This window comes from Actinomadura sp. NEAU-AAG7 (assembly GCF_018603865.1).
Classification (GTDB): Bacteria; Actinomycetota; Actinomycetes; order Streptosporangiales; family Streptosporangiaceae; genus Spirillospora; species Spirillospora litoris.
The window spans coordinates 1-455,148 of sequence record NZ_JAHFZY010000005.1 but is presented as its reverse complement, the minus strand read 5'-3'; the positions used below and the strand labels follow the sequence as shown (position 1 = coordinate 455,148).

Sequence of the window (455,148 nt, the reverse complement as noted above, 5' to 3'; positions counted from 1 at the left end):
ACGTCGTCTACGGCATCCCGATCTGCACGCTGATCTTCCGCAACTACTACGTCACGATCCCCGACCAGCTCATCGAGGCCGCCCGGGTGGACGGCGCCGGGATGCTCCGCACGTACTGGTCGATCGTCCTGCCCGTGTCCGCCCCCGCGTTCGCGGTGACGATCATCTGGCAGTTCACCTCGATGTGGAACGACTTCCTGTTCGCGGTGTTCCTCGGCGCCCCCGACAGCTGGCCGGTCACCGTCATGCTGAACAACACCGCGGGTTCGGGCGCCGTCGCCGTCCAGTACAACCAGCAGATGGCCGCGGCCCTTCTCGCCTCGCTCCCGACACTTCTCGTCTACCTCCTCCTGGGACGCTTCTTCATGCGCGGTCTCATGGCGGGCGCGCTGAAGGGCTGACGTCACATGAATCCCGGCACCCACGGTGATCGCGTCAACCCCGTGAGAATTTCGCGCGTCCCATATCTGATCAATGTCGATACACACTCGCCCGCTCCGTTGGCATATTCGCCGGGATGCGCCTACTCTCACGGCATCGTCCCGCGCCACCGGAGGCAGGTCGAGCACTGGAGGTGACCGCGTGCAGGCGATCAGTGTTCAGCAACCCTGGGCGTTCGCGATCGCGCGAGGCGGCAAGACCGTCTCGAACCAGGGCCTGCCGACCGCCTACCGCGGGCCGCTGCTGGTGCACGCCTCGATGCGCGTCGACCTGAAGGCGTGCGACTCGCCGCTCATCCAGGCGGCCGGCTGGGACCCGCGCGACCCGCTGGCCACGATCGGCGCCGTCATCGCGGTCGCCGACCTCGCGCACGTCTGCTCGGCGGGCGCGCCCGGCGGCCCCTGCGACTGCGGCCCCTGGTCCGAGCGCGGCGCGCACCACTACCACCTGGCGAACGTCCGCGCGCTGCCGCGCCCGATCGTCGCGCTCGGCCGCCCCGGGGTCTGGGAACCGAAACCCGGCCTCGTCACCGAGGTGAACGCGATGTTCGCCGCCGCGACCGCCGCGAAGGCGACGGCGGCGGCGAACCAGCCGTCCTGACGCTCACGCCTCGGCCGCCTCGCGCAACCGCGCGAACTCCCCGGCCATCCGCTCCAGCGTCCAGTGCGCGTTGAGCCCGCTCGGGTTGGGCAGCACCCACAGCCGCGCGGGCCCGAACGCCTCGTCCTGCGGCCCGATCGCGGTGCGGGGCCGGGCGAACGCCGTCCGGTAGGCGGTCACCCCGGCGACCGCGAGATACCTCGGCCGGTGCCGCTCGACGAGTTCGGTGAGCCGCCGCCCGCCCTCCCGCAGTTCCTCGCCGGTCAGCTCGTCCGCGCGGGCGGTCGTGCGGTGCGCGAGGTTCGTGATGCCGAGCCCGAAGCCGGGCAGCAGGTGCTGCTCGGACGGGCTCAGCAGCCGGTCGGTGAACCCCGACCGGTGCAGCGCGGGCCAGAACCGGTTCCCCGGCCGCGCGAAGTGGTGCCCGGTCGCCCCCGAGTAGAGCCCCGGGTTGATCCCGCAGAACAGCACCCGGAACACCTCACCCACCGGCGGCAGGACGTCCGGAATGACCCGATCCCGAGCAGCCTCAAGCTCGGCTTTGGTAGGACGCACCGCCCCACCCTACGAGCCCGCGCACACCCCCGAGCCTCCGAAACGACAAACCGACCCATTCGGCCCGCAGGTGTTCGCCGAGTTCTGAGCCGGGTCACAGGAGGCTTCGGGTTATCAGGGTCAAAGCGGACGCGGCGACGACGGCCAGCAGCGCTGCGCGCATGCGGGGGCCCGTGAGGTGGCGGCGGAGCGGGCCGGCGGCCAGGAAGCCCGCGAGGACGAACGGGGTGAGCGCCAGCCCGGCGGTGATCTGCGAGGTCGGGAGGCGTCCGGCGGCCGCGAGCATGACCAGCGACAGCAGCGCGCCGAGGGTGAAGAAGGCCGCGAGCGTCGCGCGGACGCGGGGTCCGCTCTCGCGCTGGTAGAGCAGCGCGATCGGGGGGCCGCTGATCGCGGTGGCGGTGCCGGTGGCGCCGCCGATCATCCCGGCGGTGGTGAGCGTGGCGGGGTTGCGCGGGACCTCGGCCGACCAGGTGGTGGCGCCGAGCGCGGCGAGGACGAGGCCGCCGATCACGACGCCGAGGACGCGGGCGGGGACGGCGGCGACCATCAGCACGCCGAGCGGTGTCCCGGCGAGGCGTCCGCCGCAGGCCCAGCCGAGTCCGCGCAGGTCGGCGTGCCGGATCTCGCGGGAGAGGGTCGCGAGCGGCATGATCGCGGCGACGACGAGGATCGAGCCGGGCATGGCGGCGGGGAACAGCATCGTCACGACGGGCGTCGCGACCAGCCCGACGCCGAGGCCGACGCTGCCCTGGACGATGGCGCCGAGCAGGGCGGCGAACCCGGCGACGAGGACGAAGTCGAGGTGCGGCACCGCCCGGACGCTACCGGCCGATTCGGACGGACTCACCTGGATTTTTGGCAAGATGTCCGCATGCTTGCCGCCTGTCTCGCCTTCGCGCTGGTCGCCGGGTTGATCACGATCACCCCCGGTCTGGACACGATGCTCGTCGTGCGCACCACCGTCGCCGGCGGGCGCCGGAGGGGCCTGCTCACGGCGGCGGGGGTCGCGTCCGGGTGCCTGGCGTGGGCGATGGCGAGCGCGGCGGGGCTGACCGCGCTGCTCGCCGCGTCCCGCATCGCGTTCGACGTGCTGCGCGTCGCGGGCGCCTGCTACCTGCTGTGGCTCGGCGCGCAGACGCTCTGGCGGACGCGCCGCAAGGCCGAGAGCACCGAGGACGCCCCCGGCGCGCCGCTCACCGGTCTCGCCGCGTGGCGCAGCGGGTTCGTCACGAACGCTCTGAACCCGAAGGTCGGCGTGTTCTACATGAGCCTGCTGCCGCAGTTCTATCCGCGCGGCGCGCCGGTGTTCGGGACGAGCGCGCTGTTCGCGGCGATCCACGTCGTCGAGACGCTGCTGTGGCTGGCGCTCGTGGTGGGCGCCGCCGGTGCCGCGCGGCGGGCGCTGTCGCGTCCGGCGGTGCGGCGGCGCCTCCAGCAGGTGACCGGGATCGCCTTCATCGGCTTCGGCCTGCGCCTGGCCGCCGAGCGCTAGCCGGCCTGCGCGGAGAGGGCGCGCGCCAGTTCGGCGGCCTGCGCGTCGTCCAGCGGGGCGTGCCCGGTGAGGATCCGGTACCACAGGACGCCGTACGCCTGGTCGACCATGAGGTCGAGGTCGGAGCCGGCCGAGACCTCGCCGCGCTCGCGGCCCCGTTCGAGGATCCCGCGCAGGACGCGGCGCCGCGTCTCGATGAGCGCGCGCATCTGCTCGCGGGCGTGCGGGTCGCGCTGCGCCTCGGCCATCGAGTGCCGCAGGACGGTGGCGGTGAGCCGCTCCCCCGCCGCGCGGAACGTCGCGGTGAGGAACGCCTCCAGGTCGCCGCGCAGGGTGCCGGTGTCGGGCACCGGGATCGCGGTCCCGGCGTGCTCGGCCATCGCCTCCAGCAGCACCGCCCCCTTGGACGGCCACCAGCGGTAGATCGTCTGCTTGCCCACCCCGGCGGCGGCGGCGATGGTGTCGATCGTCACGGGCGTGTCGCCGGGGCGTCCGAGCAGGTCGACGGCCACGTCGAGGATCGCGCGGCGCGCGGCCTCGTTGCGGCGCCGCCCGGTGTGCGGACGGCGGGCCTCCCCGGTCATGGCCGCCACCCTACAAGGTTTGACGAGACCGTGAGTCTCGATGAATACTTGTCGAGACGATTGGTCTCGATAAAGGGAGCGGACATGGCACAGCGGGTTCTGGTGTGCGGCGGAGGCTCGGGCATCGGCGCGGCCACGGCGGCCCTGTTCGCCGGACGCGGCGCCGACGTGGTGATCACCGGTCGGAACGAGGAGCGCCTCGCCAAGACCGCCGCGAACATCGACGGGAACGTGACAGGCCGCCGGATGGACGCCGCGTCCGGCGAGCAGGTCGCGGCGTTCTTCGCCGCCGGTGCGACCTACGACCACCTGGTGCTGGCGCTCAGCGGCGGTTCGGGCGCGGGCCCCTTCGCCACGCTGGACCTCGACGAGCTGCGCGACGGCTTCGAGGGCAAGTTCTGGCCGCACCTGCGGCTGTTGCAGGCGGCGCTGCCGCACCTCGCCGAGGACGGTTCGGTCACGCTGCTCACGGCCTCCTCGGCGCGCGCCGCGCTGCCCGGGACCTCCGGCCTCGCCGCGATCAACGGCGCGCTGGAGGCGGTGGTCCGGCCGCTGGCGGCCGAGCTGGCGCCCCGGCGGGTGAACGCGGTCTCCCCCGGCGTCATCGAGACGCCCTGGTGGGACGCGCTTCCTGAGGCGCGGCGCGCGGCGGTGTTCGCCGAGCACGCGGCGGCGCTGCCGGTCGGACGCGTGGGCCGGCCCGAGGAGGTCGCCGAGGCGGTGGTCCTGGCAGCGACCAACGGCTTCATCACCGGCCAGGTCATCGAGTGCAACGGCGGCCTGACGCTCCCGACCGGCCGCTGACGCGAACGGGCCGCCCCTTCAAGGGGCGGCCCGTCAGTGCTCACGCCTACTTGCGCAGCAGGTTCCGCAGCACGTACTGCATGATGCCGCCGTTGCGGTAGTAGTCCGCCTCACCCGGGGTGTCGATCCGGACGACGGCCGTGAACTCCCTGCCGTCGGCCTTCACCGTCACCTCGTCCGGCACGCCGCCCTCGTTCAGGGCGGTGACGCCGGTGATGTCGAAGGTCTCGGTGCCGGTCAGGCCGTGCGAGGCCGCCGACTCGCCGTCCTTGAACTGGAGCGGCAGCACGCCCATCCCGATCAGGTTCGAGCGGTGGATGCGCTCGTAGGACTCGGCGATGACGGCGCGGACGCCCAGCAGCGCGGTGCCCTTGGCGGCCCAGTCGCGCGACGAGCCCGACCCGTACTCCTTGCCCGCGATCACGACGAGCGGCGTGCCCTGCGCGGCGTAGTTCTGCGCGGCGTCGTAGATGTAGGACTGCGGCGCGCCCTCCCGCGTGAAGTCGCGGGTGAAGCCGCCCTCGACGTCGTCCAGCAGCTGGTTGCGCAGCCGGATGTTGGCGAACGTCCCGCGGATCATCACCTCGTGGTTGCCGCGCCGGGAGCCGTAGGAGTTGAAGTCCCTGACCTCGACGCCGTGCTCCTGGAGGTACTGCGCGGCGGGCGTGCCGACCTTGATCGACCCGGCCGGCGAGATGTGGTCGGTCGTGACCGAGTCGCCGAGCCGCGCGAGGACGCGGGCGCCGTGGATGTCGGTGACCGGCTCCGGCTCGGCGCCCATCCCGTCGAAGTAGGGGGCCTTGCGGACATAGGTGGACGAGGCGTCCCACTCGAACAGGTCGCCGGTCGGGATGTCCAGGCCGCGCCAGCGCTCGTCGCCCTTGAAGACGTCCGCGTAGTCCTTGACGAACATCTCCTGGCCGATCGACGACTCGACGATCGAGGCGACCTCCTCCGGCTCGGGCCAGATGTCGCGCAGGTGGACCGGGCCGTCGGTGCCGTCGGCGATCGGGTCGTTGAGGATGTCGATGTCCATCGTCCCGGCCAGCGCGTAGGCGATGACCAGCGGCGGCGAGGCGAGGTAGTTCATCTTCACGTCGGGGCTGATGCGGCCCTCGAAGTTGCGGTTGCCCGACAGGACGGCGGTGACCGCCAGGTCGTTGTCGTTGACGGCCTTGGAGATCTCCGGCTGGAGCGGGCCGGTGTTGCCGATGCAGGTGGTGCACCCGTACCCGACCAGGTTGAAGCCGATCTTGTCGAGGTAGGGGGTGAGCCCGGCGCGCTCGTAGTAGTCGGTGACGACCTGCGAGCCCGGCGCGAGCGAGGTCTTCACCCACGGCTTGCGGGTCAGGCCCTTCTCGACGGCGTTCTTGGCCAGCAGCGCCGCGCCGATCATCACGTACGGGTTGGAGGTGTTGGTGCAGGACGTGATCGCCGCGACCGCGACGTGCCCGTGGTCCAGCTCGAACCGCGTCCCGTCCTCCAGCGTGACCGGCACGCGCCGGTGCGGGCGGCTCGAACCGTCCGGGTCGACCTCGCGCGGCTTGTCGCCGTTGCCGCTGTGGCTGATCGCCGGGGAGTCGGACGCGGGGAAGCTCTCGTCGGACGCCTCGTCCGCCGGGCCGCGCACGCTGGTGACGTAGTTCTGCACGTCCCGGCGCCAGGTGTCCTTGGCGGCCGACAGCGAGATGCGGTCCTGCGGGCGCTTCGGGCCCGCCAGCGACGGGACGACGGTCCCGAGGTCCAGCTCCAGGTACTCGGAGAACTCGGGCTCGACCGAGGGGTCGAGCCACATGCCCTGCTCCTTGGCGTACGCCTCGACCAGCGCGATCTGCTCGTCCGAGCGGCCGGTGAGGCGCAGGTACTTCAGCGTCTCGTCGTCGATCGGGAAGATCGCGCAGGTGGAGCCGAACTCGGGGCTCATGTTGCCGATCGTCGCGCGGTTGGCCAGCGGCAGCGCCTGCACGCCCTCGCCGTAGAACTCGACGAACTTGCCGACCACGCCGTGCTTGCGCAGCATCTCGGTGATCGTCAGCACCAGGTCGGTCGCCGTCGTGCCCGCCGGGAGCTCGCCGGTCAGCTTGAAGCCGACGACGCGCGGGATGAGCATCGAGATCGGCTGGCCGAGCATCGCGGCCTCGGCCTCGATGCCGCCGACGCCCCAGCCGAGCACGCCGATGCCGTTCTCCATCGTCGTGTGCGAGTCGGTGCCGACGCAGGTGTCGGGATAGGCGACGCCGTCGCGGTCGAACACCACGCGCGCCAGGTGCTCGATGTTCACCTGGTGCACGATGCCCGTCCCCGGCGGGACGACCTTGAACTCGTCGAACGCCGTCTGCCCCCAGCGCAGGAACTGGTAGCGCTCGCGGTTGCGCTCGTACTCGACCTGGACGTTGCGCTCGAACGCGTCCGGGGAGCCGAAGTAGTCGACGATGACCGAGTGGTCGATGACCATCTCGGCGGGCGCCAGGGGGTTGATCCGCGTCGCGTCACCGCCGAGGTCCCGGACGGCCTCGCGCATCGTCGCGAGGTCGACCACGCACGGCACACCGGTGAAGTCCTGCATGATCACGCGGGCGGGCGTGAACTGGATCTCCTTGCTCGGCTGCGCCTTGGAGTCCCACCCGGCCAGCGCGCGGATGTGGTCGGCGGTGACGTTCGCGCCGTCCTCGGTGCGCAGCAGGTTCTCCAAGAGGACCTTGAGGCTGTACGGGAGGCGGGCCGAACCCTCGACCGCGTCCAGCCGGTAGATGTCGTACGACTTGCCGCCCACCTGCAGCTTGTTCAGGCTGCCGAAGCTGTTCGCGGACACGGACTCCTCCTCCGTCTTCGCCGCGCGCTCGGTCCGAAACATGGCTGCGCGGCGCTGCTCAACTCGATTCTCATGGCCGTCCCCGCGCGCTCACTCGGCGGCGAGACGGATGCTCATCTCTCCTGATCCTGCCCTAATCAGGCGCCGGGCCGAGAATCAGGTCCCCCTAACTTCGACAGGATTTCTCTTGATGTCAAGGTACCTCCAATTTATCTCGACATCAAACTACCTGTTCGGTCACCGCCGCGCCTCGGCCCGCCGGAGCGCCATCCGCTCCCGCAGGAACCACTCGACCATCCGCGCCATCTCCCCGCCGTCGCCGCCGCAGTGGCAGAGGAACCCACCGCGCCCGCGCGGCGCCTCGCACACGCCCCACCGCCCGCCCGGCACGGCCAGGACCGACAGCATCGTCGGCACCCCGTCGTCGTCGTACACCCGCAGCAGCGGCGTCCGGACGACGATCACCACCGGACGGTACGTCCGCGCGCACCTCCACCCGCGCGCCTCCAGCGCGTCCGCGAGCATGTCCAGATACCGGATCGCGGTCTCGCGCTGCCCGTCGGTACGCCACCTCAGCCAGGCCCGGCGCACCCGCGACGTCCAGTGCCTCCACCGTGCCCGCATCAGTAGAGCGCGGCCCATATGATCTTGCCTCCCTCGTTCAGCGGCCGGACGCCCCACGCCCGCACCGTCGCCGCCAGCAGCACCAACCCGCGCCCCGCCTCCGCTCCGCGGTCCTCGGACCGCACGACCGGGCGCCCCTCACCGCCGTCCCACACCTCGATCACCGGATGGCCCTTCCGCTCGTCCCGGTACACCCGGACGACGATGGGCCCCGCCCCGTGCAGCAGGCCGTTGGTCACCAGCTCGGACACCACCAGCCGCCCCACGTGGTCGTCCGCGATCCCCCACCCCGCGAACCGCGCCCCGACGAACCGCCGCGCGATCCCGGGCGCCCGTTCGGTCGGCTCAAGAACAAGCGTCGGAATCTCCGGAGCGAACGATGCGGCCATGACACGACCTCGGGTGAGAGGGAATGTGAGTGAATCAACACACAGAGTCACCGAGTAGGGCTACCTTGACGTGAGTACGCAGCGCACTCGGAACAACACGAGAAGCGAGGGCCCCCGCCCATGGCAACGAACCCATCCCCCGACCCCAAGGACGGCATGTGGGCGTTCATCGCCTACTACTTGCGTTTCTGCCGCACCCAGCGAGGGCTGTCCGGCGAGGCCGTAGGCCGCGTCATCAACGCGAGCAAGGCCACGGTCTCCCGCATCGAGAACGGCATCGAGCGCCTGGACGCCAAACGCGCCGCCACCCTGGACCGGGCGTGGGAGACGGGCGGGGTGTTCTCCCTGCTGGTCTGGTACGCCAGCATCGGACACGATCCGCAGTGGCTCGCCCAGTACAAGACGTTCGAGCAGCGCGCACGCATCATCCGGATCTTCGAGCCGCTCCTGATCACCGGTCTCCTCCAGACCGAGGACTACGCGCGGGCCCTGCTGACCGGCGGCGGCGTGTCCGATCCGGAGCCGGACGTCGCCGAGCGAATAGAACGGCAGAGTGTCCTCGACCGAGCGTTCGTCATGGTGCTACTGAGCGAGGCCACATTGCGCTGGCCGGTCGGAAGCCCGCGCATCATGCGAGAGCAACTCGCGCACATCCTCCAAGTGGCGGAGCGTCCGAACATCGTCGTCCACATCGTCCCGCAGACCTTCGACACCGGCGCGTATCCCGGCCTGGACGGTGGCGTCAAGCTCGTCACCGGCGACGATTTCGGAGAGGTGGCTTATACCGAGTCGCTCGGCGGCGGGCCGCTTATATCGTCTCCCACGGAGGTCGCGGAGTACGCGATCCTGTTCGCGCGGATCGGTGCGAAGGCCCTCCCCGAACACCGATCCAGAGCCCTGATCACGAAGGCTATGGAGGCGTTCAGTGGCGACGACGTGGCGTAAGAGCAGTCACAGCGGGACTCAGTCCGGAAGCGAGTGCGTAGAAGTCCGCCGCTTCCCCCGGACAGTCGCCTTCCGGGACAGCAAGGACCCTGAAGGGCCCAAACTGCTGGTCAGCCGGGATGCCTTCGCAGCACTGGTGGCCGAACTCAAGCAGAACGCATGACCCAGGATCCGGACGGACCGAAGCGGGAGGTCGAGCGCGACAGATTCGCCGCTCCGGTGGCTGAACTGAAGCGTTAAAGGTTGGGTGCGGTGTCCGGTTTCGGCAACCTCCGTCCAAGTTATGGACGGTGTCGGACCCCGCCGTGACTGTGTGGGGCATGAGATTCCAGAGAAGAAGCCCCTCCACGGTGCGTGTGCTGGGCCGTGTCTCACTGGCCGTGTCGGCGGCGTCGGTGGCCGTGCTGCCGACGTCCTTCGCCTCGGCCTCGACGTCCGCCGGGATCGGCGATTGTCCTCTGACCCGGTTGTGCGGCTGGTCGGAGCCGAATTTCCAGGGGCAGATGGTGACCTTCCGCGGGGGCGGCGGATGCCAGGAGTCACCGATCCCGCTCCGGTCGGTCGCCAACACCCACAGGAGCGCCATCGACGTCGTCCTGGCCGTGTACTCAGGCGAGGAATGTCGCAAGTACCTCGGCACGGTCGGACGCGAACAGGAACTACCGACCCTGCCCGCCGTGGGCGTCAGTGTGTTCTCGGCGTGGTGAGCCGTGACCCGTCAGCGAGGTGGGCGGTATGGCACGGCGAATCCTGATCGGCACCTGCTGCCTCGCGCTCACCGCGCTGACCTGCGGATGCTCGGATTCGGACGGGACGGCATCACCGACGCCACCGACGGCGTCCGCGCCGGGAAAAACGAAACCGGCCGCCACCGACCTGAACGTCTGGGCCATCAAGTTCTGCCTGGCCGTCCGCACACTCGGTAACGTCTACGTCATCGACCCGCCCCTCGACCCCGACGCGGCCGACAAGGCGAAACTGCGGAAGCTCTTCCGCTCGTCCCGCGACGCACTCGACACCGCCACGAAGACCGTCGCGCAGATCGGCCCGACCGGCGTGTCCGACGCCGACCGGCTCACGAACCAACTACGCCAGTCCCTGAACACCACGGGCCCGCGCCTGGCCGCGGAACTCGACGCGGGCAGCAAAACGGCGAACAACACCGTGGACAAGGCAAACAGGCTCCTCGGCACCATCCACCCGAACTCCAACGACCTCTTCGACGCCGCCCAGACGAAGTCCGAGATCGGCCCGGTGGTCAAGACCACCATGGGCTGCCCCACCCAGATCATCCCGCTCCCCACCGACTGACCCGCGGCGGTCACTTACTGAAGCGCGCGAACTCCCAGGGATCGTGCGCACTGAAAACAGTGACCTGATCCCCGTGTTCACGCTGAAGGGCGCGAAGCCGATCCCGGGTGTCCACGCGCGCCCCAACATCGGTCTGCGCCCCTTCCTGGATCAGGTCGAGGGCGGGGTGGGACGAAGGCGGAGTCTGCTCGATCTCGCCGTGGTACATATACGCGTCGCCCGCGTGCAGCAACCACTGCCCCTCCCCTTCACGCACGGCGACGCCGGAATGGCCCGCCGAATGCCCCGGCAGCGGCACGAGCAACAACTCGCATTCCATTCCCTGTGGACGCGCAGCCCCTTGGAAACCGAACCAGTCCGCGCCCTCGTCGGCGACGACGGGCATCAACTGCGGACCATGGGCCCGATGGGCCGCCATGAACCGTTCAAGACTCACCCGATGATGCGGCGCCGCCGAATCGGTCACGGCCCTGTACTCGGCCTCCCCCACATGAACCTTCGCGTGAGGGAAGTCCGGCAGCCCTCCGGTGTGGTCGCGGTGCAGATGGGTGAGCACGATGTGCCGCACGTCCTGCGGCTCGTACCCGAGGCGGATGACCTGCTGCAACGCGCTCACCGCCACGTCCCGCGCGGGCTCGGCGAAGGCCACCCAGTCCGCGCCCAGCCTCTCCTCCGGGCTGCGCAGGTCGGCGGTACCAAGCCCGGTGTCGACGAGAACCAGCCCGTCCGAATCCGTCTCGACGAGCAGGCAGTGGCACACGGCGGCCAGCTCCTCACCCCCGCCGACCGGGGGTATCTTACGAAGAGCAGCAAAGTTCAGATGGTGAATACGCATGAGGCCCCCGGAAAAGAAGCGGGTGGACTGTTCACCGAAAACCTTAGAAAGGGCTGCCGTGACTCACCAAACGGTTGGACACGAACGCGGCCCGCTCGCGGACTGCCCCGACACCGCCCTCGTCCCCCCGGACCGCGACCCCCACTGCCCCATAGACATCACCCTCGCCGCCGTGGCCGGCCGCTGGACGCCCCTGATCCTCCGCGAGTTCCTGCGCCGCGACGAAGCAACGTACTCAGAGCTGTCCGCCGCCCTCCCCGCCCTCTCGGACAAGGTCCTCTCCGACCGCCTGGCCCAGCTGACCAACGCGGGCGTGATCGAACGCCACCGCACCCCCGGCTGGCCCCCACGCGTCCGCTACACCCTCACCCCCCACGGCCGAGCCCTGGAACCGGTAATGCACGCCATGTGGAACTGGGGCACCAAGACCAACAACAACCCCGGCCACCCCGCATAAATGCCCTCCGCGTCACAGCCGCGTATCCAGCCGGGTGCCGAAGAACCCACACCAAATGACACGTCCATACATTTCGGCGAATTGCGCCCCCTCCCAGAGGCGATGAGGACGTAGGACCACCCCATGCGGTCCGCGACTTCGATCCGGTTACGAACCCTTGCAGGGGCGATGAGCACGGGACGTCCGGCCGGGGGATCGTGTCGTCCTCACGTTGTTGCGAACCCTCGCAGGGGCGATGAGGACGGCGCTGACGGTGCCCCTTCCTGGTGGCGCTCGCCGGTTGCGAACCCTCGCAGGGGCGATGAGGACCCGACCGGCAATGGGCAAGAGCATGGTCGCGGTGTTGCGAACCCTCGCAGGGGCGATGAGGACCCCACGGTAAAGCTGCAGGTGCCCGAAGGGAAGTGGAGGCCGCCTCAAACAGATTTTTCAGCGAGCCGCTGGTCGTGCTGTCGAGCCTGGCGTGTCGCTGAAGAATGTCGCCCACCCCCGCGCCGCCCCAAGGACTGAGTGAGCAGCCCGACCGGCACCGGCCCGTGCTACTCATGAAAGCACCGGGGGTGAGCGGTTGCCCAGTGCGGTCCGCCTAGAACAGCCAGTCGGCGTCGGGGGTAGTCGCGTGTTCCTGTTGGCGCGGTCGGTGGTCAGCTCATTGGACGTCGCGGAGACAGTGCTGTGCCGAATGCAGTACGGCACACAACCCGAACCCCGTCCCAAGATGTAGGAGGAAGCGCCACTCGCGTTCGGCAGACGAGAACGGAGCCCTGACGTGGACGGCAGGAGTGCAGCCCACCGCCTTCGCCGAGGCGGCATGGTGGCGTGGGAGAAATATCGCACCTGGGTTACCACCGCGAACGTCACTGAGGCCGAGTTGACCAAAGAGGTGGTCGATGACCTGGTGGAACAGGCGTCGTCCGCGCCACCCGACCCTGATCACCCGGTCGAGCTGACACCGACCGGGCACCAGATAGAAGCAGCCCGCACACGGAAGCAGTGGACGCGGGCCGTGGGCAGCGGCCTGGCCGCATTCGTCGTGGTGGGCGGCGTCGCGCAGCTCGCCGTGGACGCCCCGCTGCTCCTGGCGGCCGTGATGCTCGGCACCGCCGGGTGGCTCTGGCACCTGGGACGTGACCAACCCAAGTAAGGGCGACTAGGTCCGCTGGCGCGGGTGCCCTCCGAGGACGAAGCCACGCGTTTCGACCCCTTCAGGGCGATGAGGACCGCCCGCGTGCAGGCAGGACGAAGCCTATGCCGAACAGTTGCGAACCCTCGCAGGGGCGACGAGGACGCTCGGGAGGTGACATGGCCACCGTGATCAGACAGTCGACGGGAGACTTCTCCCCGATGTCGGCGCGCGGGTTGCCGCCCGACGCATTCGCCCCGGGGACCCCGACTACGAGCGGTATTTCACCGGCGCTCGACGCTCGCCCCGGCGAGAACGAGGCTCTGACCCGTGGTTCGGCGGCGAGCGCCGTACCGCCTGACCTATCGAAAAGCCAGGCCAGAGCACCCCGGCACGGGCAGCGTCCACACGAGCTCGAAGATCACATACCCCGACCGGAAGCCGGGGTCAGGTAGTGCGTCACGGCTTGCGGCCGTGGACGATGAGGGTTCCGACCTGGCCGGGTTCAGGGGCGGGCTGGATCTGGGCGTTGATATCGGTGAAGCCGTGGTCGGCCAGGATGTCCGCCCAGGTGTCGGGTTCGTAGGCCCACCGGTGTATCCAGACCTGTCGGCCGGTAATTCCGTCGCCATACATTCCCTGGACTCCGTAGGCGCCTGGAACGGCCGGGGCATGGGAGAAGACCAGTCTGCCGCCGACGGCCAGGCGGTCATGGATGCGGGGTAGGAGTTCGTTGGGATCGGTGAACCAGACCGCTCCCCAGATGGAATAGACCGCGTCCCACTGGCTGTCGGTGCGGGCGAGGTAATCCACGGCGTCGCCGTGCTCGAAGCACGCGCCGGGCAGGTGGCCCCAGTACGCGCGGGCCTGGGCGCACTGGACGGGCGAGAGGTCCAGGCCGGTCGCGGTGATCCCCTTGGTGGCCAGCGCGGCGACGGCGTCTCCACGGCCGAAGCCGAGCTCCAGACTCGTCGCAGGGTCGCCGAGGAGTTCGTCGCCGGGGCCGTGGCCGGGATACTGCGTCCAGCCGAAGGCGTTCTTCAGCGCCTCCTCGGGGGTGGAGCGGTCATCGTCTCTCTCGGCGTAGCGGTCCCAGTAGCCGGTGCGGTCGCTGATGCTGGTCGGCATGAACGTGCCCCCGGGGTCGGGTGTGGGAGGACCCGCGTCACGGTAGCGCCGTTCCGGCAGTGGCGGCGGTGGTTCGGTGACGAGCGCAGAAGCGGGGCCGGAGCTCGTGGGCTCCGGCCCCGCTCGCGTGGATCAGCTGTCCATCGGCTGGGCGGTCAGTGACAATTGCTTCCCGGGTAGCACGGGGTGCACTTGGCGAAGTCGGCCTCCCACAGCGGCCAGTCGATGGCGAACCCGTTGTCGTGGATGACGTGGGCGGTCCGCTCGACCGAGCCGTCGTTCTTGAACTCGATCGCGGGGACGTGGTCGAGGAACCCGCCGAAGTGCTGGTCGCAGAATTCGCGGTAGTGGCGGGTATCGAGAATGAACCCGTGGACGGCGATGTCGACCAGCGGGCCGCAGCCGATCTCCAACTGCTGGCCCCACTTGTCCATGGCGGTGATGAGGTAGGCGACGGCCTGGCCGAAGAGGCGATCGGCCATCACGGTGTCGAAGGGGTGATCGCGGACGAGCAAAGCGACCTGCCGATCCCACACATGCGGGGTGACGAACGAGCGCGGGTTTCGGCGCGGGCAGGTGGTCGGCGGTTGGCTGGTGGGCGGCTGGACGGCGGTGGACATACGTGCCTCCCTGATGGACCCTCTCGGTGGCACCTGACTGGTGCCGCTGATGTCGTGCCTTCACCGTGCGCCCCGACGCCGGGCACAGCCAGACGCGCGTGCAGGCCACGCACACCGTGTGCCGAATCTGCACACGAAGTGGCGCGGCAGCCGACTGCGTGCCTACGGTGAGAGGTCGGGGCCTACTGGAGGTGGCAACGGGCGGCCAGATCGCGCAGCGTGGGCGAGGTCCGGCCCGAGACCAAGAGCCCGCTCACCAACTCGCGCACCACGGGCCGGGTCCGGGTCTCCTGCGGCGCGGCTCGTTCGGCGGCCAGTAGCGCCCGCAGCGCCTCCTCCCGGCGTCCCCACATTCCGTACGCCCGCGCCAGATCGGTGAAGTAGCGGGCCTGGCGTTCGGGGGTCGGTAGCGCCTGAGGTTGCACCGCGCCGGCTGCCCGTACCGCGCTGGCCGGGTCTCCGGCGGTGTACTCGGCCGAGATCAGATGCAACCGGACAGCGGTGATCCCGAACCCGCCGCCGTTGCGACGCAGCAGCAGGCCGCCGCCGAGCCGAGCGGCGAGCGCCATCGCCTGGCCGGTCAGCTCCCGCATCCCGGCGCGGTCTCCGGCGTGGGCTGCGGTGTAGGCCGCCGACATCACCAACTGCCCTCGCGCCGCGATGTGGGCGGGCCGGTCGTCTCGCAGCTCGTCGGCGTCGGCCGCCGCCATGGCGATCTCCGTGGCCTGGTCGTGCCAGCCGTTGCGGCGGGTGAGCACCGCCAACTGCCGGGCCGCCTCGGCGGAGGCGAGCACATCACCGCTGATGTCGGCGTGCGTGCGAGCGCGGTCGACGGCCAGCCAACCTAGGGGTTCGTCCAGCTTGACCATCAGCCGCGTGACCAGGTTGTAGGTGTGGGCGAGGATCGCGGCGCCGCCCGGCTTTCCGGCGGCGGCGTGACCGCCGGCCAGCAGGCCGGGTAGACCTTCGGCGAGGCGACCGTACTGACAGGCGTCGTAGTCGCGGCATGCCGCGTTCAGCGCGACCGCCAGCCTCGGCGCCGCGACCGGAGCGGCGCGATCGCCGGTACCGAGCAGAGCGTCACGGACCCGCGCGACCAGGGCGGCGTCGCACGCGTCCGTCCGGGGCGGAGCGGCGGAACGGGCGGCGGGGCCGGTGACGGCAGCGCCCGCGGTGACGGCGAGGTTGGTCAGCAGCTCGCGGCGCCGCACATCACCCTCCCCGAATGGCTCGCCTGTCACCGTAGCGGTCACGCCGAACGTGCCCGGGGGTATCTCTAAGATCTCGGCGAGGCGCCGTAGCGTGGCCACATCCTCCAGCGGCCGGGCGCCCGTCTCCAGGCGGGAAACGGTGGAACGTGAGCAGTGGAGACGGGCGGCCAGGTCGGTCTGGGACCAGCCGAGGGCGAGGCGGGCGGACCGTACGAGTGGACCGGGCCGAGCGCTCATTGCAGCACCCCGCGACCAGAGGGAGGGCGTCTATCCCGCCAGGATAATTCCCCGCAGATGCCGTCGATGGCATGGCTTGGTCTCCTCGCAGGTCGAAGCCCCTCACCTGCTGCGTTCATGCGGTGGCTTCGGCCTAGGGACCGCAGGGGGTGGGTGCCGCTGGGGCGATCATGTTCCGGTGCCTCGGTCGGCGTCTTCGTTCAGGCGACCGGTTAACCCCGCAGTCCCCCATTCAAGCCCCGGACGCGGCGTCCTCGACTAGGTAGCGGCGTCTCGTCCACGTCGATCGCGACCAAACTCTCGCAGAGGCGGCGAGGACGCGATGACCGTGCCGCGGTTCCGGGTGCTCAGGGCGAAAAGTTGGAGGTACGCGAAGGGGAGAGGGGCCGGTGTTCTGCCGCTCTGGGCGAGCCCTGGGGCATTGCCACGCCGGCATGACCATCCGTGCTCGCGGGCGGCGCGGGCGAGGGATGGTCAGGCGCGGGGGGTGGTCACGCCTGCTGCGGCTCGCTGTCGAGGGTGGTGGCCAGGGTCGCCGGTGATGTGATGCGGCGTGGCCAGGACCAGGCGGAGCGCAGGATGAAGGCCAGGAGCAGCAACTCAAGTCCGATGGAGAGGCCGTAGAAGTAGGAGTAGGACCACGGCTCCCCTGCCGCGTTGAACACCGAGACGGGGATGTAGAGCGCTGCGACGACGACGTTGATGGTGCGGTTGACGCGGGCGGGCAGTGTCGCGGAGAGCAGGATCATGAGGATCGGGACGGCCATGAGCGAGAGCGCGACGGCGACGAAGGTCGGGCCGGTGTCGAACTCGTGGACGGTGCCGCCCAGGAGGTCGTCGAGGAAGCCGGGCTTGTACAGGGCGAGGTAGTCGACGTAGATGTAGAGGAACATGAAGCTGGTCCATGCCGCTGCGAGCTTGGCCTGCACGGGTAGGCGCAGGTCCTCCAGCGTGCTCTGGGACGACGGATTCTCTGGTGCGGTTTGGGATTGGGGCGTTCTCATCACGGACTCCCTGTGATCGGGTGGGTGCTTCCACCCTCACGGATGCCGGCGGCGGGCACATCGGCCGCGGAACCTGGTTTGACCTGGCCTTTGGCACAGCCGGGCTCTTGTACTTTCGGCGGATACATCGAGCCCGCGGGCTGCCTAGGCTCATCAGATGGCCACCAACGCACTCCGCTCGCTGTGGGCCGAACCTCGACCCGCGAATGCCCCGGCCCTGGGGCCGCGGGACTGGGCCTTGGTCGCGGTACTGATCTGCTGGTCCGCGGCGGAAGCGGTGCTTCGCCAGGACCTGGCGCCACGCCCGCTGCTGCTGCTGGCGGTGCTCGCGGTCCTCGGCCCACTGCTGTGGCGACGCACGCACCCGCTCGTCGCGGTCGTGGTCTCCTTCGGCACGTTGACGATCATCGACGTCGTCAGAGTCCTCACCGGGACGCAAGGCGCCCTGCTGAACAGCGGCATCGCGGTGCTGATCCTGGCCTACGCCTTGTTCCGGTGGGGCTCCGGCCGGGAAGCCGCGAGCGGCCTCGGCGTCATCCTGCTCTGGCCGGCCCTCATCACCGCCCTCGGCGCCGACCCCACCACCCTGGCGGAGGTGGTCGCGGGATACGCGTTCTTCCTGTTCGCCGCCGCGCTCGGCACCGCGATCCGCTATCGCACGAAGATCCGCATCCGCGACATCGACCACGCCAAGGCCCGCGAACGCGAACAGCTCGCCCGTGACCTCCACGACACCGTCGCCCACCGCGTCACGGGCATCGCCATCCAGGCCCAGGCAGGACGTGCCGTCGCGGCCTCCCACCCCGAGCGTGCCGTCGAGGCCCTGGCCGTCATCGAGGACGCGGCGAGCCGCACCCTCACCGAGCTGCGCGCCATCGTCGGCGTGCTCCGCGCCACGCAGGACACCGGGTTCGCGCCGCAGCCCGGTGTGGCCGAGGTCGAGCAGCTCGCCACCGATGGCCGGACGCGCCCCTGCGTCAAGGTGACGCTGTCCGGCGAGTTCGACGACCTCAGCCCGGCGGTCGGGACCGCGATCTACCGCCTGGCCCAGGAGTCCGTCACCAACGCCCGACGGCACGCCCGGCACGCGTCGAAGGTCACCGTCGCCGTCACAGGCGACGCCGACCAGGTGCGGCTGACCGTCGACGACGACGGCTCCGCCGCCGGCGGCCGCGCCCCGGCGGGCTACGGCCTGGTGGGCATGCGGGAGCGCGCCTCGCTGCTCGGCGGCACCTTCCACGCGGGCCCCGCCGCCGAGCGGGGCTGGCGGGTGGAGGCGGTCCTGCCCCGAACCGGGACGCCATGATGAGCGTCAGGGTCCTCGTCGCCGACGACCAGCCCATCGTGCGCACCGGGCTGACCATGCTGCTCGACGCCCAACCCGGCATCGAGGTGGTCGGCGCGGCCGCCGACGGGCGCGAGGCGGTCCGCCTGGCGCTCCGGCTGCGCCCCGACGTCGGCCTGTTCGACATCCGGATGCCGCTGATGGACGGCATCGAGGCCACCCGGCGCCTCGCCGGCCCCGACGTCACCGATCCACTGCCGATCGTGGTCATCACCACCTTCGACCTCGACGAGTACGTCTACGGGGCGCTCAAGGCCGGCGCCCGCGGGTTCCTGCTCAAGGACGCCGGACCCGCCCTGCTGACCCAGGCCATCCACGCCGCCGCCGACGGGGACGCCCTGATCGCGCCCAGCGTGACCGTCCGGCTGCTCGCGGCCTTCGCCCACGCACAGACCCCACCACGGAGGCAGCCGATAGAACCGCTCACCGCCCGCGAGGAGGAAGTCCTCGTGCCTGTAGCCCAAGGCCGCACCAACAATGAGATCGCCGGCGAGCTGCATATCACCCCGAGCACCGTCAAGGCCCACGTCGCCAGCCTCATGCGAAAGCTCGGCGCCCGGAACCGCGTCGAGGTCGCCATGTGGGCCCACGAGACCGGCCGAATCTGACGCCGCCCCGGCTGGGCGGCTGCGGCTCGCCGAGCGGAGGTACCGGCCGCGGTTCGACCGCAGCGGCAGGCCCGCGGCGGGGGCGCGGGCCAGCCGTTGCGCCGGGTCAGCGGACGGGCACCGGAATGATCGGCAGCGTGATCGACGACGGGTGCTCCGGGTCGTGCAGGACGGTCTGCGACGCGGGCTGCGTGGTCGTGTCGGCACCGAACTTCCCGCCCGTGTTCGGGTTCCGGTCGTACATCGGGAAGTTGCTGCTGGAGATCTCCAACCGGATGCGGTGGCCCGCCTTGAACACGTTGCTGGTCGGCCACAGCTTGATCGTGTACTTGTAGACCTCCCCGGGGGTGATCAGCTCCGGCTTCTCCAGCGAGACCCGGTACCGGGCGCGCTGGATGCCGTCCCGGACCAGCATCGAGGTGCCGTCCGGCTGGACGTCGGTGAGCTTCGCCGTCCAGTCGGTGTCCTTCGCCGAGGACCTGGCGTACAGCGTGACCGAGATCGGGCCGGTGACCTCGGTGTCCTTGGTGAGCCGCGGGGTGCTGTAGACCAGCACGTCCCGCCGCTGCTCGACGGACCGCTGGTCCTGCGGGCCGCCGGGTACCGAGCTCTGGAAACGGCCGCCGACGCTCGGCACCGGGTTCGCCGGGTCGTACTGGTACTGGTCGGCCTTCTCGCCCGTCGCGGGCGCGGTGCTGTCGAGCGTGCCGCCGCCGTTCGCGGTGTTCGCGTCGCCCTTGCTGTGCAGGTAGTACGTGGTGTTGGCGGTGCCGGGGATCGGCCAGGAGTCAGCCGTGCGCCACTTGTTGGCGCCCATCACGAAGACCTTCACCGGCGGATCCGCGTCCACGCCGTTGGCGATCCCCTTCAGCCAGTGGTCGAACCAGCGGAGGTGCAGATCGCCCACCGCGACGACCGCCTCCGGACCGAAGTCGACGGCGCCCACCGTGCGGCCCGAGCCGCCGTGCGTCCACGGCCCGACGAGGAGCTGCGACCCCTGCCGGGCGACCTCGGACCCGCCCTGGGCGCGCATCCCGGCGAAGTTCTCCACCGTCCCGTTGAGGAAGATGTCGGACCAGCCGCCGAAGTTCAGCGACGGCACGTTGACCCGCGGATACTTCGTGCGGATGCTCCAGCGCTTCCAGTAGTCGTCGTCGCTCGGGTGGTCGATCCAGTCGAAGTAGTACGGCGCGATGCGGTTGTCCCCCGGGTACAGCGGCGGGAAGTTGTTCAGCGGCTGGTGCCGGTACCACTTGGTGTGCAGGTCCCGCGACGCCTGGGTCATCTCCGCCCGCAGCTTCGCGGCGTCCGGGAGCTTGCTGATGACGCCCCCGTTGAGGAAGCTCAGCAGCCAGTCCTGGATGAACGCCTGGTACAGCGCGCCGCCCTCGTAGGTCCATCCGTCGTAGATGTCGGAGGACGTGAACGCCGGGGCGATCGTGACCAGGTGCGGAGGCGTGAGGGTGGCGGGCAGCCACTGCGTGAGCCCCGGATAGGAGAACCCGTACATGCCGACCTTGCCGTTGGAGTGCGGCAGGGCGGCGGACCACTCGATGGTGTCGTAGCCGTCCTCAGCCTCGGTCCGGTACGGGTAGAAGGCGCCGTCCGACTTGTACTCGCCGCGGACGTCCTGCACCACGACGAGGTAGCAGGCCTTGGCGTAACGGTCCGGGGCGCCGTAGACGAAGCTCAGGGCGCCCTCCTTGTTGTAGGGCAGCCGCATCAGGATGACGGGGAACTTGCCGTCCCCTTTCGGCGTGAACACGTTGCTGCGCAACACCGTCCCGTCCCGCATAGTGGCAGGGACGTCCTTCTGGACGCTGAATTCGCACACCTCCGCCTTCGGGGCCGCGTCGGCCGGCGCACCGGGCGCGGCGACGCCGGCCAGCAGCACCACGGCCGCCGCCACAAGGGACAGCCGCCAGCTGCGACTTCTTCTGTTCGCCCAGGTCGTCCGTCGTCTCGCGCGCATCGCCGTGACCCCTTCCTGGCCGGGGCGGCCGGGCCGCCCGTCGACTGTTCGACGTCGTCGGGCGGAGCATCGCATGATCACAACGGCTTGTCAGGAGGGCGGTCAGGGCCTGTCGGCCGAACGGTCGATCGGTGCGCCGAACGGTCCGATTGTGGCGAATTGACCGACCCGTCCCGGTCGCTCCAAGATCACCGATCTCCCCATGCGGGGACAAGCCGGACGACCCGAAAACACCATTCCCGGCCATACTTTCAAAGTTTTCTCCGCAAGATCGATTTGGACGCCAGGGCGCCGACCCGCAAGGTTCAGCCAAGGCCGCCGTGGTGCATTTCGCCGAAACGGCTGGAGCCATCCGGGCCCGACGTGATGGCCTACATGTAAAGATCTTTAGCCACAAACGGGTCTATAGGAGAGGTCGGGGACGTACTGGTTCCACTCGGCTTCGCTCAGGCCGCCGACCTGGGCGCATAGCCGGTCGGTGAGGCGGGCGGGATCAAGGGTGGTGGCCTGAATCGTGCGGTCGCCTCCGTAGGTGTAGAGCACGGTGCCGTCTCGGGAGAACGCGAAGGTGTCGACTCCACCGGCGTGGCCGGGGAGGGTGGGGCCGTAGGGCCGTCCGGTGGCCACCTCGTACAGGTGGACGCCGCCGCGCGCGTCGCTGGTGGCGACCAGGCGGCCGTCGGGGGAGAACGCGGCGGGCAGGTCTTCCACGTCGGGCACGGCGGCCAGGGGCGTTCCTCTTCGCTTGTCGCCTCGGAGGTCCCACAGGTACAAGTCGTCGGGGTTGATGATGACCAGGGCGACGGAACCGTCGGGAGACACGGCCAGCACGTCGACGACGCTGAAGAAGTCGAACCGCTTGTGGACTTGTCCTGAATCCATGTCGACGACGGCGCTCTTCAAGGTCACCGTACGACCGTCGGATCGGTAGAACAGCTCCCCCGATCCGGAGGACTCCAACGGGATGACGCGGGTGCGCCGGCCCGAGCGGGCGTCCCACTCCTGCAACCACGACTTGTAGGGGTGCCGCGGGTCGATGACCTCCGCGTTCAGGCCGCCGACGAGGGACCGGCCGTCCGGGGAGAACGCGACGCCTTTGCCGAGCGCGCCGTCGGGCCAGTCGAGCTCCGCGACCTTCTGGAGTGTGCGCGCGTCCCACACGCCGAAGCCGTCGTCCGGGTTCCGGTCGGGAATGGCCACCAGACCGCCGTCGGGGCTGAAGACCATCCCTCGCCAAACGCTTCTCAAGGAAGGCACGGAGATGGGGGACGTCCACCCCGCCGGATTACCGGTGATGGAGACGCTGTCCGCGCCCATGGAGGCGAGGAGGTCGCCGGACGGGCTGAGCACCCCGTGTCCGGCGTCGCGTCCGACGGAGATCCGGTCGGCGTAGCCCGAGATGTTCGTGGTGACGACGCGGTTGAGGGTCGTCGCGCAGCGCAGCAGGTCACCGGCGGCGGAGAAGCGGCAGTCGGTCGGCGTCTCGTCGTCGAGCCCGCGGGCCATCAGGGGCGCCTCGGCGGAGCCGTCCAGATTCCATAGAGTGAACCCGACGGCCAGGAGGCGGCCGTCGGGGCTGAACACCGGTTCGTCCACGCCGCGCGCACTCCGCTCGTGCCAGGGGACACGGGACCGCGAGGCGACGGGCTCGGTGCGCGCCAGGTTGTTCAGATCAAGCACGGTCACCCTGCTGCCGACGACCAAAGCGAGCCTGGCTCCGGCGGGCCCGAACCCGACCTGGCGTATCCGCTGGGACGCGCTCTCGGAAGCCAGCGCCGCGCCCAGCCACGGCGTGGGAATCCGTTTGCGGGCCGCGACGTCCCACAGTTGGAAGCCGCTCGGCAGGACCATCGCGACCAGGGCGTCGTCGGCGCTCACGGCCCAGGCGTAGGGGCGCTCCTTCCAGCTCATGGCGAGGCGACCGCTGCGCGCGTTCCATAAAGCCATTTCGGGAGCGGTTGTTCGGGGATCGCCGGAGCCTCCAGGCCCGTTGTCCATCATCAACAGGTTGCCGCTCACGCTGTACCGCAGGTTCCAGAAGGATTGACGCGGATCGCCCATCGGCCTGCCCTGCGGCTTTCCGGTGGCCGCGTCGTAGACCTGGACCACACCGCGCCGGCTCAGATCTCCTCCGGTGGATAAGAGCTGCGCCATGTGGCGTCCGTCCGGGCTGAACACGGCCGCGCTTTTCGGCTCGGCCCCCGGCGGCATCGGAACGCGCTGGTGCGTCTTCAGATCCCAGCGTGTCACCTGGACGCGATCGTCGAACGTGGCGGTGCGGCCGTCGGGGGTGAGTACCACCTGGGCATTGGAGGCGGGGTTGAACGTATCGCCCTCCCACTGGTACATGGCGTTGATGAGGGCTTTCCGGGTCTGGTCGTCGTCGCCGACGCGCGCGGCGGCCAGGGCGAGGCGGCGGCTGGTGCGCGGGTCGTCGCGCTGGAGGGACGCGGCGAGCGCGGCGAGCCGGTCGGCGATGGCCCGGTCGCGCTGGCGGGAGAGGACCGCGCGCTGGTTCACCGCGACGACGGCCCCGCCCACGGCCACGACCAGCAGGACGGCGAGGACGGCCGTCAGCGCGCCCCGGCTGCGGGCGCGGCGGCGGCCGAGGGCCGCCGAGGCGTCCAGGAACGCGCGCTCGACGGCGTTCAGCGTCAGGTGGCGGCGTCCGGTCGCGGCCCACTGGACGGCGCGGGCCAGCACGCTCCCCTGGAGCAGGTCACCGGCCCGGCGGCCGTGCCGGTCCCAGACCCGCGCTGCGTCCGCGAGCGAGCGGTGCACGGCCAGCCCGGCGCGCTCGTCATCGACCCACCCGCGCAGCCGCGGCCAGGCGCGGAGCAGCGCCGCGCCGCAGATCGCCACCCGGTCGCCCTCGCGGACCAGCAGCCCGGCGCGCGTGAACTCCTCGACCGCCCGCTCGGCACCGTCGCCGAACTCGTCGACCGCGGCCCGGCGGAGGGTGTCGGCGGCGCCCTCGCCCGGCAGCACCATGCGCAGCAGGATCGCGGGGACGGCCTCCCGCGCGAGCGGGTCGAGCCGCCGGTAGGCGGCCTCGGCGACGTCCGCGAGCGAGGGCGGCGCGGCACCCGCCACGGCCGCGGCGGCGACCCGGCTCCCCTCCGAGAGCATCGCCCCCTCGTCGAAGGAGCCGCCGAGGAGGTCCAGCAGCACCTCGCGCGCCGACGGGCGGTCCCGCGGCCGCTTCGCCAGCGCCGCCGCCACCACCGACCGGAGCGGCTCGTCCAGCACGTGCAGCTCCGGCTCCACGTGCTGGACGGTGTGGGAGAGCTGCATCAGGTTCTCGCCCGCGAACGGCGGCCGCCCGAGCGCGCCGAACAGCACCACCGCCCCCCACGCCCACACATCCGACGCGGCGCTCGCGGGCTCGCCCGCGAAGACCTCCGGGGACATGTAGCGGGGCGTGCCCTTGGCGCCGGTCGCGCTGCGGGTCATGTCCTCGGCCCGGGCGAGCCCGAAGTCGATGACGCGGGGCCCGTCGGGGCCGAGCAGGACGTTCCCGGGCTTGAGGTCGCGGTGGACGACCCCGCCCCGGTGGATCGCGACGAGCGCGGTCGCGACGCCGATCGCGAGCCGTCCCAGCTCGCCGGACCCGAACGGGCCGCCGGAGGCGACGGCGCGCTCCAGGTCGGGCCCGGGGACGTACTCGCTGACCACGTACGGGGGCTCGGCGTCCAGGTCGAACGCCAGCACGCGGGCGGTGCAGAACGGCGACACCCGGGTCACGGCGTCGATCTCGCGGGCGAGCACGTCCCGGGGCCCGCCGGCGCGCTCCCCCGCGAACACCCCGTGCAGCGCCTTGACCGCGACGCGCGCGCCGTCCGCGCCGTACGCCTCGTAGACCACCCCCTGCCCGCCCGCGCCGAGGCGGCGGGCCAGCCAGTAGTCGCCGAGCTCGCGGGGATCGCCGGGAACCAGTGGGGTCGTCACATTCCTAGGACGATTCGGCGTTCCTACGCGTTCACGCCCTGTGGCAGGGTTGGGCGGATGCCGCCGATTCTTCCTGGTCCGCTCCCGTCCGTCCTTGTCGAGAACGCCGTCGAGGTCTGGGGGGACGACGGCCGCCGCTGGCTGAAGCGGCTGCCCGGCCTGCTCGCCGAGATCGCCCGCGAGTGGCGGCTGGAGATCGAGGCCGCCCGGTACGGCCTCAGCTACCACTGGGTCGCGCCCGTCCGGAGGGAGGACGGGACGAAGGCGGTCCTGAAGCTCGGCCCGCCCGAACCCGGACACCTCGGCATCGAGGCGGCGGCCCTGGAGATCTACGGCGGCGAGGGCGCGGTGCGGCTGCTGGAGCACGACCCGGGCCGGGGCGCGCTGCTGTTGGAGCGTGCCGAGCCGGGGAGGGTGCTGAGCGAACTCGTCCCGGACAGGGACGAGGAGGCCACCGCCGTGTTCCTCGACGTGGCGCGGCGGCTCCGGCACGTGCCGCCTCTTGGATGCGCCCTCCCGGGCCTGGAGAAGGAGAGCGCGTCGTTCTCCGGCCACCTGCGCCGCTTCCCGGGCGACGGTCCGCTCCCCCGCCACCTCGTCGAGCGCGCCGGACGGCTGTTCGACGAGTTGTGCGCGAGCGCGCCCGAGCGGCTCGTCCTGCACGGGGACCTGCACCACGACAACATCCTGAGCGCGGAGCGCGAGCCGTGGCTGGCGATCGACCCGCACGGCGTGGTGGGCGACCCCGGGTACGAGGCGGGCGTCCTGTTCTACAACCCGGGCCCCGACGACCGGGACGGCAGGCTGGTCGACCTGGTGCCCGCGCGGATCGAGCAGGTGGCCGACGGGCTCGCGATGCCGGTGGAGCGGGTCGTCGCGTGGGGGTTCGTGATGGCCGTCCTGTCGGAGGTGTGGACGGCGCAGGGCGACGGGACGCCCGGCAGCCGCGCGCTGGACGTCGCGCTCAGCCTGGTCGGCCGGCTGCCGTGACCGGCCGCGCCCGATAGCGAGCTAATTGCCACAAAAGGCGACTTTCCTGTCGCGTCCTTTCGGTCGCGGAAACGCGCGCCGGTTCAATAACTCCATACCTTGATCAGAGTTTTTCTGGTGCCGCACCGGCGAATCTCCTAGTGGTGACCACTGAACCACCCTGGAGCGCGCGGGAGCACGAGCGGGGCCTGGACGCGCTCGCGCGGCGGGAGAACTTCCCGGTCGCGGCCCGGCTGCTGCCGGGGCGGCACCGCGCCCACCTGCGCGCGGTCTACGGTTTCGCGCGCCTCGTCGACGACATCGGCGACGAGGCGCCGGGCGCGCACCGGGTGGCGCTGCTCGATTCGGTGGACGCGGACCTGGACCTCCTCTACAAAGGGCGGGCGCCGGTTCTTCCGCAGTTAAGGCGGCTGGCGGAGACCGTCCACGCGAGGGGAATTCCGCAGGAGCCTTTCCGGCGGCTGGTCCAGGCGAACCGCCAGGACCAGGAGGTGACCCGCTACGCCTCCTTCGACGAACTGCTGGGGTACTGCGTCCTGTCGGCCAATCCGGTCGGGCGGATCGTGCTGCACGTGTTCGGCGCGGAGGGGCGGGGGCTGGAGGAGGCGTCCGACCGGGTCTGCACCGCGCTGCAGGTGATCGAGCACTGCCAGGACGTGGCCGAGGACTTCAGGGCCGGGCGGATCTACCTGCCCGGCGAGGACCTGCGGCGGTTCGGCTGCGCCGAGGACGACCTGTCCCGGGCGGTGACGCCGACGCGGCTGCGCGGGGTGCTGGCGCTGGAGTCGAACCGGGCGCGGGACCTGCTCGACCGGGGCGCCGCGCCGCTCATGGCGGGCCTGCGCGGGTGGGCCCGGATCGCGGTGGCGGGCTATGTCGCCGGAGGGCGCGCGGCGCTGGCCGCGCTCGTGCGCGGCCGCTACGACGTGCTGGCGCGGACGCCGCGTCCGCGCGGGCCGGTGCTCCTCGCCAACTGGGCCTCCGCTCTCGGAGGGGGCCGGCGATGACGCATCCGCTCCAGGACGGACGAGGCAGAACCCGCGCTCTCGGAGAGGGTGAGCGATGACGGTTTCGGAGACGTGCGAGCGGCCCGAGTGGGTCGTGGAGGCGTATCGGCACTGCGAGCGGGTGGTCCGGGAGGAGGCCCGCAACTTCGGCTACGGGATCCGGCTGATGCCCGCCCCGAAGCGCCGCGCGATGAGCGCGATCTACGCGTTCGCGCGGGGCGTGGACGACATCGGGGACGGCCCGGAGCCCGCGTGCGTCCGGATGGACCTGCTGGACCGGGCGCGCGGGCGGCTCGAAACGGTCCAGGAGGTGCTGTGGCGGCGGGCCGACTCGCGGGCGCTGGAGGGGCACCCGGTGCTGACGGCGCTGGCGGACGCGGCGGGCCGCTACCCGATCCCGCTGGACGCGTTCGCGGAGCTGATCGACGGCTGCGAGAGCGACGTGCGCGGCGCCGCCTACGAGACGTTCGACGACCTGCTGCGGTACTGCCAGCAGGTCGCGGGCACGGTGGGCCGCCTGTCGCTGGGCGTGTTCGGCTACGACGGGCGGCAGCGCGCGGAGGGGCTCGCGGACTCGCTCGGGGTCGCGTTCCAGCTCACGAACATCCTGCGGGACGTCAGGGAGGACCGGCTCGCGGGCCGGGTGTACCTGCCCGCCGAGGACCTCGACCGGTTCGGGTGCACGCTGGAGCTGGACGAGACGGGCGAGTTCGTCGACCCGGCGTCGCGGCTGCACGACCTCGTCGCGTTCCAGGCGGAGCGGGCGCGGGCCTGGTACGCCGAGGGGCTGCGGCTGCTGCCGCTGCTCGACCGGCGCTCGGCGGCGTGCACGGCGGCGATGGCGGGGATCTACCGGCGGCTGCTGGAGCGCATCGCGGAGAGCCCGGCGCTCGCGCTGACCTCGCGGGTGTCGCTGCCGACCTGGCAGAAGGCCGTCGTGGCGGCCCGCGCCCTGACGGGCGTCGAGCGGTGACGGGGGGCGGGCGGTGAGCGTCGTCGTCGTCGGCGGGGGCCTCGCGGGCATCAGCGCGGCGTTGGCGCTCCAGGAGGCGGGGGCCGACGTCACGCTGGTGGAGGCGCGCCCCTGGCTGGGCGGCGCCACCCACTCGTTCGGGCGCGGCGACCTGACCGTCGACAACGGCCAGCACGTCGCGCTGCGCTGCTGCACCGCCTACCAGGGGCTGCTCCAGCGCCTGGGCACCGACCACCTGCTGGACGTGCAGCGCAGGTTCGACGTGACGGTGCTGCGGCCCGGCGGGGCGCCCGCGCGGCTGCGGCGGGCGCCGCTGCCGAGCCCGCTGCACCTGCTGCCCGCCCTGGCCCGCTACGCGCCGCTGTCGGCGGCCGAGCGGCTGAGGGCGGTGTGGGCGGCGGCGACGATCCGGTCCCTCGACCCGGCCGACCCCGTCCTGGACGGGGTGGCGGCGGGCACCTGGCTGGCGGAGCGGGGCCAGCGCCCCTGGGCGCGCGAGGCGCTGTGGGGGCTGTTCGTCACGGCCGCGCTGAACGCCGAGGTGGACGACGCGGCGCTCGGCCTGTCGGCGATGGTGTGCCGGCGGGCGCTGTTCGGGCGCGCGGACGCGGCCGACATCGGCGTCCCGTCCGTCCCGCTGGCGGACCTGCACGGCGGGCCCGCGCTGGCGCGGATCGAGGAGGCGGGCGGCACCGTCCTGCTCAAGGCGAAGGTGGAGGCGGTCACCGCCGACCCGAAGGTGATCGTGGACGGGGCGCCGATCGCGGCCGACGCGGTGGTCATGGCCGTGCCGCACGAGGCGGCGGCGCGGCTGCTGCCCGCCGAGGCGCTGCCCGACCCGCTGCGCTGGCCGGAGCTGGGCGCGAGCCCGATCGTCAACGTGCACGTCGTCTACGACCGGCCGGTGCTGGGGCTGCCGTTCGTGGCGGCGGTCGGCTCGCCCGTCCAGTGGGCGTTCGACCGGACGGTGGTCGGCGGGCTGCGCGGCGACGGGCAGTACCTGGCCGTCTCGCTGTCGGCGGCCGACCGCTGGATCGACGTCCCGACGGCCCGGCTGCGCGAGCGGTTCACGCGCGAGCTGCGCCGGCTGCTGCCCGCCGCCCGGCACGCGTCCGTCACCGACTTCTTCGTCACGCGGGAGCGGCGGGCGACGTTCCGCCAGCGTCCCGGCAGCGGCGCGGCGCGTCCCGGCGCGGCGACGCGGGCGCCGGGCCTGTTCCTCGCCGGCGCGTGGACCGACACGGGCTGGCCCGACACGATGGAGGGAGCAGTGCGCAGCGGTCTGACCGCCGCACGCCTGGTCCGCCGCCACCTTGAGGGGGTGAGGGGCCGGTGACGACCGTTCCGGTCTCGATGACCGATGTCCGCGAGCTGGTCGACGGGGCGCTGCGCGCCGCGGTCGGGCGGCTCGACCCGCACACCTACCGGGTGGCGGCCTACCACCTCGGCTGGGCCGACGCGGAGGGGCGGCCGCGCAAGGAGCCCGCCGGGAAGGCGCTGCGCCCCGCGCTGGCCCTGCTGTCGGCCCGCGCGGCGGGCGCGCCGCCGGAGAGCGCGCTGCCGGGCGCGGTCGCGGTCGAGCTGACGCACGCGTTCTCGCTCCTGCACGACGACATCATGGACGGCGACCGGACGCGGCGGCACCGCCCGGCGGCGTGGGCCGTCTACGGCGAGCCCGCCGCGATCCTGGCCGGGGACGCGCTGCTCGCCCTCGCCGGGGAGGTGCTGCTGGAGGCGCCGGGCCAGGGGTCGGCGCGGGCGGCGCGCGCGCTGGCCGTCGCGACCCGGCACCTCATCGCGGGCCAGTCGCTCGACCTGAGCTTCGAGACCCGCCACAAGATCACGCTGGAGGAGTGCCAGTCGATGGCGGCCGGGAAGACCGCCGCGCTGCTGGCCTGCTCGTGCTCGATCGGCGCCGTGCTGGACGGGGCGCCCGAGGGCCTCGCGGCCGCGCTGGAGGGGTTCGGCGCCGACCTCGGCGTCGCGTTCCAGCTCACCGACGACCTGCTCGGCATCTGGGGCGATCCGGCGGCGACCGGCAAGCCCGCGCTGTCGGACCTGCGGTCCCGCAAGATGTCGCTGCCGGTCGTGGCGGCGCTGAACTCCGGCACGCCCGCGTCCCCGGCGCTGGCCGAGCTGTACGCCCGGCCGGAGCCGCCGGGCGAGGACGAGCTGGCCGAGGCGGCGCGGCTCGTCGACCTCGCGGGCGGCAGGGCGTGGGCGCGGGCCGAGGCCGCGCGCCGGGTGGAGAGCGCCGGGGAGCACCTCGCCGGAGCGGGCGTGCCCACCCCCGTCCGCACCGAGTTCCTGCGCGTCGCCGACTTCGTCACCCACCGGGACCACTGATGACCACGACAGCCGAACCCGCCGCCCCCTCCACCAGGGAGGCGGCGCGCAGGACGCTCGACGCGGCGCGGGAGCACCTGCTCGGCCTCCAGTCCCCCGAGGGCTGGTGGAAGGGCGAGCTCCAGACGAACGTGACCATGGACGCCGAGGACCTGCTGCTCCGCGAGTTCCTCGGCGTCCGCGACGAGGAGGAGACGCGGGAGGCGGCCCGCTGGATCCGCTCCCAGCAGCGCGAGGACGGGACGTGGGCGAACTTCTTCGGCGGCCCGCCCGACCTGTCCACGACGGTCGAGGCCTACGTCGCGCTGCGGCTCGCCGGGGACCCGACCGGCGCCGACCACATGCGCCGCGCCGCCGCGTACGTGCGCGAGGCGGGCGGCCTCCCGGCGACGCGCGTGTTCACGCGCTACTGGCTGGCGCTGTTCGGGCGCTGGCCGTGGGACGCGCTGCCCGTCGTCCCGCCGGAGATGATCTATCTGCCGTCGTGGTTCCCGCTGAACGTCTACGACTTCGGGTGCTGGGCGCGGCAGACGATCGTGCCGCTGACGGTGGCGGCGGCGCTGCGCCCCGTCCGGCCGCTGCCCTTCGACATCGCCGAGCTGCACGGCCAGCACGTGCGGAGGAGGCGCCAGGGGCCGCCCGGCTGGGCCGAGGCGTTCCACGCGCTCGACCGCGCGCTGCGCGTCTACCAGCGGCGCCCGGTGAAGGCGGTGCGGCGGGCCGCGCTGCGCCGCGCCGCCGAGTGGATCATCGCGCGGCAGGAGCCGGACGGGTCGTGGGGCGGCATCCAGCCGCCGTGGGTGTACTCGCTCATCGCGCTGAACCTGCTCGGCCACGACGTCGACCACCCGGTCATGCGGCGCGGGCTCCAGGGCCTGGAGCGCTTCACGATCCGGGACGGGCAGGGGCGGCGCCTGGAGGCGTGCCAGTCCCCGGTCTGGGACACCGCGCTCGCCATGACCGCGCTCGCCGACGCGGGCATGCCCGCCGGGCACCCGGCGCTGGAGAAGGCCGCCGCGTGGGTGGTCGGCGAGGAGGTGAAGGGCCCCGGCGACTGGCAGGTGCGCCGCCCCGGCCTGCCGCCCGGCGGCTGGTCGTTCGAGTTCGACAACGACTACTATCCCGACGTCGACGACACCGCCGAGGTCGTGCTGGCGCTCGGCCGCGTCGCGCATCCGGACGCGCCGCCCGCCGTCGAGCGGGGCCTGCGCTGGATGGCCGGGATGGTCTCGCGCGACGACGGGTTCGGCGCGTTCGACGCCGACAACACCCGCGAGCTGTGCCGCAGGCTCCCGTTCTGCGACTTCGGCGAGGTCATCGACCCGCCGTCCGCCGACGTCACCGCGCACGTCGTGGAGGCGCTGTGCGCGCAGGGAATGGGCGACTCGCAGCTGTGCAAGCGCGCCGTGGTGTGGCTGCTGAAGGCGCAGGAGCAGGACGGCTCCTGGTACGGGCGGTGGGGCGCCAACCACGTCTACGGGACCGGCGCCGTCGTGCCCGCGCTGATCGCGGCGGGCGTCCGGCCCGGCAAGCCGGCGATCCGGCGGGCGGTGGCCTGGCTGGAGCGGCACCAGCGCGACGACGGCGGCTGGGGCGAGGACCTGCGCTCCTACCGCGACCCGGCGTGGATCGGACGCGGCGCGTCCACCCCGTCCCAGACCGCGTGGGCGCTGCTGGCGCTGCTGGCCGCCGGCGAGCGCGGACCGGCGGTCGAGCGCGGCGTCGGCTGGCTCACAGAGCGGCAGCGCCCCGACGGGACCTGGGACGAGGACCACTTCACCGGAACCGGGTTCCCCGGCTACTTCTACATCAACTACCACCTGTACCGGCTGGTGTTCCCGGTGAGCGCCCTCGGCCGCTACCTGAGGGAGGACGCGTCGTAAATGGGCATGCCACTACGCCAGAGCCTGCGGGTCGGCGGCTACATCCTGCGCAACAGGCTCGCCCGCCGCGCGAAGTTCCCGCTGCTGGTCGAGCTGGAGCCGCTGTACGCGTGCAACCTCGCCTGCGCGGGGTGCGGGAAGATCCAGCATCCGGCGAGCCTGCTGAAGCAGCGGATGCCGGTCGAGCAGGCGGTCGCGGCGGTCCGCGAGAGCGGCGCGCCGATGGTGTCGATCGCGGGCGGCGAGCCGCTGATGCACCCGGGGATCGGCGAGATGGTCGCCGAGCTGGTCGCGATGAAGCGGTACGTGTTCCTGTGCACGAACGCCGCCCTGATCCCGAAGAAGATCGACCTGTTCGAGCCGTCCCGGTACTTCGCGTGGGCGGTGCACGTGGACGGGCTGCGCGAGCGGCACGACGCGTCCGTCTGCAAGGACGGCGTGTTCGACCAGGTCGTGGAGGCCATCGCGATGTGCCGCGAGCGCGGGTTCCGGGTCACGACGAACACGACCGTGTTCAACACCGACACCCCGCAGACCGTCATCGACGTCCTCGACTACCTCAACGACGACCTGGGCGTCGACCAGATGATGATCTCCCCCGCGTACGCCTACGAGAAGGCTCCCGACCAGGAGCACTTCCTCGGCGTGCAGGAGACGCGGGAGCTGTTCCGGAAGGTGTTCGCCGACGGCCGGCGCCGCCGCTGGCGGTTCAACCACTCGCCGCTGTTCCTGGACTTCCTGGAGGGCAGGGCCGACTTCCCGTGCACGGCGTGGGCGATCCCGTCCTACTCGCTGAAGGGCTGGCAGCGCCCCTGCTACCTGATGGACGACGGCTACGCCGACACCTACGAGGAGCTCGTGCGGACGACCAACTGGGGCGCCTACGGCCGGGGCCGCGACGACCGCTGCTCCAACTGCATGGCGCACTGCGGCTACGAGCCGACCGCCGTCTTCGCCACGATCGGGTCGCTGACCGAGTCGCTGCGCGCGATCCGCAGCGGCTGACCCGCCGGGGCTAGTCGGCCTCGCGGAGTTCGCGGACGACCTCCGCGACGGCGGCCGTCATCCGGTCGGCGTCGTCCACGAGGCCGGGGTCGGCGCAGACGCCGAAGCACAGGTCGCGGTCGACGCCGAGCGCCCCGGCCGCGAGCGGCGCGCCGGGCGCCAGCGGGATCACCGGGTAGACCTCCAGCAGCGGGGCGCCCGCCAGCCGCAGCAGCCGGTCGGGGCCCGGCAGGCTCGACACGATGCCCTGGAGGAACCGGGCACTGTAGGCGTAGCGGGCGAAGCGGGCGTGCAGCGGGGCGGGCATGACCCGCCCGGCCTGGCGCATCACGAACCAGGCGGCGAGCGGGCGCGTCCCCGACCGCAGCACGCGGGCGCGCCGGGCGGTCTCGGCGAGCCGGTCGGCCTCGGGCATCTTGCCGATCGGCAGGTCGATCATGACGGCGCTGGTGTGGTTGCCCTCCGCGCCGTCGCCCGGCGAGCGCATCATCAGCGGCACCGCGACCCGGCAGGAGTCGCCGGCGCCCGGGGTCTCGCGGAGCACCCGGTGCAGCCCGCCCGCCACCGCGCACAGCACGACGTCGGTGACCCGCGCGCCGTGCCGCCGCGCGACGTCCCTGGCCTGGTCGAGCGGGACGAGCAGGGTGCCGAACCGGCGCTCGGACGTCCCGGCGGCGGGCAGCCGCGCGGGGCGCGCCGCGTCCGCGGCGAGCTGGCCGAGCCCGGTCGCCGTCGCGAGCGCCTCCTGGACGGGCCTGCGGCGGCGCCCCGTCCCGCCGTAGTCGAGCGGGTAGGGCTCCATGAGCGCCATCGCGTGCGCGACGACCCCGACGCCGTCGGCGACGACGTGGTGCATGAGGAACACGACCGCGTCGCGTCCCGGCGCGACCCCGGTCACCAGGATCATCCGCCACAGCGGCCGGTCGCGGGGCAGCGGCTCGGACTGGATCGCGGCGACCACGGCGCGCAGCCCGGCCATGCCGTCCACGCGGCGCTCCTGGACGTGCCACGCCCAGTCGATCGCCGGGTCGTCGCGCCAGAGCGGCCGCCGCCACCGGCCGCCGTCGGCGAGCCGCTGCCGGAACCGCGGGTGGTCCTCCAGCCGCGCGGCGACCAGGGCGGCCAGGTCGTCGCGGGTCACCGGCGCCCGCGCGGTGTCCAGGACGATCAGCCCCCCGGCGTGCTGGGGCGCCTCCGGGGTCTCCACGGCCAGGAAGAACGCGTCGGGCCCGCGGACCCGCTCGCCCGCGCCGCGCGGGGTCGCGCGCTCGGCGGCGTACACCGCGAAGCCCACCAGCGGGACGGCCGCCAGCGCGTCCAGCAGGTAGTGGTTGGCGGTCGCCATGATCACATACAGGGTCAGCAGGATGTGGACCGCGTTCACCGACTGCACCCACCGCCGCGCCGACACCCGGGCCAGCTCGACGCCGACCCACAGCGTCCAGGCCATGTGCAGGGACGGGACGGCCGCGAACCGGTCGGCGTGCTCGACCATCGGCGAGCCCCACGACCCCCACGTGCGGCCCAGCCGGACCGTGTCGACGAACCCGAGCTCGGGCATCAGCCGCGGCGGCATCACCGGGTACAGCGCGAAGCAGGCGATCCCGACCAGGTTGATCAGCAGGAACGCGTTGCGCGCCGTCCGGTAGCGCTCCGGGTGCCGCAGGTACAGCCAGGCGAGCAGCGCGACCGCGCTCGCGATGTAGGTGATCGCGTACTCGTAGTTGGCCAGCACGCGCCAGACCGGCTGCCCGGCGAGCCAGCCGTTCAGCGTCCGCTCGACGTCCAGCCGCAGCGCCCGCTCCAGGTCGTAGAGCGCGCGGCCGTGCCCGCGAGCGGCCCGCTCCCTGGCGTCCTGCGGCAGCATCACGACCAGCGCGTACAGGCCGAAGACCGCCATGCCCAGCAGCAGCTCGCCCCGCAGGCGCCCGCGCGCGACCGCGCCGCCCCCGGTCACGACCGCGTCCGGCGCGGTCATCGCCTCGTCCGTCCCCATCGTCCCCCCACAGGGGTGGTTACCCAGGATTTCCGCCGGTCAGACGACCATGCCCGGATCCGGCGGACCCGCGCGACGCGCCGGGGGCCCGGTTTTCGCGGGAACCATCTTCCCGAACCGTACGTCTTCGATATATCGTTGTCCTATCGCGAGAGATCATAGAGAGATCTCAGAAGGTGGTGGTGACCATGGGAGCGACGCATCGGAGCGGGCCCGACTGGCGCTGGGCGTTCGCGGCGGCGGCGATCGGCGCGAAGGCCGCGCACGCGGCGTCCCGGCACGGGCACGGGCATGAGCACGGCTTCGGGCCGGGCCACGGGCACGGGCACGGCCATGAGCACGCGCACGGCGGGCCCTGGCAGTGGGGCCCGCCCGGCGGCTTCGGGCCCGGCGGGGGACGCCCGCCCTGGGCGCGCGGCGGTGGGCGCGGCCCGTGGGGACGGGGGCGCAAGGCGCCCAAGGGCAACGTCCGCGCGGCGATCCTCGCCCTGCTCGCCGAGGAGCCGCGCAACGGCTACCAGATCATCCAGGAGATCAACGAGCGCAGCGGCGAGGCGTGGAAGCCGAGCCCCGGCGCGGTCTACCCGGCGCTCCAGCAGCTCGCGGACGAGGGGCTGATCACCGCCGAGGAGGGCGGCGGCCGCCGCACCTACCGGCTCACGGCCGAGGGCGGCGCCTACGTGGCCGAGCACGCCGACGAGCTGGAGGAGCCGTGGGCGCAGATGGCACCCGACTTCGGCGAGGGCGCGCCGGAGCTGTTCCGGCAGGTCGCGCAGACGGGCGCGGCGGTGATGCAGATCGTCCACTCCGGGACGCCGGACCAGGTCAGGCGGGCCACCGAGATCCTCTCCGAGACCCGGCGCGCCCTGTACCGCGTCCTCGCCGGCGAGGAGCCGCGCGCGGGCGAGGAGCCGCGCGCGGGCGGGGCCGACGCGGGCCCCACCGCCGGAGGCCCCACCGCCCAAGGCCCGGGTGAGGAGCCGGCGTGACGACCCCCGAGGGGATCCGCTCCGGCGACGTCCGCGTCGGCGACGCCGAGCGCGACGCGGTCATGGTCGCCCTGCACGACCACTTCGCGGCCGGACGGCTCGACCGCGAGGAACTCGACGAGCGGCTCGGCACGACGCTGGCGGCCCGGACGCGGGGCGACCTGCGGGCGGTCGTCCTCGACCTGCCCGACCCGCAGGGCCTGGCGGTGCCGGAGGCGGCGCCCGCGCGTCACCACCACCGGGGCCGGCCGCACCACCTCGGCCACCACCACCTCGGCCACCACCATGGCCGCCACCGTCACGGGCCGCCGTTCCCGCTGCTGCTCGGGCTGTTCCTGGTGCTGGCGTTCACGATGGGGCCGGGCCCGGGGTTCCTGGTCGTCCTCCAGGTGGCGCTGGCGGTCTGGGCGGTGCGGGCCCTCCTGATGGCGTTCGGGCACCGGCACCTCCGCCACCACGCGCACCGTCAGGGCGCGGGCGGCGTCGGGAGGGGGACGTAGGCGGGCAGCGACGCCTCGACGCGGAACCCGTCCCCGGCCGGGCCCGCGCTGAAGGTGCCGCCGACGGTCTCGACGCGCTCGCGGAGCCCGGCGAGGCCCGTCCCGGAGCCGCTGGCCGCGAGCGCCGCGTCCGGGTCCCGTTCCGGGGCGGCGCAGAGCACGCTCAGCCGGACGCCGTCGGAGCGGTAGCCGACCTCCACCCGGACGGCGGCGCCCGGCGCGTGCTTGCGCGCGTTGGTCAGCGCCTCCTGGACGACCCGGTAGGCGGTGCGCCCGACGGCGGGCGAGGCGGGCGCGGGCTCCCCGCGCTCCACCAGCTCGACCCGGACGCCGACGGCGGCGGACTCGGCGACCAGCGCCGACAGGTCGGGTAGCGGCCCCGACGCGGGGGCGGGGGCCGCGCCCGCCGCCCCGGCGCCGCGCCGCAGCAGGCCGATGACGTCGCGCAGCTCCTCCAGCGCGTGGCAGCCGTCGTCGCGCAGCTCCTCGGCGGCGACGCGGGTCTCCTCGTCGGGCGCCCTGACCCGCAGCGCGCCCGCGCGCAGCACCATCAGCGTCACCCGGTGCGCGACGACGTCGTGCATCTCGGCGGCGAGCCGGGCGCGCTCCTCGGCCCGCGCCCGCTCGGCGAGCAGGTGCCGCTCCCGCTCGGCGCGCTCGGCCCGCTCGGTCAGCCCCTGCAGGACGCGGCGCCGCGCCGCCGCGTACATGCCGAGCAGCGCCGCCGCGACCAGCATCGCCATGCTCCGGAAGACCATCGTCTCGACCGAGGACGTCTCCTGCCCCGAGACGCGCCTGATCGACTCGTCGGGGATCACGTCCTGGGTGAGGCCGACCAGCGGGACGAGCGCGACGACCGGCAGCGCCCGCGCCCAGACGGGCCGGTCCCCGTCGCGGGGGAAGGCCATCGCGGCGTAGACGGCGAACGGCAGCGCGGGCGGCCACCACACGATCGGGTCGAACGCGCCGGGCGGGCCGTCGCGCAGCAGCGTGCCGGGCGCGAGGCGCTCGACGGCGTCCAGCAGCGCGGCGACCGCCGCGGTGAGCCACGCGACCGTCATCGGGAACCGGCGGCGGACCGCCAGCGCGAGCGCGGGGAGCGCCACCACCGCGGCCGTCGCGCCGTGGTGGCCGCGCAGGACCGAGTCGGGGCCCGCCGCCGTCTGGAGGCTCAGCGCCAGCGCGCACACCACGGCCACGGCGTCGGCGGCGAGGTCGCGTCCGGGGGGCGCGGGCGGCGGTGTGAGGCGCACGGGCCCACCGTACGCACCCCTCCCCCGCCGGGGACCCCTACGAAAGTCGGGTCCGGCCTGCCGTGCGTCGTGCGCCGCCCGGACGCGGACGCGACGATGCGCCCTGCCGCGGCCCCGCACCGCACCGGTCGAATCGTGGCCATGATGGTGAAGCTCGTATTCCGTGGGCTGGCCGCGCACCGCGCCCGCCTGCTGCTGTCGGTGGTGGCGGTCGTCGCGGGCGTCGCGTTCGTCTCCGGCACGCTGATCTTCTCGGCCACGCTGAGCCGCTCGTTCGACCGCGCCTTCGACGACCTCGGGCGCGGGACGGACACGGTCGTCAGGGCGCGGCAGTCGTTCCGGACGGGGCCGGGCGAGCGCGCGGCGCCGCGTCCGGTGCCCGCGTCGGCGCTCGCGGCCGTCCGGCGGGCGCCCGGTGTCGCGAAGGCGGAGGGCGTCATCACCGGGTTCGCGGCCGCCGTCGACCGGCAGGGGAGGATCGCCGGGGCGGAGCCGCAGACCGGGGTGGCGTGGAGCGGCGACCGCGACCTGTCGCTGACCCGCCTGACCGCCGGGGCGCCGCCGCGCGCGCCGGACGAGGTCGCCATGGACGCCACCACCGCCCGCGACGCCCGCTACCGGGTCGGCGACCGGGTGACGGTCGCGTTGCGGTCCGGCACGCGGACGTTCCGGCTGACCGGCCTGTTCCGGGTCGGCGACTCCGCGCTCGGCTCCTCGATCTCGATGACCGCGTTCGCGCCGGACGCCGCGCCGCGCCTGCTCGGGCAGCGTCCCGGCACCTACGAGCGCATCGTCGTGCACGCGGACGGCGGCGTCACCCAGGAGCGCCTGCGGGACGCGGTCGCCGCCGTCCTCCCGCCGGGCGTCGAGGCCGTCACCGGGGCGGAGGCGGCGGCCGAGCAGGCCGGCCCGCTCAAGGACATCATCAAGATCATGCGCACGTTCCTGCTGGTCTTCGCGCTGATCGCGGTGTTCGTCGGGTCGTTCATCATCTTCAACACCTTCGCGATGCTGGTCGGCGGGCGGGTCCGGGAGCTGGCGCTGCTGCGCGCCGTCGGGGCCTCGCGCGGGCAGGTGACGCGCTCGATCCTCGGCGAGGCGGCCGTGGTCGGCCTGGCGGGCTCGACGCTCGGCCTCGCGGCGGGGGCCGTGGTCGCGCTCGGGCTCGCCAGGCTGATGACGCTGGTCACCGGCGGGGAGGAGCTGCCGTTCGGGCCGCTCGCGCTGCCCGCGTCCGCCGTCCTCGCCGCCTACCTGGTGGGGACGCCGGTGGCGCTGGCCGCAGCGTTCGTCCCGGCGCGGCGCGCGGCGCGGATCCCGCCGGTCGCGGCGCTGCGGGAGGACGCGGCGCCGCCCCGCCCGCTGCGGCGCCGCGTCCTCGGCGGATGCGCGGTGCTGGCGGTCGGCGGGATCCTGGCCGCGGCCGGGCTCGCGGGGGACGGGACGTCCGGCCTCACGCTCGCCGGAACCGGCGCGGCGCTGCTGTTCGCGGGCGTCGTGGTGGTCTCGCCCGCGCTGAGCCGCCCGGTCGCCCGCGTCCTCGCCCGCCCGTTCGCGCGGTTCGGCGGCGGCGCCGGACGGATGGGCGCCCGCAACGCGGTCCGCGACCCCCGGCAGACGTCGGCGACGGCGTCGGCGCTGACGATCGGGCTGGCGCTCATCGCGACCGTGTCGATCATCGTCCAGTCGTTGGCGGCCTCGGTCGACCGGCAGCTGGAGGCCGCGCTGACCGCCGACTACCAGGTCACCGGGCGCAGCCAGGTCACGCCGGTCGAGGCGGGCGCGGCGGCGGCGGTGGGCCGCGTCCCGGGCGTCCGCGCGGCGATCCCGGTCCGGACGGCCCGGTTCCGGCTGGAGGGCGCCGTGCAGGCCGCGACCGCCGGTTCGCCGGGCGAGCTGCTGGCCCACTTCCGGCTGCCGCTCCAGGAGGGCTCGGCGGCCGTGCGCGGGGAGGACCTGCTGGTCGGCCGCAGCGTCGCCCGCGACCGCGGCTGGAGGATCGGCGGCACGCTCCCCGGCGAGTACCAGGACGGGACGAGGCGGACGTTCCGCATCGCCGGGATCTACGCCGACCGGCCGGCGCTCACCCCGTCCGCGCCCACGGTGATCATCGACTGGGCCGGGTACCGCGCCCACGACCCGGACGCGCCGATCGAGCGCATCGAGGTCACGGTCGCGGGTGCCCGGCGGGCGGCGCTGGAGTCGGCGCTCGCGCCGTGGCCGAACCTGGAGCTGAAGGACCGCGCGCAGGTCAAGGACGACGCGGCGGGCGAGATCGACCTGTTCCTCACGCTGGTCCTCGGGCTGCTGGTGCTGTCGGTGCTGGTCGCCGCGCTCGGCATCGTCAACACGCTCGCGCTCGCGGTCACCGAGCGGACGCGGGAGATCGGGCTGCTGCGCGCGGTCGGCACGCAGCGCCGCCAGCTCCGCCGCATGATCCGCTACGAGGCCGTCGTGGTGTCGCTGTTCGGCGCGGTGCTCGGCGTCGGGACCGGGAGCGTGCTCGGCGTCGTCCTGCAGAAGGCGATCGCGGGCGGCGAGGACGGCATGGAGGTGCTCGCCGTCCCCTACGGGCGCCTCGCGCTGTGCGTCGCGGCCGCCGCGGCCATCGGCGTGGTCGCCGCCGTGTGGCCCGCCGCCCGCGCCGCGCGCCTGGACATCCTCCAGGCGATCGCGACCGACTGAGGCTCAGCTCGCGACGGGAACGGCCCGGGTCGCGGCGGGGAGGAGATCGCATTGGGCGGGGACGGCCTCGTGCAGCGCGGCCAGGCCGCGGGCGATCAGCGGGTGGGTGCGGCTCCCCCGGCGGACGCACGTCAGCACCCGCCGCTTCGGGACGGAGTCGCCCGTCAGCGGCACCCGGACGACGGTCTGGCCGGACTGCCCGTCGGCCAGCCTCGGCACCAGCGACACGCCGAGGCCGTTGGCGACCAGCGCCCAGATCACCGACCAGGTCGTGGCGTTGTGGGCGATCCGGGGCGTGAACCCGGCGGCGGCGCAGTAGGTCATCACCTGCTGGTGGTGGGCGCAGCCGTCGGGCTCGACGCTGATCCACGCCTCGGACGCCGCGTCCTCCAGCACGGCCGTGCCGCGCCGCGCGAGCGGATGCCCGACCGGGACGATCAGGTCGAGGGCCTCCTCCAGCAGCGGCTCCCGGTCGAAGCGCGGGTCGCCGGGCGGCGGTGCCTCCGGGGTGGGCTCGATCACGGCGAGGTCGGTCTCCCCGGCGGCGAGCAGGCCCATCGCGACGTCGGTGTCGCACTCGCGGATCTCGATCGCCAGATCGGGGTCGGCGGCCGTCAGCCTCCCGGCGGCCGGGGCGATCAGCCCGCTGACCGCCGTCGTGAACCCGCACATGCGCAGCGGCCCGGCGGCCCCGGCGCGGTGCGACTCCAGGTCGGAGAGGGCCTCCTCCCAGCGGGCGTGCAGCGCGTCCGCGTGCCCGATCAGCAGGTGCGCCGCCGGGGTGAGCCGCACCCGGCGGCCCTGCGGCTCCAGCAGCACCACCCCCAGCTCCCGCGCCAGCTCGCGCAGGTGGTGGGAGACCGCCGACGGCGTGAGGTGCATCGCCTCCGCCGCCGCCGTGACCGTCCCGTACTGGTGGACGAGCCGGAGCAGGTGCAGCCGCCGCAGATCAATCATGTCACCATATTGCATGATCAGATCCGAAAACGTGAAATAGACGCGCACGTTCGGCGGCGGGAGACTGGTCGCATGAACCAGCGGAACAGCACCCTCTCCCGCCATCTGACCAGCGAAGGAACCGTCATCTGGAGCCGCTGCGCCTGCGGGCGGCTGCGGATGGACCTCGTCCCGCACGGCTCGGCCCCGCGACTCACCGCCGGACCCTGCGCCCACGGCCACCCGCCGAAGTAGGGGCCCGCCGGCAGAGGGGTCAGCCCTTCCCGAGGGCGGCGGCGTCGGCGGCGAGCGCGCGGATCCGGTCCCAGTCGCCCGCGCGGACGGCGTCGCCCGGCGTCAGCCACGACCCACCCACGCAGCCGACGTTCGGCAGCGCGAGGTAGTCGGCGGCGTTGCCGGGGGTGACGCCGCCGGTCGGGCAGAACCGGGCGTCCGGCAGCGGGCCGCCGAGCGCCTTCAGGTAGGCGCGGCCGCCCGCCGCCTCGGCGGGGAAGAACTTCATCGCCGTGATCCCGCCCTCCAGCAGCGCGACGGCCTCGGACGCGGTGGCGACGCCGGGCAGGAACGGCAGGCCCGTCGCGACCATCGCCGCCTGGAGCCGGGGCGTGCAGCCGGGGCTGACCAGGAACCGGGCGCCCGCCGCCGCCGACCGCTCGGCGTCCTCGGGCCGGACGACCGTCCCCGCGCCGACGATCGCGTCCGGGACCTCGGCGGCGATCCGCGTGATCGCCGGAAGCGCCGCCGGGGTCCGCAGCGTCACCTCGATCGCGGGCAGGCCGCCCTCCACGAGGGCGCGCGCCAGCGGGACGGCGGCGTCCTCGTCCTCCAGCACCACGACGGGGATGACGGGCGCGAGGCCGAGGAGGTCGGCGTTGGTCAGGTCGGTGGGGGTCGTGGTCATGCGGGCTCCAGGTACTCGGTCGCGGGCAGGCTCGCCGCCAGCCGCACGGTGGCGCCGACGAGCGCCGGGCCGGGGTGGACGATCAGCGCCGTCGGGATCGGCCGCAGGTAGTCCTCCATCGGCGGCTTCGCCTCGAAACGGCTCCGGAACGCGCTGCCGGTCAGCACGGCGGTGATGCGCGGCAGGATGCCCCCGCCAAGATAGACCCCCCCGCGCGCGCCCAGCGTGAGGGCCACGTTCCCGGCGAGCGACCCGAGCAGCGCGCAGAACATGCCGAGGGCCTCCGCGCAGCGCGGGTCGTCGCCGTTCCGCGAGATCTGCGCGGCGGTCAGCGGCTCGGCCGCCTCGCCGTCGAGTTCGGCGAGGTAGCGGTGGATGCGGGACAGGCCGTCCCCCGACAGCAGCAGCTCGGCGGTGGCGGCGCCGCGCTCGGCGCGCAGCAGCCGCATGACCTCGATCTCGCGGTCGGTCCCGGCCGGGATGTCGACCTGGCCGCCCTCGCTGGCGAGCTGCACCCAGCCGCCCGGCACCGGGATGAGCCCGGCGACGCCGAGCCCGGTCCCCGGGCCCATCACCGCCATCGGCGCCTCGGCGGCGGGCGGCGGCGCGACCGCCTCGCCCGGCCGCGTCGCCGGCCCGCCGATCGGGACCAGGTCGGCCGGGCCGAGGCGGGGCAGCGCCAGCGCGAGCGCCTCGAAGTCGTTGACGATCTCCAGATGCGGGATGCCGAGGTGCCGCCGGACGTCCTCGGGGGTGCCCGCGGGCCAGCCCGCGTTGGTCAGCCGGTAGGTCCCGCCGCCGGTGGGGCCCGCGACGACCGGTCCGGCCACCGCCAGGCACGCCGCCGACGGCCGCACGCCCGGCGCGAACCGCTCCAGGTAGGCGGCCGCCGCCTCCGCGAGCCCGGCGAACTCGCGCGTGGGCAGCGACTCGACGCCGGTCGGGGCGCCGTCCGGGCCGTCCACGAGGGCGAAGCGGGCGTTGGTGCCGCCCACGTCGGCGACCAGCCAGGGCCCGCCCTTCGGGGCGCTCACGCGAACACTCCCGCGCCCTGCTCGGCCGGGCCCACGGCCCGGCGGAACGACTCGAACAGCTCGCGGCCGGTGCCCCAGCGGTCGCCCGGCGGCGCCCCCTCGGGCGGGCGCGCCTCGAACTCCTCGTCGGGGACGAGGATCTCCAGCAGGCCCTTGTCGGCGTCGAGGCGCACGACGTCGCCGTCGCGGACGCGGGCCAGCGGGCCGCCCGCCGCCGCCTCCGGGGACACGTGGATCGCGGCCGGGACCGCCCCCGACGCGCCCGACATCCGCCCGTCGGTGACCAGCGCGACCCGGTGCCCCCGGTCCTGCAGGACGGCGAGCGGCGGGGTCAGCCGGTGCAGCTCGGGCATGCCGTTGGCGCGCGGGCCCTGGTAGCGGACGACGGCGACGACGTCCCGGTCCAGCTCCCCCGCGCCGAACGCCTCGTGCAGCGCCTCCTGCGTCTCGAACACGCGGGCGGGCGCCTCGATCGTGCGGTGCTCGGGACGCACCGCCGACACCTTCACCACCGCGCGGCCGAGGTTCCCGCGCACGGTGTGCAGGCCGCCGTGGGTGTCGAACGGCTCGTCCACCGGGCGCAGGACGCCGAGGTCGCCCGACTCCGGCGCCGCGTCCCGCCACACGGCCCTGCCGTCCGCCCCCAGCTCCGGGGTCCTGCGGTAGGCGGCGAGGGTGCCGCCGCCGACCGTCCGCGCGTCCTCGTGCACGAGGCCGGCGTCGATCAGCTCGCCGATGAGGAACGCGGTGCCGCCCGCCGCGTGGAAGTGGTTCACATCCGCCGTGCCGTTCGGGTACAGCCGGGTCAGCAGCGGCGTGACCTTGGACAGCTCGTCGAAGTCGTCCCAGGTCAGCTCGATCCCGGCGGCGGCGGCCATCGCGACCAGGTGCAGCGTGTGGTTGGTGGACCCGCCGGTGGCCAGCAGCGCGACGACGCCGTTCACCAGCGCCCGCTCGTCCATCAGCTGCCCGATCGGGGTGTACTCGTCGGCGAGGTCGGTCAGCTTCAGCACGCGGCGCGCCGCCGCCTCGGTCAGCGCGTCGCGCAGCCCGGTGCCCGGCGGGACGAAGCTCGCGCCCGGCAGGTGCAGGCCCATGACCTCCATGAGGAGCTGGTTGGAGTTCGCCGTCCCGTAGAAGGTGCAGGTGCCGGGCGAGTGGTAGGACGCGGACTCGGCCGCGAGCAGCTCGTCGCGGCCGATCTCCCCGGCCGCGTACCGCTTGCGGACCCGCGCCTTGTCGGCGTTCGGCAGCCCGGAGGCCATCGGCCCGGCGGGCACGAGGATCACCGGCAGGTGCCCGAACGACAGCGCCCCGATCACCAGCCCCGGGACGATCTTGTCGCACACCCCGAGCATCAGCGCGCCGTCGAACATGTCGTGCGAGAGCGCCACCGCCGTCGCCATCGCGACCACGTCCCGGCTGAACAGCGACAGCTCCATGCCGGCGCGGCCCTGCGTGATGCCGTCGCACATCGCGGGCACGCCCCCGGCGAACTGGGCGGTGCCGCCCGCCGCGCGGATCGCCGCCTTGATCAGGTCGGGGTAGTCCTTCAGCGGCTGGTGCGCCGACAGCATGTCGTTGTAGGCCGACACGATCGCGATGTTGGGTGTCACGTTCCCGCGCAGCCACAGCTTGTCCTGGACGCCGCAGGCCGCGAACCCATGCGCGAGGTTCGCGCAGCCCATGCCGCCGCGGGCCGGGCCCCGGGTGCGGGCCTTCTCGATCCGGGCGAGGTAGGCGGCGCGCCGTCCCGCGCTCCGTTCGGCCACACGTCGGGTCACTCGTTCCAGCACAGGGTGCACAGCCATGAGAACGCTCCAGAGCAGGGGGACCACTGATCCACAAGTTACCGAGACATACGTCACCCGGACAACCCGACTTATGAATTTTGGATTACAGAACCCCCTTGATTGTGCCAACTAGACGCACAGAACGGACACGTGCTTGACTGAGCGGATGCCGCGAGCCATCCGTCCGTCCACGGCCGGGGACATGCTCCGCCTCATCCGCGAGGACGGCGTCGCCACCCGCGCCGAGCTGGGCCGCATCACCGGCCTCTCGCGTCCGGCCGTCGCGTCCCGCGTCGCGGGCCTCATCGCCCGCGGCCTGGTGACCGAGCGCGCGGACGGCCCGTCCACCGGCGGGCGCCCCCCGGCCCGGCTGGAGTTCAACGCCGCCGGAGGCACCGTCCTGGTCGCCAACCTCGGCCAGTCGCGCGGCCAGATCGCCGTCTGCGACCTCGCCGGCGCGATCCTCGCCCGCGCCGAGGGCCCGCTGGCGGGCGCCTCCCCCGCCGAGACGCTGCCCCGCCTGCTCGACCGGTGGTCGGCCCTGCTGGAATCGGCGGGCATCGACCCCGGCACCGTCCGCGGCGCGGGCCTCGGCGTCCCCGACGCCGTCGAGCACACCGCCGGACGCTGGGACGGCGTCGCCGTCGGCCCCCCGGTCCGCGCCCGCTTCGGCGTCCCCGCCTACCTCGACAACGAGGTCAACGCCGCCGCCCTCGGCGAGCACCGCGCCCACCCCGGCGTCGACGACCTGCTGTTCGTCAAGGTCTCCACCGGCATCGGCGCCGGCGTGATCGCCGGCGGCGCGATCCAGCGCGGCGCGCTCGGCGCGGCGGGCGAGATCGGGCACGTCCCCATCCCCGACGGCGGCGGCCTCCCCTGCCGCTGCGGCAACCTCGACTGCGTCGAGGCCGTCGCGGGCGGCACCGCCCTCCTCGCCCGCTCCCCCGCCGCCGACCTGCCCGCCCTCGCCGCTCTCGCCCGCTCCGGCGACGCCCCCACCGTCGCCCTCCTGCGCGCCGCCGGACGCCGCATCGGCGAGGTCGTCGCCACCGCCGTCAACCTCCTCAACCCCGCCGTCGTCGTCCTCGGCGGCGACCTCGCCGCCGCCGACGCCCCGCTCATCGCGGGCCTGCGCGAGGTCGTCTACCAGCGCTCCACGTCCTGGGCCACCCGCAGCCTGCGCATCGAGGCCAGCCGCCTCGGCGAGTCCGCGGGCCTGACCGGCTGCGCCGCGATGGTCCTCACCCGCGCCCTGGCCCCCGAGACCATCGACGCCTGAGTCCGGCGATTTTCATCCTTGTTCGTTTACCCGCGCGAGGGCGGGCCGAAATAGCGCGGCCGAGCCCTTCGGCATTTCTTCCACTAACCTGGCCGCCAGGTACTCGGAAACGGCATGGGGGCTGCGCGTGGACTCATCCTTTCCGGTGGTTCCGTCTCATTCCCGTAGACCAGTGGCGCGACGCGAAAGCGGGCTGGTCGGATACGCGCCCGCGCCGGGCGCCCATCAGCCGGGCGAGATGGGTCTGAGCACGGGCCGCAACCTTCGCCACGAATGCTGGGAAATGGTCGGAGTCCGCATCCGGCAGCGGCTCGCGGAACTGTCCGGAGCCGCCATCGAATGGTACGCGGCCACCCACTCCTCCGACGAGCGGCGCCCTTACGCCGTGGCGTTCGGGAACGCGGGCCTGTCCGTCGCCGAACCCCGCGTCGGCACCGACCACCGCCCGGTCTACGCGATCTCCTCGTTCCAGTTCGCGCCCGGTTCCCTCCGGCACGTCAGGGTGGATCACAGGCCGTACCCGCACGCGCCGGGCCCGTCCGCCGGCGGCCCCGCGGACGCCCCCACCCTGGGCCTTGGACGGAGCACGCTCGGCCTTCTCGGCAACCTTCCGCCGCGCGCCCAGGAACTCCTCCAGACGCCCTTCGTCGACGGCCAGAAGATCCTGCGCGACGACTGGCATTACGAAGGCCACGCCCATCACCTCGACATGTTCATGTTCTTCCTGGCCGGGGCCAAGGACGTGACCGTCGCGACCGGGACCAAGACCATTCCGGTCGGCCACACCGACGCGACGGCACATTGGTCGCTGACCTGCTACCGGGCGTCGGTGGCACGCCGCATCGGCCGATAGGCGCGCCATGTTCGGCGACCTCTCCGGGCACGACGCCTACGAACTCCTCCACGTTTCCCCGGACGCCTCGTCCGAGGAGATCCAGAGGGCCTGGCGAAAACTCGCGCGGACCCACCACCCGGACAGGTTCACCGACAACACGGCCAGGACCAAGGCGGAACAGGAGTTACGCCTTATCAACCTGGCACGGGACGTCCTGCTGAACCGGCGGGCCTCCTACGACGCCTTCCGCGACGCCCCGGCCGTGGACGAGGAACTCTTCGACGACCCCTGGGAAGACGAGCCCCCACCGGACCCCTGGGATTTCGACACACCCTCCTCAGCCCCGCAGGACCCGTGGGCCGACGCCACCCCGGGCGCAGCCCCGCCACCCCCCACCTACATCCCGCCGCGCCCGCCCCTTCATGTTCCGCCCCCTTACATCCGGCCGCCGTGGCCCCAGTACAGACCGCCCCCACGCCATCAGGTGGGTTCCAGACTCGGACTCGGCTGCGTGCTCCTTTTCGGCGTCCTGCTCTTCCTCTGGGGCTTCGGAGTCGTTCTCGGCGGCCTGAGGGGGCTCGTCCACTCGGACGAGCCCGAGCCCGAGGCGCCCGTCCCCGGCGTGCTCGCGGGCAGTTGGACGGGCATAGTCCAGCACCTCGGTGACGACTCGACCTGGGACATCGAACTCACCCTCCGCAAGGGGAAGCACAACGGCAAGGTCCACTACGTGCACGGAGAATGCGCTGGAACCGCCGTACCGATCGTCGCCGATGCGCAGGAGGCGGTGACCCTGCGCACCGTCTTCCCCCATGAACAGTCCCTCTGCGACGTGGGCAACGTGCACATCACCCCGAGCACGGACGGACGTATCCAGGTGACCTACTACAAGGAGGACGGGGTCACGGAGGCCGCGACGGGGACTCTCCTCCGCCGGTGAGTTTTCCCGCTCCGGGGGGTCTCTACATAGGCAAGGACAGGTCGACGAGGGAGGCTTGATGTCGCTACCGCAGGTCGTGTCGCGCGAGGAGTGGCTGGCCGCGCGCAGGGAGCTGCTCGCGCAGGAGAAGGAGGCCACCCGGGCGCAGGACGCCGTCCACGCGCGGCGCCGCGAGCTGCCGATGGTGCGGCTCGACAAGGCGTACGAGCTGGAGGGCCCGACCGGGCCGTCCGGCCTGCCCGACCTGTTCGAGGGCCGCCGCCAGCTGATCGTCTACCACTTCATGTTCGACCCCGGCTGGGACGCGGGCTGCCAGAGCTGCTCCCTGGTGACCGACAACATCGGGCACCTCGCGCACCTGCACAACGCCAACACCTCCCTCGCCCTGGTCTCCCGCGCGCCGCTGGACAAGATCCAGGCGTTCAAGGAGCGCATGGGCTGGACGGTCCCCTGGTACTCCTCCAACAAGAGCGACTTCAACTACGACTTCCACGTCTCCAACGACGCGTCCGTCGCCCCGGTCGAATACAACTACAAGGACGCCGAGACCCTGGAGCGCGAGGGCCTCTCCGGCTTCGCCAGCGGCGAGGCGCACGGCCTGAGCGTCTTCCTCCGCGACGGCGAGACCGTCTACCACACCTACTCCACCTACGGGCGGGGCCCCGAAGCCCTCCTGGGCACCTACCACTTCCTGGACTTCACTCCCCTGGGCCGCCAGAAATACGTGAACGAATTCGCCCACCACGACCGCTACGAGGACTCCCCCACCCACTCCTGCCACTGACCCGCACCCGGCCCCGGCGCCCCCCCAGCGCCGGGGCCTCCGCCGAGGTGTCAGCAGAAGATCTTGGTTGCCAGGGTGTGGAGCTTGTCGATGGTGGGGGGTGCGGTGCCCAGGTTGATCGAGAGGGTCAGCCGGCGGCCGTCGTCGGAGCGGAGGGCGTAGGTCGTGTAGCCGATGAGCTGGCCGCTGTGGCCGGTCATGGTCGCGCCGCAGGGAAGTGTGTACCGCTGGAGCCCGAGGCCGTAGGCGAAGCCTTCGTCGGTGGGGTGGACGGTGCGCATCGCGGTGAGGGTCGCGGGAGAGAGCAGGCGGCCGGTGAGAAGGGCGTCGAAGTAGCGGGCGAGGTCCCGGGTGGTGGAGATCATCTCGCCTGCCGCCCAGTCGATCGAGGGGTTCATGTAGGTGGCGTCCACGGTGCGGCCGTCGGGCAGGCGGGCGTAGCCGTGGGCGTGGGGGCGCGGGAGGCCGGGGTCGTTGCCGGGGACGCTCGTCTGGGTCAGGTGGAGGGGGCGCAGGACGCGCCGCCGCACCTCCGACCCGTAGGTGCGACCGGTCAGTCGTTCTATCAGGCGGCCTACGACGATGTAGTTGGTGTTGCTGTACTTCCAGGTGGTGTTCGGGGGGGTCTGGGCGGGGATACGGAATGCCTGGGCCAGGAGTTGGTCGGGCCTGTAGCTGCGGAAGCGCTCCGCTCCGCGCCAGCGGTTGGCGGACCAGCCGGGGTCGCTCATGAAGTCGCGCAGCAGGCTGGTGTGCTGGAGGATCTGGCGCACCGTGATGTGCTCGCCGCCGGGGACGACGCCGGGCAGGTGCTCGGCTACCGGGTCGTCCAGCCGGAGTCGTCCTTCGTCGACGAGTTGGAGCAGGACGGTCGCGGCGAAGGTCTTGGTGACGCTGCCGATCCGGAAGTATCCGGACGGGTCGGCGGGGCGGCCCGTGCGGACGTCGGACACGCCCGCGGCGCCCGACCATTCGCCGTTCGCGGTCCGCACGCGCAGCAGGACGGCCGTGGCCGCCTTGGTCTTCACCAGGTCGTCCAGCATCCCCTGGTAGCCGGCCGGGGCTCGTTCCGCGTGCGCGGCGGGTGGGGTGAGCGCCGCGGACGCCGCCAGGGCCGCGGTCGCGAGCGCCGTCCGGCGGAAGAATTTGATCATGGGTGAACGCTAGGACGCCCTTCCGGCGCGGCCCATGGGGTCGGCCGCCCTTCTTCCCTGCGGAAAACCGCACCCGGCACCCTGCGGATCTCCGCTGTGGTCGACTGGGGGGTGGACGCGTGTTCAGAGGAGGTGCCGGTGGGGCAGGCGCAGGCGGTCGTGGCGGTGTTGCGGCGGGGCGGGCGGGTGCTCGTCATCCGGCGCGGGCCCGAGGCCCAGCGGTCGGGGTACTGGGCTCCGCTCAGCGGCAAAATGGAGCCAGGGGAAAGCCAGGCGGACGCGGTGGCGCGTGAGGTGCACGAGGAGGTGGGCCTCCGCGTCACGCCATTGTCGAAGGTGTGGGAGTCGGAGACCGACGACGGGCGGTTCCGGCTGCATTGGTGGGTCGCCGACGCCGAGACGGGGGATGTGGTCATGGATCCCGGCGAGGTGAGCGACGTCCGTTGGGTCACGCCGAATGAGTTCCTGCGAATGGAGCCCGTCTTCGAGGGCGACCGCGAATTCTTCGAGCGGCTCCTGCCCGACCTCCTCCGGGCCCCCTGAGAATCAGCGGTCCCGCTTCTTGTAAACGGCCTCCCAGAGGTAGCTCCACGGCAGGGCGCGCCCGTCGGCGACGCATTCCCAGTCGGCGCCGGGACGGTATCCCTCGATGAAGCCGGGCACCGCCGCCCGCACCGCCTCGCTGTCGTGGATGTCCAGCAGATTCCTGAGCGGCCCGTTCTCCAGCGCCACCCGGACGGCCTCCTCCCCCGCCACATAGCCGTCCATGGACTTGTCGATGTACTTGCCCACGGGGTTCTTCACATAGAACGCCGCGCAGGTCTCATCGATCAGCGCGAGGTATGCGCCCACGGTCTCCGGGCGCATCTCGGTCATGGAGTGGATGTTGAGGCACAGGTCGAAGCGCTCGGGCCACCGGCCGTCCAACTCGTCGACCTCGACGAACTCGATCTTCTCGAACCGCTCGTCGTCCAGGACCTTGCGCAGGTAGGCACGGCTCAGCCGGAGCGTGTTGCGCAGATCGACCACGCGGTAGGCGGCGACGTCGTGGTTGGACATGATCATGTGGCAGGTGCGCCCGTAGCCCGCGCCGATCTCCATGATCCGGGCGCCGGCGAGGTCGATCTCCCGCTCGATGAAGCCGACCTCGAACGTCGCCTGCAGATAGTCCATGCACAGCGGCTCGCCCTCGCAGCGGACCGTGGTCGGGTCGCCGAGCTCCCGGTTGGGCGTGCGCCTGATCCGCGCCCAGTCCTCCGGGGACAGGCCCATGCCCACCTGGTAGATCAGGGCCTTCAGGTAGCGGACGCCGTTCGTCGCCGGATCCCACAGGGACAGCTTGTAGTTCCTCTGGTCGGCCCTGAAATTCGTCAGGTCGACGGCCACGTCCTCGGTGAACCAATGGTCCTGAATCCGTTCCCACTGACGGCTGGCCTGGAATTTGTGGTCCATACTCGCCTCCGCCCCGGTATGCCTGCCGCCCATGGTCGCAGATTCCGCTAAAGCCCCACTAAAACCCGCGGGCACCCCTAGCGGCACGCCGGAAATAAGGGGCGCGGGTACGGGTGCCGCGAGCGGGGAAAAGCGTCCATCATCGGAGCAGTTGATCTCAAGGAGAGTGCCGGATGATGAAGGGGATCATTCTCGCGGGCGGGAACGGAACGCGATTACACCCCCTGTCGCTGGTCGGGTCGAAACAGCTCGCCCCGGTCTACGACAAACCGATGGTCTACTATCCGCTGTCCATGCTGATGCTGGCCGGGATCTCCGATGTCCTGATCATTTCCCGGCCCGCCGAGGTGCCGCTGTTCCGCCGGCTGTTCGGCGACGGCGAGCGGCTCGGGATGTCCATCGGGTACGCCGCCCAGGACGAGCCGCGCGGGATCGCCGACGCCTTCCGGATCGGCGCCGACCACATCGGCGGCGAGGACAACGCGCTCATCCTCGGCGACAACCTCTTCCACGGCGCGAACCTCCCGACGCTCCTGCGCGACAGCGCGCGGAGGCTGCGGGGCTGCGTGCTGTTCGGCCACCGGGTCGCCGATCCCGAGCAGTTCGGGGTCGCCGAGGTGGACGCGCGGGGGCGGCTCGTCGCGATCGAGGAGAAGCCGGCGGTCCCCCGCTCCAACCTGGCCGTCCCCGGCCTGTACTTCTTCGACGGCGGGGTCGTGGACGTCGCCAAGCGGCTCGTCCCCTCCGCGCGCGGCGAACTGGAGATCACCGACGTGCTCGGCGCCTACCTGGCCGAGGGCCGCGCGGACCTGGTCCGGCTGGGCCGCGGGATCACCTGGCTGGACACCGGGACCCACGAGTCGCTGCTGGAGGCGGCGCTGTTCGTCCGCGACGCGCAGCGGCGCCAGAACACCCGGATCGGGTGCGTCGAGGAGGTCGCGCTGTACATGGGCTTCATCGACGCCGAGCACTGCCACCGGATGGGGGAGGAGATGGCCAACTCGCCGTACGGCCGGTACCTGATGGACTGCGCCCGTTCCTACAGCGGGCCGCCCGCGCCGGCCCCCTGGGAGGGCACGCCGTGAACCTCCTCGTCACCGGCGCGGCCGGTTTCATCGGCTCCGCCTACGTGCGGATGCTGCTCGGCGACGGCCCGGCCGCGGGCCCGGAGATCACCCGGATCACCGTCCTGGACAAGCTCACCTACGCCGGGTCGCCGGACAACCTCGACCTCGCCGACGCGCGGCTGCGGTTCGTCCGCGGCGACATCTGCGACGCGGGCCTCGTGGACGCGCTGACCGCCGGCGCCGACCAGGTCGTGCACTTCGCCGCCGAGTCCCACGTGGACCGCTCGATCGAGGCGGCGGCCGACTTCGTGCGCACCAACGTGCTGGGCACCCAGACGCTGCTGGACGCGGCGGTGCGGCACGGGGTGGACCGCTTCGTGCACGTGTCCACCGACGAGGTGTACGGGTCGGTGGAGACCGGCGCGCGCGCCGAGACCGACCCGCTCGCCCCCAGCTCCCCCTATGCCGCGTCCAAGGCGTCCTCGGACCTGGTCGCCCTGGCCTACCACCGCACCCACGGCCTGGACGTCCGCGTCACCCGGTGCACCAACAACTACGGGCCCCGGCAGTTCCCCGAGAAGATCATCCCGCTGTTCGTCACGAACCTGCTCGACGGCCGCGAGGTCCCGCTGTACGGCGACGGGCGGAACCGGCGCGACTGGCTGCACGTCGAGGACCACTGCCTCGGCGTCGACCTCGCGCGCGCGCAGGGGCGGCCGGGCGAGGTCTACAACCTCGGCGGCGGGACGGAGCTGACGAACCGGCGGCTCACCGACCTGCTGCTGGCCGCCTGCGGCGCCCCGGCGGACCTCGTCCGGTACGTGGAGGACCGCAAGGGCCACGACCTGCGCTACGCCGTCCGGGACGACAAGGCCCGCGCCGAGCTGGGGTACCGCCCCCGGCACGGCCTGGAGCGCGGCCTGGCCGAGACCGTCGAGTGGTACCGGCGCAACCGCGACTGGTGGGAGCCGCTCAGGCGGCGCGGGGCGGCGGCGCGGGCCGGCCGCTAGCGGGCTCGCGCGGCCAGCGCGTTCAGGCACGTGAGCAGCGTGCGCGCGTGGACGTTGACGTAGTGGCCGTGCCGCGCCATCTCGGCGAGCTGGCCGTGCGAGACCCACCGGAAGCCGAACGGCGGCGCGAGCGGCGCCATCGACTCGTCGGCGTCGATCACCATGTACCGGCTCACCGCGTTCAGGAACCGGCCGCCCTCCTCCGACTGGAGCACCGAGTAGCGGACCAGGTCCGGCCGGACGCCGGACACGACGTCCAGGAAGGGCGGGTGCTTCTCGGGGGGCAGGTGCGCGTGGTTCTCCGGGATGGTCTGGACGGTCGGGCCGAACTCCACCGTGTCCAGGAACCCGGCCTCCGCGCGGGCCCGGACGAGGATGTGCGGCACGCCCTCGATCTCGCGGGTCAGGAAGGCCACCACCCCCTCGCCGCGCGGCTCGAACAGCGGCTGCGTCCACTGCGCCACCTCGCGGTTGCCCGCCTGCACCGCCACCGCGACGACGCTGAAGTAGCGTCCGCGCTCGTGGTCGATCGAGGCCGCGCCGCGCGTCCAGCCCGAGGCGCTCCGCAGCGGGATCCGCTCGGTCCGCACGAAGTGCGCCGACCGCATGGCGGCCAGCCACGACAGCAGCTCGGTGTCGGAGTGCAGGGCGCGGGGCGTCACGTCGGCGGGCAGGCTCGCGAGGACGGACCGCGAGTCCATGTTGACGAGGTTGTCGTAGCGCAGCAGCTCGGCGATCTGGCCGAGCGTCAGCCAGCGGAAGTCCTCGTGCGGCGGGACGTCGCCGGAGACCTCGACGACCATGTTGCGGTTGCGCTTGCGGTAGAACCAGGACCCGTGCTCGGACTGGAGGACGTCCGACAGCACCCGGTGGCCCTCCGCCTGGGTGAAGTACTCCAGGTACCGGACGGCCGCCCCCTGGTGCACCCCCGTGTAGTTGCTGCGGGTCGCCTGGACGCTCGGGGACAGCTGTAACAGGTTCGGGTTGCCGGGCTCCATCTTGGCCTGGACCAGGAAGTGCAGGACGCCGTCGAACTCCTTGGCCATGATGCCGAGGATGCCGATCTCCGGCTGGCCGATGATCGGCTGGTGCCAGGTCGCGGTGGGCGGGTCGCCCACCGCCACCCGCAGGCCGCCGACGGAGAAGAACCGGCCGCTGCGGTGCACCAGGTCGCCGGTGTCGTCGCGGAAGTACCAGCCGTCCAGGCCGCCGAAGGGGATGCGGTCCACCGCGAAGCGGGTGGCGGCGCGGCGCCGGGCGAACCAGGCGTGGAAGTCCTCCAGGCTCCCCGACACGCCGTGCCGGGCGGCGGCCGACCTGGCCAGCCGGGCGGGCAGACGCTGGTCGTCCCGCGGCCGGGTCAGCGCGATCTGAGCGGTCATCTCCGTTCCTTTCGGGCGGCCCGCGAGGCGCGGCGGCGGCGCCGCCGCGCGAGACTGAGGAATTGAGCCGCCCAGCGAAGCTCGCGGAACGAAAATCTCCTTCACCCGTTGGATTGTTCCCGATATTCCTAAAGCCTCGCTAATGGCCTCGGGCCGCCCGGGGGAACCCCACTCCGCCACCCCGACGAAACTAGGGGGAAGGTGCGCCGCGAATTAGGGGATACCGCACTGCGCCGACGTCGAATAAATTGGGATACCCGAGCCCCGGTAGCCCAATCAGGTAGCCAGGCAGCGGACTTAAAATCCGTCAAGTGTGGGTTCGACTCCCACCCGGGGTACGACGCTCTAACCAAGCCAGAGCCCTTCGAGGTCCGTGTGATGCAGAACCGATTTGAGGTCGAAGCGCTTGACCTTGAGCTTGCGGTAGATCCGGGTCAGGTGCTGCTCGACCGTGCTGATCGTGATGGAGAGCTTCTCGGAGATCTCCCGGTTGGTGTGCCCGGCGGCGGCCAGCGCGGCGACCTTGCGCTCCGCGCCGCTGAGCGCGGCCATGATCCGGGCGGGCGGGAGCCCCTGGGAGGCGGGCCGCGCCGCCGGCCGCTCGCTCCACGCGTCGGCGGCCTGGACGGGGGCCCGGCACTCGCGGGCCAGCGCGGTGGCGCGCCGGGCCAGCGACCGGGCCTCCACGGGGTCGCCGAGCGCCTCCACGGCACGGCTCAGGTCCATGACGGCGTAGGCCAGCCCGAGCCGGTCGCCGCAGACCTGGAACAGGTCCACCGCCTCCCGGAGCCGCGCGGCGCGCGTCTCCGGATCGCGCGTCGCGGCCTGCGAGCGCAGCGTCAGCGCCCGCGCCCGCCGGTGCCCGGGCCGCAGCAGCGCCGCCTGCTCGTCCGCCAGGGCCCTGGCCTTCCTGGGCTTGCCCAGCGACCGGTACGCCTCGGCCGCCCCGGAGCGCCACGGCTCCACCGCCGGGAGGTCGATCCCCCAGTCCCGCATCAGCTTCCCGCAGGCGAAGAAGTCGGAGAGCGCGGCGTGGGAGCGGCCGGTGGCCAGGTGGTAGCGGCCGCGCGCGGCCAGGTAGTGCACGCCCATCCGGGTCCGGAACATCGCCTCGGGCACGGGGACGTCGAGCGAGGCCCTCGCCCGCGCCGGATCGCCCATGGCGGTCGCGGCCAGCACCCGGACGGCCAGCGGCAGCCCCACCGCCACGCCCCAGCCCTCCGCGGAGATCAGGCGCAGCGCGGTCTCGGCGTGCCCGTCGGCCTCGGCCAGGCGCCCCTGCCTGAGCGAGATCAGGGCGCGCTGCGCCGACAGCAGCGCGTGCCAGGTGGGGCTGCGCCGCTCCGTCGCCTCGGCGAGCAGCGCGTCGCACCAGAAGGACGCCGTGTCCAGCCGGTCGTTGTAGACGAGGACGGCCAGCGCCGCCGTGAGCGGGGCGAGCGTCCGGGGGTTGAGCCTGGAGCGTTGCAGGATGCCCTCGGCGTCGGCCAGCGCCGACGGCTCGTTCCCGTGCGCCAGTTCCATCGCGAGGCGGCCTACGCTCTGCAGGTCCGGGTTCAGCGGCACGGGGACGCAGTCGGGTTCGAGGCACGTGGACGCGCCGCCGCCCTCCACCGCGCCGCCCCCTACCGCACCGCCCTCCACCGCGCCGCACTCCATCGGGCCGGTCTGGAACACCCCCGGATACAGGTAGGCCGCCCACAGCCGTGACGTGGCGAGCCCGCCCAGGCTCTCGGCGGTCTCGCCGCCCGCGGGCGGGCCGCCGGTCAGGTCGGCGGCCTCCTCCAGGCGCCCGTGCCAGAGCAGGTAGGGCGTCGTCGTGGTGAGGGCCGCGTTGAGGCGGGCGCCGCACGACTCCCCCGCGCCGGACGTGTCGAACTCGTGCAGCCGCCGCAGCACGGTGGCCGGGTCGACACGCCATTCGGCGTCCACGAGCATGGACACGATCCGCGGGCGCTGCCGCTCCTCGCAGATCTCGTAGGCGACGCGCAGGTAGTCGATGCCGGTGCCGACCTCGTCGTGGGCCAGGGCGTGCTCGGCGGCCTCGCGCAGGATCGGGACGGCCCAGGGCTCCTCCAGGCGCTCGGCCGCCACGATGTGGTCGGCCACGTCCCGGGCGGGCGCCCCCTCGTTGTGCAGCAGCTGGGCCATGCGCCGGTGCAGGGCGCGGCGCGCCGTGGGCGACCCGCCGAGCACGGCGTTCTGGAACATCCGGTGCCGGAACCGGCCGTCGACGAGGATCTCCGCCAGCGTCAGCGCCGCGACGGCCTGGTGGGCCGTCCCGACGTCCGTGCCGAGCAGGCGGCCCAGCACCGAGGGCGGCACGGGCCTGCCCAGCAGGGCGATCGCGCGGGCGAACTCGATGACCGGCGGGTCGTACTGGAGGAGCAGCCGCTGCACCGCCCGGCGGAACGACTCCCCGGCCTCGCCCCCCTCGGGGAACACCTGCGGGCCGCCGCCGCACAGGTCGTCGATGAGCGCCCGGACCAGCATCGGGTACCCGGCGCTCGCCTCGTGGAAGGCCGGGGCCAGGTCGTGCGCGGCCTGCTCGTCCAGGTGCGCGGCGAGCATCTGGACGACGCCCGCCTTGGACAGCGGCGCGAGCCGGATCTGCCGGAAGGACGGCTCGCGGAGGAACTCGCTCCGCAGCAGGGTGTTCGCCGCGTCCAGCCCGGTGCCCTCGGTGAACACGACGTGGAGGCGCTCGGACCGCAGGCGGCGCACCAGGTACAGCAGGCACCGCAGCGACGGCTCGTCGGCGTGCTGCATGTCGCCCACGGCGATCACGAGGGGCCGCTGGTCGAGCAGGTCGCGCAGCAGCTGCCAGAGCCCGCGCAGGACGGACGCGGGGACCTGGCCGGCGGGCGCCGTCCCCCTGCCGGAGAGGCTGCCGGCGGCCTGGTCCAGCCAGTTCGCCGCGCCCGCCGCACCGGCCGGGGGAAGGTCCGGACTGTGGAACAGCTGCTCCAGGACGCCGAACGGGACGTGGCGCTCGACCCGTGAGGCCACCCCGTACAGGGAGAGGGCCCCGGCCTCCCTGGCGCGGTCCACGTAGGCCCGCAGCAGGGTGGTCTTGCCGGTGGCTATGCCGCCGGTTATCACCAGGCCCCGGCTGCCCGTTCCGCGCGATCCCTTCACCATATTTTCGATGGCCGCGAGCCCGCATTCCCTTTCCACTAAAACCACACCGATCCCCCAAACAGTCGGCAGCGACCGCCCGTCGAATAATGACATCCTGACCGTCACACTGACAAGGAGCGGCCTGTCCGCAAATGCTTTCGGACTGTGATCAACTCGCCCGCGACCTGGTGAACCACCCGACCGGGCTCCGCGATATAGCCGGCCGGTGATTCTTTATTTACCCGGGACGGCGCGCGGCGGCGCCCACTTCCACGGGAAAACAAATTGACGGCGCGTCCGATTCCCTATGGCGCGGGACCGGCCGCCTCGGCCCGGCCCCGGCGCCGCTAGGACGCGGCGCGAAGATCGAGTCCGGCGTCGGCGGTGAAGATCGCCCGCTGCAGATCCTGGAGTGCCTGGCACGGTTCGAGCCCCAGCTCCTCCATGAGCATGCTGCGCGCGGACTGGTACACCGAGAGCGCCTCCGCCTGCCGGTCGGATCGGTAGAGGGCCAGCATGAGCTGCGCGTAGTACGCCTCGCGCAGGGGGTTCTCGCTGACCAGCAGGTGCAGCCGCCCGATCAGCTCGCGGTGCCGGCCGAGCCGCAGGTAGGTGTCGGCGAGCGCCTCCAGGCACTCCAGCCGCAGCTCGGTCATCCACGTCACGAAGCCCTCGATGATCGGGCCGCCGCGCAGGTCGCCCAGGACGGGCCCCCGCCACAGGTTCAGCGCGCCCTCCAGGCAGGCCACGGCCTCCTCGTCGCGCCGCTCCCGCATGAGGGCGCGGCCGCGCTCCACCGCCTCCAGGAACAGCCGGAAGTCGATCTCGTCGTCCTCGGTGTTCAGCTCGTACCCCGACATCCGGGTGAGCAGCGGGTTCGCCGTCCGGCCCGGCCGGTTGAGGAGCTTGCGCACCTGGGAGACGTACACGTGCAGCCCCGCCGTCGCGCGCCTGGGCGGCGCGTCGGCCCAGATCTCGGTGATGAGCTGGTCGGAGGCGACCACCCGGTCGCACCGGACGACCAGCGCGGCGAGCACCGTCTCGATCTTCCGGGCGCTGATGGTGAAGGAGTCCTCCCCGTCGATCACGCGCAAGGGGCCGAGGACCTCGTACATCATGATGTTCTCCCTCCTGGTGGACCGTCGCGGGAGCACAGCCGTCCCGGCGCCCCCGCCTACCGCTGCCCGCCGGACCCCGCCCTCGGGTGGACCGGCGCTCGTGCACCATGTGAACGCTCGTGAACCGGATGAAGTGGTCGTGGACCGCGTCGCGCGGACGCCGCGAATTCGGGAGCCGACCAAACTATGGGGACGAGCGAATATCTGAGATCGGACCGTTCCGGGCCTCCCCGGCAACGTCTTCGATAATGCGTTGGTCCGCACCGGTTTGGTACCCGTACTTTTACCCTTATCCGCGCCTCCCCGAAGTCAGGGGCATACCCCCTATCCGGCCCACCCCGCCCCGCACGCGCCGCCGATCTCCTGATGGCGGCCGCGGACCCCTGCGGCGCGCCGGCCGCAGCGCCACTCCGAACACCCAAGAACCGCTTTAGAGGGCGCGTCCACAATGGCACGGGGACACGCATGATCCCGCCTCGGGCGTCATCACCGATCTGAGGGAGTCATGGAAGACCACCAGTCTCGCGAGAGCGCGACAAACGGGAATGCCGGGACGAAACGAACGGTGCTCGCCGAGCCGCGCGGGTTCTGCGCCGGAGTGGTGCGGGCGATCGCGATGGTCGAGCGGGCGCTCGACATCCACGGGCCGCCGGTCTACGTGCGCAAGGAGATCGTCCACAACCGGCACGTCGTGGCGGGACTGCGCCGCCGGGGCGCGCGGTTCGTGGACTCGGAGGAGGACGTGCCGGAGGGCGCCGTCTGCGTCTTCTCCGCGCACGGCGTCTCCCCGCTCGTCCGCGCCAACGCCGCCGGCCGCGGCCTGCGGGTGATCGACGCGACCTGCCCGCTGGTGTCGAGGGTCCACCAGCACGCCCGGCGCGGGGCGCGGGACGGGCGGCTGGTGCTGCTCGTCGGGCACGCCGACCACGAGGAGACCCAGGGCACCCGCGGCGAGGCGCCGGACCGCACGATCGTGATCGAGACCGCGGCCGACGTCGACCGGCTGGACCTGCCCGCCGACACCCCGGTCACCTACCTGACGCAGACGACCCTGTCGGTGGACGAGACGGCCGGGGTGATCGAGCGGATCAGGGCCCGGTTCACCGACGTCGCCGCGCCGGGCGCCGACACCATCTGCTACGCGAGCCAGAACCGGCAGAACGGCGTCAAGTCGCTGGCGCGCCGGTGCGACCTCATCCTCGTGGTGGGGGCGCGCAACTCCAGCAACTCGCTGCGCATGGTGGACGTCGCCCGCGAGGCCGGGACCCGCGCGCACCTCGTGCCCGACGTCTCGGAGTTCGACGAGGCGTGGCTGCGCGGCGCGACCTCGGTCGGCGTCAGCTCCGGCGCGAGCGTGCCGGACGTCCTCGTCGAGCGGCTGGTGGACCGGCTCGCCGCGCTCGGCTACGGCGACATCACCACCGACGTCACCTCGGTGGAGGACGTGGACTTCGCGATGCCCTCGTCCCTGGCGGCCGGCCCCGGCCGGGCCGGCGGCGGGACCGGCACCGCCCAACGAGACCGCGCGTGAGCACACAGGAGTGAACCTTGGCTGACATCGGACCGGAACCCGGCCGGGGCGGCGGCACGCCGTTACTCGACCGCGTTCACCGCCCCGCCGACCTGCGGGGCCTGGACGGGAGCACGCTGGCGGCCCTGGCCGCGGAGATCCGGGAGTTCCTGATCGCCGAGGTCTCGCGCAGCGGCGGGCACCTCGGCCCCAACCTCGGCGCCGTCGAGCTCACGATCGCCCTGCACCGGGTGTTCGAGTCGCCGCGCGACCGGATCCTGTGGGACACCGGGCACCAGGCGTACGTGCACAAGCTGCTGACCGGCCGCAAGGACTTCTCCCGGCTGCGGGCCAAGGGCGGCCTGTCGGGCTACCCCTCGCGCGCCGAGTCCGAGCACGACCTCATCGAGAACTCGCACGCCTCCACCGCGCTCGGCTGGGCCGACGGGCTCGCCAAGGCCTACCGGCTGGCCGGGCGCACCGACCGCAGGGTCGTCGCCGTCGTCGGCGACGGCGCGCTGACCGGCGGCATGGTGTGGGAGGGGCTGAACAGCCTCGTCGACCAGGACCTGCGGGTCGTGGTGGTGGTCAACGACAACGGCCGCTCCTACGCCCCGACCCGGGGCGGGCTCGCCCGGCACCTGTCGGCGCGGCGCACCGCGGGCGGCTACGAGCGGATGCTCGCGCGGGCCAAGCGGCTGCGCGAGGTCCCGGTGGCGGGCGCGCCGCTGTACGGCGCGCTGCACGGGGTGAAGGCCGGGATCAAGGACGTGCTCGCCCCGCAGGGCCTGTTCCAGGACCTCGGGGTGAAGTACGTCGGCCCGGTCGACGGGCACGACATCGCCGCGACCGAGGAGGCGCTGCGGCAGGCCGCCCGCTTCGACGGGCCCGTGGTGGTGCACTGCGTCACCCGCAAGGGCAACGGCTTCGCGGCGGCCGAGCAGGACGAGCTGGACCAGATGCACGTCGTCCGGCCCCGCTCCGCGGACGGCGCCCCGCCCCCGGCGGACTGGACGTCGGTCTTCGCCGAGGAGATGGTCCGCATCGGGGCCGAGCGTCCCGAGGTGGTGGCCGTCACCGCCGCCATGCTGGAGCCGGTCGGCCTCCAGGCGTTCGCCGAGCGCTACCCGGACCGGGTGTTCGACGTCGGGATCGCCGAGCAGCACGCGGTCACCTCGGCGGCGGGCCTGTCCGCGGGCGGCGCGCACCCGGTCGTCGCGCTGTACGCCACGTTCCTCAACCGCGCGTTCGACCAGGTCCTCATGGACGTCGCCCTGCACGGGTGCGGTGTCACCTTCGCGCTCGACCGGGCGGGGGTGACCGGCTCGGACGGCCCGAGCCACAACGGCATGTGGGACCTGTCGATGCTGCAACTGGTGCCGGGGATGCGGATCGCGGCGCCGCGCGACGGCGCCCGGCTGCGCGCCCAGCTCCGCGAGGCGGTCGCCGTGGAGGGCGGCCCGACGGCCGTCCGGTACCCCAAGGGGCCCGTCGCGGCGGACATCGAGCCGGTCGGCAGGGCCGGGGCGGCCGAGATCCTGGCCCTGCCGGACGGCCCCGGCGACGTCCTCATCGTGGCGGTGGGCCCGATGGCGGCGGCCGCGCTGGGCGCGGCCGGCAAGCTCGCCGCCGAGGGCGTCGCCGCGACCGTCGTGGACCCGTGCTGGGTGAAGCCGCTCGACGCCGGGCTGCTGACGCTGGCGGAGGCGCACGAGCTGATCGTCACCGTGGAGGACAACGGCCGGGTGGCCGGGGTCGGCGCCGCGCTCGCGCAGGCGATGCGGGACGCCGGGATCCACCGCCCGCTGCGCCAGGCGGCCCTGCCCCAGGAGTTCCTGGCGCAGGCGGGCCGCGGCGAGGTGCTGGAGCAGGCGGGCCTGACCGCCCAGGGCATCGCCCGGGACGTGACGGACGCGCTGGCCCGGCTCCGCGCGACCGACCAGGAGGAGGAGATCCTATGAAGGGCACCGTCTTAGGCATGCCGCAGGTTCCGCCGGCGCGGCTGGCGGCGCGCCGCCGAACGCGGCAGGTGCGGGTCGGAGGCGTGCCGGTCGGCGGGGACGCCCCCGTGTCGGTGCAGTCGATGACCACGACCCCCACCGCCGACGTCAACGCGACGCTCCAGCAGATCGCGGAGCTGACGGCGGCGGGCTGCCAGATCGTCCGGGTCGCGGTGCCGTCGCAGGACGACGCCGACGCGCTGCCCGCGATCGCGCGGCGGTCGCGGATCCCGGTGATCGCCGACATCCACTTCCAGCCCAAGTACGTGTTCGCCGCGATCGACGCGGGCTGCGCCGCCGTCCGGGTGAACCCGGGCAACATCAAGAGGTTCGACGACAGGGTCGGTGAGATCGCCCGTGCGGCCGAGGACGCCGGGGTCCCGATCCGGATCGGTGTGAACGCGGGCTCGCTCGACAGGCGGCTGCTGGAGAAGCACGGCAAGGCCACGCCCGAGGCGCTGGTGGAGTCGGCGCTGTGGGAGTGCTCGCTGTTCGAGGAGCACGGCTTCCGCGACATCAAGATCTCCGTCAAGCACCACGACCCGGTCGTGATGGTCTCGGCGTACCGGCTGCTGTCGCGGCGGTGCGACTACCCGCTGCACCTGGGCGTCACCGAGGCCGGGCCGAGGTTCCAGGGCACGATCAAGTCGGCCACCGCGTTCGGCGCGCTGCTGGCCGAGGGGATCGGCGACACGATCCGGGTGTCGCTGTCGGCGCCGCCGGTCGAGGAGGTCAAGGTCGGCCTCCAGATCCTGGAGTCGCTGAACCTCCGCGAGCGCGGGCTGGAGATCGTGTCCTGCCCGTCCTGCGGGCGGGCGCAGGTGGACGTCTACAAGATGGCGGAGGAGGTCTCCGCCGCCCTGGAGGGCATGGACGTCCCGCTGCGGGTCGCCGTCATGGGCTGCGTGGTGAACGGCCCGGGCGAGGCCCGCGAGGCCGACCTCGGCGTGGCCTCCGGCAACGGCAAGGGGCAGATCTTCGTCCGGGGCCGGGTCGTCCGGACGGTCCCGGAGTCGCGGATCCCCGAAACGCTGATCGACGAGGCGCTCAAGCTGGCGGAGGAGATGGGACACGCCGTTCCCGAGGTGTGAGCCCGGCAGGACGCGACGGTCCGTGCCCCCCCACGCGACCGCCCACATCGACGCTTGGAAGGAGAGGACCGCCATGACCGTGTCAGGGCAGGAGATCTCGGTCGGCGCGCAGGCGCTGACCGCGCGCCAGACCGAGGTGGTCCGGCTCGCGGCGCTGGGCCTGACCGCGAAGGAGACCGCGCGCGAGCTGGGCATCTCCAAGAACACCGTGGACGAGCACCTGAGCGAGGCGCGGCGGCGCGTCGGAGCCGTCACCAAGTCCCACCTGGTCGGCTGGGCGGTCGCCGCCGGGCTCGTCTCGGGCTAGCCGGCCCGGCCGTCCCGACGCCGTGGCGACCCCCTTCCCGAAAGCGAGGAGACATGACCGCTGAACACGCCGACCGTTCCGGCTACACCACCCCGGCGGCGGTGCGCGAGCTGTGGCGGCAGGCGCCGGTGCGCGCGTTCACGACCGAGTCCGGGGAGCGGCGCTGGCTGGTCACCGGGATGGAGCAGGTGCGCGCCGTCATGGCCGACCCGCGGTTCAGCCGCGCCGAGGCGCGCCGGCTCGGCGCGGCGATCGGCCCGGCGGCCGTCTTCCGCAACACCGGGATCAACGACCTCGACCCGCCCGAGCACACCCGGTTGCGCCGCCTCGTGGCGGGGGCGTTCAGCGCGCGCCGGATCCGCGCCCTGCGGCCGCGCGTCCAGCAGATCACCGACGAGCTGATCGCGCCGCTGGTGGCCGCCGGGCCGCCCGCCGACCTGGCCGCCGGGCTGTGCTACCCGCTGCCGGTCACCGTGATCTGCGAGATCCTCGGCGTCCCGGACGCGGACCGGGAGCGGTTCCGGGGCTGGGCGGAGCGCGTGGTGTCCACGAGCGCCTACCCGCCCGAGGAGGCGCTCGCCGCCCTCAAGGGGATGGTCGGCTACATGGAAGGACTGGTCGAGGCCAAGCGCCGCGACCCCGACGAGAGCCTGCTCCAGGACCTGATCACCGCCCGCGACGAGCGGGACCGGCTGAGCGAGGACGAGCTGGTGACGCTCGGCTGCGGGCTGCTGCTGGCCGGCGGCGAGTCCACCGCGACCATGCTGGGCAAGGGGCTCGTCGCGCTGATGGACAACCCCGGCCAGCTCGCGCTGCTGCGCGCCGACCCGTCGCTCGTGCCGTCCGCCGTGGACGAGGTGCTGCGGTACGCGACGCTGGGCGTGCACCCCTACGGCGGCCACATCCGCGCGACCGTCGGCGACGTCGACCTCGACGGGACGACCATCCCCGCGCACTCGGTGGTCCACGCCTGCCTCCCGGCCGCCAACCTGGACCCGGAGGCGTTCCCCGATCCCGACCGGTTCGACGTCACCCGCGAGGGCGCCGCCGACCACGTCGCGTTCGGGTACGCGATGCACCGCTGCCTGGGAGCCCAGCTCGCCAAGCTGGAGCTGGAGGTGGCGATCGGCGCCGTGCTCGCCGCGTTCCCCGGGCTGCGGCTCACCGTGCCCGTGGAGGACGTCCCCTACAAGCACGGCTTCCTCATCACCGGGCTGCGGGCGCTGCCCGTCACCTGGTGAACGCCCCGACGCGACCGGCGAGAGGTGATGGTCATGAAGGTTCTGGTGCTCGGCGGAACGCGCTATGTGGGACGCGCGGTCGTCGACGCGGCGCTGGCGCGCGGCGACGAGGTCACCGTCCTCAACCGCGGCGTCAGCCGTCCCGCCCCCGCGGGCGCGCTCCCCCTGGTCGCCGACCGGACCGACCCGCGCGCGCTGCGGCGCGCGCTCGGCGACCGGGAGTGGGACGCGGTCGTGGACACCTGGATGGGGGCGCCCCGCGTCGTCCGGGACACGTGCGCGCTGCTCGCCGGCCGCGCCCGGCACTTCGGGTTCGTGTCGAGCTGGGTGGTGTACGAGCGGCCGCTGCCCCCCGGCGCCGACGAGAGCGCCGCGGTGATCGGCGGTGATCCGGGCGACGAGGAGCACGGCTTCTACCCCACCGCCAAGCGCGGCGCCGAACTCGCCGCGCTGGAGGCGTTCGGGGACCACGCGCTGATCGCCCGCGCCGGGCCGACGCTCGGCCCGCGCGAGGACGTCGGGACGATGACCTGGTGGATGCGCCGGATCGAGCGCGGCGGCGCGATCCTCGCGCCCGGCGACCCGTCCGACCCGCTGCGCTACGTCGACGTCCGCGACCTCGCGAGCTGGATGCTGGACGCGGCGGACCGCGACGTCGGCGGCACGTTCACCACGCTGTCCCCGCGCGGAAGGCACACCATGGGCGAGTACCTGGACACGATGCGGGAGGTGGTCGGGTCCGACGCCGAGCTGGTCTGGGTCCCCGACGAGATGGTCGTGGCCGCGGGCATCCGCCCCTACCTCGACATCCCGATGTGGCTCCCGGCGTCCATGCGGGGCGGCATGCACGAGATCGACGCCTCCGCCGCCCGCCGCGCCGGGCTCGACACGGGCCGCCCGCTGCGCGACACGCTCGCCGACGGCTGGGCCTGGCTGCGCGCCGAGGGCGAGCCGCCGTGGCAGGACACCCACCGGTGGCTGGACCCGCATGTCGAGCGGCGCGTCCTCGACCAGGTCAGCCGGGCGGGCGGCGCGCAACCCCGATGAATGGGGGAAGATCCCGCGGCCTCCCGCGAAGCAAAATGACGGCGGGCCCCCGTCCTCACGAAATCCGTGTCCTCGAACCCGTGCTCTTCGAAGGAGGCTCCCGGCCGGTGGAGATCAAGGAGTTGGCGATCGCGGGCGCGTTCCGCATCACCCCGGAGAAGCACCGCGACCGCCGGGGGAGTTTCTTCGAGACGTTCCGGACCGCGGAGGTCGCCCGACTGACCGGCGTGCCCTTCCGCATCAGCCAGGGCAACATCACGGTCAACCGGCGCGGGACGATCCGCGGCGTGCACGGCACGCGGGCCGGGTCCGGGGAGGCCAAGCTGGTGAGCTGCGTGGCGGGGGCGGCGCTCGACGTCGTCGTCGACCTGCGGGTGGGGTCGCCCACCTTCGGGGCGTTCGACAGCACGGCCCTGACCGAGGAGTCCGGCGAGCTGGTGCTCCTCGCCGAGGGCCTCGGGCACGCCTACCACGCGCTCGCCGAGGGCACCCGGATGAGCTACCTGTGCGCGGAGCAGTTCGTCCCGGGCACCCAGATCGACGTGAACCCGCTGGACCCCGAGCTCGCCCTGCCCTGGGCGCTCGACGAGGAACCGATCCTCTCGGACAAGGACCGGGCCGCGCCTGGCCTGCGGGAGGCCGCCGCGGCCGGTCTGCTGCCGCGCTACGCCGGCCCCTCCGTACGGACATGACCGGCAAGGAAGCGAGGAAGACATGGTGATCTCCGAGTGCCGCATCTGCGGGAACGGCGAGCTGGTGCCGGTCCTCGACCTGGGGGTCCAGGCGATCACGAGCGTGTTCCCGCGCACGCCCGGCGATCCGGTCCCCCGGGTCCCGCTCGAACTGGTGAAGTGCGGTGCGGGCGGCTGCGGGCTCGTCCAGCTCCGGCACACGACCGACGCCGGGGCGATGTACACGACCGGCTCCTACGGCTACCGGTCGAGCATCCGGCCGTTCATGGTCGACCATCTGCGCGGGATCGTGCGCGGCGTCCTCGACCGCGTCGACCTCGTCCCCGGCGACCTCGTCGTGGACATCGGCAGCAACGACTCGACGCTGCTGCGCGCCTACCCGCGCGAAGGGATCGGGGAAGGGATCGGGCTGGTCGGCATCGACCCGACCGGCGAGCAGTTCCGGCCGCTGTACCCGGACGGGATCGACCTGATCCCCACCTACTTCTCCAGGGAGGCGTTCGCCGCCGAGTTCGGCGACCGCAAGGCGAAGGTGGTCACCTCCATCGCGATGTTCTACGACCTCCCCCGGCCGATGGACGTGATGCGGGACATCCACGACATCCTCGACGACGACGGGGTCTGGGTGTCCGAGCAGAGCTACCTGCCCTCGATGCTCGCCGACAACGCCTACGACGTCGTGTGCCACGAGCACCTGGAGTACTACGCGCTGCGCCAGTTCGAGTGGATGGCCGAACGCGTCGGGCTCACCGTCGTCGACGCGGAGATCACGCCGGTCTACGGCGGCAGCCTCAACCTGACGATGGCGAAGCGGGGCGGGCGCCACCGCACCGCCTCCCCCGCCGTCGCGGAGCTGCGCAGGCGGGAGAGCGCGCTGGAGCTGGAGGGCCTGCGCCCCTACGAGACGCTCGCGGCGACGGCGGCCCGGCAGCGGGCGGCGCTGCGGAGCTTCCTCGACGACTCGCGCGCGGCGGGCAGGCTGACGGTCGGCTACGGCGCCTCCACCAAGGGGAACGTCATCCTCCAGTACTGCGGCCTCACGCCCGACGACCTGCCCTGCATCGGCGAGTTCAACGCCGACAAGTCCGGCCGCTTCACGCCGGGGACGCACATCCCGATCGTGTCCGAGGAGGACGCGCACGCGCTGCGCCCCGACCAGCTGCTCGTGCTGCCGTGGACGTTCCGGGACGACTTCCTCTCGCGCGAGCAGGGGTATCTCGCGGGCGGCGGCAGGCTGGTCTTCCCGCTGCCGGAGATGCAGATCGTGCCCGGCGAGACGGTCGCCGTCTAGACAAGGAGTGATCGTGGTCCCCTCGTCCACGGACCGGCCGCTGGTCGTGGTGCTCGGCGCGTCCGGGTTCCTCGGCGGCGCGGTCGCCGCGGAGCTGGCCGGGCTCCCGGTGCGGCTGCGGCTCGTCTCCCGGGAGCGGCGGCTCCCGCTCCCGGACGCCTCGGCCGAGGTCCGCCTCGCCGACCTCACCGACCCGGCGGCGGTGCGCGACGCCGTGGCGGGGGCGGACGCCGTCGTCCACCTGGCGGCGCACATCCCCGGCGAGCGCTCGTGGCGGACGCCGGGGGCCGGGTCGGAGAGCCTGGGCACGGCCCTGCTCGACACGCTCGTGCAGGCGGTCCGCGCGGCCGGGGCGCCGCCGCCGGTCGTGGTGTTCGCCAGCACCCTCCAGCTGTCCGCCCCTCCGGGGACGCCGCTCAACGACTACGTGCGGCACAAGGCGGCGGCCGAGGAACTGCTGGCCAAGGCGACCGGGGACGGCGCGGTGCGCGGGATCGTGCTCCGCCCCGCCACGGTCTACGGGTGCGTCCCGCTCACCGGCGCGACGGGACGCGGCGTCGTCACCGCGATGGCCCGCAAGGCGCTCGCGGGCGAGCCGATCACCATGTGGCACGACGGCACGGTCGAGCGGGACCTGGTGCACGTCACCGACGCGGCGCGCGCCTTCGCCGCCGCGCTGCGCGCCCCCGAGGGCCTGGTCGGCGGCCGGTGGCCGGTGGGCACCGGCACGCCCGCGCGGCTCGGCGAGGTGTTCCGCGAGCTGGCCGCCCTGGTCGCCGCGCGGACGGGGCGTCCGCCCGTCCCCGTGGTCACCGTGCCGCCGCCGGACTGGGCCGACGCCGCCGACCTCGGGGACCTGCCCGCCGACCCGTCGGCCCTGATCGCGGCCACGGGCTGGCGACCGCGCGTCCGCCGGGCGGACGGTCTGGCAGGCGTGGTGGACGCCCTCACCCGGTGACCGACGCCGCTGAGCCCCCGCCCCTGACAGGGGTGGGGGCTCACCGGCGCGGGGCCGCTAGGCGAGGGCGGTGACGCGCGCGGCGACGTCGGCCGGGGCGGGCTGGGCCAGGACCTCGGTGCGCAGCTCGGCCGCGGCCTTGCGCGTCCGGTCGCCGGTCAGGACCTCCCCGACGGCGTCGGAGAGCGCGTCCGGGGTGAGGTCCAGCAGGTCGAGGGAGACGCCCGCGCCCGTGGCGGCCAGCCGCTCGCAGCAGGTCCGCGTGTCGAGGGTGGCGGTGAGCGTGAGCTGCGGGACGCCGTGGTAGGCGGCCGTCATGATCGTCCCGCCGCCGCCGTGGTGGACCGCCGCGTCGCAGGACGGCATGATCGCGTTCAGCGGGACGTTCTCGACCACGGTGACCTCCGGCGGCAGGTCCCGGGTCCAGCGCCGGTCGGCGCCGGTGACCGCGACGACGACCTCGGCGCCGTGCGCCCGGAGCGCCCCGACGACCTCGGCGACCGGGAAGGCCGCCATGCCCTCGCGGATGGCCAGCAGGGAGCCCCAGGTGACCAGGACCCGCCGTCCCCGCGGCGGCGCGAGGAGCGGGCGCGGCAGCACACCGCTCCCGTTGTAGGGGACGAAGCGGATCGGGATCCGCGACGGCGTCTCGGCGATCCCCATCGCCCCGAGCCAGGGGTCGACGGTCGCGACGGCGTTCTCGACCCGGGGTTCGCAGCCGTGCCGCGCGTACAGCCCGCGCAGCGCCTCGGGCCAGGCGGAGAGCGGGATCCCGCAGCCCGGATAGCCGTACTCGTGGGCGCGCAGCATGTCCGGGCCCCAGAGGTGGTGGACGAGCGGCGCGCCCGCCGCCGCGGCCGCGGGCGCCGCCGCGAGCACGAGCGGGTCCGCGACGACCAGGCCGGGCCGCCAGTCGCGGGCGAGGGCGACCAGGTCCCGCGCGGCCTCCGCCGCGAACCGGATCTGGGCGTCGATCATCGCCGCGTGCAGCGGGCCGGCGGGGGCGGCCGGGGTCGCGGCCGGGACGCGCGGCCGGTGCCGCGCGAGCTCGGCGGTCATGTCGAACGACTCGGCGATCGTGACCATCGGGACCCCGGACCCGGGGACGACCGAGCCGCCCCACGGCTGCGCGGCCACGCAGACCTCGTGGCCGGCGGTCCGGCAGGCCCAGATCAGCGGGACCATCGGGAAGTAGTGCGACGGCGCGGAAGCCGGAACGAACAGGACGCGCATCCGAAACCCCATCTCGCCAGCGGACGTGAGCGTGCGTCCACTCTGCCGACCCGCCCGGCCCGCGACCATCCCGGCTGATGGGGGTACTGGCCCGCCCCCGTCTGTGTTAACGCCGCCTCCCCTGGGTGGGCCCTTGACATAATGGGCACCCGCCCACCATAGTGGGCCGGTGCCCATTATGACTCGTCCCCAGCTGAAGTCCCTCCTCATCGCGGCATGCACGGCCGCCGCGGCGTTATCCACCCTGGTCACCGCCCCGCCCGCCGCCGCGGGCCACGGCCCGATCTGCGAGACCTACGAGCTGCCCGTCCGCCTCGCCGACCCCGGACCGGCCACCGAGACCATGGCGGGAGAGCTCTGCTACCCCGCCTACCGCCGCCCCAGCACCGTGCAGTTCCTCGTGCACGGCGGGTACTACAACCGCGCCTACTGGAACTTCCCGGTCGGCAACGGCTACTACTCCTACGTCCGCGCCGCGACCTCGGCCGGATACGCCACGTTCAACGTCGACCTCATCGGCTCGGGCGACAGCTCGCATCCGCAGAGCGGCCAGGTCACCTCCGAGGCCGGCGCCGTCGCGCTGCACGACGCCATCTCCGCGCTGCGCGCGGGCACCCTCGACGGGCACGGCTTCGGCAAGGTCCTCTGGGTCGGGCACGCGCTCGGCTCGTACTACGCCTGGAGCGAGATCCCCCGGTACGGCGACGTGGACGCGGCGATCCTGACCAGCTCGCTGCACGGCTTCAACGCCCAGCACGGCCAGATCGGGGCGGCCAACGCCTACCCGGCGCCCGACGACCCGAAGTTCGCGAACGCCGGCCTCGACCGGGGGTACATCACCACCAAGCCCGGCACGCGGGGCTCCATGTTCTACTACCCGGCCACGACCGACCCGGCGGTGGTGGCCAAGGACGAGCAGCTCAAGGACGTCTACCCGTCCGCGGCGATCGTCCCGCCGCGGATCCCCTACGGGATCCGGGTGCCGGTGCTCCTGGTCGGCGGCGCGGAGGACTGGCTGACCTGCCAGGGCGTCACCGTCTACGACTGCGGCGACCCCGCGAGCGTGCTGGCCTACGAGTCGCAGTTCTACCTGCCCGAGGCGAAGCTCAAGGTCTCGATGATCCCCTCGACCGGCCACGTCATGGGCCTCGCGACGACGGCGCCGCTCGTCTACTCCACCCTTCTGAACTGGGCGTCGAGCACCGTGGCGCCGAAGTAACCGACCGACCGGACACACGACAGAAACGCGGGGGCCTTCCTCCAGTGGACACCAGAGTGGTGCTAGAGGCGCTTTCCCTCTCCGTCTCGGCGGGCGTCCCGACCCTGCTGTGGGGCAGCCCCGGCACCGGCAAGACGTCCGCGGTGAAGGCCCTCGCGGAGTCGCTGGGCTGGCCGGTCGAGGTGGTCATCGGATCCCTTCGCGAACCCAGCGACTTCGCCGGGCTCCCCGTCGTGTCCGGCGGGGCCGTCCGGCTCGCGCCGCCCGCGTGGGCGCAGCGGCTCGCCGCCGCCGGGCGCGGGCTGCTGTTCCTGGACGAGCTGACCACCGCCCCGCCCGCCGTGCAGGCCGCGATGCTGCGCGTGGTGCTGGAGCGCGTGGTCGGCGACGTCCCGCTGCCCGCCGGCGTGCGCGTGGTCGCCGCGGCCAACCCGCCCGGGGAGGCGGCCGACGGGTGGGAGCTGGCCCCGCCGCTCGCCAACCGCCTCGTGCACCTGGACTGGCCGGTGCACGCCGAGCGGGTCGCCCGCGGCCTGGCCGTCGGGTTCGGACGTCCCTCGCTGTCCGGCTTCGACCGTCCCGCCACCCCCCGGCAGGCCCTCGTGGCGCGGGCCGCGGTGTCGGCGTTCCTCCAGGTGCGCCCCGCCCTCGTCCTGCGGATGCCGAAGGGCGAGGCGGCGGGACGGGGCTGGCCGAGCCCCCGCTCGTGGGAGTTCACCGCGACGCTGCTGGCCGCGTGCGAGGCCGCGGCGGCGGGGCCCGACGTGCGCGCGGCCCTGGTCGCGGGCGCGGTCGGCGAGGGCGCGGCGCTGGAGTTCCTGTCCTGGACGGAGAACCTCGACCTGCCCGACCCGGCGGCCGTCCTCGCCGACCCGGACTCCTTCGAGCTGCCCCGCCGCAGCGACCGCGCGTTCGCGGCGCTCACCTCGGTCGCGGCGGTGGCCGTGGCGGCGGACGACAAGGACGTCTGGGAGGCGGGCTGGCGGGTGGTCGCCAAGGCCGCGCGGGCGGCGCCGGACGTGGCGACGCTGGTGGCGCGCACGCTGGCCGCCCGGCGCCCGGAGGGCGCGCGGATACCGGCGGCGCTGCTGGAGCTGACCCCGATCCTGCGCGACGCAGGACTGATCGACTAGCGCCGGAGCGAGCCTGATCCCATGTCCGGTCTGCCTCTCGACGCACTGCCGCCGGGTCCGCGGCGCAAGTGGGCCGCCGCGCGGGTGTGGGCCGCCCACCGGGCGCCCTACCTGGCCGACGCGCTGCTGACGCTGGACCCGGTCGTCGTCCCCGACACCGAGGTCACCGGCGGCGGCGCCGCGCTGCGCAGGTTCCCCGCCGACACCGGCTGGCACCTGCACATCAGCCCGGCCGAGCTCGACCGGCAGAGCGTGCCGCGCGTCGGGTTCTGGGTCCTGCACCAGCTCGCCCACCTGCTGCGCGAGCACGCCGCGCGGTACCCGGGCGCCGCCGCGCCGCTCCCGGACGCCGCCGCGCCGGGCGCGGACCGCACGCCGGACCAGCGGACGTGGAACGTCGCCGCCGACGCCGAGCTGTACGACGACCTCTCCATCGGCTGGACGGAACCGCCCGCGGACCCGCCCCCGCCGCACGCCCTCGGCCTGCCCGGCGACGGGCTCGCCCGGCGGTACTGGGAACTGCTCCGCGCCCGCGCCGAGCCGCTCGACCCGGCGGTGGCGGCGGGCGACTGCGGCAGCGGCTGCGACGGGCAGCCGCGGCCCTGGAACTGCGACCTGCCCCCGCTGCCGCGCACCAGCGCCAGGCTCACCGCGCTGGAGACCGCGCGGCGCGTCCGCGAGCACCTGCGCACCCGCGAGGACGTGCCCGGCGGCTGGCGGCGCTGGGCCGAGGAGGTCCTGGAGCCGACCGTGGACTGGCGGCGGCAACTGGCGGCGCGGATCCGCCGCTGCGTCGCCCGCACGGCCGGACGCGTCGACTTCACCTACCGCAGGCCGTCGCGGCGGGCCGCGAGCACGCCCGGCGTCGTGCTGCCCAGCCCGCACCAGCCGCTCCCGGCGGTCACCGTGCTCATCGACACCTCCGGCTCGATGAGCGACACCATGCTGGGCCGGTGCCTGGCCGAGGTGGACGGCGTGCTGCGGGCCGTCGGCATCGGCCGCGACCGGCTCACGGTCATCTCCGTGGACGCGCGGGCCTACCGGGCGCAGACCCCGCGCCGGCTCTCCGACCTGCGGCTCGGCGGCGGCGGGGGCACCGACATCCGCGCGGGCTTCGACGCGGCGCTCGCCCGCGGGCCGGTGCCCGATCTCATCATCGCGCTCACCGACGGCCACACCCCCTGGCCGGACGACCCGCCGCCGCGAACCCGGGTCGTGGCCGGGCTGCTGGACCCGGCGGGGCGGACCCCCGACTGGGCGACGACCGTACTGATCAGCGACGAGGGGCCGAGGGCAGAGTGATGGCAGAGTGAGGGCACAGTGATGGCAGAGCACGGCGGCTCCGACGGGTTCGACCCTGCGGTCTACACCGCCCTGGGCTTCTCGGCCGAGGAGGCGCGGGCGTGGTGGGGCTGGCGCATCGGCCCGCGCCGGGCCGCGACCTGGCGCGCCGCCCGGGTGACCTCCCCGCTGACCGCCGCCCAGTGGGAGACGGCCCGTGTCACCCCGGCGACCGTCGCCGGGTGGCGGGCGGCGGGGATCCCGGCGGCGGAGGCGATCGGCTGGCACGAGTTCGGGCTGGACCTGGAGTCCGCGATCGCCTACCGCGCGCAGGGCCACACCCCGGAGCAGGCGTACGAGGTGAGCTGCGGACGCGAGCCGAGGGCGGCCGGGGACCAGGAGGGCCGCTCCCCCGACGCGTTCCTCGACCTGATGTCGTTCAACGCCTCCGAGGCGCAGCAGGAGACCGACCGGTTCATCAAGCGGGCGAGCGGCGCGACCGGCGTCACCATGTACACCTACCTCCAGGCCGAGTGGGTGGACGACGAGGCGATCGCCTGGGTGCGCTGCGACATCGACGCCGCGACCGCCCGGACCTGGAAGGACCTGGGGCTGCGCCCGGCGGAGGCCCGCCGGTTCATCCAGCGGGGGCTGAGCCCGATGGCCGTGGCGCGCGAGTGGTGGCGGGCGGGCATCCCGTTCGAGGAGGCGGCGTCCTGGATCGGCGCGGGGCTGACCGCCCGGGAGGCGGTCGAGCAGCGCGAGCGCGGCGTCACCGTCGAGCAGGCCGAGACCCTGCGCGTCCTGCGCGAGGGGGACGACGCCTAACACACCCGCCGCGGCCGGGAAACCCCTGGTAAATCAGGATTTTCGGGGTGGTCGAGGTCCGGGAGAGTGGGTTCCTGTGATCACAGGAAGAGGTGCTCCGGCATGACCGACCAGATCCAGCTTCCGCTCGACCTGCCGCATCCGGCGCGCCCGCAGCGCAACCTCCGCGAGCTCCAGAAACGGGCCCCGGTGCACCGGGTCACCACCGCCGTGGGCGCCCCCGCGTGGCTGGTGACCGGCTATCACGAGATCAGGGGGCTGCTCGGCGACGCGCGGCTCGGCCGCAGCCACCCCGACCCCGACAACGCCCCGCGCAGCGGCGAGTCGGTGCTGCTCGACGGGCCGCGCGGCGACTACGAGACCGAGCAGGCGTGGGTGTCGACGATGCGCTCGCGCCTCCAGCCGTTCTTCTCGCCGCGGCACGTGCAGGCGATGCGCCCGCGCGTGGAGGCGCTGACCGGCGACCTGCTGGACCTGCTGGCGAAGCAGGGCCCCCCGGCGGATCTGGCCCGGTCCCTGGCGCTGGCGCTGCCGCGCGAGGTGATCGGCGACCTGCTGGGCGTCCCGGCGGAGGACAGGGCGGCCCTGGACGGGTGGACGACGGCGATCAGCGACGCGAGCGACCGGGAGCGGTCCGCGAGCGGCCTGGCGAGCCTCAACGCCTACGGCCGCGAGCTGGTGGCCCGCAAGCGGACGGACCCGGGCGAGGACGTGGTCTCCCGGCTCGGCGCGGACGGGTCGCTCACCGACGACGAGATCGCCCAGCTCGCGATGGGCGTGCTGTTCGCCGGGTACGAGACCACGGCGGCGGCGCTCTGCGTCGGCACGACGCTGCTGCTGGACTCCCGGGACCAGTGGCGGGCGCTCCGGGACGACCCGGGCCTCGCCCCGGCGGCGGCGGAGGAGAGCCTGCGGGTCGTCAGCCGCCTGCTCCCTCCCGACATCCGCTACGCGCGCGCGGACCTGGAGATCGCCGGGGCCGCCGTCGGGCGCGGCGAGCTGGTGATGCTCGACATGTACGCGGCGGCCCACGACGAGACCGTCTTCGACGATCCCGACCGGTTCGACGTCACCCGCGAGAACAACCCCCATCTCTCCTTCGGGTTCGGCCTGCGGTACTGCATCGGGGCGCCGCTGGCGCGGCTGGAGTTGCAGACCGCCCTGACCGAGCTGACCCGGCGCTTCCCCGAGATGGAGCTGACGGTGCCGGCCGGGGAGCTGACCGTGCGCCGGGCCTCGTTCGCCGCCATCCCCGAGTCCATCCCCGTCGCCTGGTAGGCCGGGGACCGAGAGGAGCTCCCATGAGCCTGACGTCGAGCGCGCTGCGGGAGGGCGTCGAGCGGATCGCCCCCGCCGTGCTGGAGACCACCGGCGCGCCCGGCGCCCTCGTCACCATCGGGTTCGCCGGCCGGGCCCCGCTCACCCTGCCGTTCGGCGTGGCCGACGTGGGGACCGGCGCCCCGGTGACCGCCGCGCACACCATGCGGGTCGGCAGCCTCGGGAAGGTCCTGGTCGCCGCCGCGATCGCGAACCTCGCCCGCGCGGGCGACCTCGACCTCGACGCCCCCATCGACCGGCACCTGCCGTTCCCGGTCGCCAACCCGCACGGCGGCACGGTGACGCTGACCGGGGCGCTGGCCATGCTCACGGGCGCCGCCACCGACGGATACGACTGGGTCGAGCACCACGAACCGGCGATGGGCTACATCGAGCGCGAGTTGAAGCGCGGCGTGGTCCGCGAGTACGGCACGGGCGCGCCGCGCTTCGCCGGCCCGGCCGGCACCGGCGAGTGGCGCTCCTCCTCGTTCATGTACCAGGTGGCCGCCCTGGCGGCCGAGGCCGTGACCGGTGTCCCGCTGGGCCGGTATGTGAAGGCCGAGATCCTGGATCCGCTCGGCATGCGCGACACCGCCTGGCCGGACAGCCCGAACTGGGACGAGGTGCGGGCCCGCTGCACCACGGGCCACATGGTGTTCGGGGACCGCGCCGTCCCCCTGCCCTGGCACGAGTGCGGGACCTACCACTCCGTCGGGGCGGTGACGACCCCCGCCGACTTCACGGCGCTGATGCTGGCGCTCACCGGTCCGGGCGGCCGGCTGCGCGGCGAGGTCTCCGAGACGGTGCTGGCGCCCCGGACCAGCGCCCGCGGCGGCCTCCGCGTCGGGTTCGGCGTCCACCTCGCCGGGGAGCCGGACGCGGCCGACCACTGCGTCCGCGCGGTGGGCCACTACGCGTTCGGCTGGTGGGCGGTCTCGCTCGCCTACCCGAACGCCCCCGAGCCGTTCTGCGTCACGGTGTGCACGAACCTCGCGGACCAGCGGGACGTCTTCAACCCGCCCGAGCAGTACGCCTTCGGCATCCTCGCCTTCGAGATCGCGGACTGGGTCCTCCGCGGGGCGGTCGACGCGCGCGCCCACGCCACCCGGGCCGAGTGGGGCTCCTACGTCATGGGCCTGGTCGCCGCCGACAGGTTCGCGGGCCTCATGGGCGCCGACCTGGACCGGGGCCGGATCGCCCGGATGGCCGAGGGGTCGCGGGCCGTCGGGGGGTCCGCCGCCGCGCCCTTCGACGAGGACCGGTTCGTCGAGGGCTACCTGGACATGCAGGCCGCGGCGCGCGCCGGGCGCATCGACGCGTTCCTCTCCGGGGAGTGCCCGGTCGGAGGGGTGTTCCGCAAGCTCGCGCGCAAGCAGTGGGGGGCCAAGAACTTCGAGGAGCCCGCGCCGGTCCGTTTCTGGTTGGACAGGCGTCCCTAACCCGCCGCCCCCTCCGCCCGTCCCCAGCTCGGAGGTATCATGACCGGGCGCCCGTGAAAGCGGGCGCCCGGCCACTCGTGGGCCGGGCCGAGCCGGGCGAGCGAGGGAGGGGCGCGGGTGCCTACCGGGACCGCCATCCGCGACGCACGCGAGCAGCTGTTCAGCGCGGCCGAGCGCGTGCTCCTGCGGGACGGGCCGAACGCCCTGACCAGCCGGGCCCTCACCGCGGAGGCGGGCGTCGCCAAGGGCGTCCTGCACCGGCACTTCGCCAACTTCGACGCCTTCCTCGCCGAGTTCGTGCTGGACCGCGTCCAGCGGATGGACGCCCAGACCGCCGCCCTGCGCGACGCCGCCGGAACCGGCACGATCGCGGGCAACCTCAGCCAGGCGCTGACGGCGCTCTACGGATCGGTCGCGGTCGCGGTCGTCGCGCTCGTCACCTTCCGCGACGAGCTGCGGGACCGGCTGCGCGACACCTGGCCCGCCGGGGTCCCGGTGCTCACCGAGGCGGCCACGATGTTCGGCGACTACCTCACCGCGGAGCGCGAGCTCGGGCGCCTCGCCCCCGAGGCCGACGTCGAGACCCTGGCGTTCACGCTGATCGGGGCCGGGCACCTGCTGTTCGCCGACCGGGGCAGCGCGCCGCCCGAGCCCGCCGCCGTCCACCGGCTGGTCACCACGACGCTCGGCGACTCCGTCCGGGACGCGTCCCGCTGATCCTCGGGGCCCGTCACACCGGCGCGGTGAGCGAGCGGGTCAGGACTTGGGCGAACTCCCGGGGCTCCTCCTGGAAGCCGGTGTGGCCTCCGGGGAAGTCGACCACGTCGGCGCCGAGCCCGGCGGCGAGCGCGACCGAGGCCCGGTGGGCGAGCTGCCCGCGCGACGTGCTCCCGCCCGCCACCACGACGCGGGTGGCGGAGGCCCGCAGGGCCGCGAGGTCGGGGCGGTAGGACGCGACGGGCCGCAGCAGGTGCCGGAAGAACCGGTCGAGGATCGCCCGCGTGTCGGTCGGCGGCGTGAACGCCTCGGGATGGGACGCCGCCCGGCGGGCCCGGGGCGGCTGGGAGAAGCGCTCGATGCCGGTGACGGCGGCGTACCTCTTCAGCGCCGCCGCCCGGCCCTCGCTCTCGTAGGCGTCGCACACCTCGCCGATCGCCGCGCGCAGCCGCTCCCCGTCGGGGAGGAGCGCGGGCAGCGGCGGCTCGTGGGCGACGAACGCGCGCACCAGGCCGGGGTGGCGGGCGACCAGCGCGAGCCCGGTGACGGCCCCGCCGCTGTTGCCGAACACGTGCGCCGACCCGTCGCCGAGGGAGGACAGCAGCCGCCGCAGGTCGTCGGCCAGCACCTCGACCGAGGTCTCCCGCGACGGGTCCTCGACGGTGCTGCGGAACGTACCGCGCGGGTCGTGGGTGACGACGGTGAAGGCGTCCGCGAGCAGCGGCGCGATCTGCGCGAAGCCCCCGGTGCCCATGGGCACGCCGGTGAGCACGAGCAGCGGGCCGGACCCGCGGACCTCGTGGTACAGCCGCGCGCCCGGCACCTCCAGGTACCGGGACCGCGGTTCGTCGTTCGCCATGGCAGGTCTCCTCTCAGACCCAGCGGACGTGGAGCGGCAGCCGCCGGGCGCCGGAGATCCCCCGGGCGTCGTGGAACTCGGCCCCCTCGCCGACCGACATCTCGCTCCACCGGGCGAGCATCCTCGCCACGGCGATCCGGACCTCCAGCCGGGCGAGCGGCGCGCCCAGGCAGAAGTGGATCCCGTGCCCGAAGCTCAGGTGCGCGTTGTGCTCGCGGCCGGGGACGAAGCGGTCCGGGTCGGCGAAGCGCCGCTCGTCCCGGTTGGCCGAGGCCAGCCACGCCAGGACGATCGTGCCCGCCGGGATGGCGTGCTCGCCGAACCGGACGTCGGCGGTGGTCCGGCGCATGCTCGGCGCGAGCGGCGTGCGGAGGCGCAGCACCTCCTCGATCGCGGCGGGCAGCCCGGAGGGGTCCGCGCGCAGCGCGGCGGCGGCCCCGGGGTGCTCGTCCAGGGTCTGGACGACGTTGCCCAGCAGCGCCGTGGTCGTGATGTGGCCCGCGAGCAGCAGCAGCCCGACGAACCCGACGATCTCCTCGTCCTCCAGGCGCTCGCCGTCCACCTCGGCGGCCACGAGCGCGCTGGTCAGGTCGTCCCGCGGCCGGGCCCGGCGGCTCCGGATGTGCTCCAGGCAGTAGGCGTTCATCTCGCGCATGACCACCGCCATGGCCTGGGTGCGCTCGGCGTTCGGGATGAAGCCCGTCTGGCTCTCCGGCGCCACCAGGGAGTCGGCCCAGCGGCCGAACGTCGGGCGGTCCCCGGCCGGGATGCCGAGGAGTTCGGCGATGACGGTCACCGGCAGCGGATAGGCGAGGTCCGCGACCAGCTCGATCCGCTCCGCGCCGCCCATCGCGTCCAGCAGCTCGTCGGTGATGGCGGCGACGCGCGGTTCGAGCCGGGCGACCACGCGCGGGGTGAACGCCTTGCTCACCAGCGTGCGCAGCTTGCGGTGCTGGGGCGGGTCCTTCCGCAGGATGTTGCCCTTGATGAAGCGGTCGACGTCCTCCTGGGCGGGCATGAGCGGGCTGAAGTCGGAGGAGAAGGTGCGCGCGTCGTCCAGGACCCGCTCGACGTCGGCGTGGCGGAAGACGTGCCAGACGCCCGCCTCCGCGTCGTGGCTGACGGGCTCGCTCTCCCGCATCCGCCGGAACCAGGAGAGCACCGCCGCGGCGTCGCCGGCCTGGTCGGCCAGCCCGGTCCCGCGCTCGGTGGTGGTCATCGCGCCCGCCCTCCCGCCGTCCACGCCGCGAACCGGCGCATCCCGTACAGCAGCGGTTCGCCGGGCAGGATCTCGGCGCCGACGACCTCGCCGAGCACCGCCGTGTGGTCGCCGACGGCTAACGTCCCGACCACCGCGCACTCGGCCACGGCGAGGGTGTCGCGCTCCAGCCACGGCAGCCCCTCCGCCCCCGTCGGACGCCAGCCGACGTGGGCGAACCGGTCGGCCACCGGGGAGGCGAAGACCTCGGCGGTCCGGCGGGCCCCGGCGTTCAGCAGGTTGACCGCGAAGCTCCGCCGCGCCGCGATCGCCTCCAGCGTGGTGCTCCCGGTCTTCAGGCACACCAGCAGGGTCGGCGGCGCGAGCGTGACGCTGCACAGCGCGGAGCAGGTGGCGCCGCGCGGCAGCATGTCCGCGCCGACGCCGGTCACGACCGCGACGCCGGTCGGGAACGAGCTCATCAGCGACCGGTAGTCCTCGACCGCGACATGGCGGCGCCCGGACGCGGCGAGCCCGGACGCGAGCGGCGGCCCGGTGGGCGGCATGGCGGGCGGCATGGCGGGCGGCATGGCGGGCGGTGCCGCGGGCGGTGCGGCGGGCGAGGCCGCGACCGCGATGGAGCGCAGCGAGCTGTAGGCGCCGGGCGGGTCGTCGGGGTCCCACGCGGTGTGGAACTCCGCCTCCACCCGGTCGAGCAGCGACACCAGCGTCAGCGAGTCGACGCCGAGGCTCAGCAGCGTCGCGTCGCCGTCCACCGGGAGGTCGGCGGGATGCTCGTCCCAGACCTCCCGCAGCAGCGCTCGAAGGCGGTCGAGGACGTGGTCGAGTTCGGCGCCTTTCGTGCTCATGGATCCTCCTGTCACGAGCGGGGGCCGGCGGGCTCGGCGGCGCGGCGCGCCGCTTGCGTGCGAAGGTGCCGCCGGGTCACCTTGCCCGCGGGGTTGCGCGGCAGCTCCCCGACGACCTCGAATCCGACCGGGCGCTTGTACCGGGCGAGCCGCTCGCGGACCAGGTCCTTGAGCGAGGCGACGAACTCCTCGGCGGCAGCGGCGCCGTCGGGGGCGACGACGTAGGCGAACGGCAGCTCGCCCCACTCCTCGCTCGGGACGCCGACGACGCACGCCTCGCGCACCCCGGGGTGGCCGAGCAGCACGCGCTCGACCTCCGCCGGGAAGACCTTCTGCCCGCCGCGGTTGATCACGTCCTTCACCCGCCCGGCGAGGTGGACGTAGCCGTGCTCGTCCACCGTGCCGAGGTCGCCCGTGCGCACCCAGCCGTCGCGCACGGCCTCCTCGGTGGCGGCGGGGTCGTTCCAGTACCCGCGCATCCGGCCCGGGCCGCGCACCCACAGCTCGCCGCCGTCGCGGCGCTCCACGACCGTGCCCATGATCGCCCGGCCGACCGAGGCGCCCGCGCCCGCGGGCTCTCCCGGCGCGTAGTCGTGCTCGGACGGGGCGAGGGTCGCCACCGGTCCCCCGCCCTCGGTGATGCCGTAGACCTGGCGGAACCCGCATCCGAGCGCCGCGTGCGCCTCCAGGAGCAGCGGGCGCGGCATCGGCGCCGCCGCGTAGATGACCTCCCGCAGGCTGGGCAGGTCCACCGGCGAGCGCTTCGCCGCCTGCAGGATGAAGCGCAGCATCTCCGGCACCAGGAACAGGTGCGTCGCCTCCGTCCGGCGGATCGTGGCGAGGCATTCGGGCGGGCTGAACATGCGCATGAGGACGACGGTCGCGCCGGTCGCCATGTAGGCGAGCGGCAGCACCATCGCCCCGTGCGACAGGGGGCCGCACTGGAGGAACACGACGCCGCGGCCGGGTTCGACGTCGGCCAGGTACCCCGTCGCCACCGACCGCAGCGACCGGTGGTCGACGCAGACGCCCTTCGGGCGGCCCGTCGTCGCCGAGGTGTGCAGGATGAACATCAGCTCGTCGTCGGGGACGTCGCGCGGGGGCGGCCGCTCCCCGCTCGCGGCGGCCTCCCGGTACCGGTCGCCCTCGAACGCGAGCACGGCGCGGCCGGGCGGGTGGGCGAGCCTTCCCAGCAGCTCCTCCTCGCCCGCGATGACCGAGGTCTCGCACCCGCCAGCGATCGCGGCCACCTCGTCCGGCACGGCGCCGTAGTGGACGGGGACCGCCGCCGCCCCGAGCTTGCCGAGCGCGAAGTAGGTCTCCAGCACCTCAAGGCGGTTGTGCGAGAGGACCGCGACCCGGTGGCCGCGTCCGACGCCCATCGCGTGGAACGCGGCGGCCAGGCCGTCGGTCCGGCGGTCCAGCTCCGCATAGGTGACGCGCCGGTCGCCGTCGACGACCGCGACGCGCTCACCGTGGCGCTGTCGGCCCCGCTCCGATAACTGCGCCATCCAGGCCATCGTGGTGGTCTCCCTCCTGGTCCGGGCCGTCAGGCGGACGCCCGCACCGCGCTCATCGCGATCGTGGTGTAGCGCATGGTGAAGGCGCCGCCCGCCGCGTCGACGGCCGCGCCGATGCCCGCCTGCACCTCCTCCACCTCGGCCACCGGGTACTGGCCGTGGTCGCCGTGGGTCGGCAGCTGGTCCACCCACTCGTCGCGGGTGTAGGTCTTCTCCCACGCGAACCGCCACTCCTCCGGCTCGCCGAACGCGCCGGCCTCCCGCATCCCGCCGGCGGCCTTGGCGCACAGCATCGCGTAGCCGTCCATGGCCGTCGCCGTCCACTGGCGGGCGACGAGCGAGTCGGGCAGCACCCGCCGGTAGACCTCGCCGAAGGCCCGCAGCAGGTCGGGCGGCGGCGTCTCGGCGTTCCAGAACACCGCCAGCCGCCCGCCGGGCCGCAGCACCCGCGCGGCCTTCGCCGCCCCGGCGGCCGGGTCGAGCCAGTGCCAGCTCTGGCCGGAGACGACCGCGTCGAAGGCCCGGCCGGACGGCTCCCAGTCCTCGAACGCCGCCACCTCGGCCTCCAGCCCGCGGCTCCGGGCGAACTCCGCCATCCGCGCGTCCGGCTCGACCCCGAGCACCGCGCACCCGGCCGCCTGGAAGAGGCGGCCGGAGATGCCGGTGCCGCAGCCGACGTCGACGATGTCGAGCCCGGCGCGGCCCGCGACGATCCGGTCCACCAGGGCCCCGGGGTAGCTGGGCCGGGTGCGGTCGTAGCGCGCGGGGTCCGACCCGAACGCCTCGGCCACCTGCCTGTGTCGATGGAGCTCTTTCTCGGAGAGCGGGACGCGTGCGGAAGGATTAGTGGGCATATGCCCACTCTAAATGGGCGCCTGCCCACTCGTCAATGGAGTTCACGTCCGGTGGTCCAGATGGGACCAGAACTCGCGTTCCGAAGGACTCAGCGCGGCGTAGGGAACGAGGCGCTCGGGATGGCCGTCCGGAGGCGGCTGGACCGGCGGCGCCTCCTCCGCCCGGCCCTCGCCGATGAAGTCGTCCCGCTCCTGGCGCAGATAGAGCACCATGTCGAAAGGAAAGCCCATCGTCATGCAGTTCAGCGCCATCGCGTAGTTGAACTCATGCAGCAGCCGGCGTCCCATCCTGCGTAAGTCCATCGCGACTCTCCGTTCGTCCTGCGATTCCACCGATCAGCCACGTTGCCCGACGGCGGCGGCCGCGAATACCCTGAAGAGTGAGGGCTTTCCAAATCGCGTTCCACGCGCTAGGGGTTTTGCGTGCGCACGGCGGGCCGTATTGTGAGGCGATGACCGATCCGTATGTGGAAGAGGCCGGGCGATTAGACGCGGCCGATTCGCTGGCCGCTTTCCGGGACAGGTTCGTCATCGCCGATCCCGCCATTGTCTATCTGGACGGCAACTCGCTGGGCCGGCTGCCGCGCGCCACCCGCGACCGGCTGCGCGCGGTCGCCGACGAGTGGGGTGAGGAGCTGATCGACGGCTGGCGGCGGTGGCTGCCGGTCGGCCGCGAGGCGGGCGACCTCGTCGCGCGGATCGTCGGCGCGGAGCCGGGCGAGGTCGTGCTGTCCGACTCGACCGGCGTCAACCTGTACAAGCTGGCCGTCGCGGCGCTGGACGCCCGGCCGGGACGCGACGTGATCGTCACCGACGACGACAACTTCCCCACCGACCGGTACATCCTGGACGGCGTCGCGGCGGCGCGCGGGCTCAAGGTGCGGCGGATCAGCCCCGGCCTCGACGACGGCGTGCGGCCGGAGGACGTGGAGGCCGCGCTGGACGCCCGGGTCGCCCTGGTGTGCCTGTCCCACGTGGCCTACCGCTCCGGCGCGGTGGCCGACCTGGCCGCCGTGACGGCGGCGGCGCACCGGCACGGCGCGCTGGTGCTGTGGGACCTGTGCCACTCCGCCGGGGCCGTCCCGGTCGGCCTGTCCGCCGCCGGCGCGGACCTCGCGGTCGGCTGCACCTACAAGTACCTGAACGGCGGTCCGGGCTCGCCCGCGTTCCTGTACGTGCGGCGGGACCTCCAGCCGCGGCTGGAGCAGCCGATCTGGGGCTGGTTCGGGCAGAGCGACCAGTTCGCGATGGGCCCGGACTACCGCCCGGTGCCCGCGATCGAGCGCTTCCTCGTCGGCACTCCCCCGGTGCTGACCGGGTACGCGGCGCTGGAGGGGGCGCGCCTGACCGCCGAGGCCGGGATCGAGGCCGTCGCCGCCAAGGCGCGGAGCCTGACCGGGTACGCGCTGCGGCTGGCCGACGCGTGGCTGGCGCCGCTCGGGTTCCGGGCGGCCTCGCCCCGCGACGGGCGGCGCCGCGGCGCCCACCTCACCCTGCGCCACCCGTCCGCCTGGCCGGTGTGCCAGGCGGCGAAGGCGGCCGGGGTGGTCCCGGACTATCGTGCACCCGAGCGGCTCAGACTCGGCTTCCCGCCGCTGTACACCCGCCACATCGACGTGCACGAGGGGCTGTCGCGGCTGCGCGAGGTCGCGGCGTCCGGCCGGTACCGGGACTTCCCGGACGATCCGAAGGGGCTGACGTGACGACCACGAGCGACGGCGGAGCGCCGGAGCCCTACCCCGCCCGGCTGGCCCGGCTGACGAGCGCGCCGGAGGGCGCGTACCGGACCGTCCCGTACGGGCCCTCGCCGGAGCAGTTCGGCGAGTACTGGCCCGGGGGCGACGGGGCGGCCGCGGTCCTGATCCACGGCGGCTACTGGCGCGCGCGCTACCGGCTCGACCTGATGCGCCTGATGGCCGCCGACCTCAACGCCCGCGGCTACGCCGTATGGAACATCGAGTACCGGCGGATGGACATGCCGGGCGGCGGCCGGCCCGGCACCTTCGACGACGTCTCCGCCGCGCTGGACGCGGTGGCCGGTCTCGGCGGCGGGGCGGTCGATCCCGCCCGCGTGGCCCTGGTCGGCCACTCGGCCGGGGGGCATCTGGCGCTGTGGGCGGCGCACCGGGCGGCCGGGCCAGGACGCCTCTCCCCCGCCGCGGTCGTCTCGCTCGCGGGCGTGTGCGACCTGGCGGCGGCCGCGCGGCTGGGTCTGAGCGACGACGCGGTGCGCACGCTGCTCGGCGGCGGCCCGGACGAGGTGCCCGAGGTCTACCGGTGGGCCGACCCGGCGGCGCTGGCCCCGATCGACGTGCCGCAGCTGGTGGTGCACGGCACCGCCGACGAGGACGTGCCGATCGGGCTGAGCGAGGCGTACGCCGAGGCGGCGGGCCGCGCGGCGACGCTGCTCACCCTGCCGGACGCCGACCACATGGACGTGATCACCCCGGGCACGGCGGCCTGGACGCGGATCGCCGAGGAGCTGGCCCGGCTCCTGCCGCCCCGCCGGTAGGCGCTCGCGCCCGGCCGGCTCCCCGGACGGGTCCGCCGCACCCGTCCGAGGAACCGGCGCCGCGTCAGCGGCCGTGGATGGCCCGCAGCAGCTCGTAGTTGCTGGGCAGCGTCTCGGCGTACTCCCGCTGGCGGCGCTTGACCTCCTCGAACAGCGGCTCGGCCGCGCGCACCGACTCGGGCTTGTAGGCCAGCGCCGGGAGCGGCCGGTCGGGCAGGTAGCCCATCCCGGCGAAGATGCAGTAGTAGCTTCCGTTGGTCCAGAAGTTGCGGAACTCCGCCTCGAAGTTGCCGTAGTAGTCGCTCTCGCCCGTGACCGGCTGGTTGATCGCGAGCCCGGCCTTGTAGAGCGCCATCTTCTCCTGGATGGAGTCGGACAGCTTCAGCTCCTTGTTGGCCTTCCAGAACTCGGTGTCGACGCGCGGCGAGCAGTAGAAGTGAGCCTGGAGGAAGTCGCGCGTGTCGTCGAACATCACCTGGATCTCGCGGTTGAAGCGGTCCACCAGGACGGGGTCGAAGTCGCCGTTCGGGATGAGCTTGGCCAGCCAGTACAGCGCGGCGTAGGTGAAGTAGATGCCGGTGGACTCCAGCGGCTCGACGAAGCAGGAGGCCAGCCCGACGCTGACGCAGTTCCGCACCCACGCGCGGCGGTTGCGGCCGACGCGGAACCGGACCTGGTTGAAGTCCTGCTTCTCGGGGTCCAGGCCCCACATCCGGCTGAACTCCTCGGTCGCCTGGTCCTGGGTGGTGAACTGGCTGGAGTACACATAGCCGGTCCCGAACCGGGTCAGCATCGGGATCTTCCAGGTCCAGCCGGAGCTCATCGCGATGGACGAGGTGTACGGCTCGACCCCGAGGCTCGCGTCGTCGTGCGGGATCGCCGTGGCCACCGCCCGGTCGCACAGCAGGTGGTCGCCCATGTCCACGAACGGCTCGCCCATGGCCTTGTTGATGAGCAGGCCGCGGAACCCCGAGCAGTCCACGAACAGGTCGCCCTCCAGGACCCTGCCGCTCGCGGTGCGCAGGCCGGTGATGTAGCCGCGCTCGTCCAGCAGCGCCTCCTCCATCGTGTCCTGGACGTGCTCGACGCCCTGCTTCTTGGTGGCGAAGCGGCAGAGGAAGTCGGCGACGCGCTGGGCGTCGAAGTGCCACGCGTACCGGGTGGCGCGGCGGCCGTCCAGCCACCGGGGGCCGCGCTTGGCGTCCATCATGGCCGGTTCCGCCATGCAGGCGTAGTCGAAGGGCTCGTCGGTCCGCCCGGCGTGGCGGCGCTGGAACCAGTAGTGCGACAGCGGGACCTGGTCCTCGTCGGGCAGCAGGCCGAACGGGTGGTGGAACTGGTCGGGGCGGCCGTCGAGGTCGCGCGGGGTGCTCTGGCCCTCGCCGGGGGTGCGCCAGTTGACGAACTTCACCGCGATCTTGAAGGCGGCGTCGCATTCGCGCATCCACTCGTCCTCGGGGATGCCGAGGTAGTCGAAGAACGCCCGCTGGAGGTTCGGGACGGTCGCCTCGCCGACGCCGATGCGCGGAATGGACGGCGCCTCCAGGACCGTGATGTCCACGGTTCCCTGTAATGCCTTGCCCAGATAGGACGCGGCCATCCAACCCGCCGTCCCGCCGCCGAGAATGACGATTTTCTTGATGCGGTTGTCCAGGGTGCTCACAGTTCTCTGCCCTTCTCCGTGTTCTCTCTTCGGCGGATCGGTGAAGCGCCGGGTCATACCCGCGCCCGCAGTTCCCACAGCTCGGGGTAGAAGCGCTTGGCGGTGGTGGCGTGCAGATAGTCCACCCCGGCGGAGCCGCCGGTGCCGCGCCGCCGCCCGATGAGGCGCTCCACCATGGGGACGTGCCGGGACCGCCAGAGCCCGAAGCCCTCGTCGTGCTCGATCATCGCCTCGGCCAGCGCGACCAGCCCGTCGCCGGGCACCTCCGCGCGGTACAGCTCCACCAGGTCGGGATCGCCCCGCCGCAGGCGCAGCCACCGGAACTCGTCCCCCAGGGACGGCTCGCTCAGCCGGCGTTCCAGCCGGGCCCGCTCGGGCCCCGACATGCGGGTCGTGGCCAGATAGCCGGGGTCCTTCAGCCCGGAGCGGAACTCGATCTCGCGGAACTGGACCGACTGGAGGCCGCTGGAGCTCGCCAGCGTCCCGCGCAGCACCGCGAAGCCCCCCGGGCTGATCGTCTCCAGCGTGGCGACCTGCGCGACGAGGATCTCCTCCACCGCGCGGACGCGCCGCAGGCAGTACACCGCGCGCGGGACGTCGTCGGCCGCCACCGCCGCGACGGCCGCGTCCAGCTCATAGAGGATGATCTTGAATTGCAGCTCGTACACCTGGTGCACGGTGAAGAAGAAGTGCGCGTCGTGCGCCTTCTCCGACTCCCGTTGCAGGGACAGCAGCGTGTCCAGCCGCAGGAAGTCCCCGTAGCGGGGTTCCGGGGACGCCGGCTCCGCCGGCGCCCGCGCCATCAGTAGGGCTCCTTCGCGTTCACGCGGAAGGGCGCGTAGCGCTCGCCCGGCCGGGGCTGGAAGTGGTCCCACCGGGGCGGGTCGCCGCTCGGGCTGTCGCCGAGGACGACGACGCGCAGGCCCGTCCGGCGCTCGGCGTAGTCGTCGACGGCGTAGTGCTGCGTGGCCCGGTTGTCCCAGATCGCCACGTCCCCGTCCCGCCACCGGTGGCGGCAGGTGAACTCCGGCGCGGTGGAGAACTCGTAGAGGAACTGGAGGAGCGCGTCGCTCTCGTTGCGGCTGAGCTGCGCGATGTGCGAGGTGTGGGCCCGGTTGACGAACAGCGACCGCCGGCCGGTCTCCGGATGCACGCGGACGACGGGGTGCTCCGCCCTGCTGTCCAGCCCCGGGATGTGGATGGCGTGGATCGCGGTGAGGCCGTCGAGCAGCCCGCGCAGCGGCGCCGACAGCGCCTCGTAGGCCAGGTACTGGTTCGACCACATCGTGTCGCCGCCCGTCCCGGGGCTGCGCACGATCTGCAGGACGGACCCGATCGGCGGGTTCGGGGAGTAGGTCATGTCGGTGTGCCAGATGGGGATCTTGCCGTCCTGCTCGGAGTCGATGATCTGGATCTCCGGGTGGCCCTCCAGGTGCGGCAGGTAGGGGTGGACCTCCAGCTCCCCGAACCGGCGGCCGAACGCGACGCGCGACTCGGGCGGCCAGTCGTGCTGGTCCCGGATGAAGACCACCAGATATCTCAGCAGCAGGCGGCGCAGCTCCGCGAACTCCGTATCGGTGATCTCCGCGAGCCGCACGCCGTGGATCTCGGCGCCCAGCGCGCCCGACAGCGGCCGGACGTCGAACGCCGTCGTGGCTGACTCCGCCATCTCGCAACACTTCCGTTCTGTCGTCGGTGCATCCGTGGTTCACTCCGGCGCGAGCGAGGGCGCTCCCCGGCGGTCGGGCAGGACGCCGAGCTGGAAGAGCCGGTCCAGCGTCCCGAGCCGGCGCATGCCGAGGCCCGACATGTTGTAGGTCGTCAGGTAGCGGAGCCGCGCGCTCCTCGCCGTGCTGTGCAGCAGCCTCCGGCCGAGCAGCCGGCCGCCGCGCGAGGTGGAGGTCATCATGCGCGCGGCGTTGTGGCTCATCGCGTGGACGTCGCCGATCCTGCGCATCCGCCCGTCCTCGTAGCCGCGCAGCGCGGCGTCCACCGCCGCGCCGTCCTCGACGTCGACGCCGGAGAGCCGGGCGGCGAGCGCGTGCGCGTCGCCGATGGCGGTGTTCATCCCCTGCGCGGCCAGCGGGTGGACGCTGTGCGCGGCCTCGCCGATCAGCGCGATGCCCGGCCGCACCAGCGACGGCACCACGTACCGCCAGACCTTCAGGAGCTGGCGGCGGTCCAGGCCGTCGAGCATCGCGGGCGCGAGCGGGCCGAGCGCGGGCACCTGGCCGACGAGACCGGCGACCCACTCCCGCAGCCGGTCGGCCCCCATCCCGCGCAGCTCGTCGGCCGCCACCTGGACGTAGAGGCGCGTCGCCCCCTCGGGCAGCGCGTAGACCATGACCAGTCCGCGCCCGGTCACGTAGGCGGACACCTCGTCGGGGACCGGCGGCGCGCACGGCAGCTCGAAGGTCAGCAGCCGGTGGTCGTAGGCGAGCGGCTCCGCCGTGATCCCCGACAGCCTGCGCAGCCGCGAGGACATGCCGTCCGCCGCCACGACGAGCCGCGCGCCGATCTCCCGCGCGGCGCCATCCTCGGTGGTCCGCACCCCGGTGACGCGCCCGGCGGGGTCCCGGACGACGTCGTCCACCAGGACGCCGCGCCGCCACCGCACCGTCCGACCGAGCGACTCCCCGAGGCAGTCCAGGATCGTCGTGTAGTAGTGGGAGAGCATCCACGGCCGCGCGCCGCCGAGCGCCCCGAAGTCCATGGCCAGCAGTTCGGCGCCGTCCGGTTCGCGGGCGACGAGCCGGTCGATGCGGGCCGCCCCCCTGGCCTCCAGGACGCGCAGCACGTCCCAGCCCTCCAGGATGTCCAGCGAGCCGGGCTGGAGCACCTCGCCCTTCGCGATCGGCGGCTGGCTGCGCTTCTTGTCGAGCAGGATCACCTCCAGCCCGAGCCCGCCGAGCGCGTTGGCCGCCGCCAGGCCCGCGACGCCCGATCCGCAGATCACGACGTCGGCGTCCGGGTGCCGCGCCGTCATGGCGCCCCCTGTTCTTCGAGCGGGCTGCCCGCCGCCGCGTCCCGGTAGCTCCCGAGCGCCTTGAGGGCGAGGCCGTTCACGATCAGACCGTCCACGTAGTAGGCGAGGTCGCGGATGTGCATGCAGACCGGGCTCGGTTCCCACAGGCCGTCGCCGCGCTGGGCGGCGACGATCCACTCGGCCGCGCGCCGGAGCCGGGGGTCGTCCGCCGGGACGCCGCAGGCGAGCAGGCCCCGCAGGGCCCACGCGGTCTCCTCGACGGTCCCCGCCGAGGCGTCGTCGCCGGGGACGCCGGTCTCGCCGGGGCCCCACGACCCGTCCGCGAGCTGGGCGTCCAGCAGGGCCTCGCGGGCGCGCGTCGCGGCCGGGTGGCCGGTGAGCCCGGCGCGGCCGAACGCGACGAGCGCCATGGACGTCCCCGGGGTGAGGCCGCGGTACCAGAGCGCCTCGTAGGCGCCGTCGGCGCGCTGGGCGGCGAGCAGCCATTCCAGCGCCTTCACGATCCTCGGGTCCTGTCGCGGGACGCCGCCGTCGAAGAGCACCTCCACGGACTGCGCGGTGACATAGGGGCAGGGGCCGTCGTTCGCGAGCGTCGTGTCGGGGACGAAGGTCCCCCACGAGCCCGCGCGGTCCTGCCGCGACTCCAGCCAGCGCAGCCCGCGCCGCAGGCTCTCCTCCCCGTCACCCTCCCCGCCCGCCGCCACGAGGGCGGACAGCACGTTGGCGCTGTCGAGGATGTTCGGCCAGCCCCGGGGCCCCTCCCAGCCCCAGCCGCCGGGCGGCGCGTCGAAGATCGGGAACGCCTCGTCCTGCTGGCATCCGCGCAGCCACGCCCGCGCGCGGGCCAGCCGGGGGTCGGCGGCGAACCCGGCGTCGGCCAGGCCGCGCGCGACGTAGGAGCCGCCGATCAGGTCGAGCCCCTGCATGATGTGCCAGGAGCCGTCCCGGTGCACGTTCGACCGGAGGTAGCCGACGGTCGCGGAGACCAGTTCCTCCGGGGCGCCGGCGCGGCTCAGGCCGATGCACACCACCGAGACCAGCCAGTTGTCCCCGCCGTAGCCGCCGCGGTCGTTCTCGCCGCGCTCCACCTCCGCGAGCGCGCGGTACGCGGCGGGCACGGCCAGCCGGTGCAGCAGGCGCGCGAGGCCCTTCGGCGGGTCGTGGCGGGCCTGGACGAACGCCATCGCCACGAACGGCGCCACCCGGAACGACAGCCGGGGCCGCCAGAACCGCCGGGGCAGCATGAGCAGTTCGAGCGGGATGCGCCGCGACCCCTGGATGTCCCCGAGGCCCGCGAGCGTGAGGAACGTCGCGGCCATGTGGGCCATGCCGGGGTCGGTGAGCGAGCGCACGCCGCCCCGCCGGTCCAGCAGGTCCCGCGCCCGCCGCACCGGTTCCCGCGCCCCCCGCGGATCCAGCAGGTGCAGGGCCGACGCCGCGACCACGGTCGGCACGAACTGCGTGGGGGCCCGCGCGACCCCGCCCCAGCCGCCGTCGGCGTTCTGGGCCTCCACCAGCCAGCGGGCGCCGCGCTCGACCAGGTCGCGCGAGCGCTCGGGGTCGGCGAGGTGCAGGGCGACGACCGCGCCCGCCGTGCCCAGCACGGCGGTGGGCCGCCGGTTCGGCCACGACCCGTCCGGGCGCTGCGCCGCGAACAGGGCCTCGGCGGCCCGCGCGACCGAACGCTCGACTCGACTGCTCAGGGATGCGCGCACGGGGGCGTCCTCGCCTTCCTCACTTCGTACCGGTCAGTTCGGACGCGCCGCGCGTGGGCTCGGGGCCCCCGGAGGGGAACTCGTGCGCGGAGCGCATCGCACGCTGGGTGCCGAGGGTGACGGCGAGCATCGGCAGCAGGAGCGCCACCGCCGCCGGCAGGCCGAGGCCCGGCACGAGCAGCGCGCCCGCGAGCACGAGCCGTTCGACCACCAGCACCCCGTGCGAGCGCAGCGCGACGCGCGGCGGCGGGACGCGCCCGTTGGCGAAGAGCATCCTGAACGCGTGGCAGGCGAGCGCCACCGCGACGAGGAGCACGGGGAGCGGCGCCCACCGGTCTCCCGGCAGGAGCGGCAGCCCCGCGAGCACCGCCGCGACGGCCGCGCCGTAGAGCGCGACGGCGGTCCACGCCCCCGCCCGGACGCCGTGCCGGACGGCGAAGGTGGCGTAGCCGCCCTCGCGGTCCCCGGCGACGTCACGCAGCGTCCCGACCAGGTTCGAGGCGGCGTCGTGCGCCGCGAACACCAGCACGAACGGGAGCAGCTCGACCGGCGGGGCGGAGGCGGCCGTCATCGCGCCGAACAGGAGCGCGGCGCCGGTGAGCGCGCCGCGCACCAGGTTGCCCCAGAGCCCCCGCGCCTTGAAGAAGCCGTTGTAGGCGACCGCGCCGCCGATGCCGCCCGCCAGGACGAGCACCGTCCGCCAGTTGACGCTCAGCGCGACCGCGCAGGCCCCCGCCGCGAGGACCGCCCCGCAGGCGAGCGCGGTCGCGGGCCGCATCCGCCCGGACGGGATCGGCCGCTGCGGCTTGTCGATCGCGTCGAGGTCGCGGTCGAGGTAGTCGCCCAGGTAGTGCGCCGCGACCCAGACCAGGGTCGGGACCAGCCACGCGACGACCGGCCCCGCCGTCTCCCGCCGGTCGCCGCCGGTGATCTCGCGGGTCAGCGTCGCGCCGGCCAGCCCCACCAGGCCGACGTACCAGAGGGTGTAGGGGCGCCACGTCCGCAGGTGGGCGGTGAGCGTCCTGCCGAGCCGGCGGCCGGGCATTCAGAACCGCCTCCGGGCCGCGTAGTCCGCGATCTCCGCCAGCGCGAGCACGCTCTCCCCCGCCGGGAGCGCCGCGAGGCGGTCCTTGGCCTGGCGGATCAGCCCGGCGGCGACCTCCCCGGCCGCCGCCCGCGCGCCCGTCGCCTCCAGCACCTCGCTCACGACGGCGTAGGACTTCTCCACCGGCTGGTCCTCGTGGAAGGCACGTTCCAGCCGCTCCCGGTCGGCGGCGGAGGCGCGCTGGTAGGCCAGCAGGATCGGCAGCGTGGGGCGGTGGTTGTGCAGGTCGCTCTCCTGCGGCTTGCCGATGAGCGCGAGCGGGCCGTCGAAGGCCAGCAGGTCGTCCCGGATCTGGAAGGCGACTCCGAGCCGGCTCCCGAACTCCCCCAGCGCGTCGATCCACTCCCGCGGGGCGCCGCCGAGGATCGCCCCCGCCCGGCAGGACGCCTCGAACAGCGCGCCCGTCTTCAGCCCGGCCATGGCCAGGTACCGCTCGACCCCGCAGTCCAGGTCGCCGACCAGCTCGGTCTCCATGAGCTGCCCTCGGCACACGCTCAGCCCGGCCTCGGCGGTGGTGTTCACGAGCGCGACGACGGCCTCCGCCGGGACGTCCTCGGGCGGCGCGTCCGTGAGGGCCGCGAAGGTCTCCAGCAGCAGCCCGTCCCCGGCGACGATGGCGGACGCGAGCCCGAAGGCCGCCTGGACGGAGGGACGCCCCCGGCGCATGTCGTCCTCGTCGATGATGTCGTCGTGCACCAGCGTCGAGACGTGCAGGTACTCCAGGGCGAGGGCCGGCCGGGCGAGGCCCTCGGGACGGCCGCCGACGCAGCGCGCCGACTCCAGCACCAGCAGCGGGCGGAGCATCTTGCCCGCCGGTACCAGGGCGTAGTGCGAGATGCGGTCCAGCAGGTTGCCGTCGCGGCCCTGCCAGAGCCGGAGCAGGTCGCGCTCCAGGAGGTCGCGGCCGTCCAGGAACCCGACCGGGTTCGGCCGGTCGGCCGCGCGTAAGTGTGCGCCTTCGTCGATCGCGCTCATGGCGTGGACCTTCCTTCTCGTTCGCTTCCGGCGGCGCCGGTCTCCCCGGCCGCGCCGGACGGCTCGCCGATGGTGTTGCACAGGGTGCCGACGCCCCCGATCGCCACCTCGACCCGGCCGCCGGCGGGCAGCGGGCCGGAGCCTCCCGGGGTGCCGGTGAGGATCACGTCCCCGGGCAGCAGCGTCATGTGCTCGCTGACCAGGGCGACGACGTCGTGGACCGGGGTGAGGAGGTCGCGGGTGCTGCCGCGCTGGCGCAGCTCGCCGTCCACGCGGCAGGTGATCTCGGCGTCCGCCGCGTCCAGGTCCGTCGCCAGCCAGGGCCCGAGCGGGGTGCAGCCGTCGAAGTGCTTGGCCCACACCGGGTGCCCGCCCGGCCCGGCGCCGTCACGGGCGTAGGCGGTGATGTCGTTCGCGCAGGTGAAGCCCGCCACGACCGCCTCCGCCCGCCCCGGGGAGACCCTCTTGCAGCGCGTTCCGATCACGACGGCGAGTTCCGCCTCGTGCTTGAGCACCCAGGAGCGCCCCGGATGGCTGACGGGGGCCCAGGGCCCGACCAGCGAGGAGGGCGGCTTCAGGACGACGGCCATGGAGGCGGAGTCCGCCGGACGCCCGGCCCCCGCCGCCCCCTCGGCCCGGTAGTTGAGCGCGACACAAACGATCTTGGTGGGTTCGGCGGGGGCCAGCACCCGCACCTCGCCGAGGGGCCGCGCGGGGCCGGGGCGCGGCACCCAGCGTCCGGCCTCCGGGTCGTACTCGACCGGGACGACGTGGTCGTGGTCGACGCGCCCGTATCCGCGCCGGCCGCCGTCGGCGTATCGGCAGACGAGCATGTGCGCTCCTTCCCTGCGGGTTCCCCGCGGCTTCCCCGCGGACCGGACGGGACGCGTCTCACCAGGTCACGGGCAGCTCCTCCAGGCGCAGCGTCACGTGGCCGCCGCGCCAGCGCAGGCTCTCCGGCGGCACCGCCAGGTCCAGGCGCGGGAAGCGGCGCAGGAGCGTCGCGAACGCGGCCCGCAGCTCGGCCCGCGCCAGGGCGGCGCCGAGGCAGTGGTGCGCGCCGTGGCCGAACGCCAGGTGCGGGTTCGGCTCCCGCGCGATCTCGAAGCGGGCGGCGCAGGAAAAGGCGTCCTCGTCGCGGTTGGCGGCGTTGATGGAGATCTGGACGAGGTCGCCCGCGCGCACGAGCCGCCCGCCCAGCCGCACGTCCTCGGTGGCCTTCTGGACCCGGTTCAGGTCGATGACCGGCTGGAAGCGGAGCAGCTCCTCGATCGTCGAGCCGAGCAGGCCGGGGTCGGCGCGCAGCCTCCCGAGCTGTTCGGGGTTGCGGAGGAGCCTGACCAGCCCGGCGCTGATCGCGGTCTGGGTCGTCTCCAGCCCGCCCGCGAGCAGGACGATCGCGAGCGAGATCAGCTCCTCGTGGCCGAGCCGCTCCTCCTCGTCGTGGGCCTGGACCAGCGTGCTCAGCAGGTCGGTGCCCGAGTCCGCGCCCGCGCGCCGCGCCCGGACCGCCCGGTCGATGTAGGCGCCCAGCTCGCGGCCCGCCGACTGGTCGAGCCCTTCCCCGCCCACGGCGGTGATGCGGTCGCACCAGTCGCCGAGCATCGCGTGGTCGGCGTGGGGGAAGCCGAGCAGCTCGCAGATGACGATGGACGGCAGCGGAGCGGCGAGGTGCCGCACCAGGTCGGCGGGCGGCCCCTGCTCCTCCATGGCGTCGAGCAGCCGGTCGGTCACCTCCTGGACGCGCGGGCGCATCGCCTCGACCCGCCGCACGGTGAACGCCCGCGACACCAGGCCGCGCAGCTCCAGGTGCGGGCGGCCGTCCATGTTCACCGTCCGCACCGGGCTCGCGCCGCCGCTCCCGCCGTCGCGCGGTTCCGAGAGATCGCGGGTGAAGGAGCCGCCCGCGAGCACCGTGCGGACGTCCTCGTGGCGGGTCACCAGCCAGGCGGTCCGGCCGTCGGGCAGGCGGACCCGGGGCAGGGGCCCCGGCCCGCGCGCCGCGTCGAACTCCGGGGGCAGCTCGCCCGCGTGATCGGCGGAACTCGGATAGTCGATGATGTGATCCGTAGGCATGATTCCGCAACAGTGCCGCAGATCCGTGCGCACGGACCACCCCGACAAAGAGGGGGTGGCATCCGGGGGAACGCGTGCTAGCCGGCCAGGGCGAATAAAGCGGCGGAAGCGTAACACGCGTCTTTTCGAACGGCCACCCCGGCTAATCGGGAATGGCCCGCCCGAGCGGCTCCTGGCAATGTTGCTTTCGCGACGAGCGCCAGAATCAACCCATCCTGGAGATCTTCTGATGCTACATGACCCACCGGCAGTAGTCGTCGCCCCGGCCGGCTTAGGCGACCGCGCCCTCCGGGCGGAGGCGCGCCGTACCGCATTCCTTTTCCAGGACGGGGTGATGCTGGCTTCCGCCGTCGGGGCACTGGACGCGGCCGGCTTGCTCGACGGCGCGCCCGGCGGCCGGGGCGGCCTCCCCGACACCGGATACCTGCGCGCCCTCTGGCGCTGCCTGGCCGCCGCCGGTTGGATCGATCCCACCCCCGCCTGGACCGAACGGGGCCGGAACGCGCTCGCGCACCGTGCGCGCTATGTCGCCGGCCACCGCTTCCTGGCCCGCTTCGACGACAACGCGCCCGACTCCTGGGCCCGGCCCTGGGACGCCCCGACCGGGGCGGCCTTCGCCGAGGCGCTCGACGCGCACGAGAAGTGGCGCGCCACCGCCGACCCGGGCGCGCCGGGCACCGCCCACCTCGACGCGACCCTCGCCGTCCCCGCGATCCTGACCCTGCGCGGGACGGGACGCCTCCACCGGCCCGAGGGGGACTTCGCCCGCCTCTTCCGGCTGCTCGGCTGGCTCGACCTCGACGGCGCGTGGACGCCGCGGGGCGGCGCGGCCCTCGGCTTCGCCGACCACTGCGGCCTCATCGGCTCCTACCTGCCGATGCTGAGCCGCCTGGAACCGCTGCTGCGCGGCGAGCTGCTCGTCGCCCCGGGGGAGGGCGAGTGGCACTGCCAGCGCCGGATCAACGTCGAGGCGAGCGCGGCGGCCCACCGGCGGTACTTCGCCGACGCCGACCCCGTCATCGAGGAGGTCTTCCGGCGCAGGTCGCGGCCCGTGTTCGTCGCCGACATGGGGTGCGGCGACGGGAGCTGGCTGGCCCACCTGCACGGCCTGCTCGGCGACGGCGTCCGCTACGTCGGCGTCGACGTCAGCCCGGTCGCGCTGGACCGCGCCCGCGCCGTGCTGCGGGCGGCCGGGGTGTCCGACCCGCTGCTGCTGCTCGGGGACGTCACCGACCCCGACGCGCTGGCGGGGATGCTCGCCCGGCACGGCCTCGCCATCGAGGACGGCCTGCACATCCGGTCGTTCATCGACCACGACCGCACCTATGTGGGCGGGGACCCCGGCGGCGGCGCGCCCGGCTGGTCCTCGGGCGCCTACGTCTCCCCGGCCGGCGCGCCGCTGAGCCCCGCGCAGGTCGAGTCGGACCTCGTCGCCCACCTCCGGCGCTGGGCGCCCCACGTCCGCGAGCACGGCCTGGTGGTGCTGGAGGCGCACGGCGTGGCGCCCCGGCTGGCCGCGCGCAACCCCGGGGCGCTGCACTCGGTGGCCCTGGACACCTACCACGCCCTGTCCCACCAGTACCTCGTGGAGCACTCCGCGTTCCTGCACTGCTGCCGCCTGGCGGGCCTGGAGCCCGTGGGGCACCTGGAGCGCCGCTACCCGAGCGACCGCCCCTTCGTCGCGGTGTCCCTCAACCACCTGGTGCCCGCCAGGCCGTTCCCCCGGCACGCGCCGGGCGAGCGCCGCGACACCTGGCGGCCGGCCCCGGGCACGGACCTGACCGACGGCCGGGGCCTGCACGACCTGCTGTTCACCGGCGGCGACCTGGCCCGCCCCCGAGGCTGGTGCGCGGGGGCGACCGGGATCGTCGTGCGGCACGTGCTGGAGGCCGTGGAGGCCCGCGTCGGACGGGTGGGGCCGGGCGAGGCCGTCCGGGTGCTGGACTACGGCGCGGGGACCGGCCTGGCGTCCATCGAGCTGGTCAAGGCGTGCGCCGAGCGGGACGTCGCGGGCCGGCTGGCCGAGCGCGGCGCCTCGTTCGAGCTGCATCTCGTCGACATCCCGGGAAGCTGGTTCGCCCAGGGGTACGCGCTGCTGCGCGACCTCTCCTGGACGCGGTTCCACGCGCTGCGCGGCGCCGACGGCCGGTTCCGCCCGCTGCTCGACGTCACCGGCGGCCTGCGGATGGACGCCGTGCTGGCGAACATGGTCTTCCACCTGCTCGACGGCAAGGCGATGCGGAAGGCCGCGCCCTCGATCGCCGGGGTGCTGCGGCCGGGCGGCGTGCTCGCGTTCAGCGCGCCCGACCTCGCCGCGCCGACCGGCAGCTCCCTGCTGTTCCACGACGCCAACCGCCTGATGCGCCGGTACTGGCTCGCGGCCCTCGACGGCGCGCGCACGGGCGGCCTCGCCCCCGTGCTGCGGGAGGCGGCGGCGAGCGCCCGCGAGGTGTCGCGCTCCAGCGCCCAGCGGCGCGCGGACCGCCGCATCCTGCCGACGCCCCGGCACATCGACGCGGTCGCCGCCGAGTTGGCCCCGTATTTCTCCGGGACCGCCGAACGGCGCACCTACGAGATTTTGGCCGAGGAATGCCTGATGACCGCGCTCGTCCCGGCCAACCAGCAGGAGTTCCTGGCGGAGATCCCCGACCGGGATCTGCGCGAGGGGGTGATCCGCCATCTCCTGCTCGACCGGGTGCTGCCCGAACTGATGGACGGCCCCGCCGGAACGGCGCGCGGGCTCAACCTGGAATGGAAGCTCGGCCGGTTCACGCGGACGGCCCGTAGCACACCCACCGGCGAGTGACCATCCCCGCTAATCGCGGATTGTTGCCGAAATCGGCGTCCGGCAGAGTGGCTCCCAAGGCGAACAGGCATTTGAGGGGCCTCGGTAAGGAGAATTCCATGGCCGCAGAATCCGAGGTGCGCGACTATCCGTTCATCGGCGAGGCGACCGGCGTCGAGGTGGACCCGCTCTACGCCGAACTGCGCCGCGAGGAGCCGGTGTCGCGCATCCGGCTGCCCTACGGCGGCGAGGGCTGGCTCGTCACCCGCTACGAGGACACCAAGCAGGTGTTCGCGGACCCGAGGTTCAGCCGCGCCGCGACCGTGGGCCGCGAGGACGTGCCGCGGACCACGCCGGAACCGGCGGGCGGCGGCTTCCTGCTGAGCATGGACCCGCCGGAGCACAGCAGGGTGCGCAGGCTGGTCGCCAAGGCGTTCACCCACCGCAGGGTCGAGCGGCTGCGGCCGCGCGTCCAGGAGATCGTGGACGCGCGGCTGACCGCGATCGAGCGCTCCGGCCCGCCCGCCGACCTGGTGAGCCGCCTCGCGCTGCCGCTGCCGATCACCGTGATCTGCGAGATGCTCGGCGTCCCACCTCAGGACCAGGACCGGTTCCGCGACTTCTCCGACGCGATCCTGTCCACCACCGCCTACACGCGCGACGAGATCCTCGCCGTGCGCGACGCCCTGCTGACCTACCTCGCCGACATGGTCCGGCGGCGCCGCGAACACCCCGCCGACGACCTGCTCGGCGCCTTGGTGGCGGCCCGCGACGACGAGGACCGGCTGAGCGAGGAGGAGCTGGTCAACCTCGGCGTGGGGCTGCTGATCGCGGGCCACGGGACGACGGCCAACCAGATCTCCAACTTCACCTACGTGCTGCTCACCCGTCCGGGCAGTTGGGAGCTGCTGCGCGACAAGCCCGACCTGGTGCCCGGCGCGATCGAGGAGCTGCTGCGCTACGTCGAGTTCGGCACGGGCGGCTCGTTCGCCCGGATCGCCACCGAGGACGTCGAGGTCGGCGGCGTCCTGGTGCGGGCAGGGGAGGCGGTGTTCGTCAACGCCCAGGCCGCCAACCGGGACGGAACGGTCTTCGAGGACCCCGACGAGGTGGACCTCACCCGGGGGCGCAACCCGCACCTGACGTTCGGGCACGGCCTGCACCACTGCCTCGGCGCGCAGCTGGCCCGGCTGATCCTCCAGGTCGCGATCGGCTCGCTGCTGCGGCGCTTCCCGGCGCTGCGGCTGGCGGTCCCGGCCGAGGACGTGCCGTGGAAGACCGGCCTGCTGGTGCGCGGGCCGAACGCCCTCCCGGTGAGCTGGTGAGGGGGCGGCCATGGACGACGAGCAGTGGCGGGTGCAGGTCGACCGGCGCACGTGCATCGGCTCGGGGCTGTGCACCGCGATCGCCGAGGGGCACTTCACGCTGGACGAGGGGCGCTCCCGGCCGACGGCCGAGGTCATCGCCCCCGAGGAGGCCGTCCTCGACGCCGCCGAGTTCTGCCCGGTCGAGGCGATCCTCGTCCGTGCGGCGGGCACCCGGACCGTCCTCGCCCCCCAGCCGTGACGCGCCAGGAAAGGAGTCCCGATGCCCGCTGACGAACGCGTCCTCACCCCCCGGGAGTCGATGATCGTGGCGTCCGGGGCCAGCCCGGCGTTCATCACGGTCACGGCCGAGGGCTATCTCGACGCCGGCGCGCTGGACCGCGCGATGGGGCTGCTCGCGCGGGCCCATCCGATCCTGCGGACGGAGATCGTCCGGACCGGCGGCGAGCGGTTCGTGCTCCGCGTCGCCGCCGGGCGGCCGCCGCTCGTGCTCCACGAGGACGGCACGACGTTCACCGACGTGGTCACCGCGCCCTGGCGGGTGGGCGAGCGGGCGGCGCGGCTCGTCGTCCTCCGTGAGGGGCGGCGCTGCACGATCGTCCTGGCGGTCCACCACGCGGTCGCGGACGGACGGCTGATCACCGCGCTTCTCCAGCGGCTCGTCGAGCACTACGACGCGCTGGTCTCCGGCGTCCCGGTGCCCGCCGCCGACCGGGACGAACTGGACCCGCCGCTCGAAGAGGTCCTGCGCCGTGAGGGCCCGCCGGACCCCGCTCCCCCGCCGCTGCCCGCGCCGCCGCCGGAGGTGGCCACGCTGGCGCCGCGCACCGTCCAGCCGAACGGACCGGCGAGCTTCGGCTTCACCAACCTGCGGTTCGACCCGGAGGCCACGGCCCGGTTCGTCGCCGCCGCCAAACAGCACGGGCTGTCGGTCAGCAGCCTGGCCGCGGGCGCCATGGCGACCTCGCTGCGGACCCTGCACGAGACCGGGGGGCCGCTGACGCTGGCGCTGTGCCTCCAGGTGGACCTGCGCGCCCGGATGTCGCCGCCGATCCCGCCGGAGGCGGCCATGAGCGCGGTCGGCAGCGTGATCATCAACCTGCCGGTGGCCCGGGAGGCGACCCCGGTCGAGGTGGGCCTCCGGGTGGACGGCGAGATGGAGGCCGCCGCCGACCGCGCGCTCCACCAGGCGCGGCTGCTCGCCGCCGGGACCCTCGACCTGTCCGGCACCCAGGAGATCTCGGTGAGCATCTCCAACCTCGGCCGGCTGTCCTTCCCCGCGACCGCGGGCGGCCTCCGGTTCGAGGCGATCCGCTCCGTCGCCACCATGCCCTTCATGCGCGTCCCCGCCCTGGTCTCCAACACCGTGAACGGCTCGCTGAACCTGGACCTCATCTACAACCGCGCGTTTCTGGCCGACGAGCCGGCGCGGCACCTGACCCGGGAGCTCCGGAACCGCATGGCGGCTCCCGCCGGGACGGGCGCGCGCTCCCCCGTCTGAGCCGTCCCCTTCCCTACCGCCGGGAGGCATCTATGCAAGTCACAACGGAACAGGCCGAACTTCTCATTCTCGCCGCCGGTGGACGCGAAGCCGAGCTGCTCGCCGCCATCGAGGACGTCGGGGCGAAGGCCGTCAGCTCCCTCGCCGTGGAAGAGCTGGTGTTCCGCTGCCGGCTGCCGTCGAACAAGACCCACGTCCACATCCAGCTCGACCTGCTCCACGGCGGCGAGCGGTTCACCCACACGGTCGGGGTGCGGGCCGGTGAGCCGGTCACGCTGCACGAGGGCGAGCTGGACACCGCCGTCTACCTGCTGGAGTTCGAGCTGGCGGAGCTGGTCCGCGGCCTGTACGGCCCGCTGCGGGAGCGGCGCGCGGGCACGCACCGCAGCAGGCTGCTGGTGGAGCGGCCCACGGCGAAGGCGCTGTACGACGGGCCGCTGCGCGGGGACTGGTACTCGGTCGGACGCGCGGTCGACACGGTGCTCAGCGGCTGCTCCGCCGGGCCGTCCGACCTCGGCGAGCTGTCGGTGCGGCACGGCACCGACAAGTGGGGCACCTGGCACTGGTACACCCCGCACTACGAGCGGCACCTGCGGGCCCTGCGCGGCGAGCCGGTGCGGCTCCTGGAGATCGGGATCGGCGGGTACGACGACCCGGACCTCGGCGGCTGGTCGCTGAAGATGTGGAAGTCCTACTTCCCGCGCGGCCTCATGACCGGGCTGGACGTCCACGCCAAGCACGGCCTGGACGAGCCCCGCCTGCGCACCGTGAAGGGCGACCAGAACGACCCGGACTTCCTGCGGGCCTTCGGCGAGGAGCACGGGCCGTTCGACGTCATCGTGGACGACGGGAGCCACGTCAACGAGCACATCCGCACCTCGTTCGAGGCGCTGTTCTCCTACGTCCGGCCGGGCGGCTTCTACATCATCGAGGACATCTGGACCGCCTACTGCGCGAAGTTCGGCGGCGACGAGGGCCCCGTCTCCCCGCCGACCACCTCGATCGGGATGCTCCAGGCGCTCCTCGACAAGCTGCACTACCAGGAGCGGGCCGGGGACGAGGGCGACGACATCGCCCGGAGCGTGGTGGGCGTGCACGTCTACCACAACATCGCGTTCATCGAGAAGGGCCACAACGCCGAGGGCGGCATCGCGCCCGCGGTCGGGCGGCTCTTCGAGTCCTCGCCGTCCACGCCGCGATGATGAAGATAGAGCCGATGTCCGTCCTGGACGCCTACCGCATCACCCCGACGCACCACGAGGACCGGCGCGGCAGCTTCTACGAGTCGTGGCGGTTCGAGGAGCTGGCCGCCCACCTCGGCCATCCGTTCGTGGTGCGGCAGGCCAACTTCTCGGCGTCCAGGCGCAACACGCTGCGGGGCATCCACGGGACCACCAGCCCGCCGGGGCAGGCGAAGCTGGTGACCTGCGTCCGGGGGGCCGCGCTCGACGTCGTGGTGGACCTGCGGGTGGGGTCGCCGACCTTCGGGCGGTTCGACATCACCCCGCAGGAGGCCGACTCCGGCGTCGCCGTCTGCCTGGCGGACGGCCTCGGCCACGGGTTCCTCGCCCTGACCGACGACACCTGCATGAACTACCTGTGCGACACCGAGTACATCCACGGGACGATGCTCGACATCCAGGCGCTGGACCCGGAGCTCGGCATCCCGTGGAACCTGGACGGCGAGCCGATCCGGTCGGACAAGGACACGGCGGCGCCGACGCTCGCCGAGGCGGCGGCGGCCGGACTGCTGCCCCGCTACCGGCCGGGCGGCACCCTACCCGGAGAGGGGGAGGCTCATGGCGGAGGGACGCGGCCCGGTCCGGTTCGGGGTGATCGGCTGCGCTGACATCGCGCTGCGGCGGACCCTGCCCGCGATGCGGGCGGACGCCGGCGTCGAGGTGCGCGCCATCGCGAGCCGCGACCTCGCGAAGGCCGAGCGGTCCGCCGCCGCCTTCGGCGTCGGCGCGGCGCTGGGCGGCTACGCGGAGCTGCTCGAACGCGACGACGTGGACGCCGTCTACATCCCGCTCCCGGCCGCGCTGCACGCCGAGTGGGTCGAGCGGGCGCTGCTGGCGGGCAAGCACGTCCTCGTCGAGAAGCCGTTCACCACCGAGGGACGGGACACCGCGCGGCTCATCGCCCTGGCGCGCGAGCGCGGGCGCCTGCTGCTGGAGAACATGATGTTCCTGCACCACCCGCAGCACGCCCGCGTGGACGGGCTGGTCGCGGACGGGGCGATCGGCGAGGTCCGGGCGCTCGCGGCCGCCTTCACCATCCCCCCGAAGCCGCGCGGCGACATCCGCTACCGGCCCGACGTCGGCGGCGGCGCGCTGGTGGACATCGGCGTCTACCCGGTCGCCGCCGCGCTCCGGTTCCTCGGGCCGCGCCTCCGCCTGGTCGGCGCGGTGCTCCGCGTCGACCGGGCGGGCGGGGCCGTGGTGGGCGGCAGCGCCCTGCTCTCCGACCCGCGGGGGGTGACCGCCCAGCTCACCTTCGGCATGGAGCACTCCTACCACTCCGGTTACGAGCTGCGGGGCAGCTCCGGCAGGCTCGTGCTGGAGCGCGTGTTCACGCCGCCGCCCGCCTACGGCCCGGTCGTCCGGATCGAGCGCCAGGACCACCGGGAGGAGATCGTCCTGCCACCGGCGGACCAGTTCGCGAACGTCGTCGGCCTCTTCGCCGCCGCCGTGCGGGAGGGCGGCGACCTGACGGCCTGGCACGAGGAGTCGCTGCGCCGGGCGGAGCTGCTCGACGACATCCGCGACAAGGCGGAGTACGCCCGGGTCCAGCAGGTCTGAACGCGGCACCGCCCGGGGGGAGGGGCGGTGCCGCGTGGTCAGGCGGCGCCGTCGCGCACGGCCGTCACCACGAGCGTGGTGAAGTGGTTGGTGAAGCCGCCGCCCGCCGCGTCGATGGCCGCGCCGACGCCCGCGAGCACCTGGTCCAGGACGTCCTTCGGGAGCCGGGTGTGCAGGCCGGTCGTCGGGAGCTGGTCCAGCCACTCGTCGCGGGTGTAGGTCTGCTCCCAGGTGAAGGTCCACCGCTCCGCGTCGCCGAACGCGCCCGCCTGCCGGATGCCGTCGGCGGCCTTGTCGCCCAGCACCGCGTACCCGCCGGTGTCGGACGGCGCGGCCAGGCGGGCGGCGGGCGAGTCGGGCATGACCCGGCGGTAGACCTCGGCGAACGCCTCACCGAGGTCGGAGGGCACCCGGGCGGCGTTCCAGAACACCGCCAGCCGTCCGCCGGGGCGCAGCGCCTCGGCGGCCCTGGCCGCACCGGCGACCGGATCGACCCAGTGCCACGTCTGCCCGGAGACGATCGCGTCGAAGGTCCGGCCCCGGGGGTCCCACTCCTCGAACGTCGCGGTCTCGACCTCGAACCCGGTGCCCCGCGCGAAGTCGGCCATGCGCTCGTCCGGCTCGACCCCGAGCACCGTGCACCCGGCCTCCCGGAACTGCCGGGCGGCGATGCCGGTGCCGATTCCCACATCGAGCAGGCTCCGCCCGGGAACGGCGTCTACGATCGCCGCCACCATCGCGTCGGGGTAGCGGGGCCGCGTCCGGTCGTACCGCTCGGCGTCCACACCGAACGACTCCGCCGCCCGCTTGGCCTCCGCGGGCGTGAAAACGGAGGCGGGCGTGTTCTCCGGCCGTTGAGTGGTCATGCGCCCACTCTAGGAGGGCATTCGCCCACTCGTCAATCGGCTAGCACCCGCGCCGGGGCCCGCCTACCCCCCAAAACTCCCGATTGCTCCCGGTCACGCCATCGGACAACGTCGATTCATGCGCATCCTTCTCCTGCCGTTCTCGGCGCCCTCGCACTACATGCCGATGGTGCCGCTGATCTGGGCCTTCCGCGCGGCGGGCCACACCGTCCGGGTGGCGGCGCAGCCGTCCATCGCGGCGGCCGTCGTCGGGTCCGGCCTGCCGGTCGTGCCGGTCGCCGCGTCCTACGACATGGCGGCCGAGGTCCGCCGGAACCGCCGGCTCCTGGACGAGGCGGGCAGCGACCCGATGGCGATGTTCCGCGCGATGACCGAGTCGCACACCGCGCTGGCCCGCGCGGTCGCGGCCGACGCCGTCCCGCTCGCCCGCGACTGGCGCCCCGACCTGGTCGTCGGCGATCCGCTGATGCTCGCCGCCCCGATCGTCGCCGCTCAGGCCGGGGCGCCGCTGGTGACGCAGCTGTGGGGAGCCGACATCATGCGGATGTTCGGCTACCCCGGCGCGGGCCAGCCGGTGGACGACTGGCCCGAGTCGCTGCGGGCCCTCCACGCGGAGTACGGGTGCGACCCGAAGCCGGAGAGCGCCGCCGCCACGCTCGACGCGTGCACGCCGCGTTTGCAGGTCGGCGAGATCCCCTCCCGGGTGCCGATGCGGTTCATCCCCTACAACGGCGCGAACGCCATCCCGCCGGACCTGGTGCGCCCGCCCCGGAAACGGCGGGTCCTGGTCACCTGGGGGTCGATGCTGGTCCGCCGGGAGGGCATCGGGAGCTTCCCGCTGACCGACGTGATGGACTCCCTCGCGGACTTCGACGTGGAGGTCGTCCTCACCGTGGCGGGCCGGGACCGCGAGTTCACCGAGAGCCTGCCGTCCACGGTCAGGGTCGTGGAGAGCGTCCCGCTGAACGAGATCCTGCCGACCTGCCACGCGATCGTGCACCACGGCGGCAGCGGCTCGATGATGACGGCGGCCCACCACGGCGTCCCGCAGGTGTCCCTCACCGCGACCCCCGACGTGATCGCCTACTGCGACCGGATGGCCGCCACCGGATCGGGCACCAACATCCCCGTCGCGACCGCGACCCCGGGCCTCGTCCGGTCGGCGATCACGGACGCCCTGACCAGCGACAAGATGCGCGAGGCCGCCGGAGAACTCCAGGCCGAGATGGCAGCCCAACCCACCCCGGCCGAGGTGGTCGATCGCCTACCCGAACTCCTTCAGGGCTCCTAGCCGAGGTCCAGCTCACCACGCCGGATACGCGCGACCAGCCCACCGAACTCCCCCGCCCCGAACGCAAGCCGAGGCCCCTCCGGGTCCTTCGAGTCCCTCACCCCGATCAGCCCGTCCAGCCGCGCCGCTTCCACGCACGCATCGTCGTTCATTCCGCCGCTGAAGGAACTCTTTCGCCATTCGTCCTTGTGATCCCTGATCTTGACAGGCTCGTCCAGCCGCGCCAGCTCCACGCATGCATCGTCGTTACCGCCACCAGTGTAGGAACTCTTACGCCACTTGATCACCGGTAGGTCTCCATCGTCCGCTCGATCAGTTTCCTTGAAGCGTCCCTTGAAAGGGCAAGCGCCCCGATCTGCTCGAACCGTATCCCGATGGTGGTGACCTCGTCACCCCCCTCGATCAAGCGACCGCCGATCTGTGCTCCGACGTAGGCCACCTCCCTAGATTTGATCTTGAGAATCTGGAGCGAGCCGTCATGCCCGGGGTGCCAGCCCACGGCCCGCCCGACGATACGGATCGAGTTGCGCGGGTCCTCCCCCATCTTGAGGAGGTGCGCAAGCTGCTCACGCATAACCGTGCGGTCGCCCACCCGGCACTCCAGCACCTCTTGATCCAGCAGAACCCACAGATAGGGCGGCTCCGGCCGCGCGAGCACCTCCTGCCGCTTCATACGCTCCTTGGTTTTCGCCTCCGCCTCCCGCATGCGTCCAGCAGTCCGCAGAAGGGCATGCGCATACGCCTCGGTCTGCGTCAGAAGCGGAATCGTCTTCCCGTGATAGATCTTGATGATCTCGGCGGCCCGCTCGTACTGGATGTACTGCTTGAACCAGTCGGGGTCGTGGCCGGTGCGGGCGTAGTACAGGAGGCGCTGGAAGTGGCCGCCGGTGTCCCATGCCTTGTCCAGTAGCGCCATATGTTCGTCACCGGGGCGGAAGCGTCCGGCCTCCCAGTTCGAAACGGTCGCGCGCGTGACGCGGACGATCAATGCCGTCTGGGCCAGCGAGAGGCCGCGCTGGGTGCGGTGAAACCACAGGTCGAAGGCCAGCCAGGCCCAGTGGGACGAGTTCGGGTCGATCGTTTCGCGGACGCTCATCTGTGACTCCCATGTATTGATTTATTGGCGATCCATCGCACATTAACTCTCCGGGGTCGAGTCTGTACGCCAGTTCCTCGAACAGGACGGCGGAGATGAATGATCAATCTGGGACTCTCCTATCCCGCAAATCGGGCGAAATTCGGATGACTCTACTCGGGGTGGGATCCTCAGTCTCACTTGTGCGTGAACTGGTTCGATATGCGCTCACGAACTGGGATTACCCCCGGGCGGCGATCGACGATTCGGTGCTCGTGGCGAGCGAGATCGTGACCAATGCGGTGCGGGCGGCGCGGGGCCGTCCGATCCGGGTCCGGATCGCCGTCCAGGATGGGGCGCCGCTTCTGGAGTGCTGGGATCCCGATCCCGAACTCCCCCGCCCGCGAGAGGCGGGACCGGACGCGATGGACGGGCGCGGTCTCGCGATTATCAGCGCCTATGCCAAGGACGCGGGTGTCCGCCCGTCCGCCACCGGCGTGGGAAAGGTCTTCTGGGCGCTCATGCCCCTGTAACCCGTCCCATCAACCCAACGACCCTAGGTAGCGATATGCCCCCAGCCATCATGTTCGCCTTGCAGGGCGTCCTCGTTTTCCATGTGGACGCGCGCCGCCGGAGCCTCGCCAAGGTGGTGAGCCGGCTCGATCTCCTGAAGGAGGGCGGGCGGCGGACGTTCCTCGGCCCGCGTCCGTCCGGGCGTCCGGAGACCCCCTCGCGCGCGTTCCAGCGGCTCGGCGGCGAGGAGCTGCGGCGCTGCCCCGGCGGCGCCGAACTGGTCATCGCCCTGTGCGGGCAGGGCTACCGGCTCGCGCTGGTGGCCGAGGAGCCCGCCCCGGAGGCGGCGGCCGCGCTCCGGTTCCTCGGCCTGGACGACGCGTTCGACCTGATCCTCACCGCCGACGATGTCCCGGAGGGGCGGCCCTCCCCGGTGGCCCACCGGGCCGCCGCGCGGCTGCTCGCCCACCATCCCCGGGCGTGCGTCGCCGTCGAGAACACGCCCGCCGGGGTGGCGGCGGCGAAGGCGGCGGGCATGCGCTGCGTCGCGGTGGCCTCCACGCATGGCGAGGCCGATCTCGGGCAGGCGGACATGGTCGTCGGTGATGTCTCCGATCTGTTGCCGTCGTCGTTCGTCCGCCTGATCGGTCGAGCGTGAGCCCGTAGGGCGATCGCACTTTGGGAGTTGGCCATTCCGGGTTCGCCCAGGGCACGCAGGTGGGGTGGGGTTAGCCCCACCCCCGGCCCGGGGGTTGGGCTCCCGGCGGCGGGTGGTTGGGCCCAATGTGCGGGAGTCCTCCGGGCGACAGGGTTGTTGTGGTTGGAGAACCCGGCACGGAGGACGGCATGGCTAACGGTGTGATTCGCGGGGGACGGACATGGCGGTCGGCGCGGCCTCTGATGACGGAGGTGGCGCTGCTGCTCGGTCTGTTCGCGTTCTACAAGTACGGGCGGACTCTCGTGGAGCACGGCCCGGGTGAGGCGCTCTCCAACGCGCACCGGCTGTGGGGGTTCGAGCGCTCGTGGCTGCCGAATGAGGTGTCGTTGCAGCATTGGGCGCTGGAATGGGACCACACCGCGTTCCTCTCGAACCTGTATTACGTGTCGGTGCATTTCCCCGGTACGGCGCTGCTGCTGGTGTGGGTGTACGCGCGGCACCGGGATTCCTACCGCCGGGTCCGCAACGAACTGGTCGTGCTGACGGGGGCGGGCCTGGTCGTGCATCTGCTGTTCCCGCTGGCGCCGCCGAGGCTGGCCGGTGTCGGCGCGGTGGACACGATGCTGACCGTGGGGCCGTCGGCGTATCCGGCGGCGGCCGACGGGATCGCCAACCAGTACGCGGCCATGCCGTCGCTGCACATCGGGTGGGCGCTGCTGGTCGCGATCACGGTGGTGCGGGTGTCCGCGAGCAGGTGGCGGTGGGTCGTGGCGCTGCACGCGCCGATCACGGTGTTCGTGGTCGTGGTGACCGCGAACCACTACTGGACGGACGGCCTGGTCGCGGCGCTGCTGCTGGCCGGGGCGACGCTCGTGGTCAAATGGCTGCATGATTCCGCTGCACACCAGTGGCGAGGAGCGCTCGGCGTCCGTGGCGCTGCTGCCGGTCGGGAGCCACGAGCAGCACGGGCCCTATCTGCCGCTGGCGACGGACACGGTGATCGCCTGCCTGGTCGCGGCGGAGATCGCGCGGTCCCATGCGGTGCGGACGCTGCCGCCGGTGACGATCTCGTGCTCGCAGGAGCACGCGGGCTGGCCGGGGACCGTGAGCGTCTCGGCGGCGACGCTGATCTCGATCGTGCGGGACGTGGCCGACTCGCTGCGTAGCGCCGGGGTGCCGAAGCTGGTGCTGGTGAACGGGCACGGCGGCAACTACGTGCTGGGGAACGTCGTCCAGGAGGCGGGCGGCGACATGGCGCTCTTCCCCGTCGCGGACGACTGGGAGGAGGCGCGCCGGGCGGCGGGGCTCGCGACCACCGGCGACAGCGACATGCACGCCGGGGAGCTGGAGACCTCGATCCTGCTGCACGCGCGCCCCGACCTCGTCCGCGAGGGGTACGAGAACGGCGACCACCTGGCCGACGACCGGCGGCACCTGCTCACGGCGGGGATGGCGCCCTACACCGCCTCGGGGGTGGTGGGGCGGCCGTCACTGGCCTCGGCCCGCAAGGGCCGGGACGTCCTCGCGCACCTGGTCGGGTCGTTCGGGCGGTGCCTGGCGGTCCTGGAGCAGTAGCGCGAGGGCGCCGGGCAGGCTCGCGACGAACGCGAGCACCCCGTAGACGACGGCGACGGTCAGGCCCCGCTCGGCGCCGAGCCCGGCCGCGCCGAACGCCAGCGACAGCACGGCCTCGCGCGGGCCCCACCCGCCGATGTTGATCGGCAGCGCCATGACCAGCAGCGCGAGCAGGACGAGCGGGACGAGGTCGGCCGGCGGGGCGGTCGCACCGGCGAGGCGGGCGGCGACGAGGAACAGCGTCACGTGCCCGGCGAGGGCCCCGGCGGACAGGGCGGTGACGAGCGGCCAGGCGTCCAGGACGGGGCGGACGTCGAACGACCGGCGGCGCGCGACCACCAGCACCCCCGCGAGCACGCCCAGCGCCGCGAGCCCGGGAACGACGGCGGGGCCGAGCGCCGGGAGCAGGGACGGGCGCGCGAGCAGCACCGCCGCGCCCGCCGTGAGCAGCACGGCCTGCCCGGCGGCCCGTTCGAGGACGACGGCCCGGACGCCGCCCGCCACGTCCCGCTCCCGGTGCCCGTGGCTGACCGCGCGGTGCACGTCGCCGAGGACGCCCGCCGGGAGCACGGCGTTGAGGAACTGCGAGCGGTAGTAGTCGGCGACGGCCCGGCGCAGCGGCAGGTGGAGGCCGAGGCGGCGGGCGACGGCGCGCCAGCGGGCGGCGCTGAGCACGGTGGTCGCGAGGCCGATGCCGAGCGCGAGGGCGATCGAGGGCGCGTCGACGGCGCGCAGCGCGGCCGTGAACGCGCTCGTGCTGTGCCACCACAGCAGCGCGGCGAGGATGCCGAGCCCGGCGAGCGGCCGGAGCCCCCGTGCCATGTACCGCCGGCTCATGCGGCGCCCCCTGGAACGGCCAGGATGTCGGCGTGCTCGATCTCGGCGTCGAAGCCGTCGGCGAGGCGGCGGGCGAGGTATCCGGCGGCGGCCGGGGCGAGGTCCGGGCGCTGCTCGACGGCGGCGCCGACCCAGCCGCGCAGCCACTCGGCGGCCAGCAGGGCGTGCGCGGGGCCGAGGATCCAGGGGCTCGGACGGGTCCGGACGACGGCGTGGCGCCGGCCGAACACCTCGATCGCGGCGGCGACCGCGCCGGGGCCGAGCAGCCCGCCGCGCCGCTGGTGGTCGTCGAACGCGGCGCCGAGGTCGGCGTCGAGCGGGTCGGGCGGCGTCAGCCGGACGCGGCCGACGACCGACAGCGTCAGCAGCGCGGGGATCCCGGCGGCGGTGACGGCGGCGGCGAGGCCGTCCAGTTCGGCGAAGGTGAGGATGTCCAGCAGCGCGGACGCCGTGACCAGCGACGCGCCCTCCAGATCGACCGTGCCCAGGTCGCCGACGTGCGTCTGGAAGGGGGCGGGCGCGTGCGCGTGGGCGAGCAGGCCCGGGTCGGAGTCGCACAGGATCCAGTGCTGCGGGACGGGCAGGCGCGGCGCCAGCCAGCGGGCCATGGAGCCGGTGCCGGAGCCCACGTCCCAGATCACGAGGGGGCCGGGTCGGAGCGCGGCGCGGAGCGGGGGCAGCAGGTCGGTGGCGCGGGCGGCGGCGTCGGCCGGTTCGCGCAGCGTGAGCCAGGAGGCCGTGAACCCGGTCACCGCGCGTCCTCCTGGAGCGAGTCCAGGACGGCGGCCATGGCCCGGGACGTCTCGTCCCAGCCGGGGAGGGCGCCGCGCCGGAGGCGGGCGGAGGCGCGCAGGCGCGACCGCAGCGCGGGTTCGACCAGCCAGCGCCGGAGGGCGGCGGCGAGCGCCCCGGGGTCGTCGGGCGGGACGAGGAGGCCGGGCACCCCGCCCTCGGGGTCGCGCCCCAGGGTGTCGGGGACGGCGCCCGCCGCCGTGGCGAGGACGGGCACGCCGCGCGCGAGCGCCTCCGCCACGACCATGCCGTAGGTCTCGGCGCGGGAGGGCAGCACGGCGAGGTCCGCGCCCGCGTAGGCGGCGTCGAGCGCCGCGCCGGTCCGCGGGCCCTCCAGGTGGACGCGGTCGGCGAGGCCGTGCCGCCCGATGTCGCGGCGCAGGCGGGCGACGTGGCCGGGGTCGTGGTCGAGGGGCCCGACCAGCGCGCAGGTCCAGGGCAGGTGCGCGACGGCGGCGAGGGCCTCGACCAGCAGGTCGTGGCCCTTGCGCGGGGTCAGCGAGGCCACGCACAGCAGGCGTGACGCGCCGTCGCCGCCGGGCGCGAGCGGCGCCGGGTCGGTCCCCGGCGGGACGGCGTGGACGCGCCCCGGCTCCAGGCCGTGGTGGTCGACCAGCCGCCGCCGCGCCCACGGGCTCGTGGCCACGACGGCGCGCGCGGCGCGCAGGACGGCGCGCTCGCGCGTGTCCAGGTCGGCGGCGACGTGCGGGGGCAGGCCCGTCTCGTCCGCCAGGGGCAGGTGCACGAGGACCGCCAGCCGCAGCCGGTCCGCGTGCGGGACGACGACCTCCGGGACGCCGCAGGCGACCAGGCCGTCCAGCAGGACGACCGCGCCGTCGGGCAGGGCGGCGAGGTCGCGGGCGAGGCCCTGGCGGGACGCGGCGTCCGGCCGGGGCCACGTCCCCGGCACGCGCAGCTCCCCGGCGGACTCCCCGAGCCCCGCGCGCAGGCGGCGGTCGTAGACGTTGCCGCCGCTCGGCGCGTCCACGTCCCCGGGGACGACGATCACAGCGCGCATTCGTAGCTCGCCCAGGCGACATGGGACTCGCGGAACGTCACGGTGATCCCCGCCAGGCCGCGCGCCCCCTCGCCGAGGGCGCCGTCGCGGACGCGGTCCGCGAGCCGGTCCGCGACGACCTTGGCGAGGTACTCCGTCGAGGTGTTGACCCCGGCGAACTCGGGCAGCTCGTCGAGGTTGCGGTAGTTCAGCGCGGCGAGCACGCCGTTCAGCTCGCGGGTGGCGAGGCCGATGTCCACGACGAGGTTGTCGGCGTCCAGCTCCGCGCGGCGGAACGCCGCGTCCACCACGTAGGTGGCGCCGTGCAGGCGCCGCGCGGGCCCGAACACCTCGCCCCGGAAACTGTGCGCGATCATGACGTGGTCGCGGACGGTGACGGCGAACACGGGGCCTCCTCGTGGTGGTGCACTAGTAGATGATGCGGTGGCAGAGGGCGGGCAGGCCGCCGCCCGCCAGCCGGGGCATGGTCTCCGGCAGGTCGTCGAACGGGCTCTCCCCGGTGATCAGCGCGTCGAACGCGGGGTCGGCGAGCAGGCGGAGCGCGAGCGCGATCCGGTCGGCGAAGGTCCGGCTCCCCCGGCGCGGGCCGATCGTGCCGACCTGGCTGCCCCGGACGGCGAGGCGGCGGGAGTGGAAGTGCTCGCCGAGCGGGACGGCGACGCGCCGGTCCCCGTACCAGCTCAGCTCGATCACCTCGCCGCCGGGCGCGAGCAGGTCGAGCGAGCGGGCGAGGCCCGCCTCCGTGGCGCTGGCGTGGAACACCAGGTCGCAGCCCGCCTCGGCATCCTCGGGCGCCGCGAAGCCCACGCCGAGGGCCGCGGCGACGGCGGCGCGGGACGGGTCGGTGTCCACGAGCCGCACCGACGCCCCGGGCAGCCCGGCGAGCACCCCCGCGACCGCGCAGCCGACCATCCCGCCGCCGACGACCGCGATCCGGTCGCCGACCAGGGGCGCCGCGTCCCACAGGGCGTTCACGGCGGTCTCGACCGTCCCGGCGAGCACGGCGCGTGCGGGCGGCACGTCGTCCGGGACGGGGGTGACCGCCGACGCGGGCACGACGTAGCGGGTCTGGTGCGGATAGAGGCAGAACACCGGGCGGCCGAGCAGCGCGGGCGGCCCGTGCTCGACCTCGCCCACGTTCAGGTAGCCGTACTTGACCGGGCCCGGGAACGCGCCCTCCTGGAACGGCGCCCGCATGACCTCGTGCTGGTTCGCGGGCACGCGGCCGTGGAACACCAGCGCCTCGGTGCCCCGGCTGACGCCGGAGAACAGCGTCCTGACCAGGACGTCGTCCGGCCCGGGGTCGTCCAGGGTCTCGGCGCGGATCCCGCCGTCACCGGGCGATCGGATCCAGTACGCGCGTGCGTCGCGGTTCATGCGTCCTCCTTCCGGAGCGCCGCCCGGGCCGCCGGACGAACAGCCACCGGACATCGCGGCCGAACGACCATGTGAGCAGGCCCAGCGCCACCGCCACCAGCACCTCGGCGTGCGGGACGATCCCGGCGGCGGCCACCACGAGCGCCACGCCCTGGAGCGCCGCGACGGCCTTGCGCGCGGGGCTCGGCGGGAGCGCCGCCCGCAGCCAGGGCAGCGCGAGCGCCGCGGCGCCGAACGCGTACCGCATCGCGCCGATCGCCAGTGCCCACGCCCCCGCCGACTCCGCGACCCGCACCGACAGGACGAGGATCAGGAACGCGTCGACCTCCATGTCGAACCGGGCGCCGAGCGCGGAGGCGGTGCCGGTGCGGCGGGCGACGCGGCCGTCCACCCCGTCCAGGACGAGCGCCAGGGCCGACAGCGCGACGAGCGCCGCGACCCCGCCGCCCTCCCCCGCCAGGTGCGCGGCGACCAGCGCCGCCACTCCCCCGGCCAGGACGGTGCGGACGAGCGTCACGCGGTCGGCGGGGCCGAGTGCGCGCCGCGCGCGGAACGCCGCCGCCAGCACGGCCCACGACCCGGCCGCGCAGCCGATCCCGGCCGCCCAGCCGACCGGGCCGGGCCGCAGGGTCGCCAGCAGCCCGACCTGCGCCGCGGCGGCCGCCGCGAGGTCGCGCCCGCGCGTCATCCGCGTCATCCGCGTCATCCGCGTCATCCGCGCGCCTCGTCGAGCCGTTCCTCGTCGAGTTGGGGGAGGTCGTGGCCGAGCCGGTCGCGCTTGGCGGTCAGGTAGCGCACGTTGTCGTCGCTGACCGGGACGAGCAGCGGCAACCGCGCCGCCACCGCGATCCCGTAGGACTCCAGCGCCGCGACCTTGGCCGGGTTGTTGGACAGCAGCCGCACCGACCCGACCCGGAGGTGGCGCAGCACCCGCGCGGCGGCGCCGTAGTCGCGCACGTCCACGGGCAGGCCGATCGCGGTGGCGGAGTCGACGGTGTCGAGCCCGTGGTCGTCCTGGAGGACGTGCGTGCGGACCTTCGCGACCAGCCCGATCCCGCGTCCCTCGTGCCCGCGCAGGTAGACCAGGACGCCCGCGCCCTCGCGCACGAGCGCGTCGAGGGCGGCGCCGAGCTGGTCGCCGCACTCGCAGCGGGTCGCGCCGAAGATGTCGCCGGTCATGCACTCGGAGTGCATCCGGACGAGCACGCCCTCCCGGCCGCCGACGTCGCCCCGGACGAGCGCCAGGTGCTCGTGCCCGTCGACCGGGTCGCGGAACGCGACGGCGCGGAACAGGCCGCGCCGCGTCGTCAGGTCGGCCTCCGCCACATCGCCCGGCCCGATCCCATGGTCTCCTCCGTCGGCGCCGCGATCGTGCATCGTTCCCCTCCCGGCTCGGCCTGCTCACACCCGGTACGCGGACGCCCCGCCGCCCGGCCGTACACGAGATCAGCCTATCCATGAACCATTCAGGCCATGAATCAATTGCTGTCGCTCCGTCACCTCTGACACGGGGCGGGGCACCGGGAAGGTTCATCCCCCGCGAACGCGTTTGCTAGCGTCCCGTCGAGTCCCCGCCGCTCCCGGACCCCACCGGAGGGCGGCGCGACCCGTCCCGTGGAGGAGGACACATGCGGCGCATCCCCTGGCCAGGCGGCACCCTCGCGGGTGTCGTGGCCTGCGCCGCCCTCGCGCTGTCCGCGTGCGGCGCCCACGACCGCGTGCGGGCGGGCGCCATCGCCGCCGGACTGGAGGGGCGCGGCCCGATCACGTTCGTGACCGCCATCGACCACTCCGGGTACCTGCGCAAGCAGCTCGACACCTGGAACGAGGACCACCCCGACGAGCGGGTCCACGTCGTCGAGCTGAACGGCGGGCCCGCCGAGCAGCGGCGGCGGCTGGTCGAGGACGCCAAGGCCAAGTCGGGCGTGTACGCCGTCCTCGACCTGGACGTGGTGTGGACGGCGGAGTTCGCGGCGAACGGCTGGCTGGCCCGGCTGCCCGAGGACAGGCTGGACCTGTCCGGGACGCTGCCCGCCGCCGTCGCCACGGGCCGGTACCAGGGCGGGCTGTACGCGGTGCCGTCCTCGTCCGACGCCGGGATGCTCTCCTACCGCAAGGACCTGCTGGACAAGGCCGGGATCGCCGCGCCGCCCCGCACCTACGCCGAGATGTGGGACGACTGCGACAGGGTGCGGAGACTCCCCGAGGGCCGGAACGTCGACTGCTACCTCACCGGCGTCGACCGCAGCGAGGACCTCACGGTCAGCCTCACCGAGGCGGTCGGCGGCGCGGGCGGCGCGCTCCTCGCCCCGGACGGCGAGCCCGCGCTGGACACCCCGGCCGCGCGGCGGGGCCTGGAGTTCCTCTCACGGGCTCGCGCGGACGGGCGGATGCCGAAGGACGCCGCCGCGCTCGACGCCGCCGACGCGCGCCGCCGCTTCGAGTCCGGGAGGCTGCTGTTCCTGCGGCAGTGGACCGCCGACCAGGACGTGCCCGCGAGCGAGGACGACGGCGCCACCCGGGTGGCGGGCGGCCACGCCGTCGCGCCGCTGCCCGGCCCGGACGGCCCCGGCGCCGCCGCCCTCGGCGGCCGCGACCTGGCGGTCTCCGCGTTCGCCGAGCACAAGCTGACCGCGCTCGACTTCGTCCGGTTCCTGACCGGGCAGGCGGCCCAGCGCGCCGGGCTGATGGCGACCTCGCGGCCCCCGGCGCTCACCGGGCTCTACGACGACCCGGAGCTCGTGCGGCGCTTCCCCTACCTCCCGGCGCTCCGGACGGCGATCACGACCGCGCGGCCCCGGCCGGCCGGGCCGGGGTATCCGACGGTGTCGGCCGCGATCCAGGACGCCGCGTACGGCGCCGTCACCGGGCGGGTCCCGGTCGGGCGGGCGCTGTCGGACCTACAAAACGATCTTCGCCATTGACCCGGCGGTGGGCCCGCACCGCACAATGATCATCATGACGGACGACGCACCGTCCGCCCCGGCCCCCGCCGAGGCGGACGCCCCCCGTGGCACAACGAAGGACGTCCAGGGAACGCGGCGGCTCGCGGCGCTGCTGCTGTCCCCCACACTGCTGGTGCTGGCCCTGGTCATCGGCTATCCCGTGCTCGCCGGGTTCCGCGAGTCGCTCTACGCGCGCGGGCAGGGCCTCGACGCCGACGGGTTCGTGGTGGAGGGCGAGCGGTTCGCGGGCCTCGACAACTACACCTCGATCTTCGGCGGCGACCGGTCGGACGCCTTCTGGAACGCCCTGTCCAACACCACCTTCTTCACCTTCACCACCGTCGTGCTGGAGACCGGGATCGGCGTGGGGATGGCGCTGATCATGCACCAGGCGTTCCGGGGGCGGGCGCTGGTGCGCGCGAGCATCCTCGTCCCGTGGGCGATCCCGACCGCGATCTCCGGGCTGCTGTGGCGGTGGATCTTCCAGGCGGACGGCGTGGCCAACGCCGTCCTGCGGCGGGAGATCCTGTGGACCGCCGGAGGGTTCCCCGCCAAGGCGGCCGTCATCATCGCCGAGGTGTGGAAGACCTCCCCGTTCATCGGGCTGCTCGTCCTCGCCGGGCTCCAGATGATCCCCCGCGAGGTGCACGAGGCCGCCCGGGTGGACGGCGCCGGGCCGCTCCAGCGGTTCTGGTGGGTCACGCTGCCGCTGGTCAGGCCCGCGCTGCTGGTCGCGGTGCTGTTCCGCATGCTGGACGTGCTCCGCATGTTCGACCTGCCCGCCGTGCTGGTCGGCGTGAACCAGCGGTCGGTGGAGACGCTCACGATGCTCGCCTGGTCCGAGGCGTCCGACCTGAGGTACGGGTCGGCGGCGGCGTACGCGACCGTGCTGTTCCTCTACATCGCGCTGATCGCCTACCTGTTCGTCAAGCTGCTCGGCGCCGACATCATCGGCGAGGCGCGGAAGGCGTCCGCCCGGCGCGCGAAGGCGGTGGCGTGATGGCGCGGCGCGTGCTGTCGGTCGTCGGCGTCGTGGCGGTGGTGGCGTACTGCCTCGCCCCGTTCTACTGGATGGTCGTGTCGGCGTTCCGGCGGCCCCAGGACCAGTTCGACGACTCGCCCGTCCCGTCCCGGTGGTCGACCGAGAACCTCACGGCCGTGTTCTCCGGCGGCAACGGGTTCGGCCGCGCGCTGCTGAACAGCCTGGTCGTCGCGGGCTGCACGACCGCGCTGACGCTGCTCATCGGCACCTCGACCGCCTACGCGCTGGCCCGGCTGGACTTCCGGTTCAAGAACGCGGTGCTCGGGCTCGTCGTCGCCGCGTCGATGTTCCCGGGAATCTCGCAGCTCGTCCCCTTGCTGAAACTCTTCACGGACCTCAACTGGATCAACAGCTACCAGGCGATGGTGCTGCCGAGCCTCGGGTTCGCGCTGCCGCTGTCGGTGTGGCTGCTCACGGCGTTCTTCCGGCAGTTGCCGTTCGAGCTGGAGCAGGCGGCGATGGTGGACGGCTGCACCCGCGGCCAGGCGTTCCGCAAGATCATCGTCCCGTTGGCGGCACCCGGGGTGTTCACCACGGCGATACTGACGTTCATCGCCACGTGGAACGAGTTCCTCATCGCGCTGTCGATGGTGAACAGGAAGGAGATGCAGACCGCGACCGTGGCGATCTCCAAGTTCACCGGCGTGTCCGGTTTCGACCAGCCGTTCGGGACGCAGATGGCGGCGGGCGTCGTCGTCACCGTCCCGCTGATCGCCGTGGTACTGGTGTTCCAGCGCCGCATCGTCGCCGGCCTCACCGCCGGCGGAGTCAAGTAGCCACGAGAACCCCGGAGGACGTACATGACGCAGGACACCCTCGCCGCCTCCTCGGGCTCCCCCGCCGGGGACGCCGCCCGCTGGTGGCGCGACGCCGTCATCTACCAGGTGTACGTGCGCAGCTTCGCCGACTCGGGCGGTGACGGCGTCGGCGACCTGCCCGGCGTCCGGTCCCGGCTGCCCTACCTGGCGCGGCTCGGCGTGGACGCGCTGTGGCTGACCCCGTTCTACGTCTCCCCGATGGCCGACTTCGGGTACGACGTCGCCGACTACCGCGACGTCGACCCCATGTTCGGCACCCTCGCCGACGCCCGCGAGCTGATCGAGGACGCGCACGCGCACGGCCTGCGGATCATCGTGGACGTCGTCCCGAACCACACCTCCGACCGGCACGCCTGGTTCCAGGCCGCGCTCGCCGCCCCGCCCGGCTCCCCCGAGCGCGCCCGCTACATCATCCGCGACGGCCGCGGCGACGCCCCGCCCAACGACTGGGAGTCGGTCTTCGGCGGCCCCGCCTGGACCCGCCTGCCCGACGGCCAGTGGTACCTGCACCTGTTCGCGCCCGAGCAGCCCGACCTGAACTGGGAGAACCCCGAGGTCCAGGACGAGTTCGACGACATCCTGCGCTTCTGGCTCGACCTCGGCGTGGACGGCTTCCGGGTGGACGTCGCGCACGGCATGGCCAAGGCCCCCGGCCTGCCCGACGTCGGCCGCGCGGGCCAGGCCGAGATGCTCGGGACCGCCGTCCTGCCCTACTTCGACCAGGACGCCGTCCACGAGATCCACCGCCGGTGGCGCCGCGTGCTCGACTCCTACCCCGGCGAGCGCATCGGCGTCGCCGAGGCGTGGGCGCCGACCCCCGAGCGCCTCGCCCACTACACCCGTCCGGACGAGCTGCACCAGGCGTTCAACTTCCACTACCTCACCGCGCCGTGGGAGGCCCCCGCGATGCGCGAGGTCATCGAGGAGTCCCTGCGCCTGGCCGCCGAGGTCGGCGCGCCCGCGACCTGGGTGCTGTCCAACCACGACGTGAAGCGGCACGTCACCCGCTACGGCGACGGCGAGCGCGGCCTGCGCCGCGCCCGCGCGGCGGCGCTGCTGACCCTCGCCCTGCCGGGCTCCGCCTACGTCTACCAGGGCGAGGAGCTGGGCCTGCCCGAGGTCCTGGACCTGCCCGAGGAGTTCCTCCAGGACCCCCAGCGCGCCCGCGCCGACGACGCGGGCCGCGACGGCTGCCGCGTCCCGCTGCCCTGGGAGGGCGAGGAGCCCCCGTTCGGCTTCGGCGCCACGTCCTGGCTGCCGATGCCCCCGTCCTGGCGCGCCCTGACCGTCGCCGCCCAGACCGACGACCCGGGCTCGATCCTCTCCCTGTACCGCGACGCGCTCCGCGTCCGCCGCGAGCACCCGGCCCTAGGCGACGGCCCCCTCCGCTGGCTCGTCGGGCCCCCCGGCACCCTGTTCTTCACCCGCGAGACCCCCGACGGCCAGACCCTCACCTGCGCGGTCAACATGGGCACCCGCACCGCCCGGATCCCCCTGAACGGCACCCCGCTCCTGTCCAGCGCCCCCATCCAGACCGACGCCACCTGCGCCGTCCTCCCCCCCGACACCACCCTCTGGTGGACCGCGACCCCCTCCGAGCCCTAGTCGCTCATCGTGACGAAACCATTACCCTCATCGTCAAGGGGGGCTAGATTACACTGGTGCCCAAGCCGATGAAGTTGGCCGATCTCGAACGTGCGATGTGGAGGCAGGGGTGCCGGAAGCGGACCCCCGACAAGGGACCGCACACCAAGTGGATCTGCCCCTGCGGCCGGCATCGGGCGATCATCCCCCGCCACAGGGAGATCTCCGCGCTGGTGGTGGGGAACACGGTCAAGGGTCTGGCCTGCCTTGAGGAGGGGTGGCTCGCGTGAGCGATGACGGTGGGCGCACGGTGTACACGGTCCACGCGCGGCGGTGGGAGCACGGCTGGGAGCTGGAGATCGAGTCGGTCGGCGCGACCCAGTCCCACAGCCTGAAGGACGCCGAGATGATGGCGCGGGACTACATCGGCCTCGCCCTCGACATCCCCGCCGACTCCTTCGACGTCGAACTCGTGCCCGAGGTCGGAGACGGCCTGGCCGAGCAGGCCCGGCGGGCCCGGGCGGAGACCCGGGCCGCCGAGAAGGCGCGTGACGAGGCAGCCCGGAACTTCCGGAGGGTCGCCCGCCGGCTTCATGACGAAGGGCTCACCGGCAAGGAGATCGGGATCATCCTGGGGGTATCGACCCAGCGCGTCTCCCAACTACTGAAAGACGACGCCCGTGACCGGACCCCCGCGCAGCGGCGGTCGTCAGCCTGACCGGGCGTCCTGGTAGGTCGGGTCGTCGACGGGGCCCGGGGCCTGGCTGATGGGGGCGGTGTGGCGTAGGGCTACGGCGGACAGGAGCGCCAGGGCCAGGACGCCCAGGGCGGCGGTCAGGGTCGCGGCGTTCAGGCCCTCGGTGGCGGCCTCCCGGGCCTGGTCGAGCAGGCCCGGGGGCAGCCGGTCCTGGACGGAGGACGCGCCCGCGAGGCTGTCGCGCGCCGGGTCCGCCACGTCCGGCGGGGTTCCGGCGGGGACGGCCCCGGCCACGCGGTCGCGGTAGACGGCGGCGGCCAGGCTGCCCAGGGTCGCGACGCCCAGGGCGACCCCGAGCTCCTGCACGGTCTCCGACAGCGCCGACGCCGAGCCCGCCCGGTCCGGCGGCGCGGCGCCGACCACCAGGTCGGTGCCCAGCGCCGCGATCGTCCCGAGGCCGAGGTAGACCAGCCCGAAGCCGGTCACGAGCGGGGTGAGGCCGTCATCGGCGTCCAGCCGGGCGAGCAGGAGGTAGCCGACGGCGGAGAGGGCGAGCGCGCCGGCCACCACGAGCCCCGGGGGCACCCGGCGCGCGATCAGCGGTGATCCGATCGCGGCCACCAGCATCATCAGGGCGGGCGGCGCCATCCACGCGCCCGCCGCCGTCGGCGAGAGCCCCTGGACGAACTGGAGCTGCTGGGTGACCAGCAGCAGGACGCCGCCGACGCCGACCAGCCCGGCGAGCAGGATCGCCAGGGCGGCGGTGAACGTGCGGTTGGTGAACAGGGTGAGGTCGAGGAGCGGGGTCTCCAGGCCGCGCTGGCGCCGGACGAACAGCACGGCGAACGCCGTCCCGGCGAGGGCGGCGGCGAGGACCGGGACGTCCGGGCCGTGCTCGGCGGCGCGTTTCACCGCGTAGATGAGCGGCAGCGTGGCGGCCAGCGACAGCGCGACGCTGGGCAGGTCCAGGCGGCCCCCGCGCGGGGCGCGGTACTCGGGGACCAGCCTCGGCGCGGCGGCCAGCGTGACGGCGGCGACCGGCACCGCGAGCAGGAACGCCGAGCCCCACCAGAAGTGCGCCAGCAGCGCGCCGCCGACCAGGGGCCCGGCGGCCATGCCGAGCGCGAAGCTCATCGCCCAGACGCCGATCGCCAGCGAGCGCCGGCGCGCGTCGGGGAACATCGTGCCGACCAGGGCGAGCGTGGAGGGCATCAGCGTGGCGCCGGCGATCCCCAGCGCGCCGCGCGCGGCGATGAGCATCGGGGCGCTGGTGGCGAAGGCGGCCACCACGGAGACGGCGGCGAAGGCGGTGACACCGGCCAGCAGCAGCCTGCGGCGGCCGATCCGGTCGCCCAGGGTGCCCATCGTGACCAGGAACCCGGCGATCAGGAAGCCGTAGGCATCCATGATCCACAGTGCCTCGGTGCCGCTCGGGCGCAGATCCTCGACCATGGACGGCAGCGCCAGGTAGAGCAGGGTGACGTCGAGGCCGAGCAGCGCGGTCGGCAGGGACAGGACGGCGAGCCCGGCCCACTCGCGGGGGCCGGCTCGGTGCGGGGTGCTCATCGGACTCCGTTCACGGGGACGTGGCGGTGCCACGCTGCCGCCCCGCGCTCACGGAAACCTCATGGTCCGCTGGCGGTAGCCTCGGTTCCATGCGCTACGGGGTGCTCGGACCGCTCGCCGTCTGGGACGCCGACGGACGGCCGGTCGGGGTGCCCGAGGCCAAGGTGCGCGCGCTGCTGGCGGACCTCCTGGTCCACCGGGGCGGGCCGGTCCCGGCGGACCGGCTCGTCGAGGACATCTGGGCGGGCGACCCGCCCTCCGGGGCGGCGGGCGCGCTCCAGACCAAGATCTCCCAGCTCCGGCGCGTGCTGGGGCGCGAGCGGGTGGTCCGCGAGCCGGCGGGGTACCGGCTGGTGCTGGAGGGCGACGAGGTCGACGCGTTCGGGTTCCAGGAGCTGGTCGAGCGCGCGGGCGCCGAGGAGGAGCCGGCGGTCCGGTGCGGTCTGCTCGCCGACGCGCTGGCGCTGTGGCGCGGCCCGGCCTACGCCGACGTCGCCGGGTCCCTGTTCGCGCTGGGCGAGGTCGCCCGGCTGGAGGAGCTGCGGCTGACGGCCCTGGAGGACCAGGCCGAGGCGCGGCTGGAGGTGGGCGGGCACGCGGCGCTGGCGGCGGAGCTGGGCGACGCGGTGGCGCGGCACCCGCTGCGCGAGCGGCTGCGGACGCTCCAGATGCGCGCCCTGTACCGGGCCGGACGGCAGACGGAGGCGCTGGAGACGTTCCAGGAGCTGCGGCGGCGGCTGGCGGACGAGCTGGGCGTGTCCCCCGGCCCCGAGGCCGCCGGGCTGCACACGGCGATCCTCCGCCAGGAGCCGCACCTGGCGCCGCCCGCCGGACGGGCGCCGTGCCGCTCCAACCTGCCCGCGCCGCTGACCGCGCTGGTCGGCCGGGAGGACGCGGTCGAGGAGCTGCGGGCACGCCTCGCCCCGGGCGCGGGCACCCGGCTGGTCACGCTGACCGGCCTCGGCGGGATCGGCAAGACCCGGCTGGCGGTCGCGGCGGCGGGCGGGATGACCGGGCGGTTCGCCGACGGGGTGTGGCTGGTCGAGCTGGCCGGTCTCGGAACCGGCTCCACCCCCGACGACCTCGCCGGACAGGCCCTCAAGACGCTGGACCACCTGGCGGCGTCGGAGCCCGTCGTCCCCCCGCGAGGGCCCGATGCGGTGGGGCGGCTCTGCCGGGCGCTCGCGGACCGGCGGCTGCTGATCGTGCTGGACAACTGCGAGCACGTCGTCGAGGCCGCCGCCGAGCTGGCCGGGGCGGTCCTGGCGGCGGCGCCCGGGGCGCACCTGCTCGCCACCGGCCAGGAGCCCCTCGGCATCCCCGGCGAGCTGGTGCGCCCGGTGCCGCCGCTGGCCCTGCCCGGCCCGACCGGCGCGGTCGCCCGGACCGGTGCCGTCGAGCTGTTCGCGGAGCGGGCGGCGGCCGCGGTGCCCGGGTTCGTCCTGGACGAGGGCAACGCGCGGGCCGTCGCCAGGATCTGCCGCAGGCTGGACGGCGTCCCGCTGGCGCTCGAACTCGTGGCCCCCCGGCTGCGGACGATGACCCCCGAACGGCTGGCCGCCTACCTCGACGACCGGTGCGCCCTGCTCGCGGCGCGGGCGCGCGGCGTACCCGAGCGGCAGCGGACGCTGCGCGACACGCTCGACTGCGCCTGGGAACTGCTGGCGCCGGACGAGCGGGCCGTGCTGGGGCGGCTGTCCGCGCACCCCGGCGGCTGGTCGCCGGCGTCCGCCGAGGCCATCGCCGCCGGCCCCGGCGCGCCCGCCGACCGGGTCCCCGACCTGCTGTCCCGCCTGGTGGACCGGTCGCTGCTGATCCACGAGGCGGGACGGTTCCGGATGCTCGAATCGGTGGCCGCCTACTGCGCCGAGCGGCTCGCCGAGCCGGAGGCTCAGGGCACGAGGTAGCGGGTGTCGCGCGCGTCGGTGACGGCCATGTGGCCCGGCGCGTGGCCGATCGCCAGCTTCGGACGGGACGCCATCACGGCCGCCTGGGGCGTCACGCCGCAGGCCCAGAAGACCGGGATCTCGTCCACGCGGACCTCGACGGGGTCGCCGAAGTCGGGGCGGTCCAGGTCGGTGATGCCGAGTTCGACGGGATCACCGACATGCACCGGCGCGCCGTGCACCGACGGGTAGCGCGAGGTCACCCGGACGGCGTCGGCGACCTGCGCGGCCGGGACCGGGCGCATCGACACCACCAGCGGGCCGCCGAACTCGCCCGCGCGGCGGCAGGTGCGGCTCGTCCGGTACATCGGGACGTTGACGCCCTGCTCGATGTGGCGGACGGGCACGCCCGCCTCGCGGAGCGCGTCCTCGAAGGTGAAGCTGCACCCGATGAGGAAGCAGACCAGGTCGTCGCGCCAGTAGGAGGTGACGTCGCCGACCCGGGCGACCGGCTCCCCGTGCTCGTAGACGACGTAGCCGGGCAGGTCGGTGCGCAGGTCCCCGGCGAACAGCGACGCCGACACCTCGCCGGGCTCCGTCACGTCCAGGACGGGGCAGGGCTTGGGATTGCGCTGCGCGAACAGCAGCAGGTCATAAGCCTGATCGCGGGGCACGGCGATGAGGTTGGCCTGGGTCCATCCGGCGCACCAGCCGGCCGTCGGGACGTCGAGCCCGGCGCGGAACAGCGCGCGGGCCTGGTCCGGCGACAGGGCGCCCGGGTCGATGGGGGCGGTCATGGTTCTCACCTACTTCCAGAGGTCGTCCAGGTCGGACAGGGAGTTCCAGCCGAGGTACAGCGACAGCAGCCAGGCCGCGGCGCCGAGGGCGAGCAGCCACAGCGGGTAGCGGTAGCCGCCGAGCAGGTCGCGGCGCCGGGCCGCCACCCACAGCAGGACCGCGAGGCCGAACGGCAGGATCAGCCCGTTCAGGGCGCCCGCGAGCACGAGCAGCTTCGCGGGGGTGGTGCCGATCATCAGGTAGATCGCGGTGGACACCACGATGAACCCGACGACCAGCCAGTTGCGGTTGCGCTCGATCCAGGACGAGAAGGAGACCAGGAACGACACCGAGGTGTAGGACGCGCCGATCACCGAGGTGATCGCGGCCGACCACATGATCAGTCCGAACAGGCGCAGCCCGGTCTCCCCGGCGGCGTGCTCGAACGCCGAGGGCGCGGGGTTGTCGGCGGCGAGCTTCACGCCGCCGGCGACGACGCCGAGGACGGCGAGGAACAGCAGGATCCGCATCAGCGCGGTGACGAGGATGCCGGTGACGGCGCTGCGGTTGATCTCGCGGATGTTCTCCTGCCCGGTGAGCCCGGACTCGATCATCCGGTGCGCGCCCGCGTAGGTGATGTAGCCGCCGACGGTCCCGCCGATCAACGTGGTGATCACGAGGAAGTCGACCTCGCCGGGCGCGACGGTCTCGCGCAGCGCGTCGCCGAGCGGCGGGTCGGACACGATCGCCACGTACAGGGTCATGAGGATCATCACGGCGCCGAGCACGACGACGATCCGGTCCATCGCGACCCCGGCGCGCTTGCTCAGGAAGATCGTGATCGCGATGAGCGCGGAGACGGCGCCGCCGACCTTGACGTTCAGGCCGAACAGCGCGTTCAGGCCGAGCGCGCAGCCGGCGACGTTGCCGATGTTGAACACCAGCCCGCCGAAGACGTCGAGCGCGGCGAGCGCGTACCCGCCGCCGGGGACGACGCTGTTGCCGAGGTCCTGGGCGCGGCGGCCCGAGACCCCGACGATCCGCCACACGTTGAGCTGGATCGCCACGTCCACCAGCACCGACACGAGGATCGCGAACGCGAACGCGGCCCCGAGCCTGGCGGTGAAGGTCGTGGTCTGGGTGATGAATCCGGGGCCGATGGCGCTGGTGGCCATCAGGAACATGGCCCCGACGAGCGCGGCCCGGCGCGAGGTGGCGGTGGGCGGCGGCGTCGTGTCGACGGTGTCGGTCATGACTGCCCCTTCTGGGGGTTCGGCTTTCCGACAGCGTATGGATTGTTCAACAATCCAGCAATCCCCTCGTTGAGGTATTTCGCGCAGCGGAGGGATACGCTTGCTTGGCAGATGTCCCCCGCGCGGGACGGGAGGCCCCCACGGGCGATCCGCCCGCGCCGCCGAGGAGGAAAGGCGCGTCGATGCCGGAGCGGGAGTCGTGGCTCGACAGCATGGCGGCGGCCCGGCACGGTCTGGATCGATCCAGCACGGCCGCACGGGTGGCCGACCTGCTCCGCGAGCAGATCACCGACGGGCGCCTCGTCCCCGGCGAGCGGCTCCCCGAGGAGGACGTCTGCCGCGCCGTGAAGGTGTCGCGCAACACCACCCGCGAGGCGTTCCGGCTGCTCGTCCAGGAGCGGCTGCTCGTCCACGAGTTCAACCGGGGCGTGTTCGTCCGCCGCGTCACCGCCGACGGCCTCGCCGACCTCTACCGGGTCCGGCGGATCATGGAGTGCGAGGGCGTGCGGTGCGCCCCCGAGGCGCCGCCCGAGGCGATCGAGCCGGCCGGCGCGGCCGTGGCCGACGGCGAGCGCGCCGCCGCCGCCGGGGACTGGCCCGCCGTCGGCACCGCCGACATCCGCTTCCACCGGGCGCTGTCCGCCCTGGTCGGCAGCCCCCGGGTGGACGAGCTGATGCGGCACCTGCTGGCCGAGATGCGCCTGGTGTTCCATGAGATGGGATCGCCGCGGGAGTTCCATGAGCCCTACCTTGCCCGCAACAGGCGGATCTACGACCTCCTCGCGGGCGGCGCCATCGGGGAGGCCGAGCGGGAGCTGCGCGCCTACCTCGACGACGCCGAGGCGCAGCTGACCAAGGCGTTCCGCGAGTCGGAGTGACCGGGCGGGCCGCAGGGGCGCCCGGTCAGGACGGCGCGTAGTTCATGACGTGGTCGTGGAGCAGGCGCGGGGCCTCGGGGTCGCGGCGGCGGAAGGCCTCGATCAGCTCGGCGTGCTCGGCCGACTTGGAGTAGATCTCCGTCTGGTGCAGGCGCAGGGACAGCGTCGTCCACAGCTCGATGCCGAGGCCCTCCCACACCGAGACCAGCAGCCGGTTCCCGGCCGTCTCGACGATCTCGCGGTGGAAGGCGATGCTCAGCCGCATCTGCTCGGGCAGGTCGGCGTTGCGGGCGGCCTCGCACAGGCGGCGGTTGTGCTCCTCCAGCGCGTCCAGGCAGCCGGACAGGCGCGGCAGGGCCAGCTCGACGGCCGTCCGCTCCAGCCCGGCGCGGACGGGGAAGATCTCGGCGAGGTCCTGCTCGGTGAACGCGCGGACGCGGGCGCCCCGGTTGGGCAGCGACTCGATCAGCCCCTGCGCCTCAAGCTGCCGCAGCGCCTCGCGGACGGGGCCCTGGCTGACCCCCAGCTCGGACGCGATGCGCCGCTCGACGATCCGCTCGCCCGGCTCCCAGCGTCCCGCGCTGATGCCGTCCACGATGAACTCGCGGATCTGGACGGCGAGCCCGGTGCGGAGCAGCGGGGCGGGGATCGGCGCGTTCACGCCCTAGATATTAGACGGCGCGATGGTAGGCGGGGTGGCCCGGGGTAGAATATGATCGATCATTGATCAATGATGATCGGTGAGCGTCGTGGTGATCCTACGGCGTTCCCCCCGGACAGAGGAAGGTCGCCGATGACTGAGACCACCCAGTCGGCGGGCACGGCCGCCCCGGCCCGTACCCGCAGAGCGCGCGGCACCCGGACGCCGCGTCCCGCGGCGGCCGTCCCCCCGGCCGATGCCAAGGAGCTGACCGGTTACTACCGGCAGATGCTGCTGATCCGCCGGTTCGAGGAACGCGCGGCCCGCGCCTACACCGAGGCCAAGATCGGCGGCTACTGCCACCTGAACCTGGGCGAGGAGGCGACCGTCGTCGGGCTGCTGGAGGCGCTGCGCCCGACCGACTACCTCTTCACCAACTACCGCGAGCACGGATACGCGCTGGCCAAGGGCATCAGCGCCGACCGCGTCATGGCGGAGCTGTACGGGCGCTCGACCGGCGTGTCCAAGGGCTGGGGCGGGTCGATGCACCTGTTCGACGCCGAGGCGCGGCTGCTCGGCGGCTACGGCATCGTCGGCGGCCAGGTGCCGCTGGCGGCCGGTGCCGCGCTCGCCGTCTCCTACAAGGGCGGCGACGAGGTCGTCATGTGCCACATGGGCGACGGGACGACCGCGATCGGCGCGTTCCACGAGTCGCTGAACATCGCCGGGCTCTGGGACCTGCCCGTCGTCTTCGTCGTGATCAACAACGGCCTCGGCATGGGCACCACCGTGGAGAACTCCTCCGCCGAGCCCGAGCTGTACAAGCGCGGCGCCGCGTACCGGATGGAGAGCGCCCGCGTGGACGGCACCGACGTGGTCGCCGTGCGGGACGCGGCGCGCCTCGCCGTCGAGCGCGCCCGCGTCGAGAGCAAGCCGTACCTGCTGGAGGCCGTCAGCCCCCGGCTCAAGGGCCACTCGGTCGTCGACCCGGCCCGCTACCGGTCGAAGGAGGAGAAGGAGTCCCTCAAGGCCGCCGACCCGCTCGCCCGGATGGCGCTGGAGCTGGAGGAGGCCGGGATCCTCTCCCACGAGGCCCGCGACGAGCTCGACGCGGAGGTCACCGCCGAGGTCGACGCCGCCGCCGCGTTCGCCGACGCGAGCCCCGCGCCCGACGTGTCGACGCTGTTCGACTACACCTACGCCACCCCCGTCCCGGGCGAGCTGCGCCGCCTCCCCGCCGACCCCGTCTTCCGCGCCTGAGGAGCCCGTCCCCATGACCACCGCCACGCAACGGGCAACCGTCACCTACCGCCAGGCCCTCCGGGACACGCTGCGCTCGGAGATGCTGCGGGACGAGAACGTCTTCCTGATCGGCGAGGAGATCGGGCTCTTCGAGGGCTCCTACAAGATCACCGAGGGGCTGCTGAAGGAGTTCGGGCCGCGCCGCGTCCGCGACACCCCGATCGCCGAGGAGGGCTTCGTCGGCGCCGCGATCGGCGCCGCGATGCTCGGCCTCCGCCCGGTCGTGGAGATCATGACGATCAACTTCTCACTGCTCGCGCTGGACCAGATCGTCAACCACGCCGCGAAGATCTACGGGATGTTCGGCGGGCAGGCCAGCGTGCCGATGGTGATCCGCACGCCGGGCGGCGGCGGGCAGCAGCTCGGCGCCACCCACTCGCAGAACGTCGAGCTGTTCTACTCCTTCATCCCCGGCCTGAAGGTCGTGGCGCCGAGCACGCCCGCCGAGGCGTCGGCGATGCTGAAGGCCGCGATCCGCGACGACGACCCGGTGCTCTTCCTGGAGAACCTCGCCCTCTACAACACCAGGGGCGAGCTCCCCGCCGAGATCGACGCCATCGAGCCCGCCGAGATCGGGCGCGCCGCCGTCACCCGTCCGGGCACCGACATCACGATCATCGGCTACTCCCGGATGGCGCGCGTGGCCGCCGAGGTCGCCGAGATCCTCGCCGCCGAGGGGATCTCCGCCGAGGTCGTGGACCTGCGCAGCCTGCGCCCCCTCGACCGGCAGACCGTCGTGGACTCGGTCCGCAGGACCGGCTGCGCCGTCGTCGCCGAGGACGACTGGCTGACCTACGGCATCGGCGCCGAGATCGCCGCGACCATCCAGGAGGGCGCCTTCGACTGGCTGGACGCCCCCGTCCGCCGCGTCGCGATGGCCGAGGTGCCCCTCCCCTACGCCAAGTCCCTGGAGACGGCGGCGCTGCCGTCCGCCGAATCCCTGCTCGCCGCCGCCCGCGACACGCTCCGGGCGACCGGCCGTCTCGCCCTGGAGAACGCCCGATGACCGAGATCCTCATGCCCCGGCTCTCCGACACGATGGAGGAGGGCGTGATCAGCTCCTGGCAGAAGCAGCCGGGGGACGAGGTCGCGGTGGGCGACGTCATCGTCGACATCGAGACCGACAAGGCGGTCATGGAGTACGAGGCCTACGAGGCCGGCGTGCTGGAGAAGATCCTGGTCGGCGAGGGCGAGTCCGCCGCGATCGGCGCGCCGATCGCCGTGGTCACCCCGAAGGGGGCGGCCCCGGACGCCCCCGCTCCGGAGGCACCGGCGGCGGCTCCCGCCGAGGAGCCCGCCCCGGCGGAGAAGCCCGCCGCGACCCCGGCCGCCCCGGCCCCCGCTCCCGCGCCCGCCGGACGCACCGGGGCGTCGCGTCCGCCGTCGTCCCCGCTGGCGCGGCGGCTGGCGCGCGACCACGGCATCGACCTGGCCGCCCTGACCGGCACCGGACCGGGCGGACGCGTCGTCCGCGCCGACATCGAGGCCGCGATCCGCGACGGCGCCCCGGCCGCCCCGGCCGCCGCGCCCGTCCAGGCGCGGGTGGACGACCCCGACGTCGAGGCCGTCCCGCTGAACCGGTTCCGGAAGGTGGCGGCCCGGCGGCTCACCGAGAGCAAGCGCGAGGCGCCGCACTTCTACCTGAACCGGGAGGTGGACGCCGGGGCGCTGCTGGCCTTCCGCGCGACGCTGAACGAGGCGCTCGCCCCCGCCAAGGTCAGCGTGAACGACCTGGTCGTGAAGGCGGTCGCGACCGCGCTGCGCGAGCACCCGGCGGTGAACGTCTCCTACACCGAGGAGAACCTGCTCTTCCACAAGCGGGTGCACGTCGGCGTCGCGGTCGCGGTGGAGGACGGGCTGCTCGTCCCCGTCGTCCGGGACGCCGACCGCAAGAGCGTCTCGGAGATCGGACGGGAGACCCGCGAGCTGGCGGGCAAGGCGCGCGACGGCAAGCTGTCGGCGCAGGAGATGAGCGGCGGCACGTTCAGCGTCAGCAACCTCGGCATGTTCGGCGTCGCCTCGTTCTCGGCGGTGATCAACCCGCCGGAGGCCGCGATCCTCGCCGTCGGCGCCGTCCGGGACGAGCCGGTCGTCCGCGACGGGCAGGTCGTGCCCGGCAAGCGCATGGCCGTGACGCTCTCGGTCGACCACCGCGCCTGCGACGGCGCGACCGGCGCCAGGTTCCTGGCGCGGCTGGCCGAGCTGCTGGAGAACCCCGTCCTCATCGTCGCCTGACCCGGACCGAAGGGCCAGGTGGTCGGCGCTCCCGCCGGCCACCTGGCCCTCGGTCGTCACTCAGCCGGCCCAGACGATGTCCTCGATGTAGAGCTCCTTGATGTCGGCCATCACCACGTACTCGACGCACGCGTCGAGGTCGTCCACCGAGACGCTCCACTCGATCCCCTTCGTGTCGCGCGGCTTCCCGGGCGGTGGCAGTCCCGCGTCGATCGCGGCGCCGCCCCGCCGGGCCAGATCACGGAGGAACAGGGTCATCACGCCCTCGACCCGGTCCGGGAGCGAGTGCAGGACCCCGCCCGCGATCTCCGAGCAGAAGACCGTCCAGTTCCTCTTCGCGATCACTCGCCGCCGCTTCGGGACCGCCGCCTGTCCCCGATCTCCTCCAGCGAGATCTTTCTGCCGTCTCTCATCTGCTCCCGAGCCCGGGCACGGCGTTCCTCCCGGTCGGGAAGCTGCGCGAACATGACCTCGGCGTACCAGCCGGAGAGCAGGTTGGACAGGTCGGGCCCCAGCTCCGCCCGCGTGACCTCGCCGAGGAACTCCGCGCGCCGCTCCTCGCTCAGCCGATCGCTGATGCCCTTGATCGTGCGCGGGACGGGCGGGACCTGCCCCGGCAGCATGGGCGGTTCCGCCGGCTGTGCGCTCACCTGACTCCTCGTCGTCGGGTTCGGTCCCCTGCTCACCCGTACGAGGGAGACCCTACTGGGCCCCTCCGTCAGTACGGACGGTCAACGATGTGGACGCCTCGTGATCGCCTCGCGCGGGGTCGGAGGGCGGAGGATGGTGGTGTGGCTGTATTCAGTATCGGCGCGGACCCGGTATTCGGGACGGACTGGATTCGGCGTGTCGCCGACCCCGGTGACGGCGTGGTCGACGTGCAGGGTGTTCCAGCCCGGGTCGCGGAGGCGGGCGAAGGGATAGAGCGCGCGGTCGAGGTCGTCGAGGGGGGCCGGGCGGTTCATGCCGACCGCGACGGCCGCGCTCGGCGGACCTCGCCCGCGCGCCGCGTGTCACCGGTGCGGCGCGCGTCGCCGGTGCGGCGGACCTCGCCGGCCTCCGTCCTCGGGTCGAGGCGGAACAGGTCCTCGTCGACGCGGTCGAGCGCGAGCCGCAGGGCGCCGAGCCCCACCGACTCGTCGCCGAGTTCGGACGCCTCGATCCGGACGGGGCTGAGGCACAGCGGCCTGACCTGCCGGCGCAGCTCGGCGATCAGCAGGTCGCCGGCCCGGATCAGCGGCCCGCCGACCACGATGACCTCGGGGTCCAGGGCGAGCGCCATCGCCGCGATGCCGCGCGACATCCGCCCGGCGAGCCGCTCCACGACGGCCTGCGCCTCGGCGCCGCCCCACCCGGCGACGGCGAGGACGCGCTCGGCGTCGTCCAGCGCGGGGCCGGCGGCGGCGATCCCCGCGAGGGCGGCGAGGGCGGCCTCGGGGCCCACGTCCGAGCCGGTGATGAGGCCCGCGGTCGTGTCGCGCAGGCCCAGCTCGGGCAGCATGCCGATCTCCCCGGCGGCGCCGTAGCGGCCCCGGTGCAGCCGTCCGCCGATGAGCGCGCCGATGCCGGTGTGCAGGCCCGCGTGGACGCAGATGACGTCGTCGGCCTCGCGGGCGGCGCCGCGCCACCGCTCGGCCAGCGCGGCGAGGTTGGCGTCGTTGTCGACCATGACCGGGCAGCTGAACGAGCGGGCGAGCTCGCGGGCGAGGTTGACGCCCTCCCAGCCCGGGACGACGGTGCAGAACGCGATCGTGCCGTCCGGCGAGACGACGCCCGGGGTCCCGGCGGCGACCGCGCGCAGGTCGTGCCGCGCGATGCCGGTGGAGGCCAGGCACGCCTTGACGGCGGCGCGCACGGCGGTGATCCGCTCGGCGGGCGTGCCGGCGACGTCCAGGTCGGCGCGGTGCCCGCCGACGACCTCCCCGGCCAGGTCGGCGACCATGAGCCGCACCCGGTGCGCGTCGATCTCGATGCCGAGCGCGTACCCGGCCTCGGCGCGGAACCGGTAGCGGCGGGCGGGGCGGCCGAGGCCGGTGCCCTGGCGGGGCGCGGCCTCGGCGACCAGGCCGCGCTCGGCGAGGGCGCCGATGACGCCCTCGGTGGTGGGCCGGGACAGCCCGACCAGGTTCGCGACCTCGGTCAGCGTCGACTCGCCGCCCTCGCGCAGCGCCCGCAGGATCGCGGCGGAGTTGAGGCGGCGGAGGACCGACGGGTCGCCCCCGTGCAGGGAGTGTTCGGACACGGCACCTCTTGACAGAGATCGGCGGACAGACGACATTATTGCCAAATCTACTTATGAAATGTGTTTTCTTAAGTCCGGACGAGCACCGGTTCCAGGGTATCCACCCAGGTCAGGAGGCACCCAAGTTGGAGATGACGGGACCGGCGATCGCCGTGGCCGGAGCCGGGCTGCGGGGCGCGGCCTACGCCCGGCGCATCGCCCGCGAGGGCCGGGGGCGCATCGTCGCGGTCGCCGAGGCCGACCCCGGCCGGCGCGCCCGGTTCGCCGCCGAGCACGGCGTCCCGCCGGAGCGGACGTTCCCCGGCTGGCGCGAGATGGCCGCCGCCGGCCGGATCGCCGACGGGGTGATCATCGCGACCCAGGACGCCGAGCACGCCGGGCCCGCGATCGCCTTCGCGGGCCTGGGCAGCCACATCCTGCTGGAGAAGCCGATGGCGACGTCCGAGGAGGACGCGCGCCGCGTCGTCGAGGCCGCCGAGCGGGCCGGGGTCATGCTCGCGGTGTGCCACGTCCTGCGGTACACCCCCTACACCCGGGCGCTGCGGGACCTGATCCGCGCCGGGCGGATCGGCACGCCGGTCAGCGTCCAGCACCTGGAGCCGGTCGGGTGGTGGCATCACGCCCACTCCTACGTCCGCGGGCACTGGCGCCGCGAGGACGAGTCCGGGCCGATGCTGATGACGAAGTCCTGCCACGATATCGACTGGCTCGTCCACGTGATGGGCGAGGTGCCCGCGCGGGTCGGCTCGTTCGGGCGGCTGTCGCACTTCCGCCCCGAGAACCGCCCGGAGGGCGCGGCGCCGCGCTGCCTGGACTGCCCGGTCGAGGCGTCCTGCCCGTACTCGGCGAAGCGGCTCTACCTGTCGTGCCTGGGCGATCCGAGGCTGGAGGTGTGGCCGCTCGACGCGGTCACCCACGACCACACCGAGGACGGCGTGCTCCGGGCGCTGCGCGAGGGCCCCTACGGCCGCTGCGTCTACGACTGCGACAACGACGTCGTGGACCACCAGGTCGTGAACATGGAGTTCCCGTCCGGCGCGACCGGGGTGTTCACGATGACCGCGTTCGCCGCCGCCGCGCCGCGCCAGACCCGGATCTTCGGGACGCTCGGCAGCGTCGAGGGCGACGGGACGCGGCTCGCGGTCCGCGACTTCCGCACCGGCGGGCTGGAGGTCATCGAGACCGGGACCGGCGCGGCGTCCCATGGGGGGACGACCCCCCACGCCCCCCGGAAGAGCCCTGATGACCCGCCGCCCGACGGGCGGCACGACGAGGCCGACGAGGTGCTGGCCGACGCGTTCGTCGAGGCGATCGCGACCGGCGACCCGTCCGCGCTCCACTCGGGCGGGCGGGAGAGCCTCGCCTCGCACCGCGTCGTCTGGGCCGCCGAGCACGCCCGCCGGAGCGGAACGGTCGTGGAGCTGACCTCGGGCGAGCCGACCGCACCATCCATCCACCCCCAGGCGAAAGGCACGGTCCGCCCATGACGACCAGATCCCTGCGGGCCGGCGCGGCGGCGCTCGTCCTGGCCCTCGGCGCGGTGGGCCTCGCCGCGTGCGGCTCCGGCGACGACGGCGGCAAGGCGGCGGCCCCGGCCGGGAACGACGCCCGGGGCCCGATCACGCTCGCCCTCGGCAAGGACCTCACGCGGACGGTGCCGAGGCTCGTCGCGCGGTGGAACGACGCGCACCCGAACGAGAGGGCCCGGCTGGTCGAGCTGCCCGAGGACGGCGACCAGGCGCGGCAGCAGCTCGTCCAGAACATGCGGATCAAGTCCGACGCCTACGACGTCGTGCGGCTGGACGCGGTGTGGACGGCGGAGTTCGCCGCCCGCCGCTGGATCCAGGAGCTGCCCAAGGACCTCGCCGACGCCCGCACGCTCGTCCCGGCGGCGCTGCGGACCGGCATGTACCGGGGACGGCTGTACGCCGAGCCGTGGCTGACCGGGACCGGCGTCCTGTACTACCGCGAGGACCTGCTGGCCAAGGCGGGCGTGAAGGCCCCGCCGAAGACCTGGGCCGAGATGCGCGAGGACTGCGCGAAGGTGAAGCGGCTGCCCGAGGGCAAGGGCGTGGACTGCTACGCGGGCCAGTACGCCAAGTACGAGGGCCTCACCGTCAACTACGCGGAGGCGGTGCAGTCGGCGGGCGGGCAGGTGTTCGACGCCTCGGGCAAGCCGCAGGTGAACACGCCGCAGGCCAAGGCCGGGCTCCGGTTCCTCGTGGACGGCTTCGGCAACGGCACGATCCCCGGCAAGGGCGTCACGTTCAAGGAGGAGGAGGGACGCCGCGCCTTCCAGGAGGGGTCGCTCCTCTTCCACCGCAACTGGGCCTACGTGTACGCGCTCGCGTCGGAGAAGGACGGCTCCAAGGTCGCCGGGCGGTTCGACGTCGCGCCGATCCCCGGCGAGCACGGCCCCGGCTCCGGGGTGCTCGGCGGCAACAACCTCGCGGTGTCGGCGTTCTCCAAGCACCAGGCGAGCGCCCGCGACTTCATCGCCTACATCGTGTCGCCGTCCGTCCAGGGCGAGTACGGGCGGGCGCAGTCGTTCCCGCTGTCGCTCGCCGCGCTCTACGACGACCCCGGGATGATCAAGAAGTACCCCTACCTGCCGACGCTGCGCGAGGGCATGGAGAGCGCCCGGCCGCGCCCCGTCGTCGTCCGCTACAACGAGGTCAGCGTCGCGGTCCAGGAGCAGGTCACGGCCGCGCTGACCGGCGGCAAGAGCGTCGACCGCGCCGCCGAGGACCTGCAGAAGGCGCTCACCGCCCTCGCCGACTGACCGTCCGCCCCCTTCCCCCCTCCCCCGCATTCTGGAGCACCGCCCATGAGATCCCCCCTGCCCGCGCGCCGCTCGTTCCTGGCGGCGACCGGTGCCGGAGCCGCGGCGTTCGCGCTCGGCACCGGGCACGCCGCCGCCAAGGAGACCGTCGGCGGGAAGGTCCCGGCCGACCCGTTCACGCTGGGCGTCGCGTCCGGCGACCCGCTGCCGGACGGCGTCGTCCTGTGGACGCGGCTCGCCCCGCGCCCGCTCGCCCCCGACGGCCACGGCGGCATGCCGCGCAGCCCCTACACCGTCGACTACGAGGTCGCCGAGGACGCGGGGTTCGCCCGCGTCGTCCAGCGCGGGCAGGCCGTCGCCTCGCCGGAGCTCGGCCACTCGGTGCACGCCGAGGTGAACGGGCTGAGCCCCGACCGGGAGTACTTCTACCGGTTCCGCGCCGGGACGGAGCTGAGCCCGGTGGGCCGCACCCGCACCGCGCCCGACCCGGCGTCCGGCCCCGCGGAGCTGCGCTTCGTCGCCGCGTCGTGCGCGGCCTGGTACCACGGCCACTTCACCGCGTTCGAGCACCTCGCCAAGGAGGACCCCGACCTCGTCGTCTTCCTCGGCGACTACATCTACGAGTACGGCATCACCGGCACGAACATGTGGCGGGAGGGCGTCCCGCTGCCCGGCCCCGAGCACGCCGTCGAGACCACGACGCTGGAGCAGTACCGGCTGCGGTACTCCCTGTTCAAGTCCGACGCGAACCTCCAGGCCGCGCACGCCGCCGCGCCGTGGGTGTTCACGACCGACGACCACGACGTGCAGAACAACTACGCCGACGACTGGTCGGAGACCGGCATCGCGCCGGCCGACTTCCTGCGCCGCCGCGCCGTCGCCTACCGCGCGCTCTACGAGAACCTGCCGCTGCGCGCCGCGTCCCTTCCGAACGGCCCCGCCATCGACCTCTACCAGCGGCGGCGGTGGGGACGGCTCGCGCAGCTCGACCTCCTGGACAACCGGCAGTACCGCGACAAGTACCCGGCCGGGCAGGTCGTCGACGACTCGCCGGAGCGGCACGACCCGCGCCGCTCGATCCTCGGCGACCGCCAGGAGCAGTGGCTCTACGACGGGCTGCGCGTCTCGGACACGACCTGGAACCTGCACGTCACCGGCGTCGTCATGGCGCAGATCGACCGGACCCCCGGCGCGGGCTCCACGTTCAGCAACGACATGTGGGACGGCTTCCCCGCCAACCGCGACCGGCTGTTCTCCGCGTGGAAGCGCCACGGCGTCGCCAACCCGGTCGTGCTGTCGGGCGACATCCACCGGCACGTCGCCGCCGATCTGAAGGCCACCTGGGAGAACCCCGCGTCGGCGACCGTCGGCACCGAACTGGTGTGCGGCTCCGCCGCCTCCGACGGGGACGGCGCCGACACCGACTCCAGCGCCAAGGTCTGGCTGGCCAACCCGCACGTCAAGCTCTACAACGCGCGGCGCGGCTACCTGCGCTGCCGCATGACCCCGACGGCCCTGACGTCGGAGTTCATGACCGTGCCCTACGTCAGCAGGCCCGGCGCCCCGCTGGCGACCGCGGCGCGTTTCGTCACCGAGGCCGGACGCCCCGGTCTGAACCGGGAGGTCTGAGCCATGTCCCACTCCATCTCGCGACCGCTCTCGCGGCGCGCCGCGCTCGGCACCGCCGCGGCGGCCGTCCCCGCGGCCGTCCTCGCCGCCTCCGGCAGGGCGGCGGCGGCCGACGAGCCGCGCCCGGTGGAGCGGATCCGCGCCGCCGCCGAGGTGGGCCGCGTCCGGCTGACCTGGGAGGGCGAGGCCTACCACCCGCTCGTCGACCACTACGCCCTCTACGCCTCGCGGTCCAGGGACTTCACCGTCGGCCCCGACACGCTGCTCACCAAGACCGTCTACGCCTCGTTCCTGCACGACCGGCAGGGCGGCCACCGGCAGGACTGGTACTACCGCATCGTGACGGTGGACGCCTCGGGCGCGCGGAGCGAACCGTCCGCGCTGGTCGAGGGGCACAGCGCCGAGTCGGTGGCGCTGTCGGCCAAGCCGATCGCGCGGGTCGGCAAGTACGACCACAAGAGCCTCGGGTTCGCGCTCGCCCCCGCCGGATACGCCCAGTACAAGGACCGGTTCCCGAACGGCGTCGACTACACCTACGGCACGAGCAAGCCCGAGACCGACTGGTCCTACATCCAGCCGGGCCCGGCCGACGGGTGGGCGGGCAACCGGGAGAGCAGCACCACGTTCCGGTTCAACCTGGACACCGTGCCCGCCGAGACGTGGCTGTCGATCTGGCTGATCGACACGCACGCGACGCTCCCGGGGTCGCTGCTGATCTCGGCCAACGGCACCGCGGTCCCGGAGGTGAAGCTGGAGAACGGCGCGACGCGCGGGTCGCTCGAAGGCGACGCGACCGTGCCGGGGACGCTGCTCAAGCCGTCCTACGTCGAGCTGGCGCTCCCCCGCGCCGCGATGCGCAAGGGCAGGAACGCGGTGGTGATCAGGAAGAGGACCGGTTCCTGGCACGTCTTCGACGCCCTCGGCGTCTTCGCCCGCTGAGGGCCCCGGTCGCGCCGGTCAGTCGTCATCGTCGTAGGTCTGGCCGGCGCCGATCGGGAACAGGGGGCGCTTGCCGTCGCCCAGGTTGATCGGCTCCTGCGCGGCGGAGCGGGGCCAGGTGACGGGCAGGCGCCCCGACGGCGCGGTCGTGCCGAACAGGACGTCGGCGACCCCCGCGCCCTCGGTGCCGGGGAGCCAGGACGCGACGAACCCGTCCCAGTGCCGCAGCTCGGACGTCACGTCCAGCGGCCGCCCCGAGACCAGCACCACCACGACCGGGACGTCGGCGCCGCGCAGCCGCGCGATGGTCCGCAGGTCGGCTCCGGTGAGCCGCAGGTCGTCGGTGCGGTCGCCCTTGTACTCGGCGTACGGGCGCTCGCCGACGACGGCGACCGCGACGTCGTAGGACGGGTCGGCGCCGCTGCCGTCCTCGGAGTAGGTGACGGTCCGCGACCTGCCCGCCGCCCGCCGGATGCCCTCCAGGATCGTCGTGCCGGGCGTGGTCGCCCCGGGCGCGCCCTGCCAGGTGATCGTCCAGCCGCCGGACTGGCGGCCGATGTCGTCCGCGCTCCGGCCCGCCACGAAGATCTTCTCGTCGTCCCGGTCGAGCGGCAGCACGTCGTCGTCGTTCTTCAGCACCACCTGCGAGGCGGCGACCGCGCGCCGGGCGAGGGCGCGGTGCGCGGCGCCGCCGACCGTGTCCAGGTAGCGGCGGTCGGCCAGCGGCCGCTCGAACAGCCCGAGCCGGAACTTCTGGGCGAGGATCCGCCGGTTCGCGTCGTCGATCCGCGCCATCGGCACCTCGCCGGCCCGTACCGCCGCGCGCAGGTCGTCGATGAACGCGCGCCACTTCTCCGGCACCATCACCATGTCGATCCCGGCGTTGACCGCGGCGGCGACCTCCGCGCGGGTGAAACCGGGCTCGCCGTCGATCTGGTCGATGCCGTTGTAGTCCGACACGACGAACCCGGAGAACCCCAGCTCGCGCTTCAGCACCTCGGTGATCAGGTAGCGGTTCCCGTGCAGCTTCACGCCGTTCCACGAGCTGTAGGACGCCATCACCGACCCCACGCCCCGCCGCACCGCCTCCCGGAACGGCGGCAGGTGGACGGCGCGCAGCTCCGCCTCCGACCCGCGCGTGTCGCCCTGGTCGTCGCCGCCGGCCGTGCCGCCGTCCCCCACATAGTGCTTCGCCGTCGCGAGGACCGACGTCGGACCGGCGCCGAGCCTGCTCCCCTGGAGCCCCTCGATGAGCGTCGTCATGCCGGACGGCAGCCCCGGGACCTCGCCGAACGACTCATACGTCCGTCCCCACCGGTCGTCGCGGGCGACGCACACGCACGGCGCGAAGTCCCAGTCCACCCCGGTGCCGGTCATCTCCTCGGCGGTCGCGGCGCCGATCCGCCGCACCAGCGCCGGGTCGCGGGTCGCGCCGAGCCCGATGTTGTGCGGGAAGATCGTCGCGCCGACGACGTTGTTGTGGCCGTGCACCGCGTCCACGCCGTACATCATCGGGACGCGCAGCGGCGTGCCGAGCGCCGCCCTCTGGAACCCGTCGTACATGTCCGCCCAGGTCCGCGCGTTGTTGGGGCTGGGCGCCGACCCCCCGCTCGACAGCACCGACCCGATCTTGAACCGGGCGACCTCCGCGGGCGCGATGGACCGCCGCTCGGGCTGCGTCATCTGGCCGATCTTGTCGTCCAGGCTCATCCGCGCGAGCAGGTCCTCGACCCGCTCCACCACGGGACGCGCCGGATCGAGGTAGGGCACGGGGGCGGCGCTCGCGTCGAGGGGCGCGCCGGCCAGGGTCAGCGCGAACGCGACCGGCATGCCGAACGCCGGGAACCGGCGGCGCACGGCCTTGGCGGCAGAGAAGTCCATGGCGCCAGGTGTTTCCGGAATCGGCCCATCGCAAGGTAATCCCGCGGGCAATATCTGGCGTGCGCAATATCCTGCGCCATCGCCGCACAGGGCACGATAAAAGGGCGTCCGCCCGGGATCGAACCGGAACCTTCAGGATCACAACCTGACGTGCAGGCCACCACACCACGGACGCCGTGTCTCCGGCAGGATTCGAACCTGCGCCCTCCGGGTCCGCGACCCGACGCGCTTTCCGCTGCGCCACGGAGACATGCTCGCGGAGGGTGCGAGATTCGAACTCGCGCAGGGTGACCCCTGACCACGGCTTAGCAAGCCGATGCCTTTCCGCTCGGCCAACCCTCCGGAGAAAACACGAAACCGCCCGGACGGACCTCGGGTCCGCGGGCGGTCGCCGTCAGAACGCGGGGATCACGTCCGGCGGCGGCTCCCGGAACCGGAGCGGCTTCGGCTGTGCCGTCGATGGCGACTCATAACCCCGCTCCTCTCACCCCGGCGTCCCTTTCGAGACCAACCCTGTTCGAGACCAACCCTGACAGCCCGGACCACCATCGGCAACACCTTTTCCAAACACTTATCCCAGGGCGCCGTGAAGCGCGCGAAGCGCCCGGTAGACGCGGTCCTTCACCACCTCCACCGGCACCCCCAGCGCCGCCGCCGCCTCGTTGACCGACCGGTCCCGGAAGACGGTCTCGGCGAGGATCTCGCGGTGCGCGGGCGGCAGCGCCCGCAACGCCCGGACGACCGCGGCGCGGGACGCGGGCGAAGCGGTCTCCTTGCCCATTCGCAGTGCCACACCTCGAACGTCGCACCCCCCGCCACCCAGGGCGCCCCGCTTATGCCCCCGTTAAGGAAGCGTTGAGGAACGGCCCCGACCACGCCCCCGGCAACCACCCACCTGCGCAAACGCAGAGCCGGGAAGCCGAGGGCCCGTCCAGCGCCGCCGAGACGGGCCGAGCAGGATCGTTCACCCTGACGACAGCGCTGTGGCGCGTATCACACCACCCAGGCGCCGACCGCCGTCGTCCGGGCCGACAAAGCGCCCGCTTCGGCGAAATTCTCGCCATGATCAGCACAGTTCACCGGTCGGTTATTCAATACCGCGCGACACGCACTCCCCACTTGACTCTCCGTCGCCTTCGATAACCGAAAAGGGTCTTTACTGGTGCGGGACCGTACCTCATGATCTTGGCAGTCGATCCTTGGCCGTTCGGCGGCCACCGCCTGCGACCCCGCAGAACAGGAGACCGGGAAGAATGCTCCCCATCGCCGTCCGCACTCGGGGCCGGGCCGTCCCGTGCGGCTCGCCGATCCGGTGATCATCGACCCCGCGTCCTTGACGGCCCGCCAGCGCCTCGGCCGGGCCTGCGTGGTGTGCCACAAGCGGTTCCCGCTGCCCCGCGTGCCGGTCGGCACCCTGCCCGACGGCACCATCGTGCGGGCCTGCGAAGACTGCGCCCGCATCACCCGATCTCCCCGCTGATGCCGCACCCGGCTCCCGGCGGGCGGCGGACAGCGGAAGCGATATCAGATTAACCGGCCGCTCCGCGGGCAAATGCCCGCCGCGGACACAACAGCGCACCCCTCCTTACCCCAGGGTGACGGATGGTGACCAATGCGCGAAACCGTTTACGCTGCCGTGGCGATCATCTGCTTTGTTCTGGTCCCTGCCCTCCGCGTACAACGCGCGAGGTCACTCGATACCCGCCTGGCCGACCATCGTAGGAATACTGTTCGGCGTAGGCGGGATAGCCGTCGACGTCTGGTACGGGAAGGGGAAGGAGAAACAGAGGCGAGGCTCGCCTGGCCAAAGCCGCCTCGGTCTTTGCGGCGGTATCCACATGGCCGGACCGAACCCCTCACCCTCGATGAAAGGATGAAACCATGGCCCGGTGGCGCCCGAAGCGCGAGATCCCCGACTCCGCGCTTATGCCCACGTACCGGTATGCCATCTTCATGGCCGGGTTCCTTCTGGCCGCCGTTGCTCTGACCATGATGTTGGCGGCGTCCGCCACCGGGACGACCCCCGGCGGAAACATCATCGTGTACATCGTCCTGGCCATCGGCGCGCTCTGCGGGTATTGGCTCGCATATCTCGGCTTGAAAATGACCATGTACGCGCGACGGCGACGGGGAGGCCACTCGAATCGGTGAACGCGGCCCCCCGGGGGGTCAGTGGTCGCCGGGCACGGCGCGGTAGAGGGTGCCTTCGCCGGTGAGCTTCGGGGTGGACGCGTTCGCGGGGACGAAGGCCGCCTCGCCCGGACGCAGAGTCAGCGCGCCGGTCTGGCCGGTGAGGCGGGCCTCGCCCTGCACGCACAGGAGCGCCTGCGGAATGCCGGTGGGGAGTTCGTGCGCCGTCCCGTCCAGGTCGTGGCGGACGAGGGCGAAGTCGCGGACCGGCGGGCTGTAGCGGAACTCGCCGCCCGGCCCGGCGTCCGGCGCCACCCGGTGCGGGGTCGTGGGGGCGAAGTCGACGACGCGCAGCAGTTCGGGGACGTCCACGTGCTTGCCGGTGAGGCCGCACCGCAGGATGTTGTCGGAGTTCGCCATGACCTCGACGCCGAGGCCGCCGAGATAGCAGTGCGGCACGCCCGCGTCCAGGAAGATCGCCTGGCCGGGCCGCAGCGTGAAATGGTTCAGCAGCAGCGCCGCGAGAATTCCCGGGTCGTCCGGGTGGGCACGCGCGATACCGGCGTGGACGGGGCCGAGAGAGCGTTCCACGCGGGACACCGGGACCCTGCCGTCCAGCATCTCCGCGAGAACGGTGGGCAGCGCCTTTTCCGCCGGTTCCTCGCGGAGCATCGCGGCCCACGGAAGCAGGTCGTCCACGCCGAGATTTTCGAGCAGGTCGGCGGTGGCCGACGGCTCGCGGAACCCGCACAGGCCGTGGAAATCGGTGATCGCGCAGATCATCTCCGGCTTGTGGTAAGGGTCCTTGTAGCTTCGGGCCCGGTCGTCGATCGGGATGCCGCGCGCCTCCTCCGCCGCGAACCCGGCCTCGGCCTGCGCGACCGTCGGGTGGACCTGGAGCGACAGCGGCCGCTCGACCGCGAGGATCTTCAGCAGGTAGGGCAGCGACGCGCCGAACCGCTCCGCCGCGGGCGCGCCGAGCATGCCCTCCGGGTCGGCCGCGATCAGCTCGGTGAGCGGCGTCCCGTCGGCGGACGAGGGCGCCGCCGGATGCGCGCCGACCCACAGTTCCGCCTGCGGGCGCCCGGTCGGCGCGGTGCCGAGCAGTTCCGGCAGCGCGGTGGCCGACCCCCAGTCGTAGGAGCGGATCGACGTCGTGAGGGCCATCGGCGCGGTGGTCGGCACGGTCGTCTGCACGGTAGGGCTCCTGCGGTCGGGGCTCACGGAGATGGGCACGGCACCGCCCGTCGTCACCACGGTGCGGGCCTCCCGGATCGATCAAGAAAATCAGCGTAGGGGCGGCGCCGCTCCCCGGGGACCGGCGCCGTCAGCCGAGGATAGGAGATCCCGGCCCCGCACGAGGCACGGCGCACGCCGGGCGGACGGCGATGAGTTTCCCAGGACGCGGCGGTCCACCTGTGCATGACCACGAACCTGCCGGTGGACCCGGCCGTCGAGGAGCGACCCGCCGTCCCCTACGTCGCGGTGCGGAGGAACGTCACACCCGCCACGTTCGCGGAGATCGCCGACCGGGTCCCGGTGATCCTCGGGTGGCTCGCGGCGCGGGGCGTCGCGGCGGCGGGGGCGCCCTTCCTCCGCTACGAGATCATCGACATGCCGGGCACCCTGGGCGTCGAGGCGGGGGTGCCCCTCGCGGCGCCCGTCGAGGGCGAGGGCGAGATCCACCCGGCCACGCTCCCCGCGGGCCGCTACGTCACCTACACCCACGTGGGGCATCCCGAACGGCTGGTGGAGATCACCGCCGCCGTCCTCGCGTGGGGGACCTCCCGGGGCCTCGCCTGGGACATGGAGCACACCGACCAGGGCGAGCGGTGGGCCTGCCGCCTGGAGGTGTTCAAGACCCACCCCGCGGAGGTGCCCGACCCAGACGACTGGGTCACCGACCTCGTGCTGAAGCTCGCGGACGCCTGACCCGCGCCCGGCGGATCGCCCGCGAAACGGCGGCGGTCCGCCGGTCGGGGCCCTACGATTGCGCGGATGGGCAAGCACACCAAGCCGGCGACGCGGCCCTGTCCCGGCTGCGACGGCACCGGCACCAGCACCGCCACGGGCGTGCGGTGCAACGTCTGCCGCGGGGCGGGGCGCATATGAGGTTCCCCCCCGACGGCTGCTCCTACGAGGTCCGCTACACGCTCGGCCGCCGCGGCACGGGGCTGGAGAGCTTCGCCGACGAGTACGCGCTCGGCCGCTGGTTCGCGGCGATGACGGCCGAGGGCATGTTCGATCCCGAGGACTTCGCCGTCCCGGACGAGGACGGCCGCAACGGCTACCAGATCTTCTGCGTCACCGGCACGGCCCGGGTCGGCATCAGCTACTTCCACCCGCGCCTCGTCCGGGGCCGGATCGAGGGCTCCCGGCAGCCCATCTGACCCGCGCGGCGGGCACATGTCCGACATACTGCCGTCATGGTGTGGACCGCCCCGACGATCGACCGTGTCCTGGCGCCGCTGAGCGAGCCGACCGCGGACGAGCGCGCGCTCACCGAGGCGTGGCTCGACCTGCAACGCGAGACGCTGCTCTGGAAGTGCGGCGGGCTGACCGAGGAGCAGCTCGGGCTGCGCTGCGTGGAGCCGTCGAACCTGTCCCTGCTCGGCCTCGTCCGGCACATGGCCGAGGTCGAACGCGACTGGTTCCGGACGAGGTTCGCCGGTGAGACCCCCGGCTACCTGTACTGCACCGACGACGACATGACCGCGGAGTTCGACCTCGACGGCGCCGACGCGGAACGCGACCTCGCGACCTACCGGCGGGAGGTCGAGCTGTGCCGCCGGGCGACGTCCGGCCACGCGCTGGACGAGGTCTACCTCGACCCCCGGCGCGGCACCGAGATGAGCCTCCGATGGGTCTACCAGGCGATGCTCGTCGAGTACGCCCGCCACAACGGCCACGCCGACATGCTCCGCGAGCGCATCGACGGCGCCACGGGCCACTGACCCCGGCATGGCGGTGAGCCCGGAGTCGCTCAGGGGCCTGCACGAGCGGGCGGCCCGCGCCCTCCCGGCGGAGCTGGTCGAGGACGCCGGAGGGTGGTGGCTGCGCCACGCCCGCGGCGGCGCGTGGTGGGTGCGGTCGGCGCTGCCCCACGGCGGCGCCGCGCCGGACGAGCTGGCGCGCGGGATCGCCGCGGCCGAGGCGTTCTACACCGGTCACGGCGTCCCGGCCCGGTTCCAGATCAGCCCCCCGGCGTGCGCGGACGCGCTCGACGCGATCCTGGCCGGGCGCGGCTACCGGCGGCACGACGCGATGTCGCTCCAGGGCGCGCCGACCGCGCGCGTCCTGGAGCTGGTGCGGCCGGGCCCGCTCCGCGTCCGGCTGGACGACCGTCCGGCGGACGCCTGGTTCGAGGTCTGGGCCGCGGCGAGCGGCCACGGCGACGACGCCCGCCACGAACGGGACATGCTCGCGCGCGTCGAGCGGCCGAGCGCGTACGCCGGCGCGATGCTCGGGGACGAGGTCGTCGCGGTGGGCCGCGCGGTCGCCGACACGGGCTGGGCGGGGTTGTTCGGCATGGCCACGCTCCCCCGGGCGCGCGGGAGGGGCGCCGCCCGCGCCGTGCTCGCGGCACTGGCCGGGTTCGCCCGCGCGCAAGGCGCCGACCGCATGTATTTGCAGGTGGAACGGCGCAACGACGCCGCGCTCGCCCTCTACGGCCGGGCGGGATTCAAGGAAATCCGCGGTTACCACTACCGCACCGCGGGCTGAATCCTCCGCCCGCGCGCGGTGAGGAGATCGTTCGGGGGGCGCGGGCGGCCGGACGGTGGTTGAATTCACGGTCATGTGGCCCTCGTCACAACGATCACGTCCATGGCGGCGCTGGTACCAGCCGGGGGTTCCCACCGAGATCACCGTCCCGGACGTCCCGCTCACGCGGTTGCTCGACGACGCCGCCGAGCGGTATCCGCGCAGGCCCGCGCTGATCTTCTACGGCCGGCGGATCGGGTACCGGGAGCTGCGGGACGCGGCGGACCGGTTCGCCGACGGGCTGCACCGGCTCGGCGTGCAGCCGGGCGACCGGGTCGCGCTGGTCCTGCCGAACTGCCCGCAGCAGGTCATCGCGTTCTTCGGCGTGCTGCGCCGGGCGGCGGTCGCGGTGCCGCAGGACCCCCGGCACACGCCGGAGGAGATGCGCCTGCGGCTCGCGGACTGCGGCGCCCGCGTCGCGGTCGTGGTGGATCGTTCCTATCCGACCGTGCGGTCCGTCCGGAACGGGCTGCCGCTGGAGCAGGTGGTCGTCACGTCCCTGGCCGACTACCTCCCGGCCGCGCGGCGGGCGGCGGCGCGGGCGCGGACCTGGCGCGAGCGTGCGGCGGCGGAGGTCCCGGACGGGCCCGGGGTGATCGCGTTCCGGGAGTTGCAGCGGCCCGCGTGGCGCGTCCGGCAGCTTCCGGTCGAGCCCGCGCGGGACCTGGCGGTGATCCAGTACACGGGCGGGGACGAGGGGCGTCCCAGGGGGGCGATGCTGACCCACCGCAACCTCGTCGCGAACGCGTGCCAGCAGCGGGCGTGGGACCCCGGCGGGCGGCCCGGACGGGACGTCACGCTCGGCGTGCTGCCGCTGTTCCACTCCTTCGGCCTGATGAGCTGCCTGGTCGCGCCGGTGCTGGCGGCGGGGGCGGTGGTGCTGGTGCCGCGCTTCGAGCCCGGCCAGGTGCTGGCGGCCCTGCGCAGGCACCGGCCGACGATCGTCCCGGGCGTGCCCGCGCTGTACGACCGGTTGATCGACAGCCCCGGCTTCCGCCCGTCGGACCTGCGGTCGGCGCGGGTCCTCATCTCGGGCGCGGCGGGGCTCGGGAGGGCCACCGCCGAGCGGCTGGAGCGGCTGGGCGCGCGCGGGCTGATCCAGTGCTACGGCCTTACCGAGGCGTCCCCCGCCGTCGCCGCGAACCCGCTCGGGGGCACTCGCCGCCGGTCGGGTCCGGGAGGAGACCTGCCGGTCGGGCTGCCGCTGCCGATGACGGACGCCGTCGTCGTCGACGCCGAGCGGCCGACGCGGATCCTGCCGCCGGGCGAGGCGGGCGAGCTGGTCGTGCGCGGCCCGCAGGTGTTCGCGGGGTACTGGAACGCGCCGCTGGCCACCGCGCGGGTGCTGTCGAAGGGCTGGCTCCGCACGGGTGACATCGCGGTGATGGACGAGGACGGTTTCCTCACCCTCCTGGACCGCCACCGGGACCTCATCAAGGTCAACGGGTTCAGCGTCGTCCCGGCCGAGGTGGAGGGCGTGCTCCGGCGGCATCCGGCGGTGCACGAGTGCGCGGTGGTCGGCGTCCCCGACGCGCGGCGCGGCGAGCGGGTCGTCGCGTACGTCGTGGAGCACCCCGCCTACCTCTTCTCGGCGGACGAGCTGCGCCGCCACTGCGAGCGCCACCTGTCGCGCTACAAGGTGCCCGGCGCGTTCGTCCCCCGGGCGGATCTGCCCAGGGACGAGCGGGGGAAGGTGGTCCGGCGGCGGCTCCGGGACGAGGCCGCCGGTCCCGTCGCGCGGCACGGATGACGGCCGGGGTGGTTGACTGTGCGCGTGCACACCGAGACCGCCCCGTCCGGGCTTTTCGCCCGGCTCGCCGAGATCGGACGCGGCCCGGCCGGCGCCGCGAACCCGTCCGCGGCGCCCGAGGTGCTGTACGACCGGCACGGCGTGCTCGTGGTGCGGGTCGGGGACGTGGCCGTGAAGGCGCACCAGCCCGACCGCGAGTACGGGGTTCCCTTTCTCGGGCGGATCCGCCTGGCCGAAGCCCTGCCGCACCTCCTGGTGGGCCCGCTGGGCCCGCCCGTGGACGTGGACGGGCGCACCGTCACCGTCTCCCCCTACGGCGAACCCGTGGACCCGCGGGAGGAACTCCCCTGGGAAGAGGGGGCCCGCCTGCTGGCGGCGCTGCACTCCACGCCCGTTCCCGCGGACGCGCCGTCCTGGGGGCGCCCCACCCGCGTGGCCCGCCTGGTGTCGCGGCTGGGCGACGGCCCGGCCGAGGACGTGGTGCGCCGCGCGTTCGCCACGCTGCCCGCCTGGATCCGCGGCGAGGCGCCGGAGCCGCCCGGACACGCCCACCTGATCCACGGCGACTGGCACCTCGGCCAGATGGTCCGCCTCCCCGGCGCCCCTGATGGAAATCGTCGGTGGCGGCTGATAGACATCGAGGATCTCGGGACGGGCGTCCCGGCGTGGGATCTGGCGCGGCCCGCCGCGCTGTTCTCGGCGGGCGTCCTGAGCCCCGAGGAGTGGGGGCGGTTCCTGGGGGCCTACACACGCGCCGGGGGCCCGGCGGTGCCCGCCGGCGGAGATCCGTGGGCGGCGCTGGAGGTCCCCGCGCGAACTCTGGCGATCCAGATCGCCGCCACCTGCGTCATATCCGCGGGGAGGGATGATCGGCCGCTCGACGGAGCGGAGCAGGCGGTGGTGGACGCCTGCGCGAGAATCGCCGCGGCGGGCACGCCCGCATGACGTGGCGGCGAACCTGCCCTACATTTAGCCTCTACCTGGGGATCCATACCGGAAGGACGACAAGGCGATGCACTGCCCTAAGTGTCGTGGCGTGATGCGGACCTACACCCGCAGCGGCGTCCACATCGAGCAATGTGACAGCTGCCGGGGCATCTTCCTCGACTACGGCGAGCTTGAGGCCCTGAGCCAGATGGAGTCCCAGTACCGGGCGGCCCCTCCGGCCGCCGCGCCCGGTTGGGGGACCCCGGCCCCGGCGGTGCACCACCATCACCACGGTGGGCACCACCACCGCCCCCACCACGGGAGCGTCTTCCACATGCTGTTCTCGACCTGACCGGTCGGAACGACCGCGTGGCGGCCCGCCCCGGGCGAGGCGGGCCGCACGACCGCGTCCGAATCCCGCTACAGCCGCGGGTCCACGGGCTCTGACTCCAGCGCCAGCACGGCGAACACGGCCTGGTGGACGCGCCACACCGGCTCCCCCGCGGCGAGCCGGTCCAGGGCCTCCAGGCCCAGCGCGTGCTCGCGCATCGCCAGTGACCGCTTGCGGCCGAGCGACCGGCCGCGCAGCCGGTCGAGGTGCTCCGGCTCGGTGTAGTCGGGGCCGTAGATGATCCGCAGATACTCCCGTCCCCGGCACTTGACGCCCGGCTGCACCTTCGTGCCCTCCGGGAGCGGGCCGAGCGGCTTGACCACCATGCCCTCGCCGCCGGACGCGGTCAGCCCCTCCCACCAGCCGGTCACGGCCTCCTCGGACGCCGCGTCCGCGAGGTCGGCGACCATCGAGCCGGTCCGCCGGATGAGGCCGCTGGGGTCGGCGTCCGCGAGCCGCCCGGCGACGTCGAGGTGCCAGTCGTGGTCGCGGGCGGCCGCCCACGCCGTGCCGTCGCCCGCGAGCACCTGGAACGGGGCGAGCCGCAGCCCCTCCAGCCCGTCGACCGGCCAGCAGTAGCGGGCGTAGGCGTCGCGGAACCGGGCGGCGTTGGCGGCGCGCCGGTCGACGTGCTCGCGCAGGCCGCCGAGGTCCAGGCCGCGCGCCTGCGCGCGGGCGAGCGCGCCGGAGGCCATCGGCAGGGCGGCGCGGGCGGCGGCGCCGGTCGCGGCGTACTGCGTCCGGATGAGGTCCATGGCCTTGGCCGACCAGGGCAGCAGCTCGCAGTCGAGGACGAGCCAGCCGGTGTCCAGCTCGTCCCAGAGCCCGGCGGCGCCGATCGCGGCGCGGACCCGGTCGAGCACCTCGCGCGTCCGGTCGGGGTCGCGGAAGAACGCGCGCCCGGTGCGGGTGAACAGGGCGCCGGTCGTCCCGTCGTCCACGCCGAAGCGGGCGGCGGCGACCGCCTCGTCGCGGCAGACGACCGCGACGGCCCGCGAGCCCATGTGCTTCTCCTCGCACACGACGCGGGCGACGCCCCGGTCCCGGTAGGCGGCGAGGGCCTCGGCGGGGTGCTCCAGGTACCCCGGCAGCGCCGAGGTCGCGGCCGGGGACATGGTCGGCGGCAGGTACACCAGCCAGCGGGGGTCCACGGCGAACCGGCTCATCACCTCCAGCGCGGCCAGCGCGTTCTCCTCCCGGACGGTGACGCGCCCCATGAGGCGGGTCTCGACGCCGCTGTTGTCCATGACGTCCTCGATGCGGAGGACGTCGCTCTCCCGGTGCCCTCCCGCGACGGACCCCGGGGACGCGGGCGCGTCCAGGGGCCGGACGGGCTCGTACCAGACCTCGCGGGCCGGGACGGAGACCAGTTCGCGCTCGGGGTAGCGGAGCGCGGTGAGCTTCCCGCCGAACACCACGCCCGTGTCCAGGCAGATGGTGTTGTTGACCCACTCCGGCTCGGGGACGGGCGTGTGCCCGTACACGACCGTCGCCTTGCCCCGGTAGTCGCGCGCCCACGGATACCGGACGGGCAGCCCGTACTCGTCGGTCTCGCCGGTGGTGTCGCCGTAGAGGGCGAAGGACCGCACCCGCCCGGAGGCGCGCCCGTGGTAGTCCTCCTTCAGCCCGGCGTGGGCGACGACGAGGCGCCCCTCGTCCAGGACGTAGTGGCTGATGAGGCCGTCCATGAAGCGCAGCGCGTCGGCGCGGAACTCCTCCGGCTCGGCGGCGAGCTGCTCCAGCGACTCCGCGAGCCCGTGCGCGACGCGGACCTTGCGCCCCCGCAGCGCCCGGACGAGCTTCGCCTCGTGGTTGCCCGACACGCACAGCGCGTTCCCGGACGCGACCATGCCCATCGCCAGGCGCAGCACGCCGGGCGAGTCGGGGCCCCGGTCGACGAGGTCGCCGACGAACAGGACCGTGCGCCCGCCCGGGTGGTTCGCGTCCACGGCGCGGCCGGAGGCGTCCCGGACGATCTCGTAGCCGAGGCCGGAGAGGAGGTCCTCCAGCTCGGCGCGGCAGCCGTGGACGTCGCCGACGACGTCGAACGGGCCGGTCAGGTCGCGCCGGTCGTTCCACGACCGGTCGTAGCGGATCGTCGCGGCGTCGATCTCCTCGGTGCCCGTCAGCACGCGGACGCGGCGGAACTCGCGGCCGAGGCTCCGCAGCCCGCGCCGCAGCTCGCGGCGCTGCCGGGGCACGACGTGCTCGGGCAGGTCGCGGTCGGGGCGGGCGGCGTTGCGCTCGACGGCGACGTGCTCGGGCACGTCCAGGACGATCGCGGCCGTGAGGACGTCGTGCGCCTTGGCGAGCTGGAGCAGCGACTGCCGCGCCCTGCTCTGCACGTTGGTCGCGTCCACGACGGTCAGCAGGCCGCGCCGCAGCCGCTTGCCGACGATGTAGTGCAGCAGGTCGAACGCGTCGGCGGTGGCTGACTGGTCGTTCTCGTCGCCCGACACCATCGCGCGGCAGGCGTCGGAGGACACGACCTGCGTGGGCGCGAAGTGCTTGCGCGCGAAGTGCGACTTGCCCGACCCGGACACGCCGACCAGCACGACGAGTCCCATCTCCGGAAGCCTGATCACGGTCCTGTCGTGATCACGTGTGTCGTCGGTCATCGGGTGAACACCCCCATCTGCGTCGGGGCGCCGACCTCCGGGTCGTCGTCCCCGACGGGCACGTGGCGGACGCGGTAGCCGTGCGCGGCGGCGACCCGGTCGGCCCACTCGCGGAACTCGGCGCGGGTCCATTCGAAGCGGTGGTCGGGGTGGCGCATCGCCCCCGGCGCGAGCCCCTCGTAGCGGACGTTGTGCTCGGCGTTCGGCGTCGTCACCACGACCACGCGCGGTGCGGCGTGCCCGAACACGACGCGCTCGACCGCGCCCAGGCGCGGCGGGTCGACGTGCTCGACGACCTCCATGAGCACGGCCGCCTCGTAGCCGCGGAACCGCTCGTCGGCGTAGGTGAGGGCGCCCTGGAAGACGTCCCGGACGCGGGACCCCTCGCGGCGCTCGTCGAAGCGGACCCGCCGCCGGGCGTGGCCGAGCGCGCGGTGGGAGACGTCCGCGCCGGAGATCTCGCTGAAGAACTCGTCGCGGAGGAGCCGCGCGAGCAGCTTGCCCGACCCGCACCCGAGGTCGATGACCCGGCGCGCGTTCTCCTCGCGCAGCGCCGCCAGCACGGACAGGGCGCGCCGCTCCGACAGCGGGACCGCGGTCTCGGCGGGGTTCTCCTGGGTGCTCTCCTCGGGGCTCTCGGCGGCGAGCTCCTCGTCGATCTCGACGGGGTCGAGGGCGTCCTCGGGCGAGCCGTCGGCGTCCGCGAGCCGGCCGAGGGCCGCGCGGACGAGGGCGCGCCGGTTCGCCAGGTAGCGGCGGGTGATCGCGGCGCGGTCCGGGTGCGCGGCGAGCCACCCCTCCCCCGCCCGGATCAGCTTGTCGACCTCGTCGGAGGCGACCCAGTAGTGCTTCGCGTCGTCCAGCACGGGCAGCAGCACGTAGAGCTGGTTGAGCGCGTCGGTGAGCCGGAGCTCGCCGGTGAGCGTGAGCGTGACGTAGCGGGAGTCGCCCCACTCGCCGTGCTCGGGGTCCAGCGGGACGGGCACGGCCGACACCTCCCAGCCCAGCGGGCCGAAGAACCGCTCCGCCTGCCCCGGCCCGCCTCTGCACGGCAGCGCCGGAAGCACGATCTCAAGCGGGATCGGGGTCCGCGCCAGCTCGGGACGGGCGGCGCACCGGCCGCGCATGGCGGTCCGGAAGACGTTCGCCATGGCCGAGGCCAGCAGCGAGGACGCCGCGTAGGGGCGGTCGTTCACGTACTGGCCGAGGGAGAAGTCCGGCGTGCCCTTGCCGCGCGTCCGGACGAGCTTGACCGGATCGACGTCGAGCAGCAGCGCCGCCGTGCAGCGCCGCTCGTCCGCGTCGGGGTAGAAGACGTGCGCGGTGCCGGAGGACTGCTCGAACCGGTGCACCCGGTCGGGGTGCTTGTGCAGGAGGAAGCCCAGGTCAGTCGCCTGGTCCAGGGTCGTGGTGATCGTCAGAAGCACGGCTCAAGTGTGGCGGAACGGGCGAAGCGCCCCCATTCATTTTCGCCGGCGGGCCCGCCGGCTCCCCGATCAGGGCACGGCCGGCCCGGTCAGGTAGCGGCCGCGGCGGTCGAAGGGCCAGCCGTTGATCACGCAGCCCTTCATCCCGAAGATCTGCTGCTGCATGACGGGCGCGGGACGGCCGCGGCCGGGGCAGGTCGCGTGCCCGAACCCGAGCCGGTGGCCGACCTCGTGGTTGATGGTCAGCGCGTGGTAGGCGTCGGGCTGCCCCTTGTAGTAGGTCGTGAGCAGGAGCCAGCGCTTCAGGTTGACCACGACCTGCTTGCCACCGCTGCAGTTGACCTTGCCCTCGGTGGTCATGCCGTAGGAGCCGCAGATCTTGTCGACCGTGTCCGGCGCGGCGAGCTGCACCACGAAGTCGTAGGGGCCGGAGTCGACGCGCTTGAACGACCACTTCCCGGCCGCCGTCCAGCCGCGCCTGTCGCCGAGGATCCTGTCGACGCTGCGGGCGAAGGCCGCGGGGTCCTGCCTGAGGCCGCCCTCCACCTCGACCATGTAGCGCATCAGCCTGCCGTGCCCGTACACGCGTCCGCCCGCGGGTGGGCGCATGAACTTCCCGGTCCCCTTGGCGGGGATGTAGGGCTGCTTCTTCGGGGTGGCGAGCGGCGCCTCGGACTCCATCCTGTTCTGGTCCGGGGCGCCCTTCGGCTTGGACGAGGTGGACGTGGAATCCGAGGAGACCTGCCACACGACCACCCCGCCGATCCCCAGTACGACCACCACGAGCAGGGACGCGACCCCGAGGATGACGCCGCGCGTCCGGCTGCGCCGGGCGCCCTCGAACTCCCGGTCCAGCTCGGCGCTGATCCCCCCGACCGTCCCGGGCCGGCGTCCGCCGGACGGAGGCGGGGGCGGAGGCGGAGGCGGCCCCGGTCGCGGCGGCGCGGGCGGGCGCCGCGCGGGCGGTGGCGGGGGCGGCGGTTGCGGTGGGGGCGTCGGCCGGGGGTCCCGGCGATGGGACGTGGCCCGGCGGCGGCCCGATTGTGATCTCGGAGGCGGCATGGCGGTGCACAGCATGCCAGATACCCGGGAGAAAATGATCTTTTCTCGACAATGCGCAGGTAAGAGGCAAATCCCCACAACTTGGACGTCACGGAGAGCGATCACGCAGGGTGCCGGCCCGACCGCGCACAGGTCGGCGTGGGCGGCGGCGGGCGGGGACGTCAGGGGGCCGCGTCGGCGTCCGGCACGTAGGAGGCGATGCCGCGGATCAGGATTTCGAGGCCGAACTCGAAGCGGTCGTCGCCCGACCCCCCGGTCAGGTCGTCCACCATGCCCACGATGTGCGGATAGCGGTCGACGGGCAGCGCCTTCATGAACGCGCGGATCTGCTCGAAGCGCTCCTGGAAGTGCTCCCAGGGGTCCTCGCCCGGCGGGGTCCGCCCGACGTAGATCGTGTCCTCGATCGCGTCGGCGTCCAGGTACATGCCGAACGTGTCGACGGCGAGGCCCGCGATGCTCGGCGGGACGCCGCCCGCCCGCATGAGGGCGAGCTGCACCTCGGCGACGGCCAGCAGGTTGGGGCCGGTGGGGATCAGCCCCAGCGAGACCTTGGCGATGTCGCGGTGCGAGGTGTAGACGCGGCGGACCTCGCGCGCCAGCTCCTTGAGCTGCTCCTGCCAGCGGGACGGGTCGACCTCGGGCAGCTCCACCTCGGCGAAGACCGCGTCCAGCATCAGCTCGCGCAGCTCCTCCTTCCCCGAGACGTGGGCGTAGAGCGAGGCGGCGCCGGTGCCGAGCTCCTGCGCGACGCGGCGCATGCTGACGGCCTCCAGCCCCTCGCCGTCCAGCACGCGGACGGCGGTGGCGACGATGACCTCCTGCGTGAGCGGCTGCCGCACCGGCCCGGCCCTGCGCTGCTTGCGCCAGGGGGGCGTCGGTATGTCGGTGCCCACGGCGGCCTCCAAACTCGCGATACATCTTGACAGCCGAAAATCGAGATATATCGTCTTGATGGTACGAACACGAACATCGTACTTGACACGAACGCTGTTCGTCTATAAAACAGTGTTCGCAGCTAACGAACACCGTTCCCCCCGGAGGCGACCATGACCGAGACACCGGCGCCCACGCCGAACGCGGAGGCGGGCTACCGCTGGCGCTGGGTGGCCCTTTTCGTGATCCTCGCCGCGGAGGTCATGGACATGCTGGACGCGTTGATCACCACGATCGCGTCCCCCACGATCCGCGCCGACCTCGGCGGCTCCGCGAGCACGATCCAGTGGCTCGCCGCCGGATACACCCTCGCCATGGCGGTGGGCCTCATCACCGGCGGCCGCCTCGGCGACCTTTACGGGCGCAAGCAGATGTTCCTCATCGGCGCCGCCGGGTTCACGGTGGGCTCGCTGCTGTGCGGCGTCGCCGGATCGCCCGGCATGCTGGTCGGCTCCCGCGTGCTGCAGGGCCTGTTCGGCGCGCTGATGCTGCCGCAGGGCATCGGGATGATCAAGCAGATGTTCACGCCGAAGGAGATGGGCGCGGCGTTCAGCACGTTCGGGCCCGTCATGGGCCTGTCGTCGGTCGGCGGCCCGGTACTGGCCGGCTGGCTGATCGACGCCGACCTCTTCGGCACCGGCTGGCGCATGATCTTCCTGATCAACCTGCCGCTCGGCCTCGCGGCCGTGCTCGCCGGGATGAGGTTCCTGCCGGCCGGTCGCTCGGACCACGCGACGCGGCTCGACCTCGTCGGCGCGCTGCTGGCCGCCGCCGGCGCCGGGCTCCTGATCTATCCGCTCGTCCAGGGCCGCGAGCTGGACTGGCCCGCCTGGACGTTCGCCATGCTGGCCGCCTCGCTCGCCGTCTGGGCCGTGTTCGCCTGGTACGAGACCCGCAAGCAGCGCGCGGGCGGCGACCCGCTGATCGTCCCGAGCCTGTTCCGCAAGCGCGGCTTCACCGGCGGCCTGGTCGTCGGCGTGGTGTTCTTCACCGGCATGGCGGGCATCGCGCTGGTGCTCGCCCTGTACTTCCAGCTCGGGCTCGGCTACTCGCCGCTCAAGGCCGGACTCGCGGAGATCCCCTGGTCGGCGGGCATCGTCGTCGGCTTCGCCGTCTCCCAGCCGGTGCAGCGCTTCGGCCGCAAGGTCATCCAGGGCGGCGCGCTCATCATGGCCGCGGGCGTCGCCGGCATGGTCGGGACGCTCCAGGCCGCGGGCATCGACGTCACCCCGTGGCAGCTCACCCCGGCGCTGCTCGTCGTCGGCCTCGGCATGGGGCTGCTGATGGCGCCGTTCTTCGACACCGTCCTCGCGGGCGTCGAGCCGGAGGAGACCGGCTCGGCGGGCGGCACGCTCACCGCGGTCCAGCAGCTCGGCAGCGCGCTCGGCGCGGCCGTCCTCGGAACGATCTTCTTCGGCCTGCTCGGCGGGCACGTGGCCGCCGCCGCGGACGACGGCGCGGGCGGGCTGCGCGGACGGCTCGCCGCCGCCTCCGTCCCGGCGCCGCTCCAGGACCGGGTGGTCACCGGGCTGCGCGACTGCGGCCGCGACCGCGCGACCGCCAAGGACGCCGTCGCGGTCCCCGCGTCCTGCGTCCGGCTGGAGGGCGAGGTCAGGGCGGCCGTCGCCGCCGCGCCGCAGTCGGCGGGCGCCGTCCAGAAGGCGGTCGCGGACGAGGCCGAGCGCTCGGCGAAGACCGGCTTCGGCGGCGCCATGAAGATCACGCTGTGGATCGAGGTCGGCCTGCTGGCCCTCACGGTCGTCGTGGCCTTCCTGCTCCCCCGGCGCGCCCGCCTGGAGGAGGACGGCGAGGGCGGCCCCGCCGACGCCCGCGCGGCCGGAGTCGAGGCACCGACCGGAGCCTGACCCCTGGCGGCCTCCGGGACTCCCGGCGGCTCCCGGCCCGGCGGTCTCCGGCCCCCGGCGGCACCGGAGACCCCCGGCCCGGCAACCCCGGAAGGGGAACGGCCCGTGGCGGAGGCGCGCGTTCCGGACCACGGAACGCGCGGCCCCCGCCGCGGGCCTTCTCGTGCGCCGCCGGGTCAGACCTTGGCGAGGACCTCCGCGGCGATCAGCTCGATGTGCTCCAGGTCGTCCAGGTCGAGGACCTGGAGGTAGACGCACTCCGCGCCCAGCTCGGCGAACCGGCCGATCTTGTCGACGATCTCGCCGGGCGTCCCGGCGAGCCCCTCCCGCCGCATGTCGTCCGCGTCCCGGCCGATGGCGTCGGCGCGGCGCCGGACTTCCGCCTCGTCGCGCCCGCAGCACACGACCTGCGCGACCGAGTAGACGAGCGGCCTGGCCCGCCCCTGCTCCCGGCACGCCTCGCGCACCCGCTCGTAGGCCGCGCCGGTGTCCTCCGGGACGTGGAACGGGACGTTGTACTCGTCGGCGTACAGGGCGGCGATCCGCGGCGTCCGCCGGGCGCCGGTCCCGCCGATGATCACCGGCGGCCCCTCCGGGCGGACGGGCTTGGGGAGCGCGGGCGAGTCGGCCACCGTGTAGTACTCGCCCGAGAACGAGAACCTTTCGCCGGGCGGCGTCCGCCACAGCCCCGTCACCAACTGGAGCTGCTCCTCCAGCCGCGCGAACCGCTCGCCGAGGCTCGGGAACGGGATCCCGTAGGCGGTGTGCTCCGCCTCGTACCAGCCGGTCCCGAGCCCGATGTCGACGCGGCCGCCGCTCATCCGGTCGACCTGCGCGACCGCGATCGCGAGCGGGCCGGGCAGCCGGAACGTCCCCGCCGTCACCAGCGTGCCGAGCCTGATCCGGCTGGTCTCGCGGGCCAGCGCGCCGAGCGTGACCCACGAGTCGGTCGGCCCCGGCTCCCCGGTGCCGCCGCCCATGACCAGGTAGTGGTCGGAGCGGAAGAACGCGTCGAAGCCGAGGTCCTCCGCCGCCCTCGCGACCGCCAGCTGGGTCTCGTAGCTCGCCCCCTGCTGGGGTTCTGTGAAAATCCGAAGTCGCATGGGCCCATCCTCGTACGAACCCGCGCCCGTGCGTCAACGCGGCCGTTCCGAACCCGGCCGTTCCGAACCCGGCCGTTCCATCAGCCCCGGTCGTCCGCGCGGCTCCGGCGGCGGCGCCGGCCGAGCCGGGTCAGCACGAACCCCGCCCCGACCATCGCGACCGCGATCTCCACGACCGTGCCGGCGCGGGTCCCGGTCAGCGACGTCCCGCCCGCGGCCTCCGCCGGGCGCGCCCGCCCCTCGGGCGCGTACGCCAGCGGCCGGACGGCCATGCCCTCCCGCGCGGCCGGGGGCACGGCCCGCGAGGTCGCCCCGGGGCCGTCGGTACCGCTGCCGTGGGCGCCGTGGGTGCCGTGGGTGCCGTGGGCGCCGGTGGGCCTGCTCGCGCCCGTCGATCCGTCCGCGGGGGTCGGTCGGCCCTTCCCGGTCGACCCGCCGGTGATCCTGGTGCGCGCGACCGCCCGGTTGTTCGCGGGGTTGACGTCGATCGTGGACGTCGTGGCCGTGGACGGCGACTCCAGCGTGGTCCCGGCCCTGGCGCTCGCGTCCGGCCTGACCCTGGTGCGCAGCGTCCGCGACTCGCCGGGGCGCAACGAGCCGACCGCGCAGGTGTACCCGGCGCCCCGCCCGGCGCACGCGTTGTCCGGCCCGATGAGCCTGGCGTGCCCCCGCGACCGGACGACCACGTTCTCGGCGGTGGACGGCCCGAGGTTGCGCACCCGCATCACGTAGCGGATCACCGCCCCGGCCCGCGCCTTCGCGGGCGCCTTCTTCGACATGACGAGGTCGGCCGTGCGGGCGACGCGCGACGCCGGGAACATCCGCCTCGCCCGCGCGGTGCCCCAGGTCACCGTGGCGCCGGGCATGATCGTCCGCCCGGCCCTGGCGTGCCGGGCCACCTTCGCCCGCAGCACCCCGGGCACGGTCCGCCCCGGCTTGACCACGCCCAGGCGGCAAGTGACCTTCCCGCCCCTGCCGGACGTGCAGTTCGACTGGCCGGACACGAACTTCAGCGTCTTCGGGAACGTCACCCGGAGCACCGCGCGATGCGCCCTGGCCCGCCCCTTGGCGGGGGCCTGGACGGTCACCGCGAAGGGCCAGTCGTAGGTCCGGCCGGGCACGACCGTCTTACCGGGGCCGACCATGCTGAGCCTGACGACCGCGTCGGCGTCCTGCACGGGCTTGGGTCCGGGCTTGGTCTTGGGCTTGGCCTTGGGTTTGATGTCGGTCTTGGGTTTGGGCTCGGCGGGAGGTCCGGGCTTCGCCGGCGCCGACCGCTGGTCGTCAGCGCGCCCGTCGTGCGCGGCGGGCACGGGCCCCTCAGCGCGGGTCCCGCCGTTCGCGTCCTGCATCGGAACGACTCCGAGCAGCGGAGTCGCCGCCAGCAGCACGAGACCCCGTGCCCCGGCGCGCTCCCTCACCTTCCCGAACATGTTCCCCCCGATGACCTGCGGTTTCGCTGACGATGTCCGTTGTAGCGACCGCCCGGCCCTGGCGCTAGCGCCACGTCGGCGTGTCGTCACGCATCGTGATGGTGGCGGCGGGAGGACGGGACAGCACACGGAACGCGCTGCGAACGTAGAGTGACCGCCCCTTGACTCGCTGATGACCCGGTTCCCGACCATGGAGTTCAGATGGCCGTCTTCGGCGTCGACTACGCGTGGGGACGCCCCGGCGCCGACGCGCTGCGCAACGCCGGCGTGAGGTTCGTGTGCCGCTACCTCTCGCATGACAAGACCGGAAAGAACCTGACCCGACCCGAAGCGGAGGAGCTGTCGGACGCGGGCCTGTGGCTCGTGGTCGTCTGGGAGTCCACCGCCTCGCGCGCGCTCGGCGGGCGCGAGGCCGGTGAGGCGGACGCCAGGGCCGCCGCCGAGCAGGCCGCCGCGCTCGACATGCCGGACGACCGTCCCGTCTACTTCGCGGTCGACTTCGACGCGACGTCCGACCAGCAGGACGAGATCAACGCCTACCTGGACGGCGCCGCGTCCGTCCTCGGCCGCGACCGGGTCGGCGTCTACGCGGGGCACGGCCCGGTCGGCCGCGCGTTCGACGCCGGGAAGATCACCTACGGATGGCAGACCTACGCCTGGTCGGGCGGCAGGTGGGACGCCCGCGCCCAGCTCCAGCAGTACTCCAACGACCACGAGATCAACGGCGTCGGCGTCGACTACGACCGCGCCATGGACCACGACTACGGCCAGTGGCGCGTCGGCGTCTCCCCCGCGGCGGTCTCCCCCACGGGGGTCTTCCCCAAGGAGGACGACATGCCCGACTAGGTCGTCCGGCCCCGCGGGCCCGGCCCGGTCACCAGGGCTCGTCGGAGTGGTCGGCGGCGTGGGCGGCGCGGGCGGCGTCGCGGATGACCCGGGTCTGGATCTCCAGATGCCGCAGGATCTGCCGCTGCTGCTCCCGGACGTCGCGGACCAGGTGCGCCGCCGACAGCGCCACGGCGGCGACCGCGATGACGAGGCCGGTGTTGATCAGGACGAGCAGTTCCGTCCGGCCGCCCAGCACGGCGACGGCGGCGGCGCCCGCACCGGCCGCGACGACGCTGGCGGCGAGGGCACCGGTGACACCACGGGCACGGGTGGAGCGCATCGCCGTCCCTCCTTCACGGGAAGCCGGGGACCGTTCTGACCTGCCCCGACATCCTTAGTGTTCCCACGGCCCCGCATCCGCAACAACCGGTCAGTAGTGGAAATACCCAGCGGCGACGTAAAACCTAGCGCCCGCCGGGCTCCCCGTACAGCGCGCGCAGGAACGCCAGGGCCATGCGCCGCTTGTCCCCCGCGTCGGCCCGCAGGTCGGCGAAGTAGGCGTTGAGCTCCGCGAGCTCGCGGAGCGCCTCGTCCGGGCCGTCGCCGTCCGGCACGCCGAGCGGCTCCAGTCCCTCCCCGATGCGCACCAGGTCACCGCCCCGCCACTGAAGGGTCTCCTCGATGGCGCTCCGGGTCCGCGCCTGCGGCCAGCGGTCGCCCGCCTCCAGGTTGTAGATCGTCTTGACCGTGACCCCGGCGCGCTCGGCGAGCTGCTCCTGGGTCAGGCCGAGCGATCCACGCCGGGCCACCACGTACTTGGCGACCCGCTCCCGGTCCAGCTCTCCAGCCATGTTGCCCAGCATGACGGAAACATTATGGAACATCCAGTAATCACAGGCAGAAACTTTCTCGCCCGAAGATTTCTATAACTTACCGGTTCTCTCTTGATAAATTACCGGTAAGTTCCTAGTCTGGGGAGTGGGTCCGCCGCCGGCGGACCGGATTGCCGGCGGCGGGACCCCGAGAGGAAGGGGCGGGATCGCCGTGACCGAGGATGGACCGTTCACCCTGGAGCTGGCGCTGTCGGAACTGCGCCGCGACCACGACGTCCAGATCGCCAACCTGGAAGGCCAGTTCGCACTGCTCCTGCAGCGCAACGAACTGCACGAACAGCAAGCCCGCGCACACATCCGCCACATCGGCGAACTCGACGACCGCCTCACGGCCGCCGAACGCGACCAGGTCACCCACGCCTACCTCGACAAGCGCTTCCGCCACATCATGACCGTGCTGTCCCTCCTGGCGACGACCGCGTCGGTGGTGGTGGCCCTCGTCACCACCCTCCTCAGCACCTGACCCGGAGGCCCGCCCGCGCGCGGCGGAACGCGGCCGGGGGCGATCGCGGATTCGCGGGGCTCGCGGGGGACGTTTTCGGGACGATGGGACGATTGCCCTCCTCCCCCGTCCCCCTGGAGCACCCGTGGCCCGTGGACTCACCTACGCCGACGCCGTCCGCCTGCTCGGCGGCGGCGAGAGCAGGATCGTCACCGCGCTCGACCGGTTGACCGGCGGCCTGCTGCTCGCCGCGACCGGCGGCGGGAGCACGTTCGCCCTCAGCCTCTTCGACGCCAAGGGCGAGCTGTTCCGCCACGGGCACGACCTCATCCGGGACCTGGTGGCGAAGAAGCGCGGCCTCGGCCGCACCGACCGGACCGAGTTGCTGGCCGCCGCCCAGCGGGTCCTCGTGGTCACGGCGTTCTTCGAGGTGGTCGCGGAGGTGGACCTTCCCTTCGACGTCCGGGAGCTGCGGATCGGCAAGGCGGAGCAGGTGGCGATGGCGGGCGGCGACCCGTCCGCCGCCCCCCTGCTCGTCCAGGGCCTGACGGCCACGGACGTACCGCTGATCACACCGGCGAGGCCGTACGAGCACCTGCTCGGTGACGTGATGCTCTTCGATCGAAAGCTGAGCCGCGAGCTGGTCCGGTTCATCTCGGGGCTGGCCGTCTGGGACCGGCTGAGCACCACCGACCAGGACCGACTCACCGACACGCTCCTGGAGCCGGTGCCCCGGGCCGCCACCCGGCGATTCGAGGAGTACCTCCAGCGACTCGCCGGCGAGTTCCCCGAACTCGGGTTCTGGGTGGACCGGATCGACCACCAGGCGACCCGCGCTGAGATCCTCGAAATCCGGACGGGCCTCGCCGGGCTTCAGCGATTCCTGGACGAGATGGCCGCCCGGCAGGTCCCCGATGACCGGCGTGCCGCGCTGTCCCGCCACTACCGTGCGCGGCTGGGCCGTCCGCTCTCCGAGTCGGGCGACGCGCCCGCGGGAATGGTCATCCCCACGCTGCAAGGCGCCTACGTCAATCCGCGCTACCGCAAAGAGTTCGCCGTTCACGCCGACAAGCTGACGAGTGAGAGCTGGTGGGAGGAGGTGGTCCCCGTCCGGGACGATCTCCAGGAGACGTTGATCGGGCATCTCACCGCACCGGATGCGACGCGGGCGCCACTTCTGCTGCTCGGCCAGCCGGGGTCGGGCAAATCCGTGCTCACCCAGGTACTCGCCGGGCGGCTCCCCGCGAACGACTTCATGGTCGTCCGGGTCGTCCTGCGCGAGACCCCGGCCGACGCCGACCTCCAGGGGCAGATCGAATACGCCGTCCGCGACGCCACCGGCGAGACGATGAGCTGGCCGGAACTCGCGCGGACGGCGGGCGGGGCGCTCCCCGTCGTGATCCTGGACGGCTTCGACGAACTGCTCCAGGCCACGGGCGTCAACCAGTCGGACTACCTTCAGCAGGTCGTCCGGTTCCAGGAGCGCGAGTCCGACCAGGGACGCCCCGTCGCGTTCATCGTCACGAGCCGGACCGCCGTCGCGGACCGTGCTCGTATCCCGCCCGGCGGTGTGGTCGCGATCCGCCTCGAACCATTCTCGGACGGACAGGTCGGCCAATGGCTCCACACGTGGAACACCTCCAATTCCGCGTATCTGGCGAGTCGAGGTCTCCGCCCACTTCCCGCCGCGACCGCCCTCGCCCACGACGCACTGGCGCGCCAGCCGCTCCTGCTCCTGATGCTCGCCCTCTACGACGCGGACACGAACGCGCTCCAGAACGGCGACGCCACCCTCGACCTCGCCGAACTCTACGAGCGACTCCTTTACCGCTTCGCCGGGCGTGAGGTCGGCAAGACCGAGCGGGGGCTGAGCGAGCAAGCGTTCACCGAGGCGGTGGACGAGGAACTGCTCCGGCTTTCCATCACCGCCTTCGCCATGTTCAACCGGGGACGCCAATGGACGACCGAGCAGGAGTTGACCGACGACCTCGCCGCCCTGTTCCCGGACCGCCCCGGGCGGCCCGACGCGGGCTTCAAGGCCCGCATCACCCCCGGCCAGGCCGTCATCGGGCGCTTCTTCTTCGTGCACCAGTCGCAGGCGCCGACCCAAGAGACCAGGCTGAGCACCTACGAGTTCCTGCATGCCACGTTCGGCGAGTTCCTTGTCGCCAGGCTTGTGGTACGCGAACTGACCGAACTCGCCCGCGCCACGCTCGCCCGTTCCCGCCATGTGGTGGTGGACGACGCGTTCCTCCGCGCGCTGATCTCCTACGCACCGCTCACCGTGCGCGAACCGATCGTCGACTTCCTGGCCCAACTCCTCTCCCGCGTCGCGGACGAGATACGGCGGGCCATGGGCGATTTCGTCCTCGGGTGTTTCCACACGGCGCTGGAACCGCATGACGGCCACAGCGCCTACAGGCCCGTCCGGCAGACGGTCACCGCCCACCACGCCGTCTATATGGCGAACACCCTCTTCCTCACGACGGTCATCAAGGGCTCGGTGACCGGGAGTGAACTGTTCCCGGGCGAAGGGGACCCGGTCGGCCCATGGTGGCGCTGCGCCCGCCTGATGCAGTCGCAACTCCACAGGTCCGGCTGGTCGAGCCTGATCGGAGCCATCCGCGTGAACCGCATCCGAGCCGCGCACGGCACGCGCGATGTCCGGCTCTCCAGCCCGGCCCCGACGCTGACCCTTGAGCACTTCTCCGCGTCATGGACGTTCGACCACCGTCCCGACATCACGAATTTCGCGTTCCCCGGCGTGGGCGAGATGCGGGCGTCAGCGCAGTTCGTATGCGACGAGACCGAGGACGTACTGCTCCACGCCCTGGCACCCATGAACCGCGAAGGCTACGCCGGATACGACTTCGACACGACCACGTTCGTCAAGGTCGGGGACGACCGGTACGTCTCGATCACCCACGCGCTGCTGAACCTCTGGAACCGCCGGCCGGATGCCCATGACGGAGACAGCGACTCCCTCGTGGAGGCCTACGAGACCTGCTTCAACTTCGTCGGTGAGTACTTCGTCCTCTACGCGCTGCTCCGCCAGCTCGCGGCGGAGGCGCCCCTACTGCCCAGGGGGTGGCGGGCGACGGTGGTCGAAAGGTTCGCCACAGATATCAAGGATGCGAAACATCTCCACCCCTGGGCCAGAAAGGCGTTCTACGACATCGACGTCGACTTCCTCAACGAGGACCAATCCTGACCGCCATCAGAAATCGTCGTTGGTGTACGGGGCCAGCGGTACGGCGAAGGCACGGTCCAGGCGCGCGGCCGCGTCCGGCGTATGCTCCGTGACGACGCCGATCCGCGCCAACGTGCTCACGCTCGTCCCACCCAGGTAGGCGGCGCCCAGATCAGCAGCGCTCAGCGTCAGGTCGAGAGCGTCCTCCGTGCGGTCGCAGGTTCCGGCGGCGAGGCGCCAGCGGCCCTGGTTGGCGGGGAGGCGCTCGTCCAGCAACTCGATCACCAGCGAGTCACCGGTGGCCCAGGAGCGGGCGCGCAGCGCGGCCGGGGCGTCGACGAGGCGCACCCACAGGGCGCCGTGCGAACCGGTCACCTCGACGCGGTCGAAGTCGGCGACCATGTGCGGGATCAGGTCGTCCACCGGGCGGGACGGCGCCTTGATCTTGGTGGTGAGGTCGATCGAGGCGAGGTAGCGCCACAGCGCGGCCTCGACCTGCGGCGTGTCGGCGACGAGGTCGTCGATACGGACGTGGCCCGTGCCCTCCCCGTGCGTCCGGTAGATCACGTAGCCGCCGGGCTCGCCGTCCAGGACGGCGACGCGGGGTTCGGTGAAGTCCTCGTCGTCATCGTCGACGGCGGGCAGCATGTTCTTGTCCCACCACTCGGCGTCGCGGACGAGGCCGCCGGGCCGCCGCGCGAGGGCGCGGGTATGGATGGGGCCGAGGATCTCCGGGGCGGAGTCGCGGTCGATCAGCCGCAGCGGCCGAGGGTCGGGCTCGGTGCGCAGCGCGAGCGGGCGGGAGGTGTCGATCTCCAGGCTGATCGCGCGGTCGGCGAGGCCGAATCCGTACCGTCCGTAGATGGCGCTCTGGGACGCCCACAGGGCGGCGACCGGGCGGTTCGCGGCGGCGGCGTCCGTGAGCATCCGCTCCATCATCGCCGTCAGCACACCGCGCCGCCGGTGGGTCGGCAGGACGCCGACGAAGGTGATCGCCGAGCAGTCCAGGAACGCGCCGGGGACGGCCAGCCGCATCGGCAGAACAGCGGCCTGGCCTGCGCTGACGTCATCGACGTAGGCCGCGAGGCGTTCGGCGCGGCGGGCGGCCCACAGCTCGCGTTCGCGGTCCTCCGCCGGGGTGCGGTGGTGGAACACGAGGTCCGCGAGGTCCATCATCTGGTCGACGTCGGCCAACGGGATGTCCCGGATCTCCAAGTCGCTCATGCTTCAACCGTATGGGGGGCGCGCAACCGGTTTTCCCAGGTGATGCGGTAGTACATCAGCCGGTCGTCCGCGCCGACGAACTCCATGCCCACGGCGGCCATGACGCGCTGGGACGCGACGTTGCCGAGGTCGGTGTCGCCCTCGACGGCGGTGACCCCGCTGTCGCGCGCGAACCGCAGCAGCCCCCGCAGCGCCTCGGTCGCGTAGCCCTTCCCCTGCGCGGACGGGATCAGCCCGTAGCCGATGGTGACGGCGCCGCGCTCGTCGGCGGCGCCGTGGAAGCCGAGGCCGCCGATGGCGAGGCCGTCCTCGCGCCGCCGGATCTCGTAGGCGCCGAACGGCTGCGGGTCGCCCGCGTGCACGCAGGTCGCCAGGTACCGCCGGGCCCCGGCGAGGTCGCTGTCGGTGGGGTATCCGGGCGCCCATCCGGCGCCGGACGGCCGTCCCTCGGTCAGCCCCTCGGCCTCGGCGATGGTCAGCGGGTGCAGCACGAGTCGTTCGGTCTCCAGGTCCATGGGATCACGCCTATCACAGCGCCCGCCCCCGCCCCGTCGGCGGGCTCGACCATGGTCGTGTCCCGTACGCGACCAAAGAAGGCCGTGATCGACGTTCGGACGACGCGGCCCCGGCGCGTCCGGCGGGACAGTGGCGGCACGAGACCGACCGAGGAGGAGCCTTGACGATGGTCAAACGGGGTGCCGCAGCGGTGTTCGCGGCGGGCGCGCTGGTCGCGGTGGCGCCGCCGCCCGCGTGGGCCGAACCGGGCCCGGACCAGTTGTACGTGGCCCCCTGGGGCGAGGACGCGGGTCCGGGCACCGCCGGGAAGCCCTTCGCGACCCTCCAGCGGGCGCAGCGGGCCGTGCGCGAACGGACCTCCCACATGAAGGCCGACCTGGTGGTCAACCTGCGCGCGGGCACCTACACCCTGGACGCGCCGCTGCGGATGACGGAGGAGGCGGGCGACTCCGGAAGCGGCGGGCACCGCGTGATCTACCAGGCCGCCGGCTACGGCACCGGACACCAGGAGCCCGTGGCCGTCAGCGGCGGACGGAAGATCACGGACTGGCGGCCGGACCCGGGCCTCAAGGGCGTCTGGCGCGCCGAGGTGGGCTCGCTCGACACCCGGCAGCTCTATGTGGACGGACGGCGCGCCACCCGCACCGCCATCAGAAAACGCCTTCCCGGTGATTTCAAGGCGACCAGGACCGGTTATGAGACCGACAGCACCGTCCCGCAGACGTGGAAATCACCCCGGGACATAGAGGTCCTCTACGAATACGGCTACGCCGAGGGCCGCTGCGGCATAGCAGGCATCACCGGTGACGCGAAACACTCCACGATCACCATGGACGAGCCCTGCTGGTCGCTGGCCAAGGAGCTGTACGGGGCCGAAGCAATGGCGGAGGTATCCGGAGTCGAGAACTCGCCGACCTTCCTGCGCGAGCCCGGCGGCTGGTATCTCGACCGCTCCCGTCCGGGACACCACGCGCTGTTGTACATGCCGCGCGAAAACCAGGACATGCGGCGCGCCGACGTGGTCGCACCCGTCCTGGAATCCCTGGTGAACGGCGCCGGAAGCCCGGGACGCCCATTGCACGACATCGGTTTCCGGGGCCTGACCTTCGCCCACGCCACCTGGCTCGCCCCCAGCGAACCCGCCGGGTTCGCGTCGGCCTGGAGCATGTACATGCGTCCGGACGGCCTGCGCACGGTCCCCGGCAACCTCGCGTTCCACACCGCCGAGCGGATCAGGTTCGAGGGCAACCGCTTCGTGCACCTGGGCGGGCAGGCCCTGGAGATCTCCGACAACAGCTCGCACAACGTCGTGGACGGCAACGTGATCACCGACGTGTCCGACGGCGGCGTGCTGCTGGGCGTCGTCCCGCCCGCCGAAAAGGGCGTGAACCGGGGCAACCGAATCACCAACAACTGGATCCACCACATCGGCGTGGACTACCGCGCCTCGTCCGGCATCTGGGACACCGCGACCTCCGAGACCACGCTCGCCCACAACCAGGTCGACCACGTCCCCTACAGCGGCATCCTCTCGGGCCCGAGCGACGACCTGCGCGGGATCATGCACCGCAACCGGATACTGAACAACCGGATCTTCCAGACCAACCTCGCACTACCGGACGGCGGCGGCATCTATTTGCGCGGCGAACAGGGCACCTCGTTCGCGGACGGCGCCGTCATCAGCGGAAACGCCGTCAACGACAGCAAGCACCCCGAATGGAACGTCGGAATCTACACCGACGACAGCACCAATTATGTCACCGTGAGCCGCAACGCCACCTTCGACTACGCGGCGGCGATCGGCGGATGCAGCGAGGTATGGGGCGACCGCCCAGTCCAGAACGTCCGCTATGTAGGCAATTTCTGGGACGACGCCGTCCCCTCCTGGGTCGCCCGGCGCACCTTCCCCGGAGCCTGGCCCACCGCCGAACAGGAATGCGGCGACCCCAACGACCTCACCTTCACCGACAACACCCTCCTGAACCCCAAGAACCCGGCCCAGGCTTGCGCGGCGAACACCGCCTGCACCGCCATCCTCAACAACGCGGGCCCCCTCCCGCCCTACCGCCGCACGATGAACTTTCGCTAACTCGTTGAGGCCGCCCGTCCAATAGGGCACGCTGCTAGGACCGATTTCAGGAGGTCTGATGCCGCGCGGATTACTTGTGCTCACCGCAATAATGATCACACTGGTCTCCGGGTGCTCCAACAGCCCCGGCCCCATCGTCGGCAAATGGCGCGACGAGGGCGATGAGGGCGACCAGATAACGGCCGAGTTCCGCGACGACGGCACCATGTCCGCTCAGGGCGGGAGCCTAGGCTGCATTGGAACCTTCAAAGCGGAGAAACAGCAGCGAACCTACCGGGCCATCCTCGACTGCGGGACAAGCAGGGGCGCCAGTACCTGCATCGTATCCTCAGACGGAAAACATTTGACGGTCACCACCCCCGACGGCAGAAGGGGCGACTACACCCGCGTCCCCGACTAAGCCCAACGCGATAAAGGCCCCATTTCGCCCATAAGAGAGCGGCCCGCACGAAGCAGGGCGGGGCGGCGGCGAGGCAAGATGCCGGTCATCAAGCCTGCGGCGCCGCCCCGTCTCTGCCCGCTTCCAAGACGCGGAGGCACGACCAAGGAGAGAAGTACAGTGCCGCCCGCCCGGAGGCGACGATGCCCGGGCGGGCGGCGGGTCCGGGCCGATGCGGCCAGGTCCACGGCGATCGCTGTGCCGGACGTCCAGCCGCACATGGACGGCCGCTGCCGCGCCCTCCAACGGCCGCCGCGCCGACGCGGTACAGCCCTTCCCCAAGGACGCGCGGGCCAGGACAGCGTGGGGCACCCTGCCACCGGGGCCGGCGCATCGCGGGCAAGGTGCCCGGCCGCGCTTGCCCGGTTGAAGGCTCACGACCTCCCGCGCGCCGAGGCGGCCCGGACACAGTCCGGACTCCTCCACGACGGCGTGCCGGCCGACCGGCGGACGCGGTGCGCTCAGATCCGGCGGCCCGACATCCGGCGACCGACCACCCTGGTCGCCGGTGCCGCCGCAGTGCTCGCAGGCGGAAGCGTCCCAGTCCTGCATCAGACCAGCCCGGCCCCATTGCACGGAAGGCACTTCACCCAGGAGCGCTCCACGCGGGCCGTGTCCTCGTCCTTGCCGTTGTCGGCACAGTGCCCGCCCTCGCCCTGGCAGGCGCCGCACTCGCGGAGACGGCGGTCCCTGTCCTTGGCCACGGGCCCATCCTCGGCCCGCCGTTCCGGCGCGACCACGGCCCCGTGGTGACGTACCGCTACCCGCCTAACTGAACATTCTGATCCGCTTGTGGACCTTCGCCAGGCCGAGCGTGCTTCCCTGGTCGGTCGCCGGCATGTCCCAGCTCGCGGCGATCGTTCGGTCCTCGGGGTTCAGGTAGACGAGCCGCCCGCCCTTGCTCGGCACGTCGAAGGTTTCGATGCCCTCGCGCGGGTGGCCCGGCTCGATCAGCGAGTCGAACTCCGGGACTGCTCCGGTCCACGCCGTCGTCGCGGTGTTCCCGTCGCCGGTGGCGATGGTCCGGCCCGCGCCGCGCCACTGGAGGCCGCCGCCCGCTCCACCTGCCGTGGTGTCCGGCTTGTCGACCGCCTCCACTTTGAGGGAGATGACGGCGTACAGGCCGTTCTCGGCCTTGCCGCTCTGCTTGGCGCCGGGGGTGTAGAGCACGGCGAGCGGGGTGACGCGAATCCTCCCGCCCTTGGAACCGCTCACCTGGGCTGCCTCACCCCAGGTGAGCCGCTGGGTCGTCGGCATCGCGCTGGGCGCGGGCGCCGCCGACTGCTTCTCGGTGTCCGGCTCGTCCTCGCCGCCGCAGCCGGTGACGGTGAGGGCGACGGTGACAGTGACGGTGACGGCGACAAGCACCGCGAGCTTGGGCATGAGGGTCCTCTCACAGGGCGTCGCGGCGGGGGACGGATGTGGGACGTACCGTCGCCGCCACCGGACGCGCTGAGGGGCACACCTGTCACGATCCGGCCACACGAGCGCACCATGATCGTGCGTGCCCGGTGCGTCGGAAGGGTCGAGAACAGGGCCGATCGTGTCACATGCCGACCCAACGATTCCCATGAACTCGCAGGTCGGGGTGGGAGTCAGCCTTTGACGAGGGTCGCCAGGAGTTCCACGTGCTGGGTCATGGGGAAGGCGTCGAAGGCTCGGAGGGTCTCCAGGGTCCAGCCTTTCTCGCCGAAGTAGGAGAGGTCGCGGGCCAGGGTCGCGGGGTCGCAGGAGACGTAGGCGATCTTGCGGCCGGCCAGGCGGGCGATGTGGTCGACGACCTCGCGGCCCGCGCCGGTGCGGGGCGGGTCGAGGACGACCAGGTCGGCGCGGCGGACGTGGGTGCCGCCCTGGTGGCCGGTGCCGCCGCGCTTGTTCTGGGTGCGGGACGAGGAGTCGGCGCGGCCGAACTCCAGGTCGGCGACGACCTCCTCGACCGGGCCGCGCTCGATGGAGACGTTCGGCAGGTCGCGCAGGTTGAAGCGGGCGTCGCGGACGGCCTGGCCGTCGGACTCGACGCCGACGACCAGGCCGTCGGGGCCGATGCGGTCGGCGAGGACGCCCGCGAACAGGCCCACGCCGCAGTACAGGTCGAGGGCGATGTCGCCCGGCTTGGGCTCCAGGGCGGCGACGACGGCGTCGGCGAGCAGTTGGGCCGCGCCGGGGTGGACCTGCCAGAAGCCGCTGCCGCTGACCTGGAAGAGGCGGCCGGAGACGGATTCACGGACGTAGGGCAGGTTCGCGCCGGGTTCGGGCTTGCCCCGGACGAGGCGGACCGGCACGTCCAGCCGGGGGACGCGGATCTTGCGGCGGTCGCGGCCGCGCAGGACGACGAGGCGGTCGCCGGTCGTCGCCGAGACGATGCCCTCCACGCCGGACGCGCCGGGCCAGCGCTTGCGCTCGATGCCCATCAGCTCGACGCCGGGGTGGGCGATCAGGCACTCGTCCACGGGCTCGATGTCGTGGGAGCGGTGCCGGCGCAGGCCGACGGCGCCGCCGGAGACCGCGAACTGGACGCGGGTGCGCCAGCCCAGGCCGGGCGGCGGGACGATCTCGGAGTCGACGGGGTAGGGGACCTCCTCGACGACGACCGTGCGGGTGATCCCGGCGAGGCGCTGGAGCTGCTCCTCGACGACGGCGGCCTTGAGCGCGCGCTGGGCGGGCAGCGAGGCGTGCTGCCAGTCGCAGCCGCCGCAGCGTCCGGGCCCGGCGAAGGGGCAGGGCGGGACGACGCGGTCCGGGGACGCCTCGATGATCTCGACGGCGTCGGCGCGCAGGAAGTTCCGCGTGGTGTCGGTGACCCGGGCGCGGACGCGTTCGCCGGGCAGCGCGTGCCGGACGAAGACGACGCGTCCCTCGTGCCGGGCGACGCAGAATCCGCCGTTGGCGACGTTGCCGACCTCTAGTTCGAGAAGGCCCGTGTCCTGATCAGTCACGGTCCGAAACACTACCGCCACCCGGGCGTGCGTCGGCCGCCGCGCGGGGCGGGCGGCGGGACGCGCCGGGCCCCGGCGGCTCGGCGCGGCCCTTCAGGCGGTCGGAGGAGTGCAGCTGCCACGCCACGCTGGTGACCATGACGCCGGGCTGGAACAGCAGCCGCCCCTTCAGGCGCAGGGCGCTCTGGTTGTGCAGGAGCTGCTCCCACCAGTGGCCGACGACGTACTCGGGGATGAACACGGTCACGACGTCGCGGGGGCTCTTGCGGCGGACCCCCTTGACGTAGGCGAGGACGGGCCGGGTGATCTCCCGGTACGGGGAGTCGAGGATCTTCAGCGGGACGGGGATGTCGAGCGCGTCCCACTCCTGCTGGAGGCGCTGCGACTCCTCCGCGTCCACCGCGACGGTCACGGCCTCCAGCGAGGACGGACGGGTCGCCCGCGCGTAGGCCAGCGCCCGCAGCGTCGGCTTGTGGATCTTGGAGACGAGCACGATGCCGTGGTTGCGGGCGGGGAGCGTGACGTCCTCGCCGGAGGGGACGAGCTCCTCGGCGACCCGGTCGTAGTGCCGCCTGATCCCCCGCATCAGCAGGAACAGCACCGGCATCGCGATGCAGACGATGTAGGCGCCGAGCGCGAACTTGGTGATCAGCACGACGATCAGGACGATGCCGGTGAGCGTGGCGCCGAAGGCGTTGATGCCCCGGGAGGTCTTCATCCGGCGGCGCTGCGCGGCGTCGTCCTCGCCGGCCAGCAGCCGGTTCCAGTGCCGGACCATGCCGATCTGGCTGACGGTGAACGACACGAACACGCCGACGGTGTACAGCGGTATCAGGCGGCTGACGGACGCGTCGTAGGCGTAGATCAGCAGTCCGGCCATGGCGGCGAGGATCAGGATGCCGTTGCTGAAGGCGAGCCGGTCGCCGCGCGTGTGGAGCTGGCGGGGCAGGTAGCGGTTCTGCGCGAGCACCGACCCGAGGACGGGGAAGCCGTTGAAGGCGGTGTTGGCGGCCAGGAACAGGATCAGCGCGGTCATCGCGGTGACGAGCGCGAAGCCGGGGCTGAAGTTGCTGAACACCGTGTGCGCCACCTGCGCGATCACCGGGTCGGCGTCGGCGACCGCCTTGCCGGTGGCGGGGTCGATCATGTGGACGTCCGCGTCGGGGTCGGCGAACTTGGCGTCGGTGATGAACGCGAACGCCGTCACGCCGCCGAACATCGTCATCGCGACGACGCCGAGCATCAGCAGTGTCGTGGCGGCGTTGTCGCCCTTGGGCTTCTTGAACGCGGGCACGCCGTTGCTGATCGCCTCGACGCCGGTCAGCGCGGCGCAGCCGGAGGAGAACGCCCGCAGCAGCAGGAACACCAGCGCGAATCCGGCGAGGTCGGTCTCGTTCCCCTTGATGTCGTAGTTCGCGGTCTCGGCCTGCAGGTCGGTGCCGAGGGCCAGCCGGAACAGGCCCCACAGCAGCATGCTGCCGATCGCGAACATGAAGAGGTAGGTGGGGACCGCGAAGGCGACGCCCGCCTCCTTCAGCCCGCGCAGGTTCGCGATCGTGATGAGCACGACCATGACGATCGCGACGGCGACCTCGTGCGGCTGCATGAACTTCAGCAGCGCTCCGAGGTTCTCGACGCCGGAGGACACCGACACCGCGACCGTCATCACGTAGTCGACGAGCAGGGCGCTCGCGACGACCACGCCCCAGTTGTCGCCGAGGTTGGTGGTGGCGACCTCGAAGTCGCCGCCGCCGCTCTGGTAGGCCCGGACGTTCTGCCGGTACGAGGCGACCACGGTGAGCAGGATCACCACCACGGCCGCGGCCACCCAGGGGGTGTAGTGGTACATGGCGAGGCCGCCCGCGCCGAGCGCGAGCAGGATCTCCTGCGGCGCGTACGCCACCGACGACAGGGCGTCACTGGCGAACACGGGCAGCGCGATACGCTTGGGCAGGAGCTGCTCGTGCTGCTGGGAGCTGCTCAGGGCGCGGCCCAGGAGCACCCGCTTCACAAGGTCCGGAACCTTAGACACGAACGAGACTCTAGCCCGTCGTGGCGATCACTCCGGGTGGGCCCGCCTCCCGCGCGCGGCCCGGGGGCGGAACGCTCCGGCGAACCCGCGAAAGCCCAGGCGGGTAGCCCTCTCCTGGGCGGATGTGTAGGTTTGCAGCCCGGCAGGGATCATTCACTGTGAAGCGATCCTCGGGTGCGCACGGCGTCGGCAGCCCACGACGAATGCCGTGCACGGCGCGGGGGCTCCAGGGGGACCGTCCTCCTGGACGAATCGAAGGAACGGCCGTGCATATCGTGATCATGGGGTGCGGGCGCGTCGGGTCGACGCTCGCCCACATCCTGGAGGACAAGGGCCATTCGGTGGCCATCATCGACCAGAGCCCCGAGGCCTTCCGCCGGCTGCGCAGCGGCTTCCGGGGGCGCCGCATCACCGGGTTCGGCTTCGACCGCGATGTGATCGCCGAGGCGGGGATCGAGCAGGCGTCCGCGTTCGTCGCCGTGAGCAGCGGCGACAACTCCAACATCATCTCCGCGCGGGTGGCGCGCGAGACGTTCGGCGTCGACAACGTCGTCGCCCGGATCTACGACCCGCGCCGCGCCGAGGTGTACCAGCGGCTCGGGATCCCCACGGTCGCGACCGTCCGGTGGACCGCCGACCAGATCCTGCGGCGGCTGCTGCCCGAGGGCGCCGAGCCGCTGTGGCGCGACCCGACCGGCGCCGTGGTGCTCGCCGAGCTCGACACCGGGCACCTGTGGGTGGGCGAGAAGGTGTCCGCGCTGGAGGAGCACGCGGGCACGCGGGTGGCGTTCCTGTCCCGGATGGGCGAGGCGCTCGTCCCCGAGCGGGACTCGGTCATCCAGGACGGCGACATCGTGCACATCATGGCCCGCGCCGACGATCTGGAGCGGGTGAACGCCGCCGTAGCGGCGCGGAGCGGGGAGGACGCCTGATGCGGGTCGCGATCGCGGGGGCGGGCGCGGTGGGCCGCTCCATCGCGCAGGAGCTGCTGGAGAACGGGCACGAGGTGCTCCTGATCGACAAGAGCCCGAAGGCCATCAAGGTGGAGATGGTGCCGCGCGCCGAGTGGCTGCTGGCCGACGCGTGCGAGATCTCCGCGCTGGACGACGCGGCGCTGGAGCGCTGCCAGGTCGTGGTCGCCTCCTCCGGCGACGACAAGGTCAACCTGGTCGTGTCGCTGCTGGCCAAGACCGAGTACGGGGTCCCGAGGGTCGTCGCGCGGATCAACCACCCGAAGAACGAGTGGCTGTTCAACGAGTCGTGGGGCGTGGACGTGGCCGTGTCCACGCCGCGGCTGCTGTCGGCGCTCGTGGAGGAGGCCGTCAGCGTCGGCGACCTCGTCCGGCTGATGACGTTCCGGCAGGGCGAGGCGAACCTGGTGGAGCTGACGCTGCCCGAGGACGCGCCGCTCGGCGGCGAGCGGGTCGGGTCGGTGGCCTGGCCGCGCGACACGGCGCTGGTGGCGATCCTGCGGGAGGGGCGCGTGCTCGTCCCGTCCGCCGACGACACCCTCGAACCCGGCGACGAGCTGATGTTCGTCGCCAGCCAGGACGTCGAGGACGAACTGGCCGAACTCCTCGGAGCGCGCTGAGGCTTCAAGACGCGGGCCGACATGTAAGGCGCCACGGGACGGTCCGTGGCGCCTTTCTCGTAGGTCAGGAGTCGCGCGGGTTGAGGACGGGGTCCTCGTCGCGTTCGATGGGGGTGCGGCCTCTGGCGAGGAGCCACAGCATCGCGGCGAGGGCCGCCACCTGGAGCGGCCAGCCCATGACGATCTTGGCGGCGCCCAGCAGGCCGCTCTGGTCGCCGTCGGCCAGGTAGATCGGGTACTGGACGGCGACGCGCACCGCGCAGGGCAGCACGAGCAGCCACGTGAGCCGCATGCACAGCTTGAGGATGCCCGGGTCGGACCGCCACGCCGTGGGGTCGCCGGTGACCGAGCCGATGATGAAGCCGACGACCGGCCAGCGCACCGCGATCGAGAAGATCATGGCGACCGCGTAGCCGGCGTTGAGCAGGATGCCGGGCAGGAACGCGTCCTCGGCCTTGCCCGAGCGCAGCGCGAAGAACGCCGCGATCCCGATGCCGACGAGGCTGTTCAGGACGAACTGGGGGTTGGAGCGCTGCGCGATCCGGACCAGCAGCAGCACCACCGCCGCGCCCACGCCGGCGGCGACGGCGGTCTTGATCTCGTCGGTGCCGACGTAGGTGCCGGTGAAGGCGAGCGTCGGGACGGCCGCCTCGACCATCCCCCGGACCCCGCCGAGCGCCTTGGCGAGCTGCGCCCGCACCGCCGCCTCGACGGTGTCGTGGGCCGCCTCGGCCTCAGGCCCGGGCTCCGGCTCGGACGGCGCGCTCGGGTCGGGCGTGCTCGGTGTGCTCGGCGTGCTCGGGGCGGTCGCCGCCGCTTCGCCCACGTCTTCGCTCACGTCGCTCTCCCGGCCGGCCGGTGTCACGAGCCGCCGCGCAGCTCGTATCGCGGATTGAACATGACCTTGCGCCCGTCCTGGAGGCTGACCAGGCCCTCGGCGCGGAGCCGGCGGCCCGGGTCGATGCCGGCGATCTTGCGGCGGCCGAGCCAGACCAGGTTGATCACGTCGGTGCCGTCGTAGAGCTCGGCCTCCAGGGCGGGGGCGCCGCCCCGCGGACGGAGCGTCACCGTACGCAGCGTACCGGCCACGCAGTGCCGCTTGCGCTCGGCGCAGTCGGTGATGGGGGTCGCGCCCTCGTCGTCGGTGGTCTTCTGGAGCTCCTCGGCCTCGAGTTCGGCCTTGCTGGACGCCATGCGCCGCAGGAAGCGCCGCAGGCCACCGCCCTTGCCGCGCTCGGGCGCGGAGGAGCCGGGGTCCCGTGGGGCTCCGGCCGAAACCTCGTCCATGTTCGAAGCGTATGGCATCGCGGGGACGAACCACCACAGCCCACCCGAACCCCTCCGTGACTGTTGGAATGAAGCGTTCCGTTCTGCTATTATCGGAACAGAACATTCCGCTCCTAACGGAAGGCGACCACCGTGACCGCAGCGATCGAGACCCCGATCGACACCCCCGCGGCGTCCGCGCCGCACCCGCGGCGCTGGCTCGGCCTGTCGGCGATCCTCGCCGCGACGCTGCTGAACCTGCTCGACTCCACCGTGGTCAACGTGGCCGCGCCCGCGATCCGCGCCGACCTCGGCGGGTCGCTCGCGGCGCTCCAGTGGATGGCCGCCGGCTACACCCTGGCCCTCGCGGTGGCGCTGCTCACCGGCGGGCGGCTCGGCGACATGTTCGGCCGCCGCCCGGTGCTGCTCGCGGGCGCCACCGGGTTCCTGGTCGCCTCGGCGGCGTGCGCGTTCGCCTGGTCGCCGGCGACCCTGATCGGCTTCCGGGTGGTGCAGGGCCTGTTCGCGGCCGTGATGATCCCGCAGTGCTTCGGGCTGATCCGCGACCTGTTCGGCGCGCGGGACATGGGCAAGGCGTTCGCCCTGTTCGGCCCCGTGATCGGGCTCGCGACGATCCTCGGCCCGGTGGTCGCGGGCGTGCTCGTGGACGCCGACCTGTTCGGCACCGGCTGGCGCGCGATCTTCCTGATGAACCTGCCGGTCGGCGCGTACGCGCTGGTCGTCGGCGCCCGCGTGCTGCCCGCCCCGGCGGGCACCGACCGCTCCGGCGGCATGGACGTGACCGGGATGCTGCTCGGCGGCGCCGGGATGAGCATGCTCGTCTACCCGCTCGTCCAGGGCCGGGAGCTCGGCTGGCCCGCGTGGTCGCTGGCGCTGCTGGCCGGGTCGGTGCCGGTGCTCGCGCTGTTCGCCGTCCACCAGCGGCGGCGGGGCGCGGCGGGGCGGGCGCCGCTGCTGCGGCTGAGCGTGTTCGCGAACCGCTCCTACAGCTCCGGGGTCCTGTTCGTGGTCGTGTTCTTCGGGCTGATCGCCGGGTTCTCGCTGGCCGCCGGGATGTTCCTCCAGCTCGGCCTCGGCTACACCCCGCTGCACGCGAGCCTCGCGATGGCGTCCTGGGCGGTCGGCGCGTTCGTCGGGTCGGCGTTCGGCAGCATGGCGATGAACAGCCTCGGACGGCACGTCCTGCACATCGGGCTGACGCTGATGGCCGCCGGGCTGGCCGCGCTGTACGCGGTGTTCGAGGTCGCGGGAACGGGCCTCGGGGCCTGGCACCTGGCCGCGCCGCTGCTGCTGTTCGGCGCCGGGATGGGCATGATCTTCGTGCCGCTGTTCGACATCATCGTGGCGGGCATCGCCGACCACGAGGTCGGCTCGGCCTCGGCGGCGCTGGAGTCGGTCCAGCAGCTCGGCGCCTCGCTCGGCATCGCGGTCCTCGGCACGGTGTTCTTCGGGACGATGGACTCCGGCACGGGCGGCCACGAGCAGGCGGCGCTGGAGGCGGCGAAGCTCGTCGCGGGGCTGACGCTCGGCCTCACCGCGGTGGCGTTCCTGGTCGCGTTCCTCCTCCCCCGCAAGGCCCGCGGCGCCTGACCGAGAGCGGATCCGGCGTCCGGCTTGCCAAAATCGCCCTCCGTAGGTATTTCACTACGGAGGGTTTTGGTATGCGACGAGCGGCGGGACGGGACATTGCGCGAGTTCGGGGAGCGGGTCACCGGAACGGCCCTGCTCCTGCTGGTGATGACGGGTACCGGATGCTCGCCGGGCACGCCTCCGGAGGCCGGACGGCCGGAGCGCACACCGCCGCCGCGGCCCGCCCGTCCGGCCGCGCGGCGGGCGCCGCCGATCCTCATCACACCCGCCGACGGCTCCCGGGACGTCCCGCCCGACGGGCGCGTGGCCGTCCTCGCCCGGCGCGGCACGCTCGGCCGGGTGGCCGTCCGCGCCGGATCCGAGCCGGTGGCCGGGCGCCTGTCGCGCGACCGCCGGTCCTGGCGGTCACGCTGGACGCTGCCTCCGGGCACGGCCGTGACCGTCGTCGCCGCCGGGAAGGACGAGCGCGGCGCCCGCACCTCCGCCGCGTCCACGTTCGCGACGCTCCGCCCGTCCGGGACCTTCCGGGTGAGCGATGTCACCCCGCGTCACGGGGAGGTCGTCGGGGTGGGCATGCCGGTGATCGTCACCTTCGACCGCCCCGTGGCGCGCCGCGCGGCCGTCGAGCGGTCGCTGGAGCTGCGGGCGTCGCGGCGGGTCGTCGGCGCCTGGCGCTGGACGTCGCCGCGGCAGGTCGTGTTCCGGCCCCGGCGGCTGTGGCCCGCGCGGCAGCGCGTGACGCTCCTCGCCCACACCGCCGGGGTGCGGTCGGCGCCGGGCGTGTACGGGGCGTCCGGCGACGTCACCGCGTTCCGCGTCGGCCCCGCGCGGGTCAGCACGGTCGACACGCGGCGGCACCGCATGACCGTCCGGGTGGACGGGCGTCCCGTCCGGACCGTCGGGATCAGCGCGGGCAAGGGCGGACGCCGTGCCTACACCACCACCAGCGGCGTCCACCTGACGATGGGCAAGGGCGACCCCGTCGTGATGTCGTCGGCGTGGATGGGCGTGACCGACCGGGCGGACCCGCGCTACTACGAGCTGAAGGTGCGGCACGCCGTGCGGATCTCCAGCAGCGGCGAGTACGTCCACTCCGCGCCGTGGTCGGCGGAGTCGCAGGGACGCGCGAACGTCAGCCACGGCTGCGTCAACGCCCCGCCGGACTTCGCGCGCTGGTTCTACGGCGGCTCGCTGCGCGGCGACGTCGTCACCGTCACCGGCACCGACCGCGCCCTGGAGTGGGACAACGGCTGGGGCTACTGGCAGCTCCCCTGGTCGCGGTGGAAGGCGGGCGGCGCGCTGGGCCCCCTCGTGGTCAGCCGGTGATGGGGACGGCGGCGCCGGAGACCCGCACGCGCGGATCGTCCGCCCGCAGCTCCACGGTCAGCACGCCGGGGCGGCCCATGTCGTCGCCCTGGTGCAGGGTGAGCGTCGCCGCGTCCTCGACCTCGCCGCGTTCGCGCAGGTAGGCGCCGAACGCGGCGGCCGCAGCGCCGGTCGCCGGGTCCTCCACCACGCCGCCGACCGGGAACGGGTCGCGGACGTGGAACACCCGCTCCGACTCGCGCCACACGAGCTGCACGGTGGTCAGGTCGCGGGCGGTCATGAACGCGGCCAGCCGGTCGAAGTCGTAGTCGAGGTCGGCCAGCCGCGCCCGGGTGGCGGCGGCGAGGACGAGGTGCCGCGCCCCGGCGAACGCGAAGCGCGGCGGGAGCGCGGGGTCCAGGTCGGCGGCGTCCCAGCGCAGCGCGGCGAGCGCCTCGGCGACCTCGTCGGCGCCGGCGTCCTGGACGGACGGCTCGACGCTGGTGAGCGTGGCGCGCGGCGTCCCGTCCTCGGCCGGGGCGACCTCGACCGGCACGACGCCGACGGGGGTGGCGAACGTCAGCGCGCCGGGCCCGTGCCGCTCGGCGAGCGCGACGGCGGCCGCGACCGTCGCGTGCCCGCAGAACGAGACCTCGGCCTTCGGGCTGAAGTAGCGGACGGTGAACGCCCGCCCCGACTCGCCCAGCCCCTCCGGGGGGCCGGTGAGGAAGGCGGTCTCGGAGTAGCCGACGTCGGCGGCGATGGCGAGCATGTCCGCCTCGTCCAGGCCGGACGCGTCGAGGACGATGCCCGCCGGGTTGCCCCCGCCCGGGTCGGTGGTGAACGCCGTGTACCGCAGGACCGTGGCCGGTGATTCCGTCATGTCCGCAAGCAACGCGGGGACGCCCCCGCTTACTCCCGCCGCGCTCCCGGTCATGCCCGCCGGAGGCGGGACCGCGCGAGCGAGGTGAAGTAGCCGAGTTCGGCGACGTGCAGCAGGCGCGCCGCGCCGAGGTAGAGCGCTCCCCCGCCGAGCCCGCCGACGGCGACCGCCAGCACGCTCGGGAGGCGGTCGCCGTGCATGTGCCCGAACCCCCACACGACCGCCGCCGCGAACGCCATCGCGGGCAGCGCGGCGACGTGCAGCCGGACGAGGGTCCGCGCGATGCGGCGCCCGTCCAGCCCGCCGAGCCGCCTGCGCAGGACGAGCGCCGACCAGACCGCCCCGACCAGGTAGAACAGGCCGTAGGCGACCGGCAGCCACAGCACGACCTGGCGCGCCGGGACGAACCTGAGCAGCGCGAACGCCGTCACCGCCTGCGCGACCCCGGCCGGGACCGCGATCAGGCTCGGCGTCCGCGTGTCGCCGAGGGCGTAGAAGACGCGCATCAGCAGCTGGTGCAGCGTGAACGGGACGACCATCACCGCCAGCACGGTCAGGACCGCGCCGATGCGGCGCGCCCCGTCCGGCGTCATGCTGCCGTAGGCGAACAGCGCGACCGATCCCGGGACGGCGAACACCAGCATCCCGAGCGACAGCGGGACGAGCAGCGCGCACGCGAGCCGCAGCCCCCGGGAGAAGTCGTCGCGGAGCAGGTCGCGGCGCCCCCCGGCGACGTGCGCGCTCATCCGGGGCAGCAGCGCGGTGATCACCGACACGGCGATGACCGCGTACGGGAGCTGGAACACCACGAGCGCGAACTGGTAGGCGGCGAGCCCGCTGCCCGCGACGGCGTGGCCCGCGTCCAGGGCGGCGCGGCGCCCGGCGCGGGTCGCGACGTTCGCGGTGACGAGCACCCCCGCCTGCGCGACGGCGACGTACAGCAGCATCCACACCGCCGTCCGCAGCGCCTCGCCGAACCCGGATCCGCGCAGGTCGAAGCGGGGCCGCCAGCGGAACCCGGCGGCGCGCAGCGTCCAGGCGAGCAGGAGGCTCTGCGCCATCGTCCCGGCCGCCGAGCCGAGGCCGAGCAGCGTGAGCTGCGCGTCGGTGACGGTCTGCGTCGTCCGGCCGGGCCCGGCGATCCACAGGAACGCCAGCCCGGCCGCCATCGTGATGAGGTTGTTGACGACCGGCGTCCACATCGGCGCGCCGAACCGCTGCCGGACGTTCAGGAGCGTGCCCGACAGCCCGCTGACGCCGATGAAGAAGATCTGGAGCAGCAGCAGGCGGGTGAGCAGCACGGTCACCTCGCGCTGCCGCCCCTCGTACCCGCCCGCGTACACCGAGATCAGCCGGTCGGCGGCGAGCACCGCCACGGCCGTCAGCACCGCGAGCCCGGCGAGCGCGACGCCCACCAGGCGCCGCTCGGTGGCCGCTCCCCCGTCGGCGTCCCGCATCCGCCGCTTCACCAGGAACGGGACGAACACGCTGGTCAGGAGCCCGCCGAGGAGCAGCTGGTACACGGTGAAGGGGATCATCTCGGCGGCCTGGTAGGCGTCGCCGAGCAGCGCGGTGCCGAGCGCGGCGCCGATCACGACCGTCCGCAGGAACCCGGTGAAGCGGGACGCGACCGTCCCGGCCGCCATGACCGCGCCGGACCGGACGACGCCCGGCGGCTTCGGGGGCGGCTCCCCCGGCGGGTCGCCGACGTCCTCGGGGTCGCGCGCGGGGACCAGCCCGGGTTCGGGCTCGCCGGGCGGCTCGTCGCGCTCGGCGGCCTCGAAGACCTCGGGCATGATGCGGCGCTGCTCGCGCTCTCCCATCGGCACCCCCTGGTGCCGCAGTATGCCCCGCGGCCCGGGGTGCGCCCCTCGTCCGAACGGCCGACACCGGCGGCGCCGACCCGTCCGAAAGGCCGATCAGGCGGTGGCGAAGTTCACCACCGACACGGCGATCACGACCCCGGCCGCGGCCGCGTACGCCCAGGACGCGATCGCGACGACCCGCGTCCGGCGGGTCTCGGGGAGCCCGGTGAGCGCCAGCGCCCAGGCCAGCGCGGGCAGGACGAGGATCGCGTGCATGGTCACGGCGTGCGCGGGCTTCAGCGCCCCCGCCACGTGGTAGGCGAGCTGCTGGTGCCCGGTCTGCACCTCCGTCACACCGCGCGCGATCATCGCGGCGCCGGAGGCCAGCGCGAGCATCAGCGCGACGAACCCGACGCGCACCGCGAGCCGCATGCTGGGCGCGACCTCCGGGTTCTCCCGGAACGAGGCGATCGCGAGCGTGACCAGCGTCGCGATCAGGATGCCGCCGCCGACGGCCAGCAGCCGCGAGATCGTCGTGTCGAGCGGCGTCTCCATGTTGAAGTGGGACGGGACGCGCCGCCACGCCTGCGTGGTGATCAGCGCGACCTCCGCGACGCAGTCGGCGGTGAACACCCCGAGCACGATGCCGCGCGTCCGGTCCCGGAGCGGCACGTAGGAGGCGACCCACGCGATCGTGATGAGCGTCAGCCCGAACGACAGCCCGAACGTGACGGCCTTGCGCCACGACACCGGCCCCTCCCAGGGACCGCCGTCCACGGCGAAGACCCCCAGGTGGAACACCCCGGAGAGCAGCAGCAGCCCGCCGACCGCGTACGCGACGCGCTCGACGCGCCGCGCGTCCGTCCAGATGCGCAGGACCCCGGCGACGACCGTCCCCGGGGCGAGCCCGCCCCGGACCTCGCTCACGCTCATCATCAACTCCCAATGAGTGAGTACTCACCCACCCTACTCCAGTCGTCGACCGCACGGCCACCGCCCCACGAAGTGCAACTCGAAGGTTGCGCTTAACGCCCGACATGTGCAACTCTTGGGTTGCACGAGAACGAGAACAACGAGAGGGGACATCCGATGAGCGAGGACCGGATCGAGCGTGAAACCCTGATCGCGGCGTCCATGGAGCGGGTCTGGTCGCTGGTGGCCGACCCGGGGTTCTGGGCGTCCGACACGCCGGGGACGCCCGGCGCGGCCAAGGAGGGTGAGACGACGGTGGCGCACAACGCCCAGTACGGCGACTTCCCCGTGCGGGTGGAGAAGGTCCAGCCGCCGACGTACCTCGCCTACCGCTGGGCCAGCGCGTTCCCCGGCGAGGAGCCGCGCGACGGCAACAGCACGCTCGTGGAGTTCACGCTGTCGCCCGAGGGCGAGGGCACGCGGCTCCGCGTCGTCGAGAGCGGTTTCGCCGCCCTGGCCGGGTCGGAGGACCTCCGCGCCCAGGCGGTCAAGGACAACAGCGGAGGCTGGCCCGAGGTGCTGGAGAACTTCAAGGCCCGCGTCGAAAAGGCGTGACCGACGAACGTGACCGATCACTCTGACGGCGCCGGCGGGGCGCCGGTCGACGGCGTGCTCACCGCGCTGGCCGACCCGACGCGGCGCGCGATCCTCGACGCCCTCGCCGAGCACGGCGAGGCCAGCGCGACCGCGCTGGCCGGGCGGCTGCCCGTCTCGCGGCAGGCGGTGGTCAAGCACCTGGCCGTGCTGGACGCCGCCGGGCTCGTCACCGGCGCGCGGGTCGGGCGCGAGGTCCGCTACGCGGTGCGGTCCGCCGCCCTGAGCGCGACGGCGCGCTGGATGGGCGCGCTCGCCGCCGACTGGGACCGCCGCCTCGCGGCCATCAAGCGCGTCGCCGAGGAGGCGGAGCGAGAGGACCGCTGACACGGGGGCGCCGAACCCGACGGCGGAACCGCGAGCGGCCCTGGCGACGGGGGGTCGTCAGGGCCGCTCGCGGTCGTCCGCGGGACGGGGTCAGGGCATGACCGCGTTCACCGCGGGGGTGCGGAGCGCGCGGCGGGTCGCGCCGTAGGCGGTGGCGCCGGTGAGGACGGCGGCCAGCGCGACGACCGCGAGGTAGGTCCAGACGCTGCCGTCGGGGGTGGGCGAGTCCTTGCGGGCGATCCCGAACGGGACGATCGTGAAGACCGCCGCGACCGTGCCGCAGGCGACGCCGGTGACGGTCAGGATGACCGACTCCAGCGCGACGGTGCCGAGCACCTGGCGGGGCGTGGCCCCGGCGAGCCGGGTCTGGCCGAACTCGCGGCGGCGGTGCGCGGTGGCCGCGACGAGGGTGTTCACCAGCATGATGGCGGTGAACAGGACGACCATCCCGATGACGACGAGGTTGAGCGTCTCGATGCCCTTCTGGTCGGCGGTCTTGGCGACCCCGGCGGCGCGGGTCGCGGCGTTCTCGGTGGCCTGGAGGAACAGGGTGCCGACGGCGGTGGCGGTGAACAGGATGATCGGGGTGACGGCGGCGGCCATCGCGCCGGTCCGGCGGCGCATGTTGGTGACCGCGAGGTCGCCGGTCGCGCCGAGCATCCGCAGCGGCCCGGCCAGCAGGCCGGTCACCCGCCGCATGATCAGCGGGGACAGCAGCGCCAGCCCGATCGCGGCGAGGATGTCGGCCTGCCCGGAGGTCGCCATCGCGTCGCTGCCCTTGTCGCGCATGAGCGTGCAGGTGACGATCGCCTCGTCCAGCGCGAGCAGGAGGAACAGCCCGGCGAACACGAGGCGCTTGCGGCTCGGCTTCGCGGTGCCGGTGGAGGCGGCCATCAGCGACTCGGTGACCCGGACGCGGGTGGCGCGGCGGGCGGTCAGCAGCGCCGCGAGCGTGGCGGACACGAACGTGATGCCGAGGCCCATCGCGACCGCGATCGGCCCGAAGGAGTAGGAGACCTCGCCGGGGACCTGGTGGGTGTCGTGCAGCAGGCCGAGCAGGGCCCGGCCCGCGAGGACGGCCGGGGCGATCGCCAGCAGCGCGGCGACGACCGCGAGGCCCGCGGCCTCACCGACGATCATCCGGCCGAGCTGGGCGGGGGTGGCGCCGATGCTCTTCAGCAGCGCCATCTCCGCGGCCCGCTGCCGCACCGACAGGGTCAGGGTCGAGGTGACGGCGAAGACGACCAGCAGCAGCCCCCAGCCGCCGACGACGCTCGCCATCGTGGTGAGGGTGCTCTTCGCGGTGCCGGTGACGTTGTCGCCGTTGGCCGTGTCGAGCATGGACGCGAACGCCATCAGGATCGTCGCGCCGAGGAACATCGAGAGGAAGCTCGCGACGAACGCGCCGGCGCGCTTGCGCAGCGAGCGGAAGGCCAGCCCGATCATCGGTTCGCTCCCGCCATGTTCGCGCCCGCCGTGTTCGCGCCCCCCGTGTCCGCTCCCGCCGCGGCGCGCTGCCGCTCGACCTCGTCGGCGAGGTGGGTCATCCGCTCGGCGACCGCCTCGGCGGTCGGCTGCGGCTGGTGGCCGACGATGCGGCCGTCCGCGAGGAACAGCACGGAGTCGGCGTAGGACGCGGCGACCGGGTCGTGCGTCACCATCACGACCGTCTGCCCGTACACGCGGACGGCCTCCTGGAGCAGCGCGAGGACGTCGCGGGCGCTGCGGGTGTCGAGCGCGCCGGTCGGCTCGTCGCCGAACACCACGCGGGGCCGGGTGACCAGCGCCCGCGCGATCGCCACCCGCTGCTGCTGCCCGCCCGACAGCTCGGCCGGGAGGTGGTCGAGCCGCTCGCCGAGGCCGACCCGCTCCAGGATCGCCCGCGCGTGCCGCCGGTCCACCTTGCGGCCCGCGAGCTTCAGCGGCAGCGTGACGTTCTGCATGACGGTCAGCGTCGGCAGCAGGTTGAACTGCTGGAAGACGAACCCGATGCGCTGCCGCCGGAACCGCGTCAGCGCGGCCTCGTTGTCGCCGGCGAGCTCCGCGCCGTCGACGAACACCCGTCCCCCGGTGGGGCGGTCCAGACCGGCGGCGCACTGGAGCAGCGTGCTCTTGCCCGAGCCCGAGGGGCCCATCACCGCGGTGAACGACCCGGCCGGCAGCGACACCGACACCCCGTCCAGCGCCGTGACCTGGTTGCCCTCCGCGCCGTAGACCCTGCGCACCCCCTCCAGCCGGAGCGCCTCGCCGTGGGGCGCGGACGCCCCGGCCTGGTCCACCGCCTTGTTCCGCGACATCGACCTTCTCCTCTCAGCCCGGCGACTCCCGGTGAGCGCCGCTGAGAAAGAAGCTACGGACGGCCCCAGGCCCGCAGGAGGGGTCCAGCATGCCGATCGGGGTAGGCAAAACCCCACCATCGGACGGCGACGGCGTCCGGCGCCTAACGCGCGGCCTCGGCGGCCGCCGCGCATTCCGCGGGGTCGGCGGGGCCGGCGGGGTCGAGCCGCGGGGTGGCCTCGATGATGGCGTCCAGCCTGTCCCGCGCGGCCAGCAGCTCCTCGGCGGCCTCGGTCAGCCGGGCCCGCTCGCGGTGCAGGTCGGTGACCATCCCGGAGCAGGCGGGCGCCAGGACCTCGCCGTCGTCGGTCATGCACGGCAGCAGCTCGCCGATCGTCGCGGTGCCGAGCCCGGCGCCGAGCAGCAGGCGGATGCCGCGGACGGTCGCGGCGTCCTCCGGCCGGTACTCGCGGTAACCGCTGGGGCGCCGCACGGGGCGCAGCAGCCCCTGCTCCTCGTAGTAGCGCAACGAGCGCACGCTGGCGCCCGTGATCCGGGAAAGCTCTCCGATCCGCATGTGACGCCCCACCATCTCGGGTTGACTCTCACGCCGGTGTGAGGGTCCAACCTATCCGGCATGGCAGACAAGGAATCTTCTATCAGCGGCGACACCGAGGTCACCGTTCTCGGCCTGGGTCCGATGGGGACGGCGCTGGCGGCGGCCTTCCTGGACAAGGGCCGCGGCCTGACGGTGTGGAACCGCACCCCCGCCAAGGCCGACGGCCTGGTCGCGCGGGGCGCCCGACGCGCGGACACCGTCGCCGAGGCGGTGGCCGCGAGCCCCGTCACGATCGTGTGCCTCAACGACTACGCCGCCTTCCACCGGGTGCTCGACCCCGTCGGCGCCGGCGCGCTCGCGGGGCGCACGCTGGTCAACCTGAACTCGGGCACCCCGGCCGAGGCCCGCGCGGCGGCGGCGTGGGCGGACGGGCGCGGCGTCGGCTACCTCGACGGCGCGATCATGGTGCCGCCGGTGCTCGTCGGACGTCCCGAGTCCGTGCTCCTCTACAGCGGCCCGCGGGAGGTCTTCGACCGGTACGAGCCGACGCTGGCGCTCCTCGGCGACTCCCGCCTGCTCGGCGCCGACCCCGGGCTCGCGGTGCTGCTCAACACCGCGCTGCTGGGCATGATGTACGCGACCCTGAACGGGTTCCTGCACGCCGCGGCGCTGGCCGGTTCGGCGGACATGTCCGCGACCGAGTTCGCCGACCTCGCGCTCGGCTGGTTCATGCCGGTCGTGCTGTCACCGGCGAGCCTCGCCGAACAGGCGCCGAACCTGGACAAGGGCGCCTACCCCGGCGACTTCGGAACCATGACGATGAACCTGAACGCACTGGAGCACATCGCCCGCACCAGCGTCGAGCAGGGCGTCCACGCCGAACTGCCCGCTCTGATGCGGGAACTCGCCGAACGCGCGATCGCCCAGGGTCGCGGCGCCGAGAACTACTTCGCGATGTTCGAGGTCTTCAAGACCCCCGGGCGCTGAGCCCCGCCGCCACCCGCGGCACTGACGGGCGGACCGGCTCGGTGAGCCGGCCCGCCCGCGAGGGTGCCGTGATCAGACGGACCTAGCAGCGCTTCCAGGCGACGTGGTAGGTCGATTTGATGCTGCCGTCGGTGGAGTCCATGGCGATGAAGCTGACCTTGTCCGGAGCGGAGCTGCCCACGTCGGCCCGCAGCTCGCTGTTGATGTTGAGGTTGCGCGCCTCGCCGCACGGCTGCCAGACGAGCTGGTCCAGCGGGGACTGGTCGGTGAACTGCCAGTTGTTGTCGAAGGCTCCCCAGAGGTCGTGCGCGACCCTCTCGGTCCGCGGGTGCCCCTGGAAGTAGTAGCCGGCCGCCAGGGTGGCGCCCGCTCCGCCCTGCAGGTGCGCGAAACCGCGGTAGTCCACCGACGAGATGGCGTAGGTGAAGCCCTGCGGGACGTGCACCCGCAGGGAGATCAGGCAGTTCCTGCGGCCGTCGACGGGGTTCGCCGAGCCTCCCGCCTGTGCCAGATAGTCGCTGTAGGTGATGGTGAACGCGTTCCGGTCCTCCGAGAGCGCCACCGCCGTGGTGCCGACGGGGCATCCTGACCCGTTGAGCATCGCGACCTCGATGGTGACCCCGGACGGGCCGTTGGCGGGGCGCGGCGCGGCCACGGCCGGCGTCACCGCCGCCGCCGTCGCCGCGACCGCCACAGCGGAAACGACAATTCCCTTACGCATGGGACTCCCTCCTCACTGGGAGTGGACGCTGTCTTGGTTGACCGAAAATGCGGCTGCCCGGCAACCCGCTCTCCCACCAGCGCCCTTCCATAGGCGCCAACCCAAGAACTGAACGGAGAGTAACTTTCATGCCAAGTGCTGTCAATCATCAACATTTAACCGCGGCCCGCCCGAACAGAATTGACAGCCGAGCGTGCACCGTTCCAGTGGATCACCGCCAATCGAACGTGCCCGCTAGGGCCTGGTTTCGAGCTGGGTTCAGCTATTTGTTGACGGCGGCGCGCACCGAACGCGTCAGCACTGGACGGTCACGGGCGCCCCACCCCCCACAATCCCGTCGAAGGAGCCCGCGGCGGACTCGCGATAGCTGTAGAAGTAGAAGCCGACGTTGATGTTCTGTCCACAGGGCGAGTCGGCGGCGATCGTGACGGGCTGCGTCATGGTACGCGTCCCACCAGGGGGGATAGGCGTCGTGAAGTAGTTACAGGAAGTGATCTCGCCGGCGCAGGCGCCCATCGTGTATTTGGTCTTGTCGGTCGTCGTGTCGTAGGTCGGGTTGACCGTTAGATAGGTGAACGTCACATCGACGGTCTCGGGGTTCTTGAAAGTGACCGTCAAGGTCACCGTCTCACCCGGATGAGCCACCTGCTTGTCGAAACTTGACGTAATCACATCCTCGGCCATGGCGGGCTCTGCGAACACCACGCCCAACATCGTCGCGGTGACCACGGACAGCACGAACAGAATCCTTCTGACCAGCATGCCTTCTCCTTTGTGAAGCGCACCTGACAAGTGCGCACGGATCAAGACGTTAAGCGCATTCGAGCCGTTCGACAATCCATTGTCCCGACGTGGTCACGCCGACTCCCCGCACAGTTCGCGGAACCCATGCGGAGCCGCCCCGGAGCATTCTCGGGCGGGGCCGCCCGACCTCGCGTCCGGCCCGCGTCCCGGCATCGGCGGCGGGGACGCAACCCGGGGGCGGGGTTCGGGATAGAGGGGGTGTCAGCATCGTGATCACAAGGAGGCACCTATGGCGAGGCGTATGCGGTGGCACGGGCGGTGAGCCGGGTGGCGCGGCCCGGCGGCCCCGGCGCCGGGGCCGCGGCGCTCGACGACCCCGGGGTCGTGGCGGCGTCGCTGGACGACCCGGAGGCGTTCGGGGAGCTGTTCCGCAGGCACGCGCCCCGGCTGCACGCCTATGTCAGGCGGCGGCTCGGGAGCACGCTCGCGGAGGACGTGGTGGCGGAGACGTTCGCCGTCGCGTTCCGGGAGCGCCGGAGGTTCGACGGGCGCTCGGCGTTCGGGGCCTGGCTGTGGGGCATCGCCGCCAAGCAGATCGCGCGGCACCACCGGCAGGAGACCCGCATGTACCGGGCGTTCGCGAAGTCGGCGGTGGACCCCGCCGAGGACGGCGTCGCCGAGTTGGCGAGCGACCGCGCCGCCGCGGCGGCGCACGGGCCCCGGCTGGCGAGGGCGCTGGCCTCGCTCAAGCCGAAGGACCGCGACGCGCTGCTGCTGCTCGCCTGGGGGGAGATGTCGTACGCGGAGATCGCGGCGACGCTGGACCTGCCCCTCGGCACCGTGAAAGCCAAGATCCACCGCGCCCGGACCAAGCTCCGCGCGGCGCTTCCCGAGGAGGACGACCATGGATGAGCTGGACGCGCTGCGCGGAATGCGGACGGCGCTCGCCCAGGAGGAGGACGCGGACCGGCTCGCCCTGAGGGTGGACTGGCGGGCGCGGCCGGAGCGTCCGGCACGCCTGAGGCGGCGGAGCTTCACCGTGCCGGCGGTGGGACTGGTGGCGACGGCGTCCGTGGCCGCCGGGGCCCTGGTCGTCGTGTCGGTGGCGGCGGAGGACGAGCGGCCCGCGAACGTGTCCGCGAGCCCGGGCGGGAACGCGCTCCTGGTGGCGGCCGCCAACGCGGAGCGGGCACCGGGCGGGAGGTACTGGCACACCAGGACCCGCAGCGGCGAGATCTACGCGGTCGGCGACAGCAGGGCGCACCACTACAAGGTGGACTCGCGGCAGGGCACCGAGACCTGGACCGACCGGAACGGCTCGGCCCGCACGGCGCACGTCGAGCTGGCCGACGTCCCGCTCACCGCCGAGGACAGGCGGAAATGGCAGGCCGCGGGGTCGCCCGAGTGGGTGAAGATCCCCAATCCGGAGGGCGGGTCGGAACAGGCCCTCCTGGACATGCGCACGGAGTCGGAGGGGAGGGACGGCTGGAGGCCGGGTGAGGACGACTACCTCGGCATGACCCGGCAGCGGATCGCCGCGCTGCCGACCCGGCCGGACGCGCTGCTGAGCGACCTCCTCGGCCTGAAGGGGGCCTGGCGCGCCGCCTCGTCCAGCACGAAGAAGGAGCCGATCGGCGCGTTGCGGGGCGAGGAGCGGATCCGGGCCCTGACCGATGTGGCGGGGATGCTGCTCTCCACGGCTCCCGCGCCGCCGAAGGTGCGGGCGGCGGCGTTCCGGATGCTCGCCGACCTGCCGGGGGTGCGAGCCGAGGGGCGGGCGGCCGACCCGATGGGACGACCCGGAACGGTCGTCTCGCTGCCGCTCGTGACCACCGTCCCGCTCGGGCTCTACACCGCGCCCAAGCAGCTCGGCACCTACCGGCGGCAGTGGATCATCGACCCCGGGAACGGGAGGCTGCTCGCCATCCGGGACCTCGTGGCGAAGCCGCCGCGCGGCAGCAGGCCGCTGCCGCCCGGGGACCGCGGCCAGTCCAGGCGCCTTGAGGCGCGCGACATGCCCGACCGGTTCCACCGGCCCGGCGAGCTGGCCGACTACACGGTGTACGAGACGACGGAGTGGACCGACAGGTCGCCCTCCTGACCGTGCGGGACGGGACCTCCCCGGCCGGATCCGGCGGTGTCCGGAAGCGTCCGGGGAGGTCGCGGTCCCGGCGGCGGCCCCCGCGGGGGCGCCGGGGCGCGAGAGGCCCGCGGGCCCCGCGAGAATGGCGGGATGGACGCGGTACCTGAGGACTGGGAGCGGGCGCTGGCGATCGTCGCGCACCCTGACGACCTGGAGTACGGCGGCTCGACCGCCGTCGCGAAGTGGACCGGGCAGGGCAAGACGGTCGTGGAGGTGCTCGCCACCCGGGGCGAGGCCGGGATCGACGGCATGGACCCCGAGGAGGCCGGACGGGTCCGCGCGGCGGAGCAGGTCGAGGCCGCCCGCCGCGTCGGCGTCGACACCGTCGAGTTCCTCGGCCTGCCCGACGGCATGCTGGAGTACGGGCTGCCGCTGCGGCGCGCGCTGACCGCGGCGATCCGGCGGCACCGCCCCGAGGTGGTGGTCTCGCTGAACTTCCGGGAGAGCTTCCCGGACGGCGGGTTCAACATGGCCGACCACCGCGTCCTCGGGCTCGCGGTCGCCGACGCCGTCCGCGACGCCGGGAACCGCTGGGTGTTCCGCGACCTCGGGCTGGAGCCGTGGCCGGGCGTCCGGTTCGCGTTGTTCGGCAGCTCGCCGAGGTCCACGCACTACGTGGACGTCTCCGGCCACCTCCAGGACGGCATCGACTCCCTGCTGGCGCACAAGGAGTACTACGCGAACCTGGGCGCCGGGTTCGACGCGGCGGCCTTCCTCACCGGGATGATGGAACCGGCCGGCCGGGCGCTCGGCGTCGAGCACGCGATGGTCTTCGAGATGATCGAGACCTGACGGCCGGGCGCCGCCGGAGGATCAGTGGCGGGCGTTGGGGCGCTTGCCCTTGTTGTGCTTGGAGCGTTTGCGAGCGCGACGTTTGCGCGTCTTCTTGGACATGCCCCCGATTCACCACCCGTTCCCCGGCGCGCGCAAGGCCCGTCACCGCCGGTCGGGGACGCAAAAGCGCCGGGCCGCACGTCCGAAAAAAGCGACGTGCCACCCGGCGCCACGGAAACGCTCTAGCGGACCTCGGTGATCTCCGGGCCGCGCTCGAACGGGTCGAAGGTCTGCTCGGCGCCCTCTTCCCCCTCGTCGTCGCCGCCCTCGCTGAACTCCTTGGGGATCTGGAGTTCGAGCAGGTCGCGCGGGGGCATCGGGGCGTCGCCGCGCACGACGACCACACCGCGCAGCACGTCCTCCAGCACCTGCCACTGCTCCTCGTCCTCGATCGCGGCGCCCTGCACCACGGCCTGGAGGAACCAGCGGGGGCCGTCCACGCCGAGGAAGCGGATGATCTGCGGCGCCCAGCCCTGCTCGACGAACTCGGCCGGGATCTGCTCGCGGACCTCCTGCGGCATCTCCGCGAGGACCTCCTCGGTCAGCGGCGCGGGGACCATCGCCAGCAGCTCGGGGCCGAACGGCCCCTCGCCCTCCTGGGTCTGGCCGTTGGCCTCCTCCTGGATGTCCTTGGCGGTCTCCCGGCGCACGTCCTCCCAGATGCCGCTGCGCTTGGGCGCGGCGAACACCTGGAGCTGCATCGCGCTCTCCTCGTACTGCACGAGGACCGCGACGGGACGCCCGTCGAGCGGGTTGCCGTCCTCGTCGACCTGGGTGGCCTCGAAGTTCACCTGGAAGCCGAGACCCGGGGCGACGGGCACCTGGAGGGAGCCGAAGTCGAGCCGCTGCAACTCGGGGAAGGAGTCCTCGGAGTCCCAGGGACCGCCCTCGCCGGAGTCGGCCTTGGCGGCCTCCTCCTCGCCGGCCTCGTCAACGGCATCCGCCGGCTCCTCGGTCAGCTCCGGATCCTTCTCAGGCTCCTCGGCCTGCCGGCGACGTCCAAAAGCCACGACTCACGCTCCTTCTCGACTGTGCTCATTATCCGCGAATCCGCCCGCGGCGCCGAATCCGCCGGTGGAGCCGAATCCGCCGGTGCCGCGCGCCGAGCCGGGAAGCTCTGCGACCTCGTGGAACACGGCCCGTTCGACCCGCTGGACGACCATCTGGGCGATCCGGTCTCCGCGCCGCAGGGAGACGGTGGCGCGGGGGTCGGTGTTCAGCAGGGTCACCTGGATCTCACCCCGGTAGCCGGCGTCGACCGTCCCGGGTGCGTTCACTATGGTCACCCCCAACCTAGCGCCCAATCCGGAGCGCGGGTGAACGAAGGCGGCGTAGCCGTCCGGCAGCGCGATCGCCATCCCGGTGGGCACGACGGCCCGCTCCCCCGGCGGCAGCTCGACGTCGACGGCCGCGACGAGGTCGGCGCCCGCGTCGCCCGGGTGCGCGTACTCCGGCAGAGGCAGCTCGGGATCCAGCCGCTTGATCAGCACATCGACCTTGCCCACGTTCCACCTCACGCTCGGGAGCACCTTGCCGGGAACACCGCCTGGAGCGCCGCCGGGACCCCGCGGCGAGCCACCCGACACTACCGGGGGCCGCGGGGACGGCCGCCGCTGAAACGCCGCACGTCCCGGCGTGACCCTACCCGCTCCCCGGGCGCTCCCCGGACGTGACCACTTCCGGCATGTTTCTCCCTATATCGACGCATCGCGCGTAGTGTCGCCACTGTCACTCCTCGCTCGTCCCGCGTGAAGGGGGCAGGGGATCGACATGAGCGCACACTTACCGGACGCCGAGGTCACCCACCGCTCACTGGACGGGGTGCGGATCCGGATCGCGGGCCCGCACGACCTCCGCCGGCCCTGCACCAGCGTGGCGCGCGTCGCGGCCGGCGGCCGCCTCCACGAGATCTCCGGCGGCACCCGCGCGGACGCGCTGGCCTGGGCCGAGGACGTCGGCGTCGAGGGCTTCGACCAGGAGTTCGGCGTCCAGGGCGGGCGGCTGCGCGTCGGGCGCGCCCGCTCCCGCGACGCCGACACCGACACCGGCGTGGCCGACCCGATGCTCGCGGCCGTGTGGGAGGGGCGCCGGCACGCGGTGTTCACCCACCTCTACCACGCCCGCCCCGCCGACGCGGTCGCGTTCTTCGCCGCCCTCCGGCTGGCCGAGCACGAGGACGGCGTCACGGCCGAGACCCGGGGCCGCGCCCGGCGCACCGGGCCCGCCGAGGCGGCCAAGGAGATCCCCGGCCTCGGCCTCCTGGAGATCACCGCGCTGACCGCGCGGACCCGCGGGCGGCTGCCGTCCTGGCGGGGCGCGCCGGTCGCGGGCGGCGAGCTGTTCCGCGACACCGTCGAGGGCCAGGGCCCCTACTTCCTGCTGGCGCTGGATTCGCTGCTGGTGACCGTCCTGCCCGAGGAGGACCGGGTGCGCGAGGTCCCCGCGCTGCTGGCGCGGCTGGCGGTGGAGGTCGTCCGGTGACCGCGCTGCCGGCCGGGATCGCGGCCGTCGCGGTGCCGCTCGTCCTGCTCGGCTCGGCGGCCGGGCACGCCGCGCGGCCGGGCGCGCTGGCGTCGGCGCTGCGGGCCCAGGGCGTGCTCCCCGCCGGACTCTCCCGGCCGCTGGCGGTGCTCGTGACCGCCGTCGAGGCCGCGGCGGGCGCCTGCGTCGCGGCCGCCGCGCTGCGGGCCCTGGACGGAACGTTCCGCGCCTCGTCCCTGGCGTCCGCCCTGCTGCTCGCCCTCTACGCGCTGTACGCGGCCTACGTCGCGCGGACGCGGAGCGGCGTCCCCTGCGGGTGCTCGGCCGGCATCGGCGCGCCGATGACCGGGTGGATCGCCGTCCGCGCCGCCGCCCTCGCCGCGCTCGCCCTCACCGGCGCCGCCCGGGGCCTGCCGGGCGGGACGTCCGGATACGAGACGTCCGTCATCGTCACGGCGGGCCTGGGCTTCGCGGTGCTCCTCTGGACGCTCCCGTACGCCATGATCGAGGAGAGGAGTCCCGGATGAGCTTCCAGGACAGCGCGCTGCTCCTGTCATGGGCGGCGATCCTCCTGCTCGCCCTGGTCGTCGCCGGGCTCGTCCGGCGGGTCCACGCGCTGGGCGGGGGCGCGCGCGGGCCGGGCGCGCTCGGACCGGCGGCGGGCGCCCGCGCGCCCGCGTTCGACCGGCTCGGCCCCGGGCTGCTGCTGTTCCTCGACCGCGACTGCGGCGCCTGCGCGGACGTCCTCGCCGCCGCCGGGGACCTCGACGGCCCCCTGCACGCGGTCTTCGCCGGGCCCGCGCCCGAGGCCCCACGCGTCGCGGGCACGGTGCTCACCTTCGAGCGGGACGGGCTGTTCGCCGACTACCGCGTCCCGGCCACGCCGTTCGCCGTCCTCGTCGGGGAGGACGGGCGGGTCCGGGCGTCCGAGCCCGTCGGCTCCCCCGACGCGCTGCGTGAACTCGCCCCGGAGGCCGCACGATGATCGAGTTCGAGGACGTCCCCACGCTGCGCGGCCCTCGTCCGGCGGGCGCCGGACGCGTGCGCCGCCGGGCCGCCCACGCTCGGGAGGCCGGGCCCGCGCGGCGCGGCCTCCTGACCGGGCTCGCCGCCGCGGGCGCCACCGCCGGGCTCAACGCGCTCGGCGTGTTCCCGCCCGCGCGCCAGGCCATCGCGTCCGGGTTCAGCCTGGCCGGCTACTACGACATCTATCCGCGCTGCCCGTCCTACGCGCGCGACCACGACTGCTCGCCCGGCTGCGGGCCCAGCTACGTCTGCGCGTGGTGCTGCCGGACCAGCGGGAAGTACAAGGGCTTCCACAGGTCCGGGACGTCCGACCCGGGCCGGTTCAAGCTGCGTCCCAACGAGTGCTACACCGGCGGCTACGACGGCTGGATCTGGGCCTACAAGAAGAAATGCGGCAACTGCGCCAAGGGCGTCACCTGGCGCTGCCACGACGGCTGGAACAAGACCAAGAAGGGCAACTGGTACAAGACCATCTGCCGCAAGGCGATGACGTGCGCACACTGACGGCCCGCCGCGGCCTGGCCGCCCCGTTCCCGCCCGCCGCCGTCCTGGCCCTGCTCGCCGTCGCGGCGGCGGCGCTGGAGGCGTCCGTCCTGTGCTGGGCCTCGATCGGGGCCCTCGCCGGTTACGCGCTGTCGGGCAGCGTCTGAACGCGCAACAGCGAATCCGCGCTGTTCTCGCCAGGCTGGCGGGCCCCGGTGCGGCAGGACGCCGTCCTCGCCGTCTTCACCCTCGGGCTCCTGCTCGGGGGCACGGTCAGCGGCCTGGCCCTGTGGTCGCTGTCCGGGCTGGCCTCGCCGCTGCCACCGCCTGCCCGGACGCCCGTGATCCTGGCCGTGGCCGCCGCCGGCGTCGCCCGCGAGCTGGGCGTCCTCTCCCTGCCCCTGCCCCAGAACGCGCGGCAGATCCCGCAGGAGGTGCTGCGCGTGCACCTGTGGCGCGGCGTGCTCCAGTTCGGCTTCGAGCTGGGGACGGGGGTTCGCACGTACGTCCCGTCCAGCGCCCCCTACGTCCTGGCCCTGGCCCTCCTGCTCGCCCGCGCCCCCCTCACCGCCGCCGTCCTCACCGGCGCCGCCTTCGGCGCGGGGCGGGCCCTCAGCGCCGCCCTCACCTACCTGGCCCGCGACCCCGCCCGCGCCGCCGCGGTGGCCGCCCGAATCCCCCACATCCGGGTCATCGCGGTTTCGGCGTCCCTCGCCGCCTTCTCCCTTCTGTTCATGTGACGCGGGGCGGGAGCCGCGCCCCATGGCGCGGCTCCCGCCGGTCAACGACGTCCAGGTCAGCCGACGAAATGCAGGCAGACGTTGAGCGGGGAACCCCATCCGGTGCGGACCCGGACGAGAATCAGGCCCTTCATGGTCTGGAGGTTCTCGATGGACAGGCGGGCGTCGCCGATGAACTCCGCCCCGAGAAACCCCTCGGTCACGCTCGCCACGACCGGTTGCGAGGCGTTCACCGGTGCCCCGTGCCAGGCCAGGATGGCGCCGTCGCTGACCCCGCCGTAGCAGTTCGTCTGGGCGATGCCCGCCGCCGCACCCGTCTTCTGGGCCGTGCCGGTGACCCGCGGATCAGGCTTGGCCGCCTGCGCACGGCTCGGGCCCGGCGCGCCCGCCTCCGGGGCGGCCGCGGCCGTGGTCGCCGCCAGCCCGGCGGCCGTGAGAACGATGAGCGCCGTCGTGGTGATCTTTCCTCGTGCACGCATGCGTTCCTCCTGCGGAGTCGATCGTGGGAAAGAACCGCCGGCTGGTGATCGTGCAGCGTGGGCTCCCCATCGCCGCCGTTTCCCCCAGGGCGCCTCTGAGAATCGCGGAACCAACTCAGGCGGACATATCCCTAGATATAGGGGGTTGACAGCCTTTTTAGGACCAGAAATGCATATTTCGGGCACCAGCCTCGGACAGGGGACCGGTCCCTCCTTGACCGGAACGTCGGGGGCCGGTTGCATGGGGCCGAGCGGAGGGCGGTGCGGCGTGACGGGTGCGCGGGACGAGGCGCGGGTCCCCAGGTGGGGCCGCGCGGTCCTGGCGTGGGTGGTCGCCGTCCCGCTGTCGCTGCTCGCCCTGGCCGAAGGGCTGACAGCCGCGCCCGAGCAGCCCGCGCTGCTGGCCCTGGCGACGTTCACGGTGGCGGGGCTGCTCGTCCTCGCGGTGCGCGCCCTGGCCGTCGGCACCGCGCCCGCGCGGGTGCGGACGACACTGCGGGACCGGAGCCTGCGCACCGCGTTCCTCCCCCAGCGCGACCCCGACGCGGCGGGACGGCCCCGCCCGCGAGCCCCCGGAACGGCCGGCGCGGCCGCCTGAGAGCGGCCCGACGCTGTCCAGGTCTCCCCCCGTTCCGGAAGGGCCCCATGTTCCTGCTCGACACCCCCGTTTCGCTTGCCCACGACCTCGTCACCGGCCTCGCGGAGGCGCTGCGCCCCCTCGCGGGCGCCTCGTCCACCGCCGCCGCCATCATCGTCTTCACCGCGGCCGCACGGCTGGTGATGCTGCCGCTCGCGATCGCCGCCGCCCGGGGCGAGCGCGCCCGGGAGAGGCTCCTCCCCCAACTGCGGGCGCTCCAGAAGAAGCACGCGAAGGACCCGCGGCGGCTGCGCGCGGAGACCGCCGCGCTCTACCGCGACGAGGGCGTGGCGCCCGCCGCGGGCTGCCTGCCGATGTTCGCGCAGTGGCCGGTCTTCATGGTCCTGTACCGGCTGTTCGTCTCGGCGACGGTCGCCGGGCACCAGAACCTCCTGCTCGCGCACACGCTGCTCGGCGCGCCGCTGGGACAGACCTGGGTGGGGCTCCTCGGCGGCGGGCTGCTCGCCCCGCACTCGCTGGTGTTCGCGGGGCTGTTCGTGCTGCTCGCGGCCGTGGCCACATGGACGTCGCGGCGGGTGACCGCCGAGGGGCCGATGGCGACGGTGACGCGGGTGCTGCCGTTCGGAACCGTGGTGTTCGCGGCGTTCGTCCCGCTCGCGGCGGGCCTGTACCTGCTGACGTCCGGCACCTGGACGGCCGCGGAGCGCGCCGTCCTGCGCCGCCGCGCGGCCGTCGCCATGTGAGCTTGACGGGGGTCCGGGCGATCGGTTGCATGGTGGGAAGGCGACGTCTCTGGGGGACGGTGCGGCGTGGCGGTTGCGCGGGACGCGGCGGAGATCGACCTCTCCGACCTCGGGTTCTGGTCACGGCCGCCCGAGGCGCGGCTGGAGGCGTTCGCGCGGCTCCGCGAGCGGGGGCACCCGGCGTTCTTCCGCGAGTTGGAGATGCCGTTCGTCCGGAACGGGCGCGGCTACTACGCGCTGACCAGGCACGCGGACGTGGTGGAGGCCAGCCGGACGCCGGAGGTGTTCAGCAGCGAGCCGGCCTCCACCAGCATCGCCGACCTCCCCCGCTACATGGCCCGCTACTTCGGCTCGATGATCAACATGGACGACCCGCGGCACGCCGGGATCCGGCGGATCGTGTCGCGGGCGTTCACGCCGAGGGTGCTCGCCAAGCTGGAGACCGACCTCCAGGCCAGCGCCACCCGGATCGTGGACGGCGTGCTCCGCGACGGCCCCGGCGACTTCGTCACCGACGTCGCCGCGAGACTCCCCGTCCAGGTCATCTGCGACATGATGGGGATCCCCGAGCGGGCGCGGCCGATGGTGTACCACCGGACGAACACCATCCTCGGGGTCGGCGACCCCGAGTACACCAGCGGCAAGGACTTCAACCGCGACGGGATCACCCGGACCGGGGTGCTCTACGGGCTGCTCGCGACGATGGCGGCCGGATACGAGTTGAACCACCTCGCGATGAGGCTGGCGCGGCGGCGGCGCGCGGACCCCGGCGACGACCTCGTGTCCGCGCTGGTGGCGGCGAACGCGGACGGGGAGACGCTGACCGACCAGGAGATCGGCTCGTTCTTCATCCTCCTGGTGGTCGCCGGGAACGAGACGACGCGGAACGCGATCGCGCACGGGCTGACGCTGTTCACCGACAACCCCGGGCAGCGGGAACTGCTCATGGAGGACTTCGACGCGCGGATCCCGGGGGCGGTGGAGGAGGTCGTCCGGATGGCGACCCCCGTCATCCAGTTCCGCCGGACGGTCGCCCGCCACCACGTCATGAACGGCCACCACTACCGGAAGGGCGACAAGGTCCTGCTGTTCTACAACTCCGCGAACCGGGACGCGGAGGTGTTCGAGGACCCCGACGCCTTCGACATCACGCGCTCGCCCAATCCGCACGTCGGGTTCGGCGGGCCGGGGCCGCACTTCTGCCTCGGCGCCAACCTGGCGCGGCGCGAGATCACGGTGATGTTCCGCGAGCTGTTCACCCGCGTCCCCGGGATCCGCGCCGCCGGGCGGCCCGACCCGCTCTACTCCAACTTCATCAACGGGGTCAAGCACCTGCCCTTCACGTTCTGACGCGCGAGGCCGCCCGCGCGGGTCAGTGGGCGAGCGTCACCTCGACGGTCAGGTCGGCGGGCGCGTCCTCCAGCGTCAGCTCGGCGATGCGTCCGGCGGCGGCGAGGTCGGGACGCGCGATCCGGGTCACCTCGGCGCCGCGCACGACGGCGCGCGAGACGTCCGCGCGCATCGAGGCCCGCGCCTCCGACTTGGCCTTGCGGACCTGGCGCAGCGCCTCCCCCGTCGCGGCCAGCACGGACGGGTCGCCGCCCGGCGGCAGCTCCGCGGGGACCGGCCAGGACGCGGTGTGCACCGAACCCGTCCGCCACCACGACCAGACCTCCTCGGTCACGAACGGCAGGACGGGCGCGAACAGCCGCAGCAGCACCGACAGCGCGGCGCGCAGGGCCGCGCGCCCCGACCGCGCCTCGGGCCCCTCCCCGTAGGCGCGGGCCTTGACCAGCTCCAGGTAGTCGTCGCAGAACTCCCAGAAGAACCGCTCGGTGCGCTCCAGGGCGCGGGCGTAGTCGTAGCCCTCGAACGCCTCCGTCGCCTCCTTCACGACCCCGGCCAGCGCCGCGAGCATCGCCCGGTCGAGCGGCTCGGTGACCGCCGCCCCCTCGCCCGCCTCGCCGAGGCCGAGCACGAACTTGGACGCGTTGAGGATCTTGATGGCGAGCCGCCGGCCGACCTTGATCTGGCCGGTGTCGAACGCGGTGTCGGTGCCCGGCCTGCCGTTCGCCGACCAGTACCGCACGGCGTCGGACCCGTACTCGCGCAGCAGGTCGATCGGGGTGACCACGTTGCCCTTGGACTTCGACATCTTCTTGCGGTCGGGGTCGAGGATCCAGCCCGACAGCGCGGTGCCCGCCCACGGCAGCGTCCCGTGCTCCAGGTGCGAGCGGACGACCGTGGAGAACAGCCACGTCCGGATGATGTCGTGCGCCTGCGGGCGCAGGCTGTAGGGGAAGACGCGCGCGAACAGGTCGGGGTCGCGCTCCCAGCCGCCCGCGATCTGCGGGGTCAGCGACGAGGTCGCCCAGGTGTCCATCACGTCGGGGTCGCCGGCGAAGCCGCCGGGCCTGCCGCGCTGGTCCTCGGTGAAGCCGGGCGGGGCGTCCGAGGACGGGTCGACGGGCAGCGCGTCCTCCGGCGGGACGATCGGCTCGCCGTGAAGGGGTTCGCCCGCCTCGTCCAGCCGGTACCAGACCGGGATCGGCACGCCGAAGAACCGCTGCCGGGAGATCAGCCAGTCGCCGTTCAGGCCCTCGACCCAGTTCTCGTAGCGGGCGCGCATGTAGCCCGGGTGCCAGGCCAGCTCCCGGCCGCGCGCGAGCATCTCGGCGCGCGTCCCCGCGTCGCGCCCGCCGTTGCGGATGTACCACTGGCGGGTCGTGACGATCTCCAGCGGCCGGCTGCCCTTCTCGTAGAACTTCACCGGGCGGCTGACCGCGCGGGGCTCGCCGTCCAGGTCTCCGGACTCGCGCAGCATCGCGACGACGCGCTCCTTGGCCGAGAACACCGTCCTGCCCGCCAGCTCGGCGTAGGGCCCGGCCGCGACGCCCTCGGGCGGGTCGGCGGCCAGCCGCCCGTCCCAGCCGATGACCGCGCGGGTCGGCAGGTTCAACTCGCGCCACCACGTGACGTCGGTGACGTCGCCGAACGTGCAGATCATCGCGATGCCCGAGCCCTTGTCCGGCTCGGCCAGCCGGTGCGCGAGGACCGGGACCTCCACGCCGAACAGCGGCGTGCGGACGGTCGTGCCGAACAGCTCCCGGTAGCGCTCGTCGTCGGGGTGCGCGACCAGCGCCACGCACGCGGGCAGCAGTTCGGGACGCGTCGTCTCGATGTAGACCGGGCGCTCCGCGCCGTGGAAGCGGATCCGGTGGAAGGCCCCGGGCTGCTCGCGGTCCTCCAGCTCGGCCTGGGCGACGGCGGTGCGGAACGTCACGTCCCACAGCGTCGGCGCCTCCGAGACGTAGGCCTCGCCGCGCGCCAGGTTCCGCAGGAACGCGCGCTGCGACGCCGCCCGGGAGGCGTCGCCGATCGTGGTGTAGAGCAGGCCCCAGTCGACCGACAGGCCGACGCGGCGCCACATCTCCTCGAACGCCTTCTCGTCGACCGCGGTGAGCCGCTCGCACAGCTCGATGAAGTTGCGCCGCGACACCGGGAGCTGGCGCTTGGCGTCGGGCTCGGCGGGCGGTTCGAAATCCGGGTCGTAGGGCAGCGAGGGGTCGCACCGCACGCCGAAGTGGTTCTGCACGCGCCGTTCGGTGGGCAGGCCGTTATCGTCCCAGCCCATCGGGTAGAAGACCGCCCGACCGCGCATGCGGTGGAAACGGGCGACGGCGTCGGTGTGGGTGTAGGAGAAGACGTGGCCGACATGGAGGGAACCGCTGACGGTGGGCGGCGGGGTGTCGATCGAGTACACCTCGGCGCGCGGCCTGGTGCGGTCGAAGCGGTAGAGGCCGCCCTCCTCCCAGGCGCGTACCCACTTGTCCTCCAGGCCGTCCAGGGAGGGCTTGGAAGGGACGCTCGGGGTACGCGGCTGCTCTGTCATGCGCCAATGGTATTGACATCGCCGGCCCGCGCACGTGGTCGAGCGGCGTCGCGGGGCGCCGCCGAACGGCGCCCGGCACCCCCGGAACGAGGTGTTCCGGTAGCGTCGGACGAGACCGGACGACTGGAGGACGATCATGGCGGACAAGGGCGACATCGGCTATCGGGTGATGGCCGGCGCCGCGGCCTTCGCGGGGGGCTTCGTCGCGAAGAAGGCCATCACGCTGGCCTGGAAGAAGAGCACGGGCAAGGAGCCGCCGACCAACCCCGAGTCGCCCGACGTGGCGCTGGCCGAGGCCATCGGGTGGGCCGTGGTGATGGGCGTCGGGATGGAGCTGGCGCGGCTGCTGGCGACCCGCGCCGCCGCGCGCCAGTGGGCCAAGGGCACCGGGGAGCTGCCGTCCCACCTGAAGATCGACGTCTGAGCCCGCCGCCCGAGACGGCCACCTGGGACGGCCGTCCGCCCCCGCCGGGCGGCGGGGGCGGACGCGCGGCGCGCGGGCGAGGGGGACGCCCGCGCGTGCGGGCGTCCTAGTCGGCGGACCTCAGGTTGGGGCGCTCGCCCGGAAGCGGGGGCGGCGGCGGGGCGGGGACGGAGCCGCGCAGGTCGCTGCGGACCTTCGCGGCCAGCGCCCTGGTCGCCGCGCGGTTGAGCGCGGCACCGGCGGCGGCGCCGGTGAGGAACGGGCCCATCGTGGTCAGGCTGCGGCCGAGGACGCGCAGCATCCGTTTGCGCAGGGCCGACTTCGCGGCGGTGCCGAGCGCGCTGGTGAGCGAGCCGGCCTCCAGGGGGTTGATGCCGCGCTGCCGGGCCCAGGAGGTGAGGAACGCCGCGCCGCGCGCGGTGCCCGAGCCCTGGACCTGGACGCCGTAGACCTCGTGCAGCTCGGCGATCATCTTGACCTCGATCGCGGCGACCACGAGGGTCTCGGCGGCGAGTTGGGCGGGGGCGGTCAGCAGCAGCGGCGGGGCGGCGAACTCGACCGCCGCGAGCGCGCCGCCCGCGGCGCCGACGGCGGTGGTGGCGTTGCCGGCCACCTTGACCAGGCGGTCGGCGAGCTCCTCGCCCATCAGCCCGCGGTGGTGCTCCTGAAGGGTCGCGAGGTCGCGGATCGGGATGTGCGGCGCCGCCGCGGTCAGCAGGTCGGCGAGCACGCGCCCGCGCGCGAACCCCGCGGCGCCCATCCTGCGGGCGTTCTGGCCGAGTAGCCGTGCCAGTCGCCCGAGGAGGCGGCCGCGGGTCTCGCGGTCCATGTCGTCATCGCCGGCGAGCCTCCCGATGAGCTCGCCGATCTCGGTGGAGCCGGCGCCGTGCACCGGCTCCACCCCGTCGTCGTCGCGTCGCCGCGAATCCCGTGTCACCTGGCCGCTCCCGGTCAGGCGGCGCACTCGCGGCAGATCGGCCGGCCGTTCTTCTCGGTGGCCAACTGGCTCCGGTGGTGCACCAGGAAGCAGCGCGTGCAGGTGAACTCGTCCGCCTGCCGAGGAACCACCCGGAAGGTGAGTTCCTCGTTCGACAGGTCGGCGCCGGGCAGCTCGGCGACCTCACCGGCGTCCAGGTCCTCGTCGATGATGCTGGCGGCCTTGTCGGCCCGCCGCGCCTGGAGCTCCTGGAGGCTGTCCTCGTTCAGGTCGTCGTCTGTCTTGCGTGGGCTGTCGTAGTCGGTCGCCATCTTCTATCTCCATCCCCCTCAGTGCTTTATGCGCCCCGTCGCGCGGAACTAACGCTCGGGGGACCGTTCTTGTGCCCGATCCGGGCGGGAAATTCTGTCACGGTTGGTGACCTGCGACACACGAGGCGCGACCGTTCCCACGAGTGACACCTATCACCCGGAGCTCTTCCTCATACTGTGTCTTCTGTCACATACCCGGCAGATTGTCACCGCATCGTTCCCGCACAGGGGCGCCCACCGCGACACGGCGGCGGCGGGGATCATATCGGTCCCGCGCCGCCCGTGCGCGCCGACCCGGCACCCCCGCTCCCGGTCGGCCCGGCGCGGCCCCGGCGGCGGCCGGACGGCGGCCCGGCGGCGCCCCCGGGGCGGCTCCGCCCGCACACCCCCGAAGACGACCGGTCGGCGTCTGAACCGGACACGTCGGTGAAACGTCTGAACTAACGCGATATCGTGCCCGCCTGAGGTTTGGGGGCGGGCCCCCAGCGGGGGCCGTCCGGCGATCGTCGGACGCGACCCCACGGCGGGGTCCGGCGCACACTATCGCGGAACATCACCGCGGGTCACTGGAGGGTCAGATGCCGGATGCCGCTCCGCTGGAGCCAGGCGATCCTAGGGCACTGGGACAGTACGAGGTCGTCGGACGGCTCGGCGCCGGGGGGCAGGGCGCCGTCTTTCTCGGAAAGGCGCCGAACGGCGGCTATGTCGCCGTCAAACTGCTGCACGCCCAGATGGCGAACGACCCGGCGGCGCGCGCCCGGTTCACCCGCGAGGTGTCGGCGGCGCAGAAGGTCGAGCCCTTCTGCACGGCCCGCGTCCTGGAGGCCGACGTCCAGGGCGACCAGCCCTACGTCGTCAGCGAGTTCATCGACGGCCCCTCGCTGCACGACGTCGTCGCGCACAACGGGCCGCGCGGCGCCGCCGAGCTGGAGCGGCTGGCGATCGGCACGGTGACGGCGCTCGCGGCGATCCACGAGGCCGGGATCGTCCACCGCGACTTCAAGCCCAACAACGTCATGCTCGCCTCCGACGGCCCGCGCGTCGTCGACTTCGGCATCGCCCGGACGGTGAACTCGCAGGAGAGCGCGGTCACCGCCACCGGGATGGTCGTCGGCACCCCCGGCTACCTCGCGCCCGAGCAGCTCACCGGCGCCCCGCTCACCCCGGCCGTGGACATCTTCGCCTGGGCCGCGACCATGGTGTTCGCCGCCACCGGGCAGTCCCCCTTCGAGGCCGACACGCTGCCGGTCATCATCAACCGGATCCTCAACGAGGAGCCGGACCTGTCGGCGCTGCCCGCCGGAACGCTCCGCGACCTGATCGGGCGCTGCCTGTCCAAGGACGCGGGCCTGCGGCCGCCCGCCGCGCAGCTGCTGCTGCACCTGCTCGGCCACGTCGGCGCCGCGCCCGCGAACCCGGGTGCGGGCCAGGAGGACCTGCTCAACCAGGGCACCCGGATCGCCGCGCAGCTGCCCGCGCCGCCGCCGGTGCCGCCCGCGCGGCACACGCCGCCGCCGCAGCCGATCACCCCGCCCCCGATGCCGATGAACCAGGGGGCGATGCACCAGGGGCCGATGCCGGGGCCGCACACCCCGCCGCCGCAGCCGATCACTCCCCCGCCGATGCCGATGTACCAGGGCGGCGGGATGCCGAACGCGCCCGGCCCGCCGCCGCCGATCGGCGGCGGCGCGATGCCGCCGCCCCCCTCCTACGGGGCGCCGCCGCGCCGCTCCAGCGCCGGGCCGGTCATCGCGATCGGCTGCGGCGTGCTCGCGCTGATCGTGATCGTCGTGATCGTGGTCATCGTGGTCGTCGCGGCCGGGGACGACGACAAGGCCGACCCGTTCTACCCGACCTACTCGCCCGGCACCGGCTTCCCCACCTCCACCAGCACCGACCTGCCGTCGCCGTCCTCGACGGGCGGGCTGCTCGGCACCTACTCGGGCACCGGCCTCCAGCCGGGCGCCGGGACGGGCCGGTCGAGCTTCCAGGTGCGGTTCGCGCTGCTGCGCACCTTCGGCACCGCCCGCTACACCTACACCAGCACCCCCACCTGCATCACGCGGCTCTCGCTGCTGTCGGGCAGCGAGAGCAGCAGCCGGGTCGAGTACCAGGAGACCCCGATGTCGGGGATGTCCACGTCGCAGTGCGCGCCGGGCTACATCACCTTCATCCAGTCCGGCAGCTCGTCGGTGCGGTGGGAGTGGCGGACGAACCGGTCCGACGCCAGCGCGTCCGCGTACGGGTACGTCAGCAAGTCGTGACGGGGCCGGCCCGCCGTGGGAACGTCCCACGGCGGGCCGGGGGACCCAGGTAGCGGCCACCGGAAAGGACACAGATGGCAGAGGTCGCCCCTCTCCGCGCGGGTGATCCGGCCCATCTCGGGCCCTACCGGCTGACCGGCCTGCTCGGCGAGGGCGGGCAGGGGACGGTGTTCCTCGCCGAGGACGAACCGGGCCACCGCGTCGCGGTGAAGCTGCTGCACGCGCGGTTCAGCGGCGACGCCAAGGCCCGGTCCCGGTTCGCGGCCGAGGTGGCGGTGGCCAAGCGCGTCTCGCCGTTCTGCACCGCCCGCGTCCTGGACTCCGACGTGGAGGGCGACCGGCCCTACATCGTCAGCGAGTTCATCGACGGCCCCTCGCTGTCGGAGGTGCTCGCGGCCGAGGGCCCGCGCGCCGGCGCCGACCTGGACCGCGTCGCGATCGGCACGATGACCGCGCTCGCCGCGATCCACCAGGCCGGGGTCGTGCACCGCGACTTCAAGCCCGCCAACGTGCTGCTCGCCCCGGACGGCCCGCGCGTGATCGACTTCGGGATCGCGCGGGCGCTGGACGCCACCGGCACGCTGTCGAGCACCGCCATCGGCACCCCCGCCTACATGTCCCCCGAGCAGATCTCCGGCGCCCGGGTCGGGCCGCCCGCGGACGTGTGGGCGTGGGCGGCGACGATGGCCTACGCCTCGTCGGGGCGCCCGGCGTTCGGGCAGGACTCGATCCCCGCGGTGATGCACCGCATCCTCAACATGCCGCCCGACCTCGGGGCGCTCGCCGAGCCGCTGCGCGGGCTCGTCGCCGGGTGCCTCGCCAAGGACCCGGCGCTGCGGCCGCAGTCGCAGCACGTCCTGGCGTACCTGCTGCGGCTCGCGGGGAGCCTGCCGGAGCCGGGCGCCGCGTCCGGGACCGGGGACGCCGGGGAGCCCCACGACACCACGATCCTCAACCAGGGCGCCGAGGCCGCCGCCGAGTCGGCGGGGCTGTCGGCGGGGCTGTCGGCGGGGTCGCACGCCCCGCCCGCACCGCTGCCGCCGCCGTTCCCGCCTCCTCCCCCGGGGCCCGCACCGGTGATGGCGCCGCACGTCCCGGCGATGGCGCCCGCGCCGGGGCTCCAGGGGCAGGTGCCCGGCGGGCCCACGTGGCCGTCGAACGGGGCGTCCTCCGGCGGGCCGACCTCGCCCTTCGGAGACCCGTCCCCGCGCAAGCCGAACAGGGCGGGCGGCGGGAAGCGGCGGCGCGGCATCGGCGTGCTCGCCGGGGCGGGCGGCGCGGCGCTGGTCGCGCTGGTCGTCACCGGCACGGTGATCGCCGTGCGGATGAGCGGCGACGGCGACCGCGACCCCGCCCCGCTCGGGCGGACGGGCGGCACCCTGGCCGTGGCCGCCCGCGGCGATCTCGGCACCGGCTCGGAGATCGACCCCTCGCACAGCATCTCGGGCACCGCGCGCTTCCTGGGAAAGCAGCTGTTCACCGGCCTGACCGAGACGGCCACCGACGGCAGCGTCCGCAACCGGCTCGCGCTCTCGGTCCAGCCCGACGCGACCTGCAAGACGTGGACGATCGCCCTCAAGGAGGGGACGCGGTTCAGCGACGGCACGCCGGTCGACGCGCAGGCGTTCGCGCGCGGCTGGGCCCGCGCCGCCTCGGTCACGACCGGGGACTCGCCGCTGCTGATGGCCGACATCGACGGGTACGCGCTGGTCTCGGCGGGCAAGGCGGCGGAGTTCTCGGGGGTCAAGGTCACCGGCGGCGGCGGCCTCGTGGTCACGCTGACCTCGCCGAACTGCGACTTCCCCGCGCGGCTCGCCGATCCGGTGTTCGCGCCCGTCCCGGTGAGCGCGGGCAAGGCCGACAACGCGACCTACAACATGGAGCCCGTCGGCAACGGCCCGTTCAAGGTCGCCTCCTACGCCAAGGGCAGGTCGGTCACGCTGGCCCGCAACACCGCGTGGGCCTTCGGGCAGGCGCGGCTCGACCAGGTGACCGTCCGGCTGGACTCCGACACCGCCGCCGGGCGCGCGGCCTTCGCCGCGGGCCAGGTCGGGTGGAGCCCGCTCGGCAACGACGACCCGGTGGCCGCGGGGCAGCCCAACGTGACCACGCGGTTCCTGCCGTCCGCGCGGATGCTGGTGCCGATCACCGCGCGGGGCGCGATGTCGTCCAGGGAGGCGCGGCTCGCGGTGTCCTACGCCCTCGACCGCGACGAGATCGGCAAGGCGCTCGGCGGGGTGAGCCGCCCGGCGCACGGGGTGGTGCCGGCGGCGCTGCCCGGGTTCGGGAAGCCGGGGGTGTGCCCGTCCTGCGACGCCTCCGATCCCGCGAAGGCCAAGGAGCTCGCGGCGCGGGCGGGGCTGAAGCCGGGGACGAAGGTCCGCCTCTACATGCAGAACCTGCCCGCCTACCAGCGCCTCGGGACGGTCGTCGCCGCCCAGCTGGAGCGGACGCTCGGCTGGGAGATCGAGCAGCGGTCCTCGGACTTCTCGGCCTACCGCAAGAACGTCGTCGCGAAGGACGCGTCGGGCCTGGCGTTCTTCGCCTGGTCGCCCGACTACCCGACGCCCTACACGATGCTGTGGAGCCTGCTGGGCAGCACGGGGGTCGCCACGGAGGAGAACTCCTTCTACAACCTCGCCGGCTACAAGAACACCCGCTTCGACGACCTGATGTACCGGGCGGTGCGGACCGTCCCGGAGGGGCCGCGGGCCGACCTCTACAAGCAGGCCGAGAAGGTCGCGCTGGACGACATGGCGCTGATCCCCCTCGCCGAGCTCGGACGCGCCGCCCAGCGCAGCGACAGGTACGTGGGGCTGGAGCTCGACTTCGACGGCGACCCGACCCTCGCGACCGCCGCCCTCAAGTAGAACCCGGAAGGCGGGCCGGGCGGGCGGGTCAGCCGGGCGGCAGGCGGACGGTGACGATCAGCCCGCCGCCCGGACGCGGCGCCGCGTACACCGCGCCCCGGTGCGCGAGCACCACCGAGCGGACGATCGAGAGCCCGAGTCCCGCGCCCTTGGCGGACTCGACGCGGTCGGCGTTCAGCCGCCGGAACGGCTCGAACAGCCGCTCCACCTCGTAGGCGGGGACGGCGGGCCCGGTGTTCTCGACCTGGACGGTGGCCCAGCCCTCCAGCAGGCCGGTGCGGATCCACAGCTCGCCGACGTCCTCGTTGTGCTTGACCGCGTTCTCGACGAGGTTGGACACCAGGTGCTCCAGCAGCACCGGGTCGCCGAGCGCCGTCCCCGACGTCAGCTCCGGGTGGACGGACACGTCGTTGTCGTGGTCGCGGCGCGCGGAGTGCTCCAGCACGGTCGCGGCGACCTCGGCGAGGTCGACGGGGGTGCGGGTGGTCAGCTCCCGCTCGCTGCGGGCGAGCAGCAGCAGCCCCTCGATGAGCCGCTCGTGCCGGGCGTTGGTGGCCAGCAGCGTCCGGCCGACCGCGCGCAGGTCGTCGGACACCTCGGGGTCGCCGAGCGCGACCTCCAGCAGCGTCCGGTTGATCGCGAGCGGGGTCCGCAGCTCGTGCGAGGCGTTGGCGACGAATCTTCGCTGGGAGTCGAACGCCTGCCCGAGCCGCTCCAGCATCGCGTCGAAGGTGTCGGCCAGCTCCTTGATCTCATCGTCGGGGCCCTCCAGCGCGATCCGCTCGTGCAGGGTGCTCTCCGACAGGCGGCGCGCCGTCGCGGTGACCCGCTGGAGCGGGCTGAGCGCCCGGTCGGCGACGAAGTAGCCGAGCACGAGCGTGATGATCCCGACCCCGCCGAGCGCGACCAGCGACCGCCCGACGAGCTGCTTCATCGTCTGCTCGACGAACTGGTGCTGCACCTCGGCGGCCGTCTCCGGGTCGTTGATCCCGAACCCGACGACCTTGACGCCGCCGAGGATGTTGGCGACGAGGATCGACATCACGAACAGCAGCAGCGCGCCCGCCATGAAGAACAGCAGCCCGTACAGCAGCGTCAGCCGCAGCCGGACGCTCATCCGGCTCGGCAGCGCCTTCAGGTCGGTCGCGAACGAGCCGCCCTCGGTGCGCCACACGCCCTTGGCGCCCTGGCTCGGCTGCGGGAACTGCTGCGGGCCCGGCCGCCGCCACGGCTGCCCGCGCCGTCCGCCGGGCGGGGCCGCCCGCGTGTGCCCGGCGCCCGCGACATGGTCGTCACCGGACGCCTCGTCGGCGCGGGAGGTGTTCGGTTCCGGCCGCTCCGGGGCGCCCTTGCCGGGCTCGCCCCTGTTGGGCTCGGCGGCGGGCGAGGCGGCCTCGGGGAAGGGCTCGGGGCCGGCCCCGGGGACGGACGCGCCGGGCGTCTCGTCCGGCTCCTCGGGGCGGCCTCGGGGCGCGGAGCCGGGGCTCACAGCCGGTACCCCACGCCGGGCACGGTCTCGATCACCGGCGGGTCGCCCAGCTTCTTGCGCAGCGTCATCATCGTGACGCGCACGACGTTGGTGAAGGGGTCGATGTGCTCGTCCCACGCCTTCTCCAGGAGCTGCTCGGAGCTGACGACCGCCCCGTCCGCGCTCAGCAGCACCTCCAGCACGGCGAACTCCTTGCGGGTCAGCTCCACCGGGCGCGCGTCGCGGTGCACCTCGCGGCGGGCCGGGTCGAGGGTGATCCCGGCGCGCTCCAGCACCGGCGGCAGCGGCGCGGCGGCGCGCCGGCCGAGGGCCCGCACCCGGGCGATCAGCTCGGCGAACGCGAACGGCTTGGCCAGGTAGTCGTCGGCGCCGATGGACAGGCCCTCGACCCGGTCGTCCAGCTCGCCCGCCGCCGTCAGCATGATGATCCGCGCCGGGTAGCGGCGCGACACGAGCTGCTTGCACACGTCGTCGCCGTGCACCTTCGGCAGGTCGCGGTCGAGGACGATCACGTCGTACTCGTTGACGCCGGCCCGCTCCAGCGCCCCGCCGCCGTCATAGGCGACGTCCACGGCCAGCGCCTCCCTGCGCAGGCCGGTGGCGATGGCGTCGGCGAGCACCCGCTCGTCCTCGACGACTAGAACACGCACTGCGTCCCCCTCCGGCCGGGGCGCCTCCGCCCCGGGATCCAGGTATGCCACGGAGCCCGTAAGACGCCCGTAAGCACCCGTTCAGACCGCCGTCCGCGACCCCGCCTAGGCTCGGCGCAAGGATCCGCGAAAATTGCATCGGCGAGCAGGTTTACCTTCAGCCTAAGGCTGGGTAGGGCTCGGGCACGATCCGGGAGGAGGCCCATGGGCGAGTTGTCACGCATGATCCACCAGCGCCTCGACGACGCGTACGCGTCATTGCGCAGCGCCCACGCAGATGGCGACACCTACCTGGTGGACATCCGCCAGGAGGAGATCAACGAACTGCGCCGGATCGCAGCGAACAACGATATCGGCGTGGAAGCTCCAAGCTGCGACTGACGCGAAACGCCCAGCGATTCATCTGGAGCCCGGGGTCGTGGCCCCGGGCTCTCAGCGTCTCCGGGGCTCAGTCCCTGAGGGGGTCGAGGCCCGCCAGGAGGGCGTGGAGGTCCTCGAAGGTGCCGGGGCCGGCGGCGATCGTCAGCTCCGGGCCGGCCGGGGCGCCGCGCAGGCCCTCCACCCGCCCGCCCGCCTCCTGGACGATCAGCGCCCCGGCGGCCGTGTCCCACTCCTGGACGCCGCGCTCGTAGTAGGCGTCGACCCGTCCGGCGGCCAGAGCGCACAGGTCCACGCAGCAGGACCCGCCCCGGCGGATGTCGCGGACCGCGGGCAGCACCCCGGTGAGCACCCGCGCCTGGCTCGCGCGGCGGGCCGCCGAGTAGCCGAACCCGGTCGCCACCAGCGCCCGCTCCAGCGGCACCGAGGGGCTCACGCGGAGCTTCCGCGTCCCGGACGGGCCGTGCAGCAGGGCCCCGGCGCCGCGCGCGGCGGTGTAGGTCTCGCCGCGGCGCGGCAGCACCACGGCGCCCGCGAGCGTGACGCCGCCGGACTCGGCCGCGATGCTGACGGCCCAGTCCGGCAGGTCGTAGAGGTAGTTGACGGTGCCGTCGATCGGGTCGATCACCCAGCGGACGCCGCTGGCGCCCTCCCGGGTGCCGCCCTCCTCCCCCAGGAACCCGTCGTCGGGGCGCGCCGCCGTGATCCGGTCGATGATCAGGGACTCGGCGGCGCGGTCCATCTGGGTGACGACGTCGGTGGGGCTCGACTTGGTCTGGACGACGTCCGGCCCCTCCAGGGGCCGCTTGTCGACCAGCATCCGGCCGGCCTCCCGCGCGGTCGCGGTGGCCAGCTCCAGCAGTTCCTCGGCCAGGCTCATGGCCGCTCCCCCGTCCCTGTGTGCGGCGACCCGGCCAGCAGTTCGCGGGGCAGCGCCGCGAAGCGCGGGTCGGTGCCCGGCGTGGCGGCACGGGCGAACGCGAGGCCGAGGGCCTCGGCGCGCTCGGCGGCCTCCACGTCGAGGTCGTACACGACCTCCATGTGGTCGGACACGAAGCCGATCGGCACGACGGCGACCGCGCGGACCCCGTCGCCGTGAAGCTTGTCCAGGTGGTCGTCGATCTGCGGTTCGAGCCAGGGCTGGCCCGGCGGCCCGCTGCGGCTCTGGTAGACGAGGTCGAAGGGCGTCCCCGGGGCGGCCCTCTCCGCGACCGCGCGCGCGGCCTCCTCCAGCTCCGCGACGTACAGCTCGCGGTTGGGCTGGGAGAGGGGGACGCTGTGCGCGGTGAACACCAGCCGCGCGCCGCCGGGGAGGCGGCCGAGGGCGTCCCTGGCGGCGTCCGCGAACGGGTCGAGGAAGCCGGGCCGGCCGCTGTAGGCGGGCAGCTTGTCGATCGCGGGGGCGCCCGGGACCTCCTCGCGGGCGCGGGCGATGTCCTCAAGGTACTGGTCGTTGGTGGAGTAGCCGCTGTAGGCGGAGGTGACGAACGCCGCCGCCCGCGTGATCCCGTCGGCCTTCATCCGCCGGACGGTGTCGGCGAGGTAGGGCGTCCAGTTGCGGTTCCCCCAGTAGACCGGGAGGTCCACGCCGTGGGCGGCGAAGTCGGCCTCGATCGCGGCCTTGAGGTCCCGGCAGAGCCGGTTGATGGGGCTGACACCGCCAAACCGGTAGTAGTTCTCCCCGACCTTCTCCAGGCGCGCGCGGGGGATGTTCCGCCCCCGCGTCACGTTCTCCAGGAAGGGGATCACGTCATCGGGCCCCTCCGGCCCCCCGAAGGACAGCAGAAGCAACGCGTCATACGACGTCATGTCCCCCATCCAACCAGCCCTCCGCCGATGCCCCCGCCCGGGGGCGATCAGCGGTAGCGCGCCTCGTAGGCCCTGGCGAGGCCGAGCACCTTCCGCACGTACCAGTCGGCGTGGTTGTACTGCCACACCGCCCGGTAGAGCCGCTCCCCTCCCCCGCCCGCGCCGTTCGCGCACAGGTACTTGGCCGCGCCCGGGACGGCGTCGAAGGGGTTCGTGATGTCGGCCTTGCCGTCGCCGTCGCCGTCCACGCCGTAGGCGCGCCAGGTCGCCGGGAGGAACTGCATCGGGCCGAGCGCGCCCGCGCTCGACGGCCCGGCGTCGCGCCCGTGGTCGCTCTCGACCTGGCCGATCGCGGCGAGCACGGTCCAGGACAGGCCGCGGCAGCTCCGCGCCGCCTGCCGGTACAGGTCCAGGTAGCTGCCGGGGCGGCCGCCGTCGCCGGACGTCCGGTACCTCCCCTCGTGCAGGTTCACCACGTTCGTGCCGCGCCCGAGGAGCCCGGTCACCGCGGCGGCGACCTTGGCGGGGTCGGCGCCGGGCGCGTTGACCAGCACCGCGATGTCGGGGACGAGGCCCATCCGCGCCCCGGCGTCCCGTCCGACCAGCATGTCGATGCCGGGCAGGCCGAACTGGCCCGAGCCGCCCATCGTCAGCGTCGGCACCGTGCGGGCCACGACCGGGTACGGGAAGCCCCGGCTGAGCCGGAGCTGGTCGGCGGCGGACGGGGACACCGCGAACTGGCCGCCCTCCAGCGCCGACCACAGGTCGGTCTTCTTCGCGGTGCCCGGCGGCGTCCACGACCGGAACGAGGACGGGTCGACCGCGAGCGCGTTCACCTGCCGCCCCTGGAGCTGGACGGCGCCGCCCGAGACCGCCACCACGTCCCGGACCCCGGAGATCCTCGTGACCTTCGCGACCTGGACGGGGGAGATCGGCTTGCGCGCGACCGCCAGCACGTCCGGCGGGACGACCCGGCGCAGCGGCGCCACCTGGCCGCCCTCGGCCACGTTCACCGGCCCGCCGGGGCCGCCGGGCGACACCTCGCCCCGGGGCGCGCCCGCGCGGACCGGGTTGTCGTCCTCGAAGGTCAGCGCGGCGTACAGCCCGCCGGACGCGGTGGCCACGGCGAGCAGGGCGATGGCCGCGACGGCGGCACGCGCCCTGCCGCGCGGTGCTGGTGGAGGAGCCACAACATGTCCCAACGAGGATCGCTACGGGTGGGTTACCTGTCTTTTCACTTCTTCCCCCCAGGTAACGTGATCATTGGGCTGAAGTCGCAGAACATGGCTCGGGGCCGCCGTTCCCCGGGGGGCGGGGGAGGATCGGTTGGCCAGTCCGTACCGGCAGCTGCTGGCGATTCCGGGGGCCCGGCTCTTCGTCGCCGCGGGCCTCGTCGGCCGCATGTCGATGTCCATGGAGGGCATCGGGATCGTCCTGATGGTGTCCGCCGCCACCGGATCGTACGGTATCGCCGGAGCCGTCAGCGCGACCCTGGCGCTCGGCTTCGCCGCCGGGGCACCGCTCACCGCGCGCTTCGCCGACCGGTACGGCCAGCACCGCGTGCTCGTCCCGGTGGTGCTGGCGAACACGGCGAGCTACACCCTCCTGATCGTCTTCGCGCAGGCGGGGCTGCCGGTGTGGACGCTGTTCGCGGCGGCCGCCTCGGCGGGGCTCACCCAGATCTCGCTGGGCGCCTGGGTGCGGGCGCGGTGGTCCCACGTCCTGCGCGACGCGCCCGAACGCGTCCACACCGCCTACTCGTTCGAGTCGGTCGTGGACGAGACGATCTTCATCACCGGGCCGATGATCGTCACGGCGCTGTCCACCGGCGTCCATCCGGCGGCGGGCGTCGCCGCCGCCGCGTCCTTCACGCTGGTGGGCTGCCTGGCGCTCGCGGGCCTGCGCGACACCGAGCCGCCGCCGCGCCCGCGCGAGCCGGGGGCCGGGGACCGCGGCATCCTCAGTAACCCCGGTGTGCTCGTCATCGCGCCGGTCTTCCTGATGCTCGGCATGGTGTTCGGCGCGATCGACGTCAGCGGCGTCGCGTTCGCCGAGGAGGAGGGGCACAAGGCGCTCGCGGGCGTGCTGCTCGGCTGCTACGCGCTCGGCAGCGGCTCGGCGGCGCTGTGGTACGGCGCGCGGCACTGGCGCAGGCCGCTGTCCCGGCGGTTCCTCGCGGGGCTGGTGCTGCTGACGGCGGGTCTCGTACCGCCCGTCCTCGTCGGGGACCTGTACCTGATGATGTTCGTGGTGTTCTTCTCCGGCCTGGCGATCTCCCCGACGATCATTCCGGGGTTCGGGCTGGTGGAGCGGCTGGTCCCGCCGCGGCAGCTCACCGAGGGGCTGGCGCTGGTCTCCACGTCGGTCGGCATCGGCGTGGCGCTCGGGTCCTCGCTGTCGGGACGGGTGGTCGACGCGCGGGGCGCGCACGCGGCGTTCTTCGTCCCGCTCGGGTGCGCGGTGGTCGCGGCGGTCGTCGGCCTCGCGGGCGCCCGCTCGGTGCGGGCGCGCGAGATCGCCGCCACGAGAACGTGAACTTTTCTCATATACAAGCGCCGAGTAGAGTCGGCCCATGTCCCCCGAGACCAACCTGACGTGGCGGAACTGGGCGGGAAACCAGCGGGCCGAACCGGTGCGGGCGCTGGCGCCGCGCACCGCCGGGGAGGTGGCCGACGCCGTCCGCGCGGCCGCCCATGACGGGCTGACCGTCCGGATGACCGGCACCGGGCACTCCTTCACCGGCGCCGCCGTCGCCGAGGGCGTGCTGCTGCGCCCCGACGCGCTCACCGCCGTCCGCTCGGTCGACACCTCGACCGGCCTCGTGACGGTCGAGGCGGGGCTCCCGCTGCACACGCTCAACCGCGTCCTGCACGAGCACGGCCTCGCGCTGGCCAACATGGGCGACATCCAGGAGCAGACCGTCGCGGGCGCCCTCCAGACCGCCACGCACGGCACCGGGCGCGACGCCGCCGGGCTCGCCTCCCAGGTCGCCGCGCTGGAGCTCGTGCTCGCCGACGGGTCGGCCGTCACCTGCTCGCCCGCCGAGCGGCCCGAGCTGTTCGACGCCGCCCGCGCGGGGCTCGGCGCGCTCGGCGTCGTCACCGCCGTCACGTGGAAGACCGTCCCCGCGTTCCTGCTGCGCGCGCAGGAGGCGCCGATGCGGTGGGACGAGGTGCTCGCGCGCGTGGACGAGTTCGACTCCGCCAACGAGCACTTCGAGTTCTACTGGTTCCCCCACACCGAGGGGTGCCTCACCAAGCGCAACAACCCCGTCGCGGGGCCCGCGCGCCCGCTGTCCAAGGCGAAGCACTGGCTGGACGACCGGTTCCTGTCCAACACCGTGTTCGGCGCCGTCAACAGGGTCACCCACCGGGCGCCGGCCTCGACCCCGTTCGTCAACGGGGTCTGCGCCAGGCTGCTCGGCGCGCGCGTCTACAGCGACACCTCCTACAAGGTGTTCACCAGCCCGCGGACGGTGCGGTTCAAGGAGCAGGAGTACGCGATCCCCCGCGAGGAGCTCGTCCCCGCCCTGCGCGAGCTCCGGGCCCTGTTCAACCGCAGGGACTGGCGGATCGGCTTCCCGATCGAGGTCAGGATGCTGCCGCCCGAGGACGCCTGGCTGTCCATGGCCTACGGGCGCAGGACGGCGTTCATCGCCGTCCACGTCTACCACCGCGCCCCGCACGAGGAGTACTTCCGCGCCGTCGAGAACCTCCTCGTCGCCTTCGGCGGGCGCCCGCACTGGGGCAAGCTCCACACCCGCGACGCCGCCTATCTGGAGAAGGCGTACCCGAGGTTCGGCGACTTCCGGGCCCTGCGCGACGAACTCGACCCGGACCGCCGCTTCGCCAACGCCTACACGACCCGGGTCTTCGGCGACTGACGCGCTCACTCCGCCGGCGCGTTGCGCTGCTGCTCCTCGCCGCCGGGCTTCTCCTCGCCGCCGGGGTTCTGGCTCGACGGCGCGGAGCTGCCGGGCGCCGTCGGCGCCGTGGGCACCGTGCTCGTCGGCTTGTCGGTCGGGCGCTCGGTCCGCGGCGGCGCCGGCTCGTCCGTCGCGGTGCCGGTCGAGGGCGTGCCGGTCTTGGGCGTCTCCCCCGACGGGCCGCCGCTCGGCTCCTCGCCGGTGGGCCTCTCGCTGCCCGACGGCCCGTCCGAGGGCGTCTCGTCGGTGCGCCCGCCGCCGTCGCCGTCGCCGCCGAGGACCTTGGTCACCGTCAGCCCGTTGCCCTTGTCGCCGATCGGGCTGCCGGACGCCGCCTCGAACAGCGTGATGCCGCCGAGGACGAACGCGAACACCGCCGCCGAGGACAGCACCAGCGGCACCCAGCGCTGCCTGGCCCAGGCCACCGTGCCCTCCCACGCGGACCTGCGGGCCGCCTCGCGCACCGCCTCCTCGCCCGCGAGCCCGGCGAGGTCGCCCGCGACCGCCTGGGACGGATCCAGCCGGGTGGCGTTCGGGTCCATGTACGCGGCGCTGGGTTCCAGGCGCGTGGCGCCGGGGTCGTCCAGCCTCCTCTGGACGGCGTCCACGTCCAGGTCCATGCGCGTCGCGTTCGGGTCGGACCACACCGCCGTCCGCGTCGGGTCCGCCTCGACCGCGCGCGCCGCCGCGTCCTGCGCCGCGTCCCTGCGCTCCGCCGACGCCTGGACGTGCGTCAGGTCCTTGATCTGCTCCCGGCCCTGGTCCAGGTAGTGCTTGCACACCGCGGCCCCGGCGGTCGAGGCCACGCTCATGAAGGCCGCGCCCAGGATCGTCCCGTACACGCCCAGGTACGACGCCCCCACCGCGGCGGCGAGCGTCGCCATCCCGCTCGCGATGAGCTGCGTCGTGCTCAGGTCCGGCAGCTTGCCCGGCATCCGCCCCGTTCCCCCTGTCTGATCGACGACAAATACCCCGAACGGAAACTAACCGCCACATCCGGGTGTTCCGAACACGGACGTGATGCTCGCTACGCCAAACGGGTGGAGCCGGAAGGCCACGTCAGGCACAGTGTGGAAAAGGATGCACAAGAATCAGGCAGGGCGGCCACGGGCGGACCCGGTGCCCGGCAAGCTTGGTCAGGTGCCCTCTTCGGCCTCGTGAGGAGGGCTTCGAGAGCGGCGATGTTCGGACATGCCGGGTACGGTGCTGGCAGCAGGTGTGTCCGAAAGAGAGACTCGGGAACCCGGGGGAAGGGCACGCATGCGCCCTCGGCGGGCACTGGACGACCGGCGGGTGGGAGCACGATGGAGGCGGGCTTCCCACCGGCGGCGTGGTCCGGCGCCCTCCGTGCCGTCTGGACAGGGCAGGAAGGACACGCATGCAGGAGCTGCGCCTCGTCGCGGTCAGCGAGGACGGTACGTACCTCGTCCTGGCCACTGCGGGCCGAGGCACCCGGTTCACCCTGCCCGTCGACGACCGGCTCCGCGCCGCGGTCCGTGGGCACTTCTCCCGCCTCGGCCAGTTCGAGATCGAAGTGGAGAGTCCCTTGCGTCCCAAGGAGATCCAGGCCCGTATCCGGTCCGGCGAGACCGCTGAGGAGATCGCCGAGTCCGCGGGCATCCCCGTCGAACGCATCCGCTGGTTCGAAGGGCCGGTCCTTCAGGAACGCGAGTACATGGCGCAGCAGGCGCAGCGCGTCGCCGTGCGCCGGCCGGGCGAGTCGACCCCGGGCCCGCCCCTCGGCGAGACCGTCGAGGAGCGCCTCGGCCGCGGCGGCGTCGACCTCGACGAGGCCGAGTGGGACTCCTGGAAGTGCGAGGACAACACCTGGCGCGTCCGCCTCTCCTTCTTCGACAACGGCCGCCCGCACGCCGCCGAGTGGGTCTTCGACCCGCGCCGCCGCCACGTCTCCCCGCTGGACGAGATCGCCGCCCGCCTCACCGCCGTCGAGTGGGACGAGGAGTCCCTGTCCGACACCGTGACCCCGCTCGTCCCGCGCCGTCCGGCGATGAAGGTCGTCTCCGGCGACCGCGGCCTGCCCGCCGAGCCCGAGCCGGCCGCCGGGCCCGAGCCGCTGCGCGCCGCCGAGCCGCGCGAGTACGTCATCGAGCGGGGCCGCGCGCTGGACCCGCGCCCCTCCTTCCCGCCCGCCCCTGAGCAGGCCCCGACTCCGCTGCGCGAGGCCGGTGCGCGCCGCGTCCCTCCGGCCGGGCCCGAGGAGCACCCGGTCGCGGAGGCCCGCGAGCCCGCCGAGTCGCTTGAGGACGCCCTCGCGCGCGGCGCCGCCCAGCTCCGCGAGGCCGCCGCCGCGTCCGCACGCGACGACGAGGCCGCCGACCTCGGCGAGGCCGCGGCCGGCCACCGCCCGGCCGTGGACGGCGGCGAGACCGGCGACGCCCCGGAGGTCACCGACCTCCGCGAGGACGCCGAGGAGGAGGACGCCGCCGCCGGGTCCGCCGCCGACGAGCAGGAGACCGCGCCGGAGCCCGAGGCCGCTCCCGGCGAGGCGACCCACGCCGCTGAGGACGCCGAGGAGGAGAAGCAGGAGGAGGCGGCCGAGGCCGTCACCGCCGAGGAGGACGCCGAGGCATCCCCGGCGGAGCCCGAGGCCCCGCCCGCCGGCGCGGAGCACGACGGGGAGTCCGTGCCCGGGGAGGAGCCCGAACCGCCCAAGGCCGAGGAATCGGGCGAGGACGAGGCGGAGGGAGCGGTCGAGGAGGAGGCGCCCGAGCGCGCTCCCGCCGAGGACGCCAAGGCCGCCGAAAAGGCCGCCGAAAAGGCCGCCGAGACGGCCGACAAGCCCGGCAGGCCGGACGAGGCCGCCGACAAGCCCGACGACGCCGACCTGACCCCCGCCGCGCGGAAGGCGGCGCAGCGGCCCGCGCACCGGGCCCCGGCGAAGAAGAAGCCCGCCGGGCGGCCCGCCGTCCCCCCGGCTCAGGACAAGCCCGCCGCGGCGTCGGAGACCCCCGCGGCGGCGGCGCGGGCCGCGCGGGGCCGCCGCAAGGCCAAGGGCAAGCGCGCCTCCGTCCCGTCCTGGGACGAGATCATGTTCGGCGCCCGGCGCCCCGAATAGGCGCGCCGGTCAGGGCGCGGCCGCGTCCACGGGGAGCGGGGCGTCCAGGAACGGAGCGAGCCAGGCGGGGGTGATGGACGCCGCCAGGGCGACGGCGTCGCCTTCGGCCATGTCCAGCGCGGTGTAGCCGCCCTCGCCCGCGCCCACGGCGACGAACAGGGTGGCGAGGCCCAGGCGGCGCTGGAACAGCGTCCGGCGGACGCGCCACCCGACGATCGCGCCGTGCTCGATCACCACCTGGCGGCGGCGGAGGCTGCCCGAGCGGAGGGTGAGGAGTCCGGAGCCGGTGGCGTGCCCGAGCTGCCGGTAGCGGTCCAGGCCCAGCGGGACGGCGAACACCGCGAGCACCGCGCAGACGTAGGCGACCCAGAACTGCCCGGCCGCGACGGCGAGCAGCGCGACCCCGGCGGGCGGGGCCATGGCGCGCGCGACGCGCCGTCCCCGCGCGGCGGTGGGGTGCGGGAGCAGCGGCCCGGGGATCGCGCCGAGCACGCGGGTCGCCAGCGCCTCGGCGGCCGGGCGCGGCGCGGCGGGCAGCAGCCGCCCCCGGTGCGCGGCGTCGCCGAGGCCGGTGATCAGCGCGCCGAGCCGGGTGACCCCGGCGGCGCGCTCGAACGGGTTGTCGGCGAACTCGACGCCGCGCAGCCGGCGGCGCTCCAGCGACACGCTGCGCCGGGTGACCAGGCCGCGCTCGGCGACCAGCGAGCCGTCCCGCTCGTGGACGGTGAAGTCCCAGTTGAAGAGCGTGAAGACGATCACCGACATGACCGGCATCGCGATCAGGACGAGGATCGCCAGCGCCACGACCAGCGCCGTCGGCAGCCCGACGGCGCTGTGCCCGGCGCTCTCCACCCGCTCCTGGGTGATGAGGCCGAGGTCGTCGCCGAGGTTGTAGAGGGTGCCGAGCAGGCTGCCCGCCAGCGCGAAGGGCGTCAGCAGGTAGGCGCCGCTGAGCGGGGCGTACACGTACCAGCGGCGGCGCATGCGGCCGAGGACGCGGCGCGGCTGCTCGGTGCGGGTCAGCAGGACGCGGCGGAGCCGTTCGGCCTCGTGCCGGGAGACCGCGTTGAGCTCGCCCTCGCCGCCGTCCGCGCCCGCGTCGATGCGGACGACCGCGAGCCCGAGGAGCCGGTGCGGGAGGGACGTGCTGATGTCCACGCCCCGGATCCGGTCGCGCGGGATGCTCTTGACCGACCGTCCGATGAGGGAGCGGCGCAGCTCGATGCGGTCCTCGCGGACGATGTAGGTGAACGTCGCCCACCCGGCGATGTGGAAGAACAGGCCGAACGCCAGGCCGACGAGCGTGAAGTAGAACGCGGTGGACAGCCCGCCCACGACCAGGCCCGTCATCCCGGCGGCCAGGAGCGCGACCAGTTCCCGGACGGCGCCCACGACGAACGTCAGCGGATGGAGGCGCTGCGCGGGCCCGGTCACGTGGCGTCGTCGCGGAGGTCGTGCGCGCGGTGCGCCAGGTCGTCGGCCAGCCGGGTCGCGACGTCCACGGGCAGGCCGGAGACCTCCGAGGAGCCCGTGTGCGACGCGGTGTTGATCTCGATGGTGGCGAGCCCCAGCATCCGCTCCAGCCAGCCCTGCCCGGTCTCGACGGTCTGGATCCGCCCGACCGGCACCAGCAGCCACTCGCGGCTGAACCAGCCCGTGCGGGTGTAGACGACGTCCGCGCTCACCTCCCAGCGGTGGACGCGGTAGCGCCACACCGGCGCGACCGTCACCATCAGCAGGCCGACCGCGCCGACGAGGTAGGCCAGCCAGCCGACCCGGCCCGACAGCCAGCCCGGCAGGGCGTCCCAGCCAGAGTCGTCTATCCACGCGGCCACGCCGAGCGCGAGGCCGAACCCCAGCCCCCACAGCAGCAGGTACTCGATCGCCCAGTGCGCCATCGCGCGGGGGGAGACGCGGTTCGCGGGCGGCCGCAGGCGCGGCGGGTGCGGCCCCCCGCCGTCCTGGTGGTGACTGCGCCGCACCGACGTCACACCGCGAGTTTAGAACCACCGGGCGTGCCTCCGGGCCGGTCGCGGGCCGGTCGCGGCCGCTCCCGGCGGAGCCGGAGGAAGGGTTCACGGCGATCTCAGCGTTTTGTCAGTGGTGCGTGCGAGGTTGGAAGTCAGCACCTCACGGCGGCCGTGCCGCCGAAAAAGCTGATGCGGAACGCACCGGGCAACGCATACCTTGGCAGACCGTCTGCGCGAGAAGTGTCCGGCATACGAGAAAAGCCCTAGGAGATCCCATGACCTACGCGATCCAGGCCGACGGCCTGGTGAAGCGGTTCGGTGATACCGAGGCGCTCGCCGGCGTCTCGCTCACCGCTCAAGCGGGGACGGTGCTCGGCGTGCTGGGCCCCAACGGCGCCGGCAAGACCACCACGACCCGGATCCTCGCCACGCTGATCGAGCCGACCGGCGGCAGCGCCAGGGTCGGCGGGTTCGACGTGGTCAAGGAGGCGCACAAGGTCCGGCAGCTCATCGGTCTGACCGGGCAGTACGCCGGGGTCGACGAGATGCTCACCGGCACCGAGAACCTGATCCTGATCGGGCGGCTGCTCGGCATCCCGCGCCGCGAGTCCCGGGCGCGCGCCGCCGAGCTGCTGGAGCGCTTCCAGCTCACCGAGGCCGCCGAGCGCGCCGCCAAGACCTACTCCGGCGGCATGCGGCGCCGCCTCGACCTGGCCGCGAGCCTGGTCGGCCGCCCCCAGATCCTCTTCCTGGACGAGCCGACCACCGGCCTGGACCCGCGCAGCCGCAACGGCCTGTGGGACATCGTCCGCGGCCTCACCGACGACGGCGTCACCGTGCTGCTCACCACGCAGTACCTGGAGGAGGCCGACCAGCTCGCCGACGACATCGTCGTCATCGACCGCGGCCAGGTGATCGCGCACGGCACGTCCGACACGCTGAAGTCGCAGGTCGGCGGCCAGGTGCTGGAGGTCAGGCCGCTCCAGGAGTCCGACGTCGCCGCCGCGTCGCGGATCGTCGGCGAGATGGCCGGCGCCGAGCCGGAGGCCCGCGACGGGATGGTCTCGGTGCCGATCACCGACCCGCAGCTGATGCCCGCCGTGGTGCGGCGCCTGGACGACGCCGGCGTCACCGTCGGCGAGCTGTCGCTGCGCAAGTCCAGCCTGGACGAGGTGTTCTTCGCCCTCACCGGCCACCACACCGACGACATCGAGGCCGAGGCCGACGCGCTCGCCGGGTCGACCGACCTGAAGGCGTCCGACAAGGCGACCGACAAGGCGTCCGACAAGGAGGGGGCGTCGGCATGACGACCGCGACCTTCACCCCGCCGCAGACCCTCTCCAAGCGGGTCTCGCCGGGCACCACCGTCCGCAACGTGCTCACGCTGGCGTGGCGCAACCTGGTGCAGATCAAGCACAACCCGATGGAGCTGCTGGACCTGTCCATCCAGCCCATCATGTTCGTGCTGCTGTTCGCCTACGTGTTCGGGCCCGCGATGGAGGGCAGCGTCGACGCCTACCTCCCGGTCGTGATCCCGGGCATCATCGCGCAGAACGCGCTGTTCGCCGGGATGAGCACCGGGTTCGGGCTCAACACCGACATCACCAAGGGCGTGTTCGACCGGTTCCGCAGCCTGCCGATCTCGCGCAGCGCCCCGCTCGCCGGGCGGATCCTCGCCGACACCGCCAAGCAGGCGTGGTCGATGATGATCCTGCTCGCGGTCGGGTTCGCGATCGGGTTCCGGGTCGAGACGAACGTGCTCGCACTGATCACCGCGTTCGTCCTGCTGCTGACCTTCGCCGTGCTGTTCTCCTGGACGTCGGTCTTCATCGCGATGAAGGTCAACGAGCCGGAGAAGGTGCAGATCTTCGGCTTCGTGGTGATCTTCCCGCTGAGCTTCCTCAGCACCGCGTTCATCAAGTCGACCCAGGGCATCCCGGGGTGGCTCGCCGCCGTGATGGACAACAGCCCGGTGACGCACCTGGTCGAGGCCATGCGCGGCCTGCTGGTCGGCGGCCCGGTGCTGAACCACGCGCTGATCGCGCTGGCGTGGGGCGTCGGCATCTCCGCCGTGTTCGCCCCCCTGTCGCTGCGCGCCTTCAAGCAGCGCGCCTGACCCCACGCGCGCTCGGCCCGACCCGGGCCGGACGCGTCCGGCAGCCGGACGGCCCGTCCACCCCCTCGAACCGAGGCACCGGTGGCCGGGCCGTCCGGCTGCTCCGTCTCGTGCCCGCGCCCGCGCCCGCCCGCGCCCGCCCGTGGCCGCGCCCGCTCGTGGCCGCGCCCGCCCGCGCCCGCCGTGGCCGCGCCCGCTCGTGGCCGCGCCCGCCCGCGCCCGTCCCTGGCCGTGGCCGTCGTCACGGGTGGGGCAGGTCGAAGGCTTCGACGATGTCGGTGAACGTCCATGACCGGCCCCGCTCGTTGGCGGCGGTGAAGGCGGGCTCGCCGAGCGCCTCGCGGACGGCGGCCTCGATGGCCAGGACGTCCGGCTGGGAGAGGTCGCGGGTGCCGCGCAGGCCGTCGGCGGCGCCGAGCAGGACGGCCGCGCGCTCGGCGTCGCCGAGGGCGCGGCAAAGCTCGGCATGGCCGCCCAGCACGTAGGACAGGATCGGGTAGTCCTGCGACTGGACGGCGATGCGCACCGCCTCGTCCAGCCGGGCGCGGGCCTCCTCGACGGCGCCGAGCGCGATGTCGAGCTGGGCCCGGGAGCTGAGCAGCATCGCGCGGAACTGCGGCGGACCGGACAGCCCCGCCGACAGGTCCTCGGCCAGCGTGAGCCCGCGCAGCGCCTCGCCGGAGTCCCCGGCGCGGCGGGCGATCTCGGCGAGCTGGTAGTTCAGCGCCATCGTCTCCTCCGAGCGGGACGCCCCGCCCTGCTCCATGCTCCGCAGCAGCAGCGCGCGGGCGCGGGCGGACTCGCCCATGAGGTCCAGCTCGTTGCCCAGCCGCATCGTCACGTACAGCATCGACGAGCTCTCGCGGCCCAGCTCGGCGTTCAGCCGGAGGCTCTCCTCGTAGCGCGCGACGGCCCCCGCGTGCTCGCCCCGGCGGCTGAGGATCTCCCCCTGCGCGGTGAGCGCGAACGACAGCCCCCAGCGGTCGCCGGCCTCCCGGAACCCCGCGAGCGCCCGGTCGAAGAAGTCCTCGATCAGATGCGTCCGGCCGAAGTTGTGGGCGATGTGGCCCTGGACGAAGTTCGCGAGGCCGCGGGCCCACGGGTCCTCGGAGTCCAGCAGCCGCTCGATCCCCTCGGCGGGGTGCAGGTTCCAGCCGTCCACCTGCATCTTGCCCATGAACAGCATCAGCCACAGCACCGGGTGGAGGTCGCGGTCGTCGATCCCGTCGCCGATCTCCTGGGCGCGCCGGAGCCAGGTGGCGGCCGGGGCCGGGTTCGGCCGCTTGTCGAGCGCGGTGAGCGAGGCGAGGGCGAACGCCATCGCGGTGGGCTGGTCGGCGGGCACGCCGGGCAGGTCGAGGATCTCCTCCAGGTGCTCGGTGCCCTCGGTGAGCCGCCCCCGCAGGAACCAGGACCAGCCGAGCGCGGCGCAGAACCGCAGCGCGAGCGGCGCGTCCCGGACGGAGACCGCCCAGCGCAGCGCTGCGGCGCAGTTGTCGTGCTCGGCGGCCAGCCGGGGCAGCCAGCGGATCTGGTCGGCGCGGTACAGGTGCGGCTCGGCCTCCTCGGCGAGCCGCAGGAAATGATCGGCGTGGGCGCGGCGCGTCCGCTCCTCCTCCCCCGCCTGGACGAGGCGCTCCAGCCCGTACGCGCGGAGCGTCTCCAGCATCCGGTAGCGGGGTCCGCCGTCCGTGCCGGACACGGTCACCAGCGACTTGTCGACCAGCGCCGACAGGACGTCCAGGACGTCGGCGCGGTGCAGGCCCGGCCCCGCGCACACGTCCTCGGCGGCCTCCAGCGTCGCGCCGCCGTGGAAGACGGCGAGGCGGCGCCACAGCGCCCGCTCGGGCTCGGCGAGCAGGTCCCAGCTCCACTCGACGACGGCGCGGAGCGTCTTGTGGCGGGGCAGGGCGGTGCGGCTGCCCGCGTTGAGCAGCCGGAACCGGTCGTCGAGCCGGACGGCGACCTGCTCGGGCGTCATCGCGCTGAGCCGTGCGGCGGCCAGCTCGATCGCCAGCGGCATGCCGTCCAGCGCGCGGCAGATCCGCACGATCCAACCGGCGTTGTCCTCGGTGACGGCGAAGCCCGGGGACACGGCGGCGGCGCGGTCGGCGAACAGCCGGACGGCGGGCCGCGTGTGCGCCGCCGCCGCGTCCGCCGAGGGCGGCGGCAGCTCCAGCGGCTCGACCGGCCAGAGCGTCTCGCCGGTGATGCCGAGCGGCTCCCGGCTGGTCGCGAGGATCCGCACGCCGGGGCAGGCCGCGAGCACCTGGTCGGCGAGCCGGGCGGCGGCGTCCAGGAGGTGCTCGCAGTTGTCCAGGACGAGCAGCAGCCGGCGGCCCGCGAGCGCGGACACGAGCCGCTCCAGCGGCTCGGCGGTGTCGGGCGCCGCCATCCGGCCGGAGCCCGCCGCGATCAGCGGCCCCCCGCGGAGCCCGAGCGCGCCGAGGGCGCCGAGCGCGGCGGCGGGGACCTCGGCGGGGTCGGCGACGGGCGCGAGCTCGACCAGCCACGCCCCGTCGGGCATCCGCCCGGCGAGCCGCTCGCCCGACTCCAGTGACAGCCGGGTCTTGCCGGACCCGCCGGGGCCGATGAGCGTGACGAGCCGCGCCCGCGACAGCAGGTCGTCGACGCGGCCGAGGTCGGCGTCGCGGCCGATGAAGCTGGTGAGCCGGGCCCGCAGGTTCCCCTTCCGGTCGTCCGGCGGCGGAGGCGCGGCCGGGGCGGCCGGGGCGGCCTGGGAAGCCGGGGCGGCCGGCCGTAGGGACGCGTCCTGCCGGAGGACGGCGAGGTACACCGCCTCCAGCGCGGGGGACGGATCGACGCCCAGCACCTCGCCCAGCGCGTGCTTGGCCGCGTCGTAGGCGGCGAGGGCCTCGGCCTGGTGTCCGGCGGCGTAGAGGGCGCGCATCAGCAGGGCGGTGACGGGCTCGCGGAGCGGGTCCTGCGCAGCGAGCGCCTGGAGCTCGGGGATCAGCCGCGCGTGCCGGCCGAGCGCGAGGTCGGCGTCGAGGCGCTCCTCCAGCGCGGCGCGGCGCAGCGCCTCCAGCCGGGCGGCGGGCGCGTCGGCGAACCGGAGCCCGGCGGCGTCGGCGAGCGCCGGGCCGCGCCACAGCGCGAGGGCCGCGCCGAGCCCGGCGGAGCGTTCGGCGGGCGCGGCGGCGGCGCGGGCGGCGGCCACCCGCGCCTCGAAGTCGTGGACGTCGACGTCCCCGCGCCGGACGGTGAGCCGGTACCCGCCGAACCGCGACTCGACGGCGTCCCGGCCGACGAGCGCGCGCAGCCGCGAGACGAGCGACTGGAGCGCGTTCGCGGCGCCCCCGGGGACGTCGTCCTCCCAGAGCGCGTCGATGATCCGCTCCGCCGGGAGCACCGAGCCGGGGTCGAGCGCGAGCAGCGTCAGCAGCACCCGCAGCCGGGCGCCCCCGATCTCGACGGGGCGGCCGTCCGCGAGCACCTCCAGGGGCCCGAGCATCCCGATCCGCACGCCCACGATTGTCCCCGAAGGGCGGCCGTCCCCGAACGGCGGCGTGCCGGGGTCGCGCCGCCCCCGCGGCGGAACCCCGGCACGCTCCTCGTATCCGTTCGTCGTCTCCGGTCAGGCGGTCAGGCGGTCAGGCGGCGTTCTCCTTCGCCTTGCGCTCGCCCGCCCTGTGGTCGTCCAGCGCCGCCAGCTCGAAGTCGGCGCGGGGCTGCTCGACGGTGGCGAGCGAGACGGTCTCGCGCTTGAGGAACAGCGCGAGCGTCCAGTCGGCCAGGACGCGCAGCTTGCGGTTGAAGGTCGGGACCATCGCGCCGTGGTAGGTGCGGTGGAAGAACCACGCGGGCCAGCCCTTGAGCTTGAAGCCCATCGGGTTCGCGACGCCCTTGTGCAGGCCGAGGCCCGCGACGGTGCCGAGGTTGCCGTGGACGTAGGGCTTGAGCGACTTGCCCCGCAGCGACCGCACGATGTTGTCGCCGAGCAGCTTGGCCTGGCGCACCGCGTGCTGGGCGTTGGGCGGGCAGAACATGCCGTCCTCGGTGAGGTCGGGGATCGCGGCGTTGTCGCCGGCGGTGAACGCGCGCACGAGGCCCTCGATCGTGAGGTACTCGGTGCCCTTGACGCGGCCCCGCTCGTCCAGCGGGATGTCGCCGTGCCGGACGACCGGCGAGGGCTTGACGCCCGCGTTCCACACCAGCGTCCCGGCCGGGAACGCGCTGCCGTCCGACAGCTCGATCTGGCCGTCCACCGCCGAGCGCAGCAGCGTGTTCATCTTCACGTCGATGCCGCGGCCGCGCAGCTGCTCGGCCGTCCACTTGCCCATGTCGGGGCCGACCTCGGGCAGGATCCGGTCGGCGGCCTCGACCAGGATGAAGCGCAGGTCCTGCGGGGTGACCTTGCGCATGTACTTGGTGGCGTCGCGCGTCATGTCCTCAAGCTCGGCGACGGCCTCGACGCCCGCGAACCCGCCGCCGACGAACACGAACGTCAGCGCCTTGCGGCGCAGCTCGACATCGTTGGTCGACTCGGCGATCTCCAGCTGCTCCAGCACGTGGTTGCGCAGGTGGATGGCCTCGCCGACGGTCTTCAGGCTGATCCCGTTCTCGGCGAGCCCGGGGATCGGCAGCAGCCGCGGCACCGCGCCAGCGGCCATGACCAGGTAGTCGTAGGAGATCCGCTCCGGCGGCCCGGCCAGCGGCTGGACGATCGCCCAGCCCTCGTCGTGGTTCAGCTCGGTGACCCGCGCCTTGCGGACGGTGCACTTGGGCAGCACCCGGCGCAGCGGGACGACGACGTGCCGGGGGGAGATGTTCCCCGCGGCGGCCTCGGGGAGGAACGGCTGGTACGTCATGTACGAGTTCGGGTCCACGACGGTGACCTTGACCTCGCCCCTGCGCAGCTCGCCGCGGAGCTTCTTCTGCAGGCGGAGGGCGGTGTACATGCCCACATAGCCGCCACCCACGATGAGGATGTGGGGAGCGCCAGGGGTCTCCTCGGCGGTCCTGGCCATTGCGGCCTCCAATGTTCACGGTCGGCTTGTGAAGACATTCACAAGCTACCCGATGACTCCCGTCCGGCGCCAACCGATATCGCCGGAAGAACAGCGAAACTTCTCGTAACGGCAAAACGGCGGGCCACCTTCCATGTGAACTTCACCACTCCTTTCCACATTTCCGGACATCTCACACCAAAGCACGCATGACCAACCTCACAGCCCTGATCTGCGCTTGATCGCCGAACTGTCCCGTCTGGTCCCGTCCGGTCCCGGGGCGCGCGGGCGGGGCGGGCCCCGAAAGGCCCGTTCCACCCCCGCGAAGCCCCTAAGGTTGGGCCGGACGAGGAAGGGGGCGCCGCCTGCGGGGCGCGCGCCGCCGGGACGTGAGAATCCGGCGGGGCGCGGCGTACGATCTCGCGCGGGAGCGTATCGACGATGATGAGCAGAGACCGGCGTCCGATCCCGGCCGTGGCGGGCGCGCTCGCCCTCGCCTTCTCGCTGGGCGGCTGCGGGCTGATCGGGCGGCCCCAGAACAAGAGCGCCGAACTGTCGGAGTGGTTCACGGTGACCAGCCCGGTCTTCCGTGATGCCCACGACTTGCCCACGCGGTACGGCTGCACGACGTACCCTGGCGGGCAGGGCAGGACCCCGCCGTTGCGGTGGTCGGGCGCCCCGGCCGGCACCAGATCGTTCGCGATCGTCATGGACGACCCGGACGCCTCCAACGGCGCCCGCGTCCACTGGGTGATCGCGGGCATCGAGGGCACGGTCAACGAGCTCGTCGAGGGGGCCGGCATCACCGGCGCCGTCGAGGGGCTGACCACGGGCGACAAGGACAAGGCGGGTTACGTTCCGCCGTGCCCGCCCAAGGGAGAACGGCATCGGTACAGGTTCACCATCTACGCGCTGGACGATCCGGCGCCGTTCAAGAGCGGCGCCAAGCTCAAGGACTCGCTCGGCGCCATCGCGAAGCACACGGTGGGACGCGGACGGATCACCGGGAACTTCGGCGGGAAGCAGGCGCGTTGACCCTGGAGCCTGAGGCACGAGGTCAGGGCGGACCCCTCGGGGGGCGGAGCTGACAGGCGGGTGCGGATCGGTCTTCTGGTGCCGATCGGTACACGCCGGGTGAGGGCAAATGTGCGCGAAGGGTGTGACAACGGTCATAGCGGTCGGACACAATCGGGCTAGGCCCGAGGGGAGCCGGCCGCCGGTGACAGACGAGACGGACCCGCGGTCCGCGCTGGCGACTCTCGCCGGGCCAAGGCATTGGGTGGTGGCATGACTTCTTACATCGTGGTCTTCGGCCTCATTGTGGTCGTGGTCCTGGTGGTCGTCCTCGTGGCCCTCGGTCTGCGGGCCAGCAGGGCCGGGCGGGACGACGACGACTGGATGGACGACGAGCAGCCGCAGCCGCGCGGCCGCCGGGCCGCCCCGCAGCCCCAGCAGGGGAACGCGGGCGCGCCCGAGGACGGCTACGACACCGGCTATGACGGCGGCTACGACGGTGCCTACGAGGGCGGCTACGAGACCGGTTACAACGGGGGCCAGGAACCCGCCTACGAGGACCCCTCGTACGGCCCGGGCGCCCCCGACCCCGCCTACGACCGCCGCGTCGCGGGCGGCCCGCTCGCCGCCCCCACCGCCGCCGCGCCGCAGCAGCCGTCCCCGCCGCCGCCCCCGCCCGCCGGTCAGGGCTCCTCCGACGAGATGGAGGACGACGACTACTGGGCGACCATCACCTTCGACAAGCCCAAGTTCCCCTGGCAGCACGGCCAGGACGGCGAGCGCCCCGACGCCGACCCCGCCGCCGACCCGCTGCACGCGCAGGCGCAGGTCCCGCAGCAGGGCCAGCCGATGCCGCAGCAGGGGCACGAGCAGATGCCCGTCGAGCAGCCCGGCCTGACCCAGCCGGTCACGCTCGGCGCCGACGGGACGATCCTCAACGGCCTCGGCGCCCCGATCGGCACGGGCCCGCAGCAGATGCCGCAGGGCCCCGCCGGCCAGCAGGGCGACTTCCAGGGCGGGTTCCCGCAGGGCGGCTCGCCGTTCGGCGGCGACCCGACCTCGACCGCCAACGACCCGATCCCCGCCGACCTCGGCCTCCAGGGCGGCACCGGACCGCAGGCGCCCTACGGCGTCCCCGGCCAGCCCGACCAGCCCGTGTACGGCGGCGCCCAGGAGCCGCAGCACGTGTTCGGCGCGCCCGAGCAGCAGCCCTACGGCGGCGACCCGTCCTACGGCGCGCAGGAGCAGCCGTCCTACGGCGGGCAGGAGCAGCCGGGCTACGGCGAGCAGCAGTCGCCGTTCGGCGCACCTGAGCAGTCGCCGTTCGGCGCGCCCGAGCAGCCGCAGTACGGCTCGCCCGAGCCCTCCTACGGCGACTACGGCTCCGACCCGCTGGGCGGGCGTCCGGCGGCCGCCGCCGGGCCGCCGGCCGCGCCGTCCGGAGGGCGTCCCGACGCCTTCCCGCCGCCGTCGGGCGACCCCAGGGCCTCCGACCCGCTGGGGCTGCCCCTGCGCCGCGCTGAGGACCCGATGCGCGGCTTCGGCGAGACCGGCGGCGGGCTGCCCGGCCCGTCCGAGCCCGCCCCGCCGCCCGCCGCTCCCCCGGTGCCGCCGCCCGCGGCACCGCCCGCCCCGGCCGCGCCCGCCGCGCACGGCGGCCTCGGCGGCGGCTCCGACACCGACAACCACAAGCTCCCGACCGTGGACGAACTGCTCCAGCGCATCCAGACCGACCGGCAGCGCGCGTCGGGCGGCGGGTCGTCCGACGGCGGCTACGGCGGCCTGAACGACCCGCTGAACGACCCGCTCGGCACCGGCTCGTTCGGCACCGGCGGCGGCGGCGCGGGCGGCGGGGGCGCGAGCGGCTCCACCGGCACCGGCCCGTGGTCGGCGGGAGGGTCGGGCACCGGCTCGAACCCGACCTCCGGCCTCGGCGCCCCGGCCGGATACGGCCAGGGCTCCGCGCCCGAGGGCTACCCGACGGCCCCGGCCTACGGCGAGTCGCCGCGCTACGAGGACCCGCTCGGCACGGGCGGCTCGTCCTACGGCGGGTCCGGCGGTTCGAGCGGCGGCAACACCGGCGGCTACGGCGATTTCAGCGGGAGCAGCTACAATTCCGACCCGCTGGCGGGGCCGCAGGACCCGAACGGCGGCGGCCAGGGCGGCTACGGCGGCGACCCCAACGCCACGCAGGCCTACAACCCGGGCTACTCCCAGGACGGCTACCAGCAGGACGGCTACCAGCAGGGCGGCAACCGCCCCGGCAACGACACCGGCCCGTACGGGTCGCAGCCCGACGACTGGCAGAACTACCGCCGCTGACCCGCCACCCGCCGGCCTGACCTGACCCGCCGACGCCGCGTCACCATCGGTCGAGGGCCGCCGGATTCCCGGTGGTCCTGGCCGCGTCGGCGGGCGTGCTTATATACGTTGTGTGACTCCCAAGTTGTTAGGCGTGTCCACACTCCGACACGACCTGCTCGCGTCCTTCGTCGTCTTCCTCGTCGCGATACCGCTGTCCCTCGGGATCGCCGTCGCCTCGGGCGCACCGATCGCCGCCGGACTGATCGCCGCCATCGTCGGCGGCATCGTCGCCGGACTGGTCGGCGGGTCGCCACTCCAGGTGAGCGGACCCGCCGCCGGCCTCACCGTCATCGTCGCCGAACTCGTCCAGACCTACGGCTGGCGCGCCACCTGCACGATCACCCTGCTCGGCGGCCTCCTCCAGATCGCGCTCGGCGCCAGCCGCGTCGCCCGCGCCGCCCTCGCCGTCTCCCCCGCCGTCGTGCACGGCATGCTCGCGGGGGTCGGGCTCGTCCTCGTCCTCGCGCAGGCGCACGTGGTGCTCGGCGGCAGCCCGCAGCAGTCCGCGCTCGACAACCTGCGGGAACTGCCCGGGCAGATCCTGGACCCCTCCACCCATCCCGCGCTGCTCGGCGGGATCACCGTCCTGGCCCTGCTGGCCTGGTCGCGGCTGCCGCGCGGCGGCGGCCGGTTCGGGACGGCGCTGCGCCTGGTCCCCGGGCCGCTGCCCGCGATCGCCCTCGCCACCCTCACCGCCTGGTCGCTCGGCTGGACGGCGCCCCGCGTCGACCTGCCCGACAGCCTGCTCGGCGGCTGGCAGGCGCCCGTCATGCCGCACGGGACGCCGCACGCGATCGTCGGGGCCGTCGTGTCCGTCGGGCTGGTCGCGGCGGTCGAGTCGCTGCTGTGCGGGGTCGCCGTCGACCGCAGGCGGCCCGCCGGGGTGCCGCGCGCCGACCTCGACCGCGACCTGCTCGGCCAGGGCGCCGCGAACGCGGTGTCGGGGCTCCTCGGCGGCCTGCCGGTCGCGGGCGTCATCGTCCGGAGCACCGCCAACGTGGAGGCGGGCGCCCGCACCCGCGCCTCGACCGTCCTGCACGGCGTCTGGGTGCTGGTCCTCGCGCTGCTGTGCGGGCCGGTCATCGAGCAGGTCCCGCTGGCCGCGCTCGCCGCGCTGCTGATGGTGCTCGGCTTCCGGCTGATGGACACCGCGCGCGTCCGCGACCTGCGCCACCACCGCGAGGCGCCCGCCTACTTCGCGACGCTCGCGGGCGTGGTGGTGCTCGGGCTCGGCGAGGGCGTCCTGCTCGGCATCGGGATCATGGCGGTGCTGGCGCTGCGGCGCCTCACCCGCCTGTCGGTGCGCGCCGAGCGGCTCGTCCCCGTGTCCGGCGACGAGCCGGGGCCGCCCCGCTGGCACGTCGTCGTCGAGGGCACGCTGACGTTCCTCGGCGTCCCGAAGCTGACCCGCCTTCTCCAGAGCGTGCCGCAGGGCGCGTCCGTCGACCTGGACCTCGACGTCGACTTCATGGACCACGCCGCGTTCGACGCCGTCCACCAGTGGCGGCTCGCCCACGAACGCCAGGGTGGCCGGGTCGACATCGACGAGGTTCACGAGACTTGGTATGAAGGAGCTGTGACTGGTGATATGTCCTCTCCGCCCAAGAAGTCGCCTCCGGCCCGCTGGTGGGCGCCGTGGGCGAACCGGCGCCGCCGCCAGGAGGCGGAGCTGGACGGCCCCGAGGTGTCCCCGAGCGCGCTGCTGCTGGCGGGCGTGCGCGAGTACCACGGCCGCACCGCCCCGCTCGTCCGCCCGATCATGGCGGAGCTGTCGATGGAGCAGAAGCCCGAGCACCTGTTCATCACCTGCGTGGACTCCCGCGTCGTGCCCAACATCATCACCGCGAGCGGCCCGGGCGACCTGTTCATCAACCGCAACGTCGGCAACATGGTCCCGCGCCACGGCAGCCGCACGCCCGACGACTCCGTCGCCGCGACCGTCGAGTACGCCACGAGCGTCCTCGACATCCGGACGATCACGATCTGCGGCCACTCCAACTGCGGCGCCATGGCGGCGCTGCTCGCGGGCGGCACCGAGGTCGAGCACCTGGAGGGGCTGACGCGCTGGCTCAGGCACGGCAACCAGAGCCTCGCCCGGTTCCTCGCCACCGAGCACACCGACGAGCCGCCGCTGACCCGGCTCTGCAAGATCAACGTCATGCAGCAGCTCGACAACCTGCTCACCTACCCCTGGCTCCGGGAGCGCGTGGAGGCGGGCGAGATCGAGCTGGTCGGCCTCTACCTGGACCTGAAGACCGCCAACGTCCAGGTCCTCGACCGGCCCGCCGGCACCTTCGTCCCCGTCCCGGACGAGGTCACCCTCTAGAAGATCGCGGCGGGCCGTCCCCCGTGGGCGGCCCGCAGCCATCGAACGGCCCCGGCCCGGGCCTGCCGGCCCCGGCCGGGCCGCCCCCGTCTCAGCGGCCGACCAACTCGTCGCCGCGGATTTCGTCGTCCCCGTCCATGAAGTCGCTCCCGCGTGTGTACATGCCCGTCACCCGGCGCGCCCTCCGCGAGCGCCCGTCGGGCGCGGGGAGGAACAGCGCGTCGCGGCGGCTGGCCCGCGCGAACTCCGCGAGGTAGGCCAGCGAGGCCAGCAGCCCGACGAGGCCGATCACCACCATGCCCACGATGAACACCGGCGCTCCTCTCCGCGGGGCCGGGTTCGCCCCGCCATCACCGCCGATCCAGGAGACCGGCTCTACCTCGGACATTAGGCGCCGGCTTTCAGATCATTTGTGTCGTGTGACCCGAACCAGAAGAGTTCCACGCCCCTCCCCTTCCGCGCCGGCTCCGCGGCGGAACCTCCGCTGACCGCGCCCCGTCCAACCGGTCTCAACAGCGGGCAAGGAGGGGCTATGGAAACAGCCCGGATCCTCATTGGGCTCATCGTGGCAGTACTCCTACCGGACAGCCTTCCCGTGGTTCGCCGGTCCTTCCTTTTCCGCACGGTCATGGCGGGACTCTACGGCATCTGGGTCATGACACCCCTTCTTTCCATTTGGGTGACCACCCTCCTGTGCCTGCTCGCCATATTCTGGTCGTGTTCGCTGCGGGTATGGGAAAAGGCCGTTGACGGAAACCAGGGCGGAAATGGCAAGCCGGCCGGCCGGTCCACCGACCGCCTGTTCGGCATCAGGATCTACTTAACCCGGATCCTCCAGCGCGGTCGGCAGGAGGCGGCCATCACGCTCCGCTGGGCGCGACTTCACAGCAAGTCGCCCCACCGCCGCTCTGTGGGGAGTGCGCTCACGCTGTCGGTGACCACGGCCATCCTGCTCGGGGCCTTCAGTTTCGACGGCCCTCCCCGAGACGTCCTGGCGATTCTGACGGGAAACAGGGCGGTCGTCGTGGTTTCAGGTTTTCTCGCCGCCACCTTCGTCAGCCACGAGGTCGTCGCCCGTATATATGCTCAGTTCGACCGCAAAGCGCCCAGGCTCCGTACCGAGATCTTCTCCTTCAGCGAAGCATATGGATACATCGGCTGGTTCGAGCGGGCCCTGGTCTTCGCCTTCGTCGCCAGTGGCCAGGCGGCTGCGGCGGCGCTCGCAATAGCCGCCAAATCACTCGCCCGGCACCCTGAGATCGAAAAGGATCGCGAGTTCGGCGAGAGATTCATCATAGGTACTTTCGTCAGCGTGCTATTTGGTGTACTCTGGGCAGTCATTGTGCGACTGGCACTGGGCCTGAAACCCATGTAGAGGACACCTTGAACGATGTGGAGCTTCTATTCGAGACCGTGGAAGCCTTGAGCCTTTGCAATGCCGATTTCATCCTCGCCGGGAGCGCCCCCCTTCTTCTGCACGGCCTCAGGGCGGACATTCAGGACCTGGATGTCGTCGCCAGGAAGGCGGCATGGAAAGAGGTCGAGAGGCTTTATCCGGTAGCGGCGGCTCCCTACGATGGCGTCCTGGTCGCCCATCATTTCGACGGGCAGGTCTCGATTGAGATCCTGAACGGCTGGTTTCCCCGGCTCATGAGCTGGAGCACCGACTATCTCATCGAGCGGGCAGAAGTCGCCCGGGGCATCAATTTCATGCCCCTGGACCTCACCCTCGCCTGGAAGAAAAGCCTCGGCCGCCACAAGGATATTGACGATATTCGCAGAATAGAGCGCTTCCTGGAGCACGAGTAGGCGGAGGCCGACCGACCCCGCGTTCGGGCCGCCGCACGTCCTCGAAGCGTCCGTTCAGCGGTGGTCGATGCGGGAGATGCGCAGGAGAGAAGAATCGCCTAACGTGACCGGGATGAAGTCCCGACCCGAGGACGTCGACGAGGATCAACTACAGCGGGCACTGGACGGGTGGGACATCCGAGCCCACGAGGTGGCCTACGCGCCCGTCGGCTTCGGTGACCATCACTGGGTCGCGACCGGTGCGGGCGGGCGGCGCTGGTTCCTCACCCTCGCCGACCTGGTGCTCAAGGGGCACCCGGATACCGGCTCGGCGCTGCAAGCGCTGCGCGCGGCCATGGACACCGCCGCCGCCCTCCGGCATCTCGAATTCGTCGTGGCGCCCCTGAAGACCACCGAGGGCGAAACCGTCCGCCCATTCGGGACACGTTACGCGCTGAGCGTTTTCCCCTACCTGGACGGAACGCCCGGCGACTACGACCGGCCGCGCACTCCCGCCGAACGCGACACCGTCCTCGGCCTGCTGGCCGAACTCCACCGCCAGCCGCCCCCGGCAATGGCGCCGGTGCTCGACACAGGACTCGCGCTGCGCGGCGTCCTGGACCGGGCACTCGACGGAGCACTCCCCTGGGCCGACGGTCCCTTCGCCGGGCCCGCGCGAGCCCTCATCGCCGACCACGCGCCCGCCCTCCGCCGATGCCTGGCGGAGTTCGACCGGCTGGCCGCCGACCTCACGGAGAGGGGCGGCCCTCCCGTCCTCACCCACGGCGAGCCGCACCCGGGCAACCTGCTGGGCCTGGACGGGCGCCTTCTGCTGATCGACTGGGACACGACCGGCGTGGCTCCGCCCGAACGCGACCTGTGGTCGGTCGCGGAGACCCCGGCGGACCTCGCCCGCTACGCCGAGGCCGCGGGCCGCGCCCCCGACCCGTCGGCCCTGGACCTCTACCGGATGCGCTGGGACCTGGACGAGGTGTCGATCTACGTCGACTGGTTCCGCACCCCCCACACCCGCTCGTCCGACACCCAGGAAGCCTGGGACGGCCTCCTGGAGTCGGTGGCGAACCTCGCCAACGCGTCCCGATAGGCGAGCCGCGCCCGAGCCTGAGGAGCAAGCCGACAGGTCGGGGTGGGCGGACGAGTCGGCCTGTAAGCCGGGTTCTGTGCCCGTCGCCTCTCGGCGGCGGGCGGCGGCCATCCATCTCGGGCCGTCGTTGCCGGCGGCCTCCAGCGGTCTACCCGCAGGCTCGGGCGGGCAGCCCTCAGGCACCTGCGCGGGGCTCCTGCCGGAGTCCCTTCTTGACCTTGCTCCGGGTGGGGTTTACCGAGCCGCCCACGTCACCGTGGGCGCTGGTGAGCTCTTACCTCACCGTTTCACCCTTACCACCGGAAACCGGTGGCGGTCTGATTTCTGTGGCACTGTCCCGCGGGTCGCCCCGGGTCGGCGTTACCGACCACCCTGCCCTGTGGAGCCCGGACTTTCCTCGACGGGGATCGCTCCCCGACGCGGCCGCCCGGCCGGCTCGTCCGCCGTGGTCCCAGCGTACCGGGTTCGCGGGGATTGGACGGACCGCTGCGGGGTAGCGCGGAGAGAATGATCTTCGAGGGATTCACGCTGGAGCGGATCGACGTCGGCGAGGCGGAGCTGCGGGTGCGGCACGGCGGGTCGGGGCCGCCGCTGCTGCTGCTGCACGGGCATCCGCGCACGCACGCGACCTGGCACAAGGTCGCTCCGCTCCTGGCCGACCGGTACAGCGTCGTCTGCCCTGACCTGCGCGGGTACGGGGGCTCCTCCAAGCCGGAGACCGACGCCGAGCACAGCCCCTACTCCAAGCGCGCCATGGCCCGCGACCTGGTCGCCCTCATGCGGGCGCTCGGCCACACCCGGTTCGCGGTCGCGGGGCACGATCGCGGCGCGCTGGCGGCCTTCAGGACGGCGATGGACCATCCCGAGGCGGTGACCAGGCTCGTGGTGATGGACGGGCTGCCCGTCGTGGAGCACCTGGAGCGCTGCGACGCCCGCTTCGCCGCGGCCTGGTGGCACTGGTGGTTCTTCGCCCAGGAGGAGAAGCCCGCGGAGCGGATCATCAGCGCCGACCCGGACGCCTGGTACGCCACCGGCGCCGAGCACATGGAGCCCGAGGCGTGGGCGGACTTCCAGGGCGCGATCCACGACCCGGCGACCGTGCGCGGGATGCTGGAGGACTACCGCGCCGGGCTCGGCATCGACCGCCGCCACGACGAGGCCGACCGCGCCGCGGGGCGCCGCGTCCGGTGCCCGACGCTGGTGATGTGGTCCACCCTGGACGACCTGGAGCAGCTGTACGGCGATCCCGTGGCCATCTGGCGCGACTGGGCGGGCGACGTCGAGGGGACCCCGATCGAGTCCGGCCACCACATGGCCGAGGAGGCGCCCGCCGAGGTCGCCGCCGCGATCGGCGGGTTCCTCGACGGGACCGGCTAGCGCTCCAGGTGGTGGGTGTCGTTGAACAGGCGGAGGGTCGCCGGGCCGTCGGCGTACCAGTCGACCGCCGACAGCGACGCCACGTCCAGGTGCATCCGGTACAGGGACGGCATGGGCGCGCCCAGCGCGTCCCTGACCAGGAGCTTGATGGGGGTGACGTGCGAGACCACCAGGACGGGGCGGTGGCGGTAGCGGACCTTCAGCTTGTCCAGCGCGGTGCGGACGCGGCGGGCGACCGCGGCGAAGCTCTCCCCTCCGGGCGGCGCGGCGTCGGGGTCGGCCAGCCAGGCGTCCAGGGCGGCGGGGTCGCGGTCGCGGGCCTCGGCGAAGGTGAGGCCCTCCCAGGCGCCGAAGTCGGTCTCGCGGAAGCCGTCCTCGACGCGGACGTCCAGGCCGGTGGCGGCGGCGACCTCGGCGGCGGTGTCGCGGCAGCGCGACAGCGGGGAGGTGACGATCCCGTCCAGGTCCCGGTCCTTGAGGGCGAGCGCGGCGGCGCGGGCCTGGGCGAGGCCCCCGGGGGTGAGCGGGGTGTCGACCGTGCCCGCGAAGCGCCTCTCGATCGATAGCGGCGTCTCGCCGTGCCGGAGCAGCAGCGTGGTCGTCGGCTCGGTGGAGGGGGGCGCGGCGGACGGGGGCGGCTCGGGCTCGCCCGGGGCCTCCTCGGTCCTGCGGGTCCAGTGCTCGCCGCGCGCGGCGGCGTCCATGGCCTCGTTCGCGAGCCGGTCGGCGTGGGCGTTGCGGCCGCGCGGGATCCAGCCGTAGGTGACCGGGCCGAGGCTCTCGGCCAGCTCCCGGGCCTGGAGCGCCAGCGGGATCATGTCGGGGTGCTTGATCTTCCAGCGGCCCGACATCTGCTCGACGACGAGCTTGGAGTCCATCCGGACCTCGACGCGGGCGGACGGGTCGATGCCCGCGGCGGCGGCGAGCCCGGCGATCAGGCCCCGGTACTCGGCGACGTTGTTGGTGGCGAGGCCGATCGACTCGGCGACCTCGGCGAGCACCTCGCCGGTGACCGCGTCCCGGACGAGCGCCCCGTACCCGGCGGGCCCCGGGTTGCCCCGGGACCCGCCGTCGGCCTCGACGACGAGCCGCCGCGCCGTCACAGCCCGGACTCGGGGGTGCGGACGAGGATCCGGCGGCACTCCTCGCAGCGGATGACCTCGTCCTGCGCGGCGGCGCGGATCCGGTTCAGGTCGACGGTGTTGAGCGCGAGGTGGCAGCCCTGGCAGGCGCCCCGGAACAGCTTGGCCGCGCCGACGCCGCCGAACTGGCCGCGCAGCTTCTCATAGAGGGCGAGGAGGTCCTCGGGGACGTCCTTGGCGACGGCGGTGCGGGCGGTGCTCGTCGTGCCGGCCTCGTCGTCGATCTCGTGCTGGACGGCGTCGCGCGCCCGGACGAGCCCCGACAGCTCCTCCTGCGCCGCGGCCTGCTCGGCGCGCAGCGCCGCCACCCGGCCCTGCGCCTCCTCGGTCCGCTCCATGATCTCCAGCACGACCTCCTCCAGGTCGGACTGGCGGCGGGTGAGCGACTCGATCTCGGCCTGGAGGCCGCTGAGGTCCTTGGCGGAGGTCACCTGGCCGGAGTCGAGCCGCCCCCGGTCGCGGTCGGCGCGGGTGCGGACCTGGTCGACGTCCTGCTCGGCCTTGCGCTGCTCGCGCTCCAGGTCGCCGACCTCGGTCTCGGCCGCCACGATCGCGTCGCGCAGCTCGGTCAGGCGGCCGTCGAGGCGCTCGATCCCGGCCAGCTCGGGCAGCGTGCGGCGGCGGTGGGCCAGCCGGTCCAGCGAGCTGTCGAGGTCCTGCAGGTCGATCAGGCGAAGCTGGGCTTGCGGTGCGGCTTTCACAATGCTCCTTCGAAATGCAGGCGCCACGCGTCGGTGACGAGCGTGGACACCCGGGTCTCCAACGTGCCCGCTTCCTTCGACGCCCCGGTGAGCCGCCGCTCCGCGTCGGCCAGCCAGGGCCACTCGGTCGCCCAGTGCGCGGCGTCCACCAGCGCGGGGCCGTCCTGCTCGGTGAACTCCGAGGCGGGATGGTGCCGCAGGTCGGCGGTGAGGTAGACGTCGGCTCCGGACGCGCGCGCCGCGTCCAGCAGCGAGTCGCCCGCGCCGCCGCACACCGCCACGGTGCGGACGGCGCGCTCGGGGTCGCCCGCGGCGCGGACGCCCCACGCCGTGGACGGCAGGCCGGCCGCCGCCCGCGAGGCGAACTCCCGCAGCGGGACCGGCTCGGCCAGCTCGCCGACACGGCCGAGGCCGCGGCGGGGGTCGTCGTCGGCCGGGACCAGCGGGCGCAGCCCGCCGGTCAGGCCGATCGCGCGCGCCAGCGCGTCCGACACCCCGGGGTCGGCGCGGTCGGCGTTGGTGTGCGCGGTGTACAGCGCGACCCCGTTCCTGATCATCCGGTGGACGAGCCGCCCCTTGGGGGTGGTGGCGGCGACCGAGTGCACCCCGCGCAGCAGCAGCGGGTGGTGCGTGACCACGAGGCCGGCGCCCCACTCCAGCGCCTCGTCCAGGACGGCGGCGACCGGGTCGACGGCGAACAGCACCCGGCCGACCTCCTGGTCGGGGTCGCCGCAGACGAGCCCGACGGCGTCCCAGGGTTCCGCCCACGAGGGCGGATACAGCTCGTCCAGAACGGCGATCAGGCGGGATAGGCGCACGTCCCGCAGGTTACCGCGCCGAGCCGCTCCCGCGGAGCCACCGAGCGTTACCGCCCGGCGCCGCGGTCTGAAACGATATGTCCGGGAGAGCCCGACCGAGGGGAGAACGCCATGTCGGCTTCCGGCGCCGCAGCTCGACCGGAGCCCGCCACCGAACCGCGACCCGTGCCCACCCGCCCGGACCCCGCCGCGTCCGCGCGGGGGCCCGCCCTGCCGTTCGCCCCGCCCGGACGCGCCGCGCACCCGGCGGCGGACCGTCCGCACATGCCCGGCTACGGCATCCTGGGCGCGGACGAGGGCAGCGGCCTGCTGCCGTGGGCCTGGGCCGTGGAGCGCCTCCGCGCCGCCCGCAACTTCTGGCTGTGCACCGTCCGGCCGGACGGGCGCCCGCACGCGATGCCCGTGTGGGGCGCGTGGTCCGGGGAGGAGCTGATGTTCAGCAGCAGCGTCCCGTCCCGCAAGATGGTGAACCTGCGGGCCAACCCCAACGTCGTCGTGACGACCGAGGAGGCGGAGGAACCCGTGGTCATCGAGGGGACCGCCAAGGTCGTCACCGAGCCGGGCGCGCTCCAGCGGTTCATCGACCTCGTCAACGCCAAGTACGCCACCGGCTATCGTGTGGACTTCCTGGACCCCGTGGTGAACGCGACCGTAGCGGTACGGCCGCAGCGGGCGTTCGGGATGCGCCAGGGAGACTTCACCGGATCTCCCACCCGGTGGTCGTTCGGGACCTGACAGGCTCGGGGCCCGGCCGCCCGCCGGGATCAATCTGGAGACTCATCGCGTTGGAGAGTGTGTGAAGTCACCCTTTCGCCGCCGCAAGCGCGTCAAGGGCCGTGCCATGGGCAACAGGCCCGAGCCGGCCGAGCAGGAGATCGTCGAGTGGCCCCGCGAGGGGACGGGCAAGTCGTCCCTGATGGGCGCCATCCGTGGTGACGGCGAGACCGGTGCCGGTTTCGGCGGCGGCATGTTCGAGGACCTCGCCTCCGCGTTCGAGGGCTCCAAGAAGGTCAAACAGGAGGAGCAGCAGCGGGAGAAGATCCTGCGGCAGGACGACCACGAGCAGGCGGGGTCCGGGGCGTCGCGCCGCGACGACCTGGACTCCGGCAAGATCCGTATCCGCCGCAGCGAGCCCGGTGTGGCGGACTGACCCCGTCCCGTTCGAACACGAGTTCGAGCATCGGGATATCCTGACCGAGTGAGCGCCCATGTCCCGCCCGGCTGGCCCGCGCAGGTGCACCCCCCGGGCACCGACCGCTTCGAGGACACCGCCATGGCCTGGCTGCTCGAACTCGTCCCGCCGGAGTACCGGCGCTACGGGATCCTGCGCCGCTACCCCCTCACGCTCGCCCGGATGGCCCGCCACCACGTGGCGGCGTCCGTCGAGGCGGCCCGCGAGGGCTTCCGCACCGCCCGCGTCGACCTCGGCGAGCTCGTCCCGCCGCACGGCATCGACGCGGTCATGGACACCTACCGCCGCGAGGGCGCCCGCCTCGTCGCGCTCCAGGAGTCCGTCGCCCTGGTCGAGACCGCGATGCGCGGGCTCGCCGAGCCCGGCGACCCGGCGCACCGGCGCCCCTTCACGCCGAAGCTCTGACCGGTGAGCGCCGAGCCCGGGTGGTATCCCGACCCCCACTGGATGGGACGCGAACGCTACTGGGACGGGGACGTGTGGACGGACCAGTCCCGCCCCTACGAGGGCAAGCCCGCCCGAGCGCACCGTCCCGCCTCCAACCCCCCTCCCGCCCCCCTGGACCCGCTTCCCTCCCCGGGCCCGGCCGCGAGGCGCTCACCTCCGAAGACGGCCGACCTGCCCCGTCCGCCGAGACCGACCGCCCCGCGGCTCCCGCCGGACGGCGAGACGACGAGCAACGCGAGAACCGGCGACGCCCCGGCGGACAACGCCCCGGCCGACGCCGACCCGCCCGACGACGGGCCCGCCGGCGACGGCCCGGCGGACGAGGCTCCGGCGGAAGCCGCGCCCTCGCCGCCCGACCTGGTCAAGGCGGCCCCGCGTCCCGCGCCGACCCCGCAGCGCGGGGCCGCGATCGGCCTGCCCGTCGTCCTCGGCGTGGAGGCGGTCGCCGTCGCGCCCGCCGCCTACGCGCTGCACCTGCTGTGGCCGCTGTGGGGCCCGGCGGCGCTGGTCGGCGGGTGGGTCCTGGTCACGCTGCTCGCCCTGGCGCCGTCCACCGCGCGCCACGTGTACGGCCACCGCGCCGCCGCCGAGTCCGAGGCGGCCCTGATCGCGGAGGCGTGGCGGGACGTCCGGCACCGGCTCGGCCTCGACCCCCGCACCTACCGGCTGCTGGTCACCGACTCCGGCGAGCTGACCGCCTGCGCCCCGGCGGGCCGCGTCATCACGGTGACCTCCCATTCCGCCTCGGCGCTCTCGGCCGAGCAGCTCGCCGGCGTCCTCGCCCACGAGGTGGGCCACGCGTTCGGCGCGCGCCTGCTGCCGGTGTTCGTCCACGCCCAGCTCGCGCTGCCGAACCGGGCGGCGCAGTGGGTGCTGCGGGCGCTGTGGTCGCCGGTCGGCCCGATGTGGCGGCGGGCCGTCGGCTGGCACCGTCCGGCAGGGTTCCTGCCGGTCCTGCTGTTCGCCGCGTTCGCCTGCGCGGGGTCGCTGCTGGTGGCGGTCCCGGCGGCGGCCGCGTCGGCGGCGGCGCTGGTCGCGCGGCTGTTCAGCGCCCCCTCCGACGGCCGGGCGGACGCCGTCGCCATCCGCGCGGGACTCGGCCCCGACCTGCTGTCGGCGATGGAGCGGACCCTTCAGGAGGCCAGCGAGCGGGGCGAGGTGCCGGTGCGGCTGGCCCGCCGGACCCACCGCCTGCGCCACCGGCTCTCCTGACCCGCGCCGCTGACCCCCGGCCGCCATTTCGATTCGCCGCCGGAATGGCGGCGGTTCCGCCCGGTTCCGAGCTATCGCGGGCGCCGCGCGAGGCGGTCGGGCATTATGGGGAAATGACTCTCGTGGAGCAGGTGGCGCCCAATCTGGACGGTGTTCTCCGCCGGGACGCCTGGTGGATGGGCTGGAACATCCTGCTGGCGTGGATTCCGGTGGGGCTCGGCTGTGCGCTCTTTCGGCGGCGGAGTCCGTCGCGGTCGCCATTGTGGTGGGCGGGGCTGGTGCTGTTCGCGCTGTTCCTGCCCAACGCGCCCTATGTGGTCACCGACCTCGTGCATCTGCGCGGTGACATCGTGCTCTCGACGCAGGACGGGCCGGTGGTGACGGCCGTCCTCCCGGTTTACGCGGTGCTCGTCGGATCGGGTTTCCTCGCCTACTACCTGGCGCTCGGCGGTGCGCTGCGGTACCTCACCCGGATCGGGCTCGGGGCGTGGCGGTGGCGTGTCACGGTCGCCTCGCACGCGCTCTGCGCCCTCGGGATCTTCCTCGGACGGTGGGCCCGGCTGAACAGCTGGGAGCCGGTCGTGGCCCCGCAGGCGGCGCTGGAGCGGATCGTCGTGCACCTGACCTGGCAGTGGGCCCCGGCGCTGATCCTCGGCACGTTCGCGGTGACCTGGGTCGGGCATTTCATGACACGGGCGCTCGCGGTCGCCTTCCGTGACGCCGCCCTGGAGGGGGCGCGGCGGGTCCAGGGCGCGCTGGCCTCGCTCTAGCCCTGGACCGGAGGATGCGGGCCGGGCGCCTGCTGCCCCCAGGGCCGGCCGGGCGCCTGCGGCTGCTGCGCCTGGTAGGGCTGGGGCGGGCCGTAGGGCGCCGGGCCGGGGAGCGCGGCCGGGGTCTTCGCGCCGCCGCTCGCGATCTGGAACCCGACGCCGATGAGGACCAGCACCAGCCCGGCGACGCAGTAGTTGAGCATGGCCGAGAGCTGGAGCGTGATCTCCGCCTTGTTCTCGTCCGGGTCGTCGATCCCGGCGCCGGCGACGGTGCTGCCGAACAGTGCGAATCCCACGATCACGAAGCCCGCCGCGGCGAAGATGACAAAGGCTGGATTGATCTTCGTTCCTGACATGCCGTGCAGAATACAGAAATAGGCGGAGGTCAGAGGGGTGCCGTCAGATATCGGGGCGGATCCGGAAGGCGCGCGGTAACGGCCGCGCGTATTCGGGGAACGGCGGAGACGGGGGTTATAACCACCACGCAGGCGCCTATCGAGCGGCCGCCGAGGGCGCCCGCCTCCAGGGCCGTCGTCAGCGCGAGGTCCCGGAGCGGATCACCGAAGGTGTGGGCGCCGGTGAGCGGATGATCCCCACAGGCGCGTCGCGGGGCGGGGAGCGGAGCGCCGGACGGGCCCGGCGGGAGGACGATGATCAGCAGGCGCTGGTCCGGGCCGGCGGGCTCGGGGGGCGTGAGCGGCGGGTTCGTCCGGCCGTGGAGGTCGTTGAGGGCCCTCGTGGTCGCCTGGACGGTTTCGTCGCCGTTGAGGAGGCCCAACGCGGCGGGCAGTTCGCGGTTGAGGAGAAGGCGCGTCCCAGGGGCGGGCGTCGCGAACGCGGCGAGAGCGGCGCTCGCCTCGGCCGCCCATTCCGGCATGTCCGAAACCGGGGCCATGCGGTAGTGGTTCATGGAGTACAGCGAGACGGAGCCGTCGTCGGTGCGGTGGGCGGCTGCGACCGCTCCCCAGGGGAGCGTCACCGTCCAGCCGTCCAGGAGGGCGAGGGTCGCGGGGACGCGCTGGACGGTCTCCGGCGCGCGGCCGAAGACCTGCTCGAAGACGTACCCGACCACCCACAGGTCCGGGGGCGCCGCCGGGCCGGTCACGCCTTCTCCCTGGCCGGACGGCGGGCGTGCCCGAGCGGGAGGCCCTCGGCGAGCGTCCGCCACCACGTCCACGGGGTCAGGACGGGACGCAGCAGCGCCATGCGGTGCAGGTCCCGGGGCGACAGCGGCGTCCCGCAGAAGACGACGTACGGGACGGCGCAGTAGGCGACGACGGCGACCGCGCCCCAGTCGGTGGGCAGCGACGCCGGCAGGGACGCCAGCACGGCCGCGAGCGTGCACACCGAGCGGGCGACCGTCCGGCCGGGGGACAGGCCCGCCGCCCGCAGGGACGCCGCGCGCCCCCGGCACGCGTGCGCGCGCGGGGTCAGGTGGCAGGGCACGACGACCCGGTCGGCCGGGCCCGGGCCGCCCCCGACGACGCTCGCGAACCCCGGGTCGTGCGGGGCGCGGGCGAGGTCGAGCGCGCGGACGACCGGCAGGTCCGCCGGGATCAGGTCGAGCCGCCGCAGGTCGCGGCCGTGGGCCAGGGCGGCCCGCCGGGTCTGCGCCGACAGTACGGCTCCCTCGGCGACGACCAGCGCCCCGGCGCCGAGGGCGCCGTCCCAGCGCAGCGGCGCGCGGGGCGGCGGCGTGGGCAGCACCCGCAGGGCGGCGACGCGGCGGCGCAGGCGCGCGGCGTCGGCGAGGAGCACGGCCGCCACCAGCAGGGGCAGCCAGGTCACGCGAGCCTCTCCAGCCGGTCGGCCGCCTCGGCGGCGCCCCCGGCGGCGGCGAAGGAGTCGCGGACGCGGCGCGCGGCGGCCCGGTGCGGCCCGTCGGCGAGGACGGTCTCCAGCGCGGCGCGCAGTTCGGCGGCGCGGACGCGGGAGAACCGGACCGGGATCCCCGCGCCCGCCGCCTCGACCTGCCGCGCGATGATCGGCTGATCGTCGCGGATCGGCGCGACCACCAGCGGCAGCCCGTGCGAGAGCGTCTCGCAGACGGTGTTGTGCCCGCCGTGGCAGACGACGGCCGAGAGCCGTTCGAGCAGCTTGAGCTGCGGGACGTGGTCGCGGACGAGCACGTTGCCCGGCACGTCGGCGAGCCCGGCCGGCCCGGCGATGACGGCCTGCGCGTCCAGCCCCCGGACGGCGTCGGCGGCGACCTGGAAGAACCGCTCGCCGGACGGCCCGTTGATCGTGCCGAGGGAGATCAGGACGGCGGGCCGGCCGTCCAGCCAGTCCCAGGGGAAGGCGCTCGCGGAGGGGCGGCCGAGGGCGGGGCCGACGAAGGCGAAGTGGCCGGGGAACGGCGAGGTGTCGCCGACCAGCGCGGCGGTCGAGAAGACCAGCACGAGGTGGTCGGAGAAGCGCGGGTCCGGCGGGCCCTGCACGCCGTGGGCGCCCTGGAACGCGCCGATCTGGTCGCGCACCCACTCCTCGATCCTCGGCATGCCCGCCAGCGGCCGGGCCAGCTCGGCGGAGGTGGTCGCCGACGTCGCCCAGGGCAGCTCGCGGAGCCGGGCCGCGACGGGCGCGGCGAGCACGAGCTGGTCGGCGACGACGACGTCGGCGCGGAAGCGGTCGATGGCGGTGCCGACGCCGGGCGTCATCGCGTGCCCGAGGGGGACGACGAACTCCTCCCAGAGGAAGCGGAACGCGGCGGGGCCGCGCAGCTTCAGCCACGCCTCGCGGAGCGCGGGCAGCCGGGCGGCGAAGCCGGGGTCGACCGAGGTGAAGATCCGGGACCCGGCGCGCAGGAGGGGTTCGAGGGTGGTGCGGTGGCCCGTCCAGGCGACCTTGTGGCCGCGCCGGACCAGCTCGGCCGCCACCGCCACGGTCGGGTTGACGTGCCCGGTGAGCGGCGGGACGGCGAACAGGAACCGCCGCTCGGGCCGCTTCCCGCGCGCGGCCTGCGGAAGCGGCCGGTCGCCGAGCAGGGACGGCACCTGGACGCGGCGCGGGCTCATCGCGCTCCCCCGCCGCCGGGCACGCGGGTGCCCGCGTGGTGGGCCAGCCACGGCAGGAGGACCTCCAGGAGCTCGGCCGTCCTGTCCTGCAGAACGTCGTGGGCGCAGCCGGGCATGACGTGGAGCGCGCAGCCGGGGACGGAGCGCGGCAGCAGCCGCCCGGCCTCCAGCAGGTCCGAGTGCTCGCCGTAGACGGCGAGGACCGGGCAGGCGAGGGCGGCCAGGTCGGCGGGGCCGAGGGGCCCCGCCGCGGCGAGGTCCTCCAGCAGGGTCGTGCCGTTGATCAGGGCTCCGGCGGTCGCGGCGAACCGCCCGCTGCGCCGCCAGCCGAGCGCGCGGAACCGCTCGGCGGGACGGTCGTGCTCCAGCATCAGCGCGAACTCCCCGAGCGTGTTGAGCAGGCCCTCGTTCCACTCGGCGGGACGCTCGGACGGTCCGTGCGCCTCGATCAGCGCGAGCCCCGCGACCCGGTCTGGGGCGGTCAGGGCGGCGTTGAGCGCGACGGCGCCGCCCCAGCTGTTGGCCACCAGGTGCACCGGCGCGGTGTGGCCGAGCGCGTCGAGGAGGGCGAGCAGGTCGGCGACGGCGTCGGCGGGCCCGTACCCGGTGGGCGGGCACTCGGTGAGGCCGTGCCCGCGCAGGTCGTACAGGACGGCGCGCGCCCCGGCCGCCGCGACGGGGCAGGCGAGCGTGCAGTAGAAGCTCGACAGGTTGTCGCGGACGAGCCCGTGGACGAACACGACGACGGGCGCGCCGGGGTCGTCCGGGCCCATCGTCCGCACGTGGAAGCGGACACCGCGCGCGACGACCTCGGACCGCGCGAGGGCCTCAGACCGCGCGAGGGCCTCAGACCGCGCGACGGCCTCAGACCGCGCGAGGACCTCAGACCGCGCGGCGGCCTCAGACCGCGCGAGGACCTCAGACCGCGCGAGGGCCTCCGGCGGCGCGGTGGCCTCGGGTGGCGCGGTGGCCTCGGGTGGCGCGGTGACCTCAGGCATGGGCGGCCTCGATGTGGGCGACGACGTCGCCGACCGTCAGGGCCACGATCCGGTCGATGTCGAGCGCGGCGATGAAGGCCGGGAAGTCGACGCCCGTGTAGCGCTCCCTGAGCAGCTCGACGAGCGCCACGAACTCGATGCTCTCCAGGGCCAGCTCGTCGCCGAACGTGGTGTCGGGGCCGACCTCCACGTCCAGGAGGAAGTCCTCGCCCACCACCTCGGTCAGCATCCGGACGACCTCGTCCAGCACGTCGCTCATGCTCTGCTCTCCTCCATGTCGGTGCCTCCGGAGGCCGCCGTCCAGGCGACGACGTGACCGTCCAGCTCGCGGGTCGGCACGGTGGTGACGGTGCCGTCGCCCGCGACCAGCACCCGGCCGGGCTCGACCGCCGTCACGACCAGGTCGGGCCGGTCCCGGCCCGCGGGCAGGTAGTGCAGCACGGCCTGCTTCGCCGCGCGGACCTGCGCGTTCTCCACGCCCCCTGACAGGTCGGCGAGGCCGATGCCCGCCGGTTCCCCGCCCGGCCGGACGATCGCGGCGCCGAGGTCGCCGTCGCAGGCGATCGACAGCGTCAGCGGCTCGCCCATCGGCCCGGTGACGGTGGGGCGGTGCGGGCCGCCGTCCCGGACGGTCAGCTCGGCGGGGAACAGCGGCCCGTGGCCGGCGCGCCAGAGGTGGTCGCGGACGGCGTCCTTGGCGGCGATCCGGCCGAGCAGCCACGGCCCCTGCGCGAACGAGGGCAGCGCCTCGTACTCGGCGCGTTCGGCGGCGCACAGGTACTGGCGCATGAGCAGGTCGCGGGACGCGGCGCCGTCCCAGTGCCGGCGGGCCAGGCACCAGCCGCCCTCCTGCGGCTCCCCGGTGCCGGACACCTCGGGCGTGAACCGCATCCGCCAGACGGCCTCGTCGGTGTAGAAGCGGTGCGTCGTCCAGCCGTCGACGCGCGCCCACAGGCTCCCGTCGGGGCGGACCATCTCGACCGCGCAGCGCATGGTGGTCTCGGTCAGGGTCAGGTTCCAGACGGTCGTCCTCAGCCGCTCGCCCTCGGGCGGCAGGGGCCCGTACAGGGAGAGCCGCTCGATGCCCACGGGGAAGACGGTCTGGTCGTCCTCGCCGTAGACCTGGATCCAGTGCCCGCACAGCTGCCCGGCGCTGTCCAGGAGCGCGCCGGGCGTGGGCAGGACGCTGAGGACGCCGCGCAGGCCGTCCTGCGCGAGCGCCGTGATCTCGGTGACGCCGCGGAACAGCGGGCCGTGGAACATCCAGCGTTCCTCGTACAGCCGGTCGGCGGTGACGACGGGCGGGCCCTCGCCGGTCAGCGGTGTCCGGTCGGGGGTCGGCGGCATGGGGTGGGACGCGTCGAGCAGGACCGTCCCGTCGGTGTGGCCGGGGATGACGACCTTCACCCGGCGCGGGCCGCCGTCGTCCTCGACCAGGTGCGCGCGGATGTCGGCGCAGGTCGGCGGCGCCGCCACCACCCACCGGACGGCGCGGACGTCGGCGAAGCCGACGACCACCAGGTCCGGCAGCAGCTCGCGGGCGGCCGCGGCCATCACCTCCAGCAGCGTCGCCAGCGGCACGATCGGGAACCGGTCCGACATGTCGGGCCAGTCGGGGGGCTGCGGGAACACGCAGTGGTCGGCGAGGAACGGCATCGCCTCCAGCGAGAACACCCGCGAGACGACCAGCCCGGCCGTGTCGGGCGGCGGGTCGCCGGGGGCGGGGCCGCCGCCCCCGCCGCTCCCGAGGGCCTCCAGCACGGTCTGCGCGCCGGACGTCGCGTCGTTGAGCAGCGCCTCCAGCTCCGCGATGACGGGGTCGCCGTCCGGCAGCGGCGGGACGCCCGAGCCGGTGCCGATCGGCGGGACCGCGCCGTCCAGCCGCACCAGCGGGGTGCCGAGGTCGAGCCGCATCCCCCCGGCGGGCTCGGGCGGCGCCGGGGACGCGCCGTACCCCTCGGCCCACAGCGCCGCCACGACCCGGCGGAGCTGCGCCATCCCGTCGCGCTTCGGCACGTTCACCGCGATCGCGAGGTGCTCGCGCGCGCCGAGCCGGTCGCCGACGAACCCGGTGAGGCTGCCCGGCCCGACCTGGACGAACGCCCGCACGTGCGCGGCGCCGTACAGCTCCTCGATCAGCTCGCTGAACCGCACGGGCTCCAGCAGGTGCGCGGCGACCAGCGCCCGCACCGCCTCGGGCGAGGACGGGAACGGCGCCACCGTCGTCGCCGACCACAGCGGCACGCGCGGCGCGCGGACCGGCAGCGCCTCGAACGACCGCCGCACCCGCTCCCCGTAGACCTCGGCGGCCGGGGTGTGGAACCCGGTCCGGAACGGCAGCTCCCGCCCGAGGACGCCCTCGGCCGCGAGCCGCCCGAGGATCTCCCGCACCTCGCCCGCCGGGCCGCACACCACCGACTGGTGCGGGCAGTTGTCGTGGCTGACGTGGACGCCGGGCCGCCCGCCGATCGCCTCCTGCGCCTGGTCGGCGCCGCAGCCCAGCGCCGCGTACACCAGGTCGGGGGCCTCGCCGGCGTCGCCGTCGAGGGACGCGGCGAACGCCTCCACCGCGTCCGCGTCGTACACCCCCGCGACGGTCATCGCGGTCCACTCGCCGAGGCTGTGCCCGGCCGCGACGTCGGGCTCGACGCCCAGTTCGGCGAGCGCGGCGGCCAGCAGCCGCCCGACGCCCATCACGTCGGCGGCGTGGCCGATCATGTCGGTGCGGCCGGTCGGGACGAACCGCGGCAGCCCGAAGTGCCGGGCGACGTCGTCCACCCGGGGGTCGAAGGCGGGCTCGAAGCCGGGGAACAGGAACGCCAGCCGCCCGCCGCCCGCCAGCAGCGGGCGCGGCGCGAACCACACGTCGCTGCGGCCGCGCCAGGCCGTCCCGCGCTGCACGACGGCGCGCGCGAGGTCGAGGCGGCGCGGGGTCGGCCCGACGATCGCCAGCCGGACCGGCAGGTCGGGGACGACCTCGGGCAGCCGCGCGAGCAGCCGCTCGTCGGGCACGGCGAGCAGCTCGGCCAGCTCGTCGGTCGTGCGGGCCGCGAGCCGCAGCACGCCCTCCTCCGCGTCGGGCGGCCGCAGCCGGCGGGGCGCCCGGGTCGAGGGCGGCTCCTCCAGGATCACGTGCGCGTTGGCGCCGCCGAACCCGAAGGCGTTGACGACGGCCCTGCGCGGCGCGTCCCGCAGGCGGGCCCATTCCGCCGCCTCCCGGACGAGCCGCAGCCGCCCGCCCTCCAGCGCGGGATGCGGGTCGCTCGCGTGCAGGGTCGGCGGGAGGACGCCGTCGCGCAGCGCGAACGCCGCCTTGATCAGCCCCGCGATCCCGGCGGCGGGCATCGCGTGCCCGATCATCGACTTGACGGTGCCGAGCCCGATCGGCGGGCCGGCGGTGCCGAACACGCGGCGCAGCGTCGCCAGCTCCGCCTCGTCGCCCGCCGGGGTCGCGGTGCCGTGCGCCTCGACCAGCCCCACCGCGCCCGGCGCGGCCGGGTGCAGGCCGGCGTCCCGCCAGGCGCGCTCGACCGCGAGGACCTGGCCGTCCACCAGCGGGCTCATGATGCTGGAGGCGCGCCCGTCGCTGGAGGACCCGGTGCCGAGGATCACCGCGTGGATCCGGTCGCCCGCGCGGACCGCGTCCGACAGCCGCTTGAGCAGCACGACGCCGGTGCCCTCGGCGAGCAGCGTCCCGTCGGCGGCGCGGTCGAACGGGCGGATGGTGCCGGTCGGGCTCAGCGCCCTGAGCTGGCTGAAGACGCTCCACACGGTCGCGTGGTGGGCGTGGTGGACGGCGCCCGCGAGCATCGCGTCCGCGTGCCCGCCGCGCAGCGCCCGCACCGCGTGCTCCACCGCGAGCAGCGAGGACGCGCACGCCGCGTCCAGCGTGTAGGCGGGGCCGCGCAGGTCGAAGCGGTTCGCGATGCGGGACGCGGCGAAACTCGGCACGAGCCCGATCGAGGCGTCCGGGTCGTCGGGCCCGAGCCGGTCGCAGAACGCGCGGCGGATCTCCTCCAGCCGCTCCCGCGCGAGGCCCGGCAGCAGCTCCGCGAGGACCCCCGCGAGCTGGTGCGACGTGCGGACCCGCTGGTCGAACCGCGCGACGCCCGGCGTGATGTAGCCGCCGCGCCCGATCACCACGCCGATCCGCTCCCGGTCGGGCAGCCGCTCGTCGCCGCCCGCGTCCGCGATCGCCTCGCCCGCCGTCCGCAGCGCGAGGAGCTGGTCGGGCTCCATGCCCCGCACCGACGCGGGCATGATCCCGAACCGCGCGGGGTCGAAGGTGGCCAGCTCGTCGACGAACCCGCCGCGCCGGCAGTAGAAGCGGTCGCTCTGCGGCGCCCGCCCGTAGGCCGCCGGGTCGTAGTACAGCGCGGGATCCCACCGCCCCGCCGGGACGTCGGTGATCGCGTCGAACCCGGCCAGCACGCCCCGCCACAGCTCGGCCGCCGACCCGGCGCCGGGGAACACCGCCCCGGCGCCGACGATCGCGATCGGCTCCCGCTTGTCGATCACCGGGCCGTCCCGTTCCAGGGCGCGCGGGAGGTCGGGGCCGGAGCGGCCGTCCCGGTGAACACGACCTGCGTCTCGTCGCCGTGCGCGATCTCCCGCAGCAGCGCGGCCGTCCCGGCGTCGGGGTCGATCAGCCCGACGCCGCGCCGCGCGTACTCGCGCGCCAGCTCCGGCGACACCATCCCGCCGCCCGCCCACGGCCCCCAGTCGGCGACGAGGACCCGGCCTTTCAGCCGCGTCCGCCATACGTGGGCGAGCGTGTCGCACGCGTCGTTGGCCGCCGCGTAGTCGGCCTGCCCCCGGTTGCCGTGCACGCCCGCGACGCTGCCGAACACGACGAAGAACCCCACGTCGGGGCGGACGGCCGCCGCGAGCGCGCACGCGCCGTCCACCTTCGTCCGGTAGACGCGCTCGAACGAGCCGGGCTCCTTGTCGCGGACGAGCCGGTCGTCGACGAGCCCCGCGCCGTGCACGACCCCGTCCAGGCGGCCGTGCCGCAGATACACCCGCTCGACGACGTCGCGCACCGCCCCCGGGTCGCGGACGTCGCCCGCGTGGTACCGGACGGACGCCGCGTCCGCGCGCAGCGCCTCCAGGTTCCGGCGGACCTCCCGCTCGGCCAGCACCCGCCGGACCGTCGCCTCGACCTGCGCCGGGGTGCGCCCGCCGCGCGCGACGAGCGCCTTCCGCAGCGCGGCCTCGTCCGCCAGGTCCGCGAAGGCGGGCTCGGCCTCCTCGGTGCGCCCCATGACCTCGATGTGGCAGCCGCTCGTCGCGGCGAGCGCGCGCGCCACCCGCGCGGTGATGCCCCGGGCTCCCCCGGTGAGCAGCACGACGCCGTCCGGGCCGAGCCCGGTGACCGGCGCTCCCGCGAGGTCGGCCCGCACGACCGTGAGGCCCCGCCGCGCGTCCCCCTCGTGCCCGACCACGACCGGCTGCTCCGCGTGCGACATCTCGGCGAGGATCCGCTCCGCGATCGCCTTGGGCGTGTCCTTGGTGTCGACGTCCACGGCGCGGACGAGCGTCTCCGGGTACTCCCGCGCGACGGTCCGCGCGAGACCCCGCAGGCCCGCGCCCGGCACCGGGTCGCCCACCGGCCCGCCCTCCCGGCCCTGCCCGAACCCGCCGCCCGCGCCGCTCGCGACGACCAGCCAGCGCAGGCCGCCGGCGAGCGCCCGCCGGATCCCCTCGTAGGCGGACGGCAGCACCGCCGTCGCGCCGGGCCGCAGCGCCGCGAGGTGGACGAGCCCGTCGCACGCCTCCTCATCCGCCGCGTCACCCCCCGCGTCGCCTTCCGCGTCGCCTTCCGCGGCCAGGGTCGGCGGCGTCCGCACCTGCGCGCCGTGCCGCTCCAGCAGGTCGGCCAGCTCCAGTGCGATGCCGCGGCCGTCGTCCACGATGAGGAACCGGCGCCCGGCGAACGCCGTGCCCGCCCCGTCCGGCACGGCCAGCGGCTCCAGCGGGACGGTCCGCACGACCTGCCGCACCAGACCCTCGCCGCCCGCCGGGGCCTCCTCCAGGGGCGCGGGGCCCGACAGCGCCGACGTGCCCACATGCGTGCCCGGCTTGGGCGTGCCCGGCACCGGGACGCGGCGGCGCGGCGCCTGGTAGAGGCCGGGACGGGACGTCAGGTCGGCCCGCAGCCGGCGCACGATCCCGCCGATCGTGGTGATCCGCGCGAGCTGCTCCAGCGTCGCCTCGTCGGCGGCGAGGCCGACGCGCTCGGCCAGCTCGGCGGCGATGACGGAGCGCTTGATGGAGTCGATGGACAGATCGGCCTCCAGGTCGAGGTCGTCGCCGAGCATCGACTCCGGGTAGCCGGTCCGGGCGCCGATCACCGACAGCACCGACGCGCGGACGTCGGGCGCCGGCGCCTCGTCCCGCGGAACGGGCCGGGGAGCGCGCGGCGAGGGCACCGGCGGGGCCGGGGGCGGGGGCGGCGGCGCGGCCCCGGGCGAGCCGAGGTGGCGCAGCACCACCTCGCGCTGCGCGGCGACCATCTCGCGGCCCGCGCGCAGGAACTCCAGGACGGCGGCCTCCGAGCCGGGTTCCGGGCGTTCGCTCATCGTTCCTCCTGTGACACGCTGGGCTCCGACGCGCCGGGCGGGGCGGAGCGCGCCGTCGGGGTAGCCGCCGTCGGCGGTGCGGACGAGATGGCCGTTCACCAGCCACCCGGGCTCCTCGGGCGGGGCGGGGGCGTCGCGTCCGGCGAACAGGGGCAGCGGGTCGACCGGCACCCCGGCGGCGGCCAGCTCCGCGAGCGCGAGCAGGAACCGGCGCAGCCCCCGCTCGCCGGGGACGTCGCAGCTGACGGCGGTGTGCGGGCGGCCGTCCAGGATCGCGCCGACGAGGCCGGTCAGCACGCGCCCCGGGCCGGCCTCGACGAACACCCGCGCCCCCGCCGCGTGCATCGCCTCGATCTGCTCGACGAAGCGGACCGGCGCGGCGAGCTGCCCGGCGAGCGTCGCGGCGAGGTCGGCCGGGTCGCCCTCGTGCGGCGCGGCGGTCGTGTTGGACCAGACGGGGAACGCGGGCGGGCGCGGGTCGCGGGCGGCGAGGTCGGCGCGGAACGCGGCGGCGGCCGGGGCGACGAGCGGGCTGTGGAACGCGCACGCGACGGGCACGCGCTCGGCGCGCACACCGCGTTCGGCCAGCACGGCGAGCGCGCGTTCGAGGCCCGCCTCGGTGCCGGACACCACCACCTGCCGGGGCGCGTTGTGGTTGGCGATGACGATCTCGGAGACGCCCGTGATCGCCTCGCGGACCTCGCGCAGCGACGCGGCCACGGCCGCCATCGCGCCCGGCTCGGGCCCCGCCGCGCGCAGCACGGCCTCGGCGCGCGCGGCGCTCAGCTCGACCAGGCCGTCCTCGTCGAAGACACCGGCGGCGCAGAGCGCGGCCAGTTCGCCGTAGCTGTGCCCGGCGGCGAGGCCGGGGCGCACGCCGACGGAGGCGAGCAGGCGGTGCACGGCCAGCCCGGCGATGCCGAGCGCGGGCTGCGCGACGCGCGTGTCGGTCAGCGCGTCCCGGCGGCGGCGCTCCCCGTCCGGGGTGAAGGCGGCGGGCGGGAACATCGCGGCCGCGTACCGGCCGCCGCCGAGGCGCAGCAGGCGCTGGAGGCGGGGGAAGGCGACGAAGAGGTCGGCGAGCATGTCCGGCCGCTGGCTGCCCTGCCCCGGGAACAGGAACGCGACCCGCGAGGGCGGCACCGGCTCGCCCGACGCGACGAACACCCCGGGCGCGGCGCGGAACCCGGCGGCGGCGTCGAGCTTGTCCGCGAGGTCGTCCGGGCCGGTGGCGACCAGCGCGACCTGGACGCGCCCCTCCCCGGACGCGCAGGCGCGGGCCCGCGCGCGCAGGCTCCCGGGCAGCGCGCGGATCCGGTCGATCTCGGCGCGGGCGGCGTCCCGGTCCTCGCCGCGGACCAGGAACAGCTCGGCGGGCCACTCGGCCAGCCCCGACAGGGGCTCGGGCGCGCCGTCGTAGCCCGACAGCACGGCGTGGAAGTTGGCGCCGCCGAACCCGAACCCGCTGACCCCGGCGTACCGGTCGCCGGGCGCGGCGGGCCAGGGACGGGCCGTCCGGCCGAAGGCGAAGGGGCCCGCGGGGTCCCACGCCTCGTTCGGGCGCTCCAGGTGCAGCGTCCCCGGCAGCACGCCGGTGTGCAGCGCGTACGCGGTCTTGATCAGGCCCGCGAGCCCGGCGGCGCACTTGGTGTGCCCGATCTGCGACTTGACCGAGCCGAGCGTGACGCTGCCGGGCGCCGCCCCGGCGAACGCCGCGGCGAGCGTGTCCAGCTCGGTGCGGTCGCCGACCTCGGTGCCGGTGCCGTGCGCCTCGACGAGCCCGACCCCCGACGGCGCCACCCCCGCCCGCTCGTACGCGCGCTCCAGCGCGAGGCGCTGCCCCCGCGCGCGGGGCGCGGTGAGGCCGAGCGAGCGCCCGTCGCTGGACCCGGCGACCGACCTGACCACCGCGTAGACCCGGTCGCCGTCGCGTTCGGCGTCGGCGAGGCGCTTCAGCGCGACGCACGCGACGCCCTCGCCGAGCGCGATCCCGTCGGCGGAGGCGTCGAAGGCCGCGCAGCGCCCCGAGGGCGACAGCGCCCGGACGGAGGCGAACAGCAGGTAGTCGCGGATGCCGTTGTGCAGGTCGGCGCCGCCGCACAGCACCAGGTCGCTGCCGCCCGCCGCGAGGTCCTTGCAGGCGGCGTCGAGCGCGGCCAGGGACGCGGCGCAGGCGGCGTCGACGGTGTAGTTCGCGCCGCCGAGGTCGAGCCGGTTGGCGATCCGCCCGGCGATCACGTTGGTGAGCACGCCGGGGAAGGAGTCCTCGGTCGGGCGCGGGAGCTGCTCGTCCAGGCCGGGCGGCACCTCCCCCAGGTAGGACGGGAGCGTCGCGCGGATGCCGTAGGCGGCGGCGAGGTCGCCCGCGCCGTCCGCGCCGAAGTACACCGACGCGCGGGACCGGTCGAACGGGCGGTCGGCGTACCCGGCGTCCCGCAGCGCGCGGGAGGCGACCTCCAGCGCGAGCAGCTGGACGGGTTCGACGCTGCCGAGCGCGTTCGGCGGGATCCCGTAGGCGAGGGCGTCGAAGGGGACGTCCGGGATGAAACCGCCCCACCGCGACGGGGTCCGGCCGTCCTCGGCGGGGCCGAAGTACAGCCCGGCGTCCCAGCGCCCGGCGGGGACCTCGGTGACCGAGTCGACGCCGCCCACGATGTTCGCCCAGTAGGCGCCCGCGTCGGGCGCGCCGGGGAACACGCAGGCCATCCCGACGATCGCGATGTCGGCGGGCCGGGCAGGGGCGGCCGCGGGGTCGGCCGGGATCCCGAGCTCGGCGGCGCGGGCGGCCAGCAGCGCGGTCGCGCCCTCGGTGACCTCGGCGTGCAGGTCCGCGACCGCGGTGCGGGCCGAGCGCAGCGCCGCGACCTGGCCGATCATGAACAGGCCCTCGGCGCGCTGCTCGGCGGGCCCGACCGGCTGCGGGTCCGGCAGGGACGGGCGGCGGCGCAGCCCCTTGCTGGCGACGCGGAGCCGGCCGAGGTTCAGCTCCTCCAGCCGCCGCCACACCTCCCGCTTCGGCATGCCCACCGCCGTCAGCTCGCGGCGGGCCTCCTCGAACGCGATGACGTAGGGGGTGCGGGCGCAGCGGGTCGCGTGCCCGGGGGAGGTCTCCAGCAGCGCCGTCCCGGCGCACTCGACGGCGGCGTCCTGGTAGCCGGGCAGGATCGCGCCCGCCTCGACCGCCTCGGCGGTGAACAGGTACGCGGTGCCCATCAGCACGCGGATCTCGGCGCCCCGCGCGGCCAGCGGCCCCGCCAGCGCCGCGACCATCGCGGCGGACCGCGCGTCGTGGATCCCGCCCGCGAACATCACCGACAGCTCCGCCGCGTCGCCGCCGAACCCCATGAGCCGCTCGACCTGCGCCTCCCAGAGGGGGAAGCTCGCGCGCGGACCGACGTGCCCACCGCACTCCTGCCCCTCGAAGACGAACCGGCGGGCGCCCTCGGCCAGGAACCGCTCCAGCAGCTCCGGCGCCGGGACGTGCAGGAACGTGCTGATCCCGGCGTCCTCCAGCGGCGCCGCCTGCGCCGGGCCGCCGCCCGCGACCACCGCGAACGGCGGCGCCGCCGCGCGGACCGCCGCGAGCTGCGCCTCCCGGACCTCCCGCGGCGCGAAGCCGAGGACGCCGACCCCCCACGGGAGCGTCCCGAGCCGGTCGGCGGTCTCGGCGAGCAGCTCCCGCACCCGGTCGCCGTCCTTCAGCGCCAGCGCGAGGAACGGCAGCCCGCCCGCGCGCGCCACCGCCTCCGCGAACCCCGGATCGTCGCTGACCTGCGTCATGGGCCCCTGGACGACCGGCGGCGCGGCGCCCGGCCGGGGCGCGAGCGGCGCGGCCCTGACGGCGGCGGCGAGGTGCTCGACGATCTCGTTCCGGACGGCCTGGACCACTCCCCCGGCGGTCTTGTACCGCGCCGCGAGCGACGCCGCGAGCGGGCCGTCCTGCCCGACGGGCAGGCCCTCCTCGCCCGGCAGGCCGGGGCGCGCGTACACGCGGTGGCCGTCGACGACCGCCGTCTCGCCGCCGTCCATCGCGGTGAGCGCGGCGACGACGGGCGCGGGCAGGTCCATCTCCCGGACGAGCGCGAGCTGCGCGTCCAGGACGACACCGGCCGCTCCCCCCGCCACCGCCGCCCCGGCCGTGTGCGGGCCGATCCCGCCCGCCGCGTACACCGGGACGTCCACGGCGGGATCGGCGGCGAGGCACTGGAGCAGCACGAACGCCGTCAGCTCGCCGACCCGGCCGCCCGCCTCGCAGCCGCGCGTGATCAGGCCCGTCCCGCCGGTCCCGGTGAGCCCCTGGGCGACGGGCAGCGCCGCGGCGGCCTCCCCGGGGTCGACGACCTCGATCAGCAGCCGCCTGCCCCGGGCGAACCCGGCGACGTCCAGCGAGTCGTCGCGGATCAGGGCGGGCGCGTCGACCAGCACCGCCTCGACCGTGTCGGGCAGCTCCGCCGGGCGGACCTCGCAGTCCGCCGGGACGCGGACGCCGAACGGCCCCCTCCACCAGCGGCGCACGTCGGCGAGCGCGGCGAGCGCCGCCGCGCGGTCCCTGCCGAGGTCGAGCACGCCGAGCCCGCCCGCCCGCGCGACCGCCACGGCCAGCCGGGCCGCGGGACGGCCGAACGGGGTCACCCCGATGATCTCGGTCGCGGGGCGCTCGTCCGGGCGGCGGATCGGCGGCGGCTCGCGCCGCTCCGCCCCGTCCCGGACCTCGCCCGTGTCCGCCGCCATGCAACTGCCCCCCGACGTCCCGCGCGGCCCGACCCCGGCGGCGCGGCTTGAAACCCTGGCTCGACGGTGCGCCACACTACGGTCGGTGACATCGTGATCGCGGGGCGACACACCCGGGAACGCGGGCGGAACGGCACCGCAAAGGAGTTTGGGAGTTCCCTTGGCATGGGCAAAACCCCGTGCCGATCGCGCACCGCGACGGGTCCGTCACGCATAATGTCGGTTACACCCCGGAGCATTCGCGCACCGGGGCCCAGGCGGCTCAGGCGGGTGCGTATGGCGACCCTCGATCCGGCGAACGGCACACCGGGGATCACGACGGCGACCCCGGGGAGGTTCCGGCTGCCGCTGCGCCGCCGGGCGGCCGCCGGGGACGGGCCCGTCCGCGCGGCGCTCGCCCCGCTGCTGTCGGCGCACCAGGCCGCCCACCCCGGCGCCGACCAGGCCGAGCTGCTGCGCGGGTACGCGGTCGCCGAACGGCTCCACCGGGGGCAGCTCCGCCGGTCCGGCGCCCCCTACATCACCCACCCGCTCGCGGTCGCGATGATCCTGGCCGGGATGGGCATGGACACCACCACGCTCGTCGCCGCGCTGCTGCACGACACCGTCGAGGACACCCCCTACACGATCGGGGAGGTCCGCGCCGGGTTCGGCGAGGAGATCGCCGTGCTGGTCGACGGGGTGACCAAGCTCGACGGCGAGCGCTGGGGCGAGCGCGCCGAGGCCGAGACGTTCCGCAAGATCGTGCTGTCGGCCGCCGACGACCTGCGGGTCCTGGTGATCAAGCTCGCGGACCGGCTGCACAACCTGCGGACGCTGCGCTACCAGCCCGAGCACAAGCGCGCCCGGTACGCCAAGGCGTCGCACGAACTGCTGGTCCCGTTCGCGGAGCGGCTCGGCATCCACGTCCTCAAGCGCGAGATGGACGACCTCGCCTTCGCCGCCCGCTCCCCGGACGCGCACGCCGCCACCGGCCGCGCCGTCCGCGCCGCGCTCCGCGACGCCGGAGAGGCGTTCGGCCCCGCCATGCGGCGGGTCCGCCGCTCGCTGGCCGAGCACGGCCTGCGGGCGGCGATGCGGGTCAGGCCGTCGCACCTGTACGCGGTCCACCAGTCGTTCCGCGGGCGGCTCGCCGGGCTGCGGCCCTGCGAGGCCGCCCGGCTGCTCCTCGTCGTGGACGGCTCCGAACGCGACTGCTACGTCGCGCTCGGCGCGGTCCACGCCGCGCTGCACCCGGTCGCCGGGCAGGTCCGCGACTACATCGCCGCGCCCAAGGACAACATGTACCGGTCGCTGCACACCCGGGTGATCAGCCCCGACGGCGACCCGTTCGAGGTGATCGTCCGCAACCGCGCCATGCACCCGGTCGCCGAGTACGGCATCGTCGCCCACGTCCGCGACGCGGCGGACGGCGCGTCCGGCGGCACCGCCACCGCCGTCGCGGGCCGCCGCGACCTGGTCTGGCTCAGCCGCCTGCTCGCCTGGCAGTCGGGCGCCACCTCCGCCGCGTTCCTGGACGGCCTGCGCGCCGACCTCGCCGCCGACCTCGCCGCCGGGAACGTCGCCGCGCTCACCGCGCGCGGCGAGGCCGTGCCGCTGCCCGCCGGGGCGACCGCGCTCGACTTCGCCTACGCCCAGGGCCCCGCCGTCGGCGACCGCTGCATCGGCGCCGTCGTCAACGGGCGGCTCGCCCCGCTGTCGGTGCAGATCCGCAGCGGCAACGTCGTCGAGATCCTCACCGACCCGTCCGGCGCCCCGTCCGAGGACTGGCTCGACCTCGCCGCCACCGTGGCGGCCCGGGTCCACATCCGGCTCGGCCTGGCCAGGCGGCGGGCCGAGGAGGCCGCCGAGGCGGGGCGGCGGCGCCTCGTCCAGGCCCTGGCCGGTCGGCACGTCGACCTGCTCGCCGCCGAGGCGCGCGGGGAGTCCCTCGCCGTCGCCCGCGCCCTCGGCTACCCCGAGACCGACGCCATGTACGGCGCGCTCGCCACCGGCGCCCTGTGCCTGGACGACCTGCTCGCCCGCTTCGCCCGCCCCTGATCACCGCCCCACTACGCTGGGCAGCATGAGCGACGAGAGCCCGTTCGAGTACGGCGTCGACGGCCCCAAGGTGATCGTCGTCGGGGTGGACGGCTCGGACACCTCGCTGCGCGCGGGCGCCTACGCCTGGGGCCTCGCCCGGCGCGGCGGCGGCCGGCTGGTGATCGTCCAGGTGTCCGGGACCGCCGCGCTGACGACGCTCACCCCCGGCGGCGCCGCCGTACTGCGCGAGGCCGCCGACGAGACCACCGCCTACCTGCGCGGCGAGCTGGAGCGGGCCGCCGCGAGCACCCCCGTCCCCTACGAGCTGGTCACCGAGCTGGGCGACCCCTACACCGTGCTCGCCCGCGTCGCCGACGAGACCCGCGCCGACGCCGTCGTGGTCGGCGCGTCCACGCAGGCCGGGCACCGGCTGATCGGCTCGGTCGCCGTCCGCCTCGTCCGGACGGGCCGCTGGCCGGTCACCGTCGTGCCCTGACCCGCCGCCCGGTTGACCGGGCCGCGCGATGGAAAGGTAACCGACCAGGGGAAACCGGCTCGGGGATGAGAGCGCGGAGGGTCGCGATGCCAGATCCATGCCTGACGGAACTCCGGTGGGCGGGGTCGTGCCTGCGGGTCGCCGGCCGCGTCAAGCGGGCCGCCGCGCCCGCCGGGGTCCCCGAGGTCGAACTCCTGCTGCGCGAGCGCGACGGCGGCTGCCTCCTGCGGGTGCCCGCGTCCGTCAGCGCGGCGGACGACGCGATCGGCTTCGAGGCGATGGTGGACGTCGCGTCCATCGAGGGCGGGTATCCGCTGCCCGGCGGGCTGTGGGACGTGCACGTCGCGATGGGAGGGCCGGCGGACTGCGTCGTCCTGCCCCTCGGCCGCGACCGCGCCGCGGCCGTCGACGCCTCACCGCAGCGCCGGTTCCTGCCCGGCTCCAGCACGGTCACGGCCTACTTCGGCTTCCAGGGCGGGCTCGCGATCGACGTCGGCGGCCGCCCGCACGCCGCCGGGTCCGCCCCCGCCGACCTGCTGGCCTGGGACGAGCGCGACGAGGAGGTCTCGGTGACCGGCCACCTCGACCTCCAGCGGATCACGATGCCGATCTCCGGCACGCTGAACCTGCTGGAGCGCCGCACCCGCCGCTCCTACCAGGTGTTCGCGACGCTGGAGGAGCTGGCGGGCCGCCTCGGCTACACCGCCAGGGTCCCGGTGACGCGCGCGTTCATCGACGACCCGCTGCCGCGCGGCACCTGGGACGTCACGCTCCGCCTCGGCTTCTCGGGCCTGCGCCGCGAGCTGCGGGTGCTGGCGCCCGGCGTGCCCGTCGACGTCCAGGTGTGGCGGCGGCTCCGCCACGTCCGCGTGGTCTCCAGCACCGCCCCGGACCCCCTGACGATCACCGTGGGCCGCGGCTGACCGCGGCCCCGGGCGGGCGCCCCGGGCGGGCGCCCCGGGCGGGCGCGGTCAGAACTCTCCGTGCCTGTACCTGCGGCGCCGCGCCCGCGTCAGGCGCGGCCCGTCGCCCATCGAGGCGGCCACCACCGCCGCCAGCAGCGCGACCACCGCGGCCCCGCCCGCCAGGTTGAGCCCGGCAGTGACGAGCGCCGCGTCCGGCGGCGCCTGCGGGAGCAGCGGCAGCGCCGCGACGACGAGGACGCCCGCCCCGCCGATCCAGCCGAACGCCCGGACCGGGCGCGCCGCCGTCGCCAGCAGCAGGTGCATCAGCGCGGTCGCCTGGATCGTCCCCGCCATCGCGCACAGCGCGTAGCTGGTGGCCGCGGCGGCCGTGCCGGTGTGCGGCCCGGCGAAGACCGGGATCCCCACCTCCAGCAGGCCGCGCACCCCCAGCACGACGACGAAGGCGAGGCCCGCCGCGAGCATCGAGCAGGCCAGCCCCGTCCACCACAGCGGACGCAGCGCCGGGTCGGACCCGGCGGAGATCTCCTCGTGCAGGGCGACGAAGTCCTGGTAGCGCTTGGCCGGCGCCTCCACCGGGCGTCTCCGCGCCGTGGAGGGACACCGGAACGACCGCTCGACGGGCCGTGGCGCAGGGCGGCCGGCGTGCCTGCCGGGCAGGCCGCCGGAGTACCGCCCGAATGGCGAATCGGGCATGTCCCCTCCTCCGGTGCGAACGAGTAGGTGCTACCCGGCACCGATCGGTGGAACTCCCCCAACCCGAACAATTTGCATCCCCTTGGCCACGTCCGGAAAAGGGAGAATCCCGAGGGCACGGCCCCCGGGACTCTCCGCGACCCGCCTCCCGGCGGGGACGGCTCAGACCTGCCCGGCGCGCTCCAGCGCCGCGCAGCAGGTGCCCGTGATCAGGCGGGCCACCACGTAGGGGTCGACGTTGGCGTTCGGACGGCGGTCCTCGATGTAGCCCTTCTTCTCCGCCTCGACCTGCCACGGGATGCGGACGGACGCGCCCCGGTCCGACACGCCGTAGCTGAACTCGCTCCACGCCGCGGTCTCGTGCATGCCGGTCAGCCGCCGCTCGATGTCGGCGCCGTACCCGGACAGGTGCTCCTGCGCCCTCTCCGCGAGCGCCTCGCACGCGGTGATGATGGCGTCGTAGCCCTCGCGCATGGCCTTGGTGGAGAAGTTGGTGTGCGCGCCCGCGCCGTTCCAGTCGCCCTCGACCGGCTTGGGGTCGAGGGTGGCCGCGACGTCGTGGTCCTCGGCGATGCGGTAGAGCAGCCACCGGGCGATCCACATGTGGTCGCCGACCTCCAGCGGCCCGGCCGGGCCGATCTGGAACTCCCACTGGCCGGGCATGACCTCGGCGTTGATCCCGGAGATCTTCAGGCCCGCGTCGATGCACGCGTCCAGGTGGGCCTCGACGATGTCCCGCCCGAAGACCTCGTCGGAGCCGACGCCGCAGTAGTAGAAGCCCTGCGGGGCCGGGTAGCCGCGCTCGGGGAAGCCCAGCGGGCGCCCGTCCTTGTAGAACGTGTACTCCTGCTCGATGCCGTACCAGGAGTCCTGCGCCGCGTACTGCTCGGCGACCGGGCGCAGCAGGGCCCGCGTGTTGGTGGGGTGGGGCGTCCCGTCCACGAGGTAGACCTCGCAGAGGACGAGCTTGTTGTCACCGCCCCGGATCGGGTCGGGACAGGAGAAGACCGGCTTGAGGACGCAGTCGGAGTTGTCGCCGGGCGCCTGGTTGGTGCTGGACCCGTCGAACCCCCAGTCGGGCAGGTCGGCGCCGTCGGCCAGGATCCGCGTCTTGGAGCGCAGCCGTGCGGTGGGCTCGGTGCCGTCGATCCAGATGTACTCGGCCTTGTAGCTCAACGTGGTCCCTCCGAGGGCCTTGTGGGTTCCGAGCGCCGTGGTCCCGGGCTCCGGACGCGCCGGCGCCGCGGGTTCCGGCGTCTCCGACGGTGCCAACGGGCCGTTTCGGACCTGTTGCCCAAATGTGAACGCCATGTAAAACGACCCCTGAGCAGGGCGAACGGGATGAGATGCTGCTCACACCCGCGAGGCGCCCCGCCGCGCCCGCCGACGGACCGCGCCGGCATGCGGCCGGGACCGGCCACCCCCCCACCCGCCGCCGGCCGCCGGCACGGCCCGCGGCGCCCTTTCCCTTTCATGATCCAAAGCCGCGCCGCACCGTTTTCGCACCGTTCCATACGCGCCGCATTCCGCTTTCTCCTGGAAATAGGTGACCCGCCAGAACCGATGTGGGTATCGTGAGTTGCACCACCGGGTGTGCTCCGAGATCGATATCGGTCGATGACCCAGGACTGGCGCTGATGCGATGTGACCGGTTTCAACTCCATCCTTCCGGAGGGCGGATGGGCCCGGCTGGCGGGAGCGGGGGCCGCCCGCACTTTCCTGCCCGGCGAACTCATGCTCCACCAGGGGCGCAGGGACGATCACCTGCTCGTCCTGCTGCACGGCCGCGTCAAGGTGACCTGGCTCGGCGCGGACGGAAATGAGATTGTGCTCGCCGTCCGCGGCGCCGGCGACGTGCTCGGCGAAATCGCCCCGCTGAGCGGCACCGGGCATTCCGCGAACGTCACCGCGATCGACCGGTGCGCGGTGCGAATTGTCCCGCTCACCGAATTCGACCGGGCGATCAAGGAAATGAACTCCGCGCACGCGCTGATAAACCACGCGGTGAACCGGCTGCGCGAGGGCGAGATCTTTCGCGCCGAACTCCCCACGCTGCCGGCGGAGCAGCGGGTGATCCGGACCCTGCTGCGCCTCGCGGTCTCCCCCACGGCCCGGCACCGCCCGGGGAACCGCGCGGAGGTCCCCCTCGACCAGCGGGAGTTCGGCCGGACGGTCGGGCTGTCGCGCGGCGTGGTCTCCGGCGACCTGGCGAAGCTGAGCGCGCGGGGCCTCATCCAGACCGGCCGCGGCCGCATCCTCATCCACGATCTGGACGCGCTCCGCCGCATGGTGAACACCTGACCGCCCCTCGCGGCGGCCGGCCGCCGCCGGACGAGGACCGGCCGGCCCGCGCGAGGGCGGACCGCCCCTGAAATTCAAGGCCGCTACGTCCGATAGATGACACACCGCAGGCGCGCCCTCCCGGAAGCTGGGCATGTTGGGCCGGGGTCCCCGGTCCCACCGCCTGCTGGTTCGACCGATCCAGCACGTTCGCGAGGACCATTCCATGCACGATGAGGAGATACTCGCCGAGCACTTCGTGTTCGGCGTCGACATCGAGAACTACAGCGGGCGCAGCACCCGGCACCAGGGGCTCCTCCAGGAGCGGCTGCGTTCGATCATCGAGGCCGCCGCGGACGAGGCCGGGCTCGACCCGGCCTCGTGGAAGGTGCAGGGGGAGGGCGACGGCCAGTACGTCGCGCTGCCCGCCGGCGCCGACCTCACCCGGGTCGTCGGGACGTTCGTCCGGGCGATCGACGACCGGCTGCGGCTCCATAACGAGGACCACAGCGCGAGCCTGGAGCTGCGGGTCCGGATCGCGATGCACTGCGACGTGTTCGTGCCCGCCGCCTTCGGCACCGCGGGGCCCGCCTTCGTCGAGGTGGCCCGGCTCCTGGCGGCGGGCCCGGCGCGCCAGGCCCTCAAGCGCGACCGCGACGCGGCGCTGGTCCTGCTGGTCTCGCGGGAGGTGTTCCGCAAGGTCGTCCGCTCCGACCTCGCCGCCCTGCGCGAGCGGGACTTCACCGAGATCCAGGTCAGCCATCCCGAGAAGGGATACGACAGGACGGCCCACATGCACCTGCCCCACTCCCGCCGCGCGGGCGACGCGCCGCCCCCCGAGGCCCCGCCGCGGCCCCCACCGCCGCAGACCCCACCACCACAGACCCCCGCACCGCAGGTCCCCGCCCCGCAGGCACCCGCACCACAGGCACCCGCACCACAGGGCCCGCCGCCGGGGATCTCCTTCTCCGGCGACGGCAACCGGGGCATCGTCCTCGGCAACACCGCCGGCCGCGACATGAACATCAAGATCGAGGAGGCGCCCAAGGCCGATCCGCGCGCCGAGGGCATGAGGGCGTTCCGGCACCACGACTACGACGAGGCGGCCGAGCAGCTCCGCCGCGCCGCCGCGCAGGCCACGACCCCGCAGGACGCGGCGGGCCTGCGGTTCCGCCTGGCGCTCGCGCTCCTGCACGGGCAGCGGCCCCGCCTGCACCGGCGCCCGACCATCCAGCGGGCCGAGCGCGAGCTCGGCAAGGTGCTCGCCCTCGACCCCGAGCACGCCGGGGCCCTGCTGCTCTGGGCGATCGTCAAGCAGGACTACTACGAGATGAACGGCTTCGACTACACCGGCCCGCCGCCCGAGCGGATGGTGGGCGCCCTCGTCCAGGCGCCGCTCGACCGGGGGCGGTCCGAGCTGGCGGCGGAGATCGTCGAGCACGTCCCGGCCTGGGACAACCCGATCTGGTCGACGGTCCGCATGCGGATCCGGCCGGCGGAGGACGGATGAACCCCACCGGCGAGACCGCGGCGGCGACGCCGGCGCCCGCCGCGGCGCGTCCGTCCCTGGCGGTCCGCGCCTACTTCGTGGCCCCGCCGAGCGCGCGCGACCTCACGCTCGGACGGTTGTTCCTGTTACTGGGGCTCGCCGCGATCGTCGGGAGCTTCGTGCTGTACATCCTGTCGGTCGGCCTGTCGGCCTCGTCGCCGAGCACGGGCAGCATCCTCCTGCTGGTGTTCGCGATCTTCCTGGTCATCCTCGGGAACCTGGCCGGATGGCCGCTGCTCGTCTTCGCCGTCATCCGCTTCCACCGGTACCAGCGCCAGCGGGGCGCCCGGAGCGGCGCCGCGTCCGACCAGCAGATGGACTACTGGTTCAACCAGGACATGAACGCGATCGAGCAGCGGGCGTGGCAGGAGATGGGCATCCCGCGGGAGCTGGTCACCCGGCGCCCCCTCACCGTCGTGGGTCCCGCGCTGCCGACCGACTACGCGATGGGCCTGGACGGCAAGCCCCGCTACGCCAGCTACGAGGTGGCCGTGGTCCTGCTCACCGAACTCCAGGTGTGCGCCTACAGCTGCGTCCTGAACATGGTGACGGGGCTCCGCGAGCTGGAGACGACCCACGAGTTCATGCTCACCGACGTCACCTCGATCGGCACGATGAACGACCGGCTGGCCGCGCACGGCGGCGCGGCCAGCCCGGGCAACCTGATCAGGATGGCGGGCCCCATCGCCATGAGCTACCTGACTCCGGCCGATGTCAGCGTCCGGCAGGAGTTCCGGATCACGCTGACCAGCGGCGACGCCCTCGCCGTCAACGTCGGCTGCCATGTGAACGGGACGACGCTGAGCGACGAGCGCCTCCGCCACTACGTGCGCGGCACGGTACAGGCCCTGCGCGCGACGCTCCGCGAGATCAAGCGACCGAGGGACTGAGCAGGCATGAACCCGAACCCCGACCCCGCCCGCGACCAGAACGACGCGGTCGTCGCGGTGACCGTGATGGCCACCTTCCAGGGCTACGTCCAGCACGCCGAGGCGAAGATCTCCACGCTGCTCGTCGCGCACACCGGCGCGATCGTCGCGGTCATGGCGGCGCTGCCGACCCTGCCCGCGCCCGACGGGCCGTCCGGCCTCATGATGTCGGCGCTCTACCTCACGTTCGCGACCGCCTTCCTCCTGTCGGGCCACCACCTGATCCAGGCGCTGCGCCCCCGGCCGCGCACCCCCGTCCCGCCCAGCGCGTTCGGCGTGTTCGGCGTCTCGCCCCAGTTCCCGCCGGACGGCCCCGCCCAGCGGGACGCGGCGTGGCAGATGGTGCGGCTGTTCGCGTTCCTCGCCGAGACCAAGAACCGCCACGTGGCCAAGGCCATACCGGGCACCGCGGTGATGCTCGCCTCGTGCCTGGCGTGCATAGCGGCGGGGCAGATCCTGCACTGAACGGCGGATTCGGGGGGCGCGGAACCGGCCCTTTCGGATCGACCGCCCGTATTTTTACCGTCCGCACATCACGGGCAGAACATTCCCGGTTCAGGATGATCACCGAGGAATACATGACCGCGCCGGGCACAGGCGCCCGCGCGGGCGGTAGAAAAACGGGGGAAAACAGAATGAGGCGGATTATTACGGCCGCGCTCGGAACAACGGTCGCCGTCACCGGAATCGCCGGGATCGCGCCGGCGGCGCAGGCGGCGGGGGGACGCGTGATCGTCGTCCCGCCCGGACACTCGATCCAGAGGGCCGTCGACCACGCCCGGCCCGGAGACGTCATCAAGCTCAGGGCCGGGCTCTACGACGGGGGCGTCCTCGTCCGCAAGCGCATCACCATCCACGGCGAGGGCAACAAGACGATCCTGCACCCGGGCCACCGGGACCACTGCGCCAGGGTCAAGCACCCCGGCCAGGGGATCTGCGTCGTCGGCCGGGCGAAGCACCCGGTCCACGGCGTGACGATCCGCAACCTGGTCGTCCGGGACTTCGCCGACACCGGCGTCTACGGCATCCACACCGACCGCCTTTCGGTGCAGTCCGTCCTCGCCCGCAACAACGGCGAATACGGGATCGCGGAGTTCGCCTCCACGCGCGGCCACTTCCGCTGGAACTGGACCGTCGACAACGCCGACGACGCCGGGCTCTACGTCGGCGACACCGCCAACGCGCGCGGCACCGTCGTCGCCGACAACCATTCGATCGGCAACGCGATCGGCGTCCTCGTCCGGCACGCCCGCCACGTCATGGTCCATGACAACGAAATCGTCCACAACTGCGTCGGCGTCGCCCTCGTCGACGACAGCCAGCGGACCGGGCAGGGCAACACCACCGTCTGGAAGAACCGCGTCTCGAAGAACAACCGGGTCTGCCCGGCGCACGGGGAGGTGCCCCCGCTCGGCGGGACGGGAATCCTGTTCTTCGGCGGCGACCACAACATCGTCGAGCGCAACACCGTGACCGGGAACCGAGGGCGGCTCCCCTACTCCGGCGGCATCGTGCTGTTCCGCGGCACCCCGCCGCGCAACCGCCCCGCCCGCCACAACCTGATCAAGTCCAACCTCGTCCTCGGGAACGCGCCCTTCGACCTGGTCGACAAGAGCGGGAGCAGGACCAACCACTTCCGCGCCAACAAGTGCCGCACGTCCGACCCGCGCGGCCTCTGCTGACCGTCAGGGCCCCGTTCCCGCATCCCGGGAGCGGGGCCCGGCTCCGCCCCGCAGGAACCGCTCCCCGAGCGGCGTCAGCGCGTGGTGCACCGTCCTCCCCCTGCGCTCGCTGGTCAGCAGGCCCGCGCCGCGCAGGGCCGTGGCGTGCTGGGACGCGGACGCCGCGCTGACCCCGAGCCGGGTCGCGAGCGCCCCGGTCGTGAGCTCCCCGTCCGCCCCGACGATCCGGATCACGGCCGCGCGCGTCCGGCCGAACACCGCGGACGGGTCGCCCTCGGCTCCGCCCGGCGGCCGGGACGCGGGCACCACCACCGCCGCGGGCCGGTCTCCGGCGACCTGGACGCGCGGCCCCGTGACGAACGGCGAGAACAGGAACCGGAGCCCCCGCCCCTGGAGCCGGACGTCGCCGTCACGCAGCGTCTCGATCTCCAGCACGGGAGGCGTCCAGCGGATGGCCGGATGCAGGCGGCCGAGCGCGGCACCGATCCCCACGTCCGCCATCGTCCGGGCGAGACCGGACGCCTCGGCGCGCAGATGCGGGGTCAGCACGGACCACCGGTCCGCCAGCGCGGCCCGGTGGAAGTCGCGGAGCCCGCGGACCAGCGTCCGCATCGCCTCCCCGTCGCCCGCGGCGAGGCGGGTCACCCACGAGGCCGGCGGGCGCGGCCCGTACGACCGCTCCAGCTCCGCACGGATCCGCCGGACCGGCGTCGAGGCGACGGCGTCGAGTTCCGCCTCCAACCCCGGCACGTCCGTGTAGGGCGTGAGGAAGTCGGGGAGCAGCCGTCCGGGCGGCACCAGATCGAGCAGCATCCGCGACGGGCCGCGGGGCCGCGCGCTCGTCCGCAGGGCCTGGGCGCTGAAGACGGTCTGGGTGATCGGCGAGAGCCCGGGCAGGACGCGGATGCGGGTCAGATCCTCGTAGTCGAGCCAGAGCCGCAGCATGGCGGAAAGATACGACATTTCAGCTATTTCCAAAATCATTGCACCCCCGGCAGGGCCTGGTGAAAGGTGCGGCCCATGAACCGATTCCGCCTGCTCCTCCACACCGTCCCCCTGGTCATGGTCGCGACCATGGCCCCGGCGTCGCCCGCCGAGGCCGAGACGACCGTCCGCACCGGCGGCATCGACGGGGTTCCCTACCGGGTCGAGGTCCCGTCCCACTGGAACGGAACGCTGCTGCTGTGGAGCCACGGCGCCTACAGCCTGGAGGCCCCGGCACCCTCGGACATCGAGCTGACGAACCACCCGGCCACCCGGCAGTGGCTGCTCGACCACGGATACGCGCTGGCGGCCTCGAAATTCCGCTCCCCACGCGGCTGGGGCGCGGTCGAATCGGGCCTGAAGGACCAGATCGACCTGCTCGACTGGTTCACCGCGAACATCGGCAAACCCAAGCGGACCATCTCGGCAGGAGCATCCGCGGGCGGACTGACCGCCGTCCTCCTGGCGGAGCGCAACCCGGGCCGCTTCGCCGGCGTCGCCTCCCTCTGCGGGGTGGTCGGCGGCACGACGGGCCACTTCAACAGCGCCCTGGACGCGAACTTCGCGGTCAAAACCCTGCTCGCCCCCAGCCTCGACGTCGTCAACATCAAGGACCCGCAAACGAACACGGCCAACGCCCGCCGAGCACTCGGCGCCGCCCTGGCCTCCCCCACCGGCCGCGCCCGCCTCGCTCTCGCCGCGGCCCTCGCCGACATCCCGGCCCGCTACACCGCACGCGCACCCGCACCGGACACGGTCGCGAGCCAGGTGGAACAGCAGACCTACTACGCCGCCTACGACCGCGGCGCCTTCTGGGGCCTCAACCGCACGGACATCGAGCAGCGAGCGGGCGGAAACCCGTCCTGGAACACGGGCGTGAACTACCGGAAGCTCCTAGCCCGCTCCACCCAAAAAGCCCTGGTAGCACGCGCCTACAGCGACGCGGGCCTAAGCCTTCACAAAGACTTGGCCCGCCTCAACGCCGCCCCCCGAATAAGAGCAAACGCCCAAGCCGTCCGATACCTGAACAGATACGGCACCCCGACCGGCCGGACCACGGCACCGGTCATCACCCTGCACTCGACCGGCGACGGCAGCGTCCCCACCGACAACCAGCGCCGCTACGCCACCAAGATGCATCGCGCGGACCTGAAGCAGCTCTATGTCGACCGCGGCTACCACTGCACCTTCACCGCGTCCGAGGAGATGGTCACCCTCCAAACCCTCCTCACCCGCATGAAGACGAACCACTGGCCCACGACCAACCCGACCCCCCTCAACAAGGCCGCCGCCGAACTCGCCCCCGAGACCCAGACGGTGTTCGACACCGACCCCGAACCGGGCCTGCACCCCACGGCCCCGTCCTTCACCCACCACACCCCAGGCCCCTACCTACGCCCCTGACCCACCGAGAAAAGGCCATGACCCGCAGGGGCGGTCATGGCCTTGAACCGGATGCTCAGGTCCGCAGCCGCAACCTGTACCAATGCGGATTGGTCTTGTTCATGGGCCACCCGAGCCCAGCGGTTTCCGCGGGTTCGGCCGCGAGCAGCTCCCACCCCGGGAACGCCTCCTCGACTTCCGCCTGCGACACCCCACCTATCCGGGAGCGCATCCGGTTGAGGCCGAAGGCGAGGATCAGCAAGGTGGCGTCAGGCTTGGCAAGCGAGGAAACCCCTCGCCCCACCGCTGAACGCTGCTGGCCGTCGAACCCCTGGAAACAGCCGATATCGAGAAAGAAGTCGAACTCCCCCAGCTCGCTCGACAGGTTCGTCACGTCCCCCACGACATAGGTCGCTCCACCGGTCTCACCCGCCTTCGCGGCCTCGATGGCGGCCGGCACGTAATCAACGCCCACGGCCTCCCACCCGCGCCGCGCCAGCTCCGGCGTGAACTGCCCCCGCCCGCACCCGAGATCAAGCGCCCGCCCGAGCGGCCGAGACCGCTCCCCCGCCTCCCGATCGAGCACCGCCGCGATACTCCCCGCCGCCGCCTTCCCGTACCGCTCCCACGGGGTGAACCGCATCCGATACAACCGAGCGTAGTTAGTCACCCGAACACCTTCCCCATGAGCACCCCAGAACCGGCACCAACTACAACTCATAGTACTACGTCCCGTAGTAGATGACCATGCCCCAAGCCCGAACCTCAAGGTGCTCGGGGTGTCGATCAGCCGCACATGCCCAGCCGAGGCACTCAAGCTCCGCGGCGCCCAGCGTCCCTACGAGGGTTCAGCCGGAGGAGAGAGACAAGTCGGAGAGGCTCGCCAGGAGGCGCCACTCCGGACCGCCGGCGCACAGTATCTATCGCCGGGGTGGCCCGCATTGGGAATATCCTTTTACCTCTGACCGAATTTGGCCAATTCCGATGCTGCGGTCAGCCATTGCCCCTCCCCTAGCCGGCGCGCGATGATGAGGACGATACAAATGATCTGACAAGTGCCACCATCCGGCCTGCGGACGATGGAAGGAGATTGCGATCTTCGCCTACGAGTTCGCTACCATCGAGTGGTTGTGGGATCAAGGAGCCATCCAGGTCAACCTACCCGGCGACCAAGAAAATATGTATCGCGGCAACCACAAGGAAGTGGTAGCCCTACTTTGCACTTTCGGCCTTCAGGGCTGGGATGTCGCGGCCTGCTCCAGCACCGGGAACTGGCTTTTCTGGACCCTTCGACGACAGCGTTGAACCACCCTTCGCCCAATCCCGACCAAGTTTCACCGGCCCCTTTCCCGTCCGAGAAGCCGGTGGGAAGCACTCCGAGTGCGCCCTACGTCTGGCGGTCAGGAAGTTCCGCCGCACTCTGAGCCCGGACAGGCTCCGCCGCCTCCAAGACCTTCCAGGACGCCCCGTCCGGCGAGGACGGGTCTTCTGTACCCGCACCGGCAACCCTCTGAGCCGTAGCCGCCCGATTAGTCACTCACAAGATCAAAGGCCATGGTCCGCGCCTGCGGATCATGGCCTTGACGTGGGTGGGCCCGGACGGTTTCGAACCGCCGACTCCTCGCTTGTAAGGAGCAGCGACCACCCGCCCGACGCCCCTGACCAGCACCCGACCACCGTCCGGGGGACGGCCTCGTCCACAGGCGCCCCAACCTAATGGCACGCAAATGGCACGCCCTCATCCCATGATCACCAAGGTTGATCGCGCTTCCAACCTGGCGAGAACCCAGACCTCGCGCCCCTCACTGGCACGCGAATGGCACGGCCCCTCGCCCCCCGCATCGACCGGAGGGCGCCGTGGCGGCTTGGTGCTCACCCCCGGACCGGCATCCCGTCGTCACAGACGCAGCGACCGGTCCGGAGTGCTCATTCGCGCGAACGGCGAGAAGCCGTGACAGGCGGATTCGCGCGAATGAGTACTCCGGCTCGCGGGGTCCAAGGGGCGGCGTAGCCCCCGGTTCGAGCTCGCTCTACCGTCCTGGCTCTGCGACCGTCACGGGCGGCGCTGCGACCCCGAGCTGACGGGTCGGCCGAGCGGCGGCCGGTGCGGCGCCGATCGCGGCCGGGCGCCCACGCCGCACGCTCCGGGCGGCGCCGCCCCTTGATCCAAAACAGCCGAATTCGGCAATGCTCTTGTAAGCGCAACACGCTTCACGCCAACGAAGATCAATTAACGTCAGCCAGATCCGGCCAACAGGTCAGATCGACTCAGACATACCCACCGTAGCGAGTAACCTATCTAACACAACGAGGATTGCTGGATCATTGACCGAGGAAGATGAGATGACCCTTAATTCCGCAGGCGAACCCGGACAGGGGCCATCCCAAGGAAAATCGTCGAGTGACCTAATATCTGCACTCGTTGCCATTATCGCGGATGCTGCCGGAGTTGTGGTTGCTTTTAAATCCGACCACGATCCTATATACATCGCCGCGGGTTTGACTCTCCTACTATGCGGCCTAGGATTATGTTTTCGTTCAGCTCTGCCCAATGACTCCCGCAAGTTGATTGCACCCGTCTTGCTCGTGATGGTCGGGGCCTTTTTACTGGGAGCATTTGCAAACAATGCAATAAAGAAGGATACAGCAGCGTCCAACTCAGCACCTTCGACCAGCCCTCACCCTACCGCATCGTCGCAAAAGAAGGTCACTGATTACGACCTCGCGGTAACCAAGCCAGAGAACGGTGACCTGGTAAGCACTTTTACCGATGTTAGAATTCATAGCCGCGCCCTGGGACCTGGCCTGCACGTTTGGGTGCTGACCAAATTCAAGGCGACCCAAAGACTATACCCACAAGGCGAATGCGACAACTTCGACGGATCGAACTTTGCGTGCAATCACGTTCAATTCAGCGATCCAGGCGACAATAAATCTGTTATGCAGGTTTCGGCCATCATCGTTGATGATCGAGGGAACTCAATTTTGCAGCGATACAAAAGCGGATTCGACAGCAAAGAGAGTCCAATATCGGCTATTCAAACATCCGCGACCATAACAGTGAAACGCAAGTGAGCTATATGAGAATGAAGTTAACTATCCATTTTGGGACTCACGGATAGAATTAAGCTAGACAGGCCACAGGAGAGTGGCGGCGAGAATGCGAGGGTTGCCACAGAGGCCAAAGTGTGATCCATGCCGTCTTGGTCGGTGACCTTGGCTCCCGCTTCGCGGGCAATGATGACGCCGGCGGTTGTGTCCCAGGGTTTGTTGGAGAGCGTAATGCTGGCGTCTAGCTTGCCTTCGGCGACCCAGGCGAGATCTAGGGCCGCCGAGCCGAGCATGCGGACTCGTTGGACGTTGGCGGCTAGGCGCTCGGTGAGGGCCAGGCGTAGGCGGTTCTTGGTCTCGGCTCCTTCGCCCACTGCGTAGTCGCCTATGGCGACGATGGCGTCTTTGAGGTCGGTGGTCATGCTGGCTTGGATGCGGCGGTCTCCGACGTAGGCGCCGGTGTGCTGGGCGGCCTGGTAGCGGGTGCCGAGGAACGGGAGGTCGATCACACCGACGATCGGGCGGCCCTTGTGGATCAGGCCGATGGAGAAGCCACACAGAGGGATGTTGCGGACGAAGTTCGCGGTCCCGTCTACGGGGTCGATGGCCCAGAGAAGATCGCTCTTGGTGTCTCCGGTGACGCCTTCCTCTTCGCCGAGTATGGCGATGTCGGGTGTGCGGTCGCGGAGGTAGGCGCGGACGGCGCGCTCCACGGCGTAGTCGACTTCGGACGCCATGTCGCGGTCGCCCTTGGCGGTGAGCAGGCCGGGGACACGGGTGCGCACTAGGTCACTGGCGATCTCCGCTGCCCTGAGGGCGACGGGGAGCAGCGATGCGGGTGCGTCGGTCATACGGGCCTGCCTCGTTCCCAGAGCGAGCGGAAGATCTCGGCAAAGGTCCCATACAGGCCGGTGCCGGTGGGGTTGCGTTCGGCGAGGAAGGTGGGCGAGTCGACTCCGCGGGCCTGGGGAGGTAGGGCTGCATCACGCATAGGCGGTCGTCGATGAGCGTGATGTTGAACCGGATGGTCTCGTCGTAGACGGCCACGGACGATGCACTTGGGCCTCGGGCGAAAGGCGCTTGCGTAGACGGGTGAGAACCTCGATGTTCAAGCGGGTCAGGGTGGTGAGGTGGTTGTCGGTGCAGCCCTCTTCCCGTTCGCGGGCGGCCTCGCCTTCGGGTCCAGGAACAGGGCTTGTAGCGTCGTGCCATTCTCGATCAGGCGGTAGAGGCGCTGGTCGGGGTACTGCTGGCACAGCGTGTTGAGCGAGAGGTCGGCGGCTCGGATGGTGGTGGCGCTGTCGAGTAGGGCGTGCGGCGGATGGGCGAACGAGAACTCGGCGCGGGTGGCGTACACGGCGGTGACGTCGGCGTAGTCGGCCGTCCCGAACCGGTCGGTGGTGGACTCCAGGTCTGCGCGCTCGTCGCTCGGGGAGTCGGCGGGCGACTCGTCGCCAGGAGGTGCGGCGAACAGCTCCTCCGCCGTCCACTCGGGGAACATCGCCTCCAGGACGCGGCAGTGATCTTCGCTGAGGAGGAGGCGGCGGATCAGGAGCCGTAGTCACCCGGTTGGTCACTCACAAGATCGAAGGCCATGGTCCGCGACTGCGGATCATGGCCTTGACTTGGGTGGGCGCGGACGGTTTCGAACCGCCGACTCCTCGCTTGTAAGGCGAGTGCTCTACCCCTGAGCTACGCGCCCGCGTGCTCGTGACCGGGAAAGCGTACCCGGTTCGCGGGGGGTATCGCGAAACGGGGCGGAGGCGGCGAACCGGGTACGCGGGAGGGGGTCAGGAGTCGCCCAGGTGGACCCAGACCCCCTTGACCTCGGTGTAGGCGTCGATGGCGTAGGGGCCCATCTCGCGGCCCCAGCCGCTGGACTTGTAGCCGCCCCAGGGGGCGGCGGCGTCGGGGATGGGGAGCATGTTGACGAAGATGGCGCCGGCGCGGATGTCGGCGGCGAGGCGGTGGGCGGTGGCGAGGTCGCGGGTCCACAGGGACGCGGCGAGGCCGAACTCGGTGTCGTTGGCGCGGGCGGCCAGTTCCTCGGGGTCGTCGTAGGGCAGGACGGGCAGGACGGGCCCGAAGATCTCCTCGCGGGCGATCGTCATGTCGTCGGTGACGGAGCCGAAGACGGTGGGGCGGTAGAAGTTGCCTTTGGAGAGGGGGCCGTCGGCGCGGGCGCCGCCGGTGACCAGTTCGGCGCCCTGCTTCTCGCCCGTGCGTACGTAGGAGTCGACCTGGTCGAGGTGCTCCTGGGAGACGAGGGGGCCGATCTGGGTCTCGGGGTCGAGGCCGGGGCCGAGGCGGAGGGAGGCGGCGGCCGCCGCCAGCTTCTCGGTGAACTCGTCGGCGCGGCGGCGGTCGACGTAGAGGCGGGTGTAGGCGGCGCAGACCTGGCCGCTGTTCAGCAGGGCGCCCTGGAGGTTGCCGGCGACGGCGAGGTCGATGTCGGCGTCACGGGCGATGACGCTGGGGGCCTTGCCGCCGAGTTCGAGGGTGACGCGCTTGAGGTTTCCGGCGGACGCCTGGACGATCTGGCGGCCGACGGCGCTGGAGCCGGTGAAGGAGACCTTGTCGACGCGGGGGTGCGCGACCAGGGCCTTCCCGGCGGCCGGGCCGCCGGTGAGCAGGTTGACCACGCCCGGGGGGAAGCCCGCCCGCTCGCACAGCTCGACCAGCCGGACGGTGGTCAGCGGGGTCTGCTCGGCCGGCTTGATGATCACGGTGTTGCCGCAGGCCAGCGCGGGGGCGAGCTTCCACGCGGCGATCATCAGGGGGAAGTTCCAGGGGGTGATCAGCGCGCAGACGCCCACAGGTTCGCGGCGGACGTAGTGCAGGGTGTCCGGGAAGGAGACCGGGGAGACCGAGCCCTCGATCTTGGTGCACCAGCCGGCGAAGTAGCGGAAGTGCTCGGCGGCGCCGGTGACGCTCACCGCGTGCGCGACGCCGAGGGGCTGGCCCTGGTCGCGGGTCTCCAGCTCGGCCAGCTCCGCCTCGTGCTCCTCGATCAGGTCGGCGACGCGCCACAGCAGCCGGGCGCGGGCGCTCGGCGCGATGGACGCCCAGGCCGGGTCCGCCAGGGCGGCGCGCGCCGCGTCCACCGCCCGGTCGACGTCGGCGGGGCCCGCCTCGGCGCAGGTCCCGAGCGCGGCGCCGGTCGAGGGGTCGGTGGTGGTGAACTCGGCGCCGTCGGCGGCGGCCGTCCATTCACCGTTGATATGGAGCTGGGTACGCGTGGTCATGGTGGGCCTCCCTTTGGGCCCAGCTTCGGGGGAGGCGGCGTAGGACGTCTTGTCTGTCGGTGTACGGCGGTTGACCGGTACCGCTCATTCAGCGGTGATCGTCACGCGGTACTCGCGGGGGCTGGCGCCGTAGGCGGCCTTGAACAGGCGGCTGAAGTGGGCGGCGTCGACGAAGCCCCAGCGGGCGGCGATGGCGCTGACCGGGCGGTTGAGCTGGAGCGGGTCGCGCAGGTCGCGGCGGCAGTGCTCCAGTCGGCGCTGCTTGATCCACATCGACACCGTCGTGCCCTCCTCGTGGAAGAGCTTGTACAGGTGCCGGGACGAGACGAAGTGCGCGGCGGCGATGCTGTCGGGGCACAGGTCGGGGTCGTCCAGGTGGCGCTCGATGTAGGCGCGGACGCGGATCAGCAGGGCGCGGCGGGCCGCGTCGGGGGTGGGGGCGGTGACGTCCAGGCGCTCGGCGAGCAGGGTGACGAGGAGGTCGACGATGTTGTCGCCGAGCCGGACGCCGCCCTGGTCGTCGAGGTCGTCCAGGTGCCGGGCGAGCTGGACGAGGAACGGCGACAGCAGCGCCCCGACGCCCTGGCGGCCGGAGATCCGGGTGGCGGTGATCCCGGCGATCGCCTCCTCGGGCAGGTGCAGGAGGCGGCGCGGGACCATCAGCACGAGCTGCCGGTAGGAGTCGTCGAAGGCCAGCGTGTAGGGCCGGGTGGTGTCGTAGATCGTGAAGTCGCCGGGGACGAGCGCGGCCTCGCGGCCGTCCTGGGTGAGCAGGCAGTAGCCGCTGAGCTGGACGCCCAGCTTGTAGTGGCCCGGGTCGGAGCGGGCGATCAGCGACCCCGTGCGGCGGACGACATGGGGCGTCGCGGCGACCTCGGCCACCTTCAGCGCGCCCAGCTCGCAGCCGCGCATCCGGCCCTCGAACCGGTCGGGACGGGACGTTTCAGTGCGCAGCGGGACGAACATGTCCGAGACGGAGCTGCGCCAGAACTCGAACCGTTCGCGCGCGGGCCTGTCCGCGGTGGCGATGAGCGTCGACATGCGTGTTTCCCCAGGTGAGATGCCCGGCCTCCCGGTCACATAGTGCCCTGCGGAGGCCGGTCGCACCAGGGGGGCGTTTCACTCCATGGACGCGCGGACGAGCAGCGTGTCGGTGAACTGCTCAAATCGGACGACCTTCCCGTCCCGAACACGCCAGACATGGACGAACCGGACACGCATCGACTTGCCGGTCGCGGCGAAGGTCCCGGCGTAGTGGCCGAGCGCCACGACCCGCCCCTCGTCGCCGTCGATGATCTCCTCGGCGGTGGCGGTGAAGTCCTTCCACTCGCCGCCGAGGCGGCCGAAGACGCCCTCGCGGATCGCGGGGACGCCGACATAGGTGCCCGCGTAGGGGAACCCGGCCATCTCCGTCCACTCGACGTCGTCGGCGAACGCCTCGACCATGCCGTCCAGGTCGCCCCGGTCGGAGGCCGCGTAGTGGGCCTTGATGATGTCGGACGCCTCGCTCATGGTCTCCCTCTCGTGTCGGTGGTCTGCTCCCGGTCGAGCACATCAAAGGACGCACGCGCTTCCTTGGCTGTGTCGGAACAGTGCTTGTCTGTGGCGGCACGACCGGCGCCGGACCCGTCGTACCCGGATGGACCCGTGCCTACGCTGACCGCCCAGCAACGCGGACCCGGAGGGAGGCTGCCCGATGAGCGACGATCAGGCGGATGTGATCGTGGTCGGTGCCGGCTCGGCCGGCTCGGTCGTGGCGCGGCGGCTGGCGGACGCCGGGCTCCGCGTCCTGGTCGTCGAGGCGGGCCCACATCGGGAGGCGCCGGAGGTGGACGACCCGGCCCGCATGCACGAGCTGTGGAACTCGCCGCTGGACTGGGGGTTCCGGACCGTCCCGCAGGAGCACGCGCACGGCCGGAGCCTGCACCTGCCGCGCGGCCACGTCGTCGGCGGGTCGCACGCGCTCAACGCGATGATCTGGGTGCGCGGCAACCCCGCCGACTACGACCGGTGGGCGGCGCTCGGCAACCCCGGCTGGTCGTGGGAGGACGTGCGCCCGGTCTTCGAGCGGATCGACGGCCTCGGCACCGGCGGGCCGGGCGTCCTCGACGTCCTGACCGGCTACCGGCCCGACCCCGTCCAGTGCTCGATCGTGGAGGCCGCGCAGGAGGCCGGGCTGCCGTTCAACCCCGACTACAACCAGGGGGCGTCGCAGGACGGCGTGTCCTTCATGCAGTTCACGATCCGCGGCCACACGCGGCTCACGACGGCCCGCGCGTACCTGGAGCCGGTCCTCGGGAAGGGCGTCACGCTCGTCCCGGACGCGCGGGCCCGGCGGCTGCTGCTGGAGGGCCGCCGCTGCGTGGGCGTCGAGTGGACGCGCGGCGGGCGGCTGGAGCGGGCCCGCGCCGACCAGGTCGTGCTGTGCGGCGGCGCGATCGGGTCGCCGGTGCTGCTGCTGCGCTCGGGGATCGGGGACGCGGACGCGCTCGGCGGCGCGGCCGTCCACCTGCCGGGGGTGGGCCGCAACCTCCAGGACCACTGGCTGGTGCCGGTGATCGCCTCGACGGACCGTGCGCCGACGCTCTCGCGGGGACTCCCCCACACCCAGAGCCACCTGTTCTGGCGGAGCGGGCCGGGGCTGGAGGTGCCCGACCTGCAACCGCTGCACTTCGGCGTCCCCCTCTACGAGCCGTGGATGCACGGCCCGCCGGACGGGCTCTCGCTGATGGCGGGTCTCGTCCGCCCGGAGTCCAAGGGCGAGATCCGGCTGTCCGACGGCGCGGAGCCGCTGATCGACCCGCGCGTGCTGTCGGCGGACGCCGACCTGGACGCGCTGTGCGCCGCCGTCCGGCTCTGCCAGGAGATCATCGCGGCCCCCGCGCTGCGCGAGGGCTGGGGCACCCGCGAGCTGTACCCCGGGCCCCTCGCGGTGGACGAGGCGGGCCTGCGCGACTACGTCCGCGAGTCCGTGGTCACCTACCACCACCAGGCCGGGACCTGCAAGATGGGCGTGGACGACGAGGCTGTCGTCGATCCCGAGCTGCGCGTCCACGGGGTGGAGGGCCTCCGGGTGGCGGACGCGTCGATCATGCCGGACGTGACGACCGGCAACACCAACGCCCCCGCCATCATGATCGGGGAAAGGGCCGCCGACCTGATCTTGGGAGGGGTCAGGACGCCGGGGTGATCCTGGCGAGCGCGGCGGCGAGCCGGTCGGGCGCCCGCCGCCCGCACGGGTCGCCCATCCCGGCCAGGACGGTCACCGCGATCCGCCCGAGCGCCGGGCGCGCCAGCCCGTGCCTGGCCGCCAGCCGCATGACCCACGGATGCTCGATGGCCTGGGCGCACGCGCGGCCGAGCGTGAACGCGCCGCCGTGCGCCGACTTCAGCGCGGCCGGGTACCGGTGCAGCGCCCGCTCGCGCTGCGCGGCCGTCGGGCGGGCCAGCGCGGTCCCGATCGTCTCGGCGGCGAGCCGGGCGGCCTCCAGCGCGTAGGCGATGCCCTCGCCGCTGAACGGGTTGACCATGCCGCCCGAGTCGCCCACGAGCAGGAGCCCCGCGGCGTAGTGCGGCTGGCGGCTGAAGCCCATCGGCAGGGCCGCGCCCCGGACGGGCGTCAGCGCGTGCTCCTCGGTGAGCGCCCGGTCGGCCGGCAGCGACGCCAGCCAGCGGTCGAGGACCCGGCGGCAGTCGGCGCGGGTGTCGCGCAGCAGCGCGATCCCGGCGTTGCACGTCCCGTCGCCCATCCCGAAGATCCACCCGTATCCGGCGGGCGTGACGCCGAGCCGGATCTCCAGGTGGGCGTCGTCATGGCGGGGGCTGCGGTAGTAGCGGCGCGCGGCGGTGCCGATCGGGCGGTCCGGGCGGGGCCGCAGGCCGGTGGCGACCGACAGGCGCGAGGACGCCCCGTCCGCCGCGACGACCAGCCGCGCGTGGTGCTCCCGGCCTCCGGCGACCACGCCCGCGACCTGCCCGGTGCGGTTGCGGAGGGGCGCGGTGACCTTGGTGCCCTCCCGCAGCGTGGCGCCCGCCTTCACGGCCTGCTGGACGAGCAGCTCGTCGAGGTCCCGGCGCGTCCGGGTGAGGCCGAAGGCGGGCAGCGACCCGCCCGGCCAGCCGATCTCCAGGCGGTGGCGCCCGCCGACGAGCCGCAGCCCCGCGGTGCGGAACCAGCCCGGGCCCTCGACGTCGACGCCCAGCGCCACCAGCTCCCGGACGGCGCGGGGCGTGAGCCCGTCCCCGCAGACCTTCTCGCGGGGGAACGTGGTCTTCTCCAGGATGAGCACGTCCAACCCGGCGCGTGCGAGGTGACAAGCCGCGGCGGAGCCCGCGGGCCCCGCGCCAACCACGATGACGTCGGGCATGGACCCATGTTGCCCAAGCGAACGCCCCCAAACCACACCCTGGTTTTCGGTCCGTCCGCTCAGCGCCCCGACGCGCGGCGAAGGTGCAGGTTGAACCACTCGGCGGCCTGGGTGGTGACCTCCTCAAGGGCGCCCGGCTCCTCGAACAGGTGGGTGGCGCCGGAGACGACGTGCAGTTCCGCGCGGCCGTCCAGCCGCTCCTGGGCGCGCCTGTTCAGCTCCAGCACCTCGGGGTCGCGGCCGCCCACGATGAGCAGCACCGGCGCCCGCACCCGCGGCAGCGACGGGCCCGCGAGGTCGGGCCGCCCGCCCCGCGAGACGACCGCCGCGACGTTCGGGCGGGCCGCCGTCGCCGCCAGCGCGGCGGCCGCGCCGGTGCTGGCGCCGAACAGGCCGAGCGGGACGCCGGCGGTGCGCGGCGCCGCCTCCAGGCCCTCCGCCAGCCGGTCGATCGTGCCGATCAGCCGCATCGTCAGCATCTCGATGTCGAAGCGCAGGGCGGCCGTCGCCGCGTCGTGCCGCTCCTCCTGCTCGGTGAGCAGGTCCAGCAGGAGCGTCCCGATGCCCGCCGCGTTCAGGCCGTGCGCGACGGCCCGGTTGCGGGGGCTGTGCCGGGAGCTGCCGCTGCCGTGCGCGAACAGCACCATGCCGGTCGGCTCGTCCGGGATGACGAGGTCGCCGGCCAGCGCGGCGTCGGCCAGCCCGATCGTGATCATCGAGACTCCCCCCTCGGGGGCTCGCCTACCCCGCCGACCGGCGGATATGTCAGGCGGGCGGCTCCGGGCCGTCCTGCTCGGCGAGGAACCGCTCGAACTGGGCGCCGAGCTCCTCGGCGGTCGGCATGTCCTGCGACTCGGCGAGCAGGTTGTCGCGCTCGGCGGCGCCCGCGAACGCGTCGTACTGCTGCTCCAGCGCCCGGACGACCTTCTCGACCTCGTCGTTGCCGTCCACCTGCTCGGCGATGTCGGCGTCGGTGCGGGCGGCGGCCTCGCGCAGCCGCTCGGACGGCAGCGACAGGCCGGTCGCCGCCGCGATCGCCTCCACCGCCGCGACGGCGGCGGCCGGATACGCCGACTGCGCCAGGTAGTGCGGCACGTGGACGGCCAGGCCGACCGCGTCGTGCCCGGCCTCGCCGAGCCGCAGCTCCAGCAGCCCGGCCGCGCTGCCCGGCACCTGCACCTTGTCGAACCAGGAGTTCCGCGTGACCAGCTCGGGCCGCGTCGCGTGCGAGGTCATCCCCACCGGACGGGTGTGCGGCACGCCCATCGGGATGCCGTGCACCCCGACGACCAGCCCCACCCCGAGGCGCTTCACCAGGTGCAGGACGGACGCGGTGAACCCCTCCCACAGCCGGTCGGGCTCGGGGCCCGACAGGAGCAGGAACGGCGTGCCCGCATCGTCCTCGACGAGCCGGACGACCAGCTCCGGCGCGTCGTAGGCGGCCCAGTGGTCGCGGTCGAAGGTCATGCTCGGGCGGCGGGCCCGGTAGTCGATCAGCGAGTCGACGTCGAACCGTGCGACGATGCGGTGCTCCAGCGCCTCCAGCAGGTGCTCGCGGACGAGCTGCCCCGTGGATCCCGCGTCGACGAAGCCGTCGAGGCTGTGCAGCAGCACCGGCCCGGCCAGTTCCGGGACGTCGGTGTCCAGCTCGTACAGGTCCTCAGGGTTAAGCAACTTCTCCCCCACATCGTCATGTCGATGGTGCCAACACTAGGACATGGGACGGCGCTTCCCCGGCCCGTATGTGATCACCGTCGCACCCGGGAAGCGCAGCTCCGGAGAAGCCTTTCCGGCGCCGGACGGCCGCCCGCTACCCGCTCCAGAGCGGGACCGACAGCAGGATCAGGCCGGTGCCGAGCAGCGCCAGCGCCGCGAACCGCCCGGCCTCGTCGGGGACCGTCTCGGTGCCGCCTGGGAGTACATCGTCCGGACCGGCGCCGTCAAGCGCCGCCTCGGCGCTCGCGGCGGTGTCCAGGGCGCCCCCGGGGGCGGGGCGCGCGGCCGGGCGGGGGCGGTGGGCCAGGGCGTGGACGAGCCGTCCGAACAGCAGCAACGCGGCGACGTCCATCGCCACGGCGAGCCCTCGCACGGCACCGTCCCCCCTCGACATGGCCACATTAGGACAGCTCCCGGCGCCGATCCGGGACGTGACCTCGTCACGCGTGGCGCCGGGGCGATCGCGGAACGTGACAGCTGGTCGACATGGCCCATCGACGCGGCGCGGCGCGGGGCGGCCCCGCCGTCCCATGGGTCAGGATCGGGTTTCGGTTACACGAGAGGGGTTCGCATGACCGGCGACCACCCGCACGACCGCCCGCACGAGGGCAAGCGCGACCGGGAGTACGACATCGTCCTGTTCGGCGCGACCGGCTTCACCGGCGCGCTGACCGCCGAGTACCTGGCGGAGCACGCCGACCCCGGGACGCGGTGGGCGCTGGCCGGGCGGAACCGGGCCAGGCTGGAGGCGGTCCGCGACCGGCTGGCCGCGCTGAACCCCGCCTGCGCCGAGCTGCCCCTCCTGCGCGCCGACACCGCCGAGGTCGGCTCGGTCGCGGAGCTGGCGCGGGCGGCGCGGGTCGTCGTCACGACGGTCGGCCCCTACGGCGAGCACGGCGAGCCGCTGGTAGCGGCCTGCGCCCGCGCCGGGACGGACTACGTCGACCTCGCCGGGGAGCCCGCCTTCGTCGACCGCATGTACCTCGCCTACCACGAGGAGGCCGTCCGGAGCGGGGCGCGCCTCGTCCACGCGTGCGGGTTCGACTCGATCCCGGCCGACCTCGGCGCCTACTTCACCGTCAAGCAGCTGCCCGAGGATGTGCCGCTGCGCGTGGAGGCGTTCGTGCGGGCGCGGTTCGACCCGTCCGGGGGCACGGTGCAGTCGATCATCGGGATCGCCGCCGACGTGCCCGGCATGCTGCGTGCCGAACGCGACCGCGGGAAGGCCGAGGCGCGGGCCGAGGCGCGCCGGGAGAGCGCACGGCGGGTCCGCCTCGCGCGCGGCCCGCTGCCGAGGACCCGCGTCACCGGCGGCTGGACGCTGCCGGCGCCGACCATCGACCCGCGGATCGTGGCGCGCTCGGCCAGGACGCTCGACCGGTACGGCCCGGACTTCACCTACGGGCACCACGTCGCCGTCAGGCACCTGGCGGAGGCGGCGGGCATGGCCGCGGGCGCGGGGGCGGTGCTCGCCCTCGCCCAGATCCCGCCGGCGCGGTCGCTGCTGCGGCGCTTCCGCGCGGCCGGCGAGGGGCCGTCGGCGGAGCGCCGCGCCCGCAACTGGTTCCGCGTGACGTTCGTGGGCGAGGGCGGCGGCAGGCGCGTCGTCACCGAGGTCGCGGGCGGCGACCCCGGCTACACCGAGTCCGCCCGCATGCTCGGCGAGTCCGCGCTCTGCCTCGCCCACGACGACCTGCCGGAGACCTCCGGTCAGGTGACCACGGCGGCCGCCATGGGCGACGCGCTGCTCGACCGGCTGACCCGGGCGGGCATCACGTTCCGCGTGTTGGACGCGGGCTGAGCGTGCACTCGTTGCGCAGCACGCCGAGGCCCTCGATCTCGGTCTCCAGCACGTCGCCGGGTTCGAGCCGGATCGGCGGGGTGCGGCTGTCGCCGATGCCCGCCGGCGTCCCGGTGAGGATCACGTCGCCGGGTTCGAGCGTCATGATGCCGCTGATGTAGGAGACGATCTCGTCCGGCGGGAACAGCATGTCGCCGGTCCAGCCGCCCTGCATCTGCTCGCCGCGCAGCTTGCACGACACCACCAGGTCGGCGACGTCGTGCAGCTCGTCGGCGGTGACCAGGGTCGGGCCGAGCGGCGTCGTCGCGTCGAACGTCTTGCCCTGGAGCCACTGGGTGGTCCGGCGCTGGAAGTCGCGGGCGCTGACGTCGTTGGCGACGGTGTACCCGGCGATGGCCGCGCGGGCCTCGGCGTGGTCGGCGTGCGCGACGCTCCGCCCGATGACGATGGCGAGCTCGGCCTCCCAGTCCATCGCGCCGGACGCGGCGGGCAGCACGATCGGGTCGCGGGCGCCGATCAGCGAGTTCGCGAACTTGGCGAACAGCGTCGGGTGCTCGGGGGTGTCCAGGCCGGTCTCGGCGATGTGCCGCTTGTAGTTGAGCCCCACGCAGATGATCTTGCTGGGCCGGGTGACCAGCGGCGCGAGGTCCAGCTCGTCGAAGGGGACGAGCGGTCCGGTCGCGGCGGCGCGGGCGCGCCAGTCCAGGCCGGTGGCCAGCAGCGCGCCCACGTCCGGCGCGTCCAGCGGCGTGACCTGCGTGCCGTCGAGGCGCCCCGCGCGGGTGCCGCCCTCGGTGCGGAAGGTGAGGAGTCGCATGGTTGTTCTTTCGTTCGATCCCGCCGGCTCAGCGGCAGGGGGTGTACGGCTGGTCGGTGAGGAGGTAGTCCTCGCCCTTCTTGATGAAGCCGAAGCGCAGCGACACGGCCTCCCGGCAGAAGGCGAGCGGGTCCGCCCCGCGTGAGGGCTTGTACTCGACGCCGAAGACCGGCTTGCCCGCCGCGATGAACGGCTTCAACCGGTCGCACTCGCGGAACTCCCAGCACTCCTCGTTGATCATGAAGTCGAACGAGGATACGAGCTGGGGGATCTGGCCGAGGTCGTTCTTCAGCCCCGCCGCGAGGCCGTTGCGGTGCGCGATGTCAGCGAGCGCGCGGTTGAACACGAGCTGGCTGTCGGCACTGACCTGCCACCCGGTGACCCCCGCCCCGTCCTCGTGGGCGTTGACGACGTCGAACTCGACGGCGTCGAACCCCGCCTGAACGCATTTGCGGACCCGTGCCTCCTGCATCCCGAGCACGAAGTCGCGCTGCCCCTTGTCGTTGTTGATGTTGGCGTAGCTCTCCTCCGGGAACCCCGGGTAGGGCTTGCCGATCAGCGATCTCCCGTGGGCCTCGTGCCACTCGGCGTACTGCCGGTAGTCGGGGCGGCCCTTCTCCACCGAACCCGAGTCGATGTAGCAGATGGCCTTGGCGCCGCGGGCGTGGATCGCCTTGACGGCGGCCGTGTTCAGCGTCGTGTTGTTCCCGACGACCGAGGCGTCGGCGTACAGGTCGATGTCGAACACCTCGGGGCGCACGCACGCGCCCCCGCCGCCCTTCCCGTCCTCCCCGCCGCCGTTCTCGCCCCCGCCCCCACCGCCACCGACATAGGGCCGCTCGCAGATATCGACGTTGATACCCCCCGTCCCCGGGAACTTGCGATCACCCGAAAGCTGGTACTGCCACCGGCTGCCGACGACCGGCCTCCACGGAGCGTCCTCTTCCTCCTTCTTGGACGACCCCGCCGAACACCCCGCCCCCGCCAGCGCAAGCAGCAGCCCGAGAACCACCACGACCTTCGCCACTTGCTTCTCTTTCCGTATCACGGAATAGGCTTCCATGAAAGGCAACCAGCATGACTCGCCCCCTGTCAACCATCCGGCACACCCCGGACATGCGCCGGGGCACTCCGGTGGCGCCCCACGAGACCCGCCCGGCACCCTCGGGCGCGGCCGCACGGGGCGCCACCGGGCTCACCCCGCCGGACTCACTCGGCCGGGCCGGTGGGTTCGTCCAGCTCGTCGGCGAGGATCGTGCGCACGCGCAGCGCCACCTCGGTCACCCGCGCCTTCGGGAAGCGGTCCTTCGGCGCGGTGACGCTGATCCCGGCGGACGGCGTGGAGCGCCCGAGGAAGACCGGCACCGCCGCGCAGCGCACGCCCTCCTCGTTCTCCTCCATGTCGAGCGCGTACCCGCGCTCCCTGATCTCGGCCATCTCCTCGGCGAGCCGGGCCGGCGAGGTGATCGAGTGCCGGGTGACCGGGCGCAGCTCGTGCGCGGCGGCCCACAGCTTGATCGCCTCGTCGGTCGGGTACGTCCAGGCCAGCAGGGCCTTGCCGACGCCGGTGCAGTGCGCCGGGTTCCGGCCGCCGATCACCGAGGTCATCGTGATCGGGTGGATGGCCTCGACCTTGTCCACGTAGACGATCTCGCCGCCGTCCAGCACGGCCATGTGGGTGGTCTCGTTCAGCTCCTCGCGCAGCCGCAGCAGCACCGGATGGACGAGCGCGCGCAGGTCGATCCGGTCGTAGTAGCGGAACGCCGCCGCGAGCAGCTCGGTGCCGAGGAAGTAGGGACCGTTCGGCTCCGGCTGCGCGGCGAAGCCGCGGTGCCGCAGCGCGCCGAGCAGACGGTGCAGGGAGCTGCGCGGGATGCCGGAGCGGACCGCGAGGTCCTCCAGCGTGACGCCGCGCCCGCTCTCGGAGAGCAGCTGGATGATGCGCAGCGCCCTGTCCACGCTGCCCACCGGTGACTCGTTCTTCGCCATGCGACCCTCTCCCCTAGGTTTCCGCTATACGGAATGCTAGCCCACGATACGGATGGCTGCTACATTCACGGCTGTGATGAAGGCACTCGTTTTCACCGCGCCGAGCGTGGTGGAACTGCATGACATCGACGAACCGTCCGTGAAATCCGATGAGATCCTCGTCGAGGTGGCCGCCGCCGGCATCTGCGGCAGTGAGCTGCACGGCGTGCGCACCCCCGGCTTCCGAACCCCACCGCTCGTGATGGGCCACGAGTTCGCCGGGACGACCCCCGACGGCCGGCGCGTCGTGGTGAACCCCATTCTCTCCTGCGGAGACTGCGATCTGTGTACGCGGGGACGCGGCAACCTGTGCCGCCGCCGCGCGCTGATCGGCGTGCACCGCCCGGGTGGGTTCGCCGAGCGGGTCGCGGTGCCGGCCTCCTCGGTCCACGCGCTCCCGGACGGATTCTCCTGGACGGCCGCCGGCCTGGTCGAGCCGATCGCCTACGCGGTCCACTCGTGGAACGTGGCAGCGGTCCCGGAGGGCGCGCGCGTCGGTGTCATCGGCTGCGGGACGATCGGCCTGCTGTGCGTGCAGCTCGCGCGGCTGCGCGGCGCCGCGTCCGTGGTCGCCGCCGACCTGTCCGAGCGGCGCGCGGCGATCGCCGGACGGCTCGGCGCCGACGCCACCGGCCCGTCCCTGCGCGGCGAGTTCGACGTGGTCTTCGACGCGGTCGGGCTGCCGACCACCCGCGCCGACGCGCTGAACCGGCTGGCGCCCGGCGGGGTCGCGGTGGCGCTCGGGCTGGCGAGCGCCGATCCCGGGTTCGACGCGAACGACCTCGTCCGCACCGAGAAGCGGCTGCTCGGCTCGTTCGGCTACACCCCCGGCGAGTTCGGCGCGGCCGTGGACCTCGCCGCACAATGGGACCTGAGCTGGGTGAACACCTTCCCGCTGAGCGACGGCGCCCGGGTCTTCACCGACCTGATGAACGGCGGCACGGAGCCGGTCAAGGCCCTCCTCGCGCCATGACCAGTCAGTAGCAGAAGAGGAGTCGTCGATGGGGATCAGTGAGGGCTTCCGGGAGCTGGCCGTCCCGCCCGGGATGGTCGGCGTCTGCGCGCTCGGGCAGGCCGGGTTCCTGCTGAAGGGCGCGAACGGCACGGTCGTCGCCGTCGACCCCTACCTGTCGGACCGGCTGGCCGCCGACTCGGAGTTCGGCCCGCCCGGACGCTGGGCCCGCCGGTTCCCGCCGCCGTTCGGCCCCGCCGAGCTGGACGCCGACGTCGTGCTCGTCACCCACGAGCACGCCGACCACTTCGACCCGCACACGCTCGGCCCCGCGCTCGCGCGCCGCCCGTTCACGGTGGTGGCGCCGCCCGTCCTGCGGCCGGACGCGGAGGCGCTCGGCGCGCGGTTCGTCCCGGCGCTGGCGGGCGAGCCGCTGGAGGTCGCTGGCGTCCGCGTCCATCCCGTCCCGGCGGCGCACTCCCCCGAGTACACCGGGCCGCTCTGCTACGACGTGATGGTGCAGGACGGCGCGCACCGCTTCCTCGGCTACGTCGTCGAACTCGACCCGGGCGTGACCGTCTACCACGCGGGCGACACCGTCCTGCACCCCGAGATCGACCGGGCGCTCGCGGGCCTGCGGCCCCGGGTCGCGCTGCTTCCGGTCAACGGCCGCGACCGGATCCGCGAGGAGCTGGGGATCGTCGGCAACCTGACCGTCCGGGAGGCCGCGCACCTGGCCGCCGGCGCCGACGCGCGCTGGCTGCTGCCGAGCCACCACGACCTGTTCGCGGTCAACGCCGAGTCGGTGACGACGTTCGTCGACGTCCTGGACCGGGGGTTCCCCGACCAGGAGTACCTCGTGCCGAAGGTCGGCCGCCCGGTCGTGCTCGGCATATGAACAGGCATCCGGGGTCGGAGCGGGGAGGGGCATGACGATGCGCGGGCTGTCCGGAAAGAACGTCCTGATCTCGGGGGGCACCAGCGGGATCGGGGAGGCCGCCGCGCGGCGGTTCCTGGAGGAGGGCGCGCGGGTGTTCGTCTGCGGCCTCGACCGGGTGGAGGACGTCGTCGCCGCCCTGTCCCCGCTCGGCAAGATCAGCGGGACGACCTGCGACGTCAGCCACGAGGACGACGTCGAGCGGCTGGTCGCCGAGGCGACCGCCGCGCTCGGCGGCGTCGACGTGCTGATCAACAACGCCGGGACGGGCTGGCGCGAGCCGTTCCTGGAGATCACCCCCGAGCACTGGGACACGATCATGGCCGTCAACCTGCGCGGCATGTTCCTGGTCGGGCAGGCGGTGAGCCGGCTCATGGTGCGCGCGGGGACGCGCGGCTCGATCGTCAACATGTCCTCCACCAACGGCCTCGGGGGCGAGGAGGACTACGCGCACTACAACGCGTCCAAGGGCGGGGTGCTGCTGCTGACCAAGACCATGGCGGTGGAGCTCGGGCGGCACGGCATCCGCGTCAACGCCGTCTGCCCCGGCTACATCAGCACCCCGCTCAACGCCGGGATCGAGGCCGACCTCGGCCCGGACTTCGTCGCCGCCTACCAGCGCGACCACATTCCCCTCGGACGCGCCGGGCAGGCCGCCGAGGTCGCCGCCGCCTACGCCTTCCTCGCCTCCGACGACGCCTCGTTCGTGCACGGAGCCGAACTGGTCATCGACGGCGGCCAACTCGCGATCATGTAAGGGACACCGGTAAGGGACACCATGGCACGCATCGTCTTCATCGGCGCGGGAAGCGTCGAGTTCACCAAGAACGTCCTGTCGGACATCCTCACGCTGCCCGGGCTCGGCGCGTCCACGCTCGTCCTGCACGACATCGACGCCGAGCGGCTCGGCACGGCCGAGACGATGGCGAACTGGATGGTGGCCCACCTCGGGCTGCCCGCCAAGGTCGAGGCGCACACCGACCGGCGCGCGGCCGTGGACGGCGCCGACTACGTGATCAACGAGATCGCGGTCGGCGGGTTCGAGGCGACCAAGATCGACTTCGAGGTGCCGGCCCGGCACGGCGTCCGGCAGACGATCGCCGACACGCTCGGGATCGGCGGGATCTTCCGCGCGCTGCGCACGATCCCGGTGATGGTCGCGCTGGGTGACGACCTCGCCGAGCTGGCGCCGGACGCGCTGCTGCTCAACTACACCAACCCGATGACGATGATCCCGCGGTCGGTCTGGGACGGGACGCCGTTCAAGAACGTGGTGGGCATCTGCCACTCCGTCCGCGACACGCAGGAGCGGCTCGCGAACCTCGTCGGCGTCCCGGTCGACGAGGTCGGGTTCGTCACCGCCGGCGTCAACCACCAGGCGTTCGTGCTGAAGTTCGAGCACGAGGGCCGGGACCTGTACCCGCGGCTCGCCGAGGTCGTCGAGGCCGACCCGAAGCTGCGGGCGACGGTCCGCGCGGAGGTGTTCACGCGCTTCGGGCACTTCCCGACCGAGTCCTCGGTGCACGGCTCGGAGTACCTGCCCTGGTTCCTGCGCCACGACGACCAGGTCGAGCACTTCGGCGTGCAGATCGGCGCCTACCTGGAGTGGTCGCGGGAGAACCTCGACTCCTACGCCGAGACGCGCCGCCGCCTCGCCGCGGGCGAGGGCGTGGAGGTCGAGCCGATGTCGGAGCTGGCCTCGGAGATCATCCACTCGATCGAGACCGGCACCCGGCGGATCGTGCACGGCAACGTCCGCAACGACGGCCTGATCTCCAATCTCCCGCCGGACGCCTGCGTGGAGGTGCCCTGCGTCGTGGACCGCTCGGGTGTGAACCCGACCCGGATCGGCGCGATGCCGCCGCAGCTCGCCGCCCTCAACCGCACGTTCCTGAACGTCGGGGACCTGACCGTCCGGGCCGCGCTGGAGGGGCGGCGCGACCACGTCCACCAGGCGGCGGCGCTCGACCCGAACACCGCCGCGACCCTGACCCTCCCCCAGATCCACGACCTGGTGGAGGACATGATCGACGCCCACGGCGACTCCCTCCCCGAGGGCATCCGCCGCTGACCGACGGAGTTTCGCAAGGCCCGTGGCGGGCCGCCGCCATGGACGCCGTTCATGGCGGCGGCCCGCCGCCCTTTTCGCATCGAGCTTGTCGCACGGAGTTTGTTGCACGGAGCCCTTTGCACGGAGCCCTTTCACGGAGGTGGAGCATGGAGCTGAGCGAGTACCGGCCCCGGACGCGGTTGCGGGTCGAGGAGTCGCACGTCCCCCGGGCGGCGGTGCCGGCGATCGACGCGCACAACCATCTCGGCCGGTGGCTGACCGGCGACTGGACGATCCCGGACGTGAAGTCCCTGCTCGCGCTGATGGACGCGTGCGGCGTCGAGGCGATCGTCAACCTCGACGGCCGCTGGGACGCCGAACTGGAGGCCAACCTCGACCGCTACGACCGCGCGTACCCGGACCGCTTCCTGACGTTCTGCCACGTCGACTGGACGCGGCTCGGGCGTCCGGGCGCCCTGGCGGAGAGCCTGCGCAAGTCGGTGGCGGCGGGCGCGCGCGGGCTGAAGGTCTGGAAGGACCTCGGCCTGCACATCCGGGACGACTCGGGCCGGCTCGTCCTGCCCGACGACCCGCGGCTCGGGGAGCTGTGGGACGCCGCCGCCGACCTCGGCGTGCCCGTCTGGATCCACACCGCCGACCCGATCGCGTTCTTCGACCCGATCGACGAGCGCAACGAGCGGTACGAGCAGCTGCTCGCCCACCCCGACTGGTCGTTCGCCGACGAGGAGCGCTTCCCCCGCTTCGACTGGCTCATGGACTCGCTGGAGGCGCTGGTCGCCGCGCACCCGCGGACGACCTTCGTCGCCGTCCACGCGGGCTGCCAGGCCGAGGACCTCGGACGCGTCGGCCGCATGCTCGCCGCCTACCCCAACCTGAACATCGACATCGCCGCCCGCATCGCCGAACTCGGGCGGCAGCCGCGGGCGACCCGCGACCTCATCCTGCGCTTCCCCGACCGGGTGCTGTTCGGCACCGACGAGTTCCCGCCGTCCGCCGACCTCTACGCGACCCACTTCCGGTTCCTGGAGACGCTGGACGAGCACTTCCCGCACTCCGACGACGACCCGCCGCTGATGGGCCGCTGGCGCATCAGCGGCCTCGGCCTGCCCGAGGACGTTCTGGCGCGCGTCTACGCGTCCAACGCCGCCCGCGTCCTGGGCCTCTGAGAAGGGCCCTGGGCGCCCGCCTGACGGAGGAGCGGGCGCCCGGGGCCTTTCGCCTCGCCTTCGGCTCGCTTTCGGCTCGCCGTGTACGGCCTACCCCTTGACCGCGCCCGCCAGCGCCTGCACGAAGCGGCGCTGCCCGATGATGAACACGGCCAGCACGGGGACGGTGGTGAGCACCGTCCCGGCCATGATCTTCGGCCAGTCCGCGCGGTGCTGCCCCTGGAAGGTGGCGAGGCCCGCCTGCACCGTGTACTTGTCCTCGGAGGAGATCGCCACCAGCGGCCAGAACAGATCGTTCCAGGCGTAGATGAACGTGATCACCGCGAGCGCCGCGAGGGCCGGCCGCGCGACCGGCAGCACGACCCGGAAGAACACCCCGAACCGGGAGCAGCCGTCGATCCGGGCCGCCTCCTCCAGCTCGCGCGGGAAGTTCTGGAAGAACGAGGTCATCAGGTACACCCCGAGCGCCGACGCGAGCTGCGGCACGATCAGCGCGGCGAGCGTGTTGATCAGGTGCAGCCGGTGGAAGATCAGGAAGGTCGGGATCACGGTGAGCTGGAACGGGATCAGCGTCGTCGCGATGACCAGGACCAGCGCGACCCTGCGTCCGGAGAAGCGCAGCCGGGCGAACGCGTAGCCCGCCATGCTGCACAGCACGACCTGCGAGAGCACGATCGCGGCCGAGACGAGCACGCTGTTGAGGAACCAGCGCGGGAACTGCGAGTCCGACAGCAGCTCCTGGTAACCCGACAGGTCAACGCCCGGCGGGTACAGCGGCGGCGGGTACCGGTTGATCTGCGCCCGGGTCATGACGGACGCGCCCAGCATGTAGACGAACGGCAGCACCATCAGGATCGACAGCGGCGCCAGCACGAGGTGCCGCGCGTCGGGCATCTTCCAGCGCCGCGCCCCCGGCTTGCCGGTCGGGGCGGTGCCCGCGGGCGTCGCGGTCATCGGCGCCCCCTCATCTCGTTCACAGCAGGAACCCCTTCCGACGTCCGAACAGCAGGCCGATGACGATGGCGACCAGGCTGCCCGCGAACAGCGCGTAGGCGACCGCCGCGCCGTAGCCCGCGGTGAAGTACTCGAAGGCGAGCTGCCAGACGTAGTAGACGATCGTGATCGTGGAGTTGACCGGCCCGCCCTTGGTCGAGGTCAGCAGCAGGTCGAAGAACTGGAGGCAGTCGATCAGCCCCCAGACGGCGAGGAACAGCGAGATCGGCCGGACGGAGGGGATGATGATGTGCCGGAACGTCCGCCAGCGTCCGGCGCCGTCGATCGCGGCGGCCTCCAGCACCTCCGGCGAGATGTCCTGGAGCGCCGCCAGGTAGATCACGACGTTGAACCCGAACTGCGTCCAGACGAAGATCCCGGTGATCACGAACATCGCCTGGGACGGGTCGTCCAGGAACCCCTGCGCGGGCAGCCCCGCCCTCGTGATCAGGCCGTTGACCGCGCCGAAGTCCTTGTCGAACACGAAGGCCATCAGCAGGCCCTCGGCGGCGGCCGAGGCGACGAACGGGACGAGGAAGCACGCCCGGTAGAACGCGATGCCCCGGATCGGCTTGTTCAGCAGCAGCGCGACGACGAGCCCGAGCAGCAGCGACGCCGGGATGTACAGGGCGGTGAGCTCCAGCGTGTTGCGGATCGACTTCCAGAAGACCGGGTCGTCGGCGAGCGTCCGGTAGTTGTCGAGCCCGACGCCCTGCCCCTCGGTGACGAGGTCGGAGTCGGTCATCGACAGCCGCAGCGCCCAGCCCATCGGCAGCAGCGAGAACCCGAGGACGAGCAGCGTGGACGGCCCGGCGAACGACCAGCCCGTGGCCTGGTCGGCCAGGCCGCGCCGGCCGCCCCGGCCGCGCCGCCGCGGCGCCCGGCCCGGCGGGTCGCGCCGCTCGGTCTTCTTCGCGACGACGGCCGCGCTCACTGGCCGGGCACCTTCAGCAGCGCGTCGGACTTGTTCGCGGCGTCGTTCAGCGCGCTCTGCGGGTCGGATTTCCCGAGCAGCGCGGCGGCGATCGCCTGCGCGACGAACCCGGACACCCGCGGGTACTTGGAGATCACCGGCCGGATCTGCTTGGCGTTGGCGAGGTTCTCGGTGACGACGTCCACGCCCGGATACTTCTTCACGTACTCCTTGTAGCCCGGCAGGCTTGTGATCGACTTGCGGGTCGGCAGCGACCCGGTGTCGGTCATCCAGACGAGCTGCTGCTCGGGCTTGGTGAGCCAGGTGAGGAACTCGACGGCGGCCTTGACCCGGCGCGAGCCGTGGTCGAAGACGGCCCAGTTGTCCATGCCGGAGACCGTCTGGTGGTCGCCGTTCGTCCCGGGCATCGGAGCGATCCCGTAGTCGACCTTCGCGGCCTGGACGTCGGGCAGCACCCACGGGCCCGCCAGGAACATCCCGAGGCGGCCCGACTCGAACAGCTTCTGCCCCTTCTCGGCCGGGCTCGTGTCCACGTAGACCGACTTGTCCTGGAGCGTCATCTGCTGGACCAGGGTGAGCGCCTGCACGCCCGCCGGGGAGTTGAAGGCGGCCTTCTTCTCGTCCTTGGAGAGGATCGACCCGCCGTGCTGCCACAGCAGCGGCCACAGCAGCCAGGTGGTCTCCTCACCGCCGCTGACCGCCCACGTCGTCCCGTAGGTCTTGTCCTTGGCGTTGGTGAGCTTGCGCGCCATCTCCCGGAAGTCGTTCCAGCTCCAGGTGGGCGAGGGCGGTTTGAGGCCGGCGTCGGCCAGCAGCTTCTTGTTGTACAGGACGGTCAGGTCGTCGGCCGCGGACGGGAAGCCGATCACCTTTCCGTTGACCGTCGCCGTCGCCCGGCTGTTCGGCCAGAAGTCGTCCCAGTTGAGGTCGGACTCGCCGATGTACTTCTTCAGGTTCGGCACCTTCGGGCTCCGCGCGAGCGCCGCGCCCCACGAGCCGTACATGTAGGCGACGTCGGGGAAGGTGCCGGCGGCGAACGCCGCGGTGACCTTGGGCAGCATCGTGTCCGCCGTCGCGCCGCCGGAGTCGGTCTTGACCTTGATGCCCGGGTGCGACTTGTTGAACGAGTCGACCAGCTTCTCCATCGACTTGGCCGCGAGGTCGTCCTGGCCGTGCCAGAGCGTGAGCTCGACGGGGCCTCCTCCGGAGTCCCCGTCCCCGGACGAGCAGGCAGCGGCGGTGGTCGCGAGGAGCACCGCGGCGACGATCGGCATGAGGTTCTTCAACGGGGATCCCTCCGTCAGCTCACGCATCCGCACTTTCCGTCATACGGAACGCTATTCCAGCATGCGGCAAAAGCTAGCAGCCAGTTTCCACGCAGGTCAAGGGTGCGCGAGGCCCGTGACGCCCGGTGTGGTCAGAGTTCGTGCCAGGGGATTTCGGGACGGGACTCGGCGACGACGGCGAGCGACTGGCCGCCGCGGACCGTCTCGTCCGGCCGCGCCGCGAGCCGGAACCGGGCGTTCGGCCGGTGGGACTCGCCCACCGCCAGCAGCGTGCAGCCGCGCCTGAGGAAGTCGATCGCCAGGTCCAGGCGCGGCCACTCCCCCGCGCCCTCGGGGACGTCGAGGCGGTAGAGCGTCGAGTCCGCGTCCAGCGTGCTGGCCAGGTTGTGGTAGATCGACGCGACGCCCGGGTTGCGGACGGCGACGGCGACGACGGCGGGGTCGTCGATGTCGACGGGTTCGATGTCCGGGCCGATCAGGCCCAGCGCCTCGGTGATCTCGGCGCGGCGGCCGCCGTCGTGCACGCCCGCCAGCAGGTGGACGCCCGCGGCGTCGTGCCGCCGCAGGTGGGCGACCACCTGGAGCATGACCCGGACGGTCTCGTCGTCGGTGTGGCCGACCACGACGACCGTGCGGGCCTCGTGCAGGCAGGCGCGCTCGAACGCGGTGCCGTCGAAGGCGACCACGTCGTACAGGTCGGGGTCGGGGTTCTCGCCGGCCAGCTCGTCCGGCCAGAAGATCGTGACGACCTTCGCGCCCGCGAACTCGGGGTCGCCGTGCAGCTGCCCGATGATGGCGCGCAGGCCGTCACGGTCGTAGCCGACGGTCACGATGTGCCGCCGCAGGTACAGCCGTGCATGGCCGTTGGCCCTCATCGTCCTCCCCTTCGCCATCCACAGCGTCAGCTCGGCGAACAGCACGAGCCCGGCGGTCGCCCCCGCCATGATCACGATCGCGCCGCCGATCCGGCCGCCGGCGGAGGTCGGGAACAGGTCCCCGTAGCCGGTGGTGGTGCCGCTGACGAAGAAGTACCAGAGGTACTCGTGCGGCTTCTTGATCTTGGCACCGGGCTCCTCGAACACGGCGATCAGCAGCCAGCCGGTCACCAGCGCCACCGCCATCACCAGCGCGGGCGCGCGCCAGGAGCGCGCGACTACGTGGTGGGCGAGCCGCCCGGGCAAGATCGGCATCCGCGCAGCGTGACAGCAGGAGAATCCCCACGTCAAGAGACGTTCTGCCCCGGAGAATGAGGATCGCGCGGGTTGACCGGAGATGGACGGTCTCACGCCCCGTGACCGGACACGGCCACCGGGCCCCGGGCCAGGCCCCGCGCCGGGGCCGTCAGCTCGACGGGCGGCGCTTCAGGACGCGGTTCAGCGCCGCCGCCACCTCTTCCGACAGCCTGCCGTCGCGCTCCGGCTCGGGCGGGGCATCGCCCGGCGGGGCGCCCGAGCGCACCCGGCCGCCGGAGGGGCGGTCGGCGGCGCGGACGTGGCCGCAGTCGCGGCACTCCACCTCGCCCAGCCTGCACACCAGCGCGGACGAGCCGCAGCCCGCGCAGCGGTCGAGATCGGCGGCCCAGTCGTGGGCGGTCTGGCAGCCGGGGCAGATCAGCACCTGACGGTCGGCCCGGACACCGCGCTTCCACGGGCTCGCGCCGCGCACCGGGTCGGTCTGCCGCGCCCCGCAGCGGAAGCAGGGCATCACCCCTCCAGAGGTGCGGGGGCCGGTACCGGAGGGCCGGCACCGGCCCGGTTTCTTGTGGGAGACGGCCCCGCGGCCTCCCGGGACGGTCTGGTTCCCTGTGGGGACGGCCCCCACACCCCCCGGGACGGCCCGGTTTCCGGTGGGGAGACGACGGCCAGACCCCCGGAACGACCTGATCTGCTGGGGCCCCGGAACGGCCTTCCGGGCTCAGAGCGCGGCGAGCGCCTCGCGGTACTCGCCGATGTCGCGCGCGTCCGGGACGGCGTTGACGACCTTCCAGCGGACGACGCCCTCGGTGTCGATGACGAACGTGCCGCGCGTGGCGATGCCCCGCTCCTCGTCGAACACCCCGTAGCGCTGCGCCGTGCCGCCGTGCGGCCAGAAGTCCGACAGCAGCGGGAACGTGTACTTCTCCTGCTCGCTCCAGGCGCGCAGGGCGAACACCGAGTCCACCGAGACCGCCAGCACCTGGACGCCGTCGCCGCCCAGCGTGTGCAGCTCGTCCCGGATCTGGCACAGCTCGCCCGTGCACACGCCGCTGAACGCCAGCGGGTAGAACACCAGGACGACGTTGGACTCACCGCGGAAGCCCGACAGCTTCACCGGTGCGCCGTGCTGGTCCTTCAGCTCGAAGTCGGGTGCGACGTCGCCTACCTCGACCGCCATGCCTCTCCCGCGGTTCGCCCCCGCCGGACACGGGGGAATCGGTCGTCCCCACGGCCGTGGAGACGGACCCAGTCTGCCACCCGGACACGGCGACTCGCGGACCGGCGGGCGATCTGCTCCGGCCGGTCTGTGCGGGGCCCTCGGCCTACTTCTTGACCTTGGGTGCGACCAGGCGCGTCCCCGACCACTCCTTGGCGGCGCTGGTGCTGCTCGTCTGGGACAGCCCGGCGGTCTGGGCGGCCTCGCCGATGTCGCTCGGCTCCACGTGGCCCTCGCGGCCCGCCTTGGGCGTCAGCAGCCAGATGTTGCCGCCGCTGGTCAGCGGGAACATGGCGTCGGTCAGCGCCTCGAACAGGTCGCCGTCCTCCTCGCGCCACCACAGCAGCACGATGTCGACCACGTCCTCGTAGTCCTCGTCGACCAGCTCGCTCCCCGTGACGGCCTCGACGGAGCGGCGCAGCTCCTCGTCGACGTCGTCGTCGTAGCCGATCTCCTGCACCACCTGGCCCGCCTTCAGGCCGAGCCGTTCGGCCAGGCTGCGCTCAGACTGCGCCTGACCCGCGGTCGCGCTCACGAAAGTCCTCCCATGGTCGTCAAATCCGCACGGTGCCTTGTGCACGGTGCAACTCCGGCCCCCCGGGACGGGTGGCCCGCCCACACCAGTGCGGTGTTTGCGGGACAGTCCACACAAGTGGGGGCCCCTCGCGCAAGTGTCTTCCCGGCTTTTGGTCGCCTCATTGGCACGAATACGGAGGCGGCCGTCATCGGACGCCCACAGAGGGTGACATTCCACGCTCATCCCTTAAACAATCCACGCCTATCCCTTTAGCAGCGACAACCTGACCTGACGGTCGGGATTGTCCAGGTTGAGATCGACCAGCGCCACCGACTGCCACGTCCCGAGGGCGAGCCGCCCGTCCAGGACGGGGACGGTCGCGAACGGCGCGACGAACGCGGGCATCACATGGGATCTGCCATGCCCACGTGAGCCGTGGGCATGCCTCCAGCGGTCGTCGGCGGGCAGCAGGTCGGCGAGGGCGGCGAGCAGGTCGTCGTCGCTGCCCGCGCCGAGTTCGATGATCGCCACTCCGGCGGTCGCGTGCGGGACGAAGACGTGCAGCAGCCCGTCCCCGCCCTGCGCGGCGGCGAACCGCCCGCACTCGGCGGTGATGTCGTGCACGGCCTCCCGCGTACCGGTGGTCACCCGGACCACGGTGCTCTCCATGATCACTGGTGTACCCGATCCGCGGCGCGAAATCCCCCGGACGCGCTCCGCCGCGCGGCCTGGGCACGGCCGGGGCGCGGCCTGGGCACGCCCGCGGGCGCGCGCGGCGCCGGCGCGGCCGGGGGGCGCCCCAGGGTCAGCCGGGCAGGCCCTCCGCGGGCGCGCGGCCCTCGACGACCGCGTCCGGCCCCGGGTACACGAGGGTCTCGTGGCCGTCGTCGAAGCGGACGAGGTAGGGCGGCCCGCCGTCGGGCCCGCGCACCTCGATGATCTCGCCCTGCCGGTCGGTCTGGCCGACCACGTTGCCGTGGACGTGCAGCCGGTCTCCGATGTTCGCGTTCATGTCTCCCCCAAGCTCGCCGTCCCGGATGAGACGGGACATTTCGGGCATGGTCCTGTTGTCTCCACCTTCATACGTCCGGGGCGCGGCGTCGAGAGGCATCCGGCGACGGCCTCGGGCGATCGGCCCTCAGGGGGTCCGGTACCCCGGTTGACCGGGGAGAATGGGTTACCGAACGGTAGAGATGCGTTAGCCGCCGTAACCGGCGACGATGGATCACAACCGAGGCGACCAACGAGTCATACCGGGGGCCCGGTCGCCGGACGTGGCGGCCAGGGCCTCACCAGCACAGACGGCAAGCGCAGAGGGGACCCCGTGGCTTCCGGACGTCAACGCTTTTCGATCATCAGCGACGGCCTGCCGAGCCAGCTTCCGGACATCAACCCGGACGAGACCCGGGAGTGGCTGGAATCGCTGGACACGGTCATCAAGACCGAGGGCCGCGGCAGGGCCCGCTACGTGATGCTCAGGCTCCTGGAACGGGCCCGCGAGCTGCAGGTCGGCGTGCCCGGCCTGCGCAGCACCGACTTCATCAACACGATCCCGCCGGAGTCGGAGCCCTGGTTCCCCGGCGACGAGCACGTGGAGCGGCGCATCCGCGCCTACATCCGATGGAACGCGGCGATCATGGTCTCCCGGGCGAACCGCCCGGAGCTGGGCGTCGGCGGGCACATCGCCACCTACGCCTCCGCCGCGTCCCTGTACGAGGTCGGCTTCAACCACTTCTTCCGCGGCAAGGACCACGGCGAGTCGGGCGACCAGGTCTTCATCCAGGGCCACGCCGCCCCCGGCATCTACGCCCGCGCCTACCTTGAGGGGCGCCTGCCCGGCGACAAGCTCGACGGCTTCCGGCAGGAGCACTCGCACCCGGGCGGCGGCCTGTCCTCCTACCCCCACCCGCGGCTCATGCCGGACTTCTGGGAGTTCCCCACGGTGTCCATGGGCCTGACCGCGATCGACTCGGTCTACCAGGCCCGGTTCAACCGCTACCTCTACAACCGCAAGATCAAGGACACGTCCCGCTCGCACGTGTGGGCGTTCCTCGGCGACGGCGAGATGGGCGAGCCGGAGTCGCTCGGCGCGATCGGCCTGGCCGCCCGCGAGGAGCTCGACAACCTCACCTTCGTCGTCAACTGCAACCTCCAGCAGCTCGACGGCCCGGTCCGCGGCAACGGCAAGATCATCCAGGAGCTGGAGTCGTTCTTCCGGGGCGCCGGCTGGAACGTCATCAAGGTCATCTGGGGCCGCGACTGGGACCCGCTGCTCGCCCAGGACGTCGACGGCGTGCTGGTCAACCAGATGAACACCACGCCCGACGGCCAGTTCCAGACCTTCACGGTCGAGTCCGGCGAGTACATCCGGGAGAAGTTCTTCGGCGCCGACCCCCGGCTGCGCAAGATCGTCCAGCATCTGGACGACGATGACCTGCGCAAGCTCTCGCGCGGCGGGCACGACTACCGCAAGGTCTACGCCGCGTTCAAGGCGGCCCGCGAGCACGTCGGGCAGCCGACCGTGATCCTCGCGCACACGATCAAGGGCTGGACGCTCGGCTCCGACTTCGAGGCCCGCAACGCCACCCACCAGATGAAGAAGCTCACCAAGGCCGAGCTGAAGGAGTTCCGGGACCGGCTCTACCTCGACATCCCCGACTCGGCCCTCGAAGCGCCCCTGCCGCCCTACTACCACCCCGGCGAGGACTCCGACGAGATCCAGTACATGCGCGAGCGCCGCGCCGCGCTCGGCGGGTTCCTGCCGAAGCGGGTCGTGCGCGCCAAGCCGCTGAAGCTCCCCGGCGACCCCGTCTACGCGGTGCTGAAGAAGGGCTCGGGCAAGCAGAACGTCGCGACGACGATGGCGTTCGTCCGGCTGCTGAAGGACCTGATCAAGGACGAGAACATCGGCGCCCGGTTCGTCCCGATCGCCCCGGACGAGTACCGCACGTTCGGGATGGACTCGCTGTTCCCCACGTCCAAGATCTACTCGCCGCACGGGCAGACCTACGACGCGGTCGACCGCAAGCTCCTGCTCTCCTACAAGGAGTCCGACCAGGGGCAGATGCTGCACGAGGGCATCAGCGAGGCGGGCTCGATGGCCTCCACGATCGCGGCGGGCACGTCCTACGCCACCCACGGCGAGCACATGATCCCCGTCTACATCTTCTACTCGATGTTCGGGTTCCAGCGGACCGGCGACCAGATGTGGGCCCTCGGCGACCAGATGGGCCGGGGCTTCCTGCTCGGCGCCACCGCCGGGCGCACCACGCTGACCGGCGAGGGCCTCCAGCACGCCGACGGCCACTCCCCGCTGATCGCCGCGACGAACCCGGCCTGCGTCCACTACGACCCGACCTGGTCGTTCGAGCTGGCCCACATCGTCCAGGACGCGCTGCGCCGCATGTACGGCTCGTCCGAGGAGCACCCGAACGGCGAGGACGTCTTCTACTACCTCACCGTCTACAACGAGCCCTACCAGCAGCCCGCCGAGCCCGACTCGGTCGACGTCGAGGGACTCCTCAAGGGCCTGTACCACTACAAGGCCGCGCCGGACGTCGCGTCCGGCAACGGCCAGGCGCCGCGCGCGCAGATCCTCGCCTCCGGCGTCGGCGGCCGCTGGGCCCTGGAGGCGCAGCGCCTCCTCGCCGAGGACTGGGGCGTCGCCGCCGACGTCTGGTCGGCCACCTCGTGGAACGAGTTGGCCCGCGAGGCCCGCGCGTGCGACGAGTGGAACCTGCTGAACCCCGACGACGAGCAGCGCGTCCCCTACGTCACCCAGACCCTCGACAACGTCGCCGGGCCGATCGTCGCGGTGTCGGACTTCACCCGGGCCGTACCCGACCAGATCGCCCCCTGGGTCCGCGGGGACTACTCCTCGCTCGGCACCGACGGCTACGGCTTCTCCGACACCCGCGCCGCAGCGCGCCGCTTCTTCCACGTGGACGCGGCCTCGATCGTCCTCGCCGTGCTGACCCGGCTGGCCAGGGGCGGCGAGATCAAGCCGGAGACCCTCTCCCAGGCCATCGACCGCTACCGCCTGAACGCGCAGGTCAGCGACGTGTTCGCGGGCGGCGTCGGCAGCGCGGAGAGCAACACCGGCGGCGACGCCTAACCGCTCTCAGGGCGGGCGGAACCGAGATCGCGGAGGTGTAGGCCGCGACCCCGGCCCGCCCGCCCTTTTTTCGTCAGGGGGCGGGCCGGAAAACCCCGAAGCGGTTGCCGGACGGGTCCTCCAGGTAGGCGAACCGGAGCCCCGACACCGTCGTCACCGGCGGTTCGGCGACCTTGCCGCCCGCCAGCTCGGTGCTGACGCAGGTCGCGTCCACGTCCTCGACGAGCACCAGGAACATGGCGTGGTTGTCGGCCGCGTCGGCGTGGTGGAAGATCCCGCCCTTGGGGGCGTCGTCTCCCGGGTAGCTGATCAGGTCGTAACCGTCCTCGTCCGGATCGATGGCGAACCGCCACCCGAAGAGGTCGCCGTAGAAACGCCGAGCGTCCTCCGGAGCATGGGTACCCACCTGGAACCACGTCACGGTGTTGAACGCGGGAACTGCCATCTCGTGTCCTCCTCGATCGCTGTGGGAGCCAGCATCGGAGGGTCGGGCGACAGCCCCCTGTCGGGGTTTCCGGACGAATTCTTATAGAGGAGTCCGCAGGCCGCCCCTGGGGCGGCTCAGGGATGTCCCCGGTTCGACCCCGAGATCGTTGACAACGCCTGTTCTCGCCACCGGCGGGGTGCGAGCGTCGGGGGATGATCTCTCAATCTCCTGTGCCGTCCGGTCCGAAGCGCCGATCCGTCCTGGTCGCGGCGGGCGCCGCGGGCCTGCTCCTCGCCATCGCGGAACCGGCCGCGGCGACCGTGCGCGGGGAACGTGTGCGGTTGTGCCTGCCTGGGCCGAGCGGTCCGCGGCGGATCGGGACGACGTCCCTGCACCTGGTCGACCGTTCCCGGCAGGACCCGTGGACCGCGCCCGCGCCGCGCGAGCTGATGATCAGCCTGTGGTATCCGACCCTGAGCGGCGACGCGCACCGGCGTGCGCCATGGCTCACCTCGGCGGGGGCGTCGCTCTACCTGGAGCAGGCCGGCGAAGACCTCCAGACACCGTTGGACGGCGTCGTCCTCCCGATGGCGCACGCGGGCCTCGGTGCCCCCGTCAACGCGCGGGGACGCGGTAATCCGGTGGTGCTCTTCTCCCCCGGCCACGGTTCGATGCGCGCGATGGGCACCGCCCTGGTCGAGGACCTCGCCAGCCGCGGATACGTGGTCGCCGCCATCGACCACACCTACGACTCCCAGTTCGTGGAGTTCCCCGGCGGCAGGCTGGAACTGAAGCGGGATCCGACAGGTTCCCCCGAGGAGGAGATCGCCAGGGCGGCGAAGGTACGGCTGGAGGACACCCGGTTCGTCCTGGGCCGACTCGCGGCCCTGAACGCCGGGCGGAATCCCGACGCCGAGGGGCGGGAGCTGCCGAACGGTCTCCAGGGCTCCATGGATCTTTCGAGGATCGGCATGTTCGGTCACTCGCTCGGCGGCGCGACGGCCGCGGACATCATGGCGGAGGATTCGCGGGTCCTGGCGGGAGCCGACCTGGACGGCACCATTCCGGGCAGCGTCGCCGACACCGGTCTCGACCGCCCCTTCCTGCTGATGAGCAACGCCACCCATGGCCGCGACAATGATCCGAGCTGGGAGAATTTCTGGTCGCACCTGCGCGGCTGGCGCCGTGAACTGCGGCTGCGCGACTCCGGGCACCAGACCTACACCGACCTGTCCCCGCTCGGTCAGCAACTGATGCGGGCGCTCCCGCTCCCGCCCCCGGTCGCCGCCCGCCTGACCGAGTGGATCGGCACGATCGACGCCGGACGGGCCGTCGCCGCCGAGCGCGCCTACCTGGGCGCCTTCTTCGACCTCCACCTGCGCCACCGCGACGACCACCTGCTGTCCGGGCCGTCTCCGCGGTACCCCGAGATCCAGTTCGTGCCGTAACCCTCGACTCCTTTTGATCCACTTTGGGGGTCGACAGGGGGGCGGGGCGGTGGTTCGGTAGAGCTAAACGATCTTGGATCGGAGGGCCCGTGGGAGCTGTTTCGCGGCGTGGGTTTCTGGGGTTCGGCGGGGCGGCGGCAGCCGCTCTGGTGGTCGGGACGGGGGTGTGGGGGGCGGCCGGGAGCCGGGCGTTCGCCGAGAGCCGGAGTCTGTTCACGCTCGGGATCGCTTCGGGGGATCCGGCGCCCGACGGGTTCGTCCTGTGGACGCGGCTCGCGCCGGATCCGTTCGCGCCCGACGGCAGGGCGGGGATGCCGGACCGGCCGGTCAAGGTGGAGTACGAGGTCGCGCTGGACGAGGGGTTCCGCCAGGTCGTCCGGCGCGGGGCGGCGGTGGCGACGCCGGAGTTCAACCATTCCGTGCATCCGGAGATCTGGGGGCTGCCGCCCGGCCGGGAGTACTTCTACCGGTTCCGGGCGTGCGGGCAGATCTCTCCGGTCGGGCGCACGAGGACGATGCCGCCGGTGACGGCCGACCCCGCGAGCCTCAGTTTCGCCTTCGCGTCCTGCCAGGCGTGGGGGGACGGCTACTACACGGCCTACGACCACATCGCGGACGAGGACATCGAGCTGGTCGTCCACCTCGGCGACTACATCTACGAGACCGAGATCACCGACTCCAACCTGCGCGGGGTGACGGTGCCGGCGCAGTTCGGCACCGAGGCCAAGGACCTGGCGCGGTACCGGATCCAGTACTCGCTCTACAAGGCCGAGGCGCCGCTGCAGAAGGCGCACGCCCGGTTCCCGTGGATCGTGACACTGGACGACCACGAGGTCGTCAACGACTGGGCCGGGGACACCGTCATCCTGGGCCGCGATCCCAACCCGCCGCCCGAGGTGTTCGCCGCGCGCAAGGCCGCCGCGTTCCAGGCGTTCTACGAGAACCTGCCGCTGCGCCGGGCCCAGATGCCGGACGGGCCGCGCATGCGTCTGCACCGGCGCCTGCCGTACGGGAGGCTGGCGGCCTTCACCATGATCGACACGAGGTCGTACCGGGACACCCAGGCGTGCGGTGCGGCCGGGCCGATCGCGGACTGCGACGAGCGGCTCGACCCCGCCCGGACGCTGCTCGGCGCTCCGCAGCGCGAATGGCTGCTGGAGGGTTTCCGCTCGTCCGGCGCCCGCTGGCACGTCCTCGGCAACCAGGCCCCGATGACCGAGACCGACTGGGACCCGGGGCCCGCCAAGAAGCTGGCGATGGACCCGTGGGACGGCTACGCCGCCGACCGGGCAGCGGTGCTCGGCGCGGCGCACGACCGGGGGGTGCGGAACCTGGTCGCGATCACCGGCGACCGGCACCAGAACTACGCGTGCGACCTCAAGCGGGACTTCAACGCGGACGACTCCCCCACGGTCGCTGGCGAGTTCGTCGGGACGTCGCTGACCCGGGGCGGCAACGGCGCCGACATGACCGAGGAGGGGCGCAGGTTCCTCGCGGGCAACCCGCACATGAAGTTCTTCAACGGGCAGCGGGGCTACGTGCGGGTCGACGTCGACCGCGAGCGCTGGCGGAGCGACTTCCGCGTCCTGCCCTTCGTGCAGCAGCCCGGGGCGCCCGTGTCGACGCGCGCGTCCTTCGTGGTGGAGGACGGCAAGCCGGGTGTCCAGGCGGTCTGACGTGCGGGGGCCCGGAGACCGTGGTGGTCTCCGGGCCCCGTCGCTCAGCAGGTGACCTGCACCGAGAAGGGCCGGTCGTCATCGACGATCTTGTTGCCCGATGCCGAGGGCGTCGCGGTGCGGACGAACAGCGTCCGCCCGTTGACCGCGCCGACCAGGATCGAGGAGCTGCCCGGCCCGGGGTCGTTGCCGCCCCCGGTGTTGATCGTGCCGAGCAGCGCGCACCCGCTGATGTCGATGCTCGTCGTCAGGTTGTAGCGTCCCCCGCCGAAGTGGTTGACGTTGCCGATGCCCGACGAGGCGAGCAGGGCGCCGTTCGCGCCGACCTTCGCGAACAGCGTCGTCGCGGCGACCCGCCCGGCGGCGGGACGCGGCGCGGAGCCGGTGTCCGCCGACGCCCCCGAGACGGCGAGGGCGCCGCCCGCGATGGCGGCGCACGCCCCGACCGTCATGAGAAGTCGCACCGAATTCTTCATGTCTGCCCCTCCATGAGAATTGCCACGGATCTTCGGCACCGGCCCGAGGTGAGCGCCATTGGGATGATCTTGTGGATCCCCTTGGACGCTCCCCCGGCCTCGGGCCTGCAATGACTATGAGCGGTGGCACCGGGCAGGCGACAGCCCCATGGTTTGGGGGGTTGACAGCGAAATCCGCCCTTTCTTTTCGATCAGACGAATTCGAGGCGGCGGACGACGTAGTCGGGCGGGCCGGATCGCAGATCCTCGAAACGGCGTTCGGGGGCGGGCTCGTCGAGGAGGGCGGCGCGGCGGACGCGGTCGATGCGGAAGGCGCGGAAGTCGCCGCGCAGCCGGCACCAGCCGAGGAAGTACCAGCGGCGGGCCGCGCCGGTGAAGGCGACGGGCTCGACGTCGCGCTCGGACTCGGTGCCGCCGCCGTCGACGTAGCCGAGCCGGACGACGCGCCGCGCCGAGACGGCCTCCTCCAGGACGGCGGGCACCGAGGCGGGCGCGTCGACGTCGGGCGGGGTGAGGAAGCGGATGCGCTCGGCCAGCTCGCGGGCCGAGGCGCCGTCGCCGTCCGACATCGCGGTGACGATCTTGTGCAGCGCGGTGCGGGCGGCGCGGGAGTAGGGGGAGCCGTCGGCGCGGGCGAGGGCGATCGCGATGGCGACGGCCTCGGCGGGGGTGAAGTTGAGCGGGGGCAGCGTGCGGCTCTTGTCGAGGGTGTAGCCGCCGCCCCGGCCCACGTCGGCGAAGATCGGCACACCGGCCTGCTGGAGCGCGCCGATGTCGCGCTCGATGGTGCGGACGCTCACCTCGTAGCGCGCGGCCAGCTCCCGCGCGCTGACCCGGCGCGGCGCGCGGGCCCGCAGCTCCTCCACCAGGGCGTACAAGCGGTCGGTGCGGTTCACGCGCCGACCGTACGCGCCGCCTCCGACATTTCCGGTCAGCGGGCCGTCCAGGCGAGCAGGTCGGCGGCGGGCAGGGTGTTGACCACCTGGTCGGGGGTGACGGCGCAGCGGGCGGCGCGGTCGCAGCCGTGGGGCTGCCAGTCGAGCTGGCCGGGGGCGTGCGCGTCGGAGTCGATCGCGAAGCGGCAGCCCGCCTCCACGGCCAGCCGCAGCAGGCGCTTGGGCGGGTCGAGGCGCTCGGGGCGGGAGTTGATCTCCACGGCGACGTCGTAGGCGGCGCAGGCGTCGAAGACCAGGGCGGCGTCGAACTCCGACTCGGGACGCAGCCCGCCGCGCTTGCCGCCCGCCTTGACGATCCGTCCGGTGCAGTGGCCGAGGACATTCACGCGCGGGTTCGCGATCGCGGCGACCATGCGCCTGGTCATGGCGACGCGGTCCATGCGGAGCTTGGAGTGGACGCTGGCGACGACGATGTCGAGCCGGTCGAGGAGGCCCGGCTCCTGGTCGAGCGCGCCGTCCTCCAGGATGTCGACCTCGATGCCGGTCAGGATGCGGAAGGGGGCCAGTTCCCCGTTCAGCTCGGCGACGACGTCGAGTTGGTCGCGGAGCCGGTCGGCCGACAGGCCGTTGGCGACCCTGAGCCGCGGCGAGTGGTCGGTGAGCGCGATGTACTCGTGGCCGAGGGAGCGGGCGGTCTCGGCCATCTCCCGGATCGGGGACCCGCCGTCCGACCAGTCGCTGTGGACGTGCAGGTCGCCGCGCAGGGCCCGGCGGAGCGCGGCGGCGGCCTCGTCCGGCCGCTCGCCCTCGGTCGCCTCCAGGCGCCGCAGGTAGACCGGGGTCTCGCCGCGCAGCGCCTCCTCGATCACCAGGGCGGTGACCTTGCCGATGCCCGGCAGCGCCGTCAGCGTGCCCTCGCGGGCGCGGGCGGCGAGGTCGTCCGGGGGCGTGCCCGCCACGAGATCGGCGGCGCCGCGGAAGGCGCGTACGCGATAGGTCGGCTCGTGTGCGCGTTCCAGCAGGAAGGCGATGCGGCGCAGGGCTTCGACGGGCTCCACGTCCCGACCGTACCCAGGTATGACGCCGGGTGGCACCGGGGTGTCATCCGGTGGAGGGCGCGGACTCTCTAGCCTGGGCTCATGGCCAGCGAGAACACCCACCCGGTGCGGTATGTGCTGCGGAACGGGATCCTCGCCGCCACCGTGACCGGCAGGGCCGACCCCGTGCCGCTGAACCGGCCCTGGCCGCTGCTGCTGCGCTGGACGCGCTTCATCGGCGTCGGACGGCTGCCCTACGGCGTCGTCGCGAACCTGTTCGGGCTGGTCCTGACCGTCGGGCTGGTCGCCGGGACCGTGTCGCTGCTCACGACGGAGACGGCGCGCCGGGGCCTGGACGTCTCGGGCGGCACGAAGTTCCTCATCGCGGTCGCGGTGACCGCCCCCCTGGCGCTGCGCGAGCGGTACCCGCTCGGCGCGTGGCGGCTGAGCTTCGTGTCGATGGCGCTGGTGGACGTCAGCGGCTGGCTGACCGTCCCCTACGTCCCGGCGGGGGTGTTCGCCGCGATCGTGACGCTGTACACGGTCGCCGAGCGCTGCTCGCGCGACATCACGCTCGGCGTCGGGATCCTGTCCTTCGCCGGCGTGTGGCTCAAGGACCCGCAGAGCGGAGCGGGCGCGTCGGTGCTGCTCCTGCTGCCGCTGGTGGCCGGGTACGCCGTCCGGACGCGGCGGACGGCCCGCCGCGAGCTGGCCGAGCAGGAGCGGCGGCACCTGGACGCCGAGGCGGTGCTGACCGAGCGGCAGCGCATCGCGCGGGAGCTGCACGACGTCGTCGCGCACCACATGTCGATGATCGCGATCCAGGCGGAGGCGGCCCCCTACAAGGTCGACTCGGTGCCGGACGAGACGCGCCGCGACCTCGCCGAGATCCGCGCGACCGCGCTGGACGCGCTGACCGAGCTGCGGCGGATCCTCGGCGTCCTGCGCTCGGAGGACGGCGCCGAGACCGCGCCGCAGCCGAGCCTGGAGCGGCTGGAGGAGCTGCTCGGCAACGCGCGCGCGGCGGGGCTGCGGGTGTCGTCGCGGCTGGACGGCGACCTCACCGGCCTCCCGCAGGGCGTCGGCCTCAGCGCGTTCCGGATCCTCCAGGAGGCGCTGAGCAACGCGATGCGGCACGCGCCGGGGTCGCGGGTGGACGTCGAGGTCGTCCGGGACGGGAACCTGCTGTGGCTCGGCGTCGTCAACGGACCGCCGGGTGAGGGCCATGTCCCGACGCCCTCCCCGCCCGGCGGCGGGCACGGGCTGGTCGGAATGCGCGAGCGGGCCGCCACACTGGGTGGGGAGCTGACCGCCCGCCCGACGTCCGAGGGAGGATTCGCCGTGACCGCCACCCTGCCGGTGAACGCGAAGGACACCGCATGACCGTGCGCGTGGTGATCGTCGACGACCAGGGGATGGTGCGCACCGGGTTCGGGGTGCTGCTGAACGCCCAGCCCGACATCGAGGTCGTCGGCGAGGCCGTCAACGGCGCGGAGGGGCTGGCGCGGGTGGCCGAGCTGCGTCCCGACGTGGTGCTGATGGACGTCCGGATGCCGGTGATGGACGGCCTGGAGGCCACCCGGCGGCTGCTCGCCGACGCGGCCGAGGACGCCCCGAAGATCCTCATGCTCACCACGTTCGACCTCGACGACTACGTCTACGAGGCGCTCCGGGCCGGGGCCAGCGGGTTCCTGCTGAAGGACGCCTCCGCGTCCGAGCTGGCCGAGGCGGTGCGGGTGGTCGCGGCGGGTGACGCGCTGCTGTCCCCGTCGATCACCCGGCGGCTGATCGCCGAGTTCTCCCGGCTGGGGGCGCCGCGCGCGCCGTCCCGCAGGAGGCTGGACGAGCTGACCGAGCGGGAGACCGAGGTGCTCACGCTGGTGGCGCGCGGCCTGTCCAACGGCGAGATCGCGGCGGAGCTGGTCGTCGCGGAGCAGACCGTCAAGACCCACTTCGGGCGCATCCTGATGAAGCTCGGGCTCCGGGACCGCCCGCAGGCGATCGTCTACGCCTACGAGATCGGCCTCGTCCGCCCCGGCGACTGAGCCCGCGGGCGGCCCGCGTCTGATACCTGGCGGGGGCGCCGTAGTACCGGGGTGCGACGGCACAGGACGGCACCGTCGGTTGATCCGCTCTACAGCGCCCGATTCCTACCTTTCTGGTCAGTGGTTCCTCTCATGACCCGACCAGGAAGGACGTCCCATGCGCAGCCGCATCCGTCGCGCCGTCGCCGCCGTGGTGGTGCTGACGGTGATCGGCTCGACGACCGCCGCGACGGGACGTCCCGACCCCTACGACGCGCCGGGCCCGCTGCCCGAACTGTCGGCGGGCACGCTGAACGCCCACTACGAGGCGGCGAGGCGGGAGATCGTCCGTGCGCGGGCCACCGCGCTGCGGGTGGGCGACGGCGGACGCGTCAGGGCGCTGTCGGCGTTCCTCTCCCCCGGACGCCGCTTCCTGTCGTTCGACGCCCGCGGCCACGGACGGGCGGTCGAGGTCATCGGCGACCTCGCCGGCGCCGACCGGGTCGCGGTCGTCGTGCCCGGCGCGGACAGCACGCTCGCCTCCTACGACTCCGGCAAGTTCGTCGGCGGCGGCAGCCGGGCCCTCTACGACCGGGCGCTGGACGAGCGGGCGCGCGCGGACGGGGCCGGGACGCGGCTCGCGGTGATCGCCTGGCTCGGCTACGACACGCCGTCCACGCTGGGGCCCGGCGTCCTCGGCACGGCACGGGCCGGGGACGGCGCACGCGGCCTCCGGCGCCTCGTCACCGACCTCCACCGGACCAACGCTCATGCCCGCTTCGCCCTGCTCTGCCACAGCTACGGCTCGGTGGTGTGCGCCAAGGCCGCGCACCCGCTCGCGTCCCAGCCGGTGGACGAGATCGCCCTGTTCGGCAGCCCCGGCACGACCAAGCGCGACGCGGCCGCCCTCGGGACGCCCGCCCATGTGTGGGCCGGGCGCGCCCGCGGCGACTGGATGCGCTACGTCCCGAACGTCCGGTTCCTCGGGGTCGGTTTCGGCGCCGACCCGGTCTCGCGGGGCTTCGGCGCCGAGGTCTTCGACGCCGGAAGCGGCCCGCACAGCGGCTACCTGAGGCCCGGCTCGCGCGCGCTCGGCAACCTCACGCTGATCGCGCTCGGCCGCGACCGGGAGGTCACCCGTGCGTGACCGGGCGGTGGACGCGCTGCGGGCGCTCGCGATCCTCGGCGTCGTGCTCGGGCACTGGCTGGTCACCGCCTTCGTCATGCCCGAGGGCACGGGTGACGTGCGTGTGGCCAGCCCGCTCGCGGCGATGCCCGGCCTCGTCCCGATCTCCTGGGTGCTCCAGACGCTCGCGGTGTTCTTCCTGGTCGGCGGGTACTCGGCGGCGCGGGGGCTGCGCCGGGAGGAGCCGTGGGCCGTCCGGCTGCGGCGGCGCCTCGCGCGGCTGGCGCGCCCGCTGCCCGTCCTACTGGTGGCGTGGGTGCCGGCGCTCGCCGTCCTCCGGCTGGCCGGATACACCCCGGACGGCCTGTACACGCTGGCCAAGCTGGTGGTGAGCCCGCTGTGGTTCCTGTGCGTGTACGTGGTCCTGACCGCGCTGGCCCCGGCGGTCGTCGCGCTGTGGCACCGGCTCGGGATGTGGGGCGCGGTCCTGCTCGTCGCGGCGACCGGGGCGGTCGACGCCGGGCGCTTCGCGCTCGGCGCCCCCGGCTGGATCGGCTGGGCCACCGTGCTGACCGGCTGGCTCCTGCCGTTCTACCTCGGCGTCGCCTGGTCCGAGGGGGCGCTGCGCGGCCGCCGCGCCGGGCTCGTGCTGCTGGTGGGAGGCGCCGCCGCGACCGCGCTGCTGGTCGTCCGCGCGGGGTACCCGGCGAGCATGGTCGGGGTGCCGGGCGCCGCGGTCTCCAACCTCAGCCCGCCCACCCTCGCCGCCGTCACGTTCGGGCTCGCCCAGACGGGCCTGGCGCTGCTCCTGCACGGCCCGCTCACCCGCTGGACCCGGCACGCCCGCAACCACCGCGCGGTCGCCGCCGCGAACCGCTCGGCGATGACGGTCTTCCTGTGGCACCAGACCGCGATGTTGACCGTGACCGTCGGCGCGTTCGCGGCGGCCGGTGCGCTGCCGGGGCTGCACACCGCGCCCGACCGGCCGCTCTGGCTCGCCGAGCGGCTGCCCTGGCTGGCCGTCTTCGGCGCCGCGCTGGCCGCGATCGGCGCGCTCGTCCGCCGCTTCGAACGCCCCGGGCCGCCTCCCGGCCCGCACTCGCCGAGGCGGCCCCCGAACCCCGCCCGCGTTCCGGACGTCACACGAACGACCCCCTGATTCCGGGGACGGACCGCCCCCGCCGGACGATCACGGATGGTAGAAAGACGGACGATGCCGCCGCCACGCCACACGCCCCCACCGCGCGCCCGACGACGGCTCAGGAGGGTCGCGGCGTGCGCCGCGACCATCTCGGGGCTCATGCTGACCACGGCCGGGACCGGACACGCCGACCCCTACGCCCCGCCCGTCCCCGTCCCCGCGATGGCGCCGTCCACGCTGGACGCCCGGTACGCCGCCGAGCGCGGCTCCATCGAGGAGGCGCTGCGGACGGCGCAGGCCGTCGGCGACCGGCACCGGCAGCGCGCGCTCGGCGCGTTCCTCACGCCCGGCAGGCGGTTCCTCTACTTCGACGCGCGCGGACGCGGGCGCGCCGTCGAGGTCGTCGGCGACCTCGCCCGCGCGCGCCGCGTGGCGGTGCTGGTCCCCGGCGCCGACACGACGCTGACCGGCTTCGACGACCGGGGCGGCAAGCCGTGGTCGACGCCGGGCGGCGGCGCGCGCGCCGTCCTCGGCCAGGCCCGCGCGATGGCGCCGCGGCCCGGCCTGGCGGTGGTCGCGTGGCTCGGATACGCGGCGCCCAAGACCTTCAGCAGCGACGTCCTCACCGACGAGCGTGCCGGTGAGGGCGCGCGCGAGCTGCACGCGTTCCTGACCGGGGTGCACGACGCGAACCCCGCCGCGCGGGTCGGCCTGCTGTGCCACAGCTACGGCTCGGTGGTCTGCGGGCGGGCCGCACGCGACCGCTCGGCGCCCGGCCGGGCGGCCTGGCGGCAGGTCACCGACATCGCCCTGTTCGGCAGCCCGGGGACCACCGCGTGGTCGGCCGCGAAGCTCGGCGGCACCGCCCGCGTCTGGGCCGGACGCGGCGCGGCCGACTGGATGGAGGACGTCCCGCACGTCCGCATCCTCGGCCTCGGGCTCGGCCCCGACCCCGTCTCCCGCGACTTCGGCGCCCGGGTCTTCGACGCGGGCGAGGCCGGGCACAGCGACTACCTCGCGCCGGGCTCGCCGTCCCTGCGCAACCTCACCGGCATCGCGCTGGGCCTGCCCGACGCCGTCACAATGAGCTGACCCTCCATCCACAGAACGCTGACCACCGGTGCCGGCGGGCAGGCGGTCCGCCCGCTTCGGGACAGGTCATCCCCCCGGTGATGGCACCCTTGGGGTTGTGGACAACGCGAACGAGGCCGAGATCCGCGAGCAGACCACCCAGCGCCTGGAGAAGGCGATGGGGACGTTCGGCACCGCGGCCCTGACCAGCATGGAGGAGCAGCTCCCCTGGTTCAGGCGCATGCCCGCCGACCAGCGCTCCTGGATCGGCCTGGTCGCCCAGGCCGGCATCGCCGCGTTCGTGGAGTGGTTCAAGAGCGAGGAGCGGACCCGCCCGGCCATCGCGGGCGAGGTGTTCGGCACCGCCCCGCGCGAGCTGCTGCGCTCCATCAAGCTCCAGCACACGATCGACATGATCCGCGTGATCATCGACGTGGTGGAGACCCGGCTGGACGAGCTGGCCGCGCCCGGCGGCGAGGCCCAGCTCCGCGAGGCCATCCTGCGCTACACCCGCGACGTCGCGTTCGGCGCCGCCCAGGTCTACGCCCGCGCCGCCGAGACCCGCGCCGCGTGGGACGCCCGCCTGGAGGCCCTCGTCGTGAACGCCGTCCTGCGCGACGAGGTCGACGACGGCATGCACTCCTGGGCCGCCGCCCTCGGCTGGACCTCCAAGCCCGTCACCGTCATCGCCGGGTTCACCCCCGAGGACGAGGAGCCCGAGGTCACCATCGACCAGATGCAGATCGCGGGCCGCCGCGCGCGCGCCGACGTGCTCGCGGGCGTGCAGGGGAACCGGGTCATCGTGATCGTCGGCGGCGAGACCGACCCGATGGAGGCGGCCCGGCCGATCGCGGCCAAGTGCGGCCCCGGCCCCGTCGTGGTCGGCCCGCGGGTCGGCGACCTCTACGACTCCACCCGCTCCGCCCACGCCGCCGTCGCGGGGCTGCGCGCCGCCGCCGGGTGGCCGGACGCGCCGCGGCCCGTCCACGCGTCCGAACTGCTCCCCGAGCGGGCCCTGGACGGCGACGACGAGGCACGCCGCCACCTTGTGGACAACGTCTACAACCCCATGCTCGCGGCGGGCGCCCCGCTGCTGGACACCCTCACCACCTACCTGGAGCAGGGATCGTCGCTGGAGGCCACGGCGCGGCTGCTGTTCGTCCACCCCAACACCGTCCGGTACCGGCTGCGCCGCGTCACCGAGCTGACCGGCCTCGCCCCGACCGACGGGCGCAACGCCTTCACCCTGCGGATCGCCCTCGTCCTCGGGCGTTTCGTCAAGCGTCCCGTACGTGGCTGAGAGGGGCTCATTGGGCCTTGTAGGGGTCGTACAAACCCCTATGACCAAAGTTCGTGCCGATCGGCATCGGAATGTGGGGGCGATACCGGCAGGCTGGTCCGCGTGATCCTCCTCGCATCGCCCGGCCAGGGCGCCCAGACCCCCGGCTTCCTTCAGCCGTGGCTAGAGATACCCGGAGTCGCCGACCGCCTGGCCTGGTGGTCGGCCGTCACCGGCCTCGACCTGGTCCGCTACGGGACGACCGCGGACGCCGAGGAGATCCGCGACACCGCCGTCGCCCAGCCGCTGCTGGTCGCCGCGGCGCTCGCCGCCTTCGAGACGCTCTACCCGGCCGGCGGGCCCGGGAAGCCGGACGTGGTCGCCGGGCACAGCGTCGGCGAGCTGTCGGCCGCCGCGATCGCCGGGGTGCTGACGCCCGAGGCGGCGCTGGTGCTGGTCCGGGAGCGGGGCCGGGCGATGGCCGAGGCCGCCGCCGTCACCGACACCGGCATGACCGCCGTGCTCGGCGGCGAGGCCGACGAGGTGCTCGAATCGATCGACAAGCACGGGCTCACCCCCGCCAACGTCAACGGCGCCGGCCAGGTCGTGGCCGCCGGGACCGTCGAGGCCCTCGCCGCGTTCGCCGAGGACCCGCCCGCCAAGGCGCGGCTGCGGTCCCTGTCGGTCGCCGGAGCGTTCCACACCGAGCACATGGCCCCCGCGGTCGACCGGCTCCGCGCGCTCGCGCCGGGCGCCCCCGTGGCCGACCCGCGCACGACGCTGCTCCAGAACCGCGACGGCGCCGCCGTCGCGTCCGGCCGGGAGTTCCTCGGACGGCTCGTCGAGCAGGTCAGCGCGCCCGTCCGCTGGGACGCGTGCATGGACACGATGCGGGAGCTCGGCGTCACCGCGATCATCGAGCTGCCGCCCGCCGGGACGCTGACCGGCCTCGCCCGCCGCGCCCTCGACGGCGTGGAGCGGCTCGCCCTCAAGACACCCGCCGAGCTCGACAAGGCCCGCGAACTGATCGAGGCTCACACGTCATGACCCCCGCACTGCGCATTCCCGAGGTCACCGCCGGCGCCCGCATCCTCGCCTTCGGCGACTACCAGCCCGCCCGGATCGTCACCAACGACGAGCTGTCCAAGACCGTCGACACCAACGACGAGTGGATCCGCAGCCGCGTCGGCATCGCCGAGCGGCGCGTCGCCGGCGACGACGAGGGGATCGTCGAGCTGGGCGTGCAGGCGGGCGCGAAGGCGCTCGCCGGCAGCGGGCTCGCCCCCTCCGACATCGACCTGGTCATCCTCGCGACCTGCTCGGCCGAGTCGCCGATGCCGGGCCACGCGCCCGCCGTCGCGCACCGGCTCGGCATCACGGCGCCCGGCGCGTTCGACATCAACGCCGCCTGCGCCGGGTTCTGCTACGCGCTCGGCACCGCGAGCTCGGCGGTCCGCGCCGGCAGCGCCCGCAACGTGCTGGTGATCGGCTCGGAGAAGATGTCCCAGTGGATCGACTGGACCGACCGCTCCACCTGCATCATCTTCGCCGACGGCGCGGGCGCGGCGGTCGTGACCGGCAGCGACTCCCCCGGCATCGGCCCGGTGGTGTGGGGCAGCGCCGGGGACGGCTTCGACAAGATCATCATTGACGACCGGCACTCGTTCATCCGGCAGGAGGGGCAGGCGGTCTTCCGCTGGGCGACCACCGCCATCGCCCCGGTCGCGCGGGAGGCGTGCGAGCGCGCCGGCATCGCCCCCGAGGACCTCGCCGCGATCGTCCCGCACCAGGCCAACCTGCGGATCATCCAGGCGATCGCCCGCAAGATGAAGGCGGTCAACGCCGTCGTCGCCGACGACATCATCCACTCGGGCAACACCTCGGGCGCCTCCATCCCGCTGGCCCTGTCCCACATGATCGAGCGCGGCGACGTGCCGTCCGGCGCCCCGGCCCTGCTGGTCGGGTTCGGCGCCGGGCTGTCCTACGCCGCCCAAGTCATCCAGATCCCGTAGGCGCGCCCGCGCCGCACAGCTCTGGACCAACCCCATCGAAGGAGAACCCGCACCATGGCAGTCGCCACCGAAGAGCAGATCCTGGCCGGCATCGCCGAGATCATCGACGAGATCGTCGGGGTCGACAAGGCGGAGGTCACCCCGGACAAGAACTTCATCGACGACCTCGACATCGACTCGCTGTCGATGGTGGAGATCGCCGTGTCCGCCCAGGACCAGTTCGGCGTCGAGATCCCCGACGACGAGCTGCGCAACCTCAAGACGGTCCAGGACGTCATCAACTTCGTCCAGAAGCTGCAGAGCTGAACCGCGGGGACGGCGCGCCGCCGAGCGGTGCGGCGCGCCAGGCCCACCCGCCTCCCGTTCGCAAGGAGCACCACGCATGAGCACGAGCAAGACCACAGTCGTCGTGACCGGTTTCGGGGCCACGACCCCGCTCGGCGGGGACCTTCCGTCGACGTGGTCGGCCCTGCTCGCCGGCAAGTCGGGCATCCGCCCGCTGCCGTGGGACGACGTCGAGAACCTGCCGGTGCGGTTCGCCGCGACGCTCGCGGTGGACCCCTCGGAGGTGATGCCGAAGCAACTCCTGCGCAAGCTCGACCGCAACCAGTCGATCGCGCTGATCGCCGCGCGGGAGGCGTGGACGAGCGCCGGCTTCGCCAAGCCGGTGACCCGCCGGTCCCGCAAGGAGGAGTCGCCCGCCGGAGTCGACGGCGGCTTCGTGGTGGACGGCGAGCGCCTCGGCGTCGTGGTCTCCAGCGGCATCGGCGGCCTGCACACGGCGCTCGACAGCTACGACGTGTACAAGGAGAAGGGCTGGTCGCGGGTCTCGCCCTTCACGGTCCCGATGCTGATGCCGAACGGCGCGTCCGGGCACGTGGGCATCGAGTTCGGCGCGATGGCCGGCTCGCACGCCCTGGTCAGCGCCTGCGCGTCCAGCGGCGAGGCCGTCGGCTACGCCGTCGACATGATCCGCGCGGGCCGCGCCGACGTCATCATCTGCGGGGGCACGGAGTCGTGCATACACCCCCTCCAGATGGCCTCGTTCGGTTCCATGCGCGCGATGTCGACCCGCAACGACGAGCCGGAGCGCGCGTCCCGCCCCTACGACAAGAACCGTGACGGGTTCGTCCTCGGCGAGGGCGCGGCCGTCATGATCCTGGAGTCGGAGGAGCACGCGCGGGCGCGCGGCGCGCAGGTCCACGGCATCGTCGCGGGCTGCGGCTACTCCGGCGACGCCTACGACATCGTGCTGCCCGACCCGACCGGCGCGGGGCAGGCCAAGGCGATGCGGCGGGCCCTCGCCGACGCCGACCTGGCGCCCGAGGAGATCGTGCACATCAACGCGCACGCCACCTCCACCCCGGCGGGCGACGTCGCCGAACTGGCCTCCATCAAGGCCGGGCTCGGCGAGGAGGCCGCCCGCAAGGTGATCATCACCGCGACCAAGTCGATGACCGGGCACCTGCTCGGCGGCGCGGGCGCACTGGAGTCGATCTTCACGATCCTGGCGCTGCGGGACGGGATCGTGCCACCCGTCGCCAACCTGGACGACATCGACGACGAGGTCGATCTCGACATCGCGCGGGGCGAACCGCGCAAGCTCCCCGACGGCCCGGCCGCGGCGCTGAACAACTCGTTCGGCTTCGGCGGGCACAACGTGTCGGTCGCCTTCCGGCGGGCGCTCTGACACCTGGCACGTAACAACGCCGCGCAGTAGCGCCGCGCACGCGGCGGGACGGCCCGGTGAGCCTCGGCTCACCGGGCCGTCCTGTCGTCTCACTGAGCCTCGGGCGCCCGGCTCCCAGGCGGCCGGGCGGCGAGGTCCGGGATGGACGACGGGCGCCCCGGCGCGCCCGGTGCGGCGCGGCGGGGCGCACGTGCCATGAGCCCGGTCCGGAAGGCGGGGCGCGCGCGGTGCGGGGACGGGCGCGCTCCCTCGTCCGGCGTCAGACCGCGGCGTGCAGCCAGCGGACGGGAGCCCCGTCGCCGGCGCGGCGGAAGGGTTCGAGCTCGTTGTCCCACGGCGTGCCGAGGAGTCGGTCGAGCTCGTGCTCCAGCGTCGCCTTGCCCACGGCGGCGTTGGCCATGACCGAGCGGAGCCGGTCCTCGGGGACCATGATGTCGCCGCTGGCGCCGATCACGCCCGTGAACACCCCGAGGGACGGGGTGAAGCTGTAGCGGACCCCGTCGCACCCGGGCGTGGGATCCTCGGTGGCCTCGAATCGCAGCAGTTTCCAGTTGCGCAGCGCGGACGTGATTCCCGCCGCGGTGCCCGGCTTGCCCTCCCAATGAAGCTCGGCGCGCAGCGTTCCCGGCGCCGCCGCCTGATCGGCCCATTCAAGGGAAACGGGCACACCGAGAACACCTGCGGCGGCCCACTCGACATGCGGGCTCAGCGCAGGTGGCGCGGAGTGGACGTAGAAAACGCCACGTGCGGTCACCGGACCTCCTGGATCTGTACCGAGGCTCGTCTTCCCCTACGGCCTCGTACGTCCCAAGTCGGCGTCCGCGTCCCTCATTGTGCATCATCGGCACCTGTCGCACCACCGTGAGTTCGCTGTTTGTCGAACCCTTGACCACGGGATGCGCACCGTTCACGGTCCTCGACCGCCCAGGTTAGGGCGCGGGAGGGGTGCCGCGCAGGGCAAGGCCCGAAGGGCGGCGGCCCCGCGGGCGGCTTTCGCGATCACACGTCACCGGGTGTCACGGGTCCGGCACGATGAGTTCGAGAACGGACCTCACACACGGGAACAGGGAAAGCGAGGATCGATGTTCGATCAGCAGGCACGGCTGGAGCGGGTGCTGGAGCGGCACCCGGACGCCGTGATGGTGGAGCCGGTGCCGGGACGTCCCGCGCTGGTCCGCCGTGACCAGATCCTCGTCGCGGAGCAGGACGCGGGCGCGGCGCAGGACCGGGTCCGCCGCTGGTACGAGTCGCGGCACGACGAGGAGGGCGTCACGCGGCTGCGGCTGCGGGCGCCGCTGAAGGTGGACGTGTGCGAGCTCACCGCCGAGCTGGCCGGGGACGGGCGGCACCGCCGGATGAGCGTGTCGCCCAACCACCTCGTGCTCGGGCAGCCGCTGTGGTGGAGCGGGCCGGCCGACCTGGCGCGCCCGGCGGACCCCGTCCCGGCGCCGGAGGCCGGGCCGACCCGGCGGGACGTCACGGTGGCGATCCTGGACACGGGCCTGTCGCCGCACCCCTGGTACGAGGACGCCGACTGGTTCCGCGAGCAGCGCGAGGAGGTCGCCGAGGTCCTGGACGCCGACCTCGACGCCGAACTGGACGCGCAGGCCGGGCACGGCACGTTCATCGCGGGCGTGGTGCTGCGGCACGCGCCGTCGGCGCGGCTGCGGGCCCGGCGCGTCATCGGCGGCGACGGCGTCGGCGACGAGGCGGCGGTGATCCGGGCGCTCACCTGGCTGGCGGCGTGGGGCGGCGCGGACGTCGTCAACCTCTCGCTCGGCTGCCACACCTTCGACGACCGGCCGTCCCCGGTGCTGGCGCGGGCGGTCGCGGCGCTCGGCCGCCGGACGGTCGTGGTGGCGTGCGCGGGCAACGCCGCGTCCGACCGGCCGTTCTGGCCCGCCGCGCTGGGGCCGGTGGTGGGCGTCGCGGCGCTGGACGGCGCGGACCGCGCGCGGTTCTCCAACTACGGCTGGTGGGTGGACGCGTGCGCCCAGGGTGTGGACGTGACCAGCAGCTACGTCGACTTCGACGGCCGCGCCGCCGACTTCCACGGCTACGCGAGCTGGAGCGGGACCTCGTTCGCGGCACCGGCCGTCGCGGGGCGGATCGCCGGGCTGGCCGCGCGCGAGGACCTCGACGCGGTGGCGGCGGCCGACCGGGTGCTGGACCCGGCACGTCGTCCTACCCTTCCCGACCTCGGGGTAATCATCAGTTCTTGAGCACGGCACGGCCGCGAACCGGTAACCGAGGGTGCCGGAACCGTCACCGAAGCCCTAGGTTGAACGGAGCGGGGGGCCTCCGGAGGAGACTTCGATGGCCCTGCAAGACGGGACGGACGAACTGATGGACCGGGCCCGCGACGGCGACGGCGCCGCGTGGGCCCGGCTGGTCGAGCGCTACAGCGGGATGCTCTGGGCGATCGCGCGCGGGCACGGGCTCGGCGACGCCGACTCCGGCGACGTGGTGCAGACCACCTGGCTGCGGCTGGTGGAGCGGATGGACGGGCTGCGCTCCCCGGCGGCGGTCGGCGCGTGGCTCGCCACGACCGCGCGGCACGAGAGCGCGCGGCTGGCGGCGCGCGCGGCGCGCGACCTGCCGCCGCTGGTCGTGGCGGCGCCCGAGGCGGCGCCCGACCAGGTGGTGCTGGCCCGGGAGCGCCTCGGGCAGGTGGCCACGGCCATCGCCACGCTCCCCCGGCGCTGCCAGGTGCTGCTGCGGATGGTCGCGCAGAACGCGGGCCAGGCCGATCTGGCGGCGGCGCTGCGCATCCCGGTCGGCAGCGTCGGACCGACCCGGGCGCGCTGCCTGGAGACGCTGCGCGGGCTCGTCCGGTGAACGACGACGAACTGCTCGCGCGCGTGCGGGCCGCGTTCGAGACCCTCGACCCCCTCCCGGAGGGCGTCCTCGCGGCGGGGCGCTCCGCGCTCGCCTGGCGGGCCCCCTCCTCCGTGCTGGCGGGGCTCACCGGCGACCTCGCCGGGCGGGTCGCCTCCGGCGTCCGCGGCGGCGGCGTCCGCGCGCTGACCTTCGCGGCCCCCGGCCTGATCGTGGAGGTCGAGGTGGCGCCGACCGGCCGGGGCCGCGAGATCACCGGGCGGCTGATCCCGTCCGCGGCCGCGGACGTCCACGTCCGCCAGCCGGGCCTCGCGCCCGGCGAGGTGACGGCGCGCGTGGAGGCGGGCGGGCTGTTCTGCCTCCCGCGGGTCCCCGAGGGCGTCGTCAGCCTCGACCTGCGCTTCCCGGACGGGACGTCCGTCGTCACGAGCTGGGTCCGGCTGTGAAGGGCCCCGGAGAGCGCGCGCTGCTGCGGCTGGTGGCGATGGCCCCGGTGACGGCCCGCACCCGCGCGCTGTCGCTGCTGGAGAGCGCGTCCACGCCGGCGGAGGAGGTCCTCGCGCTGCGCGTGGCGGGGCTGGCGGCCAAGGAGCAGGGCCTCCTGGACGACGGCCTGCGCTACCTCCACAGCGCCCTGGACCTGGCGGAGGGCCGGCGGAGCCCGTCCGTCCCCGACCCGCTGGCCCTCCCCTTCGACCCGCTTGAGCGGCTCGGGCCGGCCGACCCGCTCCCGCCGCCCGAGGGCGCGCCCGCGGACTGGGCGGATCCGTACGCGGCGGCGCAGGTGCGGATGAACCTCGTCGGGCTCCTCGCCGCGCGGGGCGAGGCCGGGGCGGCGCTGGCGTGCGCGGCGGCGGCGGAACCCGTCCTGCGCGGCCTGGACGCCGACCGGCTGGCCGCGAACACGGCCTGCGCGCTCGCCCGGGCCGGACGGCTCCCCGAGGCGCGGGAGGCGGCGGCGCAGGCGCTGCGCAAGCTCCGGCGCGGGGAGGATCCGGCGGCGCTCAACGGCCTGCTCACCAACCTCGGCCTGGCGCAGGCGCTGGGCGGGGACCTCGACGGCGCGGAGGCGATGCTCGCGGAGGCGATCGCGGTGGGCGAGGCGTCCGGGCTGGCGCACCAGACGGCGATGGCCAAGGCCAACCTGGGCTTCGCGATGTCGCGGCGCGGGGACGTCTCGCGCGCCCTCCGCCTCTTCGCGGCGGCGGAGCGCGGCCTGGTCGGCGAGCGCCTCGCGCAGTGCCGGTTCGACCAGGCCGAGGCCCTCATCATGGCGGGCCTGCCGGACGAGGCGCGCCCGCTCCTCAAGGACGCGCTGGCGGCGGCCGCGGCGAACGGGTACCGGTGCGACATCGCCGACGGCCTGCTGCTGCTCGCCCACGCCGAGCTGGCGAGCGGGGAGGCGGTGCGGGCGGTCGGCACGGCGGAGCGCGCCCGGATCAAGTTCGCCGAGCAGGAGCGCATCGGCTGGATGCTGCTGGCCGAGCACCTGCTGCTGCGGGCGCGGTGGGCGTGCGGGGAGCGGTCGCCGCTGCTGTACCGGACGGCGGTCGCCACGGCCGACCGGCTCCAGGACGGCGGCTGGGTCGTCGCGGCGGCCGACGCCCGGGTCGTCGCGGCGCGCGTGGCGCTGTCGCAGGGACGGCCCGCGGGGCACCTGCTGTCGACGATCGGGAGCATGCGCGGCCCGGCGTCGGTGCGGATCGCGGCCTGGCACGCCATCGCGCTCGAACGCCGCGCCCTGGAGGACCACAAGGGCGCGATGGACGCCGTCCGGGCCGGACTGGAGGTCGCCGAGGAGCACGCGGAGGCGCTCGGCGCGCTCGACCTGCGTGCTCGGGCGGCGGGGTTCACCACGGAGCTGGCCGACCTCGGCCTGGGGCTGGCCCGTTCCGCGCAGGAGCTGTTCGCGATGGAGGAGCGGCGCCGCGCGGTCGCCCGTCCGGCGCGGGTGCGCCCGCCCAGGGACGCCGAGCGGGCCGCCGCGCTGACCGCCCTGCGGGCGCTCAGCGTCGAGCACACCGCCGACACGGCGCGCGGAGGCGTCGGGTCCGTGCTGTCGAGGGAGCTGGCCGTCCTGGAGGCGCGGGTCATGGCGCACACCAGGCGCCGGGCGCCCGACGGCCTCGCGCGGCGCTCGCCCGAACTCGACGACGTCGTCGCGGCACTGGACGGGCGGGCGCTGGTCGAGCTGGTCGCGGTCGGCGGCGACCTGCACGCGGTGACGGTCGCCGACGGGCGCGTCCGGCGGCGCCGCCTCGGGACGTGCGCGGCCGCCGCGCACCACATCACGATGGCGCGCCTCGCGCTCCGCCACCTCGCGGAGTCGGCGGACGACGCGCAGGCCGCGACGGCGTTCAGCCGCTCCCGCGAGCGCCTCGGCCGCCACCTGCTGGGCCCGCTCCAGCTGGAGCTCGGCGACCGCGAGCTGGTCATCGCCCCGCCCGGCAGGCTGCACGGGCTGCCGTGGGCGGCGCTGCCGCCGCTGGCCGGGCGCCCGTTCACGGTCGTCCCCTCGGCGGGGGCGTGGCTGCGGGCCGCGGCGGTCGAACCCGTGGCCGGGCCGACCGTGCTGGCCGGTGGGCCGGGCCTGCGCCACACCGCGCGCGAGCTGTCGGTGCTGCGGCGCCTCTATCCGCGGGCGCTCGTCCTGGACGGGCCGGGGGCGCGCGCGGAAGCCGTCCGCGACGCCCTGGACGGTGCCGCGCTCGCGCACATCGCCGCACATGGGGAGTTCCATCCGGGCAACGCCCTGTTCTCACGCCTGCGCATGGCGGACGGCCCGCTCATGGTCCACGACCTGGACGAGCTGTCCACCCCGCCGCGCGTCGTGGTGCTCTCCTCCTGCGACAGCGGACGCGCGGACGAGGGCGACGCCGTCCTCGGCATGGCGGGGGTCCTGCTGGCCCTGGGCACGGCGACGGTCATCGCCAGCGTCACTCCAGTCCAGGACGAGGTGACGCCGGAGTTCATGGCCGCCTTCCACGCCGCCCTGGCCGGAGGACGCTCCCCGGCGCGCGCGCTGGCGTCCGTCCGCCGCACCCCGGGCGTGATGGGCTTCCTCTGCATGGGCCAGGGGTAGCCGCCCGCTCGCCCCGGGCGCGGCGAGGCCGAGGCCGAGCCGCGCCCGGGGCCGCTCACGACCGGTGCGGCACGCGGAGGAGAACGGCCGGCGCCATCGGCGCGGCCGCGCTCACACCGGGTCAGTCGCCGGTGGCAACCGGGCGGGACGGGTCGGTCACCCACTGGGACCAGGAGCCGACGTAGAGGGCGGCCGGGATGCCCGCGAGGTTGAGGGCGAGGATCTCGTGCGCCGCCGTCACACCCGAGCCGCAGTAGGCGCCGACGTCGAGCGCGTCGGTGGCACCGAGCTTGGCGAACCGCTCGCGCAGCAGGCCCGGCGGCAGGAACCGGCCGTCCACGCCGACGTTCCCGGAGGTGGGGGCGTTCCGCGCTCCCGGGATGTGCCCGGCGACGGGGTCGACGGGCTCCCGCTCGCCCCGGAAGCGCTCGGCGGACCGCGCGTCCAGCAGCACGCCCGCGCCCGCCAGCGCGGCGGCACCGTCGGCGTCCAGCACGGGCAGCCGCCCCGGGTCGGCGATGAAGTCGCCCGGCTTGACCTCCGGGTCGGCGGTGGTCACCGGGTGGCCCGCCTCCGTCCACGCCTTGTACCCGCCGTCCAGAACCCGGACGCGGTCATGGCCGAAATAGCGCAGCGCCCACCAGAGCCGGGCGGCCGCGGTGGAGTCCGCGTCGTCGTAGACGACGACGAGGCCGCCGGCCGAGACCCCGGCGCGGCGCATCGCGGCCTCGAAGTCCCCGGCCGCGGGCAGCGGGTGCCGCCCGCCCGCGCCGGGCGGCCCGGCGACGTCCCGGCCCAGGTCGACGAAGACCGCGCCGGGCAGGTGCCCCCGGCGATAGGACTCGATCCCCGGCGGGCCCCCCAGATGCCATCGCACGTCCAGCAGGACCAGGGGGGTCTGCTGCCGGAGCAGCCGGTCCAGCGCGGGCACTTCGATGAGAGGATGCACCTCGCCAGTTTGACCGTCCTTGCCCCGATTCGGGAGGGGCGAGTTCTGGTTCGTCACAACTCGTAGCCTAGGCCGCGGCGCGCCGCCCCGCCCGCCGCCGTGCGGGTCAGGCGCGCGACGTGCCGAGCAGCGGGATCAGCAGCTCCGCCGGGACGAGGGAGCCGTGCATGCCGACCATCCGGTCCAGCCACGGCTCCCGCTCGGACGCGGTGATCGCGAGCCCGCCGCGCGCGACCGCGACCACGTCGCCGATCCGCTCCGCCATCCCCGGCGCCAGCTCGCCGAACCAGCCGCTCGCGGCCGCCTCGTCGCGGGACACGACCCAGGCGCGGTCGCCGAGGACCTCCGTCCACGCGGCGAGGACGTCGCCGTGCGCGCCCGGCTCGCTGTAGACGTAGCGGCAGCGCGCGTCGCCGCCGAGGAGCGCGACGCCCGCGCGCAGCCCGGGGACGGCGTCGGCGTCCACCCGCTCGGACGGGTCGACCATGCCGTGGTCGGCGGTCACGTACAGCGCCGCCCCCGCGGGCAGGACGTCGGCGATCCGCCGCGCGAGGTCGTCGACGAACCGCAGCTGGACGCGCCAGTCGGCGGACGCGACGCCGAACCGGTGCCCGGTCGAGTCGAGGTCGGGGTGGTAGACGGTGACGAACGACCGGTCGCCGAGGCCCAGCGCGTACTCGGACCGCCCGACGAGCTGGCCGAGGCTGTCGGCGGCCAGGTAGTCGGCGCCCCGGGTGGTGGCGCGGCTCAGCCCGGATCCCCGGTAGTAGCCGAGGCCGACGTAGGCGACCTCGACGCCGTCCGCCGCCGCGCGCTCGTACACGGTCGGGGCGGGCTGGAACTCCGCCGGGTCGACCGAGTCGTCCCGCCAGCGCAGGCAGTTGAGCAGCCGCCCGGTACCCGGGACCCGCACCTGCACGCCGAGCAGGCCGTGCCCGCCGGGCGGCAGGCCGGTGGCGAGCGAGCCGAGGCTCGTGACCGTCGTCGCGGGGAACCCGGCCGTGATCGCCCCGCCGTCCATCGCGTTCAGGAACGGCGCGTCGGCCGGGTGGGCGCGCAGCAGCTCCCAGCCGAGCCCGTCCACGATCAGCACGCACACGCGCGGCGCCGGCGGCAGGCCGAGCACGTTCACGGCGCCCGGCACGCCCAGCGCGGACAGCACCGACGGCGGAAGGTCCGCGAGCGCGCCCGCCCCGTAGCGGGGCGGCGCCGGGCGCGCCGTGCTCACCGCGCCGTCGCGGTCGACAGCTCCTCGGCGAACGCCAGCACCTGCGCGACCGCCTCGGCGCCGTCGGCGGCCTCGCTCACCCGCAGCGACAGGTCGTCGGCGGTGACGCTGCCGGTGTAGCCGTGGTCGGCCTCGCAGTTCTCGTCGCCGCAGGTCGCGGGCTCCAGGTCGATGTGGGCGATCGCGCCCCAGCCGATCGTCAGCACCACCTCGGTGGGCGGCACCCCCGGCACGTAGGACGCGGGGTCCGGGACGACCCGGGTCACCGCGACCGACTGGACGCGGTCCAGCTTGACGGCCTCGGTGGTGGTGGACGCGTGCGGCTGGGCCATGCCCTCGCCGGGCGGGTGCTCGTCGGTGTGGCACACCAGCAGCCGGCTCGCCGACAGCACCAGCACGGTCACGTGCCGGCGCACCTCCATCGCGGGGTCGAAGGTGGCCTCGTGGTGCACCACGTAGGCGATGACGCGCTCGTCACCGACGGCCGACTCCACCGCGTCCGCGACCAGGACCGGATAGTAACCGCTGCGCTCGATCGCCGTGCGCAAACCGTGATCGGTCGCTCGGGTTTCCCTCATGGCCCCCATCCTGCCCTGTCCGGGGGCGGCGGCGCACATGCCAGGACCGGCACATGCCCCTGGGGGCATGGTCAGGCGGCGGAACACGGGGTACGGGGTGGGCATGGACACAGATCCGCTGCCCTCCCCGACACCGGTTCCGCCGCCCACGCCGGATCCGGCCCCCCAGCCCGAGCCGCTGGTGCCGCCCCCCGAGCCGCCGCCCGGACCGGCCCCGCAGCCTCCCGGGCCCGTGCCGCCGGAGCCGACGCCCCCGGGACCGGCTCCGGAGCCGAGCCCGCCGGGCCCGCCGGAGCCCGACCCCGTCCCGCCGACACCGGAGCCCAGCCCGCCTCCGCCGCCCGGGTGAGGGTCAGGGCAGGCGGCGCGGCCCCAGCTCGGGGCGCGGGCCGAGCGGGCGCTCCAGCCGCAGCGCGGCACCGCCGACGGCGGCGCCGGACGCGTCCGCCATGACCGGGTTCAGCTCCAGCCGCGCCACCTCGGGGATCTCGTAGCCGAGCCGCGACACCCGGACGAGCAGGCCCTCCAGCGCCGCGAGGTCGACCGGCTCGGCGCCCCGGTGGCCCAGCAGGAGCGGGGCCGTGCGGATCGCGCGGACCAGCTCGGCCGCCTCCGCGTCGGTGAGCGGCCCGAGCCGGTAGGCGCGGTCGTCCAGGAGCGCGGCGGTCTCGTCGGCCAGGCCGAACGACACGACGGCGCCGAACGACGCGTCCTCCATGGAGACGACGCGGGTCGGCACTCCCCCGCCGCCCGCGCGCATCTCGACGCCGTAGCAGGCGAGGAGCTCGGCGGCCTGCTCGGCCGTGGCGTGCACCGGGCCCCCGTCCCCGGACCCGAGCCACTCCCCGACCAGGCCCCGCGCGCGGTCGCGGTCGGCGTCGGGCAGCTCCGGGAGGCGGCCCACCGGGCGCTGCCGCCACCGCGCGTACCGGACGACGTAGCCCAGCGCCCGCACCGCGTCCTCCGGCGCCGCGTAGGAGGGGATCGACCCCTCGGCGGCGGAGCCGTCCGGCCCGGGGACGCGCAGGTCGGCGGGCATGCCCTCGAAGCCCAGGTAGGTCGCCACGATCGGCTTGGACGCCCCCTCCGCCAGCCGCACGATCCGCTCGGGGACGCGCTGGTCGTAGCCGCCGATCGTCGGGGGCGTGAACAGCGCGACGACCGCGTCGACGGCCTCGTCGGCCAGCGCCCCGGCGAGCGCCGCCTCGTACTCCTGCGCGCCCGCGCGCGGCCCGAGGTCGAGGCGCGGCCTGACCTCCAGGCCGAGCGCGGTCGCCGCGTCCTGCGCCAGCAGCCCCAGCGAGTCGGAGTTGTCGATGATCGCGATGCGGTCCCCGGCGGGGAGCGGCTGGTAGGCCAGCAGCTGGGCGACGTCGAACAGCTCCGACAGGTCCTCGACGCGGATCACGCCGGCCTGCGCGAACAGCGCGCTGACCGCGTGGTCGGGCAGGGTCAGCGCCTGCGCCGAGTGCCCGATCGGGACGCCCTGCGTGCCGCGCCCGCTCTTGACCGCCACGATCGGCTTGCGGCGGCCGAGCCTGCGCGCGAGCCGGGCGAACTTGCGCGGGTTCCCCAGCGACTCCAGGTACAGCAGGACGGCCTTGGTCGCCGGGTCCTCCTCCCAGTACTGCATCAGGTCGTTGCCGGACACGTCGGCGCGGTTCCCGGCGGAGACGAACGTGGACAGCCCGAGACCCCGCGACGCCGTCCGATGGAGGATCGCGATGCCGAGCGCGCCGGACTGGGAGAAGAACCCCACCGGGCCGCGTCCCGGCAGGGTCGGCGCCAGCGTCGCGTTCAGCCGCACGTCCGGGTCGGTGTTGGCGATGCCGAGGCAGTTGGGCCCGACGACCCGCATGCCGTAGGCGCGCGCGAGCCGGACCAGCTCCTCCTGGCTCGCCCGCCCCTCCGGCCCGGTCTCGCCGAAGCCGGACGACACCACCACCAGGCCGCGCACGCCCTTGCCGGCGCACTCGTCCACCACCCCGTGGACGGCGTCGGCGCGGACGGCCACCACGGCCAGGTCCACATCGTCCGGGATCTGGAGCACCGACGCGTACGCGCGCACACCCGCGACCGCCATCGCGGTCGGATGCACCGGGTACACCGGGCCGGTGAAGTTCCCGCCGAGCAGGTTCCGCAGGACGGTGTGCCCCACGCTGTGCTCGGCCCGGCTCGCCCCGATCACCGCCACCGAGCGCGGGAACAGCAGCCGCTGGATCGACCGCGACTCCGCCCGGTGCTCGCGCGCGGCCATGACCTCCAGCGACGTCTCGGTCGGCGCGAGGTCCAGGACGAGCTCGATCACGCCCTCCTCGAACCGCTGCCCGACCTCGTAGCCCGCCTCCCGGAACACCCGCGTCATCCGCCGGTTGTCGGGCAGCACGCTCGCCACGAACCGCCGCACGCCCCGCTCCCGCGCCGCCGCCGCGATGTGCTCCAGCAGCACCGCGCCGAGCCCGCGCCCCTGGTGCGCGTCCTCCACCAGGAACGCGACCTCCGCCGTCTCCGGACGATCCTCGAAGCTGTCGTACCGGACGACCGCCACCATCTCCTCCCCGATCGTGGCGATCAGCGCGACGCGCCGGTCGTGGTCCACCGAGGTGAAATGCTCGACCTCACGGTCGGTGAGGCTCGGCCGGGGCGAGAAGAACCGGTAGTAGATGGACTCCGGCGACAGCCGCGCGTAGAACACCCGCAGGATCTCGGCGTCCTCGCTCCGGATGGGCCGCAGATGGGCCGTCCCGCCGTCGCTGAGGACGACGTCGGCCTCCCACTGATCCGGGTAACGCTCGGTCACGTACCAGAGCGTAAGGCACGCCGCCCCAGGTGAGCTTGCCGGGAAAAAGGAGGGCTTCCTTGGTTTCGCTGCGCGTTCGAGACCTCTTCGGGGGGCAAGAGCTGTTACGGTCGAGCACACGCCCAGGATGCCGCTCGCGCGGGCCGTGTTGATCGAGGTGATGACTCCATGACGCGCGTGGTCGTGGTCGGCGATCTTATGACAGACACCGTGGCCCGTGCCGCGTTCCCCCTGGCCAAGGGCAGTGACACGCCCGCCGCCGTGACGACCCACGGGGGCGGCTCCGGCGCCAACGTGGCCTCGTGGCTCGCCCTCGACGGGGTCGAGGTGGCCTTCGTCGGCCGCCGCGGCGCCGACATCGCGGGCCGCAACCGCGACATGGAGCTGATGGGGTACGGGGTCGACGCCCGCCTCGTCATGGACCAGGAGCGCCCCACCGGCACCTGTGTGGTGATGGTCACCCACAAGGGCGACCGCACCATGCTGTCGGACCCGGGCGCCAACGCCGCCCTCCTCCCCGAGGACATCGAGCGCTGCAAGGACCTGTTCGTCCAGGGCACGCACCTGCACCTGTCCGGCTACTCGCTGATCAACGAGGGCTCCCGCAAGGCCGCCCGCCACACCCTGGACCTCGCGCGCCAGGCGCAGATGTCCATCTCGGTGGACGGCGGCTCGTCCTCCCCGCTCAAGCGCATGGGCGCCGAGCCGTTCCTGGAGTGGACGCAGGGCGCCCGCCTCCTGGTCGTCAACCACACCGAGGCCGAGATCCTCACCGGCCGCGACAACCCCGACCAGGCCGCCAAGGTCCTCACCGCCTGGTACCCGCAGGTCGTCGTCAACGTCGGCGCCGACGGCGCCCTCTGGTACACCAACGGCCGCCCCGAGCCCGTCACGGTCGCCGCCGACCCCGTCGAGAAGATCATCGACGGCACCGGCGCGGGCGACGCGTTCGTCGCCGGCTTCCTCCCGCCCTGGCTGGACGGCAAGCAGCCCGCCGACGCCCTCACCGCCGGCTGCCGGCTGGCCTCCCAGGCCCTCCAGCACCTGGGCGCCCGCCCGTCCCTGGACGTGGTGGACAACCAGATCAAGACCTGACCGGTCCGGCCCAGCCGGAGGCAGCGGACGCGCCACCGACCGAGGGCACCCTCGGCCATGCGGCCGCGCCCTCGTCGATCGGCGAACCCCGTCCGCAGCGTCGTCCAGGCGCGGGCGAAACCGAACAGACGGCAAGAAACGCGGCGAGGCCCGCTGGCTCAGGCGGACGGGGTGTAGGTGCGCACGTCCTCGCGGACCGCGTCCCACAGGCGGTTGAGCGGATGCCCCGCGTCGTAGCGTTCGAGGTCGGCGCGGCGGACGAACGCGCCGGTCATCAGCTCGGCCCTGGGCTCCAGGTCGTCGCGCAGCTTGATCGCGCGCAGCGGGACCGCGTCGGGGTCGTCCTGCCCCGCCATGCCCCGCCCGATCGACCCGGTCACGATCATGCAGCCGCGGACGAAGCCCGACTTCAGCAGCGACAGCCCGTAGTGGACGTCGTCGATGTCGGCGACCACGCTCAGCCGCTCCCGGAAGTTCGGCCCGTACCAGGTGGCCAGCAGGTCGGCGACGAGCCCGGCGGGCGGCACCACCAGCGGGACCCCGGCGAGGCCGCTCGTGCGCACCGGCCCGTCCGGCAGCTCGTTCTCGGACAGGTTCGTCAGCAGCAGCGCCTGGCCCCGCGCGTACTCGATGACCTCGTACTCGTCGAGCCGCCGGTCGCCCTCCGGCGTGCTGACGATGCTGCCGCAGATCAGATCGACCTGCTTGGTCTCCAGGCGCGACCACAGGTCCTTGGTGCGGACGTGCGCGACCTTGAACTCGACCTCGCGCTGCCGGAACTCCTCCGACACCCGGTCCCACGCACGCGACACGATCGGCAGCGTGAACTCGGTCGTGCCGACCGTCAGCATGCGGCCGAGCCGCCGGCGGCTCCAGTGGATGGACTCCAGCCAGCTCCCGATCGTCTGGCTCGCCAGCTCCACCGTCGTCTCGCCGGTGGGGGTGAACAGGAAGTCCTTCCCGCGCCCCTGCCGGACGGTCAGCACCTCCCCGCACAGCGCCTGGCTGTTGCGGTTGAGCGTGTCGAGCTGCTTCTGCACGCTCGACTGCTCCCGCCCGAGGACCCGCGCGGCACGCAGCGCCGACCCTGTCGCGTGCACCACGAGCAGCGTCCGGAGCTGGTCGAAGGTGGTGTCGAGCAGGCCGGACGGGCAGTCGAGGAGCTCGTCGAGGGACGGGGCCACGGGGGGTGACATTACTACCTGCTCCCGAAATGGCCGAGCGTGCATCCCAGCGGGAAATGATGACATTTCCCGCTCAACTTATCTCAAGATGTTCTTTGAAACAGCTGGACAGCGTTTCCTGACCTCTAGAACACTTTGGTCCCGCCCCCGACCGAGGAAGTGCACCCGTGAGCCCGTCCGCCCCCGAGCGTCCCGTCCAGCCCCAGGACGTCCCCGCGAAGATCGTCGCGTCCGTGCCGTCCGAGTTGGTCGTGGTACCGGCCGACAAGCTCGTGTACTCCGCCAAGGCGGCGGCCACCTAGGGACTCCCGGTTCGCCGCGGCTCTTCTCCGCCGCGGCGCCCCGGGCCGATCGTCGGCCCGTGCGCGGGGCCGCGCGCACGGGCCGACCCATCGCCCGCCCGCGCCGACAGGGGCGCGCGGGCGGGGCGGCACCGGGCACCAGCCCAGGCCCCATCTGGACTGGCGCCCGCCGCCCCCCGCCCCCACAAACCCGTCGGCCACGCCCGACGAGCCGGACCGCAGGGCTCGCGGGAACACGGAGGCGTCCCGCCTCCCGGCCGCGCGATCGGCCGCAAGAACGCTCGATCACTGCCTCAGGCGGGGGTGCCGCCGGTGTTGCGGATCATCTGCTGGAGCACCTTGAGCGCGGTGACGTAGTCGGCGTCGTCGATTCCCTCGTGGATGCGGGCCCGGATCGCCGGGGCGTGCCGTCCGAGATCGACCCGCGCCCGCTCCCCCGCCTCGGTGATCCACAGCCGGCCCTCGGCGTCGCGGGTGAGCCAGCCGCGCTCCACCAGGACCTCCGCCTCGGCCGCCAGGTCGTCCTCCGGCCTGATGTAGGAGCTCATCGCGTCCCGCAACTCGCGGAGGGTCATGCCCCGGCCGTCGAGGGAGATGTCGTTCTTGGACAGGTTGCGCAGCAGCCAGAACTGCGGATGGGTGTAGCCCTGCTCGGCCTGCCGGGCTCGGGTGAACGCGACGAGGGCCTCGTAGGCGACCCCGGTCCAGTAGGCGGCCGGCTGCGCCGCCAGTTCGGCGTCGGAGACCTGCTGAGTCGACATGCGATGCTCCCCTTGGTTGGATACCCGTCCAGGCACCGTAGAACCTTGAGTTAACTTGAGGTCAAAGTAGGGGGCGGAGGAACCTCACCCTCGGCCCGATGACGAGGCACAGGCCATCGGCACACCCGAGTTCGACCCCGCCGACCATCGCGGACGCCGGGGTGCGGGATCAACCGCTTCAAGCGCAACCGGGCGGTCGCGACCGGATACGACAAGCTCCCCGAACGCGACGAGGCACCATCCACATCGCCTGCATCGATAAGTGGCTGTGATGGGCGCCTTTGAAACACGCCCTGCGGCCGTGTTTCAAAACCCTGCCGCGCGCCGGATTGTCTGTACACAAACCTATGCTCGTCCCCATGCCGAAATCCGCCATCCCCGCGTCCCTGTGCTATGCCGAGGCCGATGCCCGCCTGGGTGGCGCGTTGTCCGCCGTGTTCGAGGGGGCGGGAGCGTCCCCCGGTTACGACGAGGTGCTGTTCTTCGACGGCGACCTCACCCTCGACGGTGATTTTTGGACGCCATCAAAGAACTGCGCGGCGACGTCGACTTGATCGTGGTGACCGGCGATCTGACGGTCGACGGCCCGATTGCGCTCTATGGGGACCGGCCCGGCCTGTACGTCGGCGGTCACACCAAGGCCGAGACCCTGGAGGGCGGCGAAGGGGAGATCTACATCCACGACGGCGCCTTCACCCACCTGGTCTACGGCTGGTACAACCACGGCTCTTTGCGGACCGGGATCGTCGATACCCCGTGGGTGATCGACTACGACCACGCCATGGACGTGTACGCCCCCGGCGGGCGCTGGGTGAACAATTACGACGACGATGACGACGACGTCGACTTCGCCGTCGGGGACGGCATCGTCGAGGCGTTCGTGCCCGAGGTCGTCGACGCGGAGGACCGCTGCCTGAACGTCGACGAGTTCCTGGACCGGCTGCGGGCCGGGCTGCCGGTCCTGCGGCCCGGAGCCACGGACGCAGGCCGAGTCGGAGAGTGACCACGCGTCCCGGGCTCCGACCGACCTGGCGCAAATTCCTGGCGCTCTCCGCCGAGGTGCTCCGGATGCCGTGGCTGTGCACCCTGATCCCGGACGGCAACCTGATCGGCGAGCTGGAACCCCGAGACACGCGCTACCGCGAGACGAGCTGACCGTCGAGCACGACCTCACCGCATCGCGGCAGAAAGTCACAATCTGGCCCGCTGCCAGCTCCCCCCACTCCCGAAACACGCTGAGCGAGAGCCTGCGGAGGCACCAGAAACTCTTCGGCTCACCCTTGATCTGCGTCCAGTAGTCGGGGTGCTTGTCCTCGGCCACCCGCAAAAGGAGCAGCAGATAGCGCACATTGCTAGCCGCGATGTCCCCCGGGCGTCGCTGGCCCCGACCCCCTTGATGTACTCCTGCACAACGGTGACAGCGGGCAGCCCCATCAGCCCGGCATTCAGCGCCGCGAGCACGCCCCGTGGAGACGGATGGCCACGGTCATGGACCAGCCCTCATGCGCTAAGCGGCACCTCCCCAATTCGGCGGCGCGAGCGTTAGAGGCAGCACCGCGGAGGCACCCGAAACTCGCACAAGGCCGGCGACCACAGTCGCCAACCAACCCCCACGTGCCACGCATCACCCCCCAATTCGGCGGCGCGAGCGTTAGAGGCAGCACCGCGGAGGCACCCGAAACTCGCACAAGGCCGGCGACCACAGTCGCCAACCAACCCCCACGTGCCACGCATCACCCCCCAATTCGGCGGCGCGAGCGTTAGAGGCAGCACCGCGGAGGCACCCGAAACCCTCACGAGGCCGGCGACCACAGTCGCCGACCAACCCCCACGTGCCAGGCGTCACCCCCCCAATTCGGCGGCGCGAGCGTTAGAGGGAGCGCTGTGAGGGCTCCGGAAACTCGCACGAGGCGGGCGGCCGCGGTCGTGGGCCGGCCTCCGTGCGCTAGGCGGCGCCTTCCTAGTTCGGGGTGGCGAGGGTCAGGGGGAGGACGGCGGGGGCTCCGGATTCTCTGAGGAGGCGGGTGGCCACGGTCATGGTCCAGCCGGTCTCCACGCGGTCGTCCACCAGGAGGACGGGGCCCGGGGCGGTGGAGAGGGCCGCGGCCAGGTCCGGGGGGACGGTCAGGGAGTGCCAGACGGAGCGGAGGCGCTGGGCGCTGTTGTGGCGGCGCGGGACGGGTTCGCCGGTCGGGGTCAGTTCGCCCAGGTAGGGCAGGCGGCCGATCTCGGCTATGCGGCGGCCCAGGCCGGTGACCAGGCGGGGGCGGGAGTGGGAGCCGATCGTGACGACGCCGGTGGGGCGGGCCGGCCAGTCCCAGGCGGTGAGAACCTTGACGACGGCCTCGACCATGTCGGCGGGGACGTCGGTGTCGGCGGAGGCGAACAGGTCGCGGAGGCGGTTGCCCCAGCCGATGTCGGTGAGGCGGCCGAGGGCGCGGCCCGTCTCGGCGAGGTGCTCGGGTTTGATGCGGCCGGAGACGCCCAGGTCGTCCTTGACGCCGGTGGGCCACATGCGGCGGGGGGCCAGGTCGACGCCGGGGCGGTGCAGGCGGTCGCGGGCCTGGGCGGCGCCCTGGGGCGTGACGTCGGCGGGCCAGTGGTCGCCGGTGCAGTTGTCGCAGCGGCCGCAGGGGGCGGCGGACGGGTCGTCCAACTGGTCGCGGAGGAACTTCTCCCGGCAGGTGGTGGCGGCGATGTAGTCGAGCATGGCCTGCTGCTCGCGGCGGCGTTCGGAGGTGACGCGCTCGTAGCGTTCGCGGTCGTAGGACCAGGGCCGGCCGGTGGCGGTCCAACCGCCCTTGACGCGGCGGGCGGCGCCGTCGACGTCGAGGACCTTGAGCATCATCTCCAGCCGGGCGCGGTTGAGGTCGACCTGGGGTTCCAGGGCGCCGGTGGACAGCGGGCGGCCGGCGTTCTCCAGGACGTCGAGGGTGGCGCGGACGATGTGCTCCGGCGGGAAGGCCAGGCTGGCGAAGTAGGCCCAGATGTCGCGGTCCTCGGGGCCGGGAAGGAGGATGACCTCGGCGCGGTCGACGCCGCGTCCGGCGCGGCCGATCTGCTGGTAGTAGGCGACCGGGGACTGCGGGGCGCCGACGTGGACGATGAAGCCGAGGTCGGGTTTGTCGAAGCCCATCCCGAGGGCGCTGGTGGCGACGAGGGCCTTCAGCTTGTTGTCCTGGAGGTCCCGCTCGGCCTGGAGGCGCTCGGCCTGCTCGGTCTGGCCGGAGTAGGCGGTGACCTCGTGGCCGCGATCGCGCAGGTAGCCGGTGATCTCGTGGGCGGCGGCGACGGTGAGCGTGTAGATGATGCCCGAGCCGGGCAGGTCGGCCAGGTGCTCGCCGAGCCAGGCGATGCGCTGCTCGGCACCGGGCAGCTTCACCACGGCCAGGCGCAGTGACTCGCGTTCGAGCGGGCCGCGCAGGACGAGGGCGTCGTCGCCGGCGAGCTGTTCGGCGACGTCCTGCGTGACGCGCGCGTTGGCGGTGGCGGTGGTGGCGAGGACGGGGATGCCGGGCGGCAGGTCGGCCAGCAGCGTGCGCAGCCGCCGGTAGTCGGGCCGGAAGTCGTGGCCCCAGTCGGAGATGCAGTGCGCCTCGTCGACGACGACCAGCCCCGCGCCCGCGGCGAGCTTGGGCAGCACGAGGTCGCGGAAGTCGGGGTTGTTGAGCCGTTCGGGGCTGACCAGCAGGACGTCGACGACGCCCGCCTCCACCTCGGCGAAGACCGCGTCCCAGTCGTCGGTGTTGGCCGAGTTGATCGTGCGGGCGTGGATGCCGGCGCGGTCGGCGGCGTCGATCTGGTTGCGCATGAGCGCCAGCAGCGGCGAGACGATCACGGTGGGGCCCGCGCCGCGCTCGCGGAGCAGCCGGGTCGCGACGAAGTAGACGGCGGACTTGCCCCAGCCGGTGCGCTGGACGACCAGCGCGCGCCGCCGCTCGACGACGAGGGCGTGGATCGCGGTCCACTGGTCGTCGCGGAGCCGCGCGTGCTCGCCCGCGAGGGCGCGCAGGCACCGCTCCGCCTCACCTCGGAGTCCCTCGAAATCGCTCATGCGTCCTTGGTATCAGCGCCCGCCGACCACCCGCACCAGAATCCCGTTCTGGGGATAACCCCGGATGATTGTGAGGGCCGACGACCTGGGTAACCTGCCCTGGACGATCAAGTCCTACGGGTGAAGGGGCGCAAGCAGCGAATGGGCGCGGGGGAACGCTTGCGACGGACCTGGCACGCCCTGATGGAGGGTCACACCCCCGAGCCCCCCGAGGACGAGCCGGGCGAGACCGTCGATCCGCGGGCGATCGACCTCGTCCTGCGGGTGGGTGAGCTCCTCCTGGCGAGCGGGGAGACGACCGAGCGGGTGAACGAGGCGATGCTCGGCCTCGCGGTGGCCTACGAGCTGCCGCGCTGCGAGGTGCAGGTCACACTCACGAGCCTCCTGGTGAGCGCGCATCCGGGGAAGGGCGCGGCGCCGGTGACGGGCTCGCGGGCCATCCGGCGCCGCACGCCCGCGTACTGGCGGCTCACCGCGCTGCACAACCTCGTCCAGGAGGCGTCCATCGGGATGGTCGAACTGGACGAGGCGCACCGGCGGCTCGCAGAGATGAAGCGGGGGCGACCTCCCTATCCGGCTTGGCTCATCGTCGTGTCGCTGGGGCTCATCGCGGCGTCGGCGAGCGTGCTGTCCGGCGGCGGCCCGCTCGTCGCGGTGACGGCGTTCGTCGCGACGCTGCTCGGCGACCGCGCGGCGGCGGCCCTGGCGAGGCGGGGTGTGGCGGAGTTCTTCCAGCTGACGGTGGCGGCGGGGATCGGCGCGACCGGCGCGGCGCTCGTGGTGGCGATGGGCAACCCGGCGCAGGCGGCCACGATCGTCACGGGCGCGATCCTGGCGCTGCTGCCGGGACGCCCGCTGGTCGCGAGCATCCAGGACGGCATCACCGGCGACCTGGTCAGCGCCGGGGCGCGGATGCTGGAGGTCTTCTTCATGATCGCCGCGATCGTGGCCGGGCTGGGCGCGATCGTCTACATCGCGGTCAAGCTGACCGTGCCGATCGACGTCGGCCATCTGCCGAGTGCTCCGGTGACGCTGAAGCCCGTCCAGCTACTGGCGGCGGCGGCCGTGTCGGTGACGTTCGCGGTGTCGCTGGCGGCGCCCCGGGACGTCCTGACCGCGTCGGCCCTGGGCGGAGGGCTGATCTGGATCCTGTACGTGCTGCTCCAGGGGTGGAACTTCCCTCCGGTGCTCGCGTCGGCGGTGGCGGCGACCGTCGTGGGCGTGCTCTCGAACTGGCTCGCCAGGCGCCACCAGGCCCCGGTGATGCCCTACGTGGTCCCGGCCATCGGCCCGCTCCTGCCCGGGACCATGCTGTACCGGGGCATGGTGGAGTTGAACACGGGCGACCCCCAGGGGGGCGTGCTGAGCCTCATTGGAGCGCTCTCGGTGGCGCTGGCCCTGGGGGCCGGGGTCAACCTCGGCGGCGAGCTCGTCCGGGCCTTCCAGCGCGTCGGCCTGAGCGCCTCCGGCCGCTGGGCCCGCCCGGCCGCCCGCCGCACGCGCGGCTTCTGAGGCCGGCCGCGCGGCTCCCGGAACTGTCGGTGGCGGGCGTTACGTTCGCCGCATGTACCGACAAGGAGACATCCTGATCATGCCCGTGCCGGAGGAGTCCGTCCCGCGGGCCGTGCGGGAGCTGCCGGCCGCCCCGCGCGACGGGCGGGGGCGCATGGTCCTGGCGCTCGGCGAGGCCACCGGGCACGCGCACGCGCTGGCGGCGCCCGGCTCGCTGCTGCGGGTCCCCGACCCGCTCGCGCCCGACCACCTGCACCTGCCCTCCGGCGGGCGGCTCGTGCACGAGGAGCACGCGGCGATCACGTTGCCCAAGGGCTGGTACCGGGTGGTCCGGCAGCGCGAGTACGTGCCGGGCGCCGTCCGGGTCGTGGCGGACTGACGCCGTGCTCACCGAAGCGCCCCGTGCGGCGCACTTCGTGGTCAGTGACTGGCAGTCGGCGGCGTTCGGCACCGGGCCCGCCGACCGCGGCCGGGCCGAGGCGGGCGTGGCCGCCGCCTACGCGTCCGCGGGTCTGGACGCTCCGGCGCGGTTCGTGTGGGTGCCCTCCCCCGCGCGGGGGGCGGCCGCGGCGGCCGTCCTCGCCGGGCATGGCGACGCGCTGAGGGCGGCCGGTCTGGACGATCTGGTCGACCGCGCCCAAGGAGACCTGGGCGCGGGGTCCGCGGGGGCGAGTGTGCTGGCCGAGGTCAGAACGCGTCCGTGGGAGGCGGCACGTTCCGCCGCCTGCTCCGAACAGGGGCCGGAGCGGTGGCCGCGTGTCTGGGGCGAGTCGGGCGGCCTGCTCTGGAACCAGGTCCAGTCGCTGGTGACGCGGGTCCGCGCCGCCATCGGCGACCTCGCGGGCGGGGGCGGCGAGGACGCCTCGGCCGCCCAGAACGAGGCCGGGACCCTGCTGCGCGCCGCCACGCTCGACGCCGTCCTCGGCCAGCACGACGCGCCGTGGCTGGCGCTGTTCGAGTCGCTCGGACGCCTCGGCGGCCCGCTCGCGGGCCTGGCGGAGGTCGCGCGCTCCGCCGGGTGGTGGTGGCCCTACGAGGGGCTGGTGATCCTCTCCGAGCGCCCCTCCGACCTGTACCGCGACGAGCCGGGACGGCTCCACCGCGGCGACGGCCCGGCCCTGGCCTACCCGGACGGTTTCGCCCTGCACGCCTGGCGCGGCATGCCGATCCCGCCCGACTTCGTGGCCTCGCTCACCGACCTCACCGCCTCCCGCATTTCCTCCGAGGAGAACGCCGAGCTGCGCCGGGTGATGCTGGAGATCTTCGGCTACGACCGCTACCTGGCCGAGACCGGCGCCCGGCCGCTGCACCGCGACGAGACGGGTGTGCTGTGGTCCATCGACCTGCCCGGCGACGAGCCGGTCGTCATGGTCGAGGTGGTCAACTCCACGCCCGAGCCCGACGGGACGCACCGCACCTACTACCTGCGGGTGCCGCCCACCACCCGGACGGCCCGCGCGGGCGTCGCCTGGACCTTCGGGGTGGACGAGGCCGACTACGCCCCCCAGAAGCAGACCTGAGCCGGAACCGACCCCCCGCCCCACCTCACGCGCGGTGGAGCAGGGCGGGGATGCGTTCGAGGATGCCGCCCGCGAACGTGTCGTAGAGCCCGAGCGGTTCCAGGTGCACGTAGCCGATGTGGCAGTCGCAGGTGTCCAGCGGGCAGGGGCGCGGGCCGAGGGCGTCGAGGAACGTGCCGTCGTAGAGGTTGCCCAGGACGGACGGGACGAAGTGGCAGCGGCGCACCGTCCCGTCCCCGTCCACCGACACGACGGACTCGCCCGTGCGGCACGGCAGGCCCCGGCTGGCATGCGGACGGCGGCTGACCGGGAACAGCGGGTCGATCCCGGTCCAGGCGCCGGCCTCGGCGTCGCCGTATCGGCGCCCTTCCTCCGCGTTGACCCACAGGTAGGTGCCCGTGGGCAGGTCGGCGCGGAGGCGGCGGGCCGCGTCCAGGTGGTCGGGGTGCCCGACGATCCCGACGCTGAACCGGATGCCGCCGTCCGCCAGCTCACGGCACTTGCCGAGGAACCGCTCGTAGGGCACCTGGCCGGGATGGTAGGTGGCCCACAGCGCGAGCCGCGACGGGTCGGCCTCCGCCGTCCACGACACGCGGTGGCTCAGGTTCGTCTGGATCGCGACCCGCTCGACGTGCGGGAGGTGGCTGAGCGCGACCAGGGCGCGCCGGTACCAGGACCGGACGAGCCCCTCCCCCCACGGCGTGAACAGCACCGACACGCGGTGGTCGCGGCCGGAGACCCAGGCGGTGAAGCGTTCGAGCGCCGCCCGGTCGGCGCGGAGCCGGTCCGGCGTGTCGCGGCGCTTGGCGAACGGGCAGTACGGGCAGTCGTAGTCGCAGCTCGCGAGCGGCCCCCGGTAGAGGATCGTGAGGTGTTCCATCGGCGTACGGCGCTCTGCCAACGTGCGGCGTCCCGTCAACGTGAGGTGTTCCATCAGCGTGAGGTGTTCCATCAGCGTGCTTCGTAGGACGCCATGCGCTTCCGCACGCCGGGCGAGAACAGCGCGGGGCCTATGGCGTCGGAGTGGGCGAGCCCTTCCGGGGTGAGTGTGATGGTGTCGGGCGTCGATTCGATCCAATCCCGTTTGGCGAACGACGTGAGATCGGCTTCGAAGTCGTCGAAGGGGTCGGACGCGAAGCGCGCGCGGTAGGAGTTCCGGTCCAGGCCGGCCGCTTGCAGAAGCGACTGGACGAGGTGGCGGCGACGGCGTTCGTCCGCGTCCAACGTGAACCCCACGCGGGCGCTACCGAAGTCGCTCTCGCGCACGTAGTCGTCGATGATGGCGCGCACCGGCCTCGCCTTGACCGCGTACTCGAAGGAGTAGTGCAGGGAGGCGGTGTAGGAGCGGGCGCCGCATCCCAGGCCGACCATGCCGTCCGTCTGGCAGCAGTACTCGGTTCCGCCCGCCTCCGGGGACGGCAGGCGGAACATCCGCATCGACACCTGCTCGTAGCCCTCGGCCAGGAGGTGGTCGCGGCCCATGCGGTAGAGGGTCAGGCGCCAGTCGTCCCACTCCCGGTCCAGCAGCGCGAGGCCCGTGTTCGGGCGGACGTACAGCGGATACAGGTAGATCTCTTCCGGACGCCAGGCCAGCGCGGCGTTCAGCGAGTACAGCCACGACGCGGGCGTCTGCCCCTCGATGCCGTAGATCAGGTCGATGTTCAGCGTCGGGAAGCCCGCGGCCCGGATGCGGTCGAGCGCGGCCTCCACCTCGGCGCGCTTCTGCGGGCGGACGGCCGCCCGCGCCTCCTCGTCGATGAACGTCTGCACGCCGATGGAGACGCGCGTGGTCCCCCGTTCGGCGAGGACGGTCAGCCGGTCGGCCGTGGCGGTCTTCGGCGACGTCTCCACCCCCAGCGGACCCGTCCCGAACCCGGAGAAGCGTGCGGCGATGTCGCAGAGGCGTTCCAACTCGGACGCGGTCAGATACGTCGGTGTCCCTCCCCCGAACGCCGCCGTGGCGAAGGTGCCGCCTCCCTCCAGCGCGTCCAGGAGGGCGGTGGCCTGGCGGTCGAGGGCGGCGAGGTAGGCGCCGGTCAGTTCTTCGGGCGCGCCCGTCCGGGTGAAGAGGTTGCAGAAGCCGCACCGCATCTCGCAGAAGGGGATGTGCATGTAGAGGAACAGCGCGTCGAGGTCCTCGTCCGCCCACACCTCACGCAACGGACGTGGTGGCTCCAGCTCCCGGTACGCGGTCTTGTGCGGATAGGCGTAGACGTACGCCTCGTAGGTCTCGGTGGTCATCACGGCAGTACGAACTCCCCATACGGAACGGTCCAGACGACTTCGTGGCCGATGCGGTGCCCGGTGTGCCCGTCCTCCCCGTAGGCCGTCCCGTGATCGGAGCAGACGATCACGAAGCAGGGACGGCGCATGAGGGCGAACAGGCGGCCCAGGTGGGCGTCGACATGCCGCAGCGCCGCCGCGTGGCTCTCGCGCGTGTCGCTCCGCGAGCCGCCGGCGGAGGAGTCGAGGTAGAACCAGTTGGGCTGGTGCAGGGACGCGACGTTCAGCAGCAGGAACAGGCGGCGCGCGGCGGGCAGCCGGGCGACCGCCTCGGCCACGCGGTCGATCTGGTGGGGCAGGGACGCCGGGTCGGCGACCCCGAACCCCGGCTCCCAGTGGCTCTCGGCGAACAGCGACGGCAGCGCCGAGCCGAGCGGTGTGAGCTTGTTGAAGAACCCCACGCCGCCCACGCAGACCGTGTGGTAGCCGGCGGCCGCCAGCCCGGACGGGAGGTCGGCGGCGTCGAACGTCCACGTCCCGGGCGCGGTCGTCTCGCTCCCCGGGAACGCCCCGGCGAACAACCGGGGGTGCGGGCCGGGAGTGGCCGGGGTCGGCAGGAATCCGGCCAGCATGGCGGCGTGCGCGGCGTAGGTGAAGCTGCCCGGCGTGTGGCGGCGCTCCCACCGTCCCCCCGGCAGGAGCCCCGCGAGCGTGGGCGTCCCGCCGGACGCCGCCAGCTCGGCGGCCACGTCGTAGCGCAGCGTGTCGAGCGTCACCAGCAGCACGTCGTGGCTGCCGATGATCTCGTTCATGTCGTACATGCGGGGGCGTACTCCGGCAGAACGGCTCTGACCTGGGCGGTGTAGGTGTCGAGGCCCTCGGCCGGGCCGCCCGGCAGGCCCGTCAGCCCGGGGAGCAGGTCGCCGAACGCGTTGACCTCGCCCACGGCGAACCGGCGCATCCCCTGGTGGACGAGCAGGTCGACGCCCACCATCGGGCTGGCGGGGAAGCAGGCGGCGGCCCGCGCGCACACCTCCAGCGCCCGCCGCCAGCCGCGTTCGCCGAGCGCGCGCCGCACCGCGCCGAGGTCGCCCCTGGCACCGCCGAGGTGCAGGTTGGTCATCGGGTTGCGGCTCGTCCGGACCACCGCGTGGGTGGGTTCGCCTTTGATGACGACCACGCGCAGGTCGAAGGCGCGCCCGCCGATCGTGGCCTTGGGCAGCCACCGCTCCACATGGAGACCGTCCGGAGCGAGCGCGTCGATGAGCGCCGCGACGTCCCCGGGGGTGTCGTAGGTCCGCACCCGCAGCGAGTTCACGAGGCCGGACGGCGTCATCACCGCGGACGACACCGCCTTCACCCGCGCCTCCCCGTGCCGGCCGGGAGCGGTCTGCAAGGCGACGACACCTGACGCCGACGAACCGTGCGCGGGTTTGACGAAGACCCGTCGCACGCGCGCCTCGTCCATGCGCCGCCGGAGTTCCGCATGGCTCCCGACGGGCGGAAGGGCGCCGGGGACCGGGACCCCCGCCTCCAGCAGGCGGGCATGGGTCCGGCGCTTGTCGAACATGACCGCGATCTCCCCGGCGTCGCCGAGCAGCCGCGCCCCGGCCCGCGCGGCGGACGCGGCGATCCGCTCCACCGCCGCCGTGAACGTCCGGTACCAGGCGGCGCCTCCGCCCACCCGCGCCGGATTCCCGGGGCCGCGCAGGAGGGCGTCCGCATCCGGGTCCTCCCCCGGCGAGTCCAGGCGGAGCACGTCCCCCGGCCCGAGGGCGAGAGGGGCGCCCCGCAGGACGTCCGTCCAGGGGATGAGACGCGGCTCCGGGAACCCGGACGACCGGCACGCCGCCGCGAAGAGCGCGGCCCGCCGGTCGCCGGGCGCGCCGACGACGGCGAGGGTCATTCCGACGCCGCGATGTAGAACCAGTCGCCGTCCGGCTTCTGCTGCTCGCCCAGGTCGACCTCGACCCCGGGGAGGGCGGCCTTCAGGCGCGCGGCCATGGCGTCGGACAGGAAGTGGTGGTGCAGGTCCAGCTTGCGCAGGTGCGTGAGCGGCTGGCCGGACAGCAGCGCCTCCGCGCCCTGGTCGGTCAGGACGCCCAGCGCGAGGCTCAGCGACTCCAGCCGCGCGACGACGGGCGCGCCCGCGACGGCGGCGGCCACCTCGTCCTGGATCCGGCTGTCCTCCACACCGAGGTGGCGCAGCGACGGCAGCCGCTCGCCGCCGAGGAACGGCGCGAGGTCGGCGACCGAGGCGTCGCCGCCGTAGTTCTCGTCGCCGAGCCACAGGTCGAGGTGCTCCAGGTTCGGCAGCTCGCTCGCCCCCACCGCCTGCACGATCCGCGCGGGGAGCCCGCCCGACTCGAACCGCAGCACCCTGAGCGCGCCGCTCCTGATCGGCGACAGCTGCAAGCCCTCCGCGCCGCGGACGTCGAACCGCTCCAGCCTGGGGAAGGCCGTGAACAGCGGGGTGATGTCGGAGTGCTCGATCCAGGAGATCTCCGCCTCCTCCATGACGATGTCACCGAGGAACAGCGACCTGAGGGCGGGGAAGGACGCGGCGGCGCCGGTCAGCACCGCCACCGGGTCGCCGGTGTCGTCCTCGTAGGACGCGCCCCAGTAGCCGATGAGGAGCGTGGTGACCTGCGTGGTGTCCACCGCCTCAAGGAACCGCGCGAAGACGTCGTTGAACGGCTCCGCCTCGAACCCCGTCCCGACGTACCAGGCGACCTCGGCGGGAGCCGGGAGCGCCTCCGCGTCGCCGTCGTCCTCGACGCCCTCCTCCCGGTAGGGGAAGCGGTGCACCGGCAGACCGGCGTATTCCTCCAGGTGGTGATATATGGCCATGGGGTCCCCTTCACGTGATCGTTGGGTCCCTGTCCTATCAGCACCGGCGGACAGTACGCGCCCGCTTCAGCCTTCCTCGTCGTCTCCGTCGTCCTCCAGGAACACGCCGTCGAACTCGTCGGGCTCCCCGGAGCCGCGCGCGGCGCCCAGCAGGCCGCGGGTGAGCGACTGCGCCGGATCGAACATCTCGTCCACCGCCGCGCCGAAGTGGGCGTCGGTGAGGCGCTCGGGCGCGCCCGGCGCGGGGCCCTCGCGGAGCGCGGCGCCCTCGCGGAGCGCGGCGCCCTCGCGGAGCGCGGCGCCCTCGCGGAGCGCGGCGCCCTCGCGGAGCGCGGCGCCTTCGCGGAGCGCGGCGCCTTCGCGGAGCGCGGCGCCTTCGCGGAGCGCGATCAGCACGGCGCGGCGGACCAGCTCCTTGATGAAGGAGGCCGTCACGCCCTCGGTGCGGGCGGCGACCTCCGCGAGGTCGGCGTCGAGACGCAGTTCGCGCCCGTACAGGCGCAGGAGGCCGACACGCCCTTCCAGGTCCGGACGGGGGATCTCCACGGCGAGGTCGATGCGTCCCGGGCGTTCCGCGAGGGCCCGCTCCAGCATCTCCACCCGGTTGGTGGTGAGGACGAACACGACGTCGGCGTCGCCGGAGATGCCGTCCATCGCGTCCAGGAGCGAGAACAGCAGGGGGTTGGTGCCGTCGTCGACGAGGTCGCGGTCCTCCGCGACGAGGTCGACGTCCTCCACGATGACGACGGCCGGTTGCAGACTGCGGGCCAGCGCCACGGCCTGGCCCAGGAACCGCATGGCGGGACCGGTGAGCTGGATGACCGTGGCCCCGAGAAGACGCCCCATCAGGTAGCGGACCGTGTGGGTCTTGCCCGTCCCGGGCGGCCCGTACAGGAGCAGTCCGCGCTTGAGGTGCTGCCCGGCGGCGAGAAGCCGCTCGGCGTGCTCGGCGATCCCGACCACGTGCGCCTCGACCGCCTCCAGCCGCCCGTCCGGCAGGACGACCTCGGACGCCGCCAGGTGCGGCCGGGGCAGGAACGACACCAGCGCGTTCTCGTGGTACTCGCTCGCGCCGAAGCCGAGCACCTGGCCGCGCATCACGTCGTGCTCGCGGCGGAGCCGGTCCACCTCGTCGCGGACGGCGGCGGCCGTGGCCCGGTCCCGGGCGAAGACGTTGAGGACGCACATCGCCTCGTAGGACTCGCGGGTGAGGACGCCGAGCACGACCGGCGACCCGTCCGGCGCGGTCGTCGGCACCAGCCCGAGCTCCACGACCTCGATGGACTCCTCGGGGCCGACGGCGGCGGTGCCGTACTCGGGACGGCCGAGCGTGTAGGTCCCGAGCATGACCGCCGCGCCGATCATCGCGCTGAGGTTCTCGTAGTGGCGCTCCGTCCCGGCGATCCCGAACCACTCGGCGCCGGGCGTGTGGGCCGCGAGGTAGGCGTCGAGCCCGCGCTGCAGGCAGGCGTGCTCCCAGGACCGGTACTCCTGGCCGACCATCACGAGGTCGTGGAACGCGACGCCGACGTGCCCGCAGATGCGGCTCACCAGCGGCGAGGCTGCGTTGTCCTCGGTGATCCGCTCGCCCGCCGTGCGGACGAGCCGCTGGAGGCCGGCGGCCAGGGAGCGCGCCGTCTCCAGGTCGATCTCCCCGTCGCCGGGATCGGTCAGGGCATCGGTCACAGGTGTCCCCCAGTTTTTCCGGCCGCCCCCTTGGGGGTCAGCTTAGGCAGCGCCCGCGTGCGCTTGCGACCGGTTAAAAAGGAACACGAAACCCCTGGGCGGACGGTTGCACCGCCCACCCAGGGGTCACTCGCGTAGCGACACGGCAAGGCGTCACGACGCGATGAGCACGGAGCCCTTGTACTTGTCCTGCACGAACTTCTTCACCTCGGGCCCGCGGAGCAGGTCGACCAGCTTCTTCACGCGCGGGTCGTCCTTGTTCTCGGGAAGGGTGACGACGCCGTTGGCGTAGGGGTTGCCCTCGGCCTTCTCGGCGGCGAGCGCGTCCCTGTTCGGCGCCAGGTTCGCCTCAAGGGCGTAGTTGCCGTTGATCACCGAGAGCTCCACGTCGTCCAGCGAGCGGGGCAGCTGCGCGGCCTTCAGCGGCTTGAACTTCAGCCCCTTGGGGTTGCTCGCGATGTCCTTCTCGGTCGCGCTCGTGGACGCGCCGGGCTTCAGCGTGAGCAGGCCGTTGTCGGCGAGCAGCTTCAGCGAGCGGCCCTCGTTGGCCGGGTCGTTCGGCACCGCGACCGTCGCGCCCTGCGGCACGGCCTGGAGGCTCTTGACCTTCTTGGAGTAGACGCCGAGCGGCTCCAGGTGGACCGGCGCCACGAACGCCAGCTTCGTGCCGGACTTCTTCTCGAACTCCTGCATGAACGGCACGTGCTGGAAGTAGTTGGCCGTGACCTGCTTCTCCTTCAGCACCGTGTTGGGCTGCTGGTAGTCGTCGAAGGTCACGATGTCGAGCTTCAGCCCGACCTTGGACGCCAGATTGTCCTTGACGTACTTCAGGATGTCGCCGTGGGGCACCGGGTTGACCGCGACCTTCAGCGGGGCGTCCGCGTCGTTGGACGCCTCGGACGAACCGCACGCGGTCAGCCCCGCGAGGAGGCTCACGGAGGCCAGTGCGATGGATAGCTTGCGAAGCACGAGGAGTGCCTTTCTGTGCGTTCTTTAAGGGTTTTTATTCGGCTGTGCGTTATATGTGTTATTTGTGCGTCAGGCGCCGGGCGACGAGGTCCCCCACGGCCTGGACGAGCAGGACGATCACGATCAGCAGCACCACGGTCGCGACCATGACCTTGGACTCGAAGCGCTCGTAGCCGTAGGTGATCGCCAGGTTGCCGAGGCCGCCGCCGCCGACCGTCCCGGCCATGGCGGTGTAGCCGATCAGCGCGATGACGGTGACGGTCAGGCCCGACACCAGGCCCGGCCGGGCCTCGCGCAGCAGGACCTTGCCGACGATCTCCCGGCGGGTGGCGCCCATCGCGCGCGCGGCGGCGACCACTCCGGGGTCCACCTCGCGGATCGCGATCTCGACGAGCCGCGCGTAGAACGGGATCGCGCCGACGGTCAGCGGCACGATCGCCGCCGCGTTGCCGATGCTCGTGCCGACGACGATCCGGGTGAAGGGGATGATCGCCACCATCAGGATCAGGAACGGCAGCGAGCGCCCGATGTTGACGACGACGCCGAGCACCGCGTTGGCGGGCGGCGCGGGCAGCAGCCCGCCGCGCTCGGTGATCACCAGCAGGACGCCGAACAGCAGCCCGAGCACCGCCGTGAACAGCGTCGCGACCCCGGTCATGTAGAGCGTCTCCCGCGTCGCGGGCCACAGCAGCGGGGTCACTTCGTCCCAGGTCATCGCGTCTCCTCCTCGCCGGCCGCCACGGCCCCGTCGGCCCCGGCGCCGCGCTCGGGCCCGCGGGCGCCGCCCTCCGCGGCGGATGTGTCGGCGTCCGCCGCGGACGCCTCGGTGTCGGTGATCGGGGTCTTGACCTCCACGGCGAGGCCCGCGTCGCGGAGGAAGGCCAGCTGCGCGGCGTTGGCGGACGGGTCGCCCGGCAGCTCCAACTGCAGCCGCCCGACCCGCCCGCCGCCGACGGTCTCCACGGCGCCGCCGAGGATGTTGACGTCCAGCGAGTACTTGCGGGCCAGCGCCGACACGAACGGCTGGTCGGTGACGCCGCCGACGAAGGTGACCTCGACGACCGTCGAGCCCGCGCGCGGCGTGACCGGCGGCAGCGGGAACAGCCCCCGGGCGAGCTCCGAGCCGGGGCGCGCGAGCAGCCCGGTGACCGGCCCCGACTCGGTGAACCGGCCGTCGCGCATGACGGCGGCGGAGTCGCAGATGCGCTTGACCACGTCCATCTCGTGGGTGATCAGCAGGACGGTGAGGCCGAGCCGCCGGTTGAGGTCCCGCAGCAGCTCCAGGATCGAGGCGGTGGTCTCCGGGTCGAGCGCGGAGGTCGCCTCGTCCGACAGCAGCACCTTCGGCCGTCCGGCGAGCGCGCGGGCGATGCCGACGCGCTGCTTCTGGCCGCCCGAGATCCGCGCGGGGTGGGCCCGCGCGTGCTCGGTGAGCCCGACCAGCTCCAGCAGCTCGGCGACGCGCCGCCGCCGCTCCGCCCGCGGGACGCCCATGACCTCCAGCGGGAACGCCACGTTCCCCGCGACCGTGCGGCTGCCGAGCAGGCCGAAGTGCTGGTGGATCATGCCGATGCCCTGCCGGGCGCGGCGCAGCTCGGCGCCCCGCAGCGCCAGCAGGTCGCGGCCGTCGATGAGGACGCGTCCCTCGTCCGGCCGCTCCAGCAGGTTGACGCAGCGCAGCAGCGTGCTCTTCCCGGCGCCGCTGCGCCCGAGCACGCCGAAGATCTCGCCCTCGGGGACGGTGAGGTCGACGCCGTCGACGGCGGTGACCTCGCGTCCTCGGGCGCGGTAGACCTTGCGAAGTTTTTCGATCTGAATCACAGAGAATCATCCGTGCGTGCGGGCGCCGCTGTGCAGGCGTCGGCGCGGTGGACCGGGACGGTGCGGAAGGAGGATGCGGGTACGTGCGGAAGGTCACGGCGTGCGGGGCACGCCGGACGCGCGAGCCGGGGGCGGCCCTGCCTCGCGGCGGCCTACGACAGGCCGGGCGGGTACGGCGCGTGGCTCAGCAGGTGGCGTTGGAAGATCATGCGCGACTCGGGTCTCGGGACGGCTCGCTTCGGGGCGCGAGGCTCAGGCGGGGGCCCTCAGCGGTCACACATTCGACGGCGGCGCGCACACCCCATGGCCCGCCGGGTCGGCGGTCCGAACTGAGGGCATGGGCATGTCACGGTCACGTCATCAGTTAACCCGCTCCAGACAACTGACGCAAATCGCACCCTCGGGAGAGGCCGTCACTCGTCCCTGTAGTCCAGGTAGGTGCGGCCGGAGCCGCCGCGCAGGGAGATGACCCGGGTCGACCTGTCGTCCACGACGGCCTGGCCGAGGTGGGACGGCATGGGCCCGACCAGCCGGTAGTGCGACCCGGGCGGCACGATGATCCGCGCGGAGCCCGAGCCGACCGCCGCGTCCACGATGTCCGGCGGCTCGGCGTAGCGCAGGTTCAGCTCGCCGGAGCCCACCTCCGCCTGGGTCTTGGACGCGGCGATCCCGGTCCCCCTGACCGTGCCGGAGTTCGCCCTCAGCCGCAGGCGGCCCCGGGCGTCGGCGACGGTGATCTCGCCCGAGCCGGTCCGCAGGTCGAGGTCGCCGGTCAGCCCCCGCACGTTGATCTGCCCCGACTCCGACACCGCCGACACGCGCACGCCGCGCGGCACCCGCACGTCGATGTCGCCGCCGCATTCGAGGCCCCCGTAGATCCTCACCGTGCTGTTGCAGCGGAACGTGATGTAGAGCACGCCGTCCACCAGCGACTCGTTCACGGTCGGCTTGGTCGGCGCCCACGTCAGCCTCTTGTGGACCCTGCCCTCGCCCTCGGGGCCCGCGCCGACCGTGACCCGCGCGTCGCCCATGTCGAGCCGGACGTCCTTGATCGCGAGGTGGTACGGGGTCGTCTCCGTCGTGGTCCGCCGGAAGGCGTGCGCCGCGACCCGGAACCCGATCGGCGCCACCATGAGGACCGCCGTCACGGCCGCGAGGAGGATCCACACGCCGCGCCGGCGGGGGCGGGCGGGCGTCCCCGGCACCGCGCCGGTCCCGGTGTCCGCGGTCATGTCTCCCCGTCCAGGAACCGCAGGACGGCCAGCACCCGGCGGTGGTCGCCCTCGGCGTGCGGGAGGTCGAGCTTGGCGAAGATGTTGTTGATGTGCTTGGCGACCGCGCTCTCGCTCACCACCAGCGCCCCGGCGATGCCCGCGTTGGAGCGCCCCTCCGCCATGAGCGCCAGCACCTCCCTCTCGCGCGGCGTGAGCCGGTCGAGAGGGTCGCGGTGGCGGCGCAGGAGGAGCTGGGAGACGACCTCGGGGTCCAGGGCGGTGCCCCCGGCGGCGACCCGGCGCAGCGCGTCCAGGAAGACCGAGACGTCGGCGACGCGGTCCTTGAGCAGGTAGCCGATGCCGCTGGTGCCGGCCGCCAGCAGGTCGGCGGCGTAGCGCTCCTCGACGTACTGCGACAGCAGCAGCACCGCGACCTCGGGCGCCTCCCGCCGCATCACCAGCGCGGCGCGGACGCCCTCGTCGGTGAAGCCGGGCGGCATCCGCACGTCCACGATCGCCGCGTCCGGGCGGTGCTCGCGGACCGCCGCGAGCAGCCCCTCCGCCTCGCCCACCGCCGCCGCGACCTCGAACCCCGAGGTCTCCAGCAGCTTGATCAGCCCGGCCCGCAGCAGGACCGAGTCCTCGGCGATCACAATGCGCACGGCAACTCCACGGTGACGGTCGTCGGACCCCCGGCGGGGCTGGTGATGCGGAAAGTACCGTCCACCGAGCGGACGCGGCGCGCGAGCCCGGTCAGGCCCGTCCCCCGGGCCGGGTCGGCGCCGCCCACGCCGTCGTCGCCGACCGTCAGCAGCAGCACCCCGCCCCGGCGCAGCACCTCGACGTCCACGGACGCGGCGCGGGCGTGCTTGACCACGTTCGTGAGCGCCTCGGAGACGACGAAGTAGGCGACGGCCTCGACGGTGGACGAGGCGCGCGGCTCCACCTCGACCCGCAGCCGGACGGGCAGCGGCACCCGCGCGGCGATGCCCGACAGCGCCGCGTCCAGGCCCCGGTCCTCCAGGACGGCCGGGTGCAGGCCGCGGATGAGCGTGCGCAGCTCGGTGAGCGCCTCCTTGGCCTGCTCGTGCGCCTCGACGATCACCTCCATCGCGTGGTCGGGGACGTCGTCGAGCGTCTCGCGGGCCAGCCCCAGGTGGAGGGCGAGCGAGACGAGCCGCTGCTGCGCCCCGTCGTGCAGGTCGCGCTCGATGCGGCGGCGCTCGATGTCGGCGGCGTCCACGACGTCGGCGCGCTTCCCGGCGAGGTCCTCGACGCGGCGCGCCAGCTCGCTGGCCCGGTCGGGGCCGAGCAGCGCGGCGGCGGCGCGGGCGTCCAGCCGCCGGACGCCCGCCGCCACCCACGGCGTGACGACCAGCAGCACGGCACCGCACGCCATGAGCCCCGCCGTCTGGACGACCTGCGCCTTGTCGGACAGCGCCGGCGAGGTGGTCTCCGGCAGGGCCCACGCGTAGGCGCCATAGCTCCCGAGGACCGCCCCCGCGCCCCACGCCGAGACCACGGCGAGCCCCCCGCACGCCACCAGCGGCCCCACGAGCAGGTGGTACTGGAGGACGCGCCACAGCTCGGGCGAGCGGAGGTCGCGCAGCGCGTCCCAGGGGCGGCCGCCGTCGAAGTCGGGCATCGGCGGGATCTCGACGCCGAGCACCGCCCAGCACCGCTCCCGCTGCCACGAGGTCAGCGGCCGCGACGCCAGCAGCACCAGCGCGACCGTCGCGACCGAGAGCACCAGGACCGGCGTGAGGTCGATCGGCGTCCACACCGTCCAGAGCACGCCGACGATCATCCATCCGGCGCACTGCAACGGCACCCCGGAGGCGACGAACACGGTGTCGCGCCACGCCGTCCTCGACCACGGAGCATGCGCGAGCGCGTGCCGGGCCACGGAGATGGATGCCATGGGGCAACCGTATTGGCCGTGCTCAGCGCGCGGCCATGCAGCTTGTTTCAGCTCCGATGGTGAACCCAGTGCCACCCCCGAACGGATAGCGGCGCTACTGAAGGTGACCGGCCGCTCGGCCAGGGTTGAGGAGGCGCCGGGGAAACGGGCGCCGCCAGCCGTCACCGCAGGGAGCACAGCCACCATGGTCGCCGACACGACGCCGTTGAGGCCCCGCCGTCCGTTGGTCTACGGTCCGCCCGCTCGGTCACGTCCCGTGCCCGGACGCGCGCGGCCCCGGGAACGAGGGGGGCGGCGGCTCGGGTGGGCCCTGATCGGCGGCGGGGCCGCGATGGTGCCGTGGATGTGGACGCTGGCCAGGACCCTTCCCTCGACCACGCAGGTGTCGCACTGGTCCACGGCGTGGGTCGGGCTGGACCTGATGCTGGCGGCCGGGCTGCTCGGCACCGGCGTCCTGCTCACCCGGCGCGACCCCCGGCACGGGCCGGTCGCCGCCGCGACCGGCGCGCTGCTCGTGGCGGACGCGTGGTTCGACGTGGTGACCGCGGCGGCCGGCGCGGACCGGGCGCTGGCGGTCGCGCTCGCCGCCGGAATCGAGATTCCGGTCGCGGTGCTGTGCGGGGTGCTGGCGGCCCGAGCGCTTCCGCAGGTCCCGTCGCGTGGCGCCGCTTCCGGACATGACCGGCACGACGACCCGCAGGTGAAGGCCGGATGGCAAAGCATCAACGGGAGTACGCCAGACGGGTGAAACCAGACGAGCCGGACCTCTAGAGTGAGTCACACAGCGGGGCCCTCTTGCGGGAGGGCCCCTCGCCCTGCCTGCACGATCAGAGGTCCCGGACATGAACGACCACGAGGTGCACGAGGAGTGCCTGCGGCTCCTGCGGGACGGCCTGCCCGATCCCGCGCCCGACGTCCTCGACGAGGACCGGGAGTTCCTGCCGCTCGGCCTCGACAAGGACGGCGACGTCGCCGCCGTCACCTTCCTGCACCAGCGGGGGGACGGCGCGTCCGGCACAGGCGCGTTCATCGAGGGCTGGACCTTCCACCGCAGGGACGGCGAGTGGATGGAGCTCGGCGGCGCCGGCGGGTCGGCGCCCGACCAGCCCCTCACCCGCCGCTCGTCCGGGGAGCTGGGCCGCTACCTGCACAAGTACGGGTCGGCGCGCACCGTCCGCAACGCGGGCCGGCTGCTGCCCTGGGGCGCGAAGTGGGTGAACGAGGCGCGGCTGCGCGCCTCGGCGGAGGTCGCGGCGGTCCGCGTCGGCAAGCGGATGCTGGACGTCCCCGTCCACGGGCACCTCGTGGTGGTGTGGTCGGCGCGCCGCGGCCCGGTCATCGAGGCGCTCGCCGCCGACGGCGCGGTGCTCGACGAGCTGGACCTCGACCGCCCGTCCGTCCCGGGGCGCCCCGCGGCCGACCACGCCGATCTCTGACGGTCCCCGACTGGAGCGTTCTACATTCGGTGCGCGTCCGTGCCGCCCCCGTAGCGGCGGGCGCCGGGCGACGCTTTCGCCGCGCCTGGCTGGGCAGACTCCAGACATGGCCGTGACGCGCGACTACGACGCCGACCCGGAACGCTTCCGCCTCGCGACGCGGGTGACGCGCCGGTACCTGATCGGGGCGCGGAGCCTGCACGAGCACATCGCGGTGAAGCTGCTGAACTCGGCGGTGTCCCGGGTCCTCGACATCGGCTGCGGGGAGGGCGCGCTGAGCGGCGCGCTGCCCGACCGTCCGCCGTTCCGGCTGGTGGGGGTGGACGCCTCGGCGACCATGCTGCGCGCCCACCCCCCGCCCCGCGTCCACGCCGACGCCGTGCGCCTGCCGTTCCGCGACGGCGTGTTCGACGCGGCCGTCGCGGTGAACATGCTCTGGCACCTGGACGACCCCGGCCTCGTGCTGCGGGAGGCGCGGCGCGTACTCGCCCCGGGAGGGCTGCTGATCGTCACGGCGATCTGCCGGAACGACAGCCCCGAACTCGCGCCGGTCTGGCGCCCGGCGCCGACCCCGTTCGACGCCGAGGACGCGCCCGCGCGGGTCTGCGAGGTGTTCGGCGAGGTCGAGGTGGAGCGCTGGGACGCGCCGCTGATCACCCTGCCCGACCGGGACGCCGTCCGCGACTACCTGATCGCCCGGCGGATGCCCCGCGCGGAGGCCGCCGAGGCGGCGCGGCGCGTGCGCACGCCGCTCCCGGTGACCAAGCGCGGCGCTCTCGTCCTGGCCCGCCGCTAGCGCGGCGTCACGCCGGGACCGGCGCGCTCGTCAGGATCTCGGGGGTGAGCTGCCCGGGACGGGTCAGCCCCGACAGGGCCAGCGTGAGTTCCAGTTCCGCCTGGAGGCAGCGCAGGACGTGCCGGACGCCCGCCTGCCCGCCCAGCGCCAGCCCATAGGCGTAGGGGCGCCCGACCAGCACGGCGCGGGCGCCGAGCGCGAGCGCCTTGACGACGTCGGCGCCCGTCCGGACGCCGCTGTCGAACAGCACGGACGCCCGACCGCCGACCGCCGCCACGACGGCGGGCAGCGCGTCCAGCGCGGCGACGGCGCCGTCCACCTGCCGTCCGCCGTGGTTGGAGACGATGACGCCGTCCATGCCCGCCTCCACGGCCCGCCGGGCGTCGTCCGGGTGCTGGATGCCCTTGAGCGCGATCGGGCCGTCCCAGTGCTCCCGCAGGAAGGCCAGATCGTCCCAGGTCAGGCTCGGGTTCCCGAAGTTCGCGACCCAGTGCAGCAGCGCGGCCTGCCGGTTGGCGCCGGTCACCGGCCCGCCGACCGCCCGCTGGAACACCGGGTCGGCGAAGTAGTTCGCGACGCCGACGCCGCGCAGGAACGGCAGGTAGGCGCGGTCGAGGTCGCGGGGGCGCCAGGCCAGCGTGAACGTGTCGAGGGTGACGACGAGGGCGGTGTAGCCCGCGGCCCTCGCGCGGTCCAGGAAGCTCACGGCGAGGTCGCGGTCCTTCGGCCAGTAGAGCTGGTACCAGCGCGGCGCGCCGTCGCCGGCCGCCTCCGCCACGTCCTCCATCGAGTGGGACGCGGCCGTGCTCAGCACCGCCGTCAGCCCCTCGGCCGCCGCCGCCCGCGCCGTCGCCAGCTCCCCGTCCGGATGGAGGATCGACTGGACGCCGATCGGCGCGAGCAGCACCGGCGCGGGCATCGCGGTGCCCAGCACGTCCACCGACAGGTCGCGTTCGGCGACGTCCCGCAGCATCCGGGGGACGATCCGCCACCGGTCGAACGCCGCGCGGTTGGCGCGCGCGGTCGCCTCGCTGCCCGCCGCGCCCGCCACGTACCCGAACGCCTGCGCCGACAGCACGCCCTCGGCGAGGCCCTCCAACCGCGTCAGGTCGGTGGGCAGGCCCGGACGGACGTCCCCGAGCCCCTCCAGGTAGATCGAGTTCTGGAAGTCGGCGAGCGGGCTCAAGCGGCACCTCCGGCGTGATGTGGGCGGCGCGCCGCGCCGGGACACGGGCCGGACGGGGGCCGCCCGATGCGTTCCGTCCGCCCTCAATCTGCCAGGTTTGCGGCGGGTGACGGAACGGCCTCGATCCGCCCGATCGGGCGGCGCGCCCGGCGGTCGGGCGAAAGATGTCCCCGGGACCGGCCACAATGTGGGGCATGGCACGACGCGGATCCCAAGCCCCTCCCCCGCCGCCGGACTTCGAAGAGAACATCATCGACGTCGATGTCTCCGAGGAGATGCGCGGCAGCTATCTGGAGTACGCCTACTCCGTCATCTACCAGCGGGCGCTGCCCGACGCGCGCGACGGGCTGAAGCCCGTCCAGCGGCGGATCCTGTACTCGATGAACGAGATGGGCCTGCGCCCCGACCGGGGGCACGTCAAGTGCGCCCGCGTCGTCGGCGAGGTGATGGGCAAGCTGCATCCGCACGGTGACAGCGCCATCTACGACGCGATGGTGCGGATGGCGCAGCCCTGGGCGATGCGGATGCCGCTCGTCGACGGGCACGGCAACTTCGGCTCGCTCGGCGGCGACGACATGCCCGCCGCCATGCGCTACACCGAGGCGCGGCTGTCGCGCGAGGCGATGCTCATGGTCGCCTCCATCGACGAGGACACCGTCGACTTCCGGCCGAACTACGACGGCCAGGAGACCGAGCCCGAGGTGCTGCCGTCGGCGTTCCCGAACCTGCTGGTGAACGGCGCGTCCGGCATCGCGGTCGGGATGGCCACCAACATGGCGCCGCACAACCTCGGCGAGGTCATCGCCGCCGCGCGGCACCTGATCGACCACCCCGACGCCTCGCTGGACGAGCTGATGCGCTTCGTCCCCGGCCCCGACCTGCCCACCGGAGGCAAGATCGTCGGCCTGGACGGCATCCGCGACGCCTACGAGCGCGGGCGGGGCACCTTCCGCACCCGCGCCACCACGACGGTCGAGAACGTCACGCCCCGCCGCAAGGGCATCGTCGTCAGCGAACTCCCCTACGCGGTCGGCCCCGAACGCGTCAAGGCCAAGATCAAGGAACTGGTCAACGCCAAGAAGATCCAGGGCATCGCCGACCTGAAGGACCTCACCGACCGCAACGTCGGCCTCCGGCTCGTCATCGAGATCAAGAACGGCTTCAACCCCGAGGCCGTGCTGAACGACCTCTACCGGCTCACGCCGATGGAGGAGACGTTCGGCATCAACAACGTCGCGCTCGTCGACCGGCAGCCCCGCACGCTCGGGCTCCGCGAGATGCTCCAGGTGTACATCGACCACCGCCTGGAGGTCGTGCGGCGCCGGTCCCAGCACCGCCGCAAGAAGCGCGAGGACCGCCTCCACCTCATCGACGGCCTCCTCGTCGCGCTGCTGAACATCGACGAGGTCATCCAGGTCATCCGGCAGAGCGACGACGCCGCCCAGGCCAAGCAGCGGCTCATGCAGATCTTCGAGCTGTCGGAGATCCAGGCGCAGTACATCCTCGACACCCCGCTGCGCCGCCTCACCCGCTACGACCGGCTGGAGCTGGAGAAGGAGAAGGACCAGCTCGCCAAGGAGATCGCGAAGCTGACCGCGATCCTGGAGTCGGAGAAGAAGCTGCGGGCCCTGGTGTCCAAGGAGCTGGGCGAGGTCGCGGCCGAGTTCGCCACGCCCCGCCGCACCGTGCTGCTGGAGTCCTCCGGGCACACGGCGGCGGCCGCCGTGCCGCTGGAGGTCGCCGACGACCCGTGCACGGTCCTGCTGTCGACCACCGGGCTGATGGCGCGCACGCACGGCGGCGGCCCGCTGCCCGACAGCGGCCCGCGCGCCCCCCACGACGTGCTGCTGTCGGTGGTGCCCGCGTCCGCGCGCGCCCAGGTCGGCGCGGTGACCTCGCTCGGACGCGTGATCCGGGTGGACGTCCTCGACCTGCCGACGCTGCCGCCGTCCGCGACGCCCCCGTCCCTGGCGGGCGGGGCGCCGGTCACCGAGTACGTCGACCTCGAACCGGACGAGGCCGTCGTCGGCATCGCCGCGCTCGACGACTCCGGCGGCGGGCTCGCGCTCGGCACCGAGCAGGGCGTGGTCAAACGGGTCGTCCCCGACTTCCCCGCCAACCGCGACGAGTTCGAGGTGATCGGGCTCAAGGAGGGCGACCGCGTCGTCGGCGCCGTCCAGCTCGTGTCGGAGGAGCAGCACCTGGTGTTCGTCAGCACCGACGCTCAGCTGCTGCGGTTCGCCGCGTCCAACGTCCGACCGCAGGGCCGCGCCGCGGGAGGCATGGCGGGCATCAAGCTCGGGGCGGGCGCCCGGGTGCTGTGGTTCGGGGCGCTCGATCCCGCGCGGGAGGCGCGGGTCATCACGGTCTCCGGGGCGTCCACGGCGCTGCCCGGCACCCAGACCGGCGCGATCAAGCTCGCCGACTTCGCCGACTTCCCCAGCAAGGGCCGCGCGACCGGCGGCGTCCGCTCGCACCGCTTCCTCAAGGGCGAGGACGTCCTCCTCCAGGCGTGGGTGGCGCACACCCCGCTGCGCGCGTCGGGCGCGAACGGCAAGCCGATGACGCTGAACGCCGCCCTCGGACGCCGGGACGGCTCGGGCGAGAGGCTCGACAGGCCGATCGCCGCGATCGGCGGCCCGCTGGGCCCGCCGCCGCCCGAGGACGACGCGTCCGACACGCAATGACGCGGGTGTCCCGGGCCCGCCCCGGGCCCGGGACACCCCGTGCAGCACGACCGCGCCGGCGGCGGCGCCGAGGCCCCCGCTTGCGGGCCCACGCCCCTCACGGGCGGCCGAATGCGTCGGGACGGTCGGCGGGGTCAGGTGGTGTCGAGGCGGACGGCCTGTTCGATGTAGTCGCGCAGGGCGTGCTCGTCGAGGTCGTCGAGGCTCTTGATCTTGACGTGCCGGGTCCGCCTGCCGACGCCCTCCAGCAGCCCGTGCTCGTCCTCGAACTCGGCGCCGCGCTCGAAGGCGAGGGTGAGGTGGGTCTTGCTCTGGCTGACGACGGCGAAGACCTCCGCGCCCCGCCACGCCGGGGAGCCGTAGGCGAGGCCCTCGACGGCGGCGGGCGCGTGCGCGGCCATCAGCGTGCGCAGGGCGCCGAGGATCCCGGTGTACCTGGGGTCGAGCTGGCCGGCGATGTAGGCGTCGATCTCGTTTCCGGGCATGACGCTGGCCCCTTCCGTTCGATGCGTCCCGCCGGCCTGGCGGCCGATCCCGCCACGCTAGGACCGGCGGAAGGCGCCACGTCAGGGCCCTAGGACCCCAACCCGCGGCCGGCGGACCCCAGGCGCGGTCAGGGGGCGAGGTCGTGCCGGAAGGCGTAGGTGACGGCCTGGGCGCGGTCGCGCAGGCCCGCCTTGGCGAACAGGTTGTTGATGTGGGTCTTGACCGTCGCCTCGCTGATGAACAGGTCCCCGGCGATCTCCGCGTTGGAGCGGCCGCGGGCGATCAGCGCGAGGACCTCGGCCTCGCGGCGGGTCAGCCCGTCGGGCAGGCCGCCGGTCCGGCCCCCGCGCCGGGCGGGGCGCTCGTCCGCGGCGACCGCCTCGACCAGGCGCCGCTGGATCGCGGGGTCGAGCTGCGCCGCGCCGCCGCGCACCGCCGCCACGGCGCGCGCGATCTCCTCGGCCCCCGCGTCCTTGGTGAGGTAGCCGCGGGCCCCCGCCCGCAGCGCCGCGAAGATCGACTCGTCGTCGGCGTAGGTGGTCAGGACGACGACCTCGACCTCCGGGTGGGCCTGTTTGATCAGCCGCGTCGCCTCCACCCCGTCCACGCGCGGCATCCGCAGGTCCATCAGGACGACGTCGGGCCGCAGCTCGCCGACCATGGCGAGCGCCGCCGCACCGTCCCCGGCGGACCCGGCCACCTCGATGCCGGGCAGCAGTTCCAGCAGCAGGACCAGGCCCTCCCTGACCACCGTCTGGTCGTCGACGACCAGGATCCTCGTCACGTCGCTCACAGCGTCCCGTTCCCGTTCGTCCTCCGGGCGGATCAGGCGGGCACCCGGAGTGACACCCGGAAGCCCTTCCCGTCCGGCCCGGTCTCCAGCGTCCCATCGATGAGTTCGGCGCGCTCGCGCATCCCCGCCAGGCCGTATCCGCCGCCGTCCGCCCCGAGGTCCGGGCCCGCTCCGAGCCCCGGCTCGGTGGCGCCGGTGTCGGTGACCTCCAGCTCCACCGACCCGCTGAGGTAGCGCAGCGCGACGTGGGCGCGCGCGCCCGGCGCGTGCTTGCGGACGTTGGTGAGCGCCTCCTGCGCGGTCCGGACGACCGCGAGCCCCGCCTGGGGCGGCAGCTCGCGCGGCGTCCCCGTCACCCGCACGTCGCAGGGACGGCCGGTGCCCGCGTAGAACTCCTCCGCGAGCCCGGCGATCACCTCCTTCGGCTCGGGGATCTCGCCGCGCAGCGTGGCGAGCGCCCGCCGGGTCTCCTCCAGACCGGATCTGGCCAGGTTCCCCGCGCGCTCCACCCGCTCCAGGGCCTGGACGCGGTCGCCGTCGCGCGACAGCAGCAGCCGCGCCCCCTCCAGGTGGACGATCTGCGCCGACAGCGAGTGCGCGAGGATGTCGTGGATCTCCCGCGCGATGTGCGACCGCTCGGCCAGCGCCGCGTTCGCGGCCTCCGCCCGCCGGGTCGCCTCCTGCGCGATCGACGCCTGCCGGCTGGCGAGGCCGCCCAGCGTCATCCCGGCGAACGCGGCCACCAGCCCGAGGTCGGCCTCGCCGTGCGTCGCGCTGACGACCGCGACCGCGAGGGTCGTGAGCGCGCCCACGCCGACGCCCCAGAGCAGCGGGATCCGCCGCAGCAGCACCCACAGCGGGATCATGGCGATGAACGTGACCGTGTCCCGCGCGACCGCGTAGAGCGGGACGACCGTCGCGACCGACGCCAGCAGCAGGGCGATCCCGTGCCCGCGCCACGGCGAGCCCTTCTCGCGCCCCACCAGCATCCCGGCGCCGCCCAGCGCGAACATGACCACGTTGAGGACGACGACCGCGAGCCCCCTGCCGTGCAGGGCGGGCTCGGGGGCGTGGCCGAGCAGGGAGCGCACATACGCCGCCAGCCCCCAGAGCGGCAGCACGCCGAGGACGACCACCCTCGTGATCCGCTCGCCGGAGACGGCTCCGCCGAGGCTCACCGCGCCGGCCCTCATGGCGCCGAGCCGACCGGGACGCCGGGGGAAGGGGTGCACTGCGGGTTCATGGCCCCGACGCTACGTGACCGCCCGCCCCCTGAGAATCGGCGCACGGCTGGACATCCTCGTCTCCACCCGACGGTGGAGCCCCGGCGGTCAGACGTCGATGCGTTCGGTGTCGAGCTCGGTGGCGCCCGCGGTGATGAACTCGCGGCGGGGGGCCACGTCGCTGCCCATCAGCAGGTCGAAGATCTTGGCGGCGGCGTCGGCGTCCTCGATGCGGATGCGGCGCAGGATGCGCTGCCGCGGGTCCATCGTGGTCTCCGCGAGCTGGTCGGCGTCCATCTCACCGAGGCCCTTGTAGCGCTGGACGGGCTCCTTCCAGCGCTGGCCCTTGCGCTCGAACTCCACCAGCTTGCGGGTCAGCTCGCCGTCGCTGTAGCAGTAGACGTACTTGTCCTGCCCCTTCTTCGGCTTGACCAGCTCGATGCGGTGCAGCGGCGGGACGGCGGTGAAGACCCGGCCCGCCTCCAGCATCGGACGCATGTAGCGGTAGAGCAGGGTGAGCAGCAGCGTGCGGATGTGCGAGCCGTCGACGTCGGCGTCGGCCATCAGGATGATCCGGCCGTAGCGGGCGGAGTCGAGGTCGAAGGTGCGGCCCGAGCCGGCCCCGATCACCTGGATGATCGCGGCGCACTCGGCGTTCTTGAGCATGTCGGCGACCGACGCCTTCTGCACGTTCAAGATCTTGCCGCGGATCGGCAGCAGCGCCTGGAACTCGGAGTCGCGGGCGAGCTTGGCGGTGCCGAGCGCCGAGTCGCCCTCGACGATGAACAGCTCGCTGCGGTCGTCGGCGGTGCGGCAGTCGACGAGCTTGGCGGGCAGCGCCGAGTTCTCCAGGGCGTTCTTGCGGCGCTGGTTGTCGCGCTGGGTGCGGGCGGCGATGCGGGTCTTGGCGGCGCCGGCCACCTTCTCCAGCACGGCGCGCAGCGGCTGCTTCTGGCCGCGCGAGGGGTTCTCGAACACCGCGCGCAGCTCGCGCATGACGACCTGGGAGACGATGCGGGTGGCCGCGGACGTGCCGAGGATCTCCTTGGTCTGGCCCTCGAACTGCGGCTCGGGCAGCCGGACCGTCACGACGGCGGTGAGCCCCTCCAGGACGTCCTCCTTGATGACGTCCTCGTCGCCGTTCTTCAGCAGCCGCCCCGCCCGGAGCTGCTCGTTGATCACCTTGAGCACGGCGCGGTCGAAGCCGCGCACATGGGTGCCGCCCTTCGGGGTGGCGATCACGTTCACGAACGAGCGGGTGATCGTGTCGTAGCCGGTGCCCCAGCGCAGCGCGATGTCGACCTCAAGGTCACGTTCCACATCGGTGGGGGTGAGGTGGCCCTGGTCGTCCAGCACGGGGACGGTCTCGGTGAAGTGGCCGCGCCCCTGGAGGCGCAGGACGTCCACGATGGGGGCGTCCTTGGCCAGGTAGCTGCAGTACTCGCCGATGCCGCCGTCGAAGCGGAACCTGGCCTCGACGGCCTCCTCGCCGCGCTCGTCGCGGACGTCGATGGTCAGGCCCGGAATCAGGAACGCGGTCTGGCGCATGCGGTCCATGACGAGGGACTGCTCGACCGTCGCCTCCTTCAGGAAGATCTGGAGGTCGGGCCAGAAGCGGGTGCGGGTGCCGGTGACCTTGCGGGCGACCTTGCGGACCTGCCGCAGCCCCGACTTCTTCTTGAAACGCGCGTTCGGGCGGCCCTCGTCGGCGAACTCGCCGGGCAGGCCGCGCCGGAAGCTGATGGCGTGGGTGTGCCCCTCGCGGTCGACCTCGACGTCCAGCCGGGCGGACAGGGCGTTGACCACGGACGCGCCGACGCCGTGCAGGCCCCCCGAGGCGGTGTAGGAGACGCCGCCGAACTTGCCGCCCGCGTGCAGCCTGGTCATGACCAGCTCCACGCCCGGCAGGCCCGTCTTCGGCTCAAGGTCGACGGGGATGCCGCGGCCGTTGTCGCCGACCTCGAAGGAGCCGTCGGCGTGCATCGTCACGCTGATGTGGGTGCAGTATCCCGCGAGGGCCTCGTCGACGCAGTTGTCGACGATCTCCCAGAGGCAGTGTGCGAGACCTCGGCTGTCGGTCGACCCGATGTACATGCCGGGTCGCTTCCGCACGGCCTCCAGCCCCTCCAGCACCGAAAGGTGCCGGGCGGAGTAGCCGTGCGGGTCGTCGGTGCTGGCTTCGGCGGTCGCGGCGGTCAACTGCTTGTGCTCCTCGGGGGTAGGACATTCGGCAGCAGAGTACCCCCGGCCGCCGACAATCTTTCGCCAGGCTCGCCGCCGCGGCCCGTGCCGCGCGCGGGGTGGAGGTGCCGAACGTCCACCTATGGGTGGGTGCGTACGGCTTCACTCGTTCCCTAATCTCCTCCGCATGACGCAAACAATCGAGGTCGCCGGCCTCCGCAAGCGATACGGAGACGTCCAGGCGGTGGACGGGGTCACCTTCGCGGTCGAGGAGGGCGAGTTCTTCGGCATCCTCGGGCCGAACGGGGCCGGGAAGACCACGACCCTGGAGATCGTCGAGGGGCTCCGGGAGGCGGACGAGGGCGAGGTGTCGGTCCTCGGCCGGTCGCCGTGGCCGCGCGACCCGGGGCTCTTGTCCCGCGTCGGCGTCCAGTTGCAGGCGTCCTCGTTCTTCGAGCGGCTGACCGCGCGGGAGCAGCTCCAGACGTTCGGCTCCCTCTACGGCGTCCCGGCGGCGAAGGCCGACACGATGCTGGAGGCGGTCGGCCTCGCCGACAAGGCCGACGTGCGCGTCGAGAAGCTGTCGGGCGGGCAGGCGCAGCGGCTGTCGATCGCGTGCGCGCTCGTCCACGACCCCGAGCTCGTGTTCCTGGACGAGCCGACCGCCGCGCTGGACCCGCAGGCCCGCCGCAACCTCTGGGACATCCTCCGGGAGATCAACACCGAGGGCCGGACGATCGTGCTGACCACCCACCACATGGACGAGGCGGAGGTCCTGTGCGACCGCGTCGCGATCATGGACGCCGGGCGGGTGCTGCGGCTCGGCCCCCCGGCGGTGCTGGTGCGGGGCCTGGACGCGCCCGCCCGGATCAGCGTGGCCAGCGGCGTCCTCGGGCTGGAGGACGCGCGGCTGCTGCCCGGCGCCGACGGCGCCGACGACGACGGCGTCTCCCTGACGATCTCCACGCGGGACCCGTCGGCGGTGGTCGCGGCGATGGCGGGCAGGGATGCCCTGGACGGCGTCCAGATCCGCGGCGCGACGCTGGAGGACGTCTTCCTCGACCTGACCGGGCGGGAGTTCAGGCCGTGAGCACGTTCGCGAGTTTCAAGAGCCTGGCGCGGGCGATGTTCCTCGGCTTCAGCCGGGACCGCGGCGCGCTGTTCTTCACGATCCTGTTCCCGCTGATGTTCCTGGCGATCTTCGGCGGGGTGTTCGGGCACCAGACGACGTCCAAGGTCAAGGTGCTGGAGGTCGGCCGGGCGGCGGTGCTGGACCAGGCCGTCGCGCACGACTCCGGCGGGCTCGGCAAGGTCATGAAGGTGACCAGGGCGTCCGACCGGGCGGCGGCCCTGCGCAAGGTGGAGAAGGGCGACGCGGACGCGGTCGTGGAGCAGCGGGGCGGGGAGCTGGTCGTCCACTACTCGGCGGCGGACCAGGTCAAGGCAGGGACGGTGCGGGGTCTGATGGACTCCCTCGTCCAGTCGGCGAACCAGGCGGCGTCCGGTAAGCCGCCCGCATACAAACTGGCAACCCAGCAGGTTGAGGACGACTCCCTCAAGGCCATCCAGTTCTTCACCCCGAGCCTGCTCGGCTGGGCGCTGGCCTCCGCCGGCGTGTTCGGCGCCTCGCAGACGCTCGTGACCTGGCGGACGAAGGGCATCCTGCGCCGGCTCCAGCTCTCCCCCGCGCCGATCCCGACCGTGTTCGCGGCCCGGGTGGCGGTCAGCCTCGCCGTGGCGCTCGCCCAGTTCGCGCTGTTCGTCCTGGTGGCGCAGCTGCCGATGTTCGGGCTGAGGCTGGGCCACGCGTGGTGGATGGCGGTCCCGATGGTGATGGCGGGCGTCCTGGCGTTCCTGTCGATCGGGATGGTGATCGGCGCGTGGGCCAAGACGCAGGAGACGGCCCAGGCGGTCACGCAGCTGATCGTCCTGCCGATGGCGTTCCTGGGCGGATCGTTCTTCCCGCTCGACGCGGCCCCCTCCTGGATGAAGGCGCTTTCCTACATCTTCCCCCTGCGTTATCTCAACGAGGGCATGCTGAACGTCATGGGGCGCGGCCTCGGGCCCGTGTCCGCATTGCCGCAAATCGGCGTCCTGCTGGGCGTGGCGGTGGTCGGAGCCCTGATCGCGACGCGGTTGTTCCGCTGGGACGCGGCCTGATGTGACCTCGGTCACTTATTGGTCCATTCTGCTCTGGGCGTACGAAGAAACAGGTTGGGAACGTCCACGTCGGGTTAGATGTTCTCCTAAGTACCGACCCCGAGCATGAGGAAGGTGCCGTGACTGGAGCCCTTGCCCCAACCAAGCCGTTGACCGTCGCCGACCGTTGCGACCGCTGCGGCGCCCAGGCCTACGTCCGTGCAGTCCTTGTAGGCGGCGGCGACCTTCTGTTCTGCGCCCACCACGGACGCAGGTACGCGGAGGCCCTGCGCGCCAACGGGGCCGACATTCAGGACGAGACCGACAGGCTCAACGAAACCCCGGCAACCGCTACGGACGACGAGCGGTAGGCATGAAATAGAAGTTCCCCTGTACGGCGGTCATCGGAGACGGTGGCCGCCGTTCGCATTCCGCCCATCAGGCAACTCACCGAGTCAATAAGGCATGACTCCGCAGCGTCATTAATCGATCACATAGCGTATCGGCAATACCCGCCGCGGTGACCCGGCCCACCGGCTTCCGTAAGCTCCCGACCAGCCGTGACGGCCTCCACCCCGGCGGCCGATACCGCCGGGGCGCCGTCTCGCACCGCGTCCGACTCGTACCGCATCCGGCTCGTACCGCGTCTGGGGGGATCGTGCACATCCTGCTTCCGCCATCGGAGAAGAAGGCCGCCGAGGGGGACGGCCCGCCTCTCGACCTCGCGTCGCTGAGCTTCCCCGGGCTGAACCCCGTCCGGAGACGCGTGCTGGCGGCCCTGGGGAAGGCGGGCCGGCGCGCCGACGCGGCGGAGATCCTGGAGATCCCCGCCGGTCAGGTGCGGGACGCCCTGGCCCGCAACAAGATCCTGCGCAAGGCGCCGACGCTGCCCGCCGCCCGGCTCTACACCGGCGTCCTGTACGACAACCTGGACCTGCCGAGCCTGGACGCCGAGGCCGCGGCCGACCGGATCATCGTCTTCTCGGGCCTGTGGGGCGCGCTGAGGCTCACCGACCGCGTCCCGCCGTACCGGCTGGCCATGGCGGTGTCGCTGCCGCCTGAGGGCCGTCTGAGCGCCCTGTGGCGTCCGGCGATGGGGGCGGCCCTGAACCTGGAGGACCCTCGGGCCAGGCGGGCGCCGCGCGAACGCCCGGCCGGCGGGCCGCCCGCCCGGCTGATCGTCGACATGCGCTCAGGCCCGTACGCGTCCGTCTGGAAGGCCCCCGGTCCCGCGGTGGCGGTGCGGGTGTTCCGGGAGGCGGTCGTGGACGGCGTCCCGAAGCGGACGGTCGTCAGCCACATGGCCAAGGCGACGCGCGGGCGGATCGCCCACGACCTGATCAGGTCGGGCGCCTCCCCCGGCACCCCGGACGAGCTGCTGAAGACCGTCGCCGACCTCGGCCACACGGTCGAGCTGAACGGCGCGAACCTGGATGTGATCCTCCACGACTGAGCCCGGCGCGCCCCCGCGCGCATGCGTCTGGGCCCCCGTCCACAAGTGGACGGGGGCCCAGAGCGTCGTCTACGGGCTCAGTCGAGGTAGTCGCGCAGGACCTGCGAGCGCGACGGGTGGCGGAGCTTCGACATGGTCTTGGACTCGATCTGGCGGATGCGCTCCCGGGTCACCCCGTACACCTTGCCGATCTCGTCCAGGGTCTTCGGCTGGCCGTCGGTGAGGCCGAACCGCATCGACACCACGCCCGCCTCGCGCTCGCTGAGCGTGTCGAGCACCGAGTGGAGCTGCTCCTGCAGCAGCGTGAAGCTGACGGCGTCGGCCGGCACGATGGCCTCGGAGTCCTCGATGAGGTCGCCGAACTCGCTGTCGCCGTCCTCGCCGAGCGGGGTGTGCAGGGAGATCGGCTCACGGCCGTACTTCTGCACCTCGACGACCTTCTCCGGGGTCATGTCGAGTTCCTTGGCCAGCTCCTCCGGGGTGGGCTCGCGGCCCAGGTCCTGGAGCATCTGCCGCTGGACGCGGGCGAGCTTGTTGATGACCTCGACCATGTGCACCGGGATGCGGATGGTGCGGGCCTGGTCGGCCATCGCGCGGGTGATCGCCTGCCGGATCCACCAGGTGGCGTAGGTGGAGAACTTGTAGCCCTTGGTGTAGTCGAACTTCTCGACGGCGCGGATGAGGCCGAGGTTGCCCTCCTGGATGAGGTCCAGGAACAGCATGCCGCGTCCGGTGTAGCGCTTGGCCAGCGATACCACGAGCCGGAGGTTGGCCTCCAGCAGGTGGTTCTTGGCGCGGCGGCCGTCCTCGGCGATCCACTCGAAGTCCTCGGTGTCCTCCTCGGACATCGCGGGGCCGTCGGCGGCGAGGCGCTCCTCGGCGAACAGGCCGGCCTCGATGCGCTTGGCGAGCTCGACCTCCTGCTCGGCGTTGAGCAGCGGGACCTTGCCGATCTGCTTGAGGTAGTCCTTGACCGGGTCGGCGGTGGCGCCGGCCGCGGCGATCTGCTGCGCGGGCGCGTCGTCCTCGTCGTCGCCGAGGGTGAAGGACTCCTCCTCGTTGACCGGCGCGGCGCCGTCGGCGCCCGCCTTGCCCGCGGGGGTCTTGGCCGCGGCGGGCGCGGCCGGGACGGCCTCGTCCTCCTCGGGCTCGGGCGTCACCTCCGCCTCGTCCGCGGTCACCTCCACGAGGTCGGCCTCAAGGTCGGTGAGGTCCTCGTCGAGGTCGACGTCGACCTCGTCGTCGAGCTCGGGGTCCTCGCCGCCCTTCTTGGCGGGGACCGCGGCGGCCGGGGCGGGCTGCGCCGCGCCCTTCTTGGCCGGGACGGGCTTCTTCGGCTTGGCCCCCTTGGCGGGGGCGGCCTTCCTGGCCGCGGGCCTGGGGGCCGCGGGACGCGGCTCGGCGGCGGTCTCGGCGGGGACCTCGTCGTCGCTGACGACGGCGGTCACGGTGTCGGGCTGCTCCTTGGCTGCAGCGGCTGTCTTGGGCCTGCGCGCCGGCGGCGTCGCGCGCTTGCGCGGACGCTTGGGCGCCGCGGAGTCGGCAGCGCTCACCATGACGGTCACACCCTCCTTGCTAAGGCTCCGCAAGATGCTGGAGGCCTTCGACACGGGGATGTCGGCCTCCTCGAACGTACGTCGTACGTCGTCGGCTTCGAGGTAACCCTGGGACCGTCCACGCTCGATCAGTTGCGCGATGACGTGCTCGTGCAGATCTGACGCTTTCGAGGTCGAGCTAGCAGGCGACACAAATACCTCTCGAACGAACGTGTGGCTGGGTTGACCCAAGTGCCCTGACGGGCCCGGCCTCACACTGGGTGGGACCACACACTGGGCGGGACCTCCCCGTGCGGGACCGCAGCGTACCCGCTCTTACTAGGGTCAAGCATTCTGGCACTGCTGCGCATTCCGCTTCTGAAGTCCTGCCCGGTAACACCCCACCTTAGAGGGCGCTGGACGGTCCTTCGTACGTACTACACCGTCTTCGCGCCGCCGTCGGCGGGTGTCACGCGGGCTTGGGCGGGACGTGCAGGGCGAGCACGGTCACATCGTCTACCTGCTCATACCCGGCAAGCATCCGATCGACCAGGAAGTCGACGAGCCTCTCTGGATCTCCTACCACCTCGGGCGGGGCGTCCGCCGCCACGGCGACGAGCTCCTCCAGCCCGGCATCCACCCCGCGTCTACGGTTCTCCACAAGTCCATCGGAATAGAACACCACAGTGTTGCTGGTCTCGATGGAAAAATTTGTCTGCTGTCTCTGGCTCGGCCAGCCGAGGGGCGTCCCGGGCTCCAGCGCGCTGACCCGCGCGGGCGTGTCGGGCGAGATCAGCAGGGGCGGCGGATGGCCCGCGTTGCTGAAGGCGCCGTGCCCGGTCTCGGGGTCGATGACCACGTAGGCGACGGTGGTGAACTGCTCCTCGTCCTCGGTCGCGCTGAAGAGCCGGTCGAGGCCGGCCAGGACGGCGGCGGGGCGCGGGTCGTTCAGCGCGAGCGCGCGCAGGGCGTTGCGGACGCGTCCCATTCCGGCCGCGGCGAGGACGCCCTTGCCCATCACGTCGCCCACCGCGACGGCGAGCCGGTCGTCGGGGAGGCGGAACACGTCGTACCAGTCGCCGCCCACCTGCACGTGGCGGGTCGCCGGGTTGTAGCGGGCGGCCAGCACCATGCCGGGCAGCTGCGGGAGGTCGCTGGGCAGGAGGCTGCGCTGGAGCTCCTCGGCGGTCTTGTGCTCGCGTTCGAAGAGCAGGGCACGCTCCACCGCGAGGGCGCACTGGCCCGCGAGCGCCTCCAGGAAGACGCGCTCCTCCTCGGTGATCTCCCGGGGGCGGGTGAAGGAGAACCGCAGCGCGCCGATCGGGGCCCCGGCCGCCAGGAGCGGCAGGCCCACCCAGGCGCGCTCCTCGGTGTGCTGGGTGAACAGGCCCTTCTCGTCGCGTCCCAGTTGCAGGCGGAGGCTGTCGGGGTGCTCGGCCAGGAACGGGCGGCTCTCGCGCACCGCCACCGACATCACGGTCGGGTCGCTGACCTTGATGTCGTCCCGGACGATCGGCCGCACCTCGCCCTCGGCGCCCGGCTGGGACGGCGCGACGATGCTGAGCCGCAGCTTGTCGTCGTCCAGCAGCGCGACGGCGGAGTAGTCGGCGCCGATCGCCGACCGCCCGACCTCGGTGATCACCTGGACGACCTGCGAGACGGTCAGCGCCTCGGCGAGCATCGAGGTGGCCTGCTGGAGGCGCGCCGTGCGCAGCGCCGCCGCCGAGAGCTGCTCGGTCAGGCGCCCGCGCATCTCCTCGGCCTCGCGCTGGCCGGTCACGTCGGTGTTGGCGCCGACCCACTCGATGACCGCGCCGCCCTGCCAGATGGGGACGGCCCGGACGTCGAAGTGGCGGAAGGTGCCGCTCTTGGTGCGGACGCGGTAGTTGGTCTCGAAGACCCGGTTCTCGGCCACGCACTCGCGCCAGGTGGCCTCGATGCGGGGGCGGTCCTCCGGGTGGACGACCGCGAGCCATCCGCCGGCCGCGTAGTCGTCGGGCGTCTGGCCGGTGATCGCGCGCCACTCCGGCGCGTCGTCGATCACGCCGCCGCCGGGCGCCGCGACCCACACCACCTGGGCGCTGGCCTCCACCAGCGAGCGGTAGCGCTGCTCCTTGCGGCGGATGACCTCCTCGGCCCGGCGCCGCTCGGTCACGTCCAGGGCGGTCAGGACGACGCCCAGGGCCTCGCCGTCGCCGCTCCGGGCCGGCAGCCAGGTGCAGGCCAGGATCCGCTCCTCGACGGCCGTGGCGAGCGCCGCGGCGTCGCCCGGCGGGTCAGCCGGGCGGGCCGGGGCGGGCGGCTGCACGGCCGGCACGACCAGGTCCAGGTCGCTGATCGGGCGGTCCTCGTCGAGCACCTTGCGCAGGGCCGCCTCGAACGCGGTCGCCACCTCGGCGGGCAGCGCCTCGGCCGGGCGGCGCTGCTGGAGATCGCGGACGGCGACGCCGAGCAGCGCCGCGAGCGCGTCGTTGGCCCTGCGGCAGCGCAGGTCGCCGTCGAAGAACGCGAGCCCGCCCGGGGCCTCCTTGAGCAGGGTCGCGTACAGCGCGGCGTCGGACGCATCCATGGGCTGACCCTCCACCCCCGAGACGCGGGGATGCGGAACGGACGTATCGGTGCTCATGGACAACACCTCCGCCCCAGAAGGTCCCGTACCGCGCGGCAATTTTTCATCACTATGAGTGAATGGGAGCAGGCTAGCGCTCCCGCCTCCATCACAACACCGGTCGGAGTCAGGTATTCATCATCCCGATGGTTCGCCCCCGACGGAACCCCTGATGGACAACCTTGTCCCTGTGGCCCCCTGCGACGACCTCGGATTCGGACGCCGTCCCCGCGGGGCTCCGGGAGCGGTCCGCGGTGAGGGCGAGTAGGAGATGTTACGGCGCCCTGAGGCCACAGGCAGTGAACCCGGTCCGTTCGGCGAGTTCCGGGCGGCGGCGAACCCGGCCGAATCCCGGCCGCATCACCCGTCCCTCTCCAGCAAAAAGATGGCAAAACTCGACTGGCGGGTTCGCGCCGCGGCGGCGGCAGCTCGTCCTGGTTGCCGGATTTGGTCTATTTGCCGCTTTTAGCCGCCGCCTTCATCTCCGCCTTGAAGGCCCGCACCCGGGCGAGGGACTCCGGGCCGGTGATGTCGGCGACCGACCGGTGCGAGCCCTCCTCGCCGTAGGCGCCCGCGGCCTCGCGCCACCCGTCCGGGCGGACGCCGTACTGCTTGCCGAGCAGCGCCAGGAAGATCTGCGCCTTCTGCTTGCCGAAGCCGGGGAGGGCGTTCAGGCGCTTGAACAGCTCCTTGCCGGTGGCCGCGTCGGCCCACACCTTCTCGGCGTCGCCGTCGTAGTTCTCCACGAGGTACTGGCACAGCTGCTGGATCCGCTTGGCCATCGACCCCGGGTAGCGGTGGACGGCGGGCTTCTCCGACAGCAGGGCCGCGAACCGCTCCGGGTCGTAGGCCGCGACCTCGTGGGCGTCCAGGTCGCCGGTCCCCATCCGCTGGGTGATGGTGTAGGGCCCGGAGAACGCCCACTCCATCGCCACCTGCTGGTCGAGGAGCATTCCGACCAGGGCGGCGAGCGGGCTGCGCCCGAGCAGTTCGTCGGCCTCGGGCCGCTGCGCTAGTTGAACCTTCGTGGCCATGTGCCCAGCTTAGGACCGCCCTCCGCGGGGCGAGGCGGAGATCTGTCCGAAGTGTTACGGACGGGCCATGGGCATGGCGGCGCGGGCGCCCGAGTGTTCGAATGAAGGGGTGAACGACGAGGAACGGGCAGAAGGCAGTCCGGTCGGACGCCGGCTGGTGCTCGGGATGCTGGGCCTGGGCGTGGCGGGGGCCGCCGTGGGAGCGTCCGTGCAGCAGAAGGTGAACCACGCCCTGGCTCCCGTGGGGGGCCTCAGCGACGTCCTGCCGGCGGCGGGCGGCTTCCGCTACTACACGGTGACCGGGAGCGTGAAGAAGTACACGGCGGCCACGTGGCGGATGGAGGTGAAGGGCCTGGTGCAGGCCCCGCGCGCCTTCACGATGGCCGACCTCGCGCGGATGCCGCAGACGGCGCTCGACAAGGACTTCCAGTGCGTGACGGGGTGGCGCGTCCCGGACGTCCGCTGGTCGGGGGTGGCGCTTCCGGACCTGCTGCGGGCGGTGGGCGTGTCGCCGCAGGCGAGGGCGGTGCGGTTCACCTCGTTCGACGGCACCTACACGGAGTCGCTGACGCTCGACCAGGCGCGGCGGCGCGACGTCCTCGTCGCGACGCAGATGCAGGGCGGACCCGTCAGCCACGACCACGGCGGGCCCGTGCGCCTGTACGTGGCGCCGATGTACGGCTACAAGTCGCTCAAGTGGCTCGGCGGGATCGAACTGACCGACAAGGTCAGGCCGGGCTACTGGGAGCACCGCGGATACGACGTGGACGCGTGGGTCGGACGGTCGAACGGACGCAACGATGCCCCCACATGAGCCGACTCCCCCTGACGCGGGCCGGCGGGAGCCCGCCCCCGCGGATGCCGGTGGAGGCCCCGGAGCGGTCTGGCTGGCGCGCTTCACGGGGGCCGAGCGGTCGATCCACCATGTGACCGCGTTGCTCATGCTGGTGTGCCTGGTGACGGCGGCGTTCCTGTACTTCCCGTTCCTCTCCACGATGGTGGGGCGCCGGGAACTGCTCAAGACGGTGCACGTGTGGAGCGGGTTCGCGCTGCCCGTGCCCATCGTCCTCGGCCTGCTCTCCCGGGCGTTCCGGGCGGACCTACGGCGGTTGAACAGGTTCGCGCCCCATGACTGGGAGTGGCTCCGGCGGGGCGACCGCAGGGCCGTGCAGAGAGGGCGCGGAGTTCTGCCGGTAGGGAAGTTCAATGCCGGTCAGAAGTTGAACGCCGCGTTCACCGCCGGGGCCATCCTGGTCATGCTCGGGACGGGTGAGGTGCTCACCTTCCCCGGCCCGTGGCCCGACCGGTGGAGGACGGGCGCGACCTTCGTCCACGACTGGCTCTTCCTGCTGATCCTCGCGGTGACGGCCGGGCATCTGTGGGAGGCGCTGCGGGACCGCGGCGCGCTCACGGGGATGCTCACCGGGCGGGTGGAGCGCGGGTGGGCGGAGCGGCATCACGCCGGCTGGGCGGACGTCGCGCCGGAAGCGCGGGCCAAGGCGCGGGCCCATGTGCGTCAGGGCGGGGACGGGACGCGGCCGCATGCGGATGGGGCGGAGAAGAACGCGCAGGTCAGCGGCATCAATGAGAATTCCACCGGGGCGTCTCCTGGAGAGGGCCCAGAATTTGCGAAACGTCGCCCCGGCATCTCTTGACTCTCCTCATAAAAGCGCTGGAATGGGACATCGAGGTGGAGTGTGGGTGGAAGCTCCCAGCCAGGGTCGGTCCGCGCGCTCCGTCTCGGCCCGGCGGTTCGGCCCCGTCCGCCGAAGTCCCGTGCGCGGAGGTTGCGCAGATGCCCGCACTGACCGACCACCCGAGAGCGACACACGACGCGCTGGCACGCCTTTCGGAGGAGTTCGCCACCTTCCCCACCGAGGCGGTGCGACGCTGCGTCACCGACGTGCATGCGTGCATGACGCATCTGGGGATCGACGCGTCCCCGGACCAGGTCGAGCGCATGGCGCGCGAGCATCTGCTGGGGATGCTGAAGTCGGAGCCGCCCTCGGGGAGGACGCGCGCTTCCGGGGGCGACGGGGGGCACTGAGTGGGCGGCGCCCAGTAAGGGGCGCTGGTAAGAGCCTGTACCGGCTCGTCCCATTGCGGCCTTCGCCGGTGTCTTGGACAACGCCCGGCGCCGGATCTGAGAAACTGGGGGCGTGAGTCCCCGAAGCCGCCACCGCTCCCCCGGGGATCCGACAGGGGACGGCCCGCATCCCCCCGACGAGGTCTCCGCGATTTTCGACGGCATGCTGCAGCACGCGCGCGAGCTGCTGGCCGTGCGCAGCCCGCTGGACGCCGAGCTCATCGTCAGCGAGATCCTCGGATCCTGGTGGGGCCACCATGTCCCCGGCGGCGACGTGGAACAGGTCATCGGCGAGGCCCTGGTCGACTACGCCGCGCGCGCCGGGACGCCCGCCGCGCTGGCGCTGCTCACCGGCATGGCCTACCTGGGCACGCCCAGGCAGGCGGTGAAGGCCGAACGCGCCGCACTGGAGCTGATGGAGAACGGCGTGGCCAGGCCGGGGTGGGCCGACCGCGTCGGGATGGTCGCCCCGGAGGAGTGCTTCGTCTCCAGGGACGTCTACGGCGACCAGGACTCCATCGTGTGCACCTACACCTACGGCGGCGCGGAACGGCACGCCCTGGTGGTGCTGGTCGACCGCAACAGGGCGGGCGCCGTCCAGAAGGTCGGCATCCCGTTCACGACCCCCGCGCGCGGCGGACGGCCGCCGACGAGCGGCATGGTCCGGGACGCGTGGGTCTCGTCCCAGGTGGGCAAGCTCCTCGACCACTGCCGCCAGGAGGGCCGCGCCAACCCGCTGATGCGGTTCGAGCAGTTGGACCCGCGCGACACCAAGGCGCTGCTGCAGAGCGCGCTGAACCTCACCGACGAGACCGACGACCCGCCGGTGAACGAGAACTTCGGCTCCTACCACGCGTTCGCGCGGGCGCGCGTGGGGATCCTCCCGCCGGGCGGGCGCCTCCCCCAGCCGCCCGTGTACGGGCGCGACCGGCGCGCGATCATCGCGGCCCGGTTCCTGGCCTCCGACGAGGCGGAGGAGCTCTCCGACCGCTCGGCCGCGAGCCGCTGCGTCGACCGCATCATCGACTACGGCTGCACCCACGACTTCGGGCGCCCGCTCCGGGTCAGCCCCATCAAGTGCGAGATGTTCCTGCTCGACTGGCTGCCCCGCAAGGTGCTGCTGTCGCCCACCGAGCAGGAGGCCGTGCCGCACGTGCTGGCCGCCTGGGTGCGCTGGGCGGGCAAGCGCACCGGCCTGCCCGACGAGGGCGTCAGGGCGACGCTGGACGCCGTCTGGGACGCAACCGGAAAGTTCGCCGAGTCCTACCGCGACCCCGCCGCGTTCGGGCTCGACCGCGAGCTGGTCGACCGGCTGCTCCCCGACGGCGAACTCGACGCGCTCCCCCGCCGCGCGTTCGCGCTGCCCTTTCTGTCGGGCGTCCACCGCCAGACCGGGCGGCACGGGTCGATCGACCTGTCCACCCTCGATCCGGCCGACCCCGACGACCGCCGGATCCTGCTGGAGTTCGAGCACCCCGGCGCCGACACCGAGCACCTGGACGCCCACGAGCGCCTCGCTGAGCGCCTGTGGAACGGCGACCCTCCCCAGCTGTGGGACACCGCCCAGGCGCTCCTCGACGTGGGCTACGAACGCCACGAGATCCTGCACCGGCTCATCGACGTCCTCGACGCCCACGGAGCCGATCCGGAAGCGCTCCGGGACGCCCTGCGTGTGCTGCGTCACGAACCGCCGCCCGAGTGAACTTCTGGTTTGCGCGCGGCGTCCCCGGCGACAATCATCGGGTCTCGGGCAGATCTCGCGGGGCCGGGGGCGCCCCCGGCCGTAGGGAGTGATCTTGTTGGAGTGGTCCGAGTTCGCCCGGCGGCTGGGTCGCGAGCTGGCGGGTCTCGAACGGGACACCATCCTCATCGTTCGTGAACGCGATGAGAGCCGCCACTACGTCCAGGCCATGCGCGAGCCCGACCGGCTCTACGCCGAGGCCGTCAGCAACAACTTCCTCGACGGCCCGCTGCTGCTCACGCCGGCCGACGAGGAGGTCATGAGCGAGGCGGGCTGGCGCCCGCCGGCCGACCCCTCGCCCCGCAACTGGTGGACCGAGCTTCCCGAGTCCGGGGCGCCCGGCGGCATGCGGTCGGTCTCCCTGGGCGACTACTCCCGCCTGGCGGAGGTGATGGTGACCGCGCTGCGCGACGTCCAGGGCGTCCGGCGCCCCTCCGACCTCGTGTACGAGTCGTTCCACCGGCACGGCACCGGGCTCATCGAGCTGCTCGACTTCGGGATCGAGACCGCCGACGCGTCGCGCGTCGCGCGGCGCCGGTCCTCCGCCGAGACCTCGGGCACGGGCACGGGCCCGCTCCCCGCAGGCACGCCCCCAGGAGGCACCCCCATGCCGCTACCGCCGGAAGGCACTCCCGCCTCCGGGGCCGACCTCCTCGAACCCCGGCTCGCCGAAGCCAAGGCGCACGGCGACCACACCACGTACTTCGACCTCCTGGCGCACGCCGACCCGGTGCTCCCGGCGAGCGGTTCCGCGGTGGAGGACCCCGACAACGCCGAACTGCCGACCATCACGCTCGGCTCCATCACCTACGTCACCGTGTTCACCTCGCCCGGCGCGCTGGCGCGCGCCGCGAACCCCGGCCTGTACCGGCGCACCTCGTTCGCGTTGCTCGCCGCCGGATGGCCCGATCCCTCCTGGCAGCTCGCCATCAATCCGGGGCTGCCCAGCGAGGTCCTGCTGGACGCGTCGTCGCTCGCTCGCCTCAGCCGCGCTCCGGCGCCTGAGGCGATCGCCCCCAACCCGTACGGGAACGTCGATCCGCATGCTCTGTCGGGGCCGAACCCCGTCGCGGGCGGGTCCGTCCCCAGCGTGAACGGTTCCGCTCCCAAGGCGAGCCCGACCACGAACGGCGCTTCCTACAACGACGACCACACGGCGGTCGACTCCTACACGCTGGACGAGCTGCGTGCCGCGCTCGAATCCGGCGGCGTGCCCAGCGGTAGGCCCGCGGCCGGAGGCGTCCGGAACGGCGCCGTCGCGGGCCAGGGTCAGGACCCCACCGTCACGAACACCGACCTGGGCAGAAGCGTCGCGGGCGGTGTCACGGGCGGCGGTCTCACGGGCGGTGTCGCGGGCGGTGTCGCGGAGACCGGCGGTTCGGGCGCCGGCGGCGCGGACGCCGGCGGTCCGGCGGCCGAGCCGCGCGCGATCGCGCCGGAACCGCAGCCCGAGGTCGCGCCGCTGGGCGCCCCCACGGACAACGCCTCCGGGCCCGTCCCGGAACGGCCGGCCGGGGTGCCTCTGCGGCCGCCGCACGGCACCCGGCTCTGGCAGTCGGCCGGTGCGGGCGAGGAGACCCCGCTGGCGGTCTACGACGCCATCGGCGGCGTCTGGACCCCGGTCCGGACGGACGCCGTTCCGGCCCCCCACACCGAGTGACGCGGGGCCCGGCCGCAGCCGGGCACGCGGAACCGCCCACGGACGCGAGAGTGGATCCCGAGTGGACTGGAACGACTTCGCCAAGCGGCTGACCCTGGAGCTCTCGCGGCTGCCCGTCGGGTCGTTCCTCATCGTCCAGGACGCGAGCGGGCTCCCCTACGTCCAGGCGATGCGTTCGGAGGGCGCCCTGGACGCGGAGGCGGTCGGCAACGCGTTCCTGTCGCCCCCGCTGGCACCGCACCAGGAGCGCCGGTTGAGCACGCTCGGCTGGGAGCCCCCGGACGGGGACGAGCGGCGGAACTGGTGGCGGCGCAGGCCGCTCCGCGACCGTGCTTCGCGCGCGTCCGGCGAGAACCTGGAGTCGTGCGCGCTCCTCGCGGGGCTGATGGTCGGCGCGTTCCGGGACGTCTACGGCGTCGATTCGCCGCGCGGGCTCGTGTACCAGGCCGAGCGGATCGGCGCCAAGGGCGGTGTGAGGGGCGGCCCGATCACGCTGCCCGGCCTGGGCCTCCCCTTAGCCTCCGCCGAGGGAGACGCTCCCGCGGAACAGCGCGCGCCGCAGCCCTCCGCCTACAGCCTGGAGACGGCGCTCACGGAAGCGCGCGAACAGGGCGACCAGCGGCGGTACCTGGAGATCCTCACCGACGCCGTCCTGTACCTGCCCGCGCTGGACGCCCCCAAGGACGACCGCCGGTTCGCCACGGCCCGGTTCGGTGAGGGCACGTTCGTGCTGGCGTTCACCTCCCCCGAGGCGATGGACCGCTCACTCCAGGGGCAGGCCGTCCACCACCGGCAGGTGTCGCTGGCCGAGCTGACCGAGGGCTGGCCCCACCCGGGCTGGCGCCTCGCCGTCAACGCGGGCCTGCCCAGCGCGTCCTACCTGGACGCCGACGCGATCAGCAACCCCGGCGACCGGGTGCCCGCGAGCGCCGCGGCCGCCGTCCCGGCGCCGCGTCCGCCGGGCGACGGACGCGCGGGCCGATCTTGGATCCGGCGGCGGCGTCCGCGAGCCCGCGTCCCGGAGGCCGCGGCGACCGCGCAGCCCTCAGAGGGCCTCAGACGCCCGCCGGACGCGGAGGAGGCGGCAGAGGCGGCAGAGTGTCCGCGAAGCGTCGCCGGGCCGTCACGGTCCGCTGAGAGCCGTGGAGCGGCGGACGCGGCCGCCGACCCGCCGCCGTCCCCCGCCGAAAGTGATCATGCTCCGCTCGCCGCCGACGGCGAGGTCGTGATCGTGCAGAAAGTGCTGCGGGAGGAGCATGTGCGGCACTACCTGGAAGGCGGTTTCGACCTCGTCGCGGGACACGTCCACCGCCTCCAGGACGTGCGAGAGCTGACCACACCGGAGGCCCTCGTCCGCGGTCTGGGCCTGCTGTACGACGGGTCGCCCTTCACGCCCGCGGACGAGAGCGTCTTCGTGATCCGGTGGGCGGCGGTGCGCCCGTCCCTGTTCCGGGCGTCGGGGCACGCGCCGGGCGAGGCGACCCCGATCCCGGAGTTCGAGACCGCGAGCCAGCGGCTGCCCCACGGCGCGGAGCTGCTGCGGATCGACGCGTCCGGCACCGCGTCGCTCGTGGCCGTTTACGACGCCGACCTGCGCACGTGGCCGGTGCGGTCGCCGGGAGAGCGGGCATGAGCGCCAGGCGCGGCGAGCCGTTCGTCGTGCCCGGCGAGCAGGACGGCTGGCCGCGGCTGGATACTCCGGCCGCGACGTATCCGTGGCGGAACGGATGGGGCCCGAACCCTTCGACCGTGGCGTATACCGGGCGTGAGCGGCGCAAGAAGAGGTGGAGGACGTGGCGGAGGAGGTCGTTTCGACCTCCTCGCCGGGGCCGATCAGAGCGCGCGCGGGAGACGGTGGTAGTTCTTGGGGATGGCGATCATCGACATCAACGCCGATCTGGGCGAGGGGTTCGGCATCTGGGAGCTGGGCGACGACCTGGCACTGCTCGACGTGATCACCAGCGCGAACGTGGCGTGCGGGTTCCACGCGGGCGATCCGCTCATCATGCGGCGGGTGTGCGCCGCGGCGGTCGAGCGGGGGGTGACGATCGGCGCCCAGGTGTCCTACCGCGACCTGCCCGGCTTCGGGCGGCGCGAGATGGACGTCGCCGCGCCCGAGCTGACCGCCGAGATCCTCTACCAGCTCGCCGCGCTGGACGGGATCGCCCGCACGGAGGGCGGGCGCGTCGCGTACGTGAAACCGCACGGCGCGCTCTACAACCGCGTCGTCCGCGACCCCGTCCAGGCCGGGGCCGTCGCCGACGCGGTTCGCGCATACGACCCCGCGCTCCCCCTGCTGACCCTGCCGGGATCAGCGTTGCACGACGTCGCCGATGGGCTGGAGGTCGTCGCGGAGTGTTTCGCGGACCGCGCCTACACACCGTCCGGGGCGCTCGTGTCCCGCCGCGAGCCGGGGGCCGTCGTGCATGACGCGGACGCCGTGACCCGCAGGGCCGTGCGGATGGCCGTGGACGGCACCGTCGCGGCGGTGGACGGAACGGAGGTCGCCTTGCGCGCCCGTTCGATCTGCGTGCACGGCGACACACCGGGCGCGGTGACGCTGGCACGGTCGGTCCGGTCGGCGCTGTCCGACGCGGGGGTCGCGCTGGAGGCGTTCGCGTGAAGGTGCGGCGCGCCGGAGACGCGGCGCTGCTCGTGGAGACGGGCGACCTCGCGACCTCGCACCGGCTGGACACGGCGTTCCGGGACGCGGCGCCGCCCGGCATCGTGGACGTCGTGCCGGGCGAGCGGACCGTCCTGGTGGTCACCGAGCCCGGCACCGACCTGGACCGGCTCGCCGCCCTGCTGCCCGGCCTGCCGCTGCCCGACGACGCCGCCGGCGGCGCCGACCCGGTCGAGATCCCCGTCGTGTACGACGGCGACGACCTGGACGAGGTCGCGCGGCTGACGGGCCTGTCCCGCGAGGAGGTCGTCGACCGGCACGCGTCGGCCGACTACACGGTCGCCTACCTGGGCTTCTCGCCGGGCTTCGCCTATCTCACCGGCCTCGACCCGGCGCTGCACGTCGCGCGCCGCGAGTCGCCGCGCACGGCCGTCCCGGCGGGGTCGGTCGCGATCGCGGGCCCCTACACCTCGGTCTATCCGTCGCGCTCGCCGGGCGGGTGGCGGCTGCTCGGCCGCAGCGGGCTCGCGTTGTGGGACGTGACGCGGGACCCGCCGTCCCTGCTGCGTCCCGGTACCCGTGTCCGTTTCGTCCGCGAGGAGCAGCGTTGATCGAGGTCGTGCGGACCGGGCCCCTGACGACCGTGCAGGACCTCGGCAGGCCGGGCCACGCCCACCTCGGGGTCCCGCACTCCGGGGCCGCCGACGCGCGCGCCCTGCGCCTGGCGAACCGTCTCGTGGGCAATCCCGAGGGCGCGGCGGGTGTGGAGGTCACGCTCGGGGGTGCGGCGCTGCGCTTCCATGCGAGCGCGTGGATCGCCGTCACCGGTGCCCCGGCGCCGCTCCGCATCGGGGGCCGCGCCTACGGGGCGAACAGCCCCTGCCACGTCCCGGCCGGGGCGCTGGTCGAGTTCGGCCTGCCGGCGTCCGGGCTGCGCAGCTATCTCGCCGTCCGCGGCGGGGTCACGGTGGAGGAGGTCCTCGGCAGCCGCTCCACCGACCTCCTGTCGAGCCTGGGGCCCGATCCGCTCAAGCCCGGCGACCGCCTCCCGGTCGGCCCCGCCCGGGACCTGGGGGACATCACGGTGGATGTCGCCCCGGTGCCGCCCATCCCGGACACGCCCGTCCTGCGCGTCCTGCCCGGCCCGCGCGAGGACTGGTTCAGCCGGGACGCGCTGGAGACGCTCACGTCCACCCCGTACACGGTCACGCCGGACAGCAACCGCGTCGGCGTCCGCCTGGACGGCCCTCCCCTCGCACGCGCGCGCGACGGCGAGCTGAGCAGCGAGGGCATGGTCACGGGGGCGCTGCAGGTGCCGCCCAGCGGTCTGCCCATCATCTTCCTGGCCGACCACCCGACGACCGGCGGCTACCCCGTCATCGCCGTCCTCGCCTCGCCCTCGCTGCCCGCCGCCGCGCAACTGCGCCCCGGCCAGACGATCCACTTCCGCCTCTAGCCCCGACCGCCTCCAGTCGACCGCCACTGGCCGACCGCCACTGGCCGACCGTCACTGGCCGACCGCGACCGGCCCGTCGGGCGGGCGGGCTCAGGCCAGCGAGCCGCCGTCGATGTCGAGGACGGCGCCGGTCACGAAGGACGCCCCCGGCCCGGCCAGGAACACGACTCCCGCGGCGATCTCCTCGGGGCGCCCGTACCGTCCCACCGCGTTGGCGGCCCGCTGGAAGTCCGCGCTGGGCCCGTCCTCGGGGTTCATGTCCGTGTCCACCGAGCCGGACCGGACGACGTTCACGGTGATGCCCCGTGGGCCGAGGTCGCGTGCCGCACCCTTGCTGTAGCCGACGATGGCGGCCTTGGTCGCCGCGTAGTCGGCCACGCCCGGCGCCGCCGCCCGCTGCGACAGGTTCGAACCGATCGTGATGATCCGGCCGCCCTGGCCCAGAACGGGCGCCGCCGCGCGCACCGCCGCCACGACACCGCCGAGGTTGACGTCGTACTGGTACCGCCGCTCCTCAGGGGACGCCTCGGAGGCGTCGCCGAGCACCTCCCGCAGCATCACGCCCGCGTTGTTGACGAGCACGTCCAGCCGTCCGAAGTCCTTCACGACCCGCTCGACCAGCCCCGCCACCTGACCGGGATCGGCCTGGTCGGCCTGGTAGGCGCCGCCCCGGCGGCCGAGCGCCTCGATCTCGCGGACGACCCCCTCCGCCTTGCCCGCGGACGCGGCGTAGCTGATCGCGACGTCCGCGCCCTGCTCGGCCAGCGCGCGCGCCGTCGCCGCCCCGATCCCCCGCGACCCGCCCGTCACCAGCGCGACCCTGCCGTCGAGAACCATCGTCGTCTCCCGTCCGTTCAAGCAACCTTTTATGTACCGATCGGTACTGAACCGGTAGCGTACTATACCGTTCGATACACAAGCGCAGGAGTGGAGTACGGCACATGGCCACCGGACGTCCCCGCGAATTCGATGTGGACGAGCGGCTCGACCGTGCCCTCACCGTCTTCTGGCGGCAGGGGTACGAGGGCACCGCCCTGTCGGACCTGACCAGGGCGATGGGCATCAACCGCCCGAGCCTGTACGCGGCCTACGGCAACAAGGAGGCCCTGTTCCGCAAGGCCGTCGACCGCTACGTGGAGGGCCCGGCGTCCTACGTCCGCGGCGCCCTGGCCAAGCCCACCGCGCGCGCCGTGGCCGAGGCCCTGCTGTACGGCGCCGTCGAGGTCATCACGCGGGGGCCCGGAGGCTGCCTCATCGTGCAGGCCGCGCTCGCCACGGGCGAGCAGAACGAGAGCGTCCGCGAGGAGATCGCGGCGCGGCGCCGGACGGGCGAGCACGACCTGGCCGCCCGCTTCGAGCGCGCCCGGGCGGAGGGGGACCTCCCCCCGGACATCGACTGCGAGGCCCTGGCCCGCTACGTCTGGTCGATCTCCTACGGCGTCTCCGTCCAGGCCGCCGACGGCGCTTCCAACGACGAGCTGAGGAAGGTGGTCGCGCTGGCCCTCACCCTGTGGCCGAGGCAGGACGCGCCCGACGCGAGGCGGCCCGCCGCTTCCGTGTCAGGGCGGTAGCGGGGGTTCCGCGTCAGGACAGGAGGGAGCGCATGCGCGCCTTCTCCTCCTCCAGCAGGTCGGCGGGGATGTCCTCGAAGGCGGTGACGGCGATCTCGCCGCCGTTGTCCTCCCAGACGCCCGCCACTCGCCCTTCGTGCAGGACGACGGGGGAGATCCAGCCGCCCGTCCGGCTGACCGCGCCCCGGTGCTCGGCCGGGATCAGATAGGTCGCCCCCGTGCCCGCCCCCAGTACGTACTGGTCGAACCCTCCGAGCAGCCTGACGGACGAGGTGGGTTCCGTGGCGAGCAACTCGTCCCTGTGCCGCTCCCGCACATACATGGGGACACCCTCCACCTCCACCGTGGCGAGGCCGTCCTCGGCGGCGGCGAACCACGCCTTGACGTCGCGCTTCCGGTTCCCCTTGCGCATCAGCCAGGTGTCGAACTGGTCGGGTGTCGCGGGCCCGTGCGCGCCGAGGTAGGCGTGGACGACCGTCCGGGCGGCCTCGTCCGCCGGGGGAAGGCCCTTCCAGCCGGGAAGCCACTTTTCCGGCGATGCGAAGGTGACGTTGGCGCCCCGGGAGGGGCCGTGGCAGAGCACGCCCCACCAGGCGAGCGGCTTGAGGAGGGTGCCCCAGCCGGAACCGAGCACCTCGGCCAGATGCCTCGACCCCGTCTCCTCGACGACGGCGGTGGTGAGCTCCTCGCGCGTGAGCGCGGCACCGCCCGCGAGCGCCCCGGTCGCGGCCGCCGCGATGGCCTCCAGGTCGGCGGGCGTGGCGCCGAAGGTCCGCTGCCAGGCGCCCTTCTCCCAGTTGCGGACCGCCGAGCACAGCACGAGGTAGGCGGCGGCCTCGTCCGCGGGGAGCAGGTGCAGGGTGCCGCGCATCGCCCAGGTCTTGACGAGGGTCCGCTCCTCCAGGAGGGCGCGCGGCACCTCCCCCGGGGCGGGGCCCGTCCGCCGGAGCGCGACGGCGGTCTCGGCGGCGGACGCCACCTGCGCCTGCACACCGGCCAACCGCCGCGCGACGTCCGTCGCCGACACGTCCGCCGCCGGGTCGAGGTACTGCCGCCGCATCCGCCAGGCCAGCACCTGCGCCCATGTCACCGAAGCCATGCCCCGATTACATCGCGGCCCGCCGACAGTACGGATCGCCGGGTGGCCCGCCGTGGTGGTCCAGGTCAGACGAGGCGGTGCGCGAGGTCGGCGAAGGCGTCCCGGACGTCGTCGGTGGTGAGCAGCGTGAGGTCCGCGGTTGTCGCGGCGGAGCCGAGCTCGGCCGCGCGCAGGGCACGGCACGCGCACGCCTTCTCGTACATGGACCGGGCGAAGCGTCCGTTGCCGAGTTCGTCGATCCGGCCCGTCCCGCATGCGCGCTGGAACACCAGGGCGAGGTCGTCCAGCGCCTGCTCCTCCCATTGGTCGCCGCCCTGCTCCGCGATGAGCTGCGCGATGCGGAGGAGTTCGTCAGGGCCGTAGGAGGGGAAGTCCACGCGCACGTCGAAACGGGAGGCCAGCCCGGGGTTGGACGAGAGGAAGCGCTCCATGTCGGCCTCGTATCCGGCGAGCACGACCACGAGCCGGTCGCGGTCGTCCTCCGCGCGCTTGAGCAGCGTCTGCACCGCCTCCGCGCCGAACGCGTCGCCGCCCGAGTAGCCCGCGTTGGTCAGCGCGTACGCCTCGTCCACGAACAGGACGCCGCCGAGCGCGGAGTCGACCACCTTGTTCGTCTTCAGCGCGGTCGCGCCGAGGTGCTCGCCGACGAGGTCGGCGCGCTGGGCCTCGACGACCTCCGGACGGGCCAGCAGCCCGGCGGCGGCGAAGATCCGGCCGAGCACCCGCGCGACCGTGGTCTTGCCGGTGCCCGGCGGCCCGGCGAACACGAAATGCCTGGTCGGCGGGCGGGTGACGAGCCCCTGCTCCTGCCGCATCCGGGCGACCTGGAGCTGCGCGGCGATCTCGCGGACCTGCCGCTTCACCGGCTCCAGGCCGATCATCGCCTCCAGGGACGCCAGCGCCTCGTCCAGCGTCGGGGTCTCGGCGTAGCCCCGGTACCTCTCGGTCACCTCCGCGTAGGCGGCCTCGACGTCCTCGGCGCGCAGCGTGACCAGGTCCTCGGCGCTGGGCCTGGCCGGCTCGCCCGAGGACGAGACGGACTCGACGACCCGCACGTCCCGCGCGCGGGCCGCCGCCTCGGTGAGCGACCGGACGAAGCGCCCGTTGCCCAGCTCGTCGATGATCCCGCGCCGCTCGACCTCCTCGAACCGGACCGCGAGGCGGCGCCGGGCCTCCCCGTCCAGCCGGTCCTCGCGGAGGCCGGTGTGGTAGTCGGCCATGCGCAGGAGCTCGGCGGGGCGGTACGACGGGAAGCGCACGCGCGTACCGAACCGGGACGCGAGCCCGGGGTTGGAGGACAGGAACTCCTCCATCTGCGCGTCGTATCCGGCGAGGATGATGACGAGGTTGTCGCGGTCGTCCTCGGCGCGCTTGAGCAGCGTCTGCACCGCCTCGTCGCCGAACCGGTCGGGCTGGCCCTCGGCGGAGTTCACCAGGCCGTACGCCTCGTCGATGAACAGCAGCCCGCCGAGCGCCGAGTCGACGAGCCGGTTGGTCTTGAGGGCGGTGGCGCCCAGGAACTCACCGACCAGGTCCGCCCGCTGCGCCTCCACCACGGCCGGCTCGGGCAGCAGCCCGAACGCGTAGAAGATCTTGGCCAGGACGCGCGCGACGGTGGTCTTGCCGGTGCCCGGCGGCCCGACGAACACGAAATGCCGCATGGGCTTCTCCGTGGGCACCCCGGCGGCGGCGCGCATATGCGCGGCCTCTATGGACGCGGCTATGGAGCGCACCTGGCGCTTGACCGGTTCGAGGCCGATCATGCCTTCGAGTTCCTCCAGCGCCTCGGCCACCGACAGGGACGGCGCCTCCTCGGCACGCCCCTCCGGGGAGGCCGCCTGTTCCGGCACGGGCGCCGCGTCGTCCGCCTGCGCGGCGGCACGCTGCTCCTGGGCGGACGGTGCGGGCGGCATTCCCACCGGCGCGGCTTCGTCCCCGGGCGGCGCGCTGCCCGACCTGTCGCTCGATCCCGGTCCCCCTCCGCGCCGGTCACGCTTGTCCGGTCCCGGCGGGTTCTTGGACGGCCCCGGCACGCTCTCCCCCTTGGAGTTGGACTGCTCCTGGACCCAGCCCGTCTCGTACGCCTCCGCGGGCACCGCGCGCCGCGCCTGGTCCCACCGGTAGAACAGGACGGCCAGGGCGGCGGCCCAGCCCGGGGCCACGTTGGCGGCCGGGAGCGGATGCACGACGGCGGCGGTGACGACCCCTGCCGCGGCCAGGGCGAGCGCCACGGTCCGCCAGGGCGTGTAGCCGCGGAGACGGAACGCGGCGAACGCCACCGGCAGGGCGAGCACGGCCAAGAGCAGGGCGGGGTTCAGATAGGGCGGGCGTCCGTCGTCCGGGTAGAGCCCGCCCAGCGGAATCGACAGCGCCAGCCATGTCGTCATCACCGCGATGGTGGCCATGCCACTGGGTGAGCGCAGGGTCAGGTGGACGACGACGAGCAGGATGACCGCGAAGGCGGCGGCGCCCAGGACCGGTCCGTCCAGGAAGACCACGGCCGAGAGCACCAGGGCGACGAGCAGCACCCCGCCCAGGAAACGCAGCCCCGGGGTGACCTGGAAGTAGCGCACCCGCAGGCGCTCGAATAGATCCCGTGCCCGGGCGCCCTTCGCCGGTCGGGAGCGTGACCTGCCGAACAAAGCCATCAAAGCCGAGTAAAGCGCAGGACGTGCCAGAACGGGACTCCCCACACGCGGTTCCTTGGCAGAGGACGGGAGGAGCCCGTGCCGGTTCATGGGCGCACCTCGCATGGCACCGGGACATTTGTACTGTCCACAAGCGGATGTACGGCTCTGTAGAAGGAACGGGCTCATTCCCTACCGTCGTCACGGTAAAAGCCGGGCGGTGACGGAACGCGGGAGTGCCGTGTCCATGAACGTGACCGGAGGCTACGAGGCGATGCGGACGGCGAACGGATCGTGACGCTCGGCGCGCTCCGGTCGACGCCCGCTCCCTGCTCCGTCACGGCCCTCCGCCGATGTTCGCCCCGGTCAGGAGGACACCACCGGCCCGCATACGGTGTTCCCCGTGGCGAAGGAGGGCGGTAGGTGAGCTTTTGGAAGGGACCGCCGACCCCGCGACTCCCCGACCTGGATCTGGAGAAGGTGGAGCGGAAGGGCCCCGGTAGGCGAACGTTCATTTTCTGGATGATCCTGCTTGTGTGGCCTCTCTGGGACATGGCCGGCGGCCACGCCGAACCGCTGTGGCTGGCGTGCGTCGCCCTCGCCGCGGTGGCCGCCGTGCACGTGGCCATCGTCCTGACCGCGTTCGACGGGCGTGTGCCCATGCGGATCCCCATCAGCCTGGTCGTCGCCCAGACGGGGCTCACGTCCGTCGTCGCGGTCGGGTTCAAGGGCGGCTGGTACTCGCTCTTCCCGCTGCTGGGCCTCGCCACCGGCGTCGTCGTGGGCCACGCCTCCAGGCAGGCGCGGGGCCCGGAGGCGTCGATGCTGCTGGGCATCGGCGGCGTCTCGGCCGTCTGCGGCCTGGCCGGGTGGGTGGGCGGCGAGGACGGCACGAGCATCCTCGGCAACTCCTACGGGACGATCACGGCGGGGCTGGTGACGGCCGTCATCCTCCGGCTCTTCAGCGCCATCACGCTGCTCCGCGACGCGCGCGAGGAGCTAGCCGAGGCCGCCGTGACGCAGGAGCGGCTCCGCTTCTCCCGGGACCTCCACGACCTGCTGGGGCACACGCTCTCGCTCATGGTCGTCAAGGCGCAGGCCATCCGGCTCGTCGCGGACCGCGATCCCGTGCTCGCCGCCGAGCAGGCCACCGACATCGAGACCGTGGGGCGGCGGGCGCTGGGCGAGGTGCGCCAGGCGGTCAGCGGCTATCGCGGGCGCGGCCTGGCGGACGAACTCGACGCCGCCCGCACGGCGCTGTGCGACGCGGGCGTGGACGCGACCGTGCTCCGCGACGGCCCTCCCCTTCCGGCCGGGCCCGACGCCCTGCTGGGCTGGGCGGTGCGGGAGGGCGTCACCAACGTCATCCGGCACAGCGGCGCCCGCCGTTGCGAGATCTCCGTCCGGAACGACGGTGAGCGCGTGGTCCTTGAGCTGAAGGACGACGGCGTGGGCCCGGGTGGTGCCGTGCCTGACGTCAACGGTTCGGAGTACGGCGCCTACGGTGTGCGTGGCGGGCACGGCCTACGCGGGCTCACCGAGCGGATGGCGGTGGCGGACGGCACGGTCGAGGCCGGTCCGGCACCGGGCGGCGGTTTCCTGCTGGCCGTCACCGTCCCTGTGACCCCGTCCCTATGAGAACGCCGCTTTTTCGCGTCGTCTCTATAACCGTGCCGGGGAGAATGGGGCCGGGAGGTGGCACGTGATCAGAGTTCTGCTCGCCGAGGACCAGGGCATGATGCGGAGCGCGCTCGCCCTCCTGCTGGGCCTGGAAGAGGACATCGAGGTCGTCGCGCAGGTGGGGAACGGCACCGACGCCCTGCCCGAGGCGTTGCGGACCCGGCCCGACGCGGCGGTGCTCGACATCGAGCTGCCCGGCCGCAGCGGACTGGACGTGGCCGCCGACCTGCGCCGGGAGCTTCCCGCATGCAAGGTCCTCATCGTCACCACGTTCGGGCGTCCGGGCTATCTGCGCCGTGCCATGGAAGCGGGTGTGAGCGGTTTCCTCGTCAAGGACGGTCCCATCGAGGGCCTCGTCGCGGCCCTGCGCCGGATACTCGCCGGGGAGCAGGTCGTCGACCCCGTCCTGGCCACGACCGCCCTGTCCGTGGGGCCGAACCCGCTGACCGGGCGCGAGCGGGACGTCCTCACCGCCGCCGCGGACGGATCGACCGTGGCCGACATCGCGGCGCGCCTGCACCTGTCGGAGAGCACCGTCCGCAACTACCTGTCCGCCGCCATCGGGAAGACGAACGCGCGCAACCGCATCGAGGCCGTCGGCACGGCCCGCCACAATGGTTGGCTATGACCGCGCCTGGGGACCGCCTGCGCGTCCACTTCCCGAGGGGGACCCCTTGACCGACCCGACCGGTTCCCTGCCCGGTCTGACCTCCGCCGCCGCGCCCGTCGCACGTCCGCGGACGCCGCGCGTCGCCGGATACGAGATCGAGCACGAGCTGCGGGCCGCGCTCGCGGACGGGGGCCGCCCCCTCCGGATCGCCGGCGTCGACGAGGTCGGCCGCGGCGCCTGGGCCGGGCCCGTCGTCGTGTGCGCCGCCGTCACCGACCTGAGCCCGCCCCCCGTCCTGCGGGGGCGGGGCGAGCGGACCATCGGCCTCACCGACTCCAAGCTCCTCACCGAGGCGCACCGCGAGTCGTTCGCCGAACTGCTCCCGGGGTGGCTGGACGCGCACGCCTTGGGCGCGTCCGGCCCGGAGGAGATCGACGAGGTCGGCATGACGGAAGCCCTCCGCCGCGCGGCGGTGCGCGCGCTGGAAGCGCTGCCCGTCCCGCCCGACATCGTGATCCTGGACGGCAAGCACGACTTCCTCCGCCGCCCCTGGCGCGTGCGGTGCGAGATCAAGGCCGACCAGCGGTCGGTGACGGTCGCGGCCGCCTCCGTCCTGGCGAAGGTCCACCGGGACGGGCTCATGACCGTCCTGGACGAGGAGTTCCCCGGATACGGCTTCGCGGAGAGCGCCGGCTACCCGTCCCCCGTCCATCAGAAGGGGTTGGAGGAGTACGGCCCCACCCCGCACCACAGGATGTCGTGGTCCTACCTGGACGACCTACCGCGCTGGCGCCACCTGAAGAAGCACCGCGACCCGCTCGCAGGGGAAGGCCAACTCAGCCTCCTGTGAGGCGCCGGCGCCTTGTGACGTCGTTCTCGGCCGTCCATGAGTCACCTCCGCCTGGCCGGGTAGGGCGGCGCCAACGGGAGGTACACGCCATGAACACCGTCACCAGGAAGTTGCTGCGGGAGTCCGGCACGACGTTCGCCGAGGAGGTCGGCGTCCCGCTGAAGGACCAGCCCGCCGCGCTGTTCAAGCTGCTGGTCCTCGCCGACCTGCTGAGCGCACGCATCTCCTCGGGGGTCGCCATGGCCGCCGCGCGGGAGCTGTTCGACGCGGGCGGCGGGACGCCGCGCGGCATGAGCGGGCTGACCTGGCAGCAGCGGGTCGACGCGCTGGGCCGGGGCCACTACGTCCGCTACGACGAGAGCACCGCGACCCGCCTCGGCGAGGTCGCGCGGATGGTCCAGGACAAGTACCGGGGCGATCTGCGCAGGCTCGCCGCCGAGGCGGACCACGACCCGGGAAAGGCCGCCGAACTCCTTCGGGAGTTCCCCGGCATCGGCCCCACCGGCGTCGACATCTTCTGCCGGGAGGCCCAGGCCATGTGGCCGTGGCTCCGCCCCTACGTCGACTCCCAGGTCAGGAAGGGCGCCGAACGGGTCGGCCTGCCCAGCGCCCCGGACAAGCTCGCCGCGCAGGTGCCGGCCAAGGACCTGGCGCACCTCACGGCCGCGCTGGTCCGGGTGTCCCGCGACAAGAGGCTGGCCGACTCGGTCACCTCCTCCTGACGCCCCTGGGCGGCGTCACAGCCGGACGATGACCTCGTCGATCGGCTTCCGGGTGATGTCGGGGACCATCGCGTCGTCCGCCGGATAGCCGACGGGGATGACGACGTATGCGCGCTCCTCCTGCGGCCGGTCGCAGACCTCGTTCAGGAAGCGCATGGGGCTGGGCGTGTGGGTCAACGTTGCCAGGCCCGCCTGGTGGAGCCCCGCCAGGAGGAACCCCACGGCGATCCCCACGGACTCCTTCACGTAGTAGGGACGCGGCGTCTCCGGGCCCTTGTGCACCTCGAAGACGATGATGACCGCGGGCGCGTCCTCCAGGAACGGCTTGCGCCAGTCGGTGCCCAGCGGCGCCAGGGCCTCCAGCCACTCCTGCGAGGCCCGCCGCTCGTAGAACTCGCGCTCCTCCTGCTCGGCGGCCTCCCGCAGGCGCCTCTTGCGTTCGGGGTCGGTCACCACCACGAACCGCCACGGCTGCAGGTTCGCGCCGCTCGGCGCGGTCGCCGCCGCCCGGATCGCGTGGTCGATGACGTCCGGCGGCACCGGGCGGCGGGAGAAGTCGCGCACGGTGCGGCGCAACGTCATCGAGTCCGCGAACGCCTGCGCCCGCTGGACCGCCTGCTCGCCCGGCACGTCGAAATGGGGCGCCGGCACGACCGGGTACTGCCACTGAGTGCTCATGGGACAGTTCCTACCGCGCGCCTCCGGCCCCGGACAACAGGCAAGACCAGCCAACGTTCCGGGGCCGCCGCGGCACGGGCGGGGCGAACCCTCAGTCCTTGCCGCGCGAGGCGACCCAGTCGAGGTTCCAGCCGTATGCCTGGTCGACCGTCATCTTCCCCCAGCGCGGACGCCCCGGAGGCGGCAGGACGTAGCGGCCCTCACGCCGCACGACCAGCTCGCCGCCCACGTTCTCGATGAGCGCGAGCACCGCGTCACGCGAGGCGTCGGTGCAGTCGTTCATCTGCATCTCGATGGGAGGCGACCCCACCGGATACAGCGTGGCCACCGCGTCCAGACCGCGGAAGTCGTCCGCCCCGTCGTAGATCTCGGCGAACACCAGGATCCGCTTGAACTTCGTGGTGAAGTCGAGGTTGATGGTGAGGTTCTCCCCCGACGCCACCGCGCCCGTGCGGTCGTCCTTGTCGAGCTTGATGAACGGCGGGCGGTCGAGCGCGCCCATGTCGCCGAGCGCGTGGATGATGCCCTTCCGGCCGTCCGTCAGCTCCCACAGGCAGCACAGGTCCAGGTCGAGGTCGACGCCGCGGCGGCGCTTGCCCAGCCGTCCCTTGGCGACGCCCTCCCGCGCGGTCCAGTTCAGGTTGACGCGCATGTGCCCGGAGGTCGCGCCGTGCTTGGTGAGCGAGACCGACGGCGAGTTCTTGGTGAGGGAGATCTTGCCGCCCTGCGGCTGCGGCTGCGGCGGCGCGCCCTGCGGCTGCTGGCCGTACGCGGGCGCGGGAGGCGGCGGCGCGTACTGCCCGGGCTGGGGCGGCGCGTACTGCTCCGGAGGAGGGGGCGCGTACTGCCCGGGGGGAGGCGGCGAGTACTGGCCGGGAGGGGGCGGGGCGAACTGCCCGGGCGGAGGCGGGCTGTACTGGCCGCCGGGCGGGGGCGGCGGAGGCGCGTACTGGCCCTGTCCGGGAGGAGGCGGCATGTACTGGCCGCCCGGCGGAGGCGGCGGCGTCTGCGGCTGAGGGGGCGACGGCTGCTGCTGAGGGGTCGGCTGCGCCGGGGCCGCCGGAGGCGGCACGGCCCCCTGCCCCGGCTCGTCGACCGAGATGCCGAAGTCGGTCGCCAGCCCCCCGAGGCCCGAGTCGTACCCCTGGCCGATGGCGCGGAACTTCCACGCCCCCTGGCGCCGGTAGAGCTCGCCGAGGACGAAGGCGGTCTCCGTGGTCGCGCCCTCGCTGTCGAACCGGGCGACCTCCGTGCCGGCCGCCGCGTCCACCACGCGCACGTACAGGCCCTGGAACTGGCCGAAGGTGCCGCCGTCCGAGGAGGCCGCGATCACGATCTTCTCGATGTCGGGTTCCACCCGCGCGAGCTCGACCGACAGGACGTCCAGGACGGTCGGGCCCTGCTGCTTGCCCTCATGCCGGACGGCGCCCGAACCGTGCGCGGGCTGGTTGTAGAAGACGAAGTCGTCGTCCGAGCGCACCCGTCCCGTGCCCGCGAGCAGGAGCGCGGACGCGTCCGCGTCCGGCACGCCCGGGCCACCCTGCCAGCCGAGCTCGACCCGGACCGAGGGAACCGGCACCGCGGTGTTGGCGCCCTTCTGCATGGACATGAACGCTCCTCATCATCAGCCGACGTGACCAACCTAGAGGCAGTCGCTCGGCCCCGCGACCTGCCACGAGGGGAGGACGGACGACACCGCCGCGGAGTTCCGCCCACCTGGGCCGCCGCCCCCCGCGCGCCCGTCTATACGCGCTTGGCGGTCGCGTTCGCGTCCTCGGGAGGAGCGCCTGGGAGCGGCGCGGGCTCAGGCGAGCGGAGCCCGTCCAGCACGACCTGGAGGTTGCGGTCCCACTGCCGGTGGCCCGCGCGGAGGCCCAGCGTGTGCGCCGTCGTGGAGACCGACACCAGCAGGAAGGCGACGTCCTTCCAGGTGACGTCGGCGCGCATGGCCCCGGCGCCCTGCGCCCGCTCGACCAGCAGGCGGATGCGGTCGCGCAGTTCGGAGCGGGCGTGGTCGAGGGATCCGCCGGCCGCCTCGTTGATGTCGCACAGCTCGTTGCGGAGGCGGATGTAGTCCCCGGCGAACCCGGCGAAGCCCGCCCAGGGATCGGGGTCGGCGAGGCCCTCGTCGCCCCTGGCGACGATCTCTTCCACCATCTCGGCGAGAACCGCTTCGAGCAGCAGCTCCAGGGTGCTCACCCGGCGGTAGAACGTCCCCACGCCGACCCCGGCGCGGCGGGCGATCTCGTGCGCGGTGACCTCGCCGCCGACCTCGGCGGCCGCCTCCCTGGCCGCCCGGACGAGCCGCTCCACGTTGCGCCGGGCGTCGGCGCGCGGCCGGCGGCCCGAGCCGTCGTCGAGCAGCCGGTCGACGGCGCTGGAAGTCGAGGTCATGGCCCCATTCTACCGATAAGCGGACACTTACACTCCGTTTTAAGTGGACAAGCTGAGTCCGCTTGGGCTACCGTCGACGAAAGCGGACCAGAACTGTCCGTTTAGATCGCCAGGGGGGACCTCGAATGACCAGCCAGAACATCCGCGTGGGCATCATCGGCGCGAGCCCCGACCGGGGGTGGGCGGCACGGGCGCACATCCCCGCGCTGCGCGCCCTGCCCGGCTACGAGATCACCGCCGTCGGCACCAGCCGCAGCGACAGCGCGCGGGAGGCCGCCCGCCGGTTCGACGTCCCGCACGCGTTCACCGACGCGCGGGAACTGGCGGCCCACCCCGAGGTCGACCTGGTCATCGTCACCGTGAAGGTCCCCGCGCACGACGAACTCGTGCGGGCGGCGCTGGAGGCGGGCAAGCACGTGTACTGCGAGTGGCCGCTGGCCCGCACCACCGCCGAGGCCGAGGAGCTCGCGCGGCTGGCGGAGGACGCCGGGGTCCGGCACGCGGTGGGGCTCCAGGCGCGCTTCTCCCCCGCCGTCCGCTATGCGCGCGACCTCGTGGCCGACGGTTATGTCGGACGGGTGACCTCCGTCAACGTCTACTCGGCACGCGGCAAGGGCGCCGCCGGCCAGGTCCCGCCGTGGTGGGCCTACACCTTCGACGCCGTCAACGCCGCGGGAACCCTTGAGGTGGGCGCCGGCCACACCCTCGACGCCCTGGAGTTCCTGGCGGGCGAGATCTCCGAGCTCTCCTCCTCGCTGGCGGTGCAGCGCACCGGGTACACCGTCCAGGGCACCGGCGAGCCGGTCACGGCGACCACCCCCGACCAGATCGCCGTCACCGCCACCCTCGCCGGCGGGGCGACGGCCGTCGTCCACGTGCACGACGGCAAGGTCAGCGACGCCCGCACCCGCATCGAGATCGCGGGCACCGACGGCGACCTGGCGGTGCTGTCCAGCGGCCCGGCCGCCGCCCAGGGCGTCCAGATCGGTGAGCTGGCCGTGCACGGCCGAGGCTCCCGCCTCCCGATCCCCGACCGCTACCTGTGGGCGCCCGAGGCCGCCCGCGACGTGGAGATCGTCAACGTGGCCCAGTTCTACGCCAGGCTCGCCGACGACATCCGCACCGGAACCGCCCACACACCCGACTTCCACCAGGGCATACGCATGCACCGCCTGCTCGACGCCGTCCGCGAGTCGGCCGAGACCGGCACGCGGAGAGCGGTCACGGCACCCGCCCGATCCACTCCGGCGCGGTGAACTTGTCGGCGACGTACTTGTCGGCCAGCCGCAGCTCGTCCTCGCTGAGCCGGTCGTCCAGCAGCCCGTAGCGGCCACGGAAGTGCCCGATCATCCGGTCGATGATCTCCTCCCGGGGCAGCCCGGTCTGCCGCCGCAGCGGGTCGACCCGCTTCTTCGCGCTCGCGATGCCCTTGTCCGACAGCTTCTCCCGGCCGATCCGCAGCACCTGCAGCATCTTCCCGGCGTCGATGTCGTAGGCCATCGTCACGTGGTGCAGCACCGACCCCGAGGCCAGCCGCTTCTGCGCCGCCCCAGCGATCTTGCCCTGATCCGAGGTGATGTCGTTCAGCGGCTGGTACCAGGCCCGCACCCCCATCTCACCGAGGGCGCCCAAGACCCAGTCGTCGAGGAAGGCATAGCTCTCGGCGAACGACATGCCCGCCACCAGCGTCTCCGGCGCGTACAGCGAATAGGTGATCGTGTTGCCCGGCTCGATGAACATCGCTCCTCCGCCGCTGATCCGGCGGACGACCTCCACCCCGTGCCGCTCCGCGGCCTCCCCGTCGACCTCGTTGCGCAGCGACTGGAAGCTCCCGATGACCACCGCCGGCGACGCCCACTCCCACACCCTCAGCGTGGGCGGCCTGCGCCCGGCCCCGACCTCCTCGGCGAGCACCTGGTCGAGCGCCATGTGCAGCGCGGGCGCCTGCGGCTCGTTATGGATCAGCCGCCACTCGTGGTCGCGCCAGTCCGACGCCCGCGAGACCGCCCGCCGAACCGCGATCCCCACGGCCTCGGCGGTGATCCCCAGCATCACCGTCCCCGGGGGCAGCCCACCCTGGACCCGCGCGCCGATCTCCTTGGCCTCCAGCCCAGCGGGCAATCCCTCCAGAACGACGTTGACGGCCTCCAGCGCCTCGTCCGGCTCAAGGAAGAAGTCCCCGCTCACCCGCGGGCCGCGCAGCAACCCGTCCACGACATCCACATCGACGACCACGAGCTTGCCGCCGGGCACCTTGTATTCACCGTGCATCACACCACCTCAAACCCCGCCACTCCCCCACCGATTCCGCCCCCCGCCCAGCACCGCCCCCGGTTCCCTCGCCCACCCCCGAAACGGCCCCTCGACCGGCCCTGAACACCGACACGGCCCCCTACACCCCGAAAACACGGGCTCACACCCGACACCACCCCAACTCCCAGCACCCGCCAGGCCGGCCGAACACCCCTCCCACTCCTGGCCGGGCCGGCGAGCCGGCGATCAGCGCCCAGACCGAAATCGGCTCGCGCGCGCCGCGTCCCGACTGCCACGCTGCCCTGATGGATCATGCGGAGGTACTGCTCATCGGAGGCCGGGCGGGTGTCGGCAAGACGACGGTGGGATGGGAGGTCTCGGCCCTGCTGCGTGCCGCGGCCGTCCCCCACGCGATCGTCGAGGGCGACTTCATGGGGCAGGTGCACCCGGCACCGGACGGAGACCCCGATCGCGCGAAGATCACCGAGAGCAACCTGGCCGCGGTCTGGGCGAACTTCGCCGAGCGCGGCTACCGCCGCCTGATCTACACCAACACCCTCAGCGTCCTTCCCGAGACGACACCCATGTTCCAGCGCGCCCTCGGGCCCGGTGCTCGGATCATACGAGTGCTGCTGACCGCGTCCGACGACACGGCCCGCGAGCGCCTGCTGGGCCGGGAGATCGGCTCGGAGCTGGAGCAGGAACTGCGGGGCGGCATCCGCAAGGCGCGGCTCCTGGACCGCCAGGTCTCCGCCCAGACCGTCCGCGTGGCGACCGACGGGCGACCGGTGACGGACATCGCACGGGAGGTGACGTCCGCGACCGACTGGCTCGCCCCCGACCACCCCCGCGACACGTAGCCACGCGACCAGCGCAACGCCGACGTTGACAGGACCGCCCGGCGCGGCGCCACCTGATCAAAGCGGCAGGTGCGCAGCCGCTTGCTGCCGAGGATGCTGCCAGCGAGAGCGACCTGCCAGGAGCAAAGACAACGAGCCAGCGGATGCCTTGCCAGTCTCACGCGCGCGTCGAGAGCGACCTGATAGGAGCGAAGGCACCCCCCCATCGCGCGCGCCAAACGTCCGGCGCCAAGACCGACTTGAAAGGAGCGAAAACCACCTGGCTAACTGAAACCGGCACCCGAGATCGGACCGAGACCACGGACCGAGACCACGGACCGAGACCACGGGCCGAGACCACGGGCCGAGACCACGGGCCGAGACCACGGGCCGAGACCACGGGCCGAGACCACGGGCCGAGACCACGGGCCGAGACCACGGGCCGAGACCACGGGCCGGGACCACGGGCCGGGACCACGGAGCGGGAACGCGGACTGGCGACCAGCGCCCGGTATCGGACCGGGGAACGCGGACCGGGGACCGGAGCCGGGGAACGCGGACCGGGGACCGGAGCCGGGGAACGCGGACCGGAGCCGGGGAACGCGGACCGGGGACCGGAGCCGGGGAACGCGGACCGGGGACCGGAGCCGGGGAACGCGGACCAGGGAACATAGACCAGGGAACGCGGGGTGGGGAACATAGACCGGAGAGCGCGGGGTGGGGAGTGTGCTTGGGGGGCGAGCGGCTTGTGGGCCTTGGGGTGGCGGGGCTGGGGTTCAGTCTGAGCGGGGCGTGAGCAGGTCCTCGACGAGGGTGTCCACCAGGTCGCGCGGGATGCTCGAACCGGTCAGCGCGCGGTGCACGATCGGGCCGACGAGCGCGTCCATCGTGGCGTCGGGGCCGAGTCTCGGCGCGAACTCCCCCGCGTCGATCCCCCGCGCGATCATGTCGCGTTCGTGGCCGCGGCGCGGCCCGAAGTAGCGCGCGTGGAAGCTCTTGGCCGTGTCGGGGTCGTGCTGCGCCTGGGCGATGAGCGCGAGCAGAACCTTGCCGGCGGGGTCGCGGGTGAGGAAGCGCGCGAAGCCGCGCAGGTAGCCGCGGACGCTCTCCAGCGTGGGCGGCTCGGCCGGGACCGGGATGCGCTTCTCGCTGTCCTCGATGAGCGTGTCGAGCAGGATCTCGACCTTCGAGGGCCACCAGCGGTAGATCGTCTGCTTGGCGACACCGGCGCGGCGTGCGATCGCCTCGATGGTCAGGGCGCCGAAGCCGCGCTCGACGAGCAGATCGTCCGCTGCGTGGAGCACGGCCAGGCGCGCGGCCTCGTCGCGACGGCTCCCGGAGCGCGGCCGGCGGGGCTGAGAGCTCGTGGCGGGCATGCGAGACACCATACCGCCAGCGGCTTCACCGATTTGTTTAGACGCAACGTCGCGTCTACTCTAAGGGCTCCCACCATGAAGGAGCGACCCGTGTCCGACCGTCAAGCCCTCATCATCGGAGCCTCCCAGGGCCTTGGACTCGTCCTCGCCGATGAACTCGCGCGGCGCGGCTGGCGGGTCATCGCCACGACGCGCCGGCTCGGCGGCGAGCTGCAAGACCGCGCCGACGCCTGGAACGGAATGCTCGAAGTCGAGTCGCTGGAGATGACGAGCGCCGAGCAGGTGACCGCTCTGCGCGACCGCCTGGACGGCCACCGGCTGGACCTGCTCTTCGTCAACGCCGCGATCGACCGGGGCGACCTGCCGATCAACGAGGTGCCGACCGAGATGTTCACCGAGGTGATGGTCACCAACGCGCTGGGCCCGCTGCGCACGCTCGAAGCCCTCCGCGACCTCGTCGCCCCCGCCGGGACCGTCGCGGTCATGTCCTCCGAGCAGGGCAGCATCTCGCGGAACACCGAGGACGGATACGAGCTGTACAAGGCCAGCAAGGCCGCGCTCAACCAACTGATGCGCAGTTACGCCACCCGCCATGCCGACGACGGCCACACCAAGCTGCTCATCGACCCCGGCCACAACCAGACCCGGCTCGGCGGGTTCGACGCGCCGCTCATTCCACAGGAGAGCATCCCGGCCGTGGTCGACGTCCTCGAAGCGCAGGCGGGCGCCCCGGGCCTGCAATTCCTGGACCGGCACGGCGAGACCGTCCCGTGGTGAAAGCCGCAACAGGAGTCCAACGCGATGCCGCGGATCTCAGCAAGCCGGACACCGTCGCCGCGCCGAATCGTCCCGACGCCGCGAGCGCGCACCCCATCAACCATCGTTACAAGCGGAGCGCCTACTCGATGACCGGCTCATGCCGGACGGGAAAGTTCACCGAGTTCGCGATGAAGCACAATTCGTGGGCACGTCCGTGCAGCCTGCCGACCTGGTCGGCCTTCTCGGAGTCCGCCAAGCCCACGCGGGGACGCAGGACGACCTCCTCGAACCGCCCCCCACCGTCCGGGGTCTCGGCCATGGTCCCGTAGGGCTTGTCTACATAGGAGGTGACCACGACCTTCTCCATTGCGCACAAATGCAGGAACCACAGCATGTGGCACTGCGACAGCGACGCGACGAGCAGTTCCTCGGGGTTCCACCGCGCCGGGTCACCCCGAAAAGCAGGGTCGGAACTCCCCGGGATCAACGGCTTTCCTTCGACTTCGACCTCGTGGGCTCGCTCGAAAGCGCGGTAGGAGCTCGTTCCCGCACCGGTGTTTCCGGTCCAGGTCACGGACACTTCGTAGTGGTGGGTCTTCGACATCCCGCAGCCCTTCTCAGCTATTCCAGGGTCGCCCTGGTGGCACGTGCATGGTCACCGGCGATCCGTCCCGCCCGGACACGGTCGCCGTCGGCGATCGCCCCCAGCAGTTCCCGGTGCTCACCCGAGACCGTCTCCGGACGCTCCGGACGCACGAGCGACGCCCGTGTGGAGACGATGATCCGATCCCACAGCCGTTCGAGGCTCTCCAGCGCGATCGGGTTGCCCGCCAGCTCGGCGATCCCCCGATGGAACCGGCGGTTCAACTCGATCGCGCGATCCAGCTCCCCCGCGGCGGTCACCTCTTCCAGGTGCGCCGCGTCCCGCTCCAGGTCGGCCAGCGCCGCCGGGGCGATCCGCCCGGCCCGCCGCCGGTCCGCGGCCAGCTCGGCGGTGAGCGCCTCCAGCGCCGCCCGCACCTCGTAGGCGTGGTCCAGGCTCTCCGGCGTCATGACCTCCACGACGACGCCGCGTCCGGCGCCGAGGACCAGGCCGTCGCTCTCCAAACGCCGCAGCGCCTCCCGGACGGGCGTCCGGCTCACGGCGAGCGCCTCGCTCACCGCCACCTCCGTGAGCCGCTCGCCGGGCGAGTACTCACCCGCGACGATCAGCCCCCGCAGTCTCCGGTAGACCGTGTCGACCTGCATCCCCACCTCCATTGCATACAAAGCATACATTGCATACAAAGCTGCCCGCAGGCCACTCCCGCCGACCGGCAGGCCCGGTCGTGCTAACTCGGGGGTGATCGATTGGCCGTGTTCGCTAGGTGTCCACGGGCCCGCACAGGGCATCCCGGTCCTCCTCAACGCGGCGGAGACCGGAGCCGAGGACGCCTCGAACGGGCTATGGGCGCAGCTCTGGTACCAGGGGAGCACATGCGAGGCGGGCGTCGCGGCGTTGCCGGCCCTGGCCGCCCTTTCCCCAGCGCACGAACCCGGCGGTCCGGCGCCCGGCCGTCGAACTCGCAGGCGAGATCGTGGGGTGGCCCCGCGCGAGGGCCGGTCTGTGGGCCCACCGGAGGCAGGGCGCCGGCCGCGCTACTGCCTAGAGTTCCAGCCGTTTGGGACGGTTGCGCCGGGGGCCTGAGGCGAGTACCCGGCGAAGTCCGTCACGTAGTTCTTCGAGAGCGGTCGCCTCGGCGAACTCAAGCGTGATGGCGAGTGCATGGCGGAGGCAGGGGATTCTGGTGGGGCGAGGAAGAACCGCTGGAGCTCGGTGTCGTCCCCGTGCCGTTCCTTGAGCCGAGCGAGTTCGGAGCGGGCGGCCGAGCGGACCGTGGCGCCGTCCTCGAACCGGATCTTGACGGCGCTGACGATGTAGTACTCGTCCGAGGCCATGGCCGGCGCTCTCCCCCGACCTCGCGGCGCGTGCGACGTCGTTGACTCTGTTCGATTGTTCGGGTTATCCGCGCCGAGAGGGGGCGGCGAAGCAAAGTGCCTCGCCGCCCCCTCCTGGCCTGTGCCTGATACGCCCGTCCAAGCGTGGTCCTCGCCGTCAGGCTAAGACCGGGGCGTCAGGAGCACCGCTCAGCTGCAGCCGCTGGTGGAGCCGCAGCCTTCGCAGACGTAGCAGCTGCCCGCGGGGCGCATCTTGGTGCCGCAGGTGAGGCAGAGCGGCGCGTCGGCGGTGCGGCCCTGGCGGCTCTCGATGACCTCCATCGAGGAGTGCGCCTCGCGGGACGGGGCGGGGGCCGGCCTGCTGATCTCCGCCGACTGGGCGAGGGTCTCGTGGTCGACCTCGTCCTCGGTGGGCTGGGCGCCCGGGTCCTCGCCGTTGGCCTGCATGGCGCGCTCGTCGGCGGTGAAGATGCCGAGGGCGGCGCGCTCGTCGTAGGGCAGGTGGTCGAGGGCGAGGCGGCGGAAGATGTAGTCCATCACCGAGGTGGCCATGCGGATGTCGGGGTCGTCGGTCATGCCGGCGGGCTCGAACCGCATGTTGGTGAACTTCTCCACCCAGGTCTCCAGCGGGACGCCGTACTGGAGGCTGATGGAGATCGCCATGGAGAAGGCGTCCATCACGCCGGCGAGGGTGGAGCCCTGCTTGCCGAGCTTGAGGAAGACCTCGCCGAGGCCGTCGTCGGGGTAGGACGAGGCGGTCATGTAGCCCTCGGCGCCCGCGACGGAGAAGCGGGTGACGGTGGCGGGGCGCTGCTTGGGCAGCCGCCTGCGGACGGGGCGGGTCTCCACCGGCGCCTCGGCCTTCGGCTCCTCCTTCTTGCCCGCCGCCGAGAGGGGCTGGCCCACCTTGCAATTGTCGCGGTAGATCGCCAGGGCCTTCAGGCCGAGCTTCCAGCCCTCGAAGTACACCTTCTCGATGTCCTCGATGGTGGCCTGCTCGGGCATGTTGACGGTCTTGGAGATCGCGCCGGACAGGAACGGCTGGGTGGCCGCCATCATCCGGACGTGCCCCATCGGGCTGATCGCGCGCTCGCCCATCGCGCAGTCGAACACCTCGTAGTGCTCGGGGCGCAGGCCGGGGGCGTCCACGACGTGGCCGTGCTCGCCGATGAACTCGACGACCGCCTCGATCTGCTCCTGCTGGTAGCCGAGCGTGTCGAGGGCGCGCGGCACGGTCTGGTTGACGATCTGCATGGAGCCGCCGCCGACGAGCTTCTTGAACTTCACCAGCGCGAGGTCGGGCTCGATGCCGGTGGTGTCGCAGTCCATCATCAGCCCGATGGTGCCGGTCGGCGCGAGCAGGGACGCCTGGGCGTTGCGGTAGCCGTGCTTCTCGCCGAGCTTCAGGCACTCCTGCCACTGCTTGGTGGCGGCGGCGTGGACGGCCTTGTCGACGGTGTCGAGGGTGCGGATCTCGTCGTTGGCGGCGGCGTGCTTGCGCATGACCCGCTTGTGGCCCTCGGCGTTGCGGGCGTAGCCCGCGTACGGGCCGACGACGGCGGAGATCTCGGCGGAGCGGCGGTAGGCGACGCCCGTCATCAGCGAGGTGATCGCGGCGGCGAGCGAGCGTCCGCCCTCGGAGTCGTAGGCGTGGCCGCTCGCCATCAGGAGGGCACCGAGGTTGGCGTAGCCGATGCCGAGCTGCCGGTAGTCGCGGGTCGTCTCGGCGATCTTCTCGGTGGGGAAGTCGGCGAAGGTGATCGAGACGTCCATCGCGGTGATGATCAGCTCGGTGAGCTTGACGAACCGCGCGACGTCGAACGTCCCGGAGTCGGTGAGGAACTTCAGCAGGTTGATGCTGGCGAGGTTGCAGGAGGAGTTGTCCAGGCTCATGTACTCCGAGCACGGGTTGGACGCGGTGATCCGGCCGGTCTCGGGGTTGGTGTGCCAGGCGTTGATCGTGTCGTCGTACTGGATGCCGGGGTCGGCGCACTCCCACGCGGCCTTGGCCATGAGCCGGAACAGCTCCTTGGCCTTGACGGTCTCGACGACCTCGCCGGTCATCCGGGCGCGCAGCCCGAAGTCGCCGTCGGCCTCGACGGCGTGCATGAACTCGTCGGAGACGCGGACGGAGTTGTTGGCGTTCTGGTACTGGACGCTGCCGATGTCCTTGCCGCCGAGGTCCATGTCGAACCCGGCGTCCCGCAGCGCGCGGATCTTGTCCTCCTCGCGCGCCTTGGTCTCGATGAACTCGGCGACGTCGGGGTGGTCCACGTCCAGGACGACCATCTTCGCGGCCCGGCGGGTGGCGCCGCCCGACTTGATCGTCCCGGCGGACGCGTCGGCGCCGCGCATGAACGACACCGGTCCGCTCGCGGTGCCGCCCGAGGACAGCAGTTCCTTGCTGGAGCGGATGCGCGAGAGGTTCAGGCCGGCGCCGGAGCCGCCCTTGAAGATGACGCCCTCTTCCTTGTACCAGTCGAGGATCGACTCCATCGTGTCGTCCACCGAGAGGATGAAACACGCCGAGACCTGCTGCGGGGACTTGGTGCCGACGTTGAACCAGACCGGGGAGTTGAAGCTGAACAGCTGGTGGACCAGCGCGTACTTCAGTTCATGGTCGAAGATCTCCGCGTCCTCTTCGGAGGCGAAATAGCCCTCTCGCAGTCCCGTCTCGGTGTACATCCGGACGACCCGGTCGACGAGCTGCTTGAGGCTCCACTCGCGTTGCGGCGTCCCGACCGCGCCGCGGAAGTACTTGGACGTGACGATGTTGACGGCGTTCAGGGACCAGAAGTCGGGGAACTCCACCCCGCGCTGCTCGAAGTTCACCGAGCCGTCACGCCAGTTGGTCATGACGACGTCACGACGCTCCCAGCGCATCTCGTCGTACGGATGCACGCCGGGCGTGGTGAAAATGCGCTCGACCTTCAGCCCTTTGCGGCCCCCCTTGCCGCGCCGTGCCGCCGAGCCGCTCACCGTCTCCGTCATGACCTTCCCCCTCTCGGGCCACCCGCCGGGGCCCTGTTCAGGAACAACTCCGCCGCCGCGCGGGGCATGCCCGGCGCGGTGGCGCTTTCACGTGTGTGCTGCTGTGTACTGCCGGGCCCGCCCCTATCGGGGCGGACCGGACTCCCCCGAGGAGCCTGACCTGCGCAGTGATTCGATCTCTTTCGCGAAGTCGTCCAGCGACTCGAAGCTCCGGTAGACCGAGGCGAATCGCAGATAGGCGACCTCGTCGAGTTCGCTGAGCGGCCCCAGGATCGCGAGACCGACCTCGTGCGAGGGGATTTCCGCGGATCCCGACGATCTGATCGCCTCTTCGACCCGCTGCCCCAGCTTCGCGAGCGCATCCTCGTCGACCGGGCGGCCCTGGCAGGCCCTGCGCACCCCGGCGATGATCTTTTCCCGGGAGAACGGCTCGGTGACCCCGCTGCGCTTGGCCACCATGACGAGCACATTCTCCTGCGTCGTGAATCGCTTGCCGCATTCCGAGCACGCCCGGCGGCGCCGAATGGCGCCCCCGTCATCGGTGGACCGGCTGTCGATCACTTTGGTGTCAGGGTTGCGGCAGAACGGGCAATGCACGTCTGGTTCCTCCCCTGACGAAAACGCGTCACACCTCTGAACGATGCCATATATAGGTGAAGTACATCGGTGTGACTACTAGATGTTGTGGTCAACCGTACGGGGACGCGCAGGCGTACGCAACCTCGGTCGGGCGTCCCGGACGTTGACCCGTGTCACATCCGCCACGTCCGCCCAGGTCACGGCGAAGCAGATGGATCTTGGTCCGGGCGTGTCGCGCGGCGGGCCCGCATCGCGCCCCTGACCAGGACGATCACGGCTGAACGCCACATCCGGCCCGTGGATGACCGCCAGGGACGTACCGGGCGGCGGAAGGAGCCCCCGGGAGACGGCGCGTACACCTCCCCCGCGGGCGCGTCAGCGCGCGGGGAGGCGTATGCGCTGCCCCGGCTGGACGGTGGGGTCGCCACCGAGGCCGTTGAGGTCGATGATGCGCTGGACGACGATGCGCGGGTCGGAGCGGGGCTCGGCGGCCGTGGCGATCTCCCAGAGGGTCTCTCCGGGCTCCACGACGACCGTCTCGCCCGGACCGGAGGGCCCGCCGCCCTCATGCCCGCCCGCCAGGGCCCCGGGGCCCCGGGCGAGCCAGAGCGCGGGCAGGGTGAGGAGGGCGGCGCCGGTCACCACGACCACGCGGCCCCGGCGCGTCAGGCGGATCGGGACATGTTCATGGGGTGAACCGGACATCTCTCCCCTCCCAGCGTCGAATGCATTTTCGATCGAACGCCTGTACGATGTTCTACCGCAGGACACCGGGAAAACGCGACCCTCATCTTCGAACAATTGTTTGATCATCGGCGCTGGACGCGATAGCGTTCCATGACAAGGAGTGACGGATCGAGGCGCCCGGGAGGCGACGAGCGATGAGCAAGGTCCGGGAGCTGCCCGACGGGCCCATGGACGAGACGGGCCTGACCCAGCGGCAGCGCATGGTGCTGGAGGTGATCCGCGACTCGGTCCAGCGCCGGGGCTACCCGCCCTCGATGCGCGAGATCGGCGAGGCGGTGGGCCTGACCAGCACCTCCAGCGTGTCGCACCAGCTCCGGGCGCTCCAGCGCAAGGGCTTCCTGCGGCGCGACCCCAACCGGCCGCGTGCGGTCGAGGTGCGGGTCCCGGGCACGACGCCGGTGCGGACCGAGCCCGACACCTACGAGGGGCTGGGCGGCCAGCCGACCTCGACGCAGCCCGCGCCCGCCTACGTGCCGCTGGTGGGCCGCATCGCCGCCGGTGGGCCGATCCTGGCCGAAGAGGCCGTCGAGGACGTGTTCACGCTGCCGAAGCAGCTCGTGGGCGAGGGCACGCACTTCCTGCTGAAGGTCACCGGGGACTCGATGATCGAGGCCGCGATCGCGGACGGTGACTGGGTCGTCGTCCGGCAGCAGCCGGTCGCCGAGCAGGGCGACGTTGTCGCCGCCATGATCGACGGCGAGGCGACGGTGAAGACGTTCAAGCGCAAGGACGGCCACATCTGGCTGATGCCGCAGAACTCCGCCTACGAGCCGATCCCCGGCGACGAGGCGTCCGTCCTCGGACGGGTCGTGGCGGTCCTGCGCAAGATGTGACGCGCCCCCGAACGGGCCTACCGAAGGCGGTCTCCCCCACCGGGGTGACCGCCTTCGGCCTGTTCCGCGCTCCACGGCGCACGCGTGGCCGGCACACGCCGAAGACCCCGGCAGGACGAGCCTGCCGGGGTACCGGAGCGTGCGGGGTCAGCGCTTGGGGACGATGTTGACGATCTTGGGGGCGCGGACGATGATCTTGGCGATGTCGGCGCCGGCCAGGGCCTCCTGGACCTTCGGGGAGGCCAGCGCCAGCCGCTCCAGCTCCTCGTCGGCGATGGCCGGGGGGATCTCCAGGCGGTCGCGGACCTTGCCCGCGACCTGGACGACGCACGTCACCGACTCCTCGACCAGCAGCGCCGGGTCGGCGGACGGCCAGCCCGCGCGGATCAGGGGCGCGGTGCCGCCCAGCAGCTCCCACGCCTCCTCGGCGGTGTAGGGGGCGAACAGCGACAGCACCACGGCGATCGCCTCGGCGGCCTCCCGCACGGCCGGGTCGGCGGCGCCGGGGCCGGAGTCGATGGCCTTGCGGGTCGCGGTGACCAGCTCCATGATCCGCGCGATCGCGACGTTGAAGCGCTGCGTCTCGACCAGCTTGGTGGCCTCGTCCACGGCGCGGGCGGTGGCGCGGCGCAGGGCGATGTCACCCGACGCGGCGTCCGCGCCGGGCGCCGAGGAGACCTCGGTGGCGATCCGGTGGACGCGGGCCAGGAACTTGGACATGCCGTGCGGGGACACGTCGGCCCAGTCGATGTCGTCCTCGGGCGGGCCGGAGAACAGCATCGCCAGCCGGACGACGTCCACGCCGAACTCGCCGATCTGCTCGCCCAGGTCGACCAGGTTGCCGGTGGACTTCGACATCCCGCTGCCGTTCAGGATCACCTGGCCCTGGTTCAGCAGCCGCCGGAACGGCTCGGTGAAGTCGACCATGCCCATGTCGTACAGGACCTTGGTGAAGAACCGGCTGTACAGCAGGTGCAGGATGGCGTGCTCGACGCCGCCGGTGTACTGGTCGACCGGCATCCACCGCCGGACCCGCTCGACGTCGAACGGGCCGTCCTCGTAGCCGGGCGAGCAGTAGCGGAAGTAGTACCAGGACGAGTCGACGAAGGTGTCCATGGTGTCGGTGTCGCGCCGGGCGGCGCCGCCGCACTTGGGGCACTCGACGTTCACCCAGTCGGACGCGGCGGCCAGCGGCGAGGTGCCCTTGGGCGCCAGGTCGGCGCCGCGCAGGCCCTCGGGCAGCCGCACCGGCAGCTGGTCGTCCGGGACGGGGACCTCGCCGCACGCCTCGCAGTGGACGATCGGGATCGGGCAGCCCCAGAACCGCTGCCGCGACACCAGCCAGTCGCGCAGCCGGAAGTTCACCGAGGCGCGCCCGGTGCCGCGCTCGTCCAGGATCTCGATGATCTTGGCGATGCCCTCGGCCTTGTCCAGCCCGTCGATCGGGCCGGAGTTGATGATCGCGCCGTCGCCGGGGGTGGCGACGCCGGTCTCGGCGGGGTCGGCCTGGCCGGTCTCGACCACCACGCGGACCGGCAGCCCGAACTTCAGCGCGAAGTCCAGGTCGCGCTGGTCGTGCGCGGGCACGGCCATGATCGCGCCGTGTCCGTACTCGGCCAGCACGTAGTCCGACGCCCAGACCGGCAGCCGCTCGCCGTTCACCGGGTTGACCGCGTAGCGGCCCAGGAACACGCCGGTCTTCTCGCGCTCGGTGGACAGCCGCTCGATCTCGCTCTCGCGGGAGACCTCCTCGCGGTAGGCCTCGAACGCGGCGCGCTGCGCGGGCGCGCAGACCTCCTCGGCCAGCGGCGCGTCGGCGGCGACGACCATGAACGTCGCCCCGTACAGGGTGTCGGGCCGGGTGGTGTAGACGGTGACCGGCTCGTCGCGCCCCTCGATGAGGAAGTCGACGTCGGCGCCGGTGGAGCGGCCGATCCAGTTGCGCTGCATCAGCAGGACGCGCTCGGGCCAGCTCCCCTCCAGCTGCTCCATGTCCGCCAGCAGCCGGTCGGCGTAGTCGGTGATCTTGAAGTACCACTGGGTCAGCACGCGCTTCTCGACCAGCGTGCCGCAGCGCTCGCAGTGCCCGCCGACGACCTGCTCGTTGGCCAGGACGGTCTGGTCCTTCGGGCACCAGTTGACGTGGCCGCCCTTGCGGTAGGCCAGGCCCCGGTCGTAGAAGCGCAGGAACAGCCACTGCGTCCACTTGTAGTACTCGGGGTCGGAGGTGTGCAGCCGCCGCGTCCAGTCGAAGGAGGGCGCGTACCGCTGGAAGGAGGCCGCCTGCGTCTCGATGTTGGCGTAGGTCCACTCGGCGGGGTGGGAGTCGCGCTTGATCGCGGCGTTCTCGGCGGGCAGGCCGAAGGAGTCCCAGCCGATGGGGTGCAGGACGTTGAAGCCGCGCTGGAACCAGTAGCGGGCGACGACGTCCCCGATCGCGAACGCCTCGGCGTGCCCCATGTGCAGGTCACCACTGGGGTAGGGGAACATGTCCAGCGCGTAGCGGCGCTCGGGGCCCTCGCCGGTCTCCACGGCCTCGAACGGGTCGAGCTCCGCCCAGCGGGCCTGCCACTTGTCCTGAACCGCCCGTGGGTCGTAGTGCTCGTCGCTGCTCACGCTTCCAGACTCCGCATCCTGATCAACTGGGTCCCCAGACCGCCCGCCGACATGAAACGGCCCCTCGCACAGGAGGGGCCACCACGCTGACGTCGATCCGTCAGCGTGGTCGTATAAGGAGCAGCCTGGCTGGCATACAGCAAGCGTAGCGCAACCGCAAGCCCTCCCGCCGAGGGTTCCGGCGGCCCCCCTCAGTGCCCCGACGACTGGCGCGCGAGCGAGACCACGCCGGTCACCTGGACGTGGGTGAGGCCGAGGTCGGCGCCCACGGCGGACAGCGTGCCCTCCTCGTTGACGCTGAGCGGCCCGTCGGTCAGCGCGACCTCGGCGGCGGCGCGCAGGATGCTCTCCCTGGCCTCGGGCGCGAGCGCGGAGGACGCGCGCGCCATCTCGACGCGCACCTCGTCGAAGGGGCGGCCGAGGTCGGCGGTGAGCGCGCCGTCGTCGTAGGACGGGTCGCCCGCCTCGCGGACGACGGTGACGGCGCGGCCGCGGGCGGCCGCGTGGGTGTAGTCGCCCGAGCGCAGCACCTGGGCGATGGCCATCCGCAGCAGCATCGCCGGCATCAGCGCGAGCTGCGCGGTGGTCGGAACCTCCAGGATGCCGAGGTTCCAGCGGCCGTGGCAGGTGTCGCACTCGACGAACTCGCCGCCGGTCTTGTTCAGCGGGATGACCGGGATGAAGAACAGCGTGAAGAAGTTGCGGCCCTGCCGGCGCCGGTACTCGCGGTCGCCGCCGCAGTCGGGGCAGTGGAAGACACCCTTGCTCAGGGTGAAGAAGACCACCCGCCAGCCGAAGATAATCAAGATCTCGGACCCTTTCTCGGTGAGGCGGCACATCGTAACGGGGACGCGGGCGCGGCCGTGGGACGGAGGGGGCACCCCGGCCACGCCGGGCGAACCTGGCCGAATCCGGCCAAATGTTTGAAACCTTGACTAGGCACCGTTCCAGCCGGAAACTAATAGGAAGGTTTCTTATTAGAAATGGAGGCCGTCCCCGGACGCCCCACCCCGGCACGCTCCCCGCCCCACGGCTACCGACTCCATCCGGACCCCACCCCTCCAGTCCCCCCGCCAGGAGGATCGCGTATGCCCAGCAGACTCCGTCCGCCCCGAAGACTCCCCTCATCCCGCAGGCTCCCCACGCCCCGCGCGAGGACGCTGGTGCTCGCCGCCGCCGCCTCGGCCGGGCTCACCGTGGTCGTCGCCGCCCCCGCCTTCTCGCACGGCTACACCAACACCCCCGTCAGCCGCGCCCTCTTCTGCAAGCAGGGCACGGTGAAGGACTGCGGGGAGGTCAAGTACGAGCCGCAGAGCGTCGAGGGCCCGAAGGGCTTCCCGAAGTCCGGCCCCCGGGACGGCACGATATGCGCCGCCGGTGACAGTCGCTGGGCCCCGCTCGACGACCCGCGCGGCGGGCAGTGGCCCGCCACGTCCCTGACCGGCGGGCAGTCCTACACCTTCGCCTGGACGCTCACCGCGGCCCACTCCACCGCGTCCTTCCGGTACTTCGTCACCAAGGACGGCTGGGACTACAAGCGGCCGGTGACCCGTGCCGCGCTCGACCTGACGCCGTTCCTCCGCCTGGACTACGGCAACAAGCAGCCGCCGCGCGACTTCTCCCACTCGGGCACGCTGCCGGTCCGCCACGGCCGGCACCTGATCGTGGCCGTCTGGGACATCGCCGACACGGGCAACGCCTTCTACCAGTGCTCGGACGTCGACTTCGGCTGACCTCGACCTCCCCCCGCGGGCTGCCGCTCTGCGCCCGCGCCGGGGGCCGGACGGGACCGCGCACCCGTCCGGCCCCCGGCCCCCTCCGGCCGACCGCCCCGTCCCGCCGCCCGGCACGGCGGGGCGGGGCGGTCGCTCCCCGCGACCGCCACCGGGAACGGGAAAGGCGCGAAGAACGGCACGTCACGGCACACACCGGGGGATGGCGCGGGCCGAACCGCATGCAGCAGGATGAGCTGGACGGTTCCAACACTCGCCGGTAACAACCGGCGGGAGCCCACCCCGCGAGGAGTGCCATGCTCAACCTGTCCGTGCTGCTGGAGGACGCGGCCCGCGAGACGCCGGAACGGGACGCCGTCGTGTTCGGCGACATCAGGCTCTCCTACGCCTTCGTCGACGGGGTCGCGAACCAGGTCGCGAACCTGCTGCGCTCGCGCGGCATCGGACCGGGCGACAAGGTCGCGCTGGCCTCACCGAACCTGCCCTACTTCCCGATGGTCTACTTCGGGGCGCTGAAGGCGGGCGCGGTCGTCGTCCCGCTGAACGTGCTGCTACGGCCCCGCGAGATCGCCTACCACCTGGCCGACTCCGGGGCGAAGGCGCTGTTCTGCTTCGAGGGGACGCCGGACTTCCCGCTCGGCGAGACGGGCCGCGCCGGGTCCGCCGAGGTGGAGGGCTGCGAGCACCTCTTCCTGCTCCCGGCGAGTCTCGCGACGACCGAGTCGCCGGTCGAGGGGGCCGAGCTGTTCTGGGCGGCGCTCGCCGGGCAGCCCGACACCTTCGAGACGGTCCGCACCGAGAGCACCGACACCGCGGTGATCATCTACACCAGCGGGACGACCGGGCAGCCGAAGGGCGCGGAGCTCACGCACGGCAACCTGCTCATGAACGCGATGGTGGACGACACGCTGTACCGGCGGACGCTGCACGACACGTTCCTCGTGACGCTGCCGCTGTTCCACATCTTCGGGCAGACGTGCGTGATGAACGTGGGGCTCTACCGGCGCGCGACGCTGGTCATGCAGGCGCGGTTCGACGCCCGGCAGACCGTCGAGCTGATGGTCGCGGAGAAGGTGAACTTCTTCGCGGGCGTCCCGACGATGTACTGGGGGCTGCTGCACGCCGAGGCGTCGCCGGGGGAGATCGAGGCGATCCGCGCCGAGCTGCGGGTGGCGGTGTCGGGCGGGGCGGCGCTGCCGATGGAGGTCATCAAGGGCGTCCGGGAGCGGTTCGGGGTGAACATCCTGGAGGGGTACGGGCTGTCGGAGACCTCGCCGGTGGCCTCGTTCAACCGTCCGGACCGTCCGACCAAGGCGGGGTCGATCGGCCTCCCGATCTGGGGCGTGGAGATGCGGCTGATCGACGACGACTGGAAAGAGATCGAGGGCGAGGGGCCCGGGGAGATCGCGATCCGCGGGCACAACGTCATGAAGGGCTACCACGGCCGTCCCGAGGCGACGGACGAGGCGATCCGGGACGGCTGGTTCCGCACCGGCGACGTGGCCCGGCGCGACGACGAGGGCTACTACTACATCGTCGACCGCTCCAAGGACATGATCATCCGCGGCGGCTTCAACGTGTACCCGAGGGAGCTGGAGGAGGAGCTGATGACCCACCCGCAGGTGTCGCTCGCGGCGGTCGTGGGCGTCGCGCACGCCACCCACGGCGAGGAGGTCAAGGCGTACGTGATCCGCACGCCGGACGCCACCGTGACCGAGGACGAGCTGGTCGCGTGGGGCAGGGAGCGGTTCGCGGGCTACAAGTACCCGCGCATCGTCGAGTTCCGCGACGAGCTGCCGATGACCGCCACCGGCAAGATCCTCAAGCGCGAGTTGCGCTGACCTCCGCCTCTCAGAAGAGGATGTGCTCCCTGGCGAACCCGTAGAACGCGACGCGGCTCTCGGACAGGAGTTCCAGGTCGCTCGGACGCCAGGTGTGGCGCGCCGCGTCCGCGTGCCGGATCGTGACGAAGGAGAACCGGTCGGCGGCGTAGACGCGCACGCCGTCCGCGCGGAGCCGTTTGAACAGGTCGGTGTCCTCGCCGCGGCCGAGGTCGGCGAACCGGTAGGAGCGCATCAGGTCGCCCTGGCCGAGGAGCGCGCCGCCGCGCAGGACGTCCACGTAGCGGTTCTCCAGGTCGGGGTAGCGCAGCAGCGTCGCGTCGATCGAGCCGAGGTGGGCGTAGTGGGCGAGCTTCCCGACCACGCCCGCGTCGGTGTAGGAGAAGGCGGGGACGAGGTCGGTCAGGTAGTGCGGGCCGTACAGCTCGTCGTCGTCCACCTTGCCGACGTAGTCGCCGTCGGCGGCGTCGATCGCCATGTTCAGGCACGCGCCGAGCGTGCGCGAGCGGTCGGCGGTGAGGACGGCGACGTCGTCGAGCCCGGCGGCCATGGCCTGCTTCTGCACCTGGACGGGGTCGAGGTCCAGGTCGTGCAGGACCATGACGAGTTGCAGCGGACGCCACTCCTGGGCCGCGATCATCTCGACGGCGGGGGCGATCTGCTCGGCGCGGCAGGTCGACATCACCAGCGACACGGTGGGCCGCTCGTCCCGCCGCACCGGCGCGCTCCCCAGGTTCTCCAGGACGGTGTCGACCCGGTGCCTGTAGGTGTGCGCCGCGTGGATCTCGCGCAGGGCGAGGTGGGCCTGCCGGTCGCGCAGTTCGGGAGCGCGCAGGAGCGCGCGGAGGATGCGCCCCGCGTCCTTGCCGTCCTCCACGGCGGGGCCGAAGGAGGGCGCGGCGTCCGCCCTGTGGTGGACGACCGGGACCCCGGCGGCGGCCGCCTCGTACGCCCGCCGCGCGTCCGGGGCGATCATGACCTGGTAGCGCTTGCGGGCGGACGCGGCCCGCTCGTGCGGCCACGGCGGGACGACCCGCTGCCGGTACAGGTGCGGGACCCCGGTCGCGGCGAAGTGCGCGCCGAGCCGGGGCGCGGGGGCGATCAGCGGTTCGGCGGTCGCGTCGTACTCCCCCTCGTACAGCAGCGGGTACCGGCCGTGGTCGTGGACGCGGACGGGGTTGTGCAGGCGCGGCTGGGCCGCGAACGGCAGGTGCGTGACGCGGTCGTGGCCGAGCCGCCGCCGGTGCTCGGGGACGGCGCCGGAGTCGACGGTGAACACGTGGTCGAAGGCCCCGGCGGCCTCGCCGAGGCCCGCGCCGGTGTCCCAGTACGCGGACGGGACGCCGCGCTCGCGGCACCAGGCGGCCATCTCGGCGACGGGCAGACCGGTGCCGATCGACTCGACGAGCAGCAGCGCGGGGCGCCGCGCCTCCAGCGTCTCCCACCAGTCGCCCGGTTTCAGGCCGGCGACCTGCGTCCACTCGTAGCGCAGCGCCGCCTCCAGGACGGGCCCGAGCACGACCGCCGCGACGAGGCCGGGGCGGGCGACCGGGCCCTCCGGCGGACGCGGCGCGGCGCCCGCCGGCTCGACCGGCTCGGTGTCGGCGACGCGGACGTCGGGACGGCGCGTCCGGCGGGGCTCGGCCGGGGGCTCGGGCGGCAGGGGGCGCTCGCGCAGCGCGTCCCGGACGCGGCGCAGCGCGGCGGGCGCGAGCGGCCTGCGGCGCAGCGCGGCCAGCGCCGGGCCGAGCCGCGTCCAGCGGCGCAGCCGCAGCTCCTCGAACCGCCACCGCTCCTTGTCGGCGCGGTGCTCCTGCTCGGCGCGGGCCCGGTCCAGCTCGCCGACGCGGCGCGCGGCGTCGTTGAGCGAGCCGATCAGCCGGCCGATCTGCTCGTCGCGCTCGTCCCGCTGGCGTTCCAGCTCGGCGAGGCGCATCCGGACGGCGGCGTTGTCGGCCGCGAGCCGGTCGCCCCGCGCCCGCAGACCGTTGATCTCGGCGGTCGTCGGGTCGGTGTCCGGCACGGCGGGCTCCCGGTGTGAGGTCGGTGGAAGGGACGGCGGTGCGGAGGGGGCGGCACGGCGGCGGGGGCGCGGCGGCGGCCGCCCTCGCGTTCACGCTAGACGCGCCGTTCCCGCCGTCCGCCGTACCCGGGCGGGTCGCCACCCAACGTTCACCGGACCGTCGCCGGCCCGTACCGCCGCCGACGGGGCCCGGGACTCGAACCCGGTCATTCGGGGCGAGACCGCCCGCACAAGGACGGGCGAACCGGACATATATGCCGCCAATCCCCCACGGATACTCGCCTTGTGTGTGATGCAGGTCACAGAGATGAGGTTGAACCGGAAGGTCGGATAAAGCATCTCTTTTCCACACACTGTGTTGCGAAAGGAACCCCCTCATGGTCCGCCGGTTGATCGCCTGCACGGTGGTGGCCACGGCCGCCGCCCTGTCCCTCACCGGTTGCCTGGGCGACAAGAAGGAGGACCCGGCGCTGCCCCCGGCCCCGACCCCTCCCTCCGCCCCGTCCGCCAGCGCCCCGTCCCAGACCCCGGCCGGCTCGGCCAACGGCGGCACGCCCGCCGGGTGGAAGACCGTCGGCGGACCCGAGAACGGCGTCCGCATGTCGATCCCGGCCGGCTGGATGGAGATCGACCTCACCAGCGGCGAGGCCGAGCAGGGCCTCAAGCGCCTCGGCCTCCAGGGCGCGAACGAGGAGATGCTCCGGCAGAGCTTCGCCTCGCTGGAGAAGCAGAAGGCCCTGTACGCGGTCGAGACCGAGGCCGCCCAGCGCGGCTACGCCACCAACGTCAACGCGCTCTGCACGCCGACCCCCGTCTCCTCGGTCGACGCGCTGGAGGCCGCCACCCGGTCGGGCATGGTCCAACTCGGCGCGCAGGACGTCGAGATCACCCGGACGACCGTCGCCGGCCGTCCCGGGATCCGCACCACCTACTCGCTGCGGACCGCCGCCGGCACCCTCACCGGCCGCCAGGTCCAGGTCGCCGACGGGTCCCGCGCCTGCTCGCTGACCGTCACGGCCAAGGACGGCGAGATGCCGGACGACGCCGACCAGATCATGGGCACGCTCGAACTCCTCTGACCGTTCCCGCACGGGGCCGGGCGCCCCGCGGCCGGGGTCGACGATCCCGGCCGCGGGAATTGCCCGGCCTTTCGCTATTCACCCGCGGGCGCGGCGGCCCGCCATCACCGGCGAAACTCTTCGCCTTTGTCGATGCGTGCCACGGTGATCTGTACTTCCCTGCCACAATTGCGCCGCGCGGGTGCCGGAGTGCGCCGCAGGTGCCAACAAAAGCCCGAGAAGTGCCCAGAAGTTCCTGGAAGACCGGGACCGGCGGCACCGGGGCGGTGGCGCGCGGAAAGCGCTGTCCCTACACTACGAGACGACCAACGTGAATATCAGGGGTAAACGGGGGGAGCACCGAATCCGGAACCGTCCTTCTTAGGAGCACCCCGTGATCACCAGCCGAGTCCTCTTCTGCGCACTGCTCGCCGCGGGAACCGCCTGCACCGCGACCGCCGCCGACGCCGCCTCCGCCCCCGCCGCCCCGACGCGCGCCGCCTCGTCCCCCGCCGCCTCCAAGGCCGCGTTCTCCATCACCAGCAGCGCCTTCCGTCCCGGCGGGACGATCCCGAAGGTCCACCTGTGCACCAGCGACGGCAGCGGCGACCCGGGCCAGAAGAACGAGTCGCCGCCGTTCGCGTGGACGGGCGGCCCGGCCGAGGCCAAGAGCTACGCGATCATCATGCGCGACCTCGACAACAACGCGCTGCTGCACTGGATCATCTACGACATTCCGGCGACCGTCGGCTCGCTCCCGCAGAATGTGGAGCACGTCTACCAGCCCACCGTCCCGGCCGGGTCGCGGCAGGTCTACTACCGGGGAAGCGCGAGCCTGTTCGGATACCAGGGCCCCTGCTCGCCGTCGTCGGTGAACACCTACGAGTTCACCGTCTACGCGCTGAACAAGGCGACCCTGTCGGAACTCTCGTCCAACTCCTCCATCCGGACGGCGGCCCAGGCCATCATGAGGGCGTCCATAGGATCGACCGCCGTGTCCGGGGAATCATGAGCCGTCCGGCAGACCGAAAGGACCATGCGAAACGCCGGTGGCACGAGGAACACAGGTAACGAGGAACACAGGTAACACAGAGAACGCGGGAAACGCGGACGGAACGGGGAACGCGCGGCGTGCGCGGCGAAGGCGCGCACGCCGGGGCGCTCCGCGTCCCGGCCGCCGCAGGACGACGACGAGCCGGCCCGAGGCGTCCGGCCGGCTCGTCGTCCCGCGGGGAGCGACGCCCTGGTCACACTCCCCAGTCGGGACGCAGCGGCATGTGGCTGCCGCCGTCGTCGTCCAGCTTCACGCCGAGCGTCTGGTGCAGCTGGATCCAGTTCTGGTTGAACCCGAGCACGCAGCCCGCCATGTAGACGCGCCACACCCGCGCCGTGCCCTCGCCCACCTCGGCGACGGCCTCGTCCCAGTGCGCGTCGAGGTTGTCGCACCAGCCGGTGAGCGTCCGCGCGTAGTGCTCGCGGAGGTTCTCCTGGTGGCGGATCTCGAAGCCCGCGTCGTTCATCTGCGTCTGGACGTACCCCGGGCCTTCGAGCTCGCCGTCGGGGAACACGTACCGGTTGATGAACCCGCCCTGCTTGATGGCGGGGGACGCGTTGTCGGGCCGGGTGATGGTGTGGTTCAGCATCCGCCCGCCCTGCTTGAGCTTGCCGTGCAGGAACCCGAAGTAGGACGGCAGGTTCTTCTTGCCGATGTGCTCGGTGAGCCCGATCGAGCTGACCGCGTCGAAGCCGGTCTCGGCCACGTCCCGGTAGTCGAGGTGCCGGACCTCCGCCAGGTCGGACAGGCCGCGGTCGGCGATCGCCTTCTGCGCCCACTCCGCCTGCTGCTTGGACAGCGTCACCCCGAGCGCCCGCACGCCGTACTCCTTGGCGGCGTGCATCACCATCCCGCCCCAGCCGCAGCCCACGTCCAGCAGCCGCATCCCGGACCGGAGCCCGAGCTTCCTCGCCACCAGGTCGTGCTTGTGGAACTGCGCCTGCTCCAGCGTCGCGTCCTCGGACGGGTAGCACGCGCAGGTGTAGGCCATGGACGGGCCCAGCACCCATTCGTAGAACGTGTTGGACACGTCGTAGTGGTGCGAGATCGCCTTCGCGTCACGGCGCTTGGAGTGCCGCAGCCACGTCGGGACGCGGCTGAACGGGGCCTCCTGCGGCGGCGGGTCCAGCCGGCGCGACATCGCCGCGCGCAGCAGCGGGTCGCCCAGCACCCCGCCGACGATCCGCGCCTTGTCGCGGGGCGTCACGTCGCCGAGCACCTGCTGCATCGTCGTGAGCGCCCGCACCATGTCGCCGCTGACATCGATCATGCCGGTGACGTAGGCGCGGGCCAGTCCCAGCGCCCCGGGCGAATGCAGCAGGTAGGACACCGCGTACGGGGAGCGGACGTCGAACCGGATGTCCGCGCCCGGCACCCCCGCCCGGGACCCGTCGTAGGCCGTGAACTCCACTGGCGCCTCAGCCCCGGCGAGCTGCTCGAAGACCCTGGCCAGCGTCATCTTGATCCCTCCTGTCTCTCCGCCCCGTCGGCCACCAGCCCTCCGAGGCATCCCCCCGATCGGACGCCTGGTCAGCGTCCACGCACGCACTTGTCGTAGAGGTCCAGCAGCCGCCCCTGGGAGTCGTAGGCCCCCTTGAGACGCCGGTAGGTCTCCCCGTCGTAGTACCGCCAGAACTCGTCCCGGGCGTAGAACGCCGTCGAGTACAGCGACTTGTGCCCCTCCAGCGCGGCGACCTCGCGCTCGATCAGCCGGTTGTGGTGCTCGGGGATCCGACCCGGTGGCAGCCGCACCGTCCCCCAGAACCCCGCGTTCACATACGTCCGGCCCACTTCGAGCGGGTAGAGCGGCCACCGCTCCTTCGCCCGGAGCGGGCACAGCCAGATGGGGCTCATCCCGACCTTGTCGTGGAAGAACTCCAGGAACTCCGGCAGCCGCTCGACGGGGACCTCGATGTCCTGGATGACGTCCTCGCGCGGTCGCAGCCCCCGCCAGCGCTCCACGTGCGCCACCAGATGGTAGCGGCGGTCGTAGGCGACGAGCCTGCGGTACACGTCCGAGCGCTTGTACTTGTCGGGCCACAGCCGCCTGATGGTGGGGTTCTGCACGCCGAACGCGCCCGAGCACCAGAACCAGTCGGTGTCCCAGCGCCAGATGTAGTCGCGGATCGTCAGGAAGTCGATCGACCGCTCCTGGATCGAGCGGTAGTAGATCCTCTGGCCCTTGTAGTCGGAGGTGTAGGGCGCGTCGTCGGCGAAGAACCCGAGCGTGATGTACTGCTCGGCCTTGCCGAAGACCGTCCCGTCCATGAAGTCGACGGTCTCGCCCTCGTAGGTCCCCGCCTCGGTGATCTCCGCCATGGCCTTCGCCAGCTCGGAGGCGTCACCGAACCGCAGGTGGCGGAGCCGCACGTAGGGGCGCACCCGCCGCAGCTCGATCTTCAGCCGCAGGCTGTAGCCGAGGGTCCCGTAGGAGTTGGGGAAGCCGTAGAACAGGTCGGAGTGCTCGTTGTCGCGGGACGCGGTGACGATCCGTCCGTCCCCGGTCAGGACGTCCATCTCCAGCACCGACTCGTGCGGGAGGCCGTCCCGGAACGACGTCGACTCGATCCCGAGCCCGGTCACCGCGCCGCCCAGCGTGATCGTCTTGAGCTGCGGGACGACCGTCGGCATCAACCCGTGCGGCAGCGTGGCGTCCACCAGCGCCTCGTAGGTCGTCATGCCCTGGACCTGCGCCGTCCGCTCCTCGGGGTCGACGCTCAGCACGCTGTCGAACCCGGACACGTCCAGGCCGGGCGCCTCCGAGGGGTCGCGCCACCGGAACAGGTTCGAGGTCCGCTTCGCGAGCCGCACCGGCGCCCCCGCCGGAATCGCCTCGTAGGACCTCCTGAGCGCCTCCACCGCCCGCTGGTGGTCGCCCTTGATCGCAAGCTCCGTCATCTACCCCTCCCCGGACACAGTAAATCGATCATCCCATGTACGTTCCATATAACTCGGACGTTAGGGTCATCACAGGTCGAGAGGGGAATAAAGCCTCAACGCACGCGTCCATCTCCGAGCAGCCCTCTCCAGGTGGCGACGGTGCCGCGTAGAGGCGGCCACGTCAACCTTTCCCCGAAGGCACACGGCGACAAACCCGTCCGCCAGCTCCCGCGGACCGGGAGCGAACCTACCGCACCAGCCGCAGGATCCAGGGGTAGCGGAACGTCTGGCCGGTCAGCGCGAACACCGCCGCGATCGCCGCCAGGATCCACGCCACCGCGTACAGCAGCCCGCCGACGCCGAACGTGACGATCGTGACCAGCAGCAGCGTCACCTGGAAGTTCACCGCCTCCTTGGCCTGCGTCCGGACGTACTCCGAGCGCTTCCCGCTGAGCAGCATGAGCACGAGCGGCCCCACGAACAACGTCGGCACCGCGACGGCGTGCGCGGCCGCCGCGAGCATCCGGTCCTCCCCCGTCGGCTGCTCCGGCACGGCCCCCGGGAACAGCGCCCCCCGCTGCTGGACCGGGACCAGGTCGCGCGTCACCGTGCCCAGGTCGTCGCGGGTCTTGGCCGTCATGGCCAGGTGCACCCGCATGTCGAACTCGTCGTGGTCGATCCGTCCCTCGGCATAGGCCTCCTGCAGGCGCTCCAGGACCGGCTCGCGCTCGGCGTCCGAGACCCGCAGATTCCCCGCCGCATAACTGCTGTCCATACTCTCCATGGTCGGAGGCTCCACCCCTGACGGCCATCGGGGATGACCCTGGCCTTCCCCCCACCCGTCCGGGCCCCGCTCAGGGTCCGGGGCGCCTCAGCGCTGGGCGTAGATCTTGCCGGGCGTCATCGTCCCGCCGAACAGCTCCGTGACCGTGACGAAGACGTAGCCGTCGCGCTCCAGCCGGTCGAGGATCCTCGGCACGGCCGCCACCGTCGTCGGGTGGATGTCGTGCATCAGCACCACGTCCCCCGGCCGCACCGACTTCATCACCCGCCGCTCCACCGCGCGGCTGTCGCGGATCTGCCAGTCGAGCGGATCGACCGTCCACAGGACCTGCGCCAGCCCCATCCGCCGCGTCTTGGACGTCAGGCGCCGGCCCGTCGACCCGTACGGCGGGCGCAGCAGCACCGGCGCCACCCCGATCGCGCGCCGGATCGCCTCCTGCGTCCCGGTGAGTTCGGCGTCGACCATCTTCTCCGGCGCGTGCCCCAGATCGGCATGCGTGTAGCTGTGGTTGGCGATCTCGTGCCCCGCCGCGTACTCGCGCCGCACCATGTCGGGACGCTCGGCCGCGTTCTTCCCGATGAGGAAGAACGTCGCCCTGATCCGCCGCTCGGCGAGGATGTCCAGCAGCTTGGCGGTGCTCTCCACCGGCCCGTCGTCGAAGGTCAACGCCACGCACCTGGCCCGCGCGCAGTCGACGCCCCCGCTCACCGCCTCCTGCCGCTTCGGGCTCTCCACCAGACCGGCGGCCCCCATCACACCGGGCGTGTCGAACGCCCGCAGCACCCGCTGGGTGACGGCGTTCGGGTCACCGCCCACCTGCGCCCTGACCTGGGACGCCTCGGACTCATGGCCGCCCCTTCCCACAGGCGCCTCCGCTCCTGAAGCGTCCGCCCCCGCGGTCGCAGGACTGTCCGGCCCATGCGCCCGCGGGCCGTCGGCCCCTCCGGCCGCGGGAGCATTCGCCCCGCCCCCTCCCGGAACATTCGCTCCCGCTGTCGCGGGAGCGTTCGGCCCATCCCCTAGCGGCGCGTTGGGCTCTCCGGCCCCAGGCGCGTTCGGCCCATCCCCGCGCGGGACGTTGGACTTTCCGGCCCCAGGCGCACTCGGCGCATCCCCGCGCGGGACGTTGGGCTCTCCGGCCCCAGGCGCGTTCGGCCCACCCGCTCGCGGGGTGTTCGGCGCATCCCCGCGTGGGGCGTTCGGCCCTTCCGCTCCCGGGGTGTTCGGACCTTCCGGGCCGCCATTGCTCTTTGCCGTGCCCTGACCGGAAATAGACTCCTGGCCGACCGCACCGGAGGACGCGTCCGCCCCATTCCCCGGCCCATTCTCGGCCGCCCCGCGCACATCGGAGGAACCCCGCGCGCTCCGCGGTGTCTTCGGCGGAGGAACATGATGCGCCGCCGTCATGAGCCCCGCGGACCCCGATTGTGGAGACAGCGCGCTCAACGCCCCGCACAACGCCGCCGCGAGCACGCCGAGCGCCCCCCGCCGGACCAGGCTCGGCCCGTCCATCAACACCCCCGCCGCCGATTTCCCCGTTCCGCCAGTCTAGGGCTCGCGCTCTTGAGTACCTTGAAGGCCGCCGCTGTGTCGGGAACCCGTCGGCCACGAACGATCGTTATCGTCGTACACCAAAACCGGCCCCGGAACGGTTCCGGGTGCCCTAGACACGACGGGACAGGTCATGAGGTTCCGCGACCGATTCGGGATACGCAAGAACCGTGGTTCAACGGTGACGAAACTCGACCGGGAGGCGACCGACTCCGACATCGAGGCACTTATCGCCTTCGCACGCGACCGGCGCGGCGTGGAGTTCTACGTCGAGCCGGAGACGTTCGCCACCGACACCACGGCCGTCGCCGTCGCCCACGACGGCGAATGGACCCGCCGCCGCGTCGGCTCCCCCAAGGTCATCGGCAAGGTGGCCCGCGACCTTGGGCTCCCCGTGTACGACGTACAGATCGTCGGCTACCCGCCACGCATGCGCGCGTGGAACGAGCGCAACCGCGACCGCCGCATCGACCCGGGCACCCCGGGCCAGGCCGTCGCCCCCTGAGCCAGGAGACGCCCGGGCCGGCCCGCCCGGGAGACCGTCTCGGACTCGACCGCTCCCCCTGCCGCCGTCGACGAGGTCCGGCGCCTGACATTGGACGGGTCACCACGTTCCGGCCATCGCGGCCGCCGGGAACGATCCATGCGACGGCACGGCAGAACGGTGCCCCAAAAGACGAGCGGCGGGCTTGCGAAACGCCGCACGGCACCTGCTATGCTCCCTCGCGATATCTCACCAGGGGCCATGCCTCGCCAATCAGCTTCCCGTGTCCGATGGCACGTGGAAGGTGAGAGTCACACGACATCCTGACAAGGCGTCCTGCGATGGTTGTGACTTTTCGGCGAGCCCGGAAGCTTTCCCGCCCTACTTCGGCCCTTTTGTGCTCTGAGCACGCGCCGGCCCCACGATCCACCGAAACCGCGCCCCGGCCTTAACGCGCCCGGACGGAATCCCTCAGGCATGCCCTGAGGGACCACAAACCCGAACCGGTCGGTGGATCCGGGCCGAGGGCCGCATGTCACGCTCATTTCTACCGGCCGGTGCCCCCACATGGAGGTCACCGGAATGCCAGCCGCCCAACGTCCCTGGCTGACCCTCAGCATCCTGTGCGCAGGCTTCTTCATGGCCCTGCTGGACGGAAGCATCGTCAATATCGCCGTCCCGTCACTGATCGCCGATATCCACGCCTCCTACGACGAGGTGCTGTGGATGATCGACGCCTACCTGCTCGTCTTCTCGACCCTGCTGATCACCACGGGGAAGCTCGGAGACATCTTCGGCTACAGGCGCCTTTTCCTGACCGGCGTCTCCATCTTCACGATGGCCTCCGTCCTCTGCGGCCTATCGGCATCCCCGGGGCAACTCCTGGCGGCACGAATCCTTCAGGGCATCGGCGCGGCGCTCCTGTTCCCCCAAGTGATCTCGTCGATTCTGGTCACCTTCCCGCCCCCCATGCGTGGACGTGCCTTCGGCGTGTTCGGCGCGATCGCGGGTTTCGCGCCGATCATCGGCCCGGTCCTGGGCGGCCTCGTCCTCGCCCACCTCACCTGGCGCTGGATCTTCTTCATCAACGCGCCCATCGGTGTGATGATCCTGGTGCTGGCGCTCGTATTCATCCCGGACCTCCGCCCCTCGCGCACCCACAGAATCGACCTGGGAGGCGTCGCGCTCGTCACCGCAGGGCTGAGCTGCATCGTCTTCGGCCTGATCGAGGGCCGGCGCTACGGCTGGGGAAAGATCGGCGGGCCGATCGGCATCACGTCGCTCATCGCCACCGGCGTAATGCTCCTGCTGCTGTTCGTCATCTGGCAGCGCGTCCAGCGAGGCGAGCCGCTGATGCCGTGGGAACTGTTCACCTCGGAGCGCAACTTCCCGGCCGGCAACTGGATCGGCTTCGTCTTCCAGTTCGGGATGATCGGCATATCCCTGGTGCTCGTCCTCTACCTCCAGATGGCGCGCGGCTTCTCGCCGCTGCGCACGGGCCTGGTCCTGCTGCCCAACGCCGCCCTCACGGCGGTCGGCTCGGCCTTCGCGGGACGGGTGTCGGACAGGGTCGGCGGCAGGCTCGTCCTCATGACCGGGCTCGCCGCCCTGTCCGTCGGCCTGGCCGTCCTCGCCCTGACGGCAGGCGCCGACTCCGGCGTGCGGCACCTGCTCCCCGGCCTATTGATCATCGGCCTGGCCAGCGGCGCGACCTTCGCGCCCCTGCAACAGGTCACGATGGACCATGTCGACACCCGCCTGGCGGGCGCCGCGTCCGGCGTGGCCAACACCACCCGCCAGATCGGCGGCGTGATGGGCACCGCAGTGATGGGCGTCCTCCTGTCCACCCGCCTGAATGCGGCTCTGCACCACGAGGCGCGCAAGCACGCCGGCGAGTTGCCCCCGCAACTACGCGCCCAATTCATCGACACCGCGACGACCAACGGCCACCGGTTCAGCCCACCGCCCCCGCCCCACGGCCTGCCACCGGCGGAAACCTCCCTCCTAACCCACCTCGGCCAGAAGACATTCGCCGCCGCCTACACAACCGCAATGCAGACGACCCTCCTCACATCAGCAGCGATACTCGCCGCAGCCGCCCTCTTCTGCCTGACCCTGAAACCCCAAACCCGAAAACGCCCGAGCCCCGAAAAGACCACCACCAAGACAAAGCACTAGGGCGTTTCTGATGGATCATCAGGGCGACCTTGCGGGTCCTGGAACGGCTCCACAAACCACCTCTCGGCGACCTGCTGCCACAGCAGCAACAACCACGTTGCTCGTTGGGTCCGCCCAAGATTCATCAGAAGCGCCCTAGCCGCAGAAGCCGAACCCTCATGCCGAATCACCGGAGGCGCTGTTCCTAGTACTCCAGCCGTAGATCGTTATGGCCGCTCAAAGGCTGCTTCTTGGCGATGATAGTGGCTGGTGCGGGCGCCGGTGTTGATGGCGCCGGCGCCAGGTCGACCAGGCGTGTGGGCGGGCCAGAACACGTGCGGGCTCGACGACCAGACCCGCTCGGGCCCTGTCGTCCGCCAGCGGCGAAACATCGCGCTGATGGCGGGGATTACCGGCCGGGCCGGCCGGTGCGCAGTGCCTCGATCACCGCGACCGCCTCAGCCAGCATGTCGATGGGGCAGCCCCAGTAGTCGTAGATGCCGCCACGGGCCTGGTTGCTGCCGCAGATGACGAACACGCCGGTCCCCAACTCGGCCTTGAGGTGGGTGGCCAGCCAGCCGACGAACCCGCTGTTGTCCTGATCGGCCGGGAAGTGGAAGGAGAAGACTCCGAACCGTTCGGCGCCACCACGCCCGGGAACCGCGGGCGCCAAACGGCTCCAGCTCTCCTCGTCGCGGACCACCGCAAGGGTCTCCGCCGTGAGCGCGGGGGCCTGGTCGGCGGGGAACTCCTCAAAACCCCAGACCCCATCGTGGACGACGAGCTCGGCCTGAGCGATCACACCGCGCAGCCGGGCCTCCGTCTGCTCCGCGGTCTCCACACTGACGCCGACCATGGATTCCCCTCCCGCACCGGCCTCCCAATGATCACCTCAACCCCGTGTACGGCTCGTTCATTTCGTCCCGGCCGCCCCCACCCCCAGACCAACCGCGACGGGTGGGCGAGCAGGCAGATCGCGTACCGCGCGAGTGGCAGGGGCGGGTGGCGGATTGCTCTGGGCGTCGGAGGTGTGGGTCAGCTGGCTTGGCGGGTTTCGTCTTCGTGGTAGGCCGCGGCTAATTCCTGGGGGGTCATGCGCATGCGGGCCCTGGTCGGAGGGATCCCCGCGGCCATCACCTCGCGGAGGATGACGGCCATCGAGTAGGTGGGGTCGGCCTCCAGGGCGCGGTCGAGGGCCACGTTGGCGAGGCCGCCGTTGCCCGCGGCGTAGGCGGCGAAGGCCAGCAGGGCGGCGGGGGCGGCCGCGTAGGGAGGCTGCACGCGGCGGACGATGTCGCGCCAGAAGTCGATGTCGGCCGCCGGGTCGTCCTCGTCGATGCGGACCCAGCCCTCATCGCGGACGCGGAGTTCGGTGAGGAGGAAGCCGAGGCGGGCTGCCTCGTCGTTGCTGGGACGGGTGCCCGCGCGGGCCCGGGCCAGCAGGGCGGGCAGGACGGCGACGCCCTCCCTGACGAGGTGCGCCTGGAACTCGAACGAGGACGTGTCGTCGCGGGCCCAGCCCAGGTAGCGGCGCTCAGCTCGGACGGTGGCCTCGCGCATGGCCTGCCGGGCGGGGCCGGTGAGAGGGCGGAGGGTGTCGGCCAGGTCGGCGCGGCCCGGGAGGGCGACGTGGCCCGCGAGGGTCGCCTCGGCGGCGAGGACGCTGCTGCCGATGTCGTACGGGGTGCCCTCGGGTGGGCAGCAGTCCCCGTCGCAGGTGAAGGACCACCAGCGGCCGTCGGCCACGCGGACCGCCTCCGTGACCTCGATGCCGGCGGCCACCAGGGCGGCGTGCATGGCGGCGGTGGCGGAGGTGGATTCCTCCGGCGTGCCGTAGGCGAGCAGGAGGACGCGGCGAAAGCCGTTGGCCGCGAGCATGCCGGAGACGTTGGCGGGATCGGGTGACGGTAAGTCGACGCGGACCGCGCAGGTGCCGTCCGGGCCGTCGAAGGCGACCACGACGAGGCTCGCGGACGGGTGGAACCCGAGGAGGTACGGAACGGCGACGATGGCGTCTTGAGCGGAGCGGATCACCATGGGTTTCATGGCCTCGACACTCGCAGCGGCGGCCCGCCGAGCGCACCAGAATCCCGTTCTGGGGATAAGTCAGGCGTCGAGGACGCGGCCCGCGACCACCGGCGGCTCGGTCGACCACGGGAAGTTGATCCAGCGGTCGGTGCGGCGCCAGACATATTCGCATTTGACGGTCGAATAGGGCTTCTCGTAGATGACCGCGCAGCGGACGTCCGCGACATGGTCGGCGCAGAAGTCGCGGACGAGTTTGAGGGTGGCGCCCGTGTCGGCGACGTCGTCGGCCACCAGCACCTTCGCGCCCGACAGGTCGATCGCGTTCGGGACGGGAGGCAGCATCACCGGGAGATCGAGGCGCTCGTCGACGCCGGTGTAGAACTCCACGTTCATGACGTGCAGGTTCTTGACGTCCAGCGCGTAGCCGAGGGCCCCGGCGACGAACAGGCCGCCGCGCGCGATGGACAGGATCAGGTCGGGGCGGTAGCCGCCGTCGGCGACCTTCTGCGCCAGGTCACGGCTCGCGACGCCGAACAACTCCCAGGTCAGGACTTCTCTCTCTGCGGCCACGTTCCCATTCTGGCCGATGCCGCGGAGGCGGAGCGCGCCCGGCCCGGGGCACGCGTTCCCGGTGTCCCGGCGCGGCGGGCCGAACGCCTCGGCACGCCGACGGCCCGATGGCCCGACGCGGGCCGGTCCGTGGGGTGGCCGTATTCGGTCAGGGGTTGGAGTGAGGGGTTGGGAGGTTTGGCGGGGCCGGGTGGGGGTGGAGGGACGCGGGTGTCCTTCGCGGGCGGTAGCGTTGGGCGGCGTGCCCGCCCCTGATCTGCTGACCGGCAGCGATACCCGGATTCCCGAAATGACGGCCCTGCTGTCCGCGGCCGTCGAGGCCATCGGCGGCGCCACGCGTCCCGGCCAGGTGGACATGGCGCGGGCGGTGGAGAAGGCGATCGGGTCCGGTGAGCATGTCGCGGCCCAGGCGGGCACCGGCACCGGGAAGTCGCTGGCCTACCTCGTCCCGGCGATCCGGTACGCGGTGGAGAAGCAGACCACGGTGGTGGTCTCGACGGCGACGATCGCGTTGCAGCGGCAGCTCGTCGACCGGGACCTGCCCAGGCTCGCCGAGGCGCTCGGGCCGATGCTCGGGACGGAGCTGAAGTTCGCGATCCTCAAGGGCCGCCGCAACTACCTGTGCCTGCACCGGGTGCAGACCGGCGTCCCGGAGGAGGACGAGCCCGGTCAGAGCCTGTTCGACCCGCAGCAGCTCTCCGCGATGGGGCGGCAGGTCAAGCGGCTCAACGAGTGGGCCGAGGAGACCGGCACCGGGGACCGCGACGAGCTGGTGCCCGGGGTCAGCGAGCAGGCGTGGCGGCAGGTCGCGGTGACGGCGAAGGAGTGCCTCGGGGCGACGCGCTGCCCGCAGGGCACCGAGTGCTTCGCCGAGCTGGCGCGGGCGGAGGCGGGTGAGGCGCACATCGTCGTCACCAACCACGCCCTGCTGGCGATCGACGCGCTGGAGGAGTTCCAGGTCCTGCCCGAGCACGACGTGGTGATCGTGGACGAGGCGCACGAGCTGGTCGACCGGGTCACCTCGGTCGCGACCGGGGAGCTGAGCGCGGCGGCCGTGGAGACGGCCGCGCGGCGGTGCGGGCGGCTGATCGAGGAGGCCACCGCCGACCGGCTCAAGGAGTCGGCGGAGGGGCTCGGCATCCTGCTGGAGGATCTGCCCGCCGGGCGCATGGACGTCCTGTCCCCCGCTCTCGGCACCACCATCACCGTCGTGCGGGACGCGGCCCACGCGTGCATCACGGCGCTCGGCCCCGACAAGAAGGAGAACGACCCCGGGGACATGGCGGCGCGCAAGGCCGCGCGCTCCTCGCTGGGGGATCTGCACGACACGGCGGTGCGGCTGCTGGAGGCGTTCCAGCCGGAGATCGCGCAGCGGTTCGACGTAGTGTGGCTGGAGAAGCCGTTCGTCCCGGAGGGGCGCCCGAAGCGTCCTCCGGCGCTGCGGGTCGCGCCGATCGGGGTGGGCGGCCTGCTGCGGACCACGCTGTTCGAGCGGCGCACGGCCGTGCTGACGTCGGCGACGCTCACGCTGGGCGGGTCGTTCGAGCCGCTGGCCCGGCAGTGGGGGCTGCCGCCGCTCGCCGAGAACGGTTCGCGGGACGCCAAGGCCGCCGCCGAGGGCCTCGCCCGCACCGCGACGAAGGACGGCGAGGACGGCAAGGAGCTGACATGGTCGGGTCTGGACGTCGGCTCCCCGTTCGACCACCCGAAGGCGGGCATCCTGTACGTGGCGCGGCATCTGCCGCAGCCGGGACGTGACGGGCTCGCCGACGCCTACCTGACCGAGATCACCGAGCTGATCGAGGCGGCGGGGGGCCGGGCGCTCGGGCTGTTCTCCTCGATGCGGGCCGCCCGGCAGGCCGCCGACGAGCTGAAGGACCACCTGTCGCATCCGCTGCTGTGCCAGGGCGAGGACTCCACGTCCCTGCTGGTCAAGCAGTTCGCCGAGGACGAGCGGACGTGCCTGTTCGGCACCCTGTCGCTGTGGCAGGGGGTGGACGTGCCCGGTCCGTCGCTGCAACTGGTGATCATGGACCGGATCCCGTTCCCGCGTCCGGACGACCCGGTCACCTCGGCCCGCTCGCGGGCGGTCGCGGCGCACGGCGGCAACGGCTTCATGGCGGTCGCCGCGACGCACGCCGCGCTGCTGCTGGCGCAGGGCGCGGGGAGGCTGCTGCGGTCCATGGACGACCGCGGCGTCGTCGCCGTCCTCGACCCCCGGCTGGCCACCGCGCGCTACGGCGGGTTCCTGAAGGGGTCGCTGCCGCCGTTCTGGGCCACGACCGACCCCGAGGTCGTGCGCGGCGCGCTCCGGCGCCTCGACCAGGCCGCGACCGCCTGACCTCAGCGCCGGTAGGTCTGGAGGAACTCGCCGATGCGGCCCACCGCGTCCTCCAGGTCGTCGGCGTACTGGAGGGTGACGACGCGGAAGTGGTCGGTGGAGGGCCAGTTGAACCCCGACCCCTGGACGACGAGGAGTTTCTGCTGCTCCAGGAGGTCGAGGGCGAAGCGCATGTCGTCCTCGACCGGGTACATCTCGGGATCCAGGCGCGGGAAGACGTACAGGGCGCCCTGGGGCCTGGCGCAGCTCACGCCGGGCAGGTCGTTCAGCAGCTTCCAGGCGCGGTCGCGCTGCTCGCCGAGGCGGCCCGTCGGCAGGACGAGGTCGTCGATGCTCTGGTGGCCGCCGAGCGCGGCCTGGACGGCGTGCTGGCCGGGGACGTTCGGGCACAGCCGCATGTTGGCGAGGATGTCCAGGCCCTCGATGTAGGACTCGGCGTGCTCCTTCGGGCCCGACAGCACGACCCAGCCGGCGCGGAAGCCCGCCACCCGGTAGTTCTTGGACAGCCCGCCGAAGGTGAGGCAGAGCAGGTCGGGGGCCAGCGACGCGATCGGGATGTGCTCCGCGCCGTCGTAGAGGATCCGGTCGTAGATCTCGTCGGCGAGGATGATCAGGTTGCGGCGGCGGGCCACCTCGACGACGCGGGTGAGGACGTCGCGGGAGTAGACGGCGCCGGTCGGGTTGTTCGGGTTGATGATCACGATCGCGCGGGTGCGGTCGCCGATCTTGGACTCGATGTCGTCCAGGCTGGGCTCCCACCCGGCGTCCTCGTCGCACAGATAGTGGACGGGGGTGCCGCCGCACAGCGACGTCGCCGCCGTCCACAGCGGGTAGTCGGGCGCCGGGATCAGCACCTCGTCGCCGTCGTTGAGCAGCGCCTGGAGGGTCATGACGATCAGCTCGGACACGCCGTTGCCGAGGTAGACGTCCTCGACGTCCACGCCGGTGACGCCGCCGTCCTCGCAGCGCTGCACGACGGCGCGGCGGGCGGGCAGGATGCCCTTGGAGTCGCTGTAGCCGTGCGCCTCGGGGAGGTTGCGGATCATGTCCTGGAGGAGTTCGGGCGGGGCCTCGAAGCCGAACGGGGCCGGGTTGCCGATGTGCAGCTTGAGGATCTTGTTGCCCTCGGCCTCAAGCCGCTTGGCGCGCTTGAGCACCGGTCCACGGATGTCGTAACAGACGTTGGCCAGCTTGCCCGACTGGTTGACCTGCATGGGGACACCCTATCCGCGCGCGGCCGGTGACCCCGGGGGCGATCCCCGGGGTCACGGGCCGGCCTCACACCGAGGCGATCGCGGACAGGATCCCCAGCCGCGCCGCGCGGCGGGCCGGGCGGATCGCGGCGAGCGCGCCCGCCACGGTCCCGACCACCGCGATGATCGTCACCTGGACGGCCTGCGGCGCGAACGGGTTGCCGAGCGCGGTGCCGAGCCCCCAGCCGAGGAACAGCCCGAGGCCGAGGCCGCCGGCCGTGCCGAACAGCGCGACGATCACCGACTCCCACCGGATCATGGACCTGACCTGCGGACGGGTCGCGCCGACCGCGCGCAGCAGGCCGAGCTCGCGGGTCCGCTCGTGCACCGACAGCGACAGCGTGTTGGCGATGCCGAGCAGCGCGATGACGATCGCGAGGATCAGCATCCCGTAGACGACGCCGATGAAGCCGTTCATCTCCTCGGTCTGGCGGGAGACGAAGGCGTCCCGGGTCTCCACCTCCGGCGCGCCGTAGGGCTTGGCGAGCGCGGTGAGCGCCTGCCTCACATCGCCCGCGGACGCGCCGGGCCGCAGCTCGACGAACGCCATGAGGTCGAGCGGCTGCCGGGTGTGGGCGTTCCAGACCGTCCTCGGCACGAGGTAGTCGCCGACCAGGTCGGCGTTCTCGTAGACCGCGCCGATCCGCAGCGTCTGGCGGGCGCCGTCGGCGAACTGCACACCGACGGCCGACCCGGCGCGCCACCCCTTGTCGTCGGCGACCTTCTTGGACACCGCGAACGCGCCGGGGTCGGCGAGGCTGCCCTGCCGCACGTCCAGGTCGAGGACGCGGCGCAGCGCGGACGGGTCGCCGACGTGGACGCCCGCGTTCTTCCCGTCCACCCGCATGTTGCCGTTGCCGAGCCCGGCGGCGTTCTGGACCTGCGGGAGGCGCGCGGCCTGCCCGGCGAGGGCGGTGCTGAACCCGGCGGTCTCGTTGCTGCCGCCGTCCACGACGATCGCGCCCTTGAACGACCCGGCGACGCCGTCCTCCAGGTTGGCGCGCAGCGAGCCGATGAACACCGTCAGCAGCGTGACGACGCCGACGCCGATCATCAGCGCGGTCGCGGCGCCGGCGGTGCGGGCGGGGCTGCGGCCGGCGTTGTCGCGGGCGAGCCGCCCGGAGACGCCGCGCAGCCGGGCGGCGGGCCCGCCGGCGAGGGCGGCGACCGGGCGGGCCGCGACCGGCCCGAGCACGACCATCGCGACGACGGTGAGCACCGCGCCCGCGGCGGCCATCGCCATCTGCTCGCCGACCGCGCCGAGGACCACGGTGCCCGCGGCGACCGCCGCCAGCACGCCCCCGACGATGACCCGCGTGTCGGACGGGCGCCCCGCCTCCACGGCCACCTCGCGCAGCGCGGCCAGCGGCGGGACCCGCGACGCCTTGAGCGCGGGGCCGAGCGCGGCGACCAGCGTCACCGCGATCCCGACCGGCGCCGCGATCAGCACCGAGGTCGCCGACACGACGAGGCCCTCCATCGCGATCCCGATCTTGAGCTGGGTGAACAGCTGCCGGAGCAGGGCCGCGAACCCGTAGCCGCCCGCGAGCCCGGCGAGCGTCGCGGCGCCGCCGACCACGAGGGCCTCGACGCCGACGAGCGTCACGACCTGGCGGCGGCCGGCGCCGAGGGCGCGCAGCAGCGCCGACTCGCGGGTCCGCTGCGCCGTGGTGATCGCGAACGTGTTGTGGATGCTGAACGCCGCGACCAGCAGCGCGACGCCGCCGAACGCGCCGAGTACGATCCGGAACACGCGCAGGAAGCCGTCCTCGACCATGGTCATGCCCTCGTCGACCTGCGCCTTGCCGGTGACGGCCTCGGTGCCGGGGGCGAGGACGGGCCTGACCCTGGCGGCCAGCTCGTCCTGGCCGACGCCGTCCGCCGCGCGCAGCCACACGCCGGTGACGAGGCCGGGCGTCCGGGTGACGTGCCGCCGCGCCCCCTCCAGGCTGAAGGCGGTGAACGAGGTCTCCCCGAAGGCGTCCTGGTCGCCGAACCTGCTGATGCCGACCACCGTGACGGCGACCCGGTCGGGGGTGAGCACCGCCGTCCGGTCGCCGACCTTGAGCTTGCCCTTGTCGGCGAACATCTTGTCGATGACGACCTCGTCCGGGGCGCGCGGGGCGCGGCCCTCGGCGAGCCGGTACGGGTTGAGCTTGGGGTCGGTCATCCAGTTGCCCGCCGTGCGGGGGCCGCGCGACTGGATCGTCGTGCCGTCCTTGGCGAGGAGCTGGCCCGAGCCCTGGATGTAGGGCTCGGCGTTGGCGACGCCGTTCACCTTCCTGACGCGCTCCAGGACGGACGCGTCGATCTCCCCGCGCGCGCTCCACGGCGCGTCGCTGACGCTGGTCGAGTTCCTGATACTGACGTCGGTCTCCCCGTAGGCGCGGGAGAAGTAGCCGTCGATGCTTCCCGCGAGCGTGTCCCCCAGGACGAGCGTTCCCGTCAGGAACGTCACGCCGAGGAACACCGCGATCAGCGAGCCCGCCAGGCGCCGCTTGCGGCCCCACAGCTCCTTCAGGACGATGCCGATCATGAGTGGTCCCCCAGCCCGCGCATGCGGTCCAGCACCCGGTCGGGCGTGGGCGCGTCCATGACGTCGACGATCCGCCCGTCGGCGAGGAACACGACCGCGTCGGCGCGCGCCGCCGCGACCGGGTCGTGGGTGACCATCGCGACGGTCTGGCCCAGGTCGTCCACGGCCTCGCGCAGGAGCGTCAGCACCTCGGCGCCCGTGCGGGAGTCGAGGTTGCCGGTCGGCTCGTCCGCGAACACGATCCGCGGGCGGGTGACCAGCGCCCGCGCGAGGGCCACCCGCTGCTGCTGCCCGCCCGACAGCTCCGACGGCCGGTGCGTGAGCCGCTCCCCCAGCTTCAGGACGCGCACCACCGTGTCGAACCACTCCCGGTCCGGGCTCGTCCCCGCGAGGGTCATCGGCAGCGTGATGTTGTCGCGCGCGGTCAGCGTCGGGAGCAGGTTGAACGCCTGGAACACGAACCCGATCCGCTCGCGCCGCAGCCGGGTGAGCGCCCGGTCCGACAGCGCGCCGAGCTCCTGGTCGCCGACGTAGACCTGGCCGGAGGTCGCCGCGTCCAGGCCCGCCACGCAGTGCATCAGCGTGGACTTCCCGGCGCCGGACGGGCCCATGATCGCCGTGAACCGTCCGTCCGGGAACTCCACGCTGACCTCGTCCAGCACGCGGACGGCCATGTCGCCCGTGCCGTACACCTTGCTGAGCCGGACCGTCCTGGCCCCTCCCCGGCCCCTCTTCTCGTCGTTGGTCGCTTGCCTTGCCTGTGCCGCGTTTGCCATGTCCGGGATCGTGTCGCCGGGACGTGCCGCGCGTCGTCGGGCCAGGAGAGGTACCTGTGCTGCGCCTCCGGGTGTGCGCGCACCGCGCCGGCTACGCCCCGCGCGGTACGGCCGGGAAGATCGAATCAGACGCGGCGTCCAATTGTGACCGGCGCAACATACATGCAGGCTTGCTTGCTTGTTTGTGCGCTCGTACCGTCGGGGTTGTGCCAGTGAGACGCCGCCGCCACGGCGGGAGCCGCCGTACCCAGGAGGAACGCCGCTCCCGGACCCAGGCCAGACTCCTCGACGCCACCATGGACTGCCTGGTGGACCTCGGCTGGTCCGGCACGTCCACCACCGAGGTGGCGCGCCGCGCCGGGGTGTCGCGCGGGGCGCAGCAGCACCACTACCCGACGAAGATGGTCCTGGTCGCGGCGGCGCTGGAGCACCTCCTTGAGGCGCAGCGGCTGGCCTACGAGCGGGCCTTCGCGGTGCTCCCGGCGGAGCGGCGCGACGTCGCGGGCGCGCTCGACCTGCTGTGGGAGGTGTTCCGCGACAAGCCCGCCAAGGCGCTGACCGAGCTGGCGGTGGCGGCCCGCACCGACGACGAGCTGCGCCCGCTCTGCCGCGACCTCAACGAGCGCGTCCTCCAGGTCATCGTGGAGACGTTCGAGCGGCTGTTCCCCGCGAACACGCTCACGCCGGAGTTCACCGACAGCGTCCTGCGCGGCGTGTTCGCGATGTTCGTCGGCCTGTCGGTGCAGAACGCGCTGGACGACGACGAGAGCGGCCACCAGGAGGCCGTCCTGCGCACGCTCAAGGACTTCGCGCGCCAACTCGTCCCCGAGCCCGGCGCCTCCCCCACCGCCGCGTCCACCGCCGTTCCCACCAGGACCTGAAGGCCCCCGACACCGCAGCCCGGCGACGGCGACGCCGCCCGTACCAGCCCCGAGGGAGTCCGACATGCCGAAAGCCCCCACCGAACTCGCCGACGAGGTCCGCGCGCAGGTCACCGACGCGAAGTCCTACCTCGGTGTCATCGACCGGCTGAACAGGGCGTCGGTCGACAAGCACTGGGAGGCCTACGCCGACATCCCGTGGGAGGACCCGGAGTTCGCGGTCGACAAGAACGATCCGCGCTGGGTGCTGCCGCCGTTCGACCGGCTCGGCGAGACCGCCTGGTACCAGGCGCAGCCGCCGGAGGTGCAGGCCCAGATCGGGCTGTGGCGGGTCGCGACCGCGATGAAGATCGGGCTCCAGTTCGAGAACCTGCTGAAGCGGGGCCTGCTCAACTACGCCTACCGGCTGCCGAACGGCCGCCCGGAGTTCCGGTACGTCTACCACGAGACGACCGAGGAGTGTCACCACGGGATGATGTTCCAGGAGTTCGTGAACCGGACCGGGATGCCGATCCGGGGCATGCCGCGCTCGCTCAGCCTGATCGCGCAGGCCGCCCCGTGGATCCCGCTGATCAACACCGAGATGTTCTTCGTGTTCGTGCTCGGCGGCGAGGACCCGATCGACTACGTCCAGCGCAAGTCGCTGAAGGGCGGGCACATCAAGCACCCGCTGGAAGAGACGATCATGAAGATCCACATCGCGGAGGAGGCCCGGCACATCTCCTTCGCCCGGCACTACCTCCGGCACCGGGTGCCCGCGATGAGGCCGCTGCGCCGCCGGATCCTCGGCGTCGCGACCCCGGTCGTGCTCGGCGTGATGGCGCGGATCATGCTGGCCCCGCCCGGCCCGATGGTGCGGCACTTCGGCATCCCGAAGGACGTGGTGCGCGCCGCGTACCGGAGCGAGGCGTCGCAGGCGGAGATCGCCAACTCGGTCGGCAAGATCCGCGACCTGATGGCCGAGCTCGGCGTGGTCGACCCGGTCAACCGGCGGATCTGGAAGGCGTTCGGGATCTGGGACGAGCCGCGGACGCGCCGCGCCGTCGAGCCGTCGGGCGGGGCGCGCGCATGAGCGTCGCGATCGTGACCGGGGGCGCCTCGGGCATCGGCCGCGCCATCGCGACCTCGCTGGTGGCGCGCGGCGACACCGCCGTCGTCGCCGACATCGACGCCGCGGGCGCGCGGGCCGTCGCCGACCGGCTGAACGGCCTGCGCCGCGGCACGGCGGTCGCCGCGCCGCTCGACGTCACCGACGCCGCCGCCGTCGCGGCGCTGTACGGCGCCGTGCGGGACGAGCACGGACGCCTCGACCTCGTGTTCAACAACGCGGGCATCGCGATCGGCGGGCTCGCCGAGGAGCTCGCGCTCGACCACTGGAACCGCGCGATCGACGTCAACCTGCGGGGCGTCGTGCACGGCGTCCACGCCGCGTACCCGATCATGCTGGAGCAGGGGCGCGGGCACATCGTCAACACCGCCTCGCTCGCCGGGCTCGTCCCGATGCCGGCCGGGATCCCCTACACCGCGACCAAGCACGCGGTCGTCGGGCTGTCGCTCGGGCTGCGCGCCGAGGCGGCCGGACGCGGCGTCCGGGTCAGCGCCGTCTGCCCGAGCTTCGTCGACACGCCGCTGCTGCGCAACATCAACCCGGACCTGCCGGAGACGCCGCTGAGCGGCGACGCCGCGGACGACATCGCGCGTGCGGCGCCGCGTCCCTACACGACAGGCAGGCTGGCTCGCGACATCATGCGGGGCGTCGCGCGCAACCAGGCGCTGATCGTGGCGCCCGCGTACGGCCGGGCGGCGTGGCGCGGCGCCCGGCTGAGCCCGGCGGCCGCCGTCCGCGTCGCGCAGTTCGCCGTCGGCCGCATCCGCGCCGGACGGTGAGCGTTCACGGCCCGGCGAGGCAGGGCCGGTCGAGCCGGTAGCCCTTCGCCGTCGGGCCCTCGGTGAAGTCGGTGAGCACCTTGAGGCCGGAGAACTCGTGCTCGTCCGGCCGGGAGAACACCGTCTTGCGGAACGCCGAGTCGTTCGGCGTGCCGGAGGAGTTGCCCGCCTCGGACGGCAGGATGCCCTCGTAGTCGACGTAGGTGATCTCGCGGACCGCCGCGAACAGGCCCGCGCGGGTCAGGTCCTTCTTCTGGACCGCCCGCTGCAGGGCCGCCTTCAGCGGATACGACAGCGCCCACCCCGAGACGAGGTTGTCGTCGGGATCGGTCCGGCCGACCGCCTGCCGCATCGCGGTGTGGCCCGGCGAGTCGGTCGCGTACGGCTTCCACGGCGCGACCTGGAGGTAGCGCGACTTGATCGCGCTCGCGGACGGGTCGCGCAGCATGCTCCGGTCCCACGTCGGGTTGTCGCCGATGAAGCGGCCCCGGAACCCGGCGTCGACCGTCCTGCCGATGATGGAGGCGGCGTCGTCCGGCGACGTCGTGAGCACGACGAGGTCGGGCTTGCGCGTCATGATCGCCTGCACGGCGGCGTTCTGCACCGCCGCGCCCTGCGTGGTCGGGACGTCGGTGAAGGACAGCCCGCGCGCCCGCGCGCCGATCCGCGCGCCCGCCGCCGCGTCGTCGCCGTAGTCGCCGGTGTAGTGGATCGCCATCACGCTCTTCGCGCCGTACTCGTCCGCGCCGTAGTCGACGGCGTTCATCGCCTCGAAGCAGTAGGAGGAGCCCGACTCGACGATGTCGTCCTCGAACTCCCAGCGCGAGGTCCAGGAGACGGGCAGCGCGATCATCTTCTTCGCGCGCAGGTCGCCGAGGATCGCGTCGGTCTCGGGCGAGCCGAACGTCTGCGCGAGCGCCAGGACCCTGTCCTTCATCTCGTCGTACGCGCGGACGTGCGCCTGCGGCTGGTAGTGGTTGTCGCGGACGTAGGTCACCACGTCGATGTCGTAGCCGCCGATGCCGCCCTGCCGGTTGACGCGGTCCCAGAACGCGCGCTGCGCCTTGGTCACCGCCGACCCGAGCGCCCGGAACGGGCCGGTGGTCAGGTCGGAGATGGTGCCGAGGTAGATGCAGCCGTGGTCCTTGTTCACGGCCTCGGGGCACGGCTTGTCGGTCACCCCGGGCGCGCCCGCCTCGACCCGCCCGTCGCCCGAGCCGCACCCGGCCGCCGCGACCACCGCGAGCAGGGCCGCGCTCGCCATCAGGGCCTTGAACCTCGGCAGGCCGCGCCGGTCATAGCGCACGGAGACCATCGATCACTTCCTTGAGGAGACGCGGGTCGGGGCGCCCGGTGGCGGTCGCGGCGGGCCGGTCCACCGTCACCAGCGCCCGCCGCAGCAGGTCGCTCAGCAGCACGCGGACCACCCCGACCGGCAGGCTCAGGTCGGCCGCCAGCTCGGCCACCGACCGCGGCCGCAGGCACAGCTCCAGGATCCGCTCGTCCTCGGGCCCGAGCGTGCTCGGATCCGGCATCGGGACCTCGGCGGTGGTGACGATCGCGATGAGGTCGAGGTCGTCCGCGCCGCTCTGCCGCGTCCGGCCGCCGGCCACGGCGAAGGGACGCACGACGGGCCCGGCCATCTCGTCGACCCACAGGTCGTCCGGCTCGTCGGGCATCACTCACCGCCCGGCCCTGGGGGCGGCGTCTCCGGGGCCCGGCCGTCGCCGTCGCGCTCGGCCTCGGCGTCGTCCTCCCGGCCGCGCCGCCAGCCGCTCTGCATCGTCGACATCAGCCTGCGCGCCGCCTCGGGCGAGCGCTCGACGGGCGTCTCGCCGGACTCGCCGGGCGCGGCCGCCCTGAGCTGCGGGGCGATGTTCTGCTGCCGCCGCCTCCGCGGCAGCCCGCCCGGCCCGGTGCCGGGTTCGGCGTCGTCCTCGCGGCGCGAGGGCAGGACGGTCGGCGCCGCGGGCGCGAGCTTGGGCGTCACCGGGGCCCGCTCCCCCGCCGGCTCCATCGTCGTGCGGGAGACGGCCACCAGCGGCCGGTACTCGCCCGAACCGCCGGCGGGCGCGCCCGGGTCCCGCGCCGCGTCCTGCGCGTCGACGACGAGCGCGTGCGGGATCAGCACGATCGCGATCACGCCCCCGTACGCCGAGGAGCGCAGCGACACGCGGATGCCGTGCCGCGCCGCGAGCCGCGCGACGACGAACAGCCCGAGCTGCACCGAGTCGTCCAGCTTCAGCTCGGGGTCGGTGGCCAGCAGCCGGTTCAGCCGTGCGATCTCCTCGCGGGTGAGGCCGAGCCCGCGGTCCTCGATCTCGACCGCGAAGCCGTGCGCGACCTCCCCGCCGGTCACCCGGATCCGCGTGGTCGGCGGGGAGAACGCGGCGGCGTTCTCGACCAGCTCGGCCAGCAGGTGGATGGTGTCGGCGACGGCGCGTCCGGACAGCGCCGCCCGGCCCATCGGGACGACGTCCACCCGCGTGTAGTCCTCGATCTCCGAGGCCGCGGCGCGCGCCACGTCCATCAGCCGGACGGGATGCCGCCAGCTCCGCCCCGACGGGCGCCCGGACAGGATCACCAGACCCTCCGCGTGCCGCCGCATCCGGGTCGCGAGGTGGTCCAGCTCGAAAAGCGCGGCGAGCGCGTCGGGGTCCTCGGTCCCGCGCTCCATCGCCTCCAGCCGGCCGAGGAGCCGCTGGAGCAGCGACTGGTTGCGCCGCGCGAGCGTGACGAACACGTCGTTGAGCCGCTTGTGCGCGGCGGCCTCGCCGGAGGACGCGCGGATGACGGCGCGGCGCGCCTCGGCGAACGCCTTGTCGATCCGGCTGATCTCGGTGACCGTGAACCCGGTCTGCGGCGGCGCGGCGGCGAACCGCGCGAACCAGGCGGGCGGGCCGGTCGGCTCGTCCTCGCCCGGCTTGGGCGGCTCCGCGGGCTTGGCCTCCCCGGCGGGCCTGGACTCCGCGGCGGGGACGATGTCCTCGTCCGGGACGGGTTCGCCGCGGCGGGCGCGCTCGGTGATCGCGGGCAGCCGGTCCCGGGTGAAGGTCGTGACCGCGTCGGCCATCTCGCGGCTCTCGTGGATGATGCGCCGCGCCATCCGCACCGCGACGACGACCGCCACGACGACGGCGAGGAGCCCCAGGCCGCCGGTCAGGTACAGCCGGAGCAGGACGGCGTCCGCCTTCTGCGCGGCGCGGTCGGCGGCGGCCGAGCGGATGCCGGATGACAGGTCGGCGAGCTGGGTGTTCACGGTCTCGATCGAGGTGTGCCACGCGCCGATGTCCACCGGCGGGCGCCCCTGCGCGGCGCCGGCCTGCATCAGCTCGTCCTCCAGCTTGCGGAACTCCACGAACGCGGCGCCGGACACGATCGCGTCGTAGCGGACGCGGTCGCCCGGCGGCAGCGCGCGGGTCGAGTCGTCGTAGAGGAACGCGCGGGCGCCCACGAGCTGCACGAGCCGCAGGTACTCGGAATGGCTGATCTTGCGTGCCGCGAGCGCGCCGGTGACCAGCGCGTCCTCGCGGGACATGCTCTCGCGGGCCCGCTCCAGGCCGAGCAGCAGCCGGGTGTCGCGGACGATCCGGTCGTCGTCGGAGCGCGGCTCCTCATAGATCTCGGCCGCCCGGTCGATGAAGGCGGTGTAGCGGCCGAGCGCCTCCGAGCGGTCGATGAGCCGCTTGTCGACCGAGGTGCGCACCGCCTCGATCTCGCCGAGCGAGGCCGCGAGGTCGGCCATCCGCTCGCGGGTGCGCCGCGCGGCGGCGCCCCGGACCGACGGGTCGGAGGCGGCCGCGCGGAACGCCGCGCGGGTCCGGTCGGTCCGCGCCCGCTGGGCGTCGAAGCCGGACCGGCCGATCGTCCGGTCGTCGCCGAGGTAGGACAGCGACATGCGGCGCTCGTCCTGCAAGGCGGCGATCATGGCGTCGGTGGGCTTGATGACCTTGTCGGTGAACGTCCGGGTCCGGGTCTGCCGGAGGGTGTCGCCGAGCGTGGCCGCCGCCGTGAAGGCCCACAGCAGGATCAGCGCCGCGACCGGCGGGACCAGCAGGAACACGATTTTCGTCCGTACCGACCGCGTCCGCCTGGCCATCACGTCTCCCCGCCGCCGCGTCCGTCGCTCACCCCTGGCCGCCCCCTGTGATGCAGCTCACCGTCCCGCGGGAACCGTAGTGCCAGCGGCCGCACGGGCTCGTCTGATTTGTCGCGAAGGCCGAGATTGTTACGACGGCGTTATCGTCATGATTGCCGATCGGCAAGGGCGGGAATCGGGCGGGGCGCCGGCCTCCGTCGGGCGCGCGACGGGCGGTCAGCCGGAGGCCGCTCCCCCGCCGTCCGCCGGTTCCACCTTCGGGTAGTGCAGGTCGAACGCGGGCCGCTCGGAGCGGATCCGCGGGATCGCGTCGAAGTTGTGCCGGGGCGGCGGGCACGACGTGGCCCATTCCAGCGAGTTCCCGTAGCCCCACGGATCATCGGCCCGCACCCGGACGCCGTGCCGCGCCGTCCGGTACACGTTGTAGAGGAAGAACAGCGTGGAGACACCGAGGATCAGCGCGCCCGCGCTGGAGACGCGGTTCAGCGCGGTGAACTCCTCGGGATAGTCCGCGTACCGGCGCGGCATCCCCCGCGCGCCCAGCCAGTGCTGGACGAGGAACGTCGTGTGGAAGCCGACGAACAGGAACCAGAAATGGACCTTGCCCAGCCGCTCGTCCAGCATCTTCCCGGTCATCTTCGGCCACCAGAAATAGAAGCCCGCGAACATCGCGAACACCACGGTGCCGAAGACGACGTAATGGAAGTGGGCCACCACGAAGTAGGAGTCCTGCACCTGGAAGTCCAGCGGCGGCGACGCCAGGATCACCCCGGTCAGCCCGCCGAACAGGAACGTCACGAGGAATCCCACCGCGAACAGCATCGGTGTCTCAAAGCTCAGCGTGCCCCGCCACATCGTCCCGACCCAGTTGAAGAACTTCACCCCGGTCGGCACCGCGATCAGGAACGACATGAACGAGAAGAACGGCAGCAGCACCTGGCCCGTGGTGAACATGTGGTGCGCCCACACCGACATCGAAAGGCCCGCGATCAGGATCGTCGCGCCGACCATGCCGAAATACCCGAACAGCGGCTTGCGGCTGAACACCGGAATGACCTCGGTGACGATCCCGAAGAACGGCAGCGCGATGATGTAGACCTCGGGATGGCCGAAGAACCAGAACAGGTGCTGCCAGGTCAGCGCCCCTCCGTAGGCGGGGTCGAACACGTGCGAGCCGAACCGCCGGTCCGACTCCAGCACCAGCAGCGCCGCCGCGAGGACGGGGAAGGCCATCAGCACCAGCAGGCTGGTGAAGAAGATGTTCCAGGTGAAGATCGGCATCCGGAACATCGTCATGCCCGGCGCCCGCATCCCGATGATCGTCGTGATGAAGTTGACACCGCCGAGGATCGTCCCGAACCCCGACAGCGCCAAGCCCATGATCCACATATCGGCGCCGATCCCCGGCGAGCGGACCTCGCTCGTCAGCGGGGCGTAGGCCGTCCATCCGAAACTCGCCGCGCCGCCCGGCGACAGGAACGCCGCGAAGACGATCAACCCGCCGAACAGGAAGAGCCAGTAGCTGAGCATGTTCAGCCGGGGGAAGGCCACATCCGGCGAGCCGATCTGCAACGGCATGATGACGTTGGCGAACCCGACGAACAACGGCGTCGCGAACAGCAGCAGCATGACGGTGCCGTGCATCGTGAAAAGCTGGTTGAACTGCTCGTTGCTCACGATCTGCTGCCCCGGCGAGGCCAACTCCCCGCGCAGCACCATCGCCATCAGCCCGGCGAGCAGGAAGAACGCGAACGATGTGATCAGATACAGATACCCGATCACCTTGTGGTCGGTCGTGGTCACCCACGACACCAGTACCGAGCCCCGAGGGCGCGCGGGGGCGGGCGCCTCGGGGAGTTTGCGGCCGAGAAGGACCATTGCCGGTCTCCCTGCGTGCGGCGGTCGCCACCACTATTCGCCCGTGCGGGGAGTCAGGCAAGTGGCCGAATAGGCTGGTGTGCGTGGAACGCATACTGGTCAGCTCTTGCCTCATGGGAAGGCCCGTCCGATACGACGGGAGGGCCAAGCCCATGGAGGCGGGCCTCTTCGGACGCTGGCGCGCCGAGGGGCGCCTCGTCCCGTTCTGCCCCGAGGTGGCGGGCGGCCTGCCCGTCCCCCGCCCGCCCGCCGAGATCGTCGGCTCCGGCTCGGTCCTGGACGGCACGGCCCGCATCGTCACCGCCGCCGGCGAAAACGTGACGGATGCCTTCCTGCGCGGCGCCCGCCTCGCCCTCGACGCCGCCCGCCGCGCCGGGGCCCGCGTCGCGCTGCTCAAGGAGGGCAGCCCGTCCTGCGGCAGCCACCGCGTCTACGACGGGACGTTCACCGGCACGCCGATCCCCGGCGCGGGCGTCACCACCGCGCTCCTGGAGCGCTCGGGCATCAGGGTCTTCAGCGAGGACGACCTGGACGCGCTGGAATCCTTCCTCATCTCCCTGGAGAGCCCGCGGGCTCACCCGGACGGCCCCGAGCCTGCTCCTCGGTGAGCGGCCCGGCGGGCAGCGGACCCGCGGCGCCCGCGCGCAGCCCGTCCAGGTGGAAGGCCAGGAAGCGGCGCCAGGCGTCCGGGGCGACGTCCGCCGTCTCGCGGATGACCTGCGACATCGCCCACATCAAGGGCGCCATGTCCTGCGCCTCGAAGTCCTCCCTCAACCCGGCGCCCCGCGCCCGCTCGATGATCTCCACCAGGTGCACGAACCCCCGGTGGCAGGCCCCGCTCAGCTCCGGGGAGGCCGGGTAGCGCCGGGCGAGGACGTCGTTGAGGCCGCGATCGCGCGCCTGCAACGCGAACAGGCCCTCGACGAACAGCACGAACCCCTTCCAGGGGTCGGCCTCGGCGAGCGCCGCGTCGGCGACCTGTTCCAGCGCCGCCAGCCGCACCGGGAAGATCGCGTCGATGAGGTCCCGGCGCGCCGGGAAGTGGTTGTAGAGCGTGCCGATGCTGACCTGCGCCCGCCGCGCGACCTCCTCCAGCGGCGCGTCCAGCCCGCGCTCGCCGAAGACCTTCGCGGCGGCGGCCAGCAGCTTGTCCCGGTTGCGCGCCGCGTCGGCCCGGGGGGCACGGCTGGTCCTCGCCATGGGCTCATTCTACGAACTTGAGGTCACCCTCGACTTTCGGCTAACTTGAGGTCATCCTCAATTTTGAGGGCACCCTCAACTTAACGGAGGCACCCATGCCCACGACCGTCGTCATCGGAGCGGGCCCCGGGCTCGGCATGTCCGTCGCCCACCGCTTCGGCCGCGAGGGCCACGAGATCGCGCTGATCTCCCGCAACGCGGGCCGCCACCCCGGCTACCTCGCCGCGCTGGACGCGGCGGGCGTCAAGGCGACCGCGCACCGGGCCGACGTCCGCGACCGCCCCTCGCTGCTCGCCGCCCTGGACGCCGCCGCCGGACACCACGGCTCCATCGACGTCGTCTACTACGGGCCGGGCGCCGCCGACCCGGACGCCATCCCCGCGTCCATCACCGCGACCGACGTGGCGTCGGCGAAGGAGGCGATGGGCTGGACCTACCCCGCGATCGACGCCGTCGGCGCCGTCCTGCCGCGCATGCTGGAGCGCGGCGACGGCGGCCTCCTGTTCGCCGGGGGCCTCAGCGCCGTCGTCCCGGTCCCCGCCCTCGGCAGCCTCGCGATCTCCTCCGCAGCACTGCGCAACTACGTCCTCACCCTGCACGCCGGCCTCGCCGACCAGGGCGTCTACGCGGGAATCCTGACGATCGGCGGGCTGATCGAGCGCGGCGACATCCACCGCATGATGACCGCCATGCCCGGCCCGCTCCCCGCGGGCACCCTCGACCCGGACGCCCTCGCCGACGCGGCCTGGACCCTCTACACCGACCGCGACGCCCCCGAAGCGACCTTCAACGCGCTTCTCTGACACCGCCGACGGTAGGAGTATCACGGCCCCCTTACGGGCTCCACCCACGCTTGATCGGCGCCTAGTGTCGAAGGCATGGACGGCGAGAACCTGCTGGGACAGTTCCTCCGCGCCCGGCGCGCGCTGGTCCGGCCCGAGGACTCGGGGCTGTCCGTCGGGGGCCGGCGCCGGGTGGCGGGGCTGCGCCGCGAGGAGGTCGCGATGCTGGCGGGCGTCAGCACCGACTACTACGTCCGCCTGGAGCAGGGCCGCGAACGGCACCCGTCGGCGCAGGTGGTGGACGCGCTCGCCCGGACACTGTGCCTGGCCGCGGACGAGACGGCGCATCTGCACCGGCTCGCCCACCCGGCACCGTCGCGGCGGCGTCCGCGCGTCCGCCCCGAGCGGGTCAGCCCGACCCTGCTCAGCATGATGGACGGCTGGCACCGCACCCCGGCGATCGTCCTCGGCCGCTGCCTGACCGTCCTCGCGCACAACGCGCTGGGACGGGCCCTGTTCGACGGGCACACCTACAGCGGCGACCTCGTCCGGCTCGTGTTCCTCGACCCGGACGCGCGCGGGTTCTACCCGGACTGGGAGCGGGTGGCGATCAACACCGTCGGCGGGCTCCGCTCCGCCGCCGGGACCGACTACGACGACCCCCGGCTGATCGAGACGGTCGGCGAGCTGTCGCTGAAGAGCGAGGACTTCCGCCGCCTGTGGGCCCGCCACGACATCCGCCAGAAGACGCACGAGACCAAACGCTTCCGGCATCCCCTGGTCGGGGAGCTGACGCTCGACTACGAGTCGCTCACCGTCAACAGCGCGCCCGGCCAGCAGCTGGTCGTCTACGAGGCCGCCGCGGGCAGCCCGTCCGAGCAGGCGCTGTCCCTGCTGGGCAGCCTCACCGCCGGTGAGGCGACCGGATCCGCGCCGACGGAGAACACCCCGACCGGCGACCACTGACCACCCACGCCCGCACGACCCCGGGCCGACCCATGCCCTAGATCGCATCCGCACATCAGAGAAGGACATTCCGCATGAGCACGAACTCCCCCGTCTGGTTCATCACCGGTTGCTCGACCGGTCTTGGACGGGCCCTGGCCGCCGCCGTCCTCGACCGCGGCCGGCGGGTCGCGGTCACCGCCCGCGACCCGCGCACCATCGCCGACCTGGTCACCGGCCACGAGGACCGCGCCCTCGCCCTGGCGCTCGACGTCACCGACACCGGCCAGATCGCAGCGGCCGTCAAGGAGGCCGAATCCGCCTTCGGACGCATCGACGTCCTGGTCAACAACGCCGGATACGGCTACCTCGCCGCCGTGGAGGAGGGCGAGGACGATGAGATCCGCGCGCTGTTCGACACCAACGTCTTCGGGGTGGTCGACATGACCCGCGCCGTCCTGCCGGGCATGCGCACCCGCAGGAGCGGCCACATCGTCAACATCTCCTCACTCGGCGGCCTGGCCGCCTTCGGCGCCACCGGCTACTACCACGCCACCAAGTTCGCCGTCGAAGGGCTGTCGGAGTCCCTCGCGGCCGAGGTGGCTCCCCTGGGCATCAAGGTGACGATCGTGGAACCGGCCGCTTTCCGCACCAACTGGTCGGGCCCGTCCATGCGACAGTCCCGCACCACGATCGACGACTACACCGATACGGCGGGCGCGCGGCGCACAAGCACCCTCGCCACCTATGGCAAGCAGCCGGGAGACCCCGTACGGGCCGCGGGCGCCATCATCGACGCTGTCGGCTCCGACGAACCCCCGCTGCGGCTGCTGCTCGGCAAGGCCGCCTTCGACATCGCCACGGCCAGGCTCGACACCCTCAGGACGGGCTTCGATGCCTGGCGGGACGTCACCCTCAGCGCCGACTACCCGGAAAACTGACCCCGGCGCCGGCGCGAATACCCCAGAAATGAGAAAGGGCCCCGCCACAAGGCGGGGCCCTTCCCAACAATGAGTCCGGCGGCGTCCTACTCTCCCACACAGTCCCCCATGCAGTACCATCGGCGCTGAGAGGCTTAACTTCCGGGTTCGGGATGGGACCGGGTGTTTCCCTCTCGCCAAAACCACCGAACGACCAACCCCAACACCCCAACCAACCAGGGGTGCGGGAAACTCATCGTCCGAGACCAGGCTCGAAACATTCACTTGTAAAGACCAAACGGGTTCCCGTTTGTTTTCCGGGAACCACACAGGGACGCGAACACCACACAACAACACTGCGACATGTCTTGAACGTATTGTGTGGTCAAGCCACTCGGCCTATTAGTACCGGTCGACTCCACACGTTACCGCGCTTCCATCTCCGACCTATCAACCCGATCATCAACCGGGGGCCTTACCCCACCAAAGTGGGA

At 73.3% G+C, this 455,148-nt stretch carries 413 protein-coding genes, 5 tRNA genes, 2 rRNA genes, 1 other RNA gene and 2 pseudogenes (1 of these 423 only partly in view); 213 read left to right on the top strand and 210 right to left on the bottom strand.

Annotated features, from left to right (window positions below):
- A protein-coding gene (locus tag KLI87_RS24820; protein ID WP_156215290.1) for a carbohydrate ABC transporter permease crosses the window boundary here: on the top strand, positions 1-401 show its end. The gene continues 439 nt to the left of window position 1, outside the view; 401 of the gene's 840 nt are visible here — the last part of the coding sequence; the start codon falls outside the window, past its left edge; its stop codon occupies positions 399-401.
- Between the two features lie 181 nt (positions 402-582).
- Positions 583-1,041, top strand: a complete 459-nt coding sequence (locus KLI87_RS24815) for a hypothetical protein (protein WP_214618896.1) — start codon at positions 583-585, stop codon at positions 1,039-1,041.
- Between the two features lie 3 nt (positions 1,042-1,044).
- Here KLI87_RS24815 and mug read toward each other — a convergent pair whose 3' ends face one another.
- Positions 1,045-1,596, bottom strand: coding sequence for a G/U mismatch-specific DNA glycosylase (mug, locus tag KLI87_RS24810; protein ID WP_214618895.1), 552 nt, complete (start codon positions 1,594-1,596; stop codon positions 1,045-1,047).
- 94 nt (positions 1,597-1,690) lie between these two features.
- Positions 1,691-2,410 carry a sulfite exporter TauE/SafE family protein gene (locus tag KLI87_RS24805; RefSeq protein WP_214618894.1) on the bottom strand — a complete coding sequence of 240 codons (720 nt, stop codon included), beginning with the start codon at positions 2,408-2,410 and terminating at the stop codon, positions 1,691-1,693.
- Positions 2,411-2,470: 60 nt separating this feature from the next.
- Here KLI87_RS24805 and KLI87_RS24800 point away from each other — a divergent pair, with 60 nt between their 5' ends.
- On the top strand, positions 2,471-3,091 hold the full coding sequence (locus KLI87_RS24800; RefSeq protein ID WP_214618893.1) for a LysE family translocator: 621 nt from the start codon (positions 2,471-2,473) through the stop codon (positions 3,089-3,091).
- Here KLI87_RS24800 and KLI87_RS24795 read toward each other — a convergent pair.
- Positions 3,088-3,675, bottom strand: a complete 588-nt coding sequence (locus KLI87_RS24795) for a TetR/AcrR family transcriptional regulator (RefSeq protein WP_156215285.1) — start codon at positions 3,673-3,675, stop codon at positions 3,088-3,090. The two genes, KLI87_RS24800 and KLI87_RS24795, sit on opposite strands and share 4 nt — an antisense overlap.
- An 84-nt stretch (positions 3,676-3,759) precedes the next feature.
- Here KLI87_RS24795 and KLI87_RS24790 point away from each other — a divergent pair, with 84 nt between their 5' ends.
- A complete protein-coding gene (locus KLI87_RS24790; RefSeq protein ID WP_156215283.1) occupies positions 3,760-4,479 on the top strand; it encodes an SDR family oxidoreductase in 720 nt (239 codons plus the stop codon).
- A gap of 46 nt (positions 4,480-4,525) precedes the next feature.
- Here the strand turns inward: KLI87_RS24790 and KLI87_RS24785 are convergent, their stop codons facing one another.
- The 3 genes from KLI87_RS24785 to KLI87_RS24775 form a co-directional block, all read right to left on the bottom strand.
- The gene (locus tag KLI87_RS24785) at positions 4,526-7,291 is read right to left on the bottom strand and encodes an aconitate hydratase (protein WP_308166153.1); all 2,766 of its coding nucleotides are present in this window, start codon (positions 7,289-7,291) and stop codon (positions 4,526-4,528) included.
- A gap of 237 nt (positions 7,292-7,528) precedes the next feature.
- Positions 7,529-7,915, bottom strand: coding sequence for a hypothetical protein (locus tag KLI87_RS24780; RefSeq protein ID WP_156215280.1), 387 nt, complete (start codon positions 7,913-7,915; stop codon positions 7,529-7,531).
- Entirely contained in the window at positions 7,915-8,304 is a 390-nt protein-coding gene (locus KLI87_RS24775; RefSeq protein ID WP_214618891.1) for an ATP-binding protein, read from the bottom strand. Before KLI87_RS24775 ends, KLI87_RS24780 begins: the two co-directional genes overlap by 1 nt.
- Before the next feature lie 120 nt (positions 8,305-8,424).
- Here KLI87_RS24775 and KLI87_RS24770 point away from each other — a divergent pair, with 120 nt between their 5' ends.
- The 4 genes from KLI87_RS24770 (at position 8,425) to KLI87_RS24755 (ending at position 10,560) form a co-directional block, all read left to right on the top strand.
- Entirely contained in the window at positions 8,425-9,249 is an 825-nt protein-coding gene (locus KLI87_RS24770; protein ID WP_214618890.1) for a helix-turn-helix transcriptional regulator, read from the top strand.
- Entirely contained in the window at positions 9,230-9,412 is a 183-nt protein-coding gene (locus KLI87_RS24765; protein WP_214618889.1) for a DUF397 domain-containing protein, read from the top strand. The genes KLI87_RS24770 and KLI87_RS24765 overlap by 20 nt, the downstream gene beginning before the upstream one ends.
- 157 nt (positions 9,413-9,569) lie before the next feature.
- Complete coding sequence (locus tag KLI87_RS24760; RefSeq protein WP_214618888.1) at positions 9,570-9,956, top strand: peptidase inhibitor family I36 protein; 387 nt, start codon at positions 9,570-9,572, stop codon at positions 9,954-9,956.
- Between the two features lie 28 nt (positions 9,957-9,984).
- Positions 9,985-10,560, top strand: a complete 576-nt coding sequence (locus KLI87_RS24755; RefSeq protein ID WP_214618887.1) for a hypothetical protein — start codon at positions 9,985-9,987, stop codon at positions 10,558-10,560.
- Positions 10,561-10,570: 10 nt separating this feature from the next.
- Here the strand turns inward: KLI87_RS24755 and KLI87_RS24750 are convergent, their stop codons facing one another.
- A complete protein-coding gene (locus tag KLI87_RS24750; RefSeq protein ID WP_214618886.1) occupies positions 10,571-11,395 on the bottom strand; it encodes an MBL fold metallo-hydrolase in 825 nt (274 codons plus the stop codon).
- Between the two features lie 58 nt (positions 11,396-11,453).
- Between KLI87_RS24750 and KLI87_RS24745 the strand changes: the two genes are divergently transcribed.
- Both KLI87_RS24745 and KLI87_RS24740 read left to right on the top strand, forming a co-directional pair.
- Complete coding sequence (locus KLI87_RS24745) at positions 11,454-11,852, top strand: helix-turn-helix domain-containing protein (RefSeq protein ID WP_214618885.1); 399 nt, start codon at positions 11,454-11,456, stop codon at positions 11,850-11,852.
- Between the two features lie 871 nt (positions 11,853-12,723).
- Positions 12,724-12,996, top strand: a complete 273-nt coding sequence (locus KLI87_RS24740; protein WP_156215265.1) for a hypothetical protein — start codon at positions 12,724-12,726, stop codon at positions 12,994-12,996.
- Positions 12,997-13,434: 438 nt separating this feature from the next.
- Here KLI87_RS24740 and KLI87_RS24735 read toward each other — a convergent pair whose 3' ends face one another.
- The 5 genes and pseudogenes from KLI87_RS24735 to KLI87_RS24720 form a co-directional block, all read right to left on the bottom strand.
- Entirely contained in the window at positions 13,435-14,103 is a 669-nt protein-coding gene (locus KLI87_RS24735) for a trans-aconitate 2-methyltransferase (RefSeq protein ID WP_214618884.1), read from the bottom strand.
- A gap of 155 nt (positions 14,104-14,258) precedes the next feature.
- On the bottom strand, positions 14,259-14,723 hold the full coding sequence (locus KLI87_RS24730; protein WP_156215262.1) for a hypothetical protein: 465 nt from the start codon (positions 14,721-14,723) through the stop codon (positions 14,259-14,261).
- 182 nt (positions 14,724-14,905) lie between these two features.
- Positions 14,906-15,934, bottom strand: a complete 1,029-nt coding sequence (locus tag KLI87_RS24725) for a hypothetical protein (RefSeq protein ID WP_250904191.1) — start codon at positions 15,932-15,934, stop codon at positions 14,906-14,908.
- Positions 15,935-15,997: 63 nt separating this feature from the next.
- Positions 15,998-16,171: pseudogene (locus KLI87_RS41900) on the bottom strand (helix-turn-helix transcriptional regulator); the annotation flags it as partial.
- A 491-nt stretch (positions 16,172-16,662) separates the two neighbouring features.
- Complete coding sequence (locus KLI87_RS24720; protein WP_214618882.1) at positions 16,663-17,175, bottom strand: DUF6326 family protein; 513 nt, start codon at positions 17,173-17,175, stop codon at positions 16,663-16,665.
- A gap of 157 nt (positions 17,176-17,332) precedes the next feature.
- On the opposite strand from KLI87_RS24720, the gene KLI87_RS24715 reads away from it, so the two are divergent.
- Complete coding sequence (locus KLI87_RS24715; protein ID WP_214618881.1) at positions 17,333-18,481, top strand: sensor histidine kinase; 1,149 nt, start codon at positions 17,333-17,335, stop codon at positions 18,479-18,481.
- A complete protein-coding gene (locus tag KLI87_RS24710; RefSeq protein WP_156215255.1) occupies positions 18,481-19,128 on the top strand; it encodes a response regulator transcription factor in 648 nt (215 codons plus the stop codon). Before KLI87_RS24715 ends, KLI87_RS24710 begins: the two co-directional genes overlap by 1 nt.
- Positions 19,129-19,234: 106 nt before the next feature.
- Here KLI87_RS24710 and KLI87_RS24705 read toward each other — a convergent pair whose 3' ends face one another.
- Positions 19,235-21,100 carry a CocE/NonD family hydrolase gene (locus tag KLI87_RS24705; RefSeq protein ID WP_214618880.1) on the bottom strand — a complete coding sequence of 622 codons (1,866 nt, stop codon included), beginning with the start codon at positions 21,098-21,100 and terminating at the stop codon, positions 19,235-19,237.
- Positions 21,101-21,487: 387 nt separating this feature from the next.
- Positions 21,488-25,048, bottom strand: a complete 3,561-nt coding sequence (locus KLI87_RS24700; protein WP_214618879.1) for a serine/threonine-protein kinase — start codon at positions 25,046-25,048, stop codon at positions 21,488-21,490.
- Positions 25,049-25,105: 57 nt separating this feature from the next.
- Here KLI87_RS24700 and KLI87_RS24695 point away from each other — a divergent pair, with 57 nt between their 5' ends.
- From KLI87_RS24695 to hpnH, 7 genes are all read left to right on the top strand, one after another.
- Complete coding sequence (locus tag KLI87_RS24695; RefSeq protein WP_214618878.1) at positions 25,106-26,038, top strand: aminoglycoside phosphotransferase family protein; 933 nt, start codon at positions 25,106-25,108, stop codon at positions 26,036-26,038.
- Between the two features lie 143 nt (positions 26,039-26,181).
- Positions 26,182-27,045, top strand: coding sequence for a squalene synthase HpnC (hpnC, locus tag KLI87_RS24690; protein WP_308166152.1), 864 nt, complete (start codon positions 26,182-26,184; stop codon positions 27,043-27,045).
- A gap of 55 nt (positions 27,046-27,100) precedes the next feature.
- A complete protein-coding gene (gene hpnD / locus KLI87_RS24685; RefSeq protein WP_156215248.1) occupies positions 27,101-28,018 on the top strand; it encodes a presqualene diphosphate synthase HpnD in 918 nt (305 codons plus the stop codon).
- A 13-nt stretch (positions 28,019-28,031) separates the two neighbouring features.
- Positions 28,032-29,354, top strand: coding sequence for a hydroxysqualene dehydroxylase HpnE (hpnE, locus tag KLI87_RS24680; RefSeq protein WP_214618876.1), 1,323 nt, complete (start codon positions 28,032-28,034; stop codon positions 29,352-29,354).
- A gap of 17 nt (positions 29,355-29,371) precedes the next feature.
- On the top strand, positions 29,372-30,364 hold the full coding sequence (locus KLI87_RS24675; RefSeq protein ID WP_250904243.1) for a polyprenyl synthetase family protein: 993 nt from the start codon (positions 29,372-29,374) through the stop codon (positions 30,362-30,364).
- Entirely contained in the window at positions 30,364-32,247 is a 1,884-nt protein-coding gene (gene shc / locus KLI87_RS24670; RefSeq protein WP_214618874.1) for a squalene--hopene cyclase, read from the top strand. The genes KLI87_RS24675 and shc overlap by 1 nt, the downstream gene beginning before the upstream one ends.
- A 6-nt stretch (positions 32,248-32,253) precedes the next feature.
- A complete protein-coding gene (hpnH, locus tag KLI87_RS24665) occupies positions 32,254-33,252 on the top strand; it encodes an adenosyl-hopene transferase HpnH (RefSeq protein ID WP_250904190.1) in 999 nt (332 codons plus the stop codon).
- A 10-nt stretch (positions 33,253-33,262) separates the two neighbouring features.
- Here the strand turns inward: hpnH and KLI87_RS24660 are convergent, their stop codons facing one another.
- Positions 33,263-35,248, bottom strand: a complete 1,986-nt coding sequence (locus KLI87_RS24660) for a phosphatase PAP2 family protein (protein WP_156215242.1) — start codon at positions 35,246-35,248, stop codon at positions 33,263-33,265.
- Between the two features lie 188 nt (positions 35,249-35,436).
- On the opposite strand from KLI87_RS24660, the gene KLI87_RS24655 reads away from it, so the two are divergent.
- Entirely contained in the window at positions 35,437-36,237 is an 801-nt protein-coding gene (locus KLI87_RS24655) for a PadR family transcriptional regulator (RefSeq protein ID WP_214618872.1), read from the top strand.
- Complete coding sequence (locus KLI87_RS24650; RefSeq protein WP_214618871.1) at positions 36,234-36,737, top strand: DUF1707 domain-containing protein; 504 nt, start codon at positions 36,234-36,236, stop codon at positions 36,735-36,737. Before KLI87_RS24655 ends, KLI87_RS24650 begins: the two co-directional genes overlap by 4 nt.
- Here KLI87_RS24650 and KLI87_RS41615 read toward each other — a convergent pair.
- Entirely contained in the window at positions 36,704-37,990 is a 1,287-nt protein-coding gene (locus KLI87_RS41615) for a sensor histidine kinase (RefSeq protein ID WP_214618870.1), read from the bottom strand. The genes KLI87_RS24650 and KLI87_RS41615 overlap by 34 nt on opposite strands.
- Positions 37,991-38,131: 141 nt before the next feature.
- Between KLI87_RS41615 and KLI87_RS24640 the strand changes: the two genes are divergently transcribed.
- Entirely contained in the window at positions 38,132-40,675 is a 2,544-nt protein-coding gene (locus KLI87_RS24640) for an ABC transporter permease (protein ID WP_214618869.1), read from the top strand.
- A gap of 3 nt (positions 40,676-40,678) precedes the next feature.
- Here the strand turns inward: KLI87_RS24640 and KLI87_RS24635 are convergent, their stop codons facing one another.
- Entirely contained in the window at positions 40,679-41,632 is a 954-nt protein-coding gene (locus KLI87_RS24635; protein ID WP_214618868.1) for a LysR family transcriptional regulator, read from the bottom strand.
- A 72-nt stretch (positions 41,633-41,704) separates the two neighbouring features.
- Between KLI87_RS24635 and KLI87_RS24630 the strand changes: the two genes are divergently transcribed.
- Positions 41,705-41,866, top strand: a complete 162-nt coding sequence (locus tag KLI87_RS24630) for a hypothetical protein (RefSeq protein WP_214618867.1) — start codon at positions 41,705-41,707, stop codon at positions 41,864-41,866.
- A 19-nt stretch (positions 41,867-41,885) separates the two neighbouring features.
- Here the strand turns inward: KLI87_RS24630 and eda are convergent, their stop codons facing one another.
- From eda to edd, 3 genes are read right to left on the bottom strand one after another with little or no spacing between them, the layout of a single operon-like run.
- The gene (gene eda / locus KLI87_RS24625) at positions 41,886-42,533 is read right to left on the bottom strand and encodes a bifunctional 4-hydroxy-2-oxoglutarate aldolase/2-dehydro-3-deoxy-phosphogluconate aldolase (RefSeq protein WP_214618866.1); all 648 of its coding nucleotides are present in this window, start codon (positions 42,531-42,533) and stop codon (positions 41,886-41,888) included.
- Positions 42,530-43,567, bottom strand: a complete 1,038-nt coding sequence (gene glk / locus KLI87_RS24620; protein ID WP_214618865.1) for a glucokinase — start codon at positions 43,565-43,567, stop codon at positions 42,530-42,532. The genes eda and glk overlap by 4 nt, the downstream gene beginning before the upstream one ends.
- A complete protein-coding gene (gene edd, locus KLI87_RS24615) occupies positions 43,564-45,378 on the bottom strand; it encodes a phosphogluconate dehydratase (RefSeq protein WP_214618864.1) in 1,815 nt (604 codons plus the stop codon). Before edd ends, glk begins: the two co-directional genes overlap by 4 nt.
- A gap of 148 nt (positions 45,379-45,526) precedes the next feature.
- Between edd and KLI87_RS24610 the strand changes: the two genes are divergently transcribed.
- The 4 genes from KLI87_RS24610 to KLI87_RS24595 all read left to right on the top strand — a co-directional run bounded on the left by KLI87_RS24610 (position 45,527) and on the right by KLI87_RS24595 (position 49,198).
- On the top strand, positions 45,527-46,639 hold the full coding sequence (locus KLI87_RS24610) for an ROK family transcriptional regulator (RefSeq protein ID WP_156215231.1): 1,113 nt from the start codon (positions 45,527-45,529) through the stop codon (positions 46,637-46,639).
- A 172-nt stretch (positions 46,640-46,811) separates the two neighbouring features.
- The gene (locus tag KLI87_RS24605; protein WP_214618863.1) at positions 46,812-47,492 is read left to right on the top strand and encodes a hypothetical protein; all 681 of its coding nucleotides are present in this window, start codon (positions 46,812-46,814) and stop codon (positions 47,490-47,492) included.
- Between the two features lie 7 nt (positions 47,493-47,499).
- Positions 47,500-48,414 (top strand): J domain-containing protein, encoded by a 915-nt coding sequence (locus KLI87_RS24600; RefSeq protein ID WP_214618862.1) that lies wholly within the window; start codon positions 47,500-47,502, stop codon positions 48,412-48,414.
- A gap of 58 nt (positions 48,415-48,472) precedes the next feature.
- Positions 48,473-49,198, top strand: coding sequence for a DUF899 domain-containing protein (locus KLI87_RS24595; protein WP_214618861.1), 726 nt, complete (start codon positions 48,473-48,475; stop codon positions 49,196-49,198).
- Between the two features lie 50 nt (positions 49,199-49,248).
- Here KLI87_RS24595 and KLI87_RS24590 read toward each other — a convergent pair whose 3' ends face one another.
- Positions 49,249-50,352, bottom strand: coding sequence for a serine hydrolase (locus tag KLI87_RS24590; protein ID WP_250904189.1), 1,104 nt, complete (start codon positions 50,350-50,352; stop codon positions 49,249-49,251).
- A 138-nt stretch (positions 50,353-50,490) separates the two neighbouring features.
- Between KLI87_RS24590 and KLI87_RS24585 the strand changes: the two genes are divergently transcribed.
- Positions 50,491-50,895, top strand: coding sequence for an NUDIX hydrolase (locus KLI87_RS24585; RefSeq protein ID WP_214618860.1), 405 nt, complete (start codon positions 50,491-50,493; stop codon positions 50,893-50,895).
- Positions 50,896-50,898: 3 nt separating this feature from the next.
- On the opposite strand, the gene KLI87_RS24580 is transcribed toward KLI87_RS24585, so the two are convergent.
- On the bottom strand, positions 50,899-51,804 hold the full coding sequence (locus KLI87_RS24580) for a putative sugar O-methyltransferase (protein ID WP_214618859.1): 906 nt from the start codon (positions 51,802-51,804) through the stop codon (positions 50,899-50,901).
- A gap of 176 nt (positions 51,805-51,980) precedes the next feature.
- On the opposite strand from KLI87_RS24580, the gene rfbA reads away from it, so the two are divergent.
- Both rfbA and rfbB read left to right on the top strand, forming a co-directional pair.
- Entirely contained in the window at positions 51,981-52,889 is a 909-nt protein-coding gene (gene rfbA, locus KLI87_RS24575) for a glucose-1-phosphate thymidylyltransferase RfbA (RefSeq protein WP_214619107.1), read from the top strand.
- Positions 52,886-53,881: a dTDP-glucose 4,6-dehydratase gene (gene rfbB, locus KLI87_RS24570; RefSeq protein WP_214618858.1), complete on the top strand. Its 996-nt coding sequence runs from the start codon at positions 52,886-52,888 to the stop codon at positions 53,879-53,881. The genes rfbA and rfbB overlap by 4 nt, the downstream gene beginning before the upstream one ends.
- Here rfbB and KLI87_RS24565 read toward each other — a convergent pair.
- Complete coding sequence (locus tag KLI87_RS24565) at positions 53,878-55,263, bottom strand: NDP-hexose 2,3-dehydratase family protein (protein ID WP_214618857.1); 1,386 nt, start codon at positions 55,261-55,263, stop codon at positions 53,878-53,880. The two genes, rfbB and KLI87_RS24565, sit on opposite strands and share 4 nt — an antisense overlap.
- Before the next feature lie 261 nt (positions 55,264-55,524).
- Here KLI87_RS24565 and KLI87_RS24560 point away from each other — a divergent pair.
- Positions 55,525-55,601, top strand: a tRNA-Leu gene (locus KLI87_RS24560).
- A 7-nt stretch (positions 55,602-55,608) separates the two neighbouring features.
- Here KLI87_RS24560 and KLI87_RS24555 read toward each other — a convergent pair.
- Positions 55,609-58,497: a LuxR family transcriptional regulator gene (locus KLI87_RS24555; RefSeq protein ID WP_284734191.1), complete on the bottom strand. Its 2,889-nt coding sequence runs from the start codon at positions 58,495-58,497 to the stop codon at positions 55,609-55,611.
- A gap of 233 nt (positions 58,498-58,730) precedes the next feature.
- Positions 58,731-59,501: an AfsR/SARP family transcriptional regulator gene (locus tag KLI87_RS24550; protein WP_156215216.1), complete on the bottom strand. Its 771-nt coding sequence runs from the start codon at positions 59,499-59,501 to the stop codon at positions 58,731-58,733.
- A gap of 505 nt (positions 59,502-60,006) precedes the next feature.
- Between KLI87_RS24550 and ispH the strand changes: the two genes are divergently transcribed.
- The 9 genes from ispH to KLI87_RS24505 all read left to right on the top strand — a co-directional run bounded on the left by ispH (position 60,007) and on the right by KLI87_RS24505 (position 69,638).
- Positions 60,007-61,032 (top strand): 4-hydroxy-3-methylbut-2-enyl diphosphate reductase, encoded by a 1,026-nt coding sequence (ispH, locus tag KLI87_RS24545; protein WP_156215214.1) that lies wholly within the window; start codon positions 60,007-60,009, stop codon positions 61,030-61,032.
- A gap of 26 nt (positions 61,033-61,058) precedes the next feature.
- Complete coding sequence (gene dxs / locus KLI87_RS24540) at positions 61,059-62,972, top strand: 1-deoxy-D-xylulose-5-phosphate synthase (RefSeq protein ID WP_214619106.1); 1,914 nt, start codon at positions 61,059-61,061, stop codon at positions 62,970-62,972.
- Positions 62,969-64,102, top strand: coding sequence for a flavodoxin-dependent (E)-4-hydroxy-3-methylbut-2-enyl-diphosphate synthase (ispG, locus tag KLI87_RS24535; protein WP_214618855.1), 1,134 nt, complete (start codon positions 62,969-62,971; stop codon positions 64,100-64,102). Before dxs ends, ispG begins: the two co-directional genes overlap by 4 nt.
- Before the next feature lie 73 nt (positions 64,103-64,175).
- Positions 64,176-64,409 carry a response regulator transcription factor gene (locus KLI87_RS24530; protein ID WP_156215209.1) on the top strand — a complete coding sequence of 78 codons (234 nt, stop codon included), beginning with the start codon at positions 64,176-64,178 and terminating at the stop codon, positions 64,407-64,409.
- 53 nt (positions 64,410-64,462) lie between these two features.
- Positions 64,463-65,650 carry a cytochrome P450 gene (locus KLI87_RS24525; RefSeq protein ID WP_214618854.1) on the top strand — a complete coding sequence of 396 codons (1,188 nt, stop codon included), beginning with the start codon at positions 64,463-64,465 and terminating at the stop codon, positions 65,648-65,650.
- Positions 65,651-65,683: 33 nt separating this feature from the next.
- Positions 65,684-66,697 carry an NAD-dependent epimerase/dehydratase family protein gene (locus KLI87_RS24520; RefSeq protein ID WP_214618853.1) on the top strand — a complete coding sequence of 338 codons (1,014 nt, stop codon included), beginning with the start codon at positions 65,684-65,686 and terminating at the stop codon, positions 66,695-66,697.
- An 80-nt stretch (positions 66,698-66,777) separates the two neighbouring features.
- Positions 66,778-67,389: a dTDP-4-dehydrorhamnose 3,5-epimerase gene (locus KLI87_RS24515; protein WP_308166151.1), complete on the top strand. Its 612-nt coding sequence runs from the start codon at positions 66,778-66,780 to the stop codon at positions 67,387-67,389.
- A 22-nt stretch (positions 67,390-67,411) separates the two neighbouring features.
- Complete coding sequence (locus tag KLI87_RS24510; protein WP_214618852.1) at positions 67,412-68,680, top strand: class I SAM-dependent methyltransferase; 1,269 nt, start codon at positions 67,412-67,414, stop codon at positions 68,678-68,680.
- 13 nt (positions 68,681-68,693) lie between these two features.
- Positions 68,694-69,638 carry an NAD-dependent epimerase/dehydratase gene (locus tag KLI87_RS24505; RefSeq protein ID WP_308166150.1) on the top strand — a complete coding sequence of 315 codons (945 nt, stop codon included), beginning with the start codon at positions 68,694-68,696 and terminating at the stop codon, positions 69,636-69,638.
- A 57-nt stretch (positions 69,639-69,695) separates the two neighbouring features.
- On the opposite strand, the gene KLI87_RS24500 is transcribed toward KLI87_RS24505, so the two are convergent.
- Positions 69,696-70,883, bottom strand: coding sequence for a nucleotide disphospho-sugar-binding domain-containing protein (locus KLI87_RS24500; RefSeq protein WP_214618850.1), 1,188 nt, complete (start codon positions 70,881-70,883; stop codon positions 69,696-69,698).
- A gap of 166 nt (positions 70,884-71,049) precedes the next feature.
- On the opposite strand from KLI87_RS24500, the gene KLI87_RS24495 reads away from it, so the two are divergent.
- The 7 genes from KLI87_RS24495 (at position 71,050) to KLI87_RS24465 (ending at position 78,805) form a co-directional block, all read left to right on the top strand.
- Positions 71,050-72,090, top strand: coding sequence for an alpha/beta hydrolase (locus tag KLI87_RS24495; protein ID WP_156215198.1), 1,041 nt, complete (start codon positions 71,050-71,052; stop codon positions 72,088-72,090).
- 56 nt (positions 72,091-72,146) lie between these two features.
- Positions 72,147-73,223, top strand: coding sequence for a MoxR family ATPase (locus KLI87_RS24490; protein WP_308166149.1), 1,077 nt, complete (start codon positions 72,147-72,149; stop codon positions 73,221-73,223).
- A 21-nt stretch (positions 73,224-73,244) separates the two neighbouring features.
- Positions 73,245-74,525 carry a VWA-like domain-containing protein gene (locus KLI87_RS24485; protein WP_214618848.1) on the top strand — a complete coding sequence of 427 codons (1,281 nt, stop codon included), beginning with the start codon at positions 73,245-73,247 and terminating at the stop codon, positions 74,523-74,525.
- A 21-nt stretch (positions 74,526-74,546) separates the two neighbouring features.
- Positions 74,547-75,332 (top strand): hypothetical protein, encoded by a 786-nt coding sequence (locus KLI87_RS24480; protein ID WP_214618847.1) that lies wholly within the window; start codon positions 74,547-74,549, stop codon positions 75,330-75,332.
- A 102-nt stretch (positions 75,333-75,434) separates the two neighbouring features.
- Positions 75,435-76,610: a cytochrome P450 gene (locus KLI87_RS24475; protein ID WP_214618846.1), complete on the top strand. Its 1,176-nt coding sequence runs from the start codon at positions 75,435-75,437 to the stop codon at positions 76,608-76,610.
- A gap of 23 nt (positions 76,611-76,633) precedes the next feature.
- On the top strand, positions 76,634-78,088 hold the full coding sequence (locus KLI87_RS24470; RefSeq protein ID WP_214618845.1) for a serine hydrolase: 1,455 nt from the start codon (positions 76,634-76,636) through the stop codon (positions 78,086-78,088).
- Positions 78,089-78,205: 117 nt separating this feature from the next.
- A complete protein-coding gene (locus tag KLI87_RS24465; protein ID WP_214618844.1) occupies positions 78,206-78,805 on the top strand; it encodes a TetR/AcrR family transcriptional regulator in 600 nt (199 codons plus the stop codon).
- A gap of 13 nt (positions 78,806-78,818) precedes the next feature.
- Here KLI87_RS24465 and KLI87_RS24460 read toward each other — a convergent pair whose 3' ends face one another.
- From KLI87_RS24460 to KLI87_RS24435, 6 genes are all read right to left on the bottom strand, one after another.
- The gene (locus KLI87_RS24460) at positions 78,819-79,664 is read right to left on the bottom strand and encodes an alpha/beta fold hydrolase (RefSeq protein WP_214618843.1); all 846 of its coding nucleotides are present in this window, start codon (positions 79,662-79,664) and stop codon (positions 78,819-78,821) included.
- A 13-nt stretch (positions 79,665-79,677) separates the two neighbouring features.
- Positions 79,678-80,883: a cytochrome P450 gene (locus tag KLI87_RS24455; RefSeq protein WP_214618842.1), complete on the bottom strand. Its 1,206-nt coding sequence runs from the start codon at positions 80,881-80,883 to the stop codon at positions 79,678-79,680.
- Complete coding sequence (locus tag KLI87_RS24450; RefSeq protein ID WP_214618841.1) at positions 80,880-81,731, bottom strand: flavin reductase; 852 nt, start codon at positions 81,729-81,731, stop codon at positions 80,880-80,882. The genes KLI87_RS24455 and KLI87_RS24450 overlap by 4 nt, the downstream gene beginning before the upstream one ends.
- Positions 81,732-81,742: 11 nt before the next feature.
- Positions 81,743-83,242: a class I adenylate-forming enzyme family protein gene (locus KLI87_RS24445; RefSeq protein WP_214618840.1), complete on the bottom strand. Its 1,500-nt coding sequence runs from the start codon at positions 83,240-83,242 to the stop codon at positions 81,743-81,745.
- 38 nt (positions 83,243-83,280) lie between these two features.
- Positions 83,281-84,042: a class I SAM-dependent methyltransferase gene (locus KLI87_RS24440; RefSeq protein ID WP_308166148.1), complete on the bottom strand. Its 762-nt coding sequence runs from the start codon at positions 84,040-84,042 to the stop codon at positions 83,281-83,283.
- Positions 84,043-84,147: 105 nt separating this feature from the next.
- Complete coding sequence (locus tag KLI87_RS24435) at positions 84,148-84,408, bottom strand: DUF6059 family protein (protein WP_156215179.1); 261 nt, start codon at positions 84,406-84,408, stop codon at positions 84,148-84,150.
- Between the two features lie 149 nt (positions 84,409-84,557).
- Between KLI87_RS24435 and kynU the strand changes: the two genes are divergently transcribed.
- On the top strand, positions 84,558-85,808 hold the full coding sequence (gene kynU / locus KLI87_RS24430; protein ID WP_214618839.1) for a kynureninase: 1,251 nt from the start codon (positions 84,558-84,560) through the stop codon (positions 85,806-85,808).
- Positions 85,805-86,617, top strand: coding sequence for a S9 family peptidase (locus KLI87_RS24425; RefSeq protein ID WP_214618838.1), 813 nt, complete (start codon positions 85,805-85,807; stop codon positions 86,615-86,617). Before kynU ends, KLI87_RS24425 begins: the two co-directional genes overlap by 4 nt.
- 64 nt (positions 86,618-86,681) lie before the next feature.
- On the opposite strand, the gene KLI87_RS24420 is transcribed toward KLI87_RS24425, so the two are convergent.
- Genes KLI87_RS24420 through KLI87_RS24380 form a run of 9 tightly spaced genes read right to left on the bottom strand, consistent with a single transcriptional unit; the run spans position 86,682 to position 97,137 of the window.
- Positions 86,682-88,280: a tryptophan 7-halogenase gene (locus tag KLI87_RS24420; RefSeq protein WP_308166147.1), complete on the bottom strand. Its 1,599-nt coding sequence runs from the start codon at positions 88,278-88,280 to the stop codon at positions 86,682-86,684.
- A 53-nt stretch (positions 88,281-88,333) separates the two neighbouring features.
- Positions 88,334-89,083 carry a tryptophan 2,3-dioxygenase family protein gene (locus KLI87_RS24415; RefSeq protein ID WP_156215173.1) on the bottom strand — a complete coding sequence of 250 codons (750 nt, stop codon included), beginning with the start codon at positions 89,081-89,083 and terminating at the stop codon, positions 88,334-88,336.
- On the bottom strand, positions 89,083-89,949 hold the full coding sequence (locus KLI87_RS24410) for a TauD/TfdA family dioxygenase (protein ID WP_156215171.1): 867 nt from the start codon (positions 89,947-89,949) through the stop codon (positions 89,083-89,085). Before KLI87_RS24410 ends, KLI87_RS24415 begins: the two co-directional genes overlap by 1 nt.
- Before the next feature lie 39 nt (positions 89,950-89,988).
- Positions 89,989-91,266, bottom strand: a complete 1,278-nt coding sequence (locus KLI87_RS24405) for an NAD(P)/FAD-dependent oxidoreductase (RefSeq protein WP_214618836.1) — start codon at positions 91,264-91,266, stop codon at positions 89,989-89,991.
- On the bottom strand, positions 91,263-92,981 hold the full coding sequence (locus KLI87_RS24400) for a prenyltransferase/squalene oxidase repeat-containing protein (protein WP_214618835.1): 1,719 nt from the start codon (positions 92,979-92,981) through the stop codon (positions 91,263-91,265). Before KLI87_RS24400 ends, KLI87_RS24405 begins: the two co-directional genes overlap by 4 nt.
- 19 nt (positions 92,982-93,000) lie before the next feature.
- Positions 93,001-94,026 (bottom strand): UbiA family prenyltransferase, encoded by a 1,026-nt coding sequence (locus KLI87_RS24395; protein WP_156215167.1) that lies wholly within the window; start codon positions 94,024-94,026, stop codon positions 93,001-93,003.
- Positions 94,027-95,061, bottom strand: a complete 1,035-nt coding sequence (locus tag KLI87_RS24390) for a polyprenyl synthetase family protein (protein WP_214618834.1) — start codon at positions 95,059-95,061, stop codon at positions 94,027-94,029.
- Complete coding sequence (locus KLI87_RS24385) at positions 95,058-95,894, bottom strand: fumarylacetoacetate hydrolase family protein (RefSeq protein ID WP_214618833.1); 837 nt, start codon at positions 95,892-95,894, stop codon at positions 95,058-95,060. Before KLI87_RS24385 ends, KLI87_RS24390 begins: the two co-directional genes overlap by 4 nt.
- Positions 95,895-95,952: 58 nt before the next feature.
- Complete coding sequence (locus KLI87_RS24380; RefSeq protein ID WP_214618832.1) at positions 95,953-97,137, bottom strand: cytochrome P450; 1,185 nt, start codon at positions 97,135-97,137, stop codon at positions 95,953-95,955.
- Positions 97,138-97,471: 334 nt separating this feature from the next.
- Between KLI87_RS24380 and KLI87_RS41100 the strand changes: the two genes are divergently transcribed.
- From KLI87_RS41100 to KLI87_RS24345, 7 genes are all read left to right on the top strand, one after another.
- Entirely contained in the window at positions 97,472-99,943 is a 2,472-nt protein-coding gene (locus KLI87_RS41100) for a class I SAM-dependent methyltransferase (protein ID WP_214618831.1), read from the top strand.
- A 98-nt stretch (positions 99,944-100,041) separates the two neighbouring features.
- Complete coding sequence (locus tag KLI87_RS24370) at positions 100,042-101,247, top strand: cytochrome P450 (RefSeq protein WP_156215157.1); 1,206 nt, start codon at positions 100,042-100,044, stop codon at positions 101,245-101,247.
- Positions 101,248-101,257: 10 nt separating this feature from the next.
- The gene (locus KLI87_RS24365) at positions 101,258-101,488 is read left to right on the top strand and encodes a ferredoxin (protein ID WP_214618830.1); all 231 of its coding nucleotides are present in this window, start codon (positions 101,258-101,260) and stop codon (positions 101,486-101,488) included.
- A 21-nt stretch (positions 101,489-101,509) separates the two neighbouring features.
- Positions 101,510-102,748, top strand: a complete 1,239-nt coding sequence (locus KLI87_RS24360; RefSeq protein WP_214618829.1) for a hypothetical protein — start codon at positions 101,510-101,512, stop codon at positions 102,746-102,748.
- Positions 102,749-102,780: 32 nt separating this feature from the next.
- Complete coding sequence (locus tag KLI87_RS24355; RefSeq protein WP_214618828.1) at positions 102,781-103,950, top strand: class I SAM-dependent methyltransferase; 1,170 nt, start codon at positions 102,781-102,783, stop codon at positions 103,948-103,950.
- A gap of 14 nt (positions 103,951-103,964) precedes the next feature.
- Entirely contained in the window at positions 103,965-104,597 is a 633-nt protein-coding gene (locus KLI87_RS24350) for a dTDP-4-dehydrorhamnose 3,5-epimerase family protein (RefSeq protein ID WP_250904186.1), read from the top strand.
- Entirely contained in the window at positions 104,548-105,549 is a 1,002-nt protein-coding gene (locus tag KLI87_RS24345) for a Gfo/Idh/MocA family protein (RefSeq protein ID WP_214618827.1), read from the top strand. The genes KLI87_RS24350 and KLI87_RS24345 overlap by 50 nt, the downstream gene beginning before the upstream one ends.
- A 38-nt stretch (positions 105,550-105,587) precedes the next feature.
- Here the strand turns inward: KLI87_RS24345 and KLI87_RS24340 are convergent, their stop codons facing one another.
- Positions 105,588-106,415: a bifunctional 2-polyprenyl-6-hydroxyphenol methylase/3-demethylubiquinol 3-O-methyltransferase UbiG gene (locus KLI87_RS24340; RefSeq protein WP_156215145.1), complete on the bottom strand. Its 828-nt coding sequence runs from the start codon at positions 106,413-106,415 to the stop codon at positions 105,588-105,590.
- A gap of 118 nt (positions 106,416-106,533) precedes the next feature.
- Between KLI87_RS24340 and KLI87_RS24335 the strand changes: the two genes are divergently transcribed.
- On the top strand, positions 106,534-107,706 hold the full coding sequence (locus KLI87_RS24335; protein WP_214618826.1) for a nucleotide disphospho-sugar-binding domain-containing protein: 1,173 nt from the start codon (positions 106,534-106,536) through the stop codon (positions 107,704-107,706).
- Here KLI87_RS24335 and KLI87_RS40295 read toward each other — a convergent pair.
- On the bottom strand, positions 107,703-107,993 hold the full coding sequence (locus KLI87_RS40295; RefSeq protein WP_308166146.1) for a DUF397 domain-containing protein: 291 nt from the start codon (positions 107,991-107,993) through the stop codon (positions 107,703-107,705). The genes KLI87_RS24335 and KLI87_RS40295 overlap by 4 nt on opposite strands.
- A complete protein-coding gene (locus tag KLI87_RS24325; RefSeq protein WP_214618825.1) occupies positions 107,990-108,802 on the bottom strand; it encodes a helix-turn-helix transcriptional regulator in 813 nt (270 codons plus the stop codon). Before KLI87_RS24325 ends, KLI87_RS40295 begins: the two co-directional genes overlap by 4 nt.
- 182 nt (positions 108,803-108,984) lie before the next feature.
- On the opposite strand from KLI87_RS24325, the gene KLI87_RS24320 reads away from it, so the two are divergent.
- The 4 genes and pseudogenes from KLI87_RS24320 (at position 108,985) to KLI87_RS24310 (ending at position 111,527) form a co-directional block, all read left to right on the top strand.
- Complete coding sequence (locus KLI87_RS24320) at positions 108,985-109,314, top strand: ATP-binding protein (RefSeq protein WP_214618824.1); 330 nt, start codon at positions 108,985-108,987, stop codon at positions 109,312-109,314.
- Positions 109,315-109,349: 35 nt separating this feature from the next.
- Complete coding sequence (locus tag KLI87_RS24315; RefSeq protein ID WP_214618823.1) at positions 109,350-109,952, top strand: HAD-IA family hydrolase; 603 nt, start codon at positions 109,350-109,352, stop codon at positions 109,950-109,952.
- A gap of 125 nt (positions 109,953-110,077) precedes the next feature.
- A pseudogene (locus KLI87_RS40290) lies at positions 110,078-110,809 on the top strand (phosphatase PAP2 family protein); the annotation flags it as partial.
- A 31-nt stretch (positions 110,810-110,840) separates the two neighbouring features.
- Positions 110,841-111,527, top strand: a complete 687-nt coding sequence (locus KLI87_RS24310) for a creatininase family protein (RefSeq protein ID WP_214618822.1) — start codon at positions 110,841-110,843, stop codon at positions 111,525-111,527.
- Here the strand turns inward: KLI87_RS24310 and KLI87_RS24305 are convergent.
- From KLI87_RS24305 to KLI87_RS24275, 7 genes are read right to left on the bottom strand one after another with little or no spacing between them, the layout of a single operon-like run.
- Positions 111,441-112,364 carry a lysylphosphatidylglycerol synthase transmembrane domain-containing protein gene (locus KLI87_RS24305; protein ID WP_250904185.1) on the bottom strand — a complete coding sequence of 308 codons (924 nt, stop codon included), beginning with the start codon at positions 112,362-112,364 and terminating at the stop codon, positions 111,441-111,443. The genes KLI87_RS24310 and KLI87_RS24305 overlap by 87 nt on opposite strands.
- Entirely contained in the window at positions 112,361-113,116 is a 756-nt protein-coding gene (locus tag KLI87_RS24300) for a class I SAM-dependent methyltransferase (protein ID WP_214618821.1), read from the bottom strand. The genes KLI87_RS24305 and KLI87_RS24300 overlap by 4 nt, the downstream gene beginning before the upstream one ends.
- Positions 113,113-114,174, bottom strand: coding sequence for a glycosyltransferase family 4 protein (locus tag KLI87_RS24295; RefSeq protein WP_214618820.1), 1,062 nt, complete (start codon positions 114,172-114,174; stop codon positions 113,113-113,115). The genes KLI87_RS24300 and KLI87_RS24295 overlap by 4 nt, the downstream gene beginning before the upstream one ends.
- Positions 114,162-114,560 (bottom strand): 6-carboxytetrahydropterin synthase, encoded by a 399-nt coding sequence (locus KLI87_RS24290; RefSeq protein ID WP_214618819.1) that lies wholly within the window; start codon positions 114,558-114,560, stop codon positions 114,162-114,164. Before KLI87_RS24290 ends, KLI87_RS24295 begins: the two co-directional genes overlap by 13 nt.
- A gap of 22 nt (positions 114,561-114,582) precedes the next feature.
- A complete protein-coding gene (locus KLI87_RS24285) occupies positions 114,583-115,551 on the bottom strand; it encodes a zinc-binding alcohol dehydrogenase (protein WP_214618818.1) in 969 nt (322 codons plus the stop codon).
- Positions 115,508-116,266: a CDP-alcohol phosphatidyltransferase family protein gene (locus KLI87_RS24280; RefSeq protein WP_250904184.1), complete on the bottom strand. Its 759-nt coding sequence runs from the start codon at positions 116,264-116,266 to the stop codon at positions 115,508-115,510. Before KLI87_RS24280 ends, KLI87_RS24285 begins: the two co-directional genes overlap by 44 nt.
- On the bottom strand, positions 116,263-116,928 hold the full coding sequence (locus KLI87_RS24275) for a GTP cyclohydrolase II (protein WP_214618817.1): 666 nt from the start codon (positions 116,926-116,928) through the stop codon (positions 116,263-116,265). The genes KLI87_RS24280 and KLI87_RS24275 overlap by 4 nt, the downstream gene beginning before the upstream one ends.
- A gap of 251 nt (positions 116,929-117,179) precedes the next feature.
- Between KLI87_RS24275 and KLI87_RS24270 the strand changes: the two genes are divergently transcribed.
- From KLI87_RS24270 to KLI87_RS24245, 6 genes are all read left to right on the top strand, one after another.
- Positions 117,180-118,475, top strand: a complete 1,296-nt coding sequence (locus tag KLI87_RS24270; RefSeq protein WP_214618816.1) for an extracellular solute-binding protein — start codon at positions 117,180-117,182, stop codon at positions 118,473-118,475.
- A 34-nt stretch (positions 118,476-118,509) separates the two neighbouring features.
- The gene (locus KLI87_RS24265; RefSeq protein WP_214618815.1) at positions 118,510-119,496 is read left to right on the top strand and encodes a carbohydrate ABC transporter permease; all 987 of its coding nucleotides are present in this window, start codon (positions 118,510-118,512) and stop codon (positions 119,494-119,496) included.
- Complete coding sequence (locus KLI87_RS24260) at positions 119,496-120,314, top strand: carbohydrate ABC transporter permease (RefSeq protein WP_156215609.1); 819 nt, start codon at positions 119,496-119,498, stop codon at positions 120,312-120,314. Before KLI87_RS24265 ends, KLI87_RS24260 begins: the two co-directional genes overlap by 1 nt.
- Positions 120,315-120,338: 24 nt before the next feature.
- Positions 120,339-121,961, top strand: coding sequence for a glycoside hydrolase family 13 protein (locus tag KLI87_RS24255; RefSeq protein WP_214618813.1), 1,623 nt, complete (start codon positions 120,339-120,341; stop codon positions 121,959-121,961).
- A gap of 68 nt (positions 121,962-122,029) precedes the next feature.
- Entirely contained in the window at positions 122,030-122,230 is a 201-nt protein-coding gene (locus tag KLI87_RS24250; RefSeq protein WP_214618812.1) for a hypothetical protein, read from the top strand.
- Positions 122,227-122,658, top strand: coding sequence for a sigma factor-like helix-turn-helix DNA-binding protein (locus KLI87_RS24245; RefSeq protein ID WP_214618811.1), 432 nt, complete (start codon positions 122,227-122,229; stop codon positions 122,656-122,658). Before KLI87_RS24250 ends, KLI87_RS24245 begins: the two co-directional genes overlap by 4 nt.
- Here KLI87_RS24245 and KLI87_RS24240 read toward each other — a convergent pair.
- Positions 122,650-124,203: an MFS transporter gene (locus KLI87_RS24240; protein WP_214618810.1), complete on the bottom strand. Its 1,554-nt coding sequence runs from the start codon at positions 124,201-124,203 to the stop codon at positions 122,650-122,652. The genes KLI87_RS24245 and KLI87_RS24240 overlap by 9 nt on opposite strands.
- Positions 124,204-124,292: 89 nt before the next feature.
- Between KLI87_RS24240 and KLI87_RS24235 the strand changes: the two genes are divergently transcribed.
- Positions 124,293-126,110, top strand: a complete 1,818-nt coding sequence (locus KLI87_RS24235; protein WP_214618809.1) for a BTAD domain-containing putative transcriptional regulator — start codon at positions 124,293-124,295, stop codon at positions 126,108-126,110.
- On the opposite strand, the gene KLI87_RS24230 is transcribed toward KLI87_RS24235, so the two are convergent.
- Positions 126,095-126,886 (bottom strand): putative hydro-lyase, encoded by a 792-nt coding sequence (locus tag KLI87_RS24230; protein ID WP_156215119.1) that lies wholly within the window; start codon positions 126,884-126,886, stop codon positions 126,095-126,097. The two genes, KLI87_RS24235 and KLI87_RS24230, sit on opposite strands and share 16 nt — an antisense overlap.
- A gap of 9 nt (positions 126,887-126,895) precedes the next feature.
- Positions 126,896-128,119 carry an NRAMP family divalent metal transporter gene (locus KLI87_RS24225; protein ID WP_156215117.1) on the bottom strand — a complete coding sequence of 408 codons (1,224 nt, stop codon included), beginning with the start codon at positions 128,117-128,119 and terminating at the stop codon, positions 126,896-126,898.
- A gap of 182 nt (positions 128,120-128,301) precedes the next feature.
- Here KLI87_RS24225 and KLI87_RS24220 point away from each other — a divergent pair, with 182 nt between their 5' ends.
- The gene (locus KLI87_RS24220; protein WP_214618808.1) at positions 128,302-128,997 is read left to right on the top strand and encodes a GntR family transcriptional regulator; all 696 of its coding nucleotides are present in this window, start codon (positions 128,302-128,304) and stop codon (positions 128,995-128,997) included.
- Between the two features lie 25 nt (positions 128,998-129,022).
- On the opposite strand, the gene KLI87_RS24215 is transcribed toward KLI87_RS24220, so the two are convergent.
- Positions 129,023-129,658 carry a GntR family transcriptional regulator gene (locus tag KLI87_RS24215; RefSeq protein ID WP_214618807.1) on the bottom strand — a complete coding sequence of 212 codons (636 nt, stop codon included), beginning with the start codon at positions 129,656-129,658 and terminating at the stop codon, positions 129,023-129,025.
- A gap of 132 nt (positions 129,659-129,790) precedes the next feature.
- Between KLI87_RS24215 and pdhA the strand changes: the two genes are divergently transcribed.
- Genes pdhA through KLI87_RS24200 form a run of 3 tightly spaced genes read left to right on the top strand, consistent with a single transcriptional unit; the run spans position 129,791 to position 133,174 of the window.
- The gene (pdhA, locus tag KLI87_RS24210) at positions 129,791-130,897 is read left to right on the top strand and encodes a pyruvate dehydrogenase (acetyl-transferring) E1 component subunit alpha (protein WP_214618806.1); all 1,107 of its coding nucleotides are present in this window, start codon (positions 129,791-129,793) and stop codon (positions 130,895-130,897) included.
- A 13-nt stretch (positions 130,898-130,910) separates the two neighbouring features.
- Positions 130,911-131,945 (top strand): alpha-ketoacid dehydrogenase subunit beta, encoded by a 1,035-nt coding sequence (locus KLI87_RS24205; protein WP_214618805.1) that lies wholly within the window; start codon positions 130,911-130,913, stop codon positions 131,943-131,945.
- Entirely contained in the window at positions 131,942-133,174 is a 1,233-nt protein-coding gene (locus tag KLI87_RS24200; RefSeq protein ID WP_214618804.1) for a dihydrolipoamide acetyltransferase family protein, read from the top strand. The genes KLI87_RS24205 and KLI87_RS24200 overlap by 4 nt, the downstream gene beginning before the upstream one ends.
- Before the next feature lie 60 nt (positions 133,175-133,234).
- Here the strand turns inward: KLI87_RS24200 and KLI87_RS24195 are convergent, their stop codons facing one another.
- The 4 genes from KLI87_RS24195 to KLI87_RS24180 form a co-directional block, all read right to left on the bottom strand.
- A complete protein-coding gene (locus KLI87_RS24195) occupies positions 133,235-133,519 on the bottom strand; it encodes a hypothetical protein (RefSeq protein WP_214618803.1) in 285 nt (94 codons plus the stop codon).
- Positions 133,516-133,824, bottom strand: a complete 309-nt coding sequence (locus tag KLI87_RS24190; RefSeq protein WP_214618802.1) for a hypothetical protein — start codon at positions 133,822-133,824, stop codon at positions 133,516-133,518. Before KLI87_RS24190 ends, KLI87_RS24195 begins: the two co-directional genes overlap by 4 nt.
- An 81-nt stretch (positions 133,825-133,905) precedes the next feature.
- Positions 133,906-134,139: a hypothetical protein gene (locus tag KLI87_RS24185; protein WP_214618801.1), complete on the bottom strand. Its 234-nt coding sequence runs from the start codon at positions 134,137-134,139 to the stop codon at positions 133,906-133,908.
- Entirely contained in the window at positions 134,136-135,416 is a 1,281-nt protein-coding gene (locus KLI87_RS24180; protein WP_214618800.1) for an ROK family transcriptional regulator, read from the bottom strand. Before KLI87_RS24180 ends, KLI87_RS24185 begins: the two co-directional genes overlap by 4 nt.
- 131 nt (positions 135,417-135,547) lie before the next feature.
- Between KLI87_RS24180 and KLI87_RS24175 the strand changes: the two genes are divergently transcribed.
- The 4 genes from KLI87_RS24175 to KLI87_RS24160 are packed head-to-tail and all read left to right on the top strand — an operon-like array spanning position 135,548 to position 140,766.
- A complete protein-coding gene (locus tag KLI87_RS24175) occupies positions 135,548-136,903 on the top strand; it encodes a Gfo/Idh/MocA family protein (protein WP_214619099.1) in 1,356 nt (451 codons plus the stop codon).
- Positions 136,900-138,198 (top strand): ABC transporter substrate-binding protein, encoded by a 1,299-nt coding sequence (locus tag KLI87_RS24170; RefSeq protein ID WP_214618799.1) that lies wholly within the window; start codon positions 136,900-136,902, stop codon positions 138,196-138,198. Before KLI87_RS24175 ends, KLI87_RS24170 begins: the two co-directional genes overlap by 4 nt.
- Positions 138,199-138,243: 45 nt before the next feature.
- Positions 138,244-139,827, top strand: coding sequence for an alkaline phosphatase (locus KLI87_RS24165; protein WP_156215097.1), 1,584 nt, complete (start codon positions 138,244-138,246; stop codon positions 139,825-139,827).
- A 3-nt stretch (positions 139,828-139,830) separates the two neighbouring features.
- Positions 139,831-140,766, top strand: a complete 936-nt coding sequence (locus KLI87_RS24160; RefSeq protein WP_214618798.1) for a polysaccharide lyase family protein — start codon at positions 139,831-139,833, stop codon at positions 140,764-140,766.
- An 18-nt stretch (positions 140,767-140,784) separates the two neighbouring features.
- Here KLI87_RS24160 and KLI87_RS24155 read toward each other — a convergent pair whose 3' ends face one another.
- From KLI87_RS24155 to KLI87_RS24135, 5 genes are all read right to left on the bottom strand, one after another.
- A complete protein-coding gene (locus tag KLI87_RS24155; RefSeq protein ID WP_250904183.1) occupies positions 140,785-142,647 on the bottom strand; it encodes a glycoside hydrolase family 3 N-terminal domain-containing protein in 1,863 nt (620 codons plus the stop codon).
- Between the two features lie 103 nt (positions 142,648-142,750).
- Positions 142,751-142,822: transfer RNA gene (locus KLI87_RS24150), tRNA-His, on the bottom strand.
- Positions 142,823-142,824: 2 nt separating this feature from the next.
- A tRNA-Arg gene (locus KLI87_RS24145) sits at positions 142,825-142,897 on the bottom strand.
- 7 nt (positions 142,898-142,904) lie between these two features.
- Positions 142,905-142,989, bottom strand: a tRNA-Ser gene (locus tag KLI87_RS24140).
- Positions 142,990-143,218: 229 nt separating this feature from the next.
- Entirely contained in the window at positions 143,219-143,440 is a 222-nt protein-coding gene (locus KLI87_RS24135; RefSeq protein WP_242886439.1) for a sigma factor-like helix-turn-helix DNA-binding protein, read from the bottom strand.
- 501 nt (positions 143,441-143,941) lie between these two features.
- On the opposite strand from KLI87_RS24135, the gene KLI87_RS24130 reads away from it, so the two are divergent.
- On the top strand, positions 143,942-144,127 hold the full coding sequence (locus KLI87_RS24130) for a hypothetical protein (RefSeq protein ID WP_156215091.1): 186 nt from the start codon (positions 143,942-143,944) through the stop codon (positions 144,125-144,127).
- A 401-nt stretch (positions 144,128-144,528) separates the two neighbouring features.
- On the top strand, positions 144,529-144,798 hold the full coding sequence (locus tag KLI87_RS24125) for a hypothetical protein (RefSeq protein ID WP_214618797.1): 270 nt from the start codon (positions 144,529-144,531) through the stop codon (positions 144,796-144,798).
- Between the two features lie 18 nt (positions 144,799-144,816).
- Here the strand turns inward: KLI87_RS24125 and manA are convergent, their stop codons facing one another.
- On the bottom strand, positions 144,817-145,974 hold the full coding sequence (manA, locus tag KLI87_RS24120; protein ID WP_308166145.1) for a mannose-6-phosphate isomerase, class I: 1,158 nt from the start codon (positions 145,972-145,974) through the stop codon (positions 144,817-144,819).
- 225 nt (positions 145,975-146,199) lie between these two features.
- On the opposite strand from manA, the gene KLI87_RS24115 reads away from it, so the two are divergent.
- From KLI87_RS24115 to KLI87_RS24085, 7 genes are all read left to right on the top strand, one after another.
- On the top strand, positions 146,200-146,709 hold the full coding sequence (locus KLI87_RS24115; protein WP_214618796.1) for a GyrI-like domain-containing protein: 510 nt from the start codon (positions 146,200-146,202) through the stop codon (positions 146,707-146,709).
- Between the two features lie 176 nt (positions 146,710-146,885).
- The gene (locus KLI87_RS24110) at positions 146,886-147,167 is read left to right on the top strand and encodes a hypothetical protein (protein ID WP_214618795.1); all 282 of its coding nucleotides are present in this window, start codon (positions 146,886-146,888) and stop codon (positions 147,165-147,167) included.
- A gap of 36 nt (positions 147,168-147,203) precedes the next feature.
- A complete protein-coding gene (locus tag KLI87_RS24105) occupies positions 147,204-147,731 on the top strand; it encodes a DinB family protein (protein WP_156215083.1) in 528 nt (175 codons plus the stop codon).
- Between the two features lie 7 nt (positions 147,732-147,738).
- Positions 147,739-148,500 carry a GNAT family N-acetyltransferase gene (locus tag KLI87_RS24100; protein WP_214618794.1) on the top strand — a complete coding sequence of 254 codons (762 nt, stop codon included), beginning with the start codon at positions 147,739-147,741 and terminating at the stop codon, positions 148,498-148,500.
- Positions 148,501-148,573: 73 nt separating this feature from the next.
- Positions 148,574-150,289, top strand: a complete 1,716-nt coding sequence (locus KLI87_RS24095; RefSeq protein ID WP_214618793.1) for an AMP-binding protein — start codon at positions 148,574-148,576, stop codon at positions 150,287-150,289.
- Between the two features lie 24 nt (positions 150,290-150,313).
- Complete coding sequence (locus tag KLI87_RS24090) at positions 150,314-151,234, top strand: phosphotransferase (RefSeq protein WP_214618792.1); 921 nt, start codon at positions 150,314-150,316, stop codon at positions 151,232-151,234.
- A gap of 67 nt (positions 151,235-151,301) precedes the next feature.
- Positions 151,302-151,568 (top strand): zf-TFIIB domain-containing protein, encoded by a 267-nt coding sequence (locus KLI87_RS24085; protein ID WP_156215077.1) that lies wholly within the window; start codon positions 151,302-151,304, stop codon positions 151,566-151,568.
- A 68-nt stretch (positions 151,569-151,636) separates the two neighbouring features.
- Here KLI87_RS24085 and KLI87_RS24080 read toward each other — a convergent pair whose 3' ends face one another.
- From KLI87_RS24080 to KLI87_RS24065, 4 genes are all read right to left on the bottom strand, one after another.
- Positions 151,637-154,225 (bottom strand): polynucleotide kinase-phosphatase, encoded by a 2,589-nt coding sequence (locus tag KLI87_RS24080; protein WP_214618791.1) that lies wholly within the window; start codon positions 154,223-154,225, stop codon positions 151,637-151,639.
- Positions 154,222-155,652, bottom strand: coding sequence for a 3' terminal RNA ribose 2'-O-methyltransferase Hen1 (locus KLI87_RS24075; RefSeq protein WP_214618790.1), 1,431 nt, complete (start codon positions 155,650-155,652; stop codon positions 154,222-154,224). Before KLI87_RS24075 ends, KLI87_RS24080 begins: the two co-directional genes overlap by 4 nt.
- Before the next feature lie 69 nt (positions 155,653-155,721).
- Positions 155,722-156,435, bottom strand: coding sequence for a DUF3152 domain-containing protein (locus KLI87_RS24070; RefSeq protein ID WP_214618789.1), 714 nt, complete (start codon positions 156,433-156,435; stop codon positions 155,722-155,724).
- A gap of 440 nt (positions 156,436-156,875) precedes the next feature.
- Complete coding sequence (locus KLI87_RS24065; protein WP_214618788.1) at positions 156,876-157,607, bottom strand: TetR/AcrR family transcriptional regulator; 732 nt, start codon at positions 157,605-157,607, stop codon at positions 156,876-156,878.
- Between the two features lie 153 nt (positions 157,608-157,760).
- Between KLI87_RS24065 and KLI87_RS24060 the strand changes: the two genes are divergently transcribed.
- On the top strand, positions 157,761-159,512 hold the full coding sequence (locus KLI87_RS24060; RefSeq protein WP_214618787.1) for an MFS transporter: 1,752 nt from the start codon (positions 157,761-157,763) through the stop codon (positions 159,510-159,512).
- 176 nt (positions 159,513-159,688) lie between these two features.
- Here the strand turns inward: KLI87_RS24060 and KLI87_RS24055 are convergent, their stop codons facing one another.
- On the bottom strand, positions 159,689-160,615 hold the full coding sequence (locus KLI87_RS24055; protein WP_214618786.1) for an LLM class F420-dependent oxidoreductase: 927 nt from the start codon (positions 160,613-160,615) through the stop codon (positions 159,689-159,691).
- 80 nt (positions 160,616-160,695) lie between these two features.
- Positions 160,696-162,048, bottom strand: a complete 1,353-nt coding sequence (locus KLI87_RS24050; RefSeq protein ID WP_214618785.1) for a DUF11 domain-containing protein — start codon at positions 162,046-162,048, stop codon at positions 160,696-160,698.
- A 201-nt stretch (positions 162,049-162,249) separates the two neighbouring features.
- Here KLI87_RS24050 and KLI87_RS24045 point away from each other — a divergent pair, with 201 nt between their 5' ends.
- Positions 162,250-162,894 (top strand): glycoside hydrolase domain-containing protein, encoded by a 645-nt coding sequence (locus KLI87_RS24045; RefSeq protein WP_214618784.1) that lies wholly within the window; start codon positions 162,250-162,252, stop codon positions 162,892-162,894.
- A gap of 28 nt (positions 162,895-162,922) precedes the next feature.
- Here the strand turns inward: KLI87_RS24045 and KLI87_RS24040 are convergent, their stop codons facing one another.
- Positions 162,923-163,216: a hypothetical protein gene (locus KLI87_RS24040; RefSeq protein ID WP_156215064.1), complete on the bottom strand. Its 294-nt coding sequence runs from the start codon at positions 163,214-163,216 to the stop codon at positions 162,923-162,925.
- A gap of 124 nt (positions 163,217-163,340) precedes the next feature.
- A complete protein-coding gene (locus KLI87_RS24035; protein ID WP_173390661.1) occupies positions 163,341-163,739 on the bottom strand; it encodes a helix-turn-helix domain-containing protein in 399 nt (132 codons plus the stop codon).
- A 181-nt stretch (positions 163,740-163,920) separates the two neighbouring features.
- Here KLI87_RS24035 and KLI87_RS24030 point away from each other — a divergent pair, with 181 nt between their 5' ends.
- The gene (locus tag KLI87_RS24030) at positions 163,921-164,232 is read left to right on the top strand and encodes a hypothetical protein (RefSeq protein WP_214618783.1); all 312 of its coding nucleotides are present in this window, start codon (positions 163,921-163,923) and stop codon (positions 164,230-164,232) included.
- 124 nt (positions 164,233-164,356) lie between these two features.
- Positions 164,357-167,422, top strand: a complete 3,066-nt coding sequence (locus KLI87_RS24025) for an AAA family ATPase (protein WP_214618782.1) — start codon at positions 164,357-164,359, stop codon at positions 167,420-167,422.
- A 6-nt stretch (positions 167,423-167,428) separates the two neighbouring features.
- On the opposite strand, the gene KLI87_RS24020 is transcribed toward KLI87_RS24025, so the two are convergent.
- Both KLI87_RS24020 and KLI87_RS24015 read right to left on the bottom strand, forming a co-directional pair.
- Positions 167,429-168,625 carry a GNAT family N-acetyltransferase gene (locus KLI87_RS24020; RefSeq protein WP_214618781.1) on the bottom strand — a complete coding sequence of 399 codons (1,197 nt, stop codon included), beginning with the start codon at positions 168,623-168,625 and terminating at the stop codon, positions 167,429-167,431.
- Entirely contained in the window at positions 168,622-169,140 is a 519-nt protein-coding gene (locus KLI87_RS24015) for a GNAT family N-acetyltransferase (protein ID WP_214618780.1), read from the bottom strand. Before KLI87_RS24015 ends, KLI87_RS24020 begins: the two co-directional genes overlap by 4 nt.
- A 167-nt stretch (positions 169,141-169,307) precedes the next feature.
- Between KLI87_RS24015 and KLI87_RS24010 the strand changes: the two genes are divergently transcribed.
- Positions 169,308-171,230 (top strand): right-handed parallel beta-helix repeat-containing protein, encoded by a 1,923-nt coding sequence (locus KLI87_RS24010; RefSeq protein WP_214618779.1) that lies wholly within the window; start codon positions 169,308-169,310, stop codon positions 171,228-171,230.
- A 58-nt stretch (positions 171,231-171,288) separates the two neighbouring features.
- The gene (locus KLI87_RS24005) at positions 171,289-171,630 is read left to right on the top strand and encodes a hypothetical protein (protein WP_156215050.1); all 342 of its coding nucleotides are present in this window, start codon (positions 171,289-171,291) and stop codon (positions 171,628-171,630) included.
- A 590-nt stretch (positions 171,631-172,220) separates the two neighbouring features.
- On the opposite strand, the gene KLI87_RS24000 is transcribed toward KLI87_RS24005, so the two are convergent.
- The 4 genes from KLI87_RS24000 to KLI87_RS23985 all read right to left on the bottom strand — a co-directional run bounded on the left by KLI87_RS24000 (position 172,221) and on the right by KLI87_RS23985 (position 176,637).
- Entirely contained in the window at positions 172,221-172,373 is a 153-nt protein-coding gene (locus KLI87_RS24000; RefSeq protein ID WP_214618778.1) for a hypothetical protein, read from the bottom strand.
- A 64-nt stretch (positions 172,374-172,437) separates the two neighbouring features.
- Positions 172,438-173,052 (bottom strand): hypothetical protein, encoded by a 615-nt coding sequence (locus tag KLI87_RS23995; RefSeq protein ID WP_214618777.1) that lies wholly within the window; start codon positions 173,050-173,052, stop codon positions 172,438-172,440.
- A gap of 212 nt (positions 173,053-173,264) precedes the next feature.
- Positions 173,265-174,605 (bottom strand): class I SAM-dependent RNA methyltransferase, encoded by a 1,341-nt coding sequence (locus KLI87_RS23990; protein WP_214618776.1) that lies wholly within the window; start codon positions 174,603-174,605, stop codon positions 173,265-173,267.
- A complete protein-coding gene (locus KLI87_RS23985; protein WP_214618775.1) occupies positions 174,598-176,637 on the bottom strand; it encodes an APC family permease in 2,040 nt (679 codons plus the stop codon). The genes KLI87_RS23990 and KLI87_RS23985 overlap by 8 nt, the downstream gene beginning before the upstream one ends.
- Positions 176,638-176,903: 266 nt before the next feature.
- Between KLI87_RS23985 and KLI87_RS23980 the strand changes: the two genes are divergently transcribed.
- The gene (locus KLI87_RS23980) at positions 176,904-177,569 is read left to right on the top strand and encodes a TrkA family potassium uptake protein (RefSeq protein WP_214618774.1); all 666 of its coding nucleotides are present in this window, start codon (positions 176,904-176,906) and stop codon (positions 177,567-177,569) included.
- Positions 177,569-178,228 carry a TrkA family potassium uptake protein gene (locus KLI87_RS23975; protein WP_156215045.1) on the top strand — a complete coding sequence of 220 codons (660 nt, stop codon included), beginning with the start codon at positions 177,569-177,571 and terminating at the stop codon, positions 178,226-178,228. Before KLI87_RS23980 ends, KLI87_RS23975 begins: the two co-directional genes overlap by 1 nt.
- A gap of 64 nt (positions 178,229-178,292) precedes the next feature.
- Here the strand turns inward: KLI87_RS23975 and KLI87_RS23970 are convergent, their stop codons facing one another.
- Positions 178,293-179,066: a DUF3159 domain-containing protein gene (locus tag KLI87_RS23970; RefSeq protein ID WP_374225472.1), complete on the bottom strand. Its 774-nt coding sequence runs from the start codon at positions 179,064-179,066 to the stop codon at positions 178,293-178,295.
- Positions 179,067-179,089: 23 nt separating this feature from the next.
- The gene (locus KLI87_RS23965) at positions 179,090-179,422 is read right to left on the bottom strand and encodes an OB-fold nucleic acid binding domain-containing protein (RefSeq protein ID WP_214619095.1); all 333 of its coding nucleotides are present in this window, start codon (positions 179,420-179,422) and stop codon (positions 179,090-179,092) included.
- Between the two features lie 225 nt (positions 179,423-179,647).
- Between KLI87_RS23965 and KLI87_RS23960 the strand changes: the two genes are divergently transcribed.
- Both KLI87_RS23960 and KLI87_RS23955 read left to right on the top strand, forming a co-directional pair.
- Entirely contained in the window at positions 179,648-181,105 is a 1,458-nt protein-coding gene (locus KLI87_RS23960; protein WP_214618773.1) for an MFS transporter, read from the top strand.
- 96 nt (positions 181,106-181,201) lie between these two features.
- The gene (locus tag KLI87_RS23955; protein WP_214618772.1) at positions 181,202-182,431 is read left to right on the top strand and encodes an Ig-like domain-containing protein; all 1,230 of its coding nucleotides are present in this window, start codon (positions 181,202-181,204) and stop codon (positions 182,429-182,431) included.
- Here the strand turns inward: KLI87_RS23955 and KLI87_RS23950 are convergent.
- The 3 genes from KLI87_RS23950 to KLI87_RS23940 all read right to left on the bottom strand — a co-directional run bounded on the left by KLI87_RS23950 (position 182,421) and on the right by KLI87_RS23940 (position 186,031).
- On the bottom strand, positions 182,421-183,293 hold the full coding sequence (locus tag KLI87_RS23950; protein ID WP_214618771.1) for a PhzF family phenazine biosynthesis protein: 873 nt from the start codon (positions 183,291-183,293) through the stop codon (positions 182,421-182,423). The two genes, KLI87_RS23955 and KLI87_RS23950, sit on opposite strands and share 11 nt — an antisense overlap.
- 50 nt (positions 183,294-183,343) lie before the next feature.
- Complete coding sequence (gene murJ, locus KLI87_RS23945; protein WP_250904182.1) at positions 183,344-185,116, bottom strand: murein biosynthesis integral membrane protein MurJ; 1,773 nt, start codon at positions 185,114-185,116, stop codon at positions 183,344-183,346.
- A 96-nt stretch (positions 185,117-185,212) separates the two neighbouring features.
- Entirely contained in the window at positions 185,213-186,031 is an 819-nt protein-coding gene (locus KLI87_RS23940) for a hypothetical protein (protein WP_214618770.1), read from the bottom strand.
- Positions 186,032-186,187: 156 nt separating this feature from the next.
- Between KLI87_RS23940 and KLI87_RS23935 the strand changes: the two genes are divergently transcribed.
- Both KLI87_RS23935 and KLI87_RS23930 read left to right on the top strand, forming a co-directional pair.
- Positions 186,188-186,625, top strand: a complete 438-nt coding sequence (locus KLI87_RS23935; RefSeq protein ID WP_156215037.1) for an SRPBCC family protein — start codon at positions 186,188-186,190, stop codon at positions 186,623-186,625.
- Positions 186,626-186,634: 9 nt separating this feature from the next.
- Positions 186,635-186,991 (top strand): metalloregulator ArsR/SmtB family transcription factor, encoded by a 357-nt coding sequence (locus tag KLI87_RS23930; protein WP_308166144.1) that lies wholly within the window; start codon positions 186,635-186,637, stop codon positions 186,989-186,991.
- Positions 186,992-187,081: 90 nt separating this feature from the next.
- Here KLI87_RS23930 and KLI87_RS23925 read toward each other — a convergent pair whose 3' ends face one another.
- From KLI87_RS23925 to KLI87_RS23915, 3 genes are all read right to left on the bottom strand, one after another.
- Positions 187,082-188,437, bottom strand: a complete 1,356-nt coding sequence (locus tag KLI87_RS23925; RefSeq protein ID WP_156215036.1) for an FtsX-like permease family protein — start codon at positions 188,435-188,437, stop codon at positions 187,082-187,084.
- Entirely contained in the window at positions 188,434-189,288 is an 855-nt protein-coding gene (locus tag KLI87_RS23920; RefSeq protein WP_214618769.1) for an ABC transporter ATP-binding protein, read from the bottom strand. The genes KLI87_RS23925 and KLI87_RS23920 overlap by 4 nt, the downstream gene beginning before the upstream one ends.
- 143 nt (positions 189,289-189,431) lie before the next feature.
- Positions 189,432-189,845, bottom strand: coding sequence for a MerR family transcriptional regulator (locus KLI87_RS23915; RefSeq protein ID WP_214618768.1), 414 nt, complete (start codon positions 189,843-189,845; stop codon positions 189,432-189,434).
- A 60-nt stretch (positions 189,846-189,905) separates the two neighbouring features.
- Between KLI87_RS23915 and KLI87_RS23910 the strand changes: the two genes are divergently transcribed.
- A complete protein-coding gene (locus KLI87_RS23910; protein WP_214618767.1) occupies positions 189,906-190,814 on the top strand; it encodes an NAD(P)-dependent oxidoreductase in 909 nt (302 codons plus the stop codon).
- Between the two features lie 82 nt (positions 190,815-190,896).
- Here KLI87_RS23910 and KLI87_RS23905 read toward each other — a convergent pair whose 3' ends face one another.
- On the bottom strand, positions 190,897-191,535 hold the full coding sequence (locus tag KLI87_RS23905) for a DUF4360 domain-containing protein (RefSeq protein ID WP_156215030.1): 639 nt from the start codon (positions 191,533-191,535) through the stop codon (positions 190,897-190,899).
- Between the two features lie 294 nt (positions 191,536-191,829).
- Positions 191,830-192,297, bottom strand: a complete 468-nt coding sequence (locus KLI87_RS23900) for a hypothetical protein (protein ID WP_156215029.1) — start codon at positions 192,295-192,297, stop codon at positions 191,830-191,832.
- Positions 192,298-192,585: 288 nt separating this feature from the next.
- Here KLI87_RS23900 and KLI87_RS23895 point away from each other — a divergent pair, with 288 nt between their 5' ends.
- The 3 genes from KLI87_RS23895 (at position 192,586) to KLI87_RS23885 (ending at position 195,214) form a co-directional block, all read left to right on the top strand.
- Positions 192,586-193,191, top strand: coding sequence for an RNA polymerase sigma factor (locus tag KLI87_RS23895; RefSeq protein WP_308166143.1), 606 nt, complete (start codon positions 192,586-192,588; stop codon positions 193,189-193,191).
- Positions 193,184-194,380, top strand: a complete 1,197-nt coding sequence (locus tag KLI87_RS23890) for a CU044_5270 family protein (protein ID WP_214618766.1) — start codon at positions 193,184-193,186, stop codon at positions 194,378-194,380. The genes KLI87_RS23895 and KLI87_RS23890 overlap by 8 nt, the downstream gene beginning before the upstream one ends.
- A 132-nt stretch (positions 194,381-194,512) precedes the next feature.
- Entirely contained in the window at positions 194,513-195,214 is a 702-nt protein-coding gene (locus KLI87_RS23885; RefSeq protein WP_156215027.1) for a PIG-L deacetylase family protein, read from the top strand.
- A 224-nt stretch (positions 195,215-195,438) separates the two neighbouring features.
- Here the strand turns inward: KLI87_RS23885 and KLI87_RS23880 are convergent, their stop codons facing one another.
- Both KLI87_RS23880 and dut read right to left on the bottom strand, forming a co-directional pair.
- Positions 195,439-196,266, bottom strand: coding sequence for a DUF3710 domain-containing protein (locus tag KLI87_RS23880; protein ID WP_214618765.1), 828 nt, complete (start codon positions 196,264-196,266; stop codon positions 195,439-195,441).
- A gap of 3 nt (positions 196,267-196,269) precedes the next feature.
- Entirely contained in the window at positions 196,270-196,773 is a 504-nt protein-coding gene (dut, locus tag KLI87_RS23875) for a dUTP diphosphatase (RefSeq protein WP_242886543.1), read from the bottom strand.
- Positions 196,774-197,026: 253 nt separating this feature from the next.
- On the opposite strand from dut, the gene KLI87_RS23870 reads away from it, so the two are divergent.
- Genes KLI87_RS23870 through KLI87_RS23845 form a run of 6 tightly spaced genes read left to right on the top strand, consistent with a single transcriptional unit; the run spans position 197,027 to position 199,986 of the window.
- Positions 197,027-197,737, top strand: coding sequence for a hypothetical protein (locus tag KLI87_RS23870; protein WP_214618764.1), 711 nt, complete (start codon positions 197,027-197,029; stop codon positions 197,735-197,737).
- A complete protein-coding gene (locus tag KLI87_RS23865; RefSeq protein WP_214618763.1) occupies positions 197,734-198,264 on the top strand; it encodes a MauE/DoxX family redox-associated membrane protein in 531 nt (176 codons plus the stop codon). The genes KLI87_RS23870 and KLI87_RS23865 overlap by 4 nt, the downstream gene beginning before the upstream one ends.
- Entirely contained in the window at positions 198,261-198,722 is a 462-nt protein-coding gene (locus tag KLI87_RS23860) for a hypothetical protein (protein ID WP_214618762.1), read from the top strand. The genes KLI87_RS23865 and KLI87_RS23860 overlap by 4 nt, the downstream gene beginning before the upstream one ends.
- Positions 198,719-199,267 carry a hypothetical protein gene (locus KLI87_RS23855; RefSeq protein WP_214618761.1) on the top strand — a complete coding sequence of 183 codons (549 nt, stop codon included), beginning with the start codon at positions 198,719-198,721 and terminating at the stop codon, positions 199,265-199,267. The genes KLI87_RS23860 and KLI87_RS23855 overlap by 4 nt, the downstream gene beginning before the upstream one ends.
- Positions 199,255-199,413 (top strand): hypothetical protein, encoded by a 159-nt coding sequence (locus tag KLI87_RS23850; protein WP_214618760.1) that lies wholly within the window; start codon positions 199,255-199,257, stop codon positions 199,411-199,413. Before KLI87_RS23855 ends, KLI87_RS23850 begins: the two co-directional genes overlap by 13 nt.
- A 48-nt stretch (positions 199,414-199,461) precedes the next feature.
- Positions 199,462-199,986: a hypothetical protein gene (locus KLI87_RS23845; RefSeq protein WP_214618759.1), complete on the top strand. Its 525-nt coding sequence runs from the start codon at positions 199,462-199,464 to the stop codon at positions 199,984-199,986.
- A gap of 56 nt (positions 199,987-200,042) precedes the next feature.
- Here the strand turns inward: KLI87_RS23845 and KLI87_RS23840 are convergent, their stop codons facing one another.
- Positions 200,043-200,465: a hypothetical protein gene (locus KLI87_RS23840; RefSeq protein WP_214618758.1), complete on the bottom strand. Its 423-nt coding sequence runs from the start codon at positions 200,463-200,465 to the stop codon at positions 200,043-200,045.
- A gap of 268 nt (positions 200,466-200,733) precedes the next feature.
- Here KLI87_RS23840 and KLI87_RS23835 point away from each other — a divergent pair, with 268 nt between their 5' ends.
- The 3 genes from KLI87_RS23835 to KLI87_RS23825 all read left to right on the top strand — a co-directional run bounded on the left by KLI87_RS23835 (position 200,734) and on the right by KLI87_RS23825 (position 203,156).
- A complete protein-coding gene (locus KLI87_RS23835; protein ID WP_214619132.1) occupies positions 200,734-201,063 on the top strand; it encodes a DUF6412 domain-containing protein in 330 nt (109 codons plus the stop codon).
- A 47-nt stretch (positions 201,064-201,110) separates the two neighbouring features.
- Positions 201,111-201,806 carry a YidC/Oxa1 family membrane protein insertase gene (locus KLI87_RS23830; protein ID WP_214618757.1) on the top strand — a complete coding sequence of 232 codons (696 nt, stop codon included), beginning with the start codon at positions 201,111-201,113 and terminating at the stop codon, positions 201,804-201,806.
- A 66-nt stretch (positions 201,807-201,872) separates the two neighbouring features.
- Positions 201,873-203,156 carry a cytochrome P450 gene (locus KLI87_RS23825; RefSeq protein WP_214618756.1) on the top strand — a complete coding sequence of 428 codons (1,284 nt, stop codon included), beginning with the start codon at positions 201,873-201,875 and terminating at the stop codon, positions 203,154-203,156.
- Between the two features lie 22 nt (positions 203,157-203,178).
- Here KLI87_RS23825 and valS read toward each other — a convergent pair whose 3' ends face one another.
- A complete protein-coding gene (gene valS, locus KLI87_RS23820; RefSeq protein WP_156215017.1) occupies positions 203,179-205,698 on the bottom strand; it encodes a valine--tRNA ligase in 2,520 nt (839 codons plus the stop codon).
- A 136-nt stretch (positions 205,699-205,834) separates the two neighbouring features.
- Between valS and KLI87_RS23815 the strand changes: the two genes are divergently transcribed.
- Complete coding sequence (locus tag KLI87_RS23815; protein WP_156215016.1) at positions 205,835-206,122, top strand: DUF4235 domain-containing protein; 288 nt, start codon at positions 205,835-205,837, stop codon at positions 206,120-206,122.
- A 106-nt stretch (positions 206,123-206,228) separates the two neighbouring features.
- Here KLI87_RS23815 and KLI87_RS23810 read toward each other — a convergent pair whose 3' ends face one another.
- Complete coding sequence (locus KLI87_RS23810) at positions 206,229-207,059, bottom strand: hypothetical protein (protein ID WP_308166142.1); 831 nt, start codon at positions 207,057-207,059, stop codon at positions 206,229-206,231.
- Between the two features lie 14 nt (positions 207,060-207,073).
- A complete protein-coding gene (locus tag KLI87_RS23805; protein WP_156215015.1) occupies positions 207,074-207,370 on the bottom strand; it encodes a DUF4193 domain-containing protein in 297 nt (98 codons plus the stop codon).
- A gap of 578 nt (positions 207,371-207,948) precedes the next feature.
- Here KLI87_RS23805 and KLI87_RS23800 point away from each other — a divergent pair.
- Positions 207,949-209,634 (top strand): serine/threonine-protein kinase, encoded by a 1,686-nt coding sequence (locus KLI87_RS23800; RefSeq protein WP_156215014.1) that lies wholly within the window; start codon positions 207,949-207,951, stop codon positions 209,632-209,634.
- Between the two features lie 74 nt (positions 209,635-209,708).
- Positions 209,709-212,504, top strand: a complete 2,796-nt coding sequence (locus KLI87_RS23795; RefSeq protein WP_214618755.1) for an ABC transporter substrate-binding protein — start codon at positions 209,709-209,711, stop codon at positions 212,502-212,504.
- Positions 212,505-212,532: 28 nt separating this feature from the next.
- Here KLI87_RS23795 and KLI87_RS23790 read toward each other — a convergent pair whose 3' ends face one another.
- Positions 212,533-213,993, bottom strand: coding sequence for an ATP-binding protein (locus tag KLI87_RS23790; protein ID WP_308166141.1), 1,461 nt, complete (start codon positions 213,991-213,993; stop codon positions 212,533-212,535).
- A complete protein-coding gene (locus KLI87_RS23785; RefSeq protein WP_214618754.1) occupies positions 213,990-214,643 on the bottom strand; it encodes a response regulator transcription factor in 654 nt (217 codons plus the stop codon). Before KLI87_RS23785 ends, KLI87_RS23790 begins: the two co-directional genes overlap by 4 nt.
- Before the next feature lie 204 nt (positions 214,644-214,847).
- Here KLI87_RS23785 and KLI87_RS23780 point away from each other — a divergent pair, with 204 nt between their 5' ends.
- Positions 214,848-215,024 carry a hypothetical protein gene (locus tag KLI87_RS23780; protein WP_173390660.1) on the top strand — a complete coding sequence of 59 codons (177 nt, stop codon included), beginning with the start codon at positions 214,848-214,850 and terminating at the stop codon, positions 215,022-215,024.
- 67 nt (positions 215,025-215,091) lie between these two features.
- On the opposite strand, the gene KLI87_RS23775 is transcribed toward KLI87_RS23780, so the two are convergent.
- The 3 genes from KLI87_RS23775 to KLI87_RS23765 are packed head-to-tail and all read right to left on the bottom strand — an operon-like array spanning position 215,092 to position 218,032.
- The gene (locus tag KLI87_RS23775; protein ID WP_214618753.1) at positions 215,092-215,901 is read right to left on the bottom strand and encodes an inositol monophosphatase family protein; all 810 of its coding nucleotides are present in this window, start codon (positions 215,899-215,901) and stop codon (positions 215,092-215,094) included.
- Positions 215,898-216,830 carry a ferrochelatase gene (locus KLI87_RS23770; RefSeq protein WP_214618752.1) on the bottom strand — a complete coding sequence of 311 codons (933 nt, stop codon included), beginning with the start codon at positions 216,828-216,830 and terminating at the stop codon, positions 215,898-215,900. Before KLI87_RS23770 ends, KLI87_RS23775 begins: the two co-directional genes overlap by 4 nt.
- A 47-nt stretch (positions 216,831-216,877) precedes the next feature.
- Complete coding sequence (locus tag KLI87_RS23765; RefSeq protein ID WP_214618751.1) at positions 216,878-218,032, bottom strand: lytic transglycosylase domain-containing protein; 1,155 nt, start codon at positions 218,030-218,032, stop codon at positions 216,878-216,880.
- 124 nt (positions 218,033-218,156) lie between these two features.
- Here KLI87_RS23765 and KLI87_RS23760 point away from each other — a divergent pair, with 124 nt between their 5' ends.
- Positions 218,157-219,365 (top strand): MFS transporter, encoded by a 1,209-nt coding sequence (locus KLI87_RS23760; RefSeq protein ID WP_214618750.1) that lies wholly within the window; start codon positions 218,157-218,159, stop codon positions 219,363-219,365.
- A gap of 37 nt (positions 219,366-219,402) precedes the next feature.
- Positions 219,403-220,713, top strand: coding sequence for a D-arabinono-1,4-lactone oxidase (locus KLI87_RS23755; protein WP_214618749.1), 1,311 nt, complete (start codon positions 219,403-219,405; stop codon positions 220,711-220,713).
- Positions 220,714-220,718: 5 nt separating this feature from the next.
- Here KLI87_RS23755 and KLI87_RS23750 read toward each other — a convergent pair whose 3' ends face one another.
- Positions 220,719-221,690: a hypothetical protein gene (locus tag KLI87_RS23750; protein WP_214618748.1), complete on the bottom strand. Its 972-nt coding sequence runs from the start codon at positions 221,688-221,690 to the stop codon at positions 220,719-220,721.
- A 443-nt stretch (positions 221,691-222,133) separates the two neighbouring features.
- Here KLI87_RS23750 and sepH point away from each other — a divergent pair, with 443 nt between their 5' ends.
- On the top strand, positions 222,134-223,831 hold the full coding sequence (gene sepH, locus KLI87_RS23745; protein ID WP_214618747.1) for a septation protein SepH: 1,698 nt from the start codon (positions 222,134-222,136) through the stop codon (positions 223,829-223,831).
- A gap of 9 nt (positions 223,832-223,840) precedes the next feature.
- Here sepH and KLI87_RS23740 read toward each other — a convergent pair whose 3' ends face one another.
- Both KLI87_RS23740 and KLI87_RS23735 read right to left on the bottom strand, forming a co-directional pair.
- Positions 223,841-225,265 (bottom strand): PH domain-containing protein, encoded by a 1,425-nt coding sequence (locus tag KLI87_RS23740; RefSeq protein WP_308166140.1) that lies wholly within the window; start codon positions 225,263-225,265, stop codon positions 223,841-223,843.
- Positions 225,262-225,822, bottom strand: a complete 561-nt coding sequence (locus KLI87_RS23735) for a PH domain-containing protein (protein WP_242886607.1) — start codon at positions 225,820-225,822, stop codon at positions 225,262-225,264. Before KLI87_RS23735 ends, KLI87_RS23740 begins: the two co-directional genes overlap by 4 nt.
- Before the next feature lie 254 nt (positions 225,823-226,076).
- Here KLI87_RS23735 and KLI87_RS23730 point away from each other — a divergent pair, with 254 nt between their 5' ends.
- A complete protein-coding gene (locus KLI87_RS23730) occupies positions 226,077-227,108 on the top strand; it encodes an ATP-binding cassette domain-containing protein (RefSeq protein ID WP_214618746.1) in 1,032 nt (343 codons plus the stop codon).
- Positions 227,105-227,917, top strand: a complete 813-nt coding sequence (locus tag KLI87_RS23725) for an ABC transporter permease (RefSeq protein WP_156215004.1) — start codon at positions 227,105-227,107, stop codon at positions 227,915-227,917. Before KLI87_RS23730 ends, KLI87_RS23725 begins: the two co-directional genes overlap by 4 nt.
- A gap of 241 nt (positions 227,918-228,158) precedes the next feature.
- Here KLI87_RS23725 and KLI87_RS23720 read toward each other — a convergent pair whose 3' ends face one another.
- Both KLI87_RS23720 and KLI87_RS23715 read right to left on the bottom strand, forming a co-directional pair.
- Positions 228,159-231,404 carry a BTAD domain-containing putative transcriptional regulator gene (locus KLI87_RS23720; RefSeq protein ID WP_214618745.1) on the bottom strand — a complete coding sequence of 1,082 codons (3,246 nt, stop codon included), beginning with the start codon at positions 231,402-231,404 and terminating at the stop codon, positions 228,159-228,161.
- A 127-nt stretch (positions 231,405-231,531) separates the two neighbouring features.
- Positions 231,532-232,839: an NAD(P)/FAD-dependent oxidoreductase gene (locus KLI87_RS23715; protein WP_372492402.1), complete on the bottom strand. Its 1,308-nt coding sequence runs from the start codon at positions 232,837-232,839 to the stop codon at positions 231,532-231,534.
- A 489-nt stretch (positions 232,840-233,328) separates the two neighbouring features.
- On the opposite strand from KLI87_RS23715, the gene KLI87_RS23710 reads away from it, so the two are divergent.
- The 3 genes from KLI87_RS23710 to KLI87_RS23700 all read left to right on the top strand — a co-directional run bounded on the left by KLI87_RS23710 (position 233,329) and on the right by KLI87_RS23700 (position 238,591).
- A complete protein-coding gene (locus KLI87_RS23710) occupies positions 233,329-233,922 on the top strand; it encodes a YbhB/YbcL family Raf kinase inhibitor-like protein (RefSeq protein ID WP_242886613.1) in 594 nt (197 codons plus the stop codon).
- A gap of 252 nt (positions 233,923-234,174) precedes the next feature.
- Positions 234,175-236,223: a hypothetical protein gene (locus KLI87_RS23705; RefSeq protein ID WP_214618744.1), complete on the top strand. Its 2,049-nt coding sequence runs from the start codon at positions 234,175-234,177 to the stop codon at positions 236,221-236,223.
- Between the two features lie 133 nt (positions 236,224-236,356).
- Positions 236,357-238,591 carry a bifunctional SulP family inorganic anion transporter/carbonic anhydrase gene (locus tag KLI87_RS23700; protein ID WP_308166139.1) on the top strand — a complete coding sequence of 745 codons (2,235 nt, stop codon included), beginning with the start codon at positions 236,357-236,359 and terminating at the stop codon, positions 238,589-238,591.
- Positions 238,592-238,682: 91 nt separating this feature from the next.
- Here KLI87_RS23700 and KLI87_RS23695 read toward each other — a convergent pair whose 3' ends face one another.
- Positions 238,683-238,904, bottom strand: a complete 222-nt coding sequence (locus tag KLI87_RS23695; RefSeq protein WP_308166138.1) for a hypothetical protein — start codon at positions 238,902-238,904, stop codon at positions 238,683-238,685.
- Positions 238,905-239,123: 219 nt separating this feature from the next.
- On the opposite strand from KLI87_RS23695, the gene KLI87_RS23690 reads away from it, so the two are divergent.
- From KLI87_RS23690 to KLI87_RS23680, 3 genes are all read left to right on the top strand, one after another.
- The gene (locus KLI87_RS23690; protein WP_156215001.1) at positions 239,124-239,966 is read left to right on the top strand and encodes a hypothetical protein; all 843 of its coding nucleotides are present in this window, start codon (positions 239,124-239,126) and stop codon (positions 239,964-239,966) included.
- An 8-nt stretch (positions 239,967-239,974) separates the two neighbouring features.
- Complete coding sequence (locus KLI87_RS23685; protein ID WP_156215000.1) at positions 239,975-240,400, top strand: hypothetical protein; 426 nt, start codon at positions 239,975-239,977, stop codon at positions 240,398-240,400.
- Between the two features lie 112 nt (positions 240,401-240,512).
- Entirely contained in the window at positions 240,513-241,484 is a 972-nt protein-coding gene (locus tag KLI87_RS23680; RefSeq protein ID WP_214618742.1) for a phosphotransferase, read from the top strand.
- A gap of 47 nt (positions 241,485-241,531) precedes the next feature.
- Here the strand turns inward: KLI87_RS23680 and rnpB are convergent.
- Positions 241,532-241,923: RNase P RNA component class A (rnpB, locus tag KLI87_RS23675), an RNA gene on the bottom strand.
- 68 nt (positions 241,924-241,991) lie between these two features.
- Between rnpB and KLI87_RS23670 the strand changes: the two genes are divergently transcribed.
- Positions 241,992-242,861: an alpha/beta hydrolase gene (locus KLI87_RS23670; protein WP_250904181.1), complete on the top strand. Its 870-nt coding sequence runs from the start codon at positions 241,992-241,994 to the stop codon at positions 242,859-242,861.
- Here KLI87_RS23670 and KLI87_RS23665 read toward each other — a convergent pair.
- From KLI87_RS23665 to KLI87_RS23655, 3 genes are read right to left on the bottom strand one after another with little or no spacing between them, the layout of a single operon-like run.
- Positions 242,858-243,964 (bottom strand): bifunctional RNase H/acid phosphatase, encoded by a 1,107-nt coding sequence (locus tag KLI87_RS23665; protein WP_214618741.1) that lies wholly within the window; start codon positions 243,962-243,964, stop codon positions 242,858-242,860. The genes KLI87_RS23670 and KLI87_RS23665 overlap by 4 nt on opposite strands.
- On the bottom strand, positions 243,961-244,704 hold the full coding sequence (locus KLI87_RS23660; protein WP_214618740.1) for a zinc ribbon domain-containing protein: 744 nt from the start codon (positions 244,702-244,704) through the stop codon (positions 243,961-243,963). Before KLI87_RS23660 ends, KLI87_RS23665 begins: the two co-directional genes overlap by 4 nt.
- Positions 244,701-245,522: a Nif3-like dinuclear metal center hexameric protein gene (locus tag KLI87_RS23655; protein ID WP_214618739.1), complete on the bottom strand. Its 822-nt coding sequence runs from the start codon at positions 245,520-245,522 to the stop codon at positions 244,701-244,703. The genes KLI87_RS23660 and KLI87_RS23655 overlap by 4 nt, the downstream gene beginning before the upstream one ends.
- Before the next feature lie 111 nt (positions 245,523-245,633).
- Here KLI87_RS23655 and KLI87_RS23650 point away from each other — a divergent pair, with 111 nt between their 5' ends.
- The 5 genes from KLI87_RS23650 (at position 245,634) to KLI87_RS23630 (ending at position 249,143) form a co-directional block, all read left to right on the top strand.
- Positions 245,634-246,257 carry a pyridoxamine 5'-phosphate oxidase family protein gene (locus tag KLI87_RS23650; RefSeq protein WP_246249453.1) on the top strand — a complete coding sequence of 208 codons (624 nt, stop codon included), beginning with the start codon at positions 245,634-245,636 and terminating at the stop codon, positions 246,255-246,257.
- Between the two features lie 61 nt (positions 246,258-246,318).
- On the top strand, positions 246,319-246,672 hold the full coding sequence (locus tag KLI87_RS23645) for a DUF6191 domain-containing protein (RefSeq protein ID WP_214618738.1): 354 nt from the start codon (positions 246,319-246,321) through the stop codon (positions 246,670-246,672).
- A 48-nt stretch (positions 246,673-246,720) separates the two neighbouring features.
- Positions 246,721-247,119, top strand: coding sequence for a hypothetical protein (locus tag KLI87_RS23640; protein WP_242886643.1), 399 nt, complete (start codon positions 246,721-246,723; stop codon positions 247,117-247,119).
- A 3-nt stretch (positions 247,120-247,122) separates the two neighbouring features.
- On the top strand, positions 247,123-248,373 hold the full coding sequence (locus KLI87_RS41090; protein WP_214618737.1) for a DUF2510 domain-containing protein: 1,251 nt from the start codon (positions 247,123-247,125) through the stop codon (positions 248,371-248,373).
- Between the two features lie 113 nt (positions 248,374-248,486).
- Positions 248,487-249,143: a DUF1361 domain-containing protein gene (locus KLI87_RS23630; protein ID WP_214618736.1), complete on the top strand. Its 657-nt coding sequence runs from the start codon at positions 248,487-248,489 to the stop codon at positions 249,141-249,143.
- On the opposite strand, the gene KLI87_RS23625 is transcribed toward KLI87_RS23630, so the two are convergent.
- The 8 genes from KLI87_RS23625 to KLI87_RS23590 are packed head-to-tail and all read right to left on the bottom strand — an operon-like array spanning position 249,140 to position 264,467.
- Positions 249,140-249,499 (bottom strand): hypothetical protein, encoded by a 360-nt coding sequence (locus KLI87_RS23625; RefSeq protein WP_214618735.1) that lies wholly within the window; start codon positions 249,497-249,499, stop codon positions 249,140-249,142. The genes KLI87_RS23630 and KLI87_RS23625 overlap by 4 nt on opposite strands.
- Positions 249,500-249,528: 29 nt before the next feature.
- Positions 249,529-250,248, bottom strand: coding sequence for a hypothetical protein (locus KLI87_RS23620; RefSeq protein WP_214618734.1), 720 nt, complete (start codon positions 250,246-250,248; stop codon positions 249,529-249,531).
- Positions 250,245-250,931 (bottom strand): hypothetical protein, encoded by a 687-nt coding sequence (locus KLI87_RS23615; RefSeq protein WP_214618733.1) that lies wholly within the window; start codon positions 250,929-250,931, stop codon positions 250,245-250,247. The genes KLI87_RS23620 and KLI87_RS23615 overlap by 4 nt, the downstream gene beginning before the upstream one ends.
- Positions 250,928-252,157 (bottom strand): glycosyltransferase, encoded by a 1,230-nt coding sequence (locus KLI87_RS23610; RefSeq protein WP_214618732.1) that lies wholly within the window; start codon positions 252,155-252,157, stop codon positions 250,928-250,930. Before KLI87_RS23610 ends, KLI87_RS23615 begins: the two co-directional genes overlap by 4 nt.
- Positions 252,154-253,155, bottom strand: coding sequence for an alpha/beta fold hydrolase (locus KLI87_RS23605; protein WP_214618731.1), 1,002 nt, complete (start codon positions 253,153-253,155; stop codon positions 252,154-252,156). Before KLI87_RS23605 ends, KLI87_RS23610 begins: the two co-directional genes overlap by 4 nt.
- Positions 253,148-253,414, bottom strand: coding sequence for a hypothetical protein (locus KLI87_RS23600; protein WP_214618730.1), 267 nt, complete (start codon positions 253,412-253,414; stop codon positions 253,148-253,150). Before KLI87_RS23600 ends, KLI87_RS23605 begins: the two co-directional genes overlap by 8 nt.
- A complete protein-coding gene (locus tag KLI87_RS23595; RefSeq protein ID WP_214618729.1) occupies positions 253,411-257,673 on the bottom strand; it encodes a beta-ketoacyl synthase N-terminal-like domain-containing protein in 4,263 nt (1,420 codons plus the stop codon). Before KLI87_RS23595 ends, KLI87_RS23600 begins: the two co-directional genes overlap by 4 nt.
- On the bottom strand, positions 257,670-264,467 hold the full coding sequence (locus tag KLI87_RS23590; RefSeq protein WP_214618728.1) for a type I polyketide synthase: 6,798 nt from the start codon (positions 264,465-264,467) through the stop codon (positions 257,670-257,672). Before KLI87_RS23590 ends, KLI87_RS23595 begins: the two co-directional genes overlap by 4 nt.
- A gap of 276 nt (positions 264,468-264,743) precedes the next feature.
- Here KLI87_RS23590 and KLI87_RS23585 point away from each other — a divergent pair, with 276 nt between their 5' ends.
- From KLI87_RS23585 to KLI87_RS23575, 3 genes are all read left to right on the top strand, one after another.
- Positions 264,744-266,507 (top strand): bifunctional (p)ppGpp synthetase/guanosine-3',5'-bis(diphosphate) 3'-pyrophosphohydrolase, encoded by a 1,764-nt coding sequence (locus KLI87_RS23585; protein WP_214618727.1) that lies wholly within the window; start codon positions 264,744-264,746, stop codon positions 266,505-266,507.
- Positions 266,508-266,532: 25 nt separating this feature from the next.
- Positions 266,533-266,985 carry a universal stress protein gene (locus tag KLI87_RS23580; protein ID WP_214618726.1) on the top strand — a complete coding sequence of 151 codons (453 nt, stop codon included), beginning with the start codon at positions 266,533-266,535 and terminating at the stop codon, positions 266,983-266,985.
- 86 nt (positions 266,986-267,071) lie between these two features.
- Entirely contained in the window at positions 267,072-267,908 is an 837-nt protein-coding gene (locus tag KLI87_RS23575) for a hypothetical protein (protein ID WP_156214986.1), read from the top strand.
- Positions 267,909-267,956: 48 nt separating this feature from the next.
- Here KLI87_RS23575 and KLI87_RS23570 read toward each other — a convergent pair whose 3' ends face one another.
- Both KLI87_RS23570 and glnII read right to left on the bottom strand, forming a co-directional pair.
- On the bottom strand, positions 267,957-268,604 hold the full coding sequence (locus KLI87_RS23570) for a hypothetical protein (RefSeq protein ID WP_214618725.1): 648 nt from the start codon (positions 268,602-268,604) through the stop codon (positions 267,957-267,959).
- A gap of 162 nt (positions 268,605-268,766) precedes the next feature.
- On the bottom strand, positions 268,767-269,780 hold the full coding sequence (gene glnII, locus KLI87_RS23565) for a glutamine synthetase GlnII (protein WP_156214984.1): 1,014 nt from the start codon (positions 269,778-269,780) through the stop codon (positions 268,767-268,769).
- Between the two features lie 468 nt (positions 269,781-270,248).
- Here glnII and KLI87_RS23560 point away from each other — a divergent pair, with 468 nt between their 5' ends.
- The 5 genes from KLI87_RS23560 to KLI87_RS23540 all read left to right on the top strand — a co-directional run bounded on the left by KLI87_RS23560 (position 270,249) and on the right by KLI87_RS23540 (position 275,044).
- Positions 270,249-270,905 carry a Crp/Fnr family transcriptional regulator gene (locus KLI87_RS23560; protein ID WP_242886675.1) on the top strand — a complete coding sequence of 219 codons (657 nt, stop codon included), beginning with the start codon at positions 270,249-270,251 and terminating at the stop codon, positions 270,903-270,905.
- A 205-nt stretch (positions 270,906-271,110) separates the two neighbouring features.
- Complete coding sequence (locus KLI87_RS23555; RefSeq protein ID WP_214618724.1) at positions 271,111-272,394, top strand: hypothetical protein; 1,284 nt, start codon at positions 271,111-271,113, stop codon at positions 272,392-272,394.
- Positions 272,391-273,323 (top strand): hypothetical protein, encoded by a 933-nt coding sequence (locus KLI87_RS23550; protein ID WP_173390657.1) that lies wholly within the window; start codon positions 272,391-272,393, stop codon positions 273,321-273,323. The genes KLI87_RS23555 and KLI87_RS23550 overlap by 4 nt, the downstream gene beginning before the upstream one ends.
- Positions 273,324-273,329: 6 nt before the next feature.
- Positions 273,330-273,827, top strand: a complete 498-nt coding sequence (locus KLI87_RS23545) for a hypothetical protein (protein WP_173390656.1) — start codon at positions 273,330-273,332, stop codon at positions 273,825-273,827.
- Positions 273,828-273,997: 170 nt separating this feature from the next.
- The gene (locus KLI87_RS23540; protein ID WP_214618723.1) at positions 273,998-275,044 is read left to right on the top strand and encodes a right-handed parallel beta-helix repeat-containing protein; all 1,047 of its coding nucleotides are present in this window, start codon (positions 273,998-274,000) and stop codon (positions 275,042-275,044) included.
- A 3-nt stretch (positions 275,045-275,047) separates the two neighbouring features.
- Here the strand turns inward: KLI87_RS23540 and KLI87_RS23535 are convergent, their stop codons facing one another.
- Positions 275,048-275,989, bottom strand: a complete 942-nt coding sequence (locus KLI87_RS23535) for a helix-turn-helix domain-containing protein (RefSeq protein ID WP_214618722.1) — start codon at positions 275,987-275,989, stop codon at positions 275,048-275,050.
- A 75-nt stretch (positions 275,990-276,064) separates the two neighbouring features.
- Here KLI87_RS23535 and KLI87_RS23530 point away from each other — a divergent pair, with 75 nt between their 5' ends.
- A complete protein-coding gene (locus KLI87_RS23530) occupies positions 276,065-277,432 on the top strand; it encodes an alpha/beta hydrolase-fold protein (protein ID WP_214618721.1) in 1,368 nt (455 codons plus the stop codon).
- A gap of 55 nt (positions 277,433-277,487) precedes the next feature.
- On the opposite strand, the gene KLI87_RS23525 is transcribed toward KLI87_RS23530, so the two are convergent.
- On the bottom strand, positions 277,488-278,063 hold the full coding sequence (locus KLI87_RS23525) for a bifunctional 2-polyprenyl-6-hydroxyphenol methylase/3-demethylubiquinol 3-O-methyltransferase UbiG (protein WP_214619086.1): 576 nt from the start codon (positions 278,061-278,063) through the stop codon (positions 277,488-277,490).
- Positions 278,064-279,736: 1,673 nt separating this feature from the next.
- On the opposite strand from KLI87_RS23525, the gene KLI87_RS23520 reads away from it, so the two are divergent.
- Positions 279,737-280,486 (top strand): hypothetical protein, encoded by a 750-nt coding sequence (locus KLI87_RS23520; RefSeq protein ID WP_214618720.1) that lies wholly within the window; start codon positions 279,737-279,739, stop codon positions 280,484-280,486.
- 17 nt (positions 280,487-280,503) lie between these two features.
- Here KLI87_RS23520 and KLI87_RS23515 read toward each other — a convergent pair whose 3' ends face one another.
- The 6 genes from KLI87_RS23515 to KLI87_RS23490 form a co-directional block, all read right to left on the bottom strand.
- Positions 280,504-281,313: an inositol monophosphatase family protein gene (locus tag KLI87_RS23515; RefSeq protein ID WP_214618719.1), complete on the bottom strand. Its 810-nt coding sequence runs from the start codon at positions 281,311-281,313 to the stop codon at positions 280,504-280,506.
- Between the two features lie 266 nt (positions 281,314-281,579).
- Positions 281,580-281,963, bottom strand: coding sequence for a hypothetical protein (locus tag KLI87_RS23510; RefSeq protein WP_214618718.1), 384 nt, complete (start codon positions 281,961-281,963; stop codon positions 281,580-281,582).
- Between the two features lie 129 nt (positions 281,964-282,092).
- Positions 282,093-282,164: transfer RNA gene (locus KLI87_RS23505), tRNA-Val, on the bottom strand.
- 88 nt (positions 282,165-282,252) lie between these two features.
- A complete protein-coding gene (locus KLI87_RS23500; protein WP_214618717.1) occupies positions 282,253-283,707 on the bottom strand; it encodes an aldehyde dehydrogenase in 1,455 nt (484 codons plus the stop codon).
- Between the two features lie 84 nt (positions 283,708-283,791).
- Positions 283,792-284,748, bottom strand: a complete 957-nt coding sequence (locus KLI87_RS23495; RefSeq protein WP_156214976.1) for a helix-turn-helix domain-containing protein — start codon at positions 284,746-284,748, stop codon at positions 283,792-283,794.
- A gap of 78 nt (positions 284,749-284,826) precedes the next feature.
- Complete coding sequence (locus KLI87_RS23490; RefSeq protein WP_156214975.1) at positions 284,827-285,219, bottom strand: nuclear transport factor 2 family protein; 393 nt, start codon at positions 285,217-285,219, stop codon at positions 284,827-284,829.
- Positions 285,220-285,403: 184 nt separating this feature from the next.
- On the opposite strand from KLI87_RS23490, the gene KLI87_RS23485 reads away from it, so the two are divergent.
- Positions 285,404-286,897, top strand: coding sequence for a GMC family oxidoreductase (locus KLI87_RS23485; RefSeq protein ID WP_214618716.1), 1,494 nt, complete (start codon positions 285,404-285,406; stop codon positions 286,895-286,897).
- Here the strand turns inward: KLI87_RS23485 and KLI87_RS23480 are convergent.
- The 4 genes from KLI87_RS23480 to KLI87_RS23465 form a co-directional block, all read right to left on the bottom strand.
- A complete protein-coding gene (locus tag KLI87_RS23480; RefSeq protein WP_214618715.1) occupies positions 286,881-288,074 on the bottom strand; it encodes a geranylgeranyl reductase family protein in 1,194 nt (397 codons plus the stop codon). The genes KLI87_RS23485 and KLI87_RS23480 overlap by 17 nt on opposite strands.
- A 59-nt stretch (positions 288,075-288,133) precedes the next feature.
- Positions 288,134-288,790 carry a dienelactone hydrolase family protein gene (locus KLI87_RS23475; RefSeq protein ID WP_214618714.1) on the bottom strand — a complete coding sequence of 219 codons (657 nt, stop codon included), beginning with the start codon at positions 288,788-288,790 and terminating at the stop codon, positions 288,134-288,136.
- Between the two features lie 49 nt (positions 288,791-288,839).
- The gene (locus KLI87_RS23470) at positions 288,840-289,748 is read right to left on the bottom strand and encodes a PAC2 family protein (RefSeq protein ID WP_214618713.1); all 909 of its coding nucleotides are present in this window, start codon (positions 289,746-289,748) and stop codon (positions 288,840-288,842) included.
- A gap of 136 nt (positions 289,749-289,884) precedes the next feature.
- The gene (locus KLI87_RS23465; protein ID WP_156214970.1) at positions 289,885-290,163 is read right to left on the bottom strand and encodes a hypothetical protein; all 279 of its coding nucleotides are present in this window, start codon (positions 290,161-290,163) and stop codon (positions 289,885-289,887) included.
- Between the two features lie 198 nt (positions 290,164-290,361).
- Here KLI87_RS23465 and KLI87_RS23460 point away from each other — a divergent pair, with 198 nt between their 5' ends.
- Positions 290,362-291,591, top strand: a complete 1,230-nt coding sequence (locus tag KLI87_RS23460) for a trans-acting enoyl reductase family protein (protein WP_214618712.1) — start codon at positions 290,362-290,364, stop codon at positions 291,589-291,591.
- Here the strand turns inward: KLI87_RS23460 and KLI87_RS23455 are convergent.
- The 3 genes from KLI87_RS23455 to KLI87_RS23445 form a co-directional block, all read right to left on the bottom strand.
- Positions 291,563-292,408 carry a fumarylacetoacetate hydrolase family protein gene (locus tag KLI87_RS23455; RefSeq protein WP_156214968.1) on the bottom strand — a complete coding sequence of 282 codons (846 nt, stop codon included), beginning with the start codon at positions 292,406-292,408 and terminating at the stop codon, positions 291,563-291,565. The two genes, KLI87_RS23460 and KLI87_RS23455, sit on opposite strands and share 29 nt — an antisense overlap.
- A 28-nt stretch (positions 292,409-292,436) precedes the next feature.
- Positions 292,437-293,435 (bottom strand): endo alpha-1,4 polygalactosaminidase, encoded by a 999-nt coding sequence (locus KLI87_RS23450; RefSeq protein ID WP_214618711.1) that lies wholly within the window; start codon positions 293,433-293,435, stop codon positions 292,437-292,439.
- A 182-nt stretch (positions 293,436-293,617) separates the two neighbouring features.
- Positions 293,618-294,397, bottom strand: a complete 780-nt coding sequence (locus KLI87_RS23445; protein ID WP_156214966.1) for an IclR family transcriptional regulator — start codon at positions 294,395-294,397, stop codon at positions 293,618-293,620.
- A 76-nt stretch (positions 294,398-294,473) separates the two neighbouring features.
- Here KLI87_RS23445 and KLI87_RS23440 point away from each other — a divergent pair, with 76 nt between their 5' ends.
- The 5 genes from KLI87_RS23440 (at position 294,474) to KLI87_RS23420 (ending at position 299,562) form a co-directional block, all read left to right on the top strand.
- Positions 294,474-295,409, top strand: coding sequence for a zinc-binding dehydrogenase (locus tag KLI87_RS23440; protein ID WP_214618710.1), 936 nt, complete (start codon positions 294,474-294,476; stop codon positions 295,407-295,409).
- Between the two features lie 28 nt (positions 295,410-295,437).
- The gene (locus KLI87_RS23435; protein WP_156214964.1) at positions 295,438-296,286 is read left to right on the top strand and encodes an MBL fold metallo-hydrolase; all 849 of its coding nucleotides are present in this window, start codon (positions 295,438-295,440) and stop codon (positions 296,284-296,286) included.
- Positions 296,287-296,317: 31 nt separating this feature from the next.
- On the top strand, positions 296,318-297,082 hold the full coding sequence (locus KLI87_RS23430; RefSeq protein ID WP_156214963.1) for an SDR family NAD(P)-dependent oxidoreductase: 765 nt from the start codon (positions 296,318-296,320) through the stop codon (positions 297,080-297,082).
- Between the two features lie 21 nt (positions 297,083-297,103).
- Positions 297,104-298,396, top strand: a complete 1,293-nt coding sequence (locus KLI87_RS23425) for an alpha-glucosidase/alpha-galactosidase (RefSeq protein WP_214618709.1) — start codon at positions 297,104-297,106, stop codon at positions 298,394-298,396.
- Positions 298,397-298,542: 146 nt separating this feature from the next.
- Positions 298,543-299,562 (top strand): amidohydrolase family protein, encoded by a 1,020-nt coding sequence (locus KLI87_RS23420; protein WP_214618708.1) that lies wholly within the window; start codon positions 298,543-298,545, stop codon positions 299,560-299,562.
- A gap of 90 nt (positions 299,563-299,652) precedes the next feature.
- Here KLI87_RS23420 and KLI87_RS23415 read toward each other — a convergent pair whose 3' ends face one another.
- The 9 genes from KLI87_RS23415 to KLI87_RS23375 all read right to left on the bottom strand — a co-directional run bounded on the left by KLI87_RS23415 (position 299,653) and on the right by KLI87_RS23375 (position 306,755).
- The gene (locus KLI87_RS23415) at positions 299,653-300,516 is read right to left on the bottom strand and encodes a carbohydrate ABC transporter permease (protein ID WP_214618707.1); all 864 of its coding nucleotides are present in this window, start codon (positions 300,514-300,516) and stop codon (positions 299,653-299,655) included.
- 19 nt (positions 300,517-300,535) lie between these two features.
- Positions 300,536-301,489, bottom strand: coding sequence for a carbohydrate ABC transporter permease (locus KLI87_RS23410; RefSeq protein ID WP_214618706.1), 954 nt, complete (start codon positions 301,487-301,489; stop codon positions 300,536-300,538).
- Positions 301,486-302,802: an ABC transporter substrate-binding protein gene (locus tag KLI87_RS23405; protein WP_156214959.1), complete on the bottom strand. Its 1,317-nt coding sequence runs from the start codon at positions 302,800-302,802 to the stop codon at positions 301,486-301,488. Before KLI87_RS23405 ends, KLI87_RS23410 begins: the two co-directional genes overlap by 4 nt.
- A 104-nt stretch (positions 302,803-302,906) precedes the next feature.
- On the bottom strand, positions 302,907-303,965 hold the full coding sequence (locus KLI87_RS23400) for a potassium channel family protein (RefSeq protein ID WP_156214958.1): 1,059 nt from the start codon (positions 303,963-303,965) through the stop codon (positions 302,907-302,909).
- Positions 303,966-304,116: 151 nt separating this feature from the next.
- Complete coding sequence (locus tag KLI87_RS23395; protein ID WP_214618705.1) at positions 304,117-304,479, bottom strand: hypothetical protein; 363 nt, start codon at positions 304,477-304,479, stop codon at positions 304,117-304,119.
- 210 nt (positions 304,480-304,689) lie between these two features.
- On the bottom strand, positions 304,690-305,148 hold the full coding sequence (locus tag KLI87_RS23390; protein WP_156214956.1) for a peroxiredoxin: 459 nt from the start codon (positions 305,146-305,148) through the stop codon (positions 304,690-304,692).
- A gap of 145 nt (positions 305,149-305,293) precedes the next feature.
- Positions 305,294-305,722, bottom strand: a complete 429-nt coding sequence (locus KLI87_RS23385) for a DUF3052 domain-containing protein (protein WP_214618704.1) — start codon at positions 305,720-305,722, stop codon at positions 305,294-305,296.
- Positions 305,723-305,965: 243 nt separating this feature from the next.
- Positions 305,966-306,373: a secondary thiamine-phosphate synthase enzyme YjbQ gene (locus tag KLI87_RS23380; RefSeq protein WP_156214955.1), complete on the bottom strand. Its 408-nt coding sequence runs from the start codon at positions 306,371-306,373 to the stop codon at positions 305,966-305,968.
- Between the two features lie 136 nt (positions 306,374-306,509).
- Positions 306,510-306,755, bottom strand: a complete 246-nt coding sequence (locus tag KLI87_RS23375; RefSeq protein ID WP_372492397.1) for a DUF1918 domain-containing protein — start codon at positions 306,753-306,755, stop codon at positions 306,510-306,512.
- Between the two features lie 273 nt (positions 306,756-307,028).
- Between KLI87_RS23375 and aceE the strand changes: the two genes are divergently transcribed.
- The gene (gene aceE / locus KLI87_RS23370) at positions 307,029-309,818 is read left to right on the top strand and encodes a pyruvate dehydrogenase (acetyl-transferring), homodimeric type (protein ID WP_214618703.1); all 2,790 of its coding nucleotides are present in this window, start codon (positions 307,029-307,031) and stop codon (positions 309,816-309,818) included.
- Between the two features lie 73 nt (positions 309,819-309,891).
- On the opposite strand, the gene KLI87_RS23365 is transcribed toward aceE, so the two are convergent.
- A complete protein-coding gene (locus tag KLI87_RS23365) occupies positions 309,892-310,263 on the bottom strand; it encodes a VOC family protein (protein ID WP_156214954.1) in 372 nt (123 codons plus the stop codon).
- A gap of 194 nt (positions 310,264-310,457) precedes the next feature.
- On the opposite strand from KLI87_RS23365, the gene KLI87_RS23360 reads away from it, so the two are divergent.
- The gene (locus KLI87_RS23360) at positions 310,458-311,693 is read left to right on the top strand and encodes a lipase (RefSeq protein ID WP_214618702.1); all 1,236 of its coding nucleotides are present in this window, start codon (positions 310,458-310,460) and stop codon (positions 311,691-311,693) included.
- A 149-nt stretch (positions 311,694-311,842) separates the two neighbouring features.
- Positions 311,843-313,369 carry an alkaline phosphatase D family protein gene (locus KLI87_RS23355; protein ID WP_308166135.1) on the top strand — a complete coding sequence of 509 codons (1,527 nt, stop codon included), beginning with the start codon at positions 311,843-311,845 and terminating at the stop codon, positions 313,367-313,369.
- Positions 313,370-313,413: 44 nt separating this feature from the next.
- On the opposite strand, the gene KLI87_RS23350 is transcribed toward KLI87_RS23355, so the two are convergent.
- The 3 genes from KLI87_RS23350 to KLI87_RS23340 all read right to left on the bottom strand — a co-directional run bounded on the left by KLI87_RS23350 (position 313,414) and on the right by KLI87_RS23340 (position 315,799).
- A complete protein-coding gene (locus KLI87_RS23350; protein WP_156214951.1) occupies positions 313,414-313,845 on the bottom strand; it encodes a hypothetical protein in 432 nt (143 codons plus the stop codon).
- Between the two features lie 191 nt (positions 313,846-314,036).
- Positions 314,037-314,741 (bottom strand): YafY family protein, encoded by a 705-nt coding sequence (locus KLI87_RS23345; RefSeq protein ID WP_214618701.1) that lies wholly within the window; start codon positions 314,739-314,741, stop codon positions 314,037-314,039.
- Positions 314,742-314,776: 35 nt separating this feature from the next.
- On the bottom strand, positions 314,777-315,799 hold the full coding sequence (locus tag KLI87_RS23340) for a PHP domain-containing protein (RefSeq protein ID WP_214618700.1): 1,023 nt from the start codon (positions 315,797-315,799) through the stop codon (positions 314,777-314,779).
- Positions 315,800-315,880: 81 nt separating this feature from the next.
- Here KLI87_RS23340 and KLI87_RS23335 point away from each other — a divergent pair, with 81 nt between their 5' ends.
- The 10 genes from KLI87_RS23335 (at position 315,881) to KLI87_RS23290 (ending at position 326,121) form a co-directional block, all read left to right on the top strand.
- A complete protein-coding gene (locus tag KLI87_RS23335; protein WP_156214949.1) occupies positions 315,881-317,161 on the top strand; it encodes a sensor histidine kinase in 1,281 nt (426 codons plus the stop codon).
- The gene (locus KLI87_RS23330) at positions 317,158-317,823 is read left to right on the top strand and encodes a response regulator transcription factor (RefSeq protein ID WP_156214948.1); all 666 of its coding nucleotides are present in this window, start codon (positions 317,158-317,160) and stop codon (positions 317,821-317,823) included. The genes KLI87_RS23335 and KLI87_RS23330 overlap by 4 nt, the downstream gene beginning before the upstream one ends.
- 157 nt (positions 317,824-317,980) lie before the next feature.
- Positions 317,981-318,949, top strand: a complete 969-nt coding sequence (locus KLI87_RS23325; protein WP_214618699.1) for an alpha/beta hydrolase — start codon at positions 317,981-317,983, stop codon at positions 318,947-318,949.
- Positions 318,942-320,087, top strand: a complete 1,146-nt coding sequence (locus KLI87_RS23320; protein WP_308166134.1) for an acyltransferase — start codon at positions 318,942-318,944, stop codon at positions 320,085-320,087. The genes KLI87_RS23325 and KLI87_RS23320 overlap by 8 nt, the downstream gene beginning before the upstream one ends.
- A gap of 54 nt (positions 320,088-320,141) precedes the next feature.
- On the top strand, positions 320,142-321,161 hold the full coding sequence (locus KLI87_RS23315; protein ID WP_214618698.1) for an alpha/beta hydrolase: 1,020 nt from the start codon (positions 320,142-320,144) through the stop codon (positions 321,159-321,161).
- A gap of 97 nt (positions 321,162-321,258) precedes the next feature.
- A complete protein-coding gene (locus KLI87_RS23310) occupies positions 321,259-322,440 on the top strand; it encodes a CdaR family transcriptional regulator (RefSeq protein WP_242886795.1) in 1,182 nt (393 codons plus the stop codon).
- A gap of 102 nt (positions 322,441-322,542) precedes the next feature.
- Positions 322,543-323,466: an ACP S-malonyltransferase gene (locus KLI87_RS23305; RefSeq protein WP_214618697.1), complete on the top strand. Its 924-nt coding sequence runs from the start codon at positions 322,543-322,545 to the stop codon at positions 323,464-323,466.
- A complete protein-coding gene (locus tag KLI87_RS23300; protein WP_214618696.1) occupies positions 323,463-324,431 on the top strand; it encodes a beta-ketoacyl-ACP synthase III in 969 nt (322 codons plus the stop codon). Before KLI87_RS23305 ends, KLI87_RS23300 begins: the two co-directional genes overlap by 4 nt.
- A 54-nt stretch (positions 324,432-324,485) precedes the next feature.
- Positions 324,486-324,737, top strand: coding sequence for an acyl carrier protein (locus KLI87_RS23295; RefSeq protein ID WP_156214943.1), 252 nt, complete (start codon positions 324,486-324,488; stop codon positions 324,735-324,737).
- A 76-nt stretch (positions 324,738-324,813) separates the two neighbouring features.
- The gene (locus KLI87_RS23290) at positions 324,814-326,121 is read left to right on the top strand and encodes a beta-ketoacyl synthase (RefSeq protein WP_156214942.1); all 1,308 of its coding nucleotides are present in this window, start codon (positions 324,814-324,816) and stop codon (positions 326,119-326,121) included.
- A gap of 259 nt (positions 326,122-326,380) precedes the next feature.
- Here KLI87_RS23290 and KLI87_RS23285 read toward each other — a convergent pair whose 3' ends face one another.
- Positions 326,381-326,875 carry a DUF3145 domain-containing protein gene (locus KLI87_RS23285; RefSeq protein WP_214618695.1) on the bottom strand — a complete coding sequence of 165 codons (495 nt, stop codon included), beginning with the start codon at positions 326,873-326,875 and terminating at the stop codon, positions 326,381-326,383.
- Positions 326,876-327,203: 328 nt separating this feature from the next.
- On the opposite strand from KLI87_RS23285, the gene KLI87_RS23280 reads away from it, so the two are divergent.
- The 4 genes from KLI87_RS23280 (at position 327,204) to KLI87_RS23265 (ending at position 332,041) form a co-directional block, all read left to right on the top strand.
- Positions 327,204-328,343 carry a S8 family serine peptidase gene (locus tag KLI87_RS23280; protein WP_214618694.1) on the top strand — a complete coding sequence of 380 codons (1,140 nt, stop codon included), beginning with the start codon at positions 327,204-327,206 and terminating at the stop codon, positions 328,341-328,343.
- 94 nt (positions 328,344-328,437) lie between these two features.
- Positions 328,438-328,959 (top strand): RNA polymerase sigma factor, encoded by a 522-nt coding sequence (locus KLI87_RS23275; protein WP_156214940.1) that lies wholly within the window; start codon positions 328,438-328,440, stop codon positions 328,957-328,959.
- Positions 328,956-329,405, top strand: a complete 450-nt coding sequence (locus tag KLI87_RS23270; RefSeq protein ID WP_214618693.1) for a hypothetical protein — start codon at positions 328,956-328,958, stop codon at positions 329,403-329,405. Before KLI87_RS23275 ends, KLI87_RS23270 begins: the two co-directional genes overlap by 4 nt.
- Positions 329,402-332,041, top strand: a complete 2,640-nt coding sequence (locus tag KLI87_RS23265; protein ID WP_308166133.1) for a CHAT domain-containing protein — start codon at positions 329,402-329,404, stop codon at positions 332,039-332,041. Before KLI87_RS23270 ends, KLI87_RS23265 begins: the two co-directional genes overlap by 4 nt.
- A 121-nt stretch (positions 332,042-332,162) precedes the next feature.
- Here KLI87_RS23265 and KLI87_RS23260 read toward each other — a convergent pair whose 3' ends face one another.
- The 4 genes from KLI87_RS23260 to KLI87_RS23245 all read right to left on the bottom strand — a co-directional run bounded on the left by KLI87_RS23260 (position 332,163) and on the right by KLI87_RS23245 (position 337,596).
- On the bottom strand, positions 332,163-332,990 hold the full coding sequence (locus KLI87_RS23260) for a sulfurtransferase (protein WP_214618692.1): 828 nt from the start codon (positions 332,988-332,990) through the stop codon (positions 332,163-332,165).
- A 106-nt stretch (positions 332,991-333,096) separates the two neighbouring features.
- Positions 333,097-334,218, bottom strand: a complete 1,122-nt coding sequence (locus KLI87_RS23255) for an alkaline phosphatase family protein (protein ID WP_214618691.1) — start codon at positions 334,216-334,218, stop codon at positions 333,097-333,099.
- Positions 334,215-334,796 carry a DUF5998 family protein gene (locus tag KLI87_RS23250; RefSeq protein ID WP_214618690.1) on the bottom strand — a complete coding sequence of 194 codons (582 nt, stop codon included), beginning with the start codon at positions 334,794-334,796 and terminating at the stop codon, positions 334,215-334,217. The genes KLI87_RS23255 and KLI87_RS23250 overlap by 4 nt, the downstream gene beginning before the upstream one ends.
- 352 nt (positions 334,797-335,148) lie before the next feature.
- Positions 335,149-337,596, bottom strand: coding sequence for a GNAT family N-acetyltransferase (locus KLI87_RS23245; protein ID WP_214618689.1), 2,448 nt, complete (start codon positions 337,594-337,596; stop codon positions 335,149-335,151).
- A gap of 168 nt (positions 337,597-337,764) precedes the next feature.
- Here KLI87_RS23245 and KLI87_RS23240 point away from each other — a divergent pair, with 168 nt between their 5' ends.
- Positions 337,765-338,691, top strand: a complete 927-nt coding sequence (locus KLI87_RS23240) for a carbohydrate kinase family protein (protein ID WP_156214938.1) — start codon at positions 337,765-337,767, stop codon at positions 338,689-338,691.
- A 158-nt stretch (positions 338,692-338,849) separates the two neighbouring features.
- On the opposite strand, the gene KLI87_RS23235 is transcribed toward KLI87_RS23240, so the two are convergent.
- A complete protein-coding gene (locus KLI87_RS23235; RefSeq protein WP_214618688.1) occupies positions 338,850-339,887 on the bottom strand; it encodes a LysR family transcriptional regulator in 1,038 nt (345 codons plus the stop codon).
- A 155-nt stretch (positions 339,888-340,042) separates the two neighbouring features.
- Between KLI87_RS23235 and KLI87_RS41085 the strand changes: the two genes are divergently transcribed.
- Positions 340,043-340,177 (top strand): hypothetical protein, encoded by a 135-nt coding sequence (locus tag KLI87_RS41085; protein ID WP_272498765.1) that lies wholly within the window; start codon positions 340,043-340,045, stop codon positions 340,175-340,177.
- 293 nt (positions 340,178-340,470) lie between these two features.
- Here KLI87_RS41085 and KLI87_RS23230 read toward each other — a convergent pair whose 3' ends face one another.
- On the bottom strand, positions 340,471-340,938 hold the full coding sequence (locus KLI87_RS23230; RefSeq protein WP_156214936.1) for a MarR family winged helix-turn-helix transcriptional regulator: 468 nt from the start codon (positions 340,936-340,938) through the stop codon (positions 340,471-340,473).
- A 359-nt stretch (positions 340,939-341,297) separates the two neighbouring features.
- On the opposite strand from KLI87_RS23230, the gene KLI87_RS23225 reads away from it, so the two are divergent.
- Genes KLI87_RS23225 through KLI87_RS23215 form a run of 3 tightly spaced genes read left to right on the top strand, consistent with a single transcriptional unit; the run spans position 341,298 to position 342,093 of the window.
- Positions 341,298-341,492 (top strand): hypothetical protein, encoded by a 195-nt coding sequence (locus KLI87_RS23225; protein WP_214618687.1) that lies wholly within the window; start codon positions 341,298-341,300, stop codon positions 341,490-341,492.
- On the top strand, positions 341,453-341,941 hold the full coding sequence (locus KLI87_RS23220; RefSeq protein ID WP_214618686.1) for a hypothetical protein: 489 nt from the start codon (positions 341,453-341,455) through the stop codon (positions 341,939-341,941). The genes KLI87_RS23225 and KLI87_RS23220 overlap by 40 nt, the downstream gene beginning before the upstream one ends.
- Positions 341,938-342,093, top strand: coding sequence for a hypothetical protein (locus KLI87_RS23215; protein WP_214618685.1), 156 nt, complete (start codon positions 341,938-341,940; stop codon positions 342,091-342,093). Before KLI87_RS23220 ends, KLI87_RS23215 begins: the two co-directional genes overlap by 4 nt.
- 805 nt (positions 342,094-342,898) lie before the next feature.
- Here KLI87_RS23215 and KLI87_RS23210 read toward each other — a convergent pair.
- Positions 342,899-344,992, bottom strand: coding sequence for a RecQ family ATP-dependent DNA helicase (locus tag KLI87_RS23210; protein WP_156214934.1), 2,094 nt, complete (start codon positions 344,990-344,992; stop codon positions 342,899-342,901).
- A 183-nt stretch (positions 344,993-345,175) separates the two neighbouring features.
- On the opposite strand from KLI87_RS23210, the gene KLI87_RS23205 reads away from it, so the two are divergent.
- The 3 genes from KLI87_RS23205 to KLI87_RS23195 are packed head-to-tail and all read left to right on the top strand — an operon-like array spanning position 345,176 to position 348,024.
- Complete coding sequence (locus KLI87_RS23205; RefSeq protein ID WP_156214933.1) at positions 345,176-346,504, top strand: threonine/serine exporter ThrE family protein; 1,329 nt, start codon at positions 345,176-345,178, stop codon at positions 346,502-346,504.
- 52 nt (positions 346,505-346,556) lie between these two features.
- Positions 346,557-346,883, top strand: coding sequence for a hypothetical protein (locus KLI87_RS23200; RefSeq protein ID WP_156214932.1), 327 nt, complete (start codon positions 346,557-346,559; stop codon positions 346,881-346,883).
- Between the two features lie 4 nt (positions 346,884-346,887).
- On the top strand, positions 346,888-348,024 hold the full coding sequence (locus tag KLI87_RS23195) for a DUF6745 domain-containing protein (RefSeq protein ID WP_214618684.1): 1,137 nt from the start codon (positions 346,888-346,890) through the stop codon (positions 348,022-348,024).
- Positions 348,025-348,049: 25 nt separating this feature from the next.
- Here KLI87_RS23195 and KLI87_RS23190 read toward each other — a convergent pair whose 3' ends face one another.
- The 12 genes from KLI87_RS23190 to KLI87_RS23135 all read right to left on the bottom strand — a co-directional run bounded on the left by KLI87_RS23190 (position 348,050) and on the right by KLI87_RS23135 (position 360,708).
- Positions 348,050-348,904, bottom strand: coding sequence for an STM4011 family radical SAM protein (locus tag KLI87_RS23190; protein ID WP_156215560.1), 855 nt, complete (start codon positions 348,902-348,904; stop codon positions 348,050-348,052).
- A gap of 71 nt (positions 348,905-348,975) precedes the next feature.
- Positions 348,976-350,265, bottom strand: coding sequence for an STM4012 family radical SAM protein (locus KLI87_RS23185; RefSeq protein WP_214618683.1), 1,290 nt, complete (start codon positions 350,263-350,265; stop codon positions 348,976-348,978).
- Positions 350,265-351,059 (bottom strand): STM4013/SEN3800 family hydrolase, encoded by a 795-nt coding sequence (locus tag KLI87_RS23180; RefSeq protein WP_156214930.1) that lies wholly within the window; start codon positions 351,057-351,059, stop codon positions 350,265-350,267. The genes KLI87_RS23185 and KLI87_RS23180 overlap by 1 nt, the downstream gene beginning before the upstream one ends.
- The gene (locus tag KLI87_RS23175) at positions 351,056-352,153 is read right to left on the bottom strand and encodes an STM4014 family protein (protein WP_214618682.1); all 1,098 of its coding nucleotides are present in this window, start codon (positions 352,151-352,153) and stop codon (positions 351,056-351,058) included. Before KLI87_RS23175 ends, KLI87_RS23180 begins: the two co-directional genes overlap by 4 nt.
- Positions 352,150-353,097 (bottom strand): STM4015 family protein, encoded by a 948-nt coding sequence (locus tag KLI87_RS23170; protein WP_214618681.1) that lies wholly within the window; start codon positions 353,095-353,097, stop codon positions 352,150-352,152. The genes KLI87_RS23175 and KLI87_RS23170 overlap by 4 nt, the downstream gene beginning before the upstream one ends.
- A gap of 66 nt (positions 353,098-353,163) precedes the next feature.
- On the bottom strand, positions 353,164-354,783 hold the full coding sequence (locus KLI87_RS41610) for an ATP-binding protein (RefSeq protein ID WP_214618680.1): 1,620 nt from the start codon (positions 354,781-354,783) through the stop codon (positions 353,164-353,166).
- Between the two features lie 153 nt (positions 354,784-354,936).
- On the bottom strand, positions 354,937-355,719 hold the full coding sequence (locus KLI87_RS23160; RefSeq protein WP_308166131.1) for a MetQ/NlpA family ABC transporter substrate-binding protein: 783 nt from the start codon (positions 355,717-355,719) through the stop codon (positions 354,937-354,939).
- Positions 355,720-355,810: 91 nt separating this feature from the next.
- On the bottom strand, positions 355,811-356,467 hold the full coding sequence (locus tag KLI87_RS23155; RefSeq protein WP_156214927.1) for a methionine ABC transporter permease: 657 nt from the start codon (positions 356,465-356,467) through the stop codon (positions 355,811-355,813).
- Positions 356,464-357,573, bottom strand: coding sequence for a methionine ABC transporter ATP-binding protein (locus KLI87_RS23150; RefSeq protein WP_214618678.1), 1,110 nt, complete (start codon positions 357,571-357,573; stop codon positions 356,464-356,466). The genes KLI87_RS23155 and KLI87_RS23150 overlap by 4 nt, the downstream gene beginning before the upstream one ends.
- Positions 357,574-357,986: 413 nt before the next feature.
- On the bottom strand, positions 357,987-358,805 hold the full coding sequence (locus tag KLI87_RS23145; protein ID WP_214618677.1) for a DUF4097 domain-containing protein: 819 nt from the start codon (positions 358,803-358,805) through the stop codon (positions 357,987-357,989).
- Positions 358,802-359,449, bottom strand: a complete 648-nt coding sequence (locus KLI87_RS23140) for a response regulator transcription factor (protein WP_214618676.1) — start codon at positions 359,447-359,449, stop codon at positions 358,802-358,804. The genes KLI87_RS23145 and KLI87_RS23140 overlap by 4 nt, the downstream gene beginning before the upstream one ends.
- A complete protein-coding gene (locus tag KLI87_RS23135) occupies positions 359,437-360,708 on the bottom strand; it encodes a sensor histidine kinase (RefSeq protein ID WP_214618675.1) in 1,272 nt (423 codons plus the stop codon). Before KLI87_RS23135 ends, KLI87_RS23140 begins: the two co-directional genes overlap by 13 nt.
- 331 nt (positions 360,709-361,039) lie before the next feature.
- On the opposite strand from KLI87_RS23135, the gene KLI87_RS23130 reads away from it, so the two are divergent.
- From KLI87_RS23130 to KLI87_RS23120, 3 genes are all read left to right on the top strand, one after another.
- Positions 361,040-361,456 carry a hypothetical protein gene (locus KLI87_RS23130; RefSeq protein WP_214618674.1) on the top strand — a complete coding sequence of 139 codons (417 nt, stop codon included), beginning with the start codon at positions 361,040-361,042 and terminating at the stop codon, positions 361,454-361,456.
- Positions 361,457-361,550: 94 nt separating this feature from the next.
- On the top strand, positions 361,551-362,144 hold the full coding sequence (locus tag KLI87_RS23125) for a hypothetical protein (RefSeq protein ID WP_156214924.1): 594 nt from the start codon (positions 361,551-361,553) through the stop codon (positions 362,142-362,144).
- 106 nt (positions 362,145-362,250) lie between these two features.
- Positions 362,251-362,940: a class I SAM-dependent methyltransferase gene (locus tag KLI87_RS23120; RefSeq protein ID WP_173390650.1), complete on the top strand. Its 690-nt coding sequence runs from the start codon at positions 362,251-362,253 to the stop codon at positions 362,938-362,940.
- A gap of 7 nt (positions 362,941-362,947) precedes the next feature.
- Here the strand turns inward: KLI87_RS23120 and KLI87_RS23115 are convergent, their stop codons facing one another.
- Positions 362,948-364,126 carry a lactate 2-monooxygenase gene (locus KLI87_RS23115; protein WP_214618673.1) on the bottom strand — a complete coding sequence of 393 codons (1,179 nt, stop codon included), beginning with the start codon at positions 364,124-364,126 and terminating at the stop codon, positions 362,948-362,950.
- Between the two features lie 194 nt (positions 364,127-364,320).
- Between KLI87_RS23115 and KLI87_RS23110 the strand changes: the two genes are divergently transcribed.
- Positions 364,321-366,813, top strand: a complete 2,493-nt coding sequence (locus tag KLI87_RS23110; RefSeq protein WP_156214922.1) for a DNA topoisomerase (ATP-hydrolyzing) subunit A — start codon at positions 364,321-364,323, stop codon at positions 366,811-366,813.
- A gap of 134 nt (positions 366,814-366,947) precedes the next feature.
- Here the strand turns inward: KLI87_RS23110 and KLI87_RS23105 are convergent, their stop codons facing one another.
- The 4 genes from KLI87_RS23105 to KLI87_RS23090 all read right to left on the bottom strand — a co-directional run bounded on the left by KLI87_RS23105 (position 366,948) and on the right by KLI87_RS23090 (position 371,514).
- Positions 366,948-367,298, bottom strand: coding sequence for a DUF1801 domain-containing protein (locus tag KLI87_RS23105; protein ID WP_214618672.1), 351 nt, complete (start codon positions 367,296-367,298; stop codon positions 366,948-366,950).
- 128 nt (positions 367,299-367,426) lie between these two features.
- Positions 367,427-368,092 carry a response regulator transcription factor gene (locus tag KLI87_RS23100; protein ID WP_214618671.1) on the bottom strand — a complete coding sequence of 222 codons (666 nt, stop codon included), beginning with the start codon at positions 368,090-368,092 and terminating at the stop codon, positions 367,427-367,429.
- Between the two features lie 32 nt (positions 368,093-368,124).
- Positions 368,125-369,285 carry a sensor histidine kinase gene (locus tag KLI87_RS23095; protein ID WP_214618670.1) on the bottom strand — a complete coding sequence of 387 codons (1,161 nt, stop codon included), beginning with the start codon at positions 369,283-369,285 and terminating at the stop codon, positions 368,125-368,127.
- Positions 369,286-369,423: 138 nt separating this feature from the next.
- A complete protein-coding gene (locus tag KLI87_RS23090; protein WP_156214920.1) occupies positions 369,424-371,514 on the bottom strand; it encodes a type IIA DNA topoisomerase subunit B in 2,091 nt (696 codons plus the stop codon).
- A 169-nt stretch (positions 371,515-371,683) separates the two neighbouring features.
- On the opposite strand from KLI87_RS23090, the gene KLI87_RS23085 reads away from it, so the two are divergent.
- The 4 genes from KLI87_RS23085 to KLI87_RS23075 all read left to right on the top strand — a co-directional run bounded on the left by KLI87_RS23085 (position 371,684) and on the right by KLI87_RS23075 (position 375,088).
- The gene (locus tag KLI87_RS23085; RefSeq protein WP_214618669.1) at positions 371,684-372,586 is read left to right on the top strand and encodes an ABC transporter ATP-binding protein; all 903 of its coding nucleotides are present in this window, start codon (positions 371,684-371,686) and stop codon (positions 372,584-372,586) included.
- The gene (locus KLI87_RS23080) at positions 372,583-373,656 is read left to right on the top strand and encodes an ABC transporter permease (RefSeq protein ID WP_214618668.1); all 1,074 of its coding nucleotides are present in this window, start codon (positions 372,583-372,585) and stop codon (positions 373,654-373,656) included. Before KLI87_RS23085 ends, KLI87_RS23080 begins: the two co-directional genes overlap by 4 nt.
- Before the next feature lie 119 nt (positions 373,657-373,775).
- A complete protein-coding gene (locus tag KLI87_RS40280; protein WP_242906140.1) occupies positions 373,776-374,006 on the top strand; it encodes a hypothetical protein in 231 nt (76 codons plus the stop codon).
- Between the two features lie 287 nt (positions 374,007-374,293).
- Positions 374,294-375,088, top strand: a complete 795-nt coding sequence (locus tag KLI87_RS23075) for a YaaA family protein (RefSeq protein WP_214618667.1) — start codon at positions 374,294-374,296, stop codon at positions 375,086-375,088.
- A gap of 77 nt (positions 375,089-375,165) precedes the next feature.
- Here the strand turns inward: KLI87_RS23075 and KLI87_RS23070 are convergent, their stop codons facing one another.
- From KLI87_RS23070 to KLI87_RS23060, 3 genes are all read right to left on the bottom strand, one after another.
- Positions 375,166-376,836, bottom strand: a complete 1,671-nt coding sequence (locus KLI87_RS23070; protein WP_214618666.1) for an RNA polymerase sigma factor — start codon at positions 376,834-376,836, stop codon at positions 375,166-375,168.
- 256 nt (positions 376,837-377,092) lie between these two features.
- Positions 377,093-379,249: a SpoIIE family protein phosphatase gene (locus tag KLI87_RS23065; RefSeq protein WP_156214916.1), complete on the bottom strand. Its 2,157-nt coding sequence runs from the start codon at positions 379,247-379,249 to the stop codon at positions 377,093-377,095.
- A 434-nt stretch (positions 379,250-379,683) separates the two neighbouring features.
- Positions 379,684-380,265 (bottom strand): HhH-GPD-type base excision DNA repair protein, encoded by a 582-nt coding sequence (locus tag KLI87_RS23060; protein WP_214618665.1) that lies wholly within the window; start codon positions 380,263-380,265, stop codon positions 379,684-379,686.
- A 109-nt stretch (positions 380,266-380,374) separates the two neighbouring features.
- On the opposite strand from KLI87_RS23060, the gene KLI87_RS23055 reads away from it, so the two are divergent.
- The 9 genes from KLI87_RS23055 (at position 380,375) to KLI87_RS23015 (ending at position 389,831) form a co-directional block, all read left to right on the top strand.
- On the top strand, positions 380,375-381,079 hold the full coding sequence (locus KLI87_RS23055) for a molybdopterin-dependent oxidoreductase (protein ID WP_214618664.1): 705 nt from the start codon (positions 380,375-380,377) through the stop codon (positions 381,077-381,079).
- Positions 381,066-381,920 (top strand): cytochrome b/b6 domain-containing protein, encoded by an 855-nt coding sequence (locus KLI87_RS23050; protein WP_284734180.1) that lies wholly within the window; start codon positions 381,066-381,068, stop codon positions 381,918-381,920. Before KLI87_RS23055 ends, KLI87_RS23050 begins: the two co-directional genes overlap by 14 nt.
- A gap of 140 nt (positions 381,921-382,060) precedes the next feature.
- Entirely contained in the window at positions 382,061-382,312 is a 252-nt protein-coding gene (locus tag KLI87_RS23045; RefSeq protein WP_214618662.1) for a hypothetical protein, read from the top strand.
- Between the two features lie 202 nt (positions 382,313-382,514).
- Positions 382,515-384,053, top strand: coding sequence for a hypothetical protein (locus tag KLI87_RS23040; RefSeq protein WP_214618661.1), 1,539 nt, complete (start codon positions 382,515-382,517; stop codon positions 384,051-384,053).
- 94 nt (positions 384,054-384,147) lie between these two features.
- On the top strand, positions 384,148-385,752 hold the full coding sequence (locus tag KLI87_RS40275) for an SseB family protein (protein WP_250904179.1): 1,605 nt from the start codon (positions 384,148-384,150) through the stop codon (positions 385,750-385,752).
- A gap of 61 nt (positions 385,753-385,813) precedes the next feature.
- Positions 385,814-387,385 (top strand): SseB family protein, encoded by a 1,572-nt coding sequence (locus KLI87_RS23030; RefSeq protein ID WP_214618660.1) that lies wholly within the window; start codon positions 385,814-385,816, stop codon positions 387,383-387,385.
- A gap of 237 nt (positions 387,386-387,622) precedes the next feature.
- Positions 387,623-388,375, top strand: a complete 753-nt coding sequence (locus tag KLI87_RS23025) for a LamB/YcsF family protein (protein WP_156214909.1) — start codon at positions 387,623-387,625, stop codon at positions 388,373-388,375.
- Positions 388,372-388,986: a 5-oxoprolinase subunit PxpB gene (pxpB, locus tag KLI87_RS23020; protein WP_214618659.1), complete on the top strand. Its 615-nt coding sequence runs from the start codon at positions 388,372-388,374 to the stop codon at positions 388,984-388,986. The genes KLI87_RS23025 and pxpB overlap by 4 nt, the downstream gene beginning before the upstream one ends.
- On the top strand, positions 388,983-389,831 hold the full coding sequence (locus KLI87_RS23015) for a biotin-dependent carboxyltransferase family protein (protein ID WP_214618658.1): 849 nt from the start codon (positions 388,983-388,985) through the stop codon (positions 389,829-389,831). The genes pxpB and KLI87_RS23015 overlap by 4 nt, the downstream gene beginning before the upstream one ends.
- 90 nt (positions 389,832-389,921) lie before the next feature.
- Here the strand turns inward: KLI87_RS23015 and KLI87_RS23010 are convergent, their stop codons facing one another.
- Positions 389,922-390,689, bottom strand: coding sequence for an SDR family NAD(P)-dependent oxidoreductase (locus tag KLI87_RS23010; RefSeq protein WP_250904178.1), 768 nt, complete (start codon positions 390,687-390,689; stop codon positions 389,922-389,924).
- Positions 390,690-390,772: 83 nt separating this feature from the next.
- On the opposite strand from KLI87_RS23010, the gene KLI87_RS23005 reads away from it, so the two are divergent.
- On the top strand, positions 390,773-391,402 hold the full coding sequence (locus KLI87_RS23005) for a TetR/AcrR family transcriptional regulator (RefSeq protein WP_214618657.1): 630 nt from the start codon (positions 390,773-390,775) through the stop codon (positions 391,400-391,402).
- Between the two features lie 13 nt (positions 391,403-391,415).
- Here the strand turns inward: KLI87_RS23005 and KLI87_RS23000 are convergent, their stop codons facing one another.
- The gene (locus KLI87_RS23000) at positions 391,416-392,501 is read right to left on the bottom strand and encodes a winged helix DNA-binding domain-containing protein (RefSeq protein ID WP_214618656.1); all 1,086 of its coding nucleotides are present in this window, start codon (positions 392,499-392,501) and stop codon (positions 391,416-391,418) included.
- A gap of 65 nt (positions 392,502-392,566) precedes the next feature.
- Entirely contained in the window at positions 392,567-395,074 is a 2,508-nt protein-coding gene (locus KLI87_RS22995; protein WP_374225470.1) for an AAA family ATPase, read from the bottom strand.
- 576 nt (positions 395,075-395,650) lie between these two features.
- Between KLI87_RS22995 and KLI87_RS22990 the strand changes: the two genes are divergently transcribed.
- The 4 genes from KLI87_RS22990 to KLI87_RS22975 all read left to right on the top strand — a co-directional run bounded on the left by KLI87_RS22990 (position 395,651) and on the right by KLI87_RS22975 (position 398,990).
- Positions 395,651-396,766 carry a sensor histidine kinase gene (locus KLI87_RS22990; protein ID WP_156214903.1) on the top strand — a complete coding sequence of 372 codons (1,116 nt, stop codon included), beginning with the start codon at positions 395,651-395,653 and terminating at the stop codon, positions 396,764-396,766.
- A gap of 64 nt (positions 396,767-396,830) precedes the next feature.
- On the top strand, positions 396,831-397,436 hold the full coding sequence (locus KLI87_RS22985) for a response regulator (protein WP_214618654.1): 606 nt from the start codon (positions 396,831-396,833) through the stop codon (positions 397,434-397,436).
- A 76-nt stretch (positions 397,437-397,512) separates the two neighbouring features.
- Entirely contained in the window at positions 397,513-398,268 is a 756-nt protein-coding gene (locus KLI87_RS22980; RefSeq protein ID WP_246249468.1) for a ribonuclease HII, read from the top strand.
- Positions 398,269-398,357: 89 nt separating this feature from the next.
- Positions 398,358-398,990: an endonuclease gene (locus tag KLI87_RS22975; RefSeq protein WP_156214901.1), complete on the top strand. Its 633-nt coding sequence runs from the start codon at positions 398,358-398,360 to the stop codon at positions 398,988-398,990.
- Between the two features lie 15 nt (positions 398,991-399,005).
- On the opposite strand, the gene KLI87_RS22970 is transcribed toward KLI87_RS22975, so the two are convergent.
- From KLI87_RS22970 to KLI87_RS22960, 3 genes are all read right to left on the bottom strand, one after another.
- Positions 399,006-399,668: a nitroreductase family protein gene (locus KLI87_RS22970; protein ID WP_156214900.1), complete on the bottom strand. Its 663-nt coding sequence runs from the start codon at positions 399,666-399,668 to the stop codon at positions 399,006-399,008.
- A gap of 91 nt (positions 399,669-399,759) precedes the next feature.
- The gene (locus KLI87_RS40270; RefSeq protein WP_250904177.1) at positions 399,760-401,277 is read right to left on the bottom strand and encodes a TerD family protein; all 1,518 of its coding nucleotides are present in this window, start codon (positions 401,275-401,277) and stop codon (positions 399,760-399,762) included.
- Between the two features lie 134 nt (positions 401,278-401,411).
- Positions 401,412-402,062 carry a TetR/AcrR family transcriptional regulator gene (locus KLI87_RS22960; protein ID WP_156214899.1) on the bottom strand — a complete coding sequence of 217 codons (651 nt, stop codon included), beginning with the start codon at positions 402,060-402,062 and terminating at the stop codon, positions 401,412-401,414.
- Positions 402,063-402,187: 125 nt separating this feature from the next.
- Between KLI87_RS22960 and KLI87_RS22955 the strand changes: the two genes are divergently transcribed.
- Positions 402,188-403,318, top strand: a complete 1,131-nt coding sequence (locus tag KLI87_RS22955; RefSeq protein WP_214618652.1) for a Gfo/Idh/MocA family protein — start codon at positions 402,188-402,190, stop codon at positions 403,316-403,318.
- Here the strand turns inward: KLI87_RS22955 and KLI87_RS22950 are convergent.
- Positions 403,284-404,333, bottom strand: a complete 1,050-nt coding sequence (locus KLI87_RS22950; protein ID WP_214618651.1) for a biotin/lipoate A/B protein ligase family protein — start codon at positions 404,331-404,333, stop codon at positions 403,284-403,286. The genes KLI87_RS22955 and KLI87_RS22950 overlap by 35 nt on opposite strands.
- 287 nt (positions 404,334-404,620) lie before the next feature.
- Between KLI87_RS22950 and KLI87_RS22945 the strand changes: the two genes are divergently transcribed.
- Complete coding sequence (locus KLI87_RS22945) at positions 404,621-405,175, top strand: hypothetical protein (protein ID WP_214618650.1); 555 nt, start codon at positions 404,621-404,623, stop codon at positions 405,173-405,175.
- A gap of 755 nt (positions 405,176-405,930) precedes the next feature.
- On the opposite strand, the gene KLI87_RS22940 is transcribed toward KLI87_RS22945, so the two are convergent.
- Positions 405,931-406,530, bottom strand: a complete 600-nt coding sequence (locus KLI87_RS22940; protein WP_156214895.1) for a TetR/AcrR family transcriptional regulator — start codon at positions 406,528-406,530, stop codon at positions 405,931-405,933.
- 90 nt (positions 406,531-406,620) lie between these two features.
- On the opposite strand from KLI87_RS22940, the gene KLI87_RS22935 reads away from it, so the two are divergent.
- A complete protein-coding gene (locus KLI87_RS22935; protein WP_214618648.1) occupies positions 406,621-407,307 on the top strand; it encodes an SDR family NAD(P)-dependent oxidoreductase in 687 nt (228 codons plus the stop codon).
- Between the two features lie 121 nt (positions 407,308-407,428).
- Here KLI87_RS22935 and KLI87_RS22930 read toward each other — a convergent pair whose 3' ends face one another.
- The 6 genes from KLI87_RS22930 to KLI87_RS22905 all read right to left on the bottom strand — a co-directional run bounded on the left by KLI87_RS22930 (position 407,429) and on the right by KLI87_RS22905 (position 413,502).
- Positions 407,429-407,893 carry an OsmC family protein gene (locus KLI87_RS22930; RefSeq protein ID WP_214618647.1) on the bottom strand — a complete coding sequence of 155 codons (465 nt, stop codon included), beginning with the start codon at positions 407,891-407,893 and terminating at the stop codon, positions 407,429-407,431.
- A gap of 17 nt (positions 407,894-407,910) precedes the next feature.
- Positions 407,911-408,537, bottom strand: coding sequence for a GntR family transcriptional regulator (locus KLI87_RS22925; protein WP_156214892.1), 627 nt, complete (start codon positions 408,535-408,537; stop codon positions 407,911-407,913).
- A 390-nt stretch (positions 408,538-408,927) separates the two neighbouring features.
- Positions 408,928-409,227, bottom strand: coding sequence for a hypothetical protein (locus KLI87_RS22920; RefSeq protein ID WP_214618646.1), 300 nt, complete (start codon positions 409,225-409,227; stop codon positions 408,928-408,930).
- 189 nt (positions 409,228-409,416) lie between these two features.
- Positions 409,417-412,218, bottom strand: coding sequence for a vitamin B12-dependent ribonucleotide reductase (locus KLI87_RS22915; protein ID WP_214618645.1), 2,802 nt, complete (start codon positions 412,216-412,218; stop codon positions 409,417-409,419).
- A 123-nt stretch (positions 412,219-412,341) separates the two neighbouring features.
- Positions 412,342-412,815 (bottom strand): transcriptional regulator NrdR, encoded by a 474-nt coding sequence (gene nrdR / locus KLI87_RS22910; protein WP_214618644.1) that lies wholly within the window; start codon positions 412,813-412,815, stop codon positions 412,342-412,344.
- 357 nt (positions 412,816-413,172) lie between these two features.
- A complete protein-coding gene (locus KLI87_RS22905; RefSeq protein WP_156214889.1) occupies positions 413,173-413,502 on the bottom strand; it encodes a LysM domain-containing protein in 330 nt (109 codons plus the stop codon).
- 176 nt (positions 413,503-413,678) lie between these two features.
- Between KLI87_RS22905 and lexA the strand changes: the two genes are divergently transcribed.
- Complete coding sequence (lexA, locus tag KLI87_RS22900; protein ID WP_156214888.1) at positions 413,679-414,377, top strand: transcriptional repressor LexA; 699 nt, start codon at positions 413,679-413,681, stop codon at positions 414,375-414,377.
- Between the two features lie 147 nt (positions 414,378-414,524).
- Here the strand turns inward: lexA and leuS are convergent, their stop codons facing one another.
- Together leuS and KLI87_RS22890 are read right to left on the bottom strand one after the other, a co-directional pair.
- Positions 414,525-416,993 (bottom strand): leucine--tRNA ligase, encoded by a 2,469-nt coding sequence (leuS, locus tag KLI87_RS22895; protein ID WP_214618643.1) that lies wholly within the window; start codon positions 416,991-416,993, stop codon positions 414,525-414,527.
- Between the two features lie 191 nt (positions 416,994-417,184).
- Positions 417,185-417,799, bottom strand: coding sequence for a hypothetical protein (locus KLI87_RS22890; RefSeq protein ID WP_156214887.1), 615 nt, complete (start codon positions 417,797-417,799; stop codon positions 417,185-417,187).
- A gap of 282 nt (positions 417,800-418,081) precedes the next feature.
- Here KLI87_RS22890 and KLI87_RS22885 point away from each other — a divergent pair, with 282 nt between their 5' ends.
- Both KLI87_RS22885 and KLI87_RS22880 read left to right on the top strand, forming a co-directional pair.
- Positions 418,082-418,726, top strand: a complete 645-nt coding sequence (locus tag KLI87_RS22885; RefSeq protein ID WP_214618642.1) for a lytic polysaccharide monooxygenase — start codon at positions 418,082-418,084, stop codon at positions 418,724-418,726.
- A gap of 296 nt (positions 418,727-419,022) precedes the next feature.
- On the top strand, positions 419,023-420,567 hold the full coding sequence (locus KLI87_RS22880) for a long-chain fatty acid--CoA ligase (RefSeq protein WP_214618641.1): 1,545 nt from the start codon (positions 419,023-419,025) through the stop codon (positions 420,565-420,567).
- A 10-nt stretch (positions 420,568-420,577) separates the two neighbouring features.
- On the opposite strand, the gene KLI87_RS22875 is transcribed toward KLI87_RS22880, so the two are convergent.
- On the bottom strand, positions 420,578-422,590 hold the full coding sequence (locus KLI87_RS22875; RefSeq protein WP_214618640.1) for a glycosyltransferase: 2,013 nt from the start codon (positions 422,588-422,590) through the stop codon (positions 420,578-420,580).
- A gap of 377 nt (positions 422,591-422,967) precedes the next feature.
- On the opposite strand from KLI87_RS22875, the gene KLI87_RS22870 reads away from it, so the two are divergent.
- Positions 422,968-423,669 (top strand): hypothetical protein, encoded by a 702-nt coding sequence (locus KLI87_RS22870; RefSeq protein ID WP_214618639.1) that lies wholly within the window; start codon positions 422,968-422,970, stop codon positions 423,667-423,669.
- A 373-nt stretch (positions 423,670-424,042) separates the two neighbouring features.
- On the top strand, positions 424,043-424,660 hold the full coding sequence (locus KLI87_RS22865; RefSeq protein WP_214618638.1) for a YbhB/YbcL family Raf kinase inhibitor-like protein: 618 nt from the start codon (positions 424,043-424,045) through the stop codon (positions 424,658-424,660).
- Positions 424,661-424,895: 235 nt separating this feature from the next.
- On the opposite strand, the gene KLI87_RS22860 is transcribed toward KLI87_RS22865, so the two are convergent.
- From KLI87_RS22860 to KLI87_RS22845, 4 genes are all read right to left on the bottom strand, one after another.
- Positions 424,896-426,161 (bottom strand): class I SAM-dependent methyltransferase, encoded by a 1,266-nt coding sequence (locus tag KLI87_RS22860; RefSeq protein WP_156214882.1) that lies wholly within the window; start codon positions 426,159-426,161, stop codon positions 424,896-424,898.
- Positions 426,162-426,232: 71 nt separating this feature from the next.
- On the bottom strand, positions 426,233-427,600 hold the full coding sequence (locus KLI87_RS22855; RefSeq protein ID WP_214618637.1) for an FAD-binding oxidoreductase: 1,368 nt from the start codon (positions 427,598-427,600) through the stop codon (positions 426,233-426,235).
- A gap of 229 nt (positions 427,601-427,829) precedes the next feature.
- Positions 427,830-428,357, bottom strand: a complete 528-nt coding sequence (locus KLI87_RS22850) for a DUF1707 and DUF4870 domain-containing protein (protein WP_156214880.1) — start codon at positions 428,355-428,357, stop codon at positions 427,830-427,832.
- Between the two features lie 96 nt (positions 428,358-428,453).
- On the bottom strand, positions 428,454-429,230 hold the full coding sequence (locus tag KLI87_RS22845; protein WP_308166130.1) for a polysaccharide deacetylase family protein: 777 nt from the start codon (positions 429,228-429,230) through the stop codon (positions 428,454-428,456).
- Positions 429,231-430,050: 820 nt separating this feature from the next.
- Between KLI87_RS22845 and KLI87_RS22840 the strand changes: the two genes are divergently transcribed.
- Together KLI87_RS22840 and KLI87_RS22835 are read left to right on the top strand one after the other, a co-directional pair.
- The gene (locus KLI87_RS22840; protein WP_156214879.1) at positions 430,051-430,422 is read left to right on the top strand and encodes a hypothetical protein; all 372 of its coding nucleotides are present in this window, start codon (positions 430,051-430,053) and stop codon (positions 430,420-430,422) included.
- Positions 430,423-430,968: 546 nt separating this feature from the next.
- Positions 430,969-432,579, top strand: coding sequence for an MFS transporter (locus KLI87_RS22835; RefSeq protein ID WP_214618636.1), 1,611 nt, complete (start codon positions 430,969-430,971; stop codon positions 432,577-432,579).
- A gap of 388 nt (positions 432,580-432,967) precedes the next feature.
- Here KLI87_RS22835 and KLI87_RS22830 read toward each other — a convergent pair whose 3' ends face one another.
- The 3 genes from KLI87_RS22830 to KLI87_RS22820 all read right to left on the bottom strand — a co-directional run bounded on the left by KLI87_RS22830 (position 432,968) and on the right by KLI87_RS22820 (position 435,156).
- Positions 432,968-433,414, bottom strand: a complete 447-nt coding sequence (locus KLI87_RS22830; RefSeq protein ID WP_156214877.1) for a DUF6196 family protein — start codon at positions 433,412-433,414, stop codon at positions 432,968-432,970.
- Positions 433,415-433,593: 179 nt separating this feature from the next.
- Positions 433,594-434,604 (bottom strand): DUF4192 domain-containing protein, encoded by a 1,011-nt coding sequence (locus KLI87_RS22825; protein ID WP_214618635.1) that lies wholly within the window; start codon positions 434,602-434,604, stop codon positions 433,594-433,596.
- A 60-nt stretch (positions 434,605-434,664) separates the two neighbouring features.
- On the bottom strand, positions 434,665-435,156 hold the full coding sequence (locus tag KLI87_RS22820; protein WP_214618634.1) for a phosphoribosyltransferase: 492 nt from the start codon (positions 435,154-435,156) through the stop codon (positions 434,665-434,667).
- Between the two features lie 289 nt (positions 435,157-435,445).
- Here KLI87_RS22820 and KLI87_RS22815 point away from each other — a divergent pair, with 289 nt between their 5' ends.
- Positions 435,446-437,497 carry an ATP-dependent DNA helicase gene (locus KLI87_RS22815; protein WP_173390682.1) on the top strand — a complete coding sequence of 684 codons (2,052 nt, stop codon included), beginning with the start codon at positions 435,446-435,448 and terminating at the stop codon, positions 437,495-437,497.
- Positions 437,498-437,499: 2 nt separating this feature from the next.
- Here the strand turns inward: KLI87_RS22815 and KLI87_RS22810 are convergent, their stop codons facing one another.
- From KLI87_RS22810 to KLI87_RS22800, 3 genes are all read right to left on the bottom strand, one after another.
- Positions 437,500-438,711 (bottom strand): pyridoxal phosphate-dependent aminotransferase, encoded by a 1,212-nt coding sequence (locus tag KLI87_RS22810; protein ID WP_214618633.1) that lies wholly within the window; start codon positions 438,709-438,711, stop codon positions 437,500-437,502.
- Between the two features lie 64 nt (positions 438,712-438,775).
- Positions 438,776-441,286, bottom strand: coding sequence for an ABC transporter permease (locus tag KLI87_RS22805; protein ID WP_214618632.1), 2,511 nt, complete (start codon positions 441,284-441,286; stop codon positions 438,776-438,778).
- Positions 441,283-442,062, bottom strand: coding sequence for an ABC transporter ATP-binding protein (locus KLI87_RS22800; protein ID WP_214618631.1), 780 nt, complete (start codon positions 442,060-442,062; stop codon positions 441,283-441,285). The genes KLI87_RS22805 and KLI87_RS22800 overlap by 4 nt, the downstream gene beginning before the upstream one ends.
- Positions 442,063-442,268: 206 nt before the next feature.
- Between KLI87_RS22800 and KLI87_RS22795 the strand changes: the two genes are divergently transcribed.
- The 3 genes from KLI87_RS22795 to KLI87_RS22785 all read left to right on the top strand — a co-directional run bounded on the left by KLI87_RS22795 (position 442,269) and on the right by KLI87_RS22785 (position 444,830).
- The gene (locus tag KLI87_RS22795) at positions 442,269-442,943 is read left to right on the top strand and encodes a TetR/AcrR family transcriptional regulator (protein WP_308166129.1); all 675 of its coding nucleotides are present in this window, start codon (positions 442,269-442,271) and stop codon (positions 442,941-442,943) included.
- A 64-nt stretch (positions 442,944-443,007) separates the two neighbouring features.
- The gene (locus tag KLI87_RS22790; RefSeq protein WP_214618630.1) at positions 443,008-444,015 is read left to right on the top strand and encodes a diiron oxygenase; all 1,008 of its coding nucleotides are present in this window, start codon (positions 443,008-443,010) and stop codon (positions 444,013-444,015) included.
- Positions 444,012-444,830, top strand: a complete 819-nt coding sequence (locus KLI87_RS22785) for an SDR family oxidoreductase (protein ID WP_156214871.1) — start codon at positions 444,012-444,014, stop codon at positions 444,828-444,830. The genes KLI87_RS22790 and KLI87_RS22785 overlap by 4 nt, the downstream gene beginning before the upstream one ends.
- A gap of 4 nt (positions 444,831-444,834) precedes the next feature.
- Here the strand turns inward: KLI87_RS22785 and KLI87_RS22780 are convergent, their stop codons facing one another.
- From KLI87_RS22780 to ctaD, 4 genes are all read right to left on the bottom strand, one after another.
- Positions 444,835-446,145: an ABC transporter substrate-binding protein gene (locus tag KLI87_RS22780; protein ID WP_214618629.1), complete on the bottom strand. Its 1,311-nt coding sequence runs from the start codon at positions 446,143-446,145 to the stop codon at positions 444,835-444,837.
- Positions 446,126-446,509 (bottom strand): DUF742 domain-containing protein, encoded by a 384-nt coding sequence (locus KLI87_RS22775; protein ID WP_156214869.1) that lies wholly within the window; start codon positions 446,507-446,509, stop codon positions 446,126-446,128. The genes KLI87_RS22780 and KLI87_RS22775 overlap by 20 nt, the downstream gene beginning before the upstream one ends.
- Entirely contained in the window at positions 446,509-448,929 is a 2,421-nt protein-coding gene (locus tag KLI87_RS22770; protein ID WP_214618628.1) for a nitrate- and nitrite sensing domain-containing protein, read from the bottom strand. Before KLI87_RS22770 ends, KLI87_RS22775 begins: the two co-directional genes overlap by 1 nt.
- 216 nt (positions 448,930-449,145) lie before the next feature.
- Positions 449,146-450,807, bottom strand: coding sequence for a cytochrome c oxidase subunit I (gene ctaD / locus KLI87_RS22765; RefSeq protein ID WP_156214867.1), 1,662 nt, complete (start codon positions 450,805-450,807; stop codon positions 449,146-449,148).
- A gap of 83 nt (positions 450,808-450,890) precedes the next feature.
- On the opposite strand from ctaD, the gene KLI87_RS22760 reads away from it, so the two are divergent.
- Positions 450,891-451,415: a DUF523 domain-containing protein gene (locus KLI87_RS22760; protein ID WP_214618627.1), complete on the top strand. Its 525-nt coding sequence runs from the start codon at positions 450,891-450,893 to the stop codon at positions 451,413-451,415.
- On the opposite strand, the gene KLI87_RS22755 is transcribed toward KLI87_RS22760, so the two are convergent.
- Entirely contained in the window at positions 451,357-452,007 is a 651-nt protein-coding gene (locus KLI87_RS22755; protein ID WP_214618626.1) for a TetR/AcrR family transcriptional regulator, read from the bottom strand. The two genes, KLI87_RS22760 and KLI87_RS22755, sit on opposite strands and share 59 nt — an antisense overlap.
- Positions 452,008-452,102: 95 nt before the next feature.
- Between KLI87_RS22755 and KLI87_RS22750 the strand changes: the two genes are divergently transcribed.
- The 3 genes from KLI87_RS22750 (at position 452,103) to KLI87_RS22740 (ending at position 454,675) form a co-directional block, all read left to right on the top strand.
- Complete coding sequence (locus KLI87_RS22750) at positions 452,103-452,810, top strand: SDR family oxidoreductase (RefSeq protein ID WP_214618625.1); 708 nt, start codon at positions 452,103-452,105, stop codon at positions 452,808-452,810.
- Positions 452,811-452,885: 75 nt separating this feature from the next.
- Positions 452,886-453,755: a helix-turn-helix transcriptional regulator gene (locus KLI87_RS22745; protein WP_214618624.1), complete on the top strand. Its 870-nt coding sequence runs from the start codon at positions 452,886-452,888 to the stop codon at positions 453,753-453,755.
- 74 nt (positions 453,756-453,829) lie between these two features.
- The gene (locus KLI87_RS22740; protein ID WP_214618623.1) at positions 453,830-454,675 is read left to right on the top strand and encodes an oxidoreductase; all 846 of its coding nucleotides are present in this window, start codon (positions 453,830-453,832) and stop codon (positions 454,673-454,675) included.
- A 73-nt stretch (positions 454,676-454,748) separates the two neighbouring features.
- On the opposite strand, the gene rrf is transcribed toward KLI87_RS22740, so the two are convergent.
- Together rrf and KLI87_RS22730 are read right to left on the bottom strand one after the other, a co-directional pair.
- Positions 454,749-454,865: ribosomal RNA gene (gene rrf / locus KLI87_RS22735) — 5S ribosomal RNA — on the bottom strand.
- A 170-nt stretch (positions 454,866-455,035) separates the two neighbouring features.
- Positions 455,036-455,148, bottom strand: a 23S ribosomal RNA gene (locus KLI87_RS22730); the annotation flags it as partial.

Bases quoted from the DNA above. Each gene is read 5' to 3' on its own strand.
- KLI87_RS24365 (WP_214618830.1), top strand. From the start codon at position 101,258: ATGGACGACGAGCAGTGGCGGGTGCAGGTCGACCGGCGCACGTGCATC.
- KLI87_RS23120 (WP_173390650.1), top strand. From the start codon at position 362,251: ATGGCCGTGACGCGCGACTACGACGCCGACCCGGAACGCTTCCGCCTC.
- KLI87_RS23650 (WP_246249453.1), top strand. From the start codon at position 245,634: ATGTCGGCTTCCGGCGCCGCAGCTCGACCGGAGCCCGCCACCGAACCG.
- KLI87_RS24715 (WP_214618881.1), top strand. From the start codon at position 17,333: ATGGCCACCAACGCACTCCGCTCGCTGTGGGCCGAACCTCGACCCGCG.
- KLI87_RS24510 (WP_214618852.1), top strand. From the start codon at position 67,412: ATGGTGATCTCCGAGTGCCGCATCTGCGGGAACGGCGAGCTGGTGCCG.
- KLI87_RS24220 (WP_214618808.1), top strand. From the start codon at position 128,302: ATGCCGGAGCGGGAGTCGTGGCTCGACAGCATGGCGGCGGCCCGGCAC.
- KLI87_RS22905 (WP_156214889.1), bottom strand. From the start codon at position 413,502: ATGTCCGGTTCACCCCATGAACATGTCCCGATCCGCCTGACGCGCCGG.
- KLI87_RS24345 (WP_214618827.1), top strand. From the start codon at position 104,548: ATGGCGGAGGGACGCGGCCCGGTCCGGTTCGGGGTGATCGGCTGCGCT.
- KLI87_RS24295 (WP_214618820.1), bottom strand. From the start codon at position 114,174: ATGCGCGCTGTGATCGTCGTCCCCGGGGACGTGGACGCGCCGAGCGGC.
- KLI87_RS22920 (WP_214618646.1), bottom strand. From the start codon at position 409,227: ATGGCCTCGGACGAGTACTACATCGTCAGCGCCGTCAAGATCCGGTTC.
- KLI87_RS24380 (WP_214618832.1), bottom strand. From the start codon at position 97,137: ATGCCTACGGATCACATCATCGACTATCCGAGTTCCGCCGATCACGCG.
- KLI87_RS23145 (WP_214618677.1), bottom strand. From the start codon at position 358,805: ATGACCGCGGACACCGGGACCGGCGCGGTGCCGGGGACGCCCGCCCGC.
- KLI87_RS23610 (WP_214618732.1), bottom strand. From the start codon at position 252,157: ATGAGCCCGCGCCGCGTCCAGGTGCCGTCCCTGCTCGGCGACCGGCCG.
- KLI87_RS24315 (WP_214618823.1), top strand. From the start codon at position 109,350: ATGCCCCCAGCCATCATGTTCGCCTTGCAGGGCGTCCTCGTTTTCCAT.
- KLI87_RS24780 (WP_156215280.1), bottom strand. From the start codon at position 7,915: ATGCGGGCACGGTGGAGGCACTGGACGTCGCGGGTGCGCCGGGCCTGG.
- KLI87_RS24580 (WP_214618859.1), bottom strand. From the start codon at position 51,804: ATGGACCACAAATTCCAGGCCAGCCGTCAGTGGGAACGGATTCAGGAC.
- hpnH (WP_250904190.1), top strand. From the start codon at position 32,254: ATGCCACTACGCCAGAGCCTGCGGGTCGGCGGCTACATCCTGCGCAAC.
- KLI87_RS23155 (WP_156214927.1), bottom strand. From the start codon at position 356,467: ATGACCTGGGACGAAGTGACCCCGCTGCTGTGGCCCGCGACGCGGGAG.
- KLI87_RS24240 (WP_214618810.1), bottom strand. From the start codon at position 124,203: ATGAGCACCCCGCACCGAGCCGGCCCCCGCGAGTGGGCCGGGCTCGCC.
- KLI87_RS24405 (WP_214618836.1), bottom strand. From the start codon at position 91,266: ATGACGGCGCGGCACCCGGACGCCGACGTCGTGATCTGCGGATCGGGC.
- KLI87_RS23085 (WP_214618669.1), top strand. From the start codon at position 371,684: ATGACGCAAACAATCGAGGTCGCCGGCCTCCGCAAGCGATACGGAGAC.
- KLI87_RS22745 (WP_214618624.1), top strand. From the start codon at position 452,886: ATGGACGGCGAGAACCTGCTGGGACAGTTCCTCCGCGCCCGGCGCGCG.
- KLI87_RS22850 (WP_156214880.1), bottom strand. From the start codon at position 428,357: ATGGACAGCAGTTATGCGGCGGGGAATCTGCGGGTCTCGGACGCCGAG.
- KLI87_RS23315 (WP_214618698.1), top strand. From the start codon at position 320,142: ATGCCGCCGCCACGCCACACGCCCCCACCGCGCGCCCGACGACGGCTC.
- KLI87_RS22945 (WP_214618650.1), top strand. From the start codon at position 404,621: ATGGATCATGCGGAGGTACTGCTCATCGGAGGCCGGGCGGGTGTCGGC.
- KLI87_RS23060 (WP_214618665.1), bottom strand. From the start codon at position 380,265: ATGGCCACGAAGGTTCAACTAGCGCAGCGGCCCGAGGCCGACGAACTG.
- KLI87_RS22810 (WP_214618633.1), bottom strand. From the start codon at position 438,711: ATGCAGGTCAACCAGTCGGGCAAGCTGGCCAACGTCTGTTACGACATC.
- KLI87_RS22955 (WP_214618652.1), top strand. From the start codon at position 402,188: ATGACCAGCCAGAACATCCGCGTGGGCATCATCGGCGCGAGCCCCGAC.
- KLI87_RS23515 (WP_214618719.1), bottom strand. From the start codon at position 281,313: ATGACCGACGCACCCGCATCGCTGCTCCCCGTCGCCCTCAGGGCAGCG.
- KLI87_RS24100 (WP_214618794.1), top strand. From the start codon at position 147,739: ATGGCGGTGAGCCCGGAGTCGCTCAGGGGCCTGCACGAGCGGGCGGCC.
- KLI87_RS23210 (WP_156214934.1), bottom strand. From the start codon at position 344,992: ATGAGCGATTTCGAGGGACTCCGAGGTGAGGCGGAGCGGTGCCTGCGC.
- KLI87_RS24735 (WP_214618884.1), bottom strand. From the start codon at position 14,103: ATGCCGACCAGCATCAGCGACCGCACCGGCTACTGGGACCGCTACGCC.
- KLI87_RS24750 (WP_214618886.1), bottom strand. From the start codon at position 11,395: ATGCGTATTCACCATCTGAACTTTGCTGCTCTTCGTAAGATACCCCCG.
- KLI87_RS23815 (WP_156215016.1), top strand. From the start codon at position 205,835: ATGGCGGACAAGGGCGACATCGGCTATCGGGTGATGGCCGGCGCCGCG.
- KLI87_RS24630 (WP_214618867.1), top strand. From the start codon at position 41,705: ATGAACCAGCGGAACAGCACCCTCTCCCGCCATCTGACCAGCGAAGGA.
- KLI87_RS24600 (WP_214618862.1), top strand. From the start codon at position 47,500: ATGTTCGGCGACCTCTCCGGGCACGACGCCTACGAACTCCTCCACGTT.
- KLI87_RS40270 (WP_250904177.1), bottom strand. From the start codon at position 401,277: ATGTCCATGCAGAAGGGCGCCAACACCGCGGTGCCGGTTCCCTCGGTC.
- KLI87_RS23250 (WP_214618690.1), bottom strand. From the start codon at position 334,796: ATGAGGGAAACCCGAGCGACCGATCACGGTTTGCGCACGGCGATCGAG.
- KLI87_RS24285 (WP_214618818.1), bottom strand. From the start codon at position 115,551: ATGAACCGCGACGCACGCGCGTACTGGATCCGATCGCCCGGTGACGGC.
- KLI87_RS24185 (WP_214618801.1), bottom strand. From the start codon at position 134,139: ATGAACCGCCCGGCCCCCCTCGACGACCTCGACCGCGCGCTCTATCCC.
- KLI87_RS23475 (WP_214618714.1), bottom strand. From the start codon at position 288,790: ATGATCACGATCGGGCTGGCCGACGCCGCGCTGGCCGGCGACCTCGTC.
- lexA (WP_156214888.1), top strand. From the start codon at position 413,679: ATGAGCAAGGTCCGGGAGCTGCCCGACGGGCCCATGGACGAGACGGGC.
- KLI87_RS23495 (WP_156214976.1), bottom strand. From the start codon at position 284,748: ATGTCGACGCTCATCGCCACCGCGGACAGGCCCGCGCGCGAACGGTTC.
- KLI87_RS23670 (WP_250904181.1), top strand. From the start codon at position 241,992: ATGATCTTCGAGGGATTCACGCTGGAGCGGATCGACGTCGGCGAGGCG.
- KLI87_RS24720 (WP_214618882.1), bottom strand. From the start codon at position 17,175: ATGAGAACGCCCCAATCCCAAACCGCACCAGAGAATCCGTCGTCCCAG.
- eda (WP_214618866.1), bottom strand. From the start codon at position 42,533: ATGACCACGACCCCCACCGACCTGACCAACGCCGACCTCCTCGGCCTC.
- KLI87_RS22740 (WP_214618623.1), top strand. From the start codon at position 453,830: ATGAGCACGAACTCCCCCGTCTGGTTCATCACCGGTTGCTCGACCGGT.
- rfbA (WP_214619107.1), top strand. From the start codon at position 51,981: ATGAAGGGGATCATTCTCGCGGGCGGGAACGGAACGCGATTACACCCC.
- KLI87_RS23375 (WP_372492397.1), bottom strand. From the start codon at position 306,755: ATGTCCCGTCTCATCCGGGACGGCGAGCTTGGGGGAGACATGAACGCG.
- KLI87_RS24655 (WP_214618872.1), top strand. From the start codon at position 35,437: ATGGGAGCGACGCATCGGAGCGGGCCCGACTGGCGCTGGGCGTTCGCG.
- KLI87_RS22840 (WP_156214879.1), top strand. From the start codon at position 430,051: ATGAGGTTCCGCGACCGATTCGGGATACGCAAGAACCGTGGTTCAACG.
- KLI87_RS23910 (WP_214618767.1), top strand. From the start codon at position 189,906: ATGGCAGACAAGGAATCTTCTATCAGCGGCGACACCGAGGTCACCGTT.
- KLI87_RS23380 (WP_156214955.1), bottom strand. From the start codon at position 306,373: ATGGAGAGCACCGTGGTCCGGGTGACCACCGGTACGCGGGAGGCCGTG.
- KLI87_RS24565 (WP_214618857.1), bottom strand. From the start codon at position 55,263: ATGACCGCTCAGATCGCGCTGACCCGGCCGCGGGACGACCAGCGTCTG.
- KLI87_RS22990 (WP_156214903.1), top strand. From the start codon at position 395,651: ATGATCCTGCTTGTGTGGCCTCTCTGGGACATGGCCGGCGGCCACGCC.
- KLI87_RS24340 (WP_156215145.1), bottom strand. From the start codon at position 106,415: ATGACCACTCAACGGCCGGAGAACACGCCCGCCTCCGTTTTCACGCCC.
- KLI87_RS24080 (WP_214618791.1), bottom strand. From the start codon at position 154,225: ATGACCGACGACACACGTGATCACGACAGGACCGTGATCAGGCTTCCG.
- KLI87_RS24305 (WP_250904185.1), bottom strand. From the start codon at position 112,364: ATGAGCCGGCGGTACATGGCACGGGGGCTCCGGCCGCTCGCCGGGCTC.
- KLI87_RS23940 (WP_214618770.1), bottom strand. From the start codon at position 186,031: ATGAGCGTGAGCGAGGTCCGGGGCGGGCTCGCCCCGGGGACGGTCGTC.
- KLI87_RS24225 (WP_156215117.1), bottom strand. From the start codon at position 128,119: ATGACCGACACCGTCGACACGACGCCGCCGCCCACCGCCACCTCGCGC.
- KLI87_RS23855 (WP_214618761.1), top strand. From the start codon at position 198,719: ATGATCGAGTTCGAGGACGTCCCCACGCTGCGCGGCCCTCGTCCGGCG.
- KLI87_RS23045 (WP_214618662.1), top strand. From the start codon at position 382,061: ATGCCCGCACTGACCGACCACCCGAGAGCGACACACGACGCGCTGGCA.
- KLI87_RS23330 (WP_156214948.1), top strand. From the start codon at position 317,158: ATGACCGTGCGCGTGGTGATCGTCGACGACCAGGGGATGGTGCGCACC.
- KLI87_RS22780 (WP_214618629.1), bottom strand. From the start codon at position 446,145: ATGGTCTCCGTGCGCTATGACCGGCGCGGCCTGCCGAGGTTCAAGGCC.
- KLI87_RS24800 (WP_214618893.1), top strand. From the start codon at position 2,471: ATGCTTGCCGCCTGTCTCGCCTTCGCGCTGGTCGCCGGGTTGATCACG.
- KLI87_RS24415 (WP_156215173.1), bottom strand. From the start codon at position 89,083: ATGGCGCGGGCGCCGGCGGAGCCGGCGTCCCCGGAACCCCGCTACGGG.
- KLI87_RS23130 (WP_214618674.1), top strand. From the start codon at position 361,040: ATGGTGCCGTGGATGTGGACGCTGGCCAGGACCCTTCCCTCGACCACG.
- KLI87_RS24265 (WP_214618815.1), top strand. From the start codon at position 118,510: ATGACGGACGACGCACCGTCCGCCCCGGCCCCCGCCGAGGCGGACGCC.
- KLI87_RS23110 (WP_156214922.1), top strand. From the start codon at position 364,321: ATGGCACGACGCGGATCCCAAGCCCCTCCCCCGCCGCCGGACTTCGAA.
- kynU (WP_214618839.1), top strand. From the start codon at position 84,558: ATGACCGATCCGTATGTGGAAGAGGCCGGGCGATTAGACGCGGCCGAT.
- KLI87_RS23175 (WP_214618682.1), bottom strand. From the start codon at position 352,153: ATGACCCTCGCCGTCGTCGGCGCGCCCGGCGACCGGCGGGCCGCGCTC.
- KLI87_RS24710 (WP_156215255.1), top strand. From the start codon at position 18,481: ATGAGCGTCAGGGTCCTCGTCGCCGACGACCAGCCCATCGTGCGCACC.
- KLI87_RS24660 (WP_156215242.1), bottom strand. From the start codon at position 35,248: ATGGGGACGGACGAGGCGATGACCGCGCCGGACGCGGTCGTGACCGGG.
- KLI87_RS23625 (WP_214618735.1), bottom strand. From the start codon at position 249,499: ATGTCAGGAACGAAGATCAATCCAGCCTTTGTCATCTTCGCCGCGGCG.
- KLI87_RS23000 (WP_214618656.1), bottom strand. From the start codon at position 392,501: ATGGCTTCGGTGACATGGGCGCAGGTGCTGGCCTGGCGGATGCGGCGG.
- KLI87_RS24775 (WP_214618891.1), bottom strand. From the start codon at position 8,304: ATGGCCGCATCGTTCGCTCCGGAGATTCCGACGCTTGTTCTTGAGCCG.
- KLI87_RS23630 (WP_214618736.1), top strand. From the start codon at position 248,487: ATGACTCTCGTGGAGCAGGTGGCGCCCAATCTGGACGGTGTTCTCCGC.
- KLI87_RS23405 (WP_156214959.1), bottom strand. From the start codon at position 302,802: ATGCGTGAGCTGACGGAGGGATCCCCGTTGAAGAACCTCATGCCGATC.
- KLI87_RS24695 (WP_214618878.1), top strand. From the start codon at position 25,106: ATGCCGCCGATTCTTCCTGGTCCGCTCCCGTCCGTCCTTGTCGAGAAC.
- KLI87_RS23125 (WP_156214924.1), top strand. From the start codon at position 361,551: ATGAACGACCACGAGGTGCACGAGGAGTGCCTGCGGCTCCTGCGGGAC.
- KLI87_RS24170 (WP_214618799.1), top strand. From the start codon at position 136,900: ATGACGACCAGATCCCTGCGGGCCGGCGCGGCGGCGCTCGTCCTGGCC.
- KLI87_RS23530 (WP_214618721.1), top strand. From the start codon at position 276,065: ATGAACCGATTCCGCCTGCTCCTCCACACCGTCCCCCTGGTCATGGTC.
- KLI87_RS22835 (WP_214618636.1), top strand. From the start codon at position 430,969: ATGGAGGTCACCGGAATGCCAGCCGCCCAACGTCCCTGGCTGACCCTC.
- KLI87_RS23575 (WP_156214986.1), top strand. From the start codon at position 267,072: ATGCCAGATCCATGCCTGACGGAACTCCGGTGGGCGGGGTCGTGCCTG.
- KLI87_RS23455 (WP_156214968.1), bottom strand. From the start codon at position 292,408: ATGCGACTCCTCACCTTCCGCACCGAGGGCGGCACCCGCGCGGGGCGC.
- KLI87_RS23600 (WP_214618730.1), bottom strand. From the start codon at position 253,414: ATGAGCGACGTGCTGGACGAGGTCGTCCGGATGCTGACCGAGGTGGTG.
- sepH (WP_214618747.1), top strand. From the start codon at position 222,134: ATGCAGGAGCTGCGCCTCGTCGCGGTCAGCGAGGACGGTACGTACCTC.
- shc (WP_214618874.1), top strand. From the start codon at position 30,364: ATGACCACGACAGCCGAACCCGCCGCCCCCTCCACCAGGGAGGCGGCG.
- KLI87_RS23535 (WP_214618722.1), bottom strand. From the start codon at position 275,989: ATGCTGCGGCTCTGGCTCGACTACGAGGATCTGACCCGCATCCGCGTC.
- KLI87_RS22950 (WP_214618651.1), bottom strand. From the start codon at position 404,333: ATGCACGGTGAATACAAGGTGCCCGGCGGCAAGCTCGTGGTCGTCGAT.
- KLI87_RS24250 (WP_214618812.1), top strand. From the start codon at position 122,030: ATGAAGTTGGCCGATCTCGAACGTGCGATGTGGAGGCAGGGGTGCCGG.
- KLI87_RS23800 (WP_156215014.1), top strand. From the start codon at position 207,949: ATGCCGGATGCCGCTCCGCTGGAGCCAGGCGATCCTAGGGCACTGGGA.
- KLI87_RS23420 (WP_214618708.1), top strand. From the start codon at position 298,543: ATGGAGCTGAGCGAGTACCGGCCCCGGACGCGGTTGCGGGTCGAGGAG.
- KLI87_RS23780 (WP_173390660.1), top strand. From the start codon at position 214,848: ATGGGCGAGTTGTCACGCATGATCCACCAGCGCCTCGACGACGCGTAC.
- KLI87_RS23570 (WP_214618725.1), bottom strand. From the start codon at position 268,604: ATGCCCGATTCGCCATTCGGGCGGTACTCCGGCGGCCTGCCCGGCAGG.
- KLI87_RS24160 (WP_214618798.1), top strand. From the start codon at position 139,831: ATGTCCCACTCCATCTCGCGACCGCTCTCGCGGCGCGCCGCGCTCGGC.
- KLI87_RS23965 (WP_214619095.1), bottom strand. From the start codon at position 179,422: ATGGCGTCCAGCAAGGCCGAACTCGAGGCCGAGGAGCTCCAGAAGACC.
- KLI87_RS22770 (WP_214618628.1), bottom strand. From the start codon at position 448,929: ATGGCCAGGCGGACGCGGTCGGTACGGACGAAAATCGTGTTCCTGCTG.
- ctaD (WP_156214867.1), bottom strand. From the start codon at position 450,807: ATGGTCCTTCTCGGCCGCAAACTCCCCGAGGCGCCCGCCCCCGCGCGC.
- KLI87_RS24200 (WP_214618804.1), top strand. From the start codon at position 131,942: ATGACCGAGATCCTCATGCCCCGGCTCTCCGACACGATGGAGGAGGGC.
- KLI87_RS24675 (WP_250904243.1), top strand. From the start codon at position 29,372: ATGACCGATGTCCGCGAGCTGGTCGACGGGGCGCTGCGCGCCGCGGTC.
- KLI87_RS24640 (WP_214618869.1), top strand. From the start codon at position 38,132: ATGATGGTGAAGCTCGTATTCCGTGGGCTGGCCGCGCACCGCGCCCGC.
- KLI87_RS23415 (WP_214618707.1), bottom strand. From the start codon at position 300,516: ATGACCGCGACGCCCGCGGGCACCGCCCCGACCGGCAAGCCGGGGGCG.
- KLI87_RS23605 (WP_214618731.1), bottom strand. From the start codon at position 253,155: ATGCCTGAGGTCACCGCGCCACCCGAGGCCACCGCGCCACCCGAGGCC.
- KLI87_RS23905 (WP_156215030.1), bottom strand. From the start codon at position 191,535: ATGCGTAAGGGAATTGTCGTTTCCGCTGTGGCGGTCGCGGCGACGGCG.
- KLI87_RS23795 (WP_214618755.1), top strand. From the start codon at position 209,709: ATGGCAGAGGTCGCCCCTCTCCGCGCGGGTGATCCGGCCCATCTCGGG.
- KLI87_RS22805 (WP_214618632.1), bottom strand. From the start codon at position 441,286: ATGATCGGCATCGTCCTGAAGGAGCTGTGGGGCCGCAAGCGGCGCCTG.
- KLI87_RS23950 (WP_214618771.1), bottom strand. From the start codon at position 183,293: ATGACGGAATCACCGGCCACGGTCCTGCGGTACACGGCGTTCACCACC.
- KLI87_RS24310 (WP_214618822.1), top strand. From the start codon at position 110,841: ATGATTCCGCTGCACACCAGTGGCGAGGAGCGCTCGGCGTCCGTGGCG.
- KLI87_RS23170 (WP_214618681.1), bottom strand. From the start codon at position 353,097: ATGGCCATATATCACCACCTGGAGGAATACGCCGGTCTGCCGGTGCAC.
- KLI87_RS22855 (WP_214618637.1), bottom strand. From the start codon at position 427,600: ATGACGGAGCTTGCGATCAAGGGCGACCACCAGCGGGCGGTGGAGGCG.
- KLI87_RS24325 (WP_214618825.1), bottom strand. From the start codon at position 108,802: ATGAGCGTCCGCGAAACGATCGACCCGAACTCGTCCCACTGGGCCTGG.
- KLI87_RS24155 (WP_250904183.1), bottom strand. From the start codon at position 142,647: ATGGACTTCTCTGCCGCCAAGGCCGTGCGCCGCCGGTTCCCGGCGTTC.
- KLI87_RS24275 (WP_214618817.1), bottom strand. From the start codon at position 116,928: ATGCACGATCGCGGCGCCGACGGAGGAGACCATGGGATCGGGCCGGGC.
- KLI87_RS24455 (WP_214618842.1), bottom strand. From the start codon at position 80,883: ATGACCACCACCGAGCGCGGGACCGGGCTGGCCGACCAGGCCGGCGAC.
- KLI87_RS23105 (WP_214618672.1), bottom strand. From the start codon at position 367,298: ATGCCCGGAAACGAGATCGACGCCTACATCGCCGGCCAGCTCGACCCC.
- KLI87_RS24350 (WP_250904186.1), top strand. From the start codon at position 103,965: ATGTCCGTCCTGGACGCCTACCGCATCACCCCGACGCACCACGAGGAC.
- KLI87_RS23240 (WP_156214938.1), top strand. From the start codon at position 337,765: ATGACGCGCGTGGTCGTGGTCGGCGATCTTATGACAGACACCGTGGCC.
- KLI87_RS23190 (WP_156215560.1), bottom strand. From the start codon at position 348,904: ATGGAACACCTCACGATCCTCTACCGGGGGCCGCTCGCGAGCTGCGAC.
- KLI87_RS23485 (WP_214618716.1), top strand. From the start codon at position 285,404: ATGAGCGACGATCAGGCGGATGTGATCGTGGTCGGTGCCGGCTCGGCC.
- KLI87_RS23185 (WP_214618683.1), bottom strand. From the start codon at position 350,265: ATGACCACCGAGACCTACGAGGCGTACGTCTACGCCTATCCGCACAAG.
- KLI87_RS23510 (WP_214618718.1), bottom strand. From the start codon at position 281,963: ATGTTCCCCGAGTGGACGGCGGAGGAGCTGTTCGCCGCACCTCCTGGC.
- KLI87_RS23430 (WP_156214963.1), top strand. From the start codon at position 296,318: ATGACGATGCGCGGGCTGTCCGGAAAGAACGTCCTGATCTCGGGGGGC.
- KLI87_RS23860 (WP_214618762.1), top strand. From the start codon at position 198,261: ATGAGCTTCCAGGACAGCGCGCTGCTCCTGTCATGGGCGGCGATCCTC.
- KLI87_RS23840 (WP_214618758.1), bottom strand. From the start codon at position 200,465: ATGCGTGCACGAGGAAAGATCACCACGACGGCGCTCATCGTTCTCACG.
- KLI87_RS23280 (WP_214618694.1), top strand. From the start codon at position 327,204: ATGTTCGATCAGCAGGCACGGCTGGAGCGGGTGCTGGAGCGGCACCCG.
- KLI87_RS22930 (WP_214618647.1), bottom strand. From the start codon at position 407,893: ATGTCGAAGACCCACCACTACGAAGTGTCCGTGACCTGGACCGGAAAC.
- KLI87_RS24020 (WP_214618781.1), bottom strand. From the start codon at position 168,625: ATGAGCGACTTGGAGATCCGGGACATCCCGTTGGCCGACGTCGACCAG.
- KLI87_RS24040 (WP_156215064.1), bottom strand. From the start codon at position 163,216: ATGCGCTCCACCCGTGCCCGTGGTGTCACCGGTGCCCTCGCCGCCAGC.
- KLI87_RS23580 (WP_214618726.1), top strand. From the start codon at position 266,533: ATGAGCGACGAGAGCCCGTTCGAGTACGGCGTCGACGGCCCCAAGGTG.
- KLI87_RS23680 (WP_214618742.1), top strand. From the start codon at position 240,513: ATGAAGTCCCGACCCGAGGACGTCGACGAGGATCAACTACAGCGGGCA.
- KLI87_RS22880 (WP_214618641.1), top strand. From the start codon at position 419,023: ATGCTCAACCTGTCCGTGCTGCTGGAGGACGCGGCCCGCGAGACGCCG.
- KLI87_RS23425 (WP_214618709.1), top strand. From the start codon at position 297,104: ATGGCACGCATCGTCTTCATCGGCGCGGGAAGCGTCGAGTTCACCAAG.
- KLI87_RS24480 (WP_214618847.1), top strand. From the start codon at position 74,547: ATGGCAGAGCACGGCGGCTCCGACGGGTTCGACCCTGCGGTCTACACC.
- KLI87_RS24110 (WP_214618795.1), top strand. From the start codon at position 146,886: ATGAGGTTCCCCCCCGACGGCTGCTCCTACGAGGTCCGCTACACGCTC.
- KLI87_RS23275 (WP_156214940.1), top strand. From the start codon at position 328,438: ATGGCCCTGCAAGACGGGACGGACGAACTGATGGACCGGGCCCGCGAC.
- KLI87_RS23065 (WP_156214916.1), bottom strand. From the start codon at position 379,249: ATGAGCACCGATACGTCCGTTCCGCATCCCCGCGTCTCGGGGGTGGAG.
- KLI87_RS24060 (WP_214618787.1), top strand. From the start codon at position 157,761: ATGACCGAGACACCGGCGCCCACGCCGAACGCGGAGGCGGGCTACCGC.
- KLI87_RS23730 (WP_214618746.1), top strand. From the start codon at position 226,077: ATGACCTACGCGATCCAGGCCGACGGCCTGGTGAAGCGGTTCGGTGAT.
- KLI87_RS24255 (WP_214618813.1), top strand. From the start codon at position 120,339: ATGACGCAGGACACCCTCGCCGCCTCCTCGGGCTCCCCCGCCGGGGAC.
- KLI87_RS23230 (WP_156214936.1), bottom strand. From the start codon at position 340,938: ATGTCGACTCAGCAGGTCTCCGACGCCGAACTGGCGGCGCAGCCGGCC.
- KLI87_RS24555 (WP_284734191.1), bottom strand. From the start codon at position 58,497: ATGTCATTATTCGACGGGCGGTCGCTGCCGACTGTTTGGGGGATCGGT.
- KLI87_RS24635 (WP_214618868.1), bottom strand. From the start codon at position 41,632: ATGATTGATCTGCGGCGGCTGCACCTGCTCCGGCTCGTCCACCAGTAC.
- KLI87_RS23225 (WP_214618687.1), top strand. From the start codon at position 341,298: ATGCCGAAATCCGCCATCCCCGCGTCCCTGTGCTATGCCGAGGCCGAT.
- KLI87_RS24495 (WP_156215198.1), top strand. From the start codon at position 71,050: ATGACTCGTCCCCAGCTGAAGTCCCTCCTCATCGCGGCATGCACGGCC.
- KLI87_RS24450 (WP_214618841.1), bottom strand. From the start codon at position 81,731: ATGAGCACGAAAGGCGCCGAACTCGACCACGTCCTCGACCGCCTTCGA.
- KLI87_RS24355 (WP_214618828.1), top strand. From the start codon at position 102,781: ATGCAAGTCACAACGGAACAGGCCGAACTTCTCATTCTCGCCGCCGGT.
- KLI87_RS23830 (WP_214618757.1), top strand. From the start codon at position 201,111: ATGTTCCTGCTCGACACCCCCGTTTCGCTTGCCCACGACCTCGTCACC.
- KLI87_RS24105 (WP_156215083.1), top strand. From the start codon at position 147,204: ATGGTGTGGACCGCCCCGACGATCGACCGTGTCCTGGCGCCGCTGAGC.
- KLI87_RS24045 (WP_214618784.1), top strand. From the start codon at position 162,250: ATGGCCGTCTTCGGCGTCGACTACGCGTGGGGACGCCCCGGCGCCGAC.
- KLI87_RS23705 (WP_214618744.1), top strand. From the start codon at position 234,175: ATGACTTCTTACATCGTGGTCTTCGGCCTCATTGTGGTCGTGGTCCTG.
- KLI87_RS23995 (WP_214618777.1), bottom strand. From the start codon at position 173,052: ATGCCCAAGCTCGCGGTGCTTGTCGCCGTCACCGTCACTGTCACCGTC.
- KLI87_RS23690 (WP_156215001.1), top strand. From the start codon at position 239,124: ATGGAAACAGCCCGGATCCTCATTGGGCTCATCGTGGCAGTACTCCTA.
- KLI87_RS23390 (WP_156214956.1), bottom strand. From the start codon at position 305,148: ATGGCGGTCGAGGTAGGCGACGTCGCACCCGACTTCGAGCTGAAGGAC.
- KLI87_RS23870 (WP_214618764.1), top strand. From the start codon at position 197,027: ATGAGCGCACACTTACCGGACGCCGAGGTCACCCACCGCTCACTGGAC.
- KLI87_RS23975 (WP_156215045.1), top strand. From the start codon at position 177,569: ATGCGGGTCGCGATCGCGGGGGCGGGCGCGGTGGGCCGCTCCATCGCG.
- KLI87_RS23890 (WP_214618766.1), top strand. From the start codon at position 193,184: ATGGATGAGCTGGACGCGCTGCGCGGAATGCGGACGGCGCTCGCCCAG.
- KLI87_RS23360 (WP_214618702.1), top strand. From the start codon at position 310,458: ATGATCTCTCAATCTCCTGTGCCGTCCGGTCCGAAGCGCCGATCCGTC.
- KLI87_RS23440 (WP_214618710.1), top strand. From the start codon at position 294,474: ATGAAGGCACTCGTTTTCACCGCGCCGAGCGTGGTGGAACTGCATGAC.
- KLI87_RS24095 (WP_214618793.1), top strand. From the start codon at position 148,574: ATGTGGCCCTCGTCACAACGATCACGTCCATGGCGGCGCTGGTACCAG.
- KLI87_RS23295 (WP_156214943.1), top strand. From the start codon at position 324,486: ATGGCAGTCGCCACCGAAGAGCAGATCCTGGCCGGCATCGCCGAGATC.
- KLI87_RS23235 (WP_214618688.1), bottom strand. From the start codon at position 339,887: ATGTCACCCCCCGTGGCCCCGTCCCTCGACGAGCTCCTCGACTGCCCG.
- KLI87_RS24050 (WP_214618785.1), bottom strand. From the start codon at position 162,048: ATGTTCGGGAAGGTGAGGGAGCGCGCCGGGGCACGGGGTCTCGTGCTG.
- KLI87_RS23885 (WP_156215027.1), top strand. From the start codon at position 194,513: ATGGACGCGGTACCTGAGGACTGGGAGCGGGCGCTGGCGATCGTCGCG.
- KLI87_RS23290 (WP_156214942.1), top strand. From the start codon at position 324,814: ATGAGCACGAGCAAGACCACAGTCGTCGTGACCGGTTTCGGGGCCACG.
- KLI87_RS22940 (WP_156214895.1), bottom strand. From the start codon at position 406,530: ATGCCCGCCACGAGCTCTCAGCCCCGCCGGCCGCGCTCCGGGAGCCGT.
- KLI87_RS22785 (WP_156214871.1), top strand. From the start codon at position 444,012: ATGAGCGTCGCGATCGTGACCGGGGGCGCCTCGGGCATCGGCCGCGCC.
- KLI87_RS24395 (WP_156215167.1), bottom strand. From the start codon at position 94,026: ATGCCCGGCCGCCGGCTCGGCAGGACGCTCACCGCCCACCTGCGGACG.
- KLI87_RS23050 (WP_284734180.1), top strand. From the start codon at position 381,066: ATGCCCCCACATGAGCCGACTCCCCCTGACGCGGGCCGGCGGGAGCCC.
- KLI87_RS23715 (WP_372492402.1), bottom strand. From the start codon at position 232,839: ATGTACACCGCCCTCCGCCTGCAGAAGAAGCTCCGCGGCGAGCTGCGC.
- KLI87_RS24235 (WP_214618809.1), top strand. From the start codon at position 124,293: ATGCGCTACGGGGTGCTCGGACCGCTCGCCGTCTGGGACGCCGACGGA.
- KLI87_RS24005 (WP_156215050.1), top strand. From the start codon at position 171,289: ATGCCGCGCGGATTACTTGTGCTCACCGCAATAATGATCACACTGGTC.
- KLI87_RS22915 (WP_214618645.1), bottom strand. From the start codon at position 412,218: ATGACGGAGACGGTGAGCGGCTCGGCGGCACGGCGCGGCAAGGGGGGC.
- KLI87_RS23755 (WP_214618749.1), top strand. From the start codon at position 219,403: ATGTCCCCCGAGACCAACCTGACGTGGCGGAACTGGGCGGGAAACCAG.
- KLI87_RS24280 (WP_250904184.1), bottom strand. From the start codon at position 116,266: ATGACGCGGATGACGCGGATGACGCGGATGACGCGCGGGCGCGACCTC.
- KLI87_RS24590 (WP_250904189.1), bottom strand. From the start codon at position 50,352: ATGATCAAATTCTTCCGCCGGACGGCGCTCGCGACCGCGGCCCTGGCG.
- KLI87_RS24015 (WP_214618780.1), bottom strand. From the start codon at position 169,140: ATGGACCTGGAGACCGAACGACTCGTGCTGCACCCGCTGACCATCGCC.
- KLI87_RS24730 (WP_156215262.1), bottom strand. From the start codon at position 14,723: ATGTCCACCGCCGTCCAGCCGCCCACCAGCCAACCGCCGACCACCTGC.
- KLI87_RS24550 (WP_156215216.1), bottom strand. From the start codon at position 59,501: ATGATGTACGAGGTCCTCGGCCCCTTGCGCGTGATCGACGGGGAGGAC.
- KLI87_RS23920 (WP_214618769.1), bottom strand. From the start codon at position 189,288: ATGTCGCGGAACAAGGCGGTGGACCAGGCCGGGGCGTCCGCGCCCCAC.
- KLI87_RS24755 (WP_214618887.1), top strand. From the start codon at position 9,985: ATGGCACGGCGAATCCTGATCGGCACCTGCTGCCTCGCGCTCACCGCG.
- KLI87_RS23395 (WP_214618705.1), bottom strand. From the start codon at position 304,479: ATGCCCTGCTTCCGCTGCGGGGCGCGGCAGACCGACCCGGTGCGCGGC.
- KLI87_RS22885 (WP_214618642.1), top strand. From the start codon at position 418,082: ATGCCCAGCAGACTCCGTCCGCCCCGAAGACTCCCCTCATCCCGCAGG.
- KLI87_RS22860 (WP_156214882.1), bottom strand. From the start codon at position 426,161: ATGACGCTGGCCAGGGTCTTCGAGCAGCTCGCCGGGGCTGAGGCGCCA.
- KLI87_RS22750 (WP_214618625.1), top strand. From the start codon at position 452,103: ATGCCCACGACCGTCGTCATCGGAGCGGGCCCCGGGCTCGGCATGTCC.
- KLI87_RS23770 (WP_214618752.1), bottom strand. From the start codon at position 216,830: ATGACGTCGTATGACGCGTTGCTTCTGCTGTCCTTCGGGGGGCCGGAG.
- KLI87_RS23490 (WP_156214975.1), bottom strand. From the start codon at position 285,219: ATGAGCGAGGCGTCCGACATCATCAAGGCCCACTACGCGGCCTCCGAC.
- KLI87_RS23200 (WP_156214932.1), top strand. From the start codon at position 346,557: ATGTACCGACAAGGAGACATCCTGATCATGCCCGTGCCGGAGGAGTCC.
- KLI87_RS24035 (WP_173390661.1), bottom strand. From the start codon at position 163,739: ATGCTGGGCAACATGGCTGGAGAGCTGGACCGGGAGCGGGTCGCCAAG.
- KLI87_RS41100 (WP_214618831.1), top strand. From the start codon at position 97,472: ATGCTGGCTTCCGCCGTCGGGGCACTGGACGCGGCCGGCTTGCTCGAC.
- KLI87_RS24445 (WP_214618840.1), bottom strand. From the start codon at position 83,242: ATGGCGCAGTTATCGGAGCGGGGCCGACAGCGCCACGGTGAGCGCGTC.
- KLI87_RS23480 (WP_214618715.1), bottom strand. From the start codon at position 288,074: ATGCCCGACGTCATCGTGGTTGGCGCGGGGCCCGCGGGCTCCGCCGCG.
- KLI87_RS22755 (WP_214618626.1), bottom strand. From the start codon at position 452,007: ATGGCGAGGACCAGCCGTGCCCCCCGGGCCGACGCGGCGCGCAACCGG.
- KLI87_RS23925 (WP_156215036.1), bottom strand. From the start codon at position 188,437: ATGATCGGGCTGGCCTTCCGCTCGCTGCGCAAGCGCGCCGGCGCGTTC.
- KLI87_RS23775 (WP_214618753.1), bottom strand. From the start codon at position 215,901: ATGAGCCTGGCCGAGGAACTGCTGGAGCTGGCCACCGCGACCGCGCGG.
- KLI87_RS23555 (WP_214618724.1), top strand. From the start codon at position 271,111: ATGCACGATGAGGAGATACTCGCCGAGCACTTCGTGTTCGGCGTCGAC.
- KLI87_RS23180 (WP_156214930.1), bottom strand. From the start codon at position 351,059: ATGAACGAGATCATCGGCAGCCACGACGTGCTGCTGGTGACGCTCGAC.
- KLI87_RS22790 (WP_214618630.1), top strand. From the start codon at position 443,008: ATGCCGAAAGCCCCCACCGAACTCGCCGACGAGGTCCGCGCGCAGGTC.
- KLI87_RS24475 (WP_214618846.1), top strand. From the start codon at position 75,435: ATGACCGACCAGATCCAGCTTCCGCTCGACCTGCCGCATCCGGCGCGC.
- KLI87_RS24390 (WP_214618834.1), bottom strand. From the start codon at position 95,061: ATGAGCGCGATCGACGAAGGCGCACACTTACGCGCGGCCGACCGGCCG.
- KLI87_RS24520 (WP_214618853.1), top strand. From the start codon at position 65,684: ATGAAGGTTCTGGTGCTCGGCGGAACGCGCTATGTGGGACGCGCGGTC.
- KLI87_RS22775 (WP_156214869.1), bottom strand. From the start codon at position 446,509: ATGCCCGACGAGCCGGACGACCTGTGGGTCGACGAGATGGCCGGGCCC.
- KLI87_RS23750 (WP_214618748.1), bottom strand. From the start codon at position 221,690: ATGCCGGGCAAGCTGCCGGACCTGAGCACGACGCAGCTCATCGCGAGC.
- KLI87_RS24370 (WP_156215157.1), top strand. From the start codon at position 100,042: ATGGCCGCAGAATCCGAGGTGCGCGACTATCCGTTCATCGGCGAGGCG.
- KLI87_RS22800 (WP_214618631.1), bottom strand. From the start codon at position 442,062: ATGGCAAACGCGGCACAGGCAAGGCAAGCGACCAACGACGAGAAGAGG.
- KLI87_RS24270 (WP_214618816.1), top strand. From the start codon at position 117,180: ATGCGGCGCATCCCCTGGCCAGGCGGCACCCTCGCGGGTGTCGTGGCC.
- KLI87_RS24410 (WP_156215171.1), bottom strand. From the start codon at position 89,949: ATGGCGGAGTCAGCCACGACGGCGTTCGACGTCCGGCCGCTGTCGGGC.
- KLI87_RS23205 (WP_156214933.1), top strand. From the start codon at position 345,176: ATGGAGGGTCACACCCCCGAGCCCCCCGAGGACGAGCCGGGCGAGACC.
- valS (WP_156215017.1), bottom strand. From the start codon at position 205,698: ATGACAGAGCAGCCGCGTACCCCGAGCGTCCCTTCCAAGCCCTCCCTG.
- KLI87_RS24165 (WP_156215097.1), top strand. From the start codon at position 138,244: ATGAGATCCCCCCTGCCCGCGCGCCGCTCGTTCCTGGCGGCGACCGGT.
- KLI87_RS23095 (WP_214618670.1), bottom strand. From the start codon at position 369,285: ATGAGGGCCGGCGCGGTGAGCCTCGGCGGAGCCGTCTCCGGCGAGCGG.
- KLI87_RS24760 (WP_214618888.1), top strand. From the start codon at position 9,570: ATGAGATTCCAGAGAAGAAGCCCCTCCACGGTGCGTGTGCTGGGCCGT.
- KLI87_RS24525 (WP_214618854.1), top strand. From the start codon at position 64,463: ATGACCGCTGAACACGCCGACCGTTCCGGCTACACCACCCCGGCGGCG.
- KLI87_RS24125 (WP_214618797.1), top strand. From the start codon at position 144,529: ATGGCCCGGTGGCGCCCGAAGCGCGAGATCCCCGACTCCGCGCTTATG.
- KLI87_RS23585 (WP_214618727.1), top strand. From the start codon at position 264,744: ATGGCGACCCTCGATCCGGCGAACGGCACACCGGGGATCACGACGGCG.
- KLI87_RS24230 (WP_156215119.1), bottom strand. From the start codon at position 126,886: ATGACCGCCCCCATCGACCCGGGCGCCCTGTCGCCGGACCAGGCCCGC.
- KLI87_RS24115 (WP_214618796.1), top strand. From the start codon at position 146,200: ATGACCACGAACCTGCCGGTGGACCCGGCCGTCGAGGAGCGACCCGCC.
- KLI87_RS23805 (WP_156215015.1), bottom strand. From the start codon at position 207,370: ATGGCGACCGACTACGACAGCCCACGCAAGACAGACGACGACCTGAAC.
- hpnD (WP_156215248.1), top strand. From the start codon at position 27,101: ATGACGGTTTCGGAGACGTGCGAGCGGCCCGAGTGGGTCGTGGAGGCG.
- KLI87_RS24085 (WP_156215077.1), top strand. From the start codon at position 151,302: ATGCACTGCCCTAAGTGTCGTGGCGTGATGCGGACCTACACCCGCAGC.
- KLI87_RS23545 (WP_173390656.1), top strand. From the start codon at position 273,330: ATGAACCCGAACCCCGACCCCGCCCGCGACCAGAACGACGCGGTCGTC.
- ispH (WP_156215214.1), top strand. From the start codon at position 60,007: ATGGAAGACCACCAGTCTCGCGAGAGCGCGACAAACGGGAATGCCGGG.
- KLI87_RS24435 (WP_156215179.1), bottom strand. From the start codon at position 84,408: ATGGACTTACGCAGGATGGGACGCCGGCTGCTGCATGAGTTCAACTAC.
- KLI87_RS23335 (WP_156214949.1), top strand. From the start codon at position 315,881: ATGGCCAGCGAGAACACCCACCCGGTGCGGTATGTGCTGCGGAACGGG.
- KLI87_RS23710 (WP_242886613.1), top strand. From the start codon at position 233,329: ATGATGAGCAGAGACCGGCGTCCGATCCCGGCCGTGGCGGGCGCGCTC.
- KLI87_RS24485 (WP_214618848.1), top strand. From the start codon at position 73,245: ATGTCCGGTCTGCCTCTCGACGCACTGCCGCCGGGTCCGCGGCGCAAG.
- KLI87_RS22830 (WP_156214877.1), bottom strand. From the start codon at position 433,414: ATGGTCGGCGTCAGTGTGGAGACCGCGGAGCAGACGGAGGCCCGGCTG.
- KLI87_RS24010 (WP_214618779.1), top strand. From the start codon at position 169,308: ATGGTCAAACGGGGTGCCGCAGCGGTGTTCGCGGCGGGCGCGCTGGTC.
- KLI87_RS23325 (WP_214618699.1), top strand. From the start codon at position 317,981: ATGCGCAGCCGCATCCGTCGCGCCGTCGCCGCCGTGGTGGTGCTGACG.
- murJ (WP_250904182.1), bottom strand. From the start codon at position 185,116: ATGGGAGAGCGCGAGCAGCGCCGCATCATGCCCGAGGTCTTCGAGGCC.
- KLI87_RS24790 (WP_156215283.1), top strand. From the start codon at position 3,760: ATGGCACAGCGGGTTCTGGTGTGCGGCGGAGGCTCGGGCATCGGCGCG.
- KLI87_RS24360 (WP_214618829.1), top strand. From the start codon at position 101,510: ATGCCCGCTGACGAACGCGTCCTCACCCCCCGGGAGTCGATGATCGTG.
- KLI87_RS24795 (WP_156215285.1), bottom strand. From the start codon at position 3,675: ATGACCGGGGAGGCCCGCCGTCCGCACACCGGGCGGCGCCGCAACGAG.
- KLI87_RS24055 (WP_214618786.1), bottom strand. From the start codon at position 160,615: ATGCGACTTCGGATTTTCACAGAACCCCAGCAGGGGGCGAGCTACGAG.
- KLI87_RS22925 (WP_156214892.1), bottom strand. From the start codon at position 408,537: ATGCAGGTCGACACGGTCTACCGGAGACTGCGGGGGCTGATCGTCGCG.
- KLI87_RS22870 (WP_214618639.1), top strand. From the start codon at position 422,968: ATGGTCCGCCGGTTGATCGCCTGCACGGTGGTGGCCACGGCCGCCGCC.
- KLI87_RS23915 (WP_214618768.1), bottom strand. From the start codon at position 189,845: ATGCGGATCGGAGAGCTTTCCCGGATCACGGGCGCCAGCGTGCGCTCG.
- KLI87_RS24175 (WP_214619099.1), top strand. From the start codon at position 135,548: ATGACGGGACCGGCGATCGCCGTGGCCGGAGCCGGGCTGCGGGGCGCG.
- KLI87_RS23590 (WP_214618728.1), bottom strand. From the start codon at position 264,467: ATGGCGGCGGACACGGGCGAGGTCCGGGACGGGGCGGAGCGGCGCGAG.
- KLI87_RS24460 (WP_214618843.1), bottom strand. From the start codon at position 79,664: ATGGCGAACGACGAACCGCGGTCCCGGTACCTGGAGGTGCCGGGCGCG.
- KLI87_RS24500 (WP_214618850.1), bottom strand. From the start codon at position 70,883: ATGGGGTTTCGGATGCGCGTCCTGTTCGTTCCGGCTTCCGCGCCGTCG.
- KLI87_RS24610 (WP_156215231.1), top strand. From the start codon at position 45,527: ATGCCGCGAGCCATCCGTCCGTCCACGGCCGGGGACATGCTCCGCCTC.
- edd (WP_214618864.1), bottom strand. From the start codon at position 45,378: ATGGCTGTGCACCCTGTGCTGGAACGAGTGACCCGACGTGTGGCCGAA.
- KLI87_RS23445 (WP_156214966.1), bottom strand. From the start codon at position 294,397: ATGGCGAAGAACGAGTCACCGGTGGGCAGCGTGGACAGGGCGCTGCGC.
- KLI87_RS23135 (WP_214618675.1), bottom strand. From the start codon at position 360,708: ATGGCATCCATCTCCGTGGCCCGGCACGCGCTCGCGCATGCTCCGTGG.
- KLI87_RS23550 (WP_173390657.1), top strand. From the start codon at position 272,391: ATGAACCCCACCGGCGAGACCGCGGCGGCGACGCCGGCGCCCGCCGCG.
- KLI87_RS23400 (WP_156214958.1), bottom strand. From the start codon at position 303,965: ATGCCGATCTTGCCCGGGCGGCTCGCCCACCACGTAGTCGCGCGCTCC.
- KLI87_RS24335 (WP_214618826.1), top strand. From the start codon at position 106,534: ATGCGCATCCTTCTCCTGCCGTTCTCGGCGCCCTCGCACTACATGCCG.
- KLI87_RS24470 (WP_214618845.1), top strand. From the start codon at position 76,634: ATGAGCCTGACGTCGAGCGCGCTGCGGGAGGGCGTCGAGCGGATCGCC.
- ispG (WP_214618855.1), top strand. From the start codon at position 62,969: ATGAAGGGCACCGTCTTAGGCATGCCGCAGGTTCCGCCGGCGCGGCTG.
- KLI87_RS24595 (WP_214618861.1), top strand. From the start codon at position 48,473: ATGTCGCTACCGCAGGTCGTGTCGCGCGAGGAGTGGCTGGCCGCGCGC.
- KLI87_RS23300 (WP_214618696.1), top strand. From the start codon at position 323,463: ATGACCCCCGCACTGCGCATTCCCGAGGTCACCGCCGGCGCCCGCATC.
- KLI87_RS23540 (WP_214618723.1), top strand. From the start codon at position 273,998: ATGAGGCGGATTATTACGGCCGCGCTCGGAACAACGGTCGCCGTCACC.
- KLI87_RS22975 (WP_156214901.1), top strand. From the start codon at position 398,358: ATGAACACCGTCACCAGGAAGTTGCTGCGGGAGTCCGGCACGACGTTC.
- KLI87_RS22970 (WP_156214900.1), bottom strand. From the start codon at position 399,668: ATGAGCACTCAGTGGCAGTACCCGGTCGTGCCGGCGCCCCATTTCGAC.
- KLI87_RS23935 (WP_156215037.1), top strand. From the start codon at position 186,188: ATGAGCGAGGACCGGATCGAGCGTGAAACCCTGATCGCGGCGTCCATG.
- KLI87_RS24705 (WP_214618880.1), bottom strand. From the start codon at position 21,100: ATGCGCGCGAGACGACGGACGACCTGGGCGAACAGAAGAAGTCGCAGC.
- KLI87_RS22960 (WP_156214899.1), bottom strand. From the start codon at position 402,062: ATGACCTCGACTTCCAGCGCCGTCGACCGGCTGCTCGACGACGGCTCG.
- pdhA (WP_214618806.1), top strand. From the start codon at position 129,791: ATGACTGAGACCACCCAGTCGGCGGGCACGGCCGCCCCGGCCCGTACC.
- KLI87_RS23460 (WP_214618712.1), top strand. From the start codon at position 290,362: ATGACCGGCGACCACCCGCACGACCGCCCGCACGAGGGCAAGCGCGAC.
- KLI87_RS24260 (WP_156215609.1), top strand. From the start codon at position 119,496: ATGGCGCGGCGCGTGCTGTCGGTCGTCGGCGTCGTGGCGGTGGTGGCG.
- KLI87_RS23435 (WP_156214964.1), top strand. From the start codon at position 295,438: ATGGGGATCAGTGAGGGCTTCCGGGAGCTGGCCGTCCCGCCCGGGATG.
- KLI87_RS24770 (WP_214618890.1), top strand. From the start codon at position 8,425: ATGGCAACGAACCCATCCCCCGACCCCAAGGACGGCATGTGGGCGTTC.
- KLI87_RS23005 (WP_214618657.1), top strand. From the start codon at position 390,773: ATGGCCACCGGACGTCCCCGCGAATTCGATGTGGACGAGCGGCTCGAC.
- KLI87_RS23725 (WP_156215004.1), top strand. From the start codon at position 227,105: ATGACGACCGCGACCTTCACCCCGCCGCAGACCCTCTCCAAGCGGGTC.
- KLI87_RS24205 (WP_214618805.1), top strand. From the start codon at position 130,911: ATGACCACCGCCACGCAACGGGCAACCGTCACCTACCGCCAGGCCCTC.
- KLI87_RS23500 (WP_214618717.1), bottom strand. From the start codon at position 283,707: ATGACCACGCGTACCCAGCTCCATATCAACGGTGAATGGACGGCCGCC.
- KLI87_RS22825 (WP_214618635.1), bottom strand. From the start codon at position 434,604: ATGAAACCCATGGTGATCCGCTCCGCTCAAGACGCCATCGTCGCCGTT.
- KLI87_RS23040 (WP_214618661.1), top strand. From the start codon at position 382,515: ATGCTGCAGCACGCGCGCGAGCTGCTGGCCGTGCGCAGCCCGCTGGAC.
- KLI87_RS24530 (WP_156215209.1), top strand. From the start codon at position 64,176: ATGACCGTGTCAGGGCAGGAGATCTCGGTCGGCGCGCAGGCGCTGACC.
- KLI87_RS23350 (WP_156214951.1), bottom strand. From the start codon at position 313,845: ATGAAGAATTCGGTGCGACTTCTCATGACGGTCGGGGCGTGCGCCGCC.
- KLI87_RS23365 (WP_156214954.1), bottom strand. From the start codon at position 310,263: ATGGCAGTTCCCGCGTTCAACACCGTGACGTGGTTCCAGGTGGGTACC.
- KLI87_RS22815 (WP_173390682.1), top strand. From the start codon at position 435,446: ATGACGGCCCTGCTGTCCGCGGCCGTCGAGGCCATCGGCGGCGCCACG.
- KLI87_RS23025 (WP_156214909.1), top strand. From the start codon at position 387,623: ATGGCGATCATCGACATCAACGCCGATCTGGGCGAGGGGTTCGGCATC.
- KLI87_RS24385 (WP_214618833.1), bottom strand. From the start codon at position 95,894: ATGCTCGTCTGCCGATACGCCGACGGCGGCCGGCGCGGATACGGGCGC.
- KLI87_RS23900 (WP_156215029.1), bottom strand. From the start codon at position 192,297: ATGCTGGTCAGAAGGATTCTGTTCGTGCTGTCCGTGGTCACCGCGACG.